This window comes from Pseudomonas sp. 3MAES_34.3B, from assembly GCF_058145875.1.
The window spans coordinates 1,713,819-2,164,492 of sequence record NZ_CM176960.1; the positions used below are offsets into that span (position 1 = coordinate 1,713,819).

Consider the following 450,674-nt stretch of genomic DNA (forward strand, 5'->3'; position numbering starts at 1 on the left):
GTGGCCGCCTTTACGCAGCGCTATCCGGAAGTGCGCGTGGACCTCGCGCTGGGCGACGAGGTGGTCGATATCCTTGCCGGGCAGGCTGACGTGGCCCTACGGTTCGGCCACCTCCCGGACAGCCCGCTCACCGCCCGCTACGTTGGCGATACCGGCCAGGTGGTGGTGGCCTCGCCGGGCTATCTTGCGCGCCACGGTAAACCGCAACAGCCCGAGGACCTTGGCCGGCACAATTGCCTGCGGTTCAACTTTCGTCGGGCGGCAACGGATTGGCCCTTCGTGCGGGATGGGCAGGCCTTCTCGCTCAAGGTGGCGGGCAGCATCGAATGCAGCAGCGGTGAAGCGCTGGCGCAACTGGCCGTGCTGGGCGCGGGTATTGCGCGCATCGGTACCTTCACCGTGGCCGACGATTTGAAACACGGGCGCCTAGTGCCGCTGCTGGAGGCCTTCAACCCGGGTGACCGGGAGCCGATCCATGCCGTATTCGTGGGCGGCCCAGCGATGCCCGCGCGGGTGAGGGTGTTCGTGGACTTTTTATTGGAGCACCACCGGATGGGCGACCACTGACCGCCGGCATCCCGCTACCGGCCCGCTCCGGCATTTGCCGTTTGAGAATATTCCCCGGCCCTCTGTAGAATCCGCGCCTTTTACTGCCCGGGCCTTGCCATGCAACCTGCCAACACCTCAAACAAGCCGGCCACCCAAAGTGGTGAGCTGATCTATGGCCTCGATGACCGGCCGCGGCCGCTGGCGGCTTTTTTTGCCGCGCTGCAGCACCTGCTGGCGATCATCGTACCGATCGTTACCCCTGGCTTGCTGATCTGCCAGGCGCTGGGCGTTTCGCCGCGGGACACCAACCTGATTGTTTCGCTGAGCTTGATCGTGTCCGGTATCGCTACCTACGTGCAATGCCGCCGCTTCGGGCCGCTGGGTGCAGGCCTGCTGATCGTGCAGGGCACCAGCTTCAACTTCGTAGGCCCGCTGATTGCCGGCGGTGCGTTGATGGTGAAGCAGGGCACCCCGGTGGAAGGGGTGATGGCGGCCATCTTTGGCGTGGTGATCGCCGGCTCGTTCGTGGAGATCGGCATCTCACGCATCCTGCCCTTCATCAAGAAGCTGATCACCCCGCTGGTAACCGGCATTGTAGTGCTGATGATCGGCCTCACCCTGATCAAGGTCGGCCTGATCAGCATGGGCGGCGGCTTCGGCGCCATGGCCAACGGCACCTTCGCCAATGGCGAGAACCTGCTGCTGTCGGGCGTGGTATTGGCCGTGATCGTAGTGCTCAACCGCATCCCGCTGGTATGGATGCGCAGTGCGGCGATCGTCATCGCGTTGCTGGTGGGCTACGGCCTGGCCGGCTACCTGGGCCGCCTGGATTTCACCGGCATGCACCAGGCCGCGCTGTTTCAGGTGCCCACGCCGCTGCACTTCGGGCTTAGCTTTTCCTGGGGGCTGTTCATCCCGATGCTGGTGATTTACCTGGTCACTTCGCTGGAGGCCATCGGTGACGTAACCGCCACCAGCAAGGTGTCCCGCCAGCCTGTGGAGGGGCCGGTGTGGATGCAGCGCATCAAGGGTGGCGTACTGGTGAACGGGGTCAACTCGCTGCTGGCCGGTGTCTTCAATACCTTCCCCAGCTCGATCTTTGCCCAGAACAACGGCGTGATTCAGCTCACCGGCATCGCTAGCCGCAGCATTGGCGGGTGGATCGCCTTGATGCTGGTGGTGCTGGGGCTGTTCCCCACCGTGGCCGGGGTGATCCAGGCCGTGCCGGAGCCTGTGCTCGGTGGCGCCGCCATGGTGATGTTCGGCGCCGTCGCGGCGTCGGGCATCAACATCCTCGCGGGCATCGACCTGGACCGTCGCGCGCTGTTGATCATCGCCGTATCCCTCGCGCTGGGCCTGGGCGTGGCACAGGTGCCGGAGTTCCTTGCCCACATGCCAGCGGCGCTGCGCAATGTGCTGGAATCGGGCGTGGCCACCGGTGGTATCTGCGCGCTGGTGCTGAACTGGTTCCTGCCGCAGCAGGCCGCTACATCCAAGTGACACGCCCCTCCTGTTGAGGCCACCTGTCCGAACGCGCCGCGCCCGGGCAGGGGTCTTCTACCGTATAAGCACCTCGCTCGCTGCGGTGTCACCTCCTTTCATGCCGCGTGCGGTGGCCCGGGAGAGACACCATGGCAACGGTATTCAACGCGAAAGACTACGGCGCCAAGGGCGACGGCTTCACCGACGACACCCAGGCCCTGCAGGCGGCTATCGACGCCGCGGCAGTGGACGGCGGCACGGTGCTGCTGGGGCCTGGCACGTACCGGGTTTCGGCGTCGGCCGGGGCGCAGGAAGGCTGTTTGCTGCTCAAGGCGGGCGTCACCCTGGCTGGAACCAGCGCTGCGACCACCCAACTCAAACTGATGGACGGCGAAGACGGCGCGGCTGGCCTCCTGCGTGGCGCCGGGGACGGGATAGGGATCACGCGCCTCGCGCTGGATGGCAATAATGCCTCTACCACCGGCCGGGTGGACGGTTACGTGAACGGCGACAGCAGCCATGTGCTGATCGACAGCGTGGAGGTGCGCGAAGCCAGCGGCTATGGCTTCGACCTGCGCAGCCTGGGCAGCGAGGTGCAAGTGCGGGCCTCGAGCGCGTTGAACAACGGCAGCGATGGCTTTATCGCCGATGGCCTGGTGAACAGCCTGTTCGAGGACAACCTCGCCAGCCTCAACCTGGGCAATGGCTATACGCTGGCGGGTGAGATTCGCGTGCAGGACAGCGATGCCACCTACAACGCGCTGGACGGGTTCTCCCTTGGAGCGGGTGGCTTGGGCGACAGCGAAGACAGCACCCTGGAATTGAACGGCGGCTTGGCCCAGTGGAATAGCCAGGTAGGGGTGCGCCTGGAAAACATCGGCGGTTATCAAGTCAATGGCCTGGACGTGACCCTCAACCTGGCTCAGGGGATCTACGCCATGAACACGCACGATGGGGAGATCACGCACAACCGCTTGCTGGCCAACAATATAGGTAGCAGCGGCAGCGAAATTCAGCTGGGGGGCGGGGATTACGTTGCCGCCGCACGCAGCCATGACAACCTGGTGCAGTGGAACCAGATCAGCGGGCTCAATTCACCGGGCAGTGCGATTGGTATCTCCGAAGACATCCGCAGCTACGCCACCAATACCGTCACGGATAACGTGATCAGCCTGATCGCAACGCCCATCTCGCCCAATGGGCCGCATAGTGTGTTCGCGCGCAACCAGGCCTTCGTCGATACCTATGGCGGAGACGGCAAAGATGCGCTGGCCGGCACGGGTGCCCGGGACCGGCTGTTTGGTGGCGACGGCGACGACCATTTGGGTGGCCGCGACAACATGGATGTGCTGGTGGGCGGCGCCGGGCGGGACCGCCTCACCGGTGGCTGGGAGGGCGATGTGTTCCGCTTCGACAGCCTGAGTGACAGCTATCGCACCGCCACTTCGGCCCACTCGGACCTGATCGTCGACTTCACCGGCTTCGAGGATCGCCTGGACCTCACCGCGCTGGGTATCAGCGGCATGGGCAATGGCCATGACGGTACCTTGGCCGCGCTGTACGACAGCGCCAGGAACGTTACCTACTTCAAGAATTACGACGCCGACGAAGACGGGCGCCGCTTCGAGTTCCAGATGCGCGGCGACAAATCCCGCATGAACGACTTCCCCTTCGTTCAGTTCGAGCAAGGCACCGACAGCGCCGATTCGCTCAAGGGCACCGCCGCAGGCGAGTCCTTGTTCGGTGCAAAAGGGGCAGACACCTTGGACGGCAAGGCCGGTGAAGACCGGCTGTTCGGCGATCAGGGCGGCGACCGCCTTACCGGCGGTGATGGCAGTGACACCTTCGTTTACCGGGCCTTGAGCGACAGCCTGCGCGGTGCCGACGGTAGCATCGCCAATCGTGACCTGATTGCCGACTTCGACCTTCAGGGTAATGACAGCATTGATGTGAGCGCGCTGGGCTTCACCGGGCTGGGCAATGGCTACGACAACACCTTGCTCCTGGAACAGGACATCGGGCGCCGCTCCACCTTGCTCAGGTCCCTGGAAACCGACGCGAACGGCAATGCCTTCGAGATAGAGATCGACCACTACGTGCCGGACGTGCTCGCCGCCGCCACCAGCGTGATCTTCGCCAAACCGGCCGGGGAGGGGACCACCAGCAGCTATCCCACGCAGGACCGTACGTTGACCGGCAGTTCCGCAGACAACACCCTGAATGGCGGCGCCGGCAACGACCGGCTCAGTGGCGGCGCGGGTAACGACCGTTTGGCTGGCGGCGTAGGTGATGATGTGCTCACCGGAGGCAAAGGCGCCGATCAACTATCGGGTGGCTCGGGCGAGGATGTGTTCCGCTTCACCAGCATTGCCGACAGCCAGCGCACCGCCAGTGCGTCCAGCGCCGACACGGTGCAGGACTTCACCGCCAGCAAGGACATGCTGGACCTGCGAGCGCTGGGCTTCACCGGGCTGGGCGACGGGCACGGCGACACGCTCAAGGTGACCTACCGCGCCGACACCGATACCACCTACCTGCAAAACCTGGACCCCGACAATCAAGGGGCGCGGTTCGAGATCAAGCTGCTTGGCGATCAGGGTGGGTTACTGAATGAAGAGAATGTGATGTTCGCTGCGGTTTAGGCCCCGCCGCGGGAAGTATGTGGCAGTCCTTTCCCTGGCTTACGCCGGCCATCCGACGCCAGCTCGCGAATAGTCAATTTTTCGCGAGCTGGCGCCCGCTTCCCACAGGTGAGCCAGCCCCTCAGGGTGTCAGGAGAACTCTGTGGGAGACGGGGGGCCGGCCATCCGGCGCAGCCGAAGGCGTAGCTCGCGAATAAGGCCGCCAGCTGGCGAACGAGGCCCATGAGTCCGGTGCAAAGCCTGTTCTGGACTGCCCTGTGTCCCACCATTGCGCACCACGCTCAGGTGCGTTGCGCCAGGTTCGTATTCCCACGCTCACCCCGCATCCCTAGGCTTGTGACTCAATATTCACTCAAGCCGGAGAGATGGTGATGCCCGCGAGCAGCCCTTACACACTTGCTTCACCGTCGGTGCAAACCGATGCCCCAGCCACCCTGTCCACGGTGCTGGTTGTATTCCTGGCCTTCTGCTGTGGCGCGGTGGTGGCGAACCTTTATTACGCGCAGCCCATCGTTGAGCTGATCGCGCCCAGCATCGGGCTTTCGCCTGAGCATGCCAGCCTGATCGTTTCGCTGACCCAGCTTGGCTACGCCGCCGGCTTGCTGTTCCTGGTACCGCTGGCCGACCTGATGGAGAACAAACGGCTGGTGATTGGCTTCACCCTGGCGGTCAGCCTGTTTCTGGTCGCCGCGGCGAGTGCGACGTCCCCTTCGGTGTTTTTACTCGCCTCATTGTTGATCGGCGTTACCTCCGTGGCCGTGCAGATACTGGTGCCACTGGCCGCCCATATGGCGCCGGAAAGCAGCCGGGGGAGGATGGTAGGGAACATCATGAGCGGGCTGCTGCTCGGCATCCTGCTGGCGCGCCCGATCTCCAGCCTGCTGTCCGAATACCTGGGCTGGAGGGGGGTGTTCTACAGCGCAGCTGTACTGATGGTGGTGATCGCGGCATTGGTTGCTGCGCTGCTACCGCAACGGCTGCCGAACCATCACACCACCTATGCCCGGCTGATCGGCTCGGTGTTCAGCCTGGCCCGGCGCTATACAGTGCTGCGTGAGCGCTCGCTCTACCAGGCGCTGCTGTTCGCAAGCTTCAGCTTCTTCTGGACCATCGTTCCCATCGAGCTCATCCGCCATTACGGCTTCAGCCAGAACGGCGTGGCGTTGTTCGCACTGGTAGGAGCGGTGGGTGCCATCGCCGCGCCTATTGCCGGCCGGCTTGCCGATGCCGGGCACGGTCGCGTCAGCACGCTGTTCGCCCTCGTGCTGGCCCCGGTCGCGTTGCTGATCGGTGGCGTTCCAGGGCTCGGTTACCTGGGGCTGGTGGCTGCGGCGATTGCATTGGACTTTGCGGTGCAGCTCAACCTGGTGCTTGGCCAGCGCGAGGTCTACGCCCTGGACGCCAATAGCCGGGCACGCCTAAACGCGGTGTTCATGACCAGTGTGTTCGTGGGAGGTGCGCTGGGTTCGCTGCTGGCCAGCCCGATCTACGAGCACTTCGGCTGGGCCACGACTGTACTGTGCGCGGCGGCGATGCCAGCCCTGGCGCTGCTGATTTTCCTGATGAAGAAAAGCAACAGGCCTTGACACTCGATAGCATCCACTACAGCCTCGGGGCCCTCAGCCACCGGGGCACCCAGATGGATAAGTTTCTCGCCTTGAGCATGTTCGTCGAAACCGTGCGCTGCGGCGGTTACTCCGCAGCCGCGCGCAAGCTGGGCGTGGCTACGTCGTCCGTTACCCGCCAGGTGGCAGCGCTGGAATCGGAGCTGGGCACCACGCTGCTGACCCGTAGCACCCGGCAGAACAGGCCAACGGACCTGGGCCAGGCCTATTTCGAGAAAGCCGTGGCGATTCTGGACGCCCTCGCCGCCGCCGACAGTGTGGTGACGGACCGGGGCAGCGAAGCCAGAGGGAAGCTCAGGATCAGCGTGCCTGTGGAATTCGGGCGCCGCGTGATCGCTCCGCACCTGGGGCGCTTCCTGGCGGCCCACCCCGCGCTGGACGTGAGCCTCAACCTCAGCGATGACCGCGTGGACCTGTTCAAGGACCGCATCGACCTGAGCGTGCGGCTGGGCTCTACCGTCAATAGCGAAGACGTGATCTGCAGCCCTATCGGCCATTTCCAGCGCTGGCTCGTGGCAAGCCCTGTGTACCTGGAGCAGCACGCAGCCCCGGCACAGCCCGGCGACCTTGCCGACCACTGCTGCCTCCAGTTCGATTACGGCGGGCCCATGAAAGGTTGGGATTTTGAAGTGGATGGCGAGGCGATACCGGTCGCGGTGCAGGGGCGGATACACAGCAACAACGCCGACGTGCTGCGGCAAGCGGCGATAGCAGGGCAGGGGGTGGCGTTGCTGGCCGATTGGCTGGTAGCCGAGGACGTACAGCAAGGCCGGTTGTCCCGCTTGCTTGCGCATTACGAGATCAATCCGGCCTCTGTCGATGCTTCCATCACGCTGGTGTACCTGCCCATCAATCGCGAATCAGCCCGCATCAAGGCGTTTGCTCATTTCATCAAGGGCTTGCTGGCCGCTGCCTAGCCGGTAGCCGGCGGCAGCGCCGGATCACACGCTTACATGCAGGCGAACGTCAACGTTGCCGCGAGTGGCGTTGGAGTAAGGGCACACCTGGTGAGCTGCTTCTACCAGCTCCTGCGCCTCTGCTTTTTCCAGGCCTGGCAGGTTGATTTCCAGGTCGATGTCCAACCCGAAGCCGGCGGGAATCTGGCCAATGCCCACTTTTGCGGTGATCGACGCGTCGGCCGGAATACTGCGCTTGCGTTGGCCGGCAACGAACTTCAGCGCGCCAATGAAGCAGGCGGAGTAACCAGCGGCGAACAGCTGCTCGGGGTTGGTGGCTTCACCGCCAGCACCGCCCAGTGCCTTGGGCGTGGCCAGTTTCACGTCGAGGATCTTGTCGCTGGAAACAGCACGGCCATCACGGCCACCGGTAGCGGTTGCAACTGCGGTATAGAGAACGTTCATGGTGCCTCTCCTTGCTGATAGTCGTAGGAAAAATACTGTGATCCTGTAGCGCCAAAGTGTTGCGCGCTAACCATATGGTTTTAATCTAGCTCGCAATTATTTTGCGCGCAAGCATTATTTTTGGGTGTTCTCCGTCAGCTGCATCCGGCTGATAGAAGGCGCGACCTTTGATTCGTAAATCGGCTATGACGGGGACGCAAGGATCTACGCTGAGCTGAACGGCGAAGCCACCGAACGACTACAACCAGGCGGTCGCCTCAGGAGGAGTACGACATGCGCCATACAGCAGCATCGAACAACAAAGTGCAGGGCACCACCGGCACTGTTCTGGTAGGCGTGGCAGGGGCGGACAGCGCCGCCGGCCTTGCGCTGGACCCCAACGGGGCAATCTGGCTTGCAGGCTATAGCCGGCTGGGCCTGGGCGGGGAGGAGGACTCGGCGTTTACTGGCAGCCTCGTCAGGTTCACCGCCAAAGGCGGCGTGGACACCCGTTTCAGCCAGGACGGTAAAACCCTTTTGCCGGTAGAGCTGGACCTGGAGTCCGGTGGTAACGGCGCGGTGCAGCCGGGCGGCAAATACCTTCAGGCGCACTATGTTCGCCAAGGCGATGAATACGTTGCCGCGGTAAGCCGCATTCTTCCCGACGGCAGGCTGGATTCAAGCTTTGGGGATGCGGGCACCGCGACGGTGCCGTTCGACTGGGAGGATTCGCTCGGGAACCAGGCGTCTTTCAGCGTACAAAGCGATGGCAGTTTCTTCGCCGGGGCGACGTATTCCTCCGGCGAGGTTTACATCGCCCGGTTCGAGCCAAGCGGTGTGCTGGACGCGTCTTTCGCAGAGGCAGGTGTGCTCAGCCTGCCGGCATCCCTGGGCATTCGTAGCCTCAGCCCCATGGATGTGGCTTTGCAAACCGACGGCAAAATCCTGATCTGGGCCTCAGCGTTCGACTTCACCGATTCCACTTGGAGCGCGACGCTCACCCGGGTAAATCCCGACGGCACCGCCGACACCACCTTCGGCAGCGACGGAACATTGGCCCTGGGCTACCGCGCGGACGCCATGGCGTTACAGGCGGACGGCAAAGTCCTTGTTGCGGGCAGTGAGGATGGCGTGGCGGTACTTACCCGGGTGAATGCCGATGGCAGCGTCGATACCGGATTTGGCGCCGACGGTAGCGTGGCCTTGCCGTTTGCGGGCGACGGGTTTTCCATCGCGGACATGACGCTGCGGGCAGACGGCAAGGTACTGCTCGCCGGCAACCTGAACACCACCGCCGACGGCAGCGTGCTGGCGCTGGTTCAGCTGAACACCGATGGCAGCCTGGACACGACCTTTGGCAACCCGAATGACGGTTACCAACACCTGGTGGGGAGTACCAGCGCCGATATGCTGATCGGCACAGCGTCTTTCGATGACGCGCTGTCTGGCGGTGGCAGCCGTGACCTGCTCGATGGCCAGCAGGGGCGGGACGTGCTCAGCGGCGGGCTGGACGCCGATGTGTTCCGCTTCCAGGAAGTAGCCGACAGCTTCCGGACCGCGACGACCGCCCACAGCGACCGCATTACTGACTTCGATCCTACGGTGGATGTGCTCGACTTGTCCGCGCTCGGGTTCACTGGCCTGGGCAACGGCCGGGACGGTACCTTGACCCTGCAGGTAAACGAGGCGGGCACCCGTTCCTATTTGAAAAGCCTGGAGGCGGATGCCGATGGGCGGCGCTTCGAGGTGGTGCTGAACGGGGACCTGAGCGGCGCACTGACCGAGCGCAATATCCTCTTCAGCAAGGCGTTGCGCGAAGGCACCGACGCAGCGGACCACCTCACGGGTACCGCGCGGGCCGAGATCATCCAAGGCCTTGGCGGTGCAGACAAACTGCTCGGTGGCTTTGGGGACGACGTGCTGGCCGGTGGGGCTGGCCGCGATTGGCTTGAAGGCGACAGCGGCAAGGACGTGTTTCACTTTGCGGCGCTGACCGACAGCTACCGTACGGGAACGCAGAGCCATGCGGATCGAATCGTCGACTATGCGGCCTACGACGACGCGATCGACGTCTCCGCGCTTGGCTTCACCCGCCTGGGTGATGGCCACAACGGTACGCTGGCGGTGGTTACCAACGAGGCCAAAACCCTGACCTACTTGAAGAGCTACGATGCAGATGCCAGCGGGGCACGGTTCGAGGTGGCCGTGCTCGGCGATCATTCGGGGTACGGGGGCTTGAATATCACCTTCGCGGGGCTCGTTGAAGACGAAGCGATCCAGCTGATCGGCGCAGCGGCGCCGGTGGCGGCTTAGCCCTGCAACAGATGGACCGTTACACCGGCCTGGCCCAGGCGCTGCACTGGCTGACGGCTGCAGCGCTTTGCCTGCTGCTGCCGTTTGTATGGGTAGCGGAGAATTTTCCCCCGGGGCCGGTGCGGGTGTTCTGGTACATGGCCCATGAGTCCATGGGGATCAGTGTGTTTCTGATGGTGGTGCTGCGGCTGACCTGGCGCTGGCGGCATCGTGCGCCTGCGTATCCAGAGGGCGTAAAGCGCATGACTTCGGTAGTCGCGGGGCTTAACCATGCATTGTTGTACGCCGTGCTGTTAGTGATGCCGGTTACCGGCTACCTCATGGCAGGCAATGGCCAGGGCGTGCCGTTCTTCGGCGCGATCACGCTGCCCGGCTTCGCCCGCAACGACGGGCTGGGGCTGATTGCCGACAAGGTTCACGTGTGGTGCCAGTTCGCGGTTTATGGATTGATCGTGCTACACGTGCTTGCTACGGTCTGGCATGTGGCGGTACGCCGCGACGGTATGCTCGAGCGGATGCTGCCGCCCCAGCGCCCCCCTTGAATCGGCTGCTCAGGCTTGCCTTGGGCGTGTAAATTCCGGCCGGGCCCGCCCCGCTTTGAGATGGTGAGGCTTAAGAAACGGCGTCACTACCAACATCAGCGCACTGACGCCTGCCATCAGCCATTGAGCCACTTCAAAGCCTCCCGTCACGTCCCGCAGGTAGCCCATCAACAACGGGCCAGCCGCGGCAACAACGTAGCTGATCAGCAGGATGAAGGCGTTCCAGGCGTTGGCTTCTTCGGCATTTTTGGCGTTGTCCAGCGGGAGCGTCATGCCCAGGGTGAACGCGCCGCCAGCACCAAATGCCACGATGGGTATCGCCAGAAACGGCATGGCATTGGGGGCGATAGCGATAGCCAGGGTGCCTGCCAGAGAGATGCCCGAGCTGATCGCCAAGGCGACACGACGGTCTTCCTTGCGGCTGAGCAGGCCGAAGGCCGGGTTGGCGATCATGAACGCCAGGGTAAAGCTGGCCAATATCAGCCCGGCCATGTTGGGTGTTCTGCCGTATTCCACATACATCGGCGCGACCCAGGAGATGTAGGCATAGAACACGATGTTGTTGCTGGCGAAGAACAGCGCGATCAACCAGGCGGTGGGGTTACGCAGCGGCATTGAATAGCGCGGGCGCTGCTGGGCACCTTGCCTTGGCGAAAGCCCACGGCGTTCCACAAAGCTCCAGGCGGCGATCGCACCGATTGCCGGTAACGCCCACAGGCTGGCACCCAGCTTCCAGCCACCGGTGGCCACGGCGACCGGGCCGGTGATGGCGGCGGCTACCGTGCTTCCCAAGGCCAGGGCAGTGGCATAAATGCTCATGAGCACAGCGGCCTGCCGCGGGTAACTGGCTTTGACGAAGCCGGCGAGCAGCGCGCCGGCAACCGCGATGCCCGCGCCAATACCCACGGTGGTCAGAAAGAGTGTTGCGATAGTGCCGGCAAAGGCGCGCAAGGCTGTGGCGGCAAGCAGCACGGTCAAGGCCGCCAGGATCACCTGATCGCGACCGAAGCGCCGCGCCAGCCAAGGCGCCGGCAGCGCCATCACCCCCATCAACAGCGTAGGGATGGCGGTGAGCAGAGAGGCTTGAGTATGGGAGAGGCCGAACGCCTGGATCATCGACGGCAACAGCGGGCCGATCGAGACGATCGCCGGGCGCAGTGTGACGGCTACAAGGGTGATACAGAGGATTGCAACGAGCAGCGAGGGCGCTTCTGCTGGCAGGCGCGCCGGTGCGCAGAGGGTCAAGTGCGGGGCGGCTTCTTTTGCGGTAACGGGCACGGGCTCGGCGAGCGGTGTTTGGGCGGTGGCCAGCATGATTCGGTCTCCAGGCAGGGCAAGGTAGCGGACGGCCCCCGCGATAGGGGCCGTGCACAGGCTCACTTCTTGATCAGCACGGTTTTGGGGTTGGTGAACAACAGGCGCCCTTCGTGCCCGCCCTCGGTTCCCACGCCGGATTGCTTATGGCCACCGAAAGGAACGTCCACGCCTTGGGTGTGTATTTCGTTTACCCACACCATGCCGGTTTCCAACCGATTGGCGACGGCCACCGCAGCCTTGGTATCGCGGCCCCACACCGAACCGCCGAGGCCGTAGGGGCTGTTGTTGGCGCGCTCCACCACATCATCGACGTGGTCGTACACGATGATCGGAACAATCGGGCCGAACTGCTCTTCCTGCACAATCCGGGATTGTTCCGGCGGGTTGTCCACCACAGTGACAGGGATGAAGTAACCCGCCCGGCTTTCGTCGATCTCGCCACCCAGCACGATCTTCTGGCCGTTGGCCTTGATGTCGCCCAGGAACTCGCGAACCTTATTGAACTGCATCTTGTTCTGCACCGGGCCTACAGTGACCTGCGGGTCCAGGCCATCGCCCATTTTCTGCTGCCGGGCATAGCCCACGAATGCAGCGACAAATTCCTGGTGGTACGAGCGGTGGATATACAGCCGCTTGATGCCGACACACCATTGGCCGGAGTTACCGACCGCGCCCCAGAACAGCTGGGGGATGGCGGCCTTCCAGTCGGCGTCGGGCAGCACGATGGCTGCGTCGTTGCCGCCCATTTCCAGTGTGAGGCGCTTGACCGTGCCCGCCGCCGAACGGATCACGTGCTTGCCGGTTTCGGTAGAGCCAGTGAAGCTGATCTTCGCGATGTCCGGGTGCGCGGTCATTTGCGGGCCGAGCTCATTGCCGCCAGACACCACCGACAGTACGCCGGCAGGCAGCACCGACTGAGCGATCTGGCCGAAACGCAGGGTGGTCAGCGGGGTGAACGGCGAGGGCTTGATGACCATGGTATTGCCGGCCAACAACGCCGGCGCCACTTTCCACAGCGCCAGCAGCACGGGGAAGTTCCATGGGGTTATCGCACCGACCACGCCCAGTGGGGTGTGGTGCAACTCCACGATATGGTTGTCGTTCTCTTCAACGATCTCTACCGGAATACGCCGCGCCGCGATCTGGCGAATCCAGGAAATCGACTGGTCAACCTCAGGCTCGGCCATGGTTTTCAAGGGCTTGCCTTGCTCCAGCGTGAGCAGCACGGCGAGCTCGTCACGATGTGCTTCCAGCGCTTCGGCATAAGCCACCAGGTAGGCCTCGCGCTCGTCATAGCTCAGCGCCGACCAGGGCTTGAACGCAGACTTGGCCGCGGCTACCGCGTCGTCGAGTTGCTGTGGCGTGCCGGCAGGCGCCTTGGCCAGCACCTGGCCAGTGGCGGGGTTCATGACATCGAACGATTCCTCGGCCTGGACCAGCTTGCCGGCGATGCTGAGGTAGTACGGGCCATCGAACAGGCTTGTGAATGCTGCGCTGCGGGATACGTTAGTCATTTGCTTGCTCCCAGTTGGTTGATCAGCACGTTCGCAGCTTCGCTCGAGGAGGTCGGGTTCTGGCCGGTAATCAACAGGCCGTCACTGACCACATAAGAAGCCCAGTCCTCACCCTTGGAGTACACGCCGCCGTTGGCCTTGAGCACGTCCTCTACCAGGAAGGGCACCACGTGGGTGAGGCCTACCGCCTCTTCCTCGGTGTTGGTGAAGCCGGTGACGTTTTTGCCCTTCACCAGCGGCGTGCCATCGGGGTTTTTCACATGGCGGAGCACGCCAGGCGCATGGCACACCAGGGCCGTAGGTTTGCCAGCCGCCTGAAAGGCCTCGATCAGCTGGATGGAAGTAGGGTCTTCAGCCAGGTCCCACAGCGGGCCATGGCCACCTGGATAGAACACGGCGTCGAAGTCGGCGACCGACACGCTGTCCAGGCGCACGGTGCGGGCCAGCAAGGCGGTGGCGGTGGCATCGGCTTCGAAGCGGCGGGTCAGATCTGTCTGGAAGGACGGCTCGTTGCTCTTCGGATCGAGCGGCGGTTGGCCGCCCTTGGGTGACGCCAGGACAATGTCCGCCTTGGCATCGAGGAACGCGTAGTAGGGCGCTGCCAGTTCTTCGAGCCAGAACCCGGTTTTGCGGCCGGTGTTGCCGAGGGTGTCATGCGAGGTCAGAACCATGAGGATTTTCATTTTGCGTTTCCTGTAGTGAGTGATTTGCGTAGGAGAGGTATTTCAGGGTTTGAATAGACCGGTCGTCTACAGATCGGCCAAATAAAAAGTCACTTGGCGGCCTTGATAATCAGGTCCGCGACTTGCTGGGGATACGACAGCATCGCAACGTGACTGGAGGGCACTTCCACGGACACGGCGTTCATGCGCTTGGCTTGGTCGGCTTGCTGTTGCGGGGAAATGATTGCGTCCTTGGTGGCGATTACGGCGTAGGAGGGCACGTTGTGCCAGGCCACATGCTGCACCGGTTCGCCCAACGCATGACTGTTCAGCGCGCCTTGGCCAGCAGCGACAAGGGCTTGCTCGGACGCAGACAGGTCGGGGGCGAAGAACTTGGCCACGCCTTCATCACTGACCTTCACGTAGCCCGCCTGGTCCTTCACGAAAGAAGCCTGGCCGGGGCTGTGCGGGTAGCCTTTGGTGGTGTCCAGTGCGGACTGGCCGTCAGCGGGTGCGAAGGCCGCTACATACACGAGGGAGTGAACCTTCTCGTTCGCTCCGGCATCGGTGATTACCGCGCCGCCCCACGAATGGCCAACCAGCACCACGGGGCCCTCGGCGTCTGCGATGGCTCGGTTGGTGTAGGCCACATCGCCTGCCAGCGAGTCCAGCGGGTTCTGCACCGCGACCACCTTAAGCCCTGCCTGCTGCAGCAAAGGGATGACCTTGTTCCAGGACGAGCCATCGGCGAATGCTCCGTGTACCAGCACTACGGTTTTGGCGGGTGTGCTTGCCGATGTTGCCTGTGCGGAGGCGATGCCCATGTGGGCCATGAAGGCCAATGAAGATATAAATGCAGCCAGCTTGGTAGGGGTTTTCATCGCGGTTTCCTTTCTGCTGTGAGGTGGTGTGGGGTTACATTAGTCTTGAATAGACCGGTCGTCTAGAGATTTTTGAAATCTTTTTCGAGGGCTGTTGAAGTTCACCGGCGCAAGCCCGTATGTCAGCTAGCGGAGGGGGCGTTTCCCCTCCACGTTCAGGCTTACTGGGGTTGGGCTGCCAAGCTATTGCTCACGTTACGGCCCAGCACCAACACCAGCACAAAACCGCAGCCCACCAAGGCGGTGGCCAGGCTCATCAGCACTGAGCTGCCGAGTTTGTCGACAATCTGCCCGCCAAAAAACGAACCCACAGCAATGATCACTTGGAATAGGGCGACGAACAGCGGCATCCCGCGTTCCACATCCTTGGGCGCTACCACGAACATCCAGATACTGGCGCAAGCCGGGAAGGCGCCGAAGGCAAAGCCCCACAGCGCGATCAGCATGGCTGCGCCGGTAAGGCCGGTAGCGAAGTAGGGGAACAAGGCGGTACTGGTGGCGATCATCAGGGCCACCAGCAACAGGGTGTAACGCACGCTGCGGTTTGCGGCGAAGCCTGCGAACACATTACCGGCAACCCCGGCGATGCCGTAGAGCAACAACAGCGAGCCGATAGTAGGCCCATCGAACCCGCCACTCTGTTTGAAGAAGGGCGCCACATAGGTGTACGCGGCAAAATGCGCCAGGCCGATCAGCAATACGGCGATCAGCCCAACCCGGGCTTGCGGATTAATAAACAGGGCCGGCAGGTCACTGATGCGAATGGCCTTGTCGGGGTTGAGCCGCGGCAACAGCAGGATTTGCGCCAGCAATACCGGCACACCGACCAGCGCGGTAACCAGGAAGGTCATGCGCCAGCCCATCAGGCCGCTCAACCAGGTGCCAACAGGCACGCCCAGCACGGTCGCCAGGGTCACCCCGGCCATGATGAATGAGGTGGCCTGGGCCACACCCACGCCTTTGGGGGCCAGGCGACCGCTGAGCGCAATAGCCGTGGACCAGAAGCCGCCGATGCTCACACCCAGCAGCACACGACCGAACAGCAGCAGGCTGAAGTCGCTGGCGTAGGCGACCACCGAGTTGGCGATGACCATCAACAGCGTGAGGCTGATCAGAAGATACCGCCGGTCCATCGCGCCAATGCCCACGGACAGCAAGGGCGCCGCGAGGGCGGCCGCGATGCCGGGCAGGGTAACCATCAAACCGGCGTGGCCGGCACTGATGCCCAGGTCGCTGGCCACATCGTTGAGTACGCCTACGGGCAGAAACTCGCTGGTCACCAAGGCGAAAGCGCCCACGGCGACCGAGAGAATCGCCAGCCACTGCTGTTTGACGCTTTGTTGGCTATGTTCGGGTAGGCCGCGGGGGGCCTGACTGGAGGTTGGCATGGTGCGGTTCCGATAAAGAATGTCGCCCGAGGGCGAACGGGGAAGCGGAGGAGAAAAGGGTAGGGGATTATAGAGGGCGCTTTGGCAAGGACAGAGGCGGGCCGCTCGATAGTAATCATCAGCGCAGTCGATGCGAGGCGCGGGATAGAGCGCCCGTCCAGGGCAGGCCTATGGCATGACCGGGCTGGAACGGCCCGCTTCGTCGCCTTGCAGGTGTCGTGCAAGAATCTTCAAGACCGCGGAGTATGGCCCCGGTAGCGTTGCAGCAAAAGCCACACGAGCCGAGTACCCGCATGTCCAGATTCCAGGCGCAGCCCGAGCAGCCCATGCAAGCGAGTTCATTTGCCCTCTCTCACTCGGACGCCCCGGCGCAGGCGTATACCGCCCTGGTCCACGAGCTGTATGACGGTTTGACCAGCATTGCCTGCAACCTAGAGGCCGCCGCCAGGTGGCTGTCCCGGGAACAGCCCGATATAGCGGAGGCTCAGGTGGCCCTGGCCGACCTGGTGGCAGCTGCGGCCGAGGTCATACAAACCTGCGCCGCGCTGTCTACCTGCCTGAACCTCATGTAGCCGAACTGCCCTTAAGGAAGGCCTCACTCCCTCCAGGCAGAGATTTCCTGGCGCTGGCTGCCCAAGCCCTCGATGCCCAGCTCGATCACATCGCCGTGTTGAAGGAATACCGGGGGCTTCTGGCCTAGCCCTACGCCTGCGGGAGTGCCGGTGGCGATCAGGTCGCCTGGGCGCAGCTCGAAGAACAGCGACGCATAGGCAACGATCTCTTCCACGCCGAAGATCATGTTCGCGGTGCTGCTGTCCTGAAAGCGGCGCTCGTTGACCGAGAGCCAGATGGCCTTGTTGGCAATATCGCCGGCTTCGTCCGGCGTAACCAACCATGGGCCTACCGGGGCGAAGCCGGGGAAGCTTTTGCCCTTGGTCCATTGCCCTCCGCGCTCCATCTGGTAGGACCGCTCGGAAAGGTCATTGACCACACAATACCCGGCAACATGTTCCAAGGCTTGCGCGCGAGGGATGTACAGCCCGCCCGTGCCGATCACGATGCCCAGCTCCGCTTCCCAGTCACCTTTCTCCGCCCCTCGGGGCAGGGTTACCGGATCGTTCGGCCCGGTGGCGAAACAGCCTTTCATGAACAGGGTGGGCTCGCTGGGCGGGCTGAGGTCTACCTCCCTGGCGTGGTCGAGGTAGTTCAGCCCCACGCAGAGAATGCGGCTGAACGCCGCCACGGGCGGCCCCCTGCGCAGGCCAGGGTCGAGGGCTGGCAGCGTGCTGGGGTCCAGCTGGCCGAGGGCGGCCAGGCTCGCCGGGCTCAGTTCGGCCCAGGTGATGTCACTGATATGACCGGACAGGTCGCGGAGGATGCCTTCGGCGTCCAGCATCGCAGGGCGTTCGCTACCTGCCGGGCCTACGCGCAACAATTTCATGGTGGTGCCTCCTTTGCCTTCGTTGAGGAATCAACCTCGCCAGCCTTCGAGGAATTTCAGCAACAGCCCGTTGACCACTTCCGGTTGTTCTTCCTGTGGAAGGTGGCCGCTCTGGGGGATGGGGTGCGCCTCAAGATTGACGGCCATTTCTGCCCATACCTTGGCCATGTCGAACAGCTTGCCCACGGCATGAAAATCCGCGCCCCACAGCGCCATGACCGGGCAGGCGATCTTCACGTCGGCGTCTTCCTGGTCCTGGGCGACATCAACGGCATTGGCGCGATAGTCAGCCATGGCGCCGCGTACCGCGCCGGGTGCCTTGTACGCCCGCACGTAGGTGTCGAAGGCTTCGCCGGAGATGGTCGTGGGATCGAAGCACCAGTCCGAGAAGAAATAGCGCAGCCATACCTCTTCCTTGCCAGCGATAAGGGCCTCTGGCAGGTCGGGTACCAGGTGGAACAGGAAAAACCAGTACGCCTTGGCCACCTCGGCATTGAGGTCCCGGGAGACGATCCGGGTGGGCACGTTGTCCATGACCACCAGGCGGTCTACCAGCTGCGGATGGTCCTTGGCGAAGCGGGTGGCGACACGGGCGCCCCGGTCATGGCCGACCAGCGCGATTTTAGACACGCCCAGCTCGCCGAGCAGGTCGTGAAGGTCCTTGGCCATGTTGCGCTTGTCATACCCGCCGGCGGGCTTGTCGGTTTCGCCATAGCCGCGAAGGTCGGGGGCGATCACTCGGTAATGCCTGGACAGCGCCGGGATCTGGTAGCGCCACGCATAGTTGGTTTCCGGAAACCCATGAAGCAATACCACTGGCGGGCCGTCGCCTTCCTCGATGACGAACTGGCGGATGCCATTGGCCGATACCGTGTACTTTTTCATTGTGCGCCTCGCTGTTTTTCAGAACATGTGGCCACGGGCATCAAGACAGGTGCCGCGTGAAGAATGAGATAAGGACCGCAATGGTGAACATCGAGAAAACGGTGGTAACCAGCACGCTACCGGCGGTGATGCTGGCGTCACGGCTATACATGTTGGCAAGCATGTAGGGGCCGGTGCCGGTGGGCAGCGCGGCCACCACCACGGCGATCGCCGTCAGTTCGCTGCTGAGATGGAACACATAGGTTGCAGCGATCCAGGTAAGGAATGGTTGGGCCAACAGCTTGAGCGCGACTATCCCGGACAACCGCTGCCAGTTGATGTCGAACCGGGTATCGGCGATGAACGCCCCCAGGGAAACCAGCGCGCACGGGCTGGCGGCATTGGCAAGTAACGTCAGGAAGCGATTCGGCCCCATGGGCAGGGGCGGTGCCCAGGCGGCGTAACAGACCCCGAGCAGCGGGGCGAGAAGCATGGGGTTTTTCAGCAGCGAGTAGCCCACCTTGCCAACGGTGGTCAGCAGGGCGCCCTTGGGTTGGAGGGCAATTTCCACGGTGAGGACGGCGATGCCGAAGAGCACGCTTACTGTGATGATGGCCGAGATGGTCACCAACGGCAGGCTGGTGGGCCCGAACGCTGCCAGGCATAAAGGAAAGCCGATGAAACCCACGTTGGCATAGCCGCTGTTGAGGCCGTCGAGGCTGGCGTCGGCCAGGTGAGAGGCTTGCAGCTTGCGCAGCAGCGCGGTAAAGCCGAATACCAGCGCGCTCCCCAGAGCGAAGGCTGCGGCAAACCCGGGCTGATGCAGGTCGGCCCAGCGGGCAGTGGCCATGACCTGGAACAGCAACGCAGGCATGCCCAGGTAGACCACGAACTGGTTCAGCTCGAACGCCGCCCGGCTCCCCAGCAAACCCTTGTGACGGGTGAGCCAGCCGGCGCCCACGAGGGCGAAAACCGGTAATACAACGTTGATCAATACGTCCATCAGCTGCCTCGTGTGGATTGACGTCCCAGCGCGTTTGCACTGTACGGCCCGCCCGAACACCCAGGATAGGCACCCTGTGCTATTGCCCACCGTGGGTGAGATCGTTTCTGACGGCGGCTACTTGATCCTCGGTAACTGCCGGCCCGGCATTGCCCCAGCCAGCACGAATGAAGCTGGTGACCGCTGCCACGTCCCGGTCGGACAGACGCCAGGCAAATCCCGGCATGCTGTAGGCGGTAGGCGAGCCTTGAGTGGCGGCAGTGGTGGCGCCGGCCAGGACAATGCGGATGATCGAGGCCGGCTGCGGGTCATTGAGTACTGTGTTGGCCGCCAGCCCCGGGAATGTCCTGGCATAGCCCTTGCCGTCACTTCGGTGACAGGCAATGCAGTTGTCCACATACACGTGCGCCCCTTCTCCGCTGAGGCGCAGTGCGTGCAAGTCGGCGGCTGTGCTGTCCTCGCTCGCCACCGGTGGCGGCTGCTGCCCGCTGGGCGCCAGGGATTTCAAATACGCCGCAATGGCCTGTAGGTCCTTGTCGTTCAGGTATTGCAGGCTGTTTTCGATCACATCCTTCATACCGCCGAAGGCGGCGGTATGGTTGTTCTTTCCAGTACCGAGGAACTCCACCAGGTCTGTTTCGCTCCAGCGCCCAAGGCCGGTCAGGGCACTGCCGCGAAGGTCCTTGGCGATCCAGCCGTCGATTGGCGCGCCACCCGCCAGGTAGGTGCCTTTGCCGTCATCGGCCATGGCTTTTTCCTCGAGGGTGAGCGCACGCGGGCTGTGGCACGAGCCACAGTGCCCCAGCCCTTCAACCAGGTAGGCGCCGCGGGCGACCGGGTCCGCTGCCAACGGGGCCGGGCCGGCGTAGGGTGCAGGCGCAAACATCCAGCGCCAGCCTGCCAGCGGCCAGCGCATCGACAACGGCCAGGGAATGTCGACGGTGCGGTTGGGCTGGTGTACCGGCGCCACGCCCCTGGAGAAGTACGCGTAGAGGTCGCGCATGTCCGCCTCGGTGACCCGGGCATAGGAAGGGAAGGGCATCGCCGGGTAGAGCGTGGCGCCATCCTTGCGGATGCCGCGCCTCACGGCATTGTCGAAGTCTTCGAAGGTATACCGCCCCAGGCCGGTGTCAGGGTCTGGGGTAATGTTGGTGGAATACACCACGCCCAGAGGGGTCTTGAGCCCCAGCCCGCCAGCAAAGGGTTGCCCGCCCGGCGCGGTGTGGCAGGCAATGCAGTCGCCGGCGCGGGCCAGGTATTCGCCCCGCGCGGGGTCGTCGGCCTGTGCGCCTGCCATTTCCAGCAGGGCGGCGCAGGTAAGCAAGGGCACAATGGATTTCATCAAGGCGCTCATGCTTGAACCAGTGGGCCGGGTTGTCTGGAATAGGTCTGGATGATGGCATCGGCGGACCAATACGCCAGGGCCGCCACCAGGCCAGTAGGGTTGTAGCCAATGTTCTGCGGAAAGGCGCACGCACCCATGACGAACAGGTTGTGCACGTCCCAGCTCTGCAGGTACCGGTTGACGACGCTGTTGGCGGGGGAGCTGCCCATGATCGCGCCGCCGGTGGTATGGGTGCTCTGATAGGCGCGGGTATCGAAGTGAGTGCCTGCCCGCCGCAGGATCACCTCGGTGTTACCGCCGATGGCCTTGCCGATCTTCTCGGCGCCCTCAATGGCGTGCTGGATCATGCGGAACTCGTTGTCGTGCCAGTCGAAGGTCATTCGCAGCAACGGCAAGCCGAAGGCGTCCTTGTAGGTAGGGTCCAGGCTCAGGTAAACGTCCCGATAGGCCATCACCGAACCTTGGGCATAGAGGGGAAGAAGACGCTGGTAGCCGTCAGCCATGCTCTGCTTCCATCCGGCGCCCCAGGTGGGCGCATTGCCGAACGTCTTCGCCTGTTGGATAGGCCGCCCGCCGGGCCGCAAATGGTACACGCTGGCGCCGCCGACGAAGCCGTGGGGGCCGTGATCGAAATTGTCGCCGTTGAAATCATCCACCGCGGTGCCCGCCGCGCCCGCGCCTATGTACGGGTTGAGCTGGTGGCCCTGCGGCAGCAGTACGTTCACGCTGCTGTTCATGTGGTAGGCGTAGTTCTTGCCCACCACGCCTTGCCCGGTCGAGGGGTCGTAGGCGCGGCCAATCTTCGAAAGCAGCAGCAGGCGCACGTTGTGCATCTGGAAGGCGCAGAGGATGACCATCCCGGCGGGCTGGAAAACTTCCTTGCCTTGCGGGTCCATATAGGTCACGCCTGTGGCGAGCCCGCCTGTGCTGTCGGTATTGACCTGGGTAACGTAGCACTGAGTGCGCAGGGTGAAATTGGGCTGCCTTCTCAGGGCCGGCAATATGGACGTCTGCGGTGAGGCCTTGGCATACATGTAGCAGCCATAGCCCTCACAGAAGCCGCAGAAGTTACAGGGCCCCAGCCGCACGCCATATTGGTTGGTGTAGGGTTGCGACGCATTGGCTGCCGGCACCGGGAAAGGGTGCAGGCCGACGTCGAGCGCGGCGGCGGCGAACAGGCTGGCGCCGTAGACCGATTTCAGCGGTGGCGTGGGGTACTCGCTGCTCCTGGGCGCTTCCCACGGGTTGCCCCCGGGCATTACCTGGCCGTGCAGAACGCCGGCCTTGCCGGAAACCGCAGCGACGTCTTCCCATTTCGCGAAGTAGGGTTCCAGCTCCGCATAGGTGACGGGGTAGTCCTGAATCGTCATGTCCGCCGGGATGAAGCCTTTGCCATAACGCTCTTCGTAGTGGGACCGAAGGCGCAAGTCCGCTTCAAAGGCGCGCCACGACATGCCGTTCCAGTGAAAGCCCGCGCCGCCCACCCCAGTGCCCAGCAGGAACGCCCCATGCTGCCGATAGGGAACGGCAGTGTCTGCGGGCGAATGGCGGATGGTCACGGTTTCCCTGGCCAAGGCCTGGAACAGTTTGCCGCGTACGCTGTAAGCCAATTCGTCGATGACCTTCGGGTAGGGCGCGGTCTCGGCGGTGTCTTGAGCGGCCCCGCGCTCCAGCGCCAGCACGGTCATGCCCGCCTTGCTCAGCTCCATCGCCATGATGGCACCTGTCCAGCCAAAGCCTACGATCACAACATCGGGCGTGCCTTCGATACCTGCCATGGGCATTAACCTCGCCGCCCGTCGATGGCAACGGGGCCAAGCGGGTAGGGGGTATTGGGATGGTCGATCCAATCCATGAAGTCGGCGCGGGCGCCCGGGAAGCCAAGCACCTTCCAGCCCGCCATGCCGAGGTTGCCCCCATAGAGCGGATCGGCGAAAAAACCTTCCCGGGTGTTGATCAGTAATTGTGCAAAAAACAGTGATCCGCTGACGTGCTCCAGGTGCAGCGTATTGGCTTCCAGTTGCTTGAGTACCTCGATCTGCAACGCCCGGTTCAGCCGGTGATAGGGTGAGCCGTGGGTGCGCTGGCACCACTGGTCGCAGCCCTCGATGCCCAGCCGGTAGATGTCTCGCGGGGTAAATTGCTGTTGATAACCGAGTTCGGGCGCCAGGTCTGTGATGAACGGGCCTTGCATGTACCAAAGCGCCCCATGCCCGTAGGGCGTCTCCATCTGCAAGTCGATGAACGCCGGCACTCCGCAGTCTGCCGCGCTCGGGCTCAGGTCGTCCTCGGGAATCAGTTGGGCCGTAGCCGCCAGCATGAAGGCCCATTGCGCCTCGGTAAAAAAGCGTGGTGAGTGCGCCGTGGACGATGCGGGGCCAGCAGGCGCATCGGTACTTTGCCAGGCGGCCACGGTTGAATCGGGCGCGAGGGTCACAGCCGGCAATACGGCCAGCCCCACCTTGAGAAAATGCCGTCGGGATGGATGTTCAGACATCGCTCTACCTGAATACGCCGGGTTATCCGCGCTACGCCACCGGCCTCGAAGCCGGGGTGGGCATAACGTCCTGGGGCCACCATAGGGTGCGGCATTTGCTCGGGCTTGAACGCATGTGCTGGTTATGCCCCTTGATCCGAAGCCTGCCGCGCTCGAATAAAAGCAATCGGCTTCCATGCTCAGCACAAACACGCTACGGACGACGACGGGGCTGCACGTACAGTGGCGCATGCAACAGCCCCGGAGTCTGACCTTTGCAGGAGTGAGCCAGTTGATCGAGCTGATGATCAATGGAAGCACGCGTGAGTTCGACGTCACCCCCGACGTGCCGCTGTTGTGGGTGCTGCGAGACGTGGCGCAACTGACCGGCACCAAATTCGGCTGCGGCATGGCACTCTGCGGGGCCTGCACGGTGCAGGTGGACGGCCGCGCCATGCGTGCCTGCGTGCTACCGGCGGGTACTCTGGCAGGCAAGCACATCATTACCATCGAGGGCATTGGTGGGACCCCGGCAGGCCAGGCCGTACAGGCCGCCTGGCTCGCCGTCGAAGTGGTGCAGTGCGGTTACTGCCAGCCCGGCCAGATCGTCGCGGCCGCTACGCTGTTGGCCAGCACCGCCCAGCCCACCGATGCGGACATCGACAATGCCATGAGCGGCAATATTTGCCGCTGCGGTACCTACCCCCGCATCCGTGAAGCCATCAAGCACGCGGCCCGGCTGCAGGCGTCGAAGCAGGCATGAGCATCGTGAACCTTCCCGAAGTGAACCTCAGCCGCCGCGTCCTGCTCAAGGCAGGTGTCGCGCTCGGCGGTGGGCTGATGGTGGGTTTTGGTTTCATGCCTTCTAGCGTGGTAGCGGCGGAGTCGTCGCCGTTCCAGCCCAGCGCCTTCGTAAGCATTGATGACACTGGCCGTATCACGCTGATCATGGCGAAGATCGAGATGGGCCAGGGCACCTACACCTCGCTGCCGATGCTGATCGCCGAGGAGCTTGAAGTCGACCTTGACCAGATACAACTGCGCCACGCGCCGCCTGACGCCCGGCTGTACGGAGGGCCGCGCATGGATCAGTTCACAGGCGGGTCGCTGACGATCAGGACACTCTGGCAGCCCATGCGGGAAATAGGCGCCGCCGCGCGGATGATCCTGATCGACGCCGCTGCGCAGCGCTGGGGTGTTACCGCGGGCGAATGCCAGGCCCGCCGGGGCGAGGTCATCCATCCCGCCAGCGGGCGGCGATTGCGCTATGGCGATTTGGCCGACGCTGCCGCGCGCCTGCCTCTGCCGACCGCGATTACCCTCAAGCCCGCCAGTGAGTTTCGCCTGATCGGCCAGCCGCAAAAGCGTCTGGATAGCCCCGGCAAGGTCGATGGCAGCGCGCTGTTCGGGATCGACACGGTGCTGCCCGGGATGCGCTTTGCCATGGTGCGCGCTTGCCCCGAATTGGGCGGTACCTTGGCCGCGGTGGACGAACAGCGCGCGCTTGAGCTTCCAGGCGTGCGCGCGGTGATCAAGATCGCCAACGCCGTGGCGGTGGTGGCAGACAACACCTGGTATGCCGGCCAAGGCCTGGCGGCCCTGGACATCACCTGGGCGCCGGGGCCGAACGCCGGGCTGGCAACGGCCGATCTGCTGGCCACCATTCAAGCTGCACTGAACCGGCCGGGTGTGCTGGCGCGCAACGACGGCGACGCCATGAAGGTGATTGCCGCCGACCCTCAGCGTGTGGAAGCGGCTTACTACAATCCCATGCTGGCCCATGCGCCCATGGAGCCGATCAATTGCACCGTGCACATAGAAGCCGCGCAAGCGCGCATCTGGGTGGGCACTCAGGTGCCGGCGCGGGCCCGGGACGCCGCCGCGCGGCTCCTGGGCCTGCCTGTGGAGCAGGTCAGCCTCCAAGGGTATCTACTGGGCGGCGCCTTCGGCCGACGGCTGGAGACGGACTACGTCGAACAGGCCGTGATGATCGGTCGCCAAATAAACGCGCCGCTGAAGATCACCTGGAGCCGCGAAGAGGACATCAGCCAAGGGATATTTCGTGGGCTGTATGCCCACTCGGTGCAGGCCTCCCTGGGGCCGGACGGCTTTCCCGTCGCGATGTCTCACAAGATCGCCGGGCCGTCCAACCTGGCGCGGTGGGCGCCGGGGGCGCTCAAGGATGGCCTGGACGGGAACTCTGCCGAAGGCTCTACGCAGTTTTCCTACGATATTCCCCACTACCGCTCGGAATTCATCAAGGAAGACGGCCCTGTCGTCACCGGCTTCTGGCGAGGCGTAGGGGCTACCCGCAACCTGGTGGTGCTGGAAAGCTTTATCGATGAGCTCGCCGCCCGCGTCGGCCAGGACCCCTTGGCCTACCGCCTGGCGATGCTGGGTAAAAACGCCAGGGCTCATGAAGTGCTCCGGCGCGCTGGCGAGTTAGCCAGCTGGGGCGAGCCCTTGCCGGCGGGCTTCGGCCGTGGCATCGCCTTGCTCAATGCCTGGGATACCTACATGGCCCAGGTGGTTGAGCTGAGGGTATTACCCGGGGGCGCGATTGACGTTCAGCGGGTGGTTTGCGTGGTGGACTGCGGTGTGGTGGTCAACCCGGACACCGTCGTGGCGCAAATGCAAGGCGGCATCAATTTCGGACTAAGCGCGGCGCTGTTTGGCAACATCACGCTGAAGAACGGCCAGGTCCAGCAAAGCAATTTTCACGATTACCCGGTGCTGAGGATGAATCAGGCGCCGCAGATCATTGTGGATATCCTCGCCAGCACCGCAGCCCCAGGCGGCGTGGGTGAAGCCGGTACGGCGGGGGTCGGCGGCGCCTTTGTCAACGCCGTGCACGCCGCCACCGGCAAGCGCTTCTACACGCTGCCCATACGCTTGCCGGCAAAGGTATGAGCTGTTGGCTCTCAGGTGCGCGTGCATGAAAACGACTTTCAGATGGTTGGCAGCGGGCGGCATCCTGGCGCTAGCGGTGGCGGCTGTGCTGGCCCTGGCTGGGTCGCCCCGACCACAGGCCAGCTCGGCGATGGCGGCGGTGGATGGCGCGCCGCCGCAGCTGCGCACGGACGTGGAGCGCGGTGAGTACCTGACACGGGCGGCCGACTGCGTGGCGTGCCACACAGCTGAAGGCGGGAGGCCGTTCGCTGGCGGCCGCGCGTTCGCATTACCCTTCGGTACGCTCTATTCGACCAATATCACTGCACACCCTGTAACCGGGATCGGCGCCTGGTCGGATGAGGCCTTCATTCGTGCCGTGCGGCAGGGGGTAGGGCCGGAGGGCCACCTTTACCCGGCCATGCCCTATACCTCCTACTCAGGCATGAGCGACCGCGACCTGTTGGCGATCAAGGCTTACCTGTTCAGCCTGCCGCCGATCGACCAGCCGAGACGAACCAACGCCATCGGCTTTCCATTCAATCAGCGCTGGGGCCTGCACCTCTGGGACCTGGTGTTCTTCCGCGATCAGCGTTATCAGCCGGTCGACAGCCAAGGCACCCAGTGGAACCGCGGCGCCTACCTGACCGACGCGCTCGGCCACTGCGGTGAATGCCACACCCCGCGCAACCTGGGGTTCGCGATGAGGCGCAGCCGGTACCTGGCCGGTGCCGAAATCGAGGGCTGGGTAGCGCCCAACCTCAGCGCGGATCGCGAGGCCGGGCTGGGCAGTTGGTCCTTGGCACAACTTGAGCAATACCTGAGCAGTGGCCATGCGCCGGGCCGGAGCACCGCCTCCGGGCCCATGGCGTCCGTTATCGAAAACAGCCTGCAATACCTGAGCGCCGAGGATATTTCGGCAATGGCGCACTACCTGGCCTCGGTGCCGGCTCAGCCCACGGGGGAGGGCGATGCGGTTAACCTCCGGCCCTCTCGCCAGATCATCCCGGGCAATGGGCTACCTGTGGCGCAAGGCAACGCAGATCCCGCCGCGCGGTTGTTCGCTGGCGACTGCGCTGGCTGTCATTTGTGGGACGGTCGTGGGCGGCAATCGAACTATGCCGACCTGCTGGGCACGCGCTCAGTGAATGACCCCTCGGGGCGCAGTGTCGTTCAGGTGATCCTCAATGGGAGTACGCTCAAGGTGGGTCACCGTCACGAGACAATGCCAGCCTTCGCCAGCCGATATTCCGACACCCAAATTGCCCAACTGGCCAATCATGTCATCGCACTGTTCGGCGCGCAGCAGGGCCAAGCCACTGCCGACCAGGTGGCCAAGCAGCGCGGCGCTGAATAGGAGCGCTCCATAGGCCAGGTAGTCTTCCTGAAGACATCGGATAACGAAACACTGTACACATTTGCGGTCCGGGATTAAGCCCGCCAATGGTCAATGAATTTTGCACTGAACGCAGCAATATCGAGCGAGGCGGCTGCTACGTTAGGTGTAAGTAACTCGAAACGAAAGCGGGGGCACAGGTGCAGTCAGGTCTGAACATACAAAGCGTTCGCTCCGATGATGAGATGACTGTCCTGGATGAGGACCTTCACGCGGAGGGTGGCAAGACACGGGTAAAGGTCTGGACGATGGCTGACCTCTACGACGCGGAACTGTTGAAGGGCGCCTACTTTCAGCATCACTACCCATGGCACTCCCATGAAGAGCTTAGCTTGGGCGTTGTGCTGGCTGGCGGTGTGTTCCTCAAGACGTTGACTGCCGAAGGCGTTGCCAGGCGTGGGAGCTTCGTGCTGGTCAATGCTGAAGAGTTGCACTGCGGGCGTCCCGATGCGGGGGGCTGGCTGTGCCGCACCTTGCATATACATCCGCAGGTATTGCGCGGCGTGGCGCTGGAAGGGTTTGGCTGCAGCGGCCTCCCGGTATTCGCCAGCCCGGTGATCGAAGACCCTGTGCTGACCATGAACCTGCTGGCACTGCATCGGCTCTCCGAAGGGCCAGGCTCGGCGTTGGAGCGCCAGTCGCGGATCATGGCCCTGATCGTGCGCTTGCTCACCCACCATGGCCGTCGCCTGGAGTTGCCGCTTTCGGGCCGCAATGAACCGGCCGCCGTGGCCCGTGCTCGCGCTTACCTGGACGCTAACCTGTCCGAAAGGGTGAGCCTCGATGAGCTGGCCTTGATCGCGGGCCTGCCGCCCTTCAGGCTACTGCGCGCCTTTCGCCAGGCCTGTGGGATCACGCCCCATGCCTATCACCTGCAGGTGCGGGTACGCCAGGCACACAAGCTGCTCAAGCACGGCTTGCCCTTGGTGGAAGCCGCCAGCGCGGCAGGCTTTGCCGACCAGCCGCATTTCACCCGAGTGTACAAGACGGTCATGGGCGCCACCCCTGGGCAGTTCAAGGTGTACTCACGAAGGCAGCAGTTCTGCGACCCAGTCTATGAAAACGCGTAACTTCAGGCTTATGTGCCGGTTAGGCGGGTAGGCGATATACATCGGCATGGCATCGAGGCGCCAGTCCTGGAACAGCGGCACCAGTTCGCCCCGGGCCAAGGGCGCCTCGGCCATGTAGTCCGGCAGCCACAGCACTCCCAGCCCGGCTACGCCTGCGGCCAGATAGGCATTGCCGTCATCCACCGACAGCACCGGCTGGCCCTGCACGTTCACGCTTTCTGCGCCGCGGTGCAGGGTATAGGTCAGCGCCCTGCCCGTACGGGCCCACAGAAAACCGACGGTTCGATGATCCGGGCCGTCCAGGTCGCTCGGGTGATCGGGCGTACCGAGCCGTTGCAGATAACTCGGCGCGGCGTAAACCCCAAGTTTCAGATCGCCCAAGCGGCGCGCCATCAAAGACTGATCGGTCAGCTCGCCGCCGCGCACTACACAATCGACGTTTTCGCCGATGATATCGACCATGCGATCACTCACGCCCATGTCGATCTGGATATGTGGGTAGCGCTGATGAAATTCCGGCATGGCCGGCACCAGCACAAGGCTGGCAAACGGGCTGGGCACGTCCACGCGCAGCCGCCCGCGCGGCGCGGTAGCAGCACTGGACAGGCAGGTTTCGGCGTCGTCCAGGTCGGCGAGCAGGCGTACCACGCGCTCGTAGTAGGCCGCGCCATCGGCGGTGATATTCACTTTGCGGGTGGTGCGGTTCAGCAGTTTTACCCGCAAGCGGGCTTCAAGTTGCTGCACCAATTGCGTCACCGTGGTCTTGCTCATGTGCAGGGTATTGGCCGCCTTGGTAAAACTGCCCGTCTCCACCACTCGAGCGAAGGCCTGCATTGCATCGAAACGGTCCATCGGCACCTCGCTTGAACGTGGGATTGTTTGGTACGGCCAAATAGTTCTGGTCAGGGTTGCGCGTTTATCCCGGGGTAACAAGCTTCTACCGTATCTCCATTGTTGATAACGGGTCAGCCGACCCTTGATGGAGCTACTGCCATGACCGAGCGCGACGTTGTTTTCCCAGCTGGCCGCCAGGCGCTTTACGAGCGCAATCGTTACTCGCCGGCCGTATGCAGCAATGGTTTGCTGTTTGTCTCCGGCCAGGTTGGCAGCCGCGAGGATGGCTCTCCCGAACCGGACTTGCGCGACCAGGTACGTCTGGCCTTCACCAACCTGAACGCGGTACTCGCCGCCGCCAACTGCACGTTCGATGACGTGGTCGACGTGACGGTATTTATCGTGAACCCCGAATCGAGGTTTGAAACCATATGGGAAGTTGTACCCGAATACTGGGGGCAGGCACCGTTCCCGACTATCACCTGCGTGGGGGTGACCTGGTTGTATGGCTTCGACTTCGAGATCAAGGTGGTGGCGAAGCTGCCTGGGTGTTGAAGCCAGGCGTTATGCGGTGTGGCTTTCGTGTCGCTAGTGGCAGCGTCGATCCAACTCAAGTTTCCATCAGCGAAATAGCGCCGTCAGGCTTCGCATCCAGTCGGCAAAGCTTCCTTTTATATACTCACGCGCTGGCACTCGTGGAACGATGCAACACATCTCCGGATCAGCCTTGGCGTGCCAGACCATGATGGTATCGCCCCGGTTATAACGGGCAATGGCTTCCTGCAGCCGGGTTTGCGAATGGCCGTCCAGTGTCTCGGTCCAGGCTTTATGAAACCGTTGCCCGTTTGCGGTGTAGCTAAAGGTCAGTAAAGGCTGGCCCCCTATACCAGGCTTACCTTCGACGTACGTGACTTGCCCTTCCACCGTGGAACCTTCAGTTGTGCGCAATACTTTGATGGTTCGCCACACGGACAACAGGGCTCCGAGAATGGCCGCAGATATTTTTAGCAAGAGAACAAACGACATCGCGAGAGCAGGCCTTGCTGGTTACTGGATGTGAGTGATTATCGAGCGCCGTTATCGCCTTGGCTAGCGGTTGTGGATGCGGGGAAAGCGGCGCCATACGATGCGAGTGCCAGGTTTGAAGGTGGGCGCCGGCAGTGGGGGGATCAACATTCCCGCCACCAACGCGCCATGTAGCAAATTATCAATTCGGGGCATAGGCTTACCCGAACGGCGCGATACCGGGAAATTACCTCATGGAACGAAAGTCCGGTCAATCAGGCCCTCCCGATTGGGTCATACGCAGCGCGCTTCCGAGCAGCGTGGAGCGCATCGAAGCGTGGTTCGGCAGCCATGGCTACGATCCGCACCGGCACGATACCTACTCGATCGGCCGCACCCTCGCCGGCGTGCAGAGTTTTCACTACAGGGGATCTCTGCGCCACGGCCTGCCGGGCAACACACTTGTGCTTCACCCGGACGAAGTACACGACGGAATGGCCGGCACAGATGCGGGCTTCCGCTACCGCATGGCGTACATTGACCCTTCGCTCATACAAAACGTTCTAGGCGGAGAACCCCTGCCTTTTATCCCAGGTGGCCTGTCGAGCGATCTACGGCTGTACCATGCCAGCGAAGTATTCGTGCAGGCGATGGATCACCCGCTCGAAGCGCTGGAAGAACAGGATGCCTTGTATGATCTGGCGATAGCTTTGCGTACCGTCGCAGGCAAGCCGCGTGGCCGCAAACGATTGGATTACCGCTCGGCCGAACGTGCCAGGGCTTTCATCATGGAGCACCTTCACTTGGGGATCACCCTGGAGATGCTTGAACATGCCACCGGGCGCGAGCGGTGGAGCTTGTCTCGGGATTTCAGGACCCTTTACGGTACCAGCCCTTACCGCTTCGTCACGCTCCGTCGCCTGGACTGCTTTCGCAGGCTGATCCTGGATGGCTTGACACTGGTGGATGCCGCGCTGGCCGCCGGTTTTCATGATCAGAGCCACATGACCCGCCACTTCACACGCAGCTTTGGTGTACCGCCTTTGCGCTGGCTGGAACGTTTGCGGCAAGCCCGCTGACGTGCAGGATCGTACAAGAGCGGAGCACGTTGTGCCCGATAGCCTGACAGCTCCCATCAAGAGGATCTGTCATGACCAAGCCGCGTAACCAGCCCGCATCCCTCGCCGTGAACCTTACTGAAAAGGCTTCACTGATTGATCAACAATGGAGCCCGAGAGTCGTCGCGGAAATGAACGACTACCAGTTCAAGGTCGTGCGGATCGAAGGTGAGTTCATCTGGCACTCCCACCCGGAGACCGATGAAGCCTTCCTTGTGCTGGAGGGTACCCTGCGTATCGATCTGCCGGAGGGTTGCGTCCATGTGAACGCCGGTGAGCTGTATGTTGTGCCACGCGGGGTCGAGCACAGAACAGCCGCTCAGGGTGAAGCGAAAGTAATGATGATCGAGCCGCGCGGCATTTTGAACACAGGGCATGAGGGTGGCGCGCGGACAGCCGAGAATGATCTGTGGATATGACTGACAGCTTCTTGCCCTTGGTTCGGGGTGTCCACGTTTAACCGTAGCTTCCGGGCAGGCGTGGCTCTTCGCAGTGGGCTGCTGCGACTCGAGGCCGCCATTGACCTGGCGGTTTGTGAAGCTGGCCGCTAACCTCGATAGGCCAAGCATGGGCCTCGCAGGATGTTTTCCAATGCCAAGATCAATCAGCTTCGACACGCCCAGCTTCTGGCGAGATCCTGCTCTCCCGTTTATTGAAGCCCGAACAATCGCCGACGGCCGTAAGGTATGTTATGCCCCCCACTTCCACGAGACCTTTTCGATCGGAGCCATCACCCATCGGGCCTGTCACTACCTTCATGGGAAAAGCACTCACAAGGTTGGTGCTGGTACGGTAGTGGTCATGAACCCTGGCGAGGTGCATGCCTGCAATCCGATAACGGATGAACCGTGGTCCTATGTGATGTTCTTCGTGGACGCAGCCTGGCTCGGAGAGCTTCAGCATGGAGCGGGTGCAACTGCCACAGTGTCGTTTCAGCCAATTGCGATTACCCACAGCGCCGATGCAAGCGCGTTCCAAACGCTGACCGAGCTGCATACCACGCTGACCGATCCACAAGGCGATGTGCTGCAAAAGCAGTGCGATGTGATCAATGTCTTTCAAGCCTTGCCGCAAATCCTCGGGCTGGCACCAAAAGGGCGTAGCGCTCCAGATGCCCGTATCAAGCGGGCTGCGGAGCTGCTAGACCGTCACTATCGGTTACCTGTCAGCCTGGAAGACCTGTGCGAAGCAGCCAGTCTCTCGGCCTCCCATCTGATCAGAAGTTTCCAACAGTCTTACCTCATGACGCCTCATGCATACCTTCTCAACCTTCGCATTCAATGTGCGAGGCGCCAGTTACGGGTCGGCCAGCCGATCGCAGACGTCGCACAGGGGTGCGGTTTTGCCGATCAGGCTCACCTCCAGCGCGTGTTTAAGAAACACCTTGCGGCAACGCCCGGCCAGTATCGCTCCACCTGCCTGGTCAATGAGGCAACAGCGACACCGCAGAACCTATCAATAGCAGCGCCATAACACGGTTGAAGGCTCGAATCGCAGCAGTGTTGCCCGAAAAGCGCCGAAGGAATGAACCTGCGTAAGCCCAACAGGCCATCGAGACATAACAGACCACGAAATAAATCGCTGCAAACTGCAGAACAAGCGCAGGTTCCCCGTCACCTACGAATAACGCGACCCCTGCGATGGCCGCCAGCCAGGCTTTTGGGTTTAACCACTGCATCGCCGCGCCCAAGGCTACCGAAGGGGGCTTACCGCCCTGATTCATGCTCAAGCGCCCGTCGTCGCGGGCCAGTTTCCACGCCACATAAACGAGGAACAACATTCCAGCCCATTGGGCGAAAACAACCAGGAAGGGCATCGCCACTAATACCTCCCGAAGCCCTAGGCCTATCAAAAGGAGTAGCAGCACGAACCCCGCTGAGGCTCCGAATACGTGACGCTGGCTAGCCCGAAAACCATGACTGGCTCCAATAGCGAGCCCCACAATGTTCACCGGGCCAGGTGTTATGGACGCCACCAGAGCAAACAAAGCCATCGAAATAAACGCATTCATCGAGCACCTTCGATTTGGAGCGGAAAGGAGGTTCCACTCTGCGTTTCCCGGGCATTGGGGTATTGAACAAAATGACCGACCTAGGGCTCACGGCCGCAAGCCTGAACTACAGGCTCAAGAACCAACCCCAAACCTCTGTATGCAACAGGTGTAGCGGTGAATTCACACGCCGCTGTACGGCCTCGCCGTGCACGTTGTGAGGTACTGTCAACGCTACAACTCCTAGAGAACATACGGATATGCTCCTTGACCTGCTGCCTGCCTTCGCGCTCTTCGCCCTTGTGTCATCGATCACGCCTGGCCCCAACAACACCATGTTGCTGGCCTCAGGGGTGAACTTCGGTTTCCTGCGCACCATTCCCCACGCCCTGGGCATCAGCCTGGGGTTCATGCTGCTGGTGGTGGCGGTGGGGCTGGGCCTGGGTGAGATCTTCAACGCCGTGCCTTGGACGTATACCGCCTTGCGTTGGGCAGGCGCGGCCTACTTGCTGTACCTGGCCTGGCGCATTGCCACCTCGGGGGGCATGAGCGAGGCGGGCGGGCAGAGCAGCAAGCCGGTGACCTTCCTGGGCGCCGCCGCCTTTCAATGGGTGAACCCCAAGGCCTGGGTAATGGCGGTTGGAGCCATCACCACCTATGTTCCGGCCCAGGGCTACGTCTATAACGTATTGGTTATTGCTGCGGTGTTTGCGCTGGTCAACCTTCCCAGCGTGTGCGTATGGGCAGGTTTCGGCAGCGCCTTGCGCAACGTACTGCGGGTGCCGCGCTGGTTGCGCCTCTTCAACTGGGGCATGGCAGCGTTGCTGGTGCTATCGCTGTATCCGCTGCTGCAAAGCCAACCCTCGGCCTAAGCCCTGTCTGGAGCTGTGCATATGAGGCGTTCCTTCCTGGATCATCTGGTTATCGTGTCACCCACCCTTGCAGCAGGCGCACAGCTCGTGGAGCACGCGCTGGGTGTGCAGTTGCAGCCCGGGGGTAAGCACGCACGTATGAGTACGCATAATCTGCTGCTACGGCTTGGGGAGCATTTCTATCTCGAAGTCATTGCCGCTGACCACGCTGCTCCCGTACCCGCCAGGCCCAGATGGTTCGGCCTGGATGAGCTGGATGCGCACGCTGCTCCTTATCTGGCGCACTGGGTAGCGCGTACAGAGCACCTGGTTGGCATAGATGAAAGGCTGCGGAAGGTTTTTGGAGAGGTAGAGCCGATGAGCAGGGGAGCGTTGTCCTGGACTATTTCGATTCAACCTGACGGGCATTTACCTCAGGGAGGGGTTATCCCGAGCCTGATTGACTGGGGAGCATCGACGCATCCCGCGCAGGGGATGGTCGATAAGGGCTGTGCATTGCAACGCTTAGAAATCACTCATCCTGACCCGGAGTTGGTGGAGCAGCATTTGGAGGCTATCGGCTTTTCCGGGCCGGTCATTGTGCTGCGCGGTGAGCGATATGGTTTGCAGGCATACATCGAGACGCTGAACGGCCTCAGAACCCTTTAGCGCGAGGCAGTGTGGGCAATCCGCTTTCGGCCTGAGAGGAAGGGTGTAAGCCACAGGCTAGACGCAAGGCGCTGGTGAAGTCTTCTCCACGGATTAAACACTTTGTGATATTCGCCCACACGGGTACCGCTATATAGTCGTGAATATAACGATTCGCCATCTAGCCTGTGAGGAGAACCGCTGTGAATGCACAGAACAAGGAAGCCGTGGGCGCAGCCTATAGCATCGATTCGATGCGCCATGCCCAAGCCAAAACCTGGGAGGCCATTCGCACCTTGGCCCCGCTGATCAAGCCCGGCATGCGCGAATCCGAGGCGCGGGTGCTGGGCAAGCAGGTGTTGGAGGAACTTGACACCCAGCGTATCTGGCACCCCTTGCTGGTGCGTTTCGGTGCCAACACCCTGAAGACCTTCGGCGCGCGCGCCAGAGAGGACCTGGTGTTGGGCGAGAACGACATCTTCTTCATCGACATGGGCGCCGTATGGCAAGGCCACGAAGGTGACGCCGGGCAAACCTTCACCACCGGCAGCGATCCGCAGATGATCGCCTGCGCGGCCGCCGCGCAAACCCTGTTCAATGTAGTCCAGGCCCGCTGGCAGCAAGGCCGCGTTACCGGCCTGGAGCTGTACACCTACGCCGAAGAACAAGCCCGGTCCATGGGCTGGAAGCTGAACCTGGATATCAAGGGCCACCGGGTCAGCGACTTCCCCCATTCGGTGCACAAGGGCGGCGACCTCGGCGACTTCGATCTGCAACCCAATGCTGGGCTTTGGATTCTTGAAATCCAGATCGCCCACCCCACGCTGCCCTACGGCGCCTTTTTCGAAGACTTGTTAGCGTGATACGAGTGTTTGTATGAGAAAGGGTTTACGGCCGGGCTTGAATATCTGAGGCGTTGGGCTGGTAACTACACAGCGCTAACAGGAATATGTGCACGCACTACTGATATCAAGGATCTCTTATGAAAGTTAGCGCTCGCAATGTTTTCAAAGGCGTCGTGACCCAGATGCTTCCGGGTGCCGTCAACGCGGAAGTCGAACTCACATTGGGTGGCGGTGAGAAGCTGGTAGCCGTAGTCACTATGAGCAGTATCCATAGTCTCGGATTGTCTAGCGGCAAAGAGGTCGTGGCACTGATCAAGGCCCCTTGGGTCATGCTCATGACGGACGCGGGCGGCTACCGTCTATCCGCTCGAAATTGTCTGGAGGGTACGGTTCTGCGCGTGACGGACGGCGCCGTAAACTGTGAAGTAGTAATCCAGTTGCCGAGCGGCATGGAAATATTCTCCATTGTGACCCGCGATGCGGTACACGAGTTGGGGCTGGCTCCTGGTGTGGCGGCCACAGCGGTGATCAAAGCCTCGCATATCATCCTTGGGGTTGCGCCCTGAAACCGTATTGGTTTTTGGCGACGGCTACTCAGTGCTCAACCCCTTGCCCATGTGATCGTCGCGAGCAATGTTTCAACCGCCGAGCACGCCGTGGATGCCGCTATTCAACCGGGCGGTGTTGCGCCAATTGATGCCCATGGGTACTCATAAGTGCCCTACACCCCCAGCAACGTCAGCTCGGGGCTGACATCGGCGAATACGAACTGGTCGGCACCCAGGTCGTGGCTATGGTCCCCGGTCAAGACAATCTCGAAGCGTTGGCCGTTGTCGCCGGTGGTGGTGAAGTCCTTGATATAGGTGCGGTCGCCTGCAGCACTGTAGCTGACCTTGAGCGTGCCATTGTGGCCATTTCCCAGGCCGGTATACCCCAGGGCCGACACGTCGATCAGGTCTCGCTGGCCTGAGAAGTCCTCGATGATGTCGCTGGCGCCGCGCAGGCTGTCGGCGCTGCTGATATAGCGGAACGTATCGGCGCCCGAACCTCCAAACAGCTGGTCTACGCCAGTATTCCCGGTAAGCCGGTCGTCTCCGGCACCGCCGCTGAGGGTGTCATTACCGCTGCCGCCGGCCAAGGTGTCATTGCCACTGCCGCCGTCCAGGAAATCGGCTCCGGCATTGCCGGCCAGCGTATCGTTACCGGCCATACCGCGCAGGGTGTCGTTGCCCGCCAGGCCACTGATACGGTCGTCGCTGAAATAGCCGACGATGGTGTCGTCCCCGGTGGTTGGCGAGTCGATGGAGTAATCGTCGTAGCTGGCGGGTTGCTGATTGAAATGGGTGGCGACCGGATCGCCAAACCGGATGGCCGCGTTATTGATGTAGGTCTCGTTTTCGAGCACCAGCTTGAAGAAGTTGCCGTTGGCATCGGCATCCAGCGATTGCAGGGTGATGGACTGTGACGAGCCGTTTCTGGAATAGGTGAGCGTGCCGTCATGGCCGTCGCCCAGGGATGTGAACCCCAGGGCCGAGAGGTCGAGCACGTCGGTGTCATAGTCAAAGTCGGTGATGACGTCGCTGGCCTGCACGCCCAGGGTGGGGTTGGTGTAGCTGTCGGTCACCGCGCTGAAGACGAAGGTGTCCGCGCCTGCTCCGCCCGTGAGCCGATCCGCGTCGGCGCCCCCGATGATGTAATCGGCGCCCCCGCCGCCGCTGAGGGTGTCAGCCCCGGCAAGGCCGGCCAGGGTTTCATTGGCGCTGCTGCCAGTGGAGACATCCGCGCCGGAGGTGCCTTGGATCAGCGTTTCAAAGTCACCGGCATGCAGCCGCGTCTGATAATCGCCCGCCAGTGCCAGTTGGAAGTAGTGGCCTTGGCTGTCTGCGTCCAGGCTGCGCAGGTAAGTGCGGTCCAAACTGGCGTTGTAGGTCAAACGCAGGGTGCCATCGTGGCCATTGCCGAGGCCGCTGAAGCCCAGGCTGGCCACATCGAGTTGGTCCTCGCCGGGCTTGAAGTCGGTGATTACGTCGTTGGCACCGCGCACGCTATCGCCGGCGTTGGTGTAGCGGAAGGTATCGGCGCCCGCGCCGCCGGTCAGCCGGTCGATGCCGGCGCCGCCGTAAAGCAGGTCGTCATACGCAGCGCCAACCAGGCGGTCATCGCCCGCGCCGCCGTAGAGCAGGGTGTCGGCTATCGTGCTCGCGCGCAGCAGGTCGCTGCTGGCGGTGCCGGTTACAACCAGGCCAAGGTGGTTGCCGAAGGCGTCGCTGTCGGTGCCATAAAACAGCGTGGCGGGGTCGCCCAGGCGGCTGAAGTAATTATCAAACACCGTGTTGAAGCCAATAGGGTCTTCATTGCGCTCGGCCACCGCATAGCTGGCGCTGCCACTGCTGATGATGTTGTTGTACACCACGTTGCCCTGAGCCGCGCCCAGGGCGGTTACATCGGTGTCGTCCGAGGCCTGTATGAGCACCTCCGCGTTGCCGTGGTCCAGCACATTACTGTAAAGCGTGTTGCCGGCAATGGTGTTTCCCGAGCTACCGACCACGCCTACGGCCGCGCCGCCATTGTCGTGCACGGTCACGCCGCTGACCCGGCTTTGGTCAGTGAGCTTGAGCAGTACCCCTTCGTCCCTGTTGCCATACACCTCGCCCCCCGTGATCTGGACCCGGCCGTTGGGCTCTTCGCCCGGCGGGCCCTGGATGAGCAGGCCGCGGCCATTGTTGTTGGCAGAGTCGTTGTCGGCCAGGGTGGTCTGGTAGTTGTCGAGCAGCAAGGTGAAGCCGTTGCGGCCGTTGTTTTCGCTGCGGTTGTCTTGGAAGCCGCCGGCGTCTACGTATTCGCTGAACTGGCCAACCAGGTGGGCAAAGAAACCATCCAGGCCGTTGCCCCTGGCCACGCTGTCGGTAACGCTCAGGCCGTAGGTGTTCTCTTGGGCGTTGAGCCCGTTGCCGCTGCAATTGACCAGTGCCACGCCGCTGAGGCTGACGCCTGTGTCCGGGTTGTCGCGCAAGTTCTCCCCGCCGGTGGTAAAGCCGTCCACGCGGCCGCTGGTGCCCGCGCTATTGCCATCGATGGTGAGGTCATGGGCGCCAACGTGCTGCGTTTCGCCGGCGGTTCGCACGATACCGGTAACGGGCTTGTCCCAGCCATCGGCAAGCTTGAGGCTGGTCGCGTCGGCCCCGTCACCGCCAAGGGTCACCCGGTTATACAGCTGCAGGCAGCTGCTGGCGCTCAGCTCGGGGTTGCCGCTGACGATGTAAGTGCCTTCAGGCAGGTACACCTCGGCATCGATTATCTCGTCGGCAGACTCAACGGCGGCCCTGGCGGCATCAATGGCTGCCTGAATAGCGTGGGTATCGTCGGTAACGCCATCGCCAACCGCGCCGTAGTCGCGGACATCGAAATAGGTAGTGGCCATTGGAACTCCCGGGTTCGCCGGCTGCTGCCTGGGTACCTGTGCACCGGTGGCGTGGCCTGGCTTGTTGTATGAAGGTGGATACAAGGGTAGTTCAGGTTTACCCCGTGCTGCGGCCTTCTGATCCAATCTACGATCTTGTCGATGGCGGTGCTTTGCGAGAGACGGCTATGGGTTGGAAACGCCCCTACCTCGATGGCTGCTTAGTCATAGCGGTCCTTCAGGGCGTGTTTGAGGCTATGCAGTTCACCTACTACATTGAAGCAACAGCCGTGCTGGCCGAGCCCGGTGGGCTACAGCCTGAATTGCCGACCCGAACCCAGCAATCCAACCCAATCAGGATCAATATCGTGCCTACAGGTTCTATAAGCGCTCCCCTGACCCCGAGTGATGAGCACGTTACCGTTTACAATCAAGGTTCCTTCACTGCCTACATTGGCACACCGGGCGATGATGCAATTACCGGTAGCTATTACATAGATCACATATTTGGCGGTGCCGGGAACGACACCCTGGATGGGGGTGGCTTTATCGACACATTGGTAGGCGGCGCCGGGGTCGATACCCTCACCGGCAGCGCAGCCGACGGATACCAGGTGACATTCGTGTTCACGTCGCTCACCGACAGTTACGCCGATGCCCAAGGCTCCCACTCAGACCTGATTACCGGTTTCAGCCCATACGACATATTGGACCTCACCGCCCTTGGCCTGGAGCGGATCGGTAACGGCCACAATGGCGACCTGGCCGTCAGCTATGACGCTGCCACGGACATTACCTACGTGCGGTCGCTGGACAAAGACGCCAGCGGCGATTTCTTCGAGGTACGCCTGGCGGGCGATTTTCAAGGCCAGCTAAGCACATCCAACTTTGTACTGCGCCACGATGGCACAGCCGGCAACGACACCCTGGACTACAGCTTCAGCGCCAAGCACTACGTGCTCAATGGCCTGGCCGGCAACGATACGCTGTATGGCAGTAAAGTCGGCAGCGTACTGGATGGCGGCGCGGGTGCTGATCACATGATCGGCAGCTGGAATGATGAAACTTACCTTTATCACCAGCTCAGCGACAGCTTCGTCAACGACGCCTCGGGTGTGTCCAGCGTTGACCTTATCACCGAATTCAACCTCTTCCGTGGGGACGTACTGGACGTTTCCGCGCTGGGCTTCACGGGCCTGGGCGACGGCTACAACGGCACGCTGAATTATGCCTATGGCAAAACCGTGGAGCATATTGTGCTGCAGTCGTTCGAAACCGATGCCCAGGGCAACCGCTTCAAGGTGTATATCGACCAGGCCTACGGCCAAGGTGAGCATGCTGCTCGAGATGCGGATGGTTTTATCTTCGCCGGTGATAACAGCCCTGTCGATGCCGACCAGACGCTGACCGGGAAGCCGACCTGGGATGACCTCTATACGGGAAGTGACGGCGGCATCATTATCGGCGGCGGTGCCGGCGATGCGCTACATGGCGGTGAGGGGATAAATGGGTTGGATGGGCTAGATACCTTCCGCTATTTAAGCGGCAGCGACAGCTTTCATGGCCGTGGCAACGTTGACCTGATCATGAATTTTGACGTGACCCAAGACAAGATCGACGTGTCGGCCCTCGGCTATACAGGCCTGGGCGACGGCACCAACGGCACCTTGAAGCTGGTGTACGACCCAGACTTGCACCACACCTACCTCAAGGCCTACGACCTCAATGCCGATGGCTACCGCTTCGAAGTCGCCCTGCAAGGCGGCTACACCAGAACATTCACCGCAGATAACCTGGTCGTTGCCAGCACCGGTTCAACCGCTGAGCATGCTTCTGATGCGCCTATTGAACTGGTAGGTAATGCGCCGAGTGATATTCACGCCGCTTAGTTGAGAGGCTGCTTTTGTTAATCGTCGTCAGCCCGTTGTTGGTGTCTACTGCCGCCCTTAGCTGTCGTTAGCACCCACACCGTAGCGCCTGCGTAACCAAGGGGGATGCTGATAGCCCGGCTGTTGAGGAAGTGTTAGCTCACGTGGTCAACAATAGTGTGCCCAATGAGCGCCACCTCTGGCGTATCGGCAACTATCAGGTCGGCATTGGTGAGCACTCGCGTGTAGTCGAACCCGGCTAGCGTGACCTGGAAGGCGTGCCCATCGGCACCTGGCTCGCTACTACGTAGGTAGGTACGGTCGTGGATTTCATCGTAGGTCATGCTCAAGGTGCCATCGCGGCCGTTACCCAAACCGGTCACGCCGAGTGCGGAGACATCAAGCTTGTCTTCGCCCCAGATAAAATCAGTGATCAGGTCGCTGCTGCCGGCATAACTATCAGCGCTGCTGGTGAACACGAAACGGTCGTTGCCGGTGCCGCCGGTGAGCTTGTCCGCGCCCGCCCCGCCCGTCAGCACGTCGTCACCGGCGTTACCCTCAAGGGTGTCGTTTCCGGCGCCACCGGCCAGAGTATCGTTGCCCCAGTAGCCATACAGGGTGTTTGCCTTATCGTCGCCGACCAGATTCACCGGGATGATTGGCTGCGGGGTGGTCACCGCTGTCGCGTCACTGGGCGGGGCGAACAGCACGGTGCTGGTATTTAGCTCACTGACGTGGTTCCCACTGAGCAGAATTTCGAAGCGGTTACCGTTGGCATCGGCCTCCAAGGATTTAAGCGCAGTGGCATCGCCGGCGTGGTTCAGGACCACCTTAAGCGTACCGTTGTAACCGTTACCTAGCCCGGTGAAACCCAATGCGGACACATCAATCATGTCATGGCCGTTGCCACTGAAGTCGGTGATCAGGTCACGGCTGCTGTAGCTGCCACTGGCATCGTTACGGTAGCTGTCGCTGAGCTGGGTATACACGAAGTTGTCGGCACCCGCGCCGCCGCTCAGGGTGTCTCCCCCGGTGCCGCCGAATAGCCGGTCATTGCCCGCACCTGCTGCGACGGTATCGCGGCCAGCGCCGGCCTTCAGGGATTCGCTGGCGTCTGTGCCTTCGAGCAGGTCGTTGTGCGAGGTGCCGTTGATCAGTGGCTGGAAGTTGGCATCGGTAATAAGGCCGCTCCTGGACAGGAACTGCACGGCAAAATGTTTGCCATTACCGTCTTGCTCGTAACTTTCCAAAATGTAAATGCCGCGCAGGGGCTCGCTACGGATGTGCAAGGTATCACCATAGCCATTGCCCAAATGGGTATAGCCCAGGGCCGACACGTCGAGGATATCGTGGGCGGGATCGAAATAGCTGATGGTGTCGGTATACTCGCCTCCGCCCTTGATATAGCTGTCGCCGATGCGGTCGAAGCGGAATACATCGTTGCCGGCGCCGCCGTCCATGCCGTCGTATCCGGCACTTGCGACCATCACATCGTTGCCACCCCCGCTGACTAGCTGGTCGTTGCCGCCTCCACCCATCAGCAGCTCATTGGCCAGCCCACCACGTATGTAGTCGTTGCCAGGGGTACCCTGCACGATGAGTTCTATCGGGTTGCTGCTGACCTGGCTACTAGCGCTTGTAGCCTGTAAACCCCCAAGCGCCGTACGGCTGGTGAGGTCCTTGATGTTAGAAACCTGGGTCATGCGTGCTCCTTACCTGCGGTGGGCCCACTGCGAGTGTAGTCCGACGCCAGTAATGCCGTTTCGTTGAAGGCAATGGGGTGTATCCACGCCGGTAACGCGAGTACCAGCGGGATCAGGATCATAAGGGAGGTACTTTCAAAGCTGCTTGGTCATAACCATCGGCAAAAAAATTCGAACCAGCGTTTGAACCGCTCGATGGCCTCTCTTCCGCAAAAGAGGTTTGGCCAAACCATGCTGAATATCAGTGTTCGGGATAGTACAGCGTGACTGGCGAGCCTCACATCGAGAGTATTTCAACTCTATCCAATAAAGAAGTGAAGCAAGTGAACATTCATATAGCTCTGCTAAGGTCATAAGCTCATTCACTCAAAGGCTCAACCCCTCGTGATGACTTCCAGTAGTGCGCCTGCGAGCACTCATACCGTCAGAACTGGCCCGGGCACTGTCCGGGTCGACCTCACGGGCCAGTTTGACGACAACCAGAGCACTGATCGCCCATAGATCAAGCAAAAAGTGTGCGAATGGAGCGCTTCAACAGCGACGGGAGCCGCGACCTTACCTTTGGCCAGAACGGTGTTAGTACCATCGACACTGGCGCTTATTTTGTAGGGATGGAGCTGAAGGTCGGTACAGATGGCACCTCCCTGCTCAGCGTGCGTGGGTTTGACGAAGCGGCAGTGATCAAGATCGCCAATGACGGCACCTTGGTTAAGAGCTTTGGCGACAAGGGCATCCTGACCCTGCCTATTCCTATCGACGACTACTACTACACCGAAGAAATTTCCACTACGGTGCAAGCCGATGGCAGTGTGGTGTACGGCGGTTCGTACAGCCCTCTGCTGCTTGCAGATCCTCTGTTTATCCTGAAGCGCTTCAATCCTGACGGTCAGGTGGATACCCGTTTCGGTGAGAATGGCCGGCTCTTTCTCACCCCAAGCATGGGGTTCGTCGACGACTCGGTGCTTGCCGTGCAGGAGGATGGCAAGATCATCCTCATGGGCCACGGTGACAGCGACACCAGGGCCACCGTGGCGCGGTTCAATACGGACGGTTCCTACGACAACAGTTTCGGCGACAACGGCAAAGTAACCTTCAAGACCGACGCGCCGATGGCGCTGACCGTACAAGCCGATGGGAAGATTCTCGCCACGGGCACTACCGACGGTGATTTCAGCATCGTGCGCTTCAATACCGACGGCAGCCTGGATACCAGCTTCGGCAGCCCGAACGGCAAGCTGCATATCGACGGCTACACCGGAGAAGAGATACTCAAGGGCACCGGCGCGGCCGAGGTAATTCGTGGCCTGGCGGGCGATGACGTGCTCCAGGGCAATGGCGGCCGCGATCTGCTGCAAGGCGGCGGCGCTGGCGCAGACATCTTCCGCTTCACCGCACTCAGCGACAGCTACCGCACCGCCTCCCAGAACGGCAGTGACCGCATCCAGGACTTCGACCCTGCCCATGACCGTATCGACCTGATCGGCCTGGGCTTCACCGGCATCGGCGATGGCCATGACGGCACCCTGGCCGTGCAAGCCAGCGCCGACGGTAGCCGTACTTACCTCAAAAGCTACGACGCCGATGCCTCCGGCCAACGGTTCGAACTGGCCCTGGACGGCAACCTGGTAGGCCAATTGAACAGCGGCAACCTGGTGTTCACCCCAGCGGCCGTTGAAGGTACCTCGGGCAAAGACACGATTACAGGCTCTGCCTTGTCGGAAATCATCTACGGCTTGGGCGGCAATGACCGGATCAACGGCGGCGTTGGCGCGGATGTCATCATCGGCGGCGCCGGCGCCGACCGCCTCAACGGCGGGGACAGAGCCAACATCTCCTGGTGGACCGACAACCACCAGAACGACGACGTGTTCCGCTACACCTCCACCGACGACAGCTACCGCACGGCAAGCCAGAGCTTCGTCGACCTGATCGATCACCTGACGGTGGACGACAAGATCGATGTGGCGCAGCTGGGTTATACCGGCTTCGGCGACGGCACCGGCACCACGCTTAAAGTGACCTATAACGGCAACCTAGGCCGTACCTACCTGCAGGATGTTGAAGCAGACGCACAGGGTCACAAATTTCAGATTGCCGTTAGTGGTGACTGGAGAGAGAGCCTGGATGAGCGCAACGTGGTGTTTGCGGGTGGGGAACAGGTTGGGTTGATAGGGGTGGCGGGGGAGGTTGATCAGGCGGGTGTGTAGGGGTGACAGGAGCTAGCGCTTTGAACAGGCCCTCAGTATCTGCCTTTGCACCCGGTTGGGCGGACCGCCTCCGCGATTATCTGAGGCGATCCGGGCATCATCTAGAGGCACTGAAGGGCCACTGTTTAAGCCGCTGCGCGGCCTGCTCAAACAGGGTGGCCTAACTACTGTGGATCTATCTGATTGTGCAGACGGATGCAAATCAAGTCAGGTAGCGCCTTGATCAGTTTAGAATGGGCGACTTTTCATGGAGCTGAGGCGAAGGTTACGTTGTGCGTTCCAATGCCGCCAATGGCGCTCTCAGAGATTAAACTGACGCCGTACTGAGCAGCTCCGCCCTGAGGAAGGCCCTCGCCACTCTCGCGCCCTTTCGGGTACTACTCGGGTGCTGGATACGGTAGCACTGGATGCTCTCATTGAGACGAAACTTCCAGAGATGACCCGATGGAATGCCTTGGTCTTTGTAATAGCCAAACTCGTTGCACACGCTGTTTTCGCCCGTGAAGGGGAAGTACCTTGCGCGATATTTAGCGCTCGTAGCACCGTTGGCGAAAATGATGATGTCGGGAGCCAGGACTTCAATTTGTGCCTTGAGCAAACGCTCCGAGATACATAGCAGCGTCTCAAAATGCGGCCAATCCTTCGGCGATTTTTTGTTCTAGTCGAATGCGAACAGATTGGCCCAGGTTATGCCCTCGGGCCCATGGTCCGTAGAGAGCTCGCGAACGTAGTTGAAGTAACTAGCACCCCGGTCGCGTTTCGCTCGAATAAATGTGGCCAGGCACCTTTGATGCTTGCCCATGGCTCTTTCAATATAGTCCTCAAGGGACAGGTATGGATCTTGGTCGTTGACATGAGTCCAGCCGCGCGTTTCGCGGCCAACCACCATGATGCGGCGTGATGCCTCAAGATAAGCCTCAGATACCCCCTGTAGGAAAACACCGGAGAGTGCGGAAAACTCCGCTTCGCATTTGCGACTGCGATCAAGCCAGTGCTGTGGTAGATCCGAGAGGATTCGGTGGTAGGCCAGTTTTAAGGCAGTCCGTGTGCGGTCCATGCGATGCGCTTCCTAGGAAAGGCCCAATAATAGCGTTGATACTAGCCATGAGCCATCTGTTTCGCCGGCGTTTTCCTTGGATAATTCTTTGCATCAATTGCAAGCCACACGAGGCTCGGGCGGCGCAATTCGGAAGGCCGCTATCGACCCATAGCTGCCCTTCACAAGGAGGACAAGGAACGGCTAATCGCTTGGACCGGCCTGAAAATCCTTGTGGAGATCCGATACCTTCTGGGAGGAAGAGAGCCGATATGATATAGCTTTGACCTTTACACAGGAGCGGCTAACTGGTTACGACCAACCGTTGTAAGCAGCATGCTCTCCAAGCGATCAAGAACCGCCTGAGCGAGCAATCTCAGTTTTTAGTGAGCAGGTCTACCTATGAAATACGAAATACAAAGAATCATAAATAGACTACTCACGGTGACGGCTTTAGGGTTTTTTATCGCATTTTGCATAGGGCTTTACCGGCCGATAGATAAAATAGACGATAACGCCCAGCCTATTGACCCGAAAACATCTATTCACGATCAAGCTGATCTGCGTTGCTATGGCGCGGCAACATTGGTGCTGGAAAGTCGGTACAGAAAAAGCTACACAGAACTTATAGAAGATGAAAATAAAGAATTATCTGTTGTCATTGTAGGAGGAACTGAGTTTAGGTTCAAAAAAAACGATGACCTAGTGCCTGGGCCATGGCTGAGCTATATACACGACAAAAATGGGAAGAAAATTTATATTCCCGGTCTGACAGCGTATGCAGTAGTTGATGCTGCGGAATTTGCGGAAAACCATCCCGACGTTATAACTACCGATTATTCCCCGGGAGACCGCATTGTGGTAACACTAAACTGCCAAGAAAAAGTATACAACGCGTTCTATAAGGATTTCGAGAGAATCTTAAAAGATGAGTATAAGCCTGGATATGTAGAGTATGTAGGTGACAACCAGGTAAAAGGCATGGAAGTTCTTGGTGAAACCAACCCAGATGGATCGCCCGTATATTATGAGTGTTTCTCTGTATTTGGATGCAATATGTTTTTTAACTTGACTCCTGAAGTCCAGTTGGTTGTCAGATTTCCGTTTCGCCAAGCGAAAGACTGGAAGAGAATTCAGAAATATATGGTGAATCATTTATTAAATGCTAAAGTTCCCTAACTCAATTAATCCTTTCTAACCGACCGCTATGGGTCGGATAGCGACAGCCGTACCTCCACTGTCGCTAGCGTGTCAGACCTCCGTCTGCTCTGCCATCTCCAAAGCATCATCGACCTCAATGCCTAGGTATCGCACGGTACTCTCAAGCTTCGTATGCCCGAGCAGGAGCTGAACCGCTCTCAGGTTCTTCGTCCTCCGATAGATCAACGATGCTTTCGTGCGTCTCATCGTGTGAGTACCATACAGCGCTGGATCAAGGCCAATAGCCTTTATCCACGCCTTGACGATCCTAGCGTATTGCCGGGTGGAGAGATGCTGGGAGGCGTGCAGCCGGCTTGGAAAAAGGCAGTCCTCACTGTGGAGATGGGCTTGATGTATCCATGCCTCCAGAGCAATCCGTGTTTGCTCCGTAATCTCAAACTGCACAGGTCGCTGGGTTTTCTGCTGCATCACTATTGCTCGCGATGACACATGCTGCCCATGAACCACGTCTCGTACACGAAGCTTGGTCAGATCGCAGGCTCGTAGCTTGCTGTCGATGGCTAGATTGAAAAGAGCCAAATCACGAGCTTCCTCCGCGATTTGGAGCCTTACGCGAATGGCCCAGATATCTTTGAGTCGCAGCGGCGCTTTCTGGCCGACCAATTTTCCTTTGTTCCAAGGTTCCTGGGCGTGGGTCGTAATCGTTTTCATAGCTTGTCCTCCTCTTTGGGAAGACAAGGATGGTCATTGCAAGCCATGGGAGCTAACCGACCCAAAGCGGACGTTGACTGTTTAGTGACAACTTAGTGATTGCTTCGACGCATTTCAATGAGCATCATCTGGGTTCGACGGGGAGAGGTCCCTATGCCAATTAAATTCCCAATGTTATTAGAAAGCCTTTAGGAGTAAAAGGATGATTGTAGGGGATCCGTTTAATTTTGCCGTCCAATTTGATATGGTCGAGCAGTGGAATTCAGATGAATTTTGGCGAAATGGAATATTTTCACTTTACATAAATGGAGTGCGCTTGCCTAACATTCTTGATGTGACGGAGCTCAGGGCAAGCTTAGCGTGCTATATTAAATTGGAAGATATTGTTGCTTCTAATGGGCTGGAGGGTATTGCTGCAGAATATATTTACGAAAAAACCAATAGTTACTTGTTTGGCGACGGCACAGATTATATTGATGGTGTCTACGATCTAACATGCACTATGATGGCTGATGCCGGATGCCATGCTTACTGGATAGGGTGCGCCGAATCGGAAATTTTTGTTTGGAGTTTAAATGGCGGCGAAAATATTGAGAGCGCCTCTCTTCCGAGTGGGACATTCTATTTGGTAGCCTCAGAGTTAAAAAAGATCCTTGAAGATGACTTAAAATGGAGATAAGTAGATTAAATTTACTGCGTCGCCCCTGGCTTCGTAGAGATCCGACGGATAATTTTGGCCGATTCGGGCCGGATGTCGAACGGCGGCAAAGGGTCGGTAGCTGCCTACCGCGGCTGTCAGCAACCGACCCAAAGCAGCACGTGGTGACTGGCAGGAATTGGCTGTGGCCGTTCGCTAACGGCACCCTTGGAACGGTAGTCGTCAGTAGGTAAGGACTACTCAAGACTACCTAAGGCGGCTTCACACCTAAGCCCCATGGACATCACTAGGCGCAACACCTACTAATTCAAGAGGCGCATCAGGAACGTGCCCGGCTGTTGAAACGGTGCTCGCAACGATCAGGTTGTTTGCGGAGAAGGTCTTGGTGTAGCCGCCTTCCAGGCCGATTTCGAACCGCTGCCCCTCGGCATTCAGGTCATAGTCCTTGAGATAGGTGCGGTCCAGGTCTGTGTCGTACACCAGTTTCAAGGTGCCGTTGGTGCCGTCGCCCAAGCCCGTATAGCCGAGGGCCGCCACGTCGATCTTGTCTTTAGTAACATCAAAATTCTTGATCAAGTCAACGGTGCCATAGCCATGAAAGCTGTCGCTGCTGTCCAAATAGCGGAAAGTATCTACCCCATCACTGCCAAATGACCTATCACCGCCATTTAGCTCATCGCCGTCGCCGCCGCCGATCAGGATACCGCCGTCCTTTCTCGTATAGAGGGCATCAAAGGTCGGCGTTCCGGTCAGGGTCTGGTCAGCATCGTCAGGATAGTTATCACCTTCGAAGATAAAACCATCAGCATCTTGATAAGAGATTTCCCTATAGCCGCCCTGGTCGATATACACTTTGAAGCGGTTGCCCTGGGCATCGGCTTCAAAAGACTGCACCACGATATGCCCAAGGGTTTTGTCATAGGCGTAATTGAGCGTGCCGTTGTAGCCGTCACCCAATCCAGTGAAGCCCAGCGCGGACACGTCCAATACGTCTCCACCGAACAGGTTGAAATTGCTGATAAGGTCAACGCTGGACTCTCCCGAGGCGTCGTTGACAAAACTGTCGCTTAGCTGGTGATAGAAAAAGGTGTCTTGGCCCTTATTGCCGATCAGGTGGTCCGCACCCGCGCCACCATCCAGTACGCTCTCTCTTTTCCCGCCAGTCAGCGTATCGTCGCCGTCCAGGCCATTGAGCACGTATCGCTTGGTGCTAAAGTTGAAGTCCAGGGTATCGTTGCCGGCTGTGCCGTCGTGGCGCAGTACATAGTTGGTCGTACTTAGCTGACCTTGGAAATCGCCTGCCAGGCGCACCTCGAAGAACCTGCCGTCGGCGTCTTTGTCCAGCGAACGCACGTAGGTAATGTCCGTGGCAGCATCGTAGCTGACATCCAGATCACCATTATGGCCGTTACCGATCCGCTCCAGGCCAAGGGCGCTCAGGTCCAGTACATCGTATGGGCCCAAAAAATTGATAATCAGGTCGGAGTGAGAGCCTTGGGCATCGGCATAGCTGTCGCTGAGCGACGTGAACACGAATTTCACCCCATCTCCGTAGCTAGTGCCGCCAGTAAGGGTATCTACCCCGGCTCCGCCTACCAATGTGTCGCTGCCGCCGTGGCCATCCAGGGTGTCGTTCCCGGCGCCGCCGAATAAATGATCATCCCAGTAGGTGCCGTTAATTACGTCATCGCCCGACGTACCGGTATAGGTATGGAAAGAGCCTTGATTGTGAAAGGTAATTTGCTCGTCAATCGGTACCAGCGGAGCAGTTTTAGAACCTGTAGGCATGCTATGGATCCTGGTTGGGTTGATCGCTGGGTTAGGGCAATTCAGGCAGTGGTCACCCGCTAGCCCGACGTGACTGACGCTTCAATGGACTAGGTAGATCGAAAAAGTTCGTCCACACGCTGTGCACCCTGCATGCGATAAACCTCCAGCGTAGCTGCATTACCGCAGCCAATGCCTGAACAGCGAATGACCGCAATGGGTCGGTAGCGGCCTGTCGTCATCAGCAGTAACCGACTCTAGCTGCCCTTGCTCAGGGCAGCCTGAAATAGCGATGGACTGCTAACCGCTAGCTAAACCGGCTTCTCACCTAAGCAGCATGGATACCACTAGGCGCAACCCCTACTAATTCGATAGGCACTTCAGCAGTGTGCTCGGCTGTTGAAACAGTGCTCGCAACGCCCAGATTATCTGCGGTGAATGTCCGGGTGTAGCCGCCTTCCAGGCCGATTTCGAACCGCTGCCCTTCGGCATTTAGGTCGTAGTCTTTGAGATAGGTGCGGTGCAGGTCTGTGTCGTAGATCAGCTTCAAGGTGCCATCGTGGCCGTCGCCCAAGCCGGTATAGCCGAGGGCTGCCACGTCGATCTTGTCTCGGGTAACATCAAAATTCTTGATCAAGTCAACGGTGCCATAGCCATGAACGCTGTCGCTGCTGTCCAGATAGCGGAAAGTATCTAGCCCATCTATGCCAATTGACCTATCACCGCCACTTAGCTCATCGCCGCCGCCGCCGCCGATCAAGATGCCGCCATCCCTTCCCGTATGCATTGAATCCCACGTCGGTCTCCCGGTAAGGGTCTGATCGGCATCGACATGGCTGTTATCACCCTTGAAGATAAAACCATCCGCATCTTGAGAGGCGCCGCCAGTGGCGCGATAGCCCTGGTCGATATACACCTTGAAGCGGTCGCCCTGGGCATCCGCCTCGAACGACTGCACCACGATATGCCCCACGGTTTTGTCATAGGCATAATTCAGCGTGTCGTTGTAGCCATCGCCCAAGCCAGTGAAGCCCAGCGCGGACACGTCCAATACGTCTCCGTTGGACAGGTCGAATTCACTGATAAGGTCAACGCTGGACACGTTCGAGGCGTCGTTGACAAAACTGTCGCTAAGCTGGTGATAGAGGTAGGTTTCGGTGCCAATACTGGCTGCATTGCCAATCAGGTGATCAGCACCCGCGCCGCCTTCCAGTACGTTGGCACTTTTTCCGGAATACAGCGTATCGTCGCCGTCCAGGCCATTGAGCGCGTATTCCTTGGTGCTGAAACTGTAGTCCAGAGTATCGTTGCCGGCTGTGCCGTCGTGGCGCAGTACAAAGTTGGCCGTGCTTAGCTGGCCTTGGAAATCGCCTGCCAGGCGGACCTCGAAGAACTTGCCGCTGGCGTCCTTGTCCAGGGACCGCAGGTACGTGATGTCCGTGGCAGCATCGTAGCTGACGGCCAGGTCGCCATTGTGGCCGTTACCGATCCGCTCAAGGCCAAGGGCGGTCAGGTCCAATACATCGTATGGGCCGAAAAAACCGGTGATCAGGTCGGAGTGGGAGCCTTGGGCATCGGCGTAACTATCGGTGAGCGAGGTGAATACGAATTTAACCCCGCCTCCATAGGCTATACCTCCAATCAGGGTATCGATCCCTGCGCCGCCTTCCAGAGTGTCGTCACTGCCATTCCCATCAAGGGTGTCGTTCCCGGCGCCGCCGAATATGTGATCTCGCTGATAGGTACCGGTGATGACATCATCAGCCGACGTGCCGGTGTAAGTTCCGAACGTATATCGATGGTGATAGGTGACTTGCTCATCGAGCGCGGTTTGCAGGGCAGTTTTGGAGGCTGTGGGCATGGATTCGGCCTGAAGAGGAAATGTCATGGAGGGATTCTAGATGCTTCACAGCGCTTCGCCTGTGGCGGGCTGAGTCGCTGCAAACCAGACGCTGAAGCCTTCACCCGCTAATCATTGGACAGGGGTTTGATCAATTCGCTGCCCTGATCCTGACGTTGCCCACGGCCCTATCGAGCGCGTACCACTCAAAATCGGCCACGGGGCGGCTCTGCTGCTGCACGATCTGCAAGGCCGCATCGGCCTCCAGCCCCGGCCCAAGCCAGGCGTTTGCGGCTTCTGGCCCCAGGACCACCGGGCGGCGATCATGAATGTCCACCATGCCGGCATCGCTGGCATCCGTGATGATGACAAAGCCGTCTTCGTCATGCGGCTCCAGCCCTGGATGAACCTGTGCCAGCCCGGCGAAGAACTTCGGCGCCTGGGCCTTGAGCCGGATGCAATACGGCTGTTTTTTCTTTGGGTCATCCGGGTCCTTGACCCATTCGAACCAGTTATTGGCCGGTACCAGCACGCGGCCTTGGGGCCACAGTGATTTGAAGAACTTCCCGCTGGCCACCGTCTCGATCCGCGCATTAATCGGACCGGGCCGTTTGCCCTTGGGCTAGAAAGGGAGGGCAGCCACATTTTTAACGCATCCAGGCGAAGGCCCTCGGCCTTCATATGGCTCTAATCCAGCATATCAATCGAAAGCATCGTAAGCCCAATAAGAGCAGCAATAACCAAGCATAGGGCAGCCAGTAACCAAATAAGGAAATAAACCCAGTCACTCCAGAAAAACCATCGGCGCACATTGCAATTATCATAAACGCCACGGGTACGGCCCATATAAAAACAAGGAACAACCCTATGCCAGTCAATACCTCACACATGGCGTTTTTTTGATCAGTGCTAAGTTTCACATTGCTGGATTTTTCTCTGAGATTATTGCAATCCATGCGTATCCCTATGTAATCGTGAGCTTTCGCGATCATCCCAAAATCTAGTCATCTGAAAGGTATGACCTGCAGGATTTGTGTCGTTTGATACACTCGCTAATTATCGGGCATTGACCGTCCACAACTGATCAACCCGCGTCGTGTAACTCTGGCTCATCAACTCTCGCCGCATCCCCCAGTCCGGCGCTATAGGCAGTGTGGCCGAACGCAGCGTACCGCGGCCCCAGCGGCCGTTGATAGTGTCCAGGACCTGCATCAGCTGCTCGCATTTTTTCGGCTGGGTCACGGCAAACAAGTCGTCGGTGTACTCGCCAGGTTGCCGCAGGTCCAGCAACAGCACCTCAGCCTTACTGTAGCGATACCCCTCGCGAAAGATCCGCTCCACCGCCTGGGTGGCCACATTGGTCATCAGCAGCGTGTCGTGGGTGGGGTAGGGCAGTTCGACCAGCACGCCATTGGCACACTTGGCTTCGTCCGGGTTGAACATGCCAGTGCGCACGGCGATGCGCATCTTCTTGCACATCGAGCCCTGGGCGCGCAGCTTCTCGGCCGCGCGGGCCGTGTAGCTGGCCACCGCTTCCTTGATCGGGGCCAGGTCGGTCAGCCGCTTGCCGAACATCCGGCTGCAACAGATTTCCTGCTTGGGTGGGTCGGGGTCGTCCAGTTCCAGGCACGGCACGCCGGCCAGTTCGCGGGCCGTGCGCTCCAGCACCACGCTGAACTTGGCCCGCAGGGTCACGGGGTCGGCATGGGCCAGGTCCATGGCCGAGTGGATGCCCATGGCCTGCAAGTGCGTATTCAGGCGTCGGCCCACTCCCCATACCTCGGCTACGGCGGTGTTGCGCAGCACCCAGTCGCGCTTGAACGGGTCGCAGATGTCCACCACGCCGCCGGTTTGTTGCTGCAAGCGCTTGGCGGTGTGGTTAGCCAGCTTGGCGAGGGTCTTGGTGCGGGCAATGCCCACGCCGACCGGAATGCCGGTACAGCGCAGCACCTTCTCCCGGATCGACCGGCCCAGGGCGCTCAGGTCGCCCGGCTGGCCGGTCAGGTCACAGAACATCTCGTCAATTGAATAGACTTCGGCGCCGGCCACCATGCTTTCGATGATCGTCATCACCCGCTCGGACATCTCCCCATACAGCGCGTAATTGCTGCTGAACGCGACGATCCCGTGCCGGCGCAGCGTGTCCTTGATCTGGAAGTACGGCGCGCCCATTTTCACGAAGGGCTTGGCGTCATAGCTGCGGGCGATCACGCAACCGTCGTTGTTCGACAGCACCACAATCGGCGTCTTGGCCAGGTCCGGCCGAAACACCCGCTCGCACGAGGCATAGAAGCTGTTGCAGTCCACCAAGGCGAATACCGGCTCAGGCGTAGGCATGATCGCGCACGCTGTAGCGCACTACACCCCAGATGGTCATGTCATCGCTTTCCAGCACGTAGCGTTGAGGGTAAGCCGGGTTTTCGGACTGGAGAATGACTTCGCTGCCCTTGCGGTGTAGCCGCTTGCACACCGGCTCGCCGTTGAGCGCGGCAATCACGATGTCGCCATGGCGCGCTTCGCGGCCGCGATCCACGATCACCAGGTCGCCGGAGAACAAGCCGGCACCGGTCATGCTGTCGCCCTCGATCTTCACCAGGTAGACGTGCGGAGCGCGCAGGTCGAACAGCTCATCCAAGGAGATGTGCTTTTCCAGATGGTCCGCCGCCGGCGAGGGGAAGCCAGCCGGCACGCGGCAGGCGAAAAAGGGCAGGGGATACACTGACGGTGCCAGCGGCCCCAGGACAGAAAACGCCATGATCAGTCGTCCTGCAGCACGGTCCAGAAAATCTGGATATGGCCATCGTCACGGTAGGCCAGGGTCACGTTATCGTTTTCGCCCAGCTCTTCCATGATCCGCTCCCACGCTTCTTCCGGGTCGCTGTCCAGCCGTTCAAGCAAGGCCGTTTTGGCCTGCTGCGCGCCGGGATGGTTAATGGCGCGCTGCAGGCGCATCGCCAAAAGGTCATAGGGCTGGGGCTGTACGGGCGTGGAAGGTTGCTTGGCCATAACGACGACTCTTAACTGTATGTATTTACAGTATTACAGGCGAAACCTGCTCAGCAAGAATTTTTCTTTCCAGTCATCGGGTTATGGTCGGCGAGCAGGTGTGGCCAAGCCTGTGCAGAGCGGCAGGTCAACACTCTCCAACTGCTTGCGGCTTCTTCGACTTTGCTTCTGTTCCTCTTCCCGCTAAAGTCAGCGCCTGGGCGTTTGCCGCGCCCGCGGTCCGCGCGAAGGGGTTCCCCAAGGCATGCTGCTCCATTCTTCCATTCCAGCTCCCGGCTTGTCGGCGGACCGAGCCTGTAAGGAGTTGGTATGCCTGCGTTTGATGCTTCCCGTCATCACGGCCTTCTTGATTTGCCCTCGCTGCGCAAGCGCGCCAAGCGCCTTCTAAAAGCGCTGAAAAACCACGAAGCGGGCGATACCTGCGTGCAGTTGCGGGCAATGGGTGTGCCTGGCCCTGACTATCGGCTGGCCGACACCCAGTGGCTGGTGGCCCGTGAAACGGGCTTTGCCAGTTGGCCCAAGCTGATCGCCCACGCCGAAAGCGTTACCTTTGCGGCGCGCAACCCGGGCTTTGCTTCTGCCGATGAGGCAAAGGTCCAGCACTGGCGGTGCGGGAACGATATCGCGCACAGTTTGCGGGTGGCAGGTTTCTCGGGCTCGTTCCATATGTTTGATGACCCTATGGTGATGGGCCCGGTCCTGGCCCTGCCGGAGGAAGAGTACTGGGCAGCGCGAGCTGCGTTCATACAGCAGGCCTTTGGTTTACCTGCCGGGGACATTCACCAGCGCCAAGCCGCACAGCGTAGAGCCTTGGCGCAGCTGGGGGCCGATAGCGAGTTGGTGCTGTGGTGCGAAGGCGATGCCTATGATCAGCTGTTTATGGTCCGCCTGCTGGCCAGCTTGCCTAGCTTACCGCGCAGGCTCGAAGTGATCGAAATCACCCAAGTGCCCGGTATAGAAAGGTTTATAGGTATCGGGCAATTGGCTCCGGATCTGCTCGCATGGCTATGGCCACAACGGCGGGCTCTGGGTGACGGCGCCTTGGCACTGGCCCGCACAGCATGGGCGGCCTATACCGCAGCAAACCCTACCGATTGGGCGCGCCTGGCGGCACAAGCACATCCGGCGCTGCCGCTGCTTGGCCCCGCATTGGCGAGGCAACTGCAGGAGCTTCCTGGCGTGGACGACGGCTTGAGCCTGACTCAGCGCCTGATATTGCGGGTGCTGGCGGACCACGGTGAATTGCCGGCCGGCAAGGTATTCGGCCATCTGATGATGAGCTATGAGCCGCTGCCGTATCTGGGGGATTTGATGTTCCATGCGTTGCTTCGGCCGCTGATCGATACGCCACACCCGCTGGTGCATGAACAGCCGGGAGCCGAATGGCAGAAGCGCGTGGTTCGGATCACTGCGCTGGGTGAGCAGGTTTTACTGAAGCGCTCAAACTGGCTCGATCACGCCCCGGCTAATCGGTGGGTGGGCGGGGTGCAGGTCGTCGCCAATCAGAAGCCATGGGTGGTGAGCGATGACGGACAGCTACGGCGCCGGTGAATAGCGCCGTATAGGGAAGCAGGCCGGGCCGGTCGGCCTGCATTCTCCTTGAGAGTCGATGTCAGCCCAAACTACCGATAGCTCGCCTCCGGGTTATCAGCCCCGTCACTACCCGGCGATGAACGCTTATGCCCAGCGTCATCACCTAGCGCAGCCTCTGCCATCATGTCCGCGCCGGTGGCGTTTGGCAGGCAAAGCGCTGCGATGAACGCGATCACGTATGAGCTGATGGCAAACGCCCCCATGGCGGCGGGCAGGCCCATGCTGGTGGACGCAAAGCCGACTGCGGCGGGCATGATAGAGCCGAAGCCGCGGCCAAAGCTGGTGCAGAACCCGGCCCCATTGGCACGGATGCGGGTGGGATAAAGCTCTGCAAACGCCACCGGCAAACCGGAGGCCAGGCCGCCCTGGAAGGTCCCCAGTAGCAAGCCCAGGCCCAGGGTGACTCCCATGTTGATGGGCGCGAAGGTATAAACGCCCACCACGCAGGCCTGGCAGAGCAAAAACAGCATGAATGCCCTGCCGCGGCTGATGTGGTCGCTGATACGGCCGTAGATGAAGGGGCCCAGCAGCGAGCCCAGGATGTTCACCGCAAGATAACCCGAGGTAGACGCCACCGGCAGGTTGAGCACCATCCTCATATAGGTCGGCAGCCAGGTGATCATGATGTAGGCCCCGCCAAATATGCCGCTGGCGAGGATGGTACTGATCACCGTCACCCTGCGATGATCCCGGCCGAAGATCTCTCGAACGTTCAGCGCTTTCCTAGGGCCCTTGTTTGCCTGGGTAAAGGCGTGGGATTCCGGTACCAGGCGGCGGATGAACCAGATGAGGAGGGCGGGCAACAAACCAATGGCGAAGAACGCGCGCCAGGCGATTTCCTCGGGCAGCCAGGCAAACACGACCGGCATCAAGGTCAGGGAAATTGCATAGCCCACCGCGTACCCGCTTTGCACCGAGGCGGCCACCCGGCCGCGGAGCGCTGGCGCAATGGCCTCGCTGATCAGCACCGCGCCGACGACGGCTTCGCCGCCATAACCGATGCCTTGCAGAAAACGCACAGGCAAAAATTCCCAGAAGCTGCTGCAAAGCCCGGCCAGGCAGGTGAAGGACGCTACCCACAGCACGGTCCCTTGCATCACCCGCACACGGCCGAAACGGTCCGCCAGCAACCCTGCGGCCCAGCCACCCAGCGCGCTGCCGATCAGGGATACCGATCCGAGCAGGCCCGCGTCGGACTTGCTCAGGGACAGTACCGTCATTAGTACTGGCATCATGAGCGAGTAGATGGTGGAGTCCATCGAGTCCAGCGTGAACCCACCGAAACACGCCCAGTAGGTACGCTTTTCAGTGGGCGTTAGTGCCGAATACCAACCTAATCGCATGCAGGGCCTGCCTCGTTCTTGTCGAATGGGTACTCAGAATGCTAACGGCATGGCGATCGCCTCAGGCTGCGAAGGGGTAATCCAGCCAACGGTTCTCTTTATGTTCAGTTGCGTGGTTGCGTGGCAAAAGCAGGGCACATCAGGCGCGCTGGGCAACGAGCAAATCCCGTAGCTGCGCAACATCCTGGAGCCTTTCCAAGTGATTGATCTGCTCGATCAAGCGCTCGCTGCGTTCTTGCCCGATGACGGGAACGATCAAGTCGCGGACCTTGCTGTTTACCGCTTCAACGCTCAAGGGATTTTCCTTGGTGCCTGACGGAAAACGGGTGTGGTGCGTGACTGTCTGGCCATTGGTCAATGTGACGGTAACCTTTGCGCCGCGCGGGGCAGCCGGATCGTCCAGGGCAGGATCTGCGAACACTTTGATCTTGCTACGCTGCGCTATCAGCTGAGGTTCGTGCATCAGCGACGGATCGTGGCTGTCTGCGAACGAAACCTTCCCCTTTATAAGCGCCAGGGCCACCATGTGGGCACAGTTCACGTCCGGCATCGCACTGTCACCAACAATCCCCACCGCATCGCTTGGCACTCGGACTTCGATGCCTTTGACGTTGTCCGGGGTCAGGCCGTGCGCCTTGCGCAAGGTGAGGATAGCGTCGAGGGGCGACTGGATCGGGTAGCCCACCGAATAGGTTTTGATCGCGGTATCTACCACGAAAAATCGCTGACCCAAGCCGTCCAGCATCTGCTGGGGCTGGGGTTGCGAGGAGAGTGCAATCAACAGATTGTGAGTGCCGTCCAGCACATCGGCGACGCCAGTCATGCCAGCCTGCACCATGGTCACCGCTTGAACGCCGTTGCGCGCTCCCATGCCCGCAAAATCAAACGCTTTCTCGATATGGTCATGATCCTTGACCCAGCTCCAGAGGCCCGATTCCTGTTGCGCCGCATAGGACAAGGCATAACAGGTATTGAGCTCGTCCAGTTCGGCAAGCGATGCGGCCGCGGCGCCAGCACCGAATGTGGCTGCCGTGCCCTCGGCGCTACGATGTGACCCCCTGACAAGGTCCGGCCCGAGCGCCATCAGCAAGCGACAACCCGTGTCGTAGCCAAGCGCAACCGCCCGCATGAAGGCCTCGCCGCTGCTGTGGCGCGATTCCCCCATTGCCAGCGCGGTAGGCACTACCGAACTGCCGGGGTGGGCTTTGGTCACCGGTTCGAAGTCGTCGGTCTCATCAGCGTGGGCACACATCGCATTAGCCAAGGCCGCATTAATGGTGGTAGTACGAAAGCCCGACCCCACGACAGACGCCTGCTCCGCGCCACCCAACCCTGCAACGTATTGCAACGCCAGTTGGCCTGGACGCATCTGGGAGCCCGAAATCATGGCTCCGAACGTATCCAGGATGTGATTCTTGCAAGCCACCGCCACGGCGTCCGGTAACGCAAGGTTCCGGGACGCAACGATGTAGCGGGCCAGCTGTGCAGTAATGTCGCTGGGCTTATCGGCCGCCAGCAGAACCCTGCAGGGGGTGAGCCCAACCGTAAGCAATGCGCTGCCTTGCAGCACACGGCGACGAGACCACGACACAGTCTTCATGGAGCCTCCAGTGTCCCGTCGTGATGTGCGCGGGACAACGTCTTGTTATCAAGGATGAAACCGTATGGCGCTGAAGGCGTCAGGCCGGTGAGGTCGCGGCCTTGGCAATCTCGGCGGCGGACGCCAACGACTCGACATTACGACACAGCTGGATAAGATGCTCGGCCTGGCCCTGCGTGAGGATATCCTTGGCCAGATCGAGAAATTTTGCGTCCAGCTGCTGATCAGTCATGGGCACTTCCACGCTGCCGATCGCGTGCTCGATAAATTTATGCAGGGTGCGCCCGTCATTGAGTGTGATGGTCATATCGACCTGCTCGGGCTTGATGGCAGGGTCGACGGTGGCCACTACCCGGTCGCGTAACTTCACCACGGTGGGATCCTGCACGGCCTGATCGCTGTATTGGCGCTCGCCCGCCGCCCCCTGCACGATCGCCACGGCAACGGAGTGGTAAATGCTGAACTTGCCCTCCAGGCCGATTTTTGGGGTTTTCTTGCCAGTAAGCTCGATCACCAGCGGGTGAACCTTCAAATCCACTTTGGCGATCTGGTCAGGGGTCAGCTTGTACTCATTGCGCAGCTGGATGGCTGCATCGATGGCCGGATGAATCACGATGCCGCAGGCGAATGGCTTGTAAGTATTGAGTGCCGACTCGTAGTGGGTTCCCAGCCCGTCGGTGATCTGGCTGAAATCCTGCTTGGTGCTGATGGTGTGTGCCCAGCCACGCTTCGCTTCGATCATCGCCTCCGAGCTGGTGTAATTCTGGGCCGCCAGCAAGGCTGCGAACAAGCCGTTACTCGCGGCCCGGCCGGGGTTGAAACTTTTGTTCATCGATCCGAATGACTCCCGCAGCCCAACCGGTTGCGAGGCCGCCAGGCCAAGTGCCCAAACCATTTGCTGCTCGGTCAGCCCGAGCAGCTTGCCCGCGGCCGCGGCTGCACCAAACACGCCTGCCGTGCCTGTGATATGCCAGCCAACATCATAGTGGTTGGGGTAAACGGAGTTGCCGATCCGGCATTCGGTCTCAACCCCCAGAACCAGAGCGTTCAGAAAGTCCTTGCCCGACACGGGCCGGTACTCCGCCAGCGCCAGAATCGCTGAGGTCACCGGCCCTGCGGGATGAATGATGGTTTTGAGGTGCGTGTCGTCAAAGTCGAAGATGTGACTGGCAACGCCATTCAAAAACGCCGCGTTCATGATGTCGAAACGCTCGCTGCGGCCAAGCAGGCTGGCCTGCCCGGGGCCGGAGAACGGCTTGAGCGCCACAATCGCTCGCTCAACCGTCTCGTGATGTGAGCCGCCGACCGCGACCCCCACCCAGTTAAGCAGCGTGCGGCAACCCTCCCTGCGGACATTGGCGGGTAAATCCTCATACCTGGCCTTTACCAGATAGGCGGCCAAGGTGTGAGTGACGCCTGTACCGTCGGATGCGCCTGGGGCGTCGACGGGGCCAGGGCCGGGGGCTGCATCCCCTGCCTTTGGCTCAGCCGAAAACACCAGGCTCGAAGCGGCGGCGGCGACTGAACCGATGGCCCCGGCCCTGAGCAGCGCGCGGCGGTTGAACGAATTCATAAGTGCTCCTGTGATTGTACTTATCGGGATGCACGTGCTTTCACGCACCTTAGGATCATGGCGCACAACGTCTGCTAAGTTAATTGCAATAATATTGGGTACTTATGCATGGCTAACATGAATGTAGAGATGGGAGATCTACGCGCGCTGGTTGCGGTCGCGGAGCTCGGAAGCTTCAGTGCAGCCGCCAGAGAGCTGTATCTTTCGCAGCCTGCCTTGTCCCGGCGCATTTCAAAACTGGAAAGCAACCTGGGGGTACGGCTGCTGGAACGAACCACGCGTCGGGTTGAACTGACGGCAACGGGGCGAGAGTTCGCCCGCAAGGCACGTCAGGTGGTGAACACCTTCGACGAGTCGTTCATGGGAATAAAAGAGGGGGCGAGTACCCTTCGCGGGGAGGTCACCGTTGCCTGCGTACCTACAGCCGTGCACCACTGCCTGCTTGCCGTATTGGCCGAATACCGGCGCCTCTACCCGCGAATTCTGGTCCGCGTGCTGGACGAGGGCGCAAGCGACGTGCTTTCCACCGTGGTTCGCAACGAGGCCGACTTCGGCATCAATTACATTGGTGTGCAGGAAGCGAACCTGGAGTTCGTGCCAATCTTCAAGGAGCGTTTCGTCGTTGCCTGCCGTCATGATCATGCGCTGGCGGCTCGGCGCTCCGTCACTTGGGCGGAGTTGGCCAGGCACGACTACATCGCGGTGAGCAAGGCCAGTGGCAACCGCCTGTTACTGGACATGGCACTGGCGGACGTTCCCGACCTGCCCTCTGCGATCTGCGAGGCCAGGCATGTGCGGACGGTAGTGGACATGGTTGCCGCGGGTCTTGGCGTTGCGGCGGTGCCTCAACTGGCGATTCCTCCTCATCTGATGCGCTCGGAGTTACGCGCGGTGCCGCTCACCAACCCCGTCCTCAATCGCACCAGCGGCCTGATAAAGCGCAGAGGAAGAGTGCTCTCGCCGGCCGCCGAGCGCCTGTATCAAATGATCCTGACGTCAACCGCAAGCGAGCAATCAGACCAACTGGCATAACCTGGAAACCGGCCAGCCCGGAACACAATGGCACCTGACGATTGTCAGGGCATCCGTTCCGGGCTAACCCGCCGGGCTTGCTCCCTTACACAGCGAAATCGCTCTGCTGCAGTTGGGTCACACCTACCAGTTGGATCTCGAACTCAGGCGTGGAGTCCGAGTCTGTGCTGCCGTAGAGCACGCCGTTCTCGAACCGCAACTGGCCGGCAGCGCTGAACGCCTGGCTGCCGATGAAGTTGAAGTTGTCGTGGGCGCCGGTAGAGGTGTTGGCGTCCAGGCCGGTAAGGTCGAGCTTGTCACCCTCGCTGCTCTTGAACCCGTTGATTACGTCCCGCAGGTTGCCCAGCCCCAGGTCCGTCAGGGCGACGAACTTGTAGGTGTCGGCACCCGTACCGCCGGTTAGGGCGTCGGTACCTGCGCCGCCGATCAGGGTGTCGTTACCGGTACCGCCGATGAGTTTGTCATTACCGGCGCCGCCGTCCAGCACGTTGTTGGCACTGCTGCCAGTGATGCTGTCGTCGAAACGGCTCCCAATCACGTTCTCGATGTACTTGAGCGTGTCCAGGCCAGAGCCGCCAGTATTCTGCTGGGCGCTGCTGCTCAGGTTCACGGTTACCGTCCCGCTAGCCGCCGCGTAGGAAACCGTGTCGATCCCGTCGCGGCCATCCAGCACGTTGTTGCCGTTGCCGGCGAACAGGGTGTTGTCCAGCGCGTTGCCGATGCCGTTGGCGGCGCCCGCGGTATTGATTACCAGGTTCTCTACGTTCGCGGCCAGGGTCCAGGTAGCCAGGCTGGTGTACACCGTGTCGATCCCGCCCACAGTGCTGTCGCTGCTTTTCTCCACCGTGGTGTCGTCGACGTTGTCCACATAGTAGGTGTCGGAGCCGTTGCCCCCGGTCATGCTATCGGCGCCGCCCTTGCCGTCGAGCACGTTGGCCGCGTCGTTGCCGGTGAGGAAGTTGCGCAGCCCGTTGCCCGTGCCGTCGATGGCCGAATAACCGGTGAGTACCAGGTATTCCAGGTTATTGCCCAGGGTCCAGCTGACCGAGGCTTTCACCGTGTCGATCTGGGTGGTAGAGGCATTGGTTTCGGTGACCACGTCCTGGGCGTTGTCGACGATGTACACGTCCTTGCCGTCGCCGCCGGTCATGTTGTCCGCGCCAAGGTCGCCGTCCAGGGTATCGCCGTAGGCGCTGCCCACCAGCGTGTCATCCTGGTCGGTGCCGAGGATATAGCCGCCGTTCTGGCTGGCCACGTCGTTGTACACGTCCTGAGCGGTGCGGTTGTCGTTGAGGTTGCCCTTGTAGCCGAGGTCGGCGGCGATGTAGTCGGCCAGGCGCTGGCCCACGATCTCGGCCGACTCTTCGTGCAGGTGCCATACGTCGTCGGGGTAGGTGACGGGGTCGGCTTCCTGGCGCAGCGGCAGGTCGGTGTAGTCCACGGCCAGGTCCACGTCCGAGCGTTCCGCGGCCATCTGTTCCTGCGCCGTCCGCACCGCTACCAGGCCTTTCTCGATCTGGGCAATCTTGGCTTCGTCGTAGCCCCGCACCCGCGCGGCATCGGCGTCGTAATGCCCGGTTTCCATGATGTACACCTTGAAGTCGCCAAGCTGCGCGTGCAGGTAGTCGAACACTTTCAGGGTGTTGGCCTTGTAGGCCGCAGCCTGGGCGACCGGGTCGCTCGCCCGGCCGATTTCCTGGGCGGCTTCCTCGCCCTGGCCCCAGATGATGCCCATGGTCACGTTGTCGGTGGCCTTCAGGCTGGCAAGCTGCTCCTTCAACAACTCGACGGCGCGGAGCAGGGCAGGCCCCGGTTTATTCGTGTCGCCGAGCCACCAGGACAGGCGCAGCTCTTCCTCGGTACCAGTGGAGAAGCCATTCACAGTGCTGCCGCCCACGGCGATGTCGATGCCATTGCCGTCGGCGTCGGTGAACTGGCTGCGCACGTCGTAATCGGTGTACTTGCTCAGGTCCTTGACCATCTCGGTGATGCCCGACTGATCGTCATCCTCGGTCATGCGCAGCATCCGCGCGTTGCTCTGGCCCAGGGTCGGGAGGAAGAGAATGTCCTGCTCGGCCCGCTCGGCGAACACGAAGTCGCTGGCGCTTAGGGTGGAGGCATAATTGCCCTGCAGGGTCACTTCGAAGCGGTTGCCATCGGCATCGGACTCGGCCGACTTGATGTAGGTCTTGCTGCCGTCGGCGCTGGTGGTGATGTACAGAGTGTTGTGGCTGCCATCCCCCAGGCCGAGGATGCCCAGGCTGCTCACGTCGATCTTGTCCACGCCCACGGTGAAGTCGGTGATGGTGTCGCTGGCCGTGATACCGCCAGCGTCATAGTCGCGGTAGCTGTCGGTGACTGCCGAGAAGCGGAAGGTGTCCGCCCCCGCGTCGCCGGTCAGGCTGTCGGCACCGGCGCCACCATCGAGGATGTCTGCCCCGGTGTTGCCTTTGAGTGTGTCGGCGCCGGCCAGGCCCAGCATCAGGTCATCGTGGGTGGTGCCGTTCAGGGCATCCTTGCCCGAGCTGCCGGTGATGGTGGTGCGTGGCGCATCGGCGACGGTCAGCGCGAACAGGTCGCTGGCCGAGGCACCCTTGCTGTCGGTGGCGGTGACCAGGAAGTTGTAAACGCCGGCGGCGTTGTCGTTCGGGGTACCGCTGAAGGTCAGGGTTTTCGGGTCGAAGGTCAGCCATGAAGGCAGCGCCGAGCCGTCCTGGAGGGTGGCGGTGTAGGTCAGCGCGTCATTGTCGGCGTCGGTGAAAGCCGCCTGTGACACGGTGTAGGTAAAGGCGCTGTTTTCAGTCGCCGTGCTGTCCTGCAGCGGGTCGGTCAACACCGGCGCGCTGTTACCCGGCAGGTTGCCGCTGGTGAATATGAAGTTGGTGGCTTTCAACGTGGTGAGGTGGTTGCCCTGCAGCACCAGCTCGAAGCGGTTGCCGCTGGCATCGGCGTCATTGCTTTTGAGGTAGGTGCGGTCGTTGGTGCTGTTGTACTGCACCAGCAGGGTGCGGTTGTTGCCGTTCCCCAGGCCGGTAAAGCCCAGGCCGGCCAGGTCGAGGATGTCCACGCTCGCGTCGAAGTCAGTGATCAGGTCGCTGTAGGCCGTGGTGGAGGTGCGGTAGCTGTCGGTCAGCGTGGTGAAGCGGAAGGTATCCGCCCCCGCGCCGCCGGCCAGGTTATCCGCCCCCGCGCCGCCCACCAGCAGGTCATTGCCGGCGCCGCCTTTGAGGGTATCGATCCCGGCCAGGCCGAACAGCTGGTCATTGCCGGCGGTACCGGTGAGGGTGTCCTTGCCGGACGTACCAGTGAGCACGCTGCCGTTGCCCGCAGGCGTGTCCTTCACTGCCAGGGCAAAGGTATCAGTAACGATCCCAGCCTTGCCGTCGTTGGCGGTGACAATCACGTTGAAGCTACCGGCCGCGTTCGAGTCCGGCGTGCCGCTGAAGGTGCGGGTGGCGGCATCGAACTTCAGCCAGGCCGGCAGGGCGCTGCCATCGGCCAGGGTGGCAGTGAAGGTCAGGGTGTCGTTGTCCGCGTCGGTAAAGGCACCGGCCGGGATCGTGTAGCTGAACGGCGATGTTTCAGTGGCGTTCTGGTCCGCCAGCGGTACCGCCACCACAGGGGCGTGGTTAGCCGCAACAGGCGTGTCCTGTACCGCCAGCGCGAAGGTATCGCTCACGGTACCGGCCTTGCCGTCGTTGGCGGTCACGGTCACGTTGAAGTTACCGGCTGCGTTCGAATCCGGCGTACCGCTGAAGGTGCGGGTAGCAGCGTCGAACTTCAGCCAGGCCGGCAGGGCACTGCCATCGGCCAGTGTGGCGGTGAAGGTCAGGGCGTCGTTGTCAGCGTCGGTGAAGGCGCCGGCCGGGATGGTGTAGCTGAAGGCGGTGGTTTCCTTGGCGGTCTGGTCAGCCAATGGGGTGGCCAGTACCGGCGCATGGTTCACCGAAGGCGTGCTGTTGAAGATGAAGTCCGAGGCCTTGAGGGTGTTGAGCAGGTTGCCGGTGACCCCCAGTTCCAGGCGTTTGCCGCTGGCATCGGGCTCGTAGTTCTTGATGTAGGTGGTGTTGGAACTGGAGCTGTATTGCAGGAACAACGTGCCGTTATAGCCGTTGCCCAGCCCGGTGTAGCCCAGCCCGGAAAGGTCGATCTTGTCCACGCCCACCACGAAGTCAGTGATGGTGTCCGAGTAGCTGGTGCTGGAGGTGCGGTAGCTGTCGGTCAGCGCCGAGAAGCGGAAGATGTCCGCGCCTGCGCCGCCGGTGAGTTTGTCGATACCGGCGCCACCCACCAGGATGTCATTGCCGCCACCGCCGTTGAGCGTGTCGGCGCCCGCCAGGCCAAGCAGCTGCTCGTTGGCTGCGGTACCGGTCAGGGTGTCTTTCCCGGAGGTGCCGGTAAGGGTCTTGATCGGCGTGGTGTCCGGGGTGTCCTTCACCGCCAGGGCAAAGGTGTCGGTAACGATCCCGGCCTTGCCGTCGTTGGCGGTCACGGTCACGTTGAAGCTACCGGCCGCGTTCGAATCCGGCGTGCCGCTGAAGGTGCGGGTAGCAGCGTCGAATTTCAGCCAGGCCGGCAGGGCGCTGCCGTCGGCCAAGGTGGCGGTGAAAGTCAGGGTGTCGTTGTCGGCGTCGGTGAACGCGCCAGCCGGGATCACGTAGCTGAACGGGCTGGTTTCAGTGGCGTTCTGGTCCGCCAGTGGCACCGCCACCACAGGGGCGTGGTTAGCCGCAACAGGTGTGTCCTGTACCGCTAGCGCGAAGGTATCGCTCACGGTACCGGCCTTGCCGTCGTTGGCGGTCACGGTCACATTGAAGTTACCGGCTGCGTTCGAATCCGGCGTACCGCTGAAGGTGCGGGTAGCAGCGTCGAACTTCAGCCAAGCCGGCAGGGCGCTGCCGTCGGCCAGAGTAGCGGTGAAGGTCAGCGCATCATTGTCGGCATCGGTGAAGGCGCCGGCGGGGATGGTGTAGCTGAAGGCGGTGGTTTCCTTGGCGGTCTGGTCAGCCAGTGGCGTGGCCACTACCGGCGCGTGGTTCACCGTAGGCGTGCTGTTGAAGATGAAGTCCGAGGCCTTGAGGGTGTTGAGCAGGTTGCCGGTGACCCCCAGTTCCAGGCGTTTGCCGCTGGCATCGGGCTCGTAGTTCTTGATGTAGGTGGTGTTGGAGCTGGAGCTGTATTGCAGGAACAACGTGCCGTTGTAGCCGTTGCCCAGCCCGGTGTAGCCCAGCCCGGAAAGGTCGATCTTGTCCACGCCCACCACGAAGTCAGTGATGGTGTCCGAGTAGCTGGTGCTGGAAGTACGGTAGCTGTCGGTCAGCGCCGAGAAGCGGAAGATGTCCGCCCCTGCGCCGCCGGTGAGTTTGTCGATACCCGCGCCGCCCACCAGGATGTCATTGCCGGCGCCGCCGTTGAGCGTGTCGGCGCCTGCCAGGCCAAGCAGCTGCTCGTTGGCTGCGGTACCGGTCAGGGTGTCTTTGCCGGAGGTGCCGGTGAGGGTTGTGACAGGCGCCGTGACCGGGGTGTCTTTCACCGCCAGGGCGAAGGTATCGGTCACGGTACCAGCCTTGCCGTCGTTGGCCGTAACAGTCACGTTGAAGCTGCCCGCCGCGTTCGAATCCGGCGTGCCGCTGAAGGTGCGGGTGGCGGCGTCGAACTTCAGCCAGGCCGGCAGGGCGCTGCCGTCGGCTAGGGTAGCGGTGAAGGTCAGGGTGTCGTTGTCCGCGTCGGTGAAGGCACCCGCCGGGATGATGTAGCTAAACGGCGATGTTTCGGTGGCGTTCTGGTCGGCCAAGGGCGTGGCCAGTACCGGGGCATGGTTCACCGGGGTCACGCCAGCGAACACGAAGTCGGTCGCTTTCAGGCTGCTGAGCAAGTTGCCTGTAAGGGCCAGTTCGAAACGGTTGCCGCTGGCATCCACCTCCAGGGATTTGACGTAGGTTTTGTCCCCGGCAGCGTTGAGGCTGAGGTACACCGTGCCATTGCGGCCATCGCCCAGGCCGGTGATACCCAGCGCGGACAGGTCGATGCGGTCCTGGCCCGTCGCGAAATCGGTGATGGTGTCTACCCGCGTAACGCCGCCGGTGTTGTAGTTGCGGTAACTGTCCAGGCGGCTCGCGATCACGAAGGTATCCGCCCCGGCGCCGCCGGTAAGGGTGTCTACGCCAGCGCCGCCGTCCAGGGTGTCATTACCCGCGCCGCCGCTGATCGTGTCATTGCCGGCCAGGCCTTTGATCGTGTCATTGCCCGCCGTACCTACCAGGGTGTCATCGCCAGCGGTGCCTTGCGGCGTGGTGGTCGGTGGGGTGGCACCCACGGTGGTGCCGTCGCCGTAGGTCAGGGTCGAGCCCTTGGTGGTATGGCTGATGGCGTTGTCCAGGATGGTATTGCGGTCGGTGCCGTCTTCGTTGCGTTCGGCCACCCCATAGGTGGAATTGTCGCCGCCGGTGATGGTGTTGTCGCTCACCGTGTTGTCGCTGCCGGGGAAGAACTTGCCCGACACGCCGGCGGTGTCGTCATAGCTCTGGATGACCACTTCCGGGACTGGTGCCTTCAGCCCGTTGTTGGTGAGGGTATTGCCGGTAACAGTGACATCCGTGCTGCCATAGATGCGCACGCCCGAGCCGCCGTTGTCGTGGATATTCACGCCGGTCACGGTCACGTCGCTGGACAGCTTCACCAACACGCCTTCGGCGCCGTTGTTGTACAGGCTGCCGCCTTCGATGGTGACGTCGTACGGTGAAGGGATGTTCTCGCTGCCGCGCTGCACCACGATACCGTTGCCGCCGTTGCCATAGGCCACGTTGCCGGTCATGGTGAAGTCGTTGGTGCTGGTCACGATGTTGAACCCGTGGCGGTCGTTGTCGTACGCCACGTTGTTTACATACTTGGTGTCGATCATGTAGTCCGCGACAAAGCCGTCCAGGCCGTTGCCGTGGGACACGCAATTCTCGATCAGCATGTTGATCGTTTGCTCGTGGGGATCGAAGCCGTAACCCGAGCAGTCCTTGATTTCCACGCCGCTGAGGGTGACGTTGCTGTCGTGGCCGTCCTTGCCGGGAATGTAGCCGTTGAACCAGCCGTCGATCTTGCCGGTGGTGTTGTCGCGGTTGCCGTCGATGGTCAGGTTGCTGAGGCCGAAGTCATGGGTTTCTTCGCCGTAGGCCGAGCGGATCACGCCGGTGATCTTGGTATCGGTGCCGTCCGCTACCTTCACGGTGGTTTTGCCAGCGCCCGCGCCTTCCATGTACACGTTGCTTTTCAGCATCAAGCAGCCGTCCGAGGGTTCTTCCCCGGCCGAGACGATAAAGGTCCCGGTTGGTACAAATACCGTCCCGCCGCCCGCTGCTGCCGCTGCGTCGATACAGGCCTGCATGGCTGCCGTATCGTCTGTCACACCGTCACCTACAGCGCCGAAATCCTTTACGTTGAAAATCATGTGCTTGTCCGTCCGCGGGAAAATGTAGGGGACCGGTGCCAATCGCTCGGCGTCCGGCTCGGACGTTTTATGACAGAGTTCACAAAAGGAAACGGTTTAAATGGGATCACTTCGTCAAATATTCTTGGCTTTCGGCGTTAGGAACCCGTAAACGCCGACTTGCTGGCGGCAGTTCCTTTGTAAGCACATTGTTACTCGGCGGGTTCGTCAAAAAGCAGGCGAGCAAAATGCTTTTTTGGCGCTTGCTACGAACGGCCAGGGCCAAAGCGGAAAGCCGGGCGAGCAAGGCAAAGGAAGGTCAGCGGGAAGCTTCATCGGCCAGGCGCTCGGGCTCGGCGATCAACCACTCTATAAAAGCCGTGGCCAACGCCCCATTCGAGGCCTCGCGCGGGATGATCGCTACATACCCTGTACGCGGAACGCGAATATCTGGCAGCGGCGTCATCAGGCGACCATTGGCGATGTCCAGCGCGAGGAGGGGCAGCGGGCCAATGCCAATACCCAACCCGTCTTCCACTGCCTGGCGCGTGATGAAAAAGTGATCGAAGATTTGCCTCGGCTGCCCGGCCAGGTGTGAGAGCTTGGCCGCGTCAAGCCAGCTTACCCAGTCGCCGGCGCGGGTTTCGGTGGCAAGCAAGGTATGCCCGTCAACATCTTCTGGCCGGCGAATGGGCCGCCGCCTGTAAAGGTCGGGGCTCATGATGAGGGTATCCACATCCTCCAGCACCGGCACCACCCGGTGCTGAGGCCACAGGTGTTCACGGGCCACGCCCCGGCGGATGGCGATGTCGGTACCGCCGCGCAATGCCTCCTGCACGGTCGAAACCGTGGTCACAACCGCTTCCACATCCGGGTGCTGGCCATGGAAGTGCGGGAGCCTGGGTATCAGCCAGCGCATGGCGAAGCTGGTCGGCGCGCTCACGCGCAAGATACGCCGAACCCCCGGGTGGCCACACGCCTGCGCCGCAACGGCCAGTTGCTCGAAAGAGAGCGCCACCTGAGCGGCGAATACCTTGGCCATGGGCGTGGCAACCATGCGCCGGCCTTCCTTCACGAACAGCCGCTGGCCCAGCCAGCCCTCAAGCGTTGCGATCTGCCGGCTGACCGCGCCGTGAGTGATGCCGAGTTCTAATCCGGCTTCGGCATAACTGCCCGTACGCGCGGCGACTTCAAAGATGCGCAGAGTATTCAGGGGAGGGAGGCGGCGCATGGCAATCCGTGAGAAAAATGAACGCTACAGGGGACTTTATAGAGGCTGGTTGACCAAGTCTCACGCATTTAGCATTCCCGTTAAAGATTCTCGGACGACGGGAGGCGCAGTGAAACCGTTCAAGCAATGGGCACGGCACAAACGCAGCTTGCTGGGCGCCTGCCTGGCCCATGCGCTGCACGATGGTTACACCGATGGCCTGTATGCCTTCATGCCGGTGTGGCAGGCGCAGTTCGGTTTGTCCTATGCGGCGCTGGCCATGGTGCGCGCGCTGTACTCCGCAACCATGGGCGGCCTGCAATTGCCAGCCACCCGTGCGCTACGTGGTATTTCACCTCGCGTCGCGCTGGTGCTGTCCACGCTGCTCGCCGCTGCCGGGCTGCTGATCATGGCGCTACCGTTGGGCTTCATCGGCTTGTGCGCCGGCCTTGTAGTGGCCGGCATTGGTTCGAGCATCCAGCATCCGCGGGGCTCGATGCTCGTCACCGCCGCCTACGGGAGCGCCCCGCGGCGCGCGCTGGGCATTTACAACTTCTCCGGGGACATCGGCAAGGCACTGGTGCCCGCGCTCGTCGCGTTACTGCTTCCGGTGCTGGCGTGGCAGTCGGTATTGGGCCTGATGGTGGTGCTGGGTATTGCGGTGGTGCTGGTGCTGGCCGCTTTGCTACCGGGCACTGGCATTAGCCATATAGAAAAGCCCAAGGTCGCTTCCGGGCGTGGTGGCTTCGGTATTCTTACGGCCATCGGCGGCCTGGATGCGGCGACACGCATGGGCTACCTGCTGTTCCTGCCGTTTCTGATACAGGGTTTGGGTGGGGGCTCGCCCACGGTGGGCCTGGCGCTGGCGCTGCTCTTTATTGGCGGGGCCTTTGGCAAGGCCACCTGTGGCTGGCTGGGGGAGAAACTCGGGGTGGTGGGCAGCGTGATGCTGACCGAGGCCACCACCGCAGCGCTGATAACCGCCACGCTGTTCACGCCGCTTGCGGCCACGCTGGTGTTGTTACCACTACTGGGGGTGGTATTGAACGGTACCTCCTCGATCCTATACGGCACCGTGCCGGAGCTGAGCACCGGCGATACCGGGCGGGCCTTCGCGATTTTCTACACCAGCGTGATAGGCGCGGGTGGCCTGGCGCCAATCCTTTACGGCGCCCTTGCAGATCACACCACCCAAACGGTGGGCGTTATGGCCACCGCCGCCACCGCCGCGCTGATCGTGCCGCTGGTATTGATGCTAAAACCTTACCTGCGTAGCCCCACGGCAGCGGCTTACGGATAACTCACTTCTTTTTGGAGCACCGCATCATGGCTATTTCTTCGCAGGCGCCTTTGATATTGATCACGGGGGGAGGCCGCGGCGTCGGTGCGGCGACGGCTCGCCTGGCGGCCGCACGAGGTTACGACGTGGCGCTCAGTTATATCCATGACCAAGCCAGTGCCGAGGCGGTGGCGGCGGACGTTCGCGCCTTTGGCCGCAATGCTTTGGCGATGCGGGCCGACAGTGCCGACCCCGAACAGGTCGGGGCACTGTTCGCGGCCATTGACCGGGATTTTAGCCGGCTCGACGTGCTGGTAAACAATGCCGCCATACTCGCCCGGCAGTCCCCCATGGTGGATCTGGATTTCGAGCGCATGCAGCGGATTTTTGCAGTCAACGCCATCGGCCCCATCCTCTGCTCGCAGCAGGCGGTGCGGCGAATGGCGACCCGCTATCAGGGCCGAGGGGGCGCCATCGTCAATATCTCCTCCGGCGCCGCGCGGCTCGGCAGCCCCAACGAGTATGTCGACTATGCGGCGTCCAAGGGGGCCCTGGAGACCTTCACCATCGGCCTTGCGAAAGAAGTCGCGCGCGACGGCATACGGGTGAACTGCATTCGCCCGGGGCACATTTACACCGACATGCATGCCAGCGGCGGCGAGCCAGGGCGCGTGGACCGCGTAAAGGCGTCCATCCCGATGGGGCGCGGCGGCCAGCCAGAAGAAGTCGCGCGGGCGATCCTTTGGCTGGCCAGCGAGGAGGCGAGCTATACCACGGGCACTTTCCTCGATGTTACCGGGGGGAGATAAGCGCTTGTGGTGGCGCCCGGTGAATGCCGCTAGATCGCCTTGGATACGGCCGCCTTCGGCACTTTCGTACGCGTGACCAGCCTGATCCCGGCACACACCAGCAGCAGTGCCGCCAGGTTCTTCCATTCAAGGATGGTCTCACTCAGGAACAACGCGGACAGCAAGGCGCCGAATACCGGCACCAGGAAAGCGAAAACGGTGATCCTGCCCACCGGATTGTGTTTGAGCAGCAGGCTCCACACCGTGAACGCCACTGCCGACAACAATGCCAGGTATACCAATAGAGCCATGGCTGCCGGCGTCATATTCCCGATGGTACCGCCGGTGGCGTAGCCCGCTATCAGCAGGGCAAGGCCACCGATAGCCAATTGCCAAGCGGTCATGACCATCGCATCCATACCGTTGGAAATGGACTTGCCATAGATTGACGCGGCCGATAGCACAAACGCGGCGATGATGATGAAGCCTTCGCCTTGCAGTGATGGCGGTGCGTCGAGCGGGCCGGCGCCAGCGTTGACGGTCAACACCCCGGCAAAACCGAGCAGGCAACCCAGCGCCTTGGGCGTGGACAGCTTGTCATTGTGATAAATGAAATGTGCCAGCAATACGCTGAAGAACGTGGTGGTGGCATTCAATATCGAGGCGCGAACGCCCGTGGTATACGCCAGGCCAATATAGAAGAACACATACTGCAGGCTGGTCTGCGTCACGCCCAGCAGGGTCAATTGCCAAGCCTCACGCGTGCCCAGCCGGAGTACGGGCTTGCGCATCACGATCGCCACGGCGACCAGGCACAGCCCGGCTATCAAAAAGCGATAGCCCGCGAACACCAGTTTGGAGGGTACGTCCTGCGCGGCAATCTCGAGCATTTCATAGCCGCTCTTGATGGCAGGGTAAGAGCTGCCCCATAAAATGCAGCACAGTGTGGCCAACGCCAGCACGGCCTTGGGTTGAGAGAAGAACGGCAGCGCAGGGTGCGTAGCGGAAGGGTTCATTGCATGGCTCTTTTTTTAGAATGAGAGGAGCAGGCCGTGCCATAACGCTGATGACATCGGCCAAAAAACTTTTCTCGCCCGGGTGAAGTGGGCGCACCGGCTCAAGCGAAGCTCACCGTATGAACGATGGTCTGCGCGGCAGCCGGTGTGGCAGGAAAAGCCTTTAAGAGATACGTACAGTCGGGAGGTTCTAGGACATCGTACGACTGCGCGGGGGCGGTTGCAATTCGCTTCCAGGAAGGCGGGATAACCTGGAGCTGCTCCCAGCTGGCGGTGCCTGCAAAGCTAGCCGGGATTATGAACATTCATGCCCTATGCTGAACCATTTCGGCCTGAGCCCGGTCGGCTGTAGATCGTTTTCTCTTCGGAAGAGTCAGCTATGCAGCCCTACGTAATCTGCCACATGATGTCCTCCATCGACGGCCATGCCCTTACGGACGGCTGGGACCGCGAATTCAAGAAGTCCGCCAACGCGCTGTATGAAAACCTGGCGCAAACCTTTGCATTCGATGCCTGGATCTGCGGGCGGGTAACCATGCAGGAAGTCGCTCATGACGAGGGCTACCCCACGGGCATGGCCAAGGCGCCGATTCCGCGTACTCATCATTTCGCTGACCGAACGGCCAAGACCTACGCTGTCTCCATTGATCCTGAAGGAAAGGTGGGCTGGAAAACCAACCGGGCGTTAGGTTCGCATGTAGTCGAAGTGCTGACCGAACGCGTTTCGGACGACTACCTGGCGTACTTGCAGTCCATAAACGTGTCTTATGTGTTCGCTGGCGAAACCGAGATCGACCTCGCGCGGGTCGTGGACATTCTTGCCACGGAGCTGGGGCGCAAGCGGCTGATTATCGAGGGCGGGCCACACGTCAGCGGTTCGTTCCTCAATGCCGGCCTGGTGGATGAAGTGAGCGTGGTTATCCTTCCGCTGGTGGATGGCCGTGGCGAGCATCCCGCTTCGTTCGAGATATCCCCCAAAGCCTGGAAACACCCTGTTCACCTTGCACTGGCGTCCGCTGAGGTGAAAGAGGGGGGCGCGGTATGGTTGCGTTATAAGAAAACGCAGGCTTAAAAGCGCCAGATCGGAAAGGGCGTAATCTTTCATGGGGTTAATTCCTTAATTAACCCCCTATATTAGGTTGTTATCTCCATATGTTTAATTCGCGGGGTAACCTAATACTTTCGGCCTATCGACTTGAATAGGGTTTGTATCGTTTTTTCCTCTGTGCATCAGGTGTTTAGCCGGCCCCCAGACCGACAGTGGACTTCTCTAGCGGTTTGCCGTTTATCGTACAAGTAATAGAGGTGCCGAGGCGGCCAGGCCAGCAGAGTCATGGGCGGGGGGCCCCTCGGCTGGCCTGGCTGTGTGAGAGAGTACTTAGCAAAAATCAGCGGTTGTCGTCACTCTTGCGACCACCGCCATGACTCTGCTGGCCACCCATACGGCCTGCTTCAGATGCCTTTTCCCGATCATTCGCGAAATTGCCCCCTGAAGCCTGACCTCCTTTCTGCCCCGCTTCCGAAGCGCGCTCCGGGTCGTTCTTGAAGTTGCCGCCAGACATCTCTCCACCTTTGCGCCCGGCCTCAGCAGCGCGTTCCGGGTCGTTTGCAAAGTTGCCACCAGAGGCTTCCCCACCTTTGCGCCCGGCTTCGGCCGCCTTATCGCGATCGTTGGCGAAATTGCCAGAGTTTGAGTTGCCGGTTTGGTTCTGATTGTTAGCCATGATCATTACCCTCTGTGAGTTAACAGGCATTGCCCTATACAAGACAGCCTGTAGGGGAAAACGCATAAATAATCTGACGTCTAACAGACGAAATGTACTAATAAACAGACTAAGGTTAGTTTGGAAAAAAGACCGATTTGGCGCTGAAATCTGGCGCGCACGACACCTTGGGACGGCGCATGGGCGAAGGCGTGCAGCGACCCCGTGAAAAGCGATACGAAGACGTCTCGGCGTTTCCTTGGAACCAAACAAGGTCAAGCCAGTCACGTCATCAGGGCTATCTCAGAGAGGCTGGGTAAACACAATGTCGAATGGATCAGGTTCAAGAAATGTCAGCGTCGTGATCGCTGCGCTGTTCGGGCTGGTACTTCTCGTAGGGGGGGTATGGTTGGCAACCTTGGGCGGGTCGCTGTATTACCTCGTGGCCGGGGTGGTATTGCTGGTGATAGCCGGGATGCTGGGTCGCCGCTCCACTGCAGGCATCTGGCTGTACGCCCTGCTGATGATCGCGACGGTGATCTGGGGCCTGTGGGAAGCGGGGACGGACTTCTGGGCCTTGGTACCTCGCCTGGACATCCTCGGCGTGCTCGGCCTCTGGTTGCTGATCCCTGCTGCTACGCGCGGCATCGGGCCGGACGCAAAGCGCAGTCGGGGCTTCCTTGCCCTGAGCCTGGCGTTTGCCATTGCGGTGCTGATCTACTCGATCTTCAACGATCCGCAGGAAATAAACGGTAGCCTGGCCGCCACCCAGCCTCCCAAGCCCCAGCCGGTGGCAGGCGTCAACGACGCTGACTGGCCTGCGTATGGCCGCACCCAGGCGGGCACGCGCTACTCGCCGCTCAGCCAGATCAACGACGGCAACGTCAAGGACCTGCAAGTCGCCTGGACCTTCCGCAGCGGCGAAGGCAAAACTGAAAAGGACTCGGGGGAAACCACCAACGAACTGACGCCTATCAAGGTGGGCGACAACATGTTCATCTGCACCACCCACCAGATCCTGGTGGCCCTGGACCCGGCAACTGGCAAGGAAAAATGGCGCTTTGATCCCAAGCTACAGTCCGAGCCCTCGTTCCAGCACCTGACCTGCCGTGGCGTTGCTTACTACGATCAGGCCAACACCACGGAATTCGCCGCCAGCCTGGCGAACGTGGCGCCTGCCCAGACCGCCTGCCCGCGGAAGGTTTTCCTGCCGGTCAACGATGGCCGCCTGTTCGCCATCAACGCTGACAACGGCCAGCGTTGCAGCGATTTCGCCCAGAACGGCGAGCTGGACCTCAAACACATGCACCCTTATACCTACCCGGGTGGCCTGGAGCCGACCTCTCCGCCGGTCGTGACCGGGACCACTATCGTTATCGGCGGCTCGGTCACCGATAACCTCTCCGTGCATGAGCCATCGGGTGCGCTGCGCGGTTACGACGTAAACACCGGTGCACTGCGCTGGATCTTCGATACCGGTGCCGAAGACCCGAACGCGATGCCTGGCGAAGGCCAGACCCTGGTCAACAACTCACCCAACGCCTGGGCGCCACTGGCCTATGACGCGCAGTCGGACGTTGTGTACATCCCAACCGGTAACCCCACGCCGGATATCTGGGGCGGCAACCGTACCCCTGTGATGGAGCGGTACGCCAGCTCCATCGTGGCGCTGAACGCATCGACCGGTAAGCTGGCCTGGAGCTTCCAGACCACGCACCACGACCTGTGGGACATGGACGTACCTGCCCAGCCGACACTGGCTCAGGTGAAAACCAAAGCCGGCGAAGTGCCGGCCGTGTACGTGCCTACCAAGGCCGGTAACCTGTTCGTGCTCGACCGCCGCGACGGCAAGCCCATCGTGCCTGTGACTGAAATGCCGGTGCCGGCAGGGGAAGCCGCGCCAGGTGACCGCGTGAGCCCGACCCAACCGCGTTCGGCGCTTAACCTCACGTCCATCCAGACGCTGGCAGACAAGGACATGTGGGGCGCCACCATGTTCGATCAGCTGATGTGCCGGGTGATCTTCAAGCGGCTTTCCTACAACGGCCAGTACACGCCACCGTCTGAGCAAGGCACGCTGGTATTCCCGGGTAACCTGGGCGTGTTCGAGTGGGGAGGCATTTCGGTCAACCCTGATCGCCAGGTGGCCCTGATGAACCCGATGGCGCTGCCGTTCGTGTCCAAGCTGATCCCGCGCGGCCCGAACAACCCCCTGTGGCCGAAGGAAGGCTTGACCGGTGCCGGTACGGGTACCGAGATGGGTATCCAGCCGCAATACGGCGTGCCTTATGGCGTTGAAATCAACGCGTTCCTGTCGCCCTTGGGCTTGCCGTGCAAGGAGCCAGCCTGGGGCTATGTGGCCGGTGTGAACATGGAAAACCACGAGGTGGTATGGCGCAAGCGTATTGGCACCATCCGCGATAGCCTCAAAGGCATCCAGCTGCCACCGTTGAAAATCGGTGTCCCGATGCTGGGTGGGCCGATTTCCACTGCGGGCAACGTGATGTTCATTGCCGGTACCCAGGACAACTACATCCGTGGTTACAACGTGACCAACGGGGACCTGTTGTGGCAGGCCCGCCTGCCCGCCGGTGGCCAGGCCACCCCTATGACCTACGAGGCCAATGGCAAGCAGTACCTGGTGATCATGGCGGGCGGCCACGGCTCATTCGGCACCCAGATGGGCGACTACCTGATCGCGTATGCCTTGCCGAAGTGATCTGGCGCTGACCTGAAGCCCTCCTGCGCAAACCCTCCCAAAAGGAGGGTTTGTTCCAAACGGCCCTATAAACGCCACAGCGGATCCGCTGCCATGGTCGCGCAGGCCCAATCGGTAAACGCCCGCACCCGCGCCGACAGCCGTCGCGCGCCGAGGTAAACCAGGCTCATCGGCATGCTCGCCAGGTGCCAGTCGGGCAGTAGCTGTACGAGCTTGCCGGCCGCCAGCAGCGGCGCTGCTTCACACAACGGTACCCCGACAAAACCCAGGCCTGCCTCCGCCGCCGCCAGATAGGCACCGCCGCTGTTGAAGCGCATGGCGGGCGGTTGTTCGAGCAGCACGCTGTTGTCCCCACGGCTCAAGCGCACCGGGTTCTGCCGACCGGTCGCGGGAAACACGAAGGCCAGGTAACGGTGTTCGGCAAGGTCGGCCGGGGTGTGGATGGCAGGCTTTGCGTGCAGATAGGCCGGCGCTGCACATAGCACGAACCGCATCTTGCCGATGGCACGGCACACCAGATCCGGATCGGTCACCACGCCACCGCGAATCGCGCAGTCGATACCTTCCTGAACCAGGTCCACCACGCGTTCGCTGCAGCCGATGTCCAGCTGAATGTCGGGGTAGTCGGCAACGAAGCCTGGAAGCGCCGGTATCACCAGAAAGCGCCCGACAGGCGAGGGCATGTCTACCCGCACTTTACCCCGGGCTACCGTGCGGGTCAGCGACACGCTCGCTTCCAGCTCATCCATGTCCTCCAGCAATGCCCGTGCCCGCTCGAAGTAGGCGGCGCCGTCAGTGGTGGGTGTGACGCGGCGAGTGGTGCGGTGCAGCAGCTTCACTCCCAGCTGGCGTTCCAGCGCCTGGATCTGGCCAGAGAGGGTGGTCTTGGCTGTAGCCATGGCATCGGCGGCGCGGGTGAAACTGCCCAATTCCACGATTCGGCAAAACGCACGCATCGCTTCAAGTCGGTCGAAAGCCATGATTGTCCGGTTACTCGTCTAATGTTTCCGATTTCTGCGGATTTATCCGATGAAGGGCCAAGCCTACAGTAGGTTCATGGCCGGCATCCAGCCGGTAATCACTGAGGAACCGTCATGACCGAAGCACGCGTGAACTATGCCCAGGTAGCTCCCCATGCATTCAAGGCGCTGCTGGGGCTTGAGAAAGCCATGGGCGAATCGTCGTTGGAAAAGTCGATGCACGAACTGGTGAAGATCCGCGCGTCGCAGCTTAATAACTGTGCCTACTGCATTGATATGCACACGGCAGACGCGATCAAGCTGGGTGAAACCCCACGGCGCATTTTTGCGATTTCGGCATGGCATGAAACACCGTTTTTCACTGAGCGCGAACGGGCTGCCTTGCTGTGGACCGAGACACTGACCCTGTTGGCCGACCGTGGCGCCCCGCAAGCGATTTACAACGAAGTGGCCGTCCAGTTCAACGAGCGCGAGCTGGCTGACCTCACCTTCGCCATCGCTACCATCAATGCCTGGAACCGCTTCGGTGTGGGCTTCGCCATGCAGCCGGGGGTGTAATCATGCGCGCCTCGATTGGGCTGGCAACACTGGCGTTCGCCTTGTGCAGCAGCCTGGCGAATGCCCAGGGCGGCGGTGCCGGCGATGAAACGGTAACACCCGTGGCTCAGGCACAACTCCCGCCCACCGTGGGTTCGGATGCAAAAGCATTGCGAGTGGCGTTCGCCCCGGGCGCGACGTCCAAGCCGCACAGGCACCCGGGTCCCGTGTTCGTGGTAGTGGTCAGCGGCGCGGTGGAATCTTCCCTGGACGATGGGCCGGTGCACACCTATAAGGCCGGGGATGCCTGGTACGAAGCGCCGGGGCAGGAGCACCGCGTGACGCGCAACCCGAGCAAGACCGAGCCCGCGGTACTGGTGGCGTGGCTGCTCTCGGACGGCAAGTCGCCATTGGTGCAGCCACTGCACCCCTAGGCGACTATCCAGCGGGTCTGGTTTGTTGTCTAGATGCTGTACCAGTCGTTCTAATGTTGTACAAACCCGTCCATTAGTCGTATGCGCCTCTTCAGACAGAACTTCACAACCCATTTTGCCCTCCACAGCATAGGCTTGAGAGGGAAACCTGATGTGCAACGGCAATCTGCTTCTTTGGAATGAACGGTGGAAACTGCTAGGCGGAAATGCCATCTGCCGTGCATGCGGCTCTGTTCAGCAGGAAAAGGATCGGGCCCAGCCGTTCCTTCACGCCAGAACGTGCAAGCGTGCAGCCGATGGTGCTCACCCTTGGGATGTGCTCGACAGCGCTATAGCTGAAGCGCAAGGCGGTATGCCGGGCCAGTTCGCAGCACAGGGTACACGACACACGCTGGCCCAGCGCACGGGCTAGCTACCGGGTTCCGATCACGATGTACTCGTTACGTTGCAGCACCCCGTGATGCATGGCTTCAACCAGGTGCACATAGTGCCCGCCCACCTGGTCGATCGGCACGCAATCGTCCACGTCTACCACCGCATCGGTATGGGGCTGGTGCCAGTGTTCCAGCACTTGCCGCTTGCCCTTGGCCTTCGCCTCTCGCGGGTTGTGCGCCACCACCAGTAAATAGTGGTGCGCTTCCCCGAACACTTGGGCCTCGTAGCCGCCCAGGTTGATGAAATACAAACGCGGCGCCCCCGCAGCAGGCGCCAGCGGGCTGAGCTCCACCTTCCATTGCTCTATGCCATCCACCGCCATCCAGGCGTCTATGTGCATCCCTTTCGGGCTGCCAAACCATGCATCCCGCAGCTGCGGGTAGGTCGCTTCAAGGGAGTCGCCCACGGCGCAGGCAATGTCGTGGACCTCGATACGAGCCCTGGGGTGTTTGCCTCCGAGCAGCACAACGTAAAGCATGGGTTGAATCCTTGACGCTTCCAAAAGCTGGAAGGTAAGGCAAACGCGCCCGATCGGCCATTGCATTGTGGAAGGCGCTTCCCACAGACTGCACTGACCCCCGTGGGAGCAAGCGGAGCCGAAGGCGGAGCTCGCGAATAAAGGCGCGGCCCATGAATCCAGTGCCGGCCTTCCCCGGGCTACACCTGCGGCGCCGGCCCCGTAGAGGTCGAGGTTCGCAGGCATAGCCCGTGGGAAAGGGGCGAACTATCAAGCCAGCAAGTGCGCCTGATCAGCTTCGGGCGCTACGCCTACCAGGGTTACTTCCGACTGCGGAGCGAACACCACGTTGTTTTCGTCGAGCTGCTCCAGCCAGTTGCCCGCCAGGCCGATCTGGAACTTGTGGCCCTGGGCGTCGGCTTCGTCATCCTTGAGGTAGGTACGGTCCAGCGCCTTGTTGTACACCACTTCCAGTGTGCCATCGGTACCGTCGCCAAAACCGGTATAGCCCAGGGCCGACACGTCGATCTTGTCGCTGTACGCGACGAAGCCGCTGATCAGGTCCGCGAAGCTATGGCTGTCGGTGCGGTAGCTGTCGTCTATGGAGGTGTAGCGGAACACGTCGTCGTTTTCGTGGTTGTCGTTCCGCAGGTTGATGTCCGCCCGGTCGCCGCCATTCAGTTGATCGGCACCGGCGCCACCAATGATCACATCCGCGCCGGCGCCGCCGTTGATGCGGTCATTGCCAGCGCCGCCCTGAATGATCTCCGACAGGGCCGAGCCAGTAATCACATCGCGGCCGGCCGTGCCCTCCACAGTAGGAGGGGTAAACACCAGGTTGGTACTGTTCAACTGGCCGACCAGGTTGCCATCCAGGGCAAGTTCGAAGCGTTGCCCGGAGGCGTCGGCGTCGAAGCTTTTCAAGTAGGTGCGGGTGCCGTCAGCGCTGGCTTGCACGGCCAGGGTGCCGTTGTGCCCATCGCCTATGCCGGTGAAGCCCAAGCCAATCAGGTCGATGCGGTCGTGGGTAGCGTCGAAGTCCTGGATGCGATCGCCGCTGTTCTGGCCGGTGGTGCGGTAGCTGTCACTGATGTCGGTGAAGCGGAAAATGTCCGCGCCGGCGCCACCCTGCAAAACATCACGCCCGCCGTTACCTTGCAGCACATCATCCCCGGCCAGGCCGCGGATGACCTCTACAGCGTCGGTGCCGCGAAGGATTTCGTCGCCGGTATAGCCAGTTACATGCAGCTTGCCGTCCGGGCTCCCGAAGCCGGTATCCACGCTGCCATCGCCGTTCAGGCGAATAACCGTGAAGTCTCCATCGCTCGTGCCGGCGGCGAGGATTTTGCCATCGGCCTGGACGGTGAGGGAGGTGGCGTAATCGGCCTCGAAGGTGAAGGTGCCATTGGCCCCGAAGCTGTTATCCACCGAGCCGTCGGCGTTGAGGCGTAGCAGGCTGGCCTCGCCGTCGTTGCCGCTTTGGCCCAGCACAAGGATCTTGCCGTCCGGTTGCACGGCCACCACTGCGTCCTCGCCAAGGTCCAGCGCAGGGTCCAGATTGAGTACGCCGTTGTCGCCGAAGGCGGTATCCAGCTTACCGTCGGAGGTATAGCGTTGCAGCGCATACACGGGGTCACCGATGCCGGTGGCATTGTACGCGGCGCCCACTATCACGCTGCCGTCGGCCTGCAACGCGGTGGAGATGCCACCGTTGTAGTACTGGTCCTCGGCAATGCCCACCACCAGCACGCCGTTGTCGCCGAAGGTATCCACCAAGGCTCCGTTGCTGCCGATCTTGCTCACGGTGGCTTGATCGAACCCCCGGGCACTGACTTGCAGCGTGCCGTCCGTATTGGCGCTGATGTCGATGTCCTTGAAACCATGGGCGATATCCACCACGACCGCACCATTAGTGCCAAAGGTTTTGTCGGGGGTGCCGTCGCTGTTCAAGCGCTCCACCCGCACGCTGTTATCGAGAGAAATCGCCACAACCACTTTGCCATCGGCCTGTACGGTAGTGACTTCATAGCGGGAGGCCGGCGCTACAGCGGCAGGCACAATGTCTACGCCGCCTTCGTGAAAGCGGGTATCCAGGCTGCCGTCGGCGTTCAGGCGGATCACCGAATGGTTCTGCTCGTAGCCGTAGCTTTCCTCACCGGGCGCACCGGGGTAGCCCCACGCCAGGTAATCGGTATAGCCGCCGACCAGTATCTTGCCGTCCGCCTGAACCGTAATGCTCTGGTTGTCATCGTACTGGCCGTTGAGGTCCACCTGAACCGTGCCTGGGCCGGTTCTCACAGTATGGGTATTCACCGAAGTGTCAGCGGTGTTCGCCATGGGGTTAATCCTTTAAATGTGTTGGATCCGTTACTTTAGAAGCATGCCGATTTTTTGCACGGTCGCCCATCGTTGGTGCGCTGGCGAGTCGACAAGCGGCATTTTGGGGCAGGGCAGGCAATGCATCCCATGGCGGGCTAGACTCCATTCGCTGCACATTCACCACACGCAGTTCCGTGGTTTATCCGACCACCGCTAACAGTTTTCAGGTTCATATGCCCGTGCCGACGGTGGCCTTCTCAAGAGGAGGGTACGTAATGGACGAGGCAAAGCTGCATGAATTCATGGGCAAGGTGGTGTCTGACATGGGCGCCGCAGCCATGCTGGCCAATGTGATCCTGGGTGACGAGCTGGGGCTGTACAAGGCCATGGCTGATAGCCAACCCACCACCCCCGAAGCCCTTTCCAACCTTACCGGCTGCAATGCCCGGCTGATCCGCGAATGGCTGAGCGCTAATGTGGCGTCGGGTTACGTGGAGCATAGTGACGGGATGTTTGTGTTACCCGAAGCGCAGGCGCTGGCGCTTGCCATCGAGGATTCGCCCGTATACGTGGCAGGCGGCATGCTGGTGGTGGCGTCGATGTTCCACGACAAAGACAAACTCGTGGCTGCCATGCGCGGTGATGGTGGGCTGCCCTGGGGCGATCATCACCCTTGCATGTTCAGCGGCACCGAACGGTTCTTCCGCCCTGGGTACAAGAATTACCTGGTACCTCAATGGCTGCCTGCGCTGGAGGGCGTGGTGGGCAAGCTCAATGCCGGTGCACAAGTGGCCGATATCGGCTGTGGTCACGGAGCCTCGACCATCGTGATGGCCCAGGCCTTTCCAGCGTCGAGTTTCATGGGCTTCGATTACCATGCCCCCTCTATTGCAACCGCCACGGCCCGGGCTGAAGAGAGCGGGGTAGGCGACCGTGTCCGCTTTGCCCAAGGTACGGCTGCGGCCTTCCCTGGCAATGACTTCGACCTGGTGTGCTACTTCGATTGCCTGCACGACATGGGCGACCCCGTGGGCGCGGCGCGGCACGCACATGAGGCGTTGAAGGCCGACGGCACGGTGCTGCTCGTGGAGCCCTACGCTGATGACACCCTCGATGAAAACATCACGCCGGTAGGCCGCTTGTATTACGCAGCGTCCACCTTCATTTGCACGCCTAACTCGCTTTCGCAGGAAGTAGGGCTTGGCCTTGGCGCGCAAGCCGGGGAAGCCCGGTTGCGAGAGGTATTCCGCGCCGCCGGGTTCAGCCATTTCCGCCGGGCCGCGCAAACACCGTTCAACCTTATTCTGGAGGCGCGCAAGTAACTAGAACGGCATCATCACTTTCAGCGCGGTGACCTGGTCGCTGAAGTCGCCGCGCTGCTGCACCTCGTGGTTCACCGACACTTCGTTGCCATTGCGCCAGCGGGCGACCAGCCCCAGGTTACCGGTGGCCTCCCACGGATTACTGCCTGAGGACGTGACCGTAAACCGGTCCCCGGGGGCAGCGGCGTAGGCTGACGTGGTCGTCGATGGCTGATCGAGCAGATCGTAGCCCACGCCCAGGCCTAGCCGCAGATGGGCCAGTGGCGTGAGCGCGTGCTCCATTGTCCCGTCCAGGCCGAGCACCAGTTGGTCGCTGTCGCGCTCATCCACGCGAAGCAACAATGGCTGCAGCGCGGCAGTGCCTCGCTCGCGATAGGCGCCCTCATGAACGTGGTTGTAGTCCAGCCGCAGCGATGGCCGGAACTGCGTGGCTTCGGTTAATGCCAGGGTTTGACCCAAACGTGCCCCCACGGTAGCGATCATCGCGTTGTAGTCGGCGCTGGCGGCGCCCGGTGTGCCCGCTATCGCAAAGTCGCGCTCGGTGCGCACGCGATTGTTACCGGCACCGGCATACACGTGCACATCGGTAAGTTCATCCAGCGCGTGGCTGCCGTAAGCCATGAACTGCCACAGGTCCAGGCTGCTGCCCTGGGCACTCGCGGCCTGCGCAGTCGCTTCACCCTGGGCGTAGGCGAATGCAAAGCCCACGTGGTTGCCGTTGGCCATGCGGGTGTCCGTGCCGATGACAGTGCCCTGCGCCTGTTCGCTCTGGCCACGGCTTACGCTGTTGAAATTGAACGGTTCGGCCCAAAAGGGCGCAAGGGCCTGGCCGCCGAACGCGCCGGGTGCAAAGCCGGCAAGCCGCTGATCCACCAGCCGGTTGATCGACGCCAAGGCGCTTTGACTGGCGCGCACGGCATGGTTGCCTCCCGGCAGGCTGGCCGCCAGCGCAGCGGCGACCTCGCGATTATCGGTTGCCGTGGCGAACAACGGCGTAAGCGCACTGTTGCTGCCCTTGGCCAGTTGCGAGTCCACCACTGCAGCCGCCGCGACCGCATCTTTCAAACCCGCAGCCTGCACGGCCGCTTGTACACCGTGATTGGAGCGGGCAACGGGCAACAGGTCGACGGTATTGCCATCTTTCACAGCCGAGAAACCAAACAATGCCGAGTTGCTGGTCACCGCGAACGTGCCCTCCGACACCAGCGTGCCAGCGCTGAGTACATCCTGCAGGCGGGACAGGCTCAAGGGTTGGCTCGCCTGTGCCACGTTTACCTCGATCCGCGCCTGGGCGGGCAGGGTAGCGGTGCCGGTTACCTCCATCTGGCCATAGTGCATGGTGTCGACCACTTCGGTGCGCAATACCCCATCCGCCGCCTGATTGAAGTCACCAATGATGATGGCCGGGGCCGTGGTGTTATCCACCTTGGCAGCCAGCACCAAGGTGCCCTGGTTGGTAAGCGAGCGCACCGCCAGTACATCGTTACCCATAAACCTGTAGCTGGCGCCCTGGTTCACGAAGAACGGCACGGTGGGGGCTTCGACCCGCCCGTCGAACCGCGCATGGTTGCCGGCGATCTGAACCGAGCCTACCTGGGCAGCTTCGCTTATTTCCAGGGAGGTCTCGCTCCCACTGAAGTTGGCGTAGCGGCTGATGGTGCCGCTGTTGATGAGCGTACCGATCCGGGCGTCCTCGCTGATAAATAGCCCACCGGACAGGCCGGAGATCGCTCCAGTGTTGACCACCAGGGGCGTGTTGGCGGAAAGCACTGCACCGGTGGAAAAATCCGAGCCCCCGCTGATCGAGCCACTGTTGTAGACGCCTTCGCGGATGGTGCCCGAAATGCCAAATGGCCGCGCTTGGCCGGATAGAACTCCGGTGTTGACGAGGCGGCCGTCGATGTCGGCGCTGATCCCCGTGCCCGACGCGGCGGTAAAGGTACCGGTGTTGATCACGTCGCCGCTGATATGGCTGTCGCGGATGAAGGCAGCGTCCCCGCCGTCGATCAGCCCGGTGTTGATGAAGTTGCCCTTGATGGTCACGTTGGTCAACGCGAAGGTACTGCTGACCTCACCGCTATTGATGAAGTCGTGGCCGATCGTTGTGTTGTACACACCTACGGCGGACCCGGCCGAAATCATTCCACTGTTATGGAGTGAGCCGTCAACCGTGCTGTCACCGATGATCAAGCCATAGTAATAGCCGTCGATAGTGCCGCTGTTCTTGATATCGCCTTTCACCCGGCTGCCGTCGATAACCAGCGCCGAATAGCCCGAGTCGTTTATAACGGCAATTGTGCCGGCGTTGTTGATGTCCCCATTGACGGTGCTGTTCTCGATCGCCACGGCGGGGAGGTTCACGCCAGGCCCACCCGACAACGACAGGCTGCCTGCATTGGCCAGCATCCCTATGGTGCTGTTCAGGATATGCACCGCCGCCTCGGCCCCCATCACTTCGCCCGTGCGTGCGTTGAACACCTTGCCGCCCAGGCTCGCGTTGTTCACCAGCAGGCCGGTTTGCCCGGAGATGACTCCGCTGTTGAGCACCTGCCTGGCAGTGGTGCCTTCATTGACCATCACGGCCGGGCCGCCAGGTACGTTGAGTTCCCCGCCGGTTTGCACCTGCAGCTGTTCGCCGGCGTCGAGCACGCACGCGGCTTGGCTGGTGCCTGTAAGCACCGTGGTGCGGCGAGTGCAGTCATCTGCCAGCGCGCCGTCCATTGGCAGGCCCAATGCTGTAAGCATCACTGCAAGGCTTAGCCTGCACAGCGGTGGATGGGGAGGGTGGTTGCCGGGTGACACGGCCGACTGCAAACGCTGGCCAGGGTAGAGGCGATCCATGGGAGTACCCTGAGCGAGAAGTGTAAGTTCTGGGTATAGCCAGCGTGTGCCGGAAGTCAACGCCGCCAAGCCACGCGCCGCCTGAAAGGTACTATCGACTTCGATGATTTACGCCAGTGACGTGTTCAATTTCTCTGCAAACGGTGGGCGCGGTTTACTGAACCCACAGCCAAACCACACCGTTATCACTCAGAGGAATCGAATCATGAAAAAGACTTTCGCCATCGCCGTCCTTGCCGCAGTCGTTACCACCGGTGCCTTCGCTCAGGACGGATCGGACCGTAGCGTGGGCAGCAACCTTCCTGTGGAAACCTACAAGTACGGAATGAAGCTGGATGTTCAGAAGGTGATCTCGGAAACCGACGTGAGCAACAAAAGCGGCGTTGTCCCAGTCACCATGGTGTACCAGGACAGCCACGGCCAGGTGCATAAAGTGCAGTTCCTTCAGCAGGGCGGTTACGACGATAACGCCAATGGGTAAACCCCCGCGCTCAGTGCGCCCCAAGCAGCATCCCCAAAGCCCCGACCCGTTCGGGGCTTTTGCTTTTCTAGGCAAACGTCAGCCTGGTAAGGCACCTATCTTGTACAAAACACCATTGGCGTATCGTTTCCTGATTTGCCATCAGCTTCGCCTTTTGTGGAATGTGGATCCGCTTTCACCCCACGCTATCGGGCTGATAGGGACATATATCTATTCGGATACAAAGTAGATTGCTATCATAATGCCACTGGTCGTAATTGTACAAATGCGCTCATGTGTACAGTTTTTCGGCCGATGGCTATCTGTCATCTCCTTCCCGCTCCGTATAGGTGCATACATGCTCTTCAATAAGCAGAACAAAGCTGAACTGGCTGCCCTTCGCGATGAACTGGCGACCGTTGAACAGATTCGAGCCGGCCTTGATCAGGACATGATTGTCATGCGCCTGGACGCCGCTGGGCGGGTAGAGCATGTGAACGCCAACTTCGAGCGGGAGATGTTGCACCTCAATGCTGAGTTGCAAGGCCGGCTACTGTCGGAGCTGGTACCTGAGGACGTGCGCCAGGACAACTTCCACCGTAGGGTGTGGGCTGCCTTGCAGCAGGGCGGAAACTTCAGCGGCGCCCTGCGCCTGCTGCGCAAGGACGGCCGGGAAGCCTGGCTGCGAATACTTCTTCACCCGATCCGCACGGTAGAGGGCAAACTCAGTTCGTTTGTAATCTATGCCAGCGACCTCACCCGCACCATTGAAACCTCCCGTGAGCAGGAGGGCATGATCAAGGCGCTGCAACGCTCCACGGCAGTGATCGAATTCGACCTTCAAGGGCACGTACTGGTCGCCAACGAGCGTTTTCTGCAGGCCATGGGTTTTCGCCTGGAGCAGGTCAAGGGCAAGCACCACCGGCAGTTCTGCACGCCCGAGGAAGCCGCCTCGCAAGAGTATGCTGCGTTCTGGGAGCGGCTGCGCAAGGGCGAGTTCGTGGCCAGCCGGTTCAAGCGCATCGACGCCGCCGGCCGTACCGTATGGCTGGAAGCGTCGTATAACCCGGTGTTCGATGCCAGCAACCGGCTGGTGAAGGTGGTGAAGTTCGCCACGGTGATCACCGATCAGGTCAAGCAGGAAATGGCCGTGGCCGAGGCCGCCACCATCGCCTATTCCACCTCGGTGCAAACCGACACCACGGCCCAGCGCGGCGCGGAAGTGGTACAGCAAACGGTATCCGTGATGCGCGGGCTCGCCCGCCATATGCAAGATGCCGCTGAGGGTATCGAAGCCCTCGACCAGCAAAGCCAGGTTATCACTACCATCATCAAGACCATCAGCAGCATTGCCGAGCAAACCAACCTGCTGGCCTTGAACGCCGCCATCGAAGCCGCCCGCGCGGGCGAACAGGGTAGGGGCTTTGCGGTAGTGGCCGATGAAGTGCGCCAACTGGCCTCGCGTACCACTACGGCCACCGCGGAGATCGCCGGCGTGGTTCAGCAGAACCAGCGCCTGGCCTCCGAAGCGGTAACGGTGATCGGCACTGGCCGCAAGCAGGCAGAGGACGGCCTGGACCTGGCCAGCCAGGCCGGCTCGGTGATTGTGGAAATCCAGGACGGCGCGCAGAAAGTGGTCAGCGCCGTGGAGCAGTTCGCCACGCGGCTGGGCCGCTGAGGCCTAGACTCTCCATGGGCGGCGCATCTCGTGTCGCCACTGCCGGGAGTGCAACGTGATGAACGTTCAGCCCTACCTGTTCTTTGCTGGTACCTGCCAGCAAGCCATGGATTTCTACTGCGAAACACTGGGTGCCGAGGTGCAGTTCAAAATGACCTTCGCCGAAGCGCCAGAGCCTTCGGCCGGCGCCGATTGCCCCGCCGCGCCGCCCGACGGCATCATGCACGCCAACCTGCTGATTGGCGCCAGCCAGCTCATGATGAGCGACGACCCCAGCGCCGACCAGAAGGCCCATTCGGGCTACGCGCTTTCCCTTGTGAGCGAAAACCTGGAGCAGGGCAAAGCCTGGTTCGATGGCCTGAGCGATGGCGGCAGCGTGCGCGTGCCCTTCGGCGAAACCTTCTGGGCCCAGGGCTTTGGCATGCTCACTGACCGCTTCGGCGTGCCGTGGATGGTCAACGTGGAGAAGAAGGCTTAATAGTTCGTGGGCTTCGCCGCACTCACAGGGGGGCATTACCCTGTGGGACCGGCGGGGGCGGCCATCCAGCCTCGAGCCCGGGAACGAACGCGGAATTCGATGGCATAGCGTTCACTCAACCAGGTGCTCGATCCCACGCCACCCGGCCAACCCTTTGGAAATCACCAGCAAGCGATTGCCTGCGCCTTCGGTAGAGGCCACACACTGGCCGTGTTCATCCCAGAACGCGCTTCGCCCGGCCGCAGCCCAGCCTCCCGTCGGGCCGCCATGGTTGGCCATGAGCACGGCCATTCCATGCTGCTGCGCATAGCCTTGCAGGATCGCGCTGTCGTGGGGATAACCCGGCTCCCCAATAAGTACGCTGGCCGCATACACATCGGCGCCTCTGTTCGCTGCATTAGCCGCATGCGATGGCTGGGCAAAGTCGGCACATACAGACAATGCAATGGACTGGCCGGAAATGGATAACAGCTCGCCGCCATTTCCCACAGAGAAAAACTGCTCTTCTCCGGCGTGCAAATATTGCTTGGTATAAGCGCTGATCGCTCCATCGGCATGAAGGGTACAAGCAGCAATCTGCGGCTTGGCCTGCCCGGCTACACGCAGCGGCAAGCCGATGACCGTGGTCATGCCTGCCTGCTGCGCGAGCGCTCGCAGCGGTTGCAGAAGCGAAGTGGCCAGGGGTAGAGCCAACGCGCTGGCGGTTGAAGGCTCATAGCCGGTGAGAGACAGCTCGGGGAACAGCAGCAGCCCTACGCCCAGTTCAGCGGCACGCTGCATGAACTGCAGGTGCAGCGCCACATTGCCCTCAAGGTCCCCATCGCGGATCGCGCATTGGGCGGCGGCCAACATAGGTATCGGCATCACGAGCTCCGCAAAAGCCGTCGATGCTAGCCCGACGGCGTTTGGGTTACTACACCCTGGCGCCACATACCTCGGTTATGTCGCGGCGAGTACACCGTGGGCTACGGGGGCGATGTGGCAGCAGCTCAGGGGTTTGTGATTTCATGGCCCGGTGCCCTTCAGTAAAGGATTAAAGAAGCCATGGCCGGGATTTCCACAAGCGAGTTCACTATTGAGCGTTTCGCCGAAACTCACGTTGCTGGCGGCACTGCGCTGTACAACGAACCGGCGGTTTGCCGGCAGGTGCTGCAGTTGCCGTATCAGCCCGTCGAGGTGTGGCGCGAGCGCTTGGCTGCAAGCGGGCCCCGCCAGGTACAGCTTGTCGCGACGTGCGACGGTCAGGTACTCGGCCATGTTGGGCTGGATCAATACGCCAGGGTTCGCCAGAACCATGTCGGTACGGTTTATATGGGAGTTGCAGGCGCCTGGCAGGGCAAAGGTGTCGGCACGAAGCTGCTTGCAGCGGTACTGGACGTGGCCGACAACTGGATGAACCTGCAGCGGGTTGAGTTGACGGTCTACTGTGACAACGAGCCTGCGCAGCGTTTGTACCGCACCTTCGGATTCGAAACCGAAGGGCGGCTACGCCACTATGCGGTGCGCGACGGTGAGTTCGTCGATGCGTTCACCATGGCGCGCTTCAAGGTACGGCCCCACTAGCCCAGCTTCACATTCATGGTGATGTTCGCCGGAGGCTCACCGCCTTGATGCTGCCTCAACCTGCCCGCCGTACGCCCTATCAGGTTCGTCCAGCTCATCCATTTCCCGGTGGGCGGTTTCCCGAAGCGCCAGGGTACAGATCGCGACCAGCGCCATCGCCGCCGCGCCGTACAGGGCTACATAAACCGGTTGATGGCCGCTGATGATCAGGATTGCGGTCGCTGCGCTTGATGCTGTACCGCCGCCCAGGGCCGCACCCAGCTGATAGCTGGCCGAGATGGCAGAGTAGCGCATTGCCTGTGGGAACTGCTCGGCCAGGAACGCCGGGATCGGCCCCTGGGTCGCGCCCATGAACAGGCCCACGAGGAGGTAGGCTACCAACGCCAGCCCCAGGTGGTGCGTGCCCAGGAGCGGAAAGAATACGAACAGCCCTACCGCCATGATCGCCGCGCCGAAGATCATTACCGGGCGGCGGCCGTGGCGGTCGGAAAGATGGCCGAAGAAGGGTGCGGACAACACGATGGCAATGGACAACGCGAAGTCAAATAGCAAAGCCTGGCTGCTGGTGTAGCCGATGTCGGTGGCATACGCCAGGAAGAAGGTACTGATGTATGCCACTGTGATGTAGCCAAAGGCGATGCCGGTACACAGCATCAGCTCGCGTGGCCGCTGCCGCAGCGCTCCCAGCAGCGGTAGCCGGGTGGCGGGTTGACGGCGGACGGTGGGCGGCGCGTGCTGAAGGCGCGCATACAGGCCGACCAGCACCAGCACACCACCGAGCCAGAACGGGATGCGCCAGGCGATACCGCTGAGGTTATCGTCAAAGGCCAGGCTGAGCAGCGCAAACACCGCAGAGCCGAGGATGCCGCCAATACCGATGCCCATACTGGTGAAGCTGCCCCACAACCCCCGCCGGCCACGCGGTGCCGCTTCAATACCGAACAGCGCCGCGCCCCCCCATTCGCCACCGGCCGCGAAGCCTTGCACCAGGCGTAGCGCCACCAGCAGTATCGGCGCGGCTGCGCCTAACGTCGCGTAGGTGGGAAGAAAGCCGATCAGTAGGGTACTTAGGCCCATCAGCAAGAGGGTGACGACCAATGCCTTCTGCCGCCCATGACGATCCCCCATATGACCGAACACCACGCCGCCCAGCGGACGGGCCAGGAACCCGGCCCCGAAAGCCGCGAACGCCACAAGCACGGCGGTAAGGCGATCCAGGTCAGGAAAGAACAGCTTCGGAAACACCAGCGCGGCGGCGTAGCCGTAGATCACGAAGTCATAGAACTCCAGCGCCGTGCCCATGCCCGATACCGCAAACGTCTTCAACGCAGCGCGCCAACCGGGCTGTACAGTAGGGTAATTGTTCATCAGGTTTTGCTCTTGTTTTTGTGGCGATGAAGGTGAGTGACCGCTGCCTTTGAACAGCTGCGGTCGGAGTGGACGACAGCTAGAAACGTCGCGACGCGTTGCGAGCCAAAGCGGTCGGCGTACCGGCGACGTACTCGAGGGTGCAGCCCGCAGTGTCCAGGCCGATGGTAAGCAAGGTTTCCCAACGCTCGGTGGCCGGTTGCGACGGGTCCGGGTGGAAGCACACCACCGCCTGGTCGCCCTCGCTGCCACAGAAGGCATCGGCCCGTTCAGACAGCGCCTCCCGTGCCATGTCTGGGATCACGGCGGCCAAGTGATCGTGGCGCGCGTATGTGGTTGACACATCTGCGGTGCGCTCACCCCGGGCCAGGGCCGGGTCGAGGAAATGGTTGGTGTGCAGCACCCAACCGTCACTGCGAGGCGGCACTACGGCAATGCCGGCAGGGCTCATTTCAATGCTGGCGGCGCGAAGCTCAGCGGGGTGATGACTGAATACGGTCAGTACGGTGGACGCGCTCACGCGGGCTGAACCTATCAGGTCGATGGCGTGCTCCACGCTGGTGGCTTCCTCCAGCACCCGCCGGGCCACGGCATGTACGGGCACCCCGCCCTGGGCGTTATCGCTTGCATGGTGGAGGATATTGAAGTGCACACCCAGGCCCGCGCTGTTGACGCCGATCTTGCCCAGCATGCCGAACTCGGTGAACAGCTTGACGGTGAGGCCGCTGCGAGCGTGCAGTTGCAACATCAAGCCATGGGGCACCAGGCTGTCATGCCAGTCCCAGGTTTGAATACTCAACGGCACGGCGGCGTTGGCCGGCGCATAAACCGCCGTGGAGCATTCGCCTTCCACAGGCCGCGCGGGCATCACTGCGAGGATCTCGGTGCGGCTGTTGAGCGCGGCCAGTTGCCATAGCGGCACCCCGGCACCTACCGCCATACCTTCGATTTCTCTCGCGAGCGCAGGGCACCAGGCTGCCAGGGCGACGAGGCTGGCCTCGGCGATTTGCCGGACTTGCCCGGCTGCGATGCCCACCTGTGGGAAGAATTCCAGATAGAGCGCTACCGTGCGGCCAATCTGGGTGCCCCACCGGGCACCCAGCTGGCGGCCCCGCTCGTAGGGTTCATGGGTATCGCTGATGAAGGAATGGATAATCATGGGAGGGTCCTTGAAGGGTCTATCAGGGCTTGCTTGCTGGCGGCTGGCGGTACACTTCGCGCCCGGCGAACCAGGTCGCCACTACCTGGGTGTCGCGCAGGGCCTCGGGCGGCGCGGTGAACACGTCCCTGTCGAGCAGCACCATGTCGGCCTGTTTGCCCGGCGCCAGCGAGCCGATGCTGTGTTCGAGGCGAATCATCCGCGCGGCGTTGAGGGTGTAGGCCTGGAACATCACCTGCCGATCGACCGCTTCGTCGGCATTGAGCACGCCCTTGGGGCCCATGCGGGTCATGGCTTGGTAGATCGCTTTCCAAGGGTTGGGCGTGGTGATCGGCCAATCGCTGGCCCCGGCCAACGTAGCGCCGTGCTCAAGCAGGGAATGGGCGGGGTAGGTGTACTTGAACACTTGTTCGTCCACATAGGGCTTCACCAGGTCGATGCTCGACTCATCCGCGCTGGCCCAGTACAGCTGCATGGAAGCGATCACGTTCAACTGCTTGAAGCGGTCGAAATCCATGGGGTTCACCATCTGCAAGTGTGTGATGGAATGCGGTATGCCGCTGTTGCGATCCTTGCGCGCCTGCGCCACCCCATTGAGCGCTTCGTGTATGGCGCGGTCGCCAATGGCGTGCACGTGCACCAGCCAGCCCCGCGCATCGGCGGCGCTGACCAGTTCGCCGAAGTGTTCCGGATCGATCAACAGCTCGCCGGATGCGTGGGAGTTGGTGTAGGGCTCGAGCATGGCGGCGCTTTGTGCCGGCACTTCGGCCACCCCGTCCGCGAACACCTTGATGCCCGGGAGGGTGAGGTTCGGCACATTGAGGAACTGCTGTCGCACCTGGTCCAGTGCGTCGAGGTCTTTGGGAGTGGCTTTGGAATCGGCCATCAACAGCGCGGCTACGTGGGCCGAGAGGTCGCCTTTCTCGGCCAAGGCCTTATAGATAGGCAGCACGCCCGTGGAGGCGTTTGTGATGTCCGCGCCCGGGATCTCGTTGGCGAGGGGGTCCAGCCAGGCGGTAATGCCCAGGCTGTTGTAATAGCGCAGGGCGGCATACGCCCCTCGGGTAAGCGTCTCGCTCGAAGGAATCGGCAGCAGGGCTTGCACAGGGTACAGGCCGCTGTCTACCAGAAAGCCATTGGGGGTGCCGTCGGGGTGACGGCCGAGGGTTGCGTTCTCTTCACCCTGAAGTGAGGCGACTTTGGCGGCGTCTACCCCGGCTGCGGCAAGCATGGCCTGGTTCGCCCAGCCAGTGTGCAGGTCCCAGCCTAGCAACAGTATTGGCTGTTCGGCCCACTCGCCGCGATTGAACGTGGTTTCTAGCGCAGCGATGTCACCCCAGTAGGTAGAGGGCAGCCCGCCGATGCTCAAGTAAGCGCCGCGTTGTGCCTTGCCATTGGTGCGCCATCCCCGCAGGCGATGCTCCAGCTCGGTAACAGGCACCCACTCGCCATCCAGATTAGCCTGCAGCATCTGCAAGCCGCCTTTCACGGTGTGGCTATGGGAGTCGATAAACCCGGGCATCAGCACTTTGCCATGCAGGTCCAACACGCGGGTATGGGCCGCTTTCAGGCGCAACACCTGGTTATCGCTGCCCACCGCTACCACCTTGCCGTTTTCGATGGCAACCGCCTGTTGCAGCGCTTGGCCTGGCTCTGCCGTGTATACCTTGCCGCTGTGCAGAATCAGATCCGCCGCCGCTATACTTTCCCCTGAGGAAACAAGCCAGGCCATGGACACCAGTGCTGGAATCAGTATTTTCATTGCGGCGCCTCGGTTGTGTGCCAGTCCACGCAGCTTAAGCAAAGCTTGAGGCAACCGGAACGCAGACTTCCCGCACATCTTTTGTGCCGGTCAGGAACGAATACATGGACAAAATGACTGCCATCACCATGTTCGTCGCCACCGCCGACCACGGTGGTTTCAGCCGAGCAGCCGAACATCTGAACAAAACCCCATCAGCCATCACCAAGGGGGTGGCACAGCTGGAAGCGGAATTGGGGGCGCGGTTATTCGAGCGTACTACCCGGCGGATGACGCTCACCGAGGCCGGGCACATCTACCTGGCCGGCGCGCGGCAGGCAGTGCTGCATCTGCAGATGGCAGGCGCGGAGGTGGAGCAATTGCAGACAGACCTGCGGGGCACACTGCGTATCGCGGCCCCACCTTCGTTTGGCCCAGCCTTCCTGCAGGAGGTGTGTCGTGCCTTTCTGGACGAGTATCCGCAAGTTCGCCTGGAGGTGGACCTGCAGGATGAATTCGCCGACCTGGTGGAGGGGGGCTACGATGTTGCGCTGCGAGATGGGCCCACCGACCTGCCCGGGGTCATCGCCCAGCCACTGCTGGAGAATCACTTGATGCTTTGCGCCAGCCCGGCATACCTGGCGCGCAAGCAGCAGGGTGTGACGTTGGAAAATTACGCCGAACATGATTGGTTGATTTTTCGTCATCCCTTGCTAAACCGGAACTTCTGGTGGGTCACCCGGGATGGCGAACGCATCCGGCTCAAGCAACCGGTGCCGCGCGTGGCCAGTAACAATTATGACTTTCTTCTAGGTTGCCTACTGGCGGGGCAGGGCGTGCAATTCCTGCCGCAATGGAGCGCTTTGCCATATCTGGCACGCGGCCAATTGATAGAGCAATTACCACAATGCTGGCGGGACCCCAGCGCGTTTGGGGCAACGGTCCATGTTTTGTACCTGCCTCACCGGCGGCACACGCGTAAGGTCAAGGTGTTCATCGACGTGCTGAAACGGCACCTCCAGCAGCAGGGGCTGGTTTGAGCACACCCCCTTAAGCAGCCGTCAGGTACCTATCGATTAAACCGAACGCCCCCTTCGTTATTTCGTATTTGTAGTCGGCCGGCCCGCTTACTAGGCTGCAACCCATCGTTTACGCGCTCTCGATCTGCCCATATCGCTCCAGGTGTGCATGGGGCGCCAGGCATTCCATTTAAAACAAGAAAACGCCCGGGCTCACCAGTAGTGCGGCTCGGCCCCAAGACCGGATGACCCTGCCGCCCCCATCGGAGCAAACCTATGAGCACGCCGCAAAACCCCGCGTTGGCCAGTGCCGACAGTGATGCAGAACAGCTGAAAAAGCTCGGCTATACCTCTAACTTCAACCGCAGCATGAGCCTGTGGCAGAACTTTGCGCTGGGCTTCACTTACCTGTCCCCGGTGGTGGGGGTGTATACCCTCTTCGGTTTATGCTTGGCGGCGGGCGGGCCGCCGATGTTCTGGGCGTACTTGCTGGTAGGGTTCGGCCAATTGCTGGTGTGCCTGATTTTCGGCGAAGTGGTATCGCAATTTCCGATTTCGGGTGGCGTTTATCCTTGGGCTCGCCGTTTGGTGGGCAAGCGCTGGGCGTGGATGGTGGGCTGGGTGTATGCCATCGCGCTGTGCGTGACCATCGCCGCCGTAGCGGTAGGGGCAGGGCCGTACCTGGCGGTGATGCTAGGGTTCGACCCGAGCAACAACACCAACATCTGCATTGCCCTGGTGCTCACCCTGATCGCTACGCTGGTGAACCTCAGTGGCACCCGCATCCTCGCCCGCATCGCCATGTTCGGTTTTCTCTGCGAACTGCTCGGCGCGCTGGTCGTAGGCATTTACTTGCTGATCTTCGAGCGGCATCAGCCGTTCAGTGTGCTCTTCAATACCTTTGACATACGCGTGGACGGCTCCTACCTTCCGGCGTTCCTCACCGCGTCGTTGGCAGGGATGTTCCTGTATTACGGTTTCGAAGCCTGCGGCGATGTGGCCGAGGAAACCCCCAACCCCAGCAAGCGCATCCCCGTGGCCATGCGCATGACCATCTACATCGGCGGCATTTCGGCAATGTTCGCCTGCCTGGCGTTGATCCTCGCCGTGCCGGACATGGCCGCTGTGATCAACGGCACCGACAAGGACCCGGTGACCACCGTATTGAACAATGCCTTCGGCAGCGTGGGCTCCCGAGTGGTCATGGCCGTGGTGATGGTGTCGTTCGTGTCCTGCGTGATCAGCCTGCAGGCTGCCGCCAGCCGTTTGCTCTACGCCTATGCCCGGGACGAGATGGTGATCGGCAGCGCGGTACTCAAACGCCTGTCGGCCGGCACCCAGGTGCCGGTGAATGCCTTGTTCGTGGCGGCGGCGCTGCCCGCGTTGATCATCGTGGCCGGGTTCTTCCTGCAGGATGCCGTGGCGACCATCGTGAGTTTCGCGGCGATCGGCATCTATCTCGCTTTCCAGATGATCGTGCTGGGGGCGCTTTATGCACGGGCCCGCGGCTGGCAACCCAGTGGGCAGTTCAGGCTGGGTAAATGGGGGATGGTGGTGAACGTGGGCGCGCTGGTGTATGGCGTGGCGGCGATCATCAACATGGCCTGGCCGCGCACCCCGGACGCGCCCTGGTACGTGAATTACGCCATGGTGGTGAGCACCGCGCTGGTGATCGGCCTAGGGCTGCTGTACATGTGGCTGGCCAAGCCTTACGACACCGGCACCGCCCCCGCGGGCGATGCCTGGACCATCGGCCGGTAGCCCATAGGCGTAAGCGTCAGCGCTGCCCCATCAGCATCAGGTCCAGGTTCTGCACCGCAGCCCCTGCCGCGCCCTTGCCCAGGTTGTCGAAGACGGCAGCCAGCAGCACCTGGCCCTGAGCGTCGTTGCCGAACACGTGCAAGCGCACGCCATCGGTACCGTTCAGCGCTTCGGGGTTCAGCTGGCCCACCTGGGAGGAGGGCGCGGCCACCTGCACATGGGCAGCGCCCTGGTAGGCCTGCTCCAGGCAGTGCTGCAAACGCTCCGTGGTAACGCCTGCTGGCAGCAGGCGGAACATCAGCGGAATGGTCAGCACAATGCCCTGACGGTAATTGCCATAACCCGGCACGAAGACCGGCCGCGTGCCCAGCCCTGCCCATTGCTGGATTTCCGGTACGTGCTTGTGCTCCAGCGACAGCCCGTATACGCGCACGCCGGATTCCTCGCCGGCCTCGTGCCGCTCGACCGTCGCCCGGCCAGCGCCCGAATAGCCGGAGATGGCATGGATGGCCATTGGATAGTCAGCCGGTACCAGCCGCGCCTGGATCAGCGGCCGCAGCAGCGCAATGGCACCGGTGGGGTAACAGCCCGGGTTGCTCACGCGATGGGCATGGGCGATGCGCTCGGCCTGATCCGCGCTCAGTTCAGGAAGGCCGTATACCCATTCGGGATGTACACGGTGCGCGGAGCTGGCGTCGATCACCCGCACGGCTGGGTTATGAATGCTGGCCACGGCCTCACGCGCCGCGTCGTCTGGCAGGCACAACAGGGCGATGTCGGCACTGTTGATGGCCTCTGCTCGCTGGGCGGGGTCCTTGCGCAGGGCTTCAGGTAGCGTCAGCAACTCGATGTCCTGGCGCCCGCCCAGGCGTGCGTGTATCTGCAACCCGGTAGTGCCTTGGTCACCGTCAATGAACACAACTGGCTTGGACATGGTGGTACTCACTATGGGTAAAAAGGATGCCGCTATCGTCAGGCCTGCTGCAGCAAAAGAAAATTTGAATATACTGCAGCGCTCATTCAAGAAAACCGAACGATGCGCGAACTCAGCCTCGACCGCCTCCGAACCTTTGTTGCCATTGCCGACCACGGCAGCTTTGCCGCCGCGGCGCGTTGGCTCAACCTGGCGCCACCTACGGTTACCTTTCACATCGCTGAGCTGGAAGGCCGCATCGGCGCGCCATTGCTTACCCGCAAGCGTGGCCAGGTGCATCCCACCGCCATTGGCGACAGCCTGCTCGGCCGGGCACGGCGGCTGCTGGCCGAGGCCGATCAATTGATCGAGGACATCCAGGGGGAAGTGAAAGGGCTCACGGGGCGGGTGCGGCTGGGCGCGTCCACTGGTGCGCTGGCGTACCTGCTGCCTGAAGCATTGGCCAGGCTGCGGCTGGAACACCCCGGCGTGGACGTACAGGTGGAAGTGCTGACTTCTGGCGAATCCCTCGCGCGGCTGCGCAGTGGCACGCTGGACATCGGCCTGGTGGCGCTACCTCAACCGATCCCGGCGGGCGTTGCGGTGAAGCCTTGGCGCAGCGACCCGATCATGGCCTTCGTGCCGTCGGCCTGGCAGGCGCCCGATCCGGTGGACGGCCGCTGGCTGGCAGAGCGTGCGCTGATCCTCAATGACCCTGGCACCCAGCTGGCGCGGGTGACCAGCGAATGGTTCGCGGCGGCGGGCCATGCGCCGCGCGCGCGAATTCAGCTGAACTACAACGATGCGATCAAAAGCCTGGTTGCCGCCGGTTACGGGGCCGCACTGTTGCCCCACGAAGGCGGCTCGCCCTTGCTCGATACCCGCATCGACGTGCGCACGGTGCAGCCGCCCTTATGTCGGCCCTTGGGTATCGCGCACCGGGCAGGGGCCGTGGAGCGCGCGACCGAACATGTGCTGGGCGCGCTCGCAGCCATTGGCGAACAGTAGGGAAGGGGCTGGCTACACCAGCCACATCCACAGCAGGGAGGCGCCGATCAAGCCCACCACCGACACGATGGTCTGCAGCACCGACCACACCCACAGGGTTTGCTTGAGCTGCAGCCCGAAGTATTCACGGACCATCCAGAAGCCGGCGTCGTTGACGTGGCAGAAGAACACCGAGCCCGCGCCGATGGTCAGCGCCACCAGCGCGCTTTGGGTAGGTGCCAGGCCCGCCATCAGCGGGGCGAGGATGCCCGCTGTGGTGGTGGTCGCCACAGTGGCGGAACCCGTTGCCTGACGCAGCGCCACGGCGATCAGCCACGCCAACAGCAGGTAGGGCATGTGCGCGCCTTCGGCCACCTTGCTGATGGTCTGGCTCACGCCCGCATCGAGCAGGGTTTGCTTCAGCCCGCCGCCGGCGCCGATGGTCAGCAGCAGCACGGCAATGGGCGCCAGGCTTTTGCGCAGGGTGTTGCCAACCTGCTCGCGGGCCATGCCATTGGCCCAGCCCAGCAATACCACGGCCGCCAGCACCGCCAGGGCCAGCGCCACCAGCGGTTCGCCGACGAACTTCAGCCCAAGCGCCAGTGAGCTCTCGGCGGGCAGCGCGATCTTCGCCAGGGTGCTGCCCAGCATCAGCACCACGGGCAACAGGATAATCCCCAGCGACACGCCGAACCCGGGCTGCCGCGCGGCGGTGGGGCGGGCGCTGAACACGTCGCCCAGTTCGGCGGGAATTTCCAGCGGCATGCGGCGCGACAGCCATAGCCCATACAGCGGCCCGGCGAGGATCACCGCGGGTACCGCGAGGGTGAAGCCCAGCAACATGGTCAGGCCCAGGTCGGCGTGCAGGGCGCTAACGGCGATCAGCGGGCCAGGGTGTGGGGGCATCAAGGCGTGCAGGGTGGTCATCCCAGCCAGCGCGGGGATGGCGATTTTCAGCAGTGGCTGGCCGGATTGGCGTGCCATCACGAAGATGATCGGCACCATCATCACCAGGCCCACCTCGAAGAACAACGGCAGGCCGATGATCATCGCCACCAGTGCCATTACCCACGGCAGCGCTCGCCCCTTGCCCAGTTGCAGCAAGGTGCTGGCGATCCGGTCAGCCGCCCCGGATTCGGCCATTACCGCCCCCAGCATGGCGCCCAGCGCAATGATGATACCCGCCTCGCCGAGGATGCCCCCGGCGCCTTTGCTGAACGCCTTGGCCACCTCTTCCGGCGCCAGGCCAGCGCCAATGCCGGCGATAAAAGTACCTACGAGAATGGACAGGAACGGCGGAAGACGGGTAGCGCTGATCAGTACCACAATGCTGGCGATGGCGAGCACGCAGCAGAAGATCAGGCGGGTGTCATGGGCCAGCCAGGCCACGTGGATCAACTCCACGGAGGTACTCCTTTGTTATTGGTGTGAATACCGCTGCAACAGGCGTTGCAAAACCCACCGAGACTAACGGAGCCAACCTTTCGTGAAGCTTTCGCGCCCATGAAGGTTTATTCAGCGCATGGGGCCCGCATGAAAACAGCGTTAGTAGGGCGTTCCGTCCTTATGCGCGAAGAACCACCCGCCGTCTGAAGTTTTCACGGCCTGTAGATCATCGTCGGGGTAATGCACCGTATCCCCCAGGGTGCGGTCACCTATTTCCAGAATCACACATACCGCGTCGGTGTGGTTTTCCAAGTGATGAGGCTCACCGGCGGCGGCAAAGCCGGCCACCTGTCCGGGTTCAAGCACTGTAACGACTTGCCCGGTGAACAGCGTGGGCCTGCCTTCGAGCACATAGATAAACTCGTCCTGGCGCGAGTGTTGGTGATGTAAAGCCGAAACGCCTCCAGGGGCGAGGTGCACCAGGTTTACCCCGAAATTTCTCAGACCGAACAAGTCCCCCAGCGGTCGCTTCACCCGTTGGCCCATGGCCGAGGCGAAGGGTTCGGGGTAGTTGCTGGGCTTGTCGCGCGGCGGTGCCTGCGCCGCGGTTATGGCTTTGGGCGTGTCGTTCATGCCGGTTTCTCCAGGTAGGGAATACGAGCCGTGAAGCACAAGCGCTTCTACGTAGCGGCCCGGTAAGCATAGGGAGGCACATTGCTGCGGAATGTATCAATAAAACCGTAATATCGCCTTGCCATAGTGGCCAGCTTCAAATTGCCCCTCATGGTCCCCTTCATGCTTTTTACGCCCCACCGTCTGGCCCTTTCTGTCGCCCTAAGCAGCGCTGCCTTTGCGCCGCTCGCCTTTGCCACGAACTATCAAATCAGCAGCGCCCGCACCAGCACCCTGGAGCTGAACAAGGTCGATAGCCTGCAGGTAACGCCCGGCGGCAGTATCGTGGTCAGCGATGACGACGGGGTGATCCTGCCCAAGCACACCAGCGGCAACACCCTCACGGTCACCAACGCCGGGATCATCCGCTCCACTGATGGCCGCGGGATCGACACCAAGGACAACGGCACCGACGTCAGCCATTACGTGATCAACAACCTGGCAGGCGGGTTGATACAGGGCACCAACGACGGCATCCGCTTCCAGACCAACCCCACCGCCGGCGGCACGCTGGCCATCGTCAACGCTGGCACCATCGAATCGACACAAGATGGCCAGGCCATCGACCTTGAAGCGCTGAACAACCCGGCGTTCTCCACCACCTTGGTCAATCAGGCCACGGGGGTGATCCATGCCGTGGGCAATGACGCCATCAAAACTGGCTCCAACGCCGTGGTCACCAATTACGGGCTGATCTATACGGACACCGCGCCTCAGGACGCCAACGGCCTGGACCAGAAGTACGATGGCATCAAGATCGACGAGTCCACCGGCGTGACCGTCTACAACTACGGCACCATCAGCGCCGACCGCCATGGCATCGACCTGAACACCGACGCCACCCTCTACAACTACGCCAGCGGCAGCATCACCGGGCGAAATGGTTCGGGCTTCGGCTCCGACGGCAGCGGCACCGTGTACAACTACGGCACCCTCACTGGCGCCATTGCCGACGGCAAGCTCAACGGTGACGGCGATGGCGTAGACATCGACCTGGTGGGCTACGTGTACAACGAAGGCACCATTCAGGGCCTGGGCGCCAAGGGCGTGGACAGTGGCGGCCGCCCAAACAACAGCGAGGGGATCGCCATGGGCGGCGGTACCATCATCAATACCGCCAGCGGGGTGATTCGCAGCGTAGATAACGGGATTCTGGTGGATGACGGCGCCGAGGGTTCCGGCGTGGCGGCTACCACTATCACCAACGCTGGTTTGATCGAAGGTGAAAGCGGCTTCGGCATCAAGCTGATCGGCAACTATGCCGACACCGTTAGCAACAGCGGCACCATCACAGGCGGTAACGGGCTGGCACTGAGCATGGGCGCTGGCGACGACAGGCTTATCCTCGATACCCAAGGCGTGTTCATTGGCCTGGTGGACGGTGGCGAAGGTATCGACACCCTCATGCTCGGCGGCACGGGAAGTGGTGCCTTTGGCAACAGCGCAAATTTCGAAAAACTGTTGGTGACCAGTGGCAGCTGGACCCTGACCAGCGTGGACGACTTCGGCCAGGGTGGGGAAGTCGAAGCGGGCGCCACATTGATCAACCAAGGCAGCATGCTCGGCGAGCTGCTGGTGGATGCCGGTGCGACTTACGCGGGGGGCGGCTCGGTGGGCGGGCTGACGGTCAATGGCACCTTGCTGACCAATACGGGGTTGGGTGTGGCCACAGTGACTGGCGACCTGAACCTCAGCAGCGGCGCCACCCTGGCCTATGGCGTGAACGCCGATGGCAGCAGCGCGCCCCTGAGCATCGGCGGCACCGCCAACCTCAACGGCGCAACGTTGCGCATTCAACCCTCCGCGGGGGATTACCCATGGCAGAGCCAGTACACCGTGCTGACTGCAGGCGCTGTCAGCGGCACCTTCGGTCAAGTCACCAGCGACTATGCCTTCCTCACGCCTACGCTTAGCTATGGCAGCACCTCGGTGGGCCTGAGCTACACCCGTAATGACGTAGCCTTCGTGCAATACGCGCAAACCGGCAACGGCGGGGCCGCCGCGCGAAGCCTGGCGGCCTTGGGCCCAAACACTATGCTCTACAACGCTTTGCTGGGCACCACTGCCGCCACCGCCAGCAGTGCCATTGAGCAACTGGCCGGGAGCAGCAGCGCCAACCTGGCCGCCGCTACCCTCAGTGGCAGCAGCCAGGTTGCCACCACCATGCTCGGTGCCATGCAATCGATGGGCAGCAGAGGCGGCTTGCTCGTGGGCATGAACGACGAACAAACGCCCACACTGGCGGCTACTGGCGTGCCGGAAAGCGCCCGCAACCTCAACGACCCGAACGCGCGCGGCCGGCTGTGGGCCCAAGGGTTGAGCAGCTATGGAAAAGTGGAGGGCAGCCAAGGCAGCAGCGGCCTCGAACAACGTACTGGCGGTGGGGTGTTGGGGCTGGATTGGGCCGCGGGAAGCGATTGGCGCCTGGGTGTGCTCGGCGGCTACTCCCGCACCCGGCTGGATGCCACTGGCGCGGACGGCCATCTGGACAGCTGGCATGCCGGTTTGTATGCCCTGCGCCAAGCCGGCCCGCTTGCCCTGCGCCTGGGCGCGGCCTACAGCAGCCATGACGGTGACAGCACGCGACGTGTGCGCTTTGGCACCTTCGATGAGCGCCTGAAGGGCAACTATGACGCAGACAGCCAACAGGCTTTCGCCGAACTGGGCTACGCCATGGGCAGTGGCCGCCTGAGCGCCGAGCCCTTCGCCAACCTGGGCTACCAGCGCTACCACCGCGACGGCTACCGGGAAAAAGGCGGGGACGCGGCGCTGGCGGTGGAATCCGATACCCAACACAACTTTTCCAGCACCTTCGGCGTGCGGCTGGCGCACTTGGCGCACCTCGACAACGGCATGAGCCTCACCCCACGCGCCACCCTGGGCTGGCGCCACACCTATGGCAGCGTGACCAGCCAGACCCGCCAGGCCTTTATCGCCGGCGGTGATGGGTTCAGCGTGGAAGGCAGTGCTCTGGACCGCGATACCCTGGTGGCCGAAGCGGGGCTGACCCTGGGCGTCAACGCCCGGCAAACCGTAGGGGTTGGGTACAGCGGCGAACTGGGCAGCAACAGCCGCAATCACGCGGTGGTAGGGGAGTGGTCGCTCAGGTTCTGAACCCAGTCCGCAACGGGGCCCATTGGAATTCGGCCCCAAGCGCAGACCCCTGTGGGAGCTGGCGACAGCCTGCGAATGGTAGCTACCGCCTCCCACTCCGCGTACTCACGTCCACCCACACCGCCAGCACCAGAATGCTGCCCTTGACGATCATCTGCCAGTAGCTGTCCACGTCGAGCATCGACATGCCGTTGTCCAGGCTGGTGATCACCAGCGCGCCCAGCAGCGCGCCATACACGGTGCCGGAGCCGCCGCGCATGGACGTGCCGCCGATGAAGCACGCGGCGATGGCGTCCAGTTCGCCCATGTTGCCCGCCGAAGGTGAGCCTGCGGCCAGGCGCGCGGTATTTACCAGCCCGCCCAGGGCGCACATCACGCCCATGATGCCGAAGATCCACAGCTTCACCGCTTGCACGTTGATGCCCGACAGGCGTGTGGCTTCCATATTGCTGCCCACCGAATAAATCCGGCGGCCGAACACGGTCTGGCTGGTGACGTAGCTGAACACCCCGAACAGGATCAACAGCAGCAGCACGGGCACCGGGATGCCGTCGTAGTGGTTGAGGGTAGTGACAAACCCCGCCAGCACCGCGCCAATCGCTACCACCCGGGTAACGTCCCGAATCAGTGCGTGTGGCGCCAAGCCGTGAAGCGCGCGGTTGCGCCGCTGCTTCCACGTGAGGAACACGGCCAGTACAAATAGCAGCACACCCAGCGCCACGCCCGCCGTGGGCGGCAGGTAACCCTGGCCCACATACACCAGCGCCGGCGATACCGGGGCGATGGTGGTGCCGCCGGTAATCCCCAGCAGCACACCGCGGAAGGCCAACATGCCGCCCAGGCCCACGATGAACGAGGGAATACGCAAGTACGCCGTCATGGCGCCGTTGGCGATGCCGATCACCAGCCCGCACAGCGCTACTATTCCCAGGTTAGCCACCAGCGGAACGTGATAGATCACGTCCAGGATCGCCGCCAGCCCGCCCAGTAGCCCCAGCTGGGAGCCCACCGACAGGTCGATCTCGCCACTGATGATCACCAGCACCATGCCGCACGCCAGTATCCCGGTAATGGACATCTGCCGCAGCAGGTTGGAGAGGTTGCGCGGCGTGATGAAGCCGCCTTCGGTTTGCCAGCTGAAAAACAGCCAGATGATCGCCACGGCAATCACCAGGGCGAGCATCTTGTAGCGGGTAAAAAGTTGTTTGACCTGGTTCATCTACGCAGACTTCCGGTTGTCAGGGTTCTGGCCGTCGGGGTGGCTGAGCGCGGCGGCGAGCACCTGTTCCTGGCTCAGTTCATGGTTGATGAAGTCGCCGCGCAGCTGGCCTTCGCCGATCACCAGCACCCGGTCGGACACGCCCAGCACTTCGGCCAGCTCCGAGGACACCATGATGATCGACACGCCCTGTGCCGCCAGCGCCCCCATGAGCTTGTAGATCTCATACTTGGCGCCCACGTCCACGCCGCGGGTGGGTTCATCGAGTATCAACACCTTGGGCTGGGTAAGCAGCATCTTGGCCAGCACCGCCTTCTGCTGGTTGCCACCCGACAGGCTGGTGATCGGCAGGAACGGGCTGGCGGTCTTGAGGTGCATGCGGGCGATTTCCTCGTCCACGCTGCGCAACTCCGCCTCGGCATCGATCCGGGTGAGGCGGGCGTAGTTATCGAGCACAGCGAGCGTGATGTTATGGCCCACGCCCAAGTCCGGGATGATGCCTTGGCGCTTGCGGTCCTCGGGCACCATGCACAGGCCGGCGCGGATGGACTTGAGCGGCGTGCGGGTGTCGATGCGTTGCCCGTCCAGCCACACTTCGGCCTCGTATCGCCCTGGGTAGGCGCCGAACAGCGCGGACACCAGTTCCGTGCGGCCGGCGCCTACCAACCCGGCAATCCCGAGGATTTCACCGCGTTTTAGCTTGAACGAAATGTCGTCCACGCGTTTGCGCCGGGGGTTGTCCACGTCGTAGCAGGTCACGTGGCGCGCCTCGAAAATCACCTCGCCCACCTCATGGGGCTCGGTGGGGTACAGGCTGCTCATTTCGCGGCCCACCATTTGCGTGATGATCCGCGCAATGTCCATGTCCGCCATGGCGGTGGTCGCGATGTGCTTGCCGTCACGGATCACCGAAATGGTGTCGCACACCGCCGCCACTTCATCGAGCTTGTGGGAGATGTACACGCAGGCCACACCCTTGGCCTTGAGGTCGCGGATGATGTCCAGCAGCACCTCGATCTCCGACCGGGTGAGGGCAGAGGAGGGCTCATCGAGTATCAGCAAGCGCGCCTGCTTGTTCAGCGCTTTGGCGATTTCCACCAACTGCTGGTAGCCACCGCCATACTGAGACACGGGCAACGCCACGTTCATGTCCGGGACCTTGAGCTCGCGCATCAAGGCCTCGGCGCGATGGAACATCGCCGGGTAATTCATGCGCCCGCCCGGCAAGGTGAGCTCGTGGCCCATGAAGATGTTTTCGGCCACCGACAGGTCGGGCACCAGGGTCAGCTCCTGGTGGATGATCACGATCCCGGCGGCTTCGGTTTCGCTGATCGACTGCGCCCTCAGCGGCTGGCCGTCCCAGAGGATTTCGCCTTCCCAGGTACCGTAGGGGTACACCGCCGAGAGCACCTTCATCAGCGTGGACTTGCCGGCGCCGTTCTCGCCGCACAGGCCCACGCATTCGCCCGGTTTTACCCGAATGTCGATGCCGTTGAGGGCCTTCACACCGCCAAAGCTTTTGACGATGCCGTTCATTTGCAACAGGTAGTCAGGCATGGCAACTCACTCGCGCATAGGCCACAGGGGTGCGCTCGGCAGGGCGCCGAGCGGGTCCGCTAACAGGTCATTGCCCGGCGATTTGCGCCTTGGTGTAGAAGCCGTCCTTTTCCAGCAGGTCGATGTTGTCTTTGGTCAACGGGGTAGGGGTGAGCAGGATGGTGTCCACCTTCTTGGCGCCGTTGTCGTACTGCGAGCTGTAGCTGGGCTTCTCGTTGCGTGCCAGTTGCACCGACAGCTTGGCCGCCTCGGAGGCGATCAGCTTCAGCGGCTTGTACACGGTCATGGTCTGGGTGCCATCGAGTACGCGTTTCACCGCGGCAAGGTCGGCGTCCTGGCCAGAAATGGGCACCTTGCCGGCCAGCTTCTGCGCTGCCAGGGCCTGGATCGCGCCGCCGGCGGTGGCGTCGTTGGAGGCGACGATGCCATCGATCTTGTTGTTGTTCCGGGTGAGGGCGTTCTCCACGATGCTGAGCGCTTCGGTGGGGTTCCACTCCTTCACCCACTGCTGGCCCACCACCTTGATGTCGCCGCGGTCGATGGCCGGTTGCAGCACTTTCATCTGGCCTTCACGCAGCACCTTGGCGTTGTTGTCCGTGGGCGCGCCACCGAGCAGGAAGTAATTACCCTTCGGCGCCGCCTGCAATACTCCGCTGGCCTGCATCTCGCCGACCTTCTCGTTATCGAAGGAGATGTAGGCGTCGATATCCGCGTTGAGGATCAGCCGGTCATAGGACACCACTTTGATCCCGGCCTTCTTGGCTTCCGACACCGCGTTGGTGAGCACGGTAGCGTTGAACGGCACGATCACGATCACATCCACACCACGGGAAATGAGGTTCTCGATCTGGGAGATCTGCTTCTGCTCGTTGGCATCGGCGGACTGCACGAACACCTTGGCGTCCATCTTCTCTGCCGCGGCCACGAAGTAGTCCCGGTCCCGGGCCCAGCGTTCCAGGCGCAGGTCGTCGATGGAGAAGCCGATTTTCGGGTGGGCGGAATCCGCCATCACCGGTAGCGACAGCAAGGCCAGCGCGCTGGCGAGCAAAGTACGTTTGAGCGTATTCATAAAGGTGCGTCCTTTTATTGTTGTTGGAGACACGTGCGAAACAAACTCGAGGTGCCGCTGAAACTGTAGAGAGTAGCGAAGCGCCGCGCGCAGAGAATTGTCGCGACAATGTAACGGCCCGCGGCAGGCCTCGCTATGGCACTTATGGATAGATAAACCGGTTTACCACCCCTTCGAGCATTTCCTGGCGGCCGCTCACGGCTTGCGGGTCGATGGCGTTGGTGAAGGCATGCTCGGCCAGGGATTCGAGGCTGAACTCGCCAGCCAGCACCTTTTGGCCGAACGGGGCTTTCCAGCCGGCGTAGCGCTGATCCTTGAAGCGTTGCAGCTCATCGTTTTGCACCATCGCCGCCGCGCGCTCAAGCGACAGCGCGAGCACGTCCATGGCAGCAACGTGGCCGTAGAACAGGTCGATTTCGTCCATGCTCTGGCGCCGCACTTTCGAGTCGAAGTTGAAGCCACCGTGGGTGAAACCGCCGGCTTTGAGGATTTCATAGGTGGCCAGGGTCAGCTCTTCCACGCTGTTGGGGAACTGGTCGGTGTCCCAGCCGTTCTGCGGGTCGCCGCGGTTGGCGTCGATGCTGCCGAAAATCCCCAGGGAAGCGGCCGTGGCAATTTCGTGCTGGAAGCTATGGCCCGCCAAGGTGGCGTGGTTGGCCTCGATGTTGACCTTGATCTCTTTCTCCAGGCCAAACTGCTGCAAAAAGCCGAATACCGTGGCGCTGTCGTAGTCGTACTGATGCTTGGTGGGCTCCTGCGGCTTGGGCTCGATCAACAAATCGCCCTTGAAGCCGATCTTGTGCTTGTGTTCCACCACCATGCGCATGAACCGGCCCAGCTGCTCGCGCTCCTGTTTCAGGTCGGTATTGAGCAGGGTTTCGTAGCCCTCACGGCCACCCCACAGCACGTAGTTGGCGCCTTTGAGCCGCTGGGTGGCGTTCAGCGCGCTGCACACCTGGGCAGCGGCAAAGGCGAATACTTCAGGGTCCGGGTTGCTGGCGGCACCGGCGGCGAAGCGCGGGTTGCTGAAGCAATTGGCCGTGCCCCAGAGCAGCTTGATGCCGCTCTGCTCCTGATGGCGTTCGAGGTGGTCGACCATTTGCGCGAAATTGTTGCGGTACTCGCGGATCGAAGCGCCTTCCGGGGCGACGTCCGTGTCATGGAAGCTGTAATAGTCCACGCCCAGCTTGGAGAAGAACTCGAACGCCGCCTCGGCCTTGGCAATGGCCATCTCCATGGGCGCGGCGGGCCGCTGCCAAGGGCGTTTGAAGGTGCCCGAGCCGAACACGTCCGACCCTGGCCATACGAAGGTGTGCCAGTAGCAGGCGGCCATGCGCAGGTGCTCGCGCATGGGCTTGCCCAGCACCAGCTTTTCGGCGTCGTAATAGCGGAAGGCGAGCGGCGCGTCGCTGGACGGGCCCTCGTAGCGAATCTTGTCTATACCCGGGAAGTGCGCCATTGCGGTGTCCTTGTTGTTTTTGTCGGTGGGCCAAGGCTAACAATGCGCCTGCCGGCCGCGATTATGAAAATCACCAGCGCAGGGTTCGATTTTGCGTATTGCCGTCACGCAGCCACGGGCCTAGGCTGTGCGCATCGGCCCAGGGTACCCACAATGAAAACAACGCCCCCCGTCCATCGCATTGCCCTGTTGTTCAACGGCAGCAAGATCTACGACCGCGGCATCATTACCGGCATCGGTAACTACCTCAGCAGCACCCGCGCCTCTTGGGACCTGTTCCTGGAGGAGGACTACCTCTGCCGCCTGCGGGGTATAGAGCGCTGGCAGGGCGACGGCATTATCGCCGACTTCGACGACCCGCTGATCGGTGAAGCGCTGGCGGGCAGCACGCTGCCAGTGGTAGCGGTGGGGGGCTCCTATCAGGACGCAAGCGCTTACCCCCGGCACATTCCCTACGTAGCCACCGACAACGCGGCCATGATCAAATTGGCCTACGACCACTTGATCGAAGCGGGGCTCACCCGCTTTGCCTGTTTCAGCTTGCCGCCGGTACAAGCCAACCGCTGGGCGCTGGAGCGGGAAAACGCATTCCGCCAACTGATGCAGCGCGATGGCTTGCACGCCGAGGTGTATCGCGGCCTGGGCACCAGCGCACCGCTGTGGGACAGTGCCGTGGAGCAGCAGATTGCCTGGCTGCGCAGCCTGCCCAAGCCGATCGGCATCATTGCCGTGACCGATGCCCGCGCCCGCCAACTGTTGCAGGCCTGCCTGACCGCCGGCATCGCGGTGCCTGAGCAGGTGGCGCTGATCGGCATCGACAACGACCCGCTTACTCGCACGCTTACCCGAGTGCCGCTGAGTTCGGTGATCCAGGGCACCGAAACCATGGGCCGCACTGCCGCGCACCTGCTTCACCAGATGCTCCACGGCATGCCATCCACCGGTACCCAGGTGCTGGTGCCGCCTGAGTCGATCAACGTGCAAGCCTCCAGCCTGCATCAGCCACTGGAGAACCCCTATGTGATGCAGGCGCTTCACTTCATCCGCCAATACGCCTGCCAAGGCATCAAGACCGCCCAGGTGGCCGGTTACGTCGGTGTGTCGCGCTCCTCACTGGAGGCTCACTTTCGCAAGGTGCGAGGGCGCAGCGTGCACGACGAAATCCTGCGCTTCAAGCTGGCGGCGGCCGGCAGCGAGCTAAAGAGCGCTGACCTGCCCATCGCCGATATTGCTCAGCGCTGCGGCTTCAAATCCGCGCAGTACCTGCACACAGTGTTCCGCCGGGAGTTCGGTTGCACGCCGCGCGAGTACCAGCAATTTCGTGGGCAACCTGCCTGAGGTACGCTGCGCGCCCGGCCATTACTACACAGGGGTACCCACATGGCGCTGCGGTTGACGCTGGTGTGCCACGCCGCCACCCAGGCGCAGAAAAGCGCCCGTTTTCCTGCCGATGACCCTGTAGCGTTCGATGGCCCGCTGCCGGCCGCCTTGCAAGCCATTGCCACGGGCAAGCGCACGCGCTTTATGCACGCACCCGAAGCACGGGCGCGGCAGACCGCCGAGCGGCTATCGGCCCGGTCGGAATGCGTGGATGCATTGCGCGACCTGGATTTTGGCCGCTGGCGGGGGCAGAGCATCGACAAGGTCGCCGCCGCCGAGCCCGAGGCCCTTCAGGCGTGGCTTACCGGGTGGGAGGCCGCACCTCATGGCGGAGAAACCCTGGCCCGGTTGAACGGGCGAATTGAGCAGTGGCTGGGCGAGTTGGTTGGGGAGGGCCATATCGTTGCGGTGGCCCACCCCTCGGTAATGCGGGTGGCGTTGATGCAAGTGCTGCGCTGCCCACCGCACGCGTTTCACACCATCGACATCGCGCCGTTGTCCACGCTCGACCTGCGATTCAATGGGGTGTGGAGGCTGCGGCTGCAGCCTTGAGGTCGCTTAGGGTCTGTGCCCGACGTGCGGCACGGCGCGAACTACACTAAGCTGCGCCTTCCTTACCGCCCAACACCTACAGGCCATGACCCAGACACCCAACAACCCCTTGCACGGCATTACGCTGGAAAACCTGCTCAACGAACTGGTGGCCCATTACGGCTGGCCCGAGCTGGCCAAGCGCGTAGACATCCGCTGCTTCAAGAGCGACCCGAGCATCAAATCCAGCCTCACCTTCCTGCGCAAAACCCCGTGGGCGCGCGAAAAGGTGGAAGCGCTGTTCGTGCAGCTTCGGCAGGGGCGGTGACCTTCCCAAACTACGGGTGCCTGACCGCAGGCTCATTCATTCGCGTAGCAGCACGCCTTGGCGGCGACCGGCCCGCCAAGGCCGACGCTTATGCGGTGCAAGGTCGCAGGCCGGCCGCATTGCTACATCGCACAGCGCGCATCCGCTACCCTGTTTCGGAATGTAAACAGGAGGCGTTATGAAATTTACCAAACTGGGCACCACGGGCTTGGACATCTCGCGGCTGTGCCTGGGCTGCATGACCTTCGGCGAGCCCGATGCCGGCACCCACCCCTGGACACTCGACGAGGACGCGAGCCGGCCGATCATCAAGCGCGCGGTGGAGCAGGGGATCAACTTCTTCGATACGGCCAACAGCTACTCCGCCGGCACGTCCGAAGTGATCGTGGGCAAGCTGCTGAAGGCCTTCACCCGGCGAGAGGAAATCGTGGTGGCGACCAAGGTGTTCTTCCCGCCCGCCATGCTCGGTGGCTCAAGCCGGCCGAACGAACAGGGCCTGTCACGCAAGGCCATCATGGCCAATATCGACGCCAGCCTCACCCGCCTGGGCATGGACTACGTGGACCTCTACCAGATCCACCGCTGGGACTACCACACGCCCATCGAGGAAACCATGGAAGCGCTGCACGACGTGGTGAAGGCCGGCAAGGCCCGCTACCTCGGCGCGTCGTCCATGTTCGCCTGGCAGTTTGCCAAGGCGCAGCAAGTGGCGAAAGAGCACAACTGGAGCCGCTTTGTCTCGATGCAGAACCACCTCAACCTGCTGTACCGCGAAGAAGAACGCGAAATGATCCCGCTCTGCCTCGACCAGGGCGTGGGCCTGATGCCGTGGAGCCCGTTGGCACGCGGCCGCTTGACCCGGCCCCATGGCCAGGAAACCGAACGTACTCGCACCGACCTATCCGGCCAGTCGTTCTACAACGCCACCGAAGCCGAAGATGCTCGGGTGATTGGCGTGGTGGAGCAGATCGCCGCCGAACGTGGTGTGCCCATGGCGCAGATCGGGTTGGCGTGGGTATTGGCCAAGCGCGGCGTGTCGGCCCCTATCGTGGGCGCCTCGAAGGCCAGCCAACTGGACGATGCCGTGGCCGCGCTCGACCTGGAACTGACCGCCGACGAAATCCAGCGCCTTGAAGCGCCGTATGTGCCTCACGCGGTAAGCGGGTTCAGCTGACAGCTCACGGGGGGGCAGGGTTAGCGCAGGCCACCGAAGCGTTCGTAGAACGCCGCCGACGGCGCCGGCACCGGGCCGTCGGCGGTTTCCAGCGCAGCGCCGAGCCACTGCTCGGCGCCTTCATACAACGCGCGGTAGAGGTTGCGGCACAACTGCCGCGCCGCACGCCCCTCCCACCCGCTGGGCAGCAACTCTTCTGGCAGCTCAGGATCACGCAGCACCAGCTTGCGGTACTCGTGGATGAGCAGCAGCCTGGCCAGAAAGCATTGCTGCGGATCGAGCGCTGGCGCCTCGCGCACGGCCGCCCAGAGTGGCCGAAACAGGCCGAGGAATTCCTCGTAATGCTGGCCCAGCACATCCAGGTTCCAGCTTTCCCGTACTTGCAGTTGCAGCGCCTTGGGGGCCAGCGCCTCGATGGCTTCGGTACGGAACACAATCGCTTCGTCTTCCACGCCCAACTCGCGCAGGGTGGCGAGCAGGTCGGCGCGATCGGCCCGCGGGCAGGCCATCACGCCCGCGGCCAATGGGCCAAAGCCTTGCCATTCCAATTCCAGGCGCACTTGCTTGCGTTTTTCCGGGGTGGCCTGGGGCAGCATCACCAGGTTCCAGCGGCCGTCCCAGCCAGGTACCGCCGGGCTATAAACCCGGCGCAATGCCTTCTCGAACCGGCGGCGCCCGGCGCCTGTGAGGCTGTAATAACTGCGCCGGCCCCATTTCTCCGCGGTGAGCCACTGGTCTTTGGTAAGGCGGAACACTGACGTGCGCACCAGGCGCTCGTTGATGCCCACGGGTTCCAGCAGCCCGAACAGGCTGCCCAGCCACACGGTGCCACCACGCGGTTCAATGGCATCCCCATACAGGGTCATGATCAACGAGCTGGCACGAAGGGGTGTTTGCTGCGCAAAGCGCTGAATCAAAGTGTCGAGAGGCGCGAGGGTGCTCATGGGTCGTCTGCGTGGCGCGGGAGCGCGCACTATATCAGCTGAACCTCGATATGCCGCTTGGATGGTATCGCTTCGGTGCGCGCAAGGCCCCGGTGCGCGAGACTCCGCAACCGGTATACTCAATAAAAAGATACAGAAAACGCAATAGGATGTTGAATAGCTGTATCAGATCTGGCAGCGTTTATCACACCGGGGCGATGGCTGCCCCCGATAACAATTCCAAGACAGCGCGGCGTTGGCCGCGACACGCCAGGAGGTCGCTATGCCTCACCCCCACGCCTATGAACACATTCTGTTCACGCTCGACAACGGCCTGGCTCACCTGAGCCTGAACCGGCCGGCGCAGCTCAACGCCTTCAACAGCCTGATGCAGGACGAAGTACGCACGGTGCTGGAGCAAGTGCGCAACGACGCCAGCGTGCGCGTGCTGTTGCTCACTGCTGAAGGGCGGGGCTTTTGCGCCGGGCAGGACCTGGCTGAACGCGCCGTTGCGCCGGGGGAGCAGGCGCCGGACCTGGGCGCGTCCATCGAGCGGTTCTACAACCCGCTGATCCGCACCCTTACCGAGCTGCCACTGCCGGTGGTGTGTGCGGTCAACGGCGTAGCCGCCGGGGCCGGGGCGAACATTCCGTTGGCCTGTGATCTGGTGCTCGCCGGTCGCTCGGCGAGCTTCGTTCAGGCCTTCTGCAAGATCGGCCTGATCCCGGATTCTGGCGGCACCTGGATGCTGCCACGGCTGGTGGGTATGGCCCGGGCGAAGGCACTGGCGATGCTCGGCGAACGGCTGTCAGCCGAGCAGGCGCTGGAATGGGGCTTGATCTACAAAGTGGTGGAGGACGCGGCCCTGCGCGATGACGCCATGGCGCTGGCCCGTCACCTGGCCGCGCAACCGACCTTGGGGCTGGGCCTGATCAAGCACGCCCTGAACGCCAGCCTGGGCAATGGCTTTGAAGCGCAACTGGCGCTCGAGCGAGACCTGCAGCGCCAGGCTGGCCTGAGCGAGGATTACCGCGAAGGCGTGAATGCGTTCATGGCCAAGCGGCCCGCTGTGTTCAAGGGGTACTGACATGGTGCTCAAGGACGATACCCTCGTTGCCGTGGTGGGCGCAGGCGCCATGGGAGCCGGCATCGCACAGGTAGCGGCGCAGGCGGGCCACCGCGTGGTGCTCCATGACGCTCGGCCTGGCGCGGCGGCCCAGGCCATCGCGGGCATCCATGCGCAGCTTCAGCGCCAGGTCGCCAAGGGCAAGCTTAGCCGCGAACGGTGTGAGCACGTGCACAGCGCACTGACCGCCGCGAAGCACCTTGGTGAGATAGCCGATGCCGGGCTGGTGATCGAAGCGATCGTCGAGGACCTTGGCGCCAAATGCACACTGTTCGCCGAGCTGGAACAGCTGTGCCGCCCCGACGCCATATTGGCGAGCAACACGTCTTCAATTGCCATCAGTGCCTTGGCGGCCGGGCTGCAACACCCGCAGCGGGTCGCCGGGCTGCACTTTTTCAACCCGGCGCCAGTGATGCCGCTGGTGGAAGTGGTGTCTGGGCTTGCCACGTCGCCCGCGGTCGCACAGGTGCTGTTCGATACGGCCGTGCGCTGGGGCAAGCGGCCCGTGCACGCCAAGTGTACCCCTGGCTTTATCGTGAACCGTGTGGCCCGGCCGTTCTATGCCGAAAGCCTGCGCCTGCTACAGGAAGGCGCCGCCGACTGCGCCACCCTCGACGCTGTACTGCGCGAGGCGGGTGGCTTTCGCATGGGGGCCTTCGAGCTGATGGATTTCATTGGCCACGACGTAAACTACGCCGTGACCTGTTCGGTATTCAACGCCAGCTATGGCGATACCCGTTACCAGCCTTCGCTGCTGCAGAAGGCGCTTGTGGATGCAGGGCGGTTGGGCCGCAAACGTGGGCAGGGCTTTTTTGACTATGCCCAAGGCAGCAGCCTGCCAACACCTGGCTGGGCAGCGCCCGCCCCGCCGGTAACCGAATGTACGCTCGAAGGCGACCTTGGCCCTGGCCAAGGGTTGATCGAGCGGCTCCGCTGGGCAGGCGTAACCGTGCACAACCGCCCTGGCGCGGGGCTGCTGCGGGTAGGTAGCGCGACCTTGGCGCTGGCTGACGGGCGGCTGGCCAGCGAGCGGGCGAGGGACGATGGCATCACCAACCTTGCTACTTTCGACCTGGCGCTGGATTACCGCACCGCCAGCGCTCTTGCCGTCAGCTTCGGGCCGATCGGGTCGCACCCTCGCGCTCAGGTGATCGGCCTGCTACAGGCTGCGGGCTTGAAGGTGGCGGTGCTGAGTGACACCCCGGGGCTGGCCGTGCTGCGTACCGTCGCAATGTTGGCGAACGAGGCAGCCGATACCGTGCTGCACGGTGTGGCGAGCGCTGCTGACATCGACCTGGCCATGCGCGCCGGGGTGAATTACCCGCAAGGCCCGCTCGCCTGGGCGGATGCGCTGGGGCCTGGCTTCCTTCTGCGCACGCTGGCCCATTTGCAGGCGGCCTATGGCGAAGAGCGTTACCGGCCTTCGCTGCTGCTGCGACGCCTGTGTGCCACAGGTGGGCGCTTTCACACTGGTGTGTCGTTCAAGCACGCACAACAGGGTGAGGCATGAACATGTACCTGCACCCCGACCGTGCCGTGCTCGACCCGCTGGAAACTGCCAGCGTCGATGAATTGCGCCATCATCAATTGGCCCGGCTGCGCTGGAGCCTGGCCCATGCCTACGAGAACGTGCCGTTTTACCGCCAGCGCTTCGATGCGCTTGGCCTGCGGCCGGAGCACCTCACGTGCCTGGACGACCTCGCGCTGTTTCCGTTCACCGGCAAAAGCGACCTCCGGGACAATTACCCCTATGGCCTGTTCGCCGTGCCCCAGCACGACATCGTGCGGCTGCACGCCTCCAGCGGCACCACCGGCAAGCCGACCCTGGTGGGTTATACCCAGAACGACATCGATACCTGGGCCGGCCTGGTGGCGCGATCGATACGGGCTGGCGGCGGGCGCAAGGGCGACAAAGTGCATATTGCCTACGGCTATGGCCTGTTTACCGGCGGGCTTGGGGCTCACTACGGCGCCGAGCGGCTGGGGTGCACGGTCATCCCTATGTCGGGTGGGCAAACCGAGAAGCAGGTGCAACTGATTCGCGACTTGCAGCCAGACATCATCATGGTCACGCCGTCGTACATGCTCAACCTGGCCGACGAAATCGAACGCCAGGGCGTGGACCCACGCAGCCTTGCGCTGCGCCTTGGCATCTTTGGTGCCGAGCCCTGGACCGACGCGCTGCGCCAGGCGGTGCAGGCGCGCATGGGCATCACCGCGCTGGACATCTACGGCTTGTCGGAAATCATGGGCCCGGGCGTGGCCATGGAGTGCTTGGAAACCCAGGACGGCCCCACGGTATGGGAAGACCACTTCTACCCGGAAATCATCGACCCCACCACCGGAGCGGTGCTGCCGGACGGCCAATACGGCGAGCTGGTGTTCACCACGTTGAGCAAGGAAGCCTTGCCGATGATCCGCTACCGCACCCGCGACCTCACCCGGCTGCTCCCCGGCACTGCGCGGCCCATGCGGCGCATCGACAAGATCACCGGCCGCAGCGACGACATGCTGATCGTGCGTGGGGTCAACGTATTCCCCACCCAGATCGAAGAGTTGGTGCTCAAAACGAAACAGCTGGCCGGGCTGTATGAGATCCATCTGTATCGGGATGGCAACCTTGATCACATGGACGTGCACGTTGAGCTGAAGCCAGAGCACGCGGCAAGTCATGATCAGCCCCAGCAACGCGTGGCCTCGGAGCTTGCGCGGCAGGTCAAGACGCACGTGGGCATTTCGGTGCAGGTTCGAGTACAGTCTTGCCTGTCCCTCAAGCGCTCCGAGGGCAAGGCCTGCCATGTGTTTGACCACCGCGCCAGCGGTAGTAAGACGTCAATCTGATACAGCAACAAATGATTTGATTGGATTAACTGTATCGCTTAATAATGGGGCATCATTCGGGAGGCTGCCCATGTACGCGCAAATGGTAGAAACGGGCGTGAAACGCCTGAAAACCCTGGACGAGATGGCCCCTCAGGAGCGGGCCTTTCAGGAAAGGATCGACGCGGAAATCAAGATCGAAGCCAAGAACTGGATGCCCGAGGCCTACCGGCAAACGCTGATACGGCAGATTTCCCAACATGCCCATTCCGAGATCGTCGGCATGCTGCCCGAGGGCAACTGGATTACCCGGGCGCCCACCCTCAAACGCAAGCTGCAACTGATGGCCAAGGTGCAGGACGAAGCAGGCCACGGCCTGTACCTGTACAGCGCGATGGAAACTCTGGGCGCCGACCGCGACGAAGAAATCGCCCGGTTGCACGCCGGCAAGGCCAAGTATTCGAGCATCTTCAATTACCCCACCCTCACCTGGGCCGACATGGGCGTGGTGGGCTGGCTGGTGGACGGCGCCGCCATCGTCAACCAGGTGGTGCTGCAGCGCACCTCCTACGGCCCCTATGCGCGGGCAATGGTCCGGATCTGCAAGGAAGAAAGTTTTCACCAGCGCCAGGGCTACGAACTGCTGCTCACCCTGATGCGCGAAGGCAACGACGCTCAGAAGGCCATGGTGCAGGATGCGATCAATCGCTTCTGGTGGCCGTCGCTGATGATGTTCGGCCCCAGCGACGCCGACTCCCCCAACAGCGCGCAATCCATGGCCTGGAAAATCAAGCGCCAGAGCAACGACGAGCTGCGCCAGCGCTTCATCGACCAGACTGTGCCGCAGCTGGAGCTGCTGGGCTGCACCGCGCCAGACCCCGACCTGAAATGGAACGGGGAACGTGAGCACTACGAGTTCGGCACCATCCCGTGGGACGAGTTTTACCAGGTACTCAAAGGTAACGGCCCCTGCAACCGCGAACGCCTGGAAACACGCCGCGCGGCATATGACGACGGCGCCTGGGTGCGCGAAGCCGCCGTTGCCTACGCCCGCAAACAACAGCAACGCCACACCGCCGCTTGAGCGGCACGGGAGAACACCATGGCTGAATGGACCCTCTACGAAGTGTTCGTGCGCAGCAAGCATGGGCTCAACCACAAGCATGTGGGCAGCGTGCATGCCGCCGACGACCGCATGGCCATCGAGAACGCTCGCGAGCTGTACACCCGCCGCAGCGAAGGGGTGAGCCTGTGGGTGGTGCCCTCGGCGCTGATCACGGCGTCGTCCCCGGATGAAAAGGACCCCTTGTTCGCTCCGGCGGACGACAAGGTGTATCGCCACGCCAGCTTCTATGAGCTGCCCCCCGAAGTCGGCCATATGTGAGGCGCCGCCATGAACCCGTTGGACGACAAGATTCAATGGCTGCTGCGGCTGGGCGACAGCGCCCTTATCCACGGGCAGCGGCTGTGCGAATGGTGCGGCCACGCGCCAGCCATCGAAGAAGAACTGGCGCTGATGAACGTAGGGCTGGACCTGATCGGCCAGGCCCGCAACTGGTACGAACACGCCGTTGTGTTGCTCGCCGATGGGCGCAGCGCCGATGACCTGGCTTTTCGCCGCGACGATCGAGGCTTTCGCAACCTGTTGCTGGTGGAGCAGCCCAACGGCGATTACGCGGTGACCATGGCCCGGCAGTTCTTCTTTGACGCCTGGCACCACGCCGCCCTGAGCGGTATGGCCGCGAGCCGCGACGAGCACATCGCCGCGATTGCCGCCAAGGCGCTCAAGGAAGTGACCTACCACCTCCGGCGTTCGGCCGAGTGGGTGCAGCGCCTGGGCGACGGCACCGAGGTGAGCCATCAGCGCATGTGCGCGGCGGTGGAACGCTTGTGGCGGTTCACCTTCGAGCTGACCGAAGTGGACGACGCCCAGGCGCGGCTCGCCGCCAGCGGCATCATCGGCGACCCGGCCCGGCGTGCCGAGGCCTGGAACGCCACCGTGGCCTCGGTGTGCGAGAAGGCCACGGTGCCGCTGCCGCCACCTCCAGTGCCCAACTACCTGAGTGGGCGCAACGGCCTGCACACCGAGCACCTGGGGCCATTGCTGGCTGAAATGCAGTACCTGCAACGGGCGTATCCCGATGCGCGCTGGTGAGCTGATCGGCAGTGACCGCGGCGCCCGCGCAGGCGGGGCGGCGGACATCGCCCGGGCCTGGGCGGTGCTGGACGGCGTGATGGACCCGGAAGTGCCGGTGGTGAGCGTGGTGCAGCTGGGGATTGTGCGGGAGCTGTGCTGGGACGGCGGCCATGTGTGGGTGCTGATCACGCCCACCTATTCGGGCTGCCCGGCCACCGAAGTGATTGAGGCGGATATCCGTGCCGCGCTGGAAACGGCAGGGTTCGCGCTGCCACGGATCACCGCCCGGCTGGCGCCTGCCTGGACCACTGACTGGATCACCGAGCAAGGCCGCCAGGCGCTGTTGGCCTATGGCATCGCTCCGCCCAGCGGCAGCGCCAGCAAGCGCAGCCTCTTGGGGCCCGCACCGGTGATTGCCTGCCCTCATTGCGCCAGCGCCCACACCGAGCGGCTAAGCGAATTCGGTTCCACGGCCTGCAAGGCGCTGTACCGCTGCCTCGACTGCCGCGAACCCTTCGATTACTTCAAGTGCATTTGAGCGGCGCGAACGGAGAACAACCATGAGCAAGTTCCACAGCCTGCGGATACGTGAGGTTCGCCCGGAAACCCGCGATGCGGTGTCGATCGTATTCGACATTCCGCCTGAACTCACCGAGCAGTTTCGCTTCAGCCATGGCCAGCACGTGGTGGTGCGCGCCCAGGTAGAAGGCGAGCAGGTACTGCGTTCTTATTCCATTTGCAGCGGCGCCAACGACGGTGAACTGCGGGTAGCGGTGAAGCGCGTTACCGGCGGGCTGTTTTCCGTGCATGCCAACGAGGCCTTGAAATGCGGGCATACCCTTGAGGTGATGCCGCCTGCCGGGCATTTCGGCCAGCCGCTGGCCCCGTCCCGTCGCGGCCATTACCTGGCAGTGGCCGCCGGCAGCGGCATTACGCCCATTTTGTCGATCGTGAAAACCACGCTGGAAGGCGAGCCCTACAGCCGCGTAACGCTGCTGTACGGCAACCGGTCCAGTGGTTCAGCCATGTTTAGGGACGCGCTCGAGGACCTGAAAAATCGCTACCTGGATCGCTTGAACCTGATCTTCGTGTTCAGCCGCGAGCAACAGGACATCGACCTGTACAACGGCCGAATCGACGAAGGCAAATGCCGCCAGTTGTTCTCCCGCTGGCTGGACGTCGCGCATCTGGACGCGGCCTTTATCTGCGGCCCCCAGGCATTGACCGAAACAGTACGCGAGCAGCTCAAGGCCAATGGCATGGCGCCGGAGCGTATTCATTTCGAACTGTTCGCGGCGCAAGGGGATGCGCGCAAGCCTGAAGCCCGGCAGGCTCACGCCGCCCAGGCCAGCGCGGCTGAAACCAGCGAAGTGACGGTGATCAGCGATGGCCGGGCCGTAGCGTTCAGCATGCCGCGCAACCGCCAGAGCATTCTGGACGCTGGCAACGCGCAGGGTGCCGAACTGCCGTATTCGTGCCGCGCCGGCGTGTGCTCCACCTGCAAGTGCAAGGTGGTAAAGGGGGAAGTGGAAATGGACAGCAACTTTGCCCTGGAAGACTACGAAGTGGCCGCCGGTTATGTGCTGTCGTGCCAAAGCTTCCCGCTCTCGACCACCGTGGTGCTGGATTTCGACCAGCTGTAAACCTGCCCGCCTCTGGAGAAACAACAACAATGTCCCAGGCTCCCGTGTTGCAGAGCTTTATCGCCAACCGCTGGCTGGGCCAGCACGCCGCTCAGCTGCTGCGTAGCGCAGTGGACGGGCAGGCCGTGGCCTATACCCACGAAGAAACCCCCGACTTTGCCGAGGCTGTGCACTACGCGCGTGGCAAGGGCGGCGCGAGCCTGATGGCCCTGGATTTCCAGCAGCGCGCCGCGCGGTTGAAAGCCTTGGCGCTGTACCTCAACGAGCACAAGGAGCAGCTGTACGCCATTTCCCGCCATTGCGGCGCCACCCGCGCCGACAGCTGGGTGGACATCGAAGGTGGTACCGCCACCTTGTTCAGTTACGCGGGCGTAGGGGCACGGGAATTGCCCTCCGGCAACCTGATGCACGAAGGCCCGGCGATTCCCCTGGGCAAGCAGAACCGCTTTGCGGGTACGCACATCCTGGTGCCCCGGGGTGGCGTGGCCGTGCACATCAACGCGTTCAACTTCCCCATCTGGGGCATGCTGGAAAAGTTCGCGCCCACCTTCCTTGCGGGCATGCCGTGCATCGTCAAGCCGGCCACGGCTACCAGTTACCTGACCGAAGCCGCCGTGCGCCTGATGCACGCCTCCGGCCTGTTGCCCGAAGGTAGCCTGCAGTTGGTGATTGGCAGCACCGGCAACCTGCTGGACCTGCTCGACGGCCAGGACATCGTCACCTTCACCGGCTCGGCGGACACGGCTGCGCGGCTACGGGTGAACCCCAATCTGGTGCGCAACGCGGTGGCCTTCAATGCCGAAGCGGATTCGCTCAACTGCGCCATTCTGGCCCCGGACGTGACCCCCGATGACGAGGAGTTCGACCTGTTCGTGAAGGAGGTGGCCCGGGAAATGACCGCCAAGGCCGGGCAGAAGTGCACCGCGATCCGCCGGGCCATCGTGCCTGCGCGCCACCTGGACGCAGTGGCCGAGCGCCTGAGCCAGCGCCTTGCCCGGGTAGTGGTGGGCGACCCATCGCTGGAGGGGGTGAAGATGGGGGCGCTGGCGTCCCATGCGCAGCAGGCGGATGTGCGTGAGCGTGTGGCCCAATTGCTGGGCAGCAGCACGGTGCTGTTCGGCAATGGCCAAGGTTTCGAGCCGCAAGGGCAGGGCGCCAGCGAGGGCGCGTTCTTCCAGCCTACCTTGCTGCTCAGCCACGATCCCCATGCGCCTGGCGGTGCCCACGACATCGAAGCGTTTGGCCCGGTGAGCACGCTGATGGGTTACGGCGATATCGACGAAGCCGTCGCCTTGGCCGCCCGCGGCCAGGGCAGCCTGGTGGCTACCCTGGTGACCCGCAGCCCGGCCACCGCAGCGCGTGTGGTGCCCGCCATGGCTCGCCTGCATGGCCGGCTGCATATCCTCGACCGCGAAGCCGCGGAAGAATCCACCGGCCACGGCTCGCCCCTGCCCATGCTCAAGCACGGCGGCCCGGGGCGTGCCGGCGGTGGGGAAGAACTGGGAGGCCTGCGCGCCGTGAAGCACTACCTGCAACGTTCCGCCGTGCAGGGCTCGCCCAGCATGCTGATGGCGGTGACACAGGAGTACGTGCGTGGCGCAACGGTAATCGAAACCGAGGTGCACCCGTTCCGTCGCCATTTCGAAGACGTGCGCATCGGTGAATCACTGCTCACCCACCGGCGCACGATCACCGAGGCCGATATCGTCAATTTCGGCTGCCTGTCGGGGGATCACTTCTACATGCATTTCGACGAGCTGGCGGCAAGGGAGTCCCAGTTCGGGCAACGCATCGCCCACGGGTATTTCGTGCTCTCGGCCGCCGCCGGGCTGTTCGTCTCCCCCGCCCCTGGGCCAGTACTGGCCAACTACGGGCTGGATGCCCTGCGCTTCATCAACCCGGTACACATCGGCGACACCATCCAGGCGCGGCTCACCTGCAAACGCAAGATCGACCAAGGCAAGCAAAGCCCCAAAGGCGAGCCACAGGGCGTGGTCGCCTGGGACGTGGCCGTCACCAACCAGCATGGGGACATGGTCGCCAGCTACGACATCCTCACCCTAGTGCTCAAGCGCGGCGGGTGAGGCCCTGTTCGCCGGCTTTGCCGGCTCTCATGGAACGAGTTTGTTCTGGCCGAGACAGCGGACGCTTGTGGGAGCGGCGGGGCCAGCCACCCGGGGACAGCTCGCGAATGGTCATTTTTTCGCGAGCTGGCGCCCGCTTCCCACAGGATCTACAGGGTTTTGAGGCTATTGTAGGAGCAAGCGAAGCCGCAGGCGGAGCTCGCGAATATGGGCAGAAAACAGCTCAAGACAGTTGCTTCCCACAGATGAGCCAGCCCCTCAGGGTGTCAGAATGAACTTTGTGGGAGCTGGGCGGAGCCGCAGGCGGAGCTCGCGAATAAGGGCTTTGGCAAACTGCGCAAGACGGTTGGTTTCCACAGAGTTAGAGGCCTCCTACGATCAGGCCAAAGGCGGGCCGCGGAAGTGGTCCAGGCCTTCGATGGGCGCCAGTTTCACCGGTTGGCCGGTGCGGGCGCTTTCATAGATGGCTTCCATCAGTTTGTGATCCTGCACGCCTTCTTCTCCCGGCGTGTAGGGTTCGCGGCCGGTGAGTACGCAATCGGCCATGTGGTCGATTTCCTGGGCGAACTGGTCCTTGGGCTGGAGCGTCAGCTCGGCGTTGCGGGTGGCGTCGTTGTCGCGGTCGATGATGGACATCCGCTGGCCTTCGTAGAGAAACGCATTGGGCATGTCGATGGCCGCGCCTTCAAGGTTCAGGTGCTGGTGCTTGTCGTCCCTTGCGCCATAGCTGCTCAGGCAGTTGGCGACGGTGTGGGACGGAAAACGCAACGTGAACTGCACGGTTTCTTCCACTTCGGCGAACCGCGGATCGCCAGGCGGGGACCAGACACTGGCATACACTTCCACCGGCTCCTCGCCGGTGACGAAGCGTGCCGTATTCAGGCAGTACAGGCCAATGTCTACCAGCGAGCCGCCGCCGGCCATCTGCTTCTTGTGCCGCCATTGGCGGTCTCCATCTGCTGCCACGGTTTGCGTGTTGATGCCCTGATAGGCCACCAGCCGGCCGTATTGCTTGCTGCGCACCAGGGTCATGGCCCGGCGGTTGTAGGGCTCGTACTGAATGCGGTAGGCCACCATCAGCTTCACCCCGGCCTTGCGACAGGCGTCCACCATGGCCTGGCCATCTTTCGACGACACTGACATGGGTTTCTCGGTGAGCACATGCTTGCCCGCCTTCGCCGCCCGTTCACAGAATTCCCGGTGCATTGCATTGGGCAGCACGATGTACACCACCTTCACGTCCGGGTTGTCGCGGATGCGGTCGAAGTCTTCATAGCTGTAGCAGGCTTGAGGTTTGATCCCGTATTGCGCCGCCACTGTTTGCAACTTCTCCGGGGAGCCGGACACCAACGCCACCGGCCTGGCCTTGAGGGATTTGCCAAAGGCCGGAAGGATTTCCTCCAGCGCAAGGCGCCCCAGCCCCACGATAGCAAAACCCACCCGCTGGTCCGGCGGCAGGGGCTTGGGTGGCGGTGCCGAAGGTGTATCCGCCGGGCCGCGCCAGGCGGGGAACTTCACCGCGCCTTGTTCCACCTTGCCCGTATCGACCGGGGAGGGCGCGGCGAAGGTTTCGGCCATGGCCCGTGGCACCACGGCCGCCGCGGTGGCAGACACGGCGACAAGTTTGCAGAGGGTGCGGCGATTGAACGTGGGCGGGTTTTCGCTCATGTGAAGGTCTCGCTGGCGGGCACGTTGAAAAGTCGACCGCCCGGGCCAAGCGTTGGTTTCACGGATTTGCCCCCGAGCGAGTTATTGCCCCGGGCGGCACTGATACCCTTTGGCCTGCTCGCGCTTCACCTGGGCCTTGGCTTTTGCCTCGCACGCCTCCGGGTTTTGCTGGGCGTTCCATAGCACCGCGGTGGTTTTGTCGATCCGGTAAAGTGTGCGGCACACCGAGCGCGGCTGATTGCCGGGTTCCACCCAGATGGCCCGGGTATCACCGTGTTTCTCGCACAAGTAACGGGTGGCGCCAGCTGCGGTAGGCGGCAGCGCGTCGGGCTCTACAGCGGGCACGGCGGGCACGGCGGCCGCGATGGCTGGCGCGCGGCCGTGGGTCAATACCACCATGGGGTACAGCACACCGCTTTGCAGGCTGGCGGGTACATGCCAGCCGAGTGTCCAGCCCCGCTCCAGGGCAAGGCTACCGGCCGGGCGCGGCAAGGCAACGCTTTGATTGCCAGTGCCCCCGGCTTCGAGCATGCCCTCGTAGGAGGCCACCGGTTCCAGCCCAGCCACACCCTTGCCGGGCGTGCCTTGGCATTTCACCGTCGCGGACAGGCAATCGAGCCTGGCGCCCTCTTGCAACAGCACGGCTGCACCTGATTCGAAAAACAGTGACCGCACCGCCTGCTCATCTCCACCCGCAGCGGCAATGGCCAGCCCGCCAAGCGCCGCGGCGAGGCTGGTACGGCGTACAACCTGAGGCGAAACGCCGGCGCCTGTGGCGTCCTTTTGCGTGTCCCACAGCGCGGCGGCGCTGATCACGCCTACACGCAGGGCCTCCAGCGGAGTGGCGTTGGGTTGGTGATAAGCCCACCAGGCGGCATAAGCAGCCGCGCCTGGCGGCCCGCCGTAGACACTGCTGGCCAGTTGCGAGGTGGCATTGCCCAGTGTGAACGCACGGGCCACCCGATCGGCGCCGTTCTCCTTGCCCACTTCGCTGCCCACGCTGGCCTGCCACAGCGCCGTAAGGTCCCAATCCCCTGCGCCAGCACCACCGCGGCCGTTCATCCAGGCTTCGATGGCTGGCCGGGCAGTATCGCCTCCCACTGCGGCTTGGCCGTCGCCCGGAGGCAGTTGCACCGCAGCGGTGCGGATATCGTTCAAGGCCTGCTCGGCCACCGGCCCCCAACCGGGCTTCAGCATGCCATCAGCCAAGGCTAGCAAAGGTGCGAACAACAAGGGGGTGCACAGCGATAAGGTAAGGCGTGAGGTCATGGCAGGGCCGGGCTTGGAACGCTGAAGGGTGTCGTCGACCGCAGCCTGAAGACGTGATTGCCAACAGCTTAGCTCACATGCCCCGACCCGCAAGTTGCGGCCGGCCAGGTGCGGCCGGCCAGGTGCGGCCGGCCAGGTGCGGCCGGCCAGGTGCGCCCCGCATGCAGTAACCTTCAAACCTTGCGCAAGGCATCCCCGTGGTGCATCGCACTGTGGCCGGTCTTGTCACTCTTCACTTCGTATTGCGGATTGTCCTTCGAGGCAGGCCGGTGTTTGCCCATGAACTCCACGTCTTTCACATGCACCTTGGTGACCTTGCCATGGGTTTCTCCGGCCTGGGAGTTCCACGCCACGTTATCGCCTGCCTTGAAATGTGTGCTCATCGATTGCCCTCCAGGTGTGTGCTGTGCCCGTTACCTTATGGATGCGAGGGCGTAAGGAGAATTCCCTGAAAACCCGGCACGGCCTGACCGGCGCCGAGCTGTTCGTGGACGGCGGCCAGGCGCAGATCTGAACGTGCAGGGCCAAGCTGGCCTAGCCCGTTACCCGCGCCGAGGGCAGTTGCCCGGCGAAGGTGGCCGCCAGGCTGGCCAGCACCATCCGCCCCATGCGGGTTCGGGTTTGCACCGTAGCGCTGGCACGGTGAGGTTGCAGCACCACGTTCTCCTGCTCGAACAGCGTCGGCGGCACGTCGGGTTCGTCAACGAACACATCCAGCCCGGCACCGGCGATACGGCCTTCCACCAGCGCCGCCACCAGGTCGGGTTCGTTCACCAGCTTGCCGCGCGCGATGTTCACCAGATAGCCGCCTTTGCCCAGCGCGTCGAGCACGGCAGCATTGATGATGCCCTGAGCGTTATCCGCCGCAGCGGCCACGATCAGTGCGTCGCTTTCCCGCGCCAGCTCGATCAAGCTGGGCACAAAGGTATAGGGCACGTCGTCCATGGCCTTCAGGTCGGTGTAGCGGATCGGGCAACCGAAGGCGCTGGCCCTTGTAGCCACCGCACGGCCTACCCGGCCCAGGCCCACAATGCCTATGCGCATGCCGCTGAACTGCCGGGCCAACGGCAGCGGCGCCAAGGGTGTTGGGCTGGTTTTCCACAGGCCGGCGCGCACATAGCGGTCACCCGTGCACAGCCCACGGCAGGCGGCGATCAACAAGCCGATGGCCAGGTCGGCCACGTCTTCGGTGAGCGCGCCCACGGTCGCGGTCACATGAATGCCACGGTCCCGGGCATAGGCCAGGTCCACCGCATCGGTGCCAACCCCATTCACTGCGATCACTTCAAGCTTTGGCAGTTGCTCCATCACTTCACGGGTGATCCCGGTATGGCCGCCGGTGACCACGCCGCGGATGTTGGCGCCGTGCTGGCGGAGGAATTCAGCTTTGTCCGCCTGCTCGTAATAGCGGTGAACGGTGTAGTGGGCGTTCAGCTCTTCGAGGATTTCAGGAATCAGGATGGCGCTCAGTTGCAGCACTTCAGGTTTCATCGGGTGTTCTCCTCACGCGGCTGGCTCAGCCGCGGCCCACGAAAGGCATGTTGGTGGCCATCACGGTCATGTTCAGCACGTTGGCGCTCAGGGGCAGCCCGGCGATATAGCGGACTGCGTCGGCCACATGGCTCACGTCTACCATCGGTTCCACGGCGATCTGGCCGTTGGCCTGGCGCACGCCTTTGGTCATGCGCACCGACAGCTCGGTAAGGGCGTTGCCGATGTCGATCTGGCTGCAGGCGATGTTGTACTCGCGGCCATCCAGCGCCAGCGCCTTGGTCAGCCCCAGCACTGCGTGTTTGCTGGCGGTATAAGGCGCGGTGAAGGGGCGGGGCGTATGTGCGGAAATGGAACCGTTATTGATGATCCGGCCACCCTGCGGTTGCTGCCGGCGCATCAGCCCGAACGCGGCGCGGGCGCACAGGAACACGCCGGTCACGTTGGTATCGATCACGTTCAGCCATTGCGACACGTCCAGTTCATCCACCGGCACGGCCGGTGCGTTGATGCCGGCGTTGTTGAACGCCACATCGAGCCGGCCGTATACCTCCTCGATGGTGGCGAACAGCGCGTCGACGCTGGCCGGGTCGCGCACATCGGTGGGCACTGCCAGCGCCTGCTGGCCCTGGGCCTGGGCTTCGGCGACCAGTGCCTGCAGAGGCTCAGGGCGGCGGCCAGCGGCGACTACGGTAAAGCCGTCCGCCAGCAGGCCCAGCGCGACGGAGCGGCCGATACCACTGCCGGCACCGGTCACCAGGGCCACTTTCACAGGGGCGTTGGTTGTCATTGTGTGTGCTCCTTGTGTGAGAAAACGGGGTGTGAAAAACAGGTCAGGGGCGCGGGCCAACGCGCATTTCCAGGGAACCGATGCCGTCGATGGCGGCATTGACCACGTCCCCCGGTTGCAGGGCCGCGACCCCTGTCGGGGTGCCGGTCATGATCAGGTCACCCGGCTGCAAGGTAATGTAGGCCGACAGCTGACTGATCACATCCGCCACGGGCCAGATCTGCCGCGAAAGGTCCGAGCGCTGGCGCTCCTGGCCGTTCACGCTCAGCCAGATTGCTCCCGCTTGTGGGTGGCCGATGCGCTGCGCCGGTACCAGGGCGGTGACCGGTGCGGCGCCGTCGAAGGCTTTTGCCGCCTCCCAGGGCTGGCCCACGGCCTTGGCGGCCATTTGCAGGTCGCGGCGGGTAAGGTCCAGCCCGGCGGCATAGCCCCACACGTGCCCCAGCGCGTGTGCCGGGTCGATGTTCGAACCGCCCTTGCCGATGGCTACTACCAGCTCGATTTCGTGGCAGAACTCTCCGGTAAGGGGCGGGTAAGGGATTTCACCCGTGGCGTCGATCACGGCACTGGCGGGCTTCATGAAGTACAGGGGCTTTTCCCTCGATGCACCGGATACCTCATCCCAGGAATAGTTGCGCCCCAGGCAAAATACCCGGGCCACGGGAAAGCGCAGCTCGCTGTCGCGAACCGGCAGCGTGGTCACAGGTATTGCCTCGAAAGCCAGTGCAGCCATGGTGTTGTTCCTTGTGATCGCGGTTGGGCAGGGCCCATCCTACGGCGGCAGAGCGGGGGAGAGTTGGACAAAGCGGCGTTGCGACTGGACGAAACCGGGCAATGCGCGCCGGGTAAAAAAGGGGCCCCGCGCGGGCGGCCCCAAGGGTGGATGCGCTGTTACCGGGCTTGTAACTCGATGCGGTGCAGGCGCCCCAGCAGGAAGGAATACGACAGCGTGCCGATGGCGGCCACCGCGCCGATGAACCAGAAGGCATAGGCGAACTGGTGGGTGGTTTGCACGATGGCGCCGATCACGATGGGTGTGACAATACCGCCGATGTTCGCGGCCAGGCTGGTGACCCCACCGGTAAGCCCGATCAGCTCCTTGGGCGCTACTTCCGACACCGCCGCCCAGGAGGACGACGCAATACCCTGAGCGAAAAACGCACAGGTGAGCACCGCGATGCACACCACGTTGGAATCTGTGAAGTTGACCAGCACGATGGACATCCCCAGCGCGGAGCCCACCACCAGCGGCAGCTTGCGAGCGAACGACAGCGAGTGGCCGCGGCGGATCAGCAGGTCCGAGATGATCCCCGCCAACAGAATGCCCACCGTGGCGCCAATGAACGGCAGCACGGCGAAGATCCCCACCTTGATGGTGCTCATTTGCCGTTCTTCCATCAGGTAAGTGGGGAACCAGGTGAGGAAGAAGTACAGCGCCGAGGTGCTGGCGAACTTGCCAATGCAGATGGCCCACACCTGGCGGTAGCGGAACAGCTCCGTCACCTGGCGCCAGTTGAAGCGCGTACGCTGCTGGCTGCTTTTCACCAGGCCGCCGCCGTCCTCGATGTATTGCAGTTCTTCCTTGCTGACCTTCTTGCAGTTGAGCGGGTCGCGGTACACGAACAGCCACACCACACCGAACACAATGCCCACGATGCCCGTGCTATAGAACACATGGCGCCAATCGTAGGTGGTGGCGATCCACAACAGGGCGCCTGTGAACAGCGCGGTGCCCAGGTACTGACCGCACACGTAAATGCTGCTGGCCATGCCCCGTTCACGGGCAGGGAACCACACCGTCACCGCGCGGCTGTTGGCCGGGAAGGCCGGCGCTTCCATTGCGCCCACGGCCAGGCGCAGGCCGAATAGCGAGGCAAAGCCGCCCACCAGGCCCTGGCACACGGTAGCGGCCGACCAGGTGATAAGCGAGGCGCCATAGGTGACCCGCGAGCCGAAGCGGTCGGCAATGAAACCAGCCGGCACCAGCGCGAAGGCGTAGGTCCAGGCGAAAGCCGAGAAAATCAGGCCCATCTGGATCTTGTCCAGGCCCAGGTCCTTGGCCATGAACGGCGCGGCAATGGAGATGTTTACCCGGTCTACATAGTTGATGATGGTGGCGATCAACAGCAGGCTGAGCATGAACCATCGCCTGCGAGTGGGAAGGGCGCCGGCTCGGCTGGCCGGGCGTGCCGACGTGGTGGCGCCTGTGGCGGCAGTCGCGCTGTCGGGGCCGGGGGGAGGGGCGAACGCAGCGCCGCGCGGTGTATTGAGCATGGGCGAACACCTTCTAATTATTGTTGATAGATGTTGGTGGTGCAGGTTTCAGGTTATCGTACAACTCACGCGGGTCAACGCCGATTGGGGCTAAAACCAGGCCCGTTGGTGCAGGTGGATAAATAAGTGCAAGAAATCCCGGCGGTGCGATTTGTCTGCTTCGCAAGGGGTTAAGCGATAGGATGCTTGCGCCAGAGCGGTTTAATAACGTGCGGCTTATTAGCGGTTTTTGGACTTCGCTGTTTGCCCGCCAATGCTCACATCTTTTCTCGAAGTCCAGTTGTCCTACATGTTGGGGCAGGGCGCGTCTGACACGGTCGCAGAACAGGAGTAACGATGCCGCCACCTTCTACCCGTGTGCCTACGTTCGGTATGCAACAGCGCAGCGAGCGCCCGGATTTCTATATCCGCGAGAAAACTGCGCAAAACGCCGAAGCGACTGCGCACCGTCACGAATATTTTCAGATCTAGATCAACCTGGGCGGGGACACGGTGCACTACGTCAGCAATGTGGAACGGCCGTTTCCACAGCATGCGGTGGCGTTCATCCTGCCGCACCGGGTTCATCTGATCCCGCCTCCGAAGGGCGGGCGGTTCGTGTTGATCAATTTCGATCAGAATTTTTTACTGCCGCATTTGCAGTGTTCACCCCTGGACCTGGAAGACGTATCGATCCAGCAAGCGCCGGAACTCACACCGTTCCGCTTCCAGGCCCAGGTGGATTTCGTGCTTGACGGTGAGCCGCTGGCCCAGGTGCTCGCCCTGCTCGAGCAGATGCGCCAGCTCGACGGGAACCGCGAATTCGGCACCCGCGAACAGCTCAAGGGGTGCTTGCTGCAACTGATCGGCATTGTGTGTCGCCGTTACGCCCAGCCCCTCACGGCCCTGGCCGCCAGCAATGCGGCCCAACGCAGCCGCCGCGACGCCTTGGCGCGAATGACTGACTACGTGCGCAAACACCTGACCGACCCCGACCTGGACCTGAAAACGGTAGCGGCCGCCACCTACCTCTCGCCCAATTACCTCACTCACTGGCTGCGCAAGGAAACCGGCAAGACCTTCAGCGAACTGGTGCTCGAGCGGCGCATGCACTTGGCGCGCAACCTGCTGCTCAACAGCACCCGCCCGGTGGGGGAAATCGCCACCCTCTGCGGCTTCGCTGACGAAGCCTACTTCTCCCGCCGTTTCCGCCAGGCCCACGGCCTGCCGCCAGGGCAGTTCCGCCGGCGGGACGCGGGGGTGTAGAAGCGGGCGGGCCACGCCTCACCGCAGCGTCAGCCCGCCATCCACGGTCAGCACTTCCCCGGTGGTAAACGAGGAGGCATCGCTGGCCAGGTAGACCACCGCGCCGGCCAGTTCATCCACGCTGCCAATGCGGTTCTGTACGGCGCCTTTGGCCCAGTGCTCGCTGACCACGTCCGGGTGCTCGCGCAGTACCTCTTCGGTCAGTTCGGTCATGATGTAGCCCGGCGCCAGGGCGTTTACGCGGATGTTGTGCTCGGCCCATTCCACCGCCAGGCACTTGGTGAGCATATGCACGCCTGCCTTGGAGACGTTGTAGGCCGCGTGGCGAAACGGCCAGTTGACGATCCGCCCGGACATGGACCCGATATTGATGATCGAGCCGCTGCGCTGGTGGATCATGTGCTTGCCCACTTCCCGAGACACCAGGAACACACCGTCCAGGTTGACCGCCATGGTCTGGCGCCAGGTGTCGAGGGTGCAGGCCTCAGCGTGGGCGGGAAGTACGATGCCAGCGTTGTTGACCAGGATGTCGATGCGCGCCCAGCGGGTGATCACGGCCTCGACCATGCGCGCGACGTCTGCTTCCACGGCCACATCCGCCTGTATCGCGAAGCTGTCCACGCCTTGGTCGCGCAACTCGGTGGCCAGGCGTTCGGCGCGGTCCAGCGAGGAGCGCACCACTATCGCAACGTCTGCCCCCTGGGCCGCCAGGGCTTGCGCCAGCCCTTTGCCGATCCCGCGGGAACCGCCCGTCACGATGGCTTTGCGGCCTTTGAGGTTGAAGAGGTTGGCGTAGTCTTTTTGTTGTTGTCCGCTCATGTGCGTTCTGCCTTGGGAATGGGTTAAATGTGCGCGGTTGCCACCTCTTGCGGGATCGAGACGCTCATGCCCCAGTCGCGCAGCAGCTTTTCGCCAGTGCGCAGCGCCTGGGCGACGATGGTCAGCGAGGGATTGAGCGCGGTGGAAGACGGCAGGAAGGACGCATCTACCACGTAGAGGTTTTCGACGTCCCAGACCTTGCAGTACGGGTCCAGCACGGACGTAGCCGGGTCATTGCCAAATCGTGCCGTGCCGCATTGATGCATCGCCACTTTCACGTCCATCTTGTTGGTGATGATCAGCGGATACCCCAGCGCCCGCATGTGCCGGGTCCACACGTCCACCAGCTCCTGATGCGCCTTGAGGTTGTTGGCGGTGTAGCTCACGCGGATCTTGCCGTCTTCATCCACCGTGATGCGATTATCCGGGTCGGGCAGGTCTTCGGACATGATCCACCAGTCCACGCTGCGCTCGGAGAACAACCCCATCATCCATTCAGGCGCCCATTTGGCGTTGGCGGTAAGCATGCCGGACTGGAGTTTGCCCAGGCCCTGCACGTTGCCGAGGGGGTAGGGTTTTTCTGTGTTGGCGAGGTAATAGTCATTGATGGCCATGGACTTTTGAAACACCACGCGGTTCTTCTTGAATGGCGAAATCGCCATCATCGCGGTGTTGTTATGGGCCATGTAGTTACGGCCCAGCTGGTCGGACAGGTTATTGCCCAAACCGCGAGGGTGCATCGCGTTGGCCGAGCGCAGCAGCAAGGCAGCGGAGTTGATCGCGCCAGCAGCACTCACGAACAGCTCCGCGCTGAGCGTGCGCGCCATGCCCTCATGCTGGATGTCCACCCCCGTCACGCGCTGGCCGCTGGGGTCGGTGACCAGCCGTTGCACATAGGTGTCGGTGATCAATTGCACATCGCCCTTGGCCAGTGCCGGGTCTACCAGGCGCACCTCGGCGTCGCCCTTGGCGCCCAGCTTGCAGGCGAAGCCGTCGCAGGTCGCACAGCGGATACACGCGCCGCCGGGGTGATAGTCGATAGCGATGGGCAGCGGGAACGGGTGCAAGCCGCGGGCGCGCAGCTTTTTGTCGAAGGCCTGGATTTCTGGCTCGTGGCCGATGGCCGCGTGCGGCATGGGCCCAGAGCGCGGCGGTTCGCAGGGGTCCATGCGGGCGGTGCCGTGGGTGCCCAAAAGGCGTTCGGCCTGGTCATAAAAAGGCGCGAATTCGTTGTAGCTCACCGGCCAGGCCGGCGCGATGCCGCCTTCGTGTTGCAGCGTTTCAAAGTCCTGAGCGCGAAAGCGCAGGGTTGCCGCGCCGAAGAACTTGCTGTTACCGCCTACGTAGTAATAGGTGCCGGGGTTGAACAGCTTGCCGTCCTTGTCCCGCCATTGCTCCTTTGCCGCGTATTTGCGCTTGTGGAATACCGCGTCCACGCTCCAGTTATCGTCCTCGCGAGGCAACCTTGGGCCGCGCTCGATCATCAGGATGCGCTTGCCGTGACCGGCAAGAATGTTGGCCAGCGCACCACCGCCCACGCCTGCGCCGATGATGATGACGTCGTAATGGTCCTGGATTGTTGTCATTGTTATTTCCTCCGTCAGGCGGTTGCGCTCTGCGTCGCATGTGGGGTGTTACATGATCGCGCCTACCTGCCACGGCACGAACTCGTTGTCGCCATAGCCGAACAGTTCACTGGCGGTGTGTTCGCCAGACGCTGTCGCCAGGATGGTTCTAAAGATGCGTTCCCCCACTTGCTCGATGCTTTCTTCGCCGGTCACGATGGTGCCGCAGTTGATGTCCATGTCCTCCTGCATTCGTTCGTACATGGAGGTGTTGGTGGCCAGCTTCAGCGAAGGGGCGGGCTTGAATCCGGACACCGAGCCGCGCCCGGTGGTGAAGCAGATCATGTTGCAGCCGCCGGCAACCTGCCCGGTCACGGCCACCGGGTCGTAGCCAGGGGTATCCATGAACACAAAGCCGGGCTGGTCGATACGTTCGGCGTATTCGTACACGGCATTGAGGCGTGTGGTTCCGCCTTTGGCCACCGCGCCGAGGGATTTCTCCAGGATGGTGGTCAGCCCGCCCGCCTTGTTGCCGTGGGAGGGGTTATTGTTCAGCTCCGCCTTGCTGCGGGCCGCGTAGTCGCGCCACCACTCGATGCGCGCGAGCAGTTTGTCGGCAACGGCCGGAGAGGCGGCGCGGCGAGTGAGCAAGTGCTCGGCGCCGTAGATTTCCGGCGTTTCCGACAGGCATGCGGTGCCGCCATTGCGGATCAACAGGTCGGCGGCATAGCCCAGCGCGGGGTTGGCGGAAATACCTGAATAGCCATCCGAGCCGCCGCACTCCAACGCCAGGCGCAACAGGCTGGCCGGTTGCGGTGTGCGGTGTATGTCATTCACCGCCGGCAGCATGGCGGTGAGCGCTGCGATGCCTTCTTCGATGGTTTTACGGGTGCCGCCGCTGTTCTGGATGGTCATGGTGCGCAACGTCGGGCCTTCCTCCAGGCCGTGAGCCTCGAGAATCGCCGGGATCTGGTTGGTTTCGCAGCCCAGCCCGATCATCAACACGCCACCTACATTGGGGTGGGTGGCGTAACCGGCCATGGTGCGGGTGAGGTACAGGTAGCCCTCGGTTTGCGTGTTGATCGCGCAGCCGCCGGCGTGGGTGAGTGCAATCACGCCGTCCACGTTGGCGAAGGCATCCAGTGGCCCCGGGCGGGTGAAGTGCGCGGCCACGGCCTTGGCCACGGTGGCCGAGCAATTAACCGAGGAAAGGATCGCGATGTAGTTGCGGGTGCCGGCCTGGCCATTGGGGCGCCCGTAGCCCATGAAGGTGGCGCGCTCGGCCGGGGCGATCAGGTCGGGCTCGCGGGCATCCACGCAGAATTCGTGCGTGAGCACCACTTCACCGATGGCCAGGTTCTGCGTGTGCACATGTTCGCCCAGTGCGATGTTGCGGGTCGCATAGCCGATGATCTGGCCGTATTTGATGACTGCGTCGCCCTCGGTGATGGCCCGAATGGCGACCTTGTGGCCCTGGGTGATGCGCTCGCGGGGGCTGGCGCCACCCAGTTCTTCCAGCGGCACCGGATCCAGCGAAAACCGGGCGATCGCGACGTTATCGTCGGGGTTCAGCCGGATCAGCGGGGATTTCCCAACAATGGCTTTCATATGAGCTCTCGTTTTGTTTTAGGGACATCGTCTTGGAACAGGCTGATTTTCTCCTCGTACATGCCGGCCATGACCGCGAAGGAGGAATCCAGATGAATCCGCATCGCCAGTTCTGCCTGATCCGGGCTGTGGTTCTTCAGCGCGTGATAAATGGCTTCGTGCTGGTCGGTGACCATCGCCAGGTGCCCCGGCACCGGGGCGCTCAACTGGCGCATGCGGTCCAGGTGCACCTTGGCCAGCGCAATGAATTTGCCGATGCGCGGGTAGCCGCTGCTGCTGGCGATTGCATTATGAAAAGCGTCGTCCACATCGATGTACTGGTTGAGCGTATTGCGCTCCAGGATCACCCGCATGTCATCGATGATCAGTTTCAAATCGACGATGCCCTGATCGGTGATCTGCCGGGCGGCGCTGCGCGCGCTTTCGATTTCCAGTGCCCGGCGAATGATGAAACCCTCCTGCGCCACCTTGAACGAGATGCGGCTTACGTACGTGCCCGAGTGCGGGAATATCTCCACCAAGTCCTCGTCGGCCAGCCGCTGCAGCGCTTCGCGAAGCGGCGTGCGAGACACGTTGAAGCTCTCGCACAGGTCCTTCTCGGAGATCACCGCACCCGGCGGCATGTCCAGATGAACAATGGCCTGGCGCAGGGAAAGATATATCTGTTCAGCCTTTGGAATTCGTCTGCCATTCATGCGATTTACCGTTAATTCTTTATAAATCAGGCATTTATATAATTATTGCAATTTACGTTGACACGTGATTGGTGGTCTGTCTCTAATAACTCATATATTAGTTGGCGGCACAAGGGATATTTACAGCGCTCTTCGACCCGCGACAACCCATCCCCATGGGCCATAACGAAAACAAGAACGAGGCCGGGCACGCTCCGCGCTCAGTACCGCGGAAGGCGTAGATGGCCCTGATGAGGGAGTCCGCCGTATGCCAACGATCAACTACGTCACCCGTATCGAATTCGACGAAGGCGCTATCAATCGCCTGCCCGCACTATTGGCGGAGCTGGGTGGCAAGCGCCCGTTGATCGCGACCGATCGTGGGCTGGTCGCCACTGGCCTGGTTGCCAAGGTGCTGGCGTTGTTTACCGAGCCGCCGGCGGTGTTCGACGGCACCCCGCCCAACCCCACCGAAGAAGCCGTGACCGCCGCCTATGCGATGTATCGCGAAGGCGATTGCGACAGCGTGATCGGCTTGGGCGGCGGCTCTTCCATCGACCTGGCCAAGGCCGTGCGCTTACTGTCTGGCCACTCTGGCCCGCTGGACCAATACACCGCAGTAGCGGGCGGCGTGGGGCGGATCCACGGGCGGATTTGCCCATTGATCGCCATTCCCACCACGGCCGGCACGGGTTCGGAAGTGGGCCGGGCAGCGGTGATCGTGACCGCCGAGGGGCGCAAGCTGGGGATACTCAGCGCGCACATGCTGCCCAGCATTGCGTTGTGCGACCCGGAGCTCACCTACGGCCTGCCGCCCTTGCTCACTGCCGCAACTGGCATGGACGCGCTGGCTCACTGCCTGGAAACCTACATGGCGCCGTCCATCAATCCGCCCGCCGAGGCCATTGCGCTGGACGGCCTGCGCCGTGGCTTCCCGGCCATTCGCGAGGCAGTGGCCGACGGCGGCAACAAGCAGGCGCGTTGGAACATGATGATGGCGGCGCTCGAAGGCGCCATGGCCTTCCAGAAAGGCTTGGGCGCCGTGCATGCCTTGACCCACCCATTGGGCGCGATCCGCGAACCCAACCTGCACCATGGCACGCTCAATGCCGTGCTGCTGCCTGCGGTGCTGCGTTTCAACCGGCCCGCCATAGGTCCCAAATGGGACGTGCTGGCGGGCATTCTCGGCGGCGCGCCAGATGAAGTGATTGCCCGACTGAACCGGGATATCGGCCTGCCGGCGGGCCTGGAGGCCATGGGGGTGACGGAGGAAATGATGCGCAAGATCGCAGGCGAGGCCCTCAAGGATCACTGCCATGCCACCAACCCGCGCCTGGCGACCGAGGCGCAATACCTGGAAATACTGCGCGAGTCGCGCTGAGTTCGAACAGCGTTGGAACGGGCCGTGCCGGCCCGGCCAGATAACAAGAAGAGGGCTGCGTGATGTCTGTGAGTGATGACGAAAAACAAAAACAAGATGTTTTCCTGGCAAACCTCAAGCTCAGCCGTCGTGGGGTGTTGGGCGCTGGCGCGTTGCTGGCGGTGGCCGCGGCACTGGGCCGCCCGGGTATGGCGTTCGGCAAGGACATGCGCTTTTGCGCATCCCTGGGCTGGACGGTGTGGGAGTCCGGGCGGCACATTGTCACCGGCTACAAGGATGCGATCGCGCTGTTGGGCGGTACGCTGACCATTGCCGATGCCAACTACGACATCAAGAAGCAGGCGGACCAGATCGCTGCGTTCGTGGCCTCCAAGCCCGACGCGATCTTTATCACCCCTGCTGACGCCGCCGCGATTTCCCCGGCGGTGCAAGCGGCAGTGGCGTCGGGCATCCCGATCTTCTGCGGCGACAGTTATGTGCCCAACACCACAGTGACGTCCACGGCCATGTCCAACAACTTCGGGCTGGGCGCCTATACCGCGGACTACATCGTCAAACGGCTGAACGGCAAGGGTAACGTTGCCATCGTGAGCCTGCCGTCCAACGAGTCCTGGGACCAGCGCACGCTAGGGGCCAAGTCGGTGTTCATCCGTAGCCCCGACATCAAGGTGGTTTCGGAGATCGCCTTTGCCCTGGGTGGCTCTACCACCCCGCGGCAGGTGGTGGATAACATCCTCACCGCCAACCCCGACCTGGACGCTATCTGGTGCGCGTGGGATGGCGCGGCCTCGGAAGGCACCCTGGCGATCCGCGCCGCCGGGCGCAAGGTGTTCATCACCGGCATTGACGGCGGCCGCCAATCCTTCGAGTACATCAAGGCCGGCTCGCCCTTCGCGCTGACCGTGGCGCAGAGTTTCTATGAAATGGCCTATATGAATGCGTTCTATGCCCACGAGGTGATTGCCGGGCGCCCGGCGCCGCGCTTCGTGATCACGCCCAGTTACGCCGTTACCCAGGACAGCCTCAAGGACCTGGCGACGCTCCCGGACGACTACGACAAGCCAGGCGAAGCACAGAAGGTCGGCTGGCAGCGCGTTCTGTAGGGGGCCGCAGCAGCGCAGTGTGCTGTTGGGCGTCTGCGTACGGCTCGATAACAATAATGAACAGGCGCGCAGGTAAGAACATGGCGACCGTATTGAACATGCGCAAGATCGAAAAGCGCTTCGGTGTTGTGAAGGCGCTGGACGCCGTCGACTTTGCGCTGGAGGCGGGTGAAATTCACGCGCTGCTGGGCGTGAACGGCGCGGGCAAGTCAACCCTGATCAAGATCCTCTCCGGGGTTTACTCGAAGGATGCCGGGGTTATCGAGATTGCCGGCGAGCCCGTTGACCTGGGCAGCCCCGCGGCCGCCATTGCCTGCGGCATTGCGTCGGTGCAACAGCATCCGGAACTGGTGGATGACTTCACCGGCGTGCAGAACATCTTCCTCGGCGAAGAGGCCCACCGCCCCAGCCTGTTTGGCCGCATCGACCGCAAGGCATTGCGCGGCGCTGCACAAAAGCTGCTCAAGCGCTTCCCGATTGAAGTGGACCTGGACCAGCGCGTAGGGGAGATGGCGGCGGTGGACCGGGAGATCATCGCGATCCTTCATGCCCTGCGCCGGGACGACATCCGCATCCTGATTCTCGATGAGCCCACCTCAACCCTCACAGAGCGGGAAAAGGCCTCGTTGTTCCAGCTGATGCGCACCCTTCAAGCCACCGGCATTGCGATTATCTACATCACCCACCGCCTGGAAGAAGTGTTCCAGATCGCCGACCGCTTCACGGTATTCCGGGGCGGGCGCAATGTGGGCACCCATGCCGTGGCCGATGTGGAGCGCCTGGGTGTGTCCATACCCGAGCTGATGCTCGATGAAAAACCCGGGGACATTTACCCCGAGCGCACGGGCCGCAGCGACGGCAAGGTTTTGCTGCACGTTGAGGGGCTGAGCAAGCGCAGCCACTTCAATAACGTCAGTTTCGAGGTGCGCGAAGGCGAAATCGTCGGGATTTTCGGGTTGATCGGCTCGGGCGCGGACGAACTCTCCAAAGCGCTGTTCGGGGTCATTCGCCCCGACGCGGGGCACATGACCCTTGCCGGGCAAGCCGTGCAATTGAAGGGCCCTCATGACGCCTTGAACCGGGGCATGTTCCTGGTGCCGGGCGACCGCCGCACCGAAGGCTTGACCATGACCGAAGACGTCACCTTCAACACCACCCTGGCGCACCTGGATAAGGCGTCTTCGCTGGGCGGGCTGCTGCGCTTTGGCAAAAACCGCAAGCACGCCTGCGACCTTGCCGAAAAAGTTGGCTTGCAGCCTATGAAGCTGGACCGCCCTGTCAGTGCCTTCAGCGGCGGCAACCAGCAAAAGGTGGTGATTGCCAAGGGGCTGTTTCGCAGCGCCCAGGTGTACATCTTCGTGGAGCCTACGGTTGGCGTGGATATCGGCGCTCGCGCCAAGCTTTACGCGCTGATGCGCGAGCTGAGCGAGAAGGCCGCAGTGCTGGTTATTTCCTCCGATTGCGATGAGGTCCATGGCGTCGCGGATCGCACCCTGGCCCTGTACCGGGGCAACCCCGTTTCTCTCCCGGCGTTCGCAGCCAGTCGGGACCAGTTGATGGCCGCCGGTATCATGGGGAGTCGCGCATCATGAAAAATCTGCTCAATCGCTCACCGGTCTTTTTCCGCTGCCTGGCGTTCGTGATTCTGCTGGCTGCGGTCGGCGGGGCGTTCACCTGGTTCGTGCCCGCTTACATCAGCAGTGGCAACCTGCATGCGCTGCTGCGGCATATGTCCGTGCAGGGGCTTGCGGCCCTTGGGCTGACGTTCGTGATTGTGGTGCGCCATTTTGACTTGTCGTTCCCGGGTGTGGCGTCGCTGGGCGCAATGACCATGGGCTACCTCATTGCCGGTGGGCACGGGCTGGCGTTTTCCATTGCCGGTGGTGTGGGCGTGGGGTTCATGGTGGGCGTGATCAATGGCCTGGCGGTGTCGCGGTTCCGGTTGCCCGATATCGTCACCACCATCGCCACGGGCGGGGTGGCCCTGGGTTTGTCCTACCTCTACAGCAACGGCAGTTCGATCTCGGAAAACTTCTTCATGTCCGGGATTCTCGACCTCAACGATTCCAGGTTGCTGGGCCTGGACATGCCCGTGTTCATCCTGTTTGCCGCCGCGATCGTCGCCGCCATCGTGCTGCATGCCTCGCGGTTCGGCCGCTCGTTCTACGCCACGGGGCAGAACCCATTGTCGGCGCATTTCTCTGGCGTACGCACCCGCCGCTATGTGCTGGCGGCGTTTGCGATTTGTAGCGCCTTCGCTTGCACGGCCATTGTGTTGCTGGTGGCCTCGTCCGGGGCGGCCAACGTGAGCGCCGGCAACCAGTTGTTGATGCCGGCCTTCGCGGCGGTGTACCTGGGCGCGGCGCTGTTTGGCCGGCCCTCGGTTCCAGCGACCCTGGCGGGCACTTTACTGATGTCGGCAATGCTCAATGGCTTCACCCTGATGGCTATCCCATATTTCTACAGCGACGCCATCGTCAGCACCGTGCTGATTGGCGCCATCGCAGCCTTCGATCCCAAGGTCACAGCCATGCTGCGCGGAGTGATCGGCGGATCGAACACTTCGCGGGGAGCGGTACGCGCATGACAGTCATGGCCCAACCCTTGAAAACCCAACGCCAGCGCGTGGACCTGCGCAGGTCGCTGGTTGGCTACGGGCTGTTCGTATTGCTCGCCGCCACGCTCTTAACCTTCGCCTGGCTGCGGCCAAGTTTTGCCAGCGAAGGGAACATCACCGACATGCTGCGCTCGGCGAGCATCGGCGCGATCATGTTCCTGGGGGTGACCTGGATCATCGCCGCAGGCGAAATCGACGTGAGCTTCATGTCAGTGGCGGCATTGGCGAACATGCTGGTGGCCGGGCTGGTGAAAGCGGGTTTCGGTTGGCCGGAAGCCGTGGCGCTGGGCATTGGCGCGGGTGTGGTGTTTGGCCTGATCAACGGGGCGCTGGTGGCGATGCTGCGGTTGCCGGCCCTGGTGATTACCATCGCCACGGGCGGGCTGGCCGGTTCGATCGCCGCGGCCATCGGCCTGGGTACCTCGATTTCCCTTTCCAATACTGGCTTCGTTGGCGCCCTGGTGAACGCCAACCTTGGCATGGTGCCGCTGTTGGCGATTATTGTGCTGGTGCTGTACGGGCTGGCCTACTACGTTCAGGAACACCTTACCTTCGGCCATTACCTCTATGCCATGGAGCAGAACCGCGCTGCCGTGATCGAGGCGGGCGTGCCGGCCAATCGCATTCTGTTCCTGCTGTATATCCTCTCCGGCGTGCTCTCGGCGGTGGCCGGTATTCTGCTGGCGGCCAACCTGTCTTCCGGCCAGCCCTATATTGGCGCCTCGTACTTTCTGGATGGCCTGACCGCCGTGCTGTTGGGCGGCATGGCCTTGAAGCTGGGCAAACCGAATGTGATCGGTACCCTCACCGCCGTGCTGCTGTTGACTGCGCTGCTCAGCGGTTCGGCGCTGCTGGGCTGGACTGACTCCCAACGCCAGATCGTGCGGGGTTTGATCCTGCTGGTGGGCGTTGCCATCGTGGTGCGGGCACGGCGCAAGAATAGGGCCGAGCTTTGACCGACCAACAATAAGGAAACCCTATGACCAGCCAGAACAAAGCCAATCGGCTACGGCCCGTTGGCAGTACCGGTTTGAGCGTGACCGCGCTGGGGGTGGGCAGCGCGCCACTAGGCGGGCTATACGCCCCGGTGAGCACCCATGACGCCCTGGAAATGCTGGGCGCCGCCTGGGACGCCGGCATTCGTTATTTCGATACCGCACCCATGTATGGCAACGGCCGCTCCGAGCATCTGGTGGGCCACATGCTGCGGAGCAAGGCAGAAGAGGGCGGGGAAGAGCGCAGGGGCCAGGGCGAAAAATGGGTGTTGAGCACCAAGGTCGGCCGCTTGATGACCACTCAGCGCGCCGGAAGGGAACTGCCGCCCGAGGCGCCGAAAAACCCGCTCGACCCTGGCTGGTTCAACGGCTTGCCGTTTCGTGAGGTGTTTGACTACAGCTACGACGGCATCCTGCGCAGCTTCGACGACAGCCAGCAGCGCCTGGGCATTCCCGCGCCAGACCTGCTTTACGTGCATGACATCGGCCAGGTCACCCATGCCGACCAGCATGCCCATCACTGGCACGCGCTGACCAAGGGCGGGGGCTTTCGGGCACTGGAAGCGCTACGCGCTGCGGGGAACATCAAGGGCTTTGGCCTGGGCGTGAACGAGTGGCAGGTGATCCGCGACGCCCTCCAGGAAGCAGACCTGGATTGCTCGATGCTCGCCGGCCGCTACAGCCTGCTGGACCAGGGCGCGGCCGATGAATTCCTGCCGCTGGCCCAGGCCCGCGGCATGGCAGTGGTAGTTGCCGGCGTGTTCAATTCCGGGATTCTCGCCTCTACCTCCACGGGCCGGCACAAATTCAACTACGCTGACGCGCCGGCCGCCATCATCGAAAAAACCGAACGGCTGCGCGCCATTTGTACTAGTTTCGACGTACCGCTGGCCGCTGCTGCCATTCAATTCCCGCTGCGCCACCCGGCCGCTACCTGTGTGGTGATCGGGGCCAAGACCGCGCGGCAGGTGCAGCAGAACGTCGAGTGGTTCGAACGGGAGATCCCCCACGCCCTCTGGCAAGCGCTAGCGGCCGAGGGGTTGATCCAGCCGTAGCTGTTGCACCTCATGCACTGTTTTCAAAAACAACAAGGACAGATTCATGCTGAAAACCATCGATCCACTGCTTACTGGCCAGTTACTGCAGATTCTCGCGGACATGGGCCACGGCGATGAGTTGGTGCTGGGCGACGCCAACTTCCCCGCCGCTGCGGTTGCGCAGCGCCTGGTGCAATTGCCGGGGCACACGGCTACCTCGGTACTCCAGGCCGTGCTGTCCCTCCTGCCGCTGGATGATTTTGTTGAACGACCGGCCGCAGTCATGGCATGCCCCGATGGGCAGCCAGCGATTTACAGTGAGTTCACCACGCTTATCCATGACAGCGAAGGCCGTGCCCTGACGCTTGAGCCGATCGACCGCTTCGAATTCTATGACCGCGCCAAGCTGGCTTACGCCGTGGTGTCCACCGGCGAGCGCCGGCTGTACGGCAACATCATCCTCAAGAAGGGCGTCATTCGCGCCTGATCGTCAGATCAGCACCTCGGAGGCACCATGCTCGATTGTCATCAGCACTTCTGGAAAATGGACCGTGGGGACTACAGCTGGATGGGGCCGCACGTGGCGCCTTTGCTGCGGGACTTCCTGCCGGATGACCTGCGCGGCGAAATGCGCCGCGCCGGGGTCAGCCGCACGGTGGTCGTGCAGGCGGCACAGACGGAGGCCGAAACCGACTTCCTCCTGGCGCTCGCCGCAAAGACAGACTTCATTGCCGGGGTGGTGGGCTGGCTGGACCTGGAGGCGGCGAATTTTCCGGAGAAACTGGCCCGTTATCGGAATAACCCGTTGCTGGTGGGCGTGCGCCCCATGCTGCAGGAACTGGACGACGATGCCTGGATTCTTCGCCCGCAAGTGCTGGCCAACCTCAAGCGGATCGCCGTGGCCGGGCTGGGGTTCGACCTGCTAACGTTCAATCGCCATTTGCCCTATGTGATCGAAGCCTTGCAGCAAACCCCGGGGCTGCGGGCGGTGATCGATCATGTGTCGAAACCCGCGATCGGGGCGGGGCCTGCAGACCCTGCCTTCGCGGACTGGGCGAGCAACATGCAAACCGTCGCGGGGCTGGCCAACGTGTGCTGCAAGGTCTCCGGAATGGTCACCGAAGCCTCGGCGGACTGGGCCCTGGAAGATTTCCGGCCCTACATCGACGTGGTGGCCAATGCCTTCGGCCCCCAGCGCCTGATGTTCGGCAGCGACTGGCCGGTGTGCACCCTGGCCGCCAGCTATGCCGAGGTCCATAACCTGGCCCGGGTGCTGTTGGGCAGCCACTTCGGCCCAGAAGAAATGAGCCAGGTATTCGAAGGCAATGCGGCGCGGTTTTATGGGGTTTGAGGGTTTGGAATGGGCAAGCGCGGGCGCTGTGGGAGTAGGCGAAAGCCTGCGAACATTCCCGGGAATATATTCGCAAGCTCTCGCCGGTTGCCGGTTTGCCGTCAAGCGGTCACATGCTCCGGCGCCGCCACGCCCAGGGTAGTCACTTCGGTTGCATCGGCAAACACGAAGTTCTCCGGCCGCAGCCGGTTCTCCACGAGGTAGTCCCCCGCCAGGGAAATTTCGAAGCGGTGGCCCGAAGCATCGGCGTCGTAATCTTTAAGATAGGTGCGGTCGAGCGCGGCGCTGTAGGTCACTTTCAACGTGTGGTTGGTACCGTCGCCGAAGCCGGTGTAGCCCAGCGCCGCCACGTCGATCACGTCCTGATAGCGGGTGAAATCCTGGATCACGTCGGTGAAGCTTGCGCTGGCGGTGCGGTAACTGTCATCGGCGCTGGTAAAGAGGAAGGTGTCATTGCCGCTGCCGCCGGTGAGCACGTCACGCCCGCTGCCACCGATCAGCACGTCGTCATCAGCCCCGCCATCGAGGCGGTCGTTACCCGCCAGGCCTCGCAGAATTTCCTGCACCGGGGTACCGGTCAGTGTATCCGCGCCCGTGGTGCCAATGATTGGCGCCGGCTCGAACAGCAGGTTGGTGGTATTCAATTTTCCAGATAGGTCGCCGTCCAGTGTCAGTTCAAAGCGCTGGCCGTCCGCGTCCGCATCATAGCTTTTGAGGTAGGTGAGGGTGCCGGCGGCGTTCACCTGGATGGCCAGGGTGCCGTCATGGCCATTGCCGATGCCCGTGAAGCCCAGGGCAGTAAGGTCGATGCGGTCCTGGCTGGCATTGAAATCCAGTATGCGATCGCTGGCACTGGTGCTGGCCGTGCGGTAGCTGTCGCTGATCGCGTCAAAGCGGAACACGTCCGCGCCAGCGCCGCCACTCAGCTGGTCGCGGCCGCCATTGCCTTGCAGCACGTCCGCGCCCGCCAACCCCTTGATGATTTCCCCTTCGCTCGACCCCAGCAGCACGTCGGCATTCGGTGAGCCGTCCACATGGTACTGGCCGTCCGGGCTGGCGAAGTGAGTGTCCAGGGTGCCGTTGGCGTTCAGGCGGATCACGCCGTAATCGTCACCGCTGTCGCCGGCGACGATGATCTTGCCGTCTGCCTGCACGGTGATCGACCGCGGTGATTCGTAGCCGTCAGACGTGCTGATCGTGACCACGCCATCGGTGCCGAACGTGGTGTCGTAACCGCCATCAGCCTTGAGCCGCACGATGGTGTAGCCGTCGTAGCCTTCGCCATTGTTGGCCAACAGGATCTTGCCGTCCGCCTGCACGGTAATGCCGCCACGGGGGTCGGTCAGCGTGCCGGGATCGAGTGTCAGCACGCCCTGGTCGCCGAAGGTGGTGTCCGGCGAGCCATCGGCGTTCACCCTGGCGAGGGTGTAGGGATAATCGTCGCCATATTGCAGGCCAGCCAGCAGCCATTGGCCATTGGCGAGCCCACGTACTTCCACGCCATCTGCTCCGATGTCGAACGGGGCGGCGAAACTGAACTCGCCGTTGTCGCCAAACGTGGTATCCAGGGTGCCGTTGGCCTTCAGGCGTACCACATTGACGTCGCCCTCGTTCAAGGTGGTCACCAGTACCGAGCCGTCGGCGTTGGCCATTACCGTACCGCTGGCATCGCCGGTGCCGCTGGGGAAGCTGGCGGCGGCATTGGTGTTGAAGGTGGTATCCAGCGCGCCGTTGGCCTTGATGCGAATCACGCCGTAGTCGCTGCTGGTCGGCCCGAAGTGAATGCTGCTCACCAATACCGAACCGTCGGCCTGCACCGCCAGGCTGTAGCCTTCGTCGATGGACACCTCGGCGCTGATCACCGTGCGCCCGTTGGTGCCGTAGGTAGTGTCCAGCGAGCCGTCGGCGTTCAAGCGCGCGATCGAATAATCGTAATCGGTTTCGAACACGCCGCCGTAAAAGCTGAAGCCTGCCACAAGGATTTTGCCGTCGGCCTGCACGCTGACACTTTGGTTCACCTCTTCGAAACCGGCAACGTCGATCACGGCGATCCCGGGAGAGGTTCGAGTGGTGTAGGTGGAAGTCGATACGGTGGCCATGGGCATTCCCTTGCTAGCAGAGCGCGCCGAAGCGGCGGCAGAAACATCACCCTAGCCGTGAATCGCCGATTAGCCAGAAGAGATCCAATACCGTCGGTCAGTCGCTTGTGTACCTACGCCGATACACGGCTTTGACAGCGCACATGCCGCTGCCTATACCCACTTCACACGCCTCTACACCCGGGTGCCCTATGGACAGTTGCAACCCCGGTCAGCCTCGGCAGTCGGCCGCCCCTTCGTACGTCTATACCTCTGCAAACCTGCATCCGTGCTTACGTGGGCATGCGCTTGCCATTGCGGTAATGGTTGCCATGGGCAGCCCCTTGACCGAAGCGCGAGCGGAGGACACGTGCACCCGGCGGCTGACCGTAGTGGAGAGGCCAGTCACGGCCGGGTGCCGGCTGAGCGCGGGCGAGAGCCTGGTGGTAAGCGCCACGGGCAGCATCGCCGTTGCGCAAGGCGCCGCCGTGGCGATGCAGGGGGCGAACTTCTCTACGGCGCGCATCCTCAATGCCGGCACGCTGAGCAGCGAAGGCCTGGATGACTTTGTGGTGAACATCGACCGCTCGGTACTGAGGCAGGTCAGCAACACAGGGCTTATCCAGGCACTGGGCACCAGCGAAGGCGCTGCGTTGATCCGCGACAGCAACCTGGCCGGCGATGTGCGCAACAGCGGCAATATCGAAGGGCGATACCGTGGGCTGGTGGTGGAGGGCAGTTCGGTGGCGGGCTCGATCATCAACAGTGGCAGTATCACTGCGGGTAGTACACCCATGCAGGTGGTAGGCACGCTGGTGTACGGCGACGTGCGCAACAGCGGCACCATCGCCAGCCGCAGCGGCGGCTCGGAAATCGCCAACAGCCATGTGCTGGGCAGCTTCGTGAACAGCGGCGTGTTCACCAGCGGTATTACCTCGTTCTTCATGAGCAATACCGTGATCGACGGGGGGTTCGTAAACAGCGGCACCATCGAATCGGGCTCCAACATCAACATCAACGACAGCGTGTTCGGGAGTTTCACCAACACGGGCACCCTGCATGCGTATTCAGGCGATGTTTCACTGAGCGACACGCTGGTGAAGGGTGATTTCATCAACCGCGGCACCATTTCCACCGGCCAGACCGGCTTTGCGGGGTTGTCGTTGTATGGCGGGATGATTGGCGGCAGCTTGATCAACCGCGGCACCCTGGACGGCGGCCACTTCGCCCCTGCGTTCAATGCCGACCAAGGCGCGGTAATTGTGGGTGACCTGCGCAATCAGGGGGTGATCCAGGGGCGCACCGGCGTGCGACTTAACAGCAGTCACCTCATTGGCAGCCTGATAAACACCGGGCGCATCGTTGGTAATGTGGCCGAGGGCGAACAACAGGGCGTAGGGCTGCGCGTCACCGGCGGTGACATCGGCGCAGGCCTGCGCAACAGCGGCACCATCCTGGGCTACGACCAGGGCATTCGGCTGGAAAACGTGCGCATTGGGGGCAAGGTGGTAAACAGCGGCACCGTACGCGGCCAGACCGCGATGGCCCTGTTGGGCACTACCACTGTCGATACGCTGGAAAACCGTGGCGCGCTGGCCGGGGAGGCCATCGGGCTGCGGATCGGCGAGGGTGCTCATGTGCAAACCCTGGCCGCGTACGGCACGCTGTCGGGCGCCGACTATGCCCTCTATGTGGATAGCGACAGCCGCCTGGATACGCTGACCATCGCCGGGCGCTACATCACCTGGTTCGATGCGCCCGTGCATGCGCCGGGCACTCGCGCGTACCTTTACAGCAATGCTGCCTACATGATGGAAGGCGGCAGCGTGTTCGAGGTAGAGCGCTTCGTGAACCGAGGCACCTTGGCGGTAAACACGCCGATCACCGGGCTGAACCCGGCACGGATCGACGGCGATTACAACCAGGCAAGTACCGCCGTGTTGCAAACCTGGGTCGCCAATGCGCAGAGCTATGGCCAGTTGAAAGTCGGCGGCACCGCAACGCTGCCCAGCAATGCCCACCTGGACGTTGGCCTGTACGGCGCCAATACCCCCTTTTCCGTGAGCAGCCTGGCGGATGTGATCAGCGCTGGGCGGCTGGTGTCGGATGGCACCTTCAACGTGACCAGCAACTCAGCCTTGTTCAATTTTGGCGCGGTGAAGGATGGCAATACCGTGGACCTTACCCTTTCGCCCAAGGCTTCCGATGGCGTTGCCAGCGCTGCCCGCCAGGCGGGGTTGCATGGGGCGCTGACGGCCGCGGCAGCGATTGACCGGCAGCTGGCCAAGGGAGCTGCAAGCCCGCTGACCGGTTATTTCGTGGGTGCCAGCAGCAATGCTCAGGTGGCTGCCACACTGGCCCAGGCGCTGCCGATGGATAACGCGGCGTTGCGCACCAGTCAGGCAGCCTTGGCCTCCATTGGCCAAGCGGTGCAAGGGCGCATGAGTACCAGCGCCTTGGGGCTGAGCCGGGCCAATAGCAGCAGCACGAGCGGGCTTTGGAGCCAACCGTTCAGTTACAGCGGCAACCGCGACAGCGGCGTCGACAGTGCCGGCGGCAGCGTGGTCGGCCTGGACACGGCCGTATCCCCCACGCACCGGATAGGGATAGCGTTCGCCTATGCCAATGGCGGCACCGCCGGTGGTGTATCCGGTGGCCCGCAGCAAAGCCAGCTCGACCTATGGCAATTTCTCGGCTACAGCGCCCATGCGCTGGACGCGCGAACGGAATGGATGCTGTACGGCGGCGCGGGTAGCCTCCAGGTGGACGGGCAGCGGGAGCTGTTGGCCGGCGCGGCGCATGCCCGCTATGACAGCGCAGTGGCGACACTGGGCAGCAGCCTGGCGCAGCGCTACGACCTCGGCGAGCGCACGCGGCTGATGCCGTCGCTGCGGCTGGATTACAACCATGTGCACGAGGGGCGTTATCAAGAGCGGGGCCCGGCAGGCCTGCAACCGCTGCTGTTGAACGTGGCGGCACGGGACACCGGGCAGCTGATTGCAGGCTTCGACGCCCGGCTGGAACAGGACATGGGCGCGGCAACGCGGCTACGGTTGAACCTGGGCATGGGTTACGACCTGATCAATGATCCAGGCACTCGCACCGCCGCCTTTGCCGGCGCCCCCCACGACAGCTTCACCATCACCGGCGAACAGCCCAGCCCCTGGCTGTTGCGAGGCGGGGCAGGGGTAGTGAGCACGCTGCGCGGCGGCACCGAGGTGTCGCTCACTTACGACGCTCAAAGCCGCAGCGATTACACCGACCACAGTGCCTCGCTGCGGGTGAATGTACCGTTTTGAACAGGGCGCCTGTAGCAGCGTAGCTTGCTAGCGACCTGCTTCACCGCAGTGATGCGTCAATCGCTGGCAAGCCAGGCTGCTACGGCTGATGGCTCGCTGCGGAGCGCAGCAGTCACACCCCGTTGCGCACCAGTTCGCGGGCGATCAGCAGGCGCTGGATTTCGCTTGAGCCTTCGTAGATCTGCGTGATACGCGCATCGCGGTAGTATTTTTCCACCGGGTAGTCTTCCAGATACCCATAGCCGCCATGGATCTGCAGCGCCTTGGAGCACACCCATTCGGCCATTTCCGAGGCGAACAGCTTGGCCTGGGAGGCTTCGGACAGGCAGGGCAGCCCAGCCGAGCGCAGCCGGGCGGCATGTAGCACAAGCAGCCGGGCGGCGTTTACCCGCGTGTGCATGTCGGCCAGCAGGTTGGCGACGCTCTGGTGCTCTACGATGGGCTGGCCGAACTGGACCCGCTCGGTGCCATAGCGCAGCGCTGCTTCCAGCGCCGCCCTAGCGATGCCGACCGCTTGCGCGCCGATGCCGATACGCCCGCCTTCCAGGTTCGACAGGGCGATGCTCAGCCCTCTGCCGCGTTCACCAAGAAGGTTTTCGGCCGGTATGCGGCAGTCGCTAAGGGTAATGGCGCAGGTGTCCGAGGCCTTGATCCCCAGCTTGTGCTCGCTGCGGTCCACGATAAACCCGGGCGTGGAGGTGGGTACCAGAAACGCCGACAGCCCTTTTTTCCCCAGCTCGGGGTCGGTAACCGCGAACACGATCGCCAGCTCGGCCCGGCGGCCGTTGGTCACAAATTGCTTGGCGCCATTGAGCACCCACTCCTCGCCCTGGCGCTCGGCGCGGGTGCGCAGGTTATGGGCCTCGGAGCCGGCATGGGGTTCGGTCAGGCAAAAGCAACCAATCGCCTGCCCGCTGGCCAACCGTGGTAGCCACGTATCCTGTTGGGCGGCAGTCCCGAACTTGAGGATCGGCCCGCACCCGACCGAGTTGTGCACGCTCATGAGGGTGCCAACAGCGCCGTCGGCGGCGGAAATTTCTTCCACGGCCAAGGCATAGGCCACGTAGTCGAGGTAGCTGCCGCCCCATTGCTCGGGAACCACCATGCCGAGCAAGCCCAGCTCGCCCATCTGCGCAACGACCTGGTCGTCGATCCAGCCCGCCTTTTCCCAGGCCTGGGCGCGGGGCGCGATCTGCGCCTGGGCAAACTGCCGGGCCATATCCCTGAACATGACCTGCTCTTCGGTAAACTCGAGGTCTTGCATGTGTCACTCCCTGCGCGGCCTGCTGCGCCCCTATCGCCCGCGGCGCGGGCCTGTAGGGTCACAGGCCTTCGAATAGTTCTTGTAATTGTCGTTGCCCGGGTGCGGGTTTCCACCGGGGCCGGTTGTCCTTGTCAATCAATACCGCGCGAACGCCCTCCAACAGGTCGCCGCGCTCGAACCACTGAGCCGCCAGGTGCAGCTCCATGGCAAAGCAACTCTCCAGGCTCAGCTGCCGGCCGAATACCAGCATCTCACGCGTAACCGCCATGGCCAGCGGCGAGCGCAGGGCCATTTCATCGGCAGTGCGCAAGGCCCAGTCACGGCTGTCGGCAACGTTCACCTGGCGAAGCTGTTCAATGATGCTGGGCACCTCCGGCTGGTTGAAGAAATGATCGATGGCAGGCCGCAGGCGATCCAGCGGAGGTTCGGGCAGTGCTTGCACGCCCAGCCTGGCCAATATGTTCTGGATGTCCTTGAGCGGCATGGGTGACCAGTCCATCTGGCCCAGCCGCTCCTCGAACTGCGCCAGCCGGTCGTGTTCCACGAACCAGTCGGCCAGCCCGCAATACAGGGCATCGGCGGCCTGGATACGGGCGCCGGTTATGCCCAGGTACAGCCCGATGGCACCTGGCAGCCGGGACAGGAAATAGCTGGCGCCCACATCAGGAAAGAAACCGATGGCGGTTTCCGGCATGCCCAACCAGCTGCGTTCGGTCACGATGCGCAGTTCGGCGGCTTGCGCCAGGCCCATGCCGCCACCCAATGTGAAACCGTCCATGATCGCGACCACAGGCTTGCGAAACTGATGCAGAGCCAGGTCGAGTTCGTATTCCTCGGCGAAGAACGCTTGATGCACGGTGTCGTGGTGTTCGTAACTTTTGCACAGGGCACGTACATCGCCACCTGCACAGAAGCCCTTGCTCCCGGCGCCGCGCAATACCACGGCGAACACCTGCGGGTCATCCGCCCATTCGGCCAGGCAAGCACGAAGGGTACGGACCATCTCCAGCGTCAGGGCATTGATGCCCGAGGGACGGTTGAGCGTGAGATAGCCCACATGGTTGCGTACCTCGATCAAGACGGTGTCATCGGTGACGCCGGCCTCCTGGCCGTTGGCGGAAATAGCCTGTGCAGACATTAGCGAGGTCCCTGCTTATTGTTTAGGCGGGCCCGAAGGCGCGCGTGTTGCCGGGATGGGAAGCATCCTGACAGCCACCTTCGCGCGCTTCAACGGGCATTGGTGCAGCCACGGCGTGCGTATTTGCACCTGGCTGACCACCGAATTCAGACCGGATCCACGCCCCTTGGTTCGGCTGTGGTGCAGGCGCCTGAAACGGCGTGGCCACGGGGTTTACAGCTGGGCAGGCGGTGCCTCGGAGGGCGGGTCGCCAACGCCCGGCTGGCTACCTGGCAATGGGGGCGCATTTTCGGGGTCGTCCACGGGCGGTGGCAATGCTGGCTCATCGATATTCGGGTCGGGTACGTCAAGCGGTTCAGGCAATGGCAGTGACATGGCTATGCTCCTTTGGCGCTGGGTTTCACATCGTGACCTCAGCGTAGCCCCTAAGGCTCAACCGAGCCGCCGGGAGGTTGCATATAGCGCGCAAGGCAGGCTGCTTGAACTTTCATTTAGGGCCAGCCTCCGAATTCAAAGGTCGAGGCCGCCCGGCTTCGGCAAGGCATACAGTGAACGCAACGCGTCCACGGGGCGTAGGGAGCGAAACTCGATGACGGTGGAACAAACCTTTGAAACGGGCCCAGGGGCCCCTCACGGTGAGCATCCGGAGCACCGCTTGAGTGTGTCCGAGGCGCTGTTGTTGCCGCGCATAGCGATCGAAGACGTGTCCCCGGTGCTGGACGATGGGGCATGGCCGATCAAGTCCTTGCCCGGCCGCACCCTTACCGTGGACGCCAAGGTATTCACTGACGGGCACGACAAGCTGGCGGTGTTGCTGCGCTGGCACAAGGTAGGCGACGGCCAATGGCACAGTACGCCCATGCAGGACCTGGGCAACGACAGCTGGCAGGCCGAGATCACCTTCGACGAAGTGGCCCGTCACAGCTTCATGATCGAAGCATGGCGCGATGATTTCGCCAGCTACCGCTATGAGCTGGAAAAGAAATACGGCGCCGGGGTGAACATCGACCTGGAACTGGAGGAGGGGCGGCTGCACCTGGTGCACGCCATTGGCCGCAGCGAGGGGGAACTGCGCGATCGTTTGCAGGCCGTCCATGACCGCCTGGATGGGCTTGACCAGGATCACCGCGTTGCCTTGCTGCTGGAATCGGCCACCGCCCAGGCCATGCGCGAGGCCGATAACCGCCCGTTCCTCAGCCGCAGCCCCGAGTACCCGGTTGAGGTGGAGCGCACGCTGGCCGAGTTCGCCAGCTGGTATGAGCTGTTCCCCCGGTCCATTACCGACGATCCCAACCGCCATGGCACGTTCAACGACGTGCACAGCCGGTTGCCGATGATCCGCGACATGGGTTTTGACGTACTCTACTTCACGCCCATCCATCCCATCGGCCGTGCGCACCGCAAGGGCCGCAACAATTCGTTGGAAGCCGGGCCGGACGACGTCGGCAGCCCTTACGCCATCGGTAGCCCTGAAGGTGGCCACGAGGCCATTCACCCGCAATTGGGTACCCGTGAAGACTTCCGCCAACTGGTGAAGGCCGCGGCCGAGCATGGCCTGGAGATCGCCCTGGACTTCGCCATTCAATGCTCGCAAGACCACCCGTGGCTCAAGCAGCATCCGGGCTGGTTCTCCTGGCGCCCGGACGGGACTATCCGTTACGCCGAAAACCCGCCGAAAAAGTACCAGGACATCGTCAACGTCGACTTCTATGCCGCCGATGCAGTCCCTTCGCTCTGGACCGAGCTGTGCGAAGTGGTGTGGGGCTGGGTTCAAGAGGGCGTGAAGATCTTCCGCGTGGACAACCCACACACCAAGCCGCTGCCGTTCTGGCAATGGATGATCGAGGAAATCCGCAGCCGCGATCCGGATGTGATGTTCCTTGCCGAGGCCTTCACCAAGCCGGCGATGATGGCCCGCCTGGGCAAGGTCGGTTACAGCCAGAGCTACACCTACTTCACCTGGCGCAACACCAAGGCGGAGTTGCAGAAGTACTTCACTGAACTCAACCAGCCGCCATGGTCGCTGTGCTACCGGCCGAACTTCTTTGTGAACACACCGGACATCAATCCGTTCTTCCTGCATGAAAGCGGGCGCCCTGGGTTCCTGATCCGCGCCGCGCTGGCCACCATGGGTTCGGGGCTGTGGGGGATGTATTCGGGCTTTGAACTGTGTGAGTCGGCGCCCATTCCCGGCAAGGAAGAGTACCTGGATTCGGAAAAGTACGAGATCCGCGTGCGGGACTTTACCCAGCCAGGGAACATCATCGCGGAGATCGCCCAGCTCAACCGCATTCGCCGGCAGAACCCCGCGCTGCAAACCCACCTTGGCTTTGCCTTCTACAATGCGTCGAACGACAACATCCTGTATTTCGGCAAACGCACCCCGGACAAAAAGAACTTCATCCTGGTGGCGATCAACCTCGACCCGTACAACGCTCAGGAAGCGCAGTTCGAACTGCCGCTGTGGGAACTGGGGTTGGACGACGATGCTTCGGTGAACGGCGAAGACTTGATGACCGGGCACCGCTGGACGTGGCATGGCAAGACACAATGGACCCGCCTGGAGCCGCATATGCCGTTCGGTATCTGGCGAATGGAAAAAGTTGCCTTCTGACGGATGCGCATAAATGGCCAAGAAATCGCGCGAAGCGTTCTTGAATGACCCGCTCTGGTACAAGGATGCGGTGATTTACCAGGTACATGTGAAGTCGTTTCATGATTCCAACAATGACGGCATAGGCGACTTCCCTGGCCTTATCGCCAAGCTCGACTACATCGCCGAGCTTGGCGTGAACACCATCTGGCTGTTGCCGTTCTATCCCTCGCCCCGACGCGATGACGGCTATGACATTTCCGAGTACAAGGCCGTGCACCCGGATTACGGCACCATGGCCGATGTTCGCCGGTTCATCGCCGAGGCGCACAAGCGCAACCTGCGGATCATTACCGAGCTGGTGATCAACCACACCTCCGACCAGCACCCGTGGTTTCAGCGGGCACGGCGGGCGAAGAAAGGCTCGAGGGCGCGGGACTTTTATGTGTGGTCCGATGACGACAAGAAGTATGACGGTACCCGGATCATCTTCCTGGACACCGAAAAGTCGAACTGGACCTGGGACCCGGTGGCCGGGCAATACTTCTGGCATCGGTTCTATTCCCACCAGCCCGACCTGAACTTCGATAACCCGCAGGTGATGAAGGCGGTTATCGGCGTGATGCGCTACTGGCTGGACCTGGGCATCGACGGTTTGCGCCTGGATGCCATCCCGTACCTCATCGAGCGCAACGGCACCAACAACGAGAACCTCCCTGAAACCCACAAGGTACTCAAGGAGATCCGCGCCGAGATCGACGCCAACTACCCGGACCGCATGCTGCTGGCCGAAGCCAACCAGTGGCCCGAAGACACCCAGCTGTACTTCGGCGACCGTAAGGGCGATAACGGCGATGAGTGCCACATGGCATTCCACTTCCCGCTGATGCCGCGCATGTACATGGCGCTGGCTCAGGAGGACCGCTTCCCCATCACCGACATCCTGCGCCAGACGCCGGAAATCCCTCCGAATTGCCAATGGGCAATCTTCCTGCGCAACCACGATGAATTGACGCTGGAGATGGTGACCGACCGCGAACGGGATTATCTGTGGAATCACTATGCGGCCGATCGCAGGGCGCGGATCAACCTGGGCATTCGGCGCCGGCTGGCCCCTTTACTGGAGCGTGACCGCCGCCGTATCGAACTGCTCAACAGCCTGCTGCTGTCCATGCCGGGCACGCCGACCCTGTATTACGGGGACGAGATCGGGATGGGCGACAACATATACCTGGGTGACCGCGACGGGGTACGCACACCGATGCAATGGTCGGTGGATCGCAATGGCGGTTTCTCCCGCGCCAACCCCGCCAGCCTTGTACTGCCGCCCATCCAGGACCCGTTGTACGGCTACCAGGCGGTGAACGTGGAAACCCAGGCCAGCGACCCTCACTCGTTGCTGAACTGGACCCGGCGCCTGCTGGCGGTGCGCAAGCATCAACAGGCTTTCGGCCGCGGCACGCTGAAAATGCTGACCCCCAGCAACCGGCGGATTCTTGCGTACCTGCGCGAGTACACCGATGCCGAGGGCCGCACCGAGCACATCCTGTGCGTGGCGAACGTGTCCAGGGCCGCCCAGGCCGCGGAGCTGGAGCTGTCGCCGTATGCCGGCATGGTGCCGGTGGAAATGCTCGGCGGTAACGCCTTTCCCCCCATCGGTCAGTTGCCGTTCCTGCTGACCTTGCCCCCTTATGGGTTTTACTGGTTCCTGCTTGCCCCGGAAAACCAGATGCCTAGCTGGCACGTGGAGGCCGCACAACCTATGCCTGATCTGGAAACGCTGGTGCTCAAGAAGCGCCTGGAAGAATTGCTCGACGGCCCGGCCCGTCACACCATCGAGCACACCACCTTGCCACAGTACTTGCCCAAGCGCCGCTGGTTCGGAGGCAAGGGCAATACCATCGACAGCATCCGCGTGGCCTATGGCGTGCGCTTCAGCCAATTGCCGGTGCCCGTATTGCTGAGCGAAATCGAAGTGAGCAGCGGGGGCGTGGTCAGCCGCTACCAGTTCCCCTTCGGGTTCGTCCCGGAAGACCTGATCAGTAGCGCCTTGCCCCAGCAGCTGGCGCTCACCCGGGTGCGCCGCAACAACAAGGTAGGGTTGCTGACCGACGCCTTCGTGCTTGAGAGTTTTATTCGCGCCGTAGTGCGTGGGCTCAAGGCGGACAGCGTATTGCCGTGCGCCGAGGGCCAGCTGCGCTTCACCCATACCGCTCAGATGGACGCCCTCAACGTGGCGGACGAGCCGCCGATCCGCTACCTGTCCGCCGAGCAATCCAACAGCTCGGTAGTGATCGACGGCAGCATGGTGCTCAAAATGATCCGCAAGGTGAGTGGTGGCATTCACCCGGAACTCGAAATGGGGGCGTTCCTCACTGAAGCGGGCTACCAGAACATTTCGCCGTTGATGGGCTCGGTGGTGCGCGTGGACGAAGCCGGGGTGCCGCACCTGCTGATGATTGCCCAGGGCTACCTGAACAATCAGGGCGATGCCTGGGAATGGACCCAGAACAACCTCGAGCGGGCGGTTCGCGATGAGCTGGACGCTGCCCGTTCCGAGCAGGAGCAGCACTACAACGCGCTTGAAGAACTGAAAGCGTTCGCGGGCATGCTCGGCCAACGCCTGGGCGAAATGCATGTTGCGCTGGCGGGGGACACGGACAACCCGGACTTCGCCGCGCGGGTGAGTGATGAAAAAGATGCCCAGGCATGGAGCAAAAGCGTAACGGCGCAGGTCGAACGCGCGTTGCACTTACTCGAACAACACAAGGACACCTTCACGGATGACGCCAAACCCAAGGTGGCAGAGCTGCTGGGCCGGCGCGAAGCCTTGCTCTCCCACGTGGAGCGGCTTGCCCGTACCGCTGTGGGTGGCCTGGTGATGCGGGTTCATGGCGACCTTCATCTCGGCCAGGTGCTGGTAGTGCAAGGCGATGCTTACCTGATCGACTTCGAAGGTGAGCCGGCGCGGCCGCTGGAAGAGCGCCGCGGCAAGTACAGCCCCTACAAGGACGTGAGCGGTGTGCTGCGTTCGTTCGACTATGCCGCGGCCATGGCGGTGCGCAGTGCCCAGGCCGTGGACAGCTCCACAGAAGCCGCCGATGCTCGCCAGCGTGTAGCCGATCGCTACCTGGCGGAAGCGCGTCAGGCGTTCATTGAGGCGTATGGCCTGGCCAGCGCTACCTTGGCTCATGCCTGGGAAGACCCCGAAGGCGAGCGTGCCGCGCTCGAACTCTTCAGCCTGGAAAAGGCTGCCTACGAAATCGCTTACGAAGCCGAGAATCGCCCGAGCTGGTTGGCCGTGCCCTTGCATGGCCTCTTCGGGCTGCTGGCTATCAACGGAGACAACACATGAGTGCGCAACAGGGACAGGGCCGCGCCCAGGGCGTATTTCCGCCAGACGCGGACATACAGGCATTGGTGCGTGCAGAGCACCCCGACCCGTTCGCGGTATTGGGGCCGCACGGAGATGGAGCGGATGGCCTGTATGTACGCGCCTATCTGCCTCACGCCATGCGGGTGGAACTGGTAAGCAGCCAAAGTGAAGACACGATCGGGCACCTCGAAGAGCACTCATCGGTACCCGGCTTTTTTGCCGGCCGCCTGGAAGGCCCGCGCGACTATCGGCTCAGGATTCATTGGGCCACCGGGGTACAGATCGCTCACGATCCCTACAGCTTCGGTGAACAGCTCGGCGAAATGGACCTTTACCTGTTCGCGGAGGGTAACCATCGCAACCTCAGCGACGCCATGGGCTCGCAGGTGATCAACGTTCACGGCGTGGAAGGCGTACGGTTCTCGGTGTGGGCGCCCAATGCCCGCCGGGTATCGGTTGTAGGCCACTTCAACGGCTGGGACGGCCGCCGCCATCCCATGCGCCAGCGCCACCCCAGCGGGGTATGGGAGATTTTCATTCCAGCCCTTAATGCGGGTGAGATCTACAAGTACGAAGTACTGGGGCAGCACGGCATCTTGCCGCTCAAGGCAGACCCGTTGGCGCGTTGGACCGAATTGCCGCCCGCCACGGGCTCGCGAGTTGCCACGCGCTTGCGCCATCAATGGGGTGACCAGGCGTGGATGGAAGGGCGGCAGGCAGCGGCGGGCGCCGACAAACCGCTGTCCATCTACGAGCTGCACGCCGGGTCCTGGATGGTGGAGACCGACGAGGCTGGTGAATTCAGCCGGCACTACAGCTGGAGCGAGCTGGCCGATCGGCTTATTCCGTACATCCAGCAGCTCGGCTTTACCCACATCGAGCTGATGCCGGTGATGGAACACCCGTTCGGGGGCTCCTGGGGCTATCAACCGCTGAGCCAGTTCGCGCCGTCGGCCCGCTATGGCGAACCGGACGAGTTCGCCGCGTTCGTCGACGCCTGTCACCAGGCGGGTATAGGGGTGTTGCTGGACTGGGTGCCCGCGCACTTCCCCACCGATCAACACGGAATGGAGCGTTTCGACGGCACCGCGTTGTACGAATACGACAACCCGCTGGAAGGCTTCCATCAGGACTGGAACACGCTGATCTACAACCTCGGGCGCACCGAGGTGCACGGGTTCATGATTGCCTCGGCCCTGCATTGGCTCAAGCACTACCATATCGACGGGCTGAGGGTAGACGCCGTGGCGTCGATGCTCTACCGAGACTACTCGCGCAAGGCAGGCGAATGGGTACCCAACAAGTTTGGCGGCCGTGAGAATATCGAGGCGATCGATTTCCTGCGCCACCTCAACGATGTGGTCGCCCAGGAAACCCCCGGCGCGCTGGTGATCGCCGAGGAGTCCACGGCCTGGCCAGGCGTAAGCCAAAGCACCCAGCAAGGCGGGCTGGGCTTCGCGTACAAGTGGAACATGGGCTGGATGCACGACACGTTGCATTACATTCAGAACGACCCTATCCATCGCCAGCATCACCACAACGAACTGAGCTTTGGCCTGATGTATGCGTTCTCGGAGCACTTCGTGCTACCGATTTCTCACGATGAAGTGGTGCATGGCAAGCATTCGCTGATCGACAAGATGCCGGGCGACCGCTGGCAGAAGTTCGCGAACCTGCGGGCCTACCTGGCCTTCATGTGGACCCACCCCGGCAAGAAGTTGCTGTTCATGGGGTGCGAATTCGGTCAGTTCCGCGAGTGGAACCATGACCACCAGTTGGACTGGTACCTCACCCAGTATTCAGAGCACAAGGGCGTGCAGCAGGCCATCAGCGACCTGAACCGGTTGTACCGCGAGGAGCCGGCGCTGCATGAACAAGACTGCAAGCCGCAGGGCTTCCAGTGGGTAATTGGTGATGACGCAGTGAACAGCGTGTACGCCTACCTGCGCTGGAGCCGCCACGGTGAGCCCCTGCTAGTGGTTGCGAACTTTACCCCGGTACCCCGCGATGGCTACCGCATCGGCGTGCCCGTGGCTGGGCTGTGGGATGAGGTATTCAACAGTGATGCCGAAACTTACGCCGGCTCTAACTATGGCAACGGCGGCGCGGTGGCGAGCGAAGAAATCGAGAGCCACGGCCAGATCCACTCGCTGAATCTCAAGCTGCCACCCCTTGGCGTATTGATCCTGCAGCCTCAGGTGGTCAAGGCGGCCCGGTTGTAACGGGCCTAGGGCGGGTGCAGTCCCTGGTCGCCGGCAAGCCGTGCTGCTACAGGCATTCACTGTAGCAGCACGGCTTGCCGGCGATTGTGCTGCAGGGCCAAGGTTACGGGTAAACGGCGCGGATCAAAGATGGATCTCTACTGCCAGCGGCAGGTGATCCGACAGATGCGTCCATGGCCGGGTACCGAGTATCCGGGGTTGGTGGCTGGTGGCGTTGCGCAGGTAGATGCGGTCCAGGCGCAGCATGGGGAAGCGGGCAGGGTAGGTTTTGGGCAGTTGGCCCAGGTTGCGCTCGAATGCCTCGTGGAGGTCGCCATACTGCGCCAGGGTTGCGTTGCCCTTGAGCTGCCAGTCGTTGAAATCCCCGGCGATGATTACTGGTGCATGCGGCGGCAGCGAGTCCAGCAGCTGGCGTAACAGCCGCAGCTGTTGCTGACGGTGGTGCTCCATCAACGACAAATGAACGCAAATGGCATGGACGCCGTCTTCGTGCCCCGGCACCTGCAGGATGCAGTGTAGAAAACCGCGCCGCTCCGGCCCGGTAATGGACACATCCAGGTTGCGGTAATGGAGGATGGGGTACTTGGACAGCAGGGCGTTGCCGTGATGGCCGTCGGGGTAAACGGCGTTACGGCCATAAGCGAATTCGGGCCACATGCTGTCGGCCAGAAATTCATATTGGGACACCTGCGGCCAGTTGGCGAAGCGTGAAGCATGGCGGTCATGGCCGCCCAGCACTTCCTGCAGGAATACGATATCCGCGCTGGTGCTGCGTACCGCTTCACGCAGCTCCGGCAGGATGAACCTGCGGTTGAACGCAGTGAAGCCTTTGTGCGTATTGACCGTGAGGACACGTATGCGGTGAACCTCACGGTCGCGTTTTGCGCCCCCATGCGGGTTGCTGGCACCCTCGGCTGGCTCGGCGTACACGGTGGCTCCTTGGATCGAAAACGGTCACAGGTTCAGACCAGAGGATGGTCAGGGCAGTTCCAGCGACCTCGTCCTGGGACCCATGCAAGCTTCTTCGCAAGCTACGCTGGAAGCCCGGCTACGCCCGCTTCCTGCGGGCGCAGCTCGAGCGTCCGTGGATCAGTCCTCTTCTTCGTGGTGCGCTTCGAACAGCAGGAACGAACGGCCAGTCACCATGAACTCTGTGCCGAAGTCCAGCGCTTCGGGGTCGCGCAGGGTAGGGCGGTTGGTGTCCACCAGGCAGTTCCAGTGGGTGCCCTGGGGCACTTCCGGCAGCGTGAAGTTCACCACGTCATGGTGGGCGTTGACGATGATCAGCAGGGTAGCGTCGTCGCCGCGTTTGCGAATACCCGTAGGTTGGGCGCGGCCGTCCAGTAGCATTCCGAGCGCGCGACCATTGCTATCCTGCCACTGCTCCGGCGTCATCTCGTTGCCGTGAGGATCCAGCCAGGTGACGTCCTTGATCCCCAACTCCTCGTTGTAGGTCCCTACCAGGAACCGATTGCGACGAAGCATCGGGTACGTCAGGCGCAGCTTGGTGAGCCGGCGCACGAACTTCATCAACTGCTTGCCGTCCTCGTCCAGCTCCCAGTTGATCCAACCGATCTCGCTGTCCTGGCAGTAAGCGTTATTGTTGCCGTTCTGGGTGCGGGCGAATTCGTCACCGGCTACCATCATGGGCGTGCCCTGAGAGAACAGCAGCGTTGCGAAGAAGTTACGCATCTGCCGCAGGCGCAGCTCAATGATATTCCGGTCGTCGGTGGGGCCTTCCACCCCGTGGTTCCAGGACATGTTGTTGCTGGTACCGTCCTGGTTGTTCTCGTCGTTCTCTTCGTTGTGCTTCTCGTTGTAGGACACCAGGTCCTTGAGGGTGAAGCCATCGTGAGCGGTAACGAAATTCACCGAGCTGAACGGGCGGCGGCCGCGGTGGTTGAACAGGTCGCCGGAGCCGGTCATGTGCGAGGCGAACGCCGCCAACTTGCCTTCGTCCCCTTTCCAGAACGAACGCACGGTGTCGCGGAACTTGTCGTTCCATTCCGCCCAGCCTGGCGCGAAGTTACCCACCTGATAACCGCCCGGGCCGCAGTCCCATGGTTCGGCGATCAGTTTTACCGACCGCAGTACCGGGTCTTGTCGGCAGGCCACGAGGAAGCTGTGACGCTCGCTGAAGCCGTCGTGATAACGGCCCAGGATCGTCGCCAGGTCGAAGCGGAACCCGTCCACATGCATTTCGCTGGCCCAGTAGCGCAGCGAGTCAGTCACCATTTGCAGTACGCAAGGGTGGCTGAGGTCCAGCGTGTTGCCGGTACCGGAATCATTGATGTAGTAGCGTTTGTCGTCGGGCATCAGGCGATAGTACGAGGCGTTGTCGATCCCCCGCATGGAAAGCGTGGGGCCGCGCTCGTTGCCTTCGGCGGTGTGGTTGTACACCACGTCCAGAATGACCTCCAGGCCTGCTTCATGCAGGTGGGCGACCATTTCCTTGAACTCGGCGATCTTGCCGCTGGCCAGGTATTTGGAATGCGGCGCGAAGAACGCAATGGAGTTATAGCCCCAATAGTTGTTCAGGCCTTTCTCGAGCAGGTGCTGGTCGTTCAGGAAGCCGTGGATGGGCAACAGCTCCACCGATGACACACCCAGTTTCTTGAGGTGGTCCAGAACGTCGGGGTTGCTCATGCCGGCAAAGGTACCGCGTACCGACTCGGCCACCGAGGGATGGCGCATGGTCAGCCCGCGTACGTGGGCTTCGTAAATGACCGTCTTGTCCCAGGGAACCCGCACTGGCTGATCCTGACCCCAGGTGTAGGCCGGGTCGATCACCTTGCACTTGGGCACGAAAGGCGCGCTGTCGCGTTCGTCGAAGCTCAGGTCATCATCGGGGTGGCCGATGGTATAGCCAAACAGAGCCTCGGACCACTTGAGCTCACCCACCAATTGCTTGGCATAGGGGTCGATCAGCAGCTTGTTGTGGTTGAAACGGTGGCCGTTCTTCGGATCGTACGGGCCATACACCCGGTAGCCGTAGATCAACCCCGGATGTGCGTCGGGAAGATAGCCGTGATAAATCTCGTCGGTGTATTCGGGCAGCTCGATCCGGGCGATTTCGTGCTCGCCGCTGGGGTCGAACAAGCACAGCTCGACCTTGGTGGCATGGGCCGAGAACAGCGCGAAGTTCACCCCCAGGCCGTCCCAGGTGGCGCCGAGCGGGAAGGGCAGGCCTTCCCGGATACGGGATGGGTCAATGGGAGATTGCGGAATGTCGGGGTTGGCGGCCGCTTCAGCGGGTTCGGTTTTCTTTTGCCGGCTCATGGGGAGTCCTTCACGTTTCAAACGCTAGAGTAAAAAGTTTGTCGAGGCGGCTGGACCGCTAACTACGAACGCCACCCGGAAGGGCCGCGCTTGGCGGCCTGGGTGGTGTCGTTACAGGCCCGGCAGCAGGGAGCTGGCCGGGCGGGGCAGGTCAGCTCGCTGCGGGCTTCTTGGCGCTGCGAGGTTTTTTCTCGGCGCTGGCCGCCTTGGGTGCAGGCTTGGGTGCCTCGGCAGGCTTGCTGGCCGCAGCCTTGGGCGCGGCCTTCGGTGCAGCCTTGGCCTTGGCAGTGGCCGCAGGCGCGGGAGCCTGCGCGGTCACTTCATCCTTGGGCTTTTTCGGGGCCTTGCGGGGCAGCTTGGCAGGGGCCTTGTCTTCAGCCTCGGCCAGCTTGCGCGCCATTTCCCAGTGCCGCTGCGCATGGCCTTCCGGGCGGCCTTCCGATTCCCAGATGTAGTAGGCAAACTCTTCAACGCGTTTATCGCTAACACTCATAGCCATGCTCCTGATCACGAGTCACTTTGTAGATAGAGGTTGACGGGGAATGCCTTCAGCGCCGTGCTCATCCGCAAGTCCTTGTCCAATGTGACTGCCTGAGATGAAAAAAGTCCCTTAAATTCAAGCCGCGAAAGGTTTTCAGGAAGCCGGACACACGTATCCCCCCATTTTTCGTCCGAAACGAGCAACTTGCCCTCGGCCAGCAATTCGCTGCACAGGCGCGGCACGATCACGATCGCATGGCGGCCTTGATGCTGCCGTGCAAACGCCAGCACTCGATTCGCCTGTTCGCCGTGCACCTCCAGCGGCAGGTAGTCGCCTTGCAGGAACAAGGCCGGTTCCTTGGCCCGGATATTCAGCAAGGCGGCGATCAGTGCTTGCTTCACATGCCCGTCGCTCCAGTTTTCGAGCAGCGCGAGCGGGTCGGTGGCGGTGGCCAACGCTTCGCTCCGGGCAGTGTAGTCCACGGGTCGGCGGTTATCCGGATCGACCAGGCTGAAATCCCAGAATTCAGCGCCCTGATACAGGTCCGGAATTCCCGGCACAGTGGCTTTCAGGGTGGCTTGTACAAGCCCGTTCAGCGCACCTGCCGGTGCAAGTACGTGTACTGCCGAAACGATGGACTGGCGCAGCGCCAACGTGCTGTCGGCTGTCAGCAGGTTCTGCAGGAAGTCCCGGCAGGCACTCTCATAAGCTTCGTTGGGCGCGCTCCAACTGCTCACCAGCTTGGCTTCGCGCAAAGCCTTTTGTTGCCACTGCTGCATACGTTCCGCGTAAGCCGCAAGGCCTGCGGCGTCGTCGGCCTGCAGGTCGAGTGGCCAGCTACCCAGCAGTGCCTGATACAGCATCGCTTCATCGCCACCGGACGGGGCGGGGCCATCGGCATATTCGCCACGCAGGCTGCTGGCCAGCGCCTGCCAATGGGTGATGAGCGCGCCGTACCAGGTACTACGTTCGCTGATCACCGCCAGCCGCGCGCGAGTGTCTTCGCCACGCTTGTGGTCGTGGGTAGCCGTGGCCAGCAGATTGCGCGGGAACGCCGCCGCTCGCAACTGGCACGCTTCATGGAAAGCCTCCGGGGGCGCGCTGAACACTTCGGGGTCGAAGCCTACGTCGTTGCGTGAGATCAACCGGGCACTTCGGTAGAACGCCGTGTCCTCCATGGCCTTGGCGGCCGTAGGCGAGCTGAGCTGCTGGAACCGCACGCAGGCCTGGCGCAGCGTTTGCCGACGGCGCCCCACCGGCAGGCTGCGCCACGGCTCGCCGCCTAACCAGCGCACAAGGAAGTCCAGCACCGGCCAATCGCCCTCGCTGAGGTCGGCGCGGGCGCCTTCCACTGCCTGAGCGAAGAAAGGCTCGTCCTCGGCAGGTCGGCCACAGGGCGTGATGTAGGTACGGTAAACCGTGTAATGCACGATCAACGCCTCGAGCGCCCGACGAATGCTGCCGAGGGTGAAATCCCGGCTCATCAGGTCACTGCGGGCCACCTGCAACAGGGCCTGGGCCACGGACTCGAAATCGCCTGCCAAGGTGCCATGGAGTACAAACCTGCGCCCGGCACGCACCTCTTCCATGAAATCGGCGCTGCGCCCGCTCATCCGTACCCAAAGGTCGCTGAGGTGTTGCTCGCCACGCGGGTCATGCTGCACCAGCGACACCTGGTTCATGAATTCATAGCCGGTGGTGCCGTCCACGTTCCAGTCGCGGTGTAGCTGCTCGCCATTGCCGAGGATCTTTTCCACGAAAATCGGGAAGTGCTCTACTTTAGCTTCAGCGGGGCGCTTGGGCAGTAGTCGCTCCACGCGCCGACGCAGTTTGCGGCAGTAGGCACGTGGGTTGGCCAGGCCGTCCACGTGGTCGATGCGCAGGCCGTCCACCAGGCCTTCTTCCACCATCTGGAAGATCTTGGCGTGGGTAGCCTCGAACACCTCGCCGCGTTCCACACGCAGCCCGCCCAGTTCGTTGATGTCGAAGAAGCGCCGCCAGTTGATGTCGTCCGCGGCGGTGCGCCAGCTGGCGAGGCGGTAATGTTGCCGTTCCAGCAGGCGGTGCAGGCGGTCGAAGCCTTCTGGCGTAGTAGAGTCGTACAGCTTGAGCACGGTCTCCAATGCCCGGAACACCGCGCCCTCGGCCGCCAGGTCAGCCAACTCCTGGCGCAACGCCGGTGCCTGGGCATAGGCATTGGCGTCATGTGCCAGCGCGCCAAAGCGCTCACCGATGACTTCGAGCCGGTTGTCTACCGCAATGCTTAGAATGCTTGCGTAGTCGGGGGGGCAGATGGGGAAGCGGTGTTCATAGTGCTCCACATAGAAACTGCCGGCTTCAGCGTCGAAGCGCAGCGGGATGTCGCCGTTTTGCAGGGCTGTTCCGTAGTCGCTGCCCAGGAATGGAATCAGCAACTGGCCCTCGAGCAGGGGATCGGGCGAATGCCACTGGATATCGAAGAAATTCGCATAGGGGCTGCGACGGCCCCATTCCAGCAAGTCGAGCCACCAAGGGTTGCTGGCACCACCTACCGCCATGTGGTTGGACACGATATCCAGCACCAGTCCCATCTGCCGCTCCCGCAGCGCGACAACCAGCCTGCGCAGGGCAGGCTCGCCCCCCAGTTCGGGGTTCACTACGGTGGGATCGACCACGTCATACCCGTGCATGGAGCCGGCGCGGGCCTTGAGCAGTGGAGAGGCGTAGACGTGGCTCACGCCTAGCTGCTCGAAGTAAGGCACCAGCGCAATAGCGTCATCAAGGGTGAAATCTTTGTGGAATTGCAGGCGAATACTGGCGGTAAATGGCTTCATCGGTCACGCTCATGAGCTTGTCGGCGGGCTACGGCAAGGAGTTCCAGGCGGCGCGCCGGGTCGGGCAGGTCAAGCAGGGCAGCACCGGTCGCCTCCAGGCGCCGACGCCAGTTGGGGTGTTCGTCAACGGTGCCAGGCAGGTTGGGCTGTTCCACCAGCCCCAGGGCGTCCTCGATGGGCAGCAGCACCAGGGGTGCCTGGGTATGGCCCACGAAGCGAACGCTGCCATCGATCACTTGGTCGGCGATGTCCGGGTCCTGGCGTTCCTCGACAAAGTTTTGCGGGTCCTGCTTTAGAATGTGCTCCAGGCCACGCTTTTCCTTTACCCGGGTTTCACGCCATTCCCGTTCGGTTTTCTCGTCGATCAACTCCAGGCGACGGGTCCAGCCGATTTCATTGGTCTGCCACCAGCCCTTGAGCGGGGGCAGATCGTGCGTACTGGTGGTTGCCAGGGCGTTGTCCGGCCACTCCAGCAATTGCTTGAAGTCACCGGGATGGTTCTGTTCGAACAGCAGCACGCGCATGCCAAGGATGTCCCGGGCCGCGAGTTTTTCCCGCAGCCCGTCCGGCACAGTGCCCAGGTCTTCACCCAGCACGATGGCCTTGTGGCGATGGGATTCGAGTGCCAGCAGGCGCAACAGGTCGTCCAGCGGGAAGTGCAAGTAGGCACCTTCGGTAGGCTTCTCGCCCTGCGGGATCACCCACAGGCGATTCAGGCCCAGCACGTGGTCGATCCGCAGCCCGCCGGCGTGGGCGAAATTGGCCTGCAGCATCTCGATGAAGGCCCGAAAGCCATTGCGCTTGAGCCCTTCGGGAGAAAAGGCCGAGATGCCCCAGCTCTGGCCCGAGCGGTTGAGGATGTCCGGCGGAGCGCCGACGGTCACTGCTGCGAGCAGTTCATCCTGTCGGCTCCAGGCCTGGCTGCCAGCACCGTCCGCGCCCACAGCCAGGTCTGCAATCAGGCCGATGCGCATGCCGCTGGCTTTGGCGGCGGTCTGGGCGCGCTCCAGGCTGCGCGCGATCAGCCACTGGCCGAAGGCGTAGAACTCGATTTCCTGAGCGTGGGCCTTGGCAAATTCGGCCACATCGGGGCTGCGCGGGTGGCGCCAGGCCTCGGGCCACTGCCGCCAGTCCTGGCTTTCGCCTTTGCGCGCACATTCGGCTTGCAGGGCTTCGAAGCAGCAATGGTCGGCCAGGGCCTCGCCGCCCTTCTGGCGGAAGCTGGCGAAATCCTCCTGCATGGGGTGTTCGGTTTTAGTGAAGCTTTCATGAAGCTCGCGCAGCAGCTTCAGCTTGGCCTCGGCGGCCTTGGGCCAATCCACCAGCTCGAGCTTTTCAAGTTCTGCCAGCGTGCCTTCAAGGTTGAGGCGCTCGATGGCGGCGCGCACCGTATGCTCGCCCAATACCGCGCCGGGGGCGGCATACAACGCATTGAGAAACAGCCGGCTAGACGGTGAGTAAGGGCTGTAGCGGGTGGTATCGCTGCTGAACATGGCATGCATGGGGCTTATCGCCAGGGCGTCGGCACCTCGCTCACCTGCAGCGCGTACCATCTCTTCCAGTGCTTGCGTGTCGCCGAAGCCGCCGTCATGAGGGCGACGCAGTGAATACAACTGTACGCCCAAGCCCCATGCGCGAGGTGCGTCGACACCTAGCGCATCGGCCACGTTGTAACAGCGGGCCGGCGCCACAGCCACGGTGAAGTGCTGATCGCCCACCCGAACCTGCTGATAACCCACCGGGAGCATACCGGGCAGTGCCGCTTGGGCATCGAGCTTGAGCTCCAGTTCGCCGCCGTCTTCCAGATGCACCGTGCAGGCCGCCCCGGGGGCCAACCAGCGGCTCAACGCCAGTGGCTTGCCATAGTCGGCGGTGAGCAGGGGAGGCAGGCGGTGATTGTCTTCCTCCGCCTGCAGCACGCGCAGGCTTTCGGTCACATCCTCGTCGCTGTTCGCCGGGTGGCCCAACGCGCTCAGCACATTGCGCAGCACGTCGGGGCTTACGGTTTGCGGGCGGTTGTTGGCGTCGGTCCACTCCACAGCGATACCGACCTTTTCGGCGAGGCTTCTGAGCGCTTGATCACTCATTGGGTGGCCTCCAACGGGTCGCGTGGGATAAGGCTGACCAGCGCGGTGTATGCCGGGAGCTCGCCGGCTTGATCGAAGCGCGCGTTCGGGCCGCGGCTATCGAACAGCCAGTAGCGGTCGAAGGGCAGCTCTGCCACCACCGCCTGGTCGCTCAGGTTCAGGTCGATCTGCCAGGTGGAGCCATCGCCCAGCTGCCAGCGCGCCGAGACGGCCTTGTCGGCAAGAATGGTCACGCCGAGCGAGCGACTGCCCGGCAGCCGTGGCATCAGGTCACGGCGGCGCATGCTGAGCAAATGAACATACAGTTCTACCCAAGGGCCGCGCTGGTGTTTCTCGAAGTCATCGAAGGCGGGGCGCGAGTGTTTGAATGTGGACTCCGAGTTCGGGTCCGGAATCTTGTCGCGGCGCTCCGGGTCCTGGAAAGCACTGAAGGACTTGAACTCGGAACGGCGGCCGTTGCGCACGGCCTCGGCCAGTTCGCCATGGAAGCTGGTGAAGAACTGGAACGGTTCGGCCGCGCCCCACTCGTCGCCCATGAACATCAGGGGGATCATCGGCGAGGCCAGCAGCAAGGTAGTCGCGGCACGCAGGGCGGGCTCCGACGTCAGCTGAGACAAGCGCTCGCCAAACGCGCGGTTGCCGATCTGGTCGTGGTTCTGCAGGAACAGCACGAACGAGGTAGGGTTCAAATGCCCGCTGGGCTCACCGCGCGCCACGCCGTGGCGGTTGGTATGGCCCTGGTAAACAAACCCTTCGCCCAGGCAGCGCGCCAGCTTGGCCGTGGTGTCCTGGGCGTAGTCTTCGTAATAGGCTTCGGTTTCGCCGGTAAGCAGCACGTGCAGTGTGTTGTGGCCGTCATCGTTCCATTGGGCGTCGTAGCCTTCCTGAAGCAGGTGAGCCTCGTTGTGTTCGTTTTCCAGGTTAAGCCACACATGGCGGCCAGCCGGGATGGCCCGGCGGATGCGGCGGGCCATTTCCTGGAGGAAATCAGGGTCTTCAATGGCGTGTACGGCGTCGAAGCGCAGGCCGTCGAAGCGGTAGTCCAGCAGCCACATGAGCGCATTGTTGACGAAGAAATCCCGCACCTGCGGGCGACGGAAGTCGATCGCCGCGCCCCAAGGGGTGTGTTTATCCTCGCGGAAAAAGCCCTTGGCATAGCTATTAAGGAAGTTACCGTCCGGCCCGAAGTGGTTGTACACCACGTCCAGGATCACCATCAGCCCGTGTTCGTGAGCGGTATCGATCATCGCCTTGAGCTGGTCGGGCGTGCCATAGGCATGCTCGGGTGCATAGGGCAGCACGCCGTCATAGCCCCAGTTGCGGTCACCGGGGAATTCGGCGACGGGCATCAGTTCGATAGCGGTGATGCCCAGCGCCGCCAGCCGTGGCAGTTGCCTGGCCACGCCTTCGAAACCACCCATCAGGCCTACATGCACCTCATAGATGACGGCCTCGTGCCAAGGGCGGCCTTGCCATTGGGCGTGGCGCCAGGGGTAGGTGGCGTGGTCGACAACCACGCTGGCGGAATGAACATCACTTTGCTGCGCCCGCGAGGCAGGATCGGGAACGGTAAGGTCGTTGTCGATCTGGTAGCGGTAGGTAGTGCCTGCGTCGCAGGCAGCCTCGGCGGTGAACCAGCCGTCAGCCTGTGCGGTCATGGCAAGCTGCTCGCCATCATCGAACAGCACGCTGACAGTGTTGGCATCAGGGGCCCAGAGTGCGAAGCGGGTAAGGTTATCGCCCACACGGGTGGCCCCGTGTGCCCAGGTAACAGGTTGCAGGTCAGCCATGTCGGCACTCCTCGATCAGTAATGCCGACCGGCCCGCCCATGTGAGCGGTTGACCAGCTTTGTATAAAGTTCGGCGTAGGGTTCGACGGCCTGAGACCAGTTGAACGGTTGAGTCATGGCACGGCAGCGCATGGCGTTCAGCAGGTCCGGTTTGCTGAAGGCATAAAAGGCGCGTTTCAAGGCCTCTTCGTAGGCCGCCACCGAGGGTTCGTCGAACAGGAAACCGGTCACACCGTCTTCGATGGTGTCGGCCAGGCCGCCGGTTTTGCGTGCCACTGGCAGCGAACCGAATCGCTGGGCGTACATCTGGCTCAGGCCGCATGGCTCATAGCGGGAGGGCATCAGCAAGAAATCGCTGCCGGCGAACATGCGTCGGGCATCGGTTTCGTTGAAGCCGATACGGGCCGACACCTGCCCCGGATAACGCTTGGCCAGGTCACGCATGGCCTGTTCTTCTTCAGGCTCGCCACGGCCGATGATCGCGATCTGACCGCCGTTGCGCACGATGTAGTCGGTCACCCCTTCGGTAAGGTCCAGGCCTTTCTGGTACACCAGGCGCGACACCACCGCGAACAGCGGGCCAGTGGACGGCGTCAGGCCGAACAGGTTGCGCACATGCTCGGCGTTCACCGCCTTGCCGTCCCAGTCGTTCAGGCTGAAGGGGCAGACCAGGTGCGGATCGGTGGCTGAATCCCAGCTGGCGTCAATGCCGTTGGGAATACCGCTGAGCAGGCCCTGATGCGCCTTGCTGGTGAGGAAACCATCCAGCCCGCAGCCAAACTCGGGGGTGGTGATCTCTTCGGCGTAGGTAGCGCTCACCGTGGTGATATGGCTGGAATAGGCCATGCCGGCCTTGAGGAACGACAGCTTGCCGTAGAACTCCATGCCTTCCTGTTGCAGCGCGTGCTCGGGAATGCCCAGTTCAGGGCAGCAGGCCAGGCTCACCACACCCTGGTAGGCCAGGTTGTGGATGGTAAACAGGGTGGGGACGTTCACGCCGCGCCAGTGCATATAGGCCGGGGCCAGGCCGCTCGGCCAGTCGTGGGCATGAACCAGGTCGGGTTTCCAGTGCACCATGCCATGGCCGGCGGCGATGTCGCAGGCGGCCAGGCCGAGGCGGGCGAAGCGGATGTGGTTGTCTGGCCAGTCCCGGCCGTTCACGGCGCCGTAGGGGTTGCCATCGCGCTCGTACAGTTCGGGGCAGATCAGTACGTAGATCACCAGCCCATCGGCAGTGTCCATACGCCCGACCTTGCAAGGCGGCAAGGCAGCGTGGCCGCCCAGCTCGCCCACGATATGAATAGGGTTGTCGCTTTCCAGCACTTGAGGGTAGCCGGGGATAAGCACGCGCACGTCGTGCAGGTGGCTCATCGCGCGGGGCAATGCCGCCGACACGTCGCCCAGGCCCCCGGCCTTGATCAGATCCGCCATTTCCGATGTCACGAACAGCACTTTCTTGCGGTTCGGATTCGCCGTGTGGTCCGGTTGCAGCACCCTGCTGGTCGAAGTGATAGCCGGCAGCGAGGCAACCTCGCTGACCTGCTGATTGAAACGCTCTCCATGGGTTTCGACAGCGGCACTGATCATCAAACTCTCTCCCGTAGCGTAAATGACTTCTGGCAGATCTATGGTTTTTCTAATCCGACCCCAATGCCGCTCGTATGGCCGGCCCGCGGGTGAAACACCGCGGTATGAATCGCTCCTGGAGGGGTGGGTGAGGGCACGCTCAAAACCGCGCACCACTCACTGTTTACCTGACCCGGACGGCACTCAGAAGTTTCGGATTTCTTTGCATTGGCACTACGGACTCGCCCCAGTGAGTGTAGGCGTGAATCGGCGGCCCGCTGGGCTGGAGCGAAGCGGTACTCCCGTACCACACGGCACGCCCCCGTCTGCGGTTGGATAGCAGCCTTTCAACCCCACTGGAGCTTGCAATGCCTGTGCCCTTCAGCCTCGCCAATGCCGTCAGCCGTTACTCACCTCTCGCCGGGGAGGCGGTGAAGCGTTTCCGCCAGCAACCTAGCCTGTTGTCCACCGCCTCGCGCCTGGTTGGCGAGGCCCTGATGCGGCTCGAGCCGCCTGTCTCGATAGACCCCGGTAGCGTCGCCCTGGCGTGGCCACCCGACGGGGGAGCGCCAGGGGAGTTCGACTACGTTGTGCTACCTGAATTATTGATTGACCTGTTCGTTCGTCGAACGGTGCTGACCGTGGTACCTGGCTATCAGGTTCTGGTGCAGCACGAGGGCGCGCAGTGGGTGGAACTGCCTGTCAACCTGCACCACCTTGCACAGGCACTTGATGCGGTAAGGCCGACCCTGATCGAGTCGTTCGAAGAGTCCCTTGCCCTGTTCTGGAGCGAAGCGGACAGGCAGGGCGAAACCCACTGGACCTGGATGGGTGACTACCTGCGTGACAGCTTCCTTGCAGGCCTTCAGGGCGGCCGGGGTTCAGGTGAACTCCCCTCCGAAGCTCACGACTTCGGTTTGGTCGTGGCCACTTGGCGCGACAGTGAGGCGATCGCTCGGCGCAGTCCCGGCGTGGGGGCCTACCTGCTCCAGATCCAGGAGGGAGGCACTGCGTTGCCGTTTGACGTCAGGCTCGATCCTCATTTGTTGATCAGCTTTCCCGCACACGATGGGGCCCAGCACTACCTGTTGTTTTCCGTCAATGGGGGCGTCCGTTGCTTCACCACAGTGCTCGCGCTGCGAGAGGCTATTGATTCAACGCTGGGCACCGAGAATGGCCTCGGCAACGCGCAGGTCCAGCGCTTGAGTGTGCATGGCGATGTATTCCTGGCACTCGCACGCACGCTGCTGCAGGCGCAATTGGTGCAGATCAGTGGGCTGGCGGGTTGGGTGCGAGGCACCACCACGCTTTCAGGCAACTCGCTGCTGAAGGCGTCCTGTGATGTACTCACCGGCTTCTTCCAGCTCGACGCGAGCAAGCAGGCGCAAAGCGCGCTCAATCTACAACGAGCGCTGCCGGACTGGCTGCGTCGGGCGCCTGCTGTCGACCGCTGGCATTTCGCGAGTGCGCTGGCACAGCTCGCCGAAACCTGGCCGCGGGTCACCGGCAGCTGGTTCCTCCACGACATTCCGACCCTCGACGGGTATGTCTACAAGCGCCTGCGCGAGGAGGCGGCACGCTTGCATCCAGAAGGGCCGGCCCTTGCCCCGGAACACCTGGTGCTTTCGCTTGTGTTCGTGGTCCCCGACCCGATAGCCGTGGCCGGCGGCCCTTCGGAGCCCCATATCGTCGAGGAGCCCTTGAGCGTGACGGCCCTGGCCATTGATAACCTCTCGGCCCATGCCAGTGCCTGGTTGAAAATCAGCGCCAAACCCGGCACCAGCGTACCTGGCTGGCTCACCGAAGAGGAACTCAAAGCGCTGGTGCGTGCCATCGACGTTGGCGGGCATTACCCGGCCATGCTGCGCAGACGGCTGCGTGAAGGTTCCGAAGCGCAGGCGCGGGAAGCGTTGTTCCGCCAGCAGTTGACGCTGCAGCTGCCCTTGCTGGCCTGGGAACTGATGCTGCGGGGTGAGTGCGGCCTCGACCGAAAGGGCTACCGGATGATCGAGGAAGGTGTAGGCGCGCTGCCCAGGGTAAACCCCGCTCACCTGGTAGGGTTGGGTGTGACCGCAGGCGCAGAGTACGGCACCGACGTCATCGCCGGGACCTTCCTGTTCGTTCGCGAAGCCAATCCAGCCGCGCCCTGCGTGCTCTACCGTCCCTTGCATGCCACGCCGCTTCGGCAGTTCGACTCGCTGGATGCCCTCTGGGAAGAGATTTGCGCACCGGGCGACCTTCAGGACGACGCATTGCTATGGATGACCGACCTCGGCCGCTCTCGTTATAGCCGAGGAGGGTTCCGCGAACCGCGGGTGTTGCGGTTTGGGCAGGGCGACGATTTCGCGCCGCTTGAAAAGCCCCTGCCGGCTCGCCCTGCACTGATTCCCCTGGCTACTCCACGGCTGCAAACCGTGTATGAGCAAGTGGTAGAAGCGCTGATCGCTATGGCAGAGCGACGTTCCACTTCCAATGCCGAAGACCGCTGGGTATCCCTGGGGCAGTTGGCGAGCACGCTATTCTCCGGCTTGCTGCCAATCCTGAGCGGCCCTGCGGGCACTGCAGGGTGGTTGCTACAGCTCAGCGATGCCTTCAACGTTTACCTCGAAGCCCTTGATCAGCCGGCCAATGCAGCGGCCTCTGCCAGAACGAACCTGTTGTTCAGCATTGCGATGCTGCTGTTGAGCGAAGCCGCACACTGGCCCGTGGACGAACCCGAGCGGCTGGACACAACCGAGCCCGGCGAGCCCGACGAAAGGGGGGGCTTAGGGGATGAGGCTGGGGCCACGTCCGGCGCAGGAGGGGGTATAACCCCCGCGCCCGCAGTCGCGCTGGGTTGGGCCGAGGTCATCGCTCCAGAAACGATGGCGATCTCCCGCCCCATGGACTTTGATCTGAGCTGGTCCGCTGCCAACCTCACGCCGACCCCATTGCAGTCGCAGGCTCTGAAGCCCCTGCGAGCCAGCCCGCCGAGCGAGGGCTCGACCCCCATCCCCCATGGCCCCCACCAAGGGCTATACCTTGAAGACCAGCAATGGCTGGTCAAGTGGCAGCAAGACTATTTCGCAGTGAGCCTGGACGACATCGATCCCAGGATCGTCGGCCCTGACGGGGAGGAGGGGCCATTCATACGCCGGGATGACGCCGGGCGCTGGGTGTTGGACCTACGCCTACGCCTTCGCGGTGGCGGGCCCAAGCGGCGCATTGAAGCCCGCCGGCGGCAGAACGAACAGGATCGCGAGCAGGCTGAACGCCTCTATACCGAGGTAATGAAGACGTTCGAGATGTTGCGCGATCGCGCCAACCCGCTTGTCGAGCGGGTAGATCAAGCCTCCCAAAACAATGAGCCGGCTATCGAGGATCGGGAGAAGCTCGACGAAATGCTGCGCCAAGGCCATCAACATGGAACCGAACTGATCACGCTGTATGAAACCCTGCACAAGGCGACACCGCTTCCGGACTACGCGAACCGGATCTGCAGCATCCTGGCCAGGCAACTGCACATCAGCAAGACCATCACAGATAACCTCTCCGAATTGTCCCGGGTGTATGTCCATACTTCGCCGTATCTGGGCATAAGTGACAAGGCCTTGCAGTTGTTGGTACGAACCAATCCCGCGCAATGGCATGCCTTCCTGGAGCGCTACCGCGATCTCACGGAGCGTTCGGTGTCTTACGTTCAGTTGCATCAACATACCCTCGAGCACATCCGGACCTTCCCCGGGTTGGGCGCGCGCACACTTGAAGAGAACACCAGCGCGGTGGACACGCTGCACTCGGTGCTCGAATTGCAAACCTCGCTGGCCTATTGCGAGCTGGGGCTGTTGCTGGAGCCTCTGCGCGACAACCCTGCACTGGCCGAGCAGGTTCACACAGCACTTGAGCCATTGTTGGTCCACGGGACATCTCATGCTGATCTGGTCCAGGATCCGGCAGTCACGCCAGAGCAGAAGATTCAGGTATTGGACACCGCCATCCATCACTATCAACGGGTTGAGGACGCCCTCCATGTCTTCAAGGAAACGCTCCCCGGCGAGCTGATATCGCCATCCCTTGCGCGTTTCGAGCGGATTGCGGCGATGTTGCGCGAAGATGCAGAGGCGCGCATGGGTGAACTGGTGCGCAGCACGGTAGCCCCCGCACCTGTTGCCCGGCCCGGCGGAGCGCGGCGCCAGCCTCGCCCTCGGCCGCCTCAAGGCGCGCCCGGATCGAGTACTGTCAGCGCAGACGTAAGCCGCCCCGACGCACCCGAAATGATTCGCACGGCTGACGGCCAGTCGGTGATGGTCCATACCCGTACGGATGAACAAACCAAGGTAAAAGTGGCGGAGGTGGTGTCCAACGGAAAGGTATTGGCCCGGTGGCGGCAGGACCCTGACACCGGCGCCTGGACCAAGCCCACCGCGCCCCAGCGGCAGCCTGCCCAGGGGCTGGGCCCCCGCCTCAATAGCCTGACGACCGAAGCGAACCGCGCACTGGGGCAGGTGCGGAACGAGGTTGCTGCACTCGCCAGGTTCAAGCAGGTGACGCGTGTGCCTGTGGAGATAGAGGATCAGTACCATGGCAGCGCACGCAGGCTGGAGACGCTGGCCGACGACATCGAGGAGGCGCTGACTCAGCTCAATGCCACCGATGCACAAACCGGGTTGCAAGGCTCCGCCGAGATCAAGGCTCGTGAGCTGCGGGACCAGGCCAGTATCGCTCGCCGTACAGGCACACAGGCACGCGTAGAGCTCAGCAAAAGCTTGTTGCCCACGGTCGCGCGGGTTGAGTTTCTGGTAAGGCAGGGGGAAGCCACCATTCGCAAGCTGGGGCGGCGCACGCCGCTTGGACGAAGTGGGCGGCGTGATTTTGTGCAGGAATACGAGATCCTCGACCGCCAGCAGCATCCGCTCTGGTATGCCCACTTCCACTACGACACGCCAACCGGGCCGGTGGAGCGGTTCACTGCCGCTCATTTGAAAACCGTCACGCAGCGGTTCGACGGGTATCAGACGCAGCTCCAGCAAGCGCGCAACAACGAGGAGGTGATAGGGATCTATCGCAGCCGGATCGACCTGGGGGCTGCACGGCGATTGTTCTTGTCGTTGCCTTGACCCTGTTTGTCGCCGGGGTGGTACTTCAGTATCGCCCCGGCGGATTGAAACACGGCAACACTCCGGGCTCCTTGTATTCAGGAGCCCGACATGCCCCACGTAATTTCCGCCGATCTGCGTTCCCATCCATTGGCTAGCCTTCCAGGCCCGGTGACCGGCCGGATGGCCGACAGGCCTACGCTGGCCCAGGTAGCCTGCGACAGGGTACAACCTATGCTCGATATCACCCTTGTAGCGGGACGTTCCACCCCTGCTCGCGCCGCTGATATCGCGCTTTGCCACAGCCTGTGGCACAACGAAAACGCAAACGTGTCGTTTGCCGGTTATCAGGTGCAGCCCCTCTCAAACGTGGTGCTTGATCGGTTCATCCGCGGCAGGCCCCTGTCGTTTTCCGCCGATGCAAGTTTCCTTACCCTCGAGCCTGGCAGCGAGTACCCCGCTCGGCTGGATGCCGACATGGCGATGATCATCGAGGCGATCGACGTCACCGGCCCATTTGTAGTGCAGGACTGGTGCGCGCGGTGGGTTGATTATTGGCAAACCCCTGGGCCGACTGGCCAAAGCCCCTGGTCGTGGTTGGCGTCGCACCTGAGGCAGTTGGTCACCCAGGCCATGAAAGAGTCTGAAGGCCTTGCCATGCTCTCTTCGGCCGATATAGGCATCATCTGCGCATCCCTTGACCTGCCGTTACCGCTCACCTCTGAACGGCCGCCAGCGCTCGGCCAGGTGTGGCTGCTTGGCAATGGCCATGGCACCCTACCTGTATTGTTGATCGGCGCAGGCCCTGCCTGGGTCATTTATGACGTGGAAACGGGGTTCCGGCGCTTTGATAACGCTGTAGCGGTTACACAATACCTCGGCGTTGCCCTGCCCGAAGACGCCCACACACCGGCCACCGGCGACTTTTTCGCCAACTGGGCTGCGGCAATTTTGGACGGCTATCTGACCGGTCAGCTCGCCAAGGCCGAGCAGATGCGCGCAAGCGGCGTTGATGCCCGTGACTTCAGTGCCATCCTGGCCGCCTTCGGCCCTGGCTGGGTACTCGACGCTGCGCACCGTATGAAACGCCAGGCGGCGATACGCCGCGAGCTTCCTGCCTGGCTGAGCCGGGCGAGCAGTGCCGACCGGCTGCGCTATGCCCTTGGCCTCGACGCTGTGCTGGCGGCTCGACGCGCCTTGGGCAGCAATGGCTTGCTGGCGGGTATTCCTACCCCGGAAGAATACGCCCGTTTGCGCTTGCGCGAGCAGGCCGGGCGAGACCATCCCGGTCAGCCTTTGAACGACCCGGACGATGTGGTGGTGAGCATTTTCAGCCGTGAGGACGATGACCTTCTGTCTGTTGCGGGCGGGGGCGGTACCATCGCGCTCAAGGAACAACGCATCAGCCTTGTGGAACTCAGCCTGCTGAACACCGGCGGCCGGCCCGCGGGCTGGATGCATGTTGCCCCGCAGCAAGGCAAAGTGCTTCCGGCTTGGCTGGATGATGACAGCGCTGTTGCGCTGGTCAAAGCTGTGGACATAGGCGCTTCCTATCTCAGGATGCTCCATGCCTCCCTTGTAGAGGGGCAAGAGGGCGCTTCGCGCCGCGCGACGTTCAAGGCCATGGTCGCGGCGCAGCTTCCATTGCTGGCGCTGGAACTCAAGTTACGAGGGGAGTGCGGCTTCGACGAGCGCGGTATATCACTGGTGCGTCGCGGCTTCGGGCCGGATAACGCACTGCCGCCTCCCAGGGTCGCGCGGTTGGCGCTCCAGGCCGCGCCCTTGCTGCCTCCTGACCTGGTAACCGGCATGTTCGTGCTGTCCCAGCCTGAAGCTGACGATGTACTGGTGGTTTACGCACCTCTGGCTCAACAGCCTTTGCGGCAGTTTCAGGATCGCTCGCAACTGATGAAGGCCATCATCGAAGAAACCGACCTGTACCAGGCGGTGCTGGGTTGGCTGAGCGACACGGCACGCCCCCGTTACGCCAACGGGGGCCTGCGTGCCCCGCACTGGCTGCGCTTCGGGCAGGGCGACGAATTTGCGCCTGCAGCGACCGTTACGCCGGCACGGGTACAACCCGTTCCGTTGCAGGGCGACCCCTTGGGAGCCTTTTATGATGGCCTGGTAGAGGCGTTGACACTGGCAGCGGATCGCCAGACGGTGTCGAACGAGGAAAGCTTCTGGATGTCGGCACGGGAGGTCGGCTGGCTGGTATTCAATCAGGTACTGCCCTTCCTTAGCGGCCCGGCGGCCACCGCGGGCTGGCTGATTCAGATGGGCCATTCGCTGGACGAGCATTTCAACGAAGTGGGGGGCGCTGATGAACCACAGGACATCAGCAGCGACGAGCTGTTGTTCGACCTGATACTGGCCCTGGTCAGCGAAACTACTCGGCGGGCGCTCGCAGAACCGCCCGCGCCTCATACGGCCCCCGTGGAAACGCCAGTGCCAGCATCCCCTGCCGCATGGGCGCCTGGCGTGCTGGAAACAGCCTGGAGCGTACCGTCCATGAGCCTCACGCCCGTTTTGCGGGACCGATTGCAGGCGTTGGCGGTGTCCCGCCCCGAAGGCCTTTCGCCGACAGTGCCCTCTGGCCCGCTCCAGGGGTTGATGCAGGACGATCATCGGTGGCTGGCCTGGGTCGAGGGGGCCTTGTTCGAAGTCGCGCCGGGTAACGGGGAGGCCGTGGTCCTCGATCCTCAGACCAAGGAGCCCAGCGGGCCATGGTTGCGCCGGGACGAGGCCGGCCGCTGGCGCCTGGATCTGCGTTTGCGCCTGCGAGGTGGCGGCCCGAAGCGCAGAATCGAGCAGCAGCGGGAAATCAATCGACAGCAGCGCCAGCGGGCAAGCCAGTGCCTGGCTGAAATAGAACGCACCTACCGTGATGTAAGGACGGCGGGCGTGGACAGCGAGGCTTTCATCGAGGAGGCGCTGAAGCGCAGCCAGCCCAACGTTGCCAATACCCGGCGCCTTGAGGACGCTACGCGCGTGGAGCGGGCGTTTGATGCTTGCGTCGCTTTGCGTGAGGAGTACGAAGCCATCAGTGCTGCCGTCGCCGTGCCGGAACGGGGCAAGGAACTGAGCGTGGCGCTGGCGGCGGAAGCCAACCTGTGCGGCTATTACCTGAGCCTGAACCGCGACGTGCTGGTAGGCAAGCTGGATACGGCGCAGGTAGGTGCGTCAGCCTGGCAGGGTGATCATCCGATGCAAGCGGCAGAGGTCACCCGCTGGTTTGCCTTTCTCCATGAATACAGAAGCATTGTCGATGCCGGCGTGCGCTGGCGAATACGCCTGGATGAGCGGATGCGCAGGTTGGGCGACATACCGGTGGCGGGTACTGCCACGCTGGCGAGGCTGGCCCCGAAGATGGCGGCGTTTCGACAACTGATCGAGTACCGCGCGTTGAGCGTGTACACCGAACTCAGCCTGCTCGAACAGCCGATGGCAGGAGATGAGACTGCGCGGCGCAGTGTTCATGACGCCATGAAACCGCTGGTGCTGGCCTTGAATACCCACAAGGAAATCACCCTGGATGCTTCGCTGGCCGGAGGTAACCCACTGGAGCTGCTCGACAGCGTGGTCCATGGCTACCAGGCGGCCCAGGACACCGTACAGTGGCTGCGGCAGACCTTGCGGCCGGAGTACATATCCCCCGCCCTGGATCGACTGTCGACCACGCTGGCGGTACTGCAGGCCGACGCTGAAGAATGGCTCGGGCGATTGCTCAGAGATACGCCTACCCCTTCGCCAGCCCCCGTTGCACCCTCAGCCAGCGGAGCAAAGGGAGGGCGCAAGGTAATCCGAACCCGCCACCGTGGCGTAGTGGTCGCAAGGGTTCGCGCCAACGCCCGGCAGCCCGCCACGGAAGTCGCCGAAATCATCTCTCCGCTGGACGATCGTGTAGTGGCGCGTTTCGAGCAAGACCCGGTACACGGGGACTGGGTGGAGCATGCTTGCGAGGTGGCGCCAGCGCATGGCCCCTCTGAAATCAACCTGGAACAGCTCGCCGAGGCCGCCGACCACCAGCTCGAGGCTGCGCAGCGCCAGTTTGAGCAGGCGCCACGGCTGGCAAGGGTGACGCGCATACCGCTTGAGCTCGAGGAGCTCATGTGCGGCACGGCGCGAAAGCTGACCGAGCTGGCGGACAGGATCGAGCGCGGGCTTACGCTACGCAACGAGACGGATATGGCGGTCGAGGCCTGGGGTAGCGCTGAACGCAAGGCGCGCTTGCTTCAGGACATGGCGGCGCGGCTGATCGCCGAGGGCCGAACGCTGCGCATCCGGTTGAGCAAAACGGCGCTGCCCACCATAGGTAGGGTTCGTTATCTGGCGCAGCAGGGTGCGGTACGGGTGCAGCGGCTGGGCAGTCGAATTGCGCTCAAGGGGCAAGGCAAACGCAAGGATCTGATACAGGAATATGCCATAGCGGAACCGAATGGCACGGTGCTCTGGTATGCGCATTTTCACTATGCCAGCATGGCAGCAGCGGAAGACCAGTACCTGGCGGCACACTTGAAAACGGCAAGCCAGCGATTTATGGGGCTGCAGGCACAGATGGCACAGGCGGCAACGGATGCTGAGGTGGTGAGAATCTATCGGAGCCGAATCGACCCTGAAGCTGCGAAGGAATTGTTCCTCAGCCAGCGTTAAGCGGTAGGAAGAACCAGGCACGGCAACTGGAGCGCCGTGCCTGCTTCGCGGTATCAGGCGATACGCGCGGTGGGCACGAAGTCGAGAGCGCCGTGGGTGGCCTGGGAGAGCATGGTGCTCAGCTGGGCGACTTTACGCTTGAGCTGGTCGCGCTCGGCCTTGAGGTCGTGCAACTCGTCACGACGGATGGTGACGTACAGCGTTTGGGGTTGTTTGGCTACGACTACGTTACCCATTGCACACCTCGATGGCGGATCACTACGTTAAGGGCTGACCTCGTGGGGTGTTCCCCGCCGGGTTATGTCCTTGATCGGCTCCGATTCTGATTTCTTTATGGTCGCTTGGGAACTTTTTATTTCAGTGTTGTCCCGGCTTCCGGCAGGTAAATGACGCCAAAGCCACGTCGCACGCGGGTTTGAGCCGGTTTACCGCTTGTCGGGAACTTTTACATAGGGGGCTGAAACCTTCCGCAGGCGCTTCGGACTAACCTTCAGCGGCGGGCTGCTATAAGCTGTTACGGCTTTTCTTACATTTTCTGGAGTTACCGGCATGCAATTGGGAATCGTGGGACTGGGTCGCATGGGTGGGAATATTTCACGACGCCTCATGCGTAACGGCCATCACACGGTGGTATACGACCGCAACGCGCAAGCCGTGCAAGCGCTCGAGCCGGAAGGCGCCAAGGGGGCGCACAGCCTGGAAGACCTCGTCGCCAACCTCGAACGGCCTCGCGCGGTGTGGGTAATGCTGCCCGCCGGCGCGCCGACCGAGGACACCATCAACGAACTCGCCAGCCTGCTCGAGCCGGACGACGTGATCATCGACGGTGGCAACACCTTCTACAAGGACGACGCCCGCCGCGCCAAGGCCTTGCTGGAAAAACAACTCCACTACGTGGATGTCGGCACCTCCGGTGGCGTGTGGGGGCTGGACCGTGGCTACTGCATGATGATCGGCGCCGAGACAGCTGTTTTCGAACGCCTCGAGCCCCTGTTCGAAACACTCGCGCCGGGCGTAGGCGAAATCCCCCGTACCAAGGGGCGCGAAGCTGGGCATATTCGCGCCGAGAAGGGCTACATCCACGCAGGCCCCGCGGGCGCTGGCCACTTTGTGAAGATGATTCACAACGGCATCGAGTACGGCATGATGCAGGCCTTTGCCGAAGGCTTCGACATTCTCAAGACCAAGAACTCGACCCAGCTGCCGGAAGACCAGCGTTACGACCTCAACCTGGCCGACATCGCCGAAGTATGGCGCCGGGGCAGTGTGGTGTCCTCCTGGTTGCTGGACCTCACCGCTGACGCGTTGGTGTCGGACCCTGAACTCGCCGGTTACTCGGGCTCGGTGTCCGACAGCGGCGAAGGCCGTTGGACCATCGACGCAGCCGTGGAGCAGGCTGTTCCGGTACCGGTGCTGGCCAGTTCGTTGTTCGCGCGCTTCCGTTCTCGTCAGGAGGCCACCTATGGCGACAAGATGCTGTCGGCCATGCGCTTTGGCTTCGGTGGCCACATCGAAGTGAAGAAGTAGTTTCCACGCCCGGGCTCTGGCGGCGCGCCACAGCCCGGGTGACTTGCCGTTGCTCGCGCCACTGGCCGTGCAGCGTATGCCCATCAGCGCGGGAGACAGCTGTATGAAGCGAGGCAAAACCACGGCCGAGCCGGCACCCCCGGCGACCCTGTTTCTCTTTGGCGCCCATGGCGATCTGGTAAAACGCCTGCTGATGCCGGCGGTGTACAACCTGGCCCGTGACGGGCTGCTGGACCCCCACCTGCATATCGTGGGCGTTGACCACAACGAAGTCGGCGATGCCGAGTTCGCCGAACGTCTCAAATCTTTCATCATCGATCAGGCCCGGGCCCGGCACCCTGAGCAAGCTGAAGCCACCATCATCGATCCTGCGGTGTGGGAGCCGCTGGCCAAGCGCATCAGCTACGTGACCGGCGACTTCACCAACGACGAAACCTACCAGACCCTCGCCCGCACCCTTCAGGCCACGGCCACAGGCAATGCCGTGTTTTACCTGGCCACGTCGCCGCGGTTTTTCACCGAGGTTTCACAGCGCCTGGCGCGTGCCGGCCTGCTCTATGAACAGCCCAACGCCTACCGGCGTGTAGTGGTGGAGAAGCCGTTCGGCTCGGACCTTGAAACCGCCCAGGCGCTCAATACCCAGCTGCTGGACGTGATGAGCGAGTCGCAGATTTACCGAATCGACCATTACCTGGGGAAGGAGACCGTGCAGAACATCATGGTCAACCGTTTCTCCAACGGGATCTTCGAGGCCTTCTGGAACAACCATTACATCGATCACGTTCAGATCACCGCTGCCGAAGCCGTGGGCGTCGAAACCCGCGGTGGGTTCTATGACAGCATCGGTGCACTGCGGGACATGGTCCCCAATCACCTGTTCCAGTTGCTCGCCATGGTCGCCATGGAACCCCCGGCTGCGTTCGGGGCGGACGCCGTGCGCGGCGAAAAGGCCAAGGTGATTGGTGCCATTCGGCCTTGGACAACCGAGGAGGCACTGGCCAATTCCGTGCGCGCTCAATACGTGGCGGGCGCCAAAGGGATGAAGGGCTATCGCGAAGAGGACCGGGTAGCGCCCGACAGCGAAACCGAAACCTACGTGGCGCTCAAGGTGATGATCGATAACTGGCGCTGGATGGGCGTGCCTTTCTACCTGCGTACCGGCAAGCGGCTGAGCGTGCGGGACACCGAGATCGCCATCTGCTTCAAGCCGGCGCCTTATGCGCAGTTCCGCGATACCAACGTGGACTACATCAAGCCCAACTTCCTGCACATGCAGATCCAGCCTGACGAAGGCATGTGGTTTGACCTGCAAGCCAAACGCCCAGGCCCGGCCCTGGTAATCGACAACGTGAAGCTGGGCTTCGCCTACAAGGATTTCTTCCAGATGCAACCCTCCACTGGCTACGAAACCTTGCTATACGACTGCTTCATCGGTGACCAGACCTTGTTCCAGCGCGCGGACAACATCGAGAACGGGTGGCGGGCAGTGCAGCCGTTTCTGGATGCCTGGCGAGAGCAGGGCGCCTTGAGCGAGTACCCGGCCGGCAGCGATGGCCCGGCGGCTGCGGATGAATTGCTGGCCCGTGAAGGCCGTACCTGGCATTCCCTCGGATGAGCGCGCCCATCAGGCTGGTCCTGAGCGACATGGACGGCACCCTGCTGCGCCGCGATCACAGCCTTGCGCCCGCAGTGGTGGCGGCCGTGGGCAAACTACAGGCGGCCGGCGTAACCTTCAGCCTGGCCAGCAGCCGGCCCCCGCGGGCGATGCTCGAACAGGCGCGCTTGCTGGGCGTGACCGCACCGATCGCCGGCTTCAACGGGGGCAACCTGGTATACCCGGACGGCCGCTTGCTGGAAGCACATACCATCGCGCCCCAGGCGGTGAAGGCGGCGTTGGCCTTCTTCGCCGATCACCCGGTAGACGTATGGCTGTTCGCAGATGGCGACTGGCTGCTGAAAAACCGGAACGCGGCACACATGGATACGGAACGGCATGCCTTGGGCTATGACGCTGTTCAAGTAACCGATTTTGAGCCTTACCTGGACCGCGTGGACAAGATCGTCGCCACCACTGCCGATCACGCGCTGCTGGAACAGCTCGAAGCGGCAATCCAGCCAGTGCTCGGTAGCCAGGCACATGCCGCGCGCTCCCAGCTTTACTACCTGGACATCACCGCCCTGGAAGCGGACAAAGGCAAGGCGTTGGCCCGGCTGGCGCGGCATTTGGGCGTTCCACTGGAGGAAACGGCGGTACTGGGCGACGGGCATAACGACGTGGCCATGTTCGAGGTAGCGGGCCTGGCGATTGCGATGGGCCAGGCCAGTGCCGATGTTCGCGACGCGGCGGATGTAGTCACTGACAGTAACGAGCAGGACGGGGTGGCCACCGCGATCGAGCGGTTCATTCTGCCGCGCGTGCTCCGGTGACCCGGCCGGCAGCGATTGCTATAGTCCGCGTTCGATAACAACAAGGACCTGGCGATGACCGAGTACAGCGCGTTTCGTGTGGAGCGACGAGGGGCGGTTGCCCATGTGGTGATCAATCGGCCGGAAAAGCGTAATGCAATGAACGCTGCGTTCTGGGTGGAGATCGAACAGATATTCAACACCCTGGACGCTTCCGATGACGTGCGCGCGGTGGTACTCAGCGGCGCTGGCGAACATTTCAGCGCGGGTATCGACCTGGCGATGCTCGCCCAGGTCGCTGCCGAGCTGGGGCCTGATGTGGGCCGCAATGCACGCTTGTTGCGGCGCAAGATTCTCGCGCTTCAGGCCGCCCTGACCGCAGTGGAGCGTTGCAGCAAGCCAGTACTGGGGGCCATCCAGGGCTACTGCATCGGCGGCGCGGTAGATTTGATCGCCACGTGCGACATGCGTTACTGCAGCGAGGATGCCCGCTTCTCGATCAAGGAAGTGGACATGGGGATGGCGGCGGATGTGGGCACCTTGCAACGCCTGCCGCGCATCATCGGTGATGGCATGCTGCGCGAGCTGGCGTACACAGGGCGCGAGGTCCGTGCTGAAGAAGCGTTGCGGCTGGGCCTGGTGAACCAGGTATTTGCCACGGTGCAGGCGTTGGAGGAGGGCGTGTTCGCGCTTGCGCAGCGGATTGCGGAGAAGTCGCCGCTGGCGGTGACAGGCACCAAGCGCATGCTCAGCTACATGCGCGACCATTCGGTGGAGGATGGGCTTGAATACGTGGCCACCTGGAACGCGGCCATGCTACAGGGAAGCGACCTCAAGGTGGCGCTGGCTGCCAGCCTGAGCAAACAGGCCGCGCGCTTCGAGGATTGACCGCACGGCATTACCAGGATTTTTTAACATGGCGCATCGCTGGATTACCGCAGTACTGGATACCGAACCCACCGGGGGCTGGGCCGTGGCCCGAAGCCCCGAGGGCTTCATGTTCGACAGCAAGGGTGTGTTGTTTGCCCGTGACTGGCTCAAAGGCCTGGGCCTGCCGATACTGTTCGAGCACGGCATAGGTTACCTGGACGATCAGCCGGTGTACTTGCTGGAGTTCGAAGGCCCCATAGTGGTGAGCAATTGCCAATGGCAGGGGCTGCGGCAGTTCATGCTGCAAACCGACTTCGAGCATTACCGCATGCTGGCCTATGCCGCGCAGATCGGCACCTGGGCACGCGAGCACCGTTTCTGCGGTAGCTGTGGCAAGCCCATGGTGCAGGTGCCCGGCGAGCGGGCCATGTACTGTGACCGCTGCGAGCTGCGTGCCTACCCCCGCATTTCGCCCAGCATGATCGTGCTGATCACCCGAGGCGACGAGATACTGCTGGCAAGGTCGCCGCGGTTCGTCACCGGCGTGTACAGCACCCTGGCCGGCTTTGCCGAGCCGGGCGAAAGCGCCGAGGAATGCGTGATCCGTGAGGTGCGGGAGGAGGTAAGCCTGGAAGTGCGCAACATCCAGTACATGGGCAGCCAGTGCTGGCCATTCCCCCACTCGATGATGCTGGGCTTCCATGCCGAGTACGCCAGCGGAGAGATCATTCCTCAGCTGGATGAAATCGAGGACGCCCGCTGGTTCCGCATCGACGCGCTGCCGCCGTTGCCAGCGTCGCGCTCCATCGCTCGCTACCTGATCGACTTGTACGTTGCGCGCCGGTCAGGCTTGCCCGAACCAGTGCTGCCAGGCTAACCGCACGGTCAGCGCCAGCACCACGGTAATGAACACCGGGCGGATGAAGGCCGCGCCGCCGTTGATGGCGGTGCGGGCCCCCAGGAACGCGCCCACCATCAGGCTGGCGCCCATGGTAAGGCCGATGATCCAGTCCACCTGCCCCGAAGCGATGAACACCGCCAGCGCGGCGGCGTTGCTGACGAAGTTCATGCTGCGGGCCACACCGCTGGCCTTCACCAGGTCGATGGGGTAGAGCAGCAAGCTGCTGACCGTCCAGAACGCACCCGTACCCGGCCCCGCCACGCCATCATAGAACCCAAGCCCGAGCCCCTGCGGTGCTTGCCATTTCTTGCGCACCGGTGCGTTGCTGTCCACCGGCGCCTTGGGCGTGCCGCCGAACAACAGGTAGAGGCCGCAGGCGAATACGATCACCGGCAGCATTTTGTTCAGCCACTCGGCCGGCAGATAATGAGCTACGCCAGCACCAAGCAGTGAACCTATCCCGGTGCATACCAGCGCGTGCACCCATTGCCGCGGCTGGAACAGCTTGCGCCGGTAATAGGTGAAGCTGGCGATGCCTGACCCGAACGTGGAGCTGAGTTTGTTGGTGCCGAGCACCAGGTGTGGTGGCAGGCCGGCGGTGAGCAGGGCAGGGGTGGTGAGCAAGCCACCACCGCCAGCGATGGCATCGATGAAACCGGCAAGGAACGCCACCCCGGCAAGAATGGCCAGGGTGGTGGGGGCAACGCTGAGATCGAAAGGCATGGCGCGCTACTGCGTTGGAACGGGGTGCGCATTCTAGCTTGAATCGTCGTGGGGCCGGGCGCAGAGCCCGGGAATGTCTAAGAAAGTTTCACAGCTGCCAGCTATGCCGCAGCCGTGAGTAGCACCCGCGGCTGCTTAGGCCAGATACCCGCCGTCCACATTAAGCGCCGTGCCCGTGGTGTAGCTGGAGGCGGCGCTGGCCAGGTACAGCACCGCGCCGGCCATTTCCGTGGGCGCCGCCACACGCCCCAGGGGAATATGGGTGAGCGCCTGGGCCAGGATTTTCTCGTTGCTCACCAGCGCCGACGCGAATTTGGTGTCGGTGAGCCCGGGCAGCAGCGCGTTGCAGCGAATGCCCAGCGCCGCGCATTCCTTGGCGAACACCTTGGTCATGTTGATCACCGCCGCCTTGGTGATCGAATACACCCCCTGAAATGCACCAGGCGATACCCCGTTGATCGAGGCTACGTTGATGATGCTGCCGCCGCCATGGGTACGCATGAGCTTGCCCGCTTCTACCGACATGAAGAAGTACCCGCGGATGTTCACGTCCACGGTTTTCTGGAACGCGGCGATGTCGGTGTCCAGCACATGGCAGAACTGAGGGTTGGTGGCGGCATTGTTGACCAGCACGTCCAGCCGGCCGAAGCGCGAGCGGATAGTCTCGAAAGCCTGCTGTATCTGCTCGGGCTCTCCGATATGGCACGCCAGCGCCGTGGCTTGGCCACCCTGTGCGACGATTGCGTCGGCCACGGCCTGGCAGCCTTCGAGCTTGCGGCTGGAAACGATCACGTGGGCACCTTGGGCGGCCAGCAGGCGTGCGATGGCTTCGCCGATGCCGCGGCTGGCACCGGAAACGAAAGCGACCTTGCCGCAAAGGTCAAATAGATCGGTGGGCATGCAACCTCCTGTCAAAGGGTGGAACGGCCGATCACCTGCAGGCTCATCTGCTCCAGCAAGGCGTTCATGGCCACGAATTGAGCGAACCGCGGATCGCGGGTCTGCCCATGGAAATAGCGGTAATAGATTTGCTGGACGATCCCGGCCAGGCGAAACAGCCCCTGTACGTAGTAGAAGTCGAAGTTGCCCACGGTGATGCCCGAACGCTGCGCGTAGTAAGCGACCATTTCCGAGCGGGTGAGCATGCCGGGGGCGTTGCTGGGCTGGCGGCGAGTAAGTTGCACTGCCTGTGGGTCGTCGGCTTGCACCCAGTACGCCAGGCAATTGCCCAGGTCCATCAGCGGGTCGCCCAGGGTAGCGAGCTCCCAGTCCAGTACGCCCGTGATGCGCATGGGGTTGGCCGGGTCGAGAATCACGTTATCGAAGCGGTAATCGTTGTGGATCAGGCTGGCCCGGCCACTGTCGGCAGGGCGCTTGTCACGTAGCCAGTCCATCACCGGCGCCCACGCCGGGGCATCCGGTGTGAGTGCATTGGTGTAACGCTCGCACCAGCCTTCGACTTGTCGCTGCACATAGCCTTCGGGGCGGCCGAGGTCTTCCAGGCCACAGGCTTTGTAGTCCACCTGATGCAACTCCACCAGGCGGTCGACGAAGCTCTTGCACAGGGCAGTGGTCGCGTCGGCATCCAGGCCCAATTCGGGTGGCAGGTCTTTGCGCAGGATGACTCCGCGCAACCGCTCCATCACATAAAACTGCGCGCCGATCACGCTTTCGTCGGTACATAGCAGTACCGGCCGGGGGCAATAGCTGAAACTACGGCTGAGCTTGTCCAGGATGCGGTATTCGCGGGCCATGTCGTGGGCGCTACGGGCTTTGTGACCGAACGGCGGGCGCCGTAGCACCAGCTCCCGGTCCGGGTAGGCAAGCAGGTAAGTAAGGTTGGACGCCCCACCGGGAAACTGGCGGATCGTGGGTGCGCCGTTGAGGCTGGGCAGGTGCGCCTTGAGAAGGGCATCGACAGCGGCGCCGTCGAGTGCTTCGCCTTCACGCAAGCTGATGGTCTGATCAGTGAGCGCCATGCGGGTCCCTTGAATGAATGGCTCTTGGCTGGGCAATCTAATTGCGCAGGGTAGCCGGGACAAGACTAGCAGGCGTGTTATCAGTGAAGCTGTTGGCGGGGCATACAGCACAGATGATGCCCGGGGGTACGATCACCCCCGGGCGGTGTTGCTTTAATTCAGGCCGAGCTTGCCACGCAGGGTGGAAAGGTCTTCGGCCAAGGTGTTCACCGGGCCGATCATGGCCTTGCGGTCACGTTCCTTTACCTTGTCATAGGTTTCAAAGCCACCGTCCTTGGTCTTGTACTTGGCCAGGATGGTTTCCACGGTGGCGAAGTTCTTGTCCACTTTGGCGACGAACGCTTTGTCCTGCTTCTCGATCTGTGGGCGGAACAGGTCGACGATCTTCTTGGCGCCGTCCACGTTGCCCTGGAAGTCATACAGGTCGGTATGGCTGTAGCGATCTTCTTCGCCGGTCACCTTGGTGGCGGCCACTTCTTCAAGCAGCGCCGCGGCGCCACCCACTACTTTTTCCGGCGGGAAGGTCAAGCCGTCAATGCGGGCCTGAAGGTCTTTCACATCCTTGACCAGCTGATCGGCGAAGCCTTCGTAACCTTTGGTGGTGTTCTGGTCGAACAGGCCATATTCGATACGGTGGAAGCCGGTGAAATCATCCGCCGTCACGCCTTGCTCGTGGTCGTCCACGCGGGAGTCGATCGAAGCATCCAGGTCGCTGAACAGTTCGGCGATGGGTTCGATCGCTTCATAGTGCACGCGGGTAGGTGCGTAGAGCTTTTTCGCCGTGGCCAGGTCGCCGGCCTTGACCGCATCGGTGAACGCCTGGGTTTCACTGACCAGCTTGCCCACTTCTTCGGTGACGTAGATCTTGTAGTCGGAAATCGGCTGTACCAGGTCCAGGCCTGCTGGCGTGGCGGCAAAAGCCGGAGCGGCGAGGGCGGTCATGGCAATCATGGACGCGAGCAAGGTTCGTTTCATGTGGTGCATCCCCAGGGTCAAGTAGTGGTGTTGTTGTGAGGCGTAGCAATCAGTAGCGCGCGGCCGATGAAGTCCTCGGCGTTGCGCACGCCCGGCAAGGTGAAGAAATACCCACCACCGACAGGTTTGAGGTATTCCTCCAGCGGCTCGCCGTTGAGCCGGCGTTGAACCGTGATGAAGCCTTGCTCCAGGTCGGCCTGATAGCAGATGAACAGCAGCCCCATGTCGAGTTGGCCGTTCTTGTTCACGCCGTTGGAGTAGTTGAACGGCCGGCGCAAGATCAGGTTCGCCTCGCTGCCGGGCGTACGTGGGTTGGCCAGGCGTATATGCGCGTCGAGGCGGGTGAGCTTGCCTTCCGGGTCCTTGCTGTAATCGGGCAGGGCAAACTCATCGCCGCCTTGCATGGGCGCGCCACTGCCCTTGCGGCGGCCGAAGATGCTTTCCTGCTCTTGCAGCGGGGTGCGGTCCCAGCGCTCCACGAAATTTCGGATGACGCGCACCGCCTGGTAGCTGCCTTGGGCAGCCCAGGCAGGCTCATCACTGCCCGGCTGTACCCACACGAGCCGATCCATGGCTTGGGTATCGGTGGAGTCCGGGTTGGCGCTGCCGTCGCGAAAGCCCAAAAAGTTACGCGCGTTCTGTGCAGGCTCCCCCGGCTTGGTCGGCGCCTGGGGCGGCACCGACCCCTCCTGCTTCCAGCGCACGAACAACAGGTCTGGCAATGCCTTGATGACGTCTCGCAACGCATGGATGTTGGTATCCGGCGTGTTGGAGCAAAACTGCAGGCTGAGGTCGCCGTGGCAGCGATCTTCTTCCAAAGCGTCGTTCGGGAAGCCCACCATGCGGCTTAGCCGCTTGGGCTTGACCGCCTCCAGCCCATAGCGGTCATCGAACAGCGAAGCACCCACGGACACTGTGATGGTGAGGTTGTCCGGGCTGACCACCGGGCCAAGAATCCCTGAATCGGCCGGCGGCAGTTTCGGGTCCAGGTTGTCCACGGGGCCACCACGGGTGAGGAACCGGATACGCTCGTCCAGGGTGCGGAACAGGCGCTCCAGGTCGGCGCGGTCGTTGGCGAGCACGTCGAACGCCACGACCATACCCGCAGCAGGGCGTGGCGTGACGATGCCGGCCTGGTGTACCCCTTCGTAGGGGTGGCGGTCTTCGGTGCGTTCGCTTTTCGGCGCCTCGGTCACCTTGCCTTCGTTGGCTTGCGCCATCATCGGGCAGCCCAGGCCGCTGCCAGCGAGCGCGGCACCCGCGGCGCCCAGGCCAAACAGCACCCGGCGGCGTTCAAGGGAGGGGAGGTGGCGTGTATCGGTCATTGCATGTATGCCCTCAGAGATCGGACAGGCCAAGGGCCGGATCGATGCCATCCAGGGCGTCGGCCAGATCGCGGGCGCGATCGGCGATGGCCTGGCGCTGCGTCTGGGTGAGTTGGGTATAGGCAGGCCACTGACCCTCGCTGCGCGCCGCCTGCAGCGTGTCGTTCAGGGCTGCGCTGGCGGTATCAATGCGGTGCTGCACGTCAGCGGCGGTTTTCTCCACCAAAGGGCGCATCAGCGAAACAACCTTGTTCGCACCCTCCAGGTTGGCGGCGAAGCCATTGAGGTCGGTGTGGCTGTAGCGCTCTTCCTCGCCGTTGAAGCGGTGCTCGGCCAGGCTGCGCAGGTTGCGCGACACCATGGCCACCAGTTGCTCGGGCGGGATCGGCTGGGCCAGCAGTTGGGTTTTCAGCAAGGTTACATCGGCCAACAGCTTGCGAGCGATCGGTGCCAGCGGCTGAGCGGCCTGAGCGTTGGCATCGAACAGTTCATACTCCAGCCGGTGGAAGCCTGCGAAGGCGGGGTCCTGCTCGCGCTTCTCGTAGTAGTCAGCCCGGGCATCAATGGCATTGTTCAACTCGGAAAAGCGCTGCGCGGCGCCGGCAATGCGCTGATAAGCCGCCCTGGCGGGCGCGTACAGTTGGCGCGCCTTGGTGAGGTCTCCGGCATCAATGGCGGCGGACAAGGCATTGACTGCCGCCACCAGTGCGGTGCCTTGCTGGCTGAGGTACACCCGGTACTCGGACAGCGGGCCAATAAAGGTGGTGAGCGAAGGGCGCGCCTTGGCACGCGCGTCGGACTCCGCAGTGGCCGTAACGGTCAACGTGCCCCGGGGGTTGCTGAGCAAGCCGCAGGTGATCGCATATTGGCCTGGTTCCAGGCTGGCATTGATGATCTGGCTCAGGCCAGGCGCGATGTTTTCCCGCTCCTCGAGTACCAGTACGCCATCGAGGATTTCCCACTCCACGGCACGGTCGGAGGCATTCACGATACGGAAGGCAGCCTTGCCCGCCGGCACGCTCAGCGCGGCGGGCTCACAGCTGTGGTCGTGGATGGTGACGACGGTTTCCTGGCCCGCATGGGCCTTGCGTTTTTCGCTGGCCACTTGAGAGGCGTAATAGAACAGGCCGCCAGCGGCGATCATCAGGATCACCGAACCGGCTACGGCCACGCGCATGAGGCGTGGCGGCCGAGGAGCAGATGTGGGCATGAAAAACCTTAAGAATGGCTTACAGTGGGTGCGGCGTTGCGGGCAGGGCGCACCGGTGCGAAAAACAGCGCCAAGGCAATCAGCAGGTACCCGGCCCAGGCACCCAGCGTGCTGACGGTGGGCGTGTCCTGATAGCCGAACATGCCCGCCAGCACCGCGCCGGCGGGGCTATCGACGGGCAGTTGGGCGCTCCAGTCGAACACCACGTGCTGCAAGCCGTTCCATAGGCCGGCTTCATGCAGGGCCTGTACCGAATTTGCCAGGATGCCCGCCGCCACCACCAGGATGAACAGCCCCGTCCAGCGGAAGAACCGCGACAGGTTCAGCTTCAGGCTGCCGCGGTACAGGGCGACCCCCACGGCCACAGCACCCACCAGCCCCAGCAGCGCGCCCAGCGGGGCGCCAGTGCCCTCGCTCTGCTGAAACACAGCCAACAGGAAGAACACGGTTTCCAGCCCCTCGCGGGCTACGGCGAAGAACACCATGGCGATCAATGCAAAAACCTGATTGCGCGAGCCGGCCAGCGCCGTGTCGAGGGATGCATGAAGCGTGTGCTTGATCGAGCGCGCCACCTTGCGCATCCAGAACACCATGGAGCTGAGAATCCCCACCGCCAGCAGTCCGATCACGCCTTCGAACAGCTCTTGCTGCTTTTGCGGAAACTCGGCGCTGGCCAGTTCCAGGCCGCCACCGGCCAGCAACGCCACGGCCACTGCGAGGAATACGCCCACCCATACGGCAGGCATCCATTCGCCCCGACCCGTCTGCTTGAGGTAGCTGGCGATGATGCCTACGATCAGCGCGGCTTCGATGCCTTCGCGCAGCATGATCAGGAACGGAACGAGCATTAAGCACCGCGTCAATGAAGAATGAGATTGCGTTTTGTAACATAATGAGACTCATTATTGAACGTGCGTTCCTGCAGGTTTCATGAACGTGTCATGTTCACCGACGGTCGGCACCCCGCGCCCGGTATTCCGGCAATTCGGCCCGCGCTATTGCTGCCTGCTGCTCACGCCCGTAGACTCCCGCCCCTTATTTGATTTTACCCGTCGCCCGGCACCGCTGGCGCGACCGGCCAACGATCCGTCTCACGCAGGTTTATCGAGATATCAATGACGAAGGAAAAGTTGCTGGCCATGCCGGCCGATGACTACATGAACGCCGAACAGCAGGCTTATTTCACCAAGCTGCTGCAAGCCATGAAGGTCGAAACCCAGGCACGTATCGACGAAAGCCGGATTGCGATCGAAAGCCTGGACTCCCCGGCCGACCCGGCGGACGCCGCCTCCGTGGAAGAAGAACGCCACTGGCTGGTAAATGCCATCGAGCGCGACCAGCGCCTGTTGCCACAGCTGGAGCAGGCGCTGGGGCGTATCGCCGAGGATACCTTCGGCTGGTGCGAAGACAGCGGCGAGCCTATCGGCCTCAAGCGCCTGCTGATCAGCCCCACTACCAAATACTGCATCGAAGCGCAGGAACGCCACGAGCAGATCGACCGGCATCAGCGCCAGGCCTGATCCCGCGCCCTGGGTGCCAGTCATCGAGTGAGACGAAGGCAGCATGGCTGGCAACGCGACGATAGACCAAGATGGGGAAAGCCAATTATAAGCCCCAGCAGGAGTCGCAGGCATGAACCTTCCCGGTGCAGTGCAGGGTTTGTCGTCTACCCCCCAGAGCCCCTCGGTCCCGGCCCGGCCATGGCGCCGGGCCCTGTTGCAAAGCTTGTTGGTATTGGTGGCCGTCGCTGCCAGTGAGCTTGCGGGCTTTGCTCCAGCCATCACAGGGCTGCTGGCGCTGGTTGCACTGTGGCTGCCACTGCTGCCTGCCGGCAGATCCGCTCCGGCTATCCCTGCCACGGCCGCACCCATGGCCACCCTTACCCGTGACCTTTCCCGCGCTACAAGCCATAACGCCCTTTCTGCGGCCGGGGTCGCCTGGTCGGTTCGCCTGCTGGCCGGCAGGGTGCAATCACAACTGGCTGGCGCTGCCCGCATCGTTGGCAGCGCCGAGGCCATGATCCGCACCGAGCACCTGGCCAGTACCTTTAGCGAGCAAGCCCTGGCGGCGTCCTCCCAGGCCCGCCAGAGCAGTGCCAGCGGCCGCGGCGTGCTGGCACAGTCCATCCAGCGGATGCATCAACTCAGCGAACGGGCGACGGCCAGCCGCGCGTCCATCGAAATGCTCAGCCAGCGAAGTGAAGATATCCAGCGTGTGGCGCTGGTTATCCAGTCCATCGCCAGCCAGACCAACCTGCTTGCCCTCAATGCCGCCATCGAAGCCGCCCGCGCCGGGGAGCACGGGCGCGGTTTCGCGGTGGTGGCCGACGAGGTGCGAAGCCTGGCCGGGCGCACCGCTACGGCGACCGAGGAGGTGGGCAAGATGGTCGGCGAGATTCAGCAGCGTACGGCCGACGTGATGGAGCAGATTGCCCTGCTCAGCGACGACCTGCGTCAGGGCGTGGAACAGGTAGAGCATACGGGCAGCGAGCTGTCACGGATTGCCGAGCTATCGGAAGGCGTAGAGCGGCAGGTGCAGACCATTGCCGAAGGTGCGCGCGGGAATCAGCAGCAATTGGAAGCGTTGTTCGAAGCAATCGCCGGGATGCGCGCAGACCTGGCCATCAGTGATGAGCAAACCCGAGCGCTCGCGCAGGCTGCGGAAAATATGGAGCGGCAGGCCGAGGTGATCAGCGAGCGCTTGGCGGAAGTAGGGCTCGATGACTATCACCAGCGGGTGTACAGCCTGGCGCTGGAAGGTGCGCGCGCTATCGAGCAGCGCTTCGAGCAGGACCTTGCCGCCGGCCGTATCAGCCTCGATGATCTGTTCGATCGCCAGTACCGGCTGATTCCAGGTACCACGCCGGCCAAGTATCAGACCCGCTTCGATCGGTATACCGATGACGCGCTGCCCGCGATCCAGGAACCATTGCTCAAGCGCCACGAGGGGATGGTGTTTGCCATTGCCTGTACGCCAGAGGGCTATGTGCCTACCCACAACCAGGCGTTCAGCCGGCCGCCAACGGGTGATCCGCAACAGGACGTGGTGTATTCACGCAGCAAGCGCAAGTTCGACGACCGCACCGGCATCCGCTGTGGCAGCCATCAGAAGCCGCTGTTGCTACAAACCTATACCCGGGATACGGGAGAACTGATGCACGACCTTTCCGTGCCGATCATGGTGCGGGGTCGCCACTGGGGAGGGTTGCGCCTGGGTTACAAGCCCCAGGCGGCAAGAGGGTGAGCGCGATCAAACGGCCGGGGGAGTGGCCTGCTGGTTGGCGTCGTGGTGCAGGCGGGTATTAAGCTCGTCGACCCACATGGCTTCTTCTCCATCGGCCATGATCGACTCCTTGAGCAGGGCAGCCTGGGAATCGTTCCAGAATTCGGCCTCTGACACCTTTACGTCGGCTGGAAGTTGGTGTTCGTCGATGAACTTGTCTATTTCCGGCCCGCTGGTACCCAGGCCGAGTTGGGCGAACAGGCTTTCCAGGTCGTGATGGACGTCTTCCATTGGGGGCTCCGATTCAGGTTCAGTAAACACGGTTACGTCACTGGATTTGAACCCCGTATCTTGCGTGGAGTTCGCCCTTTTCGTGACTGTTTTCGACAATGATCGGAAAGGGCTTTTCTTTACTGGGGGTTTTGGCAGAGAATCCCGTGTTACCGGCAACCGCTTCAGAGGGATGATCCATTCGCGATCGTTGCCCATCTGCCGGTCCATTTGTTCATGTCAGGGCTTTGCCCCGTATTTTCATGGTCGGCTGCAGGCTGGCCACAAACCGGGAGCGACCGGTTCTACCATCGGGTTGAGGATCTTTCGTTGGCAGTCAGCAATCTGGATATGCACGCTCTTTTTGTTCTGGGCGATTTGCGCGCTAAGTTGGTCAAGTTATTTCAATCTCGTTTTGTCTACATCACCGAACAGTCCGCCGACAGCCTCTACATGGCTGAGGTGGATACCGAAACCGCTCTTGTAGTCGACGACAAGCCCGGCTTGCAGTTGAAAGTAGGCGATCATTTTCGGGCTGCCGTGCTGCCTAGCCGCGAAGGCGGCAAGTTCGAGATCAAGTTTCGCGACCTCAAGTTCACCATCTACGGCCTTGGCGAATACGCCTTTGTGCAAACGCCCATGGGCAATGGCGTGGTGTTCCGCCAGGGCCAGAGCGTAATGCTGGTGTTCGCGGCCAATGAGCAACTTGTGGGAGGGCTGACCAAGCCTCTCAAGGCTGCAGTGGCCAAGGCAGCGAAATGGCGGGCCGGTGAGCTCACGTTCAAGGCAAGCGAGCAGTAAGCGCAGCGTTTGGCGCAACCTCGGCTAGGCTGTGGCTGTCATCTGCCTACAGCCCAGGAGGTACCCATGAAACGACTCCATAGAACGCTGGCGGGGTTCTGCGCCGCGCTTGCGTTCGGTTATCTGTCCAACGCCAGCGCCAACGATACCGTCCGGTTCGCTGATCTGAACTGGGAAAGCGGTAGCCTCATTACCGAAATGCTCCGGTACGTAGTGGAGAAGGGCTACGGCCTGCCTACCGAAACACTGCCCGGTACCACGGTTACCCTTGAGGCGGCCCTCGCCAGAAACGACATCCAGGTGATTGCCGAGGAGTGGGCCGGCCGCAGCCCGGTGTGGAACGACGCCGAAGCCAAGGGCCAGGTCAAAGGCCTGGGCGATATTGTGAAAGGTGCCACCGAAGGCTGGTGGGTGCCGGCCTACGTGGTCAAGGGCGACCCCACCAAGGGTATCAAGCCGCTCGCGCCGGACCTGCATAGCGTGACGGACCTTGCGCAATACAAGGACGTGTTCAAGGACCCGGAAAGCCCCGGGAAGGGACGTTTCCTCAATAGCCCCACCGGTTGGACTTCCGAAGTGGTGAACGGGCAGAAGCTCAAGGCCTATGGCCTGACTGACAGCTTCACCAACTTCCGGGCAGGCTCGGGCGCGGCCCTCGACGCCGAAATCAGCTCTTCGGTGAAACGGGGAAAGCCGGTGCTGTTCTATTACTGGAGCCCCACGCCACTGCTCGGCCGTTATGACTTCATTCAACTGGAAGAGCCGCCGTTCGACGCCGAAGCCTGGAAGACCCTCACCGATGCCAGCAACCCGAACCCGCGGCCCACGCGATCCCTGGCCTCGAAGCTGTCGGTGGGCGTGTCCACTGCATTCGAGCAGGCGCACCCTGAAATCAGCGCCTTCCTTGCCAAGGTAGACCTGCCCATTGCCCCGCTGAACCAAGCGCTGGCGACCATGAGCGAAAAACACCTCGAGCCGCGCAAGGTGGCCGCCGAGTTGCTGAAGGCTCATCCTGAATGGCTTCAGGCCTGGCTGCCTGCCGATATCGCCAGCAAGGTTCAGGGCACCCTCTGATCCTCTGTTTCAGCAGCCCCCGCCCGCCCTGGCGCGGGGGTTCCATCGCCATACCGTTGCGCGGGCAATAGCCACTATCAAACCCGGTGATTTTTCTGTGAGCGAGCGCGGGCTTAGCCTGAGTTCATTCCCGAAACGTAACCGCCCGATGGGGCTGGAGGTTCCCATGAAACGCTCGCTGCTGCTGATTCCGCTGATGTCCGTTGCCGTTCTGGCCGGTTGCACCACCACTGGCCCTGAAACCCGCCCGTATTCCGCTGAAGAGCGCTTCGAGCTGTCCATGGAAGCTCTGAACAGGCAAGGGTTGCCATTCGATCAATACGTTCAAGCCCGGGCCAGGCTGGTCCGTGGGCAAAACGCCAACGCCACCGGCCTGGTTCAGGATGCTGTACCCGCTGCCCAGGCAGGCCGCGAAAGCTGAGGTACGGGCCTTGTCAGGAATACACCGCGGAATGGTGAGGGTAGTTTTCCAGGCGAGAGCCGATGACCATTTCGCTGATCCAGTTGGTCAGGATACTGCTGTAGGCCTTCTGGCACGCTTCGCTGGTGAGAGCATGATCGCTGCCATCAACGATACGATGGGTCAGCGAGTGAGCGCCGACGAAGGCGGAGCGATAACTCATGAGGGTGGTGTGCGGCACGTAGTCGTCATGCTCTGACTCCACCAGCAATACATCGCCGGCAAACTCGGCGCAGGCGGCCAGGGCGCGATTATCGGCCGGGGTGAGCACGGTACGGCGGTAATGGGCCAGGCCTTCCCGGTTCAATGCGGACTTCGGCACCTCCCATTCCTTGTCCCAGTACAAGGCAGGCACCCGAAGGGCAAGCCAGCGGACCTTGCGCTGCGCGGTGAGCAGCGCAGCCAGATAACCCCCGTAACTGCTGCCTACAACCGCAATGGAGTCCTGGTCTACGTCCGGGTGGCTGACCAGCCTGTCATACGCGGTCAATACATCCTTCAGGTTTTGCTCCCGGTTTACGGTTTGGCGCTGGCTTTCGGTTCGGGCATGGCCGCGCAGGTCGAACGTCAGGCATACACAGCCCAGCCCCGTTATGCCTTTGGCGCGGCCGAGGTCGCGCTGCTGGCTCCCGCCCCATCCGTGTACGAACAAAATGCCAGGTAGCTTTGGGCTGGGGCTTAACAGGGTGCCGGCGATGCTTTGATCGTCGACCTGCAGTTCGATGGGTTCACTCACTATGGCCATAGGGTCGGATCCGTGCGTATTTGGTAATGAAGCCTACCGCGGCGTCATCGCCCTGAAAAAACAGTTCGGCGCCTTCGGGCACACTGAAAGGGCCGAACGCTTCGTGGGTGGAGGCGATCACCTTGCGCAAGGTCGGGTCTTGCTTGAACGCCAGCAGGGCCAGGATTTCCGCGCTGCTGGCACCGCCAACCCGCCACGACTGTTCCAGCACGCCGCTCAGCCGGCGGCCGTCATGGGTGGTACCCACGGCGATGTCGTAGTTGCGCCTGGAGGCAAAGAAACCGGGGTAGCTGCTTTCCACGGCCTGTTCATAGGCCCGGGCCTGATGTATCGCCGTTTTCAGCGCAGGCGCCAGGTTGTCTTGCAGCAGGGCGTCATAGTCGCCCCGGTAAACGTTGAGATCGGAGCCGCCGTATACCCATTCACCCTGGTTGTCTTCGGTCAGGCGTTGGGTACCGTAATAACTGGCTGTCTGACTTCCTACGCGTACTTGCCCGACGCTGAAGGTTTCAACGTCGATGAGGTTTTCCTCAAGCACCAGGCCCCAGTCGTTCAACTCCTTTTCATCCATGGGTGCCAAGGCCTTTTCTAGCGCCGCGAGAGAGTCGATCACTTGTTGGCCTCGGCCCGCCGTCGCGCGTACCGGCTTTAGCCGGAATGCCGCCTGTTCGAGCATGGAGCGGCCCGCACGCATTGCGTCAACTTTGCTGAAAACAGTCCACCCGGGCAGCAGCGCATCGCCTGCCTGCCGTGCGAACTCAGGCTGCCAGGTCGAGGGCGCCTGGCTGTCAGGATATAAAGGATGGGAAATTGCCTTGGTGGCGATGAAAGGATCACTCACCCAGCCGCCGAAGAAATCCGCTTGCGAGTGCACGTTCACCCGCATGGCCGCCTGCCCGGTGAGCGTGCGCGCAGGCAGGTAGTAGGTGTGGGGTGCGGGGGCGTCGTCTGTCTGGAGCACCCGGGCAGGCCGGATGCCCAGCAGGTCACATAACATTGCGGCGAGCTTCTGGTGAACGTCACGTTCGTGTTGCGGGGTGGCCGTATCGCCCGCCAGAAGCTTGACCGCATCATAGGCCGAGACTGCATTCATGGTCGGCTTCCGCGTCAGGAGGCTTTGTGCAGTGCGTCTATCAGGGCCTGCTTGTCCATGGACGAGCGGCCGGGAATATTCCTGCTACGGGCTTCGGCCATCAGTGAGGCTTTGGTTTGCGTGGCGAGCGAGGCGTTGGATGAGCGCGACTCGCCCTTACGGCTCGCCGCAGCGCGCTCCGCGCTGTCGTGTCGGGCACGGGATTTGGCCTTGGGGCTGGTACTTTTGCCGCTGCCGGACTTCTCCCCGCCGCCGGACTGCTTGTTGACCGTGGCCCAGGCACGCCCTTCGGCGGCCTTGGCGGGTACGCCCTTGGCCTCATACTGCTTCTCGATGGCCGCGGCCTTGTCTTTTTGTTTGTCGGTGTATTTGTCTTTGCTTCCACGGGGCATGATGCACCTCCAGCTTGACGAAGTCGGAACACTAACGCTGGCCTTGAACGGCCATCCTCTCAAGTTATGAAGAGCGCAACCGCCGGAAGTTCAGCGCCACAGCCCGGGCCCTGACTTGCCGCTGATGCCGGGCGTGCCGCATGATTGCTTCTTTATTCATGGTGCTGGAGCTTCAATGACTTCCTCTTCTCGCCCTCACGGCTCGGTTCCTGATCGCATTGCCGCCGTTCGCGCACTGCTGGAACGCGAGCGTGTGGATGCCTTGCTGGTACCGTCGGCCGACCCCCACCTGTCCGAATACCTCCCGGGCCATTGGCAGGCGCGCCGCTGGCTCTCCGGCTTCGAAGGCTCCGTGGGTACCTTGGTGGTCAGTGGTGCGTTTGCCGGGCTGTGGGCAGACAGCCGGTATTGGGAGCAGGCTGAGCGGGAATTGAGCGGTAGCGGAATCAGCCTGATGAAGCTGCAACCGGGTGCGCCCGGCCCCCTGGACTGGCTCGCCGAGCACGTACCCAGCGGCGGCAGCGTTGCGGTGGATGCTCGTGTGCTGGCCTTGCAGGCCGAGCGCAGCCTGAGGCAGAAGCTTGAACCCAATGGCATCCAATTGCGGGGTGGGCGCGACTGGATCGCCGAGGTGTGGCCCGAACGGCCAGCGTTGCCCGGCAAGCCCGTAGTTGCCCATGCGGCGCCCGAGGCCACCGAGGCCTTGGCCAGCAAACTGCGTCGGGTACGCCAAGCGATGGCCGAGGCCGGGGCGAATGCTCACTTCATCGCCACTGTCGACGATATCGCCTGGCTGTTCAATCTGCGCGGCAGTGACGTGAGTTACAACCCGGTGTTCCTCGCCTTCGCGATGGTACGCGAAGACAAGGCGGTGCTGTGGGTAGGGCAGGGCACGGTCGCCCCTAATCTGCAGGCCGCGCTGGCCGATGATGATGTGGAAGTACGCAATTACGAGCAGGTAATGACGGACCTCGCGGCGTTGGCCCCAGAGACGTCCTTGTTGATCGACCCGGCAAGGGTCACTGCGGGTTTGGTCGCCAAGCTGCCCACCTCGGTCCGGCTGATTGAGCAGATCAACCCCAGCACCTTGTTCAAGGCCTGCAAAAGCGAAGCGGAGCTGTCCCATGTACGGGAGGCGATGGAACGGGACGGCGCTGCGCTTTGCGAGTTTTTCGCCTGGCTGGAGAGCGCACTGGGTACCGAGGTGGTGACCGAGGTGACCATCGATGAGCAGCTGATTGCCGCACGTGCGCGTCAAGCCGGTTACGTATGCCCCAGTTTCGCGACGATCGCGGCCTATGGCCCGAACGGCGCGTTGCCGCACTATCGCGCCACGCCATCGTCACATTCAGTCATTGAAGGTGATGGCCTGCTGCTGATCGATTCAGGCGGCCAGTACTTGGGCGGTACCACCGATATCACGCGCATGGTTCCGGTTGGCACGCCCACCGAGGAGCAGAAGGCAGACTGTACCCGCGTGTTGCAAGGCATGATGGCACTGTCCGCCGCGCGCTTCCCTGAAGGCATACTCACGCCGCTGCTGGACGCGATCGCGAGGGCGCCGCTTTGGGCGGACAACGTCAACTACGGGCACGGTACCGGCCATGGGGTGGGCTACTTCCTCAATGTGCATGAAGGCCCGCAAGTGATCGCCTATCAGGCGGCGCCGGCGCCCCATACCGCCATGCGTGAAGGCATGATTACTTCCATCGAGCCTGGCACGTACCGGCCAGGCCGCTGGGGTGTGCGCATCGAGAACCTGGTAGCGACCCGGGCGGCGGGGCGGAGTGAGTTCGGTGAGTTTCTGCAGTTCGAAACCCTGACCTTATGCCCCATCGACACCCGTTGCCTGCTACCGGAGCGCCTGGCACCGCATGAGCGCGAGTGGCTTAACCGGTATCACGCGCAAGTGCGCGAGCGTCTCGCCCCGAGGGTGAGCGGCAATGCCTTGGCTTGGCTCAACAGCCGCACTGCCCCAGTGTAAGGCCGTGGCCTAGTCAGCCGCCGCTACCGCGGTTGGCTGGCGCGGCAGGGTGAGCGTTGCGCCAGCCGAGGCGGCAATGATGGCAGCGATCGCCAGCCATTGGTTCAGGGTAAGCGCCTCGCCCAGGAACAGCAGCCCCGACAGCGCGCCGATCGCTGGCTCCATGCTCATCAGGATACCGAACGTACGCGCAGGCATGCGAGTAAGCGCAACCATTTCCAGGCTATAAGGAAGGGCCGTCGATAAGATGGCCACGCCGATGGCTGCGGGCAGGATCGAAGGATTCAACAGCGCAGCCCCGGCGGAGATAACACCGAACGGCGCGATACAGATGGCAGCCAGGGTAACTCCAAGCGCGGCGGTCTGGATGCCATGGGCGGCCCCGGCTTTCTGCCCGAACACTATATAAAGCGCCCAACATGCCCCGGCGGCCAGTGCGAACAATGCACCGGTGGCATCTACCGCGCCGGCACTGGCGGCACCCGGTACCAGCAGTAGCAGACCGGCCAGCGCCAACCCTACCCAGCAGAAGTCCACTTTGCGACGGGATGACAGCACCGCTACCGCCAACGGGCCGGTGAACTCCAGTGCAACGGCAATACCCAGCGGCACCGTGCGCAGTGCCATATAGAAGAGGAGGTTCATCCCGCCCAGCGCCAAACCATAGACAAAGACATGGCGAAGCCCGTGCAGGGACATCCGTGTTTGCCACGGGCGCAGGGCGATCAGCAGGATGACAGCGGCGAATACCAGGCGAACGGCGGTTGTACCGGGTGCGCCTATCAGCGGGAATAGCGATTTTGCCAGTGAGGCACCGGACTGGATGGAAGCCATGGCAATCACGAGAAGGCCAATGGGGAACGCGAGCGTACGAAGAGAGGCGGGGGAGGGCATGACAATCCTGAAACTGAGGGCAGCTGTGCATGATCCTGCAAGGCCTCAGCCTCGGCAACGGGCTTTATTGCCAGTAGGTGTTAAATAAGTGTTGACGCCCTCTCGAAAGCCCTTATAATGCGCCCCACTTCCAGCGACAACGGAACGGCAAACTTCTTGAGAATCAACGAGTTAGCAGTTCAGGTAAGCGGGAAGTGGCTTCGATCTCCGGATCGGATGCGGTGAGAAAGGGGGTTGACAGCAGGTTGTAACGCTGTAGAATTCGCCTCCCGCTTCGAGAGGTAAGTGAAGCGGTCAAGTGTTTGAAGTTGAACGAGAAATTCTGAAAACTTCCAAAATAAACGCTTGACACGATGTAAGGTTAGCGTAGAATGCGCGCCTCGGTTGAAGCGAACAGCTCAGCCAACCGCTCTTTAACAAATGAATCAAGCAATTCGTGTGGGTGCTTGTGAGTTGGACTGATTGTCACAATGATTATCAGCATCACAAGAACTCAAACGAAGAAATTCGAATTGAGTGGCTTCCTTCGGGAAGTCTTGCGATTGCTGAGCCAAGTTTAGGGTTTTCTCAAAACCCAAGCAGTATTGAACTGAAGAGTTTGATCATGGCTCAGATTGAACGCTGGCGGCAGGCCTAACACATGCAAGTCGAGCGGATGATGGGAGCTTGCTCCCGGATTCAGCGGCGGACGGGTGAGTAATGCCTAGGAATCTGCCTGGTAGTGGGGGACAACGTTTCGAAAGGAACGCTAATACCGCATACGTCCTACGGGAGAAAGTGGGGGACCTTCGGGCCTCACGCTATCAGATGAGCCTAGGCCGGATTAGCTAGTTGGTGAGGTAAAGGCTCACCAAGGCGACGATCCGTAACTGGTCTGAGAGGATGATCAGTCACACTGGAACTGAGACACGGTCCAGACTCCTACGGGAGGCAGCAGTGGGGAATATTGGACAATGGGCGAAAGCCTGATCCAGCCATGCCGCGTGTGTGAAGAAGGTCTTCGGATTGTAAAGCACTTTAAGTTGGGAGGAAGGGCAGTAAGCGAATACCTTGCTGTTTTGACGTTACCGACAGAATAAGCACCGGCTAACTCTGTGCCAGCAGCCGCGGTAATACAGAGGGTGCAAGCGTTAATCGGAATTACTGGGCGTAAAGCGCGCGTAGGTGGTTTGTTAAGTTGAATGTGAAATCCCCGGGCTCAACCTGGGAACTGCATCCAAAACTGGCAAGCTAGAGTACGGTAGAGGGTGGTGGAATTTCCTGTGTAGCGGTGAAATGCGTAGATATAGGAAGGAACATCAGTGGCGAAGGCGACCACCTGGACTGATACTGACACTGAGGTGCGAAAGCGTGGGGAGCAAACAGGATTAGATACCCTGGTAGTCCACGCCGTAAACGATGTCAACTAGCCGTTGGGAGCCTTGAGCTCTTAGTGGCGCAGCTAACGCATTAAGTTGACCGCCTGGGGAGTACGGCCGCAAGGTTAAAACTCAAATGAATTGACGGGGGCCCGCACAAGCGGTGGAGCATGTGGTTTAATTCGAAGCAACGCGAAGAACCTTACCAGGCCTTGACATCCAATGAACTTTCCAGAGATGGATTGGTGCCTTCGGGAACATTGAGACAGGTGCTGCATGGCTGTCGTCAGCTCGTGTCGTGAGATGTTGGGTTAAGTCCCGTAACGAGCGCAACCCTTGTCCTTAGTTACCAGCACGTTAAGGTGGGCACTCTAAGGAGACTGCCGGTGACAAACCGGAGGAAGGTGGGGATGACGTCAAGTCATCATGGCCCTTACGGCCTGGGCTACACACGTGCTACAATGGTCGGTACAGAGGGTCGCCAAGCCGCGAGGTGGAGCTAATCTCACAAAACCGATCGTAGTCCGGATCGCAGTCTGCAACTCGACTGCGTGAAGTCGGAATCGCTAGTAATCGCGAATCAGAACGTCGCGGTGAATACGTTCCCGGGCCTTGTACACACCGCCCGTCACACCATGGGAGTGGGTTGCACCAGAAGTAGCTAGTCTAACCTTCGGGGGGACGGTTACCACGGTGTGATTCATGACTGGGGTGAAGTCGTAACAAGGTAGCCGTAGGGGAACCTGCGGCTGGATCACCTCCTTAATCGACGACACAGCCGCCCATAAGCACCCACACGAATTGCTTGATTCCTTGTAAAAGACGATTAGGTGAAAGCCTCGTGCCGGTCTGTCGCTCAGTTGGTTGGAGCGCACCCCATGCTTTTGGATAAAGAGCAGGGTGAGGTCGGCGTGCAGCAACCCAGTAATTTGGGTCTGTAGCTCAGTTGGTTAGAGCGCACCCCTGATAAGGGTGAGGTCGGCAGTTCGAATCTGCCCAGACCCACCAGTTGTTTGGGGCCATAGCTCAGCTGGGAGAGCGCCTGCCTTGCACGCAGGAGGTCAGCGGTTCGATCCCGCTTGGCTCCACCACCTTCATCGGTCAAAGCTTAGAAATGAGCATTCCCTCGGTCCGAGACCTGAATGTTGATTTCTGATCTTTTTCAGAATCGTTCTTTAAAAATTTGGGTATGTGATAGAAAGATAGACTGGACAGCACTTTCACTGGTGTGTGTTCAGGCTAAGGTAAAATTTGTGAGTTGAATCGCGAATTTTCGGCGAATGTTGTCTTCACCACCGTACGATCCCGAGATTGCTTGGGGTTATATGGTCAAGTGAATAAGCGCATACGGTGGATGCCTTGGCAGTCAGAGGCGATGAAAGACGTGGTAGCCTGCGATAAGCTTCGGGGAGTCGGCAAACAGACTTTGATCCGGAGATCTCTGAATGGGGGAACCCACTCAGCACAAGCTGAGTATCTTGTACTGAATCCATAGGTGCAAGAGGCGAACCAGGGGAACTGAAACATCTAAGTACCCTGAGGAAAAGAAATCAACCGAGATTCCCTTAGTAGTGGCGAGCGAACGGGGACCAGCCCTTAAGTTGATTTGAGATTAGCGGAACGCTCTGGAAAGTGCGGCCATAGTGGGTGATAGCCCTGTACGCGAAAATCTCTTGTCAATGAAATCGAGTAGGACGGAGCACGAGAAACTTTGTCTGAACATGGGGGGACCATCCTCCAAGGCTAAATACTACTGACTGACCGATAGTGAACCAGTACCGTGAGGGAAAGGCGAAAAGAACCCCGGAGAGGGGAGTGAAATAGATCCTGAAACCGTATGCGTACAAGCAGTGGGAGCAGACTTGTTCTGTGACTGCGTACCTTTTGTATAATGGGTCAGCGACTTATATTCAGTGGCGAGCTTAACCGAATAGGGGAGGCGTAGCGAAAGCGAGTCTTAATAGGGCGTTTAGTCGCTGGGTATAGACCCGAAACCGGGCGATCTATCCATGGGCAGGTTGAAGGTTAGGTAACACTGACTGGAGGACCGAACCGACTACCGTTGAAAAGTTAGCGGATGACCTGTGGATCGGAGTGAAAGGCTAATCAAGCTCGGAGATAGCTGGTTCTCCTCGAAAGCTATTTAGGTAGCGCCTCATGTATCACTGTAGGGGGTAGAGCACTGTTTCGGCTAGGGGGTCATCCCGACTTACCAAACCGATGCAAACTCCGAATACCTACAAGTGCCGAGCATGGGAGACACACGGCGGGTGCTAACGTCCGTCGTGAAAAGGGAAACAACCCAGACCGTCAGCTAAGGTCCCAAAGTTATGGTTAAGTGGGAAACGATGTGGGAAGGCTTAGACAGCTAGGAGGTTGGCTTAGAAGCAGCCACCCTTTAAAGAAAGCGTAATAGCTCACTAGTCGAGTCGGCCTGCGCGGAAGATGTAACGGGGCTCAAACCATACACCGAAGCTACGGGTGTCACGCAAGTGACGCGGTAGAGGAGCGTTCTGTAAGCCTGTGAAGGTCAGTTGAGAAGCTGGCTGGAGGTATCAGAAGTGCGAATGCTGACATGAGTAACGACAATGCGAGTGAAAAACTCGCACGCCGAAAAACCAAGGTTTCCTGCGCAACGTTAATCGACGCAGGGTTAGTCGGTCCCTAAGGCGAGGCTGAAAAGCGTAGTCGATGGAAAACAGGTTAATATTCCTGTACTTCTGGTTACTGCGATGGAGGGACGGAGAAGGCTAGGCCAGCCTGGCGTTGGTTGTCCAGGTTTAAGGTGGTAGGCTGGGATCTTAGGTAAATCCGGGATCCTTAGGCCGAGAGCTGATGACGAGTGCCTTCGGGCATGAAGTGGTCGATGCCATGCTTCCAGGAAAAGCTTCTAAGCTTCAGGTAACCAGGAACCGTACCCCAAACCGACACAGGTGGTTGGGTAGAGAATACCAAGGCGCTTGAGAGAACTCGGGTGAAGGAACTAGGCAAAATGGCACCGTAACTTCGGGAGAAGGTGCGCCGGCGAAGGTGAAGGGCTTGCCCCGTAAGCTTTTGCCGGTCGAAGATACCAGGCCGCTGCGACTGTTTATTAAAAACACAGCACTCTGCAAACACGAAAGTGGACGTATAGGGTGTGACGCCTGCCCGGTGCCGGAAGGTTAATTGATGGGGTTAGCGCAAGCGAAGCTCTTGATCGAAGCCCCGGTAAACGGCGGCCGTAACTATAACGGTCCTAAGGTAGCGAAATTCCTTGTCGGGTAAGTTCCGACCTGCACGAATGGCGTAACGATGGCGGCGCTGTCTCCACCCGAGACTCAGTGAAATTGAAATCGCTGTGAAGATGCAGTGTATCCGCGGCTAGACGGAAAGACCCCGTGAACCTTTACTATAGCTTTGCACTGGACTTTGAGCTTGCTTGTGTAGGATAGGTGGGAGGCTATGAAGCGTGGACGCCAGTCTGCGTGGAGCCATCCTTGAAATACCACCCTGGCAACCTTGAGGTTCTAACTCAGGTCCGTTATCCGGATCGAGGACAGTGTATGGTGGGTAGTTTGACTGGGGCGGTCTCCTCCCAAAGAGTAACGGAGGAGTACGAAGGTGCGCTCAGACCGGTCGGAAATCGGTCGTAGAGTATAAAGGCAAAAGCGCGCTTGACTGCGAGACAGACACGTCGAGCAGGTACGAAAGTAGGTCTTAGTGATCCGGTGGTTCTGTATGGAAGGGCCATCGCTCAACGGATAAAAGGTACTCCGGGGATAACAGGCTGATACCGCCCAAGAGTTCATATCGACGGCGGTGTTTGGCACCTCGATGTCGGCTCATCACATCCTGGGGCTGAAGCCGGTCCCAAGGGTATGGCTGTTCGCCATTTAAAGTGGTACGCGAGCTGGGTTTAGAACGTCGTGAGACAGTTCGGTCCCTATCTGCCGTGGACGTTTGAGATTTGAGAGGGGCTGCTCCTAGTACGAGAGGACCGGAGTGGACGAACCTCTGGTGTTCCGGTTGTCACGCCAGTGGCATTGCCGGGTAGCTATGTTCGGAAGAGATAACCGCTGAAAGCATCTAAGCGGGAAACTTGCCTCAAGATGAGATCTCACTGGAGCCTTGAGCTCCCTGAAGGGCCGTCGAAGACTACGACGTTGATAGGTGGGGTGTGTAAGCGCTGTGAGGCGTTGAGCTAACCCATACTAATTGCCCGTGAGGCTTGACCATATAACACCCAAGCAATCTGTGTAAGCACAGAGCGCGGCGGTGAAGACACACCGAAAATTGGCGACATCACAAACATCACATACCCAGATTCGCGACCGCGTGCAAACGGGGCCGCTACCGAATTTCTTGACGACCATAGAGCATTGGAACCACCTGATCCCATCCCGAACTCAGCAGTGAAACGATGCATCGCCGATGGTAGTGTGGGGTTTCCCCATGTGAGAGTAGGTCATCGTCAAGATTCAAACCCAGAACCCCTGATCGCCCTGCGATCGGGGGTTTTGTCTTTTCAGGGCTACGCTCGGGAAGAAAAAAACCGCGACAGCGGCCGCGGTTTCATAAAGGCGGGATCAATCGCCGGTGTATTCGCAACCACTGGTGCACGTTTCGTGGATACGGACCTTACTGAGCTCTGGGAGCAGCGGTTTCAATGCCTGCCAGATCCACACCGCCAGGTTCTCACTGGTCGGGTTTTCAAGGCCCGGAATATCGTTCAGATAATTATGATCGAGCTGTTCGTAGATCGGTTTGAACACTGCCTTGATCTCGGAAAAGTCCCGGATCCACCCGGTATGAGCATCAACCGGCCCTGTCAGGTGAATGCCTACCTTGAACGAATGGCCGTGCAACCGCCCGCACTTATGCCCATCGGGGACATTTGGCAACTTGTGCGCCGACTCAAACGTGAATTCCTTGAAAATTTCCACGCAACGGTACCCATAACAAATGCAAAGCGCGATTCTACCACCCGAGGCTTGGGGAGTCCGCTTCAGCTTCGTTTAAGGGCTGCGGGTTACCCTTGATGCTTTCAACGATCCAGTGCGCGGAGGCTTCCAATATTCGCTGCCTGAACCTCTCGAGGAAATCCAATGTCTTTCGTGCGCGTGATCTGCCTGCTGGGCCTGCTGCCAGTGACAGCTGTCACGGCACATGATCTCGGCCAGGACGAAGCCCTGCGCCTGCGCCTGGAAGGTGTGATCATGCCCTTGGACGTACTCACTGCCGACGCCATCAGCCGCCATCCTGGTTCAGCTTTGCTCGAAGTGGAACTGGAAGAGGACAAGGGCCGGTATACCTATGAAATTGAGGTCGTATTGCCTGGCGGTCTGGTTCGCGAACTGGAATACGACGCTACGAGCGGCAAGCTGCTCGTAGACAAGGATGATGACTGAATGCGGGTACTGTTGGTCGAAGACTCCGTTCCGCTCGCCGACGAGCTGCTTGCGCTGTTGAGCGGCAAGGGCTATGCAGTGGACTGGCTGGCCGATGGCCGGGACGCGCTGGTCCAAGGGCAGGTAGAGCCCTACGACTGCGCGGTGTTGGACCTTGGGCTGCCAGGTATGCCCGGGCTTGAGGTGTTGGCCCGGTGGCGTCAGGAAGGCGTTGCGCTACCCGTGCTGGTGCTAACGGCCCGGGGTTCCTGGGCCGAGCGTATCGAAGGCTTGAAGGCGGGCGCCGACGATTACCTCAGCAAGCCCTTTCATCCTGAGGAGCTGCTACTTCGCATCCAGTCGTTGCTACGACGCTCCAAGGGCCTGCCGAACCAGCCTCGGCTGGAGGCGGGCGGATTGGTGCTGGACGAAGCCACGCAAAGTGTGGGCATCGGATCGAACACTATCAGCCTCACCGCAGCAGAGTTTCGCCTGCTGCGTTACTTCATGCTGCATCCCGGGAGAATTCTGTCCAAAGCGCACTTGGCGGAGCACCTCTACGACGGCGAGAACGAGCGGGGTTCGAATGTCCTTGAAGTGCATGTGAACCACCTGCGCGGCAAACTGGGCAAGGCGGTGATCGAAACCCGGCGAGGGCAGGGCTATCGGTTGGGTAGGTGTGGCGAATGAGGTCACTGCAAGCCCGGCTGAGTGTTGGCCTGCTGGGGGTATTGCTGGTAGGAGGGCTGATATTCGCGCAGGCAGGGTTGTGGCTTTTTGAAAAAGGTATAGAGAAATACCTCGAAGATAATTTGCGAAGCCAAAGCGAAAACCTGCTGCTGGGCCTGACGCGTGGGCCTGAAGGTGTCGAACTGATCGAAGAACGCGTACTGCCCGCCTACCAGCGCGCCTACTCGGGCTATTACTTTCAAATCACGTTACCTGATACTCAGCTCCGCTCCCGCTCCCTATGGGACGCGCAATTGCCTCAACTCGCCTCGCCGGGGCTAGGCCGTGCCACCGGGCCCGAGGGCCAGCAGCTGATTCTTCTGCGTGCGGACTATCGTCGGCTGGGCATGGCGCTGTCTATTACGGTAGCCCAGGACTACAGCCCCATTCGTGACAGCTTCGCACGCTTGCGCCACTGGGGCCTGGCATTTGGTGTGGTCCTGCTGTTGCTGGTGCTTGGCTTGCAACGGCTGATCGTCACGGGGGCTTTGCGGCCATTGGAGGCGGCACGGGCGCAGTTGGCGCAATTGCAGCAAGGCCAGCGCAGCCAGTTGCAAGTAAGGGTGCCGCTGGAGCTGGAGCCTTTGGTTACGCAGATCAACCATCTGCACGCCCACACCGAAGACAGCCTCAAGAAAGCCCGTACTGCGCTCGGCAACCTGGGCCATGCGCTGAAGACGCCGCTTGCGGTGCTGTTCAGCCAAGCCAATGGCCCACGTCTGGATGACGACCCGGCCCTCCGCCGCGTACTGCTCGAGCAGCTTGAACATCTACAATCCCGGCTGGACAAAGAACTGGCCCGGGCCCGCCTGGCCGGCGACGCGCTACCAGGCACGCCCCTGGACTGCACCGTCGAGCTTCCAGGCTTGTTCGCTACCTTGCGCGCTATCCATGGTGAGCATCTGCAGCTCGACTGGCACGCACCGCCGGGCCTGGTATTGCCCTGGGACCGGGAAGATCTTCTCGAATTACTGGGTAACCTGCTGGATAACGCCTGCAAGTGGGCAGACAGCCAAGTGCTGCTGACAGTGACGGGCGACGCTCAAGGTTATCGCCTCTGTGTGGATGACGACGGCCCGGGCATACCCGCCGACGCTCGCGAGCAGGTACTGGGCCGGGGGGAACGGCTGGATGAGCGTACCGAGGGGCATGGCCTGGGCCTGGGCATCGTGAAGGATATCGTCCAGGCCTGCCACGGTAAGCTTTGCCTTGCGGACAGTCATCTGGGCGGGTTGCGCGCGAGCGTTTGTCTGCCCCGCCGTGGTGCAAGCTCAACTTTCCACGGGCAGGGCCGATAAGCCGAGTATTCCTTTTCTGCCTGTGAGAGTTTCCCATGCGCCTTAGCTTGAAGGGCAAGGTCCTGTCCGTTGCCGTTGTGCCTGTCGTGCTGTTTGCGTTGATCATCAGCCTGTGCACCCTGTGGATCTTGCGCCAACAGGCTGCGCAGGAAGTGCAGGAAACCCGTGAGCGTTACATCACCGACGCCCGGGCATCCTTGCAAAACTACGTTGCGGTGGCGCTGGGCACCGTCAGGCCGATCTATGACGCCGCTGACGGCAACGATACAGCGGCCCGGGCCCAAGTCGTGAAAATGCTTTCCACCGTCACCTACGGCAAGGATGGCTACTTCTTCGGCTACGATTCCCAAGCCGTGCGCCTGTTCAAGGGCAATAGCAGCGAAGGTGTTGGCCAAAGCTTCATCGACGCCAAAGACCCCAACGGTGTCTACGTGAACCGCGAGCTGGTGAACGTAGGCAAGAACGGCACCCACTTCGTCAACTATTCTTCGAGCCTTCCTGGCAGCCAGAAGCTCGTGCCCAAGCTCGCCTATACCGAATACCTGCCTAAGTGGGACATGGTGATTGGCACCGCGGTCAACCTGGACGGCATCGACGCTCAGCTCGCTCAGGTGCGTGAGGCTGTGCATGCCCGCACTATCGACATGCTCATGACCATCGTAGGTATCGCATTGGTGCTGGTACTGATCATCGCTTCGATTGGGCTGCTGCTGGCACGTAACATTCTGCGCCCGCTCATGCTGATGAAGCAGAGCCTGGACGACATTGCAGCCGGCGAAGGCGACCTTACCCGCCGGTTGCCTATCACCAGCCAGGACGAGCTGGGCGCGCTGGCCGGGTCCTTCAATCGCTTCGCGGAGAAGATTCACGGCCTGGTGCGCCAGATCGCAACCATGACCGGGGAACTCACCGGCCTGGTCAGCGAAGTGGCCGATCAGGCCCAGCGCTCTGAGCGCGCCATGGAGCGCCAGCGCCAGGAGACAGATCAAGTGGCCACTGCCGTCAACGAAATGTCCGGCGCGGCGCAGGAAGTGGCTCGCAGCGCACAAGGCGCCGCCACGGCGGCTCAGGAAACCGACAACGAAGGACGTCAGGCCAAGCAGGTGGTGGACGGCAGTGTCGCCCAGATCCACTCGCTGATTGCCGATATCCGCTTGAGCGGCAACTCCCTCGACACCCTGCAGAACGACGTGCGCTCCATTGTCAGCGTGCTTGGCGTTATCCGCTCGATTGCCGATCAAACCAACCTGCTGGCGCTCAACGCGGCGATCGAAGCAGCGCGGGCAGGGGAAGCTGGGCGTGGGTTCGCGGTGGTGGCGGACGAAGTACGCGCGCTGGCCAGCCGCACTCAGCAAAGCACCCAGGAAATTCAAGGCATGATCGACCGCCTTGAGAAGGGCACTCGCGACGCCGTGGACGCCATGCGACGCTCCAGCGAGGCTGGCGAGGGCACCAGCGTTCGCGCCAATGAGGCCGGCCGTTCCCTGGACGCCATGGGCAGCCTGATTGCGACCATCAGCAACATGAACGCGCAGATCGCAACCGCTGCCGAAGAGCAGACCGCTGTGGTGGAGGAAATCAACCGCAGCGTTCATCAGATTGCCGGTGCGGTGGATCAGGTGGCTGATGAAACCCGTCAGGGCGCGGAGACATCCCGCAAGCTGGCAGCCCTGGGCCAGGGCCTCGGGCGGCTGGTTGCGCAGTTCCGGATCTGAGCTGAGAGTTCTGCGCTACGATCGAGGGCACTATCCCAGGCGTAGCCGGACTAACCTTCAGGCGCTCCATGAGGGGCGCTGAAGGCAAGCCGACATGGAACGCGCATGAACGAAACCAACCTCCAATACAAGACACTCCTGGTGCTGCTTGTACTGGTCACCCTCGCTTTTATCTGGATACTCCTTCCCTACTACGGCGCCGTTTTCTGGGCAGTGATCCTGGGCATTCTGTTCGCGCCGCTGCAGCGCAAGCTCATTCAACGCTATAAGTGGAGCCGCAACGCCACCTCGGTGGTCACGCTTGGCGTATGCGTGCTGGTCGCGGTACTCCCCGTGATCATCATCAGCGCCTTGCTGGTGCAGGAGGGCACCAGCGTTTACAAAAGTATCCAGAGCGGCGAGCTGGACGTGGCCAGTTACATGAGCCACTTCAAGCATGCCTTGCCCACCCCGGCGCAGCACCTGTTGGACCGCATGGGCATGGGTAACCTCGACGGCCTGCGGGAAAAGATTACCTCCCGCGCCATGCAGGGCAGCGAAGCCCTTACGTCCCAGGCCTTCAGCTTTGGCCAAGGCACCCTCGACTTCATTGTCAGTTTCGGGGTGATGCTCTATCTCGTGTTCTTTTTCCTGCGCGACGGCCCAGAGCTTGTGCGCAAAGTGCGCCTGGCGGTACCTCTGGCGGAACACCAGAAGCGCCGGTTACAGCTCAAGTTCACCCGGGTGGTACGAGCCACGGTGAAAGGCAACATGCTGGTTGCCATTTCCCAGGGCGCACTGGGCGGGCTGATCTTCTGGATACTGGACATCCCCAGCGCGCTGCTATGGGCGGTATTGATGGCATTTCTTTCATTATTACCCGCAGTGGGCGCCGGGGTAGTATGGGCGCCGGTGGCGGTTTACTTCATGCTTGACGGCGAAATGTGGCGGGGCGTAGTGCTCACGCTTTATGGCATTTTCGTGATCGGCCTGGTCGACAATGTGCTTCGGCCCCTTCTGGTAGGCAAGGACACAAAGCTTCCAGACTACCTGGTGCTGATTTCCACCCTCGGTGGGCTCGCGGTCTTCGGCCTTAACGGGTTCGTGATCGGCCCGCTGATCGCGGCGCTGTTCGTGTCGAGCTGGAGCATCTTCGTCGGCAATCGCCCCACCATACAATTGCCCCCCGACCTGCAACGGTGAACCGCGTGATGTACGAATCGAGCGTTCGCCGCCGGCGGGCGCTTCGATTTGTACACATGAGCGGTGCCAATGCCAGATCCGATTCCCTTAAAGGACCACGACAAGGAACAACGCCTGGTCAACGGCCGCCTGGTCGCTTGTGCGGTTCTGGTGCTGGGCCTGGCGTTCGCCCTGGTGGCCCGGTTGTATTTCCTGCAAGTGGTTCAATACGACTACCACTCGACCATTTCCGAAAATAACCGCGTGCACGTACTGCCAATCCCGCCGGAACGCGGGTTGATCTACGACCGCAACGGCGTAGTGCTGGCCAACAACCGCCCCAGCTTCAACCTTACCCTTACCCGTGAGCGCGCCGGGGACTCCGCACATGTTCTCGATACCCTGGCGAGTATTCTTCAATTACCCGAGGAGCAGCGTCGCCAGTTCGACAAGGACATGCGTCGCGCCCGGCATCCCTTCGAGCCGGTTACCCTCATGTATGAACTGACCGAAGAGCAGATTGCGCTGATTGCGGTAAACCAGTTCCTGCTGCCGGGGCTGGATGTGGAGGCGCAGTTCGTGCGCGAGTACCCATTGGGCGAACAGTTTGCCCATTCCCTCGGCTACGTGGGGCGCATCAACGAGAACGAAGCCAAGGTGCTGGACCCGGTGGAATATCGCGGTACTCAGTCTGTTGGCAAAACGGGGGTGGAACGCTTCTATGAACCCGCGCTGCACGGGCACGTCGGGTTCGAGGAAGTGGAAACCAACGCCCAGGGACGTGTGATGCGGGTGCTTCGCCACACCGACCCGGTAGCAGGCAAGAACATCACACTCACCCTCGATGCGAACCTGCAGCTGGCTGCGGAAAAAGCCTTGGGCGGCCGCCGCGGGGCGATCGTGGCGCTGGACCCGCAGAACGGCGACGTGCTGGCGATGGTGAGTGAGCCCAGTTTCGATCCCAACCTGTTTGTCACCGGGATCAGCTTCAAGCAATACACCGCGTTGCGTGACTCCATCGACCGGCCGCTGTTCAACCGCGTGCTCCGGGGGCTGTATGCCCCAGGCTCGACCATCAAGCCGGAAGTGGCGGTCGCGGGGCTTGATAGCGGCGTGATCACACCGGCCACCCGGGTGTTCGACCCCGGGTACTACGAGCTGCCCAACTACGACCATAAGTACCGCAACTGGAACCGCAGTGGTGATGGCTGGGTAGACCTCTATGCAGCGATCATGCGGTCCAACGATACCTATTTCTATGAAACTGCCCACCGGCTGGGGATCGACCGCCTGCATGACTACCTTAGCCGGTTCGGCATCGGCCAGAAGGTGTCGCTCGACATGTTCGAAGAAGCGCCAGGCCTGATGCCTTCCGAGCAATGGAAGCGCGCAACCCGCCGGCAGCCGTGGTTCCCCGGCGAAACGCTGATCCTGGGGATCGGCCAGGGTTATATGCAGGTAACGCCGTTGCAGTTGGCCCAAGCGACGTCGTTGATTGCCAGCAAGGGCGTGTGGCATCGGCCACACCTGGCCGAAACCATTGGCGGCGAACCCCCGGTCGATACCAACCCGATGCCCAACATCGTATTGCGCGACCCTGGCGAATGGGAGCAGGTGAATCGCGGCATGCAAGCGGTGCTGCATGACCCCAGGGGGATCGCCCGGCAATCGGCAGTCGGGGCCCAATACCGTATTGCGGGCAAGAGCGGCACCGCGCAGGTGGTCGCCATTCGCCAAGGGGAGCGCTACAACCGGGAAAAAACCCAGGAGCGCAACCGGGATAACGCGCTGTTCGTAGGCTTTGCCCCGGCCGAGAACCCGAAGATCGTGGTGGCGGTGATGATCGAGAACGGTGAGGCGGGCGGCCGGGTTGCCGGCCCGGTGGTTCGCGAAGTGCTCGACGCCTGGCTGCTGGACCAGAGCGGCCACCTCAAGCCGCAGTACGCCAGCCCTGCGCTGCCAGTGAAATCACCGGCCAGTTGAGTGCCAGCTACACTCGCAGGGCAGCGGCGGGATTCAGCGTTTCGATCAAACCGTTCGAATCAACCCGTTTTTATCCTGTCTCTGGCTGTGCGAAGTTCATGAGTCCGCGCCATGCCGGTGCGGCACATCAAGGAGCGCCTCTGTGGCTAAAGTTCTCGTTCTCTACTACTCCACCTACGGGCATATCGAAACCATGGCCAATGCCATTGCCGAAGGCGCCCGTAGCGCCGGCGCGACGGTGGACGTCAAACGCGTACCCGAAACTGCTCCGGCGCAAGTAGCGCAAGCCGCCCACTTCAAGCTCGATCAGGCAGCGCCCGTCGCAACGGTACAGGAGCTGGCGGACTACGATGCGATCATCCTTGGAAGCCCGACCCGTTTCGGCCGTGTAAGCAGCCAGATGGCCGCCTTCCTCGATCAGGCAGGTGGGCTGTGGGCGGCAGGGAAGTTCAACGGCAAGGTTGGCGCGGCCTTTACTTCCACGGCTAGCCAGCATGGCGGCCAGGAGACCACGCTGTTCTCGCTGATCACCAACCTTCTGCATTTCGGCATGGTCATCGTAGGGCTGCCCTATAGCCATCAAGGGCAAATGAACATGGATGAAATCGTCGGCGGCGCCCCCTACGGCGCGACCACCATTGCTTCGGGTGACGGCTCGCGCCAGCCCAGTGAAATCGAATTGGCGGGCGCACGCCATCAGGGCGAGCTGGTAGCCAAGACAGCGGCCAAACTGTTCAGCTGATGCTTGTCGCCCGGCCGGGGCGTACTTGCCTGAGGGTGCATCATGTTCTCCCACATTATCGTCGGCGCTCGTGACTTGAACCGCCTGGTGGCATTTTATGACCGTGTGCTTCGCGAGCTGGGCCTGGTGCCCATGTCGGAAGAAGACGACGGTGGCCCTCCGGGCAAGGGCTGGCAATTGCCGGGGCGGCGCTGGCCGCAGTTCTTCGTGCAAGAGCCCTTCAACGGCCAACCCGCTTCACCCGGTAATGGCACCCAGGTCAGTTTTGCTTGTACCAGCCGGGACCAAGTAGATGCCGCCTGGGCAGCCGCGCTGGCCAACGGCGGTAGCGACGAGGGCTCGCCGGGGGTGCGGGTGCGGTATGCTCCGGATTACTACGGCGCCTACTGCCGCGACCCGGAAGGCAACAAGCTGTGCTTCGTTCACGCGGCGGGCCTGTAATCCTTCTCCGTGAACAATAAAAAAACCCCGCCGGCAGTGCCAGGCGGGGTTTTTTGTTCAAGCCAACCGGCTTAGCCCATCAGATGAATCCCCGCATGCTGCACCAGGTCCACCAATGGCTGAGGGTAAACCCCCAGTACGAAGGCCAGGATGGCGATGGCCAGCAGCATTACGCCACCGGTTCGCTGCTCCCAGTTCATCGGGGCGTCCTGGCGAGGGATGCTCGATTCCATCAGGTACAGGGTCACCATCACGCGCAGGTAGTAGAACAGGCCTATGGCGCTGCCCAGTACCAGTGCGCCCACCAGCCACCACAGGCCGGACTCGACACCGGCTGCCATGATGTAGAACTTGCCGATGAAGCCTGCGGTGAGCGGGATGCCCGCCAAGGACAGCATCATCACTGTCAGCACTGCAGTGAGGTATGGGCGGCGCCAGAACAGCCCGCGGTACTCGAACAGCGCATCGGCGTCGCGGCCTTTGTACGGGGAAGACATCAGCGTGATCACGCCGAACGCACCCAGGCTGGTGATGACATAGGTGGCCAGGTATACGCCAATGGCTTCAACGGCCAAGCCCTTGCTCGCTACCAGCGCGATCAACAGGTAACCGAAGTGGGCAATGGAAGAGTAACCCAACAGCCGCTTGAGGTTGGTCTGGTTCAGTGCCAGCAGGTTGCCGACCACGATCGAAGCGATGGCAATCGCACTTAGTACTACGTTCAGTACACCGCTGCTCCCGGCCGGGGACAGCTGGAAGAGCCTCACGATCACTGCGAACACCGCGACCTTGCTGGCGGTGGCCAGGAAGGCCGCCACCGGTGCAGGTGCGCCTTCGTAGACGTCGGGGGTCCACAGGTGGAAGGGCACCAGCGACAGCTTGAATGCCAGGCCCACCAGCATCATGCCCAGACCCAATTGCGCCATCAGGCTCGGCATGCCGGTCGCCGCGAGCGCGGCACCAATACCGGAGAAGCTCAGCGTACCAGCGTCGGCATACAGCAGCGCCATGCCGAACAACAGGAACGCCGAGCCGGCTGCCGACAGCACCATGTACTTGATACCGGCTTCCAGCGAGCGCTTGTTGAAGTACGCATACGCTACCAGCCCGTACACTGGCACCGACAGCAGTTCCAGCCCGATGAACAGCGCCGACAGCTGTTGCGCACACACCAGCACCAACCCTCCGGCGGCTGCCAGCAGGATCAGCAGGTACAGCTCTTCACGGTTGCCCGGGTAGCCAGTGCCACCATCGCCCAGGTAGGCGTGGGCGAGGGTGACGCAGGCCAGGGTGGCGATCAGGATCAGCGCCATGTACAGGCACGCGAAGTTGTCGACTTGCAGCAACGCAGTCACGCTCATCGGCGTGATCTTGAGCACTGGCAGGATCGACAGCAGCGCCAGGTTAAGGCCCGCGCAGGACAGCAGGAACGTTTGTGAATGGTTACGGCGCCAGGCGATCGCCAGCATCACCACCACGATGGTGACGCTGGTGATCAGCAGCGGCGCCAGTGCCAGAAAGTGTTGAGAGGTCAGTTCCATTACAGGTTACCGGGCCGATGCAAGTTGAGAGAAAGCCGAGCCGAACCACTGCTGCACGCCGGCCATGGTTGCGGCCGAGGTGTCCAGCACCGGTTGTGGGTACACGCCCAGCAGCACCAGCAGCACCGCCAGCAGCAGGATCATCGCCAGCTCACGGCCGTCCATGCCGTGCAGCACGGTGTCCGACTTTGCCGGGCCGAAGTAGGCCCGGTGAATCATGATCAGCGCGTACACCGAACCCACTACCAGGCCGAAGGTTGCAACGGTGGTTACCCAAGGCGCGACCGCGAAGCTGCCCAGCAGGATCAGGAACTCACCCACGAAGTTACCGGTGCCCGGAAGCCCCAGCGATGCCGCGGCGAAGAACAGGCTGATGGCCGGCAGGTAGCTGATACGCGACCACAGCCCGCCCATTTCGCGCATGTCACGGGTATGCAAGCGCTCATACAGCTGGCCGCTGAGGATAAACAGCGCCGCGGCGGACAAACCGTGGGCGACCATCTGTACCACAGCGCCTTGCAGCGCTTGCTGGCTGCCGGAGTAGATCCCGATCAGCACAAAGCCCATGTGAGACACGCTGGAGTAGGCGATCAGGCGCTTGATATCGGTTTGCGCAAACGCCAGGAAGGCGCCGTAGAAGATGCCAACCAGGCCCAGGCCCATGGCGATGGGGGCGAACTCGGCCGAGGCGTTGGGGAACAGCGGCAGGGCAAAGCGCAGCAAGCCGTAGGCGGCGGTTTTCAGCAAGATACCCGCCAGGTCCACGGAACCCGCCGTTGGCGCCTGGGCGTGGGCATCAGGCAGCCAGGAGTGCACGGGCACTACCGGCAGCTTCACGGCGAAGGCGACGAAGAAGCCCAGCATCAGCAGGTATTCGGTACCGGCCGGCAGGTGCGCCTTGAGCAGGTCACTGTAGTTGAAGGTAATCACGCCGGTGGTGTTGTAGTTCACCAGCACCAGGCCAAGGATCGCCACCAGCATGATCAGGCCGCTGGCCTGAGTGAAGATGAAGAACTTGGTGGCAGCGTAGATCCGCGTGCGCTTGCCGTCCGACGAGCTATGACCCCAGAGCGCGATGAGGAAGTACATCGGCACCAGCATCATTTCCCAGAAGAAGAAGAACAGGAACAGGTCCAGCGCGAGGAACACGCCAATCACCCCGCCCAGGATCCACATCAGGTTCAGGTGGAAGAAGCCCACATGGCGCTGGATCTCTTTCCAGGAACACAGTACGGACAATACACCCAACAGGCCGGTGAGCAGGATCATCAGCAGCGACAAGCCATCGAGCGCCAGATGCACGCTGATGCCGAAGCGCTGGATCCAGGCCAGCTTGAATTCCACGGCCCATACCGGGTCGGCCCCTGGCGCGGGCGCCAGGGAGTAATCGCCCTGGGACCAGAGCCAAAGCCCCAGTGCCAGTTCCAGGGACATGGTCAGCAATGCGATCCAGCGGGGGAGGGTGGCGCTAGAGCGCTCAGCCATCCAGCACAGAAGGCCGCCGATGAAGGGAATCAGGATCAGCCAAGGCAGAATCATGACGGGTTCGTTTCCTTTCGCAAATTCGCAAGGTTCATAGTCAGGCAGCCATTACCACGGCGCCCAGTACCAATACGGCACCGAAGGCGAGGGAGGCGGCATACCAGCGCAGCTGGCCGTTCTCGGTGCGGCTCATGACGGAATGCCCGCCTTTCACCAGCCGAGGCACCAGGCCAATGCCGCGATCCATCGGATCCCTGCGCAGCACGTGGCTGATCCACAAGTAAGGTTTCACCAGCAGCTTGTCGTAAATCCAATCGAAGCCCCAGGCCGCGAACCACCAGGCCGACAACACCCGGCCCGGGCCGCTGTTGGCGATGGCGGTGGCTACCCGACGCTTGCCCAGGAACAGCAGTGCCGACAGCAGAATGCCCGCCAGCGCGATGGCGCCGGAAGCAATCTCCAGGCTGTGCTTGGCTTCGCCGCCGGCATGGCCCGCGCTTTCAGGCAGCACGCCGGCCAGCGGTGGGTGGATCCAGGCGCCGATGAAGGTGGACAGTACCAGCAGCACGCCCAGCGGCAGCCAGTGGGAAATCCCGTGGCCTGGGTGAGCATCGGTCTTCGCTTCGCCATGGAAGGCGATGAAGATCAGGCGGAAGGTGTACAGCGAGGTCATGAACGCACCCACAAGCCCGGCATACAATAAACCGGTGTGGCCGCTGGCGAAGGCTTCCCAGAGGATCTCGTCCTTGGAGTAGAAGCCGGCAGTGAGGATCGGCAGGGCCGACAACGCCGCGCCGCCAACGATGAAGCAGGCATAGGCCAGTGGCAGCTTTTTCCACAGCCCGCCCATCTTGAAGATGTTCTGCTCGTGGTGGCAGCCGATGATCACCGCGCCCGAGGCAAGGAACAGCAGTGCCTTGAAGAAGGCGTGAGTCATCAGGTGGAAGATCGCGCCGTCCCACGCGCCCACGCCCAAGGCCAGGAACATGTAGCCGATCTGGCTCATGGTGGAGTAGGCGAGGATACGCTTGATGTCGGTTTGTACCAGCGCGGCGAAGCCTGCCAGTACCAGGGTCACGCCGCCGACGATGCCCACCAGGTGCAGGATGTCCGGCGCCAGAGTGAACAGGCCGTGGGTACGGGCGATCAGGTACACGCCCGCGGTCACCATGGTTGCCGCGTGGATCAGCGCCGAAACCGGGGTAGGGCCGGCCATCGCGTCTGCCAGCCAGGTTTGCAGCGGCAGCTGAGCGGATTTACCGACCGCGCCGCCCAGCAGCATCAAGGTGGCCAGCACGATCCAGAAGTCGCCCACCTTGAAGTGCTCGGGCGCCCGTACCAGCAGCTCCTGAATGTTCAACGTGCCCAGTTGCTGGAACAGGATGAACAAGCCGATGGCCATGAACACGTCGCCGATGCGGGTGACGATAAAGGCCTTGAGCGCCGCGTTGCCGTTGTTGCGGTTGCTGTAGTAGAAGCCGATCAGCAGGTAGCTGCACAGGCCCACGCCTTCCCAACCGAAGTAGATGAACAGCAGGTTGTCGCCCAGTATCAGGAACAACATGCTGGCGATGAACAGGTTGGTGTAGGAGAAGAAGCGCGAGTAACCCTCTTCACCGCGCATGTACCAGGACGCGAACAAGTGGATCAGGAAGCCCACGCCCACCACCACGCCCAGCATGGTGACCGAGAGGCCATCCAGGTAAAGCGTGAAGGTAGGCGCAAAGGTACCGACCGACATCCAGGTCCACAGCAGGTGGGTGTACACACCGCCGGGGGGCGGGGCCACGTTGAATTGCCAGATCACATAGGCGGCCACCACGGCGGACAGGCCCACCGAGCCCACGCCGATCAGTGCCGAGGTGTTCTCCGAGAAGCGCCCGCGGGAGAAGGACAGCACCAGCCATCCCGCCAGGGGAAAGACGAAAGTCAGAAAGAGTAGGTTCATCCGCGCATCTCACTGGCAGCGTCGATATCAAGCGTATGGAAGCGGCGATACAGCTGGATCAGGATCGCCAGGCCAATACTGGCTTCGGCCGCAGCCAGGCTGATCACCAGGATGAACATGATTTGCCCGTCCGGTTGCGCCCAGCGGCTGCCGGCAACGATGAATGCCAGTGCAGAGGCGTTCATCATGATTTCCAGGCTCATCAGCACAAAAAGGATGTTGCGGCGGACCAGCAGGCCCACCAGGCCGAGTACGAACAGCACGCCGGCGACGGCCAGGCCGTGTTCAAGAGGAATGGCTGGCATGGGTTACTCCTTCGCCTCGTTGCGGCCAATGTGGAAGGCCGTGATGGCCGCGGCCAGAAGCAGCATGGAGGCCAGCTCCACCGCCAGCAGGTAAGGGCCGAACAGGCTGATGCCCACGGCCTTGGGGCCGATGGTGGTTTCGCCGACCGGAATGTTGCCCGGGCCGGAGAACAGCACGTACATCAACTCCAGCAGCAACAGGGCAGCCAGCAGCATAGGGCCTGCCCAGATGCCAGGCTTGAACCACTCCCGCTCTTGATGGGCAGATGCGGTGCCCAGGTTGAGCATCATCACCACGAATACGAACAGCACCATGATCGCACCGGCATAGGCAATCACCTCCAGCACGCCCGCGAAGGGCGCGCCGAGGGCGAAGAAGGTCATGGCCACGGCGATGAGGGAGATGATCAGGTACAACAAGGCATGGACCGGATTGGTGCCGGTAATGACCCGAAGGGTCGCCAGCACCGCAACGCCAGAGGCGAAATAGAACGCGAATTCCATCTTTCTTCCTTAAGGCAGCAGGCTTTTCACGTTGATCGGCTCGGCTTCGTTCTGCGCGGCGCCTTTCGGCTTGCCGGCCACGGCCATGCCCGCGACGCGATAGAAGTTATAGTCCGGATTCTTGCCCGGGCCCGAGATCAGCAGGTCTTCCTTCTCGTACACCAGGTCCTGGCGCTTGTAGTCCGCCATTTCGAAATCGGGCGTAAGCTGGATGGCCGTGGTGGGGCAGGCTTCTTCGCACAGGCCGCAGAAAATGCAGCGCGAGAAGTTGATACGGAAGAACTCGGGGTACCAGCGTCCATCGTCCGTTTCAGCCTTTTGCAGGGAAATGCAGCCCACCGGGCAAGCAACCGCGCACAGGTTGCACGCCACGCAGCGTTCTTCGCCGTCCGGGTCCCGGGTGAGCACGATGCGGCCCCGATAGCGGGGCGGGAGGTAAACAGCCTCTTCCGGATACTGGAGGGTGTCACGCTTGCGGAAGCCATGACCGAAAATCATGATCAGGCTGCGCAGCTGGGTATAGGTGCCATGTACCACATGGCCGATATATTTGAACATGACGTTGTCCTCAAGCACCGGCCGGCGTGTTCAGCAACACGATCGCGGCGGTGACCAGCAAATTGATCAGGGTCAGCGGGAGGCAGAACTTCCAGCTGAAATCCATCACCTGGTCATAGCGCGGCCGTGGGATCGAAGCCCGCAGCAGGATGAACAGCATGATGAAGAAGGCGGTCTTGAGGGCGAACCACAGGAACGGTACCTGCGGCAGGATATCGAACGGGCCGTGCCAGCCGCCGAAGAACAGCGTGACCAGCAGCGCCGAGATCAGCACGATACCGATGTACTCGCCCACGAAGAACATGCCCCATTTCATGCCGGCATACTCGATGTGGTAACCGTCGGCCAGTTCCTGTTCCGCTTCAGGCTGGTCGAAGGGGTGACGGTGAGTCACGGCTACGCCGGCAATGAAGAAGGTACAGAAGCCGAAGAACTGCGGAATGATAAACCACAGGTTCTGCGCCTGGTACTCGACGATGTCGCGCATGTTGAACGACCCCGCCTGCACGATCACACCCATCAATGCCAGGCCCATGAACACCTCGTAGCTCACGGTTTGCGCCGAGGCCCGCAGGCTGCCGAGCAAGGCGTACTTGTTGTTGCTCGACCAACCGGCGAACAGCACCGCGTACACCGACAAGCCCGCCATGGCGAAGAAGAACAGCACGCCGATGTTCAGGTCCGCCACGCCCCAGGTGGGGGTGATCGGAATGACCGAGAAGGCGATCAGCAGTGCGCTCATGGCCACTACTGGCGCCAGGGTGAAGATCACCCGGTCCACGAAGGGCGGGTTCCAGTCTTCCTTGAAGAACATCTTCAACATGTCGGCAGCAATCTGGAACAGGCCGAACGGGCCAACGCGGTTTGGCCCGTAACGGTCCTGCCACCAGCCCAGCAGGCGGCGCTCGACAAAGCTGAGGAACGCGCCACAGACCACCACAGCCAGCAAAATGACGATGGACTTCACCACCGACACGATCACGTCGATCACTTCAGGCGTGAACCAGGTCATTGTGCTGCCTCCTGCAGGCCTTCAACCGTTAACCCACCAAAGGCCGGTGGAATCCCCGCCAAACCTTTGGGCAGCGCCACCAGGCCAGCGGCCAGTTGCTCATCCACGCGCAGCGGCAGGCGCAACTGCACCCCGCCGAGGCTAAGGCTCAGCAGTGCGCCATCGTTCACGCCCAGCCGGTCAGCTTCGGCCTTGGCCAGTGCCACGTACGCAGAGGGGATGCGGGACTGCACAGGCGCGGCACGGGAAGAGGTTTCTTCACTGCCGAACAGGTGGTAGTAAGGCACCGCCGTCCAGGTGCCGCGCGCCGGGGCGAACGCCGCTGGAATGCGAGTGAACCATGCCAGGTTGTCGCCCTGGGCTTCGATCAGGCGCACGCCGGGGTCGCCAGCGCGCAGATGGCCGCCCACTTCGTCCTGGAATTTGTTCCACGCTTGAGGCGAGTTCCAGCCCGGGGACCAGGCGAACGGCACCTGTTGGCGCAGTTCCTTGCTGCCCGAGTAACCTTCCATGGAGAAGGAGAACGCGCTGTCCACGTCCTGGCTGGTACGCGGTTCGTGCACGCTGATGTTGGCGCGCATGGCCGTACGGCCGGAGTAACGCAGCGGTTCACGCGCCAGCTTCAAGCCCTTGATGCGGAACGACGCAGACGGCGCTGCCTCCACAATGCGGGCCAGCTGCGGCGCGCTGGCGGCGCAGGCGGCGGTCACGTGGTCGAGCTGGGTCCAGTCGACCTTGCGCTCCAGCAGGGTTGCACGCAGGGCATGCAGCCAGCGCCAGCCTTCGTGGGTGAAGTTCTGCGGGTCAAGGTAGTTCGGGTCGAACACCTGGAAGAAGCGCTGTGCGCGGCCTTCCTGGCTGACCAGGGTGCCGTCGCCTTCGGCAAAGCTGGCTGCCGGCAGGATGAGGTCGGCGCGGTCGGTGGTCGCGGTTTGCTGATGGTCGGCAACGATCACTACCTTGGCGGCCGCCAGGGCGGCGTCTACCTTGGCTTTCGGAGCGCGGGTGTAGAGGTCGTTTTCCAATACCACCAACGCATCGGCGCGGCCTTCGATCAGGGCATCCAGCGCTGCGTCGAGGGACTCACCGCCGAGCATGGCCAGGCCCAGGCTGTTGGCTTCCGGCACGATCAGGCTGAGTGAGCCGGCCTTGGCGCGCAGGGCCAGTGCCTTGGCGATGTTGGCAGCGGCTTCGATCAGGCTGTCATTGCCCAGCGAGGTGCCGGACACGACCAGCGGGCGCTTGGCGTTCACCAGTGCATCGGCGATGCGTTGCGCCAGGCCAAGGGCTTCGTCATCCAGCCCCGATACTGCGGGTGCGCTGGCGTCGATGGCGTGGGCCACGGCGAAACCGATACGCGCCAGGTCTTCGGGCGACGCGTGTACGCATTCTTCGGCAACGTCATCGAGCTTGGTGTCGGTGAGGCTGGCGATGAACAGCGGGTACATCTCGTGCTGCCCGATGTTGTTCACCGCGGCGTTGAGCCAAGGCTGTACGCGCATGGCTTCGGCCATGGCCTCGGCCTTGCCTTTTACCGACTGGCGCAGCGCCAGGGCCATGCGGGCGGCGGTCTGGGTCAGGTCTTCGCCAAGTACGAAGACCGCGTCGTGGTCTTCCACGTCGCGCAGGCTAGGGATGGGCAGCGGGCTGTTGTTGAGCACGTTCAGCGCCAGGCGAATGCGGCTCAGCTCACCGGCTTCGATACCAGTGTGGTACCAGTCGGCGCCTACCAATTCACGCAGGGCGTAGTTGCTTTCGAGGCTGGCGCGCGGCGAGCCGATGCCCACGATGGTACGGCCGCTGAGCAATTGGGCAGCCTTGTCCAATGCCGCGTCCACGCCCAGCATGGTGCGTTCCTGGCCCAGCATCGGATGCTTGGGGCGATCCTTGCGGTTCACGTAGCCATAGCCGAAACGGCCGCGGTCACACAGGAAGTAGTGGTTCACCGAGCCGTTGTAGCGGTTCTCGATGCGGCGCAGTTCGCCATAACGCTCACCGGGGCTGATGTTGCAGCCGCTGGAGCAGCCGTGGCAGATGCTCGGGGCAAACTGCATGTCCCACTTGCGGTTGTAGCGCTCGGAGTGGGTTTTATCGGTGAACACACCGGTAGGGCAGACTTCGGTGAGGTTGCCGGAGAACTCGCTTTCGAGTACGCCATCTTCCACGCGGCCGAAGTAGACGTTGTCGTGCGCGCCGTACACACCCAGGTCGGTGCCGCCGGCGTAGTCCTTGTAGAACCGAACGCAGCGGTAGCAGGCGATGCAGCGGTTCATCTCGTGCGCGATGAACGGGCCCAGGTCCTGGTTCTGGTGGGTACGCTTGGTGAAGCGGTACCGGCGCTCGTTGTGGCCGGTCATCACGGTCATGTCTTGCAAGTGGCAATGGCCGCCTTCCTCGCACACGGGGCAGTCGTGCGGGTGGTTGGTCATCAGCCATTCGACAACACTGGCCCGGAATGCCTTGGATTCTTCATCATCGATGGAGATCCAGGTGTTGTCGGTGGCGGGTGTCATGCAGGACATGACGATGCGGCCACGGGTGTCGTTCTCGTCGTTGTATTGCTTCACTGCGCACTGGCGGCAGGCGCCGACGCTTCCCAGCGCCGGGTGCCAGCAGAAGTAGGGAATGTCGAGGCCGAGGGAGAGACATGCCTGTAGCAGGTTGTCCGCACCATCGACTTCGAGCGCTTTGCCGTCTACGTGGATAGTAGCCATGGTTCAAAGGTCTTCGTTGGCCCGGTTTCCCGGGCGTGGCTAATGGAAATCTTGTTCTGGGCCTGGCGCATCGCGTTCACAGGCCGGGGCGAGGCCATGCCATCGCCCTTTGGATCAATCAGGCTCCAGCAGGAATCGGCCGTGGTTGGCCAAAGCCTGGCGCCGGGTTCGCCGCTCCCACGGGGGCGATGCCGGCTTCGAACTCTTCTCGGAAGTACTTGATCGCGCTGCCCAGTGGCTCTACGGCGCCTGGTGCATGTGCACAGAAGGTTTTGCCTGGGCCCAGGAAACCTACCAGCCCCAGCAGGGTGTCGATGTCCCCCTGGGTGCCTTGGCGGTTTTCCAGTGCGCGCAGCAACTTGACCGACCAGGGAAGGCCATCGCGGCACGGTGTGCAGAAACCACAGGACTCACGCGCGAAGAACTCTTCCATGTTGCGCAGCAGCGAGACCATGTTCACCGTGTTGTCCACGGCCATTGCCAGGCCGGTACCCATTCGCGTGCCCACCTTGGCGATACCGCCAGCGTACATCTGCGCCTCGAGGTGCTCGGGCAGCAGGAAACCGGTACCGGCCCCGCCAGGCTGCCAGCACTTGAGGGTATAGCCGTCACGCATGCCGCCGGCGTAGTCCTCGAACAGCTCCCGCGCGGTCACGCCGAAGGGCAGTTCCCAGAGGCCTGGGTTCTTCACCTTGCCGGAGAAGCCCATCAGCTTGGTGCCGTGGTCTTCGCTGCCCTCGCGGGCCAGGCCCTTGTACCAGTCGATACCGTTGCCAACGATTGCCGGCACGTTGCACAGGGTTTCGACGTTGTTTACGCAGGTCGGCTTGCCCCATACGCCCACGGCGGCCGGGAAGGGCGGCTTGGACCGAGGGTTGGCGCGGCGGCCTTCGAGAGAGTTGATCAACGCTGTTTCTTCACCGCAGATGTAGCGGCCGGCGCCGGTGTGCACGAACAGCTCGAAGTCGAACCCGCTGCCCAGGATGTTCTTGCCCAGCAGGCCGGCGGCCTTGGCTTCTTCCACCGCGCGGTTGAGGTGGCGCGCAGCGGTGGTGTATTCGCCACGCAGGAAGATGTAGCCCCGGTACGCCTTGAGCGCGCGGGCGCTGATGAGCATGCCTTCGATCAGCAGGTGCGGCTGCTGCTCCATCAGCATCCGATCTTTCCAGGTGTTGGGTTCCATTTCATCGGCGTTACACAACAGGTAACGGATGTTCATGGACTCGTCCTTGGGCATCAGGCCCCACTTCACCCCGGTGGGGAAGCCGGCGCCGCCCCGGCCCTTGAGGCCGGAGTCCTTCACGGTTTGAACGATCTCGTCCTGGGACATCTGCGCCAGCGCCTTGCGGGCAGCGGTGTAGCCGTCCTTGCGCTGATATTCGTCGAGCCATACCGGCTCGGCGTCGTCACGCAGGCGCCAGGTGAGCGGATGGGTCTCGGCCGCGCGGGCAATCCGGTTGGCCGGGCCGTAGGAAGTGAGGGTCATACGTAGGCCTCCAGCAAACGGCTTACACCATCGGGCTTCACGTCGCCGAAGGTGTCGTCGTCGATCATCAGGGCCGGGGCCTTGTCACAGTTGCCCAGGCAGCACACCGGCAGCAGGGTGAAGCGACCATCGGCCGTGGTCTGGCCCAGGCCAATGCCCAGTTCCTGTTGGATCTGTGCCACCACCGATTCGTGCCCGCCGATGTAGCAGACCATGCTGTCGCACACGCGAATGATGTGACGGCCCACAGGCTGGCGGAAGATCTGGCTATAGAAGGTGGCCACGCCTTCGACGTCGCTGGCCGGGATGCCGAGGATGTCGCCAATGGCGTAGAGCGCACCATCCGGCACCCAGCCACGTTCCTTCTGGACGATCTTCAGCGCCTCGATCGACGCGGCGCGAGGGTCTTCGTAGTGGTGCAACTCGTGCTCGATGGCCGAGCGCTCGGTTTCGCTGAGGACGAAACGGTCAGTCTGGATAAGCGTACTGTTCATGCTTAGCGGTCCACATCGGCCATGACGAAGTCGATACTGCCCAGGTACGCGATCAGGTCGGCGACCATGCTGCCACGGATCACCGAAGGGATCTGTTGCAGGTGCGGATAGCTGGGGGTACGGATACGGGTACGGTAGCTCATGGTGCCGCCGTCGCTCGTCAGGTAATAACTGTTGATGCCCTTGGTCGCTTCGATCATCTGGAAGGATTCGTTGGCCGGCATCACCGGGCCCCACGAAACCTGCAGGAAGTGAGTGATCAGGGTTTCGATATGTTGCAGCGTGCGCTCTTTGGGCGGCGGCGTGGTCAAGGGGTGATCCGCCTTGTACGGGCCGGCCGGCATGCTGCGCATGCACTGTTCGATGATCCGGAGGCTCTGGCGCATCTCTTCCACGCGTACCAGGCAGCGGTCGTAGGCGTCGCCGCTTTGGGCCAGGGGCACTTCGAACTCGAAGTTCTCGTAGCCTGAATACGGCCGCGCCTTGCGCAGGTCGAAATCGCAGCCGGTAGCGCGCAGGCTTGGGCCGGTAACGCCCCATTCCAGCGCTTCGCGGGTGTTGTACTGCGCCACGCCCTTGGTACGACCGATCAGGATGCTGTTCTGCAGCGCGGCCTTGGTGTATTCATCCAGGCGCTTGGGCATCCATTCGATGAAGTCCTTGACCAGCTTTTCCCAGCCGCGCGGCAAGTCGTGCGCCACGCCGCCGATACGGTACCAGGCCGGGTGCAGGCGGAAGCCGGTGATCGCTTCGATCACGGTATAGGCGCGCTGGCGGTCGGTGAACGTGAAGAACACGGGCGTCATCGCACCCACGTCCTGGATATAAGTACCCAGGAACAGCAGGTGGCTGGTGATGCGGAAGAACTCAGCCATCATGATGCGGATGGTGTTCACCCGGTCCGGCACGGTGATGCCAGCGAGTTTTTCCACGGCCAGCACGTACGGCAGGTTGTTCATCACCCCGCCGAGGTAATCGATGCGGTCCGTGTAAGGGATGTAGCTGTGCCACGACTGGCGCTCGCCCATCTTCTCGGCACCGCGGTGGTGGTAGCCGATGTCCGGCACGCAGTCGACGATCTCTTCACCGTCCAGCTGCAGGATGATGCGGAATGCCCCGTGAGCCGAAGGGTGGTTCGGGCCCAGGTTGAGGAACATGAAGTCTTCGTTGGCCGTGCCGCGTTTCATGCCCCAGTCCTCGGGGCGGAAGCGAGCAGCTTCTTCTTCATGGGCCTGCTTGGCCAGGCTCAGGCTATAGGGGTCGAATTCCGTGGCGCGGGCAGGGTAGTCCTTGCGCAGCGGGTGGCCTTCCCAGGTCGGCGGCATCATGATGCGGCTCAGGTTCGGGTGGCCTTCGAAGGTAATGCCGAACATGTCCCACACTTCACGCTCGTACCAGTTGGCGTTGGGCCAGATGCTGGTGACGCTCGGGAGGTTCAGATCGCCTTCGCTCAGCGCGACCTTGAGCATTACATCGCTGTTACGCTCGATCGAGAGCAGGTGGTAGAACACGGTGAAGTCTGCGTCGGGCAAGCCACGGCGCTGAGTGCGCAGGCGCTCGTCCACGCCGTGCAGGTCGTACAGCATCGAGTAGGGCTTGGGCACGCCGCGCAGGAAGGCGAGTACTTCCTTGATCTGCGCGCGCGCCACCCACAGCACGGGCATGCCGGTACGGGTGTATTGGGCGGTGAAGCTGTCGGCGCCGAAGCGGTTGGTCAGTTCAACGACCACATCCTGGTCGTCAGCCTTGTAGGGCGGGATATACAGAGCGGTGTCCGCTGTTGTCATGGTGTCGGTCGCTTTCGCTTTCGGTCAACGTAAAGAATGAAGGCCAGGTGCGCGCCCGGCCCGCAAGCGGGGCAGGGCGTGCCATGGATCACACTTCGTCTGGGCTGCGCAGGTTGGTGACCTGGATACGCTGTTCGCGGCGCACGTCTTTCTGGGAGGGCATTTCAGCGCGGTATACGCCTTGATCGCCCACTACCCAGGACAGCGGCCGCCGCTCCTTGCCGATGGATTCCTGCAGCAGCATCAAGCCTTGCAGGAACGCTTCGGGGCGCGGCGGGCAGCCGGGCACATACACGTCCACGGGCAGGAACTTGTCCACGCCCTGTACTACGGAATAGATGTCATACATCCCGCCCGAGTTGGCGCAGGCGCCCATGGAGATTACCCACTTGGGTTCCAGCATCTGTTCATACAGGCGCTGGATGATCGGTGCCATCTTGATGAAGGGCGTGCCGGCAATCACCATGAAATCCGCCTGACGCGGCGATGCCCGGATAACCTCGGCGCCGAAGCGGGCGATGTCGTGAGGCGCGGTAAACGCCGTGGTCATCTCCACATAGCAGCACGAAAGACCGAAGTTGTAGGGCCACAGGGAGTTCTTGCGGCCCCAGTTGACCGCACCGCTCAGCACATCTTCGAGCTTGCCCATGAAGACGCTGCGGTGCACCTGATCCTCGAGCATCTTGTCATCGACGATGCCTTGTTTGCCCAAGGGGTAGCGCTGTTCCGGATCCTGGGGAGCATCCGGGTCGATCTTGGTAAGGTTGTATTGCATTGCCAAAGCCTCATTGTTTCAGCTTCGCCTGCCGCTTGAGACGACCTTCGGGCGCCCAATCGAGAGCCCCCACTCGCCAAAGGTAGACAAGACCCGCCAACAGAATTGCTATGAAAATGAGTGCTTCGGCAAAGCCTGCCCAGCCGCTTTCGCGGACGGACACAGACCAGGCGAACAAAAAGAGGGCTTCGATATCGAAGATCACGAACAGCATCGCGACCAGATAGAATTTTGCAGACAACCGCAGGCGCGCGCTGCCAACAGGCAACATGCCGGATTCGAAGGGGTCGTTCTTGCTTCGGCCCCAGGCCTTGCCGCCGAGCAGGCTGGAAAGGCCAAGCATGAAGGCACAAAGCCCCGCTACACCCAGAAGGAAGATGGCAAAGCCCCAGTTGTGGGCGATGAGTCCTGCTGTTGGGGTCATGCTGGCAGTCCTTAACAGAGACATAAGGCTCTGAATCGAAGAAGGGTAAAGCAGTGACGAAATGTCGCAGCCATAAGATCGGCGGATTTTATGGGCAAACCCGCAGCAAGTAAATTTGCCGCATCAAATTAATTCGTCCAATCCAATGAGTTAACGCTTTCTATCGATCGCTCAGGCCCCGCCGTCCGGGCATTCGACCTGTTTTGTTCAATGCTGTTTCCTCCGCTGCGCAATAAACTTTCGTAAATGATAATTAGTCGCAACTACTGCACTTCTACTGCTGTTTGAACGTGCTGAAGTCACTATAGTCCCGGTTTCAGTTTATGCCGTTTTCATTTGGGGGTATTGATGCAGGTCATGGCTGCGCCAATAGGGCTGCCATCTGGCGCAGGTCGCGAACAATAAAAAAGCCGCCCGAAGGCGGCCTCTGTATCACACGTGCTGTCAGTGGAACTGTTCTTCCTCTGTGGAGCCGGTGAGGGCGGTCACTGAGGACGCCCCGCCCTGGATCACGGTGGTCATGTCGTCGAAGTAGCCGGTACCCACTTCCTGCTGGTGCGCCACGAACGTGTAGCCCTTGGCAGCATCGGCGAATTCCTGCTCCTGCAGCTTCACATAGGCGGTCATGTCGTTACGGGCGTAGTCATGGGCCAGCTGGAACATGCCGTGCCACATGTTGTGAATGCCAGCCAAGGTGATGAACTGGTGCTTGTAACCCATGGCGGACAGCTCGCGCTGGAATTTCGCAATGGTCGCGTCGTCCAGGTTCTTCTTCCAGTTGAAGGAAGGCGAGCAGTTGTACGATAGCAACTGGTCGGGGTATTCCTTCTTGATCGCTTCGGCGAAGCGACGGGCTTCGTCCAGGTCTGGTTTGGCGGTTTCACACCAGATCAGGTCGGCATACGGTGCGTAGGCAAGGCCGCGAGCGATGGCCTGGTCCAGACCGGCGCGCACCTTGTAGAAGCCTTCCGGGGTGCGGGTGCCGGTCACGAACGGCTGGTCATACGGGTCGCAGTCCGAGGTCAGCAGGTCTGCCGCGTTGGCATCGGTGCGGGCCAGAATAATGGTAGGCACACCGGCCACGTCGGCCGCCAGGCGCGCTGCTACCAGCTTTTGCACGGCTTCCTGGGTAGGCACCAGTACCTTGCCACCCATATGGCCACATTTTTTCACCGAAGCGAGCTGGTCTTCGAAGTGAACGCCAGCCGCGCCTGCCTCGATCATGTTCTTCATCAGCTCATAGGCATTCAACACGCCGCCGAAACCGGCCTCGGCATCGGCAACGATGGGCGCGAAGTAGTCGATGTAGCCGTCGTCGCCCGGGTTCTTGCCGGCTTTCCATTGGATCTGATCGGCGCGGCGGAACGAGTTGTTGATGCGTTTGACCACGGTAGGCACAGAGTCGACCGGGTACAACGACTGGTCGGGGTACATGGACTCGGCGCTGTTGTTGTCGGCAGCAACTTGCCAGCCCGACAGGTAGATCGCCTGGATACCGGCTTTTACCTGCTGCACCGCCTGGCCACCCGTGAGAGCACCCATGCAGTTGACGAAATCTTTTTCCGGTCGGAAGGACGGGTGTGCGCCCTGGGTCACCAGCTTCCAGAGCTTCTCTGCGCCCAGTTTGGCCAAGGTGTGCTCGGGTTGGACCGAGCCACGCAGGCGGACGACATCGGCGGCGGTATAAGTGCGGGTTACCCCTTTCCAGCGTGGGTTTTCCGCCCAGTCTTTCTCAAGGGCCGCTATTTGTTGTTCGCGTGTCAGTGCCATGGGGTGAACCTCGTCGCATAGGTCTCGTAAGGGTGTCAGCTCCACCCGCAGGTGATACGCCAATCAGGGCAGCGGCAGGGGCCGTGGGGTGCGACGGGAAGTTTGCGAGGGGCGAACGGGCGGTTCGACGAACCAGGGCGAACTGAGCTGCGTGTAGTGTGGGGCTCAGGCCACTCCAGATCGCGCGAAACTGGCATGGGTGCCATCAGCGCTTCCGTCCCTCGGGACAACTTCGTTCCAGTCGCAACCCCGTCGGACCGCCTTATGGGCCGTGCTGACACAGGAACGGCCTTCGGGATGGTGAAGGCACGCGCCGGAGGCCTTGGTTCAAGGCCCCTGATTAGCGGGAGCGAGGCCATCATGCCTTCGGCGAAATGCATCGTCAAACGTTTTGTAGTGTTTTTTTAAAGGCACTACATTTTCTTGAGGATACGACTGGAGGGTCACGAAAAGGCCCTGGAGTCGGTACTTCAGGGCAGGGCATCGACCCGCACGCGCAGGGTCATGTCATCGTGGCCCTGGGTGCTGTAATACCGGGTACCGCCGTTGCGCTCGGCCTGGCTTTGCCCATTGATCCCAGCCACGGTTATCCATTGGCCAAGCGGTCCGCTTACGCGGGTGTCGGTGCTCTGCACGTTCACCACATCCGGGCGCTCCTGGCTCATTCGGTCGTTATTGGCGCTGATCGCCAAGTGCACGGTGTCGCCGGTTACGCTGGCCGTCACGTAAAAACCCTGGGTCACGTTGCGATATTCGGTCTGGGTTTCAAGACGCCCATATCCATCGGTTTGCGCGGTGGTAAGCGGTACGCTCTGGCCTACCTGGATCAGCGCAGGGGTGCCTTCGCTGGCCTGCACTTGCTGAAGGCCGCCGGTGCGGTTGGCCGTGCCGTAGCGGATCACCCGGCCATTGCCAGCGCCGCCGCCCGAGCTGTGGTTACTGTCACTGGTATCCACGCTGATCAGCAGGCGGCGCGCTGGCGCATCGATGCGCTCCATCAGCGCACTCAGCTCATCCAGCTTGCCTGGCTCGGCATTGACGACCAATTGATTGCCCAGTGCGCTGACACTGCCTTGATTGCCAAGAAAGCTTCGAATCAGCGGGAGTACTTCTTCGCTGGTGCGGTAGTGCAGGTCCAGCACCTGGGTAGCGGCTTGTGTGGCCGAGGCGAGGGCCAACAGGGCAAGGAAAAACAAAGGGCGCAGCGGCATGGCAGGTTACTCCGCAAGGTCGAGCCCTGAGTATGAACCAGGGCGGACCATGACGGAGCCCCAGCCGGGGCTTGAATATTCGCGACCTAGGCTATGTGGCGCAGCATATCCACATGGGGCAAGCCGGCTTCGAGAAACTCTTCGCTGACCACTTCGAACCCAAACCGCTGGTAGAACGCGGTGGCGTGAACCTGCGCCGTGAGTTTCAGCTCGCCGATGCCGCGCACGCTGGCCTCTGCGATCACTGCTTGCATGAGAGCATCCCCCACGTGCAGGCCGCGCCAGTCCTTGAGCACAGACAGCCGCCCTACATAGCCGTCCGGCAGCAGGCGCGCGGTACCAATGGCAAAGTCTTCCTGCTCAGCAAGGAAGTGGATCGCGGTTTCGTCGTCCGAATCCCACTCCTGCTCGGGCGGCATGGCCTGTTCGGCCACGAAGACGCTTTCCCGAATGTGGTGGATCTTCGAATAGTCTCGATGCCAATCGGCCAGCCGGACGCGCAGGTCATTCATCGGCGAACCCCAGGCTGCCCTGCATCACCAACTGGCTGAGGAGGGTAACAGCGTCGTCCTCGCCCAGCCACGGCGCCAGGTTTTCCGCGTGCAGCGCGTCGGCGGAACATACCTGTTGCAGCAGGCCGCGAAGGTTGCCTGGAAGCAGCCGGCTTTGCCCGCTGGCGAACAACATCAACTCGCTGTCCATCTCCGACCACGCAAGGCGCGCGCTGGGATTACGCACCAGCACCGCGCCCTGGCCCAACGCCTCCAGCAAGTCGGCCTCGCTGAGCTCGCTACCGGCCACGCGTTCGGCGTACCGGGGTTCGGTCATGAACTGGCCGAACCAGGTGAGCAGCAGGCGGTCGTCGCTCATGTGGCGGGCGAGCAAGTCCTTGAGCCGCGTGAGTGCATCATGCTGGATCTGGCTTGGATCTACTGCCGGCTTGATGTCCGGGTCACTGTAGCGCTCGTCATCAGGAATGAACTGGCTCAGGAAATCCGTGAAGTGGGTCAGCACTTCGCTGGCGCTCGGGGCGCGGAAGCCAATGCTGTACGTCATGCAGTCATCCACGGCCGTACCGTAATGAGCCAGGCGCGGGGGAAGGTAGAGCATGTCGCCGGGCTCGAGGGTCCAGCTTTCGTTCTCCTCGAACTCGGCGAGGATGCGCAGGTCGGCGTGCTCCAGCAGCGGGCTGTCGGCATCACACACCTGGCCAGTGCGCCAGGTGCGCTGGCCCAGGCCCTGGAGCAGGAACACATCGTAGTGGTCGAAATGTGGCCCAACGCCCCCGCCAGGCGCGGCATAGCTGATCATCACGTCATCGATGCGCCAGGTGGGCAGGAAGCGGAACGGCTCCAGCAGAGCGCTGACTTCAGGCACGAATTGATCCACGGCCTGCACCAGCAGGGTCCAGTCCTTGGCGGGGAGGTTGGCGAAAGCGTCTTCGGCGAACGGGCCGCGGCGCAGCTCCCAAGGGTGATCCCCATGCTCGAGGACGATGCGGGACTCGATTTCTTCTTCCAGCGCCAGGCCGGCCAGCTCATCGGGGCTTATCGGGTTCTCGAAATCGGTGAAGGCCTGGCGCACCAGCAGCGGTTTCTTCTGCCAGTAGTCGCGAAGAAATTCCTGGGCTGTCAGGCCGCCTAGCAGTTGAAGAGGTTTATCGGAAGACATTGATAACTCGTTGTAATTTATGGATATACACAATAAAAAACGCCCGGCCAGGCCGGGCGCTTGCACGATGTTTCAATCAGACGCGGCGCGCCTGTTCGGCAGCGTTGCCGATGTAGGTCGCTGGCGTGAGGCGAGCGAGCTCGGCCTTGGCAGCGGCCGGCATGTCCAGGCCCTCGATGAACTCCTGCAAGGCCTGGACGGTAATACCCTTGCCCCGGGTAAGCTCCTTGAGCTTCTCGTAGGGGTTTTCGATGTTGTAGCGGCGCATTACGGTCTGGATGGGCTCGGCCAGTACTTCCCAGCAGGCGTCCAGGTCCGCGGCGATGCGCTGCGCGTTGATTTCCAGCTTGCCGATCCCCTTCAGGCTGGCCTCGTAGGCGATCACGCTATGGGCAAAGCCCACGCCCAGGTTGCGCAGCACGGTGGAATCCGTGAGGTCACGCTGCCAGCGGGAGATTGGCAGTTTGCTCGCCAGATGCTGGAAGAGGGCGTTGGCGATCCCGAGGTTGCCTTCGGAGTTCTCGAAGTCGATCGGGTTGACCTTGTGCGGCATGGTCGAAGAGCCGATTTCGCCAGCAACGGTGCGCTGCTTGAAGTAGCCCAGGGAGATATAGCCCCACACGTCCCGGTCGAAGTCGATCAGGATGGTGTTGAAGCGGGCGATGGCGTCGAACAGCTCCGCAATGTAGTCATGCGGCTCGATCTGCGTGGTGTAGGGGTTGAACACCAGGCCCAGTTCGTCCTCGATGAAGGCGCGGGCGTTGGCTTCCCAGTCGATATCAGGATACGCCGAGAGGTGGGCGTTGTAGTTGCCCACCGCGCCGTTGATCTTGCCGAGCAGGGGCACGGCCGCGATCTGGGTGATCTGCCGCTCGAGGCGGTACACCACGTTTGCCAGTTCCTTGCCCAGGGTGGTGGGCGAGGCCGGCTGGCCGTGGGTGCGGGACAGCATAGGCACGTCGGCGAAGCGGTGAGCCAGTTCGCGCACGGCTTCGGCAATTTGCCGCATCAGCGGCAACAGCACGGTGTCGCGGCCTTCGCGCAGCATCAGCGCATGGGACAGGTTGTTGATGTCTTCGCTGGTGCAGGCGAAGTGAATGAATTCGCTGACCTTGGCGAGCTCTGGCAGCCGCTCGGCCTGCTCCTTGAGCAGGTACTCGATCGCCTTCACGTCGTGGTTGGTGGTGCGCTCGATTTCTTTCACGCGCTCGGCATGCTCGAGCGCGAAGCCGGTGGCCAGTTCGTTGAGCAGGGCGTTCGCGCCTTCGGAGAACGGCGGTACCTCGCCGACCTGCGGGTGAGCGGCCAACCGCTGCAGCCAGCGCACTTCGACCATGGCGCGGAAGCGGATAAGGCCGTATTCGCTGAAGATGGGGCGCAGGGCCTCGGTTTTGCCGGCGTAGCGGCCGTCAACAGGGGAAACCGCAGTGAGCGAAGAAAGCTGCATAGGGTGTTCTCGGGCAGTCGGGCAACGAAAAGGGCGCGTATGATACACGAAAAACCGCCTGGCTCGCTGACCAATCGGGCCAGCTAGCTGTGCGGGGGCGGGATATCACCCGTCCCGCAGCATGGGGTACAGCTCGCGCAACAGCTTGCGCCGGCTGATCAACAGCTGCCAACGGTGGCCGCCGAGCTGTCGCCACAGGCGGGCACAGCGGATACCGGCCAGCAACAGCGCGCGAATCTTGGACGCGTTGCTGGGCTGCTGGAGGTGACGCATGTCGCCGTGCACCTGAATGCGCTGGCGCAGAGTGCTGAGGGTGTCCTGATACAGGCCGCCGGTGGCAGCGATCACGTTCTCATGAGCTGGCCCGAAGTGTTCGACCTGCGCCTGGATCTGCGGTAACCGCTTGCCGATGGCATCCAGCATGGCGGGGCGTTTTTCCAGCTGCCGCTCGAGCGTCACCATCGACAGCGCATAGCGCAGCGGCTCGCGCTGAAGGCTGGTGGGGTCGCGCTCTAGCGCCGCAGCCAGTGCCCGGTACCCCTCGCGCAGTTGCTTATCGTCGCCACCGAACACCTCCAGGGTGGTCTTCGGGTCGCGCACCAACAGCGTGCCGAGCATGGCCGCCAGCTCCGCTTCGCTGACCTGCCCGGTCTTGGCTATGCGGTCTACCAGCACGGCTGCCTGGAACACGCTCCCCAGGGCCATGAGCTGCTCATGCACCTTGCTCATGAGGTCGCTTCCTGCTGCGCTGCGCAATGCGCCGCTTCGATCACGCCGCCACCCAGGCAGATATCCCCATCGTAGAACACCACGGATTGGCCGGGCGTCACGGCCCGCTGAGGCTCGTCGAAGGTAACCCGGTATCCGCGGGCGGTGAGTTCGAGCGTGCAGGGCTGATCGGCCTGGCGGTAGCGCACTTTGGCGGTGAGGCGTCGTGGCTGCGACAGGTCGATAGGGTTTACCCAGAAGATCTCGGAGGCTTCGAGCGATTCGGCGAACAACCAAGGGTGATCGTTGCCTTGGCCCACGATCAGCTCGTTGCGGGACAGGTCTTTGGCCAGTACGTACCAGGGCTCGTCGCCGGCGCCTTGCAAACCGCCGATGCCCAGCCCCTGGCGCTGCCCGATGGTGTGATACATCAGGCCATGATGGCGGCCGATGACGTCGCCGTCGGTGGTCTTGATCTCGCCCGGTTGTGCGGGGAGGTACTGCTTGAGGAAGTCACTGAAGCGGCGCTCGCCGATGAAGCAGATGCCGGTGGAGTCCTTTTTCTTGGCTGTGGCCAGGCCATGCAGGTCGGCGATGGCGCGCACTTCGGGCTTTTCCAGCTCGCCCACCGGGAAAAGGGTGCGCGCGATCTGCTCGCCGCCAACAGCGTGGAGGAAGTAGCTCTGATCCTTGTTCGGGTCCAGGCCCTTCAGCAGTTCGGTGATCCCGTCGCGGTCACGCCGACGTACGTAATGACCGGTGGCAATCAGGTCCGCCCCCAGGCCAAGGGCGTAATCCAGGAACGCCTTGAACTTGATCTCCCGGTTGCAAAGGATGTCCGGGTTGGGCGTACGGCCGGCCTTGTACTCTTCCAGGAAGTGCTCGAACACATTGTCCCAATATTCGGTGGCGAAATTGGCCGTGTGCAGCTTGATGCCGATTCGGTCGCACACCGCCTGCGCGTCGGCGAGGTCTTCGCGGGCCGTGCAGTATTCGGTGCCGTCGTCTTCCTCCCAGTTCTTCATGAACAGCCCTTCCACCTGGAAGCCTTGCTGCAACAGGAGGAGGGCGGACACAGAGGAGTCGACGCCGCCGGACATGCCGACGATCACGCGCGTATTACGAGGATCCTTGTAGGGATCGTGGGAAACGGGCTCACGCATGGGCTTGAATAGGTTCTGGTGTAAAACGCGACAGTCTAACAGGCTGGGCTCTTATAGAACAAAGCTGTTGTGGCTGCAGCAGCGCACCCTGTGGGAGCCGTAGGCGTAGCTCGCGAATAGGCCTTTGAGAAAGACAGTGAAGCCCCTGCCGGGATTAGTCGCGAACCACGTCAAGGCTGTGCACGGGTCCCGCCAGATAGTCATCGAGGCATCTCAGGACCAGGTCGCTACGCCATCTCTTCGGCTCGGCGGCCAGCTCGTCACGGGTCAGCCAATGAGTGGCCGTGATGTCGCGGTCCAGTGGGTGATCCTTGCGACGTACAGGGCGTGCGGCAAAGCACACGCGCTGATAGGTCACGCCATTGGAGGGGGCGGTGTACAGGTAGATGCCGACCACGCCGGTGAGCTCGACCTCCCAGGCAGTTTCTTCACGGGTTTCACGCAGCGCGGCTTCGCGCAGGGTTTCGCCACGCTCGAAGTGCCCCGCGGGCTGGTTCAGCACCAGTCGGCCCTCCTTGTGTTCTTCGACGAACAGGAAGCGGCCGTCATCTTCGATCACGGTGGCGACGGTAATGTGGGGGTGCCAAGTCATAAAGTGTCCAGTTTCAAAAGAAATAAAAAACCCCAGCTGGGCTGGGGTTTTGTGAAGCGGGTTACTTCAGCGAGGCGATAGCCTCATTGAGCGTTGCGCTCGGCCGCATGGCCTTGCTGGCCAACTCCGGCGTGGCGAAGTAGTAACCGCCGATGTCTACCGGTTTGCCCTGCACGCCATTCAGTTCGCCAACAATAGTCGCCTCGTTGTTGCTCAGCGCTTCGGCCAGCGGCTTGAAGCGCGCCTGCAGGTCGCTGTCGGTGGTTTGCTCGGCCAGTGCCTGTGCCCAGTAAGTGGCCAGGTAGTAGTGGCTGCCGCGGTTGTCGATACCGCCGACCTTGCGCGATGGCGACTTGTTGGTGTCCAGGAACTTGCCGGTGGCCTGGTCAAGGGTATCCGCCAGAACCTGGGCCTTGCTGTTGCCGTAGGTGGTCGCCAGGTGCTCGAGCGAGGCAGCCAGGGCCAGGAATTCACCCAACGAGTCCCAGCGCAGGAAGCCTTCCTCGTTGAACTGCTGAACGTGCTTGGGCGCGGAGCCGCCAGCGCCGGTTTCGAACAGCCCGCCGCCGTTCATCAACGGCACGATGGACAGCATCTTGGCGCTGGTGCCCAGCTCCATGATCGGGAACAGGTCGGTCAGGTAGTCGCGCAATACGTTACCGGTGACCGAGATGGTGTCCTTGCCTTCGCGGATGCGTGACAGGGACAACTTCATGGCCTCGACCGGCGAAAGAATCTGGATGTCCAGGCCGTTGGTGTCGTGGTCTTTCAGGTAGCGCTGCACCTTCTCGATCAGGGCAGCGTCGTGGGCGCGAGCGCTGTCCAGCCAGAAGATGGCAGGCGTGCTGCTGGCGCGGGCACGGTTGACGGCCAGCTTGACCCAGTCGCGGATCGGCGCGTCCTTGGTCTGGCACATGCGGAAGATATCGCCGGCTTCAACGGCCTGCTCCATGAGCACGGAACCGTCAGCAGCCAATACGCGGACCACGCCATCGGCCTTCACCTGGAAGGTCTTGTCATGGGAGCCGTACTCTTCTGCCTTCTGGGCCATCAGGCCAACGTTCGGCACGCTGCCCATGGTGGTTGGATCGAAGGCGCCGTTCACCTTGCAGTCTTCGATCACGGCCTGGTAGATGGTGGCGTAGCAACGGTCCGGGATCACGGCCTTGGCGTCCTGCAGCTCGCCTTGGGCGTTCCACATTTTGCCCGAGTCACGGATCATTGCCGGCATCGAGGCGTCTACGATGACGTCGCTCGGCACGTGCAGGTTGGTGATGCCCTTGTCCGAGTTCACCATGGCCACCGCGGCGCGCGCGGCATAGACGGCTTGCACGTCCGCTTCGATTTCGGCCTGCTTGTCGGCTGGCAAGGATTTGATACGTGCGTACAGGTCGCCGATGCCGTTGTTGCTGTTGAAGCCCACTTCGGCCAGGGTGCTGTCGTGCTTCGCCAACGCGTCCTTGTAGTACTCCTCCACGAACTGGCCGAACATGATCGGGTCGGAAACCTTCATCATGGTGGCTTTGAGGTGCACGGAGAACAGTACGCCTTGTGCCTTGGCGTCTTCGATCTGGGCTGCGACGAATGCGCGCAGGGCCTTGCGGCTCATCACTGCACTGTCGATGATCTCACTGGCCTGGACCTTGGTTTTTTCCTTCAGAACGGTGGTAGTGCCGTCTTTGCCCACCAGTTCGATGCGAACGGCGCCGTCGGCCTCGATCAAGGCTGCCTTTTCGCTGCCGTAGAAGTCGCCGCCGTCCATGTGCGCCACGTGCGCCTTGGAGTCGCTGGCCCAGGCGCCCATCTTGTGGGGGTGCTTGCGGGCGTAGTTCTTGACCGACAGCGGGGCGCGGCGGTCGGAGTTGCCTTCGCGCAACACCGGGTTCACGGCGCTGCCCTTGATCTTGTCGTAGCGGGTGCGAATGTCCTTGGCTTCGTCGCTGTCGGCAGCGTCCGGGTAGTCCGGAACATCGAAGCCCTTGGCTTGCAGTTCCTTGATCGCTGCCTTCAGCTGCGGTACCGAAGCACTGATGTTCGGCAGCTTGATGATGTTGGCCTCGGGCGCGGTAGCCAGTGCGCCCAGCTCCGCCAGGTCATCGGACACGGCGCGGTCGCCCAGGCGCTCAGGGAAGGCAGCGAGGATGCGGCCGGCCAAGGAAATGTCGCGGGTCTCGACGGCGATGTCGGCGGTGCGGGTAAACGCCTCCACGATGGGCAGGAGGGAATAGGTGGCGAGGGCAGGGGCTTCGTCGGTGAAGGTGTAGATGATCTTGGATCGGGTGGGCATGTCGGGTTAACTCTCTGTTTTGCTGAGCATGCTAAGCATCTCGTTACGCAGGGTAGGCGCTTTCGGTGGCGTGCACGGAAAGTCGAGAGGCCTCGCGGTGATGTTGGGTGCATCAGTCGAGCGTCAAACGGCCGGGCCGAGGTGCTGGCCCGAACGGGTTCACATACGTGCGGTGGCGCCCCTTGCGTGGAGGTTCGCCGCCATGACCCAGTGGTCACCCGGCGGAGTATATCAAACCCGTGGAAAGGCGCACCTGGCTTCGCCCGATGCTGGGCCGCGGCGATGTAAACAGGGGGTAGGGGCGAGAGTCAGTGCAAGGGCTTGCGCGACTGGCCACCCCGGGGAGAGGCAGCCAGCCATCAGTGAGACGCTGCGTCAGGCGTGCGAGGCTGAAGACGCGTGAGAAGGAGCGGCAACTGTTTCAGTCACCGGTGAAATGCCCACGGCATGCATGCCTTTAGGACCTTGGATAATGTTGAATTTCACGGGTTGCCCGGCCTTGAGCGTTTTGTAACCTTCCATTTCGATAGCCGAGAAATGGGCGAAGAGATCTTCCGATTTCCCGTCCTCGATGATGAACCCGTAGCCCTTGGCATTGTTGAACCACTTGACTTTACCGCTTGGCATGCTCATATCCCTCTGCAAAGGACCCCATTGCTGGAGTATCATCCACCTCGTTCGCGCACCGGCCGAAAATTTATTTGACTGTGCGGACCTTTCTTCCCCAATGTGGGTTCTACTGTTTGTAACACCGTTTTGCCGATAGTCAAGGTCATGCGGCGGCCGAGTATCAATCTGGACAACGTCTCACCACAACCTTCAATCGCTCAACGATGAACACTTCGAAATGCATGCAACCAACCATACTCGTCTAACCTTCAAGCAGTCTCGGCTCGGTCCCGACAGCCCCGCCCCTCTGGAAGATGATTCCGCCGGAGTGGCAGTACAGGAATCCAAACCGACGCTGCAGGCGCCGCCGATGTACAAGGTGGTGCTGTTCAACGATGACTACACCCCGATGGATTTCGTGGTAGAGGTGCTGGAGCTGTTCTTCAACCTGAATCGCGAGCTGGCGACAAAGGTGATGCTGGCGGTACATACGGAAGGGCGTGCAGTCTGCGGGCTGTACACCAGGGACATCGCGGAAACGAAGGCCATGCAGGTGAATCAATACGCCAGGGAAAGCCAGCATCCGCTACTCTGTGAAATCGAGAAGGACGGTTGAAATCCGGCCACTTGGGTTATGAGGTGAAGCTATGTTAAACCGCGAGCTCGAAGTCACCCTCAATCTGGCCTTCAAGGAGGCTCGGTCTAAGCGTCATGAGTTCATGACCGTCGAGCACCTCCTGTTGGCCTTATTGGATAACGAAGCCGCTGCTACCGTGCTACGGGCATGCGGCGCAAACCTCGACAAGCTCAAGCACGACCTCCAGGAGTTCATTGACTCCACCACTCCGTTGATTCCCGTTCATGATGAAGACCGCGAAACCCAGCCAACACTGGGGTTCCAGCGCGTGCTCCAACGCGCCGTGTTTCATGTGCAGAGTTCGGGCAAGCGTGAGGTCACCGGCGCCAATGTACTGGTAGCCATTTTCAGCGAACAAGAAAGCCAGGCTGTCTTCCTGCTCAAGCAGCAGAGTGTCGCCCGCATCGACGTGGTCAATTACATTGCCCATGGTATTTCGAAGGTGCCGGGTCACGGTGAGCATTCGGAAGGGGAGCAGGAAATGCAGGACGACGAGGGTAGCGAATCCTCTGCATCCGGCAATCCGCTGGACGCTTATGCAAGCAACCTGAACGACCTTGCGCGGCAGGGTCGCATCGATCCGCTGGTAGGCCGGGAGAGCGAAGTCGAGCGCGTGGCTCAGATCCTCGCTCGTAGGCGCAAGAACAACCCATTGCTGGTAGGCGAGGCGGGGGTGGGTAAAACCGCCATTGCCGAAGGCCTTGCCAAGCGCATCGTCGACAGCCAGGTGCCAGACCTGCTTGCAAACAGCGTGGTCTACTCGCTGGACCTTGGCGCCTTGCTGGCCGGTACCAAGTACCGCGGGGACTTCGAGAAGCGCTTCAAGGCGCTGCTTGGCGAGCTGCGCAAGCGCCCGCAAGCCATCCTGTTCATCGACGAGATCCACACCATCATCGGTGCAGGCGCGGCGTCGGGCGGCGTGATGGATGCGTCCAACCTGCTCAAGCCACTGCTTTCCTCGGGCGAGATCCGTTGCATCGGGTCTACCACGTTCCAGGAATTCCGCGGCATCTTCGAGAAAGACCGTGCGCTGGCGCGTCGTTTCCAGAAGGTGGACGTCACCGAGCCTTCGGTGGAAGACACTATCGGGATCCTGCGAGGTTTGAAAAATCGCTTCGAACAGCACCATAGCATCGAGTACAGCGATGAAGCCCTGCGTGCAGCGGCTGAGCTGGCTTCGCGCTATATCAACGACCGTCACATGCCCGACAAGGCTATCGACGTGATCGACGAAGCAGGCGCCTATCAGCGGTTGCAGCCGGTCGAAGCCCGGGTCAAGCGCATCGAAGTGGCGCAGGTCGAGGACATCATTGCCAAGATCGCGCGCATTCCCCCGAAGCACGTCAGCAGCTCCGACAAGGAATTGCTGCGTAACCTGGAGCGCGACCTCAAGCTCACGGTGTTCGGCCAGGATGCGGCCATCGACTCGCTGTCTACCGCGATCAAGTTGTCTCGCGCCGGCCTCAAAGCGCCGGACAAGCCTGTAGGTTCGTTCCTGTTCGCAGGGCCTACCGGCGTGGGCAAGACCGAAGCCGCGCGGCAGTTGGCCAAGGCGCTGGGTATCGAGCTTGTGCGGTTCGACATGTCCGAATACATGGAGCGCCATACCGTGTCTCGGCTGATCGGTGCCCCTCCAGGGTACGTAGGATTCGATCAGGGCGGTTTGCTGACCGAAGCCATCACCAAGCAGCCTCACTGTGTACTGTTGCTTGACGAGATCGAGAAGGCGCACCCGGAAGTTTTCAACCTGCTTTTGCAGGTAATGGATCACGGCACCCTGACCGATAACAACGGCCGCAAGGCGGACTTCCGCAATGTGATCCTTATCATGACCACCAACGCCGGCGCGGAAACGGCCGCGCGGGCATCCATTGGCTTCACTCACCAGGATCATTCCTCGGACGCCATGGAAGTGATCAAGAAGAGCTTCACACCGGAGTTCCGCAACCGCCTGGATACCATCATTCAGTTTGGTCGCCTCAACCACGAAGTCATCAAGAGCGTGGTGGACAAGTTCCTTACCGAGCTGCAGGCCCAGTTGGAAGACAAGCGGGTTCTGCTGGAGGTTACGGATGCCGCGCGCAGCTGGCTGGCTGCCAGTGGCTACGATGCCCAGATGGGTGCCCGGCCGATGGCCCGGCTTATCCAGGACAAGATCAAGCGGCCGTTGGCCGAAGAAATCCTGTTCGGGGAGCTGGCGGAGCATGGCGGGGTGGTGCATATCGATATCAAGGACGGTGAGATGACCTTCGATTTCGAAACCACGGCTGAGATGGCCTGATGCGATAGCGGCGGGGCCAGCCTCGCCGCCATTTGTTTTTCAGGCGCAAACGAAAAGCCCGGCGTATGCCGGGCTTTGTCGTTTCAAGCTTTTAGCGAGCGCGGTACGTGATCCGGCCCTTGCTCAAATCGTAAGGGGTCAGCTCCACGCGGACCTTGTCGCCGGTCAGGATTCGGATGTAATTCTTACGCATCTTTCCAGAAATATGCGCGGTAACGACGTGCCCGTTTTCCAACTCCACGCGGAACATGGTGTTGGGCAGGGTGTCGACGACAGTGCCTTCCATTTCGAAGCTGTCTTCTTTCGACATGCAGTAAAGCCCTCGGTATCCAGTATGTGGCCCGGTGCAACTGCGCCAGGCAAAAGCGGCGCATATTGTGCCCGAAAAACAGACCTTGCGCCAAGGGCTCAGTTCAGCGTGACCCACCTTTGATTGATCAATAGTTCGATAGGGCGGTATTGGGTCTTGTAATTCATCTTCTTGCAGTTCTTGATCCAGTACCCCAGGTACACCGCGCCCAGATCGAGCCGCAGGGCTTCGGTGATTTGCCACAGAATGGCGAAACGGCCCAGGCTACGCCGCTCCTGCTCTGGCTCGTAGAAGGTATACACCGCTGAAAGCCCATTGGGCAGCAGGTCTGTCACTGCCACGGCCAGCAGTTGGCTGCCCAGGCGGAACTCGTAGAAGCGGGAAAACGGTAGATCCCGTACCAGGAAAGTCGAGAACTGATCCCGGCTAGGGGGGTACATATCGCCGTCGGCGTGGCGCTGGTCGATATAGCGCTTGTACAGGTCGAAGTACTCCTCCGTGAAGCGCGGCCGTGCAGCAGTCACGGTAAGGTCTGCGTTGCGCTTGAGAATGCGCTTTTGCTGCCGGTTCGGGAGAAAGCGCGCCGCGGGAATGCGAGCGGGCACGCAGGCGTTGCAGCGCTGGCAGTGCGGGCGGTAAAGGTGATCGCCGCTGCGCCGGAAACCCAGTTCCGACAGGTCGGCGTACACACCCGGATCCATCGGCTGGCTCGGGTCCAGGAACAGCGTGGTCGCCTGCTCATCCGGCAGATAGCTGCAGGTGTGGGGTTGAGTGGCATAAAACTTCAAGCGCGCCAACTCGGTCATGGTCAACCCTCGGTCCAAACTTACTCAATGAGTGTATGCCAGAGCGATGGAACTCGCTCGGCCAGCCCAGTTGGCCCCCGCGGGCATGTCCAGGTACTGGTCAAGGTATTGGACGAATTTCGCTCGGCTGATCTCCCTTGCGCCCAGGCTTTCCAGATGGCGGGTATGCATCTGGCAGTCGATCAGCGCGAAATCGGCCCCTTGCAAATGCTGGGCGAGCGTCACAAAGGCCACTTTGGAGGCGTCCGTGGCGCGGCTGAACATCGACTCGCCGAAAAATAACTGGCCAATCGCAATGCCATACAGGCCGCCGACCAGTTCATCTCCTTGCCAGGCTTCGACGCTGTGAGCGATGCCACGCCGGTGCAGCTCCACGTAGGCATGCTCGATGGCCGAGGTGATCCAGGTGCCCCGGGCGTAGTCGCGGGGCGCGGCGCAGGCCCTGATCACTGCGGGAAAGTCATGGTTCAGCGTAACGGTGAAGCGCCCCTGGCGTATGACCTTGCGCAGGCTTCGCGACGCGCGGACCTCGGCAGGCCGCACGACCATGCGCGGGTCGGGTGACCACCAGAGAATCGGCTGGCCCTCCTCATACCAGGGAAAGCAGCCGTGCCGATAGGCAGCTACCAGCCGTTCCGGGCTCAGGTCGCCTCCGGCCGCAAGAAGGCCATTGGGCTCGCGCAGCGCGCGGTGCAGCGGGGGGAAAGTGAGGTCGTCACGGTTGAGCCAGGTGAGCATGGTCGCAGTGGAGTGATTCGATCGATGGAAGGGGAGGGCAGTATCACGCGCCACAGGGCCCAGCGTCGAGGGCTGGCTATGTGCCTGATCACAGCGTTGGTTATCCTCGATGTACGTTCGTTCCGCCTGCCACGGCGGGTCGGAACCCTGAGGGCGGCCTAAGGTCCATGAAGGTTCGCGCAGTAACTTTAAATATGCGCTTAAACCTTTGTCAGCCAACATAAAGCATGGTGAAATTGAAGCCGCATTTTTGGCGGGGGGCCGGTAGCAGGTGGCTTGCTGCCACCCTATGACATCGGTACTGTAAATCCGTACAATGGTCGGCCATGAACGGAACCGGCCGCGATAGAGTCCCTCTGATCGCGCGCACCGCGCAGGAAAGAACGCGTTTTGAAGAAGTCCACCGCTAAACCCGTCCCTGTCCCCCTCTGGCGGCAGCAATTTCATTACCGCCTGAAAGAAGGTGCGCTCATCGCCATGGCGGCGCTGTGCCTGTACCTCTGGATGGCGCTGCTCAGCTATGACCAGGGCGATCCCGGCTGGAGCCATACCGGCACAAGCGTAGGCCAGGTGCAAAATGCCGCAGGGCGGGCTGGTGCCTATGCCGCGGATATCCTGTTCATGGTGCTGGGCTATTTCGCCTACATTTTCCCGTTGCTGCTGGGTGTGAAAGCCTGGCAGATCTTCCGTGAGCGCCACCAGGCCTGGCAATGGAGCGGCTGGTTGTTCTCCTGGCGGCTGATTGGCCTGGTGTTCCTCGTGCTGTCAGGCGCGGCCCTCGCTCACCTGCATTTCCACTCGGCTGCCAGCCTCCCGGCCTCGGCCGGTGGTGCGCTGGGCGAAAGCCTGGGCGACCTGGCCCGCAATGCGCTGAACGTTCAAGGCAGTACCTTGCTGTTCATCGCGCTTTTCCTGTTCGGGCTTACGGTATTCACCGACCTTTCCTGGTTCAGCGTGATGGACACCACCGGCAAGATCACCCTCGATCTGATAGAGCTGGTCACAGGTGCGGCAAGCCGCTGGTGGGCGGCCCGTACCGAACAGCGCAAGCTGGTTGCCGCGCTGCGCTCGGATGAGCCGGCCTACGAGGCGCCACCGACGCGCAAGGAAGCCCGCGCGGAGGCCAAACCGCAGCCTGCGGTATCGGCCCGGCAGGAGCCTGCGGTAGAGCCGCGTATCGAGCCCTCGGTGGCAAAGGCTCCCCAAACACTGGTCCCAGGTGCTGGCGTTAACCCCACCCCAGCCCGCGCGCAAGCGGCGGAACGTGTACCGGCGGTGGCGCTGCGCATGCCCTGGGATGACGAAGAAGACGAATTCGAAAGCTTCTCCGCTACCGGTCACGCCCCAGTGCTGGAAGCGCCACGGCTAGTGGCCGAGCGCAAGGTTGCCCAGGTCTCGGCGCCCTCGATGCCGCCTATCATCGCACCGTCCGCGCAGCCACCCGCCGTGGCACCGCCAGTGGCAAAGGCAGAGCCTGTGCGTCTCGCCTTCCCTGAAAAGCCCCAGCCTCCGATGGTCGATACTGCGCTGGAAGGTACCATTCCGCCGCTGTCGATCCTCGACCCGGTAGAAAAGAAGCAGGTGCAGTACTCTCCCGAGTCCTTGGCAGGGGTAGGGCAGCTGCTCCAGATCAAACTCAAGGAATTCGGTGTAGAGGTCACGGTGGATTCCATCCATCCGGGCCCGGTGATTACCCGTTACGAAATCCAGCCCGCTGCGGGCGTGAAGGTCAGCCGCATCTCCAACCTTGCTAAGGACCTCGCGCGCTCGCTCGCGGTGACCAGCGTGCGCGTTGTGGAGGTGATTCCGGGCAAAACCACCGTGGGTATCGAAATTCCCAACGAGGACCGCCAGATCGTGCGGTTCTCCGAAGTGCTGTCCACGCCTCAGTACGATGATGCCCAGTCGCCAGTCACGCTCGCCCTTGGGCATGACATTGGCGGTAAGCCGGTGATTACCGACCTGGCCAAGATGCCCCACTTGCTGGTCGCCGGTACCACCGGTTCCGGTAAGTCGGTGGGGGTGAACGCGATGATCCTGTCGATCCTTTTCAAGTCCACGCCACAGGAAGCGCGGCTGATCATGATCGACCCGAAAATGCTCGAGCTGTCGATCTACGAAGGCATTCCGCACCTGCTGTGCCCGGTGGTCACCGACATGAAGGACGCCGCCAACGCTCTGCGCTGGAGCGTGGCCGAGATGGAGCGCCGCTACAAGCTGATGGCGGCCATGGGTGTGCGTAACCTGGCAGGTTTCAATCGCAAGGTGAAGGACGCCGAGGAAGCCGGCACTCCGCTGGGGGATCCGCTCTACCGTCGCGAAAGCATGGAAGACGAAGCCCCGCTACTTAAATCGCTACCAACCATCGTGGTGGTGGTGGACGAGTTTGCCGACATGATGATGATCGTCGGCAAGAAAGTGGAAGAGCTGATTGCCCGGATCGCCCAGAAAGCGCGCGCGGCGGGTATCCACCTGATCCTCGCCACCCAGCGTCCATCCGTGGATGTGATCACCGGCCTGATCAAGGCCAACATCCCGACGCGGATGGCGTTTCAGGTGTCGAGCAAGATCGACTCCCGTACCATCATCGATCAGGGCGGCGCCGAGCAACTTCTCGGTCACGGGGACATGCTTTACATGCCGCCCGGTACCAGCCTGCCAATCCGGGTGCACGGAGCGTTCGTGTCCGACGACGAAGTGCACCGTGTGGTGGAAGCCTGGAAGCAACGTGGTACGCCCGACTACAACGACGACATCCTTAACGGTGTTGAAGAGGGTAATGGCGCAAGCTTCGAAGGTTCTGGAGGCGGTGACGGTGATGACAGCGAAAGTGACGCCCTGTATGACGAGGCCGTGGCCTTCGTGCTGGAGAGTCGCCGGGCGTCCATCTCCTCGGTTCAGCGCAAGCTGAAAATCGGCTATAACCGCGCCGCCCGGATGATCGAAGCCATGGAAATGGCCGGCGTGGTTACACCCATGAACAGCAACGGCAGCCGCGACGTCATCGCGCCCGGCCCGACACGAGACTGATAGGCCAGTGCCGAACAGGCACTGGTTCGCCCACCTGACTAGAGGATTATCATGCGCCTGATTCGCATGTTGTTGGTGTCTGCCCTGGCCATGGCCAGCGTTTCCGCAGTGGCGGATGACCAGGCGGTAAAGTCGCTGACGCAACTGCTGGAAAAGTCCCAGACCCTCACAGGGCGTTTTTCCCAGCTCACGCTCGACGGTAGCGGCACCCAGCTGCAGGAAACCAGCGGTGAGATGGCGCTGCAGCGGCCGGGGCTGTTCAATTGGCACACTGACGCACCACAAGAGCAGCTGATGGTGTCGGACGGCAAGAAGGTATCGCTCTGGGACCCTGACCTGGAGCAGGTGACCATCAAAACCCTCGACCAGCGCCTGACTCAAACCCCCGCGCTGCTGTTGTCTGGCGATGTGTCCAAAATCAGCCAGAGCTTCGACATCACTTCGAAGGAAGCCGGCGACGTTATCGACTTCGTACTCAAGCCCAAGACCAAGGACACCTTGTTCGACTCGCTGCGGTTGTCGTTCCGCCGTGGCCTGATCAACGACATGCAGCTGATCGACAGCGTAGGGCAGCGCACCAATATCCTGTTCATGGGCATCAAAGCCAATGAGCCAGTCCCGGCCAGCAAGTTCACGTTCGTCATCCCCAAGGGTGCCGACGTGATCCAGGAATAGGGCGGCTCCGCTTTCATGGACCTGTTCAGCTCGCCGCCGCCTTCGCAGCCTCTGGCTGCTCGGCTGCGGGCCAGCACGCTGGATGAGTACGTGGGCCAGGAGCATCTGCTTGGCCGCGGCAAGCCCTTGCGTGAAGCTCTGGAACAGGGCGCCCTGCACTCGATGATCTTCTGGGGGCCACCTGGTGTTGGTAAAACCACCCTGGCGCGACTGCTGGCCAAGGTTTCCGATGCACATTTCGAGACGGTTTCAGCGGTATTGGCCGGGGTGAAGGAGATCCGCCACGCCGTGGAGATGGCGCGGCAGCAGGCTGCGCAATATGGGCGGCGCACGCTCCTGTTCGTGGACGAGGTGCATCGCTTCAACAAGTCCCAGCAAGATGCGTTTCTACCGTATGTAGAAGACGGCACTCTGATTTTCGTGGGTGCAACCACGGAAAACCCCTCCTTCGAACTCAATAACGCCTTGCTGTCCCGCGCTCGTGTGTACGTGCTCAAAAGCCTGGACGAGGCCGCCATGCGCCAGCTTGCGCAGCGTGCCCTTACCGAGCAGCGCGGCCTTGGTGCCCGCAACCTCACCTTGGCGGATGAGGCCTTCGGCATGTTGGTAGCGGCGGCCGACGGCGATGGCCGCCGCCTGCTGAACCTCCTGGAGAACGCGTCGGACCTCGTCGAGGATGGCGAAGAGATCGGCGTGCCGCTCCTGCAAAGCCTGCTCGGCGATACCCGGCGCCGCTTCGACAAGGGCGGCGAAGCCTTCTACGACCAGATATCAGCGCTGCACAAGTCGGTAAGGGGTTCCAGCCCCGACGGCGCGCTCTATTGGTTTGCCCGAATGCTGGATGGCGGCTGCGATCCTCTCTACATCGCTCGCCGCGTGGTGCGCATGGCCAGTGAAGACATCGGCAATGCCGATCCTCGCGCGCTGGGGGTGTGCCTTGCCGCCTGGGACGTCCAGGAGCGCCTTGGTAGCCCAGAGGGCGAGCTGGCGGTAGCCCAGGCCATCGTCTATCTTGCCTGCGCTCCCAAGAGCAACGCGGTGTACACGGCGTTCAAGGCCGCCAAGGCGGACGCAGCGGGGATGGGCTCGCAGGAAGTGCCACTGCACCTTCGCAATGCGCCTACCAAGCTGATGAAGCAGCTCGGGTACGGGGAGCAGTATCGCTATGCCCACGATGAGCCGGACGCCTACGCGGCTGGCGAAGACTACTTCCCTGAAGGTATGGCACCACGGCATTATTACCAGCCCGTACCCCGTGGCCTCGAACTTAAAATCGGGGAGAAGCTGCGACACCTGGCCGAGCTGGACCGTACCAGCCCGCTACAACGGAGAAAGTCGTGATCCCGGTTGTACTCTCGGTAGCCTGTTTCGGTGTGTTCGGCGGTTTGCTCCGCTTCGCGACCGGGGTTTGGGTAAGTGCCCATTACCCTCGCCATTTCTATTTGGCCACCTTGGCTGTGAATATCGTAGGGTGCCTGATCATTGGCTATCTTTACGGGGCCTTTCTGGGCAGGCCAGACGCACCTGCCTACCTGAAGGCGGGGCTGATTGTAGGTTTCGTGGGTGGGCTGACCACGTTTTCATCCTTTTCCCTGGACACGCTGCGCCTGCTGGAAAGCGGGCAGGCGCCACTGGCCATAGGCTATGCGGCCGCCAGTGTGCTGGGCGGCCTCCTGGCGACCTGGGCTGGCCTGTACCTGACAAAAATCTGATCAACGAGAGAACCACATGCTCGATTCGAAACTGTTACGCGGCCAACTGCAAGAAGTAGCCGAGCGCCTTGCCACCCGGGGCTTCAGCCTTGATGTGGCGCGTATCGAAGCGCTGGAAGCTCAGCGCAAGGTGGTGCAAACCCGCACCGAGCAGCTGCAGGCGGAGCGCAACAGTCGATCCAAATCCATTGGCCAGGCCAAGGCCCGTGGCGAAGACATCGCGCCGCTGATGGCAGACGTGGAGCGCATGGCCCAGGAGCTCGCCCAGGGCAAGACGGAACTGGACGACATTCAGGCGCAGCTCGACGGCATCCTTCTCGGCTTGCCCAACCTGCCGGACGCTTCGGTGCCGGTAGGCAAGGATGAGGACGACAACCTGGAGGTGCGCCGCTGGGGCACGCCTGCGGCATTCGATTTCGAAATCAAGGATCACGTCGCCCTGGGCGAACGCTTCGGTTGGCTGGATTTCGAAAGCGCCGCGCGCCTGTCTGGCGCACGCTTCGCTGTGCTGCGCGGGCCGATTGCGCGGCTGCACCGTGCCCTGGCTCAATTCATGATCAACCTTCACGTGGCCGAGCACGGTTACGAAGAGGCCTACACCCCCTATCTCGTCCAGGCCCCAGCGCTTCAGGGCACGGGGCAGTTGCCCAAGTTCGAGGAAGACCTGTTCAAGATTGCCCGTGACGGCGAGGCGGACCTGTACCTTATTCCTACGGCCGAGGTGTCGTTGACCAACCTGGTGGCGGACCAGATCCTCGATGCCAAGGTGCTGCCATTGAAGCTGGTCGCCCATACGCCATGCTTCCGCAGCGAGGCAGGTGCGTCCGGCCGCGATACCCGCGGCATGATCCGCCAGCACCAGTTCGACAAGGTGGAGATGGTCCAGGTGGTCGAGCCTGCCAAGTCCATGGAAGCCCTCGAAAGCCTCACCGCCAACGCCGAGCGTGTACTTCAGCTCCTTGAACTGCCCTATCGCGTGCTGGCTTTGTGCACGGGTGACATGGGCTTCAGCGCAATCAAGACCTACGACCTTGAAGTGTGGGTGCCTAGCCAGGGCAAGTACCGGGAAATCTCGTCCTGCTCCAACACCGGCGACTTCCAGGCACGCCGTATGCAAGCCCGGTGGCGTAACCCGGAAACCGGCAAGCCCGAGTTGGTCCATACCCTCAACGGCTCCGGCCTTGCGGTTGGCCGTACCCTGGTAGCGGTGCTGGAAAACTACCAGCAGGCCGACGGCTCCATCCGGGTGCCGGAAGTGCTCAAACCCTATATGGCTGGCCTTGAGGTCATTGGCTGAATGAATTTCCTGCCGCTGTTTCACAAGCTGTCCGGGCGCGTCGTACTGGTAGTAGGGGGCGGCGAGATCGCCCTGCGCAAGTCTCGTCTGCTGGCCGATGCGGGCGCGGTACTGCGGGTGGTCGCTCCGGTAGTGGATAGCCAGCTGGTTGCGTTGGCTGAAAGCAGCGGCGGTGAGGTCCGCGCGCGCGGGTATCACGTACAGGACCTGACCGATTGCGTGCTGGTCATTGCCGCAACCGATGACACACCGCTCAATGCAGAGGTTTCGGCGGATGCGCAGCACCGTTGTATTCCGGTCAATGTAGTAGATGCACCGGCGCTGTGCACCGTTATCTTCCCAGCCATCGTTGACCGCTCACCGTTGGTAGTGGCCGTGTCCAGCGGGGGCGATGCGCCGGTTCTGGCGCGCTTGATCCGCGCACGCCTCGAAGCCTGGATTCCGTCGGCCTATGGTGAACTTGCCAAGCTTGCGGCCGGCTTTCGCGATCGGGTAAAGCAACGCTTTCCCGAGGTCAATCAACGCAGGGCGTTCTGGGAAGAGGTATTCCAGGGCCCGATTGCCGAGCGGCAACTGGCAGGCCGTGGCAGCGAGGCGGCCAGCATGCTGGCGGAGCGAGTGGAGGGCGCCCCACCTCATGCGCCAGGCGAGGTTTACCTCGTAGGCGCGGGGCCGGGTGACCCCGACTTGCTCACCTTCAAGGCGCTGCGGCTGATGCAGCAAGCGGATGTGGTGCTTTATGACCGCCTGGTGGCTCCGGCCATCATCGAACTATGCCGGCGTGATGCCGAGCGCATCTACGTAGGCAAGCGTCGGGCGGATCATGCCCTGCCGCAGGACCAGATCAACCGCCAATTGGTAGAGCTAGCCCTGCAAGGCAAGCGGGTGGTGCGGTTGAAGGGTGGCGATCCGTTCATCTTTGGCCGCGGCGGCGAGGAAATCGAAGAGCTGGCGGCCCATGGCATCCCCTTCCAGGTGGTCCCGGGCATTACCGCTGCCAGTGGCTGCGCCGCGTATGCCGGCATTCCGCTCACGCACCGCGACTACGCGCAATCGGTTCGCTTCGTGACCGGGCACTTGAAGGATGGGAGCAGCGACCTGCCGTGGAATGACCTGGTAGCCCCTGCGCAAACGGTGGTGTTCTACATGGGCCTGGTGGGTTTGCCGGTTATCTGCGAAGGCATGATTCGCCATGGCCGTTCACCCGATACCCCCGCGGCCCTGGTGCAGCAGGGGACTACGGCTCACCAGCGGGTGTTTACTGGTACCCTGGCGGACCTTCCCGCGCTGGTCGCCCGCCATGAAGTGCACGCGCCAACGTTGGTGATAGTGGGGGAAGTAGTTCGCCTGCGCGACAAGCTTGCCTGGTTCGAAGGCAGCGCCTAGCGGCTGCTGTCTCGAGCATTCCACCATGCTTGCGCGGTCTCGAAAGCCTCTTCACGCGGCTTGCCCAGGCCGCGCAAGGCCAAGGCAATGGTCGAAACCACGGCCAGTTCGCCGTAGCGGTCTTCAGTTTCCCGCTTCCATACCCGTTCCAGTTGTGCCGGGTCCAGGAAGCCAGGCTTAAGGTGGCGCTGCGCCGATTGCTGTGGCCATTCTTCGTCCCAGGCCTGGCCGTTACTTGCACCATAGAGGTGGCAGGCCGCGTCCGGGTTTACTTCCAGCTCTCCGCCGTCGCCCTTGATCACGATCGACGTGTCCCCCAGTAACCGGCTGGCTTCACGGTGCACCGGCTGATAGCCCGGGTGGAAAATACTTTGCAAGCCACAGCGAGCGCCGAGAGGGTTCAGCACCCGTGCGAGCGAGTGAATAGGGGAGCGCAACCCCAAGGTGTTTCGAAGGTCGATCATGCGCTGCAGGGGGCCTGCCCAGTCGGACAACGGTGCGAAGGCCACCCCGGAGGCATCCAAAGCGGCGCTTACCTGCAGCCAGTCCCGGCACAGCGCAATGCCCAGGTCACTCAGCAAATGTTCGGTGTACAGCCGCCCGGCAGTGTGAGCGCCCCCGCCATGCATGAAAATTCGCAGGCCATTCTGGCCCAGGCATTTCACCGCCAGCAGGTACCAAGGCAGGTGGCGCTTCTTGCCAGCATAGGAAGGCCAGTCCAGGTCCACGCGCAGTGCCGGGGCGGTTACCCGCGCGCGGACCGCCTCGGTGAATCCCGCCAGCTCTTCGGCGCTTTCTTCCTTGTGCCGCAGCAACATCAGGAAGGCCCCAAGCTGGGTGTCCTCAACTTCGCCGTCGAGCACCATGCCCATGGCCCTGAAGGCTTCCTCCCGGGTAAGCGCACGCGCGCCTCGCTTGCCTTTGCCCAGGATGCGTACGAACTCGGCGAAGGGGTGTTCGGCCGGGGTGTCGAGGCGAAGCGGTTCAATCGTCGTCATATGCAATTGGCCGGTTTGGGCAGGCCCGCCAGCTTCGCAGCCAGCTTGGCAGGGGTGCCTTGGAACAGATGGTTGAGGTAGGCACTGTTGCCCTTTTCGGGCCCCAGTTGCGCCGCTATGTATTTCACCAGCGGCCGAGTGGCGGGTGACAACTGAAACTCGGCATAAAAGCGCCTCAGTGCCGCCAGCACCTCTTCATGGGCAGCAGTAAGCGTGATGCCTTCCGCCTGTGCCAGCGCGGCGGCGACCTCCCCAGACCAGTCGGCCAGATTCACAAGGAAGCCTTCCTTGTCGACCGCGATGTGTTTGTCACCTATAGCCAGCGCGCTCACAGCCATGTATTCACCCGATCATAGGCCAGGGACAGCTCGACAAACCGAGGGTAGTCGATTGGCTGGGCCCTGAAGTGTTCAACCCCATGCGCTTCGCAATCCTCGTTCAACGCATAAAGGCGGGTGGAGGCGAGCTGGCCGAGCTGTTGCGCCGCCACAGTACCCGGGCGCAGGGCTTGTACCGCTGCACCGCAAAGCAACAGGCCGTCGTCAGGCCCCAGCGTACGCAGGCAGCTGCCCAGGCGGGTGTCGGTAAAAGGAGAACTGGAGATTACATGCAAGGTCGCCATCAGAGCGTAATTACCTCGTCGAACTGGTTGAGCAAGGCCGACAAGCCCTCTGGAGCCGTTATCGCGGCGGGCAGCGTAAGCTGGCTGGCGTCGATCCCGCGTTCGGCCAGGCTGGCTGCACAGATGAAGAGGGCGTCCACACCGAACAGCGGCAGCGCCTGGAGGTTCGCGACCAGGTTCTTTTGCTTCACTGCCTCGGGCCGCTGACCTTCGACCAGCTGGAACACACCGTCATCCATGAACAGCATGCCCACTGACAAGTCGTAGGCGCCGCCTGCCAAGGCAATGTCCAGTGCTTCCCGGGCCGTCATGCCGCTCCAGGGCGCGGCGCGGCTGACAATCAAGAGGGATTTGGCCACTTCAATCAGCTCCAAAGCAAAGAAGGCGATCGGCTGCCTGCGCTGCCTCGTGCAGCTGACCCAGGCCAGAAAGCTCCAGCGGCGGTAATACATTCGCCGCCGGGCGCTCCCAGCGCGCCGCCTCTTCGGCGTTCAGGGTGCCGCGCCGCAGGGCCGCAGCAATGCACACCACGCCGTCCAGGCCGTTGTTTGCGATCAATGACCGCCAGGCCGCCGCGCTATCGAATTCATCCTGGGGCACCACGATGTTGGCCGAGGCGTTATGGACGCCATCGCCATAGAAAAACACACGGGTAATTTCATGCCCCGCCGCAAGGGCCGCCTCGGTGAAACACAAGGCGCGTCGGGTAGCCGGGGCATGCGGCGGGCTGAATACGGCGATAGCGAACTTCATGGCGCTTCCGGGCTGGATGACAGCTGAATTCTAATCGCTCACGCATAAAAAAGCCCGCCGAAGCGGGCGGGGTAAAACGAGTGATCAGTCGTCGCGGCCCATCAGGCCGAACAGCTGCAGCAGGCTGACGAACAGGTTGTAGATGGATACGTACAGGCTGACGGTCGCCATGATGTAGTTGCGCTCGCCGCCATGGATGATCGCGCTGGTCTGGAAGAGGATGCACACCGAGGAGAACAGCACGAAGCCGGCGCTGATCGCCAGGTGCAGGCCGCTGATGTTGAAGAACAGGCCGGCCAGGGTTGCGCCCAGCAGAACGAAGAAGCCTGCGGTGATGAAGCCGGAGAGGAACGACATGTCCTTGCGGGTGATCAGCACGTAGGCCGACAGGCCACCGAATACCAGGGCGGTCATGGCAAACGCCGAACTGACGATTTCCGCGCCGCCGGCCATGCCCAGGTAACGGTTGAGTACAGGGCCGAGGATGTAGCCCATGAAACCGGTAAGGGCGAAGGTGGAGACGATGCCCCAGACCGAATCCTGCAACTTGTTGGTGAGGAAGAACAGGCCGTAGAAGCCGATGAGCACCACGAACACGTTCGGGTAGCGGACGTTCATCTGCTGCGCGGCGAAGGCACAGACCGCGCTGAAGGCCAGGGTGAGGGCCAGCAGGCCGTAGGTGTTGCGAAGGACTCGACTGACTTCCAGCTCGGCGCCTTTCGCGCCGTGGCTGAGGGTGTAATCCTGTTCGCGCATGGCGAAACTCCTTTAGGTCGTTGATGAGGCGATTGAACAGGCCTTTCGGCCCGGGGGCAAGCGCCGTATCCGCCCCGGAAATCTCTAGTCGCAAAACAGCATACCAAAGCGGTGTGGCAAGGCGAGCACCAGTGTTTGACAGCTTGTTTCATTCCGGTATGATGGCGCCCGCAATACGAGGAGGTGTGGCCGAGTGGTTTAAGGCAACGGTCTTGAAAACCGTCGATGGGCGACTATCCTAGAGTTCGAATCTCTACGCCTCCGCCATCATTTTTCATTAAAGCCCTGATTATTCAGGGCTTTTTTGTTTGTGCATATCTCAGCTCCCGCCTAGGGCAATCATGCCCCGTCAACAAGCTTGCTTACGCTGGTGATCTGCTTGTTCCACACCATCTCGTAGTGGCTTGCCTGGATAATCGACATTACCGGACGAGGGGTCATCAGTGCCCAACAGGCATTGCCCGGCGAGCGAACCGAGTGATAACGCAAACCTGCGGCTTTTATCTTCTTTACCTCACAGCCCAGTACCCTCGACGCGCTGTAATCATCCGGTGCGTAAACCGCATGCGACGGCGGTAATGCGGTAGCGTCCAGAAGGCCCTTTTCATTGAACCGGCAAGCCAGGCCGCGAAACACGAAACGCTCGTAGCTCAGTCCCTGAACCTTGCTCCAGTACGCCTCCTGATGATAGCGGACCTCGGCAAGCGCGGTTTCCATGGTGTCGGCCAGGTACAACACGCCGAACGTGCCGTCGCTGAAGCGGGAGCCGCTGGGATTTACGTGGGTGAAGGGGGCTGTGGCGTACCCGCACCCTGTGATCCCGAACGGGATTTCACCGCGTGGAATGAGATCGAGCAGGCCTATCTCGTTTTGCAGGCGCGGATTGGTCAGCGCCTGAACCTGGTAAAGGATCTCGAACTCCTCCGCATTGGCGACATCGTCGAACAGTTGGATCGGCGGGTACTTGGAGTTCACCAGTCGATAGCATTTGAGCGTGTCGCCGCCAAGTGAGGTCAGCTCCGCCGCGCTTACCATTGGGCGCCCCGCAGCGCGTCGATACGGCGAAAGGTTTCATAAAGGCTGATGAATGAACCCGTAGACATCACGTCCAGAGGCGCCTGCCCATTGAAAAAATCATTGTCATTCTTCAGGGAAGGAAAGCCGTACACGTTTTCGGGGTTATCGAAGATCGTGCGCAGTGCCGCGTGTATGTTGAGGATGATACTGATACGTGCGAATTGATCGCTGTCCAGGCTTACGGTGCGATCCTGATCTTTCGTGCGCGCATAAGTGCTGCGTGATATCCGCAGGGTATTCTCGATTTGGCGGGTTGTGGCTTTCCACCGTTCCATGATGGTTACCGCTGTTCGCAACGCGACTGCTCCTGCATCCTTGGTGGAAAGTGCTTGTGCGTTGATAGGCTGGCTCATCAGGATCTCGCGCGAGTGATCTTTAGACGCAAAACTATATTATTTGAGTCTACAGATCAATTCCTTCGCAATCTTTAGGGCTCAACCGCCGCACGTCATCCGCCTGCACGGTTCAAAGGTTGGAGCAGCGCACAAAACGTGGAGGTTGAGCATGAGCATCGATCCTGAAACCCCGGGCATCACCCCTGATATATTCGAGCCCGTAAAAGGCCTTCCCGAGCCTGACGCGGACTTGGACGATCCCGCAGTTAGCGACCCATTGCCCTCGGATACTACCGAGCGTACCGAGGGCGAGGAGCGTGTGCGCCCATGAGCACGACCATTACGCCCCAGGACCTGAACCTGACCCTGCACGATAATGACGAAGCCAGCCTGTTCAAGTGGTTGATCGCCAGTTTCCTGATGGGCAAGCGCATCCGCGCCGAGATTGCCGCCCAGGCGTATCGAGTGATCGTGGACAAGCATCAGCGCGATACACCGCGCAAGCTTGCCTATTGCCGTCATGCCGATCTGGTGGCCATGCTTGGCGAGGCGGGCTATGCGCGCTATGACGAATCCACTGCCGACCGCCTGGTGGCCCTAGCGCAACGGTTGAACGACGAATATGCCGGCAAGGTACTGAACCTGCATCACGCAGCCGCCGATCGGTCCGATTTCGAACAGCGGCTCCAGGCGTTCAAGGGTATCGGCCCCAAGACAGTGGAAATCTTCATGCGCGAGGCGAGTAGGGCGCTGTATGGAGCCGGACACCCCCTCTAGGCTGGGATTCTTAGTGCAATGATACCATTCTGACATTATTGAGATACAATCGCCGCCGGCCGATTCGAGCCTGAGCGGTTGGTACTGGGGCAACATTCTGTTTGGCGGCCTGATTGGCATGTTGATCGTTGATCCAGCCACGGGCGCAATGTTCAAATTGCCAGAGCACGCCTCGGCTGACATGGGTATGCCTCTCGCGGCTTCCAACCCAAGTGACTTGACCGTAGGCACGGTCGACTCGCTGACCGAAGCGCAGCGCGCGCGTCTGGTTCCGCTGAACTGAAAGGTTGCAAGGCCCAGGGAGCACTGTCCTGAGCCTTGCACGCACGCGAGCCGTCTGGAACGTGCGTTCAGAAAACGTACAGCCGTCATATCGAGTAGATCAGCCTAAGCGCACTCCCTCGCCACCCGTGCGAACCCGGGCGACAGCAGGCTGCGCTCGTACACGAATACCTTCCCACCCTCTGCGGCCTTGTAGGCGTCGATCACGTTATCGGCGGCAATCGAGCTGGGCACCACGATTCTGTAGTTACGCTGGCCTTGGGTAAGGGTAGGGTGGAATGCGTGCTCCTGTAACCGGGGCATGACGCAGGCAGCATAAGCATCGGGGCTTTTACTGGTTTGCAAGGCGAGGGTCGGTTCGTTGGGCGCAGAGGCGCAGCCTGCCAGAGCACCAAGAGCAGCCAGGCTGCAGAAAGCGAGTGAAGTACGCACGGTATGGATTCCTGATCGTTCCTGGCCGGGAAGGCGGTAGGGAATACTGGTATTTTCCCGGGCGCAAGAGCGAAGCGGAATGCATCAAGCGTGATGGTGGGTATTGCCAACAGCGATAGTGGCACTCGCTCGGTGCTACTCCTTCTTCATCAGGCCTGCCAGCGCAGCGAATGGGTTGTGAGTAGCCTTGGCTACGGAAGGCGTGCTCAGCGAACCTTCGGTAAAGTACTGCTGGTCGGTGTAACGGGCGTGTTCGTTGTCGTGGCAGTACAGGCACAGGAGCTCCCAGTTGGAGCCGTCCTGTGGATTATTGTCGTGATTGTGGTCGCGGTGGTGCACGGTAAGTTCGCTGAGGCGCTTGCCGGAAAACTCCCGGGCGCAGCGGCCGCACACGTGCGGGTACATCTTCAGGGCCTTGTCGCGATAACCGCTTTCGCGCTCGCGCTGGTTGTCGGCGAGGATTCGGTCGAGCTTGGAGGTATCGGTGGCCATGATGCACCCGTGGTCTGTGTGAGCGGCCATTTTATAGCTCCCGTGCAGGTTGCGCCACGGTGCCGGGCCAACGGTTGCCCCGGGCATTATTTCTTCTTCTTTCCCTTGAACGCTTTCAAGCGCTCGCGCGCCCGTTGCACCACGGCGGCGCGCTCAGGGCGCTTGAGGCGCTTCCAGGTCTTGATCTCTTCCTTGGAACGGCCACAGCCGCGGCACACGCCATCACTGAGCTTGCACTCCGAGGTGCAGGGGTTTTCGACATCTTTGCCCAAGGGGCCTCCCAGTTGTGCTTCGATAGCAGACGTGGCTACGCCAACACCCTGCGTCAGAACCCGAACAGCCGCTTCGGTGTTTCCCACATCACTTGATGGCGTATGGCAGTATCGGGGATCAGGCGTTCAGCCAGCTTGAGCAGTGGGCCGTAATCCACTCGCGAGGCTTCGCGAATGAATGGCCAATCCGAGCCCCAAAGGCAGCCCTCGGGCCCGAACGCAGCGAGCAATGCCTGTACATAAGGCCCAGCCTGTGCCTCCAGATGGTCAAGGTGGGCGAATTTCTGCAGCCCGGACAATTTGACACATGCCCGGCCTGTGCCGGCCAGCCGCTGCAATGCTGCAAAGCCCGGCTGCCCCAGCCCCGCGTTTACCCGGGGCCTGCCGCAGTGGTCAATCAGCAGGCAAGCGCGTGTGTTGCGTAGTAGCCCTTCCAGCGCAACGAGTTGATCACCCTCTACCTGAACCTGTGCAAACAGGCCCAACTCCGCAAGACGGCCGAGCAGTGGGGCTGCGTCATCCATCACGTGCACCCCTTCCAGTGCCGGATTGAAAGCAACGCCGACCACGCCCTGCGCTTTGAGCTCTGCCAAGGCCTGCAGCCCTGTTGAATGCTCGACCACGGCTATGCCCTTGAAGCGGCCTGCGCCATGGGCCAGCGCGTGAAGCAGGCACTGGTTATCGGTGCGGTAGCCGCTGGTTGGGCCCACCAGCAAGGCGTGGCGCACGCCGTAAGCCTCCATCACCCGCTGGAACTGTTCCAGGGTAGCCACCTCCTGCCCCGCGGGGGCATAGAGCGTGTCAGCCCGGTAGGGAAAGCGCATGGGGTCGAAAAGGTGGTTATGGCAGTCGATCTTTGGGGCGTCGAAGATATTCAAGTGGCCTCCAGCCAATGGCGTGCTCGTTGGATGCAGCATACCCCGAAGCGAAGCGCCCTGCCGTGGCCCGCAACAGGTGCGCAAAGCGTAAAAGGTGCACCGCCCTGGGTCGGCAAACTGCCGGTGGGCCTGCGTTCCCGGCCACTATACCACCTGACCACTTGGTCAGCTTCTTGCTTTACACTACGCGGGCACAATCAACCTCGCGGACGGATCATGCAAAACCTTAATGTGATAATCGCCGGTGCAGGCATGGGCGGGCTGAGCGCGGCGATAGCTCTGCGCCAGGCGGGCCATAACGTACACCTCTACGAGCGCGCGGCTGAGTTGGCACCCATAGGCGCGGCTATTTCCATCTGGCCGAACGGGATGAAGGTACTGCATGCGCTGGGTGTTGGTGAGGCGGTAGAGGCAGTGGCGGGCGATATGCGCGCCATGAGCTATTCGACCCACACCGGCGAGCTGTTGACCCGCTTCAGCCTCGACCCGCTCTACCGCCAGGTGCGCCAGCGCGCATGCCCCATTGCCCGCGCCGAGCTGCAACGGCTGCTACTGGAGGCGGTGGGGCTGGAGCGCGTCACCCTTGGCGTAGGTTGCGAGGGCTACACCGAATCGGAAGAGGGTGTGAGCGTGCACCTGTCTACGGGCGAGTCGGTCCAGGCAGACTTGCTGATTGCTGCGAACGGCACCCACTCGGCGTTACGCAATACCGTTGCGGGCGAGCGGATTGACCGTCGCTACTGCGGCTACGTGAACTGGAATGGCCGTATCAGGATGGACGCCGCCTTGAGCGACCAGCATGAATGGGCTCAGTTTGTGGGCGAGCATAAGCGGGTGTCGTTGATGCCGATGGGACCTGACGAGTTTTATTTCTTCTTCGACGTGCCCTTGCCTGCGGGCACGCCTAACGTGCGCGATCAGTACCGGGAGGAATTGCAGGCCCACTTCACCGGCTGGGCCCAACCGGTACAGCAGTTGATCGAACGCCTGGACCCGGCGGGCGTTGCCCGGGTAGAGATCCACGACACACAACGAGTGCCGCACCTGGCAAGCCAGCGCGTGGCCTTGCTAGGGGACGCCGCCCATGCCATGACGCCGAATATTGGCCAGGGCGGCTGCCAGGCCATGGAAGATGCCTGGGTGCTGGCGCGCAGCCTGGAGGGGGCGAGTTCGGTTCAGGCCGGCTTGCAGCACTACGAGGCGCAGCGCGCCGACCGCGTAGCCAACCTGGTGCTCAAGGCACGGGAGCGGGCAGCGATTATCCATGGTGAAGACGAGGCGGCAACCCAGGCCTGGTACGCCGAGTTGCCAGGGAGTGAAGAGGCGATCATCGCCGGGCTGGTGAAAACTACCGTAGGCGGGCCCTTGGCATAAACCGCCGCAACCGCGCTGCTAGCCAACGCCGTGGGCCAGGGGCCGCGCGCCAGGCCCGGGCTTGGCAGCATCCTTGCGCTGGATCATGGCTACATGGCGGGTGTAGCACGTGCAGTCGTCCGGTATGTCCTTGTTGATGAACGCCATGGCGCCAACCGTGACGTTGTTTCCGATGCGGATGTTCTCACCGATGATGCACGCGTTCGCGCCCAGCTCTACGTTATCGCCGATACGGATGAGGCCATTCTGGCCACTGGCGCGCACGCCGATGGTGGTGTTCTGGCGGATGAACAGGTTTTCCCCGATGTGCACCCGGTCCGCGATCACGATGCCCGTGCGATGAGGAAGAGTAAGCCCGGCCCCGATCTCCGCCCCCAGCATGATATCGACACTATGCATGCGTACCAGGCGGCCATGAATGCGCCGGGCAATTTTCTGGTAATTGAGTACACCCTTGGGCCGGCGGTGCAGGTACTGCGCCAGCCGGAACCAGAAGAGGTAATGCTCCTGCTCCTTGTGAAGGACGCGCCGGAACATGCGCTTGATCTTGAGCGGCTTGTGTTCGCCGCCCATCACTTCGATGCGCCAGTAGCGCTTGAGGGTGTGCCAGTCCATTGTGTGTCCTGATCGAGGCAGGGGCCGCGGCCGATCCAGCAGGCCGCAAGCGTGTATCCGGATTGACACGCTAGCGAAGCCGCCGTTCGCTGGGGTGGCGCAAATGTTTGCCCGTGGCTCGGGCGATGGCCTGCGTAAGGGCTACAGGAAGGAGTCGCGAGTGGGGAGCAGTTGTGCCTGAATCGCCGCCTTGTCGATCACTGACCACACCCTGCGGATCTTGCCCGCTTCGAACTGGTAGAACACGTTCTCGAAAAACCGTACCCGCCGCCCATTCACCGCCATCCCGAACAGCTCCCCCGCAGGGGTGCAGTCGAATGTCAGGCGGCTGGCGATATGGGGCGGCTCGGCAATCAGCAGGACGGGTTCGAAGCGCAGGTCTGGAATGGCCGCAAAGTCAGCTTCCAGCATGGCGCGGTACCCTGCCAACCCAACGGGAGCATCGTTATATTCCACATGGGCGTGAACATGCTCGCCCAGCCTGTCCAGGTCCCTTGTGTTGAGGCAGGCCAGATAGGCATGGTAAAGCGTAGGCAACTCGTGTTCAGCCATGGGTGGGCCTCATTGATTGGCGAGCCTGTTCAGTAGCGCACATCCACTTGTATCGATCGGCCCTCGGCCTGGCGTTCGACGTAACACACGATACGCTTGCCCACGCGCTGGAAGATCAGGTCCAGGCTGCTATTGCCGAAGCCGATGTGTTGCACTTCCAACCGTGAAATTCCAAAGGGCAGTTGGGGGCGGGTGATGGTGATCTTGCCCCGCTGCGCATCGATGGCGATACCCAGGCAGGCCTGCAGCAGCATGAATACCGAACCGGCCGCCCATGCCTGCGGCAAACACGCCACAGGGTAGGCGATGGGTGACTCGCCAGGGGCGCGTTCGAAGCCGCAGAACAGCTCTGGCAAGCGCATGTCGAAATGGCTCGCCGCTTCGAACACGCCCCCCAGCAACCGCACCACGCCGTCATGCAGCCCATAACGGCCTATGCCCAGCGCGCAGAGGGCCACGTCGTGGGGCCATACCGAGCCGTTGTGATATGACATGGGGTTGTAGCGGGCCGCTTCCCGTGCCAGGGTGCGCACGCCCCAACCATTGTGAAAGGCGCTGCCCAGCAGTTGCCTGGCCACCAGCCGGCCCCGCTCCGGCGCGGGTAAGCCAGAGGCCAGCAAGTGGCCCACGTTGGAGCCCCGCACGCGGCACGGGCGGTTTTCACCGTCCAGCGCCAAGGCATAAAAGTGCTGATCCTCCTGCCAGAAATGCCGCTCCACGGCCTGCTGCATGCGCTGCGCCTGCTGGGCCCAGTGCAGGGCAGCGGCCGGGTCGCCGCGGCCCTCGGCAATGTATGCCAGGCTTTGGTAAGCCTCGAACGCGTAACCCTGGACTTCGATCAGGGAGATAGGGCCCATGGGGCTATCGCCATTTTCGTGGAAGATCGAATCATGGCTGTCCTTCCAGCCCTGATTGGCCAGGCCCGTGCTCTCACCCCGGGCGTAGCTGATAAACCCGTAGGGGTTGCGCCCGGCGTTGTGGGTCAGCCAGCCGGCGGCGGCTTCGAGGTGTGGCCATAGGTGATCAATGAATGCCCAGTCATCCACTCGGCGCACATAGGCGCCCGCCAGCGCGATGAACAGGGGCGTAGTGTCGACTCCGCCGTAATAGCGGCCGAAGGGCAGTTCGTTCAGCCTGGACATCTCGCCCTGACGGGTTTCATGCATGATCTTGCCTGGCTCGGCATCCCGGAAGGCGGACGTTTCCTGCGCCTGGTGCTCGGCCAGGTAGCGCAACACCCCGCTTGCGAGTGTGGGATCGAGCCACAGCAATTGCCGCGCGGTGATGATCGCGTCGCGGCCGAACGGCGTGGAGTACCACGGGATGCCGGCATAGGGGTAGGGCCCCGTGGGAAAATCGGCAGTGAGCAAGGCGACGTCCGCGCGGGATTTATCCAGCCAGTTCTGGAACAGCCGGCCAGAAGCAACCAGCCGTGCACCCTGGCGCTGCTTCTTGCGCATCGCCAGCCGGGCCCGCGCCGCACAGGCCCGGTAGTGCTCGCGGCAAGGTGCATGGCCAACGGGGCCCACCAGCACATACAGCGCCCGATCGGCATGGGGCGCCAGGCTTACGTGAAATTCGGCCACGTTTTCGCTGAGCATCGCCGGCGCTTCGGAAAAGCGGATTATGTTGTTTCGAACGTGGTCATCCAGGCCCTTGTAGCTCATGGAAACCTGGCCGTCACTGACCACGGTAGGTTCCAGCGTGCCCCGATGGGGCCGGGGCGCGCCGCGCACTTCGAACATGTCACGAAAGTCCCCGGCAAAGTGCAGCGCAACGGACAGCGCCGCAGTCGCATCGCTGTAATTGGTCAGCACGATGCACTCGTGCATGCTGCCTTCCCAGAGAAAGCGGCGCCGCTCGATGTGCAGCACCCCTTGCGGGGCGGAGGTTTCTCCGATCACCGGGAGTGGGTGGTTGGTGAAATGAGAGGTGGAATAGACGTTGTCCTGGCTCACCGAAGCCGAGAGCAGGCAGGGCTGTTGGCCTGCCACGCTCAGGCGGTAATCCGACAGCACCCGGGTATCCTGATAGAACAGCCCGTCGGCGCCACCGGTGATGTCGCCGAACGAGTTGGTAACCAGGAACATGTCGCCTTCCACCAGAACGTAGTCTTGCTGGCCGCCTGTGCTGTTCATGGGCGTACGCCTGCGTTCGCGGTCAGCCTGTCGGCGGCCACCCATAAAGGAGCGACGTGGGTAATCTTCATGCGTGCCTCCGACGTAGCATCCAGGGGGACGTCAGAAGCAAGGTGGGCCGTAATCCGGGACAACGCTACGCGGCGGTTGCTGCTGGAACGTTCAGGGTGGACTGCGCCCTGCCGCTTATCGTTCAGCGTGCCCGGATCAGCGGTGTCAGCGGGCTACGGGCTTGATGAAAAAATCTGCGCCCAGCCAGTCGGCCTTGCAGCGGGGCGGCTCAGGTATCCGATCCCGGCTCGGCCGCAGCCCGCTCCACGTGGCGTGCCCTGCGCTGACGGGGGCTGGGAAGCCTGGGCTGGTCTACCCCTGGCTCGTCGGCGCCCTGGGTGTCCCATTCCGAGCCTTCGGGCAATGGCGCAGGGCGAGGCGCTGCAGGTTCCTTCTTGCCCAGGCGCCGGCGGCGGAAATCGCCGAACAGCACCATGCTGGCGGCGACCGCTGCGATCACTACCAGTACCACCACACCGCCGCCTACCTTGTAGCCACGATGATGCAGCCGTGGGCCGTCGTGACTGTCATCCTCGCCGCCCACGGCGGGCCCGGCCACAACGCCCAGGGCCAGCACAAGGAACGCACATCGGGTTAACGCCTTCATGTCCATAAAAAAACCGCTGATTCCACAGGCTGGCTGATGCTATCCAGCCAGCATGCTAACCCGCCGCGTGAAAGTTGTCTGGGGCCTGCGGACGAAGCGCGTAAATAAGGAGAAAACAAGGAGATTGGTTCCCGGCCCTTGCCTGCACCGGCCACCCTCGGCTAAATGGTCGGCCGCGCGTTATCGTCACAGGAGTTCTCTTGGCCCGTTCTTCCCTTACAGAAGCTGAAACCACCGTGGCGCCGGCCGCTGATACCCGCAGCCGTCCCTCGGCGGCGCTCATAGTGTCGCTGCTGCTGGCCATGGTGCTCGGCGCCCTGGACCAGAGCATCCTGGCCACGGCGCTGCCCGCCATTGCCAGCGATCTGCATGGAATCGAAAGCCTGAGCTGGGTGGTCACGGTGTTCATGCTCACCTCCACCATTAGTGCGCCCCTGTACGGCAAGCTGTCGGACCTGTACGGCCAGCGGCCATTGTTCATGCTGAGTATTGGCGTGTTCGTGGCGGCGTCGGTGCTGTGCGGGATGTGCTCGAGCATGGGGCAGTTGATCGCTGCGCGTGGCCTGCAAGGGCTCGGCGCAGGGGGGCTGATGACCCTGTCGCAGATCGTGATCGGGCGTTCGGTCAAGCCCAGCGAACGTGGGCGCTACCAAGGGATATTCTCCGCTGCCTTCGCCGTCAGCAGTGCCCTGGGGCCGCTGCTTGGCGGGTTCATCACCTCCAACCTGAACTGGCGCTGGGTGTTCTTCATCAACCTGCCGCTGGGGGCAGTGGCCATGGCAGGGCTGTTCCGTAACCTTCCCGCGCTGCAGCGTCAGGCTCAGGTGAGTGTGGATTATGCCGGGGCGGTGGTACTGGGCGTCGCCACGTCGGCGTTGTTGTTGCTGACCCATGCGTATTCGTTTTCCGCCGAGGGGGGCTTGGCCATCCCGCTGGGCCTGGGCGTGCTGGCGCTGGCGGGGTTCGGCCTGCTGTACCGGGTAGAACGCGCCGCCACGGCGCCCATCATCGACCCGGCGCTGTTCGCCAATCGTCGTTTTACCGTCGCGATCTGCGCCATGGCCGCCATGGCCTTTGCCATGATGGGTTCGCTGGTGTTCATGCCGCTGTATTACCAGGCGGTGCTGCATCAAACGCCTACAGAGTCAGGCTTCATGACCCTGCCGCAGGTAGTGATGATGGTCATCAGCTCCTTCGTGGGCGGGGCTATCTCTACACGGCGGCAGAATTTCGTGAACCTGCTGTTGGTAGGCGTGGCGCTCGAATGCCTGGGGCTGTGCCTGCTGCTGGCATTTACCCGCGCCGGGATGAGCGCGCCGTGGTTCTTCCTCACCATGGGCGTGCTCGGCCTGGGCATGGGCGTAGGCATGCCCAACGCCACGGTGCTGGTGCAGAACGCGGTTGCACCGTCGGTGATGGGCGCGGCAACCGCGGCGTTGGCGTTCTGCCGTTCGCTGGGCGCTGCGGTAGGGGTGGCCACTGCCGGCGGTATCATGAGCTACATCCTGGCGCGTGGCGCGGCGGGGTTGCCGATTTCGCTATCGAGCGTGCAGTTGGGCGATGCTCAGGCCTTGACTGCGGTGCCTGCCGATCAGTTGGAGCAGGTAACGGAGTTGTACCGCAGCGCGATCAACGCCAGCCTGTTCGCCGGTGCGATCGTGATGGGCATCGCCGTACTGCTGGTGGCCTACCTGGCTTGCCGTGACCGTAGTGTGGCGCGGCAAACGGTTTGAGAAGGGATTCATCGTGGTGTGGCGACAGTTTGCTAACCTAGCGCCCGTATGTCCGACAAAGGATTGCCCGCCACGATGCCTGCCCCTGATGGTTTACCCCGCAACAAGCTGATACCCGCCGTTATTGCCGTGTGCCTCGCGGTAGGCATGGCGACGTTGGACACTGCCATCATCAACACGGCCCTGCCCACTGTCGCTGGTGGGATCGGGGCCACGCCCGCCTCGGTAATCTGGGTAGTGAACGCCTATCAGCTCGCCATGGTGGCAACGCTGCTGCCGTTGGCCTCGCTCGGTGAAGTGCTGGGGCCGCGGCGGGTGTACCTGGGCGGCTTGCTGGTGTTCGTGGTGGCATCGCTGTTCTGCGGGTTGGCGTGGTCGCTGCCCAGCCTGGCGATCGCCCGGGTGGTACAGGGCCTGGGCGCGGCGGCGTTGATGAGCGTGAATGCCGTGCTGCTGCGGCATATCTACCCGTTCGCGCGATTGGGCCGCGGCATGGGCATCAACTCTTTGGTAGTGGGGCTGGCGTTTACCCTGGGGCCAACGCTGGCATCGGCGATTCTCTCGTTTGCCAGCTGGCATTGGCTGTTCCTGATCAACGTGCCTCTCGGGCTGCTGGCCATGTGGATGGCCAGTCGCAACCTGCCCCTGATCGAGCCTGCCAGCCACCCCTATGATCGAACCGCCGCGGTGCTGTGCTCGGGTTTGTTCGGTTTCACGGTGCTGGCACTCAGTTCGGGGGTACAGGGCGGGCATGGGTGGGTGATCGGCGCCGAACTGGCCGTCGCCCTGATCTGCGGCGTGCTGCTCGGGCGGCGCCAGGCCGGCCATCCGGCGCCCATGCTGGCGGTAGACCTGTATCGCCTGCCGGTATTCGCGCTGTCGTCGCTCACCGCGGTGTGTGCGTTCTGCACCCAAGGGCTGGCGTTCGTGGCGCTGCCGTTTCTGTTGCAGGAGCAATTGGGCCACAGCCAGGTTGCCACGGGCTACCTGATCACCCCATGGCCGGCGGTGGTGGCAGTGATGGCGCTGATTGCCGGGCGTTTGTCGGACCGCATCGCGCCAGGCCTGCTGGGCGGCCTTGGGTTGCTGGTACTGAGCCTGGGCATGGGCGCGCTGGCCTTGCTTGAGCCTGGCGCGAGCGCGCTGGACATCGGCTGGCGAATGGCCGTTTGCGGTGCCGGTTTCGGCTTCTTCCAGTCGCCCAACCTCAAGGCCCTGATGACCAGCGCACCGGTGTCGCGCAGCAGTGGGGCGAGCGGGGTAGTGGCCTCGTCGCGGCTGGTGGGGCAAACCCTGGGCGCGGCCTTGGTCGCCTTGTGTTTCCATCTGTTCAGCAGCGCCGGTGCACAGCTGTGCCTGTGGCTGGGCTGTGGTTTTGCGCTGGTAGGTGCGGTGGCCAGCGGTGCCAGGCTGTATGCCGTGCCCGGCCGGTCACGCGCCTGACACGGGCACGCGGGCGTTCCGCTCGGCCACCAGCCCGCGCAGGATCAGCCGCGTTTGAGTGAACAGCAGCTCGCGCACCTGCAGCATCCGGGCGTGGTTGATTTCGTCCCAGCCCATTGCGCTCAGCACTTGCAGGCGCATCACGCGAAACACCATGCCCTGGCTGATGATCGAGAACGAGTGCAGTACGGTGCGCTCGTCGTCCACGGCATAGCCTGACAACCGCGCGATGATTTGCCGGCTAAGGCCACCGATCCGCTGGTTGAAACTCTCGTCCAGCATTCGGAACGCCGCCGGTGGGCCTTGTCCCGCCTGCTCGCGCGCCATGAACAACCGCCATTGCGCGGCGTGCGGGGTGTCCTGGATGAAAGACACAAACCCCCCCAGCATGCCGAGCAGCGCGTCGATCAGTTGTTCGTCTTCCACCCGTGGATCGCCCAGCGCGGCGCTGGCTGCAGTTACCGCCTCGCCTAGCTGTTCTTTCATGCGGTCCAGGATGAAGCCCATGCAGGCGAGGTACAGGCCTTCCTTATTGTCGAAGTAATACTGCAATGCCGGGGCATTTACCCCGGCTTCGCTGGCGATTTCGCGGGTGGAAGCGCCTTCGTAGCCCCGCTCGCCGAATACGCGCACTGCCGCGTGAATCAGCCGGGCGCGGGTTTCCTCGCCCCGTTGATAGCCGCCCTCGGCGGCAGGTTTATGTCGTGCCATGGCATGCGGCCTGTGCAAAGGTATCGGCGCAAAATATATCAATTGACAAAAATTTGCCCAGCCTTGATTTTATTCCGACTGGAATATTTTGGAGTCATGCATGTCTGCCGAGCAGTCATTGGGCGCGCAACACCGCCTTGCGCCCACAAGCCCCGAGCCTGGCAACGCACGCACGTCGCGGGGCAAACGCGTACTGCGAATGCTTGCGCTGATCGCCTTGTTGGCAGCCGCGGGGTGGGCCGGTTACTGGTGGCTGGAAGGGCGTTTCTTCGAAAGCACCGATGACGCCTACCTCCAGGCGGACAGCCTGACCGTTGCGCCCAAGATCAGCGGCTATGTGGCGCAGGTGTTGGTGAGCGACAACCAGGCGGTGCGTGCCGGCGATGTTGTCGCGCGGCTGGACGCCCGCAAGTACCAGGCCGCGCAGGACGAACGCGAGGCGACCGTGGCCTCCCGCGAGGCGGATGTGGCCAGCGCGCAGGCCCAGCTTGCGCAGCAGCAGGCGAGCGTGGGCGAAAGCCAGGCCCAGTTGGCTGGCGCCCAGGCCGACCTCAAGCATGCCCGTGCGCAGGTGGCCCGGTATGCGCCGCTCACGCGTTCCGGCGCTGAAACCGAAGAACACCTGGCTGACCTCAATAACGAACTGGCCCGGGCGAATACGACTGTGGCGGCCCGGGAAGCGGCCCTGCGCTCGGCACAAGCCCGAGTGGGCACGCTGCAGGCGCAGCTCAAGCAAGCCCGGGCCCAGTTGGCGGTGGCCCGGGCAAGCGGAGAGCAGAGCGGCCTGGACCTGGCGGACGCCGAGTTGCGCAGCCCGGTGGACGGGCGCGTGGCCGACCGTGCGGTGCGGGTGGGGCAGTTCGCTCAACCGGGTACCCGCCTGATGACGATCGTGCCGTTGCAAGCGATTTACCTCACGGCCAATTTCAAGGAGACGCAGATCGGCCACATGCGCCCGGGCCAGGCCGTCACGGTGAAAGTGGACGCGCTACCCGGCCAGCCCTTGCACGGCCATGTGGATAGCCTGGCCCCGGGCACCGGCGCGCAGTTCGCGCTGCTGCCGCCCTCCAATGCCACGGGTAACTTCACCAAGATCGTGCAACGGGTGCCGGTTCGCATTCAGCTGGACATCCCGGATAGCCTGAAGGACGTGCTGGTGCCAGGGTTGTCGGCCACGGTTGACGTGGACCTGCGCAGCGGTACGCCAAACGGTGCGGATGGGCGCCATGGCTGAGGCTCCCACCCCGGCGGCCAACGCGTCGCTCACCGACTGGATCGCCGTGATTGCCGGCTCGCTCGGGGCCCTGCTGGCCACGCTGGATATCTCCATCACCAACTCGGCGCTGCCGCAGATCCAGGGCCAGATCGGCGCCACCGGTACCGAGGGTACCTGGATCTCCACCGGGTACCTGATGTCCGAAATCGTGATGATTCCACTCGCGGCGTGGCTCACCCGGGTATTCGGGCTGCGCCGCTTCCTGATTGCCACGGCGGCGTTGTTCAGCCTGTTTTCCATGTATTGCGGGCTGTCGAGCAGCCTCACCATGATGATCATTGGCCGCATCGGCCAGGGCTTCGTGGGCGGGGCAATGATCCCTACCGCGCAAACCATCATCCGCACGCGTTTGCCGGCGCACCAACTGCCTATCGGCACCACGTTGTTCGGCCTTACCGTGTTGTTGGGGCCATTGCTGGGCCCAGTGATCGGAGGATGGCTGACCGAGAATATCGACTGGCGGTGGTGCTTCTTTCTTAACCTGCCCATCAGCGTCGCGTTGATTGCGCTGCTGTGGACCGGGCTGGCACCGGAGAAGGCCGACGCGCGGCAGTTCTTCGAAGCCGACTGGCGCGGCATTGCAGGGCTGGCGCTGGGGTTGAGCTCGCTAACCGTAGTGCTTGAAGAAGGCCAGCGCGAGCGCTGGTTCGACTCCGGCCTGATCTGTTCGCTCACGGTGTGCACCTTGGTGGGTTTTGCCCTGGTAGCCTGGGGCCAATTGAGCGCCAGCCGGCCGATCCTGCGCTTGCAGCTGTTGGCCAACCGCAGCTTCGGCAGTGTGCTGTTCATCGGTACCGTGATCGGTGCCGGGTTGTACGGTACCGCGTACCTGGTGCCGCAGTTCCTCGCCACCCTGTCTGGCTATAACGCCGAGCAGGCCGGCGGCATCATGTTGCTGTCGGGGTTGCCGGCCTTTCTGTTGATGCCGTTGCTGCCGCGCATGCTTAAAGTGCTGGACCTGCGGCTGTTGGTGGGGGTGGGCCTGCTGATCTACTGCGCCAGTTGCCTGTGCGACGTTTACCTCACCGCCGAGAGCGTAGGGCATGACTTTTACGCCTCCCAGCTGCTGCGAGGCTTCGCGCAGATTCTGGTGATGATGCCGCTGAGCCAGTTATCCATGGGCAGCGTGGCGCCCAGGGATGCCGGGGACGCCGCCGGCCTGTACAACATGGCGCGCAACCTGGGCGGGACTATCGGGCTGGCCCTGATCGGGGTACTGGTGGACCGCCGCAACCACTTTCACGACGCCGCCATCCGCGAATCGGTCAGCGCCAACAGCCCGTTGGCGCAAGACCAGCTGGCAGCCCAGGCCGCGGGTTTCCTTGCGCAGGGAGGCGACCCTGCCTTCGCCCAGTTGCAGGCGTTGGGGCAGTTCGCCACTGACATTGCCCGCCAGGCGTCGGTCATGACGTTCAACGATGCGTTTCTGTTGTTGGGGTTGGTGATGCTCGCTTGTGCGCCGCTCGCCTTCATTCTCAAGGGGCGCCCGACGCCCGTGGTGGTTCGCTCATGATTCGACGGCTGGTTTTACCCTTGATGCTTATTGCCGCGGGCGGTTGTACCGTGGGCCCGGATTACCGGGGACCACCTTTGGTGGCTGGCAGCACCCTGGCGGCGGCGCGCTTGCCGCATGCACCATTAGCCGTGGTGAACGCCCCGGCCACCGCCCGCTGGTGGGAAGCGCTGGGCGACCGGCAGCTTGATGCGCTGGTTGAAACGGCCCTTCGGCAAAGCCCGGACGTAGCCTCAGCCGAGGCGCGCCTGCGGCAGAGCCGGGCAGGGTTACGCGGGGAACAGGCCAGCGGCCGGCCGAAGGTAAGCGCGGGCGCGACCATGCTGCGCATGCGCTCACCTGATACCAGTGCCTTTGGCACAGGCGACGGGCGCGGGCCGCTGAGCCTGTACCTGGCCGACTTTGATGCCAGCTGGGAAGTGGACCTGTTCGGCGGCACACGCCGCGCCGTGGAGGCGGCCAGCGCCAGTTCCGAAGCCAGCGAGGCACAGCTGGCCGACGTACAGGTAAGCCTGGCGGCGGATGTGGTGCAGGCCTATGTGGACCTGCGGGACCGACAAGCCCGGCTGGCCCTGGTCGAGGCGTCCAGCACCAGCGAAGACCAAGCCCTGGAGCTTACCCGCCAGCGCCGCGAGCGCGGTGTGGCGTCGCAATTGCAGCTGGAGCAAGTGCTCACTCAGGCGGACACCACGCGCGCGCAACGCCTTCCGCTGCAGGCCGACATCATCGAAGCCCTTGACCGCTTGGCTGCCCTCAGCGGCCTGGAACCGGGCGAACTGGACGCGCAACTGGGCGCCGTGCGGCCTTTGCCCCAAGTGCCGGCCAGCGTACCCCAAGCCGACCCCGCCGCGTTGCTCAAGGCGCGCCCGGACATACGGGAAGCGGAACGGCAGCTGGCATCCCGCCAGGCGCAGATCGGCGAAAAGACAGCCGATTGGTTTCCCAAGCTAAGCCTGTACGGCAGCCTGGGGTTCAGCGCAGGGGACCCCTCGCACCTGGCACGCTCAGATAACGCCACTTGGCTTGCAGTGCCACGGCTGACCTGGAACGCGCTGGATTTTGGCCGGGTGGCGGCTTCCGTGAACGCTGCCGAGGCGGGCCGTGACGAAGCCTTGGGGCACTATCGAGGCGTTGTGCTGGAGGCGTTGCGCGATGCAGATACCGCGCTCGCGCGTTACGGGCACCAGCGGCAGAACGTGGTGCTGCTGCGAGACATCGAAGCCTCGGCCGCGCGCGCCGCCACCTTGACCGGCGAGCGTTATCATGCGGGTACCGCCAGCACGCTGGACTGGCTGGACGCCGAACGTACCCGATACCAGGCCGAGCAGAATCGCGTGGCCGGCGATGCCCAGTTACTCAAGGATTTCACCGCCCTGCATAAGGCGCTGGGGCTGGGCTGGACGCTGTAGCGGCGCGGCATGTGAACGCCGGCACTAAGTTGAAACACCGCGCGCGGCCGATGATCCAAGGGTGATCGGGCGCGGCAATCAAGCAGCCGTAGCCCTTCACAGCGGAGGACCTATGGAGATGCCTGAAGCAGTATTCGAAGACCTCGAAGCCACTGTGACCTACTTGCTGGACCATAAGCTCTACCTGGCCACTGCCGAATCCTGCACGGCCGGGTTGATCGCCGCCGCGCTGGGCTCGGTTCCGGGTGGCGGCAAGGTGATGGAGAGCGGCTATGTGGTGTATTCGCCTACCGCCAAGCACCGGTTGCTGGGTGTGTCGGCTGAAACCATTGATCGGTTCGGGCTGACCAGTGAGGAAGTGAGCCGGGAGATGGCATTGGGTGCGCTACGTGACAGCGAGGCCAATGTGGCGGTGGCCACTACCGGCGTGGCAGGCCCGGACCCTATGGGCGATATACCGCCTGGCACCGTGTGCTTTGCCTGGGCGTTCGGGGTTGGCGGCAAGGCCGCGCTGTTTTCCCGCACTGAGCACTTTTCAGGCGACCGCCAGGCGGTGATTCAAAAGGCCGCCTGCCATGCATTGGCTGCACTCAAAAACTTTCACCAACGGGCCCAGGCCGGCGAAATGGATTAGAGAGAAAAGGGCAGACAAACGAAAGCCGCCCGAAGGCGGCTTTCTTCACGCATTACAACTTACTTCTTGAGAGCGCCCAGCTTGCCCAGATCAGCCCCGGTCATCGGGTCTGCATCGGGGTTAGAAGCGGTACGCAACTTCATGGCTTCTACCACTTCCAGATCTTGCGGGGGCAGGTCCACAGTTGCCAAGCCATCGCCGCCGTCTACGGCCGGGGTGGCTTCGCGTACTTCCCAAGTATCCACCGCATTTTCGCCAGTGTTCCAAGGGCCTTTCATGTCGTCGCCTTGCGACATGTTGAAGTACACCGATGCAAACTCAGGCTTGGGTGGCAGCTTGCCTTGAGGGAAGTTCGGTTGAATGGCGTGCAGCGCCTTCTCGAACGACATCTGGTGAGCCACTTCGCGGGTCATCAGGAAGCCCAGCGCATCGCGTATGCCTGGATCGTCGGTCACATTGATCAGGCGCTCATACACAATCTTGGCCCGTGCTTCAGCCGCAATGTTGGAGCGCAGGTCGGCAGTAGGCTCGCCGATGGTGTCCACGTAGGCTGCCGTCCATGGTACACCGCCCGAGTTGATCAGCGCGGCGCCACCACCATACAACAGGCTGGTGATATGGGAGTCGTTACCCGCCCCGGTCAGGGAGCGATAGAGTTCACCTTCTTCCTGTACACCTTCAGCCAACTGGCCACGCGCACCTTTGTTCAACATCACAATGATGGAACCAATGATTTCAAGGTGGCTAAGTTCTTCGGTGGCAATGTCGTACAGCATATCTTTACGGCCTGGATCTTCCTCGGTCACTGCCTGGGTGAAGTAACGCATGGCGGCCGCAAGTTCCCCTTGGGCGCCCCCGAATTGTTCGAGCATCAAATTGGCCAGGCCCGGGTTAGGCGCGGCAACACGTACGGTATACTGCAGACGCTTGTTATGTATGAACATACTTTCGTCCTCGGTTCGTCACGGGTTTGAAAAAGGTTCCATTACAGGTCGTTGCCTGGTTCCCCTTTTGTGGCATCGCGCAGCTCATGGCTGCTTGTGCCGTACTCCAGGCTTCGCTTCAGCAGGCCAACTACTTACCTAATCTTTAGCGTCCCAGTGTTTGTAACTTTGCTTTCATAACCAAATGATCAATTTCTTGGTTACATGGATATAGGGAGCTATCTGGGACGATGGTTCATTTAAAAAACCTATCGTGATGATGCAAGTGCTCAATGATCGGCCACAAACGCAGACGCCACGCGGTGCCGGTCTTTTTCTTCAGGCAAAAAAAAGCCTGTCCGAAGACAGGCCAAAGTAGTGTTGCGTGGAATGCGAGGAGCATCAGCCCTTAGGGTTGTGCTCGATGGCCAGCTTGTAGAAGGTAGCGGCGCCGCCTTCGGTGGCATAGCCGGTGTTGTCCTGGGTATACACGCCAGCCTTGAAATACAAATCCTGCGAAGCCCAGCTGGTGGCAACCTTGGTGCCCCACTGGAAGCCTGCTGCGTTGACCGTCAGGCTGCCGGTGGGCGTCAGGTGAATGGTGTAGGTGAAGCGCTGATTCATCGGCACCTTCTCGGCGACCGTGATCACCGCTGGTTCCGAGTCCGGGGTAGCGCGGAACTTGGCGACGATGTTCCCGAGGCGGCCTGCGTCTTTCCACTGGTATTCAAGCTTGAGCATCGGCTCGGTGCTGCCGTTGCAGTGAATCTGCCCGATCACGATCTTGCCAGTGGAAGGCACTTGGTTCACAGCCACGGCGGCACGCAACATATTGTCCGCAGCGGTGTATTTCCAGTTGTTCAGGCTACCGTTAGCCTTGGTTTCGCGCAGTTCGGTACGCGGGTACTTGGCGCTTTTGGTCGTGGTGCCGGTTACCGGAGCCCAGAAGAACAGGGTGTCGCCCGACTTGAAGAAGCCGTCGGTATAGCCGCTGGCCAATTTAGGGGTGTCGATGGTGATGGCCGGGCTGCCAACGGGGATGCTCAGGTTCCAAGTGTCCAGTGCGATCATGAAACAACTCCAATACGTAACAAGGGGGCCGGCAAGCACGCTGCTCACCATCTGGTTACTTGTTGTTTCGGCAATGATCGGGAAGGCTGAAGGGCCCGTATTTGTGGGGGTTCGCCAGAATTTCGGCTTATAGGTGGCAATGATAGCTTTGTGCCTTCAATGGAGGCAGTAGTGGCAATATGGCATCCCTCAGTCTTTTCAAGGGTTTGCGCTGGATCCTTGGCGTCTATAAATTGGCGCTCGCGTGGATTCAACCGGCAAAGCCCCGAATTTATAAAGCGAAGAACCGACGGACGGTTGTTAAATAAGCGGGCTTCGTTGCAACTCGCCGCTTCGTTAACGGTCGATTTGGTCCAAATGCTATCTAAATGCCACCAGTAATGGCCAATTGTCATAAATGCCTAACGTTCAGTGTAGCCGACGAACGGTCAGTCACTGAAAGCGCCCGTACTTAGCGGGCTGCGCTGCATTGCCGTTTTTCAGGCGCCAAACGTAAGGCGTGCCATCATTAACAATTTTCTTTCATCTATATATAAAGCGGCCGCCCCGCTTAGCGCCAGGATGGTGCTAGGTCTTATCCGCACTCGGCACACCGACGTGTGATGTGCCGAATCACTGGTAACGCCTGACATGATCGATCTCTCCACCTGGAACCTCAGCATCCCTGTGGGCTCCCCCGCCAAGACCATCGAAACGCCTTCATTGGTGAAGGGGTACAAGGACAAATACTTCCGTAAGGATGGTAGCAAGCTCTATTTCTGGGCGCCCGTTACCGGGTCCACCACCGCAAGCGCCAAATACCCTCGCAGTGAGCTGCGCGAAACCTACGCTGACGGCTCCCTGCGCAACTGGAAATACACCGAAGCGGATAATTACCTGCGCGCCAAGCTCACCGTGAACAAAGTGCCCTCCAGTGGCAAGATCGTTATCGGCCAGATCCACCAGTACAGCAGCAATGACCCACTGCTCAAGGTCGAGTATCAGTACATGGATGATGATCGGCTGGGCAATATCGTGGCCAAGCTGCGTAAAACCCCGAGCCAGGACGACCCCACGGTGATCACCATTGCCAAGAAGGTGCCGCTCAACGAAGCGTTCTCCTACGTGATCACCTTGACCAAAAGCGGCAAGCTGAGCGTGGTTGCCGCCAACTACGGCTGGAATACCGAACTCAGCTCCAAGTGGAAGGAAAAGCCGCTGTACTTCAAGGCTGGCGTATACACCCAGGATAATTCCGGCTACAGCAGCGAAGGCGGCCGGGTCACTTTCGAAAACCTGTCGGTTTCCCATAAGCATAAAAGCTGACCCACGCGCCGGTGCTCCCCGGCAAATGAAAGGCTGGTGAAAGCTTCGTGAAAGCCTTTGCCTTTAGCCTTGCGCGCGCTGGCGGCCAGCCAGCCGATTACAGGCATCCCTGTTGATCGGGAAGCCCTGCGCGCGCGGTGCAGGCCTCATTATCGTGGAAGTGAATATGTTGAAGAAAGCAAGCGGGGCGGTGCTGGCCCTGGCCGTTTCGATCGCCAGTGGTTCCGCCCTCGCGGCCGAGGCAAAGCGGGTGGATGTGCTGCTGATCGGTGGCGGCATCATGAGTTCTACCTTGGGCATCTGGCTCAACGAGCTGGAACCTGGCTGGTCGATGGAAATGGTCGAGCGCCTTGATGGCGTGGCTGAAGAAAGCTCCAACGGCTGGAACAACGCCGGTACCGGCCATTCCGCGCTGGCAGAGCTGAATTACACGCCGGAAGACAAAAACGGCCACGTCGAGATCGCCAAGGCGGTCGAGATCAACGAAGCCTTCCAGATTTCCCGCCAGTTCTGGTCGTGGCAGGTGCGTAACGATGTGCTGAAGAACCCGCGCTCGTTCATCAACTCCACGCCGCACATGAGCTTCGTATGGGGCGACGACAACATCGCCTTCCTTAAAAAGCGCTACGAAGCGCTGAAAGCGAGCCCGCTGTTCGCTGGCATGCAGTATTCCGAAGACGCCGCCCAGATCAAACAGTGGGTGCCGCTGATGATGGAAGGCCGCGATCCGAAGCAAAAGATCGCCGCCACCTGGTCGCCGATCGGTACCGACGTGAACTTCGGTGAAATCACTCGGCAGTTTGTTGTGCACCTGCAGGCACAGCCGGGCTTTTCGCTCAAGCTGTCCAGCGAAGTGGAAACCATCAAGCGTAACGACGATGGTAGCTGGCACGTCGAGTACAAGAACCTGAAAGACGGCACCGTCAGCGAAACCGACGCACGCTTCGTATTCATCGGTGCTGGCGGCGGCGCGCTGCACCTGCTGCAAAAGTCGGGTATCCCTGAGGCCAAGGAATACGCAGGCTTCCCGGTAGGCGGCTCGTTCCTGGTGACCGACAACGCGAGCGTTGCCGATCTGCACCTGGCCAAGGCTTATGGCAAGGCATCGGTTGGCGCACCGCCCATGTCGGTACCGCACCTGGACACCCGCGTGCTGGATGGCAAGCGCGTGATCCTGTTCGGGCCCTTCGCCACCTTCTCCACCAAGTTCTTGAAGAACGGCTCGTACCTGGACCTGCTCACCAGCACTACGCCACACAACGTATGGCCCATGACCAAGGTGGGCATCGAGCAGTACCCGCTGGTGGAGTACCTCGCTGGCCAGCTGATGTTGTCGGACGAGGACCGCTTCAACGCGCTGCGTGAATACTTCCCGAACGCGAAGAAGGAAGACTGGCGCCTGTGGCAGGCCGGCCAGCGCGTGCAGATCATCAAGCGGGACGAAGAGAAGGGCGGCGTGCTCAAGTTGGGTACCGAGGTTGTGAGCTCCGCCGACGGCAGCATCGCCGGCCTGTTGGGCGCATCGCCAGGTGCTTCGACGGCCGCGCCGATCATGCTCACCGTGCTGGAAAAGGTGTTCAAGGACAAAGTGGCTACGCCTGCCTGGCAGGAAAAACTCCACCAGATCGTGCCCAGCTATGGCACCCACTTGAACGACAGCCCCCAGCGCGTTGCCGAGGAATGGGCCTACACGGCCAAAACCCTGCAACTGGCGACCCCGCCGGCTATCGAGCAAGCGACCGCTGCGGCACCGGCTGCCAACGCTCCGGCAGCTCCGGCCGCCGCAACGCCTGCCGCAGACATCGCGCTGTAACGCATTACCCGGCGGGGCGACATCCCTGATGACTCCGCCGGGCCTTCCTTTCCCCGCTTACGCCTCGCTGGCGTGGCGGGCGACTATAGGCTCTCCAATCGCGTAAAACTGCCCGCCTGCCACGTAGTGAAGGCTGCGCAGCGCAGGGTCGGCTTCTTCGAACTTCCAGTGCCCCTCGCGGAATACCCGGCTGTCTGCCCAGGCGCCAGTTACCTGCGCAATGAACAGGTCGTAGGTGGCCTGGTTATGCGGCTCCGGTATCAACGTGCAAGCCAACCAGGCGCAGCAGCCCTGTACAAATGGCAGGTCATGCCCCTCGAACGCCTGCAGGGACACACCGCAGCGGTCGAGCTTGGCAGGGTCATCGTTCAGCGACCGGTTGCCCACGTCATGGGTAAGCTGGGCCTGCGCGGCGGTCGGTACCTGTATCACAAAGCTTCCTGCCTGCTCTACGAGGCCGCGCGTGCGCGTGCTTTTGTCCAGTACCACCGTGAGCTTGGGCGGGTCGAAATCCAGCGCGCATGCCCAGGCCGCAGCCATCACATCGTCTACCCCGTCATGCCGGGCAGATACCAGCACGGTCGGCCCGTGGTTGAGCAACCGATAAGCTTTTTCGAGCGGTACAGGGGCAATGTAATCGTTCATTCATAGTCCTCGTGCTTGTTTCGAAGCATGCGTGTGACTGTCGGCCAGGCGGTTAGATCCGCCTTCAGCCCCCCTGAAGTGGCGGGCTGTGGAGCGCCAGGCCGATCGGCGAACCCAAATCCGTTCGAACTGCCGCTTGTTTGGCGCCTCTACACAGTCAAGGCCTGAACAACCGCAGGCACTTATCAGGAGAGCGACATGGATAACTATCACGTCACTAAAGCCGGCGATCACTGGGAATTGAAAAAAGAAGGTGCCGCTCGAGCTTCCCGCACCGCGCCCACCAAGGACGCCTTGATGGAAGAGGCCGCCACGTTCCTGGAAGGCAAGACCGCCTCGCTCAAGATCCACAAGGGCGACGGCACCATTCAGGAAGAGCGCACCTACCCGCGCAGTGCTGATCCGCGGCGCAGCAAAGGCTGACCAACCCCTGACCACCGCCGGTCTGGCTATCGCCAATCCAACGAAGCCCGGCCGGAGTTACCGGGGTCTGCTTTTGTAGCCCTTAGCAGTGGGCATTGACCCGACTCAAGCCAACCTGGAGGACATCTACATGGCATCGGTACAAGACAACTTGCTCGATTGGCTTAAAGACGCGCACGCCATGGAGCAGCAAGCGGAAAAGATGCTCACCGCGCAGGCTGAGCGCCTGGAGCATTACCCGGACCTCAAGCAACGTATTCAGCAGCACATCGAAGAAACGCGCTGGCAGCAGGGCATCGTCGATGGCGCGATCAAACGCTTGGGTGGCAGCCCATCGACACTCAAGGACATCGGCGGCAAGCTCATGGCGTTCGGTCAGGCGATGGCTGGCATGACCATGCCGGACGAAGTGATCAAGGGCTCGATGAGTGGGTACGTGTTCGAAAATCTCGAGATCGCGACCTACACGGTAATCATCGCGGCTGCCAAGGCTGCTGGCGATAACGTAACGGCCACGGAGTGCGAGAAGATCCTTGAGCAGGAGAAAGCCATGGCCCAGTGGATTCTGGAGCATCTGGCACCGACCACCCAGCAGTTCCTTGGACGGTCGGAGCACCCGGACCTCGAAGCCAAGCGCTAAAAAGCGTGGGAAGCCGGTGCCAGCATTACATGGCCGCGCGCACGGCCTTGCACTGGGCGCAGCCGCACCGCTTGCTGGTGCGGCTGCGGAAATAGAACGATGCGGCTTCTGCGGCGTTCATGGATGCCTCTTCGGCAGCCGCCTGTTCAGGTTCGCTGGGGCGGGCCAGCCGCGCCATTACGCCATCGCTCAACAGGTTCATCAGGCTCTTGTGCGCCTGGGTGTAAGAACCCACGAAATTGTTGTGTTCCATTGCGCGCCCTCCGGCGTATCTGCAAACCCCCGCGGCAGCCTGACAGGCCACCCCTCACGCTGGGCTCGTTAACACTATCGGCTTGCCCTGTGCGCGCTTGAATGCCGCCGATCACAGCGCGTGATTGGGATATGCTCCGGGAGCGGGCACAGCCTGCGAATACATTCACTGCCAGCAGAGGCCTATGCCGTACCCCATCGAAAAAAAGCTGGTCATCGGCGTTGCCTCCAGCGCGCTGTTCGACCTGTCAGAGTCCCATCAGGTGTACTTGAGCGAGGGCGTGGAAGCCTATCGGCTGCACCAGCAGCGCAATGTGGACGAGCCGTTCGCCAAGGGCGTGGCCTTTCCTTTCATTCGGCGGTTTTTGAGTATTAACCGCTGGTTCGCGGCCGAGTCGCCGGTGGAGGTGGTGTTGTTGTCGCGCAATTCACCGGAAACCGGGGTGCGGGTATTCCGTTCCATTCGCCACTATGGCCTGGACATCAGCCGCGCCGCCTTCATGACTGGCCGCTCGCCCCACGAATACATTCCTGCGTTCAATGCCTCGCTGTTTCTCAGCGCGAATGAAGGCGATGTGCAGCGGGCGATCGACGCGGACTATCCTGCCGGGGTCGTCTTGCCTTCGAAGGTCTTCGATGACGAAATCGACACTGAGCTGCGCGTGGCGTTCGACTTCGATGGGGTGATCGCCGATGACGAGGCTGAGACCGTGTTCAAGCGCAACTTGGACGTTGCCGAATTCCAGACCTACGAAACCGAGAAGCGCGCCATTGCCCATCAACCCGGGCCCCTGGCCGACCTTTTTCGCAAGCTGGCGTTCTTGCAGCAGCTTGAAGAACAGCGTTTGAGCGAGGACCCCACCTACCGCAAGATACTGCGTATCGCGATAGTCACCGCACGCAATGCTCCCTCTCACGAGCGGGTGGTGACTACCTTGAACAGCTGGGGCGTGTCGCCGGATGAGTCGTTCTTTTTAGGCGGCATGGAAAAGTCGCGCGTGCTGTCGGTGCTCAAGCCCCACATGTTTTTCGATGACCAGCGCAGCCATCTGGCGTCGGCCGCCGGGAATATTCCCATGGTGCATGTGCCGTTCGGCATCGCCAACAAGCCGGGGTAACCCCGTGGGTCAGCCGCAATGGGCGTGGCGAGCGGTGTTGGCGTCAGCCGCAGGGGTGTGGAGAAGCGCACGCAACCAGTCACGCACGTCAGCGATCGAGCCTGGCGAGCGGTCAGGGCCGAACAGCTCACGGGCCAGCGGTTCGCTCACGCCGAAGTACGCGCACACGGCCTCCCAGCCCTTTGCCAGCCGCGCATGGGCCCGCGCCGTACCGGCAATGCGAGTACAGGGCTCCAACCCGTCAAGGTAGAGGCCCTCGAAGCGGGCATCCAGGCAGGCAAAACCAATCGCGCAAGCGGCATGGCCCAGCGGGTCATCCATGGACGTGACCCATACATCCGGCAGAAAGGACGGCCGCCGGTGGCTTGAGCCGGCGTAGCCCTTGCGGCTTACCTGCCAACGGCCCGAGGCAAGCTCCTCGAGCATCTCCAGCATCAGCGCCAACCGTTCGATGTGCACCCTTATCCTCCTTCGGCGTGGTAGCGCCGAGACTTCATAGACCGGCTTCCGACCGGGTGTTCCTTCGGCGGGTTCCGTTTCAGTCTTCACTGCAACCCCCTTTCCAGACCGCTGGCCCGTTTCGCTGGCCGGTTTGTGACGCGTGTCACAGCGAAGCGGCCATCAAGCGGCCATCAAGCGGGCGGTGCGGTAATCGCCCGCCTTCAGGCTGATGGGACCGAGACTGCCCTTGACGGCGATAACGTTAATAAATATAACCATTAGCTGTGTTATCCAAATCCATAAAAACAACAAAGGATTCGCCATGGCGCCTTTATCCCTTGCGCGAGCGCTGTCGGCTGCGCTGTGCCTGCTCGGTTGTACCCAGCCGCTGATGGCCGCCGATAACCCGCTGGAACAGTCACGGCCTTCCCGGCCCGGAGCGCCTCGCTGGAGCGAGGACTACCGGTTTCTTGATGAGGAGGCCAAACGTACCGACCCCTTCGACCCCTTTCGCTACGTGCGCCTTAGCGACAGCGCGTGGGCTCAGTTCGGCGCCGAATTGCGCTACCGGGCCGATGTGCTCGACAAGCCATTCTTCGGCTTGCGTGGCGTGAACGATGACAGCTACTTCATGCAGCGGCTGCAGGCGCATGCCGACCTTCACCTGCTTGATGACGCCGTACGGGCCTTTGTGCAGCTGCAGAACACGCGAGTGTTTGGCAAGGACTTGTACTCCCCCTCGGACGAAGGCCGTAACGAGCTGAGCCAGGCCTTTATCGACATCAACACCCAATTGGGCGCGAGCCGGCTGACCACGCGGGTAGGGCGGCAGGAAATGGCCTATGGCAGCCAGGTACTGGTGACGTATCGCGATACCCCGAACGTGCGCCAGACCTTCGATGGCCTTCGGTTGAGCCTGGCCCTCGCGCCGGGCCGCAAGCTCGATGCCTTTGCGGTACGCCCGGTCGCGGTCGATGCCACGGACAGCTTCGACGATGGCAGCGATAACGCCGTGAAGTTTTACGGGGTGTACGCCACCTCACCTGTCGCCGGGCCGTTGAACGCCGACCTGTACGCCTTCGGCCTGGAAACCCGCGAGCGCACGCTCACTGCCGTGACCGGCAGCGAAAAACGCTACAGCGTGGGCACGCGACTGTTCGGCCAGGCTGATGGATTCGACTGGAGCACCGACCTGGTAGGCCAGTTCGGCCATCTGGGGGAGGCATCCATCCGCGCCTGGGCGGTGTCCTCGGACACTGGCTATACCTTCGGTGGGCCGCTGCGTCCCCGGTTGGGTTTGCGCGTGGACGTGGCCAGCGGGGATGACGCCGCGGGTGATGGCCGCGTTGGCACCTTCGATCCGCTGTACCCGCGCAACGGCGTGTACGGCGAGGCCAGCCTCACCACCCTGGCCAACATCGTGATCGTGGGCCCTACCTTTGCGTTTTCACCGCACCCTCGCTTGCGGCTGGAGCCGGGCGTATTCGCAGTATGGAAAGAAAACGCCAACGACGGCGTGTACATGCCCGGCATGAGCATGCTGCCAGGCACCCGCGACAGCGGCCGCCACCTGGGCACCATCTACCGCGCCAACCTGCGCTGGCTGGCGAGCGCGAACACCACCTTCGACCTGGACTGCAAGTACTACGACGTGGGCTCAGCCATCACTGATGCCGGCGGCGAAGACGCCTCGTTCGTAGCCCTGCGCGGCACCTTCCGATTCTAGAACCAGGAGTTTGTCATGACCGCCATGCCTCGTTCCAAGTTGACCATCACCTTGTGTTTCGTAACCGCCCTGCTTGAAGGCTTCGACCTCCAGGCCACGGGTATTGCCGCGCCACACCTGGCCAAGGCGTTCGAGCTCACTCCTGCCATGCTCGGTTGGGTGTTCAGCGCCGGGCTGCTGGGTTTGCTACCAGGCGCTTTCATGGGCGGCTGGCTCGCCGACCGTACCGGGCGCAAGCGGGTGCTGGTAGGCGCTGTGCTGCTGTTCGGAGCGTTCTCGCTGGGTACAGCGTATGCGTGGGATTTCCACAGCCTGTTGCTGGCCCGGCTGATGACCGGCCTCGGGCTAGGCGCGGCGTTGCCGATCCTGATCGCCCTGGCCTCGGAGGCGGTTGACCCTCGCTGGCGCAGCACCGCGGTAAGCCTTACCTATTGCGGCGTGCCCTTGGGCGGCGCCGTCGCTTCACTGATCGGCCTGAGCGGCGCGGGCGCCGATTGGCATGTGGTGTTCTATGCCGGCGGCGTGGCACCCCTGCTGGTAGCGACGGCACTGGGCAGGTGGCTGCCCGAATCACGAGCCTTCAGCGCCCGGGCGGCGGTGCGCGTCGGCGTTGGCCAAGGGCTGTTTGGCGAAAGCCGGGCCAGCCGCACATTGCTGCTGTGGCTGGCGTGCTTCTTCACCCTTACCGTGCTGTACATGCTGCTGAACTGGCTGCCTTCGCTGCTGATGGGCCAAGGGTTCAGCCGCCCGCAGGCGGGGGCGGTGCAGGTGCTGTTCAACCTGGGCGGGGCTGCGGGCTCTTTCATTACTGGGCGGCTGATGGACAAAGGCCGGGCAAAAGGCGCGGTGGCAATGGCTTATATCGGCATGCTGGCAGCGCTGGCTGGCCTCGGGTTGTTCAGCCAGTTCGGCTGGATGCTCGCCGCGGGCTGCCTGGCGGGCTACTGCGCCATCGGCGGGCAACTGGTGCTTTATGCGCTGGCGCCCACGCTTTACTCAACTGCCTGTCGCGCCACGGGCGTGGGCGCTGCCGTTGCGGTCGGGCGGCTGGGCTCCATGGCCGGCCCATTGGCTGCCGGGCAGATACTCGCCGCCGGGGCAGGGGTTGGAGGCCTTTTGGGGGCGGCAGCGCCGGGGTTGGTAATCGCTGCCGTCGCGGCCCTGGGCCTATTGCGCCAGCGCGCCACCCGCGAAGTTACGCAGGCCATTCCCGCGCTCTCAGATAGATAATTCGAATAATCGTTAATTGACATAACTATATGGGCGGCGTAACGTCGCTTCACCGCTACAACAACGAACAAGAGGTGTGTGATGGGCAGCTACGACAACCGCTGGCAAACCGTGACTGTGCAGGTGGAAGACGGCATTGGTTGGGTCACCTTCAACCGGCCCGAAAAACGCAACGCCATGAGCCCCACGCTCAATCGCGAAATGCGCGACGTGCTGGAAACCCTCGAACAGGACGCAGATGCGCGCGTAGTGGTCCTCACCGGCGCTGGCACCGCCTGGACCGCGGGCATGGACCTCAAAGAATACTTCCGCGAAGTCGACGCCGCCCCGGAAGTGTTCCAGGAGCGTATCCGCCGCGATGCTTCGGAGTGGCAGTGGAAGCTGCTGCGCATGTACAGCAAACCCACCATTGCGATGGTCAACGGCTGGTGCTTCGGCGGGGGTTTCAGCCCGCTGGTGGCCTGTGACCTGGCCATCTGCGCCGATGAGGCTACCTTCGGCCTGTCCGAAATCAACTGGGGGATCCCGCCTGGCAACCTGGTGAGCAAGGCCATGGCCGATACCGTGGGCCATCGCCAGGCGCTGTATTACATCATGACCGGCAAGACCTTCGAGGGGCCGGAAGCCGCCCGCATGGGCCTGGTGAACAAGAGCGTGCCACTGGCGCAGCTGCGCGAGGAAGTGATCCTGCTGTGCCAGGACCTGCTCGACAAGAACCCCGTGGTGCTGCGGGCCGCCAAGAACGGCTTCAAGCGCTGCCGGGAATTGACCTGGGAGCAGAACGAGGATTACCTGTACGCCAAGCTCGATCAGGCGCAGTTGCGCGACCCTGAGCGCGGCCGTGAGCAAGGCCTCAAGCAATTCCTGGATGACAAGAGCATTAAGCCGGGCCTGCAGGCGTACAAGCGGTAAGGCGAGGAGGGCGCCCCGAGCGCCCGGCCGCTGGCAATTCCCGACAACGATAACAAAGAGGAATGTCCATGTTCGAAGTGCCCCTGCTGATCGGCGGCCAGGCCCGCCCGAGCAGTGATGGAAAGACCTTCCAGCGTTGCCACCCGGTCACGGGCGAGGTGGTGTCGGTGGTGAGTGCCGCCACGCTGGAAGATGCGGACGCAGCGGTTGCGGCCGCCAGCCAGGCGTTCGCGGCCTGGTCCGCGTTGCCGCCGGGCGAGCGCCGTGCCCGCTTGCTTCGGGCAGCTGATGCACTGCAAGCCGCCCAGCCACAGTTCATGGCGCTGGCCGCCGAAACCGGCGCCAAGGCCGACTGGTTCGGCTTCAACGTTAAGCTGGCCGCCAACATGCTGCGTGAAGCAGCCGCCATGACGACCCAGATCCAGGGGCAGGTCATCCCTTCGGACGTGCCTGGCAGCCTCGCCATGGCGTTGCGCCAACCCGTAGGCGTGGTGCTGGGGATTGCCCCCTGGAACGCGCCGGTGATCCTCGCTACCCGCGCGATCGCCATGCCCCTGGCGTGCGGCAACACCGTGGTGCTCAAGGCCTCGGAAGCCAGCCCCGGTACTCATCGCCTGATCGGCCAGGTGCTCCACGAAGCAGGGCTGGGCGATGGCGTAGTGAATGTGATCAACAACGCCCCCGCCGACGCGCCAGCCATTGTCGAGCGGCTGATCGCCAACCCGGCGGTGCGGCGAGTGAATTTCACCGGCTCCACGCGTGTGGGCCGGGTAGTGGGCGAACTGGCGGCGCGGCACCTCAAGCCGGCGCTGCTCGAGTTGGGCGGCAAGGCGCCGCTGCTGGTGCTGCATGACGCCGACCTTGACGCCGCTGTCGATGCGGCCGTGTTCGGCGGGTACTTCAACCAGGGGCAGATCTGCATGTCCACCGAGCGGCTGGTGGTGGACGAACGCGTGGCCGATGCCTTCGTGGACAAGCTGGCGGGCCGTTTGCGTGACGTGCGGGCAGGTGCGCCCGAGGATACCCAATGCGCCTTGGCGTCTATGGTGGATGCGGCCTCGGCCGAGCGCGTGGCTGGCATGGTCAGCGAGGCCGTGGCCCAGGGGGCCGTTGCCGTGTTGGAAGGCAGCCGCGACGGCAGCGTGCTGCAGCCCAGCCTGCTGGATCGGGTGCAGCCGCACATGCGGTTGTACCACGAGGAGTCGTTCGGCCCGGTGACGGTAGTCATTCGCGCGGCAGGGGATGAGGCCTTGCTGGCGGCCGCCAACGATTCACCGTTCGGGCTTAGCGCTGCCATTTTCAGCCGCGACGTCACCCGCGCCCTCGCGCTGGCGCAACGGCTGGAATCGGGCATCTGCCACATCAACGGGCCCACGGTACACGACGAAGCGCAGATGCCTTTCGGCGGCGTGAAAGCCAGCGGCTACGGCAGCTTTGGTGGCCAGGCGGCGGTCGAGCAGTTCACTCAGTTGCGCTGGGTCACGGTGCAGCACGGCCCCCGCCATTACCCGATCTGAGCCCCATTACGCGCCGCCTGGCCAGGCCGGGCGGCAGCAGAGGTAGCGAAAAATGGACAGTTCCGTACTGGGCGCCCCGCAGGCGCTCCAGGCGCCGCTGCGCGCGGTCGCCATCGGCCAGCCGGGCGTGAGCGTTCGGCGCGAAGGCGACACCTTGTATCTACATTCCACTGAAGCCCTGGCCCCCTACCCGCAGCGGCTGATGGAGCGCTTGCGGCATTGGGCGCAGGTGGCGCCCGAGCGTACGTTCGTCGCCCGCCGGGACGGTACTGGCGCCTGGCAGCGCATCACCTATGCCGGCATGCTGGAACGGGCCCGCCGCCTGGGTGCCTGGCTGCTGGAGCAGCACCTGGGGCCGGAGCGTCCGCTGGTGATCCTCTCCGGCAACGACCTCGAGCACGTGGTGCTGGCCACGGCCGCATTGTATGTAGGCGTGCCGTATTGCCCGGTGTCGCCGGCGTATTCGCTGGTTTCAAAAGACTACGGCAAGCTACGGCACATCGTGGAAACGCTCCACCCTGGGCTGGTGTATGCCGCAGACGGCGCCTACGAAGGTGCTGTCAGCGCCGTGATCCCCGAAGGCGTGCCGGTGATCCTCGGCCAAGGTCAGCTTCCCCATCGTGATTACTTGATATTTGACGATCTGGCCGGTGACAGCGATCCCGCCAGCGCCGACGCTGCATTCGACGCGCTTACCGTCGGACACATCGCCAAGTTCCTGTTCACCTCCGGTTCCACGCATTTGCCCAAGGGGGTGATCACCACCCAAGGCATGCTCTGCGCCAACCAGCAGATGCTGTTGCAGACCTTTCCTGCCTTTGCCGAGGAGCCACCGGTGCTGGTGGACTGGCTACCCTGGAACCACACCTTCGGCGGCAGCCATAACGTGGGCATCGTGCTCTACAACGGCGGCACCTTATACATCGACGACGGCAAACCCACCCCGCAGGCGTTCGAGCACACCTTGGCGAACCTGCGCGAGATCTCCCCTACGGCGTACCTCACGGTGCCCAAAGGCTGGGAGGAACTGGTGAAGGCACTGGAAATCGACCCGGCGCTGCGCCAGCGTTTCTTCGCGCGGATCAAACTGTTCTTCTTTGCCGGTGCCGGCTTGTCCCAGGCTATCTGGGATCGGCTGGACCGGGTGTCCATCGCTCACTGTGGCGAGCGGATCCGCATGATGGCCGGGCTAGGCATGACGGAAACCTCGCCGTCCTGCACCTTCACTACCGGGCCCCTGTCGCTGGCCGGGTATGTGGGGCTGCCCGCCCCGGGTTGCGAAGTGAAACTTGCCCCGGTAGACGGCAAGTACGAGGCACGCTTTCGCGGCCCTCATGTGATGCCGGGCTACTGGCGATCCCCGGCGCAGAGCGAGGCGGCGTTCGACGAGGAAGGCTTTTACCGCTCCGGTGACGCGTTGCGCCTGGCCGACCCCGCCGACCCGCAGCAAGGGTTGATGTTCGATGGCCGAATCGCCGAGGACTTCAAGCTGAGCTCCGGCGTATTTGTAAGCGTAGGGCCGTTGCGTACCCGGGTGATCCTAGAGGGCGCGCCTTATGTGCTGGACGTGGTGGTGCTAGCGCCGGACCGGGAGCAGTTGGGGCTGCTGATTTTCCCGCGAATGCCCGAATGTCGGGCGTTGGCCGGGCTGGCTGAGGGGCAGTCGGACGACGAGGTACTGCGCAGCGCGCCGCTGCGCCAGTGGTTGGCCAACCTGTTGCAGCGGCTGAACCGCGACGCCACCGGCAGCGCCAGCCGCCTGGCCTGGGCGGCTTTTGCCAGCGAACCGCCGTCGATCGATCGTGGCGAAATCACTGACAAGGGCTCGATCAACCAGCGCGCCGTGCACGAGCACCGCGCCGCCTTGATCGATACACTGTACACAGGTGACCACCCGCTGAAAGTGCAGCCTGTGTAAAGCGTACGCTGCTTCCCGGGCTAAGCCAGGTCCACAGGGTGAGCCAGGCGTGCCTGTGGAAGCCTTGTGGAAAGGCGAAACCTGCGAATTACCCGCCGTACACCTTGCGCAGCAGACCTAACAGCTGCGCACGTTCGCTATCGTTGAGGTTCGCGGTAGCGGCTGCGTCGCTTCGAGCGGCGACCTCTTGCAACTCGCTCAGCAGCGTTTCGCCCGCCTTGCTCAGGTACAAGCCATACGAGCGTTTATCCGCCTTGCTACGAATGCGCGCGGCCAGGCCCATCGCCTCGAGCTTGTTCAGCAGGGGCACTGCCTGTGGCGGCTCGATGGCCAGCCCACGGGCAAGCTCTGCCTGGGTAATTCCTGGTGCGTCGTGAATGATCGCCAAGGCGGAGAACTGCGCCGGGCGCAAGTCATAGGCCGCAAGCTGTTCGACAAAGTGCTGGAATACCTGAATCTGCGCGCGCCGCAAGGCATAGCCCACGAGGTCATCGAGGCCGGGCACGGCGGAGGTGAGGGTGGGGGCAATAGCGTCAGCAGTCATGGGGCCAGGCTCGGGAAAACTCGTTATGGAGTGTAACGGATTTCCCCTGTATCCGCGCAAGCACTGGCGCCGGGAGTAAAAGCGGTTACCCTTGGGCACAGCATTTTCATCGGGAGCCCTCGCCATGCCGGATTCACTCTTGCAGCGCCTGAACATCACCGTGCCGATCATCCAGGCGCCCATGGTAGGCGTCTCCACGCCGGCATTGGCCGCAGCGGTGTCCAATGCCGGCGGGCTGGGGTCGCTGGGGCTGGGCGCCAGCAGTTCCGAGCAGGCTCGTGCGATGCTCGCCGAGGCACGCACGCTCACCAGCGCGCCGTTGAACCTCAACCTCTTTTGCCACGCACCCGCCCAGGCGCAACCGGAGGTGGACGCCCAATGGCTTCAAGGCCTGGCGCCTTTGTTCGCGGAATTCGGGGCTACCCCGCCCGCTGCCATGAAGGAAATCTACCGAACCTTCGTGGGCAACCACGCCATGCTGGAGGTGCTGTTGGACGCGCGCCCGGCGGCGGTGAGTTTCCATTTCGGCCTGCCGGGGGCCGAGGCGATCGAAGCACTGAAAACAGCCGGCGCCATGCTGCTGTGCTCGGTCACCTCCCTGGAAGAAGCCGAGCAGGCCGTGGCAGCGGGCGTGGACGCGCTGATTGCCCAAGGTTACGAAGCTGGCGGCCACCGTGGGGTTTTCGACCCTGCCCGGGATACTCAGTTAGGCACGTTGGCGCTGGTCCGCCTGCTTGCCCAGCGAGTGAACCTGCCGCTGATAGCAGCGGGTGGGATCATGGACGGCGTAGCCGCCCGCGCCTGCTTCGACCTTGGCGCCAGCGCCGTACAGCTGGGTACGGCGTTCATTCGCTGCCCGGAATCGGCCGCCAGCCCGGCCTATCGTGAGGCGCTGGTGGGGCCGCGAGGCCACGATACCCGTATTACCGCGGCCATCTCCGGCCGCCCGGCGAGAGGCCTGGTAAATCGCAATTCCACAAGCCTGGGTAGCGCCGGCATTCCGGATTACCCGCTGGCCTACGACGCCCAGAAAGCCCTCGCCGCTGCGGCTGCCGCCAAAGGCAGCGATGCATTCGCGGTGCAATGGGCCGGCCAGGGCGCACCGCTGGCGCGGGCGCTGCCGGCGAGCGAGTTGGTGAGGGTGTTGGTGGAGGAGATGGGGGTAGGGCGGTAACCCTGTGGTCATAGCCCAGAGCGTCAGCGCATAGCGAGCAGGCGCGTATCAAGCGCAAAGCGTTCCTGGGAAACCAGTTTGAATTTGCCGGCAGCGAGCTCGCAACTCAGGAGTAGGTTCCAGGAGTGACGCGTGACAGCTGATGGAAGCAGAACGAATTCATGTTCTGCTAGAAGTGCATCACCAAATTGCTGTTGATTCGGCGAAGGCTGGGAGGGAATCAGCCAATTTGGGTTCGGTAAATCTTCCGGTTGTATGACGGCGATCGAGGACGGGTCCTCTATCTCGAAGCAGGTGAGGACGAACGGCGCCATGTCCAAGGCATCGAAGCCAACATGCGCGGCTACTTCAAGGATGGCCGTAGACGGGTCAGCAGAGGCGTAAACCACGCGGCGACCGGGTGGGTTCCACCGCCCCCCGGTAACTTGAGCACCGATACCGCTGTCCCAGCTGGCTTTGTAATTTTCCCGATCCAGCCGCCAGGCATGCCAGCGCCCGTCCCATGGCAAAGGGTTCATTGGTAGACCCCATATTCCACACGGGTTAAATAGTCCTCGACCACCTGGAAGCCCAAGGTGTTGTCGATCAGCTCGAGTGGAATGTTGTCGTCCAGATACCTGCATGGCTTTTTCAGCCAGTCTTCAGCGAGTTGCTGTGTACCGAACACACGAGTGGCGTGCTCCAGGGTGTGGGCATACTGGAACGCGACGGTACTCTGCTGTTGATTCAGCCGAACAGCCTCGCCCCCTTTGGAAAGACGTTGGACAGTCCTGAGCGACTTGCCCGTAATGCGTTGAACCAGCCCATGTTCCATATAGAGCTGCGACGTGGAGAGCATATTGCGCACGTCGGTGAGGCTGAATCCTTCCTTGGTGTACTGAATGATGGCCAGACGGGTGTCGCCGCTTCGGCCATGAAGCAAAAGCTCCACAGGGTTTTTGCCGACCCGTTCCGGACGGCTGCGAGCTGAGGGGTCAACTCTGCTGGTTTTCAACGCCGGGGTGCTGTTTCGCATGAACAGGTTCCTTGTTACGACATCTGACGCGATCATAACGCCAGATGGCAGAGCAGGAAGCGTAGATGTGTAACAGCGCCTGTAGTGATGTGGGCAGATCTGCAATCGATCCATTTACCCACCCCACCCACCCAAGGTAGCATCGCCCTGCAAATACCCCGCGCGATGCCTCTCATAATAATCAGACCGCACACGTGCTCTGGCCCATGGTCCATAGCGGCGTGCGCGTGCCCAGGCGTTGGGCGATCTTGTTCCGTCGTTCCGTACCGGCGCTCTGCTGGGCGGGCCCTGATTCAGAGTGAGTAACATGAGTTCACAGGCAACGTCCGGCTCCGACAGCTGGCTGGGGGTTATCGCCCTGGCGCTGGGGGCATTCATCTTCAATACCACCGAGTTCGTGCCGGTGGGGTTGCTGTCGGCCATCGGTGGCAGCTTTGAAATGACCACTGCCCAGGTCGGGTTGATGCTCACGGTCTATGCCTGGATCGTGACGGTGATCTCTTTGCCGATCATGCTGCTTACTCGCAACATCGAGCGGCGGCGGTTGCTGGTGATCATCTTCGGCATCTTCGTGGTGTGCCACCTGCTGTCGGCGTTCGCCAACAGTTTCGCCATGCTGCTAGCGTGCCGGATCGGTATCGCCTTCGCTCATTCGGTGTTCTGGTCCATCACTGCGTCGCTGGCGGTAAGGGTGGCGCCGCCCGGGCGCCAGGTGCAGGCCTTGGGGTTGCTGGCCACCGGCACATCCCTGGCCATGGTGCTAGGCATCCCTTTGGGCAGGGTGTTAGGCGAAGCCTTTGGTTGGCGCACCACGTTCGCGGCAATCGGCATAGCCGCCTGCGCCACCCTGGTGGTGCTGGTGCGCGCGTTGCCAGCGCTGCCCAGCCAGAACTCCGGTTCGCTGCGCAGCCTGCCGGTGCTGTTCAAGCGGCCGGCACTGATGTTCCAGTACGTGCTTACTGCACTGGTAATCACCGCTCACTTCACCGCCTACACCTATATCGAGCCGTTCGTGGCGCTGGTGGCTCAGCTGCGGGGTGAAACCACCACGGGCCTGCTGCTGGTATTTGGGGGGGCCGGCATCCTCGGCTCGCTGCTGTTCAGCCGCTACAACAACCGCTTCCCCCGCGGGCTGCTGCTTACGGTTATCGGCGGCCTGGCGGTGTGTTTGCTGGCGATGGCGCCGGTGGCGGGCACATTACCGTTGCTGGCCTTGCAGAGCGGCCTCTGGGGGATTTTCATCATGTGCTTCGGGCTGGTGCTTCAGGCTCGCGTATTGAACCTGGCGCCGGATGCCACCGACGTGGCCATGGCGTTGCATTCGGGCATCTACAACATCGGCATCGGCGGCGGCGCCCTGCTGGGCAGCGTGGTTACCAGCCAGTTGGGTGTTGGCCACGTAGGGCTCGTGGGTGGTGCGCTCGCGGTGGGCGGGCTTGCGTTGTGCGCATGGGCTACCCGGCGATATGGCGTACCCGTGCCGCAACCGGGCGCCGCGCCGGTCGCCTTGCACTAGGGAGCGGTTTTTTTCCTTCGACGCTGGCGCCTTGGCGCGGCCCCGCTACCGTGTAGGCATAGTCGGCGTTGAAGGAGAACAGCATGCACCTGCACGGCAAGACCGCCCTGGTTACCGGGTCCACCAGTGGTATCGGCCTGGGCATTGCCCAGGTATTGGCAAAGGCCGGGGCCAGGCTGGTCCTCAACGGCTTCGGTGACCCGCAGCCCGCACTGGAGCAAGTACGGGCGCTCGGCGCCGAGGCCATCCACCACCCGGCGGATGTGAGCAAGCCTGAAGACATCGCCGCACTGATTCACGCCACCGAAGCGGCGTTCGGTGGCGTGGACATCCTGGTCAACAACGCTGGCATCCAGTACGTGGCCCCGGTGGAGGAGTTCCCCATAGAGCGCTGGGACGCCATTATCGCCATCAATCTTTCCTCGGTGTTCCACGCCACCCGCCTGTGCCTGCCTGGCATGAAAAGCCGCGGCTGGGGGCGCATTGTCAACATCGCCTCGGCCCATGGCCTGGTGGGTTCGGCTGGCAAGGCGGCGTACGTGGCCGCCAAACATGGCGTGGTAGGGCTTACCAAGGTGGTGGCGCTGGAAACGGCGCAGTTGGACATTACCTGCAACGCTATTTGCCCGGGCTTTGTGCTTACGCCGTTGGTGCAGCAGCAGATCGATGCCAAGGCGGCCAATGGCCTGGGCGCGGAGCAGGCGAAAGCGGAATTGTTGTCTGAAAAGCAACCGTCGCTAGAGTTCGTGACGCCTGAACAGCTTGGCGAGCTGGTGGCCTTTCTGTGCAGTGATGCCGCTCGCCAGGTACGTGGGGCGGCCTGGAGCATGGACGGCGGCTGGACAGCCCGATAACCGCGCTAGCGCCTTTGCGCGCGGGTCGCTGAAATATTTTGATGCTACCTGGCCGCAAACGGCTCATCTTTTGCGCCGCTCGGCCGATCAACAGGCATCAAGAAGGAGCTTCGCATGCAACTCAACCGGTTTCGTATCGCTACCCGTGCCTTGGTCAGCTTTGGCCTGATCGCATTACTGATGCTCGCGTTCGGGCTGTTTTCCATTCACCAGATCACGCGCATGCGTGAAGCGGTGGTGTACACCGAAGAAACCTCGCACGCGGGCACCCGCTATATCGCGCAGATTCGTGATAACCAGCTGGGCATCCGGGTAATCACCTTGCGCATGATGATGAACCGCGACCCCGCCGTGCTTAAACCCACGGTGGACCGGCTGTTGTTCCTGCGCGGCGAACTGGACAAGTCCATGGCTGCGTACCAGACGGTGAAGACGCCTGCGGCCAGCGAGGCCTTTGCGCAGATGCAGCAAGTGGTGGCGGGTTACAACACCCAGCTGGATGCTTATCAGCGCCTGTCTGAAGCCAACGATACCGATGGCATGCTCAAGGTGCTCAACGGCCCTATCCAGGATGCATCCAACAAAACCGGCGACCTCTTCAATGCGCTGGTCAAGATCAATGCCGACAATGCGGCGCGCTTCACCGAGCAGGCCCGCGCCGATTACGACGTGGCGGTCCGCGCCACCGTTATCGCGCTGGTAGTGGTGTTTGCGCTCACCGTGTTGCTGGCGTGGCTGCTGACCCGCAGTATCGTGCGACCGCTGAACCATGCGATCGACGTGGCGCGGCAGATTGCCGATGGCCGCCTCACCGCAGCGATCCAGCCCGAGGGCGAGGATGAACCGGCGCAGTTGCTGCAGGCGCTGGCAGTGATGAAGCAAAGCCTGATCGACACCTTGCGGTTGATCGGCGATTCCTCGCACCAGTTGTCCGCGGCAGCGGAGCAGATGACCGCCATTACGCACCAGACTGCCAACGACCTGGGGCGCCAGCATCAGGAAGTGGAGCAGGCCGCCACGGCAGTGACCGAGATGACCACCGCTGTAGAGGAAGTGGCGCGCAATGCCACGTCTACCGCCGACGCTTCGGAGCACTGCGCCAAGTCCTCTCAGCAGGGTCGCCAGCGCGTGGACACCACGTTGCAGTCGATCCAGCGCATGAGCCAGAACGCAGTCAGTGCCTCCGGGCAGGTGCGTGAACTGGCGGGGCGCTCGCAGGAAATCGGCAAGGTGCTGGACGTGATCCGCGGCATCGCCGAGCAAACGAACTTGCTGGCCCTCAACGCGGCCATCGAGGCCGCACGCGCCGGGGAGGCAGGCCGTGGCTTCGCCGTGGTCGCGGACGAAGTGCGCGCGCTGGCCGGGCGCACCCAGGCTTCCACGCGGGAAATCGAGGAAATGGTCGGCGCAATCCAGGCCGGCACCTCGACGGTAGTGGCGACCATGGAAGCCAACCAGCAGCAGGTGCAAACCACCATGCACGAGGCCCAGGTTGCCGGTACCGCGCTGGACGAAATGGCCAAGGCCGTGGGCGAGATCCACGAGCGCAACCTGGTGATCGCCAGCGCGTCGGAAGAACAGGCATCGGTGGCGCGGGAAATCGACCGCAACCTGGTGAACATCCGCGACTTGTCAGTACAAACGTCCGAAGGCGCCGCGCAGATCGACGCGGCCAGCCAGTCGCTGTCTACTCTGTCGCACCAGCTGCAGGCCATGGTAGCCCGCTTCCACATGTAGCCACCCGGCTATTCCTGGCCGGCATCGGAGCAATGAAACCTTTCCATTTCATTTCTTCGACGCCGGCTTCTATGCTCAGGCTCCCTTCACCCACGGAGCACTGGCATGGTCGACAATCACTTCATCCTTTACGTGGATAGCCGCTTCACCAGCCCCTTCGCCTTGTCCGTGTATGTAGCGTTGCAGGAGAAGGGCCTGGCGTTCGATACCATCACTGTCGACCTGGCCGCAGCCGAGAATGTGACCGGCGCGCTGGCCGAGCGCTTGCCCACCCGCCGCGTGCCCACGCTGGTGCATGATGGCTTCGCGCTGGCTGAATCCACCGCCATCACCGAGTACCTCGACGAACTTTTCCCGCAAGTGCCGCTGTACCCGGCCGACCCTCAGTCTCGCGCCCGCGCGCGACAGGTACAGGCCTGGTTGCGCAGCGACTTGGCGGCGCTGCGCCAGGCGCGGTCCACTGAAGGCATGTTCTACGGCGAACGCGGCCAGCCGTTGTCCTCGGAAGCGCAAGCGGCCGCCGCCAAGTTGATCGCCTGCGCCGAAGCGCTGTTGCCGCCGGGTGCGAGCCACCTGTTCGGCCAATGGAGCCTGGCCGATGTAGACCTGGCGCTGATGCTCAACCGCCTGGTAAGCCATGGCGACCCGGTGCCTGAGCGGCTGCGCGTGTATGTGCTGGAACAATGGCAGCGGCCGTCGGTGCAAGCCTGGTGCGCCCTCAGTGCATGAAGCATATGGTTATGCATTAAGGGTATTTAAGCTTCGGTTCTTATGCTTTTAAGCTGGCGCCGCCCGCAGCGAGCGTGGCGGCGCGCTTGGCGCCTCTCATTCCACTACCCAAGAGAGCACCCATGGCTTCGGTACGTTCTATTGCCCTGCTGGCCGCCTTGATCGGCGGCATCACTGCCCAGGGCGCGCAGGCGGAAGGCAAGATAAGCATCGCCCAGCAATTCGGCATCGGTTACCTCATCCTGGACGTGGTGCGCGACCAGCACCTGATCGAGAAACACGGCAAGGCCGAAGGCCTGGACATCAGTGTGGAGTGGAGCAGCATCTCGGGCGCAACCGCCATGAACGAGGCACTGCTCGCCGGTGCGCTGGACGTGGTGTCTGCGGGCGTGCCGCCCATGCTCACCGTATGGGATCGCACCCGTGGCAAGCAGAACGTAAAGGCCATTGCCTCCCTCGGCTCGATGCCCAACTACCTGCTGAGCAACCGCCCCGAAGTGAAAACCCTGAAGGACTTCACCGACCAGGACCGCATCGCTGTGCCGGCTGCCGGGGTCGGCTTCCAGTCCCGCACGTTACAGTTGGAAACCGCCAAGGTCTTTGGCAAGGACGACTTCAAGCGCTTTGACAACCTGTCCATCAGCCTGCCGCACCCGGACGCCACGTCGGCCATGATTTCGGGTGGCCTGGAGATCACCGCGCACTTCTCCAGCCCGCCGTTCCAGTACCAGGAGCTGGAAAACCCCAAGGTGCACAAGGTGCTTAGCTCCTATGACATCCTCGGCGGCCCCTCCACCTTCAACGTGCTCTACACCACCCAGAAATTCCACGACGAAAACCCGAAAACCTACAAGGCGTTCTATGCGGCGCTGGTAGAAGCCTCGCAGATCATCAAGGCGGACAAACCCGCCGCTGCACAAACGTACGTGCGCGTAGAGCAATCGAAGCTGCCGTTGTCGTTCATCGAGAAGATCGTTCAGGATCCTGAAATCGACTTCACCGTGGTGCCGCAGCGCACCTACATCTATGCCGAGCAGTTGCAGGAACTGGGCGTTCTGAAGAACAAGGCAGCCAGCTGGAAGGATTACTTCTTCGAGGAAGCGCACGGTGACGCCGGCAGCTGACTGTGATCGGCTAGGTGTGAGTCGCCAGCCAGTGGTGGATCATGCCGTTGAGGCGCTCGCCGGAAAAGCTCGGAAAATGCCCCCCGTGTACCGTTCGCACCGGCAAGGCGGCGAGCCGTTCCAGGCTCTGGCGGTATGCGTCCAGGTTTGAATGGTAGGCGCCCTCGATCAGCGGGCCGTCATAAATGATGTCACCGCTGAACAGGGTGCCCGTGCTGGCTTCAAAGAGGCTGATGCCTCCGGGCGAATGCCCCGGTGTGTGGATCACTTGAAGCACGCGGTTGCCCAGGTCAATCACGTCACCGTCCTCGATCAGCCGCGTTGCTGGCGCTGCCCGGACCCGATACTCCGCGTAACACAGCGGGCAATCCGGGTGCGCTTCGAACATCTCGTCGCCTACAAAACCTGCCGCCAGGGTGGCGTCATTGGTAGGGTTGGCGAGAATGTCCGCTTCGGCAGGATGCACCAGCCGCTCGGGAAATTCATGGTGGCCAGCGATGTGGTCAAAGTGGGTATGGCTGGCCACAGCCAGCAGCGGGCGCTCCGTGAGCCATGGCAGCTGCTCGCGCAGGCTGACCACGCCGGAGCCTGTGTCCACCAGCACGTCCCGGTCCCGACCGCTCACGTGCCACAGGTTGCAGCGATAGAACGGCCTCACCCAAGGCTCGTGAATCAGCTTCACGCCGTCAGCCTTGTTGATCACTTCGAACCAGCTGTCACGCGTTACGATCTTCAAGGGCACACTCCGCAGATCAAGGCTGTGAGGCGGTTTCACCCGCCGTGTCGGGACGCTGGCCCGCCCAGGCCACCGCACACAGAATCAGCCCCCCGCCGGCCGCCATTGCCAGGGTAGGGCGGTCACCGAAAAGCAGCCAGGCGCCAACAATGGCATACACCGGCTCCATGGCAATCACTACGGCGGCGGTGTTGGCGCTGACCACCTTGAGCGAGCCAATGAACAAGGTATACGCCACCCCGGTGCATAGCACGCCCAGCCCGGCCAGTAGCAGCCAGTCCGTGGCGCTCAACAGGCGCCATTGATTGCCAGCGAAGGGTAACAGCGCAAGCACGATGCCTACCATTTGCCACACGCTCAGGTGCAAGCCATCGGCCTGGAGGTTCATGCGTTTGTTGGCGATGGCGATACCCGCGTAGGTGGCGCCGCTGAGCACGCCCCAGCCGAGCCCGGCGAGGGCGTTGTGGCTGGCGCCGCCGGCGGGGCCAACGAGCATCAGCCCCAGGCTGGCCAGGCCGATGATTGCCCAGTCCTTGCCGGCCATGGGGTGGGAAAACAGCAGGCGCTCACCCAGTGCGGTGAACGCCGGGAACGTGGCGAAACCTAAAGTGGCGACGGCGACCCCGCCTACCTGAATGGCGACGAAAAATAACAGCCAGTGCACGGCGAGCGCGGTACCCAACAGCACCAGCTTTACGCAGTCCCGGGGGCGCAAAGCGTGCCAGGGGGCACTGCCGCGCCAGGCACACAGGGGCAGCAATAGCGCAAGGGCAAAGGCCGCACGGCCAAGCACGATCATTACCGGGCTGGCGTTGAGCGCCTGGCCGAACAGCGCCGACAGCCCGTAGAGCAGGGCAGCGGCATGCAGCTGCGCAAAGGCATGGGAACGCTTCATCGAGGGCCCGCAAGACAGCCGCCCCCGCAGGGGCGGGAGGTGTGGTTACAGCAGGCCTTCTTCTTTCATCGCCTGCTGGACGGAGGGGCGCTGACTCAGGCGCTGGTGGTAGGCCGCTACGGCAGGCCATGGGGCGAGGTCGAATTTCGCCCGGCCGGCCCAGTTCAGCACGGTGAACAGGTAGGCATCGGCCACGCTGAAATCATTGAGTACAAACTGCCGACCTTCCAGTTGTTTCTCCAGCCAGTTCAGGCGCTGGCCCAACAGCCCGGCCATTACCTCGCGCCATTCCGGCGTTTGTTTCGGGTTGAAGAACGAGCCCATGGATTTGTGCAGCTCGGTGGAAACAAAGCTCAGCCACTCTTGCAGCTTGTAGCGCTCGGCCGTGCCAGCGGCAGGCGCCAGGCCGCGATCCGGGTGTTGATCGCCCAGGTACTGCAACACTACCTGTGCTTCGGTCAGTACGCTGCCGTCGTCCAGCTGCACGGCGGGTACGTAGCCCTTTGGGTTGATGTCCAGGTAGTTCTCGCCGGTGTCCGTTTGCTTGGTGGCACGGTCCACTTTCACCAGGGTGACAGGCGTAGCGGTTTCGCACAGCACGATGTGAGGCGCCAGGGAACAGGCACCAGGCAGGTAGAACAGTTTCATGGCAAATCCTTGTTATGGGCGGTGCCGCGCGCGGCGGCGGGGTGCTCGAGGCACAAGGGAACGCGCTGCCTTTGGTGAACTCTCAGCAACGAGGCCTTTTTTAGCCAGGAGCCCCATGAACATAGCGATCGATGAAGCGCATATCAATACAGCGGACCTGCGAGGTGCCGTTGAATTGTGGCTGGTGCCGCCCGAGGCGGACCCCGAAGCCAGCGTGCACCCCAGCGGCCAGTGCCTGTGGCGGGGCCGGCCGGTGGTCAGCCATGACATGCTCAGCGAGGGCACCCACGAGCAGAATGTGCGCCGCGTGTGGGTGCGGGTTGCTCAGCCCGAGGCGCCGGAAACCGCAGCGCGTGTCCGCCCCGCAGTGGAGCGGCGGCTGAGGGAGCAAGGCCTGGAAGGGGAGTTCTTTCCCGCCGACGTGGCCGGCTGAGCGGGCCGGCCTCCGTCAAAACGGTGGGACCCGGCGCAGCCGGGGAATGCTCTTCAGGCTTCAAAACCTCATTGCAATCCTCAAAGCGTTCGCGAGCTGCCGCCCGCTTCCCACAGGTGACCTCACTCTTTCAGGGTCTCGGGATGAACCCTGTGGGAAGCCGGGCGTAGCTGCAGGCGGAGTGAGGCGCGCCCTAGAAGTTGGACATCCATCCAACCTCTGGGGTGTATTCATGAGCAAGTACAGTACGCAGTTCAAGCTTTCAGCGATCGGCGCCTTCCTCTCTGGGGCCTACGGTTTTCGCCGCGTTGGCGCCGACTTCGGCGTTGATCCCACGCTGCTGCGCCGCTGGATTGCGGCCTATAGGCAACATGGCGAACAGGGTGTCACGCCGCGTGCGCGCCAGTCGTACACCACCGAATTCAAGCTGATGGTACTGCAAACGAAGTGGCGCGATCACCTATCGCTTCGAGAGGTCGCGGCCCTGTTCAACCTCGGCTGTTCCAGCCAGGTGGGCAGATGGGAGCGTGAGTACTACAGTAGCGCCATCGAAGCCCCGCGCCCGGGGCCCCAGGAATTGCCTGTTGTCATGTCCAAGCCGAAATTTCCAAAACCCCAGACGCCCCTTCCATCCGAGTCGATCAAGGATGAAGACCTGACCCATGACCAGTTGCTGGCCAGGCTGTACCAGGCTCGGGTGGAGAACGCTTACCTAAAAAAGTTGAAGGCGTTAAGGGAGGAAAAGGAAAGGCAGGCGGCAGCCGGGAAGAAAAAGCCCGGATAGTCACCGCGCTGCGGTCGGACTTTGACCTTGATGCGCTGCTCAAGGCGGCCGGGCTGGCGCGCAGCACCTACTACTACCAACTCAAGGCGATTGCTGCCGGGGACATGAGCGCCCCGCTGAAAGCTGCGATCCAGAGCATTCAGGATCAGCACAAGGGCCGATACGGCTACCGCCGCGTGACCGCGACCCTGCGTCACGACGGGCAGCTGGTCAACAGCAAGAAAGTGCGTCGGCTGATGGGCGAGATGGGGCTTCAATGCAAGGTACGACCCAAGCGGTACAAGTCGTACAACGGCCTGATAGGGGTAGCCGCGCCCAACCTGCTGGCCCGGAATTTCAAGGCCGAGGCGCCGAATCAGAAGTGGGTGACCGACGTGACCGAGTTCAAGGTGGGCAGTGAAAAGCTGTACCTGTCGCCCGTGCTGGACTTGTACAACGGCGAGATCGTGGCCTATCAGCTCGCCGAACGCCCACAGTATGCGCTGGTGGGGCAAATGTTGGAGCAGGCTCTGAAGCGCTTGCCGGACGGTGCCACGCCGCTGCTGCACTCGGATCAGGGCTGGCACTACCGCTATCAGGAGTACCGCGACCGGCTACAGGCAGCGGGTCTGGAACAGAGCATGTCGCGCAAAGGTAACTGCTTGGACAACGCGGCCATGGAAAGTTTTTTCGGCACGCTCAAGACGGAGTTCTTCTACCGGGAGCGCTTTACCAGCATCGATCAGCTATGGACGGCGATTGAGGAATACATTCACTATTACAATCATTACCGCATCAAGATGAAGCTCGACGGCCTGAGCCCTGTGGCGTACAGGACCCAGGCCGCAGCAGCCTGATTTACTCGTCCAACTTTATGGGCGCATGCCAAAGCTCGCGAATGAGGGCTTAAGACAACCGCTCAGGACTGTTTCTTCCTGCAGGTTGAATTGACTCCACCGGCACCATTAGGAGGCCTCTGACCCTTGTGGGAAGCTATTTGCCGCTTTGGTCCTGGCTCGTGAAGCATCAGCTGCGTCAATTCAGATAGTTGAATCAACCCTCCCGCCGCAAGTCAGGGCGCCATGATCCTCGCAAGCTCGCCGCGCTGCTTGAGCTGCTCGAACGCTTCGGTGGCGCGGCGCACTACGTCGTCGGGCGTGCCCAGGCTGAACGCCAAGTAGGCATGGGCGGTGATCTGTTCGAGGGTCATCACCGGCTCCAGGGTGTAGAAGGGTATGTGCAACTGCTCGCAGAACCGCCGGGCATCGCGCGGGGACAGCGGCACGAAGTCCACCTGGCCGGCCAACAGCTTGCGCAGGTTATCCATGGGGGACGCCGAGATCACCAGGCGGGTGAAGCCTTCGTCACGCAAATATTGATGGCGGACGTCGTCCCGCACTACGCCCATGTTGAAGGCCTTGGCATCGGCCAGCTCGTGCACATCCAGGCCGTCGTGGCCCTGGAGTTTGTAAAGTACGGTCTGGATTTCCTCGAACTCTCCCACCCACCTGAACAACCGCTCACGCTCCTGGGTGCGGATGATCGGATAGATCAGCACATCCGGTTCGGCCAGGGCAATGTCATAGGCACGGGCCCATGGGTAGATCGCCATGGCGTAATCGGTAAGGCCGGCCTGCTTGAGGGTCGCCACCACCACGTCGGACGCAGGGCCGGCGACGTGGCCGTTTTCGAGGTAGCTGTATGAAGACTCCTCGGTAATCGCTTCCAGGCGCGCGGCCTCGGCGTGGCCGGCAGTTAATACCAGCGCAAGCCCCACCAGGCCTTTGCGCAAGCGTGATGTGATCATTCGCATACTCGGTTTCGGCCTCCATTCTTGGCCCGGTACAGCGCTTCGTCGGCGCGGTGCAGGAGTTGATCGAACACCGTCATGGCCGAGGGCTCGAGCTCGGCGATGCCAATGCTTACGGTAAGGTACGGGGAGATGGGCGAGGCGCCGTGCGGAATCTGCCGAGCCGCCAGTGCCTCGCGCAGGCGTTCCCCAGCCTGGCGCGCATGCGCGGCGTCGCTACCGGGCAGCAGCACCGCGAACTCTTCGCCACCCAGCCTGGCAATCACTTCGCCGCTGCGCATGAACAGGGCTTTCATGGTGTCGGCAACCAGGCGCAGGCAGGCATCGCCGCCGCCATGCCCGTGGGTATCGTTGTAGCGCTTGAAGAAGTCCACGTCGCACATCAGTACGGTAAGCGGGCGAGCACTGCGCAGCGCGCGGTTGAATTCGGCATCCTTGAGCTCATCGAAATAGCGGCGGTTGGCAAGGCCCGTGAGCGGGTCCAGCCGTGACAGGCTCTGCAGTTGTTCATTCGCGGCCACCAGTTCGGCGGTACGCTGCTCCACTTCCAGCGCCAGATGGTCGCGGCTGGCGGCCAGGGCCAGCTCGGCCTGATGCTGCAGCTCCAGGTACTGCGCCATGTTGTCCTGCAGGGCGTTGATGCGGACGGTCAGCAGGTCCAGCTCGTCATTGCGGTTGCCGATGCGGCCGAGCCGCAGCCGGTCGGCGAGGTTGGCGGGAGTAAGGCGTTCGAGGTGGCGGGCAATATGGCGCACGTGCACGGTCACTAGGCCGTTGAACATCAGCATGGTGATGCCGGCCAGGGCCAAGGCCTGGATGATCTGGGTGAGCATGATGGTCCACACTTCTTTCCACAGGCGCTGCCGCAGCAGGCCTGGGTCACCTTCGATCACCAGCGTGCCCACCGGCTGTACGGCGCCGGGGTAGGGCGAAACGGTCAGGGCCCGGGTCAGAACAGGGGCAGGCCCGTTACCCAGGAACCCTGCGCGCTCGCGCACGAGCACTTCCTCGGCCCGCTCCGGGCGCGGAATGCGCAACGTTACCCGGCCCACCGGCGCCGCCTCGACCACGCTTTTGAGCTGTGCTTCCAGGCTGTCGCGGTCCATTTCCCAGATCGCCTTGGACAGCGAACCCTGGAACACCTGATCGATCAGCGCCAGCTCGCTGTTCATGGTCTGCACGCCGCTGTTCCACGCAAACCAGGTGCGCACGCACACCGTGGCGAAGGTAAACGCGAGGCAGAACATCAGTGTCGCCACCACCAGCCGATGGGCCAGTGGGCGTTCGGCATTCATGCCGGGGTGCGTGGGATCGTCGTAATATTCTGTGTTCAAGGGGCTAACCACTTGTGCACGATGGCGTCGTAGCGGCCATCACTGCGCAGCCGCTGGAGGGCCGCGCGAAAGGCGTCTACCGTTTGCGGCGGCGTGGCAAGGCTGAAGGCGGCGTTGAAGCCACCGTCTTCGAGTTCCGGCAGCTCAAGGCTGCGGTGCAGTACCGCTACGGCGTCGTCGCCCGCGTTACGAGCGGTGTAGGCCGCGTTGAGCTCGTCGGAGATCCACAACGCCACGTGGCCGCGCTTGAGCTTTTCGTAGTTGAGCGCGTAGTGGTTGCTCTGCTGAAGGGTCTGGCCGATCTCGAAGTGATGGCTCAGCAGGAACTGCTCGCCCACGTCCTGATTGACCGTGGCTATCTGATAGCGCTTTTGCAGGGCCTCCTGCAGGCTGGCCAGGTCCACCGGCCGTGCCTCGCTGGAGAACAGGAACCAGCGCGTGGGTGCGATGGGGCCAGCCCATTGAAACAGTGCTTCGCGTTCAGGCGTGCGGGTGATGGAGTAGATCATCACGTTGTCGGCATGCAGGGCCAGGTCATACGCCCGCGCCCACGGCATGGCCTGAATGGGCGGTGCAATGCCCATCTCCTTGAACACCGCTTGCACGACCTCGGTGCTCAACCCGGTGATGGCGTTGCCCGCCGTCATGTTATAGGGCGGCAACTCCTCGGTGACCACTTGCAACGGCCCGGCCAGGCTCGGCAACGCCGCGCACAGCAGCGCAGCCGCGAATGCGGCGCGTAATCCGCGCAAGGGCCAGGCAGTGGGCATGATCGCTCTCCGTCACCGGGGTGGAAGGGGTGTGCCTAGGCTATCGGCATCCGGCGGCGCAACTTGACTGTTTACCTGCCCCCGCGTCAACAGGTCCGGCGCATGGTGGTAAACTTCGCCACCCGGATATCGAGAGGCCCGACATGACCGAACCCGTTCGCTTGACCCAGTACAGCCATGGCGCCGGTTGTGGCTGCAAGATTTCGCCGAAGGTGCTGGAAGTGATCCTGGCGGGCAGCGGGGCGCAGAACCTCGACCCGGCGCTGTGGGTGGGCAATGCCTCCCGTGACGATGCTGCCGTTTACGGCATCGATGCCGAACGCGGCGTGGTGTCCACCACCGATTTCTTCATGCCCATTGTTGACGACCCGTTCGACTTCGGGCGGATCGCTGCCACCAATGCCATCAGCGATATCTACGCCATGGGCGGCACGCCCTTGATGGCCATTGCCATTCTTGGGTGGCCGGTCAACGTGCTGGCCCCGGAAATCGCCCGGGAGGTGATTCGCGGTGGCCGCGCAGTGTGCGACGCCGCGGGCATCACCCTGGCTGGGGGCCATTCGATCGACGCACCCGAGCCGATCTTCGGCCTTGCAGTCACCGGGCTGGTCGAGAAGGCCCACCTCAAGCGCAATGACACCGCAACCTTGGGCTGCCAGCTGTACCTGACCAAACCCTTGGGCATCGGCATCCTCACCACCGCTGAAAAGAAAGGCCTGCTCCGCGAGCAGGACATCGGCCTGGCGCGCGACTGGATGTGCACCCTCAACAGTGCCGGCAGCCGTTTCGCGCGGCTGCCCGGCGTACACGCCATGACTGACGTCACCGGTTTCGGCCTGCTGGGCCATTTGCTGGAGATGGCCGACGGCGCTGGCCTTACTGCCCGGCTCGATGCCCAGGCGGTGCCTCGCCTGCCAGGCGTCGAACACTACCTGGCCCAGGGCTGCGCGCCCGGCGGCACGCTGCGCAACTTCGACAGTTATGGCGCGGGGGTAAGCCCCATGAGCGAAGACACTCGCCTGCTGTTGTGCGACCCGCAAACCAGCGGCGGGCTGCTGGTGGCGGTAGCTCCCGGGGAAGACGCGGCATTTCTGGCCTGCGCGGCAGAGCTGGGGCTGTCGCTGCAGCCCATTGGCGCGATGGTCGCCCGTGCCGCCCATGCGGTCGAGGTGCTCTGATGGCCGAGAACACCGCCGACTTCCAGCGACTGTTCCTGGAAGGCGTTCCGATGATGGACGTGCGCGCGCCGGTCGAATTCAACAAGGGTGCCTTTCCGGGCGTTGTGAACCTGCCGCTGATGAACGACCGCGAGCGTGAGCGTGTGGGCACCGCCTACAAGCAGCACGGGCAGCAGGCGGCCATCGAGCTGGGCCACACGCTCGTGGCCGGCGAACTCAAGCAGGCGCGGATCGAGGCCTGGGAGCGCTTTGCCCGGGAGCATCCCGAGGGCTACCTGTATTGCTTCCGAGGGGGCTTGCGCTCGCAGATCACCCAGCAATGGATCAAGGCTGAAGCCGGCATCGAGTATCCACGGGTGTTGGGCGGCTATAAGGCGCTGCGTACTTTCCTCATCGACCAGACCGAGGCGGCCGTTGCTACCTGCGACTTCGTGTGCCTGGGGGGCATGACCGGCATCGGCAAGACCGAAGTGCTGGCCGAGCTGAACAACGCCGTGGACCTTGAAGCGCTGGCCAACCATCGCGGGTCTGGTTTTGGCAAGCGCGCCACGCCGCAGCCGGCACCGATTGCCTTCGAAAATGCCTTGGCCGTGGACATCCTCAAGCGCCGGGCCCGCGGGCAGGAGGCTTTCGTGGTAGAGGACGAAAGCCGGATGATCGGCAGCTGCGCCTTGCCGCTGTCGCTGTACCGGCGCATGCAGCACAGCCCGCTGGTATGGTTGGAGGACAGCCTCGAATCCCGTGTCTCGCGCATCCTTCGCGATTACGTGGTGGACCTGTGTGCCGAGTTCGTGGCCCTGCACGGCGAGGAAGCGGGCTTCATCGCCTTCGCCGACAGGCTGCGGCAAAGCCTGGCCGGGATCGCCAAGCGCCTTGGCGGTGAGCGTTACCAGCGCCTGGCTGCCATCATGGACGCCGCGTTGGCGGAGCAGGGTAACGGTGGCGACGTGAATGGCCACCGTGGCTGGATCGAAGGGTTGCTCAACGAATACTACGACCCGATGTACGCCTACCAGCGCGATGCCAAGGGCGACCGGATCGAGTTCGCCGGTGAGCGCGAAGCGGTGATCGAGTACCTTCGCGCCCGGCCTGCAGCCGGGCACCTTTGAAACTGCGGCCCTGACGGGCCGGTCGCCGCCAAGGCGGGCTGCTACGCGGTATCCGCTGAAGTTACAACACCACCAGTGCCACCAGCCCCCACACCGTGCCAAACACCATCACCAGCCCGCCGACGGTCCACAGTACGCGGGCATCGAAGGATTTGCGCAACATCAGCAGCGACGGCAGGCTCACGCTGGGCAACGTCATCAGCAGCGCCACCGCCGGTGCGGTGCCCAGGCCCAGCGCCATCAGCGTTTGTACGATCGGGATTTCCGCAGCCGTGGGAATCACGAACAACGTGCCCACGATGGCCATGGGTACCAGCCAGCCCAGGCCTTCGCCGAAGCCGCCTTCCACGTGCGGGAACAGCCATACCCGGGCCGCGCCCAATACCAGTACGGCCAGCACATACACCGGGATGGTGCTCCAGAACAACTGCCACAGGCTGACCCCCCACCGGCGCAGCAGGCTGCCTTCCGGCTCGGCCGAAGCGGCCTGCACGGCATCCACCGCAGGCTCGGGCAACGTATTCGGGCCGGACAGGCGCTGGGCAATCAGTGCCACGCCCAACACCAGCACCACGCCCCCCACCAGGCGTAGCGCGGCAAAGCTCCAACCCAGCACGAAGCCCATGAACACCAGCGTGGCCGGGTTCAGCACCGGGTTGGCAATCCAGAAGGCCAGCGCCGCGCCTACCGATACCTGCTGCTTGCGCAGCCCTGCCGCGACTGGCGCGGCGCAGCAGCTGCACATCATGCCTGGCAACGCGAACAGCCCGCCGCGCAGCGTGGAACCGAACCCCGCCTTGCCGAACGCTCGCAGCAGCCAGTCCCTTGGAATGAGCACCTGCAGCAGTGAGCCGAGAATCACTGCCAGCACAGCGGCTTTCCAGATCGCCAGGAAATACACCTGGGCGTATGCCAGTGCGGCGGCCAGAGGGGCTACCTGATGGTCATCGATGATCGATGTGCCAATGCTGTGGTTCTGTGCTGCAACGAAGGACTTCAGGTAATACGGCGACCACTTCACGTAGTACAGGCCCAACACGGCGACCAGAACGAAAAGCAGGGGTTTCCACCAGAAAGACCAGCCGCGGGGCTGGGAAGGCGAAGGCAGGCTGTGCATGGCTGATGTCCAAGTTGAAAACCGCCGCATGATACTGGGTCGGTGGCACCCAGGGACAGCACCTGCGGTGCGATGCGCTGGCCGGTACACGTCGCCGCCGCAGCAGTTTGTGCACGGAAGGGCTCTGTCGCAGGTGGTTGGTCAATACGGTGGAACCCCTCGCCGCTGGCAACCGTCTGCACCCTACACCCACCCTCGAAAGGCGAGCCCCATGACTGACACTCCTGACGCCCCTGAACCAGGCCTGGATCCTTCTTCCGGCGAAAACCGACCGCCGTTTGCACCTTCCCGCCGGCGCTTGCTGCAAGGCGCCGCGCTGACGGCCGCCGCAGCAGGGTTGGCGGTGCCGGTGATGAGCGAAGCCGCCACCACCGGCAGCGGCGCCCCGGCCCCATTGAGCAACCCGCAGAACGCCTATCCCAAGCCACCGTTCAAGCAGCAATCGCAGCCTTGGCCAGGCCTTGCCGGCAAGATGGACCCGCGCCCGGACCACGGCGAAACCAGCTATCGCGGCAGCAACCGCCTGCTGGGCCGAAAGGCGCTGATTACCGGGGGCGATTCCGGGCTGGGGCGGGCGGTGGCGATCGCCTTTGCGCGTGAAGGTGCAGACGTTGCGATCAACTACCTGCCCGCCGAGGAAGAAGACGCACAGGAAGTGATCAAACTGGTGCGCGAGGCGGGCCGCAAAGCGGTGGCCATTCCAGGAGATCTGCGCGACGCTGCGTTCTGCCGCAGCCTGGTGGACCAGGCCATCAAAGGCTTGGGCGGGCTGGACATACTGGTGAGCAACGCCGCGCGGCAGCACACGCAGGAGTCGATCCTGGACATCAGCGACGAGGACTTCGACTGGGTGGTGAAAACCAACCTCTATGCGATGTTCTGGCTGACCAAAGCGGCCATACCGCACCTGCCCGAAGGCAGCGCCATTATCACCACCGCCTCGGTCAATGCCTTCGATCCGTCGGCCAACCTGCTGGACTACGCGATGACCAAGGCCGGCATCGCCAACTTCACCAAAGGCCTGGCCAAGCAGTTGATCAGCAAAGGCATCCGGGTGAACGCGGTAGCTCCAGGGCCATTCTGGACCCCGTTGCAAGTGAGCGGCGGGCAAACCATGGAAAACCTCAAGGGCTTTGGTGGCGACACCCCGCTCAAGCGCCCGGGCCAGCCGGCCGAAATTGCGCCTTTATACGTAACCTTGGCTTCCACCGAAGCCAGCTATGTCACCGGCCAGGTGTTCGGTGCCTCGGGCGGCAAGGGCCAGCCCTGAGCAACCGCCACGTCAGGCTTGCCGGCGCCTTGGCAGCATGCCCTTGAGTACCCCGTCTCGGTCGATGAAGTGGTGCTTGAGGGCGATAAGTCCGTGGCCAGCGACCAGCGCGCCGCACGCCCAGGCCACATAGGTATGGAACAGCTTCACGTAAGGGGCGACACCGCCATGCTCGCTAGTGAGCGGCGGCAGCTGGAACAAACCCAGCACCATGATCGGCCGGCCAACCACCGAGCTCCAGAGCCAGCCGGAGATCGGCAGGGCCAGAAGCGCCACGGCATACAGCACCATATGGCCATGGTGGGCAGCCTTGCGCATGAAGGGGGACAGGTTGCCGGGCAGGGCAGGGGCGGAGTGAGTGAGGCGCCAGGCCACCCTCAGCACAATCAGGAACAACAGCGTGCTGGCGATCGCCTTGTGCCAGAAAGTGATCTGGTGGTCTTCATTGATCGCATGCCAATGCACGGCCGAGAACCCCAGCACCCAGGCACTTATCCAGATACCGGCCATGAGCCAATGCAGCCACTTGGCCGTGGCGGTGTAATGCTGGGGGGCGTCGTGCATGGTGACCTCGCTGTCGCCAAAGAAGGCGCCCCTGCCATACCTTGCCGCTCAAGGTATGGCCAATGGCCGCGCCGCTAGTTAAGCACACTGCGAGGTAACGTGCAGCGCCTCCTCGGGCTGAGTGTCTACGGGCTCATAGGGCAGGCCCACGTAGTTCTCCGCGATGGTCTGGCGACCGGCTTCGGAACTTACGAAGTAGTCCAGTTCGGTTGCAGTGATGCGTTCGCTGAACGCATCGGCGCCGGGGAAACGGTGCAGCATGGAGGTCATCCACCAAGAGAACCGCTCGGCCTTCCACACACGCCGCAGGCAAATCTCGGAATAGCGTTGCAGCAAGTCGGTACGGCCTTCCTGGTACACCTTCACCAGGATGTCGAACAGGGTGCTCACGTCGCTGGCCGCCAGGTTCAACCCCTTGGCGCCGGTGGGTGGCACGATGTGCGCGGCGTCGCCCACCAGGAACAGCTTCCCGTATTGCATGGGCTCGACCACGAAGCTGCGCAGCGGCGCGATGCTCTTTTCGATCGAGGGCCCGGTCACCAGCCTGCTGGCGAGGTCCTGCGGCAGGCGGGCCTTGAGCTCGTTCCAGAAGCGCTCGTCGGACCAGTCCTCGACCTTTTCCTCGGCATCTACCTGCACGTAGTAACGGGTACGGGTTGGCGAGCGCATGCTGCACAAGGCAAACCCGCGCTCATGGGTGGCGTATACCAGCTCTTCGTTGACCGGCGGGGTATCGGCCAGGATGCCGAGCCAGCCGAACGGGTACACGCGCTCGAAGGTCTTGATGGCATCGGCGGGGATGGATTGCCGGGCAACGCCGTGGAAACCATCACAACCAGCGATGTAGTCGCAATCGAGGCGGTGGGTTTCGCCGTTATGCTCGTAGGTCACCCACGGGCGCTCGCCCTTGGCGTCATGGATCTGAACGTTACTGGCCTGGTACACCGTGGTCGCGCCCGCCGCTTCGCGAGCCGCCATCAGGTCGCGGGTCACTTCGGTCTGGCCGTAGATCATCACTGTCTTGCCGCCGGTCAGGCCCTTCAGGTCGATATGTACCCGACGCCCGCTCAAGGCCAGCTCGAAACCATCATGCACCAGGCCTTCGGCGTCCATCCGATCGTGAACGCCGGCCTTGCGCAGCAATTCAACCATGCCTTGCTCCAGCACACCGGCACGGATGCGGCTGAGCACGTAATCAGGCGTTTGCCGTTCGAGAATGACGTTGGGAATGCCAGCGCGATGAAGCAGCTGGCCGAGCAGCAGGCCCGACGGGCCAGCGCCGATGATTGCGACTGGAGTATGCATGAGGCGTCTCTTATGGTTATTGTGTTTGGAATGCCTGTATTTTTCGTTGCTCCCGTTGCGGCGCACAGGTGAAAACGGCTAAATAACCGGTACTTTTGAGTAATTCGTTCGATTATCGAACCCTCGAGGCCTCCCGTGCGCGTGCCCCCGACGAACGCCGTTCCCACTTTCAAACTGTACGGCGCCGGGCTGGACTGGCCCATCGCCGATCTTTTGCACTGCGAAACCATCTCCAGCCGCAGCCGCGTGTTCCATTGGGAGATCCGCCCGCACCGGCATGCCGACCTCTATCAGCTGCTGTACCTGCACCGGGGCGAGGCCCAGATCGAAGTGGAGGGGCAGCGCCAGACGGTCCGCCAGCCCACCTTGCAGTTCCTGCCACCGCTGGCCGTGCATGGGTTTCGCTTCAGCGAGAATGTCGAAGGCTACGTGGTGACCCTGGCCGCCCCCTGGATCGACCAGCTTCGCGCCCAGGCAGGGATGGGGCAGGACCTGTTCAAGGCGCCGGTGCGGCTGTTGGCCGGGAATGAGCGTAGTTATCTGTATAGCCTGTTCAGCGCCTTGCAGCGTGAATACGAAGGGCCGCAGCCGGGGCGCGAGCAAATGTTGCATGCACTGGCCAATGTGGCGCTGATCTGGCTGGGGCGGCGGATCCAGCAGCACCGTGCCGCCGGGCAGGCGCCGGAGCGGGGCAGCAACGTACTGGCGCGGTTTCAGCAGCAGGTGGAGGCGACTTTCCGCGAACAGCCCAGCGTGGAAAAACTGGCACACCGGGTGGGCGTGTCGGTGCCGCAGCTCAACAGCCTGTGCCGCCGCCTGGCGGAACAGTCACCGCTGCAGATCATCCACCAGCGCATGCTGCTCGAAGCCAAGCGCAACCTCACCTACACCAGCATGACCATCAACCAGATCGCCGACAGCCTGGGCTTCGCCGACCCGGCGTATTTTGCGCGGTTTTTCCGGCGGCTGAGCGGGCAGTCACCGCGCAGCTTTCGCGACGGCCTGGGGTTGGGCCGCGAAGCGGCGGGTGGGGCCAATGAGTCCGTCGGGAGCGCGTGAATCAGTTTACCCGGTCGAGTATCCAGTCCACGAAGCAGCGAACTTTCGGCACCTCGGCAGCGTGCTCGGAGAAGGCAATGAAGTGCGAGCCATTGCTGGGCATTGCAGCCGGCACCGGTGCCACCAGCTTGCCGCTGGCCAACTCGTCCTCCACCAGATAGCGCGGGATCAACGCCACGCCGCAGCCGGCAATCGCGGCGTGGATGCACATGTAAAAGGTGTCGAAGCGCGGGCCGTGGTAGCTGTTGGGCGAGTGCAGCTGTTGGGCCAGGAACCATTCATGCCAGGCTTCAGGGCGCGATGTGCATTGCAGCAGCACCACCGCGGTGAGGTCCGAAGGCTCGCTCAGCGCATGTTCGGCGACCAGATCAGGGGAGCACACCGGGATCACTTCCTCGCCAAACAGCGGCAGGCAGGTAGCGCCGGGCCAGGTGCCTTGCCCGAAGAAAAACGCGATATCGGCCCTGGACTGGGACAGGTCGAAGGGCTCCAGGGCGTTGCTGATTTCCAGGTGGATCTGCGGGTAGCGTTTGCCGAAGCCTTTCAGGCTGGGGATCAGCCAGCGGGCGCCGAACGTGGGCTGGGTAGCGACCCGCAGCACCTCGGTTTCCGCCCCGTAGGAAAGGATGTAACGGCTGGACATGTCGATCTGGGTGAGGATTTTGTTCACTTCGGCCAGGTACAGCGAGCCGGCAGGCGTGAGCTGCAGCCGGCGACGCACACGCTGGAACAGGTGATGGCGCAACATGTCCTCGAGCTGTGCCACCTGCTTGCTCACGGCGCTCTGGGTGAGGTGCAGCTCCTGCGCGGCACGGGTGAAACTCAGGTGGCGGGCTGCGGCTTCAAAGCACTGCAGCGCGGTCATCGAGGGCATGAGGCGGCGGGACATGGCCGGGTCCTTTTGGGCGACTGCCTGGAACGCCCTGGGCAGGCGCACCCGGTGGTACGAAAGCACGCAATATACGGGAACGCAAACGCGGTCGCCACGCCGCAGGGACCGCTTCAAGGTTTGGCCAAGAGGCGTGGGCGTAGTAAAGTCCGCGCTTTCTGACACTGATTTCACAGGGCAGGGCGCGGCGTTGTGGTGCACAATGCCGGCCCGCCGATCGCTAGCAGGTTATGTACATGTTCAAATCCATCGCCGCCGCTATCCCGCCAAAAGGGGTTGTGCTGGCCTTGATCGTGGCCGGCGCCGCGGGCTGTTCCGCGCAAAAGCCCGCCATCTACGAGCATGAGCACTTCGACGACTCGGGCACATTCTCGCGCAGCTATCCGGTGAGTGACACGGCTTCGTGCGAGGCCGCCCGGCGCGCGTTGCTCAGCCAGGGCTACATCATCACCAGCAGCGACCCGAAGCTGGTCAGCGGGCACAAAAGCTTCCAGCAGAACGGCGACACGCACCTGGAAATTTCCTTCAATGTGGTGTGCGCCCCGGACAGCGACAGTGATCGTAGTTCCACGATGTTCGCCAATGCCTTGCAGGACCGCTACGCGCTCAAGAAGGTGAACAATTCGGCCAGCCTGGGCGTGGGTGTGCTGGGTTCGGTGTCCATGCCGATCGGCTCGACCGATGACTCGATGGTGAAGGTTGCCAGCGAAACCGTGGCAGCCACTCAGTTCTACGAGCGCTATTTCGCGCTGGTGGAGAGTTTCCTGCCCAAGGCCGCGCGTGACGCCGCCCACATACCGGACAAGCCCAAGGGCGACCTGGGCATTCCCGAACCATCGGCACCGGCGCCCGAACCTGCCGCCGCGCCGCAACCCGCTGCTGACGCCCAGCCCACGGTGCCTGCCGAACCCCAGCCGGCCGCCGTTGCGCCCGCGGCACCGCAAAGCTCCGAAACCCCGGCACCGCAAAGCTCCGAGCCGGTAGCGCCGCCTGCCGAACAAGCCCCGATCGTGCCTGAAACCAGCGAGCCCGCGCCGGTTCAGTGATCGGCTTGCCGGGCCTGCCTGCAGGCGCGCCGATAGGCACCCGGCGGTTGCCCGGCCCAGCGCTTGAACGCCCGCTGAAAGGCCTCTGCCGAGGTAAAGCCCAACAGCCAGGTGATCTCCCCCAGGCTTAGTTCGGTGTCGCGGATATACGCCAGTGCGAGGTCGCGGCGGGTCTGGTTGAGGATTTCCCGGAACCCTGTGTTTTCCTCGGCCAGCTTGCGCCGCAGCGTCCAGGGCGGCAGCTTCAGCCGCGCGGCCACCTGTTCCAGGTCCGGCTCGCGCCGGCCTTCGAGCAACGGCCCCAGTAGCCCGGCGATCTGTTCGGTGAGGCTGCGGGTGCGGGTTTGCCGGGCCAGGGCTTCTTCACACAACCCGAGCAACTGGTGCCAGGTGCTGGGGCAATGCTGTGGGTTGCGCAGCGACAACACAGGCTGGCCGAGGCGAAGGCGGTTGGCGCCCGCGGCGAATTGCACCGGCGCGTCGCCAAGCCCTTCATAAGCCGTCGCGTAGGCCGGGGGCGGGAATTCGATCAGTAACTGCTCCGCACGTATCGGCTGCCCGGCTACCGTGGACAGTTGACGCAGCCAGCCGCTGAGCAGCGAATCCACCACGAAGCGGTTGAAATCGTTATAGGGGCTGATGGAGTAGAAATTCAGCCAGGCGCCCCGGGCGTCTTCTTCGAAGCTCGATTGCCCGCGGTAGTTGTTGCCGTACAACGGCTCGAAACGGATCAGTGCGCGGGCGGCCTCCCGCACATTCGGCGCCTGGGCCGCAGTTACCCCAGCCAGCCCGGCCTGGGCCGGGTGTGCGGCGCGGCCCATTGCCAGGCCCAGGGCCGGGTTGCCCGTGAGCTGTATGGCCGCGTGCCCCAGCCGCATGTAACGGGCGATCGACAGGGTAGCGTTGGGCTGTGCCAGGCGTGCCGGGTCAAAGCCGTACTGTTCCAGCAACGAGGCAGGATCGTGGCCCTGCTCGCGGACGGCGGCGGCCATCGCCTGGAGGAACCCCACCGACACCTCGCCCAGGCGCAGGTGCCCGGCTTTCATAGCCACAGGTTGAACATCCCGGCGGCCTCGCCGTGCGCATGCGGTCGACCACGGCGCCCAGCCTGCCAGCTGTAGCCCTCGCCATTGCCCACGTGGCTCCAGAACCGCCCGTGCAGGTAGACCACCATACCGGCCGGGGCCGAGCCCTCGAGCGCGGCGGGGGGCGAGGAGGGTGCTTGCTCGGCCACGGCATGCGCGCTGAACGCCGGGACCGCCAGGGCCCTGGCGCCTGCGGCCTGTACCAGTGCCTGTGTTTCGGGCGCGGCGGCATCCTCACCCAGCGCCACGGCCACCGGGCCGGCAGCTGTTTGCACCACTTGCACACCCGGCGCGTCACCTGCGGTGATAAAGCGACGGAAATGTACGCGATGTTGCCGTAGCGGTTGCGCCAGCGGCTGGCCGTCGCTGCCAAACACTAGGCTTGCGTTGTAAAGGGGCCCATCACCGATCACCAGCTTGCCATCGCGCAGGCTCGGCTCTGGCAGCACGATGGAACCGGCTACCAGGGTAATGCCGAACTGCCGGGCCAGCCCACCGAACACCCGCTGGTAGTCCTCGGCCATGCGCGGCGCTTTCATACGGAGCTGGGCTTCGCTGAAACGGTGCCGGCCGTGGCCGCCCAGCCAGGCTTGAAGGAAGGGCAATGGGTTGCTCAAAGTGAGCCAGCCACTGGCGCCCTTGAGCTCGTCGGCCTGGTACACCTCGTCCTTCTCGCCACTGAGCCACAGCCAGGTCCCGATGTGCTCGGGCAGCACCACGATGGTACGTGGGCCCAGCAGGCCCTGGGCGCGTGCCTGGCGCAGGTAGGCTTCGAACTTGAGCTGCAGGCGGCGGGCATCCTGGTAATCCGCGGGGGCCATGCGCGGTTGCAGCCCCAGCAGGTTGCCCGCCGCGCCGGGGCTGCCTTGGTCCAGCAGCACTTCGATGCGCAGGTCTGACAGGTAATGCGCCACAGGCCTTTGTGACGCCCACCAGGCATAGGTGGCGACGCCCGCGGCCAGCGCGGCGGAGCAGAAAAGTAGAGCGAGTTTTCGCACGAGATCGACGTTATACAGGTCATTGAAAGGGCAATGTTACCTTAGCGAACGTGATAGCGACGAACCGGTTTGGGCGCGTGGGTTCCGGGCGGCCGCAAGGAGGGCTCTATCGACCCGGGCCGCTAGCGCGCCTTGTGCTTGATCGCGAGGTGCTTCAGGCCGGCCAGCGTGAGGCCCTGATCACCTGGCAGAAATTACCCGGCGCGAAAGCCGGTTCCTTGTCCGCGATCACGTCAGCCTTCACGTTGCCAAAGGTGGTGTGCGGCTTGTGCCGAATGCCTTCATAAAAGGCCTGGATAATCTCTTCCTTGAACCGGGGGCCACGCGGATGGGCCTGTACCACGGCCTCCCGCTCGGCCTCGCTGTATTGGTCGTAGGCCATGCCCAGTACGTCCATTTCAACGCCAGCGGTTACCAGCGCGATCACCGGGTGCATATGTTCCGGAATGCCTGGGGTGGTATGAAGCGCAATCGCCGCCCACACCGTGTCGATGTCCTGCTGGCTTACCCCATGCGCCGTCAAAAACGTTGTGGCTGCATTGGCGCTGTCCACTTCGAACCGGTAACACGCGCTCGAATGTTGGTGGGTAAGGCCCAGGTCATGGAACATGCAGGCGCAATACAAGAGCTCAGGGTCGAATGCCAGCCCGCGCTTGGCGCCGGCCATGGCTGCAAAGTGATACACGCGGCTCGAATGATGGAAGAGCAGGGGCGATGCGGTATCGCGTACCTGTTCGGTGATTGCTCGGGCGAGGGCGCTGTCCGGTACGCGAGTGATGTTCGGTTCAGTGCTCATGGTGCTCTCCGTGGGGTTGTGCATTCCATTTTCAGGTATCCTCGCAATGTCAGCTATCGGCGCTAACAGCCAGATACTGCCATTTGCGTTCATAACCTGCCTTGGGGAGCTGCCTTGAGAGTCGCGCTGATTGCCTTGCCCAATGTCCAGTTGCTGGATGTCTCCGGGCCCCTTGATGTGTTCGCTCAAGCCAATGTCGAATCAGGCCGGGCCTTCTATGAACTGCACGTGCTGGGCTGCGGTGCCGGGCCTGTTAGCAGCTCCTCCGGCGCACGGCTGTTGGCGGACGGCGTGCTGGGCACCAGCACCGCCACATTCGACACCGTGCTGGTAGCAGGCGCGCCGGGGGCGGCGCAGCTGCGGCTCAAGCCCTCCTTGCTGGAAGGCTTGCGCCGCCTGGCCGGTGCCTCGCGACGCTTTGGCTCGGTATGCACCGGCGCGTTCCCATTGGCCCAGGCGGGGCTGCTCGACGGGGCGCGGGTGACCACTCACTGGGCAGTCGCCGATGCCTTGGCCCAGCGCTATCCCGCAGTGGTAGTAGAAGCCGATGCGCTCTACGTATGCGACGGCAAGCTTCGCACGTCGGCAGGCGTGACTGCGGGGCTGGACCTGGCGCTTGCGCTGGTGCAGGAAGACCTGGGCCGTGAAGTGGCGGCCAGGGTGGCGGCGCAGCTGGTGATGTATTTCAAGCGCCCGGGTGGCCAGCTTCAATTCAGCCGCAAAGGCCAAGCGCAGTTGGCGGGCCGTAGCGTGCTGCAGGAGATCCAGCGATGGGCGGCGGCCAACCCCCAGGCTGATCTGGCCGTGGCCGCGCTCGCCGAGCGCGCGGGCATGAGCGCTCGGCATTTCGCCCGGCTGTTTCATGCCGAGGTGGGTATTACCCCGGCCGCCTGGGTAGAGGCCGTACGCGTCGAGGCGGCCCGGGCACTGCTGGAAGAGGGCAGCGCTGCGCCAAAGTCGGTCGCCGCGCGCTGCGGGTTCGCCAATGCGGATACCCTGCGCCGCACCTTCGTGAAACACCTGGGCGTGACCCCTTCGCAGTACCGGCGTGGGCATACAACGGCATAGGCGGCAGTGCCCGTTTCGGCACGCCCGGTCAGTTATCCGCCAGCAGGCAACACCGCACTTCAACCCCCTTGCCCTCCCGCAACGGCTGAGGCTGTTCGCAGCCCGGGTGGGCATGGGCGCAGCGCTCCCGGAAAAAACACCCCGTCGGCAAATGCCGGTTGCCTGGCAGTTCGGTGCGCTGGGCAGCGGCGTTGCCCTCCAGAGGCTTGCCCAGGCGAGGCACCGCATCGAGCAGCAGCTGCGTGTAGGGGTGCTGGGGCGTCTCCAGCACCGTGGCCGCGTCGCCCACCTCCACGATCTGCCCCAGGTACATCACCGCCACTCGGTCGGCCAGGTGGCGCACCACCGAGACGTTGTGGGAGATCAAGATAAAGGTCAGGCCGCGCTCGCGTTGCAGCCCGGCCAACAGGTTGAGGATTTGCGCCTGGACAGAAATGTCCAGCGCCGAAGTGGGCTCGTCCAGCACGATGACGTCAGGGTTGGAAGACAACGCGCGGGCAATCGCAATACGTTGGCGCTGGCCGCCGGAGAACTGGTGGGGGTAGCGGTCCAGGTATTCCGGGCGCAGGCCCACCTGTTCGGCCAGTTGTTCGGCGATGGCCCGCAGCCGCGCGGCCCCTGGGCGCTGCCGCACCGTTAATGGCTCGGTAATGATCCGCCATACCGGCAAGCGCGGGTCGAGGGACGATTGCGGGTCCTGGAACACGATCTGGGTGCGGTGCCGACGCTCGTCCTGGTTGTTCCACGCGTAGCGCAGGGTGCCGCTGCCCGGCTGCAGCAAGCCCATCAGCAATTGGGCGAGGGTGCTTTTACCGCAGCCGGATTCCCCCACGATACCCAGCGTTTCGCCGGCGCGTACCTCCAGGTCGATGCCGTTGAGGGCGTGGGCGTAGCCTTTCGAACGGCCTAGCCAGTCTCGCCCGATGGCGTAGCGCACATGTACGTCATGCAGCGCCAGCAGCGCGGGCTTGGGGCTTGTCAGAGCATTCATGGCTGGTGCTCCTGCGCCTGTAGCCAGCAGGCGCTGAAGTGAACGGAGGAGGCAGTGGGCATCAGCGCGGGCCGCTGCTCGCAACGGGGCATGCGATAGGCGCAGCGGTCCTTGAAGGTACACCCGGTGGGCAGGTGCGCCAGGTTGGGCAACTGGCCGCGGATGGTGTTCAGGTCCTGACCGGGCACCGCTCGCTCGGGCAAGCTGGCCAGCAGGCCTTGAGTGTAGGGGTGGCGGGGGCTGGTCAGTACCTCCCCGGTGGGCCCTTGCTCGACGATAGCCCCGGTATACATCACATACATGCGGTCGCAAAACTGTGAAGCCAGCGCCATGTCATGGGTAATCAGCAGGATCGCCGTGCCCCGTTCGCGGGCTTTTTCACGCAGCAGCAACAGCACCTGCCGTTGCACGGTGACGTCCAGCGCGGTAGTGGGCTCGTCGGCGATCAACAGTTGGGGGTCACAGGAAAACGCCAGGGCGATCATGATGCGCTGGCGCATCCCTCCAGAAAGCTCAAAGGGATAACGGTCGAGCACCTGTTCAGGGTCGGCGATGTGCATGTCGCGCAACAGCTCCACGGCCTTGGCCCGTGCCTGCTGCTTGCCCAGCGGCTGGTGACGGCGGATCACGTCCAGCAATTGCTGGCCGATGCGTCGGGTGGGGTTCAGGGCTGTCATCGGTTCCTGGAAGATCATCGCCGCTTCGCGCCCGCGCACCTCGCCCAGCTGGCGTTCACTCTGGCCCAGCACATCGTGACCGAGCAACTGCACCGAGCCCCGGGTAACCCGGTAGCTGCCCTTGGGCAGAAGCCCCATGGACACCATCGCCGTCACGGATTTGCCAGAGCCCGACTCACCCACCACGCCCACGATTTCACCGGGCTGTACGCTCAGGGTTACCCCGTTGAGTGCCTTGGCAGTGGTGCGGAAGCCGGGAAATTCCAGGTTCAGGTTTTCAATGTTCAATACGGCCTGGCCCATCCTATTTCCCCTTCTGCCGTGGATCGAGCAGGTCCCGTACCCCGTCGCCCAACAGGTTGAAGCCGATCGCCGTGATCAGGATCGCCATGCCGGGGAAGGTGGAGTACCACCACTGGTCGAGAATGAAATTGCGCCCGCTGGCCACCATCACCCCCCACTCTGCGGTGGGCGGCTGGGCGCCCAGGCCAATGAAGCCCAGCGCCGAGGCCATCAGGATGGCGTTGCCGATGTCCAGGCTGAACTGCACCAGTAGCGGCGGCATGGCGTTGCGCGCCACGTGCCAGTGCACCTGGTGCCAGCGGCTTGCGCCGAACGTTTGCGCTGCCTGCACATAGGCCAGCTGGCGGATGCTCAGTGCCTGGCCCCGGGCCAGCCGTACATAGAAAGGAATGCGCACCAGCGTAATCGCAAGCATGGCGTTGAACAGGCTGGGGCCCAACGCGGCGGCCAGCGCCATGATCAGCACCAGCGAGGGCACCGAAAGGATGATGTCCATGATGCGCATGATCACGCGGTCGAATGCCCCGCCGATGACCCCTGAAAAACAGCCCAGCACCCCACCGATGGCACAGGACGAAAATGCGACGAACAGCCCCACGCCCACCGATTGCCGGGCGCCGAAGATAACGCGGCTGAACAGGTCCCGGCCCACCTCGTCGGTACCGAACCAATGCAGCGCACTGGGCGCCTGCAGCCGTTCGGTGAGTTTCAGGGCGTTGGGCGAGTAAGGGCTGAGCCAGGGCGCGGCGACGATGCAAGCGAGCACCAGCACGGTGATGATCAGGCCGGCCAGCATCAGCGGGCTGCGGCCCACCCGGTACGCCAGCCAGGCAAGCTGCTCGCGCAGGGGGTGGGGCGTTGCGATGGCTGTGGTCATTCACTTCACCTTGGCGATACGGGGGTCGGCCAGCCGGTACAGCAGCTCGATAAGCCGGTTGAGCAGCACGTAGATAAACGACACGAGGATGGCGAAGCCCATGACTGCCGGGAAATCCAGCGCCTGGATGGACTTGACCACGTAGGCGCCCATACCGGGCCAGGCGAACACGGTTTCGGTCAACACCGCGCCGTACAACAGGTCGCCGAGCGCCAGGCCTACCACGGTGATCGACGGGATCAAGGCATTGGGCAGGGCATGGCGCAACACCACCGTCGCTTGAGAAAGGCCGTATGCCCGGGCGGTGCGAATGTAGTCCTCGCCAAGCTGCTCAAGCATGGCGCCACGGATCTGCCGGGTAATCACGCCCAGGTTGACGAACGCCAGCGTGGCCGTGGGCAGCAACATATGCCGCGCGGCGTCGACGAACGTGGCCCCCTGGCCCGCCAGCAGGCTGTCGAACAGGTAGAAACCGCTGACGGTGGGCGGTGCCTCCACGCCCTGGCTCAACCGTCCGCCACCAGGCAACCAGCCGAGATGGCCGTAGAACAGCACGATCAGCCCCAACCCCAGCCAGAAGGCAGGCGTGGAGATACCGGCCACCGCCAGCGTACGGGAAACGTGGTCGATCGCCCGGTTGTTGTACACCGCCGAAAGCACCCCTAGCGGCACGCCTACGGCAATGGACAGCAGCATGGCGGTCAGGGCCAGTTCCAAGGTTGCCGGGAAGAACTGTTGCAGGTCTTCCAGCACAGGGCGGTGGGTGCGGATCGACTGCCCCAGGTCGCCCTGAAGCAAATCTCCCATGTACCGCAGGTATTGCTGGTACAGCGGCAAGTCCAGCCCCAGCTGTTGGCGGATGCTGGCGACGATCTCGTCACTGGCGCGTTCACCCGCGATCAGCCGGGCCGGGTCGCCAGGGATCAGGTGCGAAATGATGAAGGTGATCACGGAAACCCCGATCACCACGATCAGGATGTCCGTCAGTTGCCTGCGCAGCAGGTTCACAAATCCCATGGTTACCTCATGTGCCGGCACCCTTGCGGGCGCCGGAGGCTGTTACTTGGCCATCGCCGTGAAGTCGAACACCTGCTCGAGCATCGGGTTGAACACATACCCTTTCACTTGCTCGCGCATCGGCACGGTGTAGGCCTTCTGGTAGAGGTAGGCATAGGCACTGTCGCCGATCACGATTTTCTGCGCCTGCTGGTACAGCGCCTTGCGCTGCTCCACGTCACTGAGGCTGGCGGCCTGGCGCACCAGCTCGTCCACCTTCGGGTTGCTGTAGAAGGAACGGTTACCCGCCAGGCCCGCATTGGTGCTGTCGAACCAGAAGTTCATGAACATGTAGGGGTCGGCGAAGTCCGGGCTCCAGTTGCCGATCGCCACGTCGAAGTCACCGCTGCCCAGGCGCTCGCGCAGGGTAGCGTTGGCCAGCTTTTCCATGTTCAGGTGCACGCCAAGGGTTTCCAGGCCGGCCTGCAAGGTGAGGCCGATGGGCTCCCAGGCCGGGTCTTTGTCGGAGTACACGAACTGCAGCTGGCTGATCTTCTTCGGCGCCTTGGCCAGGGCGGCCTGGGCGCCTTCCAGGTTCTGCCTGGGCACGGGCAGGCTGGCGTCATAGCCCCACATGCCTTCAGGGATCGGGCCGTTCATCAGCTTGCCTTTGCCCATCGCGATACCCTCGGCAATGCCTTGGTAGTCCAGCGCATCGACGATGGCCTTGCGGGCGTTCGGGTCATTGAGCGGGGCGCGCTTGTTGTTCAGGTAGAGGTAAGTGACCCGAAGGGAAGGGTAGGCGGTGGTGACGAAGCCTGGCTTCTTGGCCAGCGCTTCCACCTGGTCTTCCGGCAGGTCCTCGATGATATCCAGGTCGCCCTGTTCAAGTTGCAGGCGGCGCACCGAAGGCTCGGCGATGATGCGGATTACCACTTTTTTCAGCGTAGGGGCGGCGCCGGCATAGTGCGGGTTGGGTTCCAGGGTCAGCGATTGGCCCTTTTGCCAGGCGGCGAGGCGGTAGGCGCCCGAGCCTGCGGTGTGGCCGGCCAGCCAGGCGTTCGGGTCCTTTTCGTGGGTGGCTACGGCAGGGTTTACCACGCTGGCGCCGTTGTGAGCTAACGCGAAGAGGAACGGTGCGAAGGGTTTTTTGAGGGTGAAGCGCACGGTGTGCGGGTCCACCGCCTCGACGGTCATGTCCTCCGGGAAAATGCTCGACGGGCCCTGCTTGAGCTTCATCAGCCGCTCAACCGAGAACTTCACCGCCGCAGCGTTCACCTCGGCACCGTCATCGAAGTGGTTACCGGGCTTGAGGGTGAAGGTCCACACCAGGTTATCCGCCGAGGCCGACCAGCTGGCGGCGAGGTCGCCTTCCACCTCCGTGCTGCCTATGCCGTTCTCCACCTTGTAGCGCATCAGGCGTTGGTAGGCGGGGTAGGTCACCGTCCAGTCGTTGTTGTCGAACGTCACCCCGGGGTCCAGCGTCTGCGGGTCGGCGGGCTTGCCGATCATCAGGGTGTCGGCGGCCACGGCAGCGTTGGCCGGTTGCCAGGCGCCAAGCCCCAGCGCCGCGCCAAGCAACGCCATGCCACAGGTTGAAAACAGCGATTTACGCGAAAGGTGAGACATGCCGGTTCCTCGATTTTTGGTGGTTTTCTGGGTATTTCGGCAGCTTTCAGCGAACGGGTACGAGCAGGTGGGTGCCGGGGTTCATTTGCCTCGGTCACGGGCGGGTCAGGCCAGAAGGGCAGCCAGTGCGGCCTCGCTCAGGTGGTGATAGTCAATGAGCGGGTAGCGCTCCGCAGCGGGTAATTCGAAATGCCACCACTCACTGGCTATGGGAGCGAACCCCGCCCCCATCATGATCCCCAGCAACAGCAAGCGGTTGCGCTGAACGGCAACAGGAAGGTGCGGGTTGAACGGGTGCGACAGCTCGCGCATGTCGTCGAACCCGGTGCCCATCTCTAGCGCCACGCCGTGTTCATCGAGCAGGGTGACATCCACGGCTACGCCACGGCTGTGGTGCGAGCCCAACGCAGGGTCGCGCACATATTCCCCGTCAGGGAAGGCACGCCACAGCAGTTGCTGGGCATAGGGGGGGCGGTAGGCATCCAGCACCTGCAGCCGGTAGCCTGCCAGCTGTGCCAGTTCGCTGGCCCTGGCCAGGCTGGCGGCGGCGTCCCGGTGCAGCAGGCACTCGGGCGCCTGATAAATGACCCGGCCTGCCAGGTTGTCGGCCGTGGCGTAGACGAGGTTGATGCTCACCCCGTAGCGTTCGGCGTCGATGGGAACAAGATCAGGATGGACCACAAAAGCCTCGTTTCTCGTCAGGAAAGTAAGTACGGGGCCGTTCATTCGAACTGGCCAAAGCGTTGCTGCAGGTGGCGGTTGCGCGCCAGCCGATCGTCCAGGGCGCCCCCATAACGTTCCGCCACCGCCGACACCAGCAGGTTGAGCAGCGCCGCCAGTGGGGCCAACGAGTCCCAGAACTGGCCAACGTCGAGTTTGAGTTGCAGCAGGTCGGCGGGAAAGTCCCGGGCCCAGGGGCAGTGGTAATCGGTAATCAAGGCAAAGGGAATACGGGCCTCGCTGGCTGCCTCGCAGAGCGTGCGGGTTACGCTGGAATACGCGCGAAAGTCCGCCAGCACGATATAGGCGCGCTCGAAGCCGGCGTTGAGCATGTCGGCATAAGTGCCCGACAAGCCATCCACATAGAACGCCCGGGGGCGGATGTATTCGAGCAGGCTGTGGAAGCTGCCCATCACCCCACGCGTGGTCTGGATACCGGCGATGAACACTGCATCGGCGCTGTGCAACTGCTGCACGGCGCTGGCGAAGGCGGGGCCACGGGCGAGGGCATACACCGCTTCCAGCGCAGCCTTTTCCAAGGCCAGCGAGCGGTCGAGCGCGTCCTCCTGGCCCTGTTGCTGGCGGAAGGCACCCAAACGGTCGCCCAGGCGCCAATCACCGCCGCCTTCGCGCAGGCTGTGCTTTACGTCATCGAGGTTGCGATAGCCCAGGGAACGCAGCACACGCCCGACCGAAATCCCGGTGGTGCCGGCTTGCTGGGCGATGCTGTCGGCGGTCTCGAAGGGCAGCTTTTCTGCATTGGCAAGCAGGTAGCCCGCCACGCGCTTTCCAGTAGGGGTGAGCTCGGCGAATGAGGCTTCCAACGTCTCGAAAAAGCTGGCGTGGGTCACGGTCATGTCCCGGTTTGGTTATCGAGATCACATTCCTTGCAGCAATGTTTTGAAACTAACATCGCCCAGCCGCGTGGAACAAGCTAACCCGGGCTGGGATGTCGCGGCTGCGTTCAGGGTGTCGTTTTTGTCGTAACTCACTATGCCTCGGCGTGCCTGTTTAAGGCCGAGGCGCAAATAAAGATTGAATAATCACATAAAGTGTTATTTAAATAACACAAATTAGAACGGCCCCGGGCACCTGCCGGGGCGTGTGAGGCCTCATAACAATGAAAAAAATCGCAGTCATCGGCAGCAACATGGTCGATCTGGTGACCTACATCGACCGTATGCCTGCCCAGGGCGAGACGCTGGAAGCGCCGCGTTTCGCCATGGGGTGTGGAGGCAAGGGCGCCAACCAGGCGGCGGCCTCGGCGTTGTTGGGCGGCAGCGTGCTGATGGTCACCAAGGTGGGTGACGATGCCTTCGCTGATACCACCCTGGCCAATTTTCAGCGCCTGGGCATCGATACGCGTTTTGTGGAACGTGTGCCTGGGGTGTCCAGTGGGGTTGCGCCCATCTTCGTTCAGGACAACGCCCACAACAGCATTCTGATCGTCAAAGGCGCCAACGCTCATCTGAGCCCCGCCGACATCGACCGTGCCGAGCCTGCGTTGCGCGAGTGCGTGTTGATCGTGCTGCAGCTGGAAATCGAACTGGCCAGCGTTTATCACGCCATCGATGTTGGTCATCGCCTGGGGATCCCCGTGCTGCTGAACCCCGCGCCCGCGGTGGCAGGGCTAAGCCCGGAGCACCTGGCCAAGCTGGATTTCCTCGTACCTAACGAAAGTGAACTGGCGTTGCTCAGCGGGCAAACGGTCGACAGCCCGGAGGCTGCATCGCGCGCCGCTCGCACGCTGATGGCCAACGGCGTACGGCACGTGATCGTAACCCTGGGTGAACACGGCGCGCTTTATGTCGGCGAAGAAGGCGAGTGGCGAGTGCAAGGCCATTGCGTCGACGCACGCGATACGTCCGGTGCCGGGGACGCCTTTATCGGTTGCTTTGCCCACCATTGGAGCCGCGACGGTGATATCCGCAAGGCAATGACCCAAGCGGTGGCGTATTCAGCCTGTTCCGTTACCGGTCTGGGCACCCAGTCTTCCTACCCTGACGCAGAACGTTTCGCGCGTTTCGCCGCTGCGCTTGGCGCCTGAGCCGAACCGTCTTTCCAACCCACGTGCTACTTCGCGGAGAACAATAATGAACAAGCCTGCGTTGCAACCTTCACCGGACGGGTTCTACCTGAACCGTACACCCTGGTTCGCCTTCTTTCTGCTGTGCTGCATCTTCGCCCTCTGGGCGGCAGCGGCCAGCATGAACGACGTGCTGATCGCCCACTTCAAGAAAGCGTTTCTGCTCAGCGATTTCCAGACCGCGTTCGTACAGTCGGCGTTCTACCTGGGCTACTTCTTCGTTGCCATACCCGCAGCCCTGGTGGTACGCAGGTTCAGCTACAAAACCACCATCCTGGTAGGCCTGGTGCTGTACATGCTCGGCTGTTCGCTGTTCTTCCCCGCGGCGTCCATGGCCAAGTACGGCATGTTCTTGCTGGCGCTGTTCGTGATCGCTGCAGGGCTGTCGTTTCTGGAAACCGCGAGCAATACCTACTCCACGTTGATGGGGCCACGCGATTCGGGCACTCGCCGCCTGAACATCTCCCAGACGTTCCACCCGTTCGGCGCCATGGCCGGCGTATACGTGGGCAGCTTCGTGATGTTCAAGGACACCGACGCCACGCGTGAACAGCTCGCGCAGATGTCGGCTGTTGATGCCGCCGCACAGCAACTGCAGATGATCCAGTCCACGCTGCTGCCGTACCAGTGGATGATCGCCGTGTTGGCCTTGATGTTCGTGCTGATCGCAATCACCCGTTTCCCGGCCTGCAAAGGCAACCGCAGCCACACCGCCGACAAGCGCACAACCGGTGCCGGCAAGGCCACTATCGGGCAAAGCCTGGCACGGCTGCGGCGCAATCCGCGTTTCTGCTTCGGGGTGCTCGCCCAGTTCCTGTATGTAGGCGCCCAAGTGGGTGTATGGAGTTTCACCATTCGCCTGGCCATGCAAATGGGCGGTATGAACGAGCGAAGCGCGTCGTGGTTCCTGCTCACCACCTTCGCCGCGTACTTCGTGGGCAAGATGATTGCCAACCTGCTGATGCGCAAAATGCACCCGGCCAGGGTGCTGGCCATCTACGGCGTGCTGTGCATCGTGCTGCTGGCCTACACCATCCTGGTGCCGAACATCACAGCGGTGTACGCCGCGGTGGGTGTGAGCATCTTCCTGGGGCCGTGCTGGCCGACCATCTATGGCCTGACCATCGATGGCCTGGGTGAAGACACCGGGGTGGGCGGGTCGCTGCTGGTCATGAGCATCGTCGGTGGGGGTGTGATCCCTATCTTCCAGGGCCTGTTGAGCGATGCCAATGGAGGCAACATGCAGATTGCCTACAGCGTGCCGCTACTGTGCTTCGTGGTCATCGTGGCCTATGCCATGCGTTGCCTGCGCCAGCCCCAGGTTCAGGTCGCCAGCACGGCGACGGCGGTGGCTCAATGAGCCGCCTCGCGCTGCGCCTGCCGCTGTATCAACACACCTGGGGCGACGCCGCCCGGCCGGTGTTGGAAGCCGAGGGTTTCAGCGCCCACGCCTGGACTTACCCCAGTGGCGTAAAGGCGTTGTCGCTGGAAAACGCTCGGGGCCGCCTGGTGGTATTGCCTTGGCAGGGCCAGATGATCTGGGCCGCCGAGTTCGACGGCTATAACTTGACCATGCGCAACCTGTTCGAACAGCCCCGGCCCACGGCCACCATCCTGGGCACCTATGGGTGTTTCATGTTCCATGCCGGGCTGCTGCGCAATGGCTGCCCCACGCCTGAGGACGATCATCCGCTGCATGGCGAAATGCCCTGCGCGCCTATGGACCGTGCCTGGCTGGAAGTCGGTGAAGACGGGCAGGGCGCTTACCTGCGGCTCACCGGTGATTACGAGTATGTGCAGGGGTTCGGTGATCGCTACCGTGCCAGCCCCAGCGTCACGTTGCGGCCCGACAGCGGGTTGTTCGAGATCGGCATGCAGGTCCTCAACCGCGCCGGCAAACCGATGGACCTCATGTACATGGCCCATATGAACTATGCCTACGTGGCGGGTGGGCGATTCAGTCAGCCCCGTGGTTATCAGGGCCAACGCATGCGCGCCAGCGTGCCGGCCCATGTACGGCCCACCGCGGACTGGACGGCGTACATGGCCACGCTTACCGAAGACCCTTCACGGCTGCACATGCTCGATTCCCCCGGCGTGTACGACCCGGAGATCGTCAGCTTCTTCGACGGCGTAGGCACCGACGAGCAGGGGCAGGCGCATTTCTTCCTGGAGCACCCCGACGGCGCGGCCTTTTATACCCGCTACAGCCCTGAGCAGTTCAGCCATGCGGCGCGCTGGGTGTTGCACAACGCCGACCAGCAGGTGGCGGCGTTCATCCTGCCGGCCACCTGTGAGCCTGAGGGATACCTGGCCGAGCGGGGCAAGGGAAATGTGCGCAGCCTGGCACCGGGCGAATTGGCCAGCTTCAGCCTGCTCACCGGCTACCTCAGCCCCAGTGAGCGGCAGGCCTTGCAGCCCTGAGCAGTCAGATCACCAACTGCGCGCCGGTGGCCTGGATGGCGTCGCGGTAGGCGCGGGGGATCTTCTTGTCGCTGACTACGCAGTGGAAGTCGCTCAGCGCGCCAAAATGCGCGGTACGCACTGCATCGAACTTGGAGTGGTCGGCCAGCAGCATCGACTGCCGGGCCTGCCGCATCACCTGCTGCTTGACTGCCACTTCATGCAGGTTGAAGCAGGTCACGCCCAGGTCGAGGCTTACGCCAGCTGCCGAGACAAAGGCCCAGCTCAGCCGAAGCTCGTCAAGGATGCTGGCCTCGGCCGTGCTTTCGAACACCTGGTTTTCGCGGTGAAGGGTGCCGCCGCACAGAACGATGTTGCACTTGGGCTTTTGCTGGAGCTTGAGCAACACATTGAGAGAGTTGCATACCGCTGTAAAGGGAAGGTCATCGGCGATGAAGTCAATCACGAAAGGCACTGTAGTGCCGCAGTCGAAGAAGACGGTATCCCCGGGCTGAATGAACTGGGCCGCGAGTTTGCCGATCCGCCGCTTTTCTTCCACATGGCGGGTGCCTTGTTCGGTTACCCGGTAGTCGCCGGGCTCGGGGTCGTCATGCGCCCGCGTGATATAGCCGCCGAGCAGGCGCAGTTGATCGGGATGACGGCCGAGGTCCCGCCGCAGGGTCATTTCCGACACCTCGAGCAGGGCCGCCATTTCGCGCAGGTGAATGGCTTTCTGATCTTGCAGGGCCTGCTGGATCAGCTTGATCCGGTCAGCTTTTTTAACGTCCATCGAGCATTCCAGCCATACGTCAGTTGTGTTGTAATGCTAACACTTTATGTTATTTAAATAACGCGATCCGCATCGCCCAGAAACAGGAATCCGTGATGACCCAGCGCTCTTCCGCAACATTGGCCAAGATGATCGACCACACCTTGCTGGCAGCCGATGCCAGCCGTGCGCAGATTGCCACACTTTGCGACGAAGCCCGAACCCATGGCTTCTATTCGGTGTGCGTGAACTCGGGCAACGTGCCTTACGCCGCGCAATGCCTGGAAACCGCCGATGTGAAAGTATGCGCCGTGGTGGGCTTCCCGTTGGGCGCTACGTTGACCGCCAGCAAAGCGTACGAAGCGGCCCAGGCGATTGCCGCGGGCGCAGGCGAGATCGACATGGTGCTTAACATCGCTTGGCTCAAGGACGGGTTGTTTGACGCGGTGCGCGACGATATCGCCGCAGTGCGTGATGCCTGTGGGGATGTTCCGCTGAAAGTCATCCTGGAAACCTGCCTGCTGGACGAAGCGCAAAAGGTGCGTGCGTGCGAGATTTGCCGTGACCTGGGCGTAGCCTTCGTAAAAACGTCTACAGGCTTTAGCCGCAGTGGCGCCACGCTGGAAGACGTAGCCCTGATGCGCAGGGTCGTAGGCCCCGACATTGGGGTGAAGGCCTCGGGCGGCGTTCGTGATGCAGCAACGGCGCTGGCGATGATCGAGGCGGGTGCGACCCGCTTGGGCACAAGCTCCGGTATTGCGATCGTGACCGGTGGAACAGGCCACAGCAGCTACTGATACCGTTCCTCCTAGGGGGGAGGGTGTGCAATTCGATCAATGACTTGTCATTTCAGGTCATTGAGCCCCAGCCCTGTGGTCTTTACTGTCGCATCATTGCCGTAGGCGCCGTGTTGAGCTGCCGCGGTTCCCTGATGCTGGAGTAAACCATGACCACCCAACCCTATCCGCACCTGCTCGCCCCACTGGACCTGGGCTTTACCTCCCTGCGTAACCGTACCCTGATGGGCTCCATGCACACGGGCCTTGAAGAAGTGGCGGGGGGCTTCGAGCGGATGGCGGCCTACTTTGCCGAGCGCGCCCGCGGCGGTGTCGGGCTGATGGTCACCGGTGGTATCGCGCCCAACCCTGAGGGCGGCGTATACAAGGGCGCCGCCAAGCTGAGCACGCCCGAAGAAGCCGAGCGCCACCGTATAGTGACCGAGGCGGTGCATGCCGAAGGCGGTAAGATCTGCCTGCAGATTCTCCATGCCGGCCGCTATGCCTACAGCCCCAGCCTCGTAGCGCCCAGCGCTATCCAGGCGCCGATCAACCCGTTCAAGCCGCACGAGTTGGACGAAGCGGGTATCGAAAAGCAGATCGCCGACTTTGTGAACTGTGCCCGGCTGGCGCAGCAGGCCGGTTACGACGGCGTCGAAATCATGGGCTCCGAAGGCTACTTCATCAATCAGTTCCTGGTGGCCTGGACCAACCACCGCACCGACCGCTGGGGCGGCAGCTACGAGAACCGCATGCGCCTGGCGGTAGACATCGTGCGCCGGGTTCGCGAAGCCGTTGGCGAGCGGTTCATCATCATCTTCCGGCTGTCCATGCTAGACCTGATCGAAGGCGGCAGCGACTGGAGCGAAGTGGTGCAGCTGGCCAAGGCCGTAGAGGCGGCCGGCGCCACACTGATCAACACCGGCATCGGCTGGCACGAGGCGCGTATCCCCACCATTGCCACCAAGGTGCCGCGCGCGGCCTTCGCCCGGGTCACCGCCAAGCTGCGCGGCGCGGTGAAGGTGCCACTGATCACCACCAACCGCATCAATACGCCTGAGGTGGCCGAGCAGATCCTGGCCGAAGGCAATGCAGACATGGTCTCGATGGCGCGGCCGTTTTTGGCCGACCCGGCCTTTGTCGCCAAGGCGGCCGAGGGCAAGGCGGATGAAATCAACACCTGCATCGCCTGCAACCAAGCCTGCCTGGACCACACCTTCGCAGGCAAGCTCACCAGCTGCCTGGTAAACCCGCGCGCGTGCCATGAAACCGAGCTGCTCTACCTGCCCACCCAAACCCAGCGCCGCGTGGCAGTCGTCGGCGCCGGCCCGGCAGGCCTGGCGGCGGCGACCGTTGCGGCCGAGCGCGGCCATGCGGTGACCTTGTTCGACAGCGCCAGCGAGATCGGCGGTCAGTTCAACGTGGCCAAGCGCATTCCGGGCAAGGAAGAATTCAACGAAACCCTGCGTTATTTCGGCCGCAAGCTAGCCACCACCGGCGTAAATGTTCGGCTGGGCCAGCGGGTGGGCGTGGCTGAGCTGGTGGAAGGCGGCTTCGATGAAGTGATCCTGGCGACGGGCATCGTGCCGCGTATCCCGCCGATTGCCGGTATCGATCATCCCATGGTGCTCACGTACCTGGACGTGCTGCTGGGGCGCCGCTCCGTGGGCGAGCGGGTCGCGGTCATCGGTGCGGGCGGTATCGGCTTCGATGTGAGCGAATTCCTGGTGCACCAAGGTACGGTAAGCAGCCTGAACCCGGACGCGTTCTGGCGCGAATGGGGCATTGACCCGGCGTTGGAAGCCCGTGGTGGTGTGGCTGGGGTTCGCGGGGAAGTAAGCCCGCCGGCGCGCCAAGTGTGGTTGCTACAGCGCAAGGCTACCAAGGTGGGCGATGGCCTGGGCAAGACTACGGGCTGGATTCACCGCGCGGGCCTCAAAAGCAAGCGGGTGCAGATGCTCAATTCGGTGGAATACCTGAAAGTGGACGATCAGGGCCTGCACATCCGCGTTGGGGATGGCGAGCCGCAGCTGCTCCCGGTGGATAATGTGGTGGTGTGCGCCGGGCAGGACCCGCTGCGCGAACTGGAGCAAGGATTGCGCGACGCCGGCGTGGCCGTGCACCTGATCGGTGGCGCTGACGTGGCCACCGAACTGGACGCCAAGCGCGCCATCAACCAAGGTTCGCGCCTCGCGGCTGCCTTGTAATGCTTGAAGGCGTTGCGCCGCCACTTCAGCCGCTGCGCCTGCCGTGGCTGGACGCGGCCGGGGTAGAGGTGGCGGTGCTGCGCCTGGACCTCGTCGATCCACTGGTCAGTGGCAACAAGTGGTTCAAGCTGCGCCCCTGGCTGGAGCTTGCGCGGCAGCAAGGCGCGCCAGGGTTGATCAGCCTGGGCGGGCCTTGGTCCAATCACCTGCATGCATTGGCTGCGGCAGGCTATCGCGAAGGGCTTGTAACCGTAGGCCTGTTGCGCGGTGAGCCACAGCGAACCGCAACCACCGAGGACCTCCAGGCCATGGGCATGGCCGTGCATTGGCTGGGCTACGGTGGGTATCGAGCGCGTCATCAGCCTGATTTCTGGGCGCCGTGGTTGGCCCAATACCCCGGCTTTCTCGCTATACCCGAAGGCGGTGCCTGCGAGCGGGGCATGCACGGGTGCATGGCGTTGCTCGATCTGGTTGAACCCGGGTTGGCTGCGCTGGGCTGGAACAGCTTCGATGCCTGGTGGCTCGCAGCGGGCACCGGTACCACGGCGGCAGGTCTGGCCTGCGCGGAGGCGGGCCATCGGCTGGTGCATTGCGCGCTGGCGGTACCTCCTGGCCATGGCGCCGAGGCCAACGTCAGCACGCTGGTCCCTGAAGCCAAGGTTCAGTGGCATGACGCCAGCCGCGGTGGGTTTGGCAAGGTCGATGCCGAGCTGATCGGCTTCCTCAAGGCAACCGAAGCCCACACCGGCGTGCCGCTCGAGCCCCTCTATACCGCCAAGGCGCTGCTGGCCCTGCAGGCGTACGTACTCGCGGGCGACGTGGCACGCGGCACTCGCCTGGTATTCGTGCACACCGGTGGCCTTCAAGGGCGCCGCGGTTTCCCTTCGCTCTGATCTGAATCCCCTTGCCTGGCAACCCGCTCGCGCGGTGGCGATTTGTTCGGCTAATCCCACAATATGGGATGTACATTTACATATTGAGATATCTCGTGGAACGGCGTTATAGTCAGGCCCTCTAACCGCTCACACAACAACAACAGGTGAGGCGATGCAGGCACGACTGATCGGGCTGGACTGGGGCACTTCTTCATTGCGGGCCTACCGCCTTGGCGATAATGGCCAGGTACTGGAAACGCGCGAACTGGCGCTGGGGATCATGCAGGTAGCGGAGCAGCGCTTCGACCAGGCGCTGGATGAGGCCTGTGGCGACTGGCGGGCCGACGAGCCTGGCCTGCCGCTGATTGCCTGCGGCATGATCGGTAGCGCCCAGGGCTGGCGTGAAGCGCCTTATTGCCCTGCACCGGCGGGCGCGGCCGAGGTTGCGCGCAGCCTGCTCAGTGTGCCGCTCACTGACGGCCACACCTTGCATATCATCCCGGGCGTGCTGCAGAACGGCCGCCTGCCCAACGTGATGCGCGGCGAGGAAACCCAGGTGTTCGGCCTGCTCGATAGCCTTGATACGCACTCTTGGACCCAACCCTTGCTGATTGGCCTGCCCGGCACCCACAGCAAGTGGGTGCGAAGCGAGGAAGGCTGCATCCGCCACTTCGACACTTTCATGACCGGCGAGATCTATGCTGCCGTGTGCGCGCACACCATCCTTGGCCGCACCCAGCAACGCCCGGAGAGCTTCCGTGCCGAAGCGTTCGACCGTGGCGTAGCGGTAGCCTTGAGCGGCGACGGTGCGCTGGGCCCTCTGGCTACGTTGTTCAGCGCCCGTACGCTAAGCCTCACTGGCGCCTTGGCACCTACTGACCAACCCGACTACGTCTCTGGCCTGATGATCGGCCATGAAATCGCCAGCCTTACCGCCACCTCTGCCTCCGGCCAAGGCGCGCCTCGCATTGTACTGATAGGCAATGGCCCGCTGTGCCAGCGCTACGAGCGTGCGTTGAGCGCCGCTGGCCTGGCTGATGTGCATACCGCCGCCCAGGCCACCGAGCGTGGCTTGTGGTTGCTGGCCGTGGCGGCTGGCCTGGTTCATCCCTGACCTTAAGGAGCTTTCCATGTTGCTCAAAGATGCCATGGCCGCCAGCGGCCTGATTGCGATCCTGCGGGGCGTGCGGCCTGAAGAGGTGCTGGAGATCGGCCAGCAACTCTATGCCAGCGGCTTGCGGGTGATCGAGGTGCCACTCAATTCCCCCGACCCCCTGCGCAGCATTCGCACGCTGCGCGATGGCTTGCCGGCCGATTGCCTGATTGGCGCTGGCACGGTGCTTACCGAGCGTAACGTGCTCGAAGTAAAGGACGCAGGCGGCGAGCTGATCGTGATGCCTCACAGCGATGTCAAGGTGCTTCGCGCCGCCAAGGCCGCCGGGCTGCAACTGGCGCCCGGCGTGGTCACGCCCACCGAGGCGTTTGCCGCGCTGGAGGAGGGTGCCGACGCGCTCAAGCTGTTCCCCGCCGAAGCCCTTACGCCTGCGGTTGTGAAAGCGCTGCTGGCGGTGCTGCCCAAGGGCACGCCGCTGGTGCCGGTCGGCGGCATCACGCCTACCAATATGGGGCCGTTCCTGGACGCCGGGGTTGCCGGTTTCGGGTTGGGCTCGGGGCTGTTCAAGCCTGGCCTGAGCGCCGCGCAAGTGCGCGCACGGGCCGATGCCTACATGCAGGGCTGGCAGCAGGCCCGCTGAACCGGGCCGTATTCAACTTCCATCGACAAAAGAGACAAGCGATGAAAATTACCCGTTTGAGCACCTTTATCGTTCCGCCGCGGTGGTGCTTCCTGAAGATCGAAACCGATGAAGGCATTTGTGGCTGGGGCGAGCCGGTCGTCGAAGGCCGTGCCCATACCGTGGCCGCGGCCGTGGAGGAGCTGGCCGACTATCTGATCGGCAAGGACCCGCGCAACATCGAAGACCACTGGCAAGTGCTTTATCGCGGTGGCTTCTACCGGGGCGGCGCGATTCACATGAGCGCCCTGGCCGGTATCGACCAGGCCCTGTGGGACATCAAGGGCAAGGCACTTGGCGTGTCGGTCAGTGACCTGCTGGGTGGCCAGGTGCGCGAGCGCATTCGCGTGTATTCGTGGATCGGTGGCGATCGCCCGGCCGAAACCGCCAAGGCGGCGAAAGAAGCGGTGGAGCGCGGCTTTACCGCAGTGAAGATGAACGGCACCGAGGAAATGCAGTTCGTGGACAGCTTCGACAAGGTCGATCGCTGCCTGGCCAGCGTGGCCGCGGTGCGTGACGCGGTAGGGCCGAACGTGGGTATCGGCGTGGACTTCCACGGCCGGGTGCACAAGCCCATGGCCAAGGTACTGATGAAAGAGCTGGACCCGTACAAGCTGATGTTTATCGAAGAGCCTGTACTGAGCGAAAACTACGAAGCGCTCAAGGAACTGGCACCGCTCACCAGCACGCCGATTGCCCTGGGCGAGCGATTGTTCTCGCGCTGGGACTTCAAACGCGTGCTCAGCGAGGGCTATGTGGACATCATCCAGCCGGACGCTTCCCACGCCGGCGGCATTACCGAAACCCGCAAGATCGCCGCCATGGCCGAAGCCTATGACGTGGCGCTGGCGCTGCATTGCCCCTTGGGCCCGATCGCGCTGGCGGCGTGCCTGCAACTGGACGCGGCCTGCTACAACGCTTTCATCCAGGAGCAAAGCCTGGGCATCCATTACAACGAAAGCAACGACCTGCTCGACTACATCCGCCAGCCGGAGGTATTCGATTACGACAACGGCTACGTGAAAATCCCGAACGGCCCGGGCCTGGGGATCGAGATCAACGAAGAGTACGTGCGTGAGCGCGCCGCCATCGGCCACCGCTGGCGCAACCCGATCTGGCGACACGCCGACGGCAGCTTCGCCGAGTGGTAACAGGCGCGGCGCCGAGCGCGCCGTGACCGATCAGGGACATAAAGACAAGAGACCCGACCCATGCAAACCCACACCGCAACCCCGGCCGCGGCGCGCACGGCGCTGGCTACGCCAAGCCGTAAACGGTTTTTCATCATGGTGCTGCTGTTTATCACCGTGGTGATCAATTACCTGGACCGCTCCAACCTCTCGATCGCTGCCCCCGCCCTTACCACCGAGCTGGGGTTGGACCCGGCCCACGTAGGGTTGGTGTTCTCGGCGTTCGGCTGGACCTATGCCGCCATGCAAATCCCCGGCGGCTGGCTGGTCGACCGGGTGCCGCCGCGTATTCTGTACAGCGTGGCGCTGGTGCTGTGGTCGGTGGCCACGGTGGCGCTGGGGTTCGTGGGCAGCTTTGTGGCGCTGTTCGTGCTGCGCATGGCCGTGGGTGCGCTGGAAGCACCGGCGTACCCGATCAACAGCCGGGTGGTCACCACCTGGTTCCCGGAGCGCGAGCGAGCGACCGCCATCGGCTTCTATACCTCGGGGCAATTTGTGGGGCTGGCGTTTCTTACCCCCGTGTTGGCCTGGCTGCAACAGGCGTATGGCTGGCACATGGTGTTCGTGATCACCGGCCTGGTGGGGGTGGTGTGGGCCGCGGTGTGGTATGCGCTGTACCGCGAGCCGCGTGCATTTCGTGGTGCCAACGAGGCCGAGATTGCGTTGATCCAGGAAGGCGGCGGGCTGGTGGACATCGCCCGCAAGCCCAAAGCCAAAGGCATCGACCTTAACGACCTTAAAATCGTGCTCACCCAGCGCAAGCTGTGGGGCATCTACATCGGGCAGTTCTGCCTCAATTCCACGCTGTGGTTCTTCCTCACCTGGTTCCCGACTTACCTGGTGAAGTACCGCGGGATGGACTTCATCAAGTCGGGGCTGCTGGCGTCCTTGCCGTTTCTGGCCGCCTTCGTGGGGGTACTATGTTCCGGCCTGTTCTCCGACTGGCTGATCCGCCGCGGTGCCAGCGTGGGCCTGGCGCGCAAGTTGCCGATCATCGGTGGGCTGCTGATTTCCACCAGCATCATCGGTGCCAACTGGTTCGATTCCACGCCGTTGGTAATTGGTTGCCTGGCCCTGGCGTTCTTCGGCAACGGGTTAGCCTCCATCACCTGGTCGCTGGTGTCCACGCTGGCGCCGGCGCGGCTGCTCGGGCTTACCGGCGGCACGTTCAACTTCATCGGTAACCTGTCCGCCATCGTCACCCCTATTGTCATCGGGTTCCTCGCCACGGGTGACTCCTTTGCCCCGGCTATCACCTATGTTGCCGGTACCGCGCTGGTCGGTGCGCTGTGCTATGTGGTGCTGGTGGGTAAGGTAGAGCGGATCGAGATCGGCGACAGGTGACGGAGGAAGACCAGAGCCGGATAATGCTCACCGTTTTTCTGATAACCAGGGTGACTGACGATGCCAACTGACACGCCGAGCGCCGCCCCCGCAGGTACTCAAACATTGTTGCGCGGTCTGGCGGTGATACAGGCGGTGGCTGCCGGTGCCCGGGACCTCAAGGGTATTGCCGCGCATTTGGGCACCACCCGTAGCACCACTCACCGGCTGGTGAGCGCGCTGGTGGAAGAGCGTTACTTGCGTCTCACGGCCAACAATGGCTACCGCCTTGGCCCCCGGTTGATCGAGCTGGGCTTCCAGGCCCGCGATGAATTGCCCTTGGCCGTGCTGGCGGCACCCTTGCTGGACGAATTGTCCGCCAGCACCGGTGACACCGTGCACCTGGCCGTGCGCGATGGCGACCAAGTGCTGTACCTGCACAAGAACCCTGGGCGCAACGGCCCTGAAATGCGCTCCCGGGTGGGCCAGCGCATGCCGTTGACCCGCACCGGCATCGGCAAGGCGCTGTTGCTGGACAGCCCCGAAAACGAGTGGCGGCGGTTGTTTGATAATCAGCCCCCGGCAGCCGCGGTATGGGCTGACCGCGAAGAACCTGGCTGGGAAGCCTTCCACGCCCGGATGCTGGCTTATGTCAACGGCCACTACGCGTTCGATCTGGAAGACAACGAGCCGTCGATCCGCTGCGTGGCCGCGCCGGTGCGTGACGCCAGCCGGCAGATCGTGGCCGCAATCAGCGTGGCCAGCACAGTGCCTTACATGTCGCTGGAGCGCATGGAGTCGCTTACCCCAACAGTAAAAGCCACGGCCTTGGCCTTGAGCCGCGAACTGGGCGGCTGAACCAAGCGGCGCGGCCGGCAGTCACACCAGCAAAATGCCCGAAAAGAAGGCCCCTCATGGAACGACGCTGGCTGCTTTTTCTTGTGCTGTGCGGGGTGGCCGCAGGCGCCCGGGCAGAAGACCCACTACGGTTGCAGCAGCTGGAGCGCTGCGGTGACCTGCTCGACACCCGGCGCCAGGTGTTTTGCCTCAAGGCCAGCGGCCTGGCCAGCGGCCCGGTACAGGCTTGGCTAAATGGCGTAGCGAAACCCAGCGAGCGCGACGGCGACCGCTTGCGCATCACCTTCGATACCGGCAAAGACACCAGTGGCCCGTTGCGCCTCGAGCAGGATGGGCGCAGCAGCAACAGCGTGTGGCTGAGCATGGCCGGCAATCACGTGGTGGCGGCCAAGCCCAACGAAATGGCCACCAATCCCGAGGGGTTGAGTACTTACCTCAACCTGGTCAGCGTGATCATCGAGGAGCGTTATAACGGCCTCGATCAGGTTCGGCTGCTGTCTCAAAAGTATGGCGCTTCTATCGTTGGCGCCATTCCCGCACTCAATACCTGGCAGCTGCGCCTTCCGGTGAAAAACCTTACGGAACGCGATGCATTGATCCTCCGGCTTGGTCATGAGGTCAGCGTGGACGGGGTGGTGATCGAGGAGTCCTCGGCCGAGGAAGCAGAGCGGGAAGTGCCTGCGAGCAAGGAGGCCCATGACGAATGGGCGGCCAACCGCTTCGCCGACGCGGTGAACTACTACCGTCGCCGGGTGGCTGCGAGGGGTGCGCCTGTAGAAGCGGCGCCGGTGCGTATTGGAGTGATCGAACGCAATGTCGACTTCGACTCGCCGGACTTTGCCGAATACCTCGGCCCTTGCGAGCTGCCACGCACCTGCCTGTATGCCCGCGATGCGCAAAGCCCCCAAGCCCATGGCTCGACCGTGGCGGGGGTGTTGCTTGCCCATTGGCAGAAAGGTGGCAATACGGGCTTCCTTCGCGGGCTTGAGGGGGTGAGCAAGGGTTTCGAAGTGATTGTGGAACGCGATTCGGATGCCGGCATCACTGCCAATGTTGCCGCGTCTGTGAACCTGGTAGAAGACGGCGCGCGCATTCTTAACTGGAGCTGGGGGCTCCACCGGATCGGCGCGCAAAAGGTGCAAGGTGGCGACATCGACACCCAGGTTCGCTCGGGCGTAGCGATGGCGGGTTACGAGGAGCTGCTCGAAGAGTTCTTCCGCTGGCTGAAAGCCAAACACCCGGATGTGGTGGTGATCAACTCGGCGGGCAATGGCGCGTCCTTCGCAGGCCAGGATGAATACCGGCTGCCGTCGTCTTTCGTGACCGATCAGTTGCTGGTAGTAGGCGGGCATGAACGCAGCGAGCAGCCTGACCTGCCAGTGACCAGCCCCGATTATGCCGTGCGCCGGGCATCGTCCAACCTGGACCTGCGCGTGGATATCTCCGCCGCCGCCTGTACCCATGGGGTAGACCCAGGCGCGGACGGGGAGGGTAGCGTGCACTGCGGCACTTCCTTCGCCACGCCGATGGTCACCGGCATCGCGGCGGCCATGCTGTCGATCAACCCACGCCTCACCCCGGCGCAGCTGCGCATCCTGCTTCGGCGCAGCTCGCTGCCAATCGGCGGGGATGATGATTTCGAGCCTGCAGACGGTGAGGACCTCACCGCGCCGATCATCCCCTCGGAGCGCAACTTCGACCTCAACCACCCCGACATCGGCCGTTCGGCGCGGCTGGACATGCAAAAGGCGCTGGACCTGACGGTGCAAAGCCTGGATCGCCGAAGGTAGCGAAGCATGTTTCCAGGTCCTCTACCCCTGTGGGAAGCGGCGGGGAGATGTCACCCGAATGGCCCGCAATGGACGTTACATATTCGGGTAGGTAGGCCCGCCCGACCCTTCAGGTGCCACCCAGGTGATGTTCTGGGCGGGGTCCTTGATGTCGCAGGTTTTGCAGTGCACGCAGTTCTGCGCGTTGATCTGGAAGCGTTTTTCGCCGTCTTCCTTGGTGATCACCTCGTACACCCCTGCCGGGCAATAACGCTGGGCCGGCTCATCGTACAGCGGCAGGTTCTTCGCGATCGGAATGCTCGGGTCCTTAAGCTTGAGGTGGCACGGCTGCTCCTCCTCATGGTTGGTACCCGAGAGGAACACCGAACTCAGTTTGTCGAAGCTCAGCTTGCCATCCGGCTTGGGGTACTCGATCCGCGTGGAGTCCGCCGCCAGCTTGAGGGTGGCGTAGTCCGGCGTCTTGTCCCGCAGGGTGAAGGGGATCTTGCCGCCGAAGATGTTCTGGTCGATGAAGTTGAACGCACCACCCTTGACCGCCCCCCACTTGTGGATCGCGGCGCCGAAGTTGCGGCTGCGGAACAGCTCGTCGTACACCCAGCTGGCCTTGAAGCTTTCGGGGTAGGCCGAGAGCACATCGCCGCCTTCGCTGTCGGCCAGCAGGCGCTCGACCGCCGCGTCGGCCGCGAGCATGCCGGACTTCATTGCCGTATGGCTGCCTTTGATCTTGGCGAAGTTCAGTGTGCCCAGGTCGCAGCCGATCAACGCGCCGCCGGGGAATACCATCTTGGGCAACGAGTTGAAACCGCCCTTGGCGATAGCGCGGGCACCATAGGACACGCGCTTGCCGCCTTCCAGGTACTGCTTGACCACCGGGTGGTGCTTGTAGCGCTGGAACTCATCGAACGGTGACAGGAACGGGTTGCTGTACGAGAGGTCCACGATCAGCCCCACCACCACCTGGTTGTTTTCCAGGTGATAAAGGAACGAGCCGCCCGGGTTGGCGTCGTCCAATGGCCAGCCAGCGGTGTGCACCACCAGGCCCTGCTCGTGGCGAGACGGGTCGATGTCCCAGATTTCCTTCAGGCCGATGGCGTAGTGCTGGGGGTCGACGTCCGCGTCCAGGTTGAAGCGCTTGATCAGCTGCTTGCCGATGTGGCCCCGGCAACCCTCGGCGAACAGCGTGTACTTGCCGCGCAACTCCATGCCGGGGGTGTACATGCCGTCCTTGGGGTGGCCTTCACGGTCCACGCCCATGTCACCGGTGAGAATGCCGCGCACCACACCTTGCTCGTCGATCAGCGCTTCCTGGGCGGCGAAGCCCGGATACACCTCTACGCCAAGGTTTTCGGCCTGCTGGGCGAGCCAGCGGCACAGGTTGCCCAGGGAGATGATGTAGTTGCCTTCGTTGTGCATCGTTTTAGGCACGAAGGCGTCGGGGATTTTCCGGGCGCGTTGAGCATCATTCAGCAGATAGATGTCGTCCCGCTTGACCGGGGTGTTGAGCGGGGCGCCCAGCTCCTGCCAGTTGGGGAACAGCTCGTTGAGTGCGCGAGGTTCGAACACCGCGCCGGAGAGAATGTGAGCACCCACTTCGGAGCCTTTCTCGACCACGCAGACGCTGATCTCCTTACCGGCTTCGGCGGCCTTCTGCTTGATACGGCAGGCAGCGGACAGGCCCGCGGGGCCAGCCCCGACGATGACCACGTCGAATTCCATGTATTCGCGTTCCACAGGTTCTCTCCTAACACAGGCGGGTACGGTTTTTTCTAATAAGGGCGGTTGGCGCGCAGGCCACGCCTGTAGCGGTGATGCGGTTGCGTCGGCACGGGGCGGTTGGGGCCCTTCTTCGCGGACGGCGCATTATATCTACACCATGCGACCGGTCCAAATCAAACGTTTGTTTGAATTCCCGACAGGCCAGTAAACTCGCTGCATGCAGCAGCGTGACCGGCCGGTTCCGCGTATTGACCGGGTATTCCTATACGGTCAAGATACGGGCGGTTTCAGGCCGGCTGTCGCTTGTGACAGCTGGTTTCGCGCCGTGTGGCGGCTTCCGGGCCCAAGGCTTCGGGGCGGGCGAACACGGCCTCGCAACCTGCTACGCTGCTGGTCGATACGCGCTCAGCGCTGTCGCCGCACGGGGGTTCGCGCGCCGTGCCATGAGCGATCGCAAGGCCCGCCCTGCGACATTTTATTCACCGGAGAGTAACGAGGAATCCATGAAGGTTCTTGTAGCTGTCAAACGAGTGGTCGATTACAACGTCAAGGTTCGCGTCAAGGCGGACAACTCCGGGGTCGATCTTGCCAACGTCAAGATGTCGATGAACCCCTTCTGCGAGATCGCCGTGGAAGAAGCGGTTCGCCTGAAGGAAAAGGGCGTGGCTACCGAGGTGGTCGTGGTCACGGTCGGGCCTGCCACTGCCCAGGAACAACTGCGCACCGCGCTGGCATTGGGCGCTGACCGCGCCGTGCTGGTAGACACCGCCGAGGAGCTGGGCTCCCTGGCCATCGCCAAGGCCCTCAAGGCCGTCGTCGACAAGGAGCAGCCACAGCTGGTGATCCTCGGCAAGCAGGCCATCGACAGCGACAACAACCAGACCGGCCAGATGCTGGCTGCGCTCACCGGTTACGCTCAGGGTACCTTTGCGTCCAAGGTCGAACTGGCCGGCGACAAGCTGAACGTCACCCGTGAAATCGACGGTGGCCTGCAGACGGTTGCGCTGAACCTGCCTGCTATCGTCACCACCGACCTGCGCCTGAACGAACCGCGCTATGCGTCGCTGCCCAACATCATGAAGGCCAAGAAGAAGCCTCTGGAAACCTTCACGCCAGAAGCGCTCGGTGTTTCCACTGCTTCCACCAACAAAACCGTGAAGGTTGAAGCGCCTGCCACGCGCAGCGCCGGTGTGAAGGTCAAGTCGGTCGCCGAACTGGTCGAAAAACTGAAGAACGAGGCGAAGGTAATCTGATGGCTATCCTGGTTATCGCTGAACACGAAAACGGCGCACTGGCTGGCGCTACCCTGAACACCGTCGCCGCGGCTCAGAAGATCGGCGGTGATGTACACCTGCTGGTGGCCGGGCAGGGCGTGAGTGCCGTGGCCGAAGCCGCCTCGAAAGTGGCTGGCGTGGCCAAGGTGCTGGTCGCCGACAACGCTGCCTATGCGCATCAGTTGCCCGAGAACGTGGCTCCGCTGATCGTGGGCCTGGCGTCCGGCTACAGCCACGTGCTGGCCCCGGCTACCACCAACGGCAAGAACTTCCTGCCGCGTGTGGCCGCTCAACTGGACGTGGATCAGATCTCCGAAATCATCTCGGTTGAAAGCGCCGACACCTTCAAGCGCCCGATCTACGCTGGCAACGCCATTGCCACCGTGCAATCGAGCGCGGCGGTGAAGGTGATCACCGTGCGTACCACCGGCTTCGACCCCGTTGCCGCCCAGGGCGGTTCGGCTGCCGTGGAAGCGGTCAGCGACGTGAAGGACGCGGGCCTGTCGGCCTTCGTTGGCGAAGAGCTGGCCAAGTCGGACCGCCCTGAGCTCACTGCCGCCAAGATCGTGGTGTCCGGTGGCCGTGGCATGCAGAACGGTGACAACTTCAAACACCTGTACGCCCTGGCCGACAAGCTCGGCGCGGCCGTGGGCGCGTCCCGCGCCGCAGTGGACGCAGGCTTCGTGCCTAACGATATGCAGGTGGGTCAAACCGGCAAGATCGTCGCTCCACAGCTGTACATCGCTGTCGGTATCTCCGGCGCGATCCAGCACCTGGCGGGCATGAAGGACTCCAAGGTGATCGTCGCGATCAACAAGGACGAAGAAGCTCCGATCTTCCAGGTCGCCGATTATGGCCTGGTCGGTGACCTGTTCGAGATCATCCCGGAATTCGAAAAGCTGGTGTGATCGCTGCGAGTCGCAGCAAACGAACCCGGGCAATCGCCCGGGTTTTTTTATATCCTCGGCCCCTCCAAAGCAGACAGGGCCTGAACCCATCATGCGAATTGCGCCGTATTGGCTGGCCTTCGTGGCTGCGCTCCCATCCCTGTGCCTGGGCGCTGGAAGCTGCGAGCGGCTGGTGGCCACCGCCAGCCCCGACGCTCCGCCCTATGCCTGGCGCGATCCGGCGGACCCACGCAAGCTGATCGGTGCGAGCGTGGACGTGCTGGCCAGCGCCGCCGCGCAGTTGGGCGTGAAAATCGACGTGCTGTATGCCGGCCGCCGCTCCCAGGCCCTGGAAGAAGTGCGCAGCGGCCGTATGGATATCCTCGCCGACGCCGTGCTGACCGAGGCCGACCTTGAGCATCTGGACTACGTTCATCCCGCATTGGCCTTCAACGATTACCAGATATGGAGCCGCCAGGGCTCGACAATCACTTACTCGACCCTTGCGGACCTGCCCGGCCACCGCGGGGTAATGTCCGCCAAGGCTCGGCCAACACCTGCGTTCGCCGCGTTCGCTGCCGAACACCTTACGCTGCAGCCTGCCGAAAACCTTACCCACACCCTTGAGTCGCTGGCGCAGGGCAAGGCGGACTACGCCATCGCCCCACGTTATGCCGGCGCGGCTGCGGTCGCTGCGCTCGGGCTGGATGGCCGCGTGGTGGCCAGCGAGGTGGCTGTGGACCGTCCGGGAATTTATCTGGCCATTGCTCAGGACTCTGCCTGCAACGATGGTTGGCTGCGCGGACAGCTGGCGAAAAAGATGACAGAATTGGCCGCCTCCGGCGGGATCCAGCCGATCCTGCAACGTAACGCCGAGCGCTGGAAACAGCAGCAGCAGGCGTTGTCCGGGGCGGTCAAACCATAGGAAACGCTGTGTGAACAAACGATTGATCATCGCCGGGGCGCTGCTGGCGCTCGCCGGCTGCGCCACCGACCCTGTACCTGATGAACAGCTGCGCCTCACCGAGCAAGCGATCGAACAGGCCCGCGCCGTTGGCGCCATGGATAACACCGCGCCGCTGGCTGATGCGCTGAAAAAGGCAGCGCAGGCCAGGGCAGACCTGGCTGACCACAACAACAAGGCAGCCCGCATGGCCCTGGAACAATCCGAGCTCGATGCACGCCTGGCGGAGGCTGACGAGCTCACCCGCAAAAGCCGCGAGCAATTGGCCCAGATGAACGCGCGCGTCCAGCGCCTGCACAAGCAACTGGGAGATGTGCAATGAGCCGGGGTCGTCACGCATGGCGCCCGATGATCGGCGCCTGGTTGGCGTTGGGCCTTGCCGGTTGCGCCAACCACGCCGCCGATGAAGCGGTGTCTCAAGCGTCAGCGCGCTTCCAGGGCGTGCGGGACAACACCGAGGTGCTGAGCCACGCGCCCAAAGATGTTATCCGTGCAGGAGAATCTCTGGCTCGGGCCGAGCGGTTGTCCGGTTACTGGGGCGCCAGCGACGACGTACGCCACTATGCCTACCTCAGCATGCGTTACACAGATATCGCCCTGGCGCACAGCGAAGCCGCGGCCAACCTTGATCAACTGCAACGCCAGGGCCTGGAGCGTGAGCGCCTGCAGCTTGCCTTGCGCGAGTCCAAGTTGCTCAGCGTGCAGCGCCAAGGCCAGTGGCTGGAAGATCAACTGCTGGCGTTGACCACCACTGATGCCGATCGCGGCCTGGTGCTCACCCTGGGCGATGTGCTGTTCGATACCGGCGAGGCCGACCTCAAGCCTTCAGCTAACCGCACCCTGCTCAAGCTCGTGCAGTTCCTGCAAATGAACCCTCGCCGGGTCATCCGCATCGAGGGCTATACCGACAGCACCGGCGCGGCGGAAGACAACCTCAAGCTGTCCAGGGATAGGGCCCAGGCAGTGGCGGACATGCTGGTGGACCTCGGTGTCGAGGAGCGGCGCATCGACGTGCAAGGTTACGGCGACCAGTATCCGGTCGAAGCCAACGCCACCGAGCGGGGTAGGGCGCTCAACCGCCGCGTAGAGATCGTGATCTCCGATCGTGCGGGCGCGCTGGGTGAGAAACGCCAGTAATCTGTTCTCCAACGCCAGCGCCTCTCGTACTGAGGGGCCACTGGCGTTATCCTTTGGCTCTCCAGCGCAACTGTCCCCGTACAGTTCGCAACTGTTCCTATACCCGGTGGAAAGCCAGCGCCGATGACGAACCTGTTGCTGTATCAGCGTATTGCCCAACAGTTGGCCGAGGACATCCGCAAGGGTGTGTACCAGCCCGGCGAACGCGTGCCTTCGGTCCGCAAAATGAGCGCCCAGCTCAATGTCAGCCACGCCACAGTGTTGCAGGCTTACGCCAACCTCGAGGATCAAGGGCTGATCCGTGCCCGCCCTCAATCGGGCTATTACGTGCACCAGACCCCAGCGCTTACGGCGCCCACCCCGGACATTGCGCGGGTGGAGCGGCCAGGGCTCGTCACTCGCAGCAGTATCATCCAACAGGTGCTGGATGAGTCCCGGCGCGACGGCGTGTTCGCCCTTGGCGCCGCTGTGCCCCATGTGGAATACCTGCCCGTACGGGCGCTGCACCAGCAGATCGCCAAGGTCACCCGCTTCCAGAGCCCCCGGGCGTTCAGCTACATGTTCAGCCCTGGCTACGAACCCCTGCGGAGGCAGATCGCCATCCGCATGCGCGATGCGGGCGTGGTGGTGGACCCTTCCGAACTGGTGATTACCCATGGCTGCGTGGATGCCCTGCAAATGGCCCTGCGCACGCTCACCCGGCCGGGGGACCTGATTGCCGCAGAATCACCTACCTATTACGGCCTGCTGCAACTGGCCGACCTGCTGGGCTTGAAGGTGATCGAGATCCCCAGCGACCCCACCGCCGGGATCAGCCTGGAGGCCTTGCAACTGGCAGCGAACCAGTGGTCGATCAAGGCGCTGATGATGACCTCCCGCTTGAGCAACCCCTTGGGCGGCGTGGTGCCGGAAGAGCGGCAGAAACAGCTGCTGCGCCTGGCCGCTGAATTCAATATCCAGATCATCGAAGATGATATCCACGGCGAGCTCATGTTCGACCAAGGGCGGCACAAGGCGTTGAAGGCCTATGATCGCCATGGTCACGTGATCTACTGTTCAAGCTTTTCCAAAACGCTCTCTCCAGGCGTGCGCATTGGCTGGATGATCGCCGGTAAGCACCAGGCTGAGATTCAGCGGTTGCAGACCTTCAGCACGCACTCGGCATGCAGCGTGACCCAGATGGCTATCGCAAGTTATCTGGAGAACGGCGGTTACGATCGGCATTTGCGCCACATCAGGCAGGAGTACCGCAAGAACCTCACGGCCTACCAGCTCGCGGTTCAACAACACTTTCCCGTAGGCACTCAGATGACGCGGCCGATCGGAGGCTTCATCCTCTGGGTAAGCTTGCCGGGGCGGGTGAACACGCAGGAGTTGCACGTTCGCGCCCTGGATCAGGGGATCAGCATTGCGCCTGGGCTTATCTTCAGTAACACGGAGCAATTCAACCACTGTATCCGCCTGAACTGCGGCATCCCCTGGGATCGCGAGGCGGAGCGGGCCCTCATGACGCTTGGCGTGCTGGCCACGCAATTGTGCGAAGAAACGGGGAACAGCGCATGGTACTGAGCGGTCGGAACTGCAAGCGGTTCGCCTCTTGCCATCGCAGCTGGCGAGGGCGAGCATAGGGGGTGTCCGACCGTGGTGGCCTGCCTGAAATGAACTGCCTCAAGCCTCTGCTCTGCTTGCTGACTGTGTTAGCCACGCCGCTGATCGCGGTGCCTGTTGTGGCGGCCGCGCCCGAGCAATTCACCCTGGGCGCGCCGGCCCCGGTGACGTCCTCGCTACCTGCCACGCCCGCCGTCAAGGCCAAGCCTTCGAAACAGCCGCCCGCCAAGCCGCAAGCCAAGGCCACATCCAAGCCCGGGGCAGCGGCAAAGGGCAAGCCATCGAAGGCAGTGGCTACCAAGTCCAAGGCTCGCAAATCGGCGGATGTGATCGCCTCGGATATCCCACCGGCCAAGCTGGACCTGAGCTTGCCGAAAGACATGGTCAACCAGCTCCAGCCGCCAGGCAAAGCCGAGGCGGACAAGCCGGTGGCCGCCGCGCCCAGCACCGAGGGCAAACCCTTGCTGCCCTCGCTGTTCACTTCGAAGGACGGGGCGGAGCCGTTCCAGCTCAACGGTCGCCTGCTTACCAATGAAATGGACCTGCAACTGCGAAATGAGAGCCGCCGGGAGGTCGACGGCGCCGCGCTGGACTTCAAGTTCAAGCAATAGCGCTACGCGCTGGCCCTGGGCTTGGCCCAGTACGTCGAACAGAGGTTTCAAACACCTGTTTGCGCGGTTACTATCAAGGGGCGCCATCCCATTATTCTCGTTCTGGAGTAGCTCCGTCATGTTGTGCCGTATGGGTTGTGGTGCGTGTTGTATCGCGCCGTCCATTTCTTCCTCGATTCCAGGTATGCCCAATGGCAAACCTGCGGGTGAACGCTGCGTGCAACTTGGGCCGGATAACCTGTGCAAGATTTTCGGCCACCCGGAGCGGCCGGCGGTATGTGGCGCGTTCCAGGCTGACGAGGCTTTTTGCGGTACGTCGAACCTCGATGCGGTGCGGATACTCAGTTGGCTGGAAGGGGCTACCGGGAGTGAGAGGGTGCACAACAGCATCTCGTGAATAAAAAGGAAAACCTATGAGAGCGATGTATCGAGTGGCCGCGTTTTGCGTGCTGCCCTGGATTTCGGCGCAAGCCATTGCCGAGGATTGGCAGGTTGCAAAGGACGAGGGTGGCATTACCGTGTCCCTCAGCAGTGTCCCTGGCTCCGATTACAAAGCCTACAAGGGGGTGGCAACCATTCATGCGCCCCTGGCGCGGGTGCGTGCGTTGCAGGAAGACGTAGCGGGCGCCTGCGCCTGGATTCACGAGTGCAAAGCCCAGAAGCTGCTCAAGCATGAGGGCGCCCAGAGCTGGACCTACACGCAGTTCAATACGCCGTGGCCCGTTACATCACGCGACTCGGTGCTGCAGGTGACCACCAGCGAGGGTGGCGATGGCAGCGTGACGCGTACGCTGAAGGGAGTCCCTACCTACTTGCCCGAAGAAAAGGGTTTCGTGCGTGTGGCCCAAGTGGAGGGCTTCTGGAAGATGGAGCCCAAAGGAGCGGACACGATTGTGACCTACCAGGTACATACCGAGCCGGGCGGCAGCGTACCGTCGATGATTGCGAACAAGTTTGTAGTCGACGCGCCGTTCAATACCTTGCGTGGCTTGAAGGCAGCAGCGGAAAAGCCGTAGGTCCATTGCTCTGAAAGCACAGAGGGGCGGCCTTTGCAGGCCGCCCCTCGTCAATTCGCATGCCTGCATGCCGGTGGGCAAGCAGGCTGAGCAAACTTACTTGCGATCTTCCAGCTTTTGCAGGTCCCGCTTCGGCTCGCCAGTGTACAACTGACGGGGGCGCCCGATCTTGTAGGGGCTGGAGAGCATTTCTTTCCAGTGCGAGATCCAACCGACAGTTCGCGCGAGTGCGAAGATCACGGTGAACATGCTTGTCGGAATACCAATCGCCTTCAAGATAATACCCGAGTAGAAGTCTACGTTCGGGTACAGATTGCGCTCCTTGAAGTAAGGATCGTTGCGCGCGATCTCGTCGAGGCGCATGGCAAGTTCGAGTTGCGGGTCGTTCTTGATACCAAGTTCGGCCAACACTTCGTCGCAGGTCTGTTTCATTACCTTGGCGCGAGGATCGAAGTTCTTGTACACCCGGTGGCCAAAGCCCATGAGTTTGAACGGATCGTTCTTGTCCTTGGCCTTGGCAATGTACTTGTCGATGTTCGACACGTCGCCGATTTCATCGAGCATGGCCAGTACGGCTTCGTTCGCGCCGCCGTGGGCGGGGCCCCAGAGCGCTGCGATACCGGCGGCGATACAGGCAAACGGGTTGGCGCCCGAAGAGCCTGCCAGCCGCACCGTCGAGGTGGACGCGTTCTGTTCGTGGTCGGCGTGGAGGATGAAGATCCGGTCCATTGCGCGGGCCAGCACCGGGCTGATCGGTTTGATCTCGCACGGGGTGTTGAACATCATGTGCAGGAAGTTTTCAGCGTACGACAGGTCGTTGCGCGGATACATCATGGGCTGGCCCATGGAGTACTTGTACACCATCGCCGCCAGGGTCGGCATTTTCGCGATCAGGCGAACGGCCGAGATTTCCCGGTGCTGCGGGTTCTTGATGTCCAGGGAGTCGTGATAGAACGCCGACAGGGCGCCTACTACGCCGCACATGATGGCCATGGGGTGGGCATCGCGGCGGAAGCCGTTGAAGAAGGTCTTCAACTGCTCGTGCACCATGGTGTGGTTCTTCACGGTGCTGACGAACTTTGCTTTCTGCTCGGCATTTGGCAGTTCGCCATTAAGCAGCAGGTAGCAAGTTTCGAGGTAGTCCGAGTTTTCGGCGAGTTGTTCGATAGGGTAGCCGCGGTGGAGCAATACACCCTGGTCGCCATCGATGTAGGTGATCTTCGATTCGCACGATGCGGTGGACATGAAGCCCGGGTCGAAGGTGAAGCGACCGGTAGTGGTCAGGGTCCGCACGTCAATTACTTCGGGACCAACGGTGCCGGTTAAAATCGGCAGCTCGACGGGGGCTGCGCCCTCGATGATCAACTGCGCTTTTTTGTCAGCCATGTGGCCTCCTATTAATGCTTCAAATCATCAGACAGACCCCCCACGCAGGGCCCGCACCACTATAGTGTGATAAATCCTAAAGTCAATTTGCCAAAAGCCTGCCGTACAGGCCTCGCAGCGGTATCGTTTCCGCCTTTTTCCATCGCCGTTTACGCCTTTTTGAAAGGCGTCGCAACACGGTTTGCGGAACAGTCCTTTACGTTGTCATTAGTATCCTAACTGTCTATACTCGGCGTCCGACCGTCAGGGGCTTTCCGGCCCGCTCCGCTGTCGTGTCACTCCCCGGGTGGTGGGTACCTGACCAGTACACTTCCCTACAACTTTGCCCTGCTTGCTGGGGGCTCTTCAGTGTGAAAAAAGCCGTGAATAGCCAACGACCTGTAAACCTAGACCTAAGGACCATCAAACTCCCCGTCACTGCTTACACGTCCATTCTCCATCGCGTTTCCGGTGTCATCCTGTTTCTTGGCATTGCCATAGCGCTCTACGCGCTGGGCAAGTCGCTGGGTTCCGAGGAAGGCTTTGGCGAGGTGAAGGCGTATCTGACCAGTCCGCTGGCCAAGCTCGTGATGTGGGGCCTGCTCTCCGCTCTGCTTTATCATCTGGTGGCCGGCGTTCGCCACCTGATCATGGACACTGGCGTGGGTGAGACGCTCGAGGGCGGCAAACTCGGCTCCAAGATCGTCATCGTCGTTTCTGTAGTGCTGATCGTTCTGGCGGGAGTCTGGATATGGTAACCAACGTCACTAACCTGTCCCGTTCGGGCCTTTACGACTGGATGGCGCAGCGGGTTTCGGCCGTCGTTCTCGCGGTGTACTTCATTTTCCTGATTGGCTACCTGGTGGCACACCCCGGGCTGAACTACGCCCAGTGGCATGCCCTGTTCTCCAACAACTGGATGCGCATCTTCAGTCTGTTGTCCCTCGTTGCCCTCAGCGCTCACGCCTGGGTCGGCATGTGGACCATCTCCACCGACTACCTCACGCCGATGGCGCTGGGCAAGTCGGCGACTGTCGTGCGGTTCCTGTTCCAGGCGGTGTGTGGCGTAGCAATGTTCGCCTACTTCGTCTGGGGTGTGCAGATTCTCTGGGGTATTTGATTCATGTCCAACATCCGTACGCTCAATTATGACGCCATCATCATCGGTGGCGGCGGCGCTGGCATGCGCGCCGCGCTGCAACTGGCTCAAGGCGGCCACAAGACCGCAGTAGTCACCAAGGTCTTCCCGACCCGCTCGCACACCGTATCGGCCCAGGGTGGCATCACCTGCGCCATCGCTTCGGCGGACCCGAACGATGACTGGCGCTGGCACATGTACGACACCGTAAAGGGGTCGGACTACATCGGTGACCAGGACGCGATCGAATACATGTGCCAGGAGGGCCCGGCTGCGGTCTTCGAGCTGGACCACATGGGCCTGCCGTTCTCCCGTACCGAAACCGGCCGCATCTACCAGCGCCCGTTCGGTGGCCAGTCCAAGGACTTCGGCAAGGGTGGCCAGGCTGCGCGTACCTGCGCCGCCTCCGACCGTACCGGTCACGCCCTGCTGCACACGCTTTATCAGGGTAACCTGAAAGCCGGTACCACCTTCCTCAACGAGTGGTACGCGGTTGACCTGGTCAAAAACCAGGATGGCGCTTTCGTCGGCGTCATTGCCATCTGCATCGAAACCGGCGAAACCGTCTACATCCGCGCCAAGGCCACTGTACTGGCCACCGGTGGTGCAGGGCGTATCTACGCTTCCACCACCAATGCCCTGATCAACACCGGCGACGGCGTGGGCATGGCCCTGCGGGCCGGCGTGCCGGTGCAGGACATCGAAATGTGGCAGTTCCACCCCACCGGCATCGCCGGCGCCGGTGTCCTCGTCACTGAAGGTTGCCGCGGTGAAGGCGGTTACCTGATCAACAAGCACGGCGAGCGTTTCATGGAGCGCTATGCGCCCAACGCCAAGGACCTTGCCGGCCGCGACGTGGTCGCCCGTTCCATGGTCAAGGAAATCATCGCCGGCAACGGCTGTGGCCCGAACGGCGACCACGTGATGCTCAAGCTGGATCACTTGGGCGAGGAAGTGCTGCACAGCCGCCTGCCGGGTATCTGCGAGCTGTCGAAAACCTTCGCCCACGTCGACCCTGTGGTCGCGCCGGTGCCGGTCGTTCCAACCTGCCACTACATGATGGGCGGCGTTGCCACCAATATTCATGGCCAGGCAATGACCCAGGATGCCAACGGTCAGGACGTGATCATTCCGGGGCTGTTCGCGGTCGGTGAAGTGGCATGCGTATCCGTACACGGTGCCAACCGCCTGGGCGGCAACTCGCTGCTCGACCTGGTGGTATTCGGTCGCGCCGCTGGCCTGCACCTCGAGAAGGCACTCAGCGACGGTATCGAATACCGTGACGCCAGCGCCACTGATGTGGACGTTGCCCTGGCTCGCCTGAGCGGCCTGAACGAGCGCACCACTGGTGAAGACGTGGCAACCCTGCGTCGCGAGCTGCAGAACTGCATGCAGAACTACTTCGGTGTGTTCCGCACCGGCGAATACATGCAGAAGGGTATCGCTCAGCTGGCGACCCTGCGTGAACGAATTGCCAATGTGAAGATCAACGACAAGAGCCAGGGGTTCAACACCGCCCGCATCGAGGCGCTGGAACTGCAAAACCTGCTGGAAGTCGCCGAGGCCACCGCGATCGCGGCCGAGGAGCGCAAGGAGTCGCGCGGTGCCCATGCCCGCGAAGACTACGAAGACCGTGACGACGAAAACTGGCTGTGCCACACCCTGTACTACCCGGGTGAAAAGCGCGTCGCCAAGCGTGCCGTGAACTTCGCGCCGAAAACCGTGCCGGCTTTCGAACCTAAAGTCCGGACCTACTAAGGGTGATGACCGCTATGTTGCAAGTCAGTGTTTATCGTTACAACCCGGACCAGGACGCCGCGCCGAAGATGGTCGACTTCCAGGTCGATACCGGCGGCAAGGACCTGATGGTTCTGGACGTGCTCGCGCTCATCAAGGAACAGGACGAGGGCTTCTCGTACCGTCGTTCCTGCCGCGAGGGCGTTTGCGGCTCCGACGGCATGAACATCAACGGCAAGAACGGCCTGGCGTGCATCACGCCGCTGTCGGCCGTGGTCAAGGGCAACAAGCTGGTATTGCGCCCGCTGCCTGGGCTGCCGGTCATTCGTGACCTGGTCGTCGATATGAGCATCTTCTACAAGCAGTACGAAAAAGTTAAGCCGTACCTACAGAACGACACCCCGGCACCGGCCATCGAGCGGCTTCAGTCGCCCGAGGACCGTGAGAAGCTGGACGGCCTGTACGAGTGCATTCTGTGCGCTTGCTGCTCCACGTCCTGCCCGTCGTTCTGGTGGAACCCGGACAAGTTCCTGGGCCCGGCCGCGCTGCTTCAAGCTTACCGATTCCTCGCGGACAGCCGCGATACGCGCACCGAAGAGCGTCTGGCTGCAATGGACGATCCTTTCAGCGTGTTCCGCTGCCGCGGCATCATGAACTGCGTGAACGTATGCCCGAAGGGTCTGAACCCTACGAAAGCCATCGGCCACGTGCGTAACATGTTGCTGCAAAGCGGTATCTGATCTACCCGCTGCACAGAAACACGCCGTGGTCCGGCCCGCCAGCTCGGCTACGGCGACAACTTGAGCAGACGCTTTGCGGCCGATGCTTTTATTTGAAGAAATGAGACCAGCAGGGGCATCCGGGCTGGTACCCGGACTATCTGCGCAACCCTTGGTGGCTGTGTTCGAGTCGCTGCATCGGACTTGTTCAGGCACGCCGTGGTTCGCGCCGGTGGTGGCCCCTAACCGAGGGTGACCAAGCATGCAAGAAAGCGTGATGCAGCGCATGTGGGAAAGCGCCCACCTTTCAGGTGGTAACGCTGCCTATGTGGAAGAGCTCTACGAGCTTTACCTGCACGACCCTAACGCTGTGCCAGAAGAGTGGCGCACCTACTTCCAGAAGTTGCCCGCCGAAGGCAGCACCGCCCCCGACGTTTCGCACTCGACCGTTCGTGATCATTTCGTGCTGCTGGCGAAAAATCAGCGCCGCGCTCAACCGGTTTCCGCCGGGAGCGTAAGCAGTGAGCACGAGAAGAAGCAGGTTGAAGTGCTGCGCATGATCCATGCGTACCGGATGCAGGGCCACCAGGCGGCCCAGCTGGACCCGCTGGGCTTGTGGCAACGGCCCGCTCCGGCAGACCTGTCGATCAATCATTACGGCTTGACCAATGCCGATCTTGACACGACCTTCCGTACCGGCGACCTGTTCATCGGCAAGGAAGAAGCGAGCCTACGCGAGATCCAGGAAGCGTTACAGCTGACATATTGCCGCACCATCGGCGCCGAATTCACCCATATCGTCGATTCCGAGCAGCGTGCCTGGTTCCAGCAGCGCCTCGAAAGCGTGCGCGGGCGCCCGGTGTATTCCCCGGAAGTGCAAAGCCACGTGCTCGAGCGCGTCACCGCAGCCGAAGGCCTTGAAAAGTACCTGGGTACCAAGTATCCGGGTACCAAGCGTTTCGGTTTGGAAGGCGGCGAAAGCCTGATCCCCATGCTTGACGAGATCATCCAGCGCTCCGGTTCCTACGGTGCGAAGGAAATCGTCATCGGCATGGCGCACCGCGGCCGCCTGAACGTCCTGGTGAACACCTTCGGCAAGAACCCGCGCGACCTGTTCGACGAGTTCGAGGGCAAGAAGAAGGTCGAGCTGGGCTCCGGCGACGTGAAGTATCACCAGGGTTTCTCCTCCAACGTGATGACCTCCGGTGGCGAAGTTCACCTGGCGCTGGCGTTCAACCCGTCCCACCTGGAAATCGTTTCGCCGGTGGTCGAGGGTTCGGTTCGCGCTCGTCAGGATCGCCGCAACGATAGCGCCGGTGACAAGGTTGTGCCCGTGTCCATTCACGGTGACGCCGCGTTCGCCGGGCAGGGCGTTGTACTCGAAACCTTCCAGATGTCGCAGACCCGCGGGTTCAAGACCGGCGGCACCGTGCACATCGTGATCAACAACCAGGTGGGCTTCACCATCAGCAACGCGCGGGACGCTCGTTCGACCGAGTACTGCACCGACGTTGCCAAGATGATCCAGGCGCCGATCCTGCACGTGAACGGCGATGATCCGGAAGCCGTCCTGTTCGTGACCCAGCTCGCCATCGACTACCGCATGCAGTACAAGCGCGACGTGGTGATCGACCTGGTGTGCTACCGCCGCCGCGGCCACAACGAAGCGGACGAACCGAGCGGTACCCAGCCGCTGATGTATCAGCAGATCGCCAAGCAGCGCACCACCCGCGAGCTGTATGCCGAGCGCCTGGTGCAGGGCAACGCCATCACGGCAGACATCGCCCAGTCGCAGGTAGACGAATACCGCAGCGCGCTGGACAACGGCCTGCATGTGGTGAAAAGCCTGGTCAAAGAGCCGAACAAGGAGTTGTTCGTGGACTGGCGGCCATACCTGGGCCACGCCTGGACCGCGCGTCACGACACCCGCTTCGACCTCAAGACCTTGCAAGAGCTGTCCGCCAAGCTGCTGGAAGTGCCGGAAGGCTTCGTGGTTCAGCGCCAGGTGGCGAAGATCTACGAAGATCGCCAGAAGATGCAGGCCGGTGGCTTGCCGATCAACTGGGGCTATGCCGAAACCATGGCCTACGCCACCTTGCTGTTCGAAGGCCATCCGGTTCGCATGACTGGCCAGGACATTGGCCGCGGTACGTTCTCGCACCGTCATGCCGTGCTCCACAACCAGAAGGACGCCGGGACCTACGTGCCGATGCGTCATCTGTTCGGTGGCCAGCCAAGCTTCGAGCTCTATGACTCCTTCCTGTCCGAGGAAGCAGTGCTGGCGTTCGAATATGGCTATGCGACCACCTCGCCAAATTCGCTGGTCATCTGGGAAGCGCAGTTCGGCGACTTCGCCAACGGCGCCCAGGTGGTGATCGACCAGTTCATCACCAGCGGCGAGCACAAGTGGGGCCGCCTGTGCGGGCTTACCATGTTGCTGCCGCATGGCTACGAAGGGCAGGGGCCGGAACACTCGTCGGCACGCCTGGAGCGTTACCTGCAACTGTGCGCCGAGCACAATATCCAGGTATGCGTACCCACCACGCCTGCGCAGATCTACCACTTGCTGCGTCGCCAGGTGATCCGCCCGCTGCGCAAGCCGCTGGTGGTACTCACGCCCAAGTCGCTGCTGCGCCACAAGCTGGCGGTTTCGACCCTCGAGGACCTGGCCGAAGGCTCGTTCCAGACTGTCATCCCGGAGATCGACAACCTCGATCCGGCCAAGGTGACTCGCCTGGTACTGTGCAGCGGCAAGGTGTACTACGATCTGCTCGAAAAACGCCGTGCCGACGGCCGCGAAGACACCATCATCCTGCGCCTTGAGCAGCTGTATCCGTTCCCGGACAACGATCTGGCCGAAATCCTCGCGCCGTACACCAACCTGCAGACGGTGGTGTGGTGCCAGGAAGAGCCGATGAACCAGGGTGCCTGGTACAGCAGCCAGCATCACATGCGCCGCGTGATCGGTAACCACAACAGGTCGCTGACGGTGGAATACGCCGGCCGCGAAGCTTCGGCCGCACCTGCTGTCGGTTACGCTTCGATGCACGCCGAGCAGCAGGAAAAACTGCTCCATGACGCTTTCACTGTCAACGCCAACGCGCACTGAACCGAATTAAGGAACTACTGATAATGGCTATCGAGATCAAAGCCCCCACTTTCCCGGAATCGGTTGCCGACGGTACCGTTGCCACCTGGCACAAGAAGCCGGGCGAAGCCGTCAAGCGTGACGAACTGATCGTCGACATCGAAACCGACAAGGTCGTGCTGGAAGTTCTCGCCACCGCTGATGGCGTATTGGGCGCTATCGTCAAGAACGAAGGTGACACCGTACTCTCGGACGAGCTGCTGGGCTCGATCGAGGCGGGCGGTGCTGCCGCTGCTCCTGCTGCTGCGCCTGCCGGTGCCTCGGCTGCCGCTACCGTGGCTGCCGCTGCCGCCGAACCTGCCAGCGCCGACGAGGACGCCATGGGCGGCCCGGCCGCTCGCAAGCTGGCCGAAGAGAACGGCATTGCGCTGAACAGCATCAAGGGCACCGGTAAAGACGGCCGTATCACCAAGGAAGACGTGGTAGCCGCAGTCGAAGCGAAGAAAAACGCTCCGGCTCAGGCTCCTGCCGCCAAGCCTGCCGCTGCCGCCGCTCCGGTCACCGCTGCGGGCGACCGCGTCGAGAAGCGCGTGCCGATGACCCGCCTGCGTGCCAAGGTCGCCGAACGCCTGGTCGAAGCACAGTCCAACATGGCCATGCTGACCACCTTCAACGAAGTGGACATGACCGAAGTCATGGCACTGCGTTCGAAGTACAAGGACCTGTTCGAGAAGAGCCACAACGGCGTTCGCCTGGGCTTCATGTCCTTCTTCGTGAAGGCCGCCACCGAAGCGCTGAAGCGTTTCCCGGCGGTGAATGCTTCCATCGACGGTTCCGACATCGTGTACCACGGCTACGCTGACGTAGGCGTGGCGGTATCCAGCGACCGCGGCCTGGTGGTACCCGTACTGCGTAACGCCGAGCAGATGAGCCTGGCGGAAATCGAGAACGGCATCGCCACCTTCGGCAAGAAGGCCCGCGACGGCAAGCTGTCCATCGAAGAGATGACCGGTGGTACCTTCACCATCACCAACGGCGGCACCTTCGGTTCGATGATGTCCACCCCGATCGTGAACCCGCCGCAGGCGGCGATCCTGGGCATGCACAACATCATCCAGCGCCCGATGGCCATCAACGGCCAGGTAGTGATCCGCCCGATGATGTATCTGGCGCTGTCGTACGATCACCGCTTGATCGATGGCAAGGAAGCGGTAACCTTCCTGGTCACCATCAAGAACCTGCTGGAAGATCCGGCTCGTCTTCTGCTCGACATCTAATCGCAGCCTCGGCTGCGGCTTCAAGCTACAGGCTGCAAGCGGCAAGTTGGATAGTGGTGGGGCAACCGGCGTAATCGTGCGGGTTACCTGCTTTGACTTGAAGCTTGTAGCTTGTAGCTTGTAGCTCAAGGCTTGTAGCTCTAAGGACCTTTTATGACTCAGAAATTCGACGTGGTAGTGATCGGTGCCGGCCCTGGTGGCTATGTAGCCGCTATCAAAGCCGCCCAGCTCGGTCTCAAGACCGCCTGTATCGAGAAGTACCAGGACAAGGAAGGCAAGACCGCACTGGGCGGTACTTGCCTGAACGTGGGTTGCATTCCGTCCAAGGCGCTGCTGGACAGCTCCTGGAAATTCCATGAAGCCGAAGACGGCTTCAAGGCACACGGCATCAACCATGCTGGCGTGACCATGGACGTTCCCGCGATGGTGGGCCGCAAGTCCCAGATCGTGAAGAACCTCACCTCCGGCGTTGCCACCCTGTTCAAGGCCAACGGCGTGACCCTGCTCGAAGGCCACGGCAAGCTGCTGGCCGGCAAGAAGGTCGAAGTCACCGGCAAGGACGGCAACGTCGAAGTCGTCGAGGCTGATAACGTCATTCTGGCTTCGGGTTCCCGCCCGATCGATATCCCACCGGCCCCGGTCGACCAGAACGTCATCGTGGACTCCACCGGCGCCCTGGAATTCCAGACCGTGCCCAAGCGCCTCGGCGTGATCGGCGCTGGCGTGATCGGCCTGGAGCTGGGTTCGGTGTGGTCGCGCCTGGGCGCGGAAGTCACCGTGCTCGAAGCACTGGAAAAGTTCCTGCCTGCCGCTGACGAAGCGGTCTCCAAGGAAGCCTACAAAACCCTGACCAAGCAGGGCCTGAACATTCGCCTGGGCGCTCGGGTTATCGGCTCCAAGGTGAACGGCGATGAAGTGGAAGTCACGTTCACCGACGCCAACGGCGAACAGAAAATCGTCTTCGACAAACTGATCGTCGCGGTCGGCCGTCGCCCGGTGACCACCGACCTGCTGGCCACTGACAGCGGCGTTGACATCGACGAGCGTGGCTTCATTTTCGTCGACGACTACTGCGCCACCAGCGTGCCGGGCGTATACGCCATCGGCGACGTGGTGCGCGGCCTGATGCTGGCCCACAAGGCTTCCGAAGAAGGCATCATGGTTGTGGAGCGCATCAAGGGCCACAAGGCCACGATGAGCTACGACCTGATCCCGTCGGTCATCTACACTCACCCGGAAATCGCGTGGGTAGGCAAGACCGAGCAAACCCTGAAGGCCGAAGGCGTTGAAGTGAACGTCGGGACCTTCCCGTTCGCTGCCAGCGGCCGTGCCATGGCAGCCAACGACACCGGCGGCTTCGTCAAGGTAATCGCGGATGCGAAAACCGACCGCGTACTGGGCGTTCACGTGATCGGCCCAAGCGCCGCCGAGCTGGTTCAGCAAGGCGCGATCGGCATGGAATTCGGTACCAGCGCAGAAGACCTCGGCATGATGGTGTTCTCGCACCCGACCTTGTCCGAGGCCCTGCACGAAGCCGCGCTGGCGGTGAATGGCGGCGCCATTCACATTGCCAACCGCAAAAAGCGTTAACAACAAGAAACCACGGCGTGCCGCCCGTCGTTGGCCCTGAACAGGGCTGGCCGCGGAACGCATGCCGGACTCGATCCCGCTGTCGTGGCCTGGAACGGACGGAATCTCCGTCCGCTTGCACGGCCTGGCCGCGGGTAGCAGTCACAGGTGGCGCGGCACTCCCCGGAGCGCAGCGCCGAGAGCGCAGTACCTAACGAAGACGGTAATAAGCATGAACCTTCACGAGTATCAGGGTAAGCAGCTGTTCGCTGAGTACGGCCTGCCGGTATCCAAGGGCTTCGCGGTAGACACGCCGGAAGCAGCAGCCGAGGCGTGCGACAAGATTGGCGGCACCGAATGGGTCGTCAAGGCACAGGTCCACGCAGGTGGCCGCGGCAAGGCTGGCGGCGTCAAGCTGGTCAAGAGCCGTGAGGACGCCAAGGCGTTCGCCGCGCAGTGGTTGGGCAAGCGCCTGGTCACCTATCAAACTGATGCCAACGGTCAGCCAGTCACCAAGATCCTGGTCGAGTCGTGCACCGACATCGCCAAGGAACTGTACCTGGGCGCCGTCGTCGACCGTTCCAGCCGTCGCATCGTGTTCATGGCCTCCACCGAAGGTGGCGTGGACATCGAGAAGATCGCTCACGACACCCCGGAAAAAATCCTGAAGGCCACCATCGACCCGCTGGTCGGCGCTCAGCCTTTCCAAGGCCGTGAGCTGGCATTCCAGCTGGGCCTGGAAGGCAAGCAGGTATCCCAGTTCGCCAAGATCTTCACTGGTCTGGCTCAGCTGTTCAAGGACCACGACCTGGCCCTGCTGGAAGTGAACCCGCTGGTGATCAAGGCTGACGGCGATCTGCATTGCCTGGACGCCAAGATCAACATCGACGCCAACGCCATGTACCGTCAGCCCAAGCTGAAGACGTTCCATGACCCGTCGCAGGACGACCCGCGCGAAGCCCACGCCGCCAAGTTCGAACTGAACTACGTTGCCCTCGAAGGCAACATCGGCTGCATGGTCAACGGTGCCGGCCTGGCCATGGGGACCATGGACATCGTCAACCTGCACGGCGGCAAGCCAGCCAACTTCCTCGACGTGGGCGGCGGCGCTACCAAGGAACGCGTGACCGAAGCGTTCAAGATCATCCTGTCCGACACCAATGTGGCCGCCGTTCTGGTGAACATCTTCGGTGGTATCGTTCGTTGCGACATGATTGCCGAAGGCATCATCGGCGCAGTGAAGGAAGTTGGCGTGAAGGTCCCTGTGGTTGTTCGCCTCGAAGGCAACAACGCTGAACTGGGTGCCAAGGTTCTCGCAGAAAGTGGTTTGAACATCATCGCGGCTACCAGCCTGACCGACGCTGCTCAACAAGTCGTCAAAGCCGCGGAGGGCAAGTAATGAGCGTCCTGATCAATAAAGACACCAAAGTCATCTGCCAGGGCTTCACCGGCTCTCAGGGTACTTTCCACTCCGAACAAGCCATCGCCTACGGCACCAAGATGGTTGGCGGCGTGACCCCCGGCAAGGGCGGCACCACCCACCTGAACCTGCCCGTGTTCAACACGGTCAAGGAAGCGGTAGAAGCCACTGGCGCCGAAGCTTCGGTCATCTACGTACCGGCTCCGTTCTGCAAGGACTCGATCCTTGAAGCGGCCTTCGGTGGTATCAAGCTGATCGTCTGCATCACCGAAGGTATTCCTACCCTCGACATGCTGGACGCCAAGGTCAAGTGCGACGAATTGGGCGTACGCCTGATCGGCCCTAACTGCCCAGGCGTGATCACCCCCGGCGAATGCAAGATCGGCATCATGCCCGGTCACATTCACCTGCCAGGCAAGGTCGGTATCGTTTCGCGTTCCGGCACCCTGACCTATGAAGCTGTGAAGCAGACCACCGACGCCGGCTTCGGCCAGTCCACTTGCGTGGGCATCGGCGGCGACCCGATCCCGGGTTCGACCTTCATCGACATCCTGAAGCTGTTCCAGGAAGACCCGAAGACCGAAGCGATCGTAATGATCGGTGAGATCGGCGGTTCGGCTGAAGAAGAAGCGGCTGCCTACATCAAGGCAAACGTCACCAAACCAGTGGTGTCCTACATCGCTGGCGTGACCGCACCACCCGGCAAGCGCATGGGCCATGCGGGCGCAATCATCTCCGGCGGTAAAGGCACGGCTGACGAGAAATTCGCCGCCCTGCAAGACGCTGGCGTGAAGACCGTCCGTTCCCTGGCGGACATCGGCAAGGCCCTGGCCGAGCTGACTGGCTGGGCTGTGAAGTAATTCACCCCCGCAACCGCTGCAAGCAGAGGCCACCTTCGGGTGGCCTTTGTTTTTTGGGGCCGGGCAATCGTATAAACTGGCCGCCACCTCGCCGGCCTGCCGGGCCGGCGCACGAAGCAAGCGAAAAAAGAGAATAGCCATGGGCGCACAGTGGAAAGCAAAACATAGAGAGGCAGCGGCCAACGCCAAGGGGCGGATTTTCGGCAAGCTGGCCAAGGAACTTCAAATTGCCGCGCGCTCCGGCGCCGATCCGGACATGAACCCCCGCCTGCGCCTGGCGGTGGAACAGGCCAAGAAAGCCTCGATGCCGCGGGACACCCTGGAGCGTGCAATCAACAAAGGCGCTGGCCTGAGCGGCGATGCCGTGCAGTACACCCTGGTGAAATACGAAGGCTTCGCGCCGCACCGGGTACCGGTGATCGTGGAGTGCCTGACCGATAACGTGAACCGTACCGTAGCCGAAATTCGCGTGCTGTTCCGCAAGGGCCAGCTCGGTGCCGAGGGCTCGGTGTCGTGGGATTTCAATCACTGCGGCATGATCGAGGCAGCGCCCGCCACCGCCGACGCCGACCCCGAGCTGGCCGCAATCGAAGCCGGGGCCCAGGATTTCGAGCCGGCCGAGGAGGGCGCTACGCTGTTCCTGACCGAAACCACCGACGTGGACGCGGTGCAGAAAGCCCTGCCCGACCATGGCTTTACGGTGCTGTCGGCCAAGATCGGCTATGTGGCCAAAAACCCGGTTACCCTCACCGACGAAGCCGAGCTGGCAGAAGTGGAAGCCTTCCTCGATGCCATCGACGGGCATGACGACGTACAGAACGTGTACGTTGGGTTGGGCGGCTGATACGGCTGCCTGCCCGGTTGCGAACCTTGTGGGACCGGGGGAACCCCGGGAATGTTCACAGGCGTAGCGCGGGAACCGACTACAACGCCGCTTCCACGTCCTGGAAACAGGGCCGGGCGTCAAGATCGGGCTGCTGGCAGGCATCGCTCAGTGCCTGCCAGCCTGGCGGTGCCGCCTCGCAGCGGGCCGTCAGCTCTTCGAGCAAAATCCCGAAAGCCCGTACCTCGATAGCCTGCAGCTTGCTCGCTAGCGCCTTGTCTGCAGGGTGATAGCGGCTGGCGGCGCCAAAGTCGCCAAGAAGCGCATGGCCGTCGTCGCGGTACAGCACGTTGTGGCCGTAGAGGTCGCCGTGCATCACGCCGCGTTCATGCAGATGCCAGGCGGCGCTGGCCAGGCCGCTGAGCATTCGGTGGGCCGCGGCCGTTTCGAACGATAGCGCAGGCGCATAGACGTCCCGGGTACAGCTCTCGAAACTTGGCGGCCCGGCAAGAATTCGATAGGCAGGGTCGATCAATTCCATGACCATCCCAGGCAAACCCTCGGGGTGGCCTTCAAGCTGGCCGCGCTGGGGCACCAGATTCGGGTGGCTACCTGCATGCAGGCAGGCGGCGATTTCATCCTCCGGGGCGCCATCGCTGGTACGGTGCGCCTTGAAACATTTGGCCGCGACAGCCCCGCCAGTGGGCAGGCTGGCTTGAAATACCGTGCCGGACGCACCTTCACCGAGTTTGTGGCCCAGGCGCAAGGTTTGCCACTGCACCGCTGTTGCGTTGGTCGCTGGGCGGATCGGGCACAGAGGGTTGCCTGCGTACGCCAGCCAGGCGAGGCGAGGCAGATCAAGCAGCCAGGGCGGCAGTTGCTCCAACCCGTTGCAGGCAACGCGCAGCAGTTCCAGCTCAGCGCTTTGAGCCAGGCTCTCGGGCAGAGCCCGCAGACGATTACCAGCGAGCATCAATTTGCGTAGGCGCGGGAAGCCATCGAATGTATCGGGTAGGTGCTCGATACGGTTATCCGTGAGTATCAGCCAGCGCAAGGAGGGCGGCAGCGAATGCGGCGGCACCTGGCCTATCTGGCAGGCCTTGAAACCGACCATTTCCAGCGCCGGGCACTCACCCAGCACTTGCGGCAAGGTTTCGAAGGGGTTGTTAGAGCAGAAGATCACCTTGAGGCGCTTCAGCCGCCCCAGTTCGGCCGGAAGGGACGTCAGGCGGTTGCCGGTCAGGTTGAGCACCTCAAGGGTGTCGGCCAGATCGAAAACTTCGTCAGGTACTTCCTTCAAACCCAGGTTAAGGTCCAGCCGGGTTGCGCCCGCCAGTTGCCCGTTTCGCAACCGCTCCAGCGTATTCATGCGGGTGCCTGCGAACGGCCCAGCTGGCCAAGGCGGCTCTGGCTGCGCATCAGGTCGATCGCTGAAGCCTCCAGCGCTTCGGCCAACGGATACTGACTGGTGACGGTCAACTGCTTGTCGCGGTCGTACAGCACGTCCACCAGGTTGATAAAGCGTTGCTGAACTGCGATGGAACATTCTGCCAAGCAGGGTAGGTCCATCAAAACCCAATCGTCGTACCGCTCGCACAGTTCGAGATAGTCCATTACGGCCGTGGGTGCCTCGCAGAGGTCGGCAAAGGTGAAGGCGACCCTGCGCCCTTCGCTGAGCCGCGCCTGCAACCGGCGGTTACCCACCTCGAGGGTAATGGGGGCAGCATTCGCCACCCCCAAGGCTAACAACTGTGCAGCGTCTGGCTTGAGCAGATAGGCGCCTGTGACGAACCGCTGCTGGTTGCCAGACCCCGGCTGGCTGCGGTAGTCCTGCTCGCCGCCCACTTCCAGCACCTCCATCTCCGCTGCGATCAGCCGGATCACCGGCAGAAAACGCTCGTGGTAAAGCGGATTGGGGAGCAAGCCTTCGGGGGCGTAGTTAGAGGTAACCACCAGCAACACGCCCCGGGCGAACAGCGCTGCGAACAATCGACGGATAAGCATCGCGTCGCCGATATCATGCACATGAAATTCATCGAAACACAGCAGGCGGCAACCGCTGAGCAGCTCATCGAGGGTGCGCTCCAGTGCGTCCTCATTGCCTTTGTGACGGAACATGCCCGCATGAAGGTCGTTGAAGAACCCATGAAAATGCAGCCGGCGTTTGCCGGGCGCGTCGACGGCCTCATAAAAGCCGTCCAGCAGCCAGCTTTTTCCTCGGCCTACCTTGCCAAAGAGATAGAGACTGCGCGGCCCGCTGAGCCCCGCCTGGGGGGCGGCCAGCACGCCGGTCCTCGTTGCAAGGCGTTCGATTACCCGCAGCTGGCTTTCGCCCAGGGTGTAACCCTGGCGCTCGGCACGGGCCTGGAAGAACGCTTTGATTGCCAGTGCCGGCGCAGAATTGTCTACGGGCGGGGTGGCAGGGGCGGAGCCAAAAGAGAACCAGGAACGTTTCGAAGGCAAGGGCAAGTCTCGTCGCAACCTGAGCGGCCTTCGATTATATACGCAGCTCTGTCTAGATGCCTTCGCCGACGGCACGCTCCAGCACCGCCCGAGAGGGCAGGCCTACCGCGCTGACCATGGCGTAGTTGTAGGAAGGGTCGGACCAGTAATCAGCCTGCAATTCACCGTCGCGCCGGCTGCCCCGCGGCAGCATGTGATAACCGGGCCCAGGCGGGCGAACGTAGAAACTCGCGCGCTGGCCGGCAGCGTTTTCATACACCACCATGGCGGCCGGGCCCTGATCGGTGTTCAGCAGGCGAGCACTGCGAGGCTCGAACCCTGCGGCGGACAGGTCCGGAAGGCGTTGCGCCTGGCTGAAATAGCGGTCGAGCCACGCCTGTACACCAGCGCCGCCCTCGGCTGTGTAATCGGCTGGCAGTATGCCTTGCACCGCGAACATGCGGTACGCCTGCAAGGCGTCCGTCATCGGCGCGGCGGCGACGCGGGCCTCCATTGGCCCGCGCGCTTGCCAGCCGCCTACCGCGCCAGCGCCCACCGCTACCACCAGCACGGCGGCTTGAGCCATACGGCGAGCATGCTGGCCTCGCACACGGCGAGCGACGGCCTGGGGGTTCAGTGCCGGGTTGGGTGCCGCGTGCAAACTGCCGCTCCAGGCTGCGCGCAGTTGCTGCGCGTCCCGCTGCCATGCGCCAACAGTCGCCTGGGTTTCAGGATGTTCAGCCAGCCAGGCTTCGAGCCGTTCTCGATCAGCAGCGCTCAGTTGGTGATCGATGTAGGCATGGAGGTCATTTTCGGAAGGGGGCAGGGTCATCATTTATAAATTCGCACGGCAGGTCGGGTGATTTCGCCTTCGGTGAGCAGGTGCAAGGCCTTTCGTGCCCGCGAAAGGCGGGACATTACGGTGCCGATGGGCAAGCCCAGCACATCAGCGGCCTGTTGGTAACTCAGGCCTTCGACGGTGACAGCGAACAGCAGGGCGCGCTGCTCGGGCTTGAGGCGTTCGAAGGCGCCGAGCCCGGCCTGTGCCATTACCGTACGCTCAGCCGACGGCAGCGCGTCGTCACGGCCTCCGAACAGTTGCAGCATGCGGGAATAGCGCTGGGCGCTACGGTGCCCGTCGATGAACCGTCGGTAGAGAATCGAAAACAGCCAGGCGCGCAGATCGCCTTCGGCACGTTTGCCCTTCCAGCGGCTTAGTGCCCGCTCCAGGGTGGCCTGGACGAGGTCGTCGGCGTTGTGGCTGTCGCGGGTGAGGGACAGGGCAAAGCGCCTTAGCCTGGGAAGCAACTCACGCAATTCGTCGTTCAGGTCGGTCATGGCGCGGGGCCGGTAGGGGGGCGAATCAGCAAGACGCCCCTGCAGTGAATTTATTCCCTGCCGTTCAGCGCAGGCGAGGCACCAGTGTCGCCACGACCTTGAGCAGGTCCTGAGCGAGCCGTGCCGAGCGGGCACCGGACCACTGCGCGCGAGGTTCAGGCGCATCGAGGTGATCCTTGAACGGCATTTCCAGGGTCATCGCCAGGCAGTCGAAGCGCTGCCCTACGGCGTTGCACGCCAGCCGCATATTCGCCTGCCCGGGCGCGTCGCGGGTATAGCCATGCACCTGCTGGAAATCAGGGGTCTGCTGGCAGAGCGCGTCGCGGAAGGCTGCCTCCAGCGCGGCCAGCCGTGGCGTGTAGCCAGGGTTTCCTTCACAGGCGGCGGTGAATACATGAGGGATTTCCTCGTCGCCGTGGGCGTCGATGAACAGGTCTACACCGTGCAGGGCCATATGTTCCCGAACGAAATGGACTTCAGGCGTTTCCTCCGGTGTTGAGTCCTGCCAGGCCCTGTTAAGGTCCTTGCCGGCCGCGTTTGTACGCAAATGCCCGTGGAAGGCGCCATCCGGATTCATGTTCAGTACCATATACAGCTCGGCCTGCTGCAACAGCGCCTGCATCCACGGCTGGTCCTGTTCGAGCGCTTCGATCACGCCTTCCATGAACCATTCGGCCATGTGCTCGCCAGGGTGTTGTTGGGCGATCAGCCATACCTTGCGCTTGCCCGCCGTACCGTCACCCGCCCGGAACAAAGGAATGTCCCGCCCTTCGAGGCTTTTGCCACAGGCAATTTCCTCAACGCCTGGAAGGTTGCGGGCCCGCTCGATCAAGGCGAAGTGCCGTGCTTCCCGATAAGGCTCGAAGTAGGCGAAGGAAATGCCGGTGCTCTCTGCGATAACGCTGAAGCGAAGTGCCTGGCCATCGTATTCGCTGGGTACGCGGAACCACTGAACGCCGTCGTACGATGCCGCGGCGTTGTAGCCCTGCCAGGCGCTGGGGTAGGACGACTGGCCAGCGTTGGTGATGACGAAGCCGTGGCGGCGCCCCACCTCCAGGCCTTCTGCTCGGAAGTGGAACCATTGGAAGTGAGCGCTGCAGCTGTCGGGCAGGATTGCAAGGCGAATGTTAGAAGAGTCGCTGCCATCCAGTAGCTGGATATTTCCGGTGTCGAAAGCTGCGCTGATGTCGACGAGGGGGGCGGTAACGTGCATGAGCGATTTCGCTAGAGAACAAAAACGAAAGTGTACACCCGCGCGCCGATTATGCCCCAGCCCGGGTGCCGATCAGCCTCCGGCTTCGTCGGCTTTGCCCTGCTCGGGGCTGGGCGTGGGTTCCAGGCTGTGAATAACCATGGCGCGGGCCAGGTCGACCAGATGCACGACAGCAAGGGCAAGGTGACGCGCCTGGCCCGTGTGTTGATCGGCGCTTTCATAGGCGACCGCAGCGGCGCAGTGCAGCAGGGCGTTGGCGTGGGCCAGGGCATGAGGCGCATCCAGCGTGGCATTGGGGCGGAACGGCCCGGTGAGAGTGGCGTGCATCAGAGAGCTCCTTGCTCGAACGCGGTAGCGAATAACAATGCGTGAAGTATAAATTACCCGTTGTATTAGGATTACGCCTAATACATTACGCGATATGTATGGCCCGGCACTCACCGCCCGGTAAGGTACGCGCCATGGAAACCTGGATAGAAGTCGTCAAACTTAAAATGCGCGAGCGCAGGCTTACCCAAGAACAGCTCGCCGAACGTATCGGGTGCTCGCAGGGCGCAGTCAATCATTGGCTCAGTGGTCGCCGTCGGCCAGACCTGGACACCATGAACCGTGTCCTCAAGGAACTCGGCGAGGAGAACCTGGAAGTGGTGCAGATGCTGCGGGTCAACGAACAGCGCGGCCTTTACGACACTGCAAACGGGCTAGCGGTCCCCCAATGGGCTATCAGCCAACCCGCTTTTCGTTATCCGGTACTGGAATGGGCCGCCGCCGGCGACGCCAAACCTTCGATCGCGCGCTATAGCACCGGCAAAAGCCATGTGAGCGATTACCACGCCAGCGGTCCGGCTTTCTGGTTACGGGTGGAGGGTGAAAGCATGAGCGCGGCCTATGGGCGCAGTGTTCCCTCGGGCTCGCTCATTCTGGTAGATCCCCTGGCCCAGGCCTCGCCGGGCAGCCTGGTGATCGTGAGCGCACCGCTGCAGCAGCAGGCGGTGTTTCGCGAGTTGCAGGAAGAGGGCGGAAGGCGTTACCTCAAGGCGCTGAACCCTGCGTGGCCGGTGTTGGCCTGGGAGAGCGACTGGCAGGTCAAGGGCGTTGTAATGCGGGCCATGCTTGCCTTGGAAGAGACGTAAATGCAGAAAGGGGAGCCGAAGCTCCCCTCAAAGGTGTGTTGCATATGCTCTTGTTATGATTGTCAGGCCGCCTGTTGTTGTTTTTGGTAGCTGCCTGTGCGTGTTTCAGAGCCCCCATCCGGGGCCAAGAGCAAACGTATTTTTTTGAGCGCTGATCCATCCTCACCTGAGGGTCCAACCGTACACCTGCTGCCTCGAGGCAGTTTTATTGTTGTGTGTCCAGTCGCGGGCAATGCCCTGGAAAACGCACCTTCCTCAAAAAAATCTGTTGGCTTCGCCTCTGCCGCGGTTGTTCTTGTTATGCCAGAGCCGTTCGTATTGTTGTTATGGGTGAACCTTGGTTTTCTTGTTGTTCTTGTACCGATTAAGATAGCAGGTGGCGTGCCAACTATTTAAATTCCTTATTTATCAATAGCTTGTAAAATTCGAGGGTTGACGCGGCTATGTTTTTCGGTGGTGGGTGTTTCCTGCTTACCCGCTTCGGTGGGAAACCGAAGCACCAGGTAACACTTTATTCACACAGCCGCCACGTCCGCTGCCAGCGCCTCGCGCTCACGCTTCACGATGCCGGCGCACAACTCGATCAGTTGCTCGCGCATCCATCGGTTGGCCGGGTCTTGGTCAGTGCTTTCATGCCAGTACAAGTGCGTCTCCACGGTATTCACGTCAGCTACCGGTAGCGTGCTGCAAGGCAAGTCGTGGCGCCTGGCAAAGCGCTCCGGCACGGTCATGACCATGTCCGTTTGCTGCAGTACCTGCGACGCCATCATGTAATGCTGGGAGCGAAGCGCAACCTTGCGCTGCCGGCCCAGCTTGCCCAAGGCCAGGTCCACTTCCCCCAGGCCGTTTCGGCGGCTGGAGATATGAATATGCGCCTGGGCCAGGTAGCTCTCGAGCGTCAGTGGTTTTCCTTCCAGAGGGTGGCCCTTGCGCATGGCGCACACATAGCGGTCTTCCATGAGCTTCACATGGCGTACCTGTGGGTCGGTATTGAGCGGAGCGTCCACGGCAAAATCAAGCCGGCCGGCGGCCAGCTCCTTTGTGGTTTCACGACGCTTGCACAGGAAGCTTTCAATCACCAGGCCAGGGGCCTGACGCCGCAGGCGGCGCAACAGCGAAGGCAGCACGATAGCCTCGATAAGGTCTGTCATGCTGATCCGGAACACCTTGCTGGCCTGGGCAGGGTTGAACAGGCGGCTTTCCTGTACCGACACCCGCAACAATGCCAGCGCGTTGCGAACCGGCCCGACAATGTTTTGAGCCATGGGCGTAGGCACCATGCCTTGGGCAGTGCGCACGAAGAGGGGGTCGTTGAAGGTTTCCCGCAGGCGGGCGAGGGCGTTGGAGACGGCGGGTTGAGTGATGCCTACAATCTGGCCAGCACGGGTAAGGTTCGCTTCCGTGTAGATCGCATCGAAAACAACGAAAAGGTTGAGGTCTACCTTGCTGAGGTTCATTGGCGGCGTACTCGTTCTTATTGTGGAAGCGGGGCGTATAGCGCTTATGAATGTTTATACACGAGGATAATAGCCTAGCCAAATAGCGCAGCGGTCTTCTAGCATCCCCTCATCGGGCCCGCTGGGGCCTCCCTGGAGCACCGGACTTCCTATGGATTTCGCCTATTCACCGCGGGTCGAAGCGTTGCGTGCCCGCATCATCGCCTTCATGGATGCCGAAGTATTCCCGGCTGAAGCGCGCTTCGCCGAAGAGCTGGCACACGGCGATCGCTGGCGCCCCACCGCGATCATGGAAACGCTCAAGCAACGAGCGCGCGAAGCGGGGTTGTGGAACCTCTTTCTGCCGGAGTCCGAGCTGGGCGCCGGGCTTACCAACCTGGAATACGCGCCGCTGGCCGAACTCATGGGGCGGTCACCCCTTGGCTCCGAGCCATTCAATTGCTCGGCCCCGGATACTGGCAACATGGAAGTGCTGGTGCGCTACGGCACCCCGGCGCAAAAGCAGCGCTGGCTTGAGCCATTGCTCAGCGGCGAGATCCGTTCGGCGTTCGCGATGACCGAGCCGGACGTGGCCTCTTCGGACGCCACGAATATGCGCGCCACCGCAGTACAGCAAGGCAATGAGTGGGTCATTAATGGTCGCAAATGGTGGACCTCCGGTGCCTGCGATCCGCGCTGCCAGGTGATGATTTTCATGGGGCTGACCGACCCGCAGGCCCCGCGTCACCGGCAGCACTCGATGGTGCTGGTACCCATGGACACCCCGGGCGTGAAGGTATTGCGCCCACTGACGGTGTTTGGTTACGACGACGCACCGCATGGGCACGCCGAGGTTTTGTTCGACGATGTTCGCGTGCCTCTGGAGAATGTGATTCTGGGGCCCGGCCGCGGTTTCGAGATCGCGCAAGGCCGCCTGGGCCCAGGCCGGATTCACCACTGCATGCGCTCGCTGGGCATGGCTGAACGTGCCCTGGAACTGGCTTGCCGCAGGGCGCTGGAACGTGAGGCCTTCGGCAAGCCGCTGGCAGCATTGGGTGGCAACGGCGACCTGATCGCCGACTCACGGATGGAAATCGACATGGCCCGGCTGCTTACGCTTCGGGCGGCGTACATGATGGACACGGCGGGTAACAAGGTGGCGCGCAGCGAGATCGCGCAGATCAAAGTAGTTGCGCCCAACGTGGCGTTGAAGGTGATCGACCGGGCCATTCAGCTTTATGGGGGTGCAGGGGTCAGTGGCGACTCGCCGCTTGCCTATATGTACGCGATGCAGCGCACCCTGCGCCTGGCCGATGGCCCTGACGAAGTGCACCGCGCGGCCGTCGCCAAATATGAGCTGGACCGTCACCGCCCGGCGGGTTGAAGCCACACCTCCACGCGGCGATTGCGACCGCGGCCGGCTTCACAGGCGTTGCTGGCGACGGGAAGCACGGCACCCAGCCCCAGCACCTGGCGGGGTGCGATGCCACGCTTGGCGAGCTCGCGGCGTACGGTCATGGCCCGCAGGCGCGACAACAGCAGCGCCCGCTCCGGCTCGCTCTTGGTATCTCCGAAGCCTACCAGCACCAAACGCTGGCGCTCTTCGGGCCGGGATGCCAGAAAGGTCGCCAGCCGGTCGAGATCGGCCATGGCCTTGCTGTCCAGCGCGGCGCTGGCCCCGGCGAACCTGAACGTCACCGTAAGCCGTTGGCCTTCTCGCGCCAGCGCCAACAGTGGCTCTGGCATGCCGGCGGCGGGTTGTACTCGCACGGCATGGACCTGTTGCGCCACGAACCCCTCCCGGGCCACGATCTGCTGCCCGGCATCACTCTGAGCGAAGCGCACCAGTGCACTGGCCCAGGGGTTGAGCGTGTCGGCCGCCTTGTACAGGTACAGCCTCCGGGAGAGGAGGTAATCCTCCGTCGCCACGGTTTCGCTTGTTGGCAGCAATGCCCGGGTACCGGCATCGGCGATGGCCAGGGCGCGTGCCTTGCGGATGTAGGGCAAGCCGATGAAGCCTATGGCCTGCGGGTCGTCGCTTACCGCCTGGCTTAGCCCATCGCTGGCTTCGAAGCGCGCGGCGGTTGCCGACAGCGTGAGCCCACGTGGCACCAGGACCAGATCCCGGAAAGTTTCCCAGGTACCAGAACGCTCATCGCGCGCCAACAGGTGAATGGCGCCCAGCGGCACGCCCACTTGCTTCCATTGCGTTACCCGGCCGGCAAAAATATCCGCGAGCTGGTTCGCTTCCAGGCTGCGCAAGGGGTTGCCGGGATGCACAATGACGGCCAGGCCATCAACGCCGATAACCTGTTCGGCACCGCTGGAGACTGCGTCCAACGTACCGTACAGGGCTGCCTGCTCGCTGGCGTGAATCGGCCGTGAAGCAGCAGCCAGATCGGCCGCGCCCGTGTGCAGCGCGGAAAAGCCAGTGGCCGTTCCATGGGCGTCGATTTCCACTTCCAGGGTTCGCCCCGAAGCAGGATAGGCAAGCACGCGCCATTCATTGGTGGCCTGAGGTACCACCTCAACCTGCATGTTCTGGCTCGAGAACAGGCCCTCGACCAAGGCCGGGCCCAATGCAGCGCCGATGGTGTTCGAGCCCTGAATGCGCAGTACCGGCAAGGGGGCGGCGCAGGCAGACGTGATGCTGGCGAACACCCCGACACAGGCGAACAAGCGACGGCGGAACCTGGATCGAAACATGGCGGGCCCTTGGCGAGTGGGGCCCGCAGATTAAGACAGGGGCGTTACCGCAAGGTGACAGCGGTCACGCCAGCTCGAGCCAGATCGGCGCATGGTCGGACGGCTTTTCCATTGCCCTTAGTTCATAATCGATACCCGCGGCCTTTACCCTGGGCAGCAGCCCGGCGGCGGCCATGATCAGGTCGATTCGCAGGCCGCGTTTGGGCGTGTTTTCGAAGCCGCGGCTGCGGTAGTCGAACCAGCTGAAGGCGTCATTCACCCCGGGATGAAAATGGCGCCAGGTATCGACCAGGCCCCATTGCTTGAGGCGCCCGAGCCACTCGCGTTCCTCCGGCAGGAAACTGCATTTGCCGGTGCGCAGCCAGCGCTTCATGTTTTCCGGACCAATGCCTATATCACTGTCCTCCGGGGAGATGTTCATATCCCCCATTACTACCACGGGCTCGCCATGGGGATCATAGCGCTCCAGCAGGCTTTGCAGGTCGGCGTAAAACTGCGCCTTGGCGGGAAATTTGGTCGGGTGATCGCGGCTTTCGCCCTGGGGGAAATAGCCGTTCATGATGGTCACCACCTGGCCGGTATGGTCCTCGTAGCGGCCGCGGATAAACCGGCGCTGGGCGTCTTCATCATCCCCCTCGAAGCCCTTGTCCAAGGTGATCGGAGGCTTGAGCGAGAGGAGCGCAACGCCGTAATGGCCCTTCTGCCCATGAAAGTGCACGTGGTAACCCAGCGCCTGAACGGCTTCCAGTGGAAACTGCTCGTCCGATACCTTGGTCTCTTGAAGCCCGATGACGTCAGGGCGGTGCCTGGCAATCAACGCCTCCAGCTGATGGGGCCGCGCGCGAAGGCCATTGATATTGAACGAAACGATTTTCATGACGCGACCACCTTGCCGGAAAAACACGAATGCTAACGGAGCAGCCGCGCGCAGGCCAGTCGAAGGCATTCGCCGCGGGCGGCAAGGCGCAACCGTGGTAGGATCCCACCCCATGATGTATCCAGGACGAACATGTGGCGCGCTGTTACTGGCCTGCCTCGCAACGAATGCCGAAGCCCAGGGCCGCCTTCAGGTAGAACTGAGCCCGCCTGACGCGGCGCTTCGGGCCAACATAGAAGCCTACATTGGCAGCGTGGCCGATCACGACGAGCAAGGCCTGCGCCAGCTCAGCCGAACGGCGCAAGTGCAGGCGCGCGAGGCGGCCGAGGCGCTGGGTTTTTACCATGCACAGGTAGACGCCGAGGTGACCGGCGGCAATCAACCCACCTTGCATGTGCGGGTTCAACCAGGGCAACCGGTACGCTTGCGCAACGTGGATGTGCGCATCGAAGGGCCCGCTGCGGCCATGCGTGAGTTCGCGGTACCCCGCAGCACTGCGCTGGCCCCAGGCGCAGCGCTGAACCATGGTCACTACGACGACGCCAAGCGGCTGATCCTCAATCAGGCCTCTCGCTTCGGCTTTTTCAAGGGCCATTTCGAACAACAGCAGCTGCGCATCGACCCGGCTGCCGGCGTCGCGGATATCGAGCTGCACTACCAGAGCGGCCCGCGCTACTACTTTGGCGAGGTGAGCTACCAGGGCGACTCGATCATCGACTCGCGCCTGCTGCAACGCATGGTGCCGTTCCAGCCCGGCGACCCGTATAACGCAGACCTGGTGGCCCAGTTGAACCGAGACTTGCAAACCAGCGGCTACTTCCAGGGTGTGATCGTTGATGCGTCACCCCAGGGCGCCGATGGCCAGACCATTCCGGTGAAGGTAACGCTCGAAGCGCGGGCACCTCGTACCTTGGGCCTTGGCGGAGGCTATTCCACCGATGTGGGGCCACGCTTGAAAGCCAATTGGACCCGCCATTGGGTCAACCCTCAGGGCCATTCCTATGGTGCGGAGGCAGAGCTTTCCGCCCCCCGACAGAACATAGGCCTGTGGTACGACGTTCCGCTGGCATCGCCCCTCACCGACAAGCTGCGCTACGCCGCCGGTTACCAGTATGAAGAGATCGCCGACACCGACAGCTTGAGCAAGCTGCTCACCGTAGGGCCTGAATGGCATAGCAAACTGCCCAGTGGCTGGCAGCGGGTAATCTCCTTGAAATGGCAGCGCGAAGAATACCGCCTGGGCGACGATGCAGGGCTGAGTAACCTGGTAATGCCCGGTATCAGCTACAGCTACCTTCGCAGCGATAGCAAGGTAGACCCGAGCAACGGCTACCGGATCGTATTCGATGCCCAGGTTGCCAAGGAGGGCCTGCTGTCGGATGCCAACCTGCTGCACGGCAACGTACAGCTACGCGGGCTGACCACTGTCTTCGACAAGCACCGCTTTCTGGGCCGTATCCAGCTTGGGGGCAGCGCCACCAACGGTTACAAGGCGATTCCGCCGTCACTACGGTTCTTCGCCGGCGGCGACCAGACCGTGCGGGGCTACGACTATCAAAGCCTCTCGCCGGAAAACAGCGACGGGGACAAGATCGGTGGGCGCTATATGGTCGCCGGCACTGCGGAATACCAGTACAGCGTGGCACCCAAATGGCGAGTCGCGACGTTTATCGATCAGGGTAACGCGTTCAACAGCCTGGACCTCCCCAGCTTGAAAACCGGTGTAGGCGTGGGGCTGCGCTGGGTGTCACCTGTGGGCCCGATCCGGGTGGATATTGCCCGCGGGCTGGATGAAGGGGGAGGGTTTCGATTGCACTTTTCCATGGGGCCTGAACTATGACCCGGCGCTGGCGTTGGCTAGTCATTACCGGTGGGGCCTTGCTGGCACTACTTGCAATGGTCGCGGTGGTGATGTGGGCCCTGCTTGGCACAGAACGCGGAAGCCGCTGGTTGCTGGCCCATGTGCCGGGCGTGCGTGTTGAAGGCTTTGAAGGCCGCCTGGCGAACCATTGGCAAGCTCGCGTACTGACATGGGCCGGCCCTGACAGTATGCGCGTTACGCTGCAAGCGCCACGGCTGAGCTGGTCGCCGGGTTGCCTGTTCACGCTTACCCTCTGCCTGGATCATGTACAGGCAGAGCGGGTGAGCATTACCCCGCCACCCGCGACGGCTCCCGCCACGGATACCGGCCCACTGCAGTTGCCGGACCTGAACCTGCCGCTCGCCCTCCAGCTCGGCCAGCTCGACATCGGCGAAGTCGTTTATGCGGATTCGCCGGTGATCACCAGCGTGCACCTGGCCGCAGCCTGGAATAAAGACGGGCTGCAGATCGGTAGCCTTCAACTCACGAAAGGTGAGCTCCGCCTCGCCGTGGAGGGTACGGTACGCCCTGCCGGGCAGTGGCCGATGGACGCCCGGATACACCTGGCATTGCCTGCAGTGGATGATCGCCCCTGGGAAATCGCGGCCACTCTTGAAGGCGAACTGGCGGACAGCGTTGCCTTAGCCGGGCGCAGTTCAGGCTATCTGGACGCCACCCTGGAGGGGTCACTGCACGCGTTGGCGGACAATTTCCCCGCCACCCTCCGGATTACCGCCGATCGTTTCGTGGCCCAGCAGTCTTTGCCGCGCACGCTGGACATCGAAGGGTTGCAGGTGCGCGCCGACGGTGACCTGAAGCAGGGCTATGCCATTGAAGGCGATGGTCGCTTTTCGGCGGAACGAGGCCCGATCGACCTGCGCCTTCGCGGGAAGGTAAACGCACAAGGTGCACAGGTAGATGACCTCAGCCTGCGTGCAGATGACGCACACCGGGTGAGCGTGATCGGCAACCTCGCCTGGGGCGGCGATCTTACAGGCGAAGCCAGCCTGGACTGGCAGGATTTTCCCTGGACCCGGCTGTACCCTCAGGATGCCCCGCCACCTGTGGCTGCCACCGCCTTGAAAGGGATGGTGCGTTATGGGAATGGCCATTTCATGGGTAACCTTGCGGGGGATTTTCAAGGGCCCGCCGGGCCATTCAGCGTCACTACGCCATTGAGCGGGGACAGCCAGCAACTGGTGTTGCCACAACTGCACGTGACGGCCGGCAAAGGGCAACTGGACGGGCAACTGTCACTGGGCTTTGTCGAGGGTGTGAGCTGGGCGGCGGACCTGAACCTCGCCAACCTGGACCCAGCCTACTGGGTCGCTGCGCTGCCAGGCAAGCTGGGCGGTGCGATCACCAGCAAGGGGCATTTTCAGGGCGGCGCGCTTAAGCTCGCGGCCCAGCTTGGGATTACCGGGCAACTGCGTGGCCAGCCCGCCAAACTGGCAGGGCGGGTTGAGGGCAGCGGCAGCGCCTGGCAGCTGGCGGATCTTGATTTCGCCTTGGGCGCCAACCACCTCACAGGGGCCGGGGGCACCAATGGGCGCCTCGACGGCAAGCTCGCGCTTGATGCACCGCGCCTGGACCAACTGTGGCCGGGCCTTGCGGGTGCGGTCAACGGTAGCCTGAACCTTGCCGGCACGCCTGCCAACCCCCAGGGCCAGCTGGACCTGGACGGGCGCCGGGTTGCCTGGGAAAGCAACCGCATGGCTACCTTGAGGTTGCGCGGGCGGCTCGACGGCCGGCAGCGGGGTACGTTGTCGTTCGATAGCACAGGGCTCGGCGCTGGCGATACCGAGCTGGGAACCCTGGCGGTTACCGCTAATGGCGATGCCGAGCAGCACGCCCTGACCGCGCGCCTGGACGGCCCGGCAGTGGTCCTGGCTATTGCCGCCGACGGCCGCTGGCATGAAGGCGCCTGGAAGGGCCGGCTGGCCAAGGCCACCGTGCAAAGCCATGGGCAAGCCTGGGTATTGCAAGCGCCAGCGCCATTGCAGCGACTGGCAGACGGCAGGGTTGACCTGGGCGCCCATTGCTGGCGTTCGGGGGCGGCCAGCCTGTGTGCCGACGACCAGCGGCTGGCCCCTGACCCTCGTATCCGGGCGCGCCTGCGGGACTTCCCGATGGCGAGCCTCAAGCCTTGGCTGCCGGAAACGTTGGAATGGCAGGCAACCGCCAGCGCGGATGTGCAACTGGACCTGGGTGGCACTGGCCCGAAAGGCAAGGTTGCCTTCGATGCGAGTGGGGGTACCCTGCGCGTGCGGCAGGGCGAGCAATGGTTGAGTTTCCCCTACGGCACCCTGCGCCTGGCCAGTATCGTCGCGCCGGGTGACGTGAACACCGAGCTCACGTTCGATGGGCGCAAGCTTGGCCAACTGAATCTACAGGCCCGCCTCGATCCGTTCGGTCCCGCGAAAGCCCTGGCTGGCCAGTTCCGTTTCGATGGCCTGGACCTTTCTGCCTTGGGGCCGCTGGTGGAATCGGCAGACAAGGTAGCGGGGCGCTTGCAGGGTAACGGCACGCTCGGTGGCACCTTGCTGCAACCACGCGTGGACGGTGCGTTCAGCCTCAGTGATGGCGCGGTTTCCGGGCCAGGTTTACCGCTGAGTGTGGAGGCACTGACGTTGCAGGCGCGGATGAACGGCAATCACATGCAGCTTGATGGCCAGTGGCGCAGTGGCGCGCAAGGTCAGGGTAGCCTCGACGGCGAGCTGGATTGGAGTGGCGCCTTGAAATTGGCCGTCGCCGTGCGGGCAAGCCGTTTGCCCATTACGGTACTGCCTTACGCCGAGGTGGAGGCAGGGGCCGATCTTCGGCTGGCTCTGGTAGATCAGAAGCTGGCGCTCAGTGGCAAGGTGAGTGTGCCTAAAGGCGCGATTACGGTTCGCCAGTTGCCGCCGTCCACGGTGAAAGTATCGGACGACGCCTTGGTGGTGGGGCGGGACGCGCCCGCGCGGGCCCAGGCTGGGATTGCCATGGACGTGGACGTGGACGTCGGCCAGGAAAAACTCACCTTCGCCGGCTTTGGCTTGCAGTCTGACATCGTAGGGCGGCTGCACATCGGGGATAACCTGGACACCCGCGGCTCCCTTGAACTACGCAACGGCCGCTATCGTGCCTATGGCCAGCGGCTCACACTGCGTCGCGCCCGACTGTTTTTCACCGGGCCTGTGGACCAGCCCTACCTGGACGTGGAAGCGATCCGGCAGACCGACGACGTTACCGCAGGCATTCGCCTGAGTGGCAGCGTGCAGCAACCGACGACCGAAGTGTTTGCCGAGCCCGCGATGAGCCAGGAACAGGCGCTCTCGTGGCTGATTCTGGGCCGCCCGTTGAGCACCAATGGCGAAGACAACAACGTATTGGCGCAGGCAGCGCTGGGCCTGGGCTTGATGGGAAGTGCGTCCACCGCGGGCCAACTCGCCAATAGCCTGGGCATCCAGGATTTCCAACTGGACACCGAAGGCAGCGGTGACACCACCAGCGTGGTCGCCAGCGGTAACCTGACTGACCGGTTGACCCTGCGCTACGGCGTAGGGGTATTCGAGCCGGCCAGTACGGTGGCGTTGCGTTACGCCTTGACGCGACAGCTGTACCTGGAGGTTGCAAGCGGTGTGGCCAGCTCCCTCGATCTTTTCTACAAGAAGGATTTCTAGGCGGTGGAAAGGTCAGGTTCGGCGTCTCGCCGTGCTCGCTGAGGCAAAATCAGCTGGGTGTACTCCTCAACCAGCCGTTGCACGGCTTCGGGAGGCTGGCACGCTTTGAACGTGAGGCTGATCTGCACTTCGTCCGGGCTGCGTTGGGCGGGGTCCCGGCGTACGCCCCCCAGGGTGACGTAGAACCGCTCGGATTGAAGTTCGCCATTTTCCAGTGCGTGGGTGACGCCTTCCAGTTCGGTGGCAGCGATCTTGACCGAAAGGTCGACCTTCATGGTGTCTAACGCAAGCCCTTGAGGCGCGACCAGGGCAATCAGGGGAACTTGCATACGGTGCTGATCATCAAGGGCCACTTCCACCATCTTGGCTTTCATGGGGGTGCCCAGGTCGTCCGCGTTGTAATCGAAAAACTGGTCGAAGAGCTTGATGTACTGTTGGGCGATCAGAGAGTTTGCGCTGCAGGCGGCTTCGTGAAGGCCGCGGGTGATGTCCCGCAGGTCACTGGGGACCATGGGTTCCTTTCGGGAAAACAATCCCACTGGGCAGTCTCCTGGGTAGTGTGCAGCGCTGGCAATACCAGCGCTGCATCTGAACGGCTATGTAGACGCCGTGTTGTCAGGGCTGAACGGCTGCGGCGCTGGATGCAGCCGGCGCCGCAAGCACATTTGCCTCCAGTGCCGACTCGTCTGCGTTCAGGGTATTGGAAGCAAGGCGAACCGGCTTCGCCGCCGCCTCGGTCAGCACGTCGATAACGCGCATCAGGGCTTCAGGTGGGTCGAGGCGAGCGACCTTGGTGTTGAAGGCGTACCGGGCACGGGTATCGGTTTTTCGGGTTTGGGTCTTGTTGTGACTCATCTGGCCCTTGACCGCCAGCTTGAACGGCCCCCAGCCCAGCGATGCGGCCATCTCGCCGCTTGTGCTGCTTTGGCTGGTGTCCTCAGCGGCCTGGGTGATGGTCAATTCGAACTCGACCGTACCTTCGGTGATTGCAATGTTGGGGTGAGTGACCGCTGCCAGCAGCGGGATCTGCACGGATTTAGCCACCGTACCCTTGTAGGTACCGTTTTCATCGGTGATCGTTTCGTCATAGTCGAATTTCACCCCAACGGCCTTGCCATCCTGGATGCACACGCCCAGGAGGAAGTCCGCGTAGGATTTGCTCGCCGAGGTCTGTGCCTGGATCATCGCCTGGATCGGACCGGCAATCATCCGGTCCAGCGGCAGTGCGTTGATCACCGAGCCAATCAATTCGTTGTCTATCGTAGCCATGTGAGGAACTCCATTCCTTGGGTATAAGCGCGGCGATTACCGCGCGGCGTACTGTGCGTACATCCGGCGGCACAGCGAACCGGGAAACCACGAACCTGGAAACAGGGGGCCAGGAACGCCCTGAATTGATCAGCTACGCCTGGGCCGTGGCTTGGGTACGACGAATGTTGCCGATCTGCCGCAGGCTCAGGCCATAACGATTGGCCAGTTCGGCGCGAGAGAGCCCTCGGGTAGTCTCTTCCAGGATCTGGCGATCGCGCAGTTGCCGTTCGAAGTGGTCAGGTTTGGGAATTTCCAGCGATGTACCGGCGAAGCGAGCGGTCAGTGCCTTCAGCGCAGCGGCCGGCAATAGCTGCGCCAGCGCCGAGCGCTCTGGGTTCTTGGGGATGTAGCGTGGTCGCCCGCCGTAGAGTCGGGTCAGGCGGTAGGCTTGCTCAACGCCAACGCATTCGATCAGCACGCGCAAGGAGAGTGGAAGGCGACTGGTATCAACGTGGGTCAGATCAACAGCGTCCATAGTGAAATCCTTTCAGTGGGAATCCGTTTTTGCCCTGTGGCGAGGGCCATTGTGCTGAGTTCTACAGCCGCCCCGCAGGGTCAGCGAATAGCCTTCAGGCAACCGAAAAAGCTGCCCGGCCGTGGGGAAAAAGCTCTCGTCGAGGTAGGATGATTCGACTCAATAAGGTCAGGGTTTCAGCACGGCTCGGCTGCGATAAGGCTTGCGAATCTCAAGGTCGCGGCGTCGGCTGGTTTCCCGCTGGCGGGTTCGCCGGCACCACGCCAGTCCACAGTCAGGCAGATGGCGTTCAGCGGTGTGCCGTTCATCTCGCCAGCGATGCGCGGGCTGATGTTGCGCCGTAGGCGCGTGCGGGTTGTTCCAAGGCGGTCGATCCGGTCCGGTTCGGCCAGGGTTTGTTGTACCAGGGCCGGTATTTCGCGCATCGGGAGGGTGAACCGCGGCTGTGGACCCGTGGCTTTGAAATGCCCGGCTGAGCGGCTGTTTTGCCACAGGAGCTGCCATTGGCTACTGCCGGCATGCTCGGCAAGGCTGGCGCTGTAGCGGCGCAAGTCTGCGTCGGTGAGTGTATCGAGGCTAATGGCGCTGGCGGGGCTGGCGAGGGTCGCGGCAAGCGCCAACGCAAGAAGTGGCTTACGCATATAACAGATCCTTTCCTGGGGGTAGGCAGGCAAGCCTGCGCGCCCCAGGAAAGTTTTTTAAGCGGGAACGGCTTGGGTGGGTGTTCAGCGTGGCTGCATGTAGCCTGGGCCGCCGCCACCACCAGGGCCGCCGTGGCCACCGCCACCACCGCCACCACCGCCACCGCCGCCGCCACCCCCGTGGCCGCCGGGTGGCATGAACAACCAGCAACCGCTCAGGCTGGCAGTCAACAGAATTGGAATCAGCCAGGTGATTCGACGCAACATCGGGTACTCCTCATGGTTTAAAGCACCGCACCGCTTCAGCGGGCGCGGTAATATGACGGCGATACCGGGCAAATATTGCCGCGCGATCGTCTCCACTTGGTAAGCAAACCGATACACGAACGAGCCCCATATGACACAACTGCAACGTTTGAAATACTCCTTGCTGCTTTCCGTCCTCATAGTCGCCATCATGCTGGGGTTGTCCTGGTTGCAGGCGCAGGGGCGTCTGGATGAAAAAACTTTCCAGTATCTGGCCATCGGCGTGGCCGTGGTCGCGGTAGTCATCAATGGCGTGATGCGGCGCAAGGTTCGTCGCTGATCGTTTCGAATCCTTGAGCGAGGCGTGCAGATGTCTTCAAACTCCACTGATAGCGTACCCCGCGAAACGGTCAGCTTTAATGAGCTGGCAGCGTTGCTGGAGCAGGTTTTCCGCGCCCGCGGCGCATCGCCATCGGTGGCTGCGGTGCTGGCTGCCAATTGCGCCGCGGCGCAGCGGGACGGGGCCGAGAGCCACGGCGTGTTTCGAATGGCCGGGTACCTTTCCACTATCGCCAGCGGTTGGGTGAACCCGGCCGCCGAGCCGCAGGTTGAAGACGTGGCGGCAGGGTATGTGGCAGTGGATGCCGGTAACGGCTTCGCTCAACCTGCTCTGGCGGCAGCGCGGCCCCTGTTGATCGACAAGGCCAGGCGTGCCGGTATCGCCGTATTGGCAATACGCAATTCCCACCATTTTGCGGCGTTGTGGCCGGACGTGGAGCCTTTCGCCGAGGAAGGGCTGATCGCGCTGAGCGTGGTCAACAGTATGACCTGCGTAGTGCCCCATGGTGGCACGCGGCCTGTATTCGGGACCAACCCCATCGCGTTCGCGGCGCCCTGCGCAGGGCGGGGCCCTGTGGTATTCGACATGGCCACCAGTGCGCTGGCCCATGGCGATGTGCAGATCGCGGCGCGCGAGGGCCACATGCTCCCCGAGGGCGCTGGCGTGGATGCACAGGGTGCGGCGACCACCGATCCCCGAGCGGTGCTCGACGGCGGCGCCTTGCTGCCCTTCGGCGGCCACAAGGGCTCGGCGCTATCAATGATGGTCGAGCTGCTGGCCGCGGGCCTCACCGGCGGCAACTTCTCGTTCGAGTTCGACTGGTCCCGCCATCCTGGGGCGCAAACGCCATGGACCGGCCAATTGCTCATCGTGATCGACCCTGGCAAAGCGGGGAGCAACCTGTTCGCCGAGCGTGCTCGCGTGCTTGTGGACCGCATGAGCGAAGCGGGGGTCAGCAGGCTGGCGGGGGAACGGCGCTACCAGAACCGCAAGCGCTCGCTGGAGGAGGGCATACCCTTGGCCCCGGAGCGCCTGGCGGCGCTGCGAGGCTGGGCGGCAGGGGCGTGATCAGTCGCGTCGGTTGACGAGCAGGGCGGCCAACAAGCCCACTGTCGCAGCGATGCCCAACGCTTTGTAAGGGTATCGTTTGACGTACTGCTCGGTACCTTCTATCGCGGGCGCGGCCCGCTCGCCCAGTTGGCGGGCCAAAACGGTCGCGCGCTGCAGCGCCTGCTCCAGTTGGCGCTTGGCCACGCGCCGACGGCCGTATACCGAACGAGCGCCCAGCAGGCTCTCGGATTCTTCGACCAGCGCCGCCAGTTCACTGAAGGCCTGGTCCATGATTTGCTCATCCATCAATGGGTTGGAAGGTTTACGGGCCATGGCGGGTTCCTCTTTGCGGCTGTGGTCCATGGGATTGCCTAGAGCCCCGAAAAGTTGCAGGGCGGTGTAAACTACGGCGCTTCGAGCAATCACTGGAGGTAGGGTGCATGAGTCTGAATCTTGCCAACAAGTCATTCGACGAGCGTTTGGCGATCGAAACCGAAAAAGCGCGACATTTCGAGAACTGGCAGGCCAACCTTGGGCGCGCCAAGGCCGACGCCGCCCGGCTTATCGCCGAAAAGCCCCGACGCAAGGGTAAGTGGGCGCAATGGGTGCGGGCGGAACTTGAGCAAATGGCGCCTCAGGATTACGCCAATCTGGTGCGCGCCGAAGTGAACAAACTGATGGCGGCCACCCGCTGAAGCTTTACGGTCGGTTAGCCGGCGGGCGCAGTGTCATCGGGTTCAGCCGGCCGCTTTCGCTGAACCGCACCGCTCGGCTCAGCCCCGGTGTGTCGAGCTTGCCATCCAGGCGATAGGGTACCCCCTCGCTAGGGTTCAGGTCAGCCAGGCCCAGTGCCTGGCGCAGTACCGAAAACGCCGACACACTGACCGGGACCGTCACCAGCGCTTCGCTGTACCCGCCAAGGGTGCCTTGCGCTGGGCTCACGCCACTGGCAAGGGGCTGGCCGTTGACTTCCAGCGTCAGCGCAATGCCCGAATACTCCACCGGGTCCCGGTTAGGGTTCTGCAGCCTCAGCCGCACCTGCGCGCGCCATTCAAGCCCCGCGCCGGCTGCGGGCTCCAGGCCGGCAACTTGAACGATCAGCGGGTCGTGGGGGTTAAAGAGTGCACAGGCGTTCAGGCTCAGGCACAGTGCAAAGAGGGCGACGCGGCGTAGCAAAGCAAACATGGCGAACTCCGTTGGGCCTGGTATTGCGACAGCTTCGCCTCGGGGACGTTCGTAGCCATGGCGCAACGGCCCGGGGCAAACCGAGGAGGCAAAATGCGAGTGTTCCTGATGACCCTGGGGCTGCTGCTGATGGGTAGCGTAGCCGAAGCGGCCTCTGCGACCACCCCGCCGCAAGTGCGGCCCGGGGTTAACGCCAATCCACTGAACAGCCCCATCAGGCGCATCAACCCCAATAGCCGCCAAGGCACTGTACCCTCCAATCCGGCGCAGCGTAGCTTGCCAGAGGGCTACCCCGGCGGCCGGCCGCCGACGTTGGAAAACGGCGGCATCGGCAACGGCCAGCGCTTTCCGCGGCCAGCCCCTGCGCCGCGCGAGCCGGCTGACGGTCGTTAGGGCGCGGCAGGACCCGGTTGCAGAACCCGGATCGGCTGGCCACCGTGCCAGGCCAGGATGTTCTCGATCATGGAGGTAAAGAACGCGCGGTAGTTGTTTTCGGTCACGTAGCCGATATGCGGTGTCGCCAATACGTTGGGCAGGCTACGCAGAGGGTGGTCGACGGCAAGCGGCTCCTGATCGAATACGTCGAGCGCTGCCCCGCCGAGGCGCCCGCTTTCCAGGGCCAGCAGCAGGGCCTGCTCGTCCACGATCGGCCCCCGGGAGGTATTCACCAACAAGGCGCCGCGCTTCATGCTATCGAGCGCGTGCGCGTCCACCAGGTGGCGGGTACGCTCGCTCAATACCAGGTGCACGCTGAGGATATCGGCCTGCTCGAACAATTCCTGCTTGCTCACCCGCCGCGCGCCTACGGCCTCGGCTCGCTCGTCAGTCAGGTGCTCGCTCCAGGCGATGACCTGCATCCCGAACGCCCGGCCGTAGCCGGCTACGGTGCCGCCTATGTTCCCGAGGCCCAGCACGCCCAGGGTTTTGCCCGCCAGGTCGCCCCCCAGGCCCACCTGCCAGCCGCCATTGCGCAACGAAGCCGCTTCAGCCAGCAGGTTGCGGTTGAGCGCCATCAGCAAGGCCCAGGTAAGTTCGGGCGCGGCCTGGCGGTAGCTGTCGCCCCCACACACCGTCACGCCGTGTGCCGCGGCCGCTGCCAGATCAATGGCCGCGTTGCGCATGCCGCCGGTCACGATCAGTTTCAGCGCGGGCAGGAGGGCCAGAAGCTCGGCAGTGAAGGCCGTGCGCTCGCGCATTACACAGATCACCGTGTAAGGCGCCAGCCGCTCGGCCATGGTGTGGGTATCAGCAGGGTAGTCGTGAAGGAACTCAACCTGGCCCACGGCGGCGAGGGCTGCCCAATCCACAACGCCCTGGGCTACCCGTTGCCAGTCATCCAGTACGGCAATTCGCAATTCGCTCATCGGTCACTCCTGTTTTACAGGTTGCGCCAGCCAGGCTAGCACCGCCTTGTGAAAGCGTTCGGGTTGCTCCATTTGAGGCGCGTGCCCCAGGCCTGGAAATTCTACCAGCGCAGCCCCGGGAATCATCTGGCTCACCTGCTTGCCCAGCACATCGTAGTGGCCCAGCCGTGCCTTTACCTCGGGTGCTGCCACATCGCTCCCGATAGCCGTAGTGTCGGCAGTGCCGATCAAGAGCAACGTGGGCACCTTGAGGTTGCGGAATTCGTAAAACACCGGCTGGGTGAAAATCATGTCGTAGATCAGCGCTGAGTTCCATGCCACCACGTTATGACCGGGGCCCTGATTAAGGCCGGCGAGCATGGTTACCCAGCGTTCATAGGAAGGATCCCAGCGGCCACCGTAGTAGGTCTTGCGTTCGTAGTCGCGAATGCCGTCGGCGTTGAGCTTCGTTTCGCGGGCAAACCATTCGTCCACCGTGCGATAGGGCACCCCGAGGGCTTTCCAGTCTTCGAGCCCGATGGGGTTGACCAGCATCAGCCGCTCGGTTTCATCAGGGTAGAGCAGCGCGTAGCGTGTCGCGAGCATGCCGCCTGTGGAATGGCCCATCACGATGGCCTCCTTGATGCCCAGTTCGCCCAGCAGGGCGTGAGTGTTGCTCGCCAACTGCTGGAAGCTGTACTGGTAATGCTCCGGCTTGCTGGAGGTGCAAAAGCCGACCTGGTCGGGCGCGATCACTCGATAGCCGGCATTGGCCAAGGCTTTGATGGTGGCGTCCCAGGTGGCGGCGCAGAAGTTCTTGCCGTGCAGCAGTACCACGGTATGGCCGTTCGCCTTGCCCGCGGCGGCCACGTCCATGTAGCCCATTTCCAGGGATTTGCCCTGGGACTCGAAGCGGTAGTGCTGCAACGTGTAGGGGTAATCGAAGCCTTCGAGCTGCGGCCCATAGACCGGCTGCGGCTCGGCGGCGTGAACGGCGGTGGCGCAGAGCCCCGCGAGAGCATAGGCGAGAAAGCGCAGGCGCATTGCGGTGTTCCTTGAACGAGGGATACAGGCCAGACCGGAAAACCAGCGCGGGGTTCAGCGCTGACTTTCCCCGCGCGGCACTCTACCATGGGCGGCAGACAGCCCAGGCAAACGGTCATGACCAAGGACAGTATCTCCATCGAGCTGGTACGCGAAGCGCTGCGAGCGGTTTCGCCTGGTAGCGCAGCGCAGGCGCTTGCGCAGGCTGGCATCTGCGGTTCGTTGCTTGCCGACCCCGCCGCGCGGGTACCGGCCACGGCGTATGGGCAGCTGTGGCGGGCACTGGCGCAGGGGCTGGATGACGAATTCTTCGGCATGGCGCCGCGGCCGCTACCCGCCGGCAGCCTGGCGTTCATGTGGCGCAGCGGCAAAGGCCAGCCTACGGTAGGCGACGGTATACGCCTGGCGCTGGAGTTTTTGCGCCTGATGCTGGGCGGCCCGTGCGGCAAGCTGGAGCGCCAGCACAGTGTGGCCATGATCACCCTTCATGCGCCTGACGAGCCCGCGCGGTCTTTCACCTGTTTTACCTTCTGGATGATCGTACACGGGCTCACCTGCTGGTTGGCGGGCCGCCGGGTGCCGGTGCTGGCCGCCGAGCTGCGCGGCGACGCGCCAGGCTACTGCGACGATTATCGGCGCTTTTTCGGCAATACACTGCGCTTCGGCCAGGCCCATACCCGGCTGATCTTCTCTGCCGATTGCCTGGACCTGCCGGTGCGCCGTAGTGAAGCAGACCTCGAAGCCTTTTGCGCCCAACTGCCGGGCAACCTCCTGGTCCGGTATCGGGACCCGGGCGGCCTGGCGCGGCGTGTGCGTGACGGCTTGCGGGCCATGCCACCGGTAGCCTGGCCGGAGGCCACTGCACTGGCCGCCGGGTATGGCATGTCGGTGGCCACGTTGCGCCGGCGATTGGCGGCGGAAGGGCAAAGCCTGCAGCAAGTGAAAGCCAGCCTGCGCAAGGAGCGGGCCATCGCCTGGCTGGCGGAAGAGGGCGTGAGCATGGCGCAGATCGCCGAGCGCCTGGGCTTCGCCGACGAAAGCTCGTTCTACCGTGCGTTTCGTCAATGGTTCGGTTCCAACCCTGGGCACTATCGCAGCCTGGTAGGCGGCACTGGCGAAAACGCTCAGCGTAATTGAGTGGCCGCGCCATTGTTCCAGGTTCGGCGAAGGCCGAGCATGCAAGGCCTCAGTGAGTATGAGGAACCGCCCATGGATACCCATAACAAGAATTTCGTTATCAGCGGAGCCGCCTCCGGGCTGGGCGCCGCCACCGCACGAGCATTGGTAGAGGCCGGTGCCGGGGTGCTGCTGGTAGACCTCAACGCCCAAGGCGTGGAAGCCACGGCGAAAGCGCTGGGCATGCCGTTTGTGGTGGCCGATATCACCGACGGCGCCCAGGCACAGGCCGCAGTCGACACAGGTGTGCAAACACTGGGGGCCCTGCATGGTTTGGTCAACTGCGCCGGTATCGTGCTAGGTGAGCGCATTCTCGGACGCGAGGGCCCTCATGCCCTGGATGCCTTCGCCAGAGTGATCCAGGTGAACCTGATCGGCAGTTTCAACCTGTTGCGCCTGGTGGCTGCCGCCATGGCCGACAATACCCCGGACGCCGCCGGGGGCAGGGGCGTAATCATCAATACCGCGTCAGTTGCGGCCTACGATGGCCAGATCGGCCAGGCGGCGTATGCGGCTTCGAAGGGGGCTATTGCCAGCCTCACCCTGCCTGCGGCAAGAGAACTGGCGCGGCAAGGCATTCGGGTAATGACCATCGCGCCGGGGCTGTTCGAAACGCCCATGATGGCGGGCATGACCGACGACGTGCGCGCTTCGCTGGCCGCAGCGGTGCCGTTCCCGCCCAGGTTGGGCAAACCCGATGAATATGCAGCGCTGGTACTGCACATCATCGCCAACGACATGCTCAACGGTGAAGTCATCCGCCTGGACGGCGCCCTGCGCATGGCTGCGCGCTAACAGGAGAATGTCATGAACGATCCAGTGGTTATCGTGAGTATCGCCCGCACCCCCATGGGCGGGCTACAAGGTGTGCTGAGCGGCCTGAGCGCTACGCGGCTGGGCAGCGCGGCGATTGGCGCGGTGGTAGCGCGCGCGGGGCTGCCGGCTGATAGCGTGGATGAGGTGCTGATGGGCTGCGTGTTGCCTGCCGGCCTTGGCCAGGCACCGGCGCGACAGGCCGCGCTAGGCGCCGGGTTGAGCAAGGGCACGCCGTGCACCACGCTGAACAAAATGTGTGGTTCGGGCATGCAGGCCGTGATCCTGGCTCATGATGGGCTGCTGGCCGGCAGCGCGAAGGTTGTAGTGGCCGGCGGCATGGAAAGCATGTCCAACGCCCCTTACTTGCTGGACAAGGCGCGTAGCGGCTACCGCATGGGACACGGCAGGGTGATTGACCACATGTTCCTGGACGGCCTCGAAGACGCCTACGCGCCTGGCCGGTTGATGGGCACGTTTGCCGAGGAGTGCGCTGCCAGCGAAGGCATCGGCCGTCTGGCACAGGACGATTACGCCCTGGCTTCGCTTGAGCGGGCCAGACGCGCCATGGGCGACGGCAGTTTCGCCGAGGAAATCGTGCCGGTGATGGCACCGGCGGGGCGCGAGTTGCGTGAAGTTACCGAGGATGAGCAGCCGCCCAAGGCGCGCCCGGAAAAAATCCCGACACTCAAGCCGGCCTTCAGTGAGGGCGGCACGGTGACGGCCGCCAATGCCAGCTCCATTTCCGACGGTGCGGCTGCGCTGATCCTGATGCGTCAGAGCGAAGCCCGGGCGCGAGGGCTGCAACCCCTGGCGATTATCCACGGTCATGCGGCGTTCGCTGACGAGCCCGGGCTGTTTCCGCTGGCCCCGGTCGACGCCATTCAGCGTTTGATGAAACGTACCGGCTGGTCGCTGGCCGACGTGGACCTGTTTGAAATCAACGAAGCCTTCGCCGTGGTGGCGCTTGCTTGTATGCAGCGGCTGGAGTTGCCCCACGACCGGGTCAACGTCAATGGGGGCGCTTGTGCGCTCGGCCATCCCATCGGCGCCTCGGGTGCGCGTATTCTCGTTACGCTGATTGCCGCGTTGCGTCGCCGTGGCATGAAGCGAGGGGTCGCCGCCATCTGCATCGGCGGCGGCGAAGCGACAGCGGTCGCTGTCGAATGCCTGGCCTGATCCATCAACAAGGAGCCCGCAATGCCTGATTTTGAAACCGTTGTGCTCACCCGTCATGACCGGGTGGCCCTGCTTACCCTTAACCGTCCACAGGCACTGAATGCGTTGAACGCCCAAGTGGTGGCCGAGCTGAACCAGGCCATGGATAAGTTGGAGCGCGACCCCGGGATCGGTTGCGTGGTGATCACAGGTTCGGAGAAAGCCTTCGCCGCCGGCGCCGATATCAAGGAAATGGCCGGCCTGAGCTACCCAGGCATCTATATGGATGACCTGTTCCGCGAGGCCGACCGCTTCGCCGCGCGACGCAAGCCGATCATTGCTGCGGTGGCCGGTTATGCCCTGGGTGGCGGCTGCGAGCTGGCGATGATGTGCGACTTCATCCTGGCGGCGGACAACGCCCGCTTCGGCCAGCCGGAAATCAACCTCGGCGTGCTGCCCGGCATGGGTGGTACCCAGCGCCTGACCCGTGCCATCGGCAAGGCGAAGGCCATGGAATTATGCCTTACCGGGCGGTTGATGGATGCCGAGGAGGCAGAGCGCTCCGGGCTGGTAGCGCGCATCGTGCCTAGAGCCGAACTGGTCAGCGAAGCGCTGGCGGTGGCAGCGGTAATCGCGGAAAAATCGTTGCCCATGACCATGATGGTCAAGGAAAGCGTAGAGCGGGCATTCGAGGTCAGCCTGGCCGAGGGGGTGCGCTTCGAACGCCGGGTGTTCCACGCCGCCTTTGCCACCCAGGACCAGAAGGAGGGCATGGCGGCGTTCGTGGATAAACGCAAGCCGGACTTCCGGCACGGCTGAGGCTCAGTCGGTGCGCAGGCGCAGCGTTTCACTCAGGCAATAACCGTAGCCGCGCAGGGTTTGCAGTGCGTATGGCGCCCCTAGCTCGCTGAGTTTGCGGCGAAGGTTGCAGATGTGCCGCTCTATCAGCGGGCCGCGAGTTTGCCCGGCATCTTCCCACAGGTGCGCTTCGATGGCTTGGCGGCTGATGGGTTCAGCCTGTTGTGCCAACAAGGCGAGCAGCCGCTGTTCGGTTACCGTCACGCTCTGCTGCTGATGCCCTCGGCCCAGCAGCAGGCGATTGCTCGACAACCATAGCCCGGGGCCCGGCTCAACGGCGGGCATAGGGTAATGCCGGCTCAGCGCCTGCATGCGCGCCTCGAGTTCTTCCGCGCTTAGCGGGCGAGGCAAGCACAGGTCGGCCCCGGCCTGAAGCACCTGCGCCCGGGTGCTGGAGTCGCTTTGCCCCAACAGCACCAGAAGCCGCGCCCGGCCCCGGCGACCTACCGCCTTGTGCAGCAGGTCGGGGCGTGCCCGCGGCAGGTCCAGCACGATATAACGGTAGCGGCCATGCAGGTGCCGATCCGCATGCTCCGGCACCGTACTGACGATGTCGCCGGCGTGATCGGCGAGCACCTGCATCAGGGCCTGGTCGGGTTGCTCGGTAATGTAAAGAAGGTTCATGTGGCAACCAGTGCGTTGGTGGGGCGGCAATCGAGCACCAGCCTGGCGCCGCCAAGGGGGCTGTCGGTGACTTCAAGGCCAAAGCCATGCAGGTTCACGACCGCGCCTACGATCGAAAGCCCGAGGCCAAAGCCTCCCTGGGCGGATTCATCGCTTCGGTAAAACCTTTGGAAAATGGCCTGCCGTTCTTCTTCAGGAATACCCGGGCCGGAATCGTCCACGCTGATCCGAGTCATCCCTTGGTGCACCTCTGCCTGCAGCAGTACCTTGCCGCCCGCCGGGGTGAACTTGATGGAATTGCTCAGCAGGTTGCCGATGGCCTCGAACAGCAGGGCCCGGTCGCCCGTAATGGCCGGCACGCTCTCAGGGATTGCTAGCGCAAGGATGAGCTCGCCTTCCTCGGCCAGGGGCAGGTAGAAATCATGCAGCTCGCGTAACAGCTCCAACGGGTTCAGCTCCACAAAGCCCGAGCGGCGGCGATGGTCTTCGATTTCCGAGATTCGCAGCAGGCCACGGAAGCGCGCCATCAGCGTATCGGTGTCAGCGATGGCCTGATCCAGTTGCTGCCCTTGGCTGGAGTTGTCTTCGGTCTGTTGCTTGATGCGATACAGCTGGGCACGCAAGCGGGTGAGGGGGGTTCGCAGGTCGTGGGCAATGTTGTCGCACACTCCCTTGACCTCGAACATCAGTTTTTCGATGCGGTCCAGCATGGCGTTGACGATGGCCGCCAGCATGTCCAGCTCGTCCCGGCGGTTGGACAGTGGCAGCCGACGCGCCAGGTCACCGGCCATGATGGCTTCGGCGCTCGCCTGGATCTTGCGGATACGCCGCAGCGGCCGCCGGCGCAGCAAGTGCCAGCCAGCTGCACCTGGCAATATGGTCAGGGACACGCCCCACAGCAGCGCGCGCAGGATGATATGGGTGACGGCGAACACCGAGCCGTTATCCCGTACCAGAACCAGCCAGCGCCCGTCACGGGTGGGCATGGCCACGGCGGCGCAACTGTCTTGCGGTAGTTTGGGGTCGTTGGAGTCGATGCAGTCGTCCAGCTCGTAGATGTCCCCATCCAGCGCCAGGCCACGGGGAATGCGGCGTAGCTCGCCGGCTATGGGATAAAGTTCATCATCGAACAGGCCGTAGGCGTCGAATGCGCGGTCGTCGAACGCCTGGCTGGCGGCCAGGGCGTCTTCAAGGTCACGCCCACCGAAGCGGGCGAACAGGTGCTGGCGCTGCATCAGGGACTGTCGCGCCAGGCTGTTGAGGTAGTCCGACACTTCGAAATACAACACGCCGAGCAGGATGCTGCTCCAGGCTACGAAAAGGAAACTGTACAGCGCCAGCAGCCGGCTGCTGGAGGAGCGCCAACCCTTAGAGGGGTTCGGCAATGACATAGCCAGACCCTCGCACGGTCTTGATCAGCGGTGGTGTGCCGGCCGGGTCGATCTTCTTGCGCAGGCGGCCGATGTGTACATCGATCAGGTTGGTGCCTGGGTCGAAGTGGTAGCCCCACACTTCTTCGAAGATCATCATGCGGGTAAGCACCTGACCGGCGTTGCGCATCAGGAATTCAAGCAGCTTGAACTCGGTGGGCAGCAGGTTCAGTTGCTGGCCACCACGCCGCGCTTCACGGGTGATCAGGTCCAGCTCCAGGTCCGCGACCTTGAGGGTATTGTCCTGGGCAGCGCCGGCCTGTTTGCGGCGCAGCAGCACTTCCACCCGCGCGGCCATTTCGTCCGACGCAAAGGGTTTGGTGAGGTAATCATCGCCGCCGGCGCGCAAGCCGCGTACGCGCTCATCCACGTCCGAGAGCGCACTGATCATCAATACCGGCGTAGAAACGCCGATGGTGCGCAAGGTGGTCACAATGGCAAGGCCGTCGAGCTCGGGGAGCATGCGGTCCAGGGTGATCACGTCATACACACCGCTCACGGCCTTCACCAGGCCCTCGCGGCCATTGTCGACCCAATCCACCTCCAGGCCGTGGTTGCTCAGTTCCGCCACGATTTCCCGGGCGGTAACGGCATCGTCTTCGATGGTCAATACACGTGTCATGGAGGTACCTGCTGGTTCTGAAGCGGACCGTGGCATTGTGCCAAGTTTCAGGCAAGGGCTATTTGAAGATTATTTCATGTTCGGCGCATGAGGATGATCAGACAGTAACGGTGCCGGTACAAAGCGGATACCAGGCTGTGCTAAAGCCTGAGCCGGACGCGCCGATGCAGGGTAGGCCAATAAACCGTCCACAGGGTTCCCCTATGACCAGCTTGTCCGCTATTGCCTCGAACATTCACATCCAGACCACCAGCGCCACCAAGGCTGCCAGCAGCACCGCGGCCGCGACTGAAACCGATGACACCACTACCGCAACCGCAGCGAGCACTGCCACCGCGGCCGCCAGCACTAACAGCGCCCAAGGCGCGGGCGGGCCGCCTGCCGGTGGCGGTGGTAGCGCGTCGAGCAGCAGCGATAGCGATAGCGACAGCGATTCGGATACCGTCACCGACCTGAAAAAACAGGTTGCCGCGCTGCAAAAGGAATTGGCCAAGGAGCAGCAAGCGCTGCAGAAAGCCCAGAGCGGCAGTGGTACCGAAGAACAGAAAGCCGCTGCTGTTGCCTCGGCTCAATCGCAGGTAGCGTCCACCAGTAGCGAACTGCAGACCGCCAACGCCGAGCTGTTGCAGGCACTGGTCGACGAAGGTAGCAGCACCAGCGGCACCAGCATCAGCACCACGGCCTGAGGGCCGACGCCCCTCTGTAAGCCATCCAGGCGGCGGCCCGCAAACGGCCACCGCCTGGCATTGGATGGGGCCGTTCGCAGGCTCCGCCTACTCCTACATGGCCGATGGCCGGTTGCGCTCAATCCGCCAGCTGGCGGTGTTTCTCGGCCTTGTACTGCATCGCCACTGCGGGCGCCTTGGTGCTGCGGCCCGTTTCCACCCAGCTGCGCAAGCGGCTGGCGTCGGCGAAGTGCGTATATTTGCCGAATGCATCGAGGATCACCATGGCTACCGGGCGGCCGCCCATGCTGGTAACCAGCACCAGGCAATGGCCCGCCTTGTCGGTAAAGCCGGTTTTGGTAATCTCGATGTCCCAGTTCTTCTGGTTCAGCAGATGGTCGGTGTTATGGAAGCCCAGCGTGTAGTTGGGTTTTTTGAACGCGACGGTCTTTTCCTTGGTGGTACTAAGTTCCGACAGCATCGGGTAGCGCCGCGCCGCGACCAACAGTTTGCTCAGGTCGCGCGCCGTGGAAACGTTCTGTTCCGACAAGCCCGTAGGTTCTACGTACCGCGTATGGCTCATGCCCAAGGCCCGGGCCTTGGCGTTCATGGCTGCGATAAAGGCGTTGTATCCGCCCGGGTAGTGGTGCGCCAGGCTGGCGGCCGCGCGGTTCTCGGAGGACATCAGCGCAATCAGCAACATGTCGTGCCGGTTCAGCGTACTGCCCAGCTTCACCCGGGAGAACACGCCTTTCATTTCTTTGGTCTGGCTGATATCGACAGTGATGTCTTCTTCCATCGATTGTTTGGCATCCAGCACCACCATGGCGGTCATCAGCTTGGTCACCGACGCAATCGGCACAACCTGGTCCGGCTTGTTCTCGTAGATCACCTGATTGGTTTGAAGGTCCACCAGCAAGGCGCTATGGGATGCCAGGTGCAGCTCTGCCGGGTCCCGCTTGAATGCGCTATCGGCCGCCGTAGCGTTCGAGGTAAAGCAAGCGCCTGCGAGCACGAAACAAAGGCTCAGTATCGAAAGAGGGGTTTTCACGGAGATTGCTCGCAAGAAGAGTAGAAGTGTGGCGTCCGTGCCATCGAAACTGGCGACATTGTAAATTTATGGCCAAGTGCCTGTCGATTGCCCGAGCAGGTAAATGTTTCTTCATTCGCGCGAGCAGGCAGCGACTGAAGCAAAGCCAGAATTTAGGGTGGGCTTGAGGTCAGGCGGCGAGGCCGCACAGCTCTTCGCAAAAGCGATCGGCATGGTTTCGGGAGAGGAGGGGCGGGCTGACGATCTCGCCGTCAACCACGACATACCAGCACACCAGAAGCCCAAGGTCGCGCAGGTGTTCAGGAACTGCGCTGCCAATGACACTCATCACGCGACAGGAAAACATGTTGGGGAACCTCGCGGACTCAATACGCTCAATGTAGGCCTGAGCGAGCCGGCGACAGAAACCGCCCTCGATAGTGGCTACTTTGCATCAGTGGCCACTCGAGGGCGAGTGCTTTACCAGCGAGGCGGGCCGTAGTAGGCGCGCGGTGCATAGTAGCCAGGCGGTGGCGGTGGTGGTGCTACGTATACCGGGGCCGGTTGGTAGTAGACCGGTGGAGGTGGCGCCTGCACATACACAGGTTGCGGTGCGACATACACCGGCTGCTCCACAACCACGGGGGCGGGGCGAGCGACAACCGCGCCGACGACTGCGGCACCGAGCACCGCGCCAAGCACACCTGGGCCAACACCGCCGCCACCGTGCGCGGCCGCCGGGCCGGCGAGGCTCAGTGCACCAACCAGAAGGGCGATTTTGGGTAGATGACGAATCATGATGGTTCCTCGTAATACGACGTGGCGCCTGGAGCCCGCCTTCGGGTCCTGGGACTGCCGTACACACTATGACAGCGAAAGAGTTAAAACCCGCGACCGAAAACGGTAAATTTTATGTAAGGTCATCGTATCCATTTCCTTACTCATCAAACACCTGCCGGATCTTTCATGGCTATTTTTCCGAACAAGCAAACTCAGTTGTGCATGTCCCTGGCGGCGCGCCCCGGTAACTTCGGCACGCGCTTCCACAACTTCCTTTATCGAGCGCTGGATCTCGATTACTTCTATAAAGCTTTCACAACCACCGACCTGCCTGCGGCAATCAGTGGCATCCGCGCACTGGGCATTCGTGGGTGCGCGGTGTCCATGCCGTTCAAGGAAGCCTCCATCCCACTGGTGGATGAGCTGGATGCCTCGGCTGCGGCAATCGCATCTATCAATACTATCGTCAACGACGCCGGTAACTTGAAGGCCTACAACACGGACTACCTGGCCATTCGTCAACTGATCGAGCGGCATGCACTATCGACCGACATGCGCTTGGCCGTGCGTGGCAGCGGTGGCATGGCCAAAGCCGTAGCCTGCGCCTTCAAGGATGCCGGTTTTGCTCGGGGCACGCTGATTGCGCGTAACACTGACGCCGGCCCGGCCTTGGCCGATCGCTGTGGCTATGCCTGGGCGGCAGGCGAAGTGGGCCTGCAGGCGGACCTGCTGGTGAACGTTACGCCGATCGGCATGGCCGGCGGGCCGGAAGCCAAAAGCCTGGCCTTCAGCGAACAGGCTATCGAGCGTGCGTCTGTGGTGTTCGATGTGGTTGCCATCCCGCCACGTACCCCGCTGATTCTTGCGGCCGAAGCGGCCGGCAAGCCTGTCATCACCGGCGAAGACGTGGTGGCGCTGCAGGCGCTGGAACAGTTTGTGCTGTATACCGGCGTTCGCCCCACCGACGAGCAGGTCGCCGAGGCAGTGGCCTTCGCCACAGCGGGCTAGTCAGTCCAGGCCCAGCTTTGCAAGGCGTTCTTCCAGCGCTGCGATCCGGGCTTCCAGCGCGCCGATCCGGTCGTCTGCTGCCGGCTCAGCAGTTGGCGCCTGGGCCCCGTAGTGCTCCAGCGCGTCGGTGCCTTCCGCCCAGCCATGGGTGTAGCGCACCTCACGCTGGCCCGCGTACCTGGGCAGCTGTCGGGCAAAACCGCGGGCAGCCATGCGCTCGAGCTGATGGCGAACCTGCTCTGCGTCATCGAAGGCATGTAGCCGGCTGCTGCGGGTAAGCAAGTCGCCTATGGTTTGTGCGCCACGCAGGAACAGCAAGCTCAGCAGGGCCACTTGCGCCGGGACCAGTTCGAGCGCCTTGTCCAGGCGATGCTCATAGCGGTCGGCGCGGTTGCCCATTACCAGGCGGGTGAAGCCCATGCCCTCAAGTACCCGCAGCCGTTGGCCTACCTCGCCCGGTGAGAGTTGCAGGATCGGATCCCGACTGGTTTTCTGGTTGCACGCCAGCACCAGTGCGTTGAGCGTCAAGGGGTAGGTTTCCGGATTGCTGGCCTGCTTCTCCACCAAGCAACCGAGAACGCGAATGTCGATAGCGGTCAGCTCAGGCCGTTGCGGCTCGAGGTCGTCAGTCATCGGGGGGCACCTGCACAAAAAGGGGCCCCTAGAGTACGGCTTCGTCCGCTATTGCTGGAAGAGGTCATGTCGCGCCCCTTCGGCCACGGCAAGAATGCCCGGGTGGTTCACGCGCCGCTCCACCGAAATCGCATAAAAGGCTTCGGCCACTGCCTCGGTTTCTCCCAGCATCACCACGCCCCCTGGGCGGAGGAGGTCGTCGGCGATCACCCGAGGGGCGACAAATATGCCCGTGCCCGCTGTACCGAAGGCTTGCATCAGCGCGCTGTCGTCGAATTCCCCGACGATTCTGGGGTTTACCCGGCATTCCTCCAGCCATCTCAGCAACCGGCCGCGCACCACGCTCTGCGGCCCTGGGATGAGCAGCGGCTGGTTATCGAGGCACCCTGGGAATCCCCCGACGCACGCCTGCGCACGTACTAGAGTGGCGAAAAATCCGATGCCGCATTCCCCCAGTTTGATGGTGCGGGTTCTGATGTCCAGCTGAGCAGGTACCGGGCTGTCTGATATCACCAGGTCCAGGCGTTGGATGGCGAGGTCTGCCAGCAGCCGCTCCAGCTTGTCCTCACGGCAAGCGATGCGTAGCGCAGGGTTTTCAAGGGACATGGTAGGGGCCAGCAGCCGGTAGACGATAGATTTGGGAACCACGTCGGCCACGCCTACCCTGAACATGAGCGGCTGTTGCCCTGGCTGCGAGCGGATCATCGCTTCGAGGGCAACGCCGGCTTCGAACATGGGCTCTGCATAGGCCAGAATCCGGCGGCCGTCTTCGGTGAGCTCCAGGTGGCGGCCTACCTTCTGAAACAGGCGCAGGCCCAGGTTGCTTTCAAGCAGAGACAGCTGGCCGCTGATCGTCGGCGCGGTGAGGTTCAGCTGTTCGCAGGCGCGGGTAATGCTGCCCGTACGCGCAACAACCCAGAAGTAGTGAAGCTGACGATAATTAAGCATGAGGCTAAGCTTCGAATAAACCGAACTGTTGACATGAAAAATACGAATTTTCCGGAAGTATAAGCGCATCTACACTGGCCGTCATTCGTGAGTACCTGGAGCATGTCATGGAATACTTGATGGACCTTTTTGCCAGCCCGGCTGCGTGGGCCGCGCTGGCGACCCTGATCGTGATGGAAGTGGTGCTGGGCATCGACAACCTTATTTTCATTTCCATCCTGACCAACAAATTGCCGGCCGAGCATCAGACCAAGGCGCGGCGGTTGGGCATTGGCATGGCATTGATCCTTCGCCTGGGGCTGCTGAGCACGGTGGCGTTCATCGTCACGCTCACCACGCCGGTGTTTGAGGTGGCAGGGCATGGGTTTTCCTGGAAGGACATCATCCTGATCGCCGGTGGCCTCTTCCTGCTCTGGAAAGCCACCAGTGAGATCCACCACAGCGTGGACCCGGACGCTCAGGCCGATGCCAAGGTAAGCGCCAAGGTCGGTATTGGCCTGGCCTCGGCCATTGGCCAGATCCTTATGCTCGATCTGGTGTTCTCCATCGACAGTATCATCACCGCTGTCGGCATGACCGAGCACCTGCCCATCATGGTGATCGCTGTCGTGGTCGCGGTGCTGGTGATGCTGCTGGCGGCCGAGCCCCTGGCGCGGTTCATCAATGCCAACCCGACCGTAGTGATGCTGGCGCTGGGCTTTTTGATCATGATTGGCATGACCTTGATCGCCGAAGGCTTCGGTGCCCATGTACCCAAAGGCTACGTGTATACCGCCATGGCGTTCTCGGCGGCGATCGAGTGCCTCAACCTTTGGGCCAGGCGGGCGAGACGCAAGCACACCCCGGCTGCCTGATGCACTGCGCCCCGGTCAACGGGGCGTTTCGTCAGTGGGCGCTGGCGAGGCGGTGAGTGTGCCCGGCTCGGGGACGGGGGCCGGGTTCAGGCGCTTCGCGCACTGGATGGTGGTGGCGCCGGGTGATCCGCAGCACTCCCCACAGCATTGCCGCGGCAACCAGTAGCCAGGCCATGAACATCATGAGTATCGCCACTGTCAGGCTCATCAGCGTACCTCCTTCAGGCATAACAAACGCAGGCGTGTGTTACTCAGAGCAGTCTAGTGGCCACTATGTTTCCTGGCATGTGACGAGTGGTGCTCCGGGCCTATCCGGCGAGCGCTTACCCACCTATCATTGCCCGCTGGCCGGGAGCGTGTTCCGGTAGGCTCAGGGGGCATGATGCTGTCAGAAATATTAAACCGTTTGTATCGGCATACTGTGCTGGGAATCGGTGTCGTTGCTTTGTTGGCAGGCTGCGCCGACCGCCCCGCGCCCCGGATCGCTAACCTTCCTGACCGGGTGGAGCTGACTGCGGTACCGTTCTACCGAGGCGATGACGATCAGGGAGCGCCCACGGCTTTGGCCGCGCTGCTACGCGACCGGGGGGTGAACGTCACTCCAGGGTTGGTGGCGCCTTATCTGAAATTACCCGCCAGCGCCCCGGCGCTCGACCATAACCTGGAGGAGGCTGCGCGGCAGTACGGGCTGGTGGTTTACCCGGTCGATGGCCAGTTCCCGGCATTGCTGACGCAGGTTGCGGCGGGTAACCCGGTATTGTTGCGGTACCGCACCGGTACGCTCTGGGGCAGTGATCAATATGCGTTGCTGGTAGGGTACGACCGTTTTCGCAGCCATGTGCTGCTGCGCTCGGGTGATCAGCGCCGGCAGTTGATGTCGTTCTCGGACTTTGTGTCAGCGTGGCAGGCTGGAGGGAATTGGGCAGTACTGGCGCAGGCGCCGGAGCGGTTGCCGGCAGAGGTCAACCCGGCGCGCTGGCGCGAGGCGGCGACCCGCCTGGGTGCCGCCGGCCAGGAGCAGGCCGCTGCCAAGGCGCTGAGCGCCCTGGGCGGCCGGTAGGCTTAAACGCCCAGCTTGTCGCGCAGGCTGTAATACCAGGCGCCGATGGCGGACAACGGCACTCGCAGTGCCTGGCCGCCCGGGAAGGGGTAGTGCGGTAGCGCGGCGAAAGCATCGAACCGCTCTGCCTGGCCGCGAAGTGCCTCTGCCAGCACCTTGCCGGCCAGGTGGGTGTAGGTCACGCCGTGGCCACTGCAGCCTTGGGAGTAGTAGATGCTATCCCCGATGCGACCTACCTGCGGCAGGCGCGAGAGGGTGAGCAGGAAGTTGCCGGTCCAGGCGTAGTCGATCTTCACGTTCTTGAGCTGCGGGAACGCCTTGATCATCTTGGGCCGAATGATGGCTTCGATGTTCGCCGGATCCCGGGCGCCATACACCACGCCGCCGCCGAAGATCAGCCGTTTGTCTGCCGTGAGCCGGTAGTAGTCCAGCAGGTAGTTGCAGTCTTCTACACAGTAATCCTGAGGCAACAGGCTGCGGGCAAGCTCGTCGCTCAAGGGCTCGGTGGCCACGACTTGCGTGCCGCACGGCATCGACTTCGCACTCAGCTCCGGGATCAGGTTGCCCAGGTAGGCATTGCCCGCCACGATCACGAACTTGGCTTTCACCTGGCCCTGGGGCGTATGCACCACGGGGTTGGGGCCGCGGTCGATACGGGTGGCGGGCGTTTGTTCGAAGATGCGCCCACCGAGGGACTCGACCGCCGCCGCTTCACCTAATGCCAGGTTCAGGGGGTGGATGTGGCCGCCACTCATGTCCAGCATGCCGCCGATGTACTGGTCGCAGGCGACTACCTCGCGAATGCGGCGCTGGTCCATCAACTCCAGTTGGGTATGGCCGTAGCGTTCCCAGAGGCGCTTCTGCGCTTCCAGATGGCCCATCTGCTTGCTGGTAATGGCCGCGAATACACCGCCGTCCTTCAAGTCGCAGTCAATGTTGTAACGGGCTACGCGTTCACGGATGATTCGACCACCCTCGAAGGCCATCGCGCCCAGCAACTCGGCCTGGCGCTTGTCGACCGTGCGCTCGATCACGTCGATGTCGCGGCTGTAGCTATTGACGATCTGGCCGCCGTTGCGGCCCGACGCGCCGAAGCCAACCCGGGCGGCTTCCACCATTACTACGCTGAAGCCTTGCTCCAACAGGTGAAGCGCACTGGAAAGGCCGGTATAGCCGGCGCCGACGACGCACACGTCGGCTTCGATGGTTTCCTGCAGGGCAGGGCGCGCCGGAACGGGGTTGGCCGACGCGGCATAGTAAGAGGGCGGGTAAGCGGTGTTCGCCATTTCAGCAACCTTTTGTTTAATATTCTTGACGACGGCGGCATGCTACCCCAATTTCTTTATCACCGCCAGCCAGCCACGCGGAGAACCAGACCGGCTGTGATCCCGGTATTTTTTTCCAGTTTTCAGCAGCTTACGGGGAAAATCGGTTGACAGGGCGCGGCGGCGGCGTAGAATGCGCACCCACAGCAGGCACATAGCTCAGTTGGTTAGAGCACCACCTTGACATGGTGGGGGTCGTTGGTTCGAGTCCAATTGTGCCTACCAGCTTCGCCGAAAGGCACGAGAAGGGCGATCCGAAAGGGTCGCCCTTTTTGTTTTGCGCGCTGCCCGGGCGCTGTAGGTAGGCCGCACGTGACGGTCCCCCCCACACTCACAACTCGTTAAGCTGCCGATACTCTTCCCAGCCCATGCCCAGGGCTTCGGCTACTTCCCGGTGCACTTCATCACGCATGGCCGCGAGGGCTTCGGGGCTGTCGGCGATCAATTCCAGCACGTACTCCCACGGCTCCAGCCCTAGGTCGCCAGCGGCATCTTCCATGGCCCATAGCACCTGTTGCTGTTGCTCCCGGCTATCCAGCTCACGAATTTCTTCGGCGAGCTCGGGATGGGCAGCCAGATAGCGGTCGCAGGCCAATTGCTGGCGGGCTTCTTTCGGGATCATTGAAAGTCTCGGCAAACAGGTATTCGGAGCGACATGATGCCACATCGAGTGACTTTCCGGGCCTGGGATGGGTCGAGCGCCGCCCGCTCGCTGGCAGCAATGCTAGAATGCGCGCCTTGAATTTCAGGAGGCGTTGGCGTGCGTAAATTGATGGGTGTGGCATTGGTGTTGTCGTTGGCCGGGTGCGGCAGCGCGGTGGAAGAAGCGCACAAGGCAGTCGCAGCCCAGCTGGAAAACCCGGCCTCGGCAAAATTCACCAATGTGCGCACTACCCCGCAGGGCAACGTGTGTGGCCAGGTAAAAGGGAAGGACGCCAGCGGTAACTACAGCGGCTTCCAGAGCTACGCGGCCATCAAGACCGAGCAGGGCTACCAGGCAGTCATCGACCGTGACGGCAGCAACGTAGTAGTGCGGGCGGCCTGTGGCGAGCCGGTTGCTCAGGCAGAGGCGCCCGCATCGGCGGCTGTAAACTCTGCCACTGGTTGGGACGTACGCATTGCCGACAACAATCCGGGCGCCCTCAGCGACATGACCTCACGGTTGGTGGAGCACGGTTTCATGGCCAGCGTGGTGAACCAGAACGGCAAGCCTCGCATATTCCTCGGCCCCTTCACCAGCCGTGAAGAAGCCGAAGCCACGCGGGATAAACTGATGGCCAGCCAGGGCATCGAATCCCAGGTGGAGCCGCACCCCGCACAGTGATCAGCCGCACGCCTTGAGGTTTACCGGGCCCACGAACTCGTTGCCGTGGCCCATCACGCATGCTACTTGCTGGTTGCGCTGGCGCTCCCAGGGTTGTACCGGGTAGGTTTTGTTCCAGGCCTGGTACAGCTTCATGTCCTGGCTGGACAGCTTAAGGCGATAGCGTTTGGTCATGTAGAAGTACGTGCGCGCGATCATGCCGCGGATCGTGGGCCGCGGCATCACCTTACCGGCCTTGAAATCCACCTGGGTCAAGCACTGGCCGTACTGGCCGCTGCGCTCCGGTAGCCAGCCGAAACTGAAGTTGTTGCGGTCGCCGTTCACCTCGCCAATGCTTGGTACCAGGTTGTGCAGGTCCGCCTCGGCCTGCTGATATTGCTTGTCGTTGCGGGTGCAATTCTTGCGCCCGCCGTTCTGCCAGCACCGCAGCTGATGGCCGATCTGCCAGGCTGGCACAATGTGTTCCCATTCGATGCGCGAAGCGCGCGCCAGGTTTTTCCGAGGTACGTATCCGCAGCCTTTGAGGTCTACCTTGTTGCCGGTGTATTTACACCCGCAGTAGAACTCCGTCGACTGCGGCGCGTACAACTTCCAGCCCACCTTTTTGGCCTCCGAAAAGGTACGCGGCGCTTCCGCCTGTACCGGAAGCGCCAGCAACAGGCAAACGCCTGCCAACCCCGCCAACAGTCGACGCTCAATCATCGCTCTGCACCACCCAGAACAGCTGAATCCCACCATCGTCTCGCCAAGCAAGCGTCACGTTGTCGTTCTCGGAGATTTCATCCAGCAAGCGTCGCCAGTCCTCCGAGCTTTCTGTTGGCTGTTTGAACAGGAGGGCGGAGCGTGATCGCTGAGCAGGTGGGGCGTTAATGATTTTTTGAACACGCAGTGCGAGTTGTTCGTAAGCGGTCACCGGCGCAGGGGACGAGGTGGAGGAGGCCACTAGTGTTTCCTTTTATTGCTGTATACGCATACAGTAGTGGTAAGCATTCCTTTTCGCAAGCCGCTGCGCTTGTTTGCCTACAGCCCCAGTCGAATCTGGCTAAGTTTCTGTGCGCCTCAAGGCGCTTTTTTCTGATTTGACAGGTAACGAAACGCCTTCCATAGTTGTTGCGCAAACGTTTGCCTCGTGCAACGGGCCCAAATAAATCTAAAAAGGATGCCCCATGAACACGCTGCCGCTTCTCCGTGGTCTTTCCATTTCCGTGCTTGCTGCCTGGCTCGCCGCTTCGCCTGTTCAGGCTGCGGAAAAGCCCAAGGTGGCCCTTGTGATGAAATCCCTCGCCAACGAGTTCTTCCTTACCATGGAGAATGGCGCGAAGGAGTATCAGAAGGAACACGCCGCCGATTTCGACTTGATCTCCAATGGCATCAAGGACGAATCCGATACCGCCGCACAGATCCGAATCGTCGAGCAGATGATCAATGCCCATGTGGATGCCCTGGTGATCGCCCCCGCTGATTCCAAGGCGCTGGTTTCAGTGCTGAAAAAAGCCAGCGACGCGGGCGTGAAAGTGGTGAACATCGACAATCAGCTCGACCCTGATGTGCTCAAGAGCAAGCAGCTGGAGGTCCCTTTCGTGGGGCCGGACAACCGTGCTGGCGCGCGCAAGGTGGGCGAATACCTGGCCACCAAGCTGCAGTCGGGTGACCAGGTAGGCATCATCGAAGGCGTACCCACCACCACCAACGCCCAGATGCGCAGCGCCGGGTTCAAGGACGCGATGAGCGCCGCCGGGATGAAAGTGGTGTCGGTGCAGTCGGGTAACTGGGAGATCGACAAGGGCAACGCCGTGGCCACGGCCATGCTCAACGAATACCCCGACATCAAGGCGCTGCTCGCCGGGAACGACAGTATGGCGCTGGGTGCGGTGTCGGCGGTGCGTGCCGCTGGCAAGGCTGGCAAGGTGCAGGTAGTCGGTTACGACAACATCAAGGCCATTGCGCCGATGCTCAAGGACGGCCGTGTATTGGCCACCGCCGATCAGTACGCAGCGCGCCAGGCAGTGTTTGGCATTGAAGAAGCATTGCGCCGGGTGAAGGGCGAAAAAAGTGAAGCCGGCGGCAATGTACAAACCCCGGTTGACCTGGTTACCCAGGCCGCGCCATGAACGCGGCCGCCCCTGTATTGCAACTGACGGGGGTAGGGAAAACCTACACCCAGCCGGTGCTCGCGGGCGTGGACCTGCAACTGAACCCGGGCGAAGTACTGGCGCTCACCGGTGAGAACGGCGCGGGCAAGAGCACCTTGTCCCGCATCATTGCCGGGCTGGAAACGCCCACCACCGGGAGCATGCGCTTTCTCGGCCAGGCGTGGCAGCCGGGTTCCCGCCGTGAAGCCGAGCGCCAGGGCGTACGCATGGTGCTGCAGGAGCTGAACCTGCTGCCCACCCTTACCATTGCCGAGAACCTCTTCCTTGAGCGGCTGCCACGCCGCTTCGGCTGGGTAGACCGCCCGCGCCTGCGTGCGCAGGCTGTTGAAGCCATGGCCAGGGTGGGGCTGGAGGGGCTGGACCCCGATACCCCCGTTGCGGCGTTGGGTATCGGCCACCAACAAATGGTGGAGATCGCCCGCAACCTTATCGGTGACTGCCGCCTGCTGATTCTGGACGAGCCCACCGCCATGCTCACTGGGCGCGAAGTAGAACTGTTGTTTGCTCAGATCGAGCGGTTGCGCGCGGCCGGCGTGGCGCTGGTGTACATCTCTCACCGGCTGGAAGAAATCGCCCGTATCGCCCAACGCGTGGCGGTATTGCGGGACGGTCGGCTGGTGTCGGTCACCGCTACCGGCGAGGTTAGCGAGCCGCAGTTGGTGAACCTGATGGTCGGTCGCGAGTTGGGAGAGCGCATCGACCTGGGCGAGCGGCGGATAGGCGCGCCTCTGTTTCAGGTGCGTGGCCTTACCCGAGGGCGCAAGGTGCGTGATGTGAGCTTCGAGGTGCGCGAAGGTGAAATCCTGGGTATCTCGGGGCTGATTGGCGCGGGGCGTACCGAGCTGTTGCGGTTGATCTTCGCGGCGGACCCGGCAGACAGCGGGCAGGTCAGCCTGGGTTTGCCCCCGGTGCCGCTGAAGCTCAACTCCCCCGTGGATGCGGTTCGCCAGGGCATCGCCCTGATCAGCGAGGATCGCAAGGGCGAAGGCTTGCTACTGCAGCAGCCCATCAGCGCCAACCTGGCCCTGGGTAACATGCCCCAAGTGGCCTCGCTGGGGTGGATGAGCAGCACGCGTGAGGAGGCGCTTGCGCGGCGACAGATAGATGCCATGCGCATTCGAAGCGCCGGACCGGAACAACCGGTCGGCGAGTTGTCGGGCGGCAACCAGCAGAAGGTGGTGATCGGGCGCTGGTTGGAGCGGGACTGCAAGGTACTGTTATTCGACGAGCCCACCCGCGGCATAGACGTGGGCGCAAAATTCGATATCTACCGGTTGCTGGGCGACCTCACGCGCCAGGGCAAGGCGCTTGTGGTGGTGTCCAGCGACCTTCGCGAACTGATGCTGCTCTGCGATCGCATCGGCGTAATGTGCGAGGGCGCCATGAACGGCATCTTCGAACGGGACCAATGGTCCCAGGACCAGCTCCTCGCCGCAGCGCTGGGTAGCAATCGTCATCATCCTGCCCGTTCCGGGCTCGAGGAATTCTCATGAAAACCACCGTTGCATCTCCGCCGAGGGCTGGCGGTGTTCGCTTGGCCCCGGCAGCGCTACGTACCTACCTTGGCCTGGGCGGGGCATTGCTGGCGCTGATCGCATTGTTCTCGTTCCTCAGCAGCCATTTCCTCTCCTACAGCACCTTCAGCATGCTGGCCAACCAGATCCCGGACCTGATGGTGCTGGCCGTCGGGATGACTTACGTGCTGATCATCGGCGGTATTGACCTCTCGGTCGGCTCCGTGCTGGCGCTGGCCGCTTCCGCCGTGAGCGTGGCCATGCTCGGCTGGGGCTGGGGCCCGCTGCCTTCTGCGGCATTGGGCCTGGCCTGCGCCACCTTGGCCGGTACGGTCACGGGCAGCGTGACGGTGGCCTGGCGCATCCCGTCGTTCATCGTATCGCTTGGCGTGCTGGAAATGGCCCGGGGCGCGGCGTACCAGCTCACGGATTCGCGCACGGCCTATATCGGCGATGCCTATAGCGCGTTGTCCGAGCCGCTGCTCTGGGGTATTTCGCCGTCCTTCCTGATCGCCTTGGCGGTGGTCGTCGGCGCTCAACTGGTGCTGAGCCGGAGCGTATTCGGCCGCTACCTGGTAGGCATTGGTACCAACGAAGAGGCCGTACGCCTGGTAGGCGTGGACCCTCGGCCCTACAAGGTGCTGGTGTTTTCGTTCATGGGGCTGTTGGCCGGCCTGGCCGCCTTGTTCCAGGTGTCGCGCCTGGAAGCCGCCGACCCCAACGCGGGGGCGGGCCTGGAGCTGCAAGTGATCGCCGCCGTCGTGATCGGCGGCACCAGCCTGATGGGTGGCAGGGGCTCGGTGATCAGCACGTTGTTCGGCGTGTTGATCATCTCGGTACTGGCGGCGGGGCTGGCACAGATCGGCGCCAGCGAACCGACCAAACGCTTGATTACCGGTGCGGTGATCGTGCTGGCGGTGATACTGGATACCTACCGAAGCCGTCGCGCCCGGCGGCAGGGCTGACATGGCGACGATCAAGGACGTCGCTGCGCTGGCGGGCATCTCCTACACCACCGTGTCCCATGTGGTGAACAATACCCGGCCGGTGAGCGACGCGGTACGCACCAAGGTAGAGGCTGCCATTGCCGAACTGGCTTATGTTCCCAGCGGCGTGGCGCGCTCTTTGAAAGCCCGCGCTACCGCCACCATCGGCCTGGTGTTGCCCAACAACATCAACCCCTACTTCGCGGAGCTCGCCAGGGGTATCGAAGATGCCTGCGAGCGCAACGGCTACTGCGTGATCCTCTGCAATTCCGATGACGATCCGCTCAAGCAGCGAAACTACCTCCGTGTGCTGCAGGAGAAGCGCGTGGACGGCCTGTTGCTCGCCGCCGTAGACAGCGGTGTCGCCTGCAGTGACTGGAGCGGCATGACCACGCCAATGGTGGTGGTGGACCGCGAAATTCCCGGGGTCGACGCTGATCTTGTATGCATTGATCACGCCGAGGGTGCCTACCTGGCGACTCGGCACCTGTTACAGCTCGGCCACAGGCGAATCGCCTGCGTGAATGGGCCAGCCGGTTCCACGGTGGCCCGCTTGCGTCAGGCCGGCTTCGACCGCGCTATTGCCGAAGCAGGCGTGGAAGTGCCCGCACGTTGGCGCCTCACCGGTGATTTCAGTGCCGATGGCGGCTACCGTGCGGGTGTGGCGCTGTTTGGGGCGCATCCACCCAGTGCGGTATTTGCCGCCAACGACATGTTAGGGATGGGCCTGCTGCGCGCGGCCGCCGAGCGTAAGCTGGCCGTGCCCAGGGAACTGTCCGTGATTGGTTTTGACGATATACAGATGTGTCGGTACGTGTATCCGGCCCTCACGACTGTCGGCCAGTCCATACTGGCGCTGGGTGAGCTGGCGGCCGAATGCCTGCTGGCGCGAATACAGGCAAGGGAATCCGTAGGCCCGCAGCGGCATGTAGTCGCCCCGACCATCGTTCCCAGAGAATCCACCGCGCCGCCGCACGCCAGATTGGCGGCGCAGGTTTGCAGCCAGGAAGAAGCGAACATATGAATGCCGAAGAACAGGTTCAAGCACCGGGCCGAGTCGTGGTGGTGGGCAGCCTGAACATGGACCTCGTGGTGCGGGCACCGCACCTGCCGCACCCGGGCCAGACCCTGGCGGGTACCCGCTTCGTCACAGCGCCCGGTGGCAAGGGCGCCAACCAGGCCGTGGCGGCGGCGCGCCTTGGAGCGCAGGTGAGCATGATCGGCTGCGTGGGCGATGACCCGAACGGGCGGGCATTGCGCCAGGCGTTGCTGGACGACGCCATCGACTGCGAAGGCGTGCGCATTCTTCCAGAGGTGCCCACAGGTGTCGCGCTCATCACCGTCGAGGAAGCCGGGCAGAACACCATCGTGATCGTGGCCGGGGCCAATGGAGAGCTTGCCACCGAGCATGTGGATGCGATGGAGCACGCGCTGCTTGGGGCGCAAGTAGTGGTGTGCCAGCTCGAAGTGCCGGAAGCGGTGGTGGGTCACACTTTGGCGCGCGCCCGGGCGCTAGGGAAAACAGTGGTGCTCAATCCGGCGCCGGCTACTGGGCCATTGCCGGCGCAATGGCTGCCTTGGGTCGATTACCTGGTGCCCAACGAAAGCGAAGCACAATTGCTTTCAGGCGTTGCGGTGACGGGACGCGACGGTGCCGAGGCCGCCGCCCAGGCGTTGCTTCAGCGGGGCGCCGGCAAGGTGTTGCTCACTTTGGGCGAGGCCGGTGCCTTGCTTGCCGGGCCCGAAGGGGTGCAGCATTTTCCCGCTTATCAAGTGAGCGCAGTGGATGCGACGGCGGCGGGGGATACGTTCATCGGTGCCTTCGCCGCGGCGTTGGCACAGGGCTGTGCGGAGGTCGAGGCGATTCGCTTCGCGCAACAAGCCGCGGCGTTGTCGGTAACCCGCGAGGGTGCTCAACCGTCCATTCCAGACCGCCAGCAAGTGCTGGCCTGGCCTTGGTGACCCCATGATCGACGTGATCATCGATACCGACCCTGGCGTGGACGACGTCGTGGCGCTGCTGCTGGCAATGGCACGCCCGGAGGTTATCAACCTGATGGCGATCACCACCGTGGCGGGCAACGTTTCCCTCGCCAAGACCACCCGTAATGCCTGCCTGGCACGCGAATGGGCCCGCCGTGGCGATGTGCCGGTGTACGCTGGAGCGGACCGGCCGTTGCAACGCATGCCGTTGTATGCAGAGGACGTGCATGGCAGCGAAGGCTTGCCGGACTTTGCCATTCATTCACCCACGGAAGGCCCGGCCAGCGAGCATGCTGTGGATTATCTCGTGCGTACCCTGGCCAGCGCTGCGCCTGCGAGTATCACACTCGCCTTGCTGGGCCCGCAGACCAACCTGGCGCTGGCGCTGCGCAAGGCGCCGGGTATCGTTCAGGGGATCAAGCAGGTAGTGATCATGGGCGGTGCCTGGTTCAACCCGGGTAACGTCACGCCAGTGGCAGAATTCAACCTGTTCGCCGATCCCCATGCCGCCGCTGAGGTGCTGGTCAGTGGCTTGCCGCTGGTGTACTTGCCATTGGACGTGACGCACAAAGTGCTCACCGGCCATGCCCGGCTCGACTGGCTTCAGGCACTGGGAACCCGTGCCAGCGAACGCATTTCCGCAATCATGGCGCCGTATATCCGGGCGGACATGGAGCGCTATGGGTTGCCGGGCGGCCCGGTGCATGACGCTAACGTGATCGCTTGGCTGCTGGAACCTTCGATTTATCAAACCATGCCGGCCATTGTTCGCGTGGACTGTAGCGAAGGCGATGATCTTGGCCGAAGCCGCCTGCTGGAAAGCGCATCACAGGGCAGTGCGCCGGTCACGTGGGTGACGGATGCGAACAGCGAGGGCTTTTTCGAGCTGCTTGGCAAGGCGCTGGCCCGGTTGCCCTGATCACACCGCCTGCATGGGTTCCAGTGGCGACCAGCGAGGCTCGTGAGCGAAGCGTTCGAATACTTGATCGATAAAGGCGCGGGCCGCTTCGGTGCCCAGCTCGCGCACCAACAGGTCGACGCTGATGATTGCCAGTTCTTCAGGATTTGTGGGGCTGTAGGAGCACTGGCCTTCGGCCCATCTGGCCTTGATATCGGTGACGAGGGTCAGGTTCATGGCAGGTCCGCCGTGAGATTGAAGCGCCAAGTTAATCACTTTGCGCCACGCCACGCACGGATTCTTGGGTATAAGCCCACCGTCGTGGCACACTCCGCGGGAATAAACCCGGCATTGCAGAACATGTTTATAGACCTTACTCAGCCCGGAGAGCCTTGCCTGGCTTCCGTCCGCCAACTGATCGCCCAGGGCAACGACCGCGCCCACTGCCAGTTACGGGTGAGCGATGCGGGGCTGGCCTGGCTGTCCACCGATGCGATTGGTGGGCAATCCCTCACTGGGGTGCGCTTTCGCCTGGAAACCTGGGCCGCCGGCTCTGGCTGCGTGGGGGCAGCTGCGGCCAGCGACGAGGCGTGGGTCGCGAAGATCCAGGCGGTGTTGCTGGGTAATTGGCCGCACCCGCGCTCGGATTATCTCGATATCTACTGAAGCCTGTCAGGTGTCTGGCAGTCCACCGAGTAACATCCTGTCACTTTTTCTCCGCCGCTCCTGCTCGCCACACGGGCAAACTCCCACGCAACCTCCGGCGCCACGCATGGTCGCAGGTGGGCAACGCTTGAATAACGAGGAGGTTTCATGGGTTTGGGTAAAACCGGGCTGGCAATTGCAGCCCTGGCACTGGCGAGCGGATGCTCCACGTCAACATCGCAAGCGCCGGCAAGCGCTGCAGCTCCAGCAGTTGAAGCAGGGCGGTGCAGTTCCGAGGCCGCGCAGTTCGCGGTAGGGCAACAGGCTTCTCAGGCATTGCTCGAGCAGGCAAAGGCGCGCTCGGGCTCGCTGATGGCACGCATCCTGGGCCCCCATGATCCAGTGACCATGGATTACAGATCGGAGCGGCTTAACCTCAATGCCGACGACAGCGGCAAGATCGTACGGGCAAATTGCGGCTAGGGTAGGGGCAGGCCGACCCTGAATAGAAAAGGCCCGCCAGGTCGACCGCATCGTGCGGTTCCCCTGGCGGGCCTCTTCGGCATTGCAAGCGGCGGAGTCTTACTCGCCACGAACCTGCGCGGCCTGCATCCCTTTCTGGCCTTTCTCAGCCACGAAAGAAACGGTCTGGCCTTCTTTCAGGCTTTTGAAACCGTCGGATTCGATCGCTTTGAAGTGAACGAACAGATCATCACCGCCGCCTTGCGGAGTAATGAAGCCGAAGCCCTTCTCATCGTTGAACCACTTGACGGTGCCGGTTTGGCGATTGGACATGGGGTGTATCTCCAGGAAACATAAGTATCTAGTACGAGTACCGTTCAACCGAACAGTACAGGGCCATCATAGACACAATCGAAGCTTTGGTAACCCCGTCCGGGCTAAAAAAGCTGAGATTTAGCGAAAACACTGCATTTCAAGGCTGTGGCGACAGCGATTTGGCGCCGAACGGTCGACCAAATCACGATTTGGCCTTGCACACCGCCACTTCTTTTTGCAACCGATCACGCAGGGCCACAGTGGGCGGTGGCGCCTTGCTCATCAGCTGCTGGATCTCATCGGTCGAAAACTTCTTGTCGATCACTTCTGCGCCACATGCGCAGTGGGCCGTGGCTTTTTCAGTGCTCACGCTTTGCGTGGCGGTGGCGACGCAGTCGCTCATGTATTGCTCGCGGGCGCCAGCGGGCCACTGGGCCTGGGCGGTGAGGGGCGCCAGCAGCGCGAAGGGCAGTGCAGCGGAAAGTAACGTGGACACACGCATGAGGAGGCTCCTGTGGGTGGAGTAGGAAAGCTGTGCGGCATTGCCTGTTTGAAACGGGCGTTACGCTCAAGTTCAGCGCCACGGCTTTTGAAAGCAAAGAAAGCCGCAAGGGTCTGGTGATCTCTGTGCTAGGATGGCGGCCCGCTCAATCAAGCGGTTTTTTTGTTTATTTCCAGTCACTCCGGTTCGGTCCCTGGTTGGCCACTGGCTCCTGCCACTGTGAGGCAGGCATACCGCCGAATCGTGTACTGGCTCATCCCAACCCACGTGACCTTTGGTAGGGGTCACCACTAGGAGAGGAGGCGCCATGCCCACCATTACTCTTCCTGACGGCAGTCAGCGTTCGTTCGATCACCCCGTTTCGGTCGCCGAAGTCGCCGCCTCGATCGGCGCCGGCCTGGCCAAGGCCACCGTAGCCGGCAAGGTCAACGGCAACCTGGTCGATGCCTGCGACCTGATCGACAACGACGCCAGCCTTCAGATCATCACTCCCAAGGACGAGGAGGGGCTGGAAATCATCCGTCACTCCTGCGCGCACCTGGTTGGTCACGCAGTGAAACAGCTGTACCCAACGGCCAGGATGGTCATCGGGCCGGTCATCGATGAAGGCTTCTACTACGACATCGCCTACGAGCGCCCCTTCACGCCCGATGACATGGCTGCCATCGAAGCGCGCATGCGCGAGCTCATCGACACCGAGTACGACGTCATCAAGAAGATGACCCCGCGCGCCGAAGTGATCGAAGTGTTCAAGGCCCGTGGCGAAGACTACAAGCTGCGCCTCGTCGAGGACATGCCCAGCGAAACCGCGATGGGCCTGTACTACCACGAAGAGTACGTCGACATGTGCCGTGGCCCGCACGTGCCGAACACCCGCTTCCTCAAATCCTTCAAACTGACCAAGCTGTCTGGCGCCTACTGGCGCGGCGACGCCAAGAACGAGCAACTGCAGCGCGTGTACGGCACCGCCTGGGCGGACAAGAAGCAACTTGCCGCCTACATACAGCGCATCGAAGAAGCCGAAAAGCGTGACCATCGCCGCATCGGCAAGCAGCTTGACCTCTTCCACCTTCAGGAAGAAGCGCCAGGCATGGTGTTCTGGCACCCCAATGGCTGGTCGATCTACCAGGTGCTGGAGCAGTACATGCGCCAGGTTCAACGCGAGAACGGCTATGTGGAAGTGAAAACGCCACAAGTGGTGGATCGTATCCTCTGGGAGCGATCGGGCCATTGGTCCAACTACGCCGAGAACATGTTCACCACTTCGTCGGAAAACCGCGACTACGCGGTCAAGCCGATGAACTGCCCATGCCATGTGCAGATTTTCAACCAGGGTTTGAAGTCCTACCGTGACCTGCCGCTGCGCATGGCCGAGTTTGGCTCGTGCCATCGCAACGAAGCGTCCGGCGCCCTGCACGGCATCATGCGCGTGCGTGGCTTCACTCAGGACGACGCACATATTTTCTGCACTGAAGATCAAGTAAAGAAGGAATCGGCCGATTTCATCAACTTGACCCTGCAGGTTTACAAGGACTTCGGCTTTACCGACGTGACCATGAAACTCTCCACCCGCCCCGCCAAGCGCGTGGGTTCGGAAGAGTTCTGGGATCGCGCCGAGAAAGCCCTGGCCGATGCGCTGGACGATTCGGGCCTGGAGTGGTCCTACCTCCCCGGCGAAGGCGCGTTCTACGGGCCGAAGATCGAGTTCACGCTCAAGGATTGCCTGGGCCGTAGCTGGCAGTGCGGCACCCTGCAGTACGACCCGAACCTTCCGGAGCGGCTGGATGCGAGCTACATCGCCGAAGACAACGGCCGCAAGCGCCCGGTGATGTTGCACCGCGCGATCCTCGGCTCGTTCGAGCGCTTCATTGGAATGCTGATCGAGCATTACGCCGGCGCTTTCCCGGCGTGGCTCGCGCCTACCCAGGCGGTGATCATGAATATCACCGATAACCAGGCCGATTTCGCCCGCGAAGTAGAGGGAATTCTCAATGGCAGCGGCTTCCGTGCCAAGTCTGACTTGAGAAACGAGAAAATTGGCTTTAAAATCCGCGAGCATACTCTGCTCAAGGTCCCGTTCATGCTCGTCATCGGCGACCGTGAGGTAGAGACGCAAACTGTCGCCGTGCGCACACGTGAAGGCGCTGACCTTGGCTCGATGCCGGTCGCGGACTTCCAGAAGTACCTTGCGCAGGCGGTTTCCCGGCGTGGTCGCCAAGATTTGGAGTAATCATTATTAAGCGTGAAATGAGACAGGATAAACGAACCGCACCGAAGGCCCCGATCAACGAGAATATCTCGGCCCGCGAGGTTCGGTTAATCGGTGCTGACGGTGAGCAGGTTGGCATCGTCTCTATTGATGAAGCGCTTCGTATCGCTGAAGAAGCGAAGCTGGACCTGGTGGAAATCTCCGCCGATGCACTGCCGCCCGTTTGCCGCGTGATGGACTACGGCAAGCACATCTTCGAAAAGAAGAAGCAGCAGAATGCCGCGAAGAAGAACCAGAAGCAGATCCAGATCAAAGAAATCAAGTTTCGTCCAGGGACGGAAGAAGGGGATTACCAGGTAAAACTGCGCAACCTGGTACGTTTCCTGAGTGAAGGGGACAAGGCCAAGATCTCTCTGAGATTCCGTGGTCGTGAGATGGCCCACCAGGAGCTGGGCATGGAGTTGTTGAAGCGGGTTGAAGCTGACCTTGCCGAATACGGCGCCGTTGAACAGCAGCCTAAGATGGAAGGACGCCAGCTGTTGATGGTCATCGCCCCCAAACGCAAGAAGTAACCTCCAGGGCACGGCAGGCCTTGTGGTTATGTTTATTCACTGAATGCGGAGTATCCGAACATGCCAAAAATGAAAACCAAAAGTGGCGCCGCGAAGCGTTTTCTGAAAACCGCTTCCGGCTTCAAGCACAAGCACGCTTTCAAGAGCCACATCCTGACCAAGATGTCCACCAAGCGTAAGCGTCAACTGCGTGGTAGCAGCCTGCTGCACCCGTCTGACGTCGCAAAAGTGGAGCGCATGCTGCGCGTTCGTTGATTCCGTTTCGGTCAAAGATAGAGGATATAGCTCATGGCTCGTGTTAAGCGTGGCGTCATTGCCCGTAAGCGTCACAAGAAAATTCTGAAACTTGCAAAAGGCTACTACGGTGCGCGTTCGCGCGTATTCCGCGTTGCCAAGCAAGCCGTCATCAAGGCTGGCCAGTACGCCTACCGAGATCGTCGTCAGAAGAAACGCCAGTTCCGCGCTCTGTGGATCGCCCGTATCAACGCTGGTGCTCGTACCAACGGCCTGTCTTACAGCCGTTTGATCGCTGGCCTGAAAAAGGCTGCCATCGAGATCGACCGTAAGGTACTGGCTGATCTGGCAGTGAACGAGAAAGCGGCGTTTGCTGCGATTGTCGAGAAAGCTAAAGCCTCGCTGGCTTGAGTACCCCCGACAATCACCGTTGCCTGCCTCGGTAGGCATCGGTGTTGAACGTCTTTGAATAGGGGAAGGGCCTGCGCTCTTCCCCTATTTCGTATCTGGAGCCTTTAAATGGAAAACCTGGATGCGCTGGTCACCCAAGCTTTAGGGGCCGTGCACAACGCTGAAGACATCAACGCCCTTGAGCAGATCCGGGTTCATTACCTGGGCAAGAAGGGCGAACTTACCCAGGTGATGAAAACCCTGGGCAACCTGCCAGCCGAGGACCGGCCCAAGGTTGGCGCGCTGATCAACGAAGCCAAGGAACGCGTCACCGGCGAGCTCAATGCGCGCATGGCGGCCTTCGAAGAGGCTGCGTTGAACGCCCAGTTGGCGGCAGAGCAGATTGACGTCACCCTCCCGGGGCGTGGCCAGGCCAGTGGCGGCTTGCACCCGATTACCCGCACCCTGGAGCGCATCGAGCAGTTTTTCACCCATATCGGCTATGGCATCGCCGAAGGGCCCGAGGTTGAGGACGACTATCACAACTTCGAAGCGCTCAACATTCCGGGCCACCACCCGGCGCGTGCAATGCACGACACTTTCTATTTCAATGCGAACATGCTGCTGCGCACCCACACCTCGCCGGTGCAAGTGCGGACCATGGAGTCCAGCCAGCCGCCAATTCGCATTGTGTGCCCGGGCCGCGTTTACCGCTGCGACTCGGACCTAACCCATTCCCCCATGTTCCATCAGGTGGAAGGGCTGCTGATCGACCGCGACATCAACTTCGCTGACCTGAAGGGCACCATCGAGGAATTCCTCCGCGTGTTCTTCGAGAAGGAGTTGGCGGTGCGTTTCCGTCCGTCCTTCTTCCCGTTCACAGAGCCGTCGGCCGAAGTGGACATCCAGTGCGTGATCTGCAGCGGCGGCGGCTGTCGCGTGTGCAAGCAGACCGGTTGGCTGGAAGTGATGGGGTGCGGCATGGTTCACCCGAACGTGCTGCGGATGTCCGGCATCGATCCCGAAGAGTTTTCCGGCTTCGCCTTCGGCATGGGCGCCGAGCGCCTGGCCATGCTGCGATACGGTGTAAATGACCTGCGCCTGTTCTTCGACAATGACTTGCGATTCCTTGCGCAATTTCGCTAGCCATAACGACATTTTCAGGAGAGCAGCATGAAATTCAGTGAACAATGGCTGCGTGGCTGGGTGAGCCCGCAGGTATCCCGCGACGATCTGGTTGCCCGCCTGTCCATGGCCGGCCTGGAAGTCGACAGCGTGACCCCGGTGGCCGGCGCCTTCAGCGGCGTGGTAGTGGGCGAAGTGCTGAGCACCGAGCAACACCCGGACGCCGACAAGCTGCGTGTGTGCCAGGTAAGCAACGGCAGTGAAACCTTCCAGGTAGTGTGCGGCGCGCCGAACGTGCGCCCTGGCCTGAAGATCCCGTTCGCCATGATCGGTGCTCAGCTGCCCGGCGACTTCAAGATCAAGAAGGCCAAGCTGCGTGGCGTTGAATCCAACGGCATGCTGTGCTCCCAGGCCGAGCTGCAGGTAGGCGAGGGCAATGACGGCCTGTTCGAACTGCCCGCCGATGCGCCTGTGGGCCAGGACATCCGCGAATACCTCGCGCTCGAAGACGTGATCATCGAGCTGGGCCTTACGCCAAACCGTGGCGACTGCCTGTCGTTGGCCGGCCTGGCCCGCGAAGTGGGCGCGCTCTATGCGGCGCCGGTCAGCCGTCCGGAAATCAAAGCCGTGCCGCCTGCGATCGACGACGTGCGCCCTGTGGACGTGCTGGCGCCTACCGCCTGCCCACGCTACCTGGGCCGGGTAATCCGCAACGTCGACCTCAGCCGCCCGACCCCGCTGTGGATGGTCGAGCGCCTGCGCCGCGCCGAAGTGCGCAGCATCGACGCCGTGGTAGACATCACCAACTACGTGATGATCGAGCTGGGCCAGCCCATGCACGCCTTCGACCTGAACGAAATCAATGGCGGCATCCGTGTTCGCATGGCTGAAGAAGGCGAGAAGCTCGTATTGCTGGACGGCCAGGAAGTGGCCCTGCGCAGCGATACGCTGGTGATCGCCGACCATCAACGCGCACTGGCAATTGCCGGCGTAATGGGTGGCGAGCACAGTGGTGTGAATACCGCGACTACCCGGGACCTGTTCCTGGAAAGCGCCTTCTTCGAGCCGATCTCCGTTGCGGGCAAGGCCCGTTCCTACGGCCTGCACACCGACGCCTCCCACCGCTATGAACGTGGTGTGGACTTCAACCTCGCCCGCGAGGCCATGGAGCGCGCGACTGCGCTGGTGCTGGAAATTGCCGGCGGCGAAGCAGGGCCGGTAGTTGACGTGAGCAACGAGGCGCACCTGCCGAAGGTCGCCCCGATCACCCTGCGTGCCGAGCGCGTGGAGCAGATGCTGGGCCTGGACATGGGCGCGAGCACCATCGAAGGCTTGCTGAAAGGCCTGGACCTCGGCGTAACTGCCGAAGGGGCAGGGCAGTGGACAGTCACCGTGCCGAGCCACCGCTTCGACCTTAGCCTGGAAGTGGACCTGATCGAAGAGCTGGGTCGCCTGTACGGCTACAACCGCTTGCCAGTACGTTACCCGCAAGCGCGCCTGGCGCCGCAGCTGCGCACTGAAGCCAAGGCTGAACTACCCGCGCTACGCCGCCTGCTGGTTGCCCGCGGCTATCAGGAAGCGATCACCTACAGCTTCATCGATCCGAAGCAGTTCGAGCTGTTCAGCCCAGGCGTAAAACCGCTCACGCTGGCCAACCCGATCTCGTCGGACATGGCCGCCATGCGTGTCTCCCTGTGGCCCGGCCTGATTCAAGCGCTGCAGCACAACCTCAACCGCCAGCAAACCCGCGTGCGCCTGTTCGAAAGCGGTTTGCGTTTCGTTGGTCAATTGGGCGAACTCAAGCAAGAGCCTATGCTGGCCGGCGTTGCCTGTGGCACCCGCCTGCCAGAAGGCTGGGCGCAGGGCGATGCCAAGGTCGACTTCTTCGACATCAAGGCAGACGTCGAAGCAGTGCTGGGCCATGCCGGCGCGCTGGCTGCGTTTACCTTCGTACCTGGCAGCCATCCGGCGCTGCATCCCGGCCAAACCGCGCGCATCGAGCGCAACGGCCAGGAAGTAGGCTACCTGGGTGCGTTGCATCCAGAGTTGCAAAAGAAACTGGGCCTCGACCGTACGGTCTATGTGTTCGAGCTGGTGCTGGAGGAAGTGGTCGAAGGCCGCCTGCCCAAGTTCAAGGAGCTGTCACGCTTCCCGGAAGTACGTCGTGATATCGCCCTGGTGGTCGATCAAGGCGTGGCCAGCGAGGCGATCATGACGGTGATTCGTGAGCAGGCAGGGGAATGGCTGACTGACCTGAGGCTGTTTGACGTCTACCAGGGTAAAGGCATTGATCCGCATAGAAAAAGCCTTGCCGTTGGCTTGACCTGGCAGCATCCATCGCGCACTCTTACCGACGATGAGGTGAACTCGACCACTTCGCAAATCCTCACCTCGCTCGAACAAAGGTTGAACGCCACGTTAAGGAAGTGACGTATGGGGGCTCTGACGAAAGCTGAGATGGCAGAACGTCTTTATGAGGAGCTGGGCCTGAACAAGCGCGAAGCCAAGGAATTGGTTGAGCTCTTTTTCGAGGAAATCCGGCATGCGCTCGAAGACAACGAACAGGTCAAGTTATCGGGTTTCGGTAATTTCGACCTCCGAGACAAGCGCCAGCGGCCGGGCCGCAACCCGAAAACGGGTGAGGAAATCCCGATCACCGCGCGCCGCGTCGTCACCTTTCGTCCAGGGCAGAAACTGAAGGCCCGAGTGGAAGCCTATGCTGGAACCAAGTCATAACGACGAGCTCCCGCCCATTCCCGGCAAGCGCTACTTCACCATCGGTGAAGTCAGCGACTTGTGTGCGGTAAAGCCCCACGTTCTTCGGTACTGGGAACAGGAATTCCCGCAGCTCAACCCCGTGAAGCGCCGTGGCAACCGCCGGTATTATCAGCGACAGGACGTGCTGATGATCCGACAGATCCGCGCGCTGCTGTACGACCAGGGCTTCACCATCGGCGGCGCACGCCTGCGCCTCTCCGGCGACGAGGCCAAGGACGACACCACCCAGTACAAGCAACTCATCCGCCAGATGATCAGCGAACTGGAAGATGTGCTTCACGTACTCAAGAAGTGAGCGAAAATAGTTAGAGAAAAAGCTTCCATAATTCAAAAGGTTAAGGTATCTTTCTCTCCGTTCTCGCTGCTAACGAGAGCAGGTTTAAACGCCTAGTCGGGGCGTAGCGCAGCCCGGTAGCGCACTTGCATGGGGTGCAAGGGGTCGAGTGTTCGAATCACTCCGTCCCGACCATTATTACTGAGTAAAATCAGACACTTAAGCCGATCATCAAGATCGGCTTTTTTGTGCTTGCGCAAAACCCGCGCAAAACTGGCGCAAAACTACTTCGCGATCTCGCTGATATCGAGGTCCGCTTCGACCTCCGACCATACAACGTCGGCATGATCCTTCTGGTAGTTGCGCGTCATGTTTTCAGTAGCGTGTCCTGCGATCTTCTGGCCGTCTTTCCCCGCTCGTTTGTAGAGGTGGAGGGAGAGGGCGCGGATCTCATGGAACCCTGGCATCTCCTCTTCCTTCCAGTCGGCATAACAGCCGCTTGCATCCCTGGCGTCCTTGAAGGCCCGCGTCAGGAATCGCTCATCGACCTTCGTCCAATGATCTTTCCCTTCACGTTTTTTCTTTCGCTCGGGTCGTCTGTGCACCAAATATGGTGAAAGTACCTCGTCACGGCAGCGTGCCAGGATCGCGGTCAGCTGAGGTGTAACTTTGACCTTGAGCCAGCCGGCATCGCTGGCTTTCTCTGTCTTGCTCTGCACGACGTAAAGGTATCCGTCCCGGATATCCTCAAACTTCATGCTCAGGATGTCACCGCGTCGCTGTGCAGTAACCAGCGCAAGATCGATTGCGTTCTGAAGCCACAACGGCGACTTCTCCCGGATGGCTTTCAGCCCTTCTACGGTATGCCGCTTGCGCTGCTTTTTCTCGATCTTGGCGATTGTGTTCGCAGCGGGATTGTCTGGGCACAGCCCCTCGGCCGCAGCGTGCGTGAAGACGTCCGAAAGAATGGCCCGCGCCTGATTGGAGGACCGTGGGGTGAGAGGCTTCAGGAACTCTGCCACCATCCGGATCGTGATCTGATCGATAGGTGTCGACCCCATCGCCTCTCGGATCTGTTTAAACCGTACCGAATAAAGGTCCAGCGTTGCCTTGGCCAGCTCGCGGGGTGGCAAGACCTCACGTTCATACGTCGCCAAGTACTCACCCAAGGTTACCGACTTTTCATCCAGCACTGTGGCAACGAGATCGGCGCCCCGAAGAAATGCGATGTTGAGTTGGGACGCTGCATCAATAGCGCGTCCGCGCTCCTCGCCGAACTGGAACCACTTACCATCGGTGGGCCTGCGGTACCGGTAGGTACCGCGGCGTGCATCGAAATATAGGTTTGGGGGCAACCCCTTGTTCGCCTTGTTCCGTGGTCGGGGGACCATCAAGCGGCTCCTTTCATCACCATATCTACCAGGCTGCTTCCAGTTATCCGCTGGTAGGCGAGCCAATCCACATACCAGATATTGCCGATCCGCTCGCCAGGCAACTTTCGGTCGCGTAGGTAATTGCGGATAGCTTGCGAGCATAGCGGGGTTCCGTTTTCCCCCCACTTACGCCGCTGGAATTCGCTGATCTTGATCAGCTCTTTTTTCATGATCGCTCCAAGTCGCCTGGTCGGCGGGTTAGTTATGTGGCTCGGTGTGGTGACCCCAAACGCACACAGGGCCGTCGTCCGTGTCGTGGATGGATAGTACGAACCAGTCATCCCCTTCCGGCCTGCTTGGGCACCATGCCGAGCAATCCGGGGCGCCATCTTCAAACCAGTTCGTTTGAAGCTCCTCCGGGGCTTCGTACTCGAAGCGAACGCAACTGACCTCAACGCCCCGTTCGTTGAACCAGGCTTTTGGTATCACGTCCTCATCCCCGAACTGATCGAATACGGATGCATCTAGAAGCCGTGCTCATCGCGTTCCATGGGGAGTTCGATTATTTGTCGCATAGAAATACCTCACCCACCGTCACCGGCAGGCTCATCGATAGGGAAGGGGTTTAAGTAGTCAACACTTTGATCAGCGCCGCGATGTGACGCTCTCGGCACTGGAAGGTGATGCGGCTTCGGGGCTGAGCAGGGCGAGGGCGGCGGCGATGCGGTTGCTTAGGGTGTCGCGCTCAGCGTGCAATTGAGCTACCAACGGCTCGACAGAACCTAGGCAGGCGTTATGTGCCTTTGCCTCATAGGTAAGGTTGCCGTCGGATCCGCGATCGTCGCTACGGGTCGGCCGGCCTTCCCCCACCGTTTTCAGCGCGGTCAGATAGATGGCGTGGTCAGTCAGGAAACTGGTGATTTCTTGGAATGACTCGCCCGACACCCAGATATAACCGTTCAGTTCGGCCATGTGGAACGGGCTCCAGAGCATGCCCATCAGGTCGAGGGGCGCTTCGAGCTGCTTAAGTTCGGGCTCGCGCAGACGGCAGAAGTTATCTCTCATTTGGTGTGCATCTCCACAAGCGCTTCGTCAATCTGGGATATTCAGGCCGTGCCGGCGGGCATCCACTGAGCCTGCGAACAAGTCGATAGCTGTGCTCATATTGATGTTCGAAAAGCGATGGGTTAGATTCACCACTGCTCAGCCCCCTGCGGAAAGCCAGGCTTTCCAGAGGTGGCAGAGCGGTCTATTGCACCGACCTGATAAGTCGGCGTTCGGGCAACTGAACCACGGGTTCGAATCCCGTCCTCTCCGCAAAGCCCCTGCCAGCAATGGCGGGGGTTTTCTGGTTTTAAGCGGCAGGTCAATCGCCGTCGTAGCAGCCGCATGGCATGTCGGCGGGTTGCTTAAAAAGATCCAGTTGCTCCCGATCGGCGCGGATCAGGTCTGCCCAGCGGCAGCGCCGGCCGAGTCCGCTTATCGTGGTAAGGTCGGCGTTTTCTTCCAAGAGGATGGCGCGAAGCTTCAGCTCTTCCGGCAGTGCCAGAATTTCGTTAGGCTTGCTGTTTGGGCAGAAGAAGCAGGCGCTCTTACCGGGCAGCGGCAGGCCGGCAGTACGTATCGCCTCGACGCATTCTTCCCTGCCCAATGCCCCATTCAATAAGCGGATAGCGCCATCGGTATTCTTGTTTTCGCTGAACTTGGCGCGCTGTGGTTCGCCTGCGTCATAGCCAATGCACTTGATGACTTTTTCGCCGTTCGCCCATGCTGCCCTAGCAGGCTCCCAGTTATTGGCGAACTTCTCCTGAGGCTCGACATTGAACTTGAGCGAGCATGACTTCCAGCCATACGCGACGCTTGGCAGCATCTTCATGCGAATGCAGTTCTGTTCCAACGTCTCGACCTTACCGCCTTTCTTGACACAGATGATTTCGGGATATCCGCGCCCCATGAGCCATGGCGCTGAACATTTCGAGATAGAGGTAAGTTTCATATCGTTCACCGCCGGTATCCGCAAAGGTGATGACGTCGATGTGCTCGCCGCGCCGCACCATCTCAACCAGCATCGCGGTGCTGTTGGTGCCGGCGCCGTAGCTGACCATGATAGGCATAGGTTCTCCAGGCAGCCGCCTGCCTGCCGAGGCGCGGTGGCAAATTGGTAGGGAATGGTGTTTGATCCGCTATCCAAAAAATTTAGGGAGGCGGCGGTGAATTTAAAGCGTGAAATTGAAAACAGTGCACCCTTTGCTATACGCATGCTTTGGGCGTGCGTAATAGTAGGCCCCACCCTATGGGTCTTTCTTTCACCCCTTACCCTTTCCGGCATGACCAGCTCCGAAGCTGCAGCTTGGGTACAGGCTGTTGGTTCTGTTGGGGCTATTATTGTTGCGTGTGCAGTTGCGAGCTGGCAGACCCAGAAAGCGCAAAAGAGTCGCGCTTTGGAGCATGAGAGCAGGATGGGTGCGATGTTCGCAGTGATTGAGAACGCCGCTAACTATGCATTCTCTCTAGAGCGGCTGGTTGAGCAAAGCCCTCCAGATTTCGTCTTCAGGTCAGCTTGGACTATAACCATTGGAGGCCCCATAGCTGCCTCTACCCAAGCCTTAGGTGCAATCCCTTTGCATGAACTTGGAGATGCCCACTTGGTTGTACACTGCGTCACCATAATAGGAGCGATGAATAAACTGAAATCTGAGGCAGAGTCCTACCTTTCTCAGACGCCGTCGATGGAACTTACCACTAAGACCTATACGTCTATCAAGATCCAAGCCCAAATGGTCGGCTATTCATGGTCTGAGTTTCGAAAAGCTAGTGGAGACCGAATTTCATCCCCTGGATCCTGCTGAATCATCAGCAGGCTCTTGCGCTCAAAAGCCAGCGCCACGATACGAGAGGGTCTGTATTCGTGGCGCGGAACTTCAAGCAGCGGCAGGGCCTTATCCGGCCCCAGCCCATCCAGGTGATGAATCATCAGCGTCATCGCCTCGCCCTGTTCCTCCAGCCCGACCCACTGCATCGGCTCAGCGAGTGCTTGCTTCGTGCCTGGGCGAACCCAGAGCCGCAATTCCTCTTCCTGCACCGCCTTGGGTTTCGCTGCGGTCTTCGCCGACCGCTCGGTCTGTGTCATGGCCATAAACCACCTCGTTCAAACTGCTAGGCGGCAAGTTGATTTGCAACGGGCGCCGGCGTAACCGGGCACTCTGCTTTGGCTTCAATTTCAATGTCCTTGTCGTTCCAGCCAGCGAGCCACCAGGCCCACTTTGACGAGAGATAGGATAAGAGCGGGCCATCTTGGCTACGCCGACTTCGCGCTCAGCGCTTCCCGTTTGATAGGCGCTAGGGTGTTAATGCTGGCGGCGGCTCATTCCGCAGCCCGCCCAGGCAACTCCATACCTTCCGAGTGGGCGATGGTCTGAAGTGAACAGCGGCTGATACCGAGCTGGGCGGCTATTTGGTTTTGGCTGGCTCCCTGTTCCACCAGTCGGCGGAAAACAGGTGCCATGGTACGGTGACGCTCGGCCTGCTTGTCCGCAGTGTAGGATTCGAACTCGATGCCGTTGCGTTTGGCGATCTTGTTAACGGTGCGGGTGATCAGGCGAGCGGCTTTGGCGGCGGCTATAACGCCCAGGTGGCGATACGCGCGGAGGAAGGCAACGACCCCGGGCGCGTCCGTCACGCTTGGCTGCGGGCCGGGAGCGGCATGGTCGATGCTCAGTATCTGCCCGCCGGAGCTAAAGAACGCATCCTTCGCCTGCTCAATGGCCGCCTGGCGCTGGGCGTAGGTCTGGGGTGAAGTACTCGCTCACTACACGCCCCACATCGCCCATACAACAATGCCAAGGCCAAGCAGGGACGCCCAGCGGGTCATGCGTTCACCGAGCTCTTTTACCGACATCACTAGACCGTCGCGCTTCTCGACCGCGTTCCAGCTGCTCCGCGTACTTCGCCGCTTCGGCGTACCGCATGCATTGGCCGTGCGGGCGGTGGCGCCCGGCGTCAACCACATCCCAGGCATCGCCGCGAGACTCGTCATAGAACCGGGATTTGGAACGAAACTCGGCACGGGCCGCGGCGGAGCGGGCTCGCAAGGCGTTGAGCACGTCCAGCTTCGGCTGGAGGAGGGGGTGAGGTAGTCATCAGGTTTCTGCAGGCGATGATGTAGTGAAGAATTCAACGCTGCGAAGCATGCGCAACTGCACTTTTCGCCGTTCGGGTACGCGCCTGTCTCGGCGAATGTCGTGGTCATCAATGAAGCTGTGCACCGCCCGCTCGGCCAAGACGATGAACATCGGCGCGCTGCTTGAAGGAGGATTGGATTCTTGAACGCAGGGTACAAAAAAACCTGCCTAAGTGGTGGACTGACGGCCGTCAGCGAGTTTGGGGAAAATACAGATCTCCCTGCAAAGCGAAGCTATAAGACAATTTCGTCTGGGCTAGCTTGGCTTCCTCTCGGTCCGCGAAGTATCCAACTATGGCCGTGCATCCATCTGGCGGCAGCAGAGGATGCCCACTGCCCTCTAGTATGGCCTGCACTCTGTCAAATTCCCGCCCTGGCTTGCTTGGAATTCGGACTGTCCAGCCGTGAGAAAGCACTTCTCTTTGAATAGCCTGGACGTTGGAGCCACAGTGCTTGCATTTTACGGCGGCTAGTTTGATCAGCTCTGCACAAAGAGGGCAGGGCCGCATATCAATAGTTTCGCAGGCGGGCTGGGTGCCCAAGGTCGCGCTCCCGCGTCTGCCGTCAAAGATAATCAATAGGAGGCCTGCGAGCGCAATCATACCTCCTATCAACGTGTAGTTTTGGCGATCGGCCATTAACCCTAGGTTGTTCACCCGCCCCGCGCCGACGCCCGTGCTTACGGAAACATCCATTCCCAGAGCTGAAATCACAAAAACGATGCCGATTACCAGCACCACGACGCCAAAACCCCGCATACCCACCTCCCTGTAAATGAGCCATCATTATACCATCAAGACAACGGGCAAAAGAAAACCCGCCGGAGCGGGTTTCGATTAAGCGGCTGGTATGCCAGCGCGTATTTCCTCAAGTAATCGTTCCTGGCTTTCCTCATAGCTCGTCACACGGACGCCTTTAAAGGACCGTAGCTCTTCGGAAATTTCCCTATAGGCCTTCAGCAGTTTGGGACGTCCGGGCTCCGGTGGACCAGCGATGAACAATGTGTCGTCAGCCAAGGCTCCCGCGGAGTTCAACCGCCGAACCTTAGCAATCCAGGCATCCCCATGTTCAAGAATTTTATTAGGTTCATCGTGGCCAAGGTGTATCGGCTTCAACGCCTGAACCGCCCTCTGGTTCACTAACATGACGTAGGGAAATTTCACTGGGTAATCAACGCTGCCAAGCTTTTGCTCGCTGTACTGCTGCTTGAGATTGGACGCCGATAGCAGCTTCCCAAGCTGACGCTCTAGAGCCGTCTCTTGGTATTCCTTGGTTGCGAAGCTGTGATTCACGTAGTGGTCAAATAAGGTCGCAATGGCTTTGTCTGCATTATCAATCGCTAAGGTACCAGGATCACTGAAACGCATCATGGTTTCGCGAGGGTGCACCAGGTGTTTGAAAGCCGACAGCAACGACCCTAAGTCATGGGAGTGCTTGGCTAGATAGCTGCTTAGGCGCACCAGCTCAGCATCCATCTCTCTCCGCGCCCGGATGAATATGGACGAATCGAGGCTCGGAAAAAAATTGGTAATTCTTTGACGTTTTTTCTCAAGCTTGTAACGGAAATCGCCGTTATTCGCGATGAGGACGACACCAATGTTCACAAACTCTCCTGTTTCCGGATACGGAAGGAAACGAAGGACTGAATAATTGCATACGTATTTCATAACGCCCCCCAGAAACGCTCTTCCCTGAACCTTTCTAAAATTTCCAAACGCGCAGCTAGGGTCGGCTCGGTCTGGTCTAACAAATCTTGATCCCGGAAGACCCAGTCATCGGGCAAACGGCCGATGATCCTACCCCACTGAGAGAGCGCGTTGCCAAGCATTTCGCCGTACTGCTGACGAACGACATAATCCTGAAAAGCGACGCGGCTATCGCGAAACACATGAGTCTCGAAGAAATCTTGGGCGGTAAGATCTGGGTCAAAAGCGGCGTTGTGGTCGATCACACTGAGCTGTCCGCCTGCGTCCAATATCAGATTCACATTACCTCCGCTTTCAGTAAGGCAGCGGTCGCCATTCTGAACCCACCAATCGAACAGAAGCAAAAGGCGCCTCTGATCAGCTTCCATTCGGTTTATGTTGGAAATGGTGAAGTCAGATGCGTTCTCAACAGCTTGTGAGGCAAAAGCTAGACCTCCTGACAAATCCCCCACGTTCGGCATCGCGCTGAAGGCAATCAATTCCCCCGGAATGGTCATGAAATGCCACGGTGGGATTGGCAAGCCTAGCGCATGCCCTAGCTCAGCACACAAAGCTTCAGCAATCAGCGCAGGTCCGCCAGACTTGGACAGACCCTTCACGAAATACGTATGCCCATCGTCCGCACGAACCAAAAAGGGCTTGATTGAATACCCTTGGTGGCTTTGTCGGATTATTTCGACAGCGTTAATACTATCTGGCATTCGCCATTTCCCTGTCACAGCTCAACAGTTCCTATGCTCCTCGCGGCGGCCCCCTGCGGGTCACAGGTCCCTGCAACGCCACAACACCTGTCATTGAATGTCCAGCTCGAACCGCTCACCTTGCAGTAAATGCCACGTCGCCTTCGCAGATCGCTGGGCACATACTGTCCCCGGTGAGGTAGATTACCATTAAGTTCTTAGGCCGGGCGCGCTTGGCCCGCAGGCAGTCTTGCTTAAACGCCAGCCTTGAGTGCTCTTCGACGAAGGCGCGGTCGTGACCTAAGCCCGCATCGGCCTTTGTGGTGTACTGAATGACGAACGCATAGCTTTCATCGGCGGCTAGCTCCTCCTCCAGCGGCGCCCCGCTCCTGGAAAAATTCGCGGCGAGGGTTGGGCTGAACTCTATGCGATCAAACTATAGCGCTGCAGCTAGCTTAACCAAGGCCTCCAGGCTCAACGTGACCCAACACCAAGGCGTTGCGGCATGGGTTCATCAAGAAAAGCTAGAAAACGCCAGCATCGGACCTCGACACCGGCCGGCGGCGTAAAGCCACGTTACAGAGATAGGGTATGGACAAACATATCGGTTCTGACTTCGACGATTTTCTTTCCGAACAGGGCATGCTTGCCGAGATTTCCGCGGCTGCACTCAAGCGAGTCATCGCTTGGCAACTGGAGGAATTGATGAAAGCGGAGAAACTGTCCAAGACAGCGTTTGCCGAGCGAATGCATACCAGCCGGACCGCAGTGGATCGAGCTTTTGACCAGAATAACCCTGGCATGACCCAGGCAACCCTTGCGAGTGCCGCCCGCGCGCTAGGGCAACGGGTGGAGGTTGGTTGATCCCGGACGGTGCGCCTGTGCTTTCGCTTAAGCGGCGTGATTGTAAGGCAACGTAGACGATTCGGTTACGGGCCATATTAGAGTGCCCATTCTATACGTATAGAATGGGGCGTCCGTGTATGCGGCCATGCAACGGCTCACAGCTTAAACCTCCAAGCCTTTATCTTTTGGCGGTGCTGGATCAACTGCGCGGCCCGGCCAGAGCAATACAGCCAACCAACCTCAAAAATATACATCGGAGTGGCAGACGCCAGGATGGCAGAGGGAGATTTCCCTAAGGTCGCTTCACTTGAGATGAAGAACACGTCTCTCAGGCCGATCGCCATCAGCCATAGGCCGAACCAAAGTAGAAAGATAAGCTGGCATGTGTGCCCGCGGCTAACCTCACGGCTTATCCAAGCCGTATCGAACCGGTAACGCCGCAGGAAGCGGAGCTCGGACAGCTTGAGCTTGCGTGTTAGCTTAGTGAAACCTGACACGCTGCGCTGGGCCGGTGCCTGTTCACGCTTCGTTCGCTTCGATAAGAACTGTTTGCACTTCAGTGATAAGTAGGGAAGCAGCCAAAGTACGAATGCCTGCCAAAGTCCTGATGCGGCGTTTTCCCAGAGCCAGCGTAGGAGATCAAGCAAAGCAGAGGTTTGGGTAGACATAGAGCATTCCTTTGCTTCGGTGGTTGGAAAGAGAGGGCCGGCAGGTCGGCAGCCTCTGCTGAGTTCCTGCAAAGCCTGCTCACAATATGGGTATCAGTGCTGAGAGGAGCTATTCACGTAGCCTGAAGTACAGCTCAGCCCTGACGAGCATCGGTATCTTCTTTTTGCAATTCGAGCATTCAATTGAATCCATCGTGGCATGGCGGGGCGCGCATACGACTTCCGAGGTCACTGCGTTTGAGCCACGCCGATCGGGTAACGGGGGAACCCCCAAGACGCCGCTCGCCCTTCCAGGCACTCGTTGCGTCGAACTAGTGAATCCCTGTAACTACCCCACGCCGCAAACCCCCCGCCGCAATCAGTGAAAAACAAATGCGCCCGCCGCCCAACTCATTGTTTTCGGCAATAAGGTTACCCCCGTGCGCTTTCATGATCGTTCTGCAGATCGCCAGCCCCATACCAAGCCCTGTGCCCTTGGTGGTGAAAAACGCTTCGAATATCCGGTCGCGGTTTTCCTCGGCAATGCCCGGGCCATTGTCGTCAACACGAACACACACCCGCGCGTCTTCATGCTTGGCCAAAATACGGACGATTCGATCACCTGAATTCAGCGAGACGGCTTCCACCGCGTTGTTTATCAGGTTGTAGAACACCTGCTGGATTTGCACCCGGTCGGCATTGACCAGCAAGTTAGGCGCGAGCTCGGCATGAATGGTGACATTCTGCCGCTCGATATCGGCAGCCGTAAGGCGCAGCACTTCACGAAGGAGGTCATCGAGCTTGAACGCTTCGAGCTGAGGAGGTGCCTGCTTGGCCAGTTGGCGGAGTGCCTTGACGATGTTGGTCGCCCTGGCGCCGTCAGCCCGAATGTCTTCAAGGCCCAGAACCGCTTCTTCGATATCAGGATTATCCCGGGTCAGCCACATCAGGCTTGCGTCCGCATTGGACACGATGCCGAGCAGGGGCTGGCTGATCTCATGGGAAATGGATGCTGAGAGTTCACCCATGATAGTGAGGTGTGCGCTGCGGGCCAGTTCCTCCCGGGATTGGCGAAGCTCGCTTTCGACCTGTGCTTTGAGCTGCGCTTCTTCCACAAGCTTCTCGTACAAGCGGGCGGTATCCAGCGATACCGCAGCCTGAGTAGCCACGATATCCAGAACCGTGAGGCGCTGCTCGTTGAAGATCCCCGCAGACAGGCTGTTCTCAAGGTACACAAGCCCAAGCACCGAGCCTTGTCGAAGCAGGGGAAGGCAGAGAACAGAGCGGGTGTGCCGCAGAACGTAATCGTCCCGGTACGCTTCGGGGCAGTCGACATGGACATCGTCCAATACCAGCGCTTTTCTTGTCCGGAAGGTGGCATTGAGAATTGAAGCCGGGACTTCAACCTCTGCGAGGTTGTCCAGGTCCACTACAACCTCGCCCTGAGCGACGCGGCCCGAGGCGGCAATGTTGAGTTTTCCTGACTGTACGACGTACAGCACGCCAAGATCTGCACCGGCCTGCACCATCAGGTGGTTGACCAAGGTCACAACCAGCCTGTCCAGCAGCACTTCTTCCGATAAGGCTTTGGCCGTTTGAATGCTCACGGCCAGGTCCAGACCAGGCTCTGCAAACGGGCGATGCTCCACTATCGGCTCGCTCGCCAGGAAGGAAAACTTCTTCTCCAACCAATCCGCCTTGCCGTCGCCGCCCCACATCCGATACCAGTCACGTGCCACCCGCATATGTAGCGTAATGCCCGAAATCAGTCCGTTCTTGCCGGTAGCGGTGCCAAGCATCTCGTGCGCCAGCGCGTATTCATTGACGAAGCCGGCTGCAGCGGAAGCAATGGCGGATTCATCAAAGCAGCGGATGGCATGCATGTCATCGTCCTGCAGCATGGCGATCATGCCTTCGATGAACATCAGCTTGCTTTTGAAGGTAGCTGGATTGACCGAGGCCCACTCGGCGAAGCGTTCGCGGCGGGCCCGCAACAGAACAAGCTTTTGCTCAAGGCTTCCGGGGGCATCCGGGTGGGCTTCGGCGAGGCTTGAGTAAAGGTAGTAATCGGCCAGGTTGATATGCCCTGGCACCGCCCAGACCAAGCGCTCGGCCTCTTTGAACTCTGTAATAGCGCTTTCGAAATCATGATAAAAATACGCCGTCATCCCGGCGTACAAATGGATGTAAAAGGCCGTGGTACTTGAAAATCCGCTGTCAGGCGCCGCAATGGCACCTGCCTGGCGCGGCCTCGCTGGCAGGAGCGCACCGCGGCCGTGACGCATATCGCTGACAAATTTTTTCTGCGCTTGAAGCACATGTTCCACGTCCGCGTATTGGTACTGTCCGACCAGTGCCAACCCCCGCGATATTTCCTCTTCGACCTTGACCAGGCGCTCCCCCATTGCCAGCAGATCGGAGGACACGTGGTAGCAGGCGTAGCACACCATGCTGATGTTTTCACCCGCTTGCCCCGCGGAGATCGCCTGCCTGGCTTTTTGCACCGCGGCCTTGACTGGAAGCGTCCACGAAGAAAGCCGGTCCATCGCCACCAGCGTTGCAGCCCGGGTGTGATCATCCCCATGCGCCTCGTCCAGCGCTTCGGCGGCTTGTGCGAATTCAAGGCCTCGCGTGTAGGCCCCAAAACGGTCCGCGATCATCACGCCGAACCAGGCGAGCCCTTGGGCAGACGCTGGAGCGGAACCGTGCCGCAGGGTGAGTTCTACAATCTTGGCCAGGTGAGTGAACCGAAGGCCACCCTCGATGAACAGCGTACAGAACAGCGCGCTCAGCAGGTCGAGCGAAGCAATGAAAACAGGGTCGGCACACTTCGGGATGGCCCCAAGGCTTGCGATGGGCCGGTCGCCAATCAGCTGGATGATTTCCTCGTAGGACTGGTCGATGGCGCTTTTGTCCGGGTTTCGCTCCAGGTTGATGTCGAGCAGGCGCAGGCCGGAAAGGGCCGCCGAGATGGCGCTCTCGTAGTCGGACTGCAGCGTTTTCAACGTCGCCTTCAGACGGAACCCGATGGCCATGTCAAAGGGAGGGCGCGCATGGCGCAGACAATCGTCGATCAGCGACGCAGAGGATTGAAGATGGCCCAACTGGAGCTCGCACTCGGCATACAAGCGGTGCGCCTCGAAGCAGGCGGGGTACTGGGCAGCCCAACCCGATTCGCCCAGCAGGCCTTTGGCGGTACTGAGGTAGCCCGCCGCCTGGTTCAGGGCGGCGGCGTCCTTGGCCCGCTCAGCTGCAGAGATCAGCAGGCGGATGAAAGGGACCTGGTACCGAGGCGGCACTGTTTCTAGCGAGGTTCGCTGGATCTGGTTGGCGATCTCGAAGGCGCGATCGGTTGGCTTGTCGCCCCATACATCAAGCATGGCGGCGGCAATCAACCCATGTTGAGCGGCCTGCAACTCACCCGCGACCAGATTGTAGGCGGCTTCAAGAAGCCTGTCGTGTGGGAAGGTGTAGCCGCCGTCATCATGAATAAGCAGCCCCGCCGTAAGGAGCGGCTCGACCAAACCCTGCGCTTCCGAGGGGCTGATTCCCGCGATCTGAAGGAGTAATGCTTCGTCGCATCGGGTGCCGACACAGCTGGCCAGCCTGAGAATATTGCGCTGCTCAGGCGGCAGTCGATCAAGCCGCTCGATCATCAGGTCGACGACGTTATCGGCATAGTTGTGTTTGCGTACTTGCTGGGCGGACCAGGTCCACCTACCGGTATCGGGATCTACCTTGATGATCTGATCGTCGACCATCGCCCGAACGATCTGGTGCACGAAATAGGGGTTGCCTGCGGTTTTGGCGGCGACGATTTTCGCAAGGTGGTCCAGGTCATCCACCGGCAGGCACAACGAGCTTGCCATCAACTGCGCAACGGAGTCAGTCGCCAGAGGCTCCAGGAACACTTCGGATGTTGGCGCGATGTTGCGCTGCGCTGCCCGGTCCAGGAACTGGCCGCTGTTTCGCAGCGCTTCCACTTCGTTGTCGCGGTACGCCACGATGAGCAGAACGTTGCCAGGCGGCTCACTGAGGAAGGCGGTCAGCAGCAGCAGGGTGGATTCATCGGCCCATTGAATATCGTCCAGAAATAGCAGAAGTGGCTCTGCTTCACGTGGGAAAGCCGCAATTGCCTTGAGCAGGGTGCGAGTCGCCCGTCCTTGTGCCTGCCGGGCCGGGAGCTCGGTCAGGAGTGGTTGCCTGCCGATGATCCCTTCCAGCTCCGGGACGAGCTCTGTGAGAAGGCGGCCGTTGCCGTCCAGGTTTCTGATCAGCGAATCCCGGATTCGCCGCAGGTCGGCTTCGTCTCGACCCAACGCACGTGCAGCCAATGATTGGAACACCTGGGCAAATGGGCCATAGGGAACCTGCCGTTGAAGCAGGTCGCTTTTCCCACTGGCCCACCAATGCCCCGGCTGCCCCTGGAATACTTCACTGATCAATGCCGATTTGCCTGCGCCTGGTGCGCCGCTGACGAACAGCAGTTCGGAGACGCCCGTAGTGGTAACGCGCCGCAGCGCCCCCTTGAGGCGCTGGCTCTCATACTCGCGCCCAAACAGGCGTTGGGCTGTGGACATCCCTGGTTTGAAATCGGTACGCCCAAGGGCAAAGTCGGTCACCGCCGCGCTCATGTTCCATTGGGTGAGGCAATGAGAAAGGTCTGCGGCGAGCGCATCCGCGCTTTGATAGCGGGAGCGGGGATCCTTGGCCAGAAGCTTGAGAATGATCTGGCCAACCACGTCGGGCGCGCGGGTTTTGCCCACTGCTGGCAGGGACGGAGAGATCGCAATGTGGGCGTGCATCCAATGCGCGGGATCTTTCGCATCGAACGGCAAGTGGCCCACCACCGCGCGATAGAGCACTACCCCCAAGGCATAGAGATCGCTTCGTTCGTCCGTTACCCGGTCAGCGGGCCTGATCTGTTCTGGAGCTACGTAGGGCCATTGCTCCGGAGTCGGCATCAGGTTGCTGGCACTGGTCAGCGCCGTTCCCTGGAACCCTCTCAATCGAATCCGGTTACCGTCTCCCACAATGATATGAACCGGGCGCAGATTTCCATGAACAACGCCATTGGCGTGTGCGTTAGACAGCGCCCGAGCTGTTTTCTGCCCGATCGATAGCAACTGGCCCACAGTGAACTCGGTCGAGTCCAGGAGCTTGCCGAGATCAGGATCCTCGGCCTTTGGATAGAGCAAGGTCAGGCCATCGCTGGTTCGGATCAGCGCTTCAGGAACCTGCGCCCACGACTCATCCAGGGCCAGATGGAATTGCCGCTCCAACTGATGACACGCGCAGGGTGATTGCACTGACACCCGAACAGCGTCCCAGCTACGCCGGATAGCTGGATCACGCACTTCGCAATACGAAATATCGCCCTCCCTGCGAATTAGCGTCATCGTGCATCTCGACAGCCAGGCTTCGTCGAACTGTACGGGCAAGGTGAACGGGTTCGAGCTATCAGGGTGGCTTGCCATCCGGGCGTCCAGTGTCATGCGAAGGAGAAATTGCCCGGATTATACAGAGCGCTCAAGGCAGAAAACCTTAATCGGCGCATGGCTGAAACAGGTCCATGTTTGGCAGGGTTTAGCCTCATAAACCGTGCTCGGCCGGTTGACGATACCTTCTAGTGCAGGTGGCGGCGATGGAGGCCTATCCCTTGGGATAATTGTCTGAAGCGAAGGGTTTAGTTTATGCTCAGGTAGTCGCCGGATGATGCACATGTCCAAGCGTAAATCCTGCAGTGGGCCCGCCTTAGTGTTAAGCAAGAAAGTAAATTAGCAGATCCGCTATTTTCAATGGTGGTCGCACGTCAACTTACACGGCATCTATCGCTGAATGAACACTACATTGATGAACATAGCCGTGGTCGATGACGATCAGTCTGTCCGTAAAAGTCTGACTAATTTGCTGAAGGCTGCCGGTTACCGCGCGATGAGTTTCCCCTCTGGCGAGGAAATCCTCGCTTTCCCTGATATGGGGGAGCTGTCGTGCGTACTTATGGATCTACGGATGGGGGGCATGCAGGGCACGGAAGTGCAAAGGTTGCTGGCCCAGCGGGCACCCGGTCTGCCGGTGATCTGCATGTCGGCGTTCTGGGATGAAGCTTCCCTTGCAGAAGCCACCGCTCAAGGTGCTTATCAGTGCCTGCGCAAACCCTTCACCGCCGATGAATTGCTGTCCTCGATCCGCGAGGCGGTGCCGGGCATTTCCGCCAGCGCTTCGACTGGGGCGGCGTAAACGGTTGAGATACACTGGCGGCTCACTCTTCCCACGCGTTGCCGCCATGCCCCCGCTCAAATACCTGCAAGCCTATCCCGCCGACCTGCAAGCCAGAGTACGCCAGATGATCGAGCAGCAGCGCCTGGGCGATTATTTGCAGCAGCGCTATCCGGAGCGGCACGCTATACAAAGCGACAAGGCGCTGTATGGCTATGTACTGGACATCAAGCAGGAGCATCTGCGCAATGCGCCCAGCCCCGACAAAGTGCTGTTCGATAACCGGCTCGACCTCACCCACCGCGCGCTCGGGTTGAACACGGCGATCTCCCGTGTGCAGGGCGGCAAGCTCAAGGCGAAGAAAGAAATCCGTATCGCTTCATTGTTCAAGGAAGCCGCACCGCAGTTTCTGAAGATGATCGTGGTACACGAACTGGCTCACTTGAAAGAATCCGACCATAACAAGGCCTTCTACAAGCTCTGCGAATACATGCAGCCCGGCTACCACCAGCTGGAATTCGACCTGCGGGTTTACCTTACCTGGCGTGACCTCGCCACCTGACCGGAAATTGCCCATGGATGTCAGCAAAACCCGCACCAGTTTCTACCGGCGCCTGTACGTGGCTTACTTGATCGACAGCGGCCTGGCCAGCAGCATCCCTGCTTTGACCGAGGTGACCGGCATGCCAAGGCGCACCGCCCAGGACACCGTGGCAGCGCTGGCGGAGCTGGATATCGTGTGTGAGTTCGAACAGGCGGAGGGCGAGCGTAACCATATAGGCCACTACCGGATCCGGGAGTGGGGCGCGATCGACCGAGGGTGGGTCGATCGCAATCTCGCGCGAATCAAAGACGTGTTGCAGTATCCCTGATCAGCTGCGGCGCTTTTTACCGGGCGAGGAATGCCGGGCCAAAATTGCGCCCGGCTACCTCTACGTATGATCCCCCAGTCAGGCGTGAGTAACCTCGCTCGCCACCCCCAACAGGCCAACTTCCGGCGCAGGCGCAAAAATCATATCGTCGTTGCGCAGGTCCAGGCTCCAGTCGCCGGTAAGGGCGATTTCGAACCGGTGGCCCTGGGCGTCAGGTTCCACATCCTTGAGGTAAGTGCGGTCCAGCTCCGCGTTATAAACCTTCTTCAAGGTAGTGCCGGTACCGTCACCGAAACCCGTGTAACCCAGCGCCGCCACGTCGATCTTGTCGTTGTAGTCGGCGAATCGAACAATCAGGTCTACAAAGCTCTGGCTGTCGGTGCGGTAGCTGTCGGTGGCCGTCATGTAGCGGAACACGTCTGCATCATTGGTAGTGCGGGAAAAAATCGAGGTATTCGGGTCGTCGCCGCCGCTCAGCTGGTCGGCCCCGGCCCCGCCAATGATCACATCGGAACCTCCACCGCCATCGATACGGTCATTACCCGCCAGGCCATAGACGACTTCCGAGATTGCCGTTCCTGTGATCACATCCCGGCCTGACGTGCCTTCGACAGAGGGGGCTGTGAATACCAGGTTGGTGCTGTTCAATTGCCCCACCAGGTCGCCGTCGAACGCCAGTTCGAAGCGCTGCCCATTGGCATCGGCATCGAAGCTTTTCAGGTAGGTACGGGTGCCGTCCGCATTGGCCTGGATGGCCAGCGTGCCATTGTGCCCGTCACCAATGCCGGTGAAGCCCAGCGAAATCAGCCCTACACGGTCCTGTGAGGGATCGAAGTCCAGAATCCGGTCACTGCCGGTTTCGCTGGCGGTACGGTAGCTGTCGCTGACTTGGGTGAAGCGGAAAATGTCCGCGCCATTGCCACCCAGCAGCACGTCACGGCCACCTGCGCCTTGCAGTACATCGTCGCCGCTCAGGCCGCGGATGACCTCCGCCGTGTCGTTGCCCATCAGGTTATCGCCGTCGCTGGAGCCATCCACGTGGTAGTTGCCGTCCTGGCTGCCGAAGGTTGTGTCCAGGCTGCCATCCGCGTTCAAGCGGGTGATCACCTCGCCGGCAATAAGGAATTTGCCATCGGGCTGAACGACTACCGAGTGGGCATAGTTCGAAGCGCCTTGGGGCACTTCGATCGTGAGCTTGCCGTCGTCGCTGAAGGAGGTATCGAAGGAACCATCGGCGTTTAGTCGCAACAGGTTGAAAGCGCTGTTGTCACTGCTCTCGCCGGCCACGATGATCTTGCCGTCGGCTTGAACCGTTATTGAAGAACGATAGTCCAGCCCCAGCGCAGGGTCGAAGTACACAACCCCGTCGTCGCCGAACCGGGTATCGACGTTGCCATCCGCTGTGAGCCGCTGAACGGCATACGTTGGGTCGCCAGGGCTGCCGGGGCCGGGCCCCTCG

At 62.2% G+C, this 450,674-nt stretch carries 401 protein-coding genes, 6 tRNA genes, 3 rRNA genes and 5 pseudogenes (2 of these 415 cut by a window edge); 208 read left to right on the forward strand and 207 right to left on the reverse strand.

What is annotated here, in order from left to right; all coding sequences use genetic code 11:
• From AC3Z8Y_RS07620 to AC3Z8Y_RS07640, 5 genes are all read left to right on the forward strand, one after another.
• Positions 1-567 carry the 3' portion of a LysR family transcriptional regulator gene (locus tag AC3Z8Y_RS07620; protein WP_490089141.1) on the forward strand. It extends 336 nt beyond the left edge of the window, so only the last 567 of its 903 coding nucleotides appear in the window; the start codon falls outside the window, past its left edge; the stop codon is at positions 565-567.
• 99 nt (positions 568-666) lie between these two features.
• Positions 667-2,049, forward strand: coding sequence for a uracil-xanthine permease family protein (locus AC3Z8Y_RS07625; protein ID WP_490089142.1), 1,383 nt, complete (start codon positions 667-669; stop codon positions 2,047-2,049).
• Positions 2,050-2,180: 131 nt separating this feature from the next.
• On the forward strand, positions 2,181-4,673 hold the full coding sequence (locus AC3Z8Y_RS07630) for a glycosyl hydrolase family 28-related protein (RefSeq protein ID WP_490089143.1): 2,493 nt from the start codon (positions 2,181-2,183) through the stop codon (positions 4,671-4,673).
• 371 nt (positions 4,674-5,044) lie between these two features.
• On the forward strand, positions 5,045-6,259 hold the full coding sequence (locus AC3Z8Y_RS07635; RefSeq protein WP_490089144.1) for an MFS transporter: 1,215 nt from the start codon (positions 5,045-5,047) through the stop codon (positions 6,257-6,259).
• 53 nt (positions 6,260-6,312) lie between these two features.
• Entirely contained in the window at positions 6,313-7,215 is a 903-nt protein-coding gene (locus AC3Z8Y_RS07640) for a LysR family transcriptional regulator (protein WP_490089145.1), read from the forward strand.
• Positions 7,216-7,239: 24 nt separating this feature from the next.
• On the opposite strand, the gene AC3Z8Y_RS07645 is transcribed toward AC3Z8Y_RS07640, so the two are convergent.
• Positions 7,240-7,659, reverse strand: coding sequence for an organic hydroperoxide resistance protein (locus AC3Z8Y_RS07645; RefSeq protein WP_490089146.1), 420 nt, complete (start codon positions 7,657-7,659; stop codon positions 7,240-7,242).
• A 273-nt stretch (positions 7,660-7,932) separates the two neighbouring features.
• Between AC3Z8Y_RS07645 and AC3Z8Y_RS07650 the strand changes: the two genes are divergently transcribed.
• Together AC3Z8Y_RS07650 and AC3Z8Y_RS07655 are read left to right on the forward strand one after the other, a co-directional pair.
• Positions 7,933-9,951: a M10 family metallopeptidase C-terminal domain-containing protein gene (locus AC3Z8Y_RS07650; RefSeq protein WP_490089147.1), complete on the forward strand. Its 2,019-nt coding sequence runs from the start codon at positions 7,933-7,935 to the stop codon at positions 9,949-9,951.
• 11 nt (positions 9,952-9,962) lie between these two features.
• Positions 9,963-10,493 carry a cytochrome b gene (locus AC3Z8Y_RS07655; protein WP_490089148.1) on the forward strand — a complete coding sequence of 177 codons (531 nt, stop codon included), beginning with the start codon at positions 9,963-9,965 and terminating at the stop codon, positions 10,491-10,493.
• Positions 10,494-10,502: 9 nt separating this feature from the next.
• On the opposite strand, the gene AC3Z8Y_RS07660 is transcribed toward AC3Z8Y_RS07655, so the two are convergent.
• The 5 genes from AC3Z8Y_RS07660 to AC3Z8Y_RS07680 form a co-directional block, all read right to left on the reverse strand.
• A complete protein-coding gene (locus tag AC3Z8Y_RS07660; protein WP_490089149.1) occupies positions 10,503-11,807 on the reverse strand; it encodes an MFS transporter in 1,305 nt (434 codons plus the stop codon).
• A 62-nt stretch (positions 11,808-11,869) separates the two neighbouring features.
• Positions 11,870-13,324, reverse strand: a complete 1,455-nt coding sequence (locus tag AC3Z8Y_RS07665; RefSeq protein WP_490089150.1) for an aldehyde dehydrogenase family protein — start codon at positions 13,322-13,324, stop codon at positions 11,870-11,872.
• Positions 13,321-14,007 (reverse strand): type 1 glutamine amidotransferase domain-containing protein, encoded by a 687-nt coding sequence (locus AC3Z8Y_RS07670; protein WP_490089151.1) that lies wholly within the window; start codon positions 14,005-14,007, stop codon positions 13,321-13,323. Before AC3Z8Y_RS07670 ends, AC3Z8Y_RS07665 begins: the two co-directional genes overlap by 4 nt.
• Before the next feature lie 89 nt (positions 14,008-14,096).
• On the reverse strand, positions 14,097-14,867 hold the full coding sequence (locus tag AC3Z8Y_RS07675) for an alpha/beta fold hydrolase (protein ID WP_490089152.1): 771 nt from the start codon (positions 14,865-14,867) through the stop codon (positions 14,097-14,099).
• 161 nt (positions 14,868-15,028) lie between these two features.
• Entirely contained in the window at positions 15,029-16,255 is a 1,227-nt protein-coding gene (locus AC3Z8Y_RS07680) for an MFS transporter (protein WP_490089153.1), read from the reverse strand.
• 293 nt (positions 16,256-16,548) lie between these two features.
• On the opposite strand from AC3Z8Y_RS07680, the gene AC3Z8Y_RS07685 reads away from it, so the two are divergent.
• Positions 16,549-16,827: a hypothetical protein gene (locus AC3Z8Y_RS07685; RefSeq protein ID WP_490089154.1), complete on the forward strand. Its 279-nt coding sequence runs from the start codon at positions 16,549-16,551 to the stop codon at positions 16,825-16,827.
• A gap of 23 nt (positions 16,828-16,850) precedes the next feature.
• Here AC3Z8Y_RS07685 and AC3Z8Y_RS07690 read toward each other — a convergent pair whose 3' ends face one another.
• The 6 genes from AC3Z8Y_RS07690 to AC3Z8Y_RS07715 form a co-directional block, all read right to left on the reverse strand.
• A complete protein-coding gene (locus AC3Z8Y_RS07690; protein WP_490089155.1) occupies positions 16,851-17,696 on the reverse strand; it encodes a fumarylacetoacetate hydrolase family protein in 846 nt (281 codons plus the stop codon).
• A gap of 30 nt (positions 17,697-17,726) precedes the next feature.
• A complete protein-coding gene (locus tag AC3Z8Y_RS07695; protein WP_490089156.1) occupies positions 17,727-18,581 on the reverse strand; it encodes an alpha/beta fold hydrolase in 855 nt (284 codons plus the stop codon).
• Between the two features lie 40 nt (positions 18,582-18,621).
• Positions 18,622-19,563: an AEC family transporter gene (locus tag AC3Z8Y_RS07700; protein WP_490089157.1), complete on the reverse strand. Its 942-nt coding sequence runs from the start codon at positions 19,561-19,563 to the stop codon at positions 18,622-18,624.
• 79 nt (positions 19,564-19,642) lie between these two features.
• Positions 19,643-20,917, reverse strand: a complete 1,275-nt coding sequence (locus AC3Z8Y_RS07705) for a c-type cytochrome (protein ID WP_490089158.1) — start codon at positions 20,915-20,917, stop codon at positions 19,643-19,645.
• Positions 20,914-22,686: a GMC family oxidoreductase gene (locus tag AC3Z8Y_RS07710; protein WP_490089159.1), complete on the reverse strand. Its 1,773-nt coding sequence runs from the start codon at positions 22,684-22,686 to the stop codon at positions 20,914-20,916. The genes AC3Z8Y_RS07705 and AC3Z8Y_RS07710 overlap by 4 nt, the downstream gene beginning before the upstream one ends.
• A 5-nt stretch (positions 22,687-22,691) precedes the next feature.
• Positions 22,692-23,405 carry a gluconate 2-dehydrogenase subunit 3 family protein gene (locus AC3Z8Y_RS07715; RefSeq protein WP_490089160.1) on the reverse strand — a complete coding sequence of 238 codons (714 nt, stop codon included), beginning with the start codon at positions 23,403-23,405 and terminating at the stop codon, positions 22,692-22,694.
• A gap of 271 nt (positions 23,406-23,676) precedes the next feature.
• Here AC3Z8Y_RS07715 and AC3Z8Y_RS07720 point away from each other — a divergent pair, with 271 nt between their 5' ends.
• The 4 genes from AC3Z8Y_RS07720 (at position 23,677) to AC3Z8Y_RS07735 (ending at position 28,739) form a co-directional block, all read left to right on the forward strand.
• Positions 23,677-24,147, forward strand: coding sequence for a (2Fe-2S)-binding protein (locus AC3Z8Y_RS07720; protein WP_490089161.1), 471 nt, complete (start codon positions 23,677-23,679; stop codon positions 24,145-24,147).
• Positions 24,144-26,294 carry a xanthine dehydrogenase family protein molybdopterin-binding subunit gene (locus AC3Z8Y_RS07725; RefSeq protein ID WP_490089162.1) on the forward strand — a complete coding sequence of 717 codons (2,151 nt, stop codon included), beginning with the start codon at positions 24,144-24,146 and terminating at the stop codon, positions 26,292-26,294. The genes AC3Z8Y_RS07720 and AC3Z8Y_RS07725 overlap by 4 nt, the downstream gene beginning before the upstream one ends.
• 25 nt (positions 26,295-26,319) lie before the next feature.
• Positions 26,320-27,630, forward strand: coding sequence for a c-type cytochrome (locus tag AC3Z8Y_RS07730; protein WP_490089163.1), 1,311 nt, complete (start codon positions 26,320-26,322; stop codon positions 27,628-27,630).
• A gap of 287 nt (positions 27,631-27,917) precedes the next feature.
• The gene (locus tag AC3Z8Y_RS07735) at positions 27,918-28,739 is read left to right on the forward strand and encodes a helix-turn-helix domain-containing protein (RefSeq protein WP_490089164.1); all 822 of its coding nucleotides are present in this window, start codon (positions 27,918-27,920) and stop codon (positions 28,737-28,739) included.
• Here AC3Z8Y_RS07735 and AC3Z8Y_RS07740 read toward each other — a convergent pair.
• Entirely contained in the window at positions 28,695-29,591 is an 897-nt protein-coding gene (locus tag AC3Z8Y_RS07740; protein ID WP_490089165.1) for a LysR family transcriptional regulator, read from the reverse strand. The two genes, AC3Z8Y_RS07735 and AC3Z8Y_RS07740, sit on opposite strands and share 45 nt — an antisense overlap.
• A 141-nt stretch (positions 29,592-29,732) precedes the next feature.
• Between AC3Z8Y_RS07740 and AC3Z8Y_RS07745 the strand changes: the two genes are divergently transcribed.
• Positions 29,733-30,128 carry a RidA family protein gene (locus tag AC3Z8Y_RS07745; RefSeq protein WP_490089166.1) on the forward strand — a complete coding sequence of 132 codons (396 nt, stop codon included), beginning with the start codon at positions 29,733-29,735 and terminating at the stop codon, positions 30,126-30,128.
• Between the two features lie 66 nt (positions 30,129-30,194).
• Here the strand turns inward: AC3Z8Y_RS07745 and AC3Z8Y_RS07750 are convergent, their stop codons facing one another.
• Positions 30,195-30,599, reverse strand: a complete 405-nt coding sequence (locus AC3Z8Y_RS07750; RefSeq protein WP_490089167.1) for a DUF3592 domain-containing protein — start codon at positions 30,597-30,599, stop codon at positions 30,195-30,197.
• Between the two features lie 233 nt (positions 30,600-30,832).
• On the opposite strand from AC3Z8Y_RS07750, the gene AC3Z8Y_RS07755 reads away from it, so the two are divergent.
• The 3 genes from AC3Z8Y_RS07755 to AC3Z8Y_RS07765 all read left to right on the forward strand — a co-directional run bounded on the left by AC3Z8Y_RS07755 (position 30,833) and on the right by AC3Z8Y_RS07765 (position 33,169).
• Complete coding sequence (locus AC3Z8Y_RS07755) at positions 30,833-31,657, forward strand: AraC family transcriptional regulator (RefSeq protein WP_490089168.1); 825 nt, start codon at positions 30,833-30,835, stop codon at positions 31,655-31,657.
• 71 nt (positions 31,658-31,728) lie between these two features.
• Complete coding sequence (locus AC3Z8Y_RS07760; protein WP_490089169.1) at positions 31,729-32,115, forward strand: cupin domain-containing protein; 387 nt, start codon at positions 31,729-31,731, stop codon at positions 32,113-32,115.
• A gap of 172 nt (positions 32,116-32,287) precedes the next feature.
• Positions 32,288-33,169, forward strand: coding sequence for a helix-turn-helix transcriptional regulator (locus tag AC3Z8Y_RS07765; RefSeq protein WP_490089170.1), 882 nt, complete (start codon positions 32,288-32,290; stop codon positions 33,167-33,169).
• Here the strand turns inward: AC3Z8Y_RS07765 and AC3Z8Y_RS07770 are convergent.
• Positions 33,120-33,707, reverse strand: a complete 588-nt coding sequence (locus tag AC3Z8Y_RS07770; RefSeq protein WP_490089171.1) for a LysE family translocator — start codon at positions 33,705-33,707, stop codon at positions 33,120-33,122. The genes AC3Z8Y_RS07765 and AC3Z8Y_RS07770 overlap by 50 nt on opposite strands.
• Before the next feature lie 239 nt (positions 33,708-33,946).
• Here AC3Z8Y_RS07770 and AC3Z8Y_RS07775 point away from each other — a divergent pair, with 239 nt between their 5' ends.
• The 4 genes from AC3Z8Y_RS07775 (at position 33,947) to AC3Z8Y_RS07790 (ending at position 36,596) form a co-directional block, all read left to right on the forward strand.
• On the forward strand, positions 33,947-34,558 hold the full coding sequence (locus AC3Z8Y_RS07775) for a LysE family translocator (RefSeq protein ID WP_490089172.1): 612 nt from the start codon (positions 33,947-33,949) through the stop codon (positions 34,556-34,558).
• Positions 34,559-34,579: 21 nt separating this feature from the next.
• Positions 34,580-35,206: a VOC family protein gene (locus tag AC3Z8Y_RS07780; RefSeq protein ID WP_490089173.1), complete on the forward strand. Its 627-nt coding sequence runs from the start codon at positions 34,580-34,582 to the stop codon at positions 35,204-35,206.
• 182 nt (positions 35,207-35,388) lie between these two features.
• A complete protein-coding gene (locus AC3Z8Y_RS07785) occupies positions 35,389-36,048 on the forward strand; it encodes a M24 family metallopeptidase (RefSeq protein ID WP_490089174.1) in 660 nt (219 codons plus the stop codon).
• A gap of 119 nt (positions 36,049-36,167) precedes the next feature.
• Complete coding sequence (locus AC3Z8Y_RS07790) at positions 36,168-36,596, forward strand: TOBE domain-containing protein (RefSeq protein WP_490089175.1); 429 nt, start codon at positions 36,168-36,170, stop codon at positions 36,594-36,596.
• A gap of 155 nt (positions 36,597-36,751) precedes the next feature.
• On the opposite strand, the gene AC3Z8Y_RS07795 is transcribed toward AC3Z8Y_RS07790, so the two are convergent.
• Positions 36,752-39,451, reverse strand: a complete 2,700-nt coding sequence (locus tag AC3Z8Y_RS07795) for a M10 family metallopeptidase C-terminal domain-containing protein (RefSeq protein ID WP_490089176.1) — start codon at positions 39,449-39,451, stop codon at positions 36,752-36,754.
• Positions 39,452-39,798: 347 nt separating this feature from the next.
• On the opposite strand from AC3Z8Y_RS07795, the gene AC3Z8Y_RS07800 reads away from it, so the two are divergent.
• Positions 39,799-41,319, forward strand: a complete 1,521-nt coding sequence (locus tag AC3Z8Y_RS07800) for a calcium-binding protein (protein ID WP_490089177.1) — start codon at positions 39,799-39,801, stop codon at positions 41,317-41,319.
• A 134-nt stretch (positions 41,320-41,453) separates the two neighbouring features.
• On the opposite strand, the gene AC3Z8Y_RS07805 is transcribed toward AC3Z8Y_RS07800, so the two are convergent.
• Positions 41,454-43,001, reverse strand: coding sequence for a M10 family metallopeptidase C-terminal domain-containing protein (locus AC3Z8Y_RS07805; RefSeq protein ID WP_490089178.1), 1,548 nt, complete (start codon positions 42,999-43,001; stop codon positions 41,454-41,456).
• A 521-nt stretch (positions 43,002-43,522) separates the two neighbouring features.
• Here AC3Z8Y_RS07805 and AC3Z8Y_RS07810 point away from each other — a divergent pair.
• Positions 43,523-45,208, forward strand: a complete 1,686-nt coding sequence (locus AC3Z8Y_RS07810; protein WP_490089179.1) for a calcium-binding protein — start codon at positions 43,523-43,525, stop codon at positions 45,206-45,208.
• A gap of 658 nt (positions 45,209-45,866) precedes the next feature.
• Here the strand turns inward: AC3Z8Y_RS07810 and AC3Z8Y_RS07815 are convergent.
• On the reverse strand, positions 45,867-46,265 hold the full coding sequence (locus AC3Z8Y_RS07815; RefSeq protein ID WP_490089180.1) for a hypothetical protein: 399 nt from the start codon (positions 46,263-46,265) through the stop codon (positions 45,867-45,869).
• A gap of 381 nt (positions 46,266-46,646) precedes the next feature.
• Between AC3Z8Y_RS07815 and AC3Z8Y_RS07820 the strand changes: the two genes are divergently transcribed.
• Positions 46,647-47,423 carry a hypothetical protein gene (locus AC3Z8Y_RS07820; RefSeq protein ID WP_490089181.1) on the forward strand — a complete coding sequence of 259 codons (777 nt, stop codon included), beginning with the start codon at positions 46,647-46,649 and terminating at the stop codon, positions 47,421-47,423.
• Between the two features lie 72 nt (positions 47,424-47,495).
• Here AC3Z8Y_RS07820 and AC3Z8Y_RS07825 read toward each other — a convergent pair whose 3' ends face one another.
• On the reverse strand, positions 47,496-48,116 hold the full coding sequence (locus tag AC3Z8Y_RS07825; RefSeq protein ID WP_225774691.1) for a tyrosine-type recombinase/integrase: 621 nt from the start codon (positions 48,114-48,116) through the stop codon (positions 47,496-47,498).
• Positions 48,117-48,318: 202 nt separating this feature from the next.
• On the opposite strand from AC3Z8Y_RS07825, the gene AC3Z8Y_RS07830 reads away from it, so the two are divergent.
• Positions 48,319-48,795 (forward strand): Imm42 family immunity protein, encoded by a 477-nt coding sequence (locus tag AC3Z8Y_RS07830; RefSeq protein WP_225774690.1) that lies wholly within the window; start codon positions 48,319-48,321, stop codon positions 48,793-48,795.
• A 246-nt stretch (positions 48,796-49,041) separates the two neighbouring features.
• Here the strand turns inward: AC3Z8Y_RS07830 and AC3Z8Y_RS07835 are convergent, their stop codons facing one another.
• From AC3Z8Y_RS07835 to AC3Z8Y_RS07860, 6 genes and pseudogenes are all read right to left on the reverse strand, one after another.
• The gene (locus AC3Z8Y_RS07835) at positions 49,042-50,562 is read right to left on the reverse strand and encodes a calcium-binding protein (RefSeq protein ID WP_490089182.1); all 1,521 of its coding nucleotides are present in this window, start codon (positions 50,560-50,562) and stop codon (positions 49,042-49,044) included.
• Positions 50,563-50,869: 307 nt separating this feature from the next.
• Positions 50,870-52,429 (reverse strand): calcium-binding protein, encoded by a 1,560-nt coding sequence (locus tag AC3Z8Y_RS07840; RefSeq protein WP_490089183.1) that lies wholly within the window; start codon positions 52,427-52,429, stop codon positions 50,870-50,872.
• 80 nt (positions 52,430-52,509) lie between these two features.
• Positions 52,510-53,000 (reverse strand): annotated as a pseudogene (locus AC3Z8Y_RS07845) (SOS response-associated peptidase); the annotation flags it as partial.
• A 437-nt stretch (positions 53,001-53,437) separates the two neighbouring features.
• Complete coding sequence (umuC, locus tag AC3Z8Y_RS07850; RefSeq protein WP_490089184.1) at positions 53,438-54,718, reverse strand: translesion error-prone DNA polymerase V subunit UmuC; 1,281 nt, start codon at positions 54,716-54,718, stop codon at positions 53,438-53,440.
• Positions 54,705-55,136, reverse strand: a complete 432-nt coding sequence (locus tag AC3Z8Y_RS07855) for a LexA family protein (protein ID WP_490089185.1) — start codon at positions 55,134-55,136, stop codon at positions 54,705-54,707. Before AC3Z8Y_RS07855 ends, umuC begins: the two co-directional genes overlap by 14 nt.
• 2 nt (positions 55,137-55,138) lie before the next feature.
• Positions 55,139-55,387: a DUF1654 domain-containing protein gene (locus tag AC3Z8Y_RS07860; protein WP_490089186.1), complete on the reverse strand. Its 249-nt coding sequence runs from the start codon at positions 55,385-55,387 to the stop codon at positions 55,139-55,141.
• Positions 55,388-55,696: 309 nt separating this feature from the next.
• Between AC3Z8Y_RS07860 and AC3Z8Y_RS07865 the strand changes: the two genes are divergently transcribed.
• Positions 55,697-56,938 (forward strand): DUF1835 domain-containing protein, encoded by a 1,242-nt coding sequence (locus AC3Z8Y_RS07865; RefSeq protein ID WP_490089187.1) that lies wholly within the window; start codon positions 55,697-55,699, stop codon positions 56,936-56,938.
• 71 nt (positions 56,939-57,009) lie between these two features.
• On the opposite strand, the gene AC3Z8Y_RS07870 is transcribed toward AC3Z8Y_RS07865, so the two are convergent.
• From AC3Z8Y_RS07870 to AC3Z8Y_RS07880, 3 genes are all read right to left on the reverse strand, one after another.
• A complete protein-coding gene (locus tag AC3Z8Y_RS07870) occupies positions 57,010-58,323 on the reverse strand; it encodes an MFS transporter (protein WP_490089188.1) in 1,314 nt (437 codons plus the stop codon).
• Positions 58,324-58,462: 139 nt separating this feature from the next.
• A complete protein-coding gene (locus AC3Z8Y_RS07875) occupies positions 58,463-59,923 on the reverse strand; it encodes an MmgE/PrpD family protein (RefSeq protein WP_490089189.1) in 1,461 nt (486 codons plus the stop codon).
• A gap of 79 nt (positions 59,924-60,002) precedes the next feature.
• On the reverse strand, positions 60,003-61,496 hold the full coding sequence (locus tag AC3Z8Y_RS07880) for an MmgE/PrpD family protein (protein ID WP_490089190.1): 1,494 nt from the start codon (positions 61,494-61,496) through the stop codon (positions 60,003-60,005).
• Between the two features lie 108 nt (positions 61,497-61,604).
• Here AC3Z8Y_RS07880 and AC3Z8Y_RS07885 point away from each other — a divergent pair, with 108 nt between their 5' ends.
• Complete coding sequence (locus AC3Z8Y_RS07885; RefSeq protein ID WP_490089191.1) at positions 61,605-62,528, forward strand: LysR family transcriptional regulator; 924 nt, start codon at positions 61,605-61,607, stop codon at positions 62,526-62,528.
• Positions 62,529-62,613: 85 nt separating this feature from the next.
• Here the strand turns inward: AC3Z8Y_RS07885 and AC3Z8Y_RS07890 are convergent, their stop codons facing one another.
• Both AC3Z8Y_RS07890 and AC3Z8Y_RS07895 read right to left on the reverse strand, forming a co-directional pair.
• Positions 62,614-69,966, reverse strand: a complete 7,353-nt coding sequence (locus tag AC3Z8Y_RS07890; protein WP_490089192.1) for a putative Ig domain-containing protein — start codon at positions 69,964-69,966, stop codon at positions 62,614-62,616.
• Between the two features lie 298 nt (positions 69,967-70,264).
• Positions 70,265-71,176, reverse strand: coding sequence for a LysR substrate-binding domain-containing protein (locus tag AC3Z8Y_RS07895; RefSeq protein ID WP_490089193.1), 912 nt, complete (start codon positions 71,174-71,176; stop codon positions 70,265-70,267).
• A 109-nt stretch (positions 71,177-71,285) separates the two neighbouring features.
• Between AC3Z8Y_RS07895 and AC3Z8Y_RS07900 the strand changes: the two genes are divergently transcribed.
• Together AC3Z8Y_RS07900 and AC3Z8Y_RS07905 are read left to right on the forward strand one after the other, a co-directional pair.
• Positions 71,286-72,455 (forward strand): MFS transporter, encoded by a 1,170-nt coding sequence (locus AC3Z8Y_RS07900; protein WP_490089194.1) that lies wholly within the window; start codon positions 71,286-71,288, stop codon positions 72,453-72,455.
• A gap of 26 nt (positions 72,456-72,481) precedes the next feature.
• Positions 72,482-73,243, forward strand: a complete 762-nt coding sequence (locus tag AC3Z8Y_RS07905; RefSeq protein WP_490089195.1) for an SDR family oxidoreductase — start codon at positions 72,482-72,484, stop codon at positions 73,241-73,243.
• Between the two features lie 29 nt (positions 73,244-73,272).
• Here the strand turns inward: AC3Z8Y_RS07905 and AC3Z8Y_RS07910 are convergent, their stop codons facing one another.
• Positions 73,273-74,238 carry a DMT family transporter gene (locus tag AC3Z8Y_RS07910; protein WP_490089196.1) on the reverse strand — a complete coding sequence of 322 codons (966 nt, stop codon included), beginning with the start codon at positions 74,236-74,238 and terminating at the stop codon, positions 73,273-73,275.
• A gap of 379 nt (positions 74,239-74,617) precedes the next feature.
• Here AC3Z8Y_RS07910 and AC3Z8Y_RS07915 point away from each other — a divergent pair, with 379 nt between their 5' ends.
• The gene (locus tag AC3Z8Y_RS07915; RefSeq protein ID WP_490089197.1) at positions 74,618-75,310 is read left to right on the forward strand and encodes a dihydrofolate reductase family protein; all 693 of its coding nucleotides are present in this window, start codon (positions 74,618-74,620) and stop codon (positions 75,308-75,310) included.
• 316 nt (positions 75,311-75,626) lie between these two features.
• Here AC3Z8Y_RS07915 and AC3Z8Y_RS07920 read toward each other — a convergent pair whose 3' ends face one another.
• On the reverse strand, positions 75,627-75,962 hold the full coding sequence (locus AC3Z8Y_RS07920; protein WP_490089198.1) for a con-10 family general stress protein: 336 nt from the start codon (positions 75,960-75,962) through the stop codon (positions 75,627-75,629).
• Positions 75,963-76,302: 340 nt separating this feature from the next.
• On the opposite strand from AC3Z8Y_RS07920, the gene AC3Z8Y_RS07925 reads away from it, so the two are divergent.
• Complete coding sequence (locus tag AC3Z8Y_RS07925; RefSeq protein ID WP_490089199.1) at positions 76,303-78,660, forward strand: glucose/quinate/shikimate family membrane-bound PQQ-dependent dehydrogenase; 2,358 nt, start codon at positions 76,303-76,305, stop codon at positions 78,658-78,660.
• Positions 78,661-78,725: 65 nt separating this feature from the next.
• Here the strand turns inward: AC3Z8Y_RS07925 and AC3Z8Y_RS07930 are convergent, their stop codons facing one another.
• Entirely contained in the window at positions 78,726-79,640 is a 915-nt protein-coding gene (locus tag AC3Z8Y_RS07930) for a LysR family transcriptional regulator (protein WP_490089200.1), read from the reverse strand.
• A gap of 114 nt (positions 79,641-79,754) precedes the next feature.
• Between AC3Z8Y_RS07930 and AC3Z8Y_RS07935 the strand changes: the two genes are divergently transcribed.
• On the forward strand, positions 79,755-80,198 hold the full coding sequence (locus AC3Z8Y_RS07935; RefSeq protein WP_490089201.1) for a carboxymuconolactone decarboxylase family protein: 444 nt from the start codon (positions 79,755-79,757) through the stop codon (positions 80,196-80,198).
• Positions 80,199-80,200: 2 nt separating this feature from the next.
• Entirely contained in the window at positions 80,201-80,611 is a 411-nt protein-coding gene (locus AC3Z8Y_RS07940; RefSeq protein WP_490089202.1) for a cupin domain-containing protein, read from the forward strand.
• Positions 80,612-81,023: 412 nt separating this feature from the next.
• Here the strand turns inward: AC3Z8Y_RS07940 and AC3Z8Y_RS07945 are convergent, their stop codons facing one another.
• Together AC3Z8Y_RS07945 and AC3Z8Y_RS07950 are read right to left on the reverse strand one after the other, a co-directional pair.
• Positions 81,024-81,524: a DUF1543 domain-containing protein gene (locus AC3Z8Y_RS07945; RefSeq protein ID WP_490089203.1), complete on the reverse strand. Its 501-nt coding sequence runs from the start codon at positions 81,522-81,524 to the stop codon at positions 81,024-81,026.
• Positions 81,525-81,773: 249 nt separating this feature from the next.
• Positions 81,774-83,840 carry a calcium-binding protein gene (locus AC3Z8Y_RS07950; protein WP_490089204.1) on the reverse strand — a complete coding sequence of 689 codons (2,067 nt, stop codon included), beginning with the start codon at positions 83,838-83,840 and terminating at the stop codon, positions 81,774-81,776.
• 257 nt (positions 83,841-84,097) lie between these two features.
• Between AC3Z8Y_RS07950 and AC3Z8Y_RS07955 the strand changes: the two genes are divergently transcribed.
• A complete protein-coding gene (locus tag AC3Z8Y_RS07955) occupies positions 84,098-85,144 on the forward strand; it encodes a class I SAM-dependent methyltransferase (RefSeq protein ID WP_490089205.1) in 1,047 nt (348 codons plus the stop codon).
• Here the strand turns inward: AC3Z8Y_RS07955 and AC3Z8Y_RS07960 are convergent, their stop codons facing one another.
• Positions 85,145-87,985 (reverse strand): autotransporter family protein, encoded by a 2,841-nt coding sequence (locus AC3Z8Y_RS07960; RefSeq protein ID WP_490089206.1) that lies wholly within the window; start codon positions 87,983-87,985, stop codon positions 85,145-85,147.
• 205 nt (positions 87,986-88,190) lie between these two features.
• Between AC3Z8Y_RS07960 and AC3Z8Y_RS07965 the strand changes: the two genes are divergently transcribed.
• The 4 genes and pseudogenes from AC3Z8Y_RS07965 (at position 88,191) to yjdN (ending at position 90,601) form a co-directional block, all read left to right on the forward strand.
• Positions 88,191-88,466 carry a DUF2790 domain-containing protein gene (locus AC3Z8Y_RS07965; RefSeq protein ID WP_490089207.1) on the forward strand — a complete coding sequence of 92 codons (276 nt, stop codon included), beginning with the start codon at positions 88,191-88,193 and terminating at the stop codon, positions 88,464-88,466.
• Between the two features lie 439 nt (positions 88,467-88,905).
• Positions 88,906-89,577 (forward strand): annotated as a pseudogene (locus tag AC3Z8Y_RS07970) (PAS domain-containing protein); the annotation flags it as partial.
• A 114-nt stretch (positions 89,578-89,691) separates the two neighbouring features.
• Positions 89,692-90,123, forward strand: a pseudogene (locus tag AC3Z8Y_RS07975) (methyl-accepting chemotaxis protein); the annotation flags it as partial.
• A 58-nt stretch (positions 90,124-90,181) separates the two neighbouring features.
• Positions 90,182-90,601 carry a VOC family metalloprotein YjdN gene (yjdN, locus tag AC3Z8Y_RS07980; protein ID WP_490089208.1) on the forward strand — a complete coding sequence of 140 codons (420 nt, stop codon included), beginning with the start codon at positions 90,182-90,184 and terminating at the stop codon, positions 90,599-90,601.
• Positions 90,602-90,712: 111 nt separating this feature from the next.
• Here yjdN and AC3Z8Y_RS07985 read toward each other — a convergent pair whose 3' ends face one another.
• Positions 90,713-91,465, reverse strand: a complete 753-nt coding sequence (locus tag AC3Z8Y_RS07985) for a carbon-nitrogen hydrolase family protein (RefSeq protein ID WP_490089209.1) — start codon at positions 91,463-91,465, stop codon at positions 90,713-90,715.
• 180 nt (positions 91,466-91,645) lie between these two features.
• Between AC3Z8Y_RS07985 and AC3Z8Y_RS07990 the strand changes: the two genes are divergently transcribed.
• On the forward strand, positions 91,646-92,164 hold the full coding sequence (locus AC3Z8Y_RS07990; protein WP_490089210.1) for a GNAT family N-acetyltransferase: 519 nt from the start codon (positions 91,646-91,648) through the stop codon (positions 92,162-92,164).
• A gap of 36 nt (positions 92,165-92,200) precedes the next feature.
• Here the strand turns inward: AC3Z8Y_RS07990 and AC3Z8Y_RS07995 are convergent, their stop codons facing one another.
• From AC3Z8Y_RS07995 to AC3Z8Y_RS08005, 3 genes are all read right to left on the reverse strand, one after another.
• Positions 92,201-93,532 (reverse strand): MFS transporter, encoded by a 1,332-nt coding sequence (locus AC3Z8Y_RS07995; RefSeq protein WP_490089211.1) that lies wholly within the window; start codon positions 93,530-93,532, stop codon positions 92,201-92,203.
• Positions 93,533-93,611: 79 nt separating this feature from the next.
• A complete protein-coding gene (locus AC3Z8Y_RS08000; RefSeq protein WP_490089212.1) occupies positions 93,612-94,691 on the reverse strand; it encodes a C45 family autoproteolytic acyltransferase/hydrolase in 1,080 nt (359 codons plus the stop codon).
• Between the two features lie 22 nt (positions 94,692-94,713).
• Positions 94,714-96,453, reverse strand: coding sequence for an amidohydrolase (locus AC3Z8Y_RS08005; protein WP_490089213.1), 1,740 nt, complete (start codon positions 96,451-96,453; stop codon positions 94,714-94,716).
• A gap of 104 nt (positions 96,454-96,557) precedes the next feature.
• Here AC3Z8Y_RS08005 and AC3Z8Y_RS08010 point away from each other — a divergent pair, with 104 nt between their 5' ends.
• Together AC3Z8Y_RS08010 and AC3Z8Y_RS08015 are read left to right on the forward strand one after the other, a co-directional pair.
• Positions 96,558-97,472: a LysR family transcriptional regulator gene (locus tag AC3Z8Y_RS08010; RefSeq protein ID WP_490089214.1), complete on the forward strand. Its 915-nt coding sequence runs from the start codon at positions 96,558-96,560 to the stop codon at positions 97,470-97,472.
• Positions 97,473-97,727: 255 nt separating this feature from the next.
• Entirely contained in the window at positions 97,728-99,212 is a 1,485-nt protein-coding gene (locus tag AC3Z8Y_RS08015; RefSeq protein WP_490089215.1) for an APC family permease, read from the forward strand.
• 16 nt (positions 99,213-99,228) lie between these two features.
• On the opposite strand, the gene argC is transcribed toward AC3Z8Y_RS08015, so the two are convergent.
• Positions 99,229-100,146, reverse strand: a complete 918-nt coding sequence (argC, locus tag AC3Z8Y_RS08020) for an N-acetyl-gamma-glutamyl-phosphate reductase (protein ID WP_490089216.1) — start codon at positions 100,144-100,146, stop codon at positions 99,229-99,231.
• A gap of 102 nt (positions 100,147-100,248) precedes the next feature.
• On the opposite strand from argC, the gene AC3Z8Y_RS08025 reads away from it, so the two are divergent.
• A complete protein-coding gene (locus AC3Z8Y_RS08025; RefSeq protein ID WP_490089217.1) occupies positions 100,249-101,133 on the forward strand; it encodes a LysR family transcriptional regulator in 885 nt (294 codons plus the stop codon).
• A 12-nt stretch (positions 101,134-101,145) separates the two neighbouring features.
• Here the strand turns inward: AC3Z8Y_RS08025 and AC3Z8Y_RS08030 are convergent, their stop codons facing one another.
• Both AC3Z8Y_RS08030 and AC3Z8Y_RS08035 read right to left on the reverse strand, forming a co-directional pair.
• A complete protein-coding gene (locus AC3Z8Y_RS08030; RefSeq protein ID WP_490089218.1) occupies positions 101,146-102,516 on the reverse strand; it encodes a GntT/GntP/DsdX family permease in 1,371 nt (456 codons plus the stop codon).
• Between the two features lie 141 nt (positions 102,517-102,657).
• The gene (locus AC3Z8Y_RS08035) at positions 102,658-103,131 is read right to left on the reverse strand and encodes a cupin domain-containing protein (protein ID WP_490089219.1); all 474 of its coding nucleotides are present in this window, start codon (positions 103,129-103,131) and stop codon (positions 102,658-102,660) included.
• A 162-nt stretch (positions 103,132-103,293) separates the two neighbouring features.
• On the opposite strand from AC3Z8Y_RS08035, the gene AC3Z8Y_RS08040 reads away from it, so the two are divergent.
• A complete protein-coding gene (locus tag AC3Z8Y_RS08040) occupies positions 103,294-106,284 on the forward strand; it encodes an autotransporter outer membrane beta-barrel domain-containing protein (RefSeq protein WP_490089220.1) in 2,991 nt (996 codons plus the stop codon).
• Positions 106,285-106,366: 82 nt separating this feature from the next.
• Here the strand turns inward: AC3Z8Y_RS08040 and AC3Z8Y_RS08045 are convergent, their stop codons facing one another.
• From AC3Z8Y_RS08045 to xylA, 4 genes are all read right to left on the reverse strand, one after another.
• Positions 106,367-107,503 carry a sugar ABC transporter permease gene (locus AC3Z8Y_RS08045; RefSeq protein WP_490089221.1) on the reverse strand — a complete coding sequence of 379 codons (1,137 nt, stop codon included), beginning with the start codon at positions 107,501-107,503 and terminating at the stop codon, positions 106,367-106,369.
• Complete coding sequence (gene xylG / locus AC3Z8Y_RS08050; protein ID WP_490089222.1) at positions 107,504-109,060, reverse strand: D-xylose ABC transporter ATP-binding protein; 1,557 nt, start codon at positions 109,058-109,060, stop codon at positions 107,504-107,506.
• Between the two features lie 67 nt (positions 109,061-109,127).
• Complete coding sequence (gene xylF, locus AC3Z8Y_RS08055; protein ID WP_181115969.1) at positions 109,128-110,129, reverse strand: D-xylose ABC transporter substrate-binding protein; 1,002 nt, start codon at positions 110,127-110,129, stop codon at positions 109,128-109,130.
• 142 nt (positions 110,130-110,271) lie between these two features.
• Complete coding sequence (xylA, locus tag AC3Z8Y_RS08060) at positions 110,272-111,588, reverse strand: xylose isomerase (protein ID WP_490089223.1); 1,317 nt, start codon at positions 111,586-111,588, stop codon at positions 110,272-110,274.
• 153 nt (positions 111,589-111,741) lie between these two features.
• On the opposite strand from xylA, the gene AC3Z8Y_RS08065 reads away from it, so the two are divergent.
• From AC3Z8Y_RS08065 to AC3Z8Y_RS08080, 4 genes are all read left to right on the forward strand, one after another.
• The gene (locus AC3Z8Y_RS08065) at positions 111,742-112,926 is read left to right on the forward strand and encodes a XylR family transcriptional regulator (RefSeq protein WP_490089224.1); all 1,185 of its coding nucleotides are present in this window, start codon (positions 111,742-111,744) and stop codon (positions 112,924-112,926) included.
• Between the two features lie 42 nt (positions 112,927-112,968).
• Positions 112,969-113,520, forward strand: coding sequence for a histidine phosphatase family protein (locus AC3Z8Y_RS08070; RefSeq protein WP_490089225.1), 552 nt, complete (start codon positions 112,969-112,971; stop codon positions 113,518-113,520).
• Positions 113,521-113,605: 85 nt separating this feature from the next.
• Complete coding sequence (locus AC3Z8Y_RS08075) at positions 113,606-113,827, forward strand: VF530 family protein (protein WP_181115961.1); 222 nt, start codon at positions 113,606-113,608, stop codon at positions 113,825-113,827.
• A gap of 178 nt (positions 113,828-114,005) precedes the next feature.
• Entirely contained in the window at positions 114,006-115,001 is a 996-nt protein-coding gene (locus AC3Z8Y_RS08080; RefSeq protein ID WP_490089226.1) for an aldo/keto reductase, read from the forward strand.
• 20 nt (positions 115,002-115,021) lie between these two features.
• On the opposite strand, the gene paaX is transcribed toward AC3Z8Y_RS08080, so the two are convergent.
• Positions 115,022-115,945 (reverse strand): phenylacetic acid degradation operon negative regulatory protein PaaX, encoded by a 924-nt coding sequence (gene paaX, locus AC3Z8Y_RS08085; RefSeq protein ID WP_490089227.1) that lies wholly within the window; start codon positions 115,943-115,945, stop codon positions 115,022-115,024.
• Positions 115,946-116,207: 262 nt separating this feature from the next.
• Here paaX and paaG point away from each other — a divergent pair, with 262 nt between their 5' ends.
• The 9 genes from paaG to paaZ all read left to right on the forward strand — a co-directional run bounded on the left by paaG (position 116,208) and on the right by paaZ (position 125,734).
• Positions 116,208-117,011 (forward strand): 2-(1,2-epoxy-1,2-dihydrophenyl)acetyl-CoA isomerase PaaG, encoded by an 804-nt coding sequence (paaG, locus tag AC3Z8Y_RS08090; RefSeq protein WP_490089228.1) that lies wholly within the window; start codon positions 116,208-116,210, stop codon positions 117,009-117,011.
• Position 117,012: 1 nt separating this feature from the next.
• Positions 117,013-118,560 (forward strand): 3-hydroxyacyl-CoA dehydrogenase PaaH, encoded by a 1,548-nt coding sequence (gene paaH, locus AC3Z8Y_RS08095; RefSeq protein ID WP_490089229.1) that lies wholly within the window; start codon positions 117,013-117,015, stop codon positions 118,558-118,560.
• A complete protein-coding gene (gene paaK / locus AC3Z8Y_RS08100) occupies positions 118,557-119,891 on the forward strand; it encodes a phenylacetate--CoA ligase PaaK (RefSeq protein WP_490089230.1) in 1,335 nt (444 codons plus the stop codon). Before paaH ends, paaK begins: the two co-directional genes overlap by 4 nt.
• Before the next feature lie 70 nt (positions 119,892-119,961).
• Entirely contained in the window at positions 119,962-120,954 is a 993-nt protein-coding gene (paaA, locus tag AC3Z8Y_RS08105; protein ID WP_490089231.1) for a 1,2-phenylacetyl-CoA epoxidase subunit PaaA, read from the forward strand.
• Positions 120,955-120,972: 18 nt separating this feature from the next.
• Entirely contained in the window at positions 120,973-121,254 is a 282-nt protein-coding gene (gene paaB / locus AC3Z8Y_RS08110; protein ID WP_181115941.1) for a 1,2-phenylacetyl-CoA epoxidase subunit PaaB, read from the forward strand.
• 9 nt (positions 121,255-121,263) lie between these two features.
• The gene (gene paaC, locus AC3Z8Y_RS08115; protein WP_490089232.1) at positions 121,264-122,025 is read left to right on the forward strand and encodes a 1,2-phenylacetyl-CoA epoxidase subunit PaaC; all 762 of its coding nucleotides are present in this window, start codon (positions 121,264-121,266) and stop codon (positions 122,023-122,025) included.
• Complete coding sequence (paaD, locus tag AC3Z8Y_RS08120) at positions 122,012-122,545, forward strand: 1,2-phenylacetyl-CoA epoxidase subunit PaaD (protein ID WP_490089233.1); 534 nt, start codon at positions 122,012-122,014, stop codon at positions 122,543-122,545. The genes paaC and paaD overlap by 14 nt, the downstream gene beginning before the upstream one ends.
• 22 nt (positions 122,546-122,567) lie before the next feature.
• Positions 122,568-123,650, forward strand: a complete 1,083-nt coding sequence (gene paaE / locus AC3Z8Y_RS08125) for a 1,2-phenylacetyl-CoA epoxidase subunit PaaE (protein ID WP_490089234.1) — start codon at positions 122,568-122,570, stop codon at positions 123,648-123,650.
• 29 nt (positions 123,651-123,679) lie between these two features.
• Entirely contained in the window at positions 123,680-125,734 is a 2,055-nt protein-coding gene (paaZ, locus tag AC3Z8Y_RS08130; protein WP_490089235.1) for a phenylacetic acid degradation bifunctional protein PaaZ, read from the forward strand.
• A 378-nt stretch (positions 125,735-126,112) separates the two neighbouring features.
• Here the strand turns inward: paaZ and AC3Z8Y_RS08135 are convergent, their stop codons facing one another.
• The 7 genes from AC3Z8Y_RS08135 to AC3Z8Y_RS08165 all read right to left on the reverse strand — a co-directional run bounded on the left by AC3Z8Y_RS08135 (position 126,113) and on the right by AC3Z8Y_RS08165 (position 133,091).
• The gene (locus AC3Z8Y_RS08135) at positions 126,113-127,402 is read right to left on the reverse strand and encodes a Gfo/Idh/MocA family protein (protein WP_490089236.1); all 1,290 of its coding nucleotides are present in this window, start codon (positions 127,400-127,402) and stop codon (positions 126,113-126,115) included.
• Between the two features lie 81 nt (positions 127,403-127,483).
• Positions 127,484-128,671: a hypothetical protein gene (locus AC3Z8Y_RS08140; protein ID WP_490089237.1), complete on the reverse strand. Its 1,188-nt coding sequence runs from the start codon at positions 128,669-128,671 to the stop codon at positions 127,484-127,486.
• Between the two features lie 173 nt (positions 128,672-128,844).
• Complete coding sequence (locus AC3Z8Y_RS08145; protein WP_181115925.1) at positions 128,845-129,054, reverse strand: hypervirulence associated TUDOR domain-containing protein; 210 nt, start codon at positions 129,052-129,054, stop codon at positions 128,845-128,847.
• A 151-nt stretch (positions 129,055-129,205) separates the two neighbouring features.
• Positions 129,206-130,162, reverse strand: coding sequence for a 2-hydroxyacid dehydrogenase (locus AC3Z8Y_RS08150; RefSeq protein WP_490089238.1), 957 nt, complete (start codon positions 130,160-130,162; stop codon positions 129,206-129,208).
• Positions 130,163-130,187: 25 nt separating this feature from the next.
• The gene (locus AC3Z8Y_RS08155; protein ID WP_490089239.1) at positions 130,188-130,952 is read right to left on the reverse strand and encodes an SDR family oxidoreductase; all 765 of its coding nucleotides are present in this window, start codon (positions 130,950-130,952) and stop codon (positions 130,188-130,190) included.
• 43 nt (positions 130,953-130,995) lie between these two features.
• Positions 130,996-131,685: a fumarylacetoacetate hydrolase family protein gene (locus AC3Z8Y_RS08160; protein ID WP_490089240.1), complete on the reverse strand. Its 690-nt coding sequence runs from the start codon at positions 131,683-131,685 to the stop codon at positions 130,996-130,998.
• 158 nt (positions 131,686-131,843) lie between these two features.
• Positions 131,844-133,091 carry an MFS transporter gene (locus AC3Z8Y_RS08165; RefSeq protein ID WP_225776237.1) on the reverse strand — a complete coding sequence of 416 codons (1,248 nt, stop codon included), beginning with the start codon at positions 133,089-133,091 and terminating at the stop codon, positions 131,844-131,846.
• 471 nt (positions 133,092-133,562) lie between these two features.
• On the opposite strand from AC3Z8Y_RS08165, the pseudogene AC3Z8Y_RS08170 reads away from it, so the two are divergent.
• Positions 133,563-134,471, forward strand: a pseudogene (locus tag AC3Z8Y_RS08170) (helix-turn-helix transcriptional regulator).
• A gap of 18 nt (positions 134,472-134,489) precedes the next feature.
• Here the strand turns inward: AC3Z8Y_RS08170 and AC3Z8Y_RS08175 are convergent.
• Genes AC3Z8Y_RS08175 through AC3Z8Y_RS08190 form a run of 4 tightly spaced genes read right to left on the reverse strand, consistent with a single transcriptional unit; the run spans position 134,490 to position 139,158 of the window.
• Positions 134,490-135,290, reverse strand: coding sequence for an SDR family NAD(P)-dependent oxidoreductase (locus AC3Z8Y_RS08175; RefSeq protein WP_490089241.1), 801 nt, complete (start codon positions 135,288-135,290; stop codon positions 134,490-134,492).
• A gap of 23 nt (positions 135,291-135,313) precedes the next feature.
• Positions 135,314-136,876: a GMC oxidoreductase gene (locus AC3Z8Y_RS08180; protein WP_490089242.1), complete on the reverse strand. Its 1,563-nt coding sequence runs from the start codon at positions 136,874-136,876 to the stop codon at positions 135,314-135,316.
• Between the two features lie 48 nt (positions 136,877-136,924).
• Positions 136,925-138,463, reverse strand: a complete 1,539-nt coding sequence (locus AC3Z8Y_RS08185) for a UxaA family hydrolase (RefSeq protein WP_490089243.1) — start codon at positions 138,461-138,463, stop codon at positions 136,925-136,927.
• Positions 138,460-139,158 carry a GntR family transcriptional regulator gene (locus AC3Z8Y_RS08190; RefSeq protein ID WP_490089244.1) on the reverse strand — a complete coding sequence of 233 codons (699 nt, stop codon included), beginning with the start codon at positions 139,156-139,158 and terminating at the stop codon, positions 138,460-138,462. Before AC3Z8Y_RS08190 ends, AC3Z8Y_RS08185 begins: the two co-directional genes overlap by 4 nt.
• Positions 139,159-139,405: 247 nt before the next feature.
• On the opposite strand from AC3Z8Y_RS08190, the gene AC3Z8Y_RS08195 reads away from it, so the two are divergent.
• From AC3Z8Y_RS08195 to AC3Z8Y_RS08230, 8 genes are all read left to right on the forward strand, one after another.
• Positions 139,406-140,518, forward strand: a complete 1,113-nt coding sequence (locus AC3Z8Y_RS08195) for an iron-containing alcohol dehydrogenase (protein WP_490089245.1) — start codon at positions 139,406-139,408, stop codon at positions 140,516-140,518.
• A 62-nt stretch (positions 140,519-140,580) separates the two neighbouring features.
• On the forward strand, positions 140,581-141,621 hold the full coding sequence (locus tag AC3Z8Y_RS08200; protein ID WP_181115897.1) for a sugar ABC transporter substrate-binding protein: 1,041 nt from the start codon (positions 140,581-140,583) through the stop codon (positions 141,619-141,621).
• Positions 141,622-141,701: 80 nt separating this feature from the next.
• Positions 141,702-143,213, forward strand: coding sequence for a sugar ABC transporter ATP-binding protein (locus AC3Z8Y_RS08205; RefSeq protein ID WP_490089246.1), 1,512 nt, complete (start codon positions 141,702-141,704; stop codon positions 143,211-143,213).
• Positions 143,210-144,208 (forward strand): ABC transporter permease, encoded by a 999-nt coding sequence (locus tag AC3Z8Y_RS08210; protein ID WP_490089247.1) that lies wholly within the window; start codon positions 143,210-143,212, stop codon positions 144,206-144,208. Before AC3Z8Y_RS08205 ends, AC3Z8Y_RS08210 begins: the two co-directional genes overlap by 4 nt.
• Positions 144,205-145,194, forward strand: coding sequence for an ABC transporter permease (locus AC3Z8Y_RS08215; protein WP_490089248.1), 990 nt, complete (start codon positions 144,205-144,207; stop codon positions 145,192-145,194). Before AC3Z8Y_RS08210 ends, AC3Z8Y_RS08215 begins: the two co-directional genes overlap by 4 nt.
• A gap of 23 nt (positions 145,195-145,217) precedes the next feature.
• Positions 145,218-146,288 carry an aldo/keto reductase gene (locus AC3Z8Y_RS08220; protein ID WP_490089249.1) on the forward strand — a complete coding sequence of 357 codons (1,071 nt, stop codon included), beginning with the start codon at positions 145,218-145,220 and terminating at the stop codon, positions 146,286-146,288.
• Between the two features lie 46 nt (positions 146,289-146,334).
• Positions 146,335-146,757, forward strand: a complete 423-nt coding sequence (locus AC3Z8Y_RS08225; RefSeq protein WP_490089250.1) for an RbsD/FucU family protein — start codon at positions 146,335-146,337, stop codon at positions 146,755-146,757.
• 27 nt (positions 146,758-146,784) lie between these two features.
• On the forward strand, positions 146,785-147,621 hold the full coding sequence (locus AC3Z8Y_RS08230) for an amidohydrolase family protein (RefSeq protein WP_490089251.1): 837 nt from the start codon (positions 146,785-146,787) through the stop codon (positions 147,619-147,621).
• A 101-nt stretch (positions 147,622-147,722) separates the two neighbouring features.
• Here the strand turns inward: AC3Z8Y_RS08230 and AC3Z8Y_RS08235 are convergent, their stop codons facing one another.
• The gene (locus AC3Z8Y_RS08235) at positions 147,723-149,720 is read right to left on the reverse strand and encodes a M10 family metallopeptidase C-terminal domain-containing protein (protein WP_490089252.1); all 1,998 of its coding nucleotides are present in this window, start codon (positions 149,718-149,720) and stop codon (positions 147,723-147,725) included.
• A 311-nt stretch (positions 149,721-150,031) separates the two neighbouring features.
• On the opposite strand from AC3Z8Y_RS08235, the gene AC3Z8Y_RS08240 reads away from it, so the two are divergent.
• Positions 150,032-152,998, forward strand: coding sequence for an autotransporter outer membrane beta-barrel domain-containing protein (locus tag AC3Z8Y_RS08240; RefSeq protein ID WP_490089253.1), 2,967 nt, complete (start codon positions 150,032-150,034; stop codon positions 152,996-152,998).
• Positions 152,999-153,110: 112 nt separating this feature from the next.
• Here the strand turns inward: AC3Z8Y_RS08240 and AC3Z8Y_RS08245 are convergent, their stop codons facing one another.
• The 3 genes from AC3Z8Y_RS08245 to AC3Z8Y_RS08255 all read right to left on the reverse strand — a co-directional run bounded on the left by AC3Z8Y_RS08245 (position 153,111) and on the right by AC3Z8Y_RS08255 (position 155,775).
• Entirely contained in the window at positions 153,111-154,262 is a 1,152-nt protein-coding gene (locus tag AC3Z8Y_RS08245; RefSeq protein WP_490089254.1) for an acyl-CoA dehydrogenase family protein, read from the reverse strand.
• Positions 154,263-154,320: 58 nt separating this feature from the next.
• Entirely contained in the window at positions 154,321-155,400 is a 1,080-nt protein-coding gene (locus AC3Z8Y_RS08250; protein WP_490089255.1) for an enoyl-CoA hydratase/isomerase family protein, read from the reverse strand.
• Positions 155,401-155,613: 213 nt separating this feature from the next.
• Complete coding sequence (locus AC3Z8Y_RS08255) at positions 155,614-155,775, reverse strand: hypothetical protein (protein ID WP_490089256.1); 162 nt, start codon at positions 155,773-155,775, stop codon at positions 155,614-155,616.
• A gap of 214 nt (positions 155,776-155,989) precedes the next feature.
• Between AC3Z8Y_RS08255 and AC3Z8Y_RS08260 the strand changes: the two genes are divergently transcribed.
• From AC3Z8Y_RS08260 to glgB, 3 genes are read left to right on the forward strand one after another with little or no spacing between them, the layout of a single operon-like run.
• The gene (locus AC3Z8Y_RS08260) at positions 155,990-158,014 is read left to right on the forward strand and encodes an alpha-1,4-glucan--maltose-1-phosphate maltosyltransferase (RefSeq protein WP_490089257.1); all 2,025 of its coding nucleotides are present in this window, start codon (positions 155,990-155,992) and stop codon (positions 158,012-158,014) included.
• Between the two features lie 13 nt (positions 158,015-158,027).
• Positions 158,028-161,348, forward strand: a complete 3,321-nt coding sequence (treS, locus tag AC3Z8Y_RS08265; RefSeq protein WP_490089258.1) for a maltose alpha-D-glucosyltransferase — start codon at positions 158,028-158,030, stop codon at positions 161,346-161,348.
• Positions 161,345-163,591: a 1,4-alpha-glucan branching protein GlgB gene (glgB, locus tag AC3Z8Y_RS08270; protein ID WP_490089259.1), complete on the forward strand. Its 2,247-nt coding sequence runs from the start codon at positions 161,345-161,347 to the stop codon at positions 163,589-163,591. The genes treS and glgB overlap by 4 nt, the downstream gene beginning before the upstream one ends.
• 123 nt (positions 163,592-163,714) lie before the next feature.
• On the opposite strand, the gene AC3Z8Y_RS08275 is transcribed toward glgB, so the two are convergent.
• The 7 genes from AC3Z8Y_RS08275 to glgA form a co-directional block, all read right to left on the reverse strand.
• A complete protein-coding gene (locus AC3Z8Y_RS08275) occupies positions 163,715-164,449 on the reverse strand; it encodes an endonuclease/exonuclease/phosphatase family protein (protein WP_181116376.1) in 735 nt (244 codons plus the stop codon).
• A 231-nt stretch (positions 164,450-164,680) separates the two neighbouring features.
• Positions 164,681-166,870: a glycogen debranching protein GlgX gene (glgX, locus tag AC3Z8Y_RS08280; protein WP_490089260.1), complete on the reverse strand. Its 2,190-nt coding sequence runs from the start codon at positions 166,868-166,870 to the stop codon at positions 164,681-164,683.
• A 151-nt stretch (positions 166,871-167,021) separates the two neighbouring features.
• A complete protein-coding gene (locus AC3Z8Y_RS08285; RefSeq protein WP_490089261.1) occupies positions 167,022-167,363 on the reverse strand; it encodes a DUF2934 domain-containing protein in 342 nt (113 codons plus the stop codon).
• Positions 167,364-167,377: 14 nt separating this feature from the next.
• Complete coding sequence (locus AC3Z8Y_RS08290; RefSeq protein ID WP_490089262.1) at positions 167,378-170,164, reverse strand: malto-oligosyltrehalose synthase; 2,787 nt, start codon at positions 170,162-170,164, stop codon at positions 167,378-167,380.
• Entirely contained in the window at positions 170,161-172,251 is a 2,091-nt protein-coding gene (gene malQ / locus AC3Z8Y_RS08295; protein WP_490089263.1) for a 4-alpha-glucanotransferase, read from the reverse strand. The genes AC3Z8Y_RS08290 and malQ overlap by 4 nt, the downstream gene beginning before the upstream one ends.
• Entirely contained in the window at positions 172,248-174,041 is a 1,794-nt protein-coding gene (gene treZ, locus AC3Z8Y_RS08300) for a malto-oligosyltrehalose trehalohydrolase (RefSeq protein ID WP_490089264.1), read from the reverse strand. Before treZ ends, malQ begins: the two co-directional genes overlap by 4 nt.
• Before the next feature lie 15 nt (positions 174,042-174,056).
• Positions 174,057-175,628, reverse strand: coding sequence for a glycogen synthase GlgA (glgA, locus tag AC3Z8Y_RS08305; protein WP_490089265.1), 1,572 nt, complete (start codon positions 175,626-175,628; stop codon positions 174,057-174,059).
• Positions 175,629-175,975: 347 nt separating this feature from the next.
• Between glgA and AC3Z8Y_RS08310 the strand changes: the two genes are divergently transcribed.
• Entirely contained in the window at positions 175,976-180,703 is a 4,728-nt protein-coding gene (locus tag AC3Z8Y_RS08310) for a dermonecrotic toxin domain-containing protein (RefSeq protein ID WP_490089266.1), read from the forward strand.
• Positions 180,704-180,793: 90 nt separating this feature from the next.
• Positions 180,794-185,335, forward strand: coding sequence for a dermonecrotic toxin domain-containing protein (locus AC3Z8Y_RS08315; protein WP_490089267.1), 4,542 nt, complete (start codon positions 180,794-180,796; stop codon positions 185,333-185,335).
• 53 nt (positions 185,336-185,388) lie between these two features.
• On the opposite strand, the gene AC3Z8Y_RS08320 is transcribed toward AC3Z8Y_RS08315, so the two are convergent.
• A complete protein-coding gene (locus AC3Z8Y_RS08320) occupies positions 185,389-185,571 on the reverse strand; it encodes a DUF6026 family protein (protein ID WP_490089268.1) in 183 nt (60 codons plus the stop codon).
• 313 nt (positions 185,572-185,884) lie between these two features.
• Here AC3Z8Y_RS08320 and gnd point away from each other — a divergent pair, with 313 nt between their 5' ends.
• The 5 genes from gnd (at position 185,885) to nudC (ending at position 191,015) form a co-directional block, all read left to right on the forward strand.
• Positions 185,885-186,862 carry a phosphogluconate dehydrogenase (NAD(+)-dependent, decarboxylating) gene (gene gnd, locus AC3Z8Y_RS08325; RefSeq protein WP_490089269.1) on the forward strand — a complete coding sequence of 326 codons (978 nt, stop codon included), beginning with the start codon at positions 185,885-185,887 and terminating at the stop codon, positions 186,860-186,862.
• Positions 186,863-186,965: 103 nt separating this feature from the next.
• Positions 186,966-188,477, forward strand: coding sequence for a glucose-6-phosphate dehydrogenase (gene zwf, locus AC3Z8Y_RS08330; protein ID WP_490089270.1), 1,512 nt, complete (start codon positions 186,966-186,968; stop codon positions 188,475-188,477).
• Complete coding sequence (locus AC3Z8Y_RS08335; RefSeq protein ID WP_490089271.1) at positions 188,474-189,289, forward strand: HAD family hydrolase; 816 nt, start codon at positions 188,474-188,476, stop codon at positions 189,287-189,289. The genes zwf and AC3Z8Y_RS08335 overlap by 4 nt, the downstream gene beginning before the upstream one ends.
• 54 nt (positions 189,290-189,343) lie before the next feature.
• Positions 189,344-190,156, forward strand: coding sequence for a crotonase/enoyl-CoA hydratase family protein (locus AC3Z8Y_RS08340; RefSeq protein ID WP_490089272.1), 813 nt, complete (start codon positions 189,344-189,346; stop codon positions 190,154-190,156).
• A 28-nt stretch (positions 190,157-190,184) separates the two neighbouring features.
• Positions 190,185-191,015, forward strand: coding sequence for an NAD(+) diphosphatase (nudC, locus tag AC3Z8Y_RS08345; RefSeq protein ID WP_490089273.1), 831 nt, complete (start codon positions 190,185-190,187; stop codon positions 191,013-191,015).
• On the opposite strand, the gene AC3Z8Y_RS08350 is transcribed toward nudC, so the two are convergent.
• From AC3Z8Y_RS08350 to efeU, 7 genes are all read right to left on the reverse strand, one after another.
• Positions 190,983-191,762: a TSUP family transporter gene (locus tag AC3Z8Y_RS08350; protein WP_490089274.1), complete on the reverse strand. Its 780-nt coding sequence runs from the start codon at positions 191,760-191,762 to the stop codon at positions 190,983-190,985. The genes nudC and AC3Z8Y_RS08350 overlap by 33 nt on opposite strands.
• Positions 191,763-191,897: 135 nt before the next feature.
• Entirely contained in the window at positions 191,898-192,662 is a 765-nt protein-coding gene (locus AC3Z8Y_RS08355) for an SDR family oxidoreductase (RefSeq protein WP_490089275.1), read from the reverse strand.
• Positions 192,663-192,673: 11 nt separating this feature from the next.
• Positions 192,674-193,741, reverse strand: a complete 1,068-nt coding sequence (locus tag AC3Z8Y_RS08360) for a phosphotransferase family protein (RefSeq protein WP_490089276.1) — start codon at positions 193,739-193,741, stop codon at positions 192,674-192,676.
• A gap of 153 nt (positions 193,742-193,894) precedes the next feature.
• Positions 193,895-194,716 carry an iron uptake system protein EfeO gene (efeO, locus tag AC3Z8Y_RS08365; RefSeq protein ID WP_490089277.1) on the reverse strand — a complete coding sequence of 274 codons (822 nt, stop codon included), beginning with the start codon at positions 194,714-194,716 and terminating at the stop codon, positions 193,895-193,897.
• 17 nt (positions 194,717-194,733) lie between these two features.
• Positions 194,734-196,041 (reverse strand): iron uptake transporter deferrochelatase/peroxidase subunit, encoded by a 1,308-nt coding sequence (gene efeB, locus AC3Z8Y_RS08370; protein WP_490089278.1) that lies wholly within the window; start codon positions 196,039-196,041, stop codon positions 194,734-194,736.
• 13 nt (positions 196,042-196,054) lie between these two features.
• Positions 196,055-197,251: an iron uptake system protein EfeO gene (gene efeO / locus AC3Z8Y_RS08375; RefSeq protein ID WP_490089279.1), complete on the reverse strand. Its 1,197-nt coding sequence runs from the start codon at positions 197,249-197,251 to the stop codon at positions 196,055-196,057.
• Positions 197,252-197,259: 8 nt separating this feature from the next.
• Positions 197,260-198,099 (reverse strand): iron uptake transporter permease EfeU, encoded by an 840-nt coding sequence (efeU, locus tag AC3Z8Y_RS08380; RefSeq protein WP_490089280.1) that lies wholly within the window; start codon positions 198,097-198,099, stop codon positions 197,260-197,262.
• A 267-nt stretch (positions 198,100-198,366) separates the two neighbouring features.
• Between efeU and AC3Z8Y_RS08385 the strand changes: the two genes are divergently transcribed.
• Positions 198,367-198,771, forward strand: coding sequence for a TraR/DksA family transcriptional regulator (locus AC3Z8Y_RS08385; protein ID WP_181115795.1), 405 nt, complete (start codon positions 198,367-198,369; stop codon positions 198,769-198,771).
• Positions 198,772-199,267: 496 nt separating this feature from the next.
• Positions 199,268-200,494: a methyl-accepting chemotaxis protein gene (locus AC3Z8Y_RS08390; protein ID WP_490089961.1), complete on the forward strand. Its 1,227-nt coding sequence runs from the start codon at positions 199,268-199,270 to the stop codon at positions 200,492-200,494.
• A 6-nt stretch (positions 200,495-200,500) separates the two neighbouring features.
• Here AC3Z8Y_RS08390 and AC3Z8Y_RS08395 read toward each other — a convergent pair whose 3' ends face one another.
• Positions 200,501-200,764: a DUF2789 family protein gene (locus AC3Z8Y_RS08395; RefSeq protein ID WP_181122540.1), complete on the reverse strand. Its 264-nt coding sequence runs from the start codon at positions 200,762-200,764 to the stop codon at positions 200,501-200,503.
• A gap of 309 nt (positions 200,765-201,073) precedes the next feature.
• Here AC3Z8Y_RS08395 and AC3Z8Y_RS08400 point away from each other — a divergent pair, with 309 nt between their 5' ends.
• The 3 genes from AC3Z8Y_RS08400 to AC3Z8Y_RS08410 all read left to right on the forward strand — a co-directional run bounded on the left by AC3Z8Y_RS08400 (position 201,074) and on the right by AC3Z8Y_RS08410 (position 203,039).
• A complete protein-coding gene (locus AC3Z8Y_RS08400) occupies positions 201,074-201,544 on the forward strand; it encodes a hypothetical protein (RefSeq protein WP_181115789.1) in 471 nt (156 codons plus the stop codon).
• A gap of 66 nt (positions 201,545-201,610) precedes the next feature.
• On the forward strand, positions 201,611-202,618 hold the full coding sequence (locus AC3Z8Y_RS08405; protein WP_490089281.1) for an ABC transporter substrate-binding protein: 1,008 nt from the start codon (positions 201,611-201,613) through the stop codon (positions 202,616-202,618).
• A gap of 166 nt (positions 202,619-202,784) precedes the next feature.
• Entirely contained in the window at positions 202,785-203,039 is a 255-nt protein-coding gene (locus AC3Z8Y_RS08410; RefSeq protein ID WP_490089282.1) for a hypothetical protein, read from the forward strand.
• Positions 203,040-203,052: 13 nt separating this feature from the next.
• On the opposite strand, the gene AC3Z8Y_RS08415 is transcribed toward AC3Z8Y_RS08410, so the two are convergent.
• From AC3Z8Y_RS08415 to AC3Z8Y_RS08425, 3 genes are read right to left on the reverse strand one after another with little or no spacing between them, the layout of a single operon-like run.
• Positions 203,053-203,823, reverse strand: coding sequence for an alpha/beta hydrolase family protein (locus tag AC3Z8Y_RS08415; RefSeq protein ID WP_490089283.1), 771 nt, complete (start codon positions 203,821-203,823; stop codon positions 203,053-203,055).
• Entirely contained in the window at positions 203,807-204,916 is a 1,110-nt protein-coding gene (locus AC3Z8Y_RS08420; protein WP_490089284.1) for a DUF3182 family protein, read from the reverse strand. The genes AC3Z8Y_RS08415 and AC3Z8Y_RS08420 overlap by 17 nt, the downstream gene beginning before the upstream one ends.
• A 14-nt stretch (positions 204,917-204,930) precedes the next feature.
• On the reverse strand, positions 204,931-205,308 hold the full coding sequence (locus AC3Z8Y_RS08425) for a termination factor Rho (protein ID WP_490089285.1): 378 nt from the start codon (positions 205,306-205,308) through the stop codon (positions 204,931-204,933).
• A 175-nt stretch (positions 205,309-205,483) separates the two neighbouring features.
• On the opposite strand from AC3Z8Y_RS08425, the gene AC3Z8Y_RS08430 reads away from it, so the two are divergent.
• On the forward strand, positions 205,484-207,292 hold the full coding sequence (locus tag AC3Z8Y_RS08430) for an aminopeptidase P family protein (RefSeq protein WP_490089286.1): 1,809 nt from the start codon (positions 205,484-205,486) through the stop codon (positions 207,290-207,292).
• Between the two features lie 9 nt (positions 207,293-207,301).
• Here AC3Z8Y_RS08430 and rhtA read toward each other — a convergent pair whose 3' ends face one another.
• The gene (rhtA, locus tag AC3Z8Y_RS08435) at positions 207,302-208,186 is read right to left on the reverse strand and encodes a threonine/homoserine exporter RhtA (RefSeq protein ID WP_490089287.1); all 885 of its coding nucleotides are present in this window, start codon (positions 208,184-208,186) and stop codon (positions 207,302-207,304) included.
• Positions 208,187-208,772: 586 nt separating this feature from the next.
• Here rhtA and AC3Z8Y_RS08440 point away from each other — a divergent pair.
• The 5 genes from AC3Z8Y_RS08440 to rrf all read left to right on the forward strand — a co-directional run bounded on the left by AC3Z8Y_RS08440 (position 208,773) and on the right by rrf (position 214,000).
• Positions 208,773-210,309: ribosomal RNA gene (locus AC3Z8Y_RS08440) — 16S ribosomal RNA — on the forward strand.
• Between the two features lie 166 nt (positions 210,310-210,475).
• A tRNA-Ile gene (locus tag AC3Z8Y_RS08445) sits at positions 210,476-210,552 on the forward strand.
• A 7-nt stretch (positions 210,553-210,559) separates the two neighbouring features.
• A tRNA-Ala gene (locus tag AC3Z8Y_RS08450) sits at positions 210,560-210,635 on the forward strand.
• Between the two features lie 236 nt (positions 210,636-210,871).
• Positions 210,872-213,759 (forward strand): 23S ribosomal RNA (locus AC3Z8Y_RS08455).
• Between the two features lie 125 nt (positions 213,760-213,884).
• A 5S ribosomal RNA gene (gene rrf / locus AC3Z8Y_RS08460) occupies positions 213,885-214,000 on the forward strand.
• Together the 16S, 23S and 5S rRNA genes with 2 tRNA genes alongside form the textbook arrangement of a ribosomal RNA operon.
• 109 nt (positions 214,001-214,109) lie before the next feature.
• Here the strand turns inward: rrf and queD are convergent.
• Positions 214,110-214,466, reverse strand: coding sequence for a 6-carboxytetrahydropterin synthase QueD (gene queD / locus AC3Z8Y_RS08465; RefSeq protein ID WP_490089288.1), 357 nt, complete (start codon positions 214,464-214,466; stop codon positions 214,110-214,112).
• Positions 214,467-214,628: 162 nt separating this feature from the next.
• Between queD and AC3Z8Y_RS08470 the strand changes: the two genes are divergently transcribed.
• The 9 genes and pseudogenes from AC3Z8Y_RS08470 to AC3Z8Y_RS08510 all read left to right on the forward strand — a co-directional run bounded on the left by AC3Z8Y_RS08470 (position 214,629) and on the right by AC3Z8Y_RS08510 (position 222,979).
• Complete coding sequence (locus tag AC3Z8Y_RS08470; RefSeq protein ID WP_490089289.1) at positions 214,629-214,931, forward strand: PepSY domain-containing protein; 303 nt, start codon at positions 214,629-214,631, stop codon at positions 214,929-214,931.
• Positions 214,932-215,600, forward strand: coding sequence for a response regulator transcription factor (locus tag AC3Z8Y_RS08475; protein WP_490089290.1), 669 nt, complete (start codon positions 214,932-214,934; stop codon positions 215,598-215,600).
• On the forward strand, positions 215,597-216,937 hold the full coding sequence (locus tag AC3Z8Y_RS08480) for a sensor histidine kinase (RefSeq protein WP_490089291.1): 1,341 nt from the start codon (positions 215,597-215,599) through the stop codon (positions 216,935-216,937). The genes AC3Z8Y_RS08475 and AC3Z8Y_RS08480 overlap by 4 nt, the downstream gene beginning before the upstream one ends.
• Positions 216,938-216,972: 35 nt before the next feature.
• Positions 216,973-217,494: pseudogene (locus tag AC3Z8Y_RS08485) on the forward strand (cache domain-containing protein); the annotation flags it as partial.
• Positions 217,495-217,611: 117 nt separating this feature from the next.
• Positions 217,612-218,652: a methyl-accepting chemotaxis protein gene (locus AC3Z8Y_RS08490; protein WP_490089962.1), complete on the forward strand. Its 1,041-nt coding sequence runs from the start codon at positions 217,612-217,614 to the stop codon at positions 218,650-218,652.
• Between the two features lie 105 nt (positions 218,653-218,757).
• Positions 218,758-219,834, forward strand: coding sequence for an AI-2E family transporter (locus AC3Z8Y_RS08495; protein ID WP_490089292.1), 1,077 nt, complete (start codon positions 218,758-218,760; stop codon positions 219,832-219,834).
• A gap of 69 nt (positions 219,835-219,903) precedes the next feature.
• A complete protein-coding gene (gene mrdA, locus AC3Z8Y_RS08500; protein WP_490089293.1) occupies positions 219,904-221,796 on the forward strand; it encodes a penicillin-binding protein 2 in 1,893 nt (630 codons plus the stop codon).
• A 142-nt stretch (positions 221,797-221,938) separates the two neighbouring features.
• Positions 221,939-222,538 carry an NAD(P)H:quinone oxidoreductase gene (wrbA, locus tag AC3Z8Y_RS08505; protein ID WP_490089294.1) on the forward strand — a complete coding sequence of 200 codons (600 nt, stop codon included), beginning with the start codon at positions 221,939-221,941 and terminating at the stop codon, positions 222,536-222,538.
• Positions 222,539-222,580: 42 nt separating this feature from the next.
• Positions 222,581-222,979 (forward strand): VOC family protein, encoded by a 399-nt coding sequence (locus AC3Z8Y_RS08510; RefSeq protein ID WP_490089295.1) that lies wholly within the window; start codon positions 222,581-222,583, stop codon positions 222,977-222,979.
• Positions 222,980-223,050: 71 nt separating this feature from the next.
• Here the strand turns inward: AC3Z8Y_RS08510 and nuoN are convergent, their stop codons facing one another.
• The 23 genes from nuoN to cspD form a co-directional block, all read right to left on the reverse strand.
• Positions 223,051-224,520, reverse strand: a complete 1,470-nt coding sequence (nuoN, locus tag AC3Z8Y_RS08515) for an NADH-quinone oxidoreductase subunit NuoN (protein WP_490089296.1) — start codon at positions 224,518-224,520, stop codon at positions 223,051-223,053.
• A 6-nt stretch (positions 224,521-224,526) separates the two neighbouring features.
• Entirely contained in the window at positions 224,527-226,059 is a 1,533-nt protein-coding gene (gene nuoM / locus AC3Z8Y_RS08520) for an NADH-quinone oxidoreductase subunit M (RefSeq protein ID WP_490089297.1), read from the reverse strand.
• A gap of 40 nt (positions 226,060-226,099) precedes the next feature.
• Positions 226,100-227,950: an NADH-quinone oxidoreductase subunit L gene (gene nuoL / locus AC3Z8Y_RS08525; protein WP_490089298.1), complete on the reverse strand. Its 1,851-nt coding sequence runs from the start codon at positions 227,948-227,950 to the stop codon at positions 226,100-226,102.
• Positions 227,947-228,255: an NADH-quinone oxidoreductase subunit NuoK gene (nuoK, locus tag AC3Z8Y_RS08530; protein ID WP_181117782.1), complete on the reverse strand. Its 309-nt coding sequence runs from the start codon at positions 228,253-228,255 to the stop codon at positions 227,947-227,949. The genes nuoL and nuoK overlap by 4 nt, the downstream gene beginning before the upstream one ends.
• Before the next feature lie 3 nt (positions 228,256-228,258).
• Complete coding sequence (nuoJ, locus tag AC3Z8Y_RS08535; RefSeq protein WP_040263820.1) at positions 228,259-228,759, reverse strand: NADH-quinone oxidoreductase subunit J; 501 nt, start codon at positions 228,757-228,759, stop codon at positions 228,259-228,261.
• Between the two features lie 9 nt (positions 228,760-228,768).
• Positions 228,769-229,317, reverse strand: coding sequence for an NADH-quinone oxidoreductase subunit NuoI (nuoI, locus tag AC3Z8Y_RS08540; protein ID WP_181117784.1), 549 nt, complete (start codon positions 229,315-229,317; stop codon positions 228,769-228,771).
• Positions 229,318-229,327: 10 nt separating this feature from the next.
• Positions 229,328-230,329 (reverse strand): NADH-quinone oxidoreductase subunit NuoH, encoded by a 1,002-nt coding sequence (gene nuoH / locus AC3Z8Y_RS08545; RefSeq protein ID WP_181117785.1) that lies wholly within the window; start codon positions 230,327-230,329, stop codon positions 229,328-229,330.
• Positions 230,326-233,043, reverse strand: a complete 2,718-nt coding sequence (gene nuoG / locus AC3Z8Y_RS08550; RefSeq protein ID WP_490089299.1) for an NADH-quinone oxidoreductase subunit NuoG — start codon at positions 233,041-233,043, stop codon at positions 230,326-230,328. The genes nuoH and nuoG overlap by 4 nt, the downstream gene beginning before the upstream one ends.
• 118 nt (positions 233,044-233,161) lie before the next feature.
• Complete coding sequence (gene nuoF, locus AC3Z8Y_RS08555; protein ID WP_490089300.1) at positions 233,162-234,529, reverse strand: NADH-quinone oxidoreductase subunit NuoF; 1,368 nt, start codon at positions 234,527-234,529, stop codon at positions 233,162-233,164.
• Positions 234,526-235,023 (reverse strand): NADH-quinone oxidoreductase subunit NuoE, encoded by a 498-nt coding sequence (gene nuoE, locus AC3Z8Y_RS08560; protein ID WP_181117788.1) that lies wholly within the window; start codon positions 235,021-235,023, stop codon positions 234,526-234,528. The genes nuoF and nuoE overlap by 4 nt, the downstream gene beginning before the upstream one ends.
• Before the next feature lie 2 nt (positions 235,024-235,025).
• Positions 235,026-236,810, reverse strand: coding sequence for an NADH-quinone oxidoreductase subunit C/D (nuoC, locus tag AC3Z8Y_RS08565; protein WP_490089301.1), 1,785 nt, complete (start codon positions 236,808-236,810; stop codon positions 235,026-235,028).
• An 88-nt stretch (positions 236,811-236,898) separates the two neighbouring features.
• Positions 236,899-237,585 (reverse strand): NADH-quinone oxidoreductase subunit B, encoded by a 687-nt coding sequence (locus AC3Z8Y_RS08570; protein WP_181117790.1) that lies wholly within the window; start codon positions 237,583-237,585, stop codon positions 236,899-236,901.
• A 10-nt stretch (positions 237,586-237,595) separates the two neighbouring features.
• Positions 237,596-238,009, reverse strand: coding sequence for an NADH-quinone oxidoreductase subunit A (locus AC3Z8Y_RS08575; RefSeq protein ID WP_181123072.1), 414 nt, complete (start codon positions 238,007-238,009; stop codon positions 237,596-237,598).
• Between the two features lie 444 nt (positions 238,010-238,453).
• Entirely contained in the window at positions 238,454-239,779 is a 1,326-nt protein-coding gene (gene aceA, locus AC3Z8Y_RS08580) for an isocitrate lyase (RefSeq protein ID WP_181117792.1), read from the reverse strand.
• A 470-nt stretch (positions 239,780-240,249) separates the two neighbouring features.
• Positions 240,250-240,990 (reverse strand): secretin N-terminal domain-containing protein, encoded by a 741-nt coding sequence (locus tag AC3Z8Y_RS08585; protein ID WP_490089302.1) that lies wholly within the window; start codon positions 240,988-240,990, stop codon positions 240,250-240,252.
• 86 nt (positions 240,991-241,076) lie between these two features.
• Entirely contained in the window at positions 241,077-241,502 is a 426-nt protein-coding gene (locus AC3Z8Y_RS08590; protein WP_181117794.1) for a GNAT family N-acetyltransferase, read from the reverse strand.
• Positions 241,495-242,661, reverse strand: a complete 1,167-nt coding sequence (locus AC3Z8Y_RS08595) for a ribosomal protein uL16 3-hydroxylase (RefSeq protein ID WP_490089303.1) — start codon at positions 242,659-242,661, stop codon at positions 241,495-241,497. The genes AC3Z8Y_RS08590 and AC3Z8Y_RS08595 overlap by 8 nt, the downstream gene beginning before the upstream one ends.
• Before the next feature lie 76 nt (positions 242,662-242,737).
• Positions 242,738-244,108: an adenylosuccinate lyase gene (purB, locus tag AC3Z8Y_RS08600; RefSeq protein ID WP_490089304.1), complete on the reverse strand. Its 1,371-nt coding sequence runs from the start codon at positions 244,106-244,108 to the stop codon at positions 242,738-242,740.
• Positions 244,109-244,213: 105 nt separating this feature from the next.
• On the reverse strand, positions 244,214-244,837 hold the full coding sequence (hflD, locus tag AC3Z8Y_RS08605) for a high frequency lysogenization protein HflD (protein WP_490089305.1): 624 nt from the start codon (positions 244,835-244,837) through the stop codon (positions 244,214-244,216).
• Complete coding sequence (mnmA, locus tag AC3Z8Y_RS08610; RefSeq protein WP_490089306.1) at positions 244,834-245,979, reverse strand: tRNA 2-thiouridine(34) synthase MnmA; 1,146 nt, start codon at positions 245,977-245,979, stop codon at positions 244,834-244,836. Before mnmA ends, hflD begins: the two co-directional genes overlap by 4 nt.
• Positions 245,980-246,133: 154 nt before the next feature.
• On the reverse strand, positions 246,134-246,571 hold the full coding sequence (locus tag AC3Z8Y_RS08615; RefSeq protein ID WP_490089307.1) for an NUDIX hydrolase: 438 nt from the start codon (positions 246,569-246,571) through the stop codon (positions 246,134-246,136).
• Between the two features lie 61 nt (positions 246,572-246,632).
• Entirely contained in the window at positions 246,633-248,858 is a 2,226-nt protein-coding gene (locus AC3Z8Y_RS08620; RefSeq protein WP_490089308.1) for an NADP-dependent isocitrate dehydrogenase, read from the reverse strand.
• A 375-nt stretch (positions 248,859-249,233) separates the two neighbouring features.
• Positions 249,234-249,485, reverse strand: a complete 252-nt coding sequence (gene cspD / locus AC3Z8Y_RS08625; protein ID WP_490089309.1) for a cold shock domain-containing protein CspD — start codon at positions 249,483-249,485, stop codon at positions 249,234-249,236.
• A gap of 220 nt (positions 249,486-249,705) precedes the next feature.
• Here cspD and clpS point away from each other — a divergent pair, with 220 nt between their 5' ends.
• A complete protein-coding gene (gene clpS, locus AC3Z8Y_RS08630; protein ID WP_490089310.1) occupies positions 249,706-250,083 on the forward strand; it encodes an ATP-dependent Clp protease adapter ClpS in 378 nt (125 codons plus the stop codon).
• Positions 250,084-250,114: 31 nt separating this feature from the next.
• Positions 250,115-252,385, forward strand: a complete 2,271-nt coding sequence (clpA, locus tag AC3Z8Y_RS08635) for an ATP-dependent Clp protease ATP-binding subunit ClpA (protein WP_490089311.1) — start codon at positions 250,115-250,117, stop codon at positions 252,383-252,385.
• 91 nt (positions 252,386-252,476) lie between these two features.
• Here the strand turns inward: clpA and infA are convergent, their stop codons facing one another.
• The 3 genes from infA to aat form a co-directional block, all read right to left on the reverse strand.
• The gene (gene infA, locus AC3Z8Y_RS08640) at positions 252,477-252,695 is read right to left on the reverse strand and encodes a translation initiation factor IF-1 (RefSeq protein WP_002553999.1); all 219 of its coding nucleotides are present in this window, start codon (positions 252,693-252,695) and stop codon (positions 252,477-252,479) included.
• A gap of 98 nt (positions 252,696-252,793) precedes the next feature.
• Positions 252,794-253,501, reverse strand: a complete 708-nt coding sequence (locus tag AC3Z8Y_RS08645) for an arginyltransferase (RefSeq protein WP_490089312.1) — start codon at positions 253,499-253,501, stop codon at positions 252,794-252,796.
• 24 nt (positions 253,502-253,525) lie between these two features.
• Positions 253,526-254,239 (reverse strand): leucyl/phenylalanyl-tRNA--protein transferase, encoded by a 714-nt coding sequence (aat, locus tag AC3Z8Y_RS08650; protein WP_490089313.1) that lies wholly within the window; start codon positions 254,237-254,239, stop codon positions 253,526-253,528.
• Between the two features lie 390 nt (positions 254,240-254,629).
• Here aat and AC3Z8Y_RS08655 point away from each other — a divergent pair, with 390 nt between their 5' ends.
• Genes AC3Z8Y_RS08655 through cysG form a run of 6 tightly spaced genes read left to right on the forward strand, consistent with a single transcriptional unit; the run spans position 254,630 to position 262,339 of the window.
• A complete protein-coding gene (locus tag AC3Z8Y_RS08655) occupies positions 254,630-257,269 on the forward strand; it encodes a DNA translocase FtsK (RefSeq protein WP_490089314.1) in 2,640 nt (879 codons plus the stop codon).
• A gap of 51 nt (positions 257,270-257,320) precedes the next feature.
• On the forward strand, positions 257,321-257,944 hold the full coding sequence (gene lolA / locus AC3Z8Y_RS08660; RefSeq protein ID WP_225774553.1) for an outer membrane lipoprotein periplasmic chaperone LolA: 624 nt from the start codon (positions 257,321-257,323) through the stop codon (positions 257,942-257,944).
• Positions 257,945-257,959: 15 nt separating this feature from the next.
• Positions 257,960-259,285, forward strand: coding sequence for a replication-associated recombination protein A (locus AC3Z8Y_RS08665; RefSeq protein ID WP_490089315.1), 1,326 nt, complete (start codon positions 257,960-257,962; stop codon positions 259,283-259,285).
• A complete protein-coding gene (crcB, locus tag AC3Z8Y_RS08670) occupies positions 259,282-259,656 on the forward strand; it encodes a fluoride efflux transporter CrcB (protein ID WP_490089316.1) in 375 nt (124 codons plus the stop codon). The genes AC3Z8Y_RS08665 and crcB overlap by 4 nt, the downstream gene beginning before the upstream one ends.
• Positions 259,657-259,672: 16 nt before the next feature.
• Complete coding sequence (gene serS / locus AC3Z8Y_RS08675) at positions 259,673-260,953, forward strand: serine--tRNA ligase (protein WP_490089317.1); 1,281 nt, start codon at positions 259,673-259,675, stop codon at positions 260,951-260,953.
• Entirely contained in the window at positions 260,954-262,339 is a 1,386-nt protein-coding gene (cysG, locus tag AC3Z8Y_RS08680) for a siroheme synthase CysG (RefSeq protein ID WP_490089318.1), read from the forward strand.
• On the opposite strand, the gene AC3Z8Y_RS08685 is transcribed toward cysG, so the two are convergent.
• The 6 genes from AC3Z8Y_RS08685 to AC3Z8Y_RS08710 all read right to left on the reverse strand — a co-directional run bounded on the left by AC3Z8Y_RS08685 (position 262,336) and on the right by AC3Z8Y_RS08710 (position 265,468).
• Positions 262,336-263,337, reverse strand: coding sequence for a glycosyl transferase family protein (locus tag AC3Z8Y_RS08685; protein WP_490089319.1), 1,002 nt, complete (start codon positions 263,335-263,337; stop codon positions 262,336-262,338). The genes cysG and AC3Z8Y_RS08685 overlap by 4 nt on opposite strands.
• Positions 263,334-263,669: a TusE/DsrC/DsvC family sulfur relay protein gene (locus tag AC3Z8Y_RS08690; protein ID WP_490089963.1), complete on the reverse strand. Its 336-nt coding sequence runs from the start codon at positions 263,667-263,669 to the stop codon at positions 263,334-263,336. Before AC3Z8Y_RS08690 ends, AC3Z8Y_RS08685 begins: the two co-directional genes overlap by 4 nt.
• Entirely contained in the window at positions 263,666-263,959 is a 294-nt protein-coding gene (tusB, locus tag AC3Z8Y_RS08695; RefSeq protein ID WP_490089320.1) for a sulfurtransferase complex subunit TusB, read from the reverse strand. The genes AC3Z8Y_RS08690 and tusB overlap by 4 nt, the downstream gene beginning before the upstream one ends.
• A complete protein-coding gene (gene tusC, locus AC3Z8Y_RS08700) occupies positions 263,959-264,318 on the reverse strand; it encodes a sulfurtransferase complex subunit TusC (protein WP_490089321.1) in 360 nt (119 codons plus the stop codon). The genes tusB and tusC overlap by 1 nt, the downstream gene beginning before the upstream one ends.
• A 1-nt stretch (position 264,319) precedes the next feature.
• Positions 264,320-264,712: a sulfurtransferase complex subunit TusD gene (gene tusD, locus AC3Z8Y_RS08705; RefSeq protein WP_490089322.1), complete on the reverse strand. Its 393-nt coding sequence runs from the start codon at positions 264,710-264,712 to the stop codon at positions 264,320-264,322.
• A gap of 84 nt (positions 264,713-264,796) precedes the next feature.
• Complete coding sequence (locus tag AC3Z8Y_RS08710; protein WP_490089323.1) at positions 264,797-265,468, reverse strand: Bax inhibitor-1/YccA family protein; 672 nt, start codon at positions 265,466-265,468, stop codon at positions 264,797-264,799.
• Positions 265,469-265,647: 179 nt separating this feature from the next.
• Here AC3Z8Y_RS08710 and AC3Z8Y_RS08715 point away from each other — a divergent pair.
• Positions 265,648-265,735: transfer RNA gene (locus tag AC3Z8Y_RS08715), tRNA-Ser, on the forward strand.
• Positions 265,736-265,807: 72 nt separating this feature from the next.
• Here the strand turns inward: AC3Z8Y_RS08715 and AC3Z8Y_RS08720 are convergent.
• Both AC3Z8Y_RS08720 and AC3Z8Y_RS08725 read right to left on the reverse strand, forming a co-directional pair.
• Positions 265,808-266,503 (reverse strand): RES family NAD+ phosphorylase, encoded by a 696-nt coding sequence (locus AC3Z8Y_RS08720; RefSeq protein ID WP_490089324.1) that lies wholly within the window; start codon positions 266,501-266,503, stop codon positions 265,808-265,810.
• A complete protein-coding gene (locus AC3Z8Y_RS08725) occupies positions 266,497-266,898 on the reverse strand; it encodes an antitoxin Xre-like helix-turn-helix domain-containing protein (protein ID WP_490089325.1) in 402 nt (133 codons plus the stop codon). Before AC3Z8Y_RS08725 ends, AC3Z8Y_RS08720 begins: the two co-directional genes overlap by 7 nt.
• A 151-nt stretch (positions 266,899-267,049) precedes the next feature.
• On the opposite strand from AC3Z8Y_RS08725, the gene AC3Z8Y_RS08730 reads away from it, so the two are divergent.
• Both AC3Z8Y_RS08730 and AC3Z8Y_RS08735 read left to right on the forward strand, forming a co-directional pair.
• Complete coding sequence (locus tag AC3Z8Y_RS08730; protein WP_490089326.1) at positions 267,050-267,211, forward strand: hypothetical protein; 162 nt, start codon at positions 267,050-267,052, stop codon at positions 267,209-267,211.
• Positions 267,208-267,657 carry an HhH-GDP family DNA glycosylase gene (locus AC3Z8Y_RS08735; RefSeq protein WP_490089327.1) on the forward strand — a complete coding sequence of 150 codons (450 nt, stop codon included), beginning with the start codon at positions 267,208-267,210 and terminating at the stop codon, positions 267,655-267,657. Before AC3Z8Y_RS08730 ends, AC3Z8Y_RS08735 begins: the two co-directional genes overlap by 4 nt.
• A gap of 387 nt (positions 267,658-268,044) precedes the next feature.
• Here AC3Z8Y_RS08735 and AC3Z8Y_RS08740 read toward each other — a convergent pair whose 3' ends face one another.
• The 4 genes from AC3Z8Y_RS08740 to AC3Z8Y_RS08755 form a co-directional block, all read right to left on the reverse strand.
• Complete coding sequence (locus AC3Z8Y_RS08740) at positions 268,045-268,371, reverse strand: hypothetical protein (protein WP_490089328.1); 327 nt, start codon at positions 268,369-268,371, stop codon at positions 268,045-268,047.
• Between the two features lie 135 nt (positions 268,372-268,506).
• On the reverse strand, positions 268,507-268,863 hold the full coding sequence (locus tag AC3Z8Y_RS08745; RefSeq protein WP_181117847.1) for a YajD family HNH nuclease: 357 nt from the start codon (positions 268,861-268,863) through the stop codon (positions 268,507-268,509).
• An 86-nt stretch (positions 268,864-268,949) separates the two neighbouring features.
• Positions 268,950-269,135: a DUF1289 domain-containing protein gene (locus tag AC3Z8Y_RS08750; protein WP_490089329.1), complete on the reverse strand. Its 186-nt coding sequence runs from the start codon at positions 269,133-269,135 to the stop codon at positions 268,950-268,952.
• A 53-nt stretch (positions 269,136-269,188) separates the two neighbouring features.
• Complete coding sequence (locus AC3Z8Y_RS08755) at positions 269,189-270,013, reverse strand: amidohydrolase family protein (protein ID WP_490089330.1); 825 nt, start codon at positions 270,011-270,013, stop codon at positions 269,189-269,191.
• Between the two features lie 216 nt (positions 270,014-270,229).
• Here AC3Z8Y_RS08755 and hpxO point away from each other — a divergent pair, with 216 nt between their 5' ends.
• A complete protein-coding gene (gene hpxO, locus AC3Z8Y_RS08760; RefSeq protein ID WP_490089331.1) occupies positions 270,230-271,387 on the forward strand; it encodes an FAD-dependent urate hydroxylase HpxO in 1,158 nt (385 codons plus the stop codon).
• An 18-nt stretch (positions 271,388-271,405) separates the two neighbouring features.
• Here the strand turns inward: hpxO and AC3Z8Y_RS08765 are convergent, their stop codons facing one another.
• From AC3Z8Y_RS08765 to AC3Z8Y_RS08780, 4 genes are all read right to left on the reverse strand, one after another.
• Entirely contained in the window at positions 271,406-272,002 is a 597-nt protein-coding gene (locus tag AC3Z8Y_RS08765) for a serine acetyltransferase (protein ID WP_490089332.1), read from the reverse strand.
• Positions 272,003-272,143: 141 nt separating this feature from the next.
• Complete coding sequence (locus tag AC3Z8Y_RS08770; RefSeq protein ID WP_490089333.1) at positions 272,144-272,554, reverse strand: ester cyclase; 411 nt, start codon at positions 272,552-272,554, stop codon at positions 272,144-272,146.
• Positions 272,555-272,583: 29 nt separating this feature from the next.
• Positions 272,584-274,692 carry an amylo-alpha-1,6-glucosidase gene (locus tag AC3Z8Y_RS08775; RefSeq protein ID WP_490089334.1) on the reverse strand — a complete coding sequence of 703 codons (2,109 nt, stop codon included), beginning with the start codon at positions 274,690-274,692 and terminating at the stop codon, positions 272,584-272,586.
• Between the two features lie 280 nt (positions 274,693-274,972).
• Entirely contained in the window at positions 274,973-275,350 is a 378-nt protein-coding gene (locus tag AC3Z8Y_RS08780; RefSeq protein WP_490089335.1) for a hypothetical protein, read from the reverse strand.
• A gap of 200 nt (positions 275,351-275,550) precedes the next feature.
• On the opposite strand from AC3Z8Y_RS08780, the gene AC3Z8Y_RS08785 reads away from it, so the two are divergent.
• Entirely contained in the window at positions 275,551-277,083 is a 1,533-nt protein-coding gene (locus tag AC3Z8Y_RS08785) for an MFS transporter (protein ID WP_490089336.1), read from the forward strand.
• 75 nt (positions 277,084-277,158) lie between these two features.
• Positions 277,159-278,526 carry an MFS transporter gene (locus AC3Z8Y_RS08790; RefSeq protein ID WP_490089337.1) on the forward strand — a complete coding sequence of 456 codons (1,368 nt, stop codon included), beginning with the start codon at positions 277,159-277,161 and terminating at the stop codon, positions 278,524-278,526.
• Here AC3Z8Y_RS08790 and AC3Z8Y_RS08795 read toward each other — a convergent pair.
• On the reverse strand, positions 278,515-279,237 hold the full coding sequence (locus AC3Z8Y_RS08795) for a CerR family C-terminal domain-containing protein (RefSeq protein WP_490089338.1): 723 nt from the start codon (positions 279,235-279,237) through the stop codon (positions 278,515-278,517). The genes AC3Z8Y_RS08790 and AC3Z8Y_RS08795 overlap by 12 nt on opposite strands.
• A gap of 100 nt (positions 279,238-279,337) precedes the next feature.
• Here AC3Z8Y_RS08795 and AC3Z8Y_RS08800 point away from each other — a divergent pair, with 100 nt between their 5' ends.
• The 4 genes from AC3Z8Y_RS08800 to AC3Z8Y_RS08815 all read left to right on the forward strand — a co-directional run bounded on the left by AC3Z8Y_RS08800 (position 279,338) and on the right by AC3Z8Y_RS08815 (position 284,069).
• On the forward strand, positions 279,338-280,471 hold the full coding sequence (locus AC3Z8Y_RS08800; protein WP_490089339.1) for an HlyD family secretion protein: 1,134 nt from the start codon (positions 279,338-279,340) through the stop codon (positions 280,469-280,471).
• Positions 280,464-282,026 carry a DHA2 family efflux MFS transporter permease subunit gene (locus AC3Z8Y_RS08805; protein WP_490089340.1) on the forward strand — a complete coding sequence of 521 codons (1,563 nt, stop codon included), beginning with the start codon at positions 280,464-280,466 and terminating at the stop codon, positions 282,024-282,026. The genes AC3Z8Y_RS08800 and AC3Z8Y_RS08805 overlap by 8 nt, the downstream gene beginning before the upstream one ends.
• The gene (locus AC3Z8Y_RS08810) at positions 282,023-283,435 is read left to right on the forward strand and encodes an efflux transporter outer membrane subunit (protein ID WP_490089341.1); all 1,413 of its coding nucleotides are present in this window, start codon (positions 282,023-282,025) and stop codon (positions 283,433-283,435) included. The genes AC3Z8Y_RS08805 and AC3Z8Y_RS08810 overlap by 4 nt, the downstream gene beginning before the upstream one ends.
• Positions 283,436-283,547: 112 nt before the next feature.
• A complete protein-coding gene (locus AC3Z8Y_RS08815; protein ID WP_490089342.1) occupies positions 283,548-284,069 on the forward strand; it encodes a CinA family protein in 522 nt (173 codons plus the stop codon).
• Positions 284,070-284,128: 59 nt separating this feature from the next.
• Here the strand turns inward: AC3Z8Y_RS08815 and AC3Z8Y_RS08820 are convergent, their stop codons facing one another.
• A complete protein-coding gene (locus AC3Z8Y_RS08820) occupies positions 284,129-285,013 on the reverse strand; it encodes a manganese catalase family protein (RefSeq protein WP_181117833.1) in 885 nt (294 codons plus the stop codon).
• Positions 285,014-285,394: 381 nt separating this feature from the next.
• Positions 285,395-286,063, reverse strand: a complete 669-nt coding sequence (locus tag AC3Z8Y_RS08825) for a polysaccharide lyase family 7 protein (protein WP_181123035.1) — start codon at positions 286,061-286,063, stop codon at positions 285,395-285,397.
• A 630-nt stretch (positions 286,064-286,693) separates the two neighbouring features.
• On the opposite strand from AC3Z8Y_RS08825, the gene AC3Z8Y_RS08830 reads away from it, so the two are divergent.
• The gene (locus tag AC3Z8Y_RS08830) at positions 286,694-287,368 is read left to right on the forward strand and encodes a polysaccharide lyase family 7 protein (RefSeq protein WP_490089343.1); all 675 of its coding nucleotides are present in this window, start codon (positions 286,694-286,696) and stop codon (positions 287,366-287,368) included.
• A gap of 166 nt (positions 287,369-287,534) precedes the next feature.
• Positions 287,535-289,181: a malate dehydrogenase (quinone) gene (gene mqo / locus AC3Z8Y_RS08835; RefSeq protein WP_490089344.1), complete on the forward strand. Its 1,647-nt coding sequence runs from the start codon at positions 287,535-287,537 to the stop codon at positions 289,179-289,181.
• 57 nt (positions 289,182-289,238) lie between these two features.
• Here the strand turns inward: mqo and AC3Z8Y_RS08840 are convergent, their stop codons facing one another.
• Positions 289,239-289,826: a flavin reductase family protein gene (locus AC3Z8Y_RS08840; protein ID WP_490089345.1), complete on the reverse strand. Its 588-nt coding sequence runs from the start codon at positions 289,824-289,826 to the stop codon at positions 289,239-289,241.
• A 198-nt stretch (positions 289,827-290,024) separates the two neighbouring features.
• Here AC3Z8Y_RS08840 and AC3Z8Y_RS08845 point away from each other — a divergent pair, with 198 nt between their 5' ends.
• Both AC3Z8Y_RS08845 and AC3Z8Y_RS08850 read left to right on the forward strand, forming a co-directional pair.
• Positions 290,025-290,249, forward strand: a complete 225-nt coding sequence (locus AC3Z8Y_RS08845; protein ID WP_181117838.1) for a DUF2188 domain-containing protein — start codon at positions 290,025-290,027, stop codon at positions 290,247-290,249.
• 130 nt (positions 290,250-290,379) lie between these two features.
• Positions 290,380-290,889 carry a ferritin-like domain-containing protein gene (locus tag AC3Z8Y_RS08850; RefSeq protein ID WP_181117839.1) on the forward strand — a complete coding sequence of 170 codons (510 nt, stop codon included), beginning with the start codon at positions 290,380-290,382 and terminating at the stop codon, positions 290,887-290,889.
• Between the two features lie 25 nt (positions 290,890-290,914).
• Here AC3Z8Y_RS08850 and AC3Z8Y_RS08855 read toward each other — a convergent pair whose 3' ends face one another.
• Positions 290,915-291,142 (reverse strand): hypothetical protein, encoded by a 228-nt coding sequence (locus AC3Z8Y_RS08855; protein WP_490089346.1) that lies wholly within the window; start codon positions 291,140-291,142, stop codon positions 290,915-290,917.
• 184 nt (positions 291,143-291,326) lie between these two features.
• On the opposite strand from AC3Z8Y_RS08855, the gene AC3Z8Y_RS08860 reads away from it, so the two are divergent.
• A complete protein-coding gene (locus AC3Z8Y_RS08860; RefSeq protein ID WP_490089347.1) occupies positions 291,327-292,259 on the forward strand; it encodes a 5'-nucleotidase in 933 nt (310 codons plus the stop codon).
• Positions 292,260-292,268: 9 nt separating this feature from the next.
• On the opposite strand, the gene AC3Z8Y_RS08865 is transcribed toward AC3Z8Y_RS08860, so the two are convergent.
• Both AC3Z8Y_RS08865 and AC3Z8Y_RS08870 read right to left on the reverse strand, forming a co-directional pair.
• The gene (locus AC3Z8Y_RS08865) at positions 292,269-292,718 is read right to left on the reverse strand and encodes a hypothetical protein (RefSeq protein WP_490089348.1); all 450 of its coding nucleotides are present in this window, start codon (positions 292,716-292,718) and stop codon (positions 292,269-292,271) included.
• Between the two features lie 162 nt (positions 292,719-292,880).
• On the reverse strand, positions 292,881-293,024 hold the full coding sequence (locus AC3Z8Y_RS08870) for a hypothetical protein (protein WP_490089349.1): 144 nt from the start codon (positions 293,022-293,024) through the stop codon (positions 292,881-292,883).
• Positions 293,025-293,091: 67 nt separating this feature from the next.
• Between AC3Z8Y_RS08870 and AC3Z8Y_RS08875 the strand changes: the two genes are divergently transcribed.
• From AC3Z8Y_RS08875 to AC3Z8Y_RS08895, 5 genes are all read left to right on the forward strand, one after another.
• Positions 293,092-294,426 (forward strand): alginate export family protein, encoded by a 1,335-nt coding sequence (locus tag AC3Z8Y_RS08875; protein ID WP_490089964.1) that lies wholly within the window; start codon positions 293,092-293,094, stop codon positions 294,424-294,426.
• A 15-nt stretch (positions 294,427-294,441) separates the two neighbouring features.
• Positions 294,442-295,656, forward strand: a complete 1,215-nt coding sequence (mhpT, locus tag AC3Z8Y_RS08880; protein WP_490089350.1) for a 3-(3-hydroxy-phenyl)propionate transporter MhpT — start codon at positions 294,442-294,444, stop codon at positions 295,654-295,656.
• A gap of 81 nt (positions 295,657-295,737) precedes the next feature.
• Positions 295,738-296,568: a p-hydroxycinnamoyl CoA hydratase/lyase gene (locus tag AC3Z8Y_RS08885; RefSeq protein ID WP_181114565.1), complete on the forward strand. Its 831-nt coding sequence runs from the start codon at positions 295,738-295,740 to the stop codon at positions 296,566-296,568.
• A gap of 68 nt (positions 296,569-296,636) precedes the next feature.
• Complete coding sequence (locus AC3Z8Y_RS08890; protein ID WP_490089351.1) at positions 296,637-298,085, forward strand: aldehyde dehydrogenase; 1,449 nt, start codon at positions 296,637-296,639, stop codon at positions 298,083-298,085.
• Positions 298,086-298,137: 52 nt separating this feature from the next.
• Positions 298,138-300,003 (forward strand): feruloyl-CoA synthase, encoded by a 1,866-nt coding sequence (locus tag AC3Z8Y_RS08895; RefSeq protein ID WP_490089352.1) that lies wholly within the window; start codon positions 298,138-298,140, stop codon positions 300,001-300,003.
• A gap of 88 nt (positions 300,004-300,091) precedes the next feature.
• On the opposite strand, the gene AC3Z8Y_RS08900 is transcribed toward AC3Z8Y_RS08895, so the two are convergent.
• Positions 300,092-300,547, reverse strand: a complete 456-nt coding sequence (locus AC3Z8Y_RS08900) for a MarR family winged helix-turn-helix transcriptional regulator (RefSeq protein WP_490089353.1) — start codon at positions 300,545-300,547, stop codon at positions 300,092-300,094.
• A gap of 124 nt (positions 300,548-300,671) precedes the next feature.
• Between AC3Z8Y_RS08900 and AC3Z8Y_RS08905 the strand changes: the two genes are divergently transcribed.
• Complete coding sequence (locus AC3Z8Y_RS08905) at positions 300,672-301,721, forward strand: NAD(P)H-dependent flavin oxidoreductase (protein WP_490089354.1); 1,050 nt, start codon at positions 300,672-300,674, stop codon at positions 301,719-301,721.
• A 23-nt stretch (positions 301,722-301,744) separates the two neighbouring features.
• On the opposite strand, the gene AC3Z8Y_RS08910 is transcribed toward AC3Z8Y_RS08905, so the two are convergent.
• Positions 301,745-302,239, reverse strand: coding sequence for an RES family NAD+ phosphorylase (locus AC3Z8Y_RS08910; protein WP_490089355.1), 495 nt, complete (start codon positions 302,237-302,239; stop codon positions 301,745-301,747).
• On the reverse strand, positions 302,236-302,736 hold the full coding sequence (locus AC3Z8Y_RS08915; protein WP_490089356.1) for an Xre family toxin-antitoxin system antitoxin: 501 nt from the start codon (positions 302,734-302,736) through the stop codon (positions 302,236-302,238). Before AC3Z8Y_RS08915 ends, AC3Z8Y_RS08910 begins: the two co-directional genes overlap by 4 nt.
• A 307-nt stretch (positions 302,737-303,043) precedes the next feature.
• On the opposite strand from AC3Z8Y_RS08915, the gene AC3Z8Y_RS08920 reads away from it, so the two are divergent.
• From AC3Z8Y_RS08920 to AC3Z8Y_RS08940, 5 genes are all read left to right on the forward strand, one after another.
• A complete protein-coding gene (locus AC3Z8Y_RS08920) occupies positions 303,044-304,252 on the forward strand; it encodes a sugar transporter (protein WP_490089357.1) in 1,209 nt (402 codons plus the stop codon).
• A gap of 83 nt (positions 304,253-304,335) precedes the next feature.
• The gene (locus tag AC3Z8Y_RS08925; protein ID WP_490089358.1) at positions 304,336-305,106 is read left to right on the forward strand and encodes a 3-hydroxybutyrate dehydrogenase; all 771 of its coding nucleotides are present in this window, start codon (positions 304,336-304,338) and stop codon (positions 305,104-305,106) included.
• Between the two features lie 114 nt (positions 305,107-305,220).
• Positions 305,221-306,843, forward strand: a complete 1,623-nt coding sequence (locus AC3Z8Y_RS08930) for a methyl-accepting chemotaxis protein (protein ID WP_181114546.1) — start codon at positions 305,221-305,223, stop codon at positions 306,841-306,843.
• A 105-nt stretch (positions 306,844-306,948) separates the two neighbouring features.
• Positions 306,949-307,572, forward strand: coding sequence for a glutathione transferase (yfcF, locus tag AC3Z8Y_RS08935; protein ID WP_490089359.1), 624 nt, complete (start codon positions 306,949-306,951; stop codon positions 307,570-307,572).
• Between the two features lie 122 nt (positions 307,573-307,694).
• The gene (locus tag AC3Z8Y_RS08940) at positions 307,695-308,696 is read left to right on the forward strand and encodes an ABC transporter substrate-binding protein (protein ID WP_490089360.1); all 1,002 of its coding nucleotides are present in this window, start codon (positions 307,695-307,697) and stop codon (positions 308,694-308,696) included.
• Between the two features lie 10 nt (positions 308,697-308,706).
• On the opposite strand, the gene AC3Z8Y_RS08945 is transcribed toward AC3Z8Y_RS08940, so the two are convergent.
• From AC3Z8Y_RS08945 to gstA, 3 genes are read right to left on the reverse strand one after another with little or no spacing between them, the layout of a single operon-like run.
• A complete protein-coding gene (locus AC3Z8Y_RS08945; RefSeq protein WP_490089361.1) occupies positions 308,707-309,432 on the reverse strand; it encodes an MBL fold metallo-hydrolase in 726 nt (241 codons plus the stop codon).
• Between the two features lie 16 nt (positions 309,433-309,448).
• The gene (locus AC3Z8Y_RS08950; RefSeq protein ID WP_490089362.1) at positions 309,449-310,327 is read right to left on the reverse strand and encodes a DMT family transporter; all 879 of its coding nucleotides are present in this window, start codon (positions 310,325-310,327) and stop codon (positions 309,449-309,451) included.
• A gap of 45 nt (positions 310,328-310,372) precedes the next feature.
• On the reverse strand, positions 310,373-310,975 hold the full coding sequence (gene gstA / locus AC3Z8Y_RS08955; protein WP_490089363.1) for a glutathione transferase GstA: 603 nt from the start codon (positions 310,973-310,975) through the stop codon (positions 310,373-310,375).
• Positions 310,976-311,090: 115 nt separating this feature from the next.
• On the opposite strand from gstA, the gene AC3Z8Y_RS08960 reads away from it, so the two are divergent.
• Together AC3Z8Y_RS08960 and AC3Z8Y_RS08965 are read left to right on the forward strand one after the other, a co-directional pair.
• Positions 311,091-311,408 carry a hypothetical protein gene (locus AC3Z8Y_RS08960; protein ID WP_490089364.1) on the forward strand — a complete coding sequence of 106 codons (318 nt, stop codon included), beginning with the start codon at positions 311,091-311,093 and terminating at the stop codon, positions 311,406-311,408.
• Positions 311,409-311,640: 232 nt separating this feature from the next.
• A protein-coding gene (locus AC3Z8Y_RS08965; protein ID WP_490086846.1) for an IS3 family transposase occupies positions 311,641-313,028 on the forward strand; the annotation gives its coding sequence in 2 pieces (ribosomal slippage) (positions 311,641-312,157 and positions 312,157-313,028; 1,389 coding nt in all).
• A gap of 215 nt (positions 313,029-313,243) precedes the next feature.
• Here the strand turns inward: AC3Z8Y_RS08965 and AC3Z8Y_RS08970 are convergent.
• The 3 genes from AC3Z8Y_RS08970 to AC3Z8Y_RS08980 are packed head-to-tail and all read right to left on the reverse strand — an operon-like array spanning position 313,244 to position 316,085.
• On the reverse strand, positions 313,244-313,978 hold the full coding sequence (locus AC3Z8Y_RS08970; RefSeq protein WP_490089365.1) for a substrate-binding periplasmic protein: 735 nt from the start codon (positions 313,976-313,978) through the stop codon (positions 313,244-313,246).
• Complete coding sequence (locus AC3Z8Y_RS08975; RefSeq protein WP_490089366.1) at positions 313,975-315,315, reverse strand: GGDEF domain-containing protein; 1,341 nt, start codon at positions 315,313-315,315, stop codon at positions 313,975-313,977. The genes AC3Z8Y_RS08970 and AC3Z8Y_RS08975 overlap by 4 nt, the downstream gene beginning before the upstream one ends.
• Positions 315,312-316,085, reverse strand: coding sequence for a substrate-binding periplasmic protein (locus tag AC3Z8Y_RS08980; protein ID WP_490089367.1), 774 nt, complete (start codon positions 316,083-316,085; stop codon positions 315,312-315,314). The genes AC3Z8Y_RS08975 and AC3Z8Y_RS08980 overlap by 4 nt, the downstream gene beginning before the upstream one ends.
• Positions 316,086-316,228: 143 nt before the next feature.
• On the opposite strand from AC3Z8Y_RS08980, the gene selD reads away from it, so the two are divergent.
• Both selD and mnmH read left to right on the forward strand, forming a co-directional pair.
• On the forward strand, positions 316,229-317,263 hold the full coding sequence (selD, locus tag AC3Z8Y_RS08985) for a selenide, water dikinase SelD (protein WP_490089368.1): 1,035 nt from the start codon (positions 316,229-316,231) through the stop codon (positions 317,261-317,263).
• Positions 317,263-318,372 carry a tRNA 2-selenouridine(34) synthase MnmH gene (gene mnmH, locus AC3Z8Y_RS08990; RefSeq protein WP_490089369.1) on the forward strand — a complete coding sequence of 370 codons (1,110 nt, stop codon included), beginning with the start codon at positions 317,263-317,265 and terminating at the stop codon, positions 318,370-318,372. Before selD ends, mnmH begins: the two co-directional genes overlap by 1 nt.
• 61 nt (positions 318,373-318,433) lie before the next feature.
• Here mnmH and AC3Z8Y_RS08995 read toward each other — a convergent pair whose 3' ends face one another.
• Positions 318,434-319,489 carry a permease gene (locus AC3Z8Y_RS08995; protein ID WP_490089370.1) on the reverse strand — a complete coding sequence of 352 codons (1,056 nt, stop codon included), beginning with the start codon at positions 319,487-319,489 and terminating at the stop codon, positions 318,434-318,436.
• 352 nt (positions 319,490-319,841) lie between these two features.
• On the opposite strand from AC3Z8Y_RS08995, the gene AC3Z8Y_RS09000 reads away from it, so the two are divergent.
• Entirely contained in the window at positions 319,842-320,759 is a 918-nt protein-coding gene (locus AC3Z8Y_RS09000; RefSeq protein ID WP_181114601.1) for an SDR family oxidoreductase, read from the forward strand.
• A 12-nt stretch (positions 320,760-320,771) separates the two neighbouring features.
• Here the strand turns inward: AC3Z8Y_RS09000 and AC3Z8Y_RS09005 are convergent, their stop codons facing one another.
• On the reverse strand, positions 320,772-321,323 hold the full coding sequence (locus tag AC3Z8Y_RS09005; RefSeq protein ID WP_490089371.1) for a cytochrome b: 552 nt from the start codon (positions 321,321-321,323) through the stop codon (positions 320,772-320,774).
• Positions 321,324-321,401: 78 nt separating this feature from the next.
• Complete coding sequence (pobA, locus tag AC3Z8Y_RS09010) at positions 321,402-322,628, reverse strand: 4-hydroxybenzoate 3-monooxygenase (protein WP_490089372.1); 1,227 nt, start codon at positions 322,626-322,628, stop codon at positions 321,402-321,404.
• 135 nt (positions 322,629-322,763) lie between these two features.
• Between pobA and AC3Z8Y_RS09015 the strand changes: the two genes are divergently transcribed.
• Entirely contained in the window at positions 322,764-323,687 is a 924-nt protein-coding gene (locus AC3Z8Y_RS09015; RefSeq protein WP_490089373.1) for a helix-turn-helix domain-containing protein, read from the forward strand.
• 1 nt (position 323,688) lies between these two features.
• Here AC3Z8Y_RS09015 and gcvA read toward each other — a convergent pair whose 3' ends face one another.
• On the reverse strand, positions 323,689-324,576 hold the full coding sequence (gcvA, locus tag AC3Z8Y_RS09020; RefSeq protein WP_490089374.1) for a transcriptional regulator GcvA: 888 nt from the start codon (positions 324,574-324,576) through the stop codon (positions 323,689-323,691).
• Between the two features lie 236 nt (positions 324,577-324,812).
• Here gcvA and AC3Z8Y_RS09025 point away from each other — a divergent pair, with 236 nt between their 5' ends.
• A complete protein-coding gene (locus AC3Z8Y_RS09025) occupies positions 324,813-325,622 on the forward strand; it encodes a DUF2242 domain-containing protein (RefSeq protein ID WP_490089375.1) in 810 nt (269 codons plus the stop codon).
• Here AC3Z8Y_RS09025 and AC3Z8Y_RS09030 read toward each other — a convergent pair.
• The 3 genes from AC3Z8Y_RS09030 to AC3Z8Y_RS09040 form a co-directional block, all read right to left on the reverse strand.
• Positions 325,616-326,668, reverse strand: a complete 1,053-nt coding sequence (locus AC3Z8Y_RS09030; RefSeq protein WP_490089965.1) for an AraC family transcriptional regulator — start codon at positions 326,666-326,668, stop codon at positions 325,616-325,618. The two genes, AC3Z8Y_RS09025 and AC3Z8Y_RS09030, sit on opposite strands and share 7 nt — an antisense overlap.
• Positions 326,665-327,705, reverse strand: coding sequence for a carbon-nitrogen hydrolase family protein (locus AC3Z8Y_RS09035; RefSeq protein WP_490089376.1), 1,041 nt, complete (start codon positions 327,703-327,705; stop codon positions 326,665-326,667). The genes AC3Z8Y_RS09030 and AC3Z8Y_RS09035 overlap by 4 nt, the downstream gene beginning before the upstream one ends.
• Before the next feature lie 154 nt (positions 327,706-327,859).
• The gene (locus AC3Z8Y_RS09040; protein ID WP_490089377.1) at positions 327,860-328,501 is read right to left on the reverse strand and encodes an HD domain-containing protein; all 642 of its coding nucleotides are present in this window, start codon (positions 328,499-328,501) and stop codon (positions 327,860-327,862) included.
• A gap of 114 nt (positions 328,502-328,615) precedes the next feature.
• On the opposite strand from AC3Z8Y_RS09040, the gene AC3Z8Y_RS09045 reads away from it, so the two are divergent.
• Positions 328,616-329,569: a GlxA family transcriptional regulator gene (locus AC3Z8Y_RS09045; protein ID WP_490089378.1), complete on the forward strand. Its 954-nt coding sequence runs from the start codon at positions 328,616-328,618 to the stop codon at positions 329,567-329,569.
• 28 nt (positions 329,570-329,597) lie between these two features.
• Here the strand turns inward: AC3Z8Y_RS09045 and AC3Z8Y_RS09050 are convergent, their stop codons facing one another.
• The 7 genes from AC3Z8Y_RS09050 to AC3Z8Y_RS09080 all read right to left on the reverse strand — a co-directional run bounded on the left by AC3Z8Y_RS09050 (position 329,598) and on the right by AC3Z8Y_RS09080 (position 336,619).
• On the reverse strand, positions 329,598-330,560 hold the full coding sequence (locus AC3Z8Y_RS09050) for an ABC transporter ATP-binding protein (RefSeq protein ID WP_490089379.1): 963 nt from the start codon (positions 330,558-330,560) through the stop codon (positions 329,598-329,600).
• Entirely contained in the window at positions 330,557-331,540 is a 984-nt protein-coding gene (locus tag AC3Z8Y_RS09055; protein WP_490089380.1) for an ABC transporter ATP-binding protein, read from the reverse strand. The genes AC3Z8Y_RS09050 and AC3Z8Y_RS09055 overlap by 4 nt, the downstream gene beginning before the upstream one ends.
• Before the next feature lies 1 nt (position 331,541).
• Positions 331,542-332,417, reverse strand: a complete 876-nt coding sequence (ddpC, locus tag AC3Z8Y_RS09060; protein WP_490089381.1) for a D,D-dipeptide ABC transporter permease — start codon at positions 332,415-332,417, stop codon at positions 331,542-331,544.
• Positions 332,418-333,434, reverse strand: coding sequence for an ABC transporter permease (locus tag AC3Z8Y_RS09065; protein WP_490089382.1), 1,017 nt, complete (start codon positions 333,432-333,434; stop codon positions 332,418-332,420).
• A gap of 42 nt (positions 333,435-333,476) precedes the next feature.
• Entirely contained in the window at positions 333,477-335,042 is a 1,566-nt protein-coding gene (locus AC3Z8Y_RS09070; RefSeq protein WP_490089383.1) for an ABC transporter substrate-binding protein, read from the reverse strand.
• 105 nt (positions 335,043-335,147) lie between these two features.
• On the reverse strand, positions 335,148-335,723 hold the full coding sequence (ddpX, locus tag AC3Z8Y_RS09075; protein ID WP_490089384.1) for a D-alanyl-D-alanine dipeptidase: 576 nt from the start codon (positions 335,721-335,723) through the stop codon (positions 335,148-335,150).
• A 41-nt stretch (positions 335,724-335,764) separates the two neighbouring features.
• Positions 335,765-336,619, reverse strand: coding sequence for a MurR/RpiR family transcriptional regulator (locus AC3Z8Y_RS09080; protein WP_490089385.1), 855 nt, complete (start codon positions 336,617-336,619; stop codon positions 335,765-335,767).
• Positions 336,620-336,882: 263 nt separating this feature from the next.
• Between AC3Z8Y_RS09080 and rbsK (AC3Z8Y_RS09085) the strand changes: the two genes are divergently transcribed.
• Genes rbsK (AC3Z8Y_RS09085) through AC3Z8Y_RS09095 form a run of 3 tightly spaced genes read left to right on the forward strand, consistent with a single transcriptional unit; the run spans position 336,883 to position 340,272 of the window.
• Positions 336,883-337,809, forward strand: coding sequence for a ribokinase (gene rbsK / locus AC3Z8Y_RS09085; RefSeq protein ID WP_490089386.1), 927 nt, complete (start codon positions 336,883-336,885; stop codon positions 337,807-337,809).
• Positions 337,810-337,855: 46 nt separating this feature from the next.
• Positions 337,856-339,208 carry an L-fucose:H+ symporter permease gene (fucP, locus tag AC3Z8Y_RS09090; protein ID WP_490089387.1) on the forward strand — a complete coding sequence of 451 codons (1,353 nt, stop codon included), beginning with the start codon at positions 337,856-337,858 and terminating at the stop codon, positions 339,206-339,208.
• On the forward strand, positions 339,205-340,272 hold the full coding sequence (locus AC3Z8Y_RS09095) for an aldose 1-epimerase family protein (RefSeq protein ID WP_490089388.1): 1,068 nt from the start codon (positions 339,205-339,207) through the stop codon (positions 340,270-340,272). Before fucP ends, AC3Z8Y_RS09095 begins: the two co-directional genes overlap by 4 nt.
• 4 nt (positions 340,273-340,276) lie before the next feature.
• Here the strand turns inward: AC3Z8Y_RS09095 and deoR are convergent, their stop codons facing one another.
• A complete protein-coding gene (gene deoR, locus AC3Z8Y_RS09100; RefSeq protein ID WP_490089389.1) occupies positions 340,277-341,041 on the reverse strand; it encodes a DNA-binding transcriptional repressor DeoR in 765 nt (254 codons plus the stop codon).
• A 95-nt stretch (positions 341,042-341,136) separates the two neighbouring features.
• Between deoR and deoC the strand changes: the two genes are divergently transcribed.
• The 9 genes from deoC (at position 341,137) to AC3Z8Y_RS09145 (ending at position 351,832) form a co-directional block, all read left to right on the forward strand.
• Complete coding sequence (gene deoC, locus AC3Z8Y_RS09105; RefSeq protein WP_490089390.1) at positions 341,137-341,817, forward strand: deoxyribose-phosphate aldolase; 681 nt, start codon at positions 341,137-341,139, stop codon at positions 341,815-341,817.
• Positions 341,818-341,966: 149 nt separating this feature from the next.
• Positions 341,967-344,003, forward strand: a complete 2,037-nt coding sequence (locus AC3Z8Y_RS09110; RefSeq protein WP_490089391.1) for an oxidoreductase — start codon at positions 341,967-341,969, stop codon at positions 344,001-344,003.
• Complete coding sequence (locus tag AC3Z8Y_RS09115; RefSeq protein WP_490089392.1) at positions 344,003-344,896, forward strand: 1-aminocyclopropane-1-carboxylate deaminase/D-cysteine desulfhydrase; 894 nt, start codon at positions 344,003-344,005, stop codon at positions 344,894-344,896. The genes AC3Z8Y_RS09110 and AC3Z8Y_RS09115 overlap by 1 nt, the downstream gene beginning before the upstream one ends.
• A gap of 154 nt (positions 344,897-345,050) precedes the next feature.
• Complete coding sequence (locus AC3Z8Y_RS09120) at positions 345,051-345,992, forward strand: 2-dehydro-3-deoxygalactonokinase (RefSeq protein WP_490089393.1); 942 nt, start codon at positions 345,051-345,053, stop codon at positions 345,990-345,992.
• 19 nt (positions 345,993-346,011) lie between these two features.
• The gene (locus tag AC3Z8Y_RS09125) at positions 346,012-346,632 is read left to right on the forward strand and encodes a 2-dehydro-3-deoxy-6-phosphogalactonate aldolase (RefSeq protein ID WP_490089966.1); all 621 of its coding nucleotides are present in this window, start codon (positions 346,012-346,014) and stop codon (positions 346,630-346,632) included.
• A 41-nt stretch (positions 346,633-346,673) separates the two neighbouring features.
• Positions 346,674-347,822, forward strand: coding sequence for a galactonate dehydratase (gene dgoD, locus AC3Z8Y_RS09130; protein ID WP_181114476.1), 1,149 nt, complete (start codon positions 346,674-346,676; stop codon positions 347,820-347,822).
• Positions 347,823-347,882: 60 nt separating this feature from the next.
• The gene (locus AC3Z8Y_RS09135; RefSeq protein WP_490089394.1) at positions 347,883-349,205 is read left to right on the forward strand and encodes an MFS transporter; all 1,323 of its coding nucleotides are present in this window, start codon (positions 347,883-347,885) and stop codon (positions 349,203-349,205) included.
• Positions 349,206-349,265: 60 nt separating this feature from the next.
• Positions 349,266-350,042, forward strand: coding sequence for an IclR family transcriptional regulator (locus tag AC3Z8Y_RS09140; RefSeq protein WP_490089395.1), 777 nt, complete (start codon positions 349,266-349,268; stop codon positions 350,040-350,042).
• A 56-nt stretch (positions 350,043-350,098) separates the two neighbouring features.
• On the forward strand, positions 350,099-351,832 hold the full coding sequence (locus AC3Z8Y_RS09145) for a S8 family peptidase (RefSeq protein ID WP_490089396.1): 1,734 nt from the start codon (positions 350,099-350,101) through the stop codon (positions 351,830-351,832).
• A gap of 75 nt (positions 351,833-351,907) precedes the next feature.
• Here the strand turns inward: AC3Z8Y_RS09145 and AC3Z8Y_RS09150 are convergent, their stop codons facing one another.
• Entirely contained in the window at positions 351,908-353,563 is a 1,656-nt protein-coding gene (locus AC3Z8Y_RS09150; RefSeq protein ID WP_490089397.1) for an electron transfer flavoprotein-ubiquinone oxidoreductase, read from the reverse strand.
• A 488-nt stretch (positions 353,564-354,051) separates the two neighbouring features.
• Between AC3Z8Y_RS09150 and AC3Z8Y_RS09155 the strand changes: the two genes are divergently transcribed.
• The 9 genes from AC3Z8Y_RS09155 to AC3Z8Y_RS09195 all read left to right on the forward strand — a co-directional run bounded on the left by AC3Z8Y_RS09155 (position 354,052) and on the right by AC3Z8Y_RS09195 (position 361,045).
• Entirely contained in the window at positions 354,052-354,801 is a 750-nt protein-coding gene (locus AC3Z8Y_RS09155; protein ID WP_181114467.1) for an electron transfer flavoprotein subunit beta/FixA family protein, read from the forward strand.
• Positions 354,801-355,730: an electron transfer flavoprotein subunit alpha/FixB family protein gene (locus AC3Z8Y_RS09160; protein ID WP_490089398.1), complete on the forward strand. Its 930-nt coding sequence runs from the start codon at positions 354,801-354,803 to the stop codon at positions 355,728-355,730. Before AC3Z8Y_RS09155 ends, AC3Z8Y_RS09160 begins: the two co-directional genes overlap by 1 nt.
• A 91-nt stretch (positions 355,731-355,821) precedes the next feature.
• Complete coding sequence (locus tag AC3Z8Y_RS09165) at positions 355,822-356,634, forward strand: substrate-binding periplasmic protein (protein ID WP_490089399.1); 813 nt, start codon at positions 355,822-355,824, stop codon at positions 356,632-356,634.
• Positions 356,635-356,644: 10 nt separating this feature from the next.
• The gene (locus AC3Z8Y_RS09170; RefSeq protein ID WP_490089400.1) at positions 356,645-356,995 is read left to right on the forward strand and encodes a DUF4398 domain-containing protein; all 351 of its coding nucleotides are present in this window, start codon (positions 356,645-356,647) and stop codon (positions 356,993-356,995) included.
• A complete protein-coding gene (locus AC3Z8Y_RS09175; protein WP_490089401.1) occupies positions 356,992-357,810 on the forward strand; it encodes an OmpA family protein in 819 nt (272 codons plus the stop codon). The genes AC3Z8Y_RS09170 and AC3Z8Y_RS09175 overlap by 4 nt, the downstream gene beginning before the upstream one ends.
• A 123-nt stretch (positions 357,811-357,933) precedes the next feature.
• Complete coding sequence (locus AC3Z8Y_RS09180) at positions 357,934-359,379, forward strand: aminotransferase-like domain-containing protein (RefSeq protein ID WP_181114460.1); 1,446 nt, start codon at positions 357,934-357,936, stop codon at positions 359,377-359,379.
• Between the two features lie 62 nt (positions 359,380-359,441).
• On the forward strand, positions 359,442-360,029 hold the full coding sequence (locus AC3Z8Y_RS09185) for a translation initiation factor 2 (RefSeq protein ID WP_490089402.1): 588 nt from the start codon (positions 359,442-359,444) through the stop codon (positions 360,027-360,029).
• 118 nt (positions 360,030-360,147) lie between these two features.
• A complete protein-coding gene (locus AC3Z8Y_RS09190) occupies positions 360,148-360,426 on the forward strand; it encodes a YkgJ family cysteine cluster protein (protein WP_490089403.1) in 279 nt (92 codons plus the stop codon).
• 16 nt (positions 360,427-360,442) lie between these two features.
• On the forward strand, positions 360,443-361,045 hold the full coding sequence (locus tag AC3Z8Y_RS09195; protein WP_490089404.1) for an START domain-containing protein: 603 nt from the start codon (positions 360,443-360,445) through the stop codon (positions 361,043-361,045).
• Positions 361,046-361,141: 96 nt separating this feature from the next.
• Here AC3Z8Y_RS09195 and gltA read toward each other — a convergent pair whose 3' ends face one another.
• Complete coding sequence (gene gltA / locus AC3Z8Y_RS09200; RefSeq protein WP_181114448.1) at positions 361,142-362,431, reverse strand: citrate synthase; 1,290 nt, start codon at positions 362,429-362,431, stop codon at positions 361,142-361,144.
• Between the two features lie 350 nt (positions 362,432-362,781).
• On the opposite strand from gltA, the gene sdhC reads away from it, so the two are divergent.
• The 10 genes from sdhC (at position 362,782) to AC3Z8Y_RS09250 (ending at position 375,062) form a co-directional block, all read left to right on the forward strand.
• Entirely contained in the window at positions 362,782-363,168 is a 387-nt protein-coding gene (gene sdhC / locus AC3Z8Y_RS09205; RefSeq protein ID WP_181114446.1) for a succinate dehydrogenase, cytochrome b556 subunit, read from the forward strand.
• Positions 363,162-363,530 carry a succinate dehydrogenase, hydrophobic membrane anchor protein gene (gene sdhD / locus AC3Z8Y_RS09210; protein ID WP_181114444.1) on the forward strand — a complete coding sequence of 123 codons (369 nt, stop codon included), beginning with the start codon at positions 363,162-363,164 and terminating at the stop codon, positions 363,528-363,530. The genes sdhC and sdhD overlap by 7 nt, the downstream gene beginning before the upstream one ends.
• A gap of 3 nt (positions 363,531-363,533) precedes the next feature.
• A complete protein-coding gene (gene sdhA, locus AC3Z8Y_RS09215) occupies positions 363,534-365,306 on the forward strand; it encodes a succinate dehydrogenase flavoprotein subunit (RefSeq protein WP_225774468.1) in 1,773 nt (590 codons plus the stop codon).
• Between the two features lie 14 nt (positions 365,307-365,320).
• On the forward strand, positions 365,321-366,025 hold the full coding sequence (locus AC3Z8Y_RS09220; protein WP_181114440.1) for a succinate dehydrogenase iron-sulfur subunit: 705 nt from the start codon (positions 365,321-365,323) through the stop codon (positions 366,023-366,025).
• Positions 366,026-366,266: 241 nt separating this feature from the next.
• Positions 366,267-369,113 (forward strand): 2-oxoglutarate dehydrogenase E1 component, encoded by a 2,847-nt coding sequence (locus tag AC3Z8Y_RS09225; protein ID WP_490089405.1) that lies wholly within the window; start codon positions 366,267-366,269, stop codon positions 369,111-369,113.
• A gap of 23 nt (positions 369,114-369,136) precedes the next feature.
• A complete protein-coding gene (gene odhB, locus AC3Z8Y_RS09230) occupies positions 369,137-370,369 on the forward strand; it encodes a 2-oxoglutarate dehydrogenase complex dihydrolipoyllysine-residue succinyltransferase (protein WP_181114435.1) in 1,233 nt (410 codons plus the stop codon).
• 153 nt (positions 370,370-370,522) lie between these two features.
• Positions 370,523-371,959 carry a dihydrolipoyl dehydrogenase gene (gene lpdA / locus AC3Z8Y_RS09235; protein WP_490089406.1) on the forward strand — a complete coding sequence of 479 codons (1,437 nt, stop codon included), beginning with the start codon at positions 370,523-370,525 and terminating at the stop codon, positions 371,957-371,959.
• A gap of 211 nt (positions 371,960-372,170) precedes the next feature.
• Positions 372,171-373,337 carry an ADP-forming succinate--CoA ligase subunit beta gene (gene sucC, locus AC3Z8Y_RS09240; RefSeq protein ID WP_490089407.1) on the forward strand — a complete coding sequence of 389 codons (1,167 nt, stop codon included), beginning with the start codon at positions 372,171-372,173 and terminating at the stop codon, positions 373,335-373,337.
• The gene (gene sucD, locus AC3Z8Y_RS09245; RefSeq protein ID WP_181114429.1) at positions 373,337-374,218 is read left to right on the forward strand and encodes a succinate--CoA ligase subunit alpha; all 882 of its coding nucleotides are present in this window, start codon (positions 373,337-373,339) and stop codon (positions 374,216-374,218) included. Before sucC ends, sucD begins: the two co-directional genes overlap by 1 nt.
• Before the next feature lie 139 nt (positions 374,219-374,357).
• Positions 374,358-375,062, forward strand: coding sequence for a YebC/PmpR family DNA-binding transcriptional regulator (locus tag AC3Z8Y_RS09250; RefSeq protein ID WP_490089408.1), 705 nt, complete (start codon positions 374,358-374,360; stop codon positions 375,060-375,062).
• 79 nt (positions 375,063-375,141) lie between these two features.
• On the opposite strand, the gene AC3Z8Y_RS09255 is transcribed toward AC3Z8Y_RS09250, so the two are convergent.
• The 6 genes from AC3Z8Y_RS09255 to AC3Z8Y_RS09280 form a co-directional block, all read right to left on the reverse strand.
• Positions 375,142-376,410: a leucine-rich repeat-containing protein kinase family protein gene (locus AC3Z8Y_RS09255; RefSeq protein WP_490089409.1), complete on the reverse strand. Its 1,269-nt coding sequence runs from the start codon at positions 376,408-376,410 to the stop codon at positions 375,142-375,144.
• The gene (gene zapE / locus AC3Z8Y_RS09260; RefSeq protein WP_490089410.1) at positions 376,407-377,504 is read right to left on the reverse strand and encodes a cell division protein ZapE; all 1,098 of its coding nucleotides are present in this window, start codon (positions 377,502-377,504) and stop codon (positions 376,407-376,409) included. The genes AC3Z8Y_RS09255 and zapE overlap by 4 nt, the downstream gene beginning before the upstream one ends.
• 52 nt (positions 377,505-377,556) lie before the next feature.
• The gene (locus AC3Z8Y_RS09265) at positions 377,557-378,318 is read right to left on the reverse strand and encodes an anti-sigma factor family protein (protein WP_490089411.1); all 762 of its coding nucleotides are present in this window, start codon (positions 378,316-378,318) and stop codon (positions 377,557-377,559) included.
• Complete coding sequence (locus AC3Z8Y_RS09270; protein WP_490089412.1) at positions 378,315-378,821, reverse strand: sigma-70 family RNA polymerase sigma factor; 507 nt, start codon at positions 378,819-378,821, stop codon at positions 378,315-378,317. Before AC3Z8Y_RS09270 ends, AC3Z8Y_RS09265 begins: the two co-directional genes overlap by 4 nt.
• Before the next feature lie 64 nt (positions 378,822-378,885).
• Positions 378,886-380,034, reverse strand: coding sequence for a M14 family metallopeptidase (locus AC3Z8Y_RS09275; protein ID WP_490089413.1), 1,149 nt, complete (start codon positions 380,032-380,034; stop codon positions 378,886-378,888).
• 72 nt (positions 380,035-380,106) lie between these two features.
• Positions 380,107-380,361 carry a DUF6124 family protein gene (locus AC3Z8Y_RS09280; protein ID WP_490089414.1) on the reverse strand — a complete coding sequence of 85 codons (255 nt, stop codon included), beginning with the start codon at positions 380,359-380,361 and terminating at the stop codon, positions 380,107-380,109.
• A 134-nt stretch (positions 380,362-380,495) separates the two neighbouring features.
• Here AC3Z8Y_RS09280 and AC3Z8Y_RS09285 point away from each other — a divergent pair, with 134 nt between their 5' ends.
• Positions 380,496-381,167, forward strand: a complete 672-nt coding sequence (locus tag AC3Z8Y_RS09285; RefSeq protein ID WP_490089415.1) for a LexA family protein — start codon at positions 380,496-380,498, stop codon at positions 381,165-381,167.
• A 515-nt stretch (positions 381,168-381,682) separates the two neighbouring features.
• On the opposite strand, the gene AC3Z8Y_RS09290 is transcribed toward AC3Z8Y_RS09285, so the two are convergent.
• The gene (locus AC3Z8Y_RS09290; RefSeq protein WP_490089416.1) at positions 381,683-382,624 is read right to left on the reverse strand and encodes a LysR family transcriptional regulator; all 942 of its coding nucleotides are present in this window, start codon (positions 382,622-382,624) and stop codon (positions 381,683-381,685) included.
• 151 nt (positions 382,625-382,775) lie between these two features.
• On the opposite strand from AC3Z8Y_RS09290, the gene AC3Z8Y_RS09295 reads away from it, so the two are divergent.
• Positions 382,776-383,987, forward strand: a complete 1,212-nt coding sequence (locus tag AC3Z8Y_RS09295; RefSeq protein WP_490089417.1) for an acyl-CoA dehydrogenase family protein — start codon at positions 382,776-382,778, stop codon at positions 383,985-383,987.
• On the opposite strand, the gene AC3Z8Y_RS09300 is transcribed toward AC3Z8Y_RS09295, so the two are convergent.
• Entirely contained in the window at positions 383,969-385,309 is a 1,341-nt protein-coding gene (locus tag AC3Z8Y_RS09300; RefSeq protein ID WP_490089418.1) for a substrate-binding domain-containing protein, read from the reverse strand. The genes AC3Z8Y_RS09295 and AC3Z8Y_RS09300 overlap by 19 nt on opposite strands.
• A gap of 64 nt (positions 385,310-385,373) precedes the next feature.
• Positions 385,374-386,186: an exodeoxyribonuclease III gene (xthA, locus tag AC3Z8Y_RS09305; protein ID WP_490089419.1), complete on the reverse strand. Its 813-nt coding sequence runs from the start codon at positions 386,184-386,186 to the stop codon at positions 385,374-385,376.
• 112 nt (positions 386,187-386,298) lie between these two features.
• Between xthA and AC3Z8Y_RS09310 the strand changes: the two genes are divergently transcribed.
• The gene (locus AC3Z8Y_RS09310; RefSeq protein ID WP_490089420.1) at positions 386,299-388,026 is read left to right on the forward strand and encodes an autotransporter assembly complex protein TamA; all 1,728 of its coding nucleotides are present in this window, start codon (positions 386,299-386,301) and stop codon (positions 388,024-388,026) included.
• A complete protein-coding gene (locus tag AC3Z8Y_RS09315; RefSeq protein ID WP_490089421.1) occupies positions 388,023-391,709 on the forward strand; it encodes a translocation/assembly module TamB domain-containing protein in 3,687 nt (1,228 codons plus the stop codon). Before AC3Z8Y_RS09310 ends, AC3Z8Y_RS09315 begins: the two co-directional genes overlap by 4 nt.
• On the opposite strand, the gene AC3Z8Y_RS09320 is transcribed toward AC3Z8Y_RS09315, so the two are convergent.
• The 5 genes from AC3Z8Y_RS09320 to AC3Z8Y_RS09340 all read right to left on the reverse strand — a co-directional run bounded on the left by AC3Z8Y_RS09320 (position 391,706) and on the right by AC3Z8Y_RS09340 (position 394,403).
• Entirely contained in the window at positions 391,706-392,221 is a 516-nt protein-coding gene (locus tag AC3Z8Y_RS09320; RefSeq protein ID WP_490089422.1) for a DUF2589 domain-containing protein, read from the reverse strand. The genes AC3Z8Y_RS09315 and AC3Z8Y_RS09320 overlap by 4 nt on opposite strands.
• A 103-nt stretch (positions 392,222-392,324) precedes the next feature.
• Positions 392,325-392,978: a DUF2589 domain-containing protein gene (locus tag AC3Z8Y_RS09325; RefSeq protein ID WP_490089423.1), complete on the reverse strand. Its 654-nt coding sequence runs from the start codon at positions 392,976-392,978 to the stop codon at positions 392,325-392,327.
• 133 nt (positions 392,979-393,111) lie between these two features.
• Positions 393,112-393,495 (reverse strand): Mor transcription activator family protein, encoded by a 384-nt coding sequence (locus AC3Z8Y_RS09330; protein ID WP_490089424.1) that lies wholly within the window; start codon positions 393,493-393,495, stop codon positions 393,112-393,114.
• A gap of 176 nt (positions 393,496-393,671) precedes the next feature.
• A complete protein-coding gene (locus AC3Z8Y_RS09335; protein WP_490089425.1) occupies positions 393,672-394,136 on the reverse strand; it encodes a hypothetical protein in 465 nt (154 codons plus the stop codon).
• Between the two features lie 84 nt (positions 394,137-394,220).
• The gene (locus AC3Z8Y_RS09340) at positions 394,221-394,403 is read right to left on the reverse strand and encodes a hypothetical protein (RefSeq protein WP_490089426.1); all 183 of its coding nucleotides are present in this window, start codon (positions 394,401-394,403) and stop codon (positions 394,221-394,223) included.
• A 130-nt stretch (positions 394,404-394,533) separates the two neighbouring features.
• Between AC3Z8Y_RS09340 and AC3Z8Y_RS09345 the strand changes: the two genes are divergently transcribed.
• Positions 394,534-394,722 (forward strand): hypothetical protein, encoded by a 189-nt coding sequence (locus AC3Z8Y_RS09345; protein WP_490089427.1) that lies wholly within the window; start codon positions 394,534-394,536, stop codon positions 394,720-394,722.
• A gap of 30 nt (positions 394,723-394,752) precedes the next feature.
• On the forward strand, positions 394,753-395,790 hold the full coding sequence (locus AC3Z8Y_RS09350; RefSeq protein WP_490089428.1) for an Ldh family oxidoreductase: 1,038 nt from the start codon (positions 394,753-394,755) through the stop codon (positions 395,788-395,790).
• Here the strand turns inward: AC3Z8Y_RS09350 and AC3Z8Y_RS09355 are convergent, their stop codons facing one another.
• On the reverse strand, positions 395,791-396,105 hold the full coding sequence (locus AC3Z8Y_RS09355; protein WP_490089429.1) for an ElaB/YgaM/YqjD family protein: 315 nt from the start codon (positions 396,103-396,105) through the stop codon (positions 395,791-395,793).
• Positions 396,106-396,212: 107 nt separating this feature from the next.
• Between AC3Z8Y_RS09355 and AC3Z8Y_RS09360 the strand changes: the two genes are divergently transcribed.
• Complete coding sequence (locus tag AC3Z8Y_RS09360) at positions 396,213-396,467, forward strand: hypothetical protein (RefSeq protein ID WP_490089430.1); 255 nt, start codon at positions 396,213-396,215, stop codon at positions 396,465-396,467.
• Between the two features lie 4 nt (positions 396,468-396,471).
• Here the strand turns inward: AC3Z8Y_RS09360 and AC3Z8Y_RS09365 are convergent, their stop codons facing one another.
• Complete coding sequence (locus tag AC3Z8Y_RS09365; protein ID WP_490089431.1) at positions 396,472-396,957, reverse strand: LEA/WHy family protein; 486 nt, start codon at positions 396,955-396,957, stop codon at positions 396,472-396,474.
• Between the two features lie 93 nt (positions 396,958-397,050).
• Between AC3Z8Y_RS09365 and AC3Z8Y_RS09370 the strand changes: the two genes are divergently transcribed.
• A complete protein-coding gene (locus AC3Z8Y_RS09370; RefSeq protein ID WP_490089432.1) occupies positions 397,051-397,350 on the forward strand; it encodes a hypothetical protein in 300 nt (99 codons plus the stop codon).
• Here AC3Z8Y_RS09370 and AC3Z8Y_RS09375 read toward each other — a convergent pair.
• Both AC3Z8Y_RS09375 and AC3Z8Y_RS09380 read right to left on the reverse strand, forming a co-directional pair.
• Complete coding sequence (locus AC3Z8Y_RS09375; RefSeq protein WP_490089433.1) at positions 397,347-398,321, reverse strand: D-2-hydroxyacid dehydrogenase family protein; 975 nt, start codon at positions 398,319-398,321, stop codon at positions 397,347-397,349. The genes AC3Z8Y_RS09370 and AC3Z8Y_RS09375 overlap by 4 nt on opposite strands.
• Before the next feature lie 3 nt (positions 398,322-398,324).
• On the reverse strand, positions 398,325-399,344 hold the full coding sequence (locus AC3Z8Y_RS09380; protein WP_490089434.1) for an alpha/beta fold hydrolase: 1,020 nt from the start codon (positions 399,342-399,344) through the stop codon (positions 398,325-398,327).
• A gap of 117 nt (positions 399,345-399,461) precedes the next feature.
• Here AC3Z8Y_RS09380 and AC3Z8Y_RS09385 point away from each other — a divergent pair, with 117 nt between their 5' ends.
• From AC3Z8Y_RS09385 to AC3Z8Y_RS09400, 4 genes are all read left to right on the forward strand, one after another.
• The gene (locus AC3Z8Y_RS09385) at positions 399,462-400,481 is read left to right on the forward strand and encodes an AraC family transcriptional regulator (RefSeq protein WP_490089435.1); all 1,020 of its coding nucleotides are present in this window, start codon (positions 399,462-399,464) and stop codon (positions 400,479-400,481) included.
• Between the two features lie 72 nt (positions 400,482-400,553).
• The gene (locus tag AC3Z8Y_RS09390) at positions 400,554-401,315 is read left to right on the forward strand and encodes an SDR family NAD(P)-dependent oxidoreductase (protein ID WP_490089436.1); all 762 of its coding nucleotides are present in this window, start codon (positions 400,554-400,556) and stop codon (positions 401,313-401,315) included.
• 12 nt (positions 401,316-401,327) lie between these two features.
• Positions 401,328-402,512, forward strand: a complete 1,185-nt coding sequence (locus AC3Z8Y_RS09395; RefSeq protein ID WP_490089437.1) for an acetyl-CoA C-acyltransferase — start codon at positions 401,328-401,330, stop codon at positions 402,510-402,512.
• Between the two features lie 21 nt (positions 402,513-402,533).
• Positions 402,534-403,310, forward strand: a complete 777-nt coding sequence (locus AC3Z8Y_RS09400) for an enoyl-CoA hydratase (RefSeq protein WP_490089438.1) — start codon at positions 402,534-402,536, stop codon at positions 403,308-403,310.
• Between the two features lie 3 nt (positions 403,311-403,313).
• Here AC3Z8Y_RS09400 and AC3Z8Y_RS09405 read toward each other — a convergent pair whose 3' ends face one another.
• Genes AC3Z8Y_RS09405 through AC3Z8Y_RS09415 form a run of 3 tightly spaced genes read right to left on the reverse strand, consistent with a single transcriptional unit; the run spans position 403,314 to position 406,025 of the window.
• Positions 403,314-403,973: a response regulator transcription factor gene (locus AC3Z8Y_RS09405; RefSeq protein WP_490089439.1), complete on the reverse strand. Its 660-nt coding sequence runs from the start codon at positions 403,971-403,973 to the stop codon at positions 403,314-403,316.
• Positions 403,970-405,364 carry a sensor histidine kinase gene (locus tag AC3Z8Y_RS09410; RefSeq protein WP_490089440.1) on the reverse strand — a complete coding sequence of 465 codons (1,395 nt, stop codon included), beginning with the start codon at positions 405,362-405,364 and terminating at the stop codon, positions 403,970-403,972. The genes AC3Z8Y_RS09405 and AC3Z8Y_RS09410 overlap by 4 nt, the downstream gene beginning before the upstream one ends.
• The gene (locus AC3Z8Y_RS09415) at positions 405,342-406,025 is read right to left on the reverse strand and encodes a response regulator transcription factor (protein ID WP_490089441.1); all 684 of its coding nucleotides are present in this window, start codon (positions 406,023-406,025) and stop codon (positions 405,342-405,344) included. Before AC3Z8Y_RS09415 ends, AC3Z8Y_RS09410 begins: the two co-directional genes overlap by 23 nt.
• A 203-nt stretch (positions 406,026-406,228) precedes the next feature.
• Between AC3Z8Y_RS09415 and AC3Z8Y_RS09420 the strand changes: the two genes are divergently transcribed.
• Positions 406,229-406,711, forward strand: a complete 483-nt coding sequence (locus tag AC3Z8Y_RS09420; protein WP_490089442.1) for a hypothetical protein — start codon at positions 406,229-406,231, stop codon at positions 406,709-406,711.
• A gap of 118 nt (positions 406,712-406,829) precedes the next feature.
• Here the strand turns inward: AC3Z8Y_RS09420 and pbpG are convergent, their stop codons facing one another.
• The 3 genes from pbpG to AC3Z8Y_RS09435 form a co-directional block, all read right to left on the reverse strand.
• Positions 406,830-407,747, reverse strand: a complete 918-nt coding sequence (pbpG, locus tag AC3Z8Y_RS09425; protein ID WP_490089967.1) for a D-alanyl-D-alanine endopeptidase — start codon at positions 407,745-407,747, stop codon at positions 406,830-406,832.
• 163 nt (positions 407,748-407,910) lie between these two features.
• On the reverse strand, positions 407,911-408,087 hold the full coding sequence (locus AC3Z8Y_RS09430) for a hypothetical protein (protein WP_490089443.1): 177 nt from the start codon (positions 408,085-408,087) through the stop codon (positions 407,911-407,913).
• 113 nt (positions 408,088-408,200) lie between these two features.
• Positions 408,201-408,518: a hypothetical protein gene (locus tag AC3Z8Y_RS09435; protein WP_181114364.1), complete on the reverse strand. Its 318-nt coding sequence runs from the start codon at positions 408,516-408,518 to the stop codon at positions 408,201-408,203.
• Positions 408,519-408,686: 168 nt separating this feature from the next.
• Here AC3Z8Y_RS09435 and AC3Z8Y_RS09440 point away from each other — a divergent pair, with 168 nt between their 5' ends.
• Positions 408,687-409,508, forward strand: a complete 822-nt coding sequence (locus AC3Z8Y_RS09440) for a shikimate 5-dehydrogenase (protein ID WP_490089444.1) — start codon at positions 408,687-408,689, stop codon at positions 409,506-409,508.
• Here AC3Z8Y_RS09440 and AC3Z8Y_RS09445 read toward each other — a convergent pair whose 3' ends face one another.
• Together AC3Z8Y_RS09445 and nhaR are read right to left on the reverse strand one after the other, a co-directional pair.
• Entirely contained in the window at positions 409,509-410,141 is a 633-nt protein-coding gene (locus AC3Z8Y_RS09445; protein ID WP_490089445.1) for a YceH family protein, read from the reverse strand.
• 48 nt (positions 410,142-410,189) lie between these two features.
• Positions 410,190-411,089 carry a transcriptional activator NhaR gene (gene nhaR / locus AC3Z8Y_RS09450; protein WP_490089446.1) on the reverse strand — a complete coding sequence of 300 codons (900 nt, stop codon included), beginning with the start codon at positions 411,087-411,089 and terminating at the stop codon, positions 410,190-410,192.
• A gap of 107 nt (positions 411,090-411,196) precedes the next feature.
• On the opposite strand from nhaR, the gene AC3Z8Y_RS09455 reads away from it, so the two are divergent.
• On the forward strand, positions 411,197-411,943 hold the full coding sequence (locus AC3Z8Y_RS09455) for a TerC family protein (RefSeq protein WP_490089447.1): 747 nt from the start codon (positions 411,197-411,199) through the stop codon (positions 411,941-411,943).
• A gap of 31 nt (positions 411,944-411,974) precedes the next feature.
• Here AC3Z8Y_RS09455 and AC3Z8Y_RS09460 read toward each other — a convergent pair whose 3' ends face one another.
• Positions 411,975-412,151: a hypothetical protein gene (locus AC3Z8Y_RS09460; RefSeq protein ID WP_490089448.1), complete on the reverse strand. Its 177-nt coding sequence runs from the start codon at positions 412,149-412,151 to the stop codon at positions 411,975-411,977.
• A gap of 171 nt (positions 412,152-412,322) precedes the next feature.
• On the opposite strand from AC3Z8Y_RS09460, the gene AC3Z8Y_RS09465 reads away from it, so the two are divergent.
• A complete protein-coding gene (locus tag AC3Z8Y_RS09465) occupies positions 412,323-413,003 on the forward strand; it encodes a peptidase C39 family protein (RefSeq protein ID WP_490089449.1) in 681 nt (226 codons plus the stop codon).
• Between the two features lie 2 nt (positions 413,004-413,005).
• Here AC3Z8Y_RS09465 and AC3Z8Y_RS09470 read toward each other — a convergent pair whose 3' ends face one another.
• The gene (locus tag AC3Z8Y_RS09470; RefSeq protein ID WP_490089450.1) at positions 413,006-414,289 is read right to left on the reverse strand and encodes an NAD(P)/FAD-dependent oxidoreductase; all 1,284 of its coding nucleotides are present in this window, start codon (positions 414,287-414,289) and stop codon (positions 413,006-413,008) included.
• Positions 414,290-414,476: 187 nt separating this feature from the next.
• Between AC3Z8Y_RS09470 and AC3Z8Y_RS09475 the strand changes: the two genes are divergently transcribed.
• Positions 414,477-414,553 (forward strand) — tRNA-Val (locus AC3Z8Y_RS09475).
• Positions 414,554-414,659: 106 nt separating this feature from the next.
• Here AC3Z8Y_RS09475 and AC3Z8Y_RS09480 read toward each other — a convergent pair.
• Positions 414,660-414,950 carry a DUF6388 family protein gene (locus AC3Z8Y_RS09480; protein WP_225774427.1) on the reverse strand — a complete coding sequence of 97 codons (291 nt, stop codon included), beginning with the start codon at positions 414,948-414,950 and terminating at the stop codon, positions 414,660-414,662.
• A gap of 138 nt (positions 414,951-415,088) precedes the next feature.
• Between AC3Z8Y_RS09480 and AC3Z8Y_RS09485 the strand changes: the two genes are divergently transcribed.
• Positions 415,089-415,652: an SPOR domain-containing protein gene (locus tag AC3Z8Y_RS09485; protein ID WP_490089451.1), complete on the forward strand. Its 564-nt coding sequence runs from the start codon at positions 415,089-415,091 to the stop codon at positions 415,650-415,652.
• On the opposite strand, the gene AC3Z8Y_RS09490 is transcribed toward AC3Z8Y_RS09485, so the two are convergent.
• Together AC3Z8Y_RS09490 and AC3Z8Y_RS09495 are read right to left on the reverse strand one after the other, a co-directional pair.
• Positions 415,653-416,354, reverse strand: coding sequence for an endonuclease (locus tag AC3Z8Y_RS09490; protein WP_490089452.1), 702 nt, complete (start codon positions 416,352-416,354; stop codon positions 415,653-415,655). It lies immediately after the preceding gene.
• Positions 416,347-416,595 (reverse strand): DUF1654 domain-containing protein, encoded by a 249-nt coding sequence (locus AC3Z8Y_RS09495; RefSeq protein WP_490089453.1) that lies wholly within the window; start codon positions 416,593-416,595, stop codon positions 416,347-416,349. The genes AC3Z8Y_RS09490 and AC3Z8Y_RS09495 overlap by 8 nt, the downstream gene beginning before the upstream one ends.
• Before the next feature lie 223 nt (positions 416,596-416,818).
• Between AC3Z8Y_RS09495 and AC3Z8Y_RS09500 the strand changes: the two genes are divergently transcribed.
• The 6 genes from AC3Z8Y_RS09500 to AC3Z8Y_RS09525 are packed head-to-tail and all read left to right on the forward strand — an operon-like array spanning position 416,819 to position 423,207.
• Positions 416,819-417,763, forward strand: coding sequence for a sugar ABC transporter substrate-binding protein (locus tag AC3Z8Y_RS09500; protein ID WP_490089454.1), 945 nt, complete (start codon positions 416,819-416,821; stop codon positions 417,761-417,763).
• Entirely contained in the window at positions 417,760-419,298 is a 1,539-nt protein-coding gene (locus tag AC3Z8Y_RS09505) for a sugar ABC transporter ATP-binding protein (RefSeq protein ID WP_490089455.1), read from the forward strand. Before AC3Z8Y_RS09500 ends, AC3Z8Y_RS09505 begins: the two co-directional genes overlap by 4 nt.
• The gene (locus AC3Z8Y_RS09510; RefSeq protein WP_490089456.1) at positions 419,295-420,284 is read left to right on the forward strand and encodes an ABC transporter permease; all 990 of its coding nucleotides are present in this window, start codon (positions 419,295-419,297) and stop codon (positions 420,282-420,284) included. The genes AC3Z8Y_RS09505 and AC3Z8Y_RS09510 overlap by 4 nt, the downstream gene beginning before the upstream one ends.
• A gap of 1 nt (position 420,285) precedes the next feature.
• A complete protein-coding gene (locus AC3Z8Y_RS09515) occupies positions 420,286-421,329 on the forward strand; it encodes a LacI family DNA-binding transcriptional regulator (protein WP_490089457.1) in 1,044 nt (347 codons plus the stop codon).
• Entirely contained in the window at positions 421,326-422,267 is a 942-nt protein-coding gene (rbsK, locus tag AC3Z8Y_RS09520; RefSeq protein ID WP_490089458.1) for a ribokinase, read from the forward strand. The genes AC3Z8Y_RS09515 and rbsK (AC3Z8Y_RS09520) overlap by 4 nt, the downstream gene beginning before the upstream one ends.
• 4 nt (positions 422,268-422,271) lie before the next feature.
• Positions 422,272-423,207 carry a nucleoside hydrolase gene (locus AC3Z8Y_RS09525; protein ID WP_490089459.1) on the forward strand — a complete coding sequence of 312 codons (936 nt, stop codon included), beginning with the start codon at positions 422,272-422,274 and terminating at the stop codon, positions 423,205-423,207.
• On the opposite strand, the gene AC3Z8Y_RS09530 is transcribed toward AC3Z8Y_RS09525, so the two are convergent.
• Positions 423,208-423,423 (reverse strand): hypothetical protein, encoded by a 216-nt coding sequence (locus tag AC3Z8Y_RS09530; RefSeq protein ID WP_490089460.1) that lies wholly within the window; start codon positions 423,421-423,423, stop codon positions 423,208-423,210.
• Positions 423,424-423,546: 123 nt separating this feature from the next.
• Between AC3Z8Y_RS09530 and AC3Z8Y_RS09535 the strand changes: the two genes are divergently transcribed.
• Entirely contained in the window at positions 423,547-423,852 is a 306-nt protein-coding gene (locus AC3Z8Y_RS09535; protein ID WP_490089461.1) for a hypothetical protein, read from the forward strand.
• Positions 423,853-423,999: 147 nt separating this feature from the next.
• Positions 424,000-424,314, forward strand: coding sequence for an I78 family peptidase inhibitor (locus AC3Z8Y_RS09540; protein WP_490089462.1), 315 nt, complete (start codon positions 424,000-424,002; stop codon positions 424,312-424,314).
• 99 nt (positions 424,315-424,413) lie between these two features.
• Here the strand turns inward: AC3Z8Y_RS09540 and AC3Z8Y_RS09545 are convergent, their stop codons facing one another.
• Together AC3Z8Y_RS09545 and AC3Z8Y_RS09550 are read right to left on the reverse strand one after the other, a co-directional pair.
• Positions 424,414-424,626 carry a cold-shock protein gene (locus AC3Z8Y_RS09545; RefSeq protein ID WP_003234260.1) on the reverse strand — a complete coding sequence of 71 codons (213 nt, stop codon included), beginning with the start codon at positions 424,624-424,626 and terminating at the stop codon, positions 424,414-424,416.
• Between the two features lie 184 nt (positions 424,627-424,810).
• Complete coding sequence (locus AC3Z8Y_RS09550; protein WP_490089463.1) at positions 424,811-425,110, reverse strand: hypothetical protein; 300 nt, start codon at positions 425,108-425,110, stop codon at positions 424,811-424,813.
• A 307-nt stretch (positions 425,111-425,417) separates the two neighbouring features.
• Between AC3Z8Y_RS09550 and thrS the strand changes: the two genes are divergently transcribed.
• The 9 genes from thrS (at position 425,418) to AC3Z8Y_RS09595 (ending at position 432,887) form a co-directional block, all read left to right on the forward strand.
• Positions 425,418-427,340, forward strand: a complete 1,923-nt coding sequence (gene thrS / locus AC3Z8Y_RS09555) for a threonine--tRNA ligase (protein ID WP_490089464.1) — start codon at positions 425,418-425,420, stop codon at positions 427,338-427,340.
• Positions 427,340-427,891 carry a translation initiation factor IF-3 gene (gene infC, locus AC3Z8Y_RS09560; protein WP_490089968.1) on the forward strand — a complete coding sequence of 184 codons (552 nt, stop codon included), beginning with the start codon at positions 427,340-427,342 and terminating at the stop codon, positions 427,889-427,891. Before thrS ends, infC begins: the two co-directional genes overlap by 1 nt.
• A gap of 60 nt (positions 427,892-427,951) precedes the next feature.
• The gene (gene rpmI / locus AC3Z8Y_RS09565) at positions 427,952-428,146 is read left to right on the forward strand and encodes a 50S ribosomal protein L35 (RefSeq protein ID WP_009394045.1); all 195 of its coding nucleotides are present in this window, start codon (positions 427,952-427,954) and stop codon (positions 428,144-428,146) included.
• Positions 428,147-428,179: 33 nt separating this feature from the next.
• Positions 428,180-428,536 (forward strand): 50S ribosomal protein L20, encoded by a 357-nt coding sequence (gene rplT / locus AC3Z8Y_RS09570; RefSeq protein WP_040262863.1) that lies wholly within the window; start codon positions 428,180-428,182, stop codon positions 428,534-428,536.
• 108 nt (positions 428,537-428,644) lie between these two features.
• The gene (gene pheS / locus AC3Z8Y_RS09575; RefSeq protein ID WP_490089465.1) at positions 428,645-429,661 is read left to right on the forward strand and encodes a phenylalanine--tRNA ligase subunit alpha; all 1,017 of its coding nucleotides are present in this window, start codon (positions 428,645-428,647) and stop codon (positions 429,659-429,661) included.
• 27 nt (positions 429,662-429,688) lie between these two features.
• The gene (gene pheT / locus AC3Z8Y_RS09580) at positions 429,689-432,070 is read left to right on the forward strand and encodes a phenylalanine--tRNA ligase subunit beta (RefSeq protein ID WP_490089466.1); all 2,382 of its coding nucleotides are present in this window, start codon (positions 429,689-429,691) and stop codon (positions 432,068-432,070) included.
• A 3-nt stretch (positions 432,071-432,073) separates the two neighbouring features.
• Positions 432,074-432,376, forward strand: a complete 303-nt coding sequence (ihfA, locus tag AC3Z8Y_RS09585) for an integration host factor subunit alpha (protein WP_002553164.1) — start codon at positions 432,074-432,076, stop codon at positions 432,374-432,376.
• Positions 432,357-432,713: a MerR family transcriptional regulator gene (locus tag AC3Z8Y_RS09590; protein ID WP_168080663.1), complete on the forward strand. Its 357-nt coding sequence runs from the start codon at positions 432,357-432,359 to the stop codon at positions 432,711-432,713. Before ihfA ends, AC3Z8Y_RS09590 begins: the two co-directional genes overlap by 20 nt.
• A 97-nt stretch (positions 432,714-432,810) precedes the next feature.
• Positions 432,811-432,887 (forward strand) — tRNA-Pro (locus tag AC3Z8Y_RS09595).
• 89 nt (positions 432,888-432,976) lie between these two features.
• On the opposite strand, the gene AC3Z8Y_RS09600 is transcribed toward AC3Z8Y_RS09595, so the two are convergent.
• From AC3Z8Y_RS09600 to AC3Z8Y_RS09610, 3 genes are all read right to left on the reverse strand, one after another.
• Positions 432,977-434,083, reverse strand: a complete 1,107-nt coding sequence (locus tag AC3Z8Y_RS09600) for a tyrosine-type recombinase/integrase (RefSeq protein ID WP_490089467.1) — start codon at positions 434,081-434,083, stop codon at positions 432,977-432,979.
• Positions 434,083-434,295: a hypothetical protein gene (locus AC3Z8Y_RS09605; protein ID WP_181114308.1), complete on the reverse strand. Its 213-nt coding sequence runs from the start codon at positions 434,293-434,295 to the stop codon at positions 434,083-434,085. Before AC3Z8Y_RS09605 ends, AC3Z8Y_RS09600 begins: the two co-directional genes overlap by 1 nt.
• A 415-nt stretch (positions 434,296-434,710) precedes the next feature.
• The gene (locus tag AC3Z8Y_RS09610; RefSeq protein ID WP_490089468.1) at positions 434,711-435,130 is read right to left on the reverse strand and encodes a hypothetical protein; all 420 of its coding nucleotides are present in this window, start codon (positions 435,128-435,130) and stop codon (positions 434,711-434,713) included.
• A gap of 167 nt (positions 435,131-435,297) precedes the next feature.
• Between AC3Z8Y_RS09610 and AC3Z8Y_RS09615 the strand changes: the two genes are divergently transcribed.
• Positions 435,298-435,382, forward strand: a tRNA-Ile gene (locus AC3Z8Y_RS09615).
• A gap of 49 nt (positions 435,383-435,431) precedes the next feature.
• On the opposite strand, the gene AC3Z8Y_RS09620 is transcribed toward AC3Z8Y_RS09615, so the two are convergent.
• The 8 genes from AC3Z8Y_RS09620 to AC3Z8Y_RS09655 form a co-directional block, all read right to left on the reverse strand.
• Positions 435,432-435,941, reverse strand: a complete 510-nt coding sequence (locus tag AC3Z8Y_RS09620) for a hypothetical protein (protein WP_490089469.1) — start codon at positions 435,939-435,941, stop codon at positions 435,432-435,434.
• A gap of 31 nt (positions 435,942-435,972) precedes the next feature.
• Positions 435,973-436,179: a hypothetical protein gene (locus AC3Z8Y_RS09625; RefSeq protein ID WP_490089470.1), complete on the reverse strand. Its 207-nt coding sequence runs from the start codon at positions 436,177-436,179 to the stop codon at positions 435,973-435,975.
• Between the two features lie 671 nt (positions 436,180-436,850).
• Complete coding sequence (locus tag AC3Z8Y_RS09630) at positions 436,851-437,201, reverse strand: hypothetical protein (RefSeq protein ID WP_490089471.1); 351 nt, start codon at positions 437,199-437,201, stop codon at positions 436,851-436,853.
• A 228-nt stretch (positions 437,202-437,429) separates the two neighbouring features.
• The gene (locus tag AC3Z8Y_RS09635; RefSeq protein WP_490089472.1) at positions 437,430-437,744 is read right to left on the reverse strand and encodes a hypothetical protein; all 315 of its coding nucleotides are present in this window, start codon (positions 437,742-437,744) and stop codon (positions 437,430-437,432) included.
• A 460-nt stretch (positions 437,745-438,204) separates the two neighbouring features.
• Positions 438,205-438,357, reverse strand: a complete 153-nt coding sequence (locus tag AC3Z8Y_RS09640) for a hypothetical protein (RefSeq protein WP_490089473.1) — start codon at positions 438,355-438,357, stop codon at positions 438,205-438,207.
• A gap of 79 nt (positions 438,358-438,436) precedes the next feature.
• A complete protein-coding gene (locus AC3Z8Y_RS09645) occupies positions 438,437-439,003 on the reverse strand; it encodes an RNA-binding protein (RefSeq protein WP_490089474.1) in 567 nt (188 codons plus the stop codon).
• A gap of 78 nt (positions 439,004-439,081) precedes the next feature.
• Positions 439,082-439,912: a DUF3037 domain-containing protein gene (locus tag AC3Z8Y_RS09650; RefSeq protein WP_490089475.1), complete on the reverse strand. Its 831-nt coding sequence runs from the start codon at positions 439,910-439,912 to the stop codon at positions 439,082-439,084.
• Complete coding sequence (locus AC3Z8Y_RS09655) at positions 439,909-440,652, reverse strand: HipA family kinase (RefSeq protein WP_490089476.1); 744 nt, start codon at positions 440,650-440,652, stop codon at positions 439,909-439,911. The genes AC3Z8Y_RS09650 and AC3Z8Y_RS09655 overlap by 4 nt, the downstream gene beginning before the upstream one ends.
• Positions 440,653-441,222: 570 nt before the next feature.
• Here AC3Z8Y_RS09655 and AC3Z8Y_RS09660 point away from each other — a divergent pair.
• A complete protein-coding gene (locus tag AC3Z8Y_RS09660; protein ID WP_490089477.1) occupies positions 441,223-441,495 on the forward strand; it encodes a Fis family transcriptional regulator in 273 nt (90 codons plus the stop codon).
• A 137-nt stretch (positions 441,496-441,632) separates the two neighbouring features.
• On the opposite strand, the gene AC3Z8Y_RS09665 is transcribed toward AC3Z8Y_RS09660, so the two are convergent.
• On the reverse strand, positions 441,633-442,145 hold the full coding sequence (locus AC3Z8Y_RS09665) for a hypothetical protein (protein ID WP_490089478.1): 513 nt from the start codon (positions 442,143-442,145) through the stop codon (positions 441,633-441,635).
• Positions 442,146-442,456: 311 nt separating this feature from the next.
• A complete protein-coding gene (locus AC3Z8Y_RS09670) occupies positions 442,457-447,601 on the reverse strand; it encodes a trifunctional serine/threonine-protein kinase/ATP-binding protein/sensor histidine kinase (protein ID WP_490089479.1) in 5,145 nt (1,714 codons plus the stop codon).
• A 361-nt stretch (positions 447,602-447,962) separates the two neighbouring features.
• Here AC3Z8Y_RS09670 and AC3Z8Y_RS09675 point away from each other — a divergent pair, with 361 nt between their 5' ends.
• The 3 genes from AC3Z8Y_RS09675 to AC3Z8Y_RS09685 are packed head-to-tail and all read left to right on the forward strand — an operon-like array spanning position 447,963 to position 449,215.
• Positions 447,963-448,364 carry a response regulator transcription factor gene (locus AC3Z8Y_RS09675; RefSeq protein ID WP_490089480.1) on the forward strand — a complete coding sequence of 134 codons (402 nt, stop codon included), beginning with the start codon at positions 447,963-447,965 and terminating at the stop codon, positions 448,362-448,364.
• Positions 448,365-448,410: 46 nt separating this feature from the next.
• Positions 448,411-448,905, forward strand: coding sequence for a M48 family metallopeptidase (locus AC3Z8Y_RS09680; RefSeq protein WP_181122238.1), 495 nt, complete (start codon positions 448,411-448,413; stop codon positions 448,903-448,905).
• Positions 448,906-448,918: 13 nt separating this feature from the next.
• Positions 448,919-449,215, forward strand: coding sequence for a winged helix-turn-helix domain-containing protein (locus AC3Z8Y_RS09685; protein ID WP_490089481.1), 297 nt, complete (start codon positions 448,919-448,921; stop codon positions 449,213-449,215).
• 78 nt (positions 449,216-449,293) lie between these two features.
• Here the strand turns inward: AC3Z8Y_RS09685 and AC3Z8Y_RS09690 are convergent, their stop codons facing one another.
• Positions 449,294-450,674, reverse strand: partial view of a calcium-binding protein gene (locus AC3Z8Y_RS09690; protein ID WP_490089482.1) — the 3' portion only. It continues 698 nt past the right edge of the window; only the last 1,381 of its 2,079 coding nucleotides appear in the window; its start codon lies off the right edge, out of view; the stop codon is at positions 449,294-449,296.

What these genes read in the sequence shown, in the direction of transcription:
- deoC (WP_490089390.1), top strand. Translation starts at nt 341,137, where the DNA reads ATGACCCAGCGCTCTTCCGCAACATTGGCCAAGATGATCGACCACACC.
- AC3Z8Y_RS07945 (WP_490089203.1), bottom strand. Translation starts at nt 81,524, where the DNA reads ATGCTTTACGTTGTGCTGCTCGGAGGCAAACACCCCAGGGCTCGTATC.
- AC3Z8Y_RS07995 (WP_490089211.1), bottom strand. Translation starts at nt 93,532, where the DNA reads ATGAACAATTACCCTACTGTACAGCCCGGTTGGCGCGCTGCGTTGAAG.
- AC3Z8Y_RS07640 (WP_490089145.1), top strand. Translation starts at nt 6,313, where the DNA reads ATGGATAAGTTTCTCGCCTTGAGCATGTTCGTCGAAACCGTGCGCTGC.
- AC3Z8Y_RS08075 (WP_181115961.1), top strand. Translation starts at nt 113,606, where the DNA reads ATGACCCAGACACCCAACAACCCCTTGCACGGCATTACGCTGGAAAAC.
- umuC (WP_490089184.1), bottom strand. Translation starts at nt 54,718, where the DNA reads ATGCCTACGCCTGAGCCGGTATTCGCCTTGGTGGACTGCAACAGCTTC.
- AC3Z8Y_RS07820 (WP_490089181.1), top strand. Translation starts at nt 46,647, where the DNA reads ATGAAATACGAAATACAAAGAATCATAAATAGACTACTCACGGTGACG.
- AC3Z8Y_RS07685 (WP_490089154.1), top strand. Translation starts at nt 16,549, where the DNA reads ATGTCCAGATTCCAGGCGCAGCCCGAGCAGCCCATGCAAGCGAGTTCA.
- AC3Z8Y_RS09360 (WP_490089430.1), top strand. Translation starts at nt 396,213, where the DNA reads ATGAGTCTGAATCTTGCCAACAAGTCATTCGACGAGCGTTTGGCGATC.
- rplT (WP_040262863.1), top strand. Translation starts at nt 428,180, where the DNA reads ATGGCTCGTGTTAAGCGTGGCGTCATTGCCCGTAAGCGTCACAAGAAA.
- AC3Z8Y_RS07955 (WP_490089205.1), top strand. Translation starts at nt 84,098, where the DNA reads ATGGACGAGGCAAAGCTGCATGAATTCATGGGCAAGGTGGTGTCTGAC.
- AC3Z8Y_RS08495 (WP_490089292.1), top strand. Translation starts at nt 218,758, where the DNA reads ATGAACGAAACCAACCTCCAATACAAGACACTCCTGGTGCTGCTTGTA.
- AC3Z8Y_RS09445 (WP_490089445.1), bottom strand. Translation starts at nt 410,141, where the DNA reads ATGACTGACGACCTCGAGCCGCAACGGCCTGAGCTGACCGCTATCGAC.
- AC3Z8Y_RS08725 (WP_490089325.1), bottom strand. Translation starts at nt 266,898, where the DNA reads ATGAGCCAGCCTATCAACGCACAAGCACTTTCCACCAAGGATGCAGGA.
- AC3Z8Y_RS08040 (WP_490089220.1), top strand. Translation starts at nt 103,294, where the DNA reads ATGCTTTTTACGCCCCACCGTCTGGCCCTTTCTGTCGCCCTAAGCAGC.
- xylA (WP_490089223.1), bottom strand. Translation starts at nt 111,588, where the DNA reads ATGGCGCACTTCCCGGGTATAGACAAGATTCGCTACGAGGGCCCGTCC.
- efeB (WP_490089278.1), bottom strand. Translation starts at nt 196,041, where the DNA reads ATGACCGATACACGCCACCTCCCCTCCCTTGAACGCCGCCGGGTGCTG.
- paaG (WP_490089228.1), top strand. Translation starts at nt 116,208, where the DNA reads ATGCCTCACCCCCACGCCTATGAACACATTCTGTTCACGCTCGACAAC.
- AC3Z8Y_RS09350 (WP_490089428.1), top strand. Translation starts at nt 394,753, where the DNA reads ATGTCTTCAAACTCCACTGATAGCGTACCCCGCGAAACGGTCAGCTTT.
- AC3Z8Y_RS08245 (WP_490089254.1), bottom strand. Translation starts at nt 154,262, where the DNA reads ATGCAAGACCTCGAGTTTACCGAAGAGCAGGTCATGTTCAGGGATATG.
- AC3Z8Y_RS09155 (WP_181114467.1), top strand. Translation starts at nt 354,052, where the DNA reads ATGAAGGTTCTTGTAGCTGTCAAACGAGTGGTCGATTACAACGTCAAG.
- AC3Z8Y_RS07890 (WP_490089192.1), bottom strand. Translation starts at nt 69,966, where the DNA reads ATGATTTTCAACGTAAAGGATTTCGGCGCTGTAGGTGACGGTGTGACA.
- AC3Z8Y_RS09400 (WP_490089438.1), top strand. Translation starts at nt 402,534, where the DNA reads ATGCCTGATTTTGAAACCGTTGTGCTCACCCGTCATGACCGGGTGGCC.
- AC3Z8Y_RS08825 (WP_181123035.1), bottom strand. Translation starts at nt 286,063, where the DNA reads ATGATCGCACTGGACACTTGGAACCTGAGCATCCCCGTTGGCAGCCCG.
- infA (WP_002553999.1), bottom strand. Translation starts at nt 252,695, where the DNA reads ATGTCGAAAGAAGACAGCTTCGAAATGGAAGGCACTGTCGTCGACACC.
- AC3Z8Y_RS08845 (WP_181117838.1), top strand. Translation starts at nt 290,025, where the DNA reads ATGGATAACTATCACGTCACTAAAGCCGGCGATCACTGGGAATTGAAA.
- AC3Z8Y_RS09665 (WP_490089478.1), bottom strand. Translation starts at nt 442,145, where the DNA reads ATGTCTACCCAAACCTCTGCTTTGCTTGATCTCCTACGCTGGCTCTGG.
- AC3Z8Y_RS09300 (WP_490089418.1), bottom strand. Translation starts at nt 385,309, where the DNA reads ATGTTTCGATCCAGGTTCCGCCGTCGCTTGTTCGCCTGTGTCGGGGTG.
- AC3Z8Y_RS09030 (WP_490089965.1), bottom strand. Translation starts at nt 326,668, where the DNA reads ATGAAAGCCGGGCACCTGCGCCTGGGCGAGGTGTCGGTGGGGTTCCTC.
- AC3Z8Y_RS09420 (WP_490089442.1), top strand. Translation starts at nt 406,229, where the DNA reads ATGACCAGCTTGTCCGCTATTGCCTCGAACATTCACATCCAGACCACC.
- AC3Z8Y_RS07990 (WP_490089210.1), top strand. Translation starts at nt 91,646, where the DNA reads ATGGCCGGGATTTCCACAAGCGAGTTCACTATTGAGCGTTTCGCCGAA.
- AC3Z8Y_RS07880 (WP_490089190.1), bottom strand. Translation starts at nt 61,496, where the DNA reads ATGAATTCGTTCAACCGCCGCGCGCTGCTCAGGGCCGGGGCCATCGGT.
- AC3Z8Y_RS09195 (WP_490089404.1), top strand. Translation starts at nt 360,443, where the DNA reads ATGAGAGCGATGTATCGAGTGGCCGCGTTTTGCGTGCTGCCCTGGATT.
- AC3Z8Y_RS07630 (WP_490089143.1), top strand. Translation starts at nt 2,181, where the DNA reads ATGGCAACGGTATTCAACGCGAAAGACTACGGCGCCAAGGGCGACGGC.
- AC3Z8Y_RS09175 (WP_490089401.1), top strand. Translation starts at nt 356,992, where the DNA reads ATGAGCCGGGGTCGTCACGCATGGCGCCCGATGATCGGCGCCTGGTTG.
- AC3Z8Y_RS07930 (WP_490089200.1), bottom strand. Translation starts at nt 79,640, where the DNA reads ATGGCTTTCGACCGACTTGAAGCGATGCGTGCGTTTTGCCGAATCGTG.
- AC3Z8Y_RS09440 (WP_490089444.1), top strand. Translation starts at nt 408,687, where the DNA reads ATGGCTATTTTTCCGAACAAGCAAACTCAGTTGTGCATGTCCCTGGCG.
- aat (WP_490089313.1), bottom strand. Translation starts at nt 254,239, where the DNA reads ATGCTCACCTGGCTCAACCGTGACGACCTCACTTTCCCCCCGCTGCAC.
- AC3Z8Y_RS08885 (WP_181114565.1), top strand. Translation starts at nt 295,738, where the DNA reads ATGGGCAGCTACGACAACCGCTGGCAAACCGTGACTGTGCAGGTGGAA.
- AC3Z8Y_RS08995 (WP_490089370.1), bottom strand. Translation starts at nt 319,489, where the DNA reads ATGCACAGCCTGCCTTCGCCTTCCCAGCCCCGCGGCTGGTCTTTCTGG.
- paaE (WP_490089234.1), top strand. Translation starts at nt 122,568, where the DNA reads ATGAGCAAGTTCCACAGCCTGCGGATACGTGAGGTTCGCCCGGAAACC.
- purB (WP_490089304.1), bottom strand. Translation starts at nt 244,108, where the DNA reads ATGCAGCTTTCTTCGCTCACTGCGGTTTCCCCTGTTGACGGCCGCTAC.
- AC3Z8Y_RS08930 (WP_181114546.1), top strand. Translation starts at nt 305,221, where the DNA reads ATGCAACTCAACCGGTTTCGTATCGCTACCCGTGCCTTGGTCAGCTTT.
- rbsK (WP_490089458.1), top strand. Translation starts at nt 421,326, where the DNA reads ATGAATGCCGAAGAACAGGTTCAAGCACCGGGCCGAGTCGTGGTGGTG.
- AC3Z8Y_RS09490 (WP_490089452.1), bottom strand. Translation starts at nt 416,354, where the DNA reads ATGATTGAGCGTCGACTGTTGGCGGGGTTGGCAGGCGTTTGCCTGTTG.
- AC3Z8Y_RS07755 (WP_490089168.1), top strand. Translation starts at nt 30,833, where the DNA reads ATGGAACGAAAGTCCGGTCAATCAGGCCCTCCCGATTGGGTCATACGC.
- AC3Z8Y_RS09065 (WP_490089382.1), bottom strand. Translation starts at nt 333,434, where the DNA reads ATGGGATTTGTGAACCTGCTGCGCAGGCAACTGACGGACATCCTGATC.
- AC3Z8Y_RS08970 (WP_490089365.1), bottom strand. Translation starts at nt 313,978, where the DNA reads ATGATCACATCACGCTTGCGCAAAGGCCTGGTGGGGCTTGCGCTGGTA.
- nuoH (WP_181117785.1), bottom strand. Translation starts at nt 230,329, where the DNA reads ATGACCTGGTTCACGCCTGAAGTGATCGACGTGATCGTGTCGGTGGTG.
- AC3Z8Y_RS08870 (WP_490089349.1), bottom strand. Translation starts at nt 293,024, where the DNA reads ATGGCGAATCCTTTGTTGTTTTTATGGATTTGGATAACACAGCTAATG.
- AC3Z8Y_RS08855 (WP_490089346.1), bottom strand. Translation starts at nt 291,142, where the DNA reads ATGGAACACAACAATTTCGTGGGTTCTTACACCCAGGCGCACAAGAGC.
- AC3Z8Y_RS08015 (WP_490089215.1), top strand. Translation starts at nt 97,728, where the DNA reads ATGAGCACGCCGCAAAACCCCGCGTTGGCCAGTGCCGACAGTGATGCA.
- AC3Z8Y_RS09115 (WP_490089392.1), top strand. Translation starts at nt 344,003, where the DNA reads ATGCTTGAAGGCGTTGCGCCGCCACTTCAGCCGCTGCGCCTGCCGTGG.
- AC3Z8Y_RS07810 (WP_490089179.1), top strand. Translation starts at nt 43,523, where the DNA reads ATGGAGCGCTTCAACAGCGACGGGAGCCGCGACCTTACCTTTGGCCAG.
- AC3Z8Y_RS07920 (WP_490089198.1), bottom strand. Translation starts at nt 75,962, where the DNA reads ATGGCTAACAATCAGAACCAAACCGGCAACTCAAACTCTGGCAATTTC.
- cysG (WP_490089318.1), top strand. Translation starts at nt 260,954, where the DNA reads ATGAATTTCCTGCCGCTGTTTCACAAGCTGTCCGGGCGCGTCGTACTG.
- nuoG (WP_490089299.1), bottom strand. Translation starts at nt 233,043, where the DNA reads ATGGCTACTATCCACGTAGACGGCAAAGCGCTCGAAGTCGATGGTGCG.
- AC3Z8Y_RS09610 (WP_490089468.1), bottom strand. Translation starts at nt 435,130, where the DNA reads ATGAGAGATAACTTCTGCCGTCTGCGCGAGCCCGAACTTAAGCAGCTC.
- AC3Z8Y_RS09265 (WP_490089411.1), bottom strand. Translation starts at nt 378,318, where the DNA reads ATGATGACCCTGCCCCCTTCCGAAAATGACCTCCATGCCTACATCGAT.
- AC3Z8Y_RS07805 (WP_490089178.1), bottom strand. Translation starts at nt 43,001, where the DNA reads ATGACCCAGGTTTCTAACATCAAGGACCTCACCAGCCGTACGGCGCTT.
- AC3Z8Y_RS07780 (WP_490089173.1), top strand. Translation starts at nt 34,580, where the DNA reads ATGAGGCGTTCCTTCCTGGATCATCTGGTTATCGTGTCACCCACCCTT.
- AC3Z8Y_RS09405 (WP_490089439.1), bottom strand. Translation starts at nt 403,973, where the DNA reads ATGAACCTTCTTTACATTACCGAGCAACCCGACCAGGCCCTGATGCAG.
- AC3Z8Y_RS09605 (WP_181114308.1), bottom strand. Translation starts at nt 434,295, where the DNA reads ATGAAAAAAGAGCTGATCAAGATCAGCGAATTCCAGCGGCGTAAGTGG.
- AC3Z8Y_RS08225 (WP_490089250.1), top strand. Translation starts at nt 146,335, where the DNA reads ATGCTGAAAACCATCGATCCACTGCTTACTGGCCAGTTACTGCAGATT.
- glgB (WP_490089259.1), top strand. Translation starts at nt 161,345, where the DNA reads ATGAGTGCGCAACAGGGACAGGGCCGCGCCCAGGGCGTATTTCCGCCA.
- AC3Z8Y_RS08290 (WP_490089262.1), bottom strand. Translation starts at nt 170,164, where the DNA reads ATGAAGCCATTTACCGCCAGTATTCGCCTGCAATTCCACAAAGATTTC.
- efeO (WP_490089277.1), bottom strand. Translation starts at nt 194,716, where the DNA reads ATGAAACGAACCTTGCTCGCGTCCATGATTGCCATGACCGCCCTCGCC.
- AC3Z8Y_RS09545 (WP_003234260.1), bottom strand. Translation starts at nt 424,626, where the DNA reads ATGTCCAATCGCCAAACCGGCACCGTCAAGTGGTTCAACGATGAGAAG.
- AC3Z8Y_RS09500 (WP_490089454.1), top strand. Translation starts at nt 416,819, where the DNA reads ATGAACACGCTGCCGCTTCTCCGTGGTCTTTCCATTTCCGTGCTTGCT.
- selD (WP_490089368.1), top strand. Translation starts at nt 316,229, where the DNA reads ATGACCGAACCCGTTCGCTTGACCCAGTACAGCCATGGCGCCGGTTGT.
- AC3Z8Y_RS07705 (WP_490089158.1), bottom strand. Translation starts at nt 20,917, where the DNA reads ATGAGCGCCTTGATGAAATCCATTGTGCCCTTGCTTACCTGCGCCGCC.
- AC3Z8Y_RS09275 (WP_490089413.1), bottom strand. Translation starts at nt 380,034, where the DNA reads ATGCACGTTACCGCCCCCCTCGTCGACATCAGCGCAGCTTTCGACACC.
- AC3Z8Y_RS08860 (WP_490089347.1), top strand. Translation starts at nt 291,327, where the DNA reads ATGCCGTACCCCATCGAAAAAAAGCTGGTCATCGGCGTTGCCTCCAGC.
- AC3Z8Y_RS08350 (WP_490089274.1), bottom strand. Translation starts at nt 191,762, where the DNA reads ATGCCTTTCGATCTCAGCGTTGCCCCCACCACCCTGGCCATTCTTGCC.
- AC3Z8Y_RS08815 (WP_490089342.1), top strand. Translation starts at nt 283,548, where the DNA reads ATGGAGATGCCTGAAGCAGTATTCGAAGACCTCGAAGCCACTGTGACC.
- clpA (WP_490089311.1), top strand. Translation starts at nt 250,115, where the DNA reads ATGTTAAACCGCGAGCTCGAAGTCACCCTCAATCTGGCCTTCAAGGAG.
- AC3Z8Y_RS09325 (WP_490089423.1), bottom strand. Translation starts at nt 392,978, where the DNA reads ATGGCTACGATAGACAACGAATTGATTGGCTCGGTGATCAACGCACTG.
- AC3Z8Y_RS08000 (WP_490089212.1), bottom strand. Translation starts at nt 94,691, where the DNA reads ATGATTATCCATTCCTTCATCAGCGATACCCATGAACCCTACGAGCGG.
- AC3Z8Y_RS09525 (WP_490089459.1), top strand. Translation starts at nt 422,272, where the DNA reads ATGATCGACGTGATCATCGATACCGACCCTGGCGTGGACGACGTCGTG.
- AC3Z8Y_RS08710 (WP_490089323.1), bottom strand. Translation starts at nt 265,468, where the DNA reads ATGCGCGAACAGGATTACACCCTCAGCCACGGCGCGAAAGGCGCCGAG.
- AC3Z8Y_RS07725 (WP_490089162.1), top strand. Translation starts at nt 24,144, where the DNA reads ATGAGCATCGTGAACCTTCCCGAAGTGAACCTCAGCCGCCGCGTCCTG.
- AC3Z8Y_RS09290 (WP_490089416.1), bottom strand. Translation starts at nt 382,624, where the DNA reads ATGAACCTCAGCAAGGTAGACCTCAACCTTTTCGTTGTTTTCGATGCG.
- AC3Z8Y_RS08210 (WP_490089247.1), top strand. Translation starts at nt 143,210, where the DNA reads ATGAAAAATCTGCTCAATCGCTCACCGGTCTTTTTCCGCTGCCTGGCG.
- AC3Z8Y_RS07675 (WP_490089152.1), bottom strand. Translation starts at nt 14,867, where the DNA reads ATGAAAACCCCTACCAAGCTGGCTGCATTTATATCTTCATTGGCCTTC.
- AC3Z8Y_RS08595 (WP_490089303.1), bottom strand. Translation starts at nt 242,661, where the DNA reads ATGTCTTCCGATAAACCTCTTCAACTGCTAGGCGGCCTGACAGCCCAG.
- AC3Z8Y_RS07910 (WP_490089196.1), bottom strand. Translation starts at nt 74,238, where the DNA reads ATGAACCCTTCCGCTACGCACCCTGCGCTGCCGTTCTTCTCTCAACCC.
- AC3Z8Y_RS07815 (WP_490089180.1), bottom strand. Translation starts at nt 46,265, where the DNA reads ATGGACCGCACACGGACTGCCTTAAAACTGGCCTACCACCGAATCCTC.
- AC3Z8Y_RS08575 (WP_181123072.1), bottom strand. Translation starts at nt 238,009, where the DNA reads ATGACCCCAACAGCAGGACTCATCGCCCACAACTGGGGCTTTGCCATC.
- nhaR (WP_490089446.1), bottom strand. Translation starts at nt 411,089, where the DNA reads ATGCTTAATTATCGTCAGCTTCACTACTTCTGGGTTGTTGCGCGTACG.
- AC3Z8Y_RS08470 (WP_490089289.1), top strand. Translation starts at nt 214,629, where the DNA reads ATGTCTTTCGTGCGCGTGATCTGCCTGCTGGGCCTGCTGCCAGTGACA.
- AC3Z8Y_RS08070 (WP_490089225.1), top strand. Translation starts at nt 112,969, where the DNA reads ATGGCGCTGCGGTTGACGCTGGTGTGCCACGCCGCCACCCAGGCGCAG.
- AC3Z8Y_RS08890 (WP_490089351.1), top strand. Translation starts at nt 296,637, where the DNA reads ATGTTCGAAGTGCCCCTGCTGATCGGCGGCCAGGCCCGCCCGAGCAGT.
- ddpC (WP_490089381.1), bottom strand. Translation starts at nt 332,417, where the DNA reads ATGACCACAGCCATCGCAACGCCCCACCCCCTGCGCGAGCAGCTTGCC.
- AC3Z8Y_RS09190 (WP_490089403.1), top strand. Translation starts at nt 360,148, where the DNA reads ATGTTGTGCCGTATGGGTTGTGGTGCGTGTTGTATCGCGCCGTCCATT.
- AC3Z8Y_RS08420 (WP_490089284.1), bottom strand. Translation starts at nt 204,916, where the DNA reads ATGAATGCAGTCTCGGCCTATGATGCGGTCAAGCTTCTGGCGGGCGAT.
- AC3Z8Y_RS08140 (WP_490089237.1), bottom strand. Translation starts at nt 128,671, where the DNA reads ATGACCTCACGCCTTACCTTATCGCTGTGCACCCCCTTGTTGTTCGCA.
- AC3Z8Y_RS07790 (WP_490089175.1), top strand. Translation starts at nt 36,168, where the DNA reads ATGAAAGTTAGCGCTCGCAATGTTTTCAAAGGCGTCGTGACCCAGATG.
- AC3Z8Y_RS07940 (WP_490089202.1), top strand. Translation starts at nt 80,201, where the DNA reads ATGCGCGCCTCGATTGGGCTGGCAACACTGGCGTTCGCCTTGTGCAGC.
- AC3Z8Y_RS09250 (WP_490089408.1), top strand. Translation starts at nt 374,358, where the DNA reads ATGGGCGCACAGTGGAAAGCAAAACATAGAGAGGCAGCGGCCAACGCC.
- nudC (WP_490089273.1), top strand. Translation starts at nt 190,185, where the DNA reads ATGGCGCATCGCTGGATTACCGCAGTACTGGATACCGAACCCACCGGG.
- AC3Z8Y_RS07730 (WP_490089163.1), top strand. Translation starts at nt 26,320, where the DNA reads ATGAAAACGACTTTCAGATGGTTGGCAGCGGGCGGCATCCTGGCGCTA.
- AC3Z8Y_RS08190 (WP_490089244.1), bottom strand. Translation starts at nt 139,158, where the DNA reads ATGAATGGCAGACGAATTCCAAAGGCTGAACAGATATATCTTTCCCTG.
- AC3Z8Y_RS09340 (WP_490089426.1), bottom strand. Translation starts at nt 394,403, where the DNA reads ATGTTGCGTCGAATCACCTGGCTGATTCCAATTCTGTTGACTGCCAGC.
- AC3Z8Y_RS08205 (WP_490089246.1), top strand. Translation starts at nt 141,702, where the DNA reads ATGGCGACCGTATTGAACATGCGCAAGATCGAAAAGCGCTTCGGTGTT.
- AC3Z8Y_RS09630 (WP_490089471.1), bottom strand. Translation starts at nt 437,201, where the DNA reads ATGGCCATGACACAGACCGAGCGGTCGGCGAAGACCGCAGCGAAACCC.
- AC3Z8Y_RS09380 (WP_490089434.1), bottom strand. Translation starts at nt 399,344, where the DNA reads ATGCGCCTGCGCTTTCTCGCCTATGCTCTCGCGGGGCTCTGCGCCACC.
- AC3Z8Y_RS08390 (WP_490089961.1), top strand. Translation starts at nt 199,268, where the DNA reads ATGATCCGCACCGAGCACCTGGCCAGTACCTTTAGCGAGCAAGCCCTG.
- AC3Z8Y_RS08615 (WP_490089307.1), bottom strand. Translation starts at nt 246,571, where the DNA reads ATGACTTGGCACCCCCACATTACCGTCGCCACCGTGATCGAAGATGAC.
- AC3Z8Y_RS07665 (WP_490089150.1), bottom strand. Translation starts at nt 13,324, where the DNA reads ATGACTAACGTATCCCGCAGCGCAGCATTCACAAGCCTGTTCGATGGC.
- AC3Z8Y_RS09455 (WP_490089447.1), top strand. Translation starts at nt 411,197, where the DNA reads ATGGAATACTTGATGGACCTTTTTGCCAGCCCGGCTGCGTGGGCCGCG.
- paaD (WP_490089233.1), top strand. Translation starts at nt 122,012, where the DNA reads ATGCGCGCTGGTGAGCTGATCGGCAGTGACCGCGGCGCCCGCGCAGGC.
- nuoC (WP_490089301.1), bottom strand. Translation starts at nt 236,810, where the DNA reads ATGACAACAGCGGACACCGCTCTGTATATCCCGCCCTACAAGGCTGAC.
- AC3Z8Y_RS07960 (WP_490089206.1), bottom strand. Translation starts at nt 87,985, where the DNA reads ATGGATCGCCTCTACCCTGGCCAGCGTTTGCAGTCGGCCGTGTCACCC.
- paaB (WP_181115941.1), top strand. Translation starts at nt 120,973, where the DNA reads ATGGCTGAATGGACCCTCTACGAAGTGTTCGTGCGCAGCAAGCATGGG.
- AC3Z8Y_RS08510 (WP_490089295.1), top strand. Translation starts at nt 222,581, where the DNA reads ATGTTCTCCCACATTATCGTCGGCGCTCGTGACTTGAACCGCCTGGTG.
- AC3Z8Y_RS07825 (WP_225774691.1), bottom strand. Translation starts at nt 48,116, where the DNA reads ATGAAAACGATTACGACCCACGCCCAGGAACCTTGGAACAAAGGAAAA.
- AC3Z8Y_RS09600 (WP_490089467.1), bottom strand. Translation starts at nt 434,083, where the DNA reads ATGGTCCCCCGACCACGGAACAAGGCGAACAAGGGGTTGCCCCCAAAC.
- AC3Z8Y_RS09055 (WP_490089380.1), bottom strand. Translation starts at nt 331,540, where the DNA reads ATGGGCCAGGCCGTATTGAACATTGAAAACCTGAACCTGGAATTTCCC.
- nuoI (WP_181117784.1), bottom strand. Translation starts at nt 229,317, where the DNA reads ATGTTCAAATATATCGGCCATGTGGTACATGGCACCTATACCCAGCTG.
- AC3Z8Y_RS08080 (WP_490089226.1), top strand. Translation starts at nt 114,006, where the DNA reads ATGAAATTTACCAAACTGGGCACCACGGGCTTGGACATCTCGCGGCTG.
- AC3Z8Y_RS08730 (WP_490089326.1), top strand. Translation starts at nt 267,050, where the DNA reads ATGAGCATCGATCCTGAAACCCCGGGCATCACCCCTGATATATTCGAG.
- AC3Z8Y_RS08195 (WP_490089245.1), top strand. Translation starts at nt 139,406, where the DNA reads ATGCCAACGATCAACTACGTCACCCGTATCGAATTCGACGAAGGCGCT.
- AC3Z8Y_RS09640 (WP_490089473.1), bottom strand. Translation starts at nt 438,357, where the DNA reads ATGTTCATCGTCTTGGCCGAGCGGGCGGTGCACAGCTTCATTGATGAC.
- AC3Z8Y_RS07770 (WP_490089171.1), bottom strand. Translation starts at nt 33,707, where the DNA reads ATGAATGCGTTTATTTCGATGGCTTTGTTTGCTCTGGTGGCGTCCATA.
- AC3Z8Y_RS08585 (WP_490089302.1), bottom strand. Translation starts at nt 240,990, where the DNA reads ATGCCGCTGCGCCCTTTGTTTTTCCTTGCCCTGTTGGCCCTCGCCTCG.
- nuoJ (WP_040263820.1), bottom strand. Translation starts at nt 228,759, where the DNA reads ATGGAATTCGCGTTCTATTTCGCCTCTGGCGTTGCGGTGCTGGCGACC.
- mnmA (WP_490089306.1), bottom strand. Translation starts at nt 245,979, where the DNA reads ATGCGTGAGCCCGTTTCCCACGATCCCTACAAGGATCCTCGTAATACG.
- AC3Z8Y_RS08255 (WP_490089256.1), bottom strand. Translation starts at nt 155,775, where the DNA reads ATGTCACTGCCATTGCCTGAACCGCTTGACGTACCCGACCCGAATATC.
- AC3Z8Y_RS09270 (WP_490089412.1), bottom strand. Translation starts at nt 378,821, where the DNA reads ATGACCGACCTGAACGACGAATTGCGTGAGTTGCTTCCCAGGCTAAGG.
- AC3Z8Y_RS08230 (WP_490089251.1), top strand. Translation starts at nt 146,785, where the DNA reads ATGCTCGATTGTCATCAGCACTTCTGGAAAATGGACCGTGGGGACTAC.
- AC3Z8Y_RS09465 (WP_490089449.1), top strand. Translation starts at nt 412,323, where the DNA reads ATGATGCTGTCAGAAATATTAAACCGTTTGTATCGGCATACTGTGCTG.
- odhB (WP_181114435.1), top strand. Translation starts at nt 369,137, where the DNA reads ATGGCTATCGAGATCAAAGCCCCCACTTTCCCGGAATCGGTTGCCGAC.
- AC3Z8Y_RS09435 (WP_181114364.1), bottom strand. Translation starts at nt 408,518, where the DNA reads ATGATTCGTCATCTACCCAAAATCGCCCTTCTGGTTGGTGCACTGAGC.
- AC3Z8Y_RS08850 (WP_181117839.1), top strand. Translation starts at nt 290,380, where the DNA reads ATGGCATCGGTACAAGACAACTTGCTCGATTGGCTTAAAGACGCGCAC.
- AC3Z8Y_RS07645 (WP_490089146.1), bottom strand. Translation starts at nt 7,659, where the DNA reads ATGAACGTTCTCTATACCGCAGTTGCAACCGCTACCGGTGGCCGTGAT.
- AC3Z8Y_RS08795 (WP_490089338.1), bottom strand. Translation starts at nt 279,237, where the DNA reads ATGGCACGACATAAACCTGCCGCCGAGGGCGGCTATCAACGGGGCGAG.
- cspD (WP_490089309.1), bottom strand. Translation starts at nt 249,485, where the DNA reads ATGCCAAGCGGTAAAGTCAAGTGGTTCAACAATGCCAAGGGCTACGGG.
- tusD (WP_490089322.1), bottom strand. Translation starts at nt 264,712, where the DNA reads ATGAAGTTCGCTATCGCCGTATTCAGCCCGCCGCATGCCCCGGCTACC.
- pobA (WP_490089372.1), bottom strand. Translation starts at nt 322,628, where the DNA reads ATGCATACTCCAGTCGCAATCATCGGCGCTGGCCCGTCGGGCCTGCTG.
- paaZ (WP_490089235.1), top strand. Translation starts at nt 123,680, where the DNA reads ATGTCCCAGGCTCCCGTGTTGCAGAGCTTTATCGCCAACCGCTGGCTG.
- AC3Z8Y_RS08770 (WP_490089333.1), bottom strand. Translation starts at nt 272,554, where the DNA reads ATGGCTGAACACGAGTTGCCTACGCTTTACCATGCCTATCTGGCCTGC.
- AC3Z8Y_RS08720 (WP_490089324.1), bottom strand. Translation starts at nt 266,503, where the DNA reads ATGGTAAGCGCGGCGGAGCTGACCTCACTTGGCGGCGACACGCTCAAA.
- AC3Z8Y_RS07700 (WP_490089157.1), bottom strand. Translation starts at nt 19,563, where the DNA reads ATGGACGTATTGATCAACGTTGTATTACCGGTTTTCGCCCTCGTGGGC.
- AC3Z8Y_RS09040 (WP_490089377.1), bottom strand. Translation starts at nt 328,501, where the DNA reads ATGAGCACTGAACCGAACATCACTCGCGTACCGGACAGCGCCCTCGCC.
- gcvA (WP_490089374.1), bottom strand. Translation starts at nt 324,576, where the DNA reads ATGTCCCGCCGCCTCATGCCCTCGATGACCGCGCTGCAGTGCTTTGAA.
- AC3Z8Y_RS07740 (WP_490089165.1), bottom strand. Translation starts at nt 29,591, where the DNA reads ATGGACCGTTTCGATGCAATGCAGGCCTTCGCTCGAGTGGTGGAGACG.
- AC3Z8Y_RS09345 (WP_490089427.1), top strand. Translation starts at nt 394,534, where the DNA reads ATGACACAACTGCAACGTTTGAAATACTCCTTGCTGCTTTCCGTCCTC.
- AC3Z8Y_RS08810 (WP_490089341.1), top strand. Translation starts at nt 282,023, where the DNA reads ATGATTCGACGGCTGGTTTTACCCTTGATGCTTATTGCCGCGGGCGGT.
- AC3Z8Y_RS09220 (WP_181114440.1), top strand. Translation starts at nt 365,321, where the DNA reads ATGTTGCAAGTCAGTGTTTATCGTTACAACCCGGACCAGGACGCCGCG.
- AC3Z8Y_RS08895 (WP_490089352.1), top strand. Translation starts at nt 298,138, where the DNA reads ATGGACAGTTCCGTACTGGGCGCCCCGCAGGCGCTCCAGGCGCCGCTG.
- AC3Z8Y_RS08735 (WP_490089327.1), top strand. Translation starts at nt 267,208, where the DNA reads ATGAGCACGACCATTACGCCCCAGGACCTGAACCTGACCCTGCACGAT.
- AC3Z8Y_RS08790 (WP_490089337.1), top strand. Translation starts at nt 277,159, where the DNA reads ATGCCTGCCCCTGATGGTTTACCCCGCAACAAGCTGATACCCGCCGTT.
- AC3Z8Y_RS09550 (WP_490089463.1), bottom strand. Translation starts at nt 425,110, where the DNA reads ATGCGTGTGTCCACGTTACTTTCCGCTGCACTGCCCTTCGCGCTGCTG.
- sdhD (WP_181114444.1), top strand. Translation starts at nt 363,162, where the DNA reads ATGGTAACCAACGTCACTAACCTGTCCCGTTCGGGCCTTTACGACTGG.
- AC3Z8Y_RS09320 (WP_490089422.1), bottom strand. Translation starts at nt 392,221, where the DNA reads ATGGTCCCCAGTGACCTGCGGGACATCACCCGCGGCCTTCACGAAGCC.
- AC3Z8Y_RS07750 (WP_490089167.1), bottom strand. Translation starts at nt 30,599, where the DNA reads ATGTCGTTTGTTCTCTTGCTAAAAATATCTGCGGCCATTCTCGGAGCC.
- paaA (WP_490089231.1), top strand. Translation starts at nt 119,962, where the DNA reads ATGTACGCGCAAATGGTAGAAACGGGCGTGAAACGCCTGAAAACCCTG.
- gltA (WP_181114448.1), bottom strand. Translation starts at nt 362,431, where the DNA reads ATGGCTGACAAAAAAGCGCAGTTGATCATCGAGGGCGCAGCCCCCGTC.
- AC3Z8Y_RS08200 (WP_181115897.1), top strand. Translation starts at nt 140,581, where the DNA reads ATGTCTGTGAGTGATGACGAAAAACAAAAACAAGATGTTTTCCTGGCA.
- AC3Z8Y_RS08405 (WP_490089281.1), top strand. Translation starts at nt 201,611, where the DNA reads ATGAAACGACTCCATAGAACGCTGGCGGGGTTCTGCGCCGCGCTTGCG.
- yjdN (WP_490089208.1), top strand. Translation starts at nt 90,182, where the DNA reads ATGAACGTTCAGCCCTACCTGTTCTTTGCTGGTACCTGCCAGCAAGCC.
- AC3Z8Y_RS07715 (WP_490089160.1), bottom strand. Translation starts at nt 23,405, where the DNA reads ATGTCTGAACATCCATCCCGACGGCATTTTCTCAAGGTGGGGCTGGCC.
- AC3Z8Y_RS07855 (WP_490089185.1), bottom strand. Translation starts at nt 55,136, where the DNA reads ATGGCGTTTTCTGTCCTGGGGCCGCTGGCACCGTCAGTGTATCCCCTG.
- rpmI (WP_009394045.1), top strand. Translation starts at nt 427,952, where the DNA reads ATGCCAAAAATGAAAACCAAAAGTGGCGCCGCGAAGCGTTTTCTGAAA.
- AC3Z8Y_RS08620 (WP_490089308.1), bottom strand. Translation starts at nt 248,858, where the DNA reads ATGCCCACCCGATCCAAGATCATCTACACCTTCACCGACGAAGCCCCT.
- AC3Z8Y_RS07895 (WP_490089193.1), bottom strand. Translation starts at nt 71,176, where the DNA reads ATGCGCCGCCTCCCTCCCCTGAATACTCTGCGCATCTTTGAAGTCGCC.
- AC3Z8Y_RS09330 (WP_490089424.1), bottom strand. Translation starts at nt 393,495, where the DNA reads ATGGACGCTGTTGATCTGACCCACGTTGATACCAGTCGCCTTCCACTC.
- nuoL (WP_490089298.1), bottom strand. Translation starts at nt 227,950, where the DNA reads ATGAACCTACTCTTTCTGACTTTCGTCTTTCCCCTGGCGGGATGGCTG.
- AC3Z8Y_RS09510 (WP_490089456.1), top strand. Translation starts at nt 419,295, where the DNA reads ATGAAAACCACCGTTGCATCTCCGCCGAGGGCTGGCGGTGTTCGCTTG.
- hflD (WP_490089305.1), bottom strand. Translation starts at nt 244,837, where the DNA reads ATGAGCAAGGTGCATGAGCAGCTCATGGCCCTGGGGAGCGTGTTCCAG.
- AC3Z8Y_RS08235 (WP_490089252.1), bottom strand. Translation starts at nt 149,720, where the DNA reads ATGGCCACCGTATCGACTTCCACCTACACCACTCGAACCTCTCCCGGG.
- AC3Z8Y_RS08320 (WP_490089268.1), bottom strand. Translation starts at nt 185,571, where the DNA reads ATGGGTAACGTAGTCGTAGCCAAACAACCCCAAACGCTGTACGTCACC.
- AC3Z8Y_RS09025 (WP_490089375.1), top strand. Translation starts at nt 324,813, where the DNA reads ATGTTCAAATCCATCGCCGCCGCTATCCCGCCAAAAGGGGTTGTGCTG.
- AC3Z8Y_RS07795 (WP_490089176.1), bottom strand. Translation starts at nt 39,451, where the DNA reads ATGGCCACTACCTATTTCGATGTCCGCGACTACGGCGCGGTTGGCGAT.
- fucP (WP_490089387.1), top strand. Translation starts at nt 337,856, where the DNA reads ATGAACAAGCCTGCGTTGCAACCTTCACCGGACGGGTTCTACCTGAAC.
- AC3Z8Y_RS09625 (WP_490089470.1), bottom strand. Translation starts at nt 436,179, where the DNA reads ATGCCTATCATGGTCAGCTACGGCGCCGGCACCAACAGCACCGCGATG.
- AC3Z8Y_RS09000 (WP_181114601.1), top strand. Translation starts at nt 319,842, where the DNA reads ATGAGCGAAGCCGCCACCACCGGCAGCGGCGCCCCGGCCCCATTGAGC.
- xylG (WP_490089222.1), bottom strand. Translation starts at nt 109,060, where the DNA reads ATGCCTGACTACCTGTTGCAAATGAACGGCATCGTCAAAAGCTTTGGC.
- AC3Z8Y_RS07765 (WP_490089170.1), top strand. Translation starts at nt 32,288, where the DNA reads ATGCCAAGATCAATCAGCTTCGACACGCCCAGCTTCTGGCGAGATCCT.
- AC3Z8Y_RS08920 (WP_490089357.1), top strand. Translation starts at nt 303,044, where the DNA reads ATGAGTTCACAGGCAACGTCCGGCTCCGACAGCTGGCTGGGGGTTATC.
- AC3Z8Y_RS09540 (WP_490089462.1), top strand. Translation starts at nt 424,000, where the DNA reads ATGGGTTTGGGTAAAACCGGGCTGGCAATTGCAGCCCTGGCACTGGCG.
- AC3Z8Y_RS09110 (WP_490089391.1), top strand. Translation starts at nt 341,967, where the DNA reads ATGACCACCCAACCCTATCCGCACCTGCTCGCCCCACTGGACCTGGGC.
- AC3Z8Y_RS08685 (WP_490089319.1), bottom strand. Translation starts at nt 263,337, where the DNA reads ATGACGACGATTGAACCGCTTCGCCTCGACACCCCGGCCGAACACCCC.
- AC3Z8Y_RS09675 (WP_490089480.1), top strand. Translation starts at nt 447,963, where the DNA reads ATGAACACTACATTGATGAACATAGCCGTGGTCGATGACGATCAGTCT.
- hpxO (WP_490089331.1), top strand. Translation starts at nt 270,230, where the DNA reads ATGCAAAACCTTAATGTGATAATCGCCGGTGCAGGCATGGGCGGGCTG.
- pheT (WP_490089466.1), top strand. Translation starts at nt 429,689, where the DNA reads ATGAAATTCAGTGAACAATGGCTGCGTGGCTGGGTGAGCCCGCAGGTA.
- AC3Z8Y_RS09470 (WP_490089450.1), bottom strand. Translation starts at nt 414,289, where the DNA reads ATGGCGAACACCGCTTACCCGCCCTCTTACTATGCCGCGTCGGCCAAC.
- AC3Z8Y_RS09180 (WP_181114460.1), top strand. Translation starts at nt 357,934, where the DNA reads ATGACGAACCTGTTGCTGTATCAGCGTATTGCCCAACAGTTGGCCGAG.
- AC3Z8Y_RS07760 (WP_490089169.1), top strand. Translation starts at nt 31,729, where the DNA reads ATGACCAAGCCGCGTAACCAGCCCGCATCCCTCGCCGTGAACCTTACT.
- AC3Z8Y_RS09295 (WP_490089417.1), top strand. Translation starts at nt 382,776, where the DNA reads ATGGATTTCGCCTATTCACCGCGGGTCGAAGCGTTGCGTGCCCGCATC.
- AC3Z8Y_RS08800 (WP_490089339.1), top strand. Translation starts at nt 279,338, where the DNA reads ATGTCTGCCGAGCAGTCATTGGGCGCGCAACACCGCCTTGCGCCCACA.
- AC3Z8Y_RS07870 (WP_490089188.1), bottom strand. Translation starts at nt 58,323, where the DNA reads ATGCGATTAGGTTGGTATTCGGCACTAACGCCCACTGAAAAGCGTACC.
- AC3Z8Y_RS08360 (WP_490089276.1), bottom strand. Translation starts at nt 193,741, where the DNA reads ATGGCGCTCACTGATCAGACCATCAGCTTGCGTGAAGGCGAAGCACTC.
- AC3Z8Y_RS09460 (WP_490089448.1), bottom strand. Translation starts at nt 412,151, where the DNA reads ATGAGCCTGACAGTGGCGATACTCATGATGTTCATGGCCTGGCTACTG.
- pheS (WP_490089465.1), top strand. Translation starts at nt 428,645, where the DNA reads ATGGAAAACCTGGATGCGCTGGTCACCCAAGCTTTAGGGGCCGTGCAC.
- ihfA (WP_002553164.1), top strand. Translation starts at nt 432,074, where the DNA reads ATGGGGGCTCTGACGAAAGCTGAGATGGCAGAACGTCTTTATGAGGAG.
- AC3Z8Y_RS08940 (WP_490089360.1), top strand. Translation starts at nt 307,695, where the DNA reads ATGGCTTCGGTACGTTCTATTGCCCTGCTGGCCGCCTTGATCGGCGGC.
- lolA (WP_225774553.1), top strand. Translation starts at nt 257,321, where the DNA reads ATGCGCCTGATTCGCATGTTGTTGGTGTCTGCCCTGGCCATGGCCAGC.
- AC3Z8Y_RS09685 (WP_490089481.1), top strand. Translation starts at nt 448,919, where the DNA reads ATGGATGTCAGCAAAACCCGCACCAGTTTCTACCGGCGCCTGTACGTG.
- AC3Z8Y_RS09430 (WP_490089443.1), bottom strand. Translation starts at nt 408,087, where the DNA reads ATGTTTTCCTGTCGCGTGATGAGTGTCATTGGCAGCGCAGTTCCTGAA.
- AC3Z8Y_RS08645 (WP_490089312.1), bottom strand. Translation starts at nt 253,501, where the DNA reads ATGACCGAGTTGGCGCGCTTGAAGTTTTATGCCACTCAACCCCACACC.
- AC3Z8Y_RS09160 (WP_490089398.1), top strand. Translation starts at nt 354,801, where the DNA reads ATGGCTATCCTGGTTATCGCTGAACACGAAAACGGCGCACTGGCTGGC.
- AC3Z8Y_RS08220 (WP_490089249.1), top strand. Translation starts at nt 145,218, where the DNA reads ATGACCAGCCAGAACAAAGCCAATCGGCTACGGCCCGTTGGCAGTACC.
- AC3Z8Y_RS08415 (WP_490089283.1), bottom strand. Translation starts at nt 203,823, where the DNA reads ATGGCCATAGTGAGTGAACCCATCGAACTGCAGGTCGACGATCAAAGC.
- AC3Z8Y_RS09310 (WP_490089420.1), top strand. Translation starts at nt 386,299, where the DNA reads ATGATGTATCCAGGACGAACATGTGGCGCGCTGTTACTGGCCTGCCTC.
- AC3Z8Y_RS08430 (WP_490089286.1), top strand. Translation starts at nt 205,484, where the DNA reads ATGACTTCCTCTTCTCGCCCTCACGGCTCGGTTCCTGATCGCATTGCC.
- AC3Z8Y_RS09505 (WP_490089455.1), top strand. Translation starts at nt 417,760, where the DNA reads ATGAACGCGGCCGCCCCTGTATTGCAACTGACGGGGGTAGGGAAAACC.
- AC3Z8Y_RS09095 (WP_490089388.1), top strand. Translation starts at nt 339,205, where the DNA reads ATGAGCCGCCTCGCGCTGCGCCTGCCGCTGTATCAACACACCTGGGGC.
- AC3Z8Y_RS09535 (WP_490089461.1), top strand. Translation starts at nt 423,547, where the DNA reads ATGTTTATAGACCTTACTCAGCCCGGAGAGCCTTGCCTGGCTTCCGTC.
- AC3Z8Y_RS09255 (WP_490089409.1), bottom strand. Translation starts at nt 376,410, where the DNA reads ATGAATACGCTGGAGCGGTTGCGAAACGGGCAACTGGCGGGCGCAACC.
- AC3Z8Y_RS08160 (WP_490089240.1), bottom strand. Translation starts at nt 131,685, where the DNA reads ATGGCTGCACTGGCTTTCGAGGCAATACCTGTGACCACGCTGCCGGTT.
- AC3Z8Y_RS07885 (WP_490089191.1), top strand. Translation starts at nt 61,605, where the DNA reads ATGGCTAACATGAATGTAGAGATGGGAGATCTACGCGCGCTGGTTGCG.
- xylF (WP_181115969.1), bottom strand. Translation starts at nt 110,129, where the DNA reads ATGAATACGCTCAAACGTACTTTGCTCGCCAGCGCGCTGGCCTTGCTG.
- AC3Z8Y_RS08665 (WP_490089315.1), top strand. Translation starts at nt 257,960, where the DNA reads ATGGACCTGTTCAGCTCGCCGCCGCCTTCGCAGCCTCTGGCTGCTCGG.
- AC3Z8Y_RS08905 (WP_490089354.1), top strand. Translation starts at nt 300,672, where the DNA reads ATGCCGGATTCACTCTTGCAGCGCCTGAACATCACCGTGCCGATCATC.
- AC3Z8Y_RS08315 (WP_490089267.1), top strand. Translation starts at nt 180,794, where the DNA reads ATGCCCCACGTAATTTCCGCCGATCTGCGTTCCCATCCATTGGCTAGC.
- AC3Z8Y_RS09680 (WP_181122238.1), top strand. Translation starts at nt 448,411, where the DNA reads ATGCCCCCGCTCAAATACCTGCAAGCCTATCCCGCCGACCTGCAAGCC.
- AC3Z8Y_RS07680 (WP_490089153.1), bottom strand. Translation starts at nt 16,255, where the DNA reads ATGCCAACCTCCAGTCAGGCCCCCCGCGGCCTACCCGAACATAGCCAA.
- nuoE (WP_181117788.1), bottom strand. Translation starts at nt 235,023, where the DNA reads ATGAACAGTACGCTTATCCAGACTGACCGTTTCGTCCTCAGCGAAACC.
- deoR (WP_490089389.1), bottom strand. Translation starts at nt 341,041, where the DNA reads ATGGACGTTAAAAAAGCTGACCGGATCAAGCTGATCCAGCAGGCCCTG.
- AC3Z8Y_RS07735 (WP_490089164.1), top strand. Translation starts at nt 27,918, where the DNA reads ATGGCTGACCTCTACGACGCGGAACTGTTGAAGGGCGCCTACTTTCAG.
- AC3Z8Y_RS08915 (WP_490089356.1), bottom strand. Translation starts at nt 302,736, where the DNA reads ATGCGAAACAGCACCCCGGCGTTGAAAACCAGCAGAGTTGACCCCTCA.
- AC3Z8Y_RS07840 (WP_490089183.1), bottom strand. Translation starts at nt 52,429, where the DNA reads ATGACATTTCCTCTTCAGGCCGAATCCATGCCCACAGCCTCCAAAACT.
- AC3Z8Y_RS09515 (WP_490089457.1), top strand. Translation starts at nt 420,286, where the DNA reads ATGGCGACGATCAAGGACGTCGCTGCGCTGGCGGGCATCTCCTACACC.
- AC3Z8Y_RS08135 (WP_490089236.1), bottom strand. Translation starts at nt 127,402, where the DNA reads ATGAGCGAAAACCCGCCCACGTTCAATCGCCGCACCCTCTGCAAACTT.
- AC3Z8Y_RS09280 (WP_490089414.1), bottom strand. Translation starts at nt 380,361, where the DNA reads ATGCACGCCACTCTCACCGGGCCGTTCCGCCCCAATGCCACGCTGGAT.
- gnd (WP_490089269.1), top strand. Translation starts at nt 185,885, where the DNA reads ATGCAATTGGGAATCGTGGGACTGGGTCGCATGGGTGGGAATATTTCA.
- AC3Z8Y_RS08215 (WP_490089248.1), top strand. Translation starts at nt 144,205, where the DNA reads ATGACAGTCATGGCCCAACCCTTGAAAACCCAACGCCAGCGCGTGGAC.
- AC3Z8Y_RS08765 (WP_490089332.1), bottom strand. Translation starts at nt 272,002, where the DNA reads ATGGACTGGCACACCCTCAAGCGCTACTGGCGCATCGAAGTGATGGGC.
- AC3Z8Y_RS08745 (WP_181117847.1), bottom strand. Translation starts at nt 268,863, where the DNA reads ATGGCCACCGATACCTCCAAGCTCGACCGAATCCTCGCCGACAACCAG.
- AC3Z8Y_RS07860 (WP_490089186.1), bottom strand. Translation starts at nt 55,387, where the DNA reads ATGGCCAAGCAACCTTCCACGCCCGTACAGCCCCAGCCCTATGACCTT.
- AC3Z8Y_RS08260 (WP_490089257.1), top strand. Translation starts at nt 155,990, where the DNA reads ATGACGGTGGAACAAACCTTTGAAACGGGCCCAGGGGCCCCTCACGGT.
- AC3Z8Y_RS08065 (WP_490089224.1), top strand. Translation starts at nt 111,742, where the DNA reads ATGAAAACAACGCCCCCCGTCCATCGCATTGCCCTGTTGTTCAACGGC.
- AC3Z8Y_RS09480 (WP_225774427.1), bottom strand. Translation starts at nt 414,950, where the DNA reads ATGATCCCGAAAGAAGCCCGCCAGCAATTGGCCTGCGACCGCTATCTG.
- AC3Z8Y_RS08155 (WP_490089239.1), bottom strand. Translation starts at nt 130,952, where the DNA reads ATGACAACCAACGCCCCTGTGAAAGTGGCCCTGGTGACCGGTGCCGGC.
- AC3Z8Y_RS08475 (WP_490089290.1), top strand. Translation starts at nt 214,932, where the DNA reads ATGCGGGTACTGTTGGTCGAAGACTCCGTTCCGCTCGCCGACGAGCTG.
- AC3Z8Y_RS07635 (WP_490089144.1), top strand. Translation starts at nt 5,045, where the DNA reads ATGCCCGCGAGCAGCCCTTACACACTTGCTTCACCGTCGGTGCAAACC.
- AC3Z8Y_RS07690 (WP_490089155.1), bottom strand. Translation starts at nt 17,696, where the DNA reads ATGAAATTGTTGCGCGTAGGCCCGGCAGGTAGCGAACGCCCTGCGATG.
- paaC (WP_490089232.1), top strand. Translation starts at nt 121,264, where the DNA reads ATGAACCCGTTGGACGACAAGATTCAATGGCTGCTGCGGCTGGGCGAC.
- AC3Z8Y_RS08925 (WP_490089358.1), top strand. Translation starts at nt 304,336, where the DNA reads ATGCACCTGCACGGCAAGACCGCCCTGGTTACCGGGTCCACCAGTGGT.
- AC3Z8Y_RS09355 (WP_490089429.1), bottom strand. Translation starts at nt 396,105, where the DNA reads ATGGCCCGTAAACCTTCCAACCCATTGATGGATGAGCAAATCATGGAC.
- sdhA (WP_225774468.1), top strand. Translation starts at nt 363,534, where the DNA reads ATGTCCAACATCCGTACGCTCAATTATGACGCCATCATCATCGGTGGC.
- AC3Z8Y_RS09050 (WP_490089379.1), bottom strand. Translation starts at nt 330,560, where the DNA reads ATGAATGCTCTGACAAGCCCCAAGCCCGCGCTGCTGGCGCTGCATGAC.
- argC (WP_490089216.1), bottom strand. Translation starts at nt 100,146, where the DNA reads ATGTCCAAGCCAGTTGTGTTCATTGACGGTGACCAAGGCACTACCGGG.
- AC3Z8Y_RS09335 (WP_490089425.1), bottom strand. Translation starts at nt 394,136, where the DNA reads ATGCGTAAGCCACTTCTTGCGTTGGCGCTTGCCGCGACCCTCGCCAGC.
- AC3Z8Y_RS07935 (WP_490089201.1), top strand. Translation starts at nt 79,755, where the DNA reads ATGACCGAAGCACGCGTGAACTATGCCCAGGTAGCTCCCCATGCATTC.
- AC3Z8Y_RS08045 (WP_490089221.1), bottom strand. Translation starts at nt 107,503, where the DNA reads ATGAACCAGGTCAAACAACTTTTTACCCGCTACAAGATGCTCGCCCTG.
- AC3Z8Y_RS08570 (WP_181117790.1), bottom strand. Translation starts at nt 237,585, where the DNA reads ATGCAATACAACCTTACCAAGATCGACCCGGATGCTCCCCAGGATCCG.
- clpS (WP_490089310.1), top strand. Translation starts at nt 249,706, where the DNA reads ATGCATGCAACCAACCATACTCGTCTAACCTTCAAGCAGTCTCGGCTC.
- AC3Z8Y_RS09120 (WP_490089393.1), top strand. Translation starts at nt 345,051, where the DNA reads ATGCAGGCACGACTGATCGGGCTGGACTGGGGCACTTCTTCATTGCGG.
- AC3Z8Y_RS08910 (WP_490089355.1), bottom strand. Translation starts at nt 302,239, where the DNA reads ATGAACCCTTTGCCATGGGACGGGCGCTGGCATGCCTGGCGGCTGGAT.
- AC3Z8Y_RS07695 (WP_490089156.1), bottom strand. Translation starts at nt 18,581, where the DNA reads ATGAAAAAGTACACGGTATCGGCCAATGGCATCCGCCAGTTCGTCATC.
- AC3Z8Y_RS08010 (WP_490089214.1), top strand. Translation starts at nt 96,558, where the DNA reads ATGGACAAAATGACTGCCATCACCATGTTCGTCGCCACCGCCGACCAC.
- AC3Z8Y_RS08035 (WP_490089219.1), bottom strand. Translation starts at nt 103,131, where the DNA reads ATGAACGACACGCCCAAAGCCATAACCGCGGCGCAGGCACCGCCGCGC.
- malQ (WP_490089263.1), bottom strand. Translation starts at nt 172,251, where the DNA reads ATGAGTGATCAAGCGCTCAGAAGCCTCGCCGAAAAGGTCGGTATCGCT.
- AC3Z8Y_RS08165 (WP_225776237.1), bottom strand. Translation starts at nt 133,091, where the DNA reads ATGCTCAGCCTGCTGTTGATCGCCACCATCATCAACTATGTAGACCGG.
- AC3Z8Y_RS08385 (WP_181115795.1), top strand. Translation starts at nt 198,367, where the DNA reads ATGACGAAGGAAAAGTTGCTGGCCATGCCGGCCGATGACTACATGAAC.
- AC3Z8Y_RS09145 (WP_490089396.1), top strand. Translation starts at nt 350,099, where the DNA reads ATGGAACGACGCTGGCTGCTTTTTCTTGTGCTGTGCGGGGTGGCCGCA.
- AC3Z8Y_RS09395 (WP_490089437.1), top strand. Translation starts at nt 401,328, where the DNA reads ATGAACGATCCAGTGGTTATCGTGAGTATCGCCCGCACCCCCATGGGC.
- AC3Z8Y_RS09070 (WP_490089383.1), bottom strand. Translation starts at nt 335,042, where the DNA reads ATGTCTCACCTTTCGCGTAAATCGCTGTTTTCAACCTGTGGCATGGCG.
- treZ (WP_490089264.1), bottom strand. Translation starts at nt 174,041, where the DNA reads ATGGCTGACCTGCAACCTGTTACCTGGGCACACGGGGCCACCCGTGTG.
- AC3Z8Y_RS09140 (WP_490089395.1), top strand. Translation starts at nt 349,266, where the DNA reads ATGCCAACTGACACGCCGAGCGCCGCCCCCGCAGGTACTCAAACATTG.
- AC3Z8Y_RS08250 (WP_490089255.1), bottom strand. Translation starts at nt 155,400, where the DNA reads ATGTCTGCACAGGCTATTTCCGCCAACGGCCAGGAGGCCGGCGTCACC.
- AC3Z8Y_RS09670 (WP_490089479.1), bottom strand. Translation starts at nt 447,601, where the DNA reads ATGGCAAGCCACCCTGATAGCTCGAACCCGTTCACCTTGCCCGTACAG.
- AC3Z8Y_RS09370 (WP_490089432.1), top strand. Translation starts at nt 397,051, where the DNA reads ATGCGAGTGTTCCTGATGACCCTGGGGCTGCTGCTGATGGGTAGCGTA.
- AC3Z8Y_RS08960 (WP_490089364.1), top strand. Translation starts at nt 311,091, where the DNA reads ATGAACATAGCGATCGATGAAGCGCATATCAATACAGCGGACCTGCGA.
- AC3Z8Y_RS07965 (WP_490089207.1), top strand. Translation starts at nt 88,191, where the DNA reads ATGAAAAAGACTTTCGCCATCGCCGTCCTTGCCGCAGTCGTTACCACC.
- AC3Z8Y_RS08780 (WP_490089335.1), bottom strand. Translation starts at nt 275,350, where the DNA reads ATGAAGGCGTTAACCCGATGTGCGTTCCTTGTGCTGGCCCTGGGCGTT.
- AC3Z8Y_RS08900 (WP_490089353.1), bottom strand. Translation starts at nt 300,547, where the DNA reads ATGACTGCTGACGCTATTGCCCCCACCCTCACCTCCGCCGTGCCCGGC.
- AC3Z8Y_RS08480 (WP_490089291.1), top strand. Translation starts at nt 215,597, where the DNA reads ATGAGGTCACTGCAAGCCCGGCTGAGTGTTGGCCTGCTGGGGGTATTG.
- AC3Z8Y_RS08410 (WP_490089282.1), top strand. Translation starts at nt 202,785, where the DNA reads ATGAAACGCTCGCTGCTGCTGATTCCGCTGATGTCCGTTGCCGTTCTG.
- AC3Z8Y_RS09385 (WP_490089435.1), top strand. Translation starts at nt 399,462, where the DNA reads ATGACCAAGGACAGTATCTCCATCGAGCTGGTACGCGAAGCGCTGCGA.
- AC3Z8Y_RS09650 (WP_490089475.1), bottom strand. Translation starts at nt 439,912, where the DNA reads ATGAAATACGTATGCAATTATTCAGTCCTTCGTTTCCTTCCGTATCCG.
- AC3Z8Y_RS09375 (WP_490089433.1), bottom strand. Translation starts at nt 398,321, where the DNA reads ATGAGCGAATTGCGAATTGCCGTACTGGATGACTGGCAACGGGTAGCC.
- thrS (WP_490089464.1), top strand. Translation starts at nt 425,418, where the DNA reads ATGCCCACCATTACTCTTCCTGACGGCAGTCAGCGTTCGTTCGATCAC.
- AC3Z8Y_RS09530 (WP_490089460.1), bottom strand. Translation starts at nt 423,423, where the DNA reads ATGAACCTGACCCTCGTCACCGATATCAAGGCCAGATGGGCCGAAGGC.
- AC3Z8Y_RS07915 (WP_490089197.1), top strand. Translation starts at nt 74,618, where the DNA reads ATGCAGCCCTACGTAATCTGCCACATGATGTCCTCCATCGACGGCCAT.
- AC3Z8Y_RS08310 (WP_490089266.1), top strand. Translation starts at nt 175,976, where the DNA reads ATGCCTGTGCCCTTCAGCCTCGCCAATGCCGTCAGCCGTTACTCACCT.
- AC3Z8Y_RS08150 (WP_490089238.1), bottom strand. Translation starts at nt 130,162, where the DNA reads ATGAAACCTGAAGTGCTGCAACTGAGCGCCATCCTGATTCCTGAAATC.
- AC3Z8Y_RS09285 (WP_490089415.1), top strand. Translation starts at nt 380,496, where the DNA reads ATGGAAACCTGGATAGAAGTCGTCAAACTTAAAATGCGCGAGCGCAGG.
- AC3Z8Y_RS07660 (WP_490089149.1), bottom strand. Translation starts at nt 11,807, where the DNA reads ATGCTGGCCACCGCCCAAACACCGCTCGCCGAGCCCGTGCCCGTTACC.
- AC3Z8Y_RS07655 (WP_490089148.1), top strand. Translation starts at nt 9,963, where the DNA reads ATGGACCGTTACACCGGCCTGGCCCAGGCGCTGCACTGGCTGACGGCT.
- sucD (WP_181114429.1), top strand. Translation starts at nt 373,337, where the DNA reads ATGAGCGTCCTGATCAATAAAGACACCAAAGTCATCTGCCAGGGCTTC.
- AC3Z8Y_RS09645 (WP_490089474.1), bottom strand. Translation starts at nt 439,003, where the DNA reads ATGCGGGGTTTTGGCGTCGTGGTGCTGGTAATCGGCATCGTTTTTGTG.
- mqo (WP_490089344.1), top strand. Translation starts at nt 287,535, where the DNA reads ATGTTGAAGAAAGCAAGCGGGGCGGTGCTGGCCCTGGCCGTTTCGATC.
- xthA (WP_490089419.1), bottom strand. Translation starts at nt 386,186, where the DNA reads ATGAAAATCGTTTCGTTCAATATCAATGGCCTTCGCGCGCGGCCCCAT.
- AC3Z8Y_RS08805 (WP_490089340.1), top strand. Translation starts at nt 280,464, where the DNA reads ATGGCTGAGGCTCCCACCCCGGCGGCCAACGCGTCGCTCACCGACTGG.
- AC3Z8Y_RS09315 (WP_490089421.1), top strand. Translation starts at nt 388,023, where the DNA reads ATGACCCGGCGCTGGCGTTGGCTAGTCATTACCGGTGGGGCCTTGCTG.
- AC3Z8Y_RS08145 (WP_181115925.1), bottom strand. Translation starts at nt 129,054, where the DNA reads ATGAGCACACATTTCAAGGCAGGCGATAACGTGGCGTGGAACTCCCAG.
- rbsK (WP_490089386.1), top strand. Translation starts at nt 336,883, where the DNA reads ATGAAAAAAATCGCAGTCATCGGCAGCAACATGGTCGATCTGGTGACC.
- AC3Z8Y_RS07745 (WP_490089166.1), top strand. Translation starts at nt 29,733, where the DNA reads ATGACCGAGCGCGACGTTGTTTTCCCAGCTGGCCGCCAGGCGCTTTAC.
- AC3Z8Y_RS08875 (WP_490089964.1), top strand. Translation starts at nt 293,092, where the DNA reads ATGGCCGCCGATAACCCGCTGGAACAGTCACGGCCTTCCCGGCCCGGA.
- AC3Z8Y_RS08335 (WP_490089271.1), top strand. Translation starts at nt 188,474, where the DNA reads ATGAGCGCGCCCATCAGGCTGGTCCTGAGCGACATGGACGGCACCCTG.
- treS (WP_490089258.1), top strand. Translation starts at nt 158,028, where the DNA reads ATGGCCAAGAAATCGCGCGAAGCGTTCTTGAATGACCCGCTCTGGTAC.
- AC3Z8Y_RS09590 (WP_168080663.1), top strand. Translation starts at nt 432,357, where the DNA reads ATGCTGGAACCAAGTCATAACGACGAGCTCCCGCCCATTCCCGGCAAG.
- glgA (WP_490089265.1), bottom strand. Translation starts at nt 175,628, where the DNA reads ATGATCAGTGCCGCTGTCGAAACCCATGGAGAGCGTTTCAATCAGCAG.
- AC3Z8Y_RS08820 (WP_181117833.1), bottom strand. Translation starts at nt 285,013, where the DNA reads ATGTTCATACATAACAAGCGTCTGCAGTATACCGTACGTGTTGCCGCG.
- aceA (WP_181117792.1), bottom strand. Translation starts at nt 239,779, where the DNA reads ATGGCACTGACACGCGAACAACAAATAGCGGCCCTTGAGAAAGACTGG.
- nuoF (WP_490089300.1), bottom strand. Translation starts at nt 234,529, where the DNA reads ATGACCCTCACTTCCTACGGCCCGGCCAACCGGATTGCCCGCGCGGCC.
- dgoD (WP_181114476.1), top strand. Translation starts at nt 346,674, where the DNA reads ATGAAAATTACCCGTTTGAGCACCTTTATCGTTCCGCCGCGGTGGTGC.
- AC3Z8Y_RS08840 (WP_490089345.1), bottom strand. Translation starts at nt 289,826, where the DNA reads ATGAACGATTACATTGCCCCTGTACCGCTCGAAAAAGCTTATCGGTTG.
- AC3Z8Y_RS08175 (WP_490089241.1), bottom strand. Translation starts at nt 135,290, where the DNA reads ATGAGCGGACAACAACAAAAAGACTACGCCAACCTCTTCAACCTCAAA.
- AC3Z8Y_RS07625 (WP_490089142.1), top strand. Translation starts at nt 667, where the DNA reads ATGCAACCTGCCAACACCTCAAACAAGCCGGCCACCCAAAGTGGTGAG.
- AC3Z8Y_RS07830 (WP_225774690.1), top strand. Translation starts at nt 48,319, where the DNA reads ATGATTGTAGGGGATCCGTTTAATTTTGCCGTCCAATTTGATATGGTC.
- AC3Z8Y_RS07950 (WP_490089204.1), bottom strand. Translation starts at nt 83,840, where the DNA reads ATGGCGAACACCGCTGACACTTCGGTGAATACCCATACTGTGAGAACC.
- gstA (WP_490089363.1), bottom strand. Translation starts at nt 310,975, where the DNA reads ATGAAACTGTTCTACCTGCCTGGTGCCTGTTCCCTGGCGCCTCACATC.
- AC3Z8Y_RS07650 (WP_490089147.1), top strand. Translation starts at nt 7,933, where the DNA reads ATGCGCCATACAGCAGCATCGAACAACAAAGTGCAGGGCACCACCGGC.
- AC3Z8Y_RS07905 (WP_490089195.1), top strand. Translation starts at nt 72,482, where the DNA reads ATGGCTATTTCTTCGCAGGCGCCTTTGATATTGATCACGGGGGGAGGC.
- nuoM (WP_490089297.1), bottom strand. Translation starts at nt 226,059, where the DNA reads ATGATTCTGCCTTGGCTGATCCTGATTCCCTTCATCGGCGGCCTTCTG.
- AC3Z8Y_RS09410 (WP_490089440.1), bottom strand. Translation starts at nt 405,364, where the DNA reads ATGTCATTGCCGAACCCCTCTAAGGGTTGGCGCTCCTCCAGCAGCCGG.
- AC3Z8Y_RS09080 (WP_490089385.1), bottom strand. Translation starts at nt 336,619, where the DNA reads ATGACCGTGACCCACGCCAGCTTTTTCGAGACGTTGGAAGCCTCATTC.
- AC3Z8Y_RS08005 (WP_490089213.1), bottom strand. Translation starts at nt 96,453, where the DNA reads ATGAAAATACTGATTCCAGCACTGGTGTCCATGGCCTGGCTTGTTTCC.
- efeO (WP_490089279.1), bottom strand. Translation starts at nt 197,251, where the DNA reads ATGCCCACATCTGCTCCTCGGCCGCCACGCCTCATGCGCGTGGCCGTA.
- AC3Z8Y_RS09005 (WP_490089371.1), bottom strand. Translation starts at nt 321,323, where the DNA reads ATGCACGACGCCCCCCAGCATTACACCGCCACGGCCAAGTGGCTGCAT.
- AC3Z8Y_RS08980 (WP_490089367.1), bottom strand. Translation starts at nt 316,085, where the DNA reads ATGCCCACTGCCTGGCCCTTGCGCGGATTACGCGCCGCATTCGCGGCT.
- AC3Z8Y_RS09135 (WP_490089394.1), top strand. Translation starts at nt 347,883, where the DNA reads ATGCAAACCCACACCGCAACCCCGGCCGCGGCGCGCACGGCGCTGGCT.
- paaX (WP_490089227.1), bottom strand. Translation starts at nt 115,945, where the DNA reads ATGAGCACCCTCGCGCCTCTCGACACTTTGATTCAGCGCTTTGCGCAG.
- AC3Z8Y_RS09655 (WP_490089476.1), bottom strand. Translation starts at nt 440,652, where the DNA reads ATGCCAGATAGTATTAACGCTGTCGAAATAATCCGACAAAGCCACCAA.
- AC3Z8Y_RS09165 (WP_490089399.1), top strand. Translation starts at nt 355,822, where the DNA reads ATGCGAATTGCGCCGTATTGGCTGGCCTTCGTGGCTGCGCTCCCATCC.
- AC3Z8Y_RS08425 (WP_490089285.1), bottom strand. Translation starts at nt 205,308, where the DNA reads ATGCCCCGTGGAAGCAAAGACAAATACACCGACAAACAAAAAGACAAG.
- AC3Z8Y_RS08240 (WP_490089253.1), top strand. Translation starts at nt 150,032, where the DNA reads ATGGGCAGCCCCTTGACCGAAGCGCGAGCGGAGGACACGTGCACCCGG.
- yfcF (WP_490089359.1), top strand. Translation starts at nt 306,949, where the DNA reads ATGGTCGACAATCACTTCATCCTTTACGTGGATAGCCGCTTCACCAGC.
- AC3Z8Y_RS08355 (WP_490089275.1), bottom strand. Translation starts at nt 192,662, where the DNA reads ATGCCCACCGATCTATTTGACCTTTGCGGCAAGGTCGCTTTCGTTTCC.
- AC3Z8Y_RS08950 (WP_490089362.1), bottom strand. Translation starts at nt 310,327, where the DNA reads ATGAAGCGTTCCCATGCCTTTGCGCAGCTGCATGCCGCTGCCCTGCTC.
- nuoN (WP_490089296.1), bottom strand. Translation starts at nt 224,520, where the DNA reads ATGGAACTGACCTCTCAACACTTTCTGGCACTGGCGCCGCTGCTGATC.
- glgX (WP_490089260.1), bottom strand. Translation starts at nt 166,870, where the DNA reads ATGAGCCGGCAAAAGAAAACCGAACCCGCTGAAGCGGCCGCCAACCCC.
- mrdA (WP_490089293.1), top strand. Translation starts at nt 219,904, where the DNA reads ATGCCAGATCCGATTCCCTTAAAGGACCACGACAAGGAACAACGCCTG.
- AC3Z8Y_RS07865 (WP_490089187.1), top strand. Translation starts at nt 55,697, where the DNA reads ATGCCTGCGTTTGATGCTTCCCGTCATCACGGCCTTCTTGATTTGCCC.
- mhpT (WP_490089350.1), top strand. Translation starts at nt 294,442, where the DNA reads ATGACCGCCATGCCTCGTTCCAAGTTGACCATCACCTTGTGTTTCGTA.
- AC3Z8Y_RS09660 (WP_490089477.1), top strand. Translation starts at nt 441,223, where the DNA reads ATGGACAAACATATCGGTTCTGACTTCGACGATTTTCTTTCCGAACAG.
- AC3Z8Y_RS08025 (WP_490089217.1), top strand. Translation starts at nt 100,249, where the DNA reads ATGCGCGAACTCAGCCTCGACCGCCTCCGAACCTTTGTTGCCATTGCC.
- AC3Z8Y_RS08285 (WP_490089261.1), bottom strand. Translation starts at nt 167,363, where the DNA reads ATGAGTGTTAGCGATAAACGCGTTGAAGAGTTTGCCTACTACATCTGG.
- AC3Z8Y_RS09225 (WP_490089405.1), top strand. Translation starts at nt 366,267, where the DNA reads ATGCAAGAAAGCGTGATGCAGCGCATGTGGGAAAGCGCCCACCTTTCA.
- zwf (WP_490089270.1), top strand. Translation starts at nt 186,966, where the DNA reads ATGAAGCGAGGCAAAACCACGGCCGAGCCGGCACCCCCGGCGACCCTG.
- paaH (WP_490089229.1), top strand. Translation starts at nt 117,013, where the DNA reads ATGGTGCTCAAGGACGATACCCTCGTTGCCGTGGTGGGCGCAGGCGCC.
- AC3Z8Y_RS07835 (WP_490089182.1), bottom strand. Translation starts at nt 50,562, where the DNA reads ATGCCTACAGGTTCTAAAACTGCTCCGCTGGTACCGATTGACGAGCAA.
- AC3Z8Y_RS08590 (WP_181117794.1), bottom strand. Translation starts at nt 241,502, where the DNA reads ATGAATGACCTGCGCGTCCGGCTGGCCGATTGGCATCGAGACTATTCG.
- lpdA (WP_490089406.1), top strand. Translation starts at nt 370,523, where the DNA reads ATGACTCAGAAATTCGACGTGGTAGTGATCGGTGCCGGCCCTGGTGGC.
- AC3Z8Y_RS09415 (WP_490089441.1), bottom strand. Translation starts at nt 406,025, where the DNA reads ATGACACGTGTATTGACCATCGAAGACGATGCCGTTACCGCCCGGGAA.
- AC3Z8Y_RS07875 (WP_490089189.1), bottom strand. Translation starts at nt 59,923, where the DNA reads ATGAAGACTGTGTCGTGGTCTCGTCGCCGTGTGCTGCAAGGCAGCGCA.
- mnmH (WP_490089369.1), top strand. Translation starts at nt 317,263, where the DNA reads ATGGCCGAGAACACCGCCGACTTCCAGCGACTGTTCCTGGAAGGCGTT.
- AC3Z8Y_RS08830 (WP_490089343.1), top strand. Translation starts at nt 286,694, where the DNA reads ATGATCGATCTCTCCACCTGGAACCTCAGCATCCCTGTGGGCTCCCCC.
- paaK (WP_490089230.1), top strand. Translation starts at nt 118,557, where the DNA reads ATGAACATGTACCTGCACCCCGACCGTGCCGTGCTCGACCCGCTGGAA.
- AC3Z8Y_RS07670 (WP_490089151.1), bottom strand. Translation starts at nt 14,007, where the DNA reads ATGAAAATCCTCATGGTTCTGACCTCGCATGACACCCTCGGCAACACC.
- AC3Z8Y_RS09365 (WP_490089431.1), bottom strand. Translation starts at nt 396,957, where the DNA reads ATGTTTGCTTTGCTACGCCGCGTCGCCCTCTTTGCACTGTGCCTGAGC.
- AC3Z8Y_RS07985 (WP_490089209.1), bottom strand. Translation starts at nt 91,465, where the DNA reads ATGCCGATACCTATGTTGGCCGCCGCCCAATGCGCGATCCGCGATGGG.
- AC3Z8Y_RS09390 (WP_490089436.1), top strand. Translation starts at nt 400,554, where the DNA reads ATGGATACCCATAACAAGAATTTCGTTATCAGCGGAGCCGCCTCCGGG.
- AC3Z8Y_RS08180 (WP_490089242.1), bottom strand. Translation starts at nt 136,876, where the DNA reads ATGACAACAATCCAGGACCATTACGACGTCATCATCATCGGCGCAGGC.
- AC3Z8Y_RS08775 (WP_490089334.1), bottom strand. Translation starts at nt 274,692, where the DNA reads ATGAACAGCACAGGCGGCCAGCAAGACTACGTTCTGGTGGAAGGCGAC.
- AC3Z8Y_RS09620 (WP_490089469.1), bottom strand. Translation starts at nt 435,941, where the DNA reads ATGAAGATGCTGCCAAGCGTCGCGTATGGCTGGAAGTCATGCTCGCTC.
- rhtA (WP_490089287.1), bottom strand. Translation starts at nt 208,186, where the DNA reads ATGCCCTCCCCCGCCTCTCTTCGTACGCTCGCGTTCCCCATTGGCCTT.
- AC3Z8Y_RS07775 (WP_490089172.1), top strand. Translation starts at nt 33,947, where the DNA reads ATGCTCCTTGACCTGCTGCCTGCCTTCGCGCTCTTCGCCCTTGTGTCA.
- serS (WP_490089317.1), top strand. Translation starts at nt 259,673, where the DNA reads ATGCTCGATTCGAAACTGTTACGCGGCCAACTGCAAGAAGTAGCCGAG.
- AC3Z8Y_RS08185 (WP_490089243.1), bottom strand. Translation starts at nt 138,463, where the DNA reads ATGAAAGCCATTGTTGGGAAATCCCCGCTGATCCGGCTGAACCCCGAC.
- AC3Z8Y_RS07710 (WP_490089159.1), bottom strand. Translation starts at nt 22,686, where the DNA reads ATGGCAGGTATCGAAGGCACGCCCGATGTTGTGATCGTAGGCTTTGGC.
- nuoK (WP_181117782.1), bottom strand. Translation starts at nt 228,255, where the DNA reads ATGCCAGCCATTCCTCTTGAACACGGCCTGGCCGTCGCCGGCGTGCTG.
- AC3Z8Y_RS08395 (WP_181122540.1), bottom strand. Translation starts at nt 200,764, where the DNA reads ATGGAAGACGTCCATCACGACCTGGAAAGCCTGTTCGCCCAACTCGGC.
- AC3Z8Y_RS08340 (WP_490089272.1), top strand. Translation starts at nt 189,344, where the DNA reads ATGACCGAGTACAGCGCGTTTCGTGTGGAGCGACGAGGGGCGGTTGCC.
- efeU (WP_490089280.1), bottom strand. Translation starts at nt 198,099, where the DNA reads ATGCTCGTTCCGTTCCTGATCATGCTGCGCGAAGGCATCGAAGCCGCG.
- tusB (WP_490089320.1), bottom strand. Translation starts at nt 263,959, where the DNA reads ATGGCGACCTTGCATGTAATCTCCAGTTCTCCTTTTACCGACACCCGC.
- sucC (WP_490089407.1), top strand. Translation starts at nt 372,171, where the DNA reads ATGAACCTTCACGAGTATCAGGGTAAGCAGCTGTTCGCTGAGTACGGC.